Below are 461,373 nucleotides of genomic sequence, written 5' to 3' on the forward strand. Positions count from 1 at the left end.
CAGGATTTTTCTCTTTAATCAACCGGCTGTTTGTGTGAAGTGATTCACATCCGCCGTGTCGATGGAGGCGCATTATAGGGGGTCGTCTCAGGAAGACAAGCGGAAAAATGCATTTTTATCTCAACTGCTCATCTTTTAATCATAACGCTTATTTTTGCTGCTTTCTTATCGCCGATGGCAGGTCAGCAAGGCTATTTAACACCCAATCTGCCGCATTTTCTGCTTCGGGCGTAACGGGCTTACCAGTGCGTACCAATACTTTCGTACCAACATTTGCCGCTGCCGCCGCCTGCATATCTTCTATTTTGTCACCCACCATATAAGACGCGGCCATATCAATGTGCAGAAAATCACGCGCAGAGATAAGCATCCCGGGATGCGGTTTACGACAATCACACGCCTGACGGAACTCTTCTACGCTGCCCTGCGGATGATGCGGACAATAATAGATGCCATCCAGATCGACATCGCGGTCCGCCAGCGACCAGTCCATCCATTCGGTCAGCGTCTCGAACTGCGCTTCCGTAAATTTACCGCGCGCAATACCAGACTGGTTGGTAACAACGACAAGCGCAAAGCCCATCTTTTTCAGTTCACGCATCGCGTCAATGACGCCTTCAATAAACTCGAACTCATCGATTTCATGTACGTAACCATGATCCACATTAATAGTGCCATCACGGTCGAGGAAAATTGCGGGTACGGACTTTGCCACCTTTTATAGCTCCTGAATAAGGCATGTGCCGTTAGTATCGCATGTTTCAGCGAGCAAGAAAGTGCTCATCATCGAAAGCCTGATTGATTTAGACGTCTGGATGCCTTAACATCCATTTTGTTGACGGCTTCGACCGTATCAGGCAGAAGAAAATGCCACGGCTAACTTAATTACGATAATAAATAATCAATGATTAAACTTTCGAATATCACCAAAGTGTTCCAACAGGGGACTCGCACCATTCAGGCGCTGAACAACGTCAGCCTGCATGTCCCTGCCGGACAAATTTATGGCGTTATTGGTGCCTCCGGCGCCGGTAAAAGCACACTCATTCGCTGTGTGAATCTGCTGGAACGTCCCACGGAAGGGAGCGTATTGGTTGGCGGCCAGGAGCTGACCACCCTTTCTGAATCTGAGTTGACGAAAGCCCGTCGCCAGATTGGCATGATTTTCCAGCATTTTAACCTGTTATCTTCACGTACCGTTTTTGGCAACGTGGCGTTGCCGCTGGAACTGGACAATACGCCGAAAGACGAGATTAAACGCCGCGTCACAGAGCTGTTGGATCTGGTAGGGCTCGGCGATAAGCACGACAGCTACCCGGCCAACCTTTCCGGCGGCCAGAAACAGCGTGTGGCGATTGCTCGCGCATTAGCCAGCAATCCCAAAGTCCTGCTGTGCGACGAGGCCACCAGCGCACTCGATCCGGCAACGACCCGTTCGATTCTGGAACTGCTGAAAGATATTAACCGTCGCCTTGGCCTGACCATTCTTCTTATTACTCATGAGATGGATGTGGTTAAGCGCATTTGCGATTGTGTCGCAGTTATCAGTAACGGAGAACTGATTGAGCAGGATACGGTCAGCGAAGTGTTCTCCCATCCAAAGACGCCGCTGGCGCAGAAGTTTATCCAGTCCACGTTGCATCTGGATATCCCGGAAGATTATCTGGAACGTTTAAAAGCGGAGCCGTATGCGGACAGCGTCCCCATGCTGCGTATGGAATTTACCGGACAATCCGTAGACGCCCCGCTGCTGTCTGAGACGGCCCGCCGCTTCAATGTGAACAACAACATTATTAGCGCGCAGATGGATTACGCAGGCGGCGTGAAGTTCGGCATTATGCTGACGGAAATGCACGGCACGCAAGAAGAGACGCAAGCCGCAATTGCCTGGTTGCAGGAACACCATGTGAAAGTAGAGGTACTGGGTTATGTCTGAGGCGATGATGTGGTTACTGGCGCGCGGCGTCTGGGAAACGCTGGCGATGACTTTTGTATCCGGCTTTTTTGGTTTTGTTATTGGTCTGCCGGTTGGCGTACTGCTGTACGTTACGCGTCCAGGGCAAATTATTGAAAACGCGAAGCTCTACCGCACACTCTCTGCGGTCGTCAATATCTTCCGTTCCATCCCGTTCATTATCTTACTGGTATGGATGATTCCGTTTACCCGTGTGATTGTCGGCACCTCCATCGGTTTGCAGGCGGCGATTGTGCCGTTAACCGTCGGCGCCGCGCCGTTTATCGCCCGCATGGTGGAAAACGCATTGCTGGAAATCCCAACCGGATTGATCGAAGCCTCCCGTGCGATGGGGGCCACGCCGCTACAAATCGTGCGTAAGGTGCTGCTGCCGGAAGCATTACCGGGTTTGGTCAATGCCGCAACCATTACCCTGATCACTCTGGTGGGCTACTCTGCTATGGGCGGCGCCGTTGGCGCTGGCGGACTCGGTCAGATTGGCTATCAGTATGGTTACATTGGCTACAATGCTACCGTGATGAATACGGTGCTGGTATTACTGGTCGTTCTGGTTTATTTAATTCAGTTATCCGGCGATCGCATCGTTCGGGCAGTGACGCACAAGTAACATTAAACACAACACAAATGACTCATTAAGGAAATAAGCATGGCGTTCAAATTTAAAACCTTTGCGGCAGTGGGAGCCCTGATTGGTTCTCTGGCACTTGTGGGTTGCGGCCAGGATGAAAAAGATCCGAACCACATCAAAGTGGGCGTGATTGTCGGCGCTGAACAGCAGGTTGCGGAAGTCGCACAAAAAGTAGCGAAAGAAAAATACGGTCTGGATGTTGAGCTGGTGACGTTCAACGACTACGTATTACCGAACGAAGCGTTAAGCAAAGGCGATATCGACGCGAACGCTTTCCAGCACAAGCCGTACCTGGATCAGCAGATCAAAGATCGCGGTTATAAGCTGGTTGCCGTTGGCAATACCTTTGTTTATCCGATTGCCGGTTATTCCAAAAAAATCAAATCACTTGATGAGCTACAGGATGGTTCTCAGGTAGCCGTACCAAACGATCCGACTAACCTTGGTCGTTCACTGCTGCTGTTGCAGAAAGTAGGATTAATCAAACTGAAAGATGGCGTTGGCCTGCTGCCGACCGTTCTGGACGTGACCGAAAACCCGAAGAACCTGAAAATTGTTGAGCTGGAAGCACCGCAACTGCCGCGCTCTCTGGATGATGCGCAAATTGCCCTGGCCGTGATTAACACCACTTACGCCAGCCAGATTGACCTGACGCCGGCAAAAGACGGTATCTTCGTGGAAGATAAAGATTCCCCGTACGTTAACCTGATCGTAACGCGTGAAGACAATAAAGACGCAGAGAACGTGAAGAAATTCGTTCAGGCTTATCAGTCTGACGAAGTCTACGAAGCCGCGAATAAAGTCTTCAACGGCGGTGCTGTTAAAGGCTGGTAATTTTTAGGCGGTTTCCACAATCTGTAATATCATTCAGGACGGGCGCTTGCCCGTCTTGTCATTTATGCAAGCTCCTGATTCAATATCTGACGATTAGATCATTCATTGAGGAAATATTATGCGTGCTTTACCGATCTGTTTATTGGCACTCATGCTGGGCGGTTGTTCCATGCTAAGCAGATCCCCTGTTGAACCCGTTCAAAGCACCGCAACCCCGCCAAAAGCGGAGTCGGAAAAACCGAAAGCGCCGCGTGCCGCACCGGTCCGAATTTATACCAACGCCGAAGAGTTAGTGGGTAAACCGTTCCGCGATCTTGGCGAAGTCAGCGGTGACTCCTGCCAGGCATCTAATCAGGATTCCCCGCCGAGCATCCCGACGGCACGTAAACGCATGCAGATTAACGCCTCTAAAATGAAGGCGAATGCTGTACTGCTGCACAGCTGCGAAGTCACCAGTGGAACGCCAGGCTGCTACCGTCAGGCTGTTTGCATCGGTTCCGCCCTTAACATCTCGGCTAAATGAGCAGTTTTCAGTTCGAGCAAATAGGCGTTATTCGCTCCCCCTATAAAGAAAAGTTCGCCGTCCCGCGCCAGCCTGGTCTGGTAAAAAGCGCCGACGGCGAACTGCATCTTGTTGCGCCCTATAATCAGGCCGATGCCGTTCGCGGTCTGGAAGCGTTCAGCCATTTGTGGGTGATCTTCGTCTTTCATCAGACGATGGCGGGCGGATGGCGCCCGACGGTTCGCCCTCCCCGTCTCGGCGGCAATGCCCGGATGGGCGTCTTCGCGACCCGCTCCACCTTTCGCCCTAACCCTGTCGGCATGTCGCTGGTTGAATTGAAAGAGATTGTCTGTCAGAAAGAGAAAGTCATCCTGAAGCTGGGCAGTCTGGATCTGGTTGATGGCACGCCGGTTATTGATATCAAACCCTACCTGCCGTTTGCCGAGTCATTACCGGACGCAACGGCCAGCTACGCGCAACAGGCGCCTGTGGCAGAGATGCACGTCAGCTTCACGGCCAGCATTGACCAACAGCTTTCACGGCTTGAACAACGTTACCCGCAACTGAAAACATTTATCGGCGAAGTGCTGGCGCAAGATCCGCGTCCCGCCTATCGTAAAGGTGAAGAGACAGGTAAAACGTACGCCGTCTGGCTGCACGATTTCAACGTGCGCTGGCGCGTCACCGAAGAGGGTTTTGAAGTCTTTGCGCTGGAACCCCGCTAATTTCACGCCCTTCTCTTTTGACATCCCTTTCTCGCTGGTAAACTAAATCACTTTTTTTGTGTCAGGCTCGCGTTGAGCCTGTTCGATCGTCCAACTGGAACCGTAACAACATGCGTACTAGCCAATATCTGCTCTCCACTCTGAAGGAGACACCTGCCGACGCCGAGGTTATCAGCCATCAGCTGATGCTGCGCGCCGGGATGATCCGCAAGCTCGCCTCCGGGTTATATACCTGGCTGCCGACTGGCCTGCGCGTCCTGAAAAAAGTCGAAAACATCGTGCGTGAAGAGATGAATAACGCCGGTGCCATTGAGGTGTCGATGCCAGTGGTTCAGCCTGCTGACCTGTGGCAAGAGAGTGGTCGTTGGGAACAGTACGGCCCGGAACTGCTGCGTTTTGTTGACCGTGGCGAGCGTCCGTTCGTACTCGGCCCGACTCACGAAGAAGTTATCACCGACCTGATTCGTAACGAACTCAGCTCTTACAAACAGCTGCCGCTGAACTTCTTCCAGATCCAGACCAAATTCCGTGACGAAGTACGTCCGCGTTTCGGCGTAATGCGTTCCCGCGAGTTCCTGATGAAAGACGCCTACTCTTTCCATACCTCTCAGGAATCGCTACAGGAAACTTACGACGCGATGTATGCCGCTTACAGCAAAATCTTCAGCCGTATGGGCCTGGATTTCCGCGCGGTACAGGCAGACACGGGGTCTATCGGCGGTAACGCATCCCACGAGTTCCAGGTACTGGCGCAAAGCGGTGAAGATGATGTGATCTTCTCTGATTCTTCTGACTACGCGGCTAACATTGAGTTCGCCGAAGCCGTTGCGCCGAAAGCGCCGCGCGCGGCTGCCAGCCAGGAGATGACGCTGGTTGATACGCCAAACGCGAAAACCATCGCGGAGCTGGTTGAGCAGTTCAATCTGCCGATTGAGAAAACCGTCAAAACGCTGCTGGTGAAAGCGGTTGAAGGAAGCAGCTACCCGCTGGTTGCTCTGCTGGTACGTGGCGATCACGAACTGAACGAAGTGAAAGCGGAAAAACTGCCGCAGGTTGCCAGCCCGCTAACCTTCGCCACAGAAGAAGAGATTCGTGCGCTGGTGAAAGCCGGCCCGGGTTCTCTCGGCCCGGTAAATATGCCGGTTCCGGTGGTGATCGACCGTACCGTTGCAGTAATGAGCGATTTCGCGGCAGGCGCCAACATCGACGGTAAGCACTACTTCGGCATCAACTGGGATCGCGATGTCGCGACGCCAGAAGTCGCCGATATCCGTAACGTCGTGGCAGGCGATCCAAGCCCGGACGGCCAGGGCACGCTGCTGATTAAACGCGGCATCGAAGTGGGTCATATCTTCCAGCTGGGCACCAAGTATTCCGAAGCGCTGAAAGCCTCCGTACAGGGTGAAGATGGTCGTAACCAGATCCTGACGATGGGTTGCTACGGTATCGGGGTAACGCGCGTGGTGGCGGCGGCGATTGAGCAGAACTACGACGAACGCGGTATCGTATGGCCTGACGCCATTGCGCCATTCCAGGTTGCCATTCTGCCGATGAATATGCACAAGTCCTTCCGGGTGCAGGAACTGGCGGAAAAACTGTACGGCGAACTGCGCGCACAAGGCATCGAAGTGCTGATGGATGACCGTAAAGAGCGTCCTGGCGTCATGTTCGCGGATATGGAACTGATCGGCATCCCGCACACTATCGTGCTGGGCGACCGTAACCTGGACAACGACGATATTGAATACAAATACCGTCGTAACGGCGAGAAGCAGTTGATTAAAACTGGCGAGATCGTCGATTTCCTGGTGAAAGCCATCAAAGGCTAAACACAAAAAACCCCGCATTAGCGGGGTTTTTTAATGTCCAGACGGGGTCGATACCGCAATTACTTGCTGGAACAATCCTGTCCAGGAACGAATTTAATCTCTTTATCGGCCACCAGCGTTTTTACCTGCGCGCCCGTATCCGGGTTGGCTTCCTGCGTAAAGTGACCTTCCACCGTTAATAATACCGGTTTTTCCGCAGCGCCTCGTGCCGCCAGATAATCACGTTCCAGCTGAGCATTGTTCGCCACCGGCATGCGTTTCCCGGTAGCGCAATCGGTAAAGGTCGCCGCATCCGCCATATAGAAATACATGCCGCGCACCGGCATTGGCGTTACGGGCAAACTGGCAGACACCGACTCAAGCGTGTAATTAAACTGCGACTCAATCGGATTACCTTCACGATCAAGCATTTCCAGAGCGTCGCCTTTCGCACGATAGTAAGACTTCTCGCCTTTGCTGTCGGTCAATACCAGTTTATCGGCTGTACGCGCCCAGGTGCCATACGAGGCAAACGAAGAGGGTTCTTCACGAACGCCCTGATAACGTTCATTCATCACCCATGTTCCATCTTTTTCCAGGAACAAAGAGGTTTCGATCCCTTCACAGTCTGCGCAAGGCAATACGCCACGCCAGCTTTGCTGCATCGGTTTTAATTCTGCCGTCTGCGTCGGCTGTAGCGCCTCCACTTCAGTACGATTATTACATCCAATCAAGGCAAAGAGCGTGCATGCTGCCGCTACTGACAATATCGCTGTTTTCACCATAAATTCCTTATGAAATGTTATCCCCGCTCGTCACTCCTGAGGACGACGAACTCTACCGCGAAGCGCCTTCACTGTGGATTTTTGTGCCTTCGATGACAACCTGCGTTCTTTCGACGCGCGCGTAGGGCGGGTTGCCCGTCGGCTTTTTTGCACTGCGGTTAATTCTTTGATGACTGCCACCAGCCGGGCGATAGCCGCCTCCCGGTTGAGCTCCTGGCTGCGATACTCCTGCGCCTTGATAATAATGACGCCATCGCTGCTAATAAGATGATGGCTGGCAGCCAACAAACGTTCCTTATAATACTCTGGCAGGCCAGAGGCCCGAATGTCAAAGCGCAAATGGATAGCCGTTGAGGTCTTATTAACGTGCTGTCCACCCGCTCCCTGCGCACGAATGGCTGTAATTTCCAGCTCATTGTCGGGAATCGAGACATTTCGGGAGATGACAATCATGAAGGCTGTTGCCATGCAGTCAGATGAATTTCCAGATTATTCTGAGAATCTGACAGCCAGATGGCGCCATCCTGAATCGTTGCCTGCAACGTCATGGTTCGGCCGGCAAAATCACTCAGTTTCGCCAGTTGCTCATCATCCAGATACCACACGGACAGGTTAGCGTACTGCGCGCATTTACTCTGGTTCTGCTGCCACCAGATTTGCGCGGCACGACTATTATAGGCAAACAGCGCAACCTCCGCAGCCTGAGTACAGGCTTTCTTAATGCGGCGCTCATCCGGCAGCCCCAGCTCAACCCATAAATCAATCCCCAGATGGTCGTTACGCAGCCATGCCTCAGGCTCATCTTCTGCGCTCAGACCACGCGTGAACTGTAGGCGCTCATCGGCATATTTAATCCAGGCCAGCAGGCGCAGCATCATGCGCTCCTGCGTTTCAGAAGGGTGACGCGCCAGCGTCAATGCCGCGTCAAGAAACTGGTTGCGGTCAAGATCCGCCACATTGACTACGGCTTTATAAATCGTCGCTTTAAGCGCCATGAGAGAACTCCTTTCGAATCAGGGACACATTGTAGCGAAATCTGCGTCAAAAGGCTGTTAACGGATGTCGTATACCTGCGCCGTCAACCTGCTGATATTGCCTGGATGGGTATGTTATAGTCACCTTGCTAAACAGAGTTTATCTTCGTAGGCTTAGACTTGCATCCACGGTTAAGTCAGAGTGCTGACAGGAGGGCATGTGGAAAAATATTGTGAGTTAATACGCAAGCGGTATGCGGAAATCGCCAGCGGAGACTTAGGGTATGTCCCGGATGCGCTGGGTTGTGTATTGAAAGTGCTTAATGAAGTGGCAGCAGACGATGCCCTTTCAGAGTCGGTCAGGGAAAAGGCGGCATATGCTGCCGCGAACTTACTGGTGAGCGATTATGTCAATGAATGAAACGTATCAACCCATCAACTGCGATGATTACGATAATCTTGAGCTCGCCTGCCAGCATCATCTGTTACTGACGCTGGAACTTAAGGATGGAGAAGTTTTACAGGCGAAAGCCAACGATCTGGTGTCGCGCAAAAACGTGGAATATCTGATCGCGGATGTCGCCGGTGAAACACGCGAGCTGCGTCTGGACAAAATTACCAGCTTCAGTCATCCAAAAATCGGTACTGTAATCGTCAGCGAATCCTGATTCTTTTGTTGCCGGATGGCGGTGCAAGCACCTTATCCGGCCTACTTTCCATGCGATACGTAGGCCTGATAAGCGCAGCGCCATCAGGCATTACGTGATGACGACGTCTCTTCCTTCCATTCCAGCCTGACGCCTGCTCCCTCCTCCGCCAGACCATCACAGGTAACAAAAATACCTGCGGCAGCAATCAACGTCTCGCCATAAAACAGCAGCGGCGTGGTATCCCGCCGCCAGGGCGGTACGCCCAGCTCCTGCCAGATTTTCTTTAGCTTACGCCCGCCATTACGCCCGATAATATGCAGTAACCCAGATGCCTTAAAGCGTATGCTAACCGGCTCGTCGGCACGCGGCATGCGCAGGTCGCCTCCTGGAACGAGCCGCACCGTCCCAAGTCCAACGGGCAGCGATAACGGTGTTTGCCACGATGGCCACGGGATCACCGTCGCGCTTTGGCCGGTAACGGATTTTATCCACCATAGTTGTGACTGATAACGGCGAATGTCGTACTCGCCAAAGCGCAAACAGGGAGCGGCATCCTCACGCGCCAGCGCCACCTCCTGCCAGATACGTTCCAGCCCGTCGCGGGAAGGCATCGGCGCATGCTTCGCGGCCAGCCAGCGGCGCAATAGCGCAGCACGTCGCGGGCCGCTCATCGCCATTAACGGCGCTAACTGCAATGCTCCATCAGCGGTGATACAGCCCGCTAAATCCTCTGCCAAAAGCTCATCCAGCAGGCGCTCCTGTTCTGCGCAAAGCGCGGCGCTGCGGGCTGTCGCTTCAGCAAAATGCGGCCAGCGTTGTTGCAGCAGCGGCAGCACCCTAAGGCGCAGGAAATTACGATCGTAGGCATCATCCTGATTGCTTTCATCCTCAATCCAGCGCAGCGCATAGCGTTTTGCCCACTGCTCCAGCGCCGCACGGGTTTCCCCAAGTAACGGGCGGATCAGCTGCGTTCCGGCAAACGACGAGCGTTCCCCCATAGCGGACAATCCCGCCGGGCCGCTGCCGCGCTTCAACGCCAGCAAAAACGTTTCACATTGATCGTCAAGATGCTGGGCCGTGACCAGGACTTCACCGGGATGCAGCGCCTGCGCAAAGGCCGCGTATCGCGCCTGGCGCGCCTGAGCCTCAATCCCCAACCCCTCATCCTGAAGCTGCACTCGTCGGACAACCAGCGGCACCTGCCACTGCTGGCACACAGCCTCGCAATGCGTCACCCAGCTATCGGCATGAGAGCTTAACCCATGATGAATATGGATGGCGCGCAGCGTGACATCAGGCTGCTGTTCTCGCCATTGCACCAGTTGATGCAGCAGTACGGTAGAATCCAGCCCGCCGCTAAAGGCCACCAGAATCTGGCGGTATGGCAGGAGTGAGGCGTTCAGGGTGAGTGTTGTCATGATCATTGCTTAACTGTGGCACTGCCCGGCACGTTACCGGGCAGAAACCGTGATGACAAGTTTTACTGCTCATACAGTTCGAGCGGCAGTCCGTCTGGATCGTTGAAAAAGGTAAAACGTTTATTCGTAAACGGGTCAACGCGAACCGGCTCGCATTTAACGTTGTTCGCCTCCAGATGCGCTACCGCTTTGTCTACGTCTTCCACGCTGAACGCCAGATGCCGCAGACCGCAGGCCTCCGGTCGGCTCGGTCGCGCAGGCGGGAAGGGAAAAGAAAAAAGCTCAATCACATATTGCCCGTTTAACGCCAGGTCGCCTTTCCAGGAATCACGTTCTTCCCGGTACGCTTCACTCAACAGCGTGAAGCCCAGTACGTCACAATAAAACGTTTTGCTCGCCGCATAATCCGTCGCGATAATCGCAATATGGTGAACCTGTTTTAATCCCAGCATAGCGTCTCCTTAATGTGTTATCAGCACGTTACCCGCCTTGCCGTCGCGAGGGCAAGCCATCATGCCGTTTTTAAGACTCTCACTCGGTAAACGCCATCCTCATCCTGTTTTGCGCCATGAATATCGGTCTCAAAGCCAGGGTAATGGTGGCCGATGGAACACAGCATCAGCAGAAAATCGAGTACCGCACGGCTCGCTTCGGTGATCATCTCCCCCGGCATCAGCAACGGCACGCCAGGCGGATACGGCAGCACCATACTGGCGGAAATACGCCCCACCAATTGATCAATCGCAATGGTCTCCACTTCGCCTTTTATCTGCCTCTGCCAGGCCTGATGCGGCGTCATTTTCATTTCGGGCAATGTGTCGAACGCCCGTAACATCAACCCGGAAAGATCGTGCTGGCGGATCAGTTTATGGATACCCTGCGCCAGATCCTGAATCCGCATATTACGATAAAAATCTGGATCTTCGGCGTACAGATCCGGCAGCATATTTTTAATGCGCAGATTAAGATCGTAAGCGCGTTTAAACTCCGTCAGGCCGCGCAGCAACCCCATCGCCCGGGTTTTATCAATACCAATACTGAACAGGAACAGCAGGTTATAAGGCCCGGTTTTTTCTACCACCACGCCACGCTCATCAAGGAACTTCGCCACCAGCGCGGCGGGAATCCCCTCCTCGCTCATGTTGCCCTGCTCATCCATACCGGGCGTCAAAATGGTGACTTTCACCGGATCGAGAAACATATGGTCGGCATCCGCATCGGTAAAACCGTGCCACTCCTCGCCGGGCGCAACGGGCCAGCATTCCGCTTCATCCACCTCTTCCGGTTGCCAGATATCAAAGAACCAGCCTTCCGACTCTTCGCGCAGCCGCTGTACCTCTTTGCGAAAATGAAGCGCCCGCTCCACGGAGCGATTGATCAATCGTTTACCCGGATTGCCACGCAGCATTGCCGCAGCCGTCTCAATCGACGCCACGATGGGGTAGCTTGGCGATGTTGAGGTGTGCATCATAAACGCTTCATTAAAGGTATCTTCATCGTAATCCCCTTTAATGTGAATAAGCGATGCCTGAGACAGCGCCGCCAGCATTTTATGCGTCGACTGCGTTTCGAAGATGACTTTTCCCGGCACCCGCTCGCCGCTCATCCCGCTTTTCCCCTGATAAATCGGGTGAAAATGGGTATAGGGCACCCAGGCCGAGTCGAAATGGATCGAAGGGACATCCAGCGTTTGTTTAATCCAGTTGGTGTTGTACAGCAGGCCGTCATAGGTCGAGTTGGTGATAACCGCATGTACCGGCCACTGCGCCTGCGCCGTTTCCGAAACCTTATGTTCAATACTCTCACGCGTAAATTCACGCTTAGGAATGCCCCCCAGAATACCGAGTGCGTTGCGCGTGGGTTTCAGCCAGAGGGGCACCACATCGCTCATCATCAACAGGTGCGCGAGAGATTTATGGCAGTTGCGGTCAATCAGCAGCGTGCTGCCCGACGGCGCCGCGTACATGCCGACAATTTTGTTCGATGTGGAGGTGCCGTTGGTCACCATATAACTCTGCTCGGCGCCGAAGGTGCGGGCAATATACTCTTCCGCCTCCAGGTGCGGCCCGGTATGGTCCAGCAGCGACCCCAGTTCGGTCACGGAAATAGACACATCCGCTTTTAGCGTATTCCCCCCGAAGAAGTCATAAAACAGGCAGCCAATCGGGCTTTTCTGGTAAGCCGTTCCCGCCATATGCCCCGGCGTACAGAAGGTATACTTCCCTTCCTTCACATAGGTAAACAGCGCCCGGGTGAACGGCGGCGTGATGTTATCAAGGTATTCATTCGTATACTGGCGGATGCGGGTTGCAATATCTTCTGACTGGCCGAGCGCGTATTCAAAAAACCACAGTGCCATACGCATATCATGCACGCTGACATCCATCGTCGAATGCGTATTGATAAACGCATACAACGGCAGGTATTCATTTAGCTGGTTGATATCGCTACACAAATCGAGGCTGTACTCATCCCAGTCAAAAATGACGCCACAGATTCGCGGATTGTGTTCAATGAATTTCAGCAGGTCGACGCTATTTTGCGGCCAGATAATCTGAAACCCCTGCGACTGTAGGGCAAGCTCAAGTTCCTTGATGGGTTCGTCTTTATAAAAAACGCCATGCGGCCCCATGATGGCAATGATATTCATGCGTTCCTCCTGGAAAAACCTTAGCTAATCATAGCCTGGTCAAACCGCAGGTAAAAAAAAGGGCCACAAAATGTGACCCTTTTTACTCCATGTCCGATAAGCGCAAGCGCCATCAGGCATTGATGATGTTTACGCGTAGCCGTAGCTCATCAGGCGCTGATAACGACGGTTTTTCAAATCGTCTTTGCTCAACACGTCGAGATCGGCGAGATCGGCCAGCAGTTGCGCTTTCAGAGAAGCCGCCATCGCTTCCGGGTTACGGTGCGCGCCACCCAGCGGTTCCTGAATGATAGAATCAATCAGCTTCAGCTCCTTCAGGCGCGGCGCAATAATACCCATCGCTTCGGCAGCCAGCGGCGCTTTGTCCGCGCTTTTCCACAGAATGGACGCACAGCCTTCCGGGGAGATAACGGAATAGGTGCTGTACTGCAACATATTCACTTTATCGCCCACGCCAATCGCCAGCGCGCCGCCGGAACCCCCTTCGCCGATAACGGTACAAATCACCGGTACGCTCAGGCGTGACATTTCACGCAGGTTACGTGCGATCGCTTCAGACTGACCGCGTTCTTCCGCGCCCACGCCAGGGTAAGCGCCAGGGGTGTCGATAAAGGTAATGATCGGCATGTTGAAACGCTCAGCCATTTCCATCAGACGCAGCGCTTTGCGATACCCTTCAGGTGCCGGCATGCCGAAGTTACGACGGATTTTCTCTTTCGTTTCACGGCCTTTCTGATGACCAATAATCATCACTGGACGACCATCCAGACGCGCGATGCCGCCGACGATAGCTTTATCATCCGCATAGGCGCGATCGCCCGCCAGTTCGTCAAATTCATCAAACGCCAGGCGAACATAATCCAGGGTGTATGGACGTTGCGGATGGCGCGCCAGTTGAGCAACCTGCCATGCGCCAAGATCGGCAAAGATTTTGCGCGTCAGTTCTACGCTTTTTTCACGCAGACGATGCACTTCTTCATCGATATTAATATCCAGTTTCTCGTCCTGGCGGCTTACCGCTGTCAGAGAATCGATTTTCGCTTCCAGCTCTGCAATCGGCTGTTCAAAATCAAGGAAATTCAGACTCATAGTATTCCTGTATTAGTCAAACTCCAGTTCCACCTGCTCCGAACCAATGAGGCCACGGAGATCGTTTAGCAAACGATCGCTCGGAGAGACACGCCACGTCGCGCCAAAACGCAACCGCGCGCGTGCATCCGCCCTCTGATAGTAGAGATGTACTGGAATTGTCCCCGAGCGGTGGGGTTCCAGAGACTGACGGAGTCGGTTTAAAAGCTGGTCATCAATTTGCCTGTCCGTCAGCGAGATAGCAAGCCCGCGAGCATATTTTTCCCGGGCTTCGTCAATATCCATGACTTCACGGGCCATCATTTTAAGCCCGCCGCTGAAGTCATCAAAGCTGACCTGTCCGCTGACGATAAGTATGCGGTCTTTTTCCAGCAATTGCTGATATTTATCCAGAGCGTCGGTAAACAGCATAACTTCCAGACGTCCAGAGCGGTCATCCAGCGTACAGATGCCGATACGATTGCCGCGCTTGGTGACCATAACCCTTGCAGCAATCACGAGCCCCGCAGCCGTGGTGACTTTACCACGTTCTGTCGGATGCATGTCTTTCAGCCGGTAGCCTCCGACATAGCGCTCAATTTCTTTTAAATACTGATTGATAGGGTGTCCCGTCAGGTAAAGCCCCAACGTTTCACGTTCCCCGTCCAGCACCACCTGTTCCGGCCACGGCTGGCAGCTGGCATAGGATTGTTCAATTTGTTCCGGCTCTTCCGCCAGTACGCCAAACATATCCGTCTGCCCGATCGCTTCCGCTTTGGCATGCTGATCGGCGGCTTTCAGCGCGTCGCCCAGCGAGTTCATCAGCGCGGCGCGGTGCGGCCCAAGGCGGTCAAACGCCCCGGACATAATCAGTTTTTCCAGTACCCGGCGGTTGAGCTTTTTCGTGTCCGTGCGGGCGCATAAATCAAACAGTTCGCGGAAGTAACCGTCTTTATTGCGCGCCTCGATGATAGCTTCAATCGGGCCTTCACCCACGCCTTTGATCGCGCCGATGCCGTAAACAATTTCGCCGTCGTCGTTAACGTGGAAGTGATACAGCCCTGAATTGATATCCGGCGGCAGGATTTTAAGCCCCATGCGCCAGCATTCATCCACCAGACCGACCACTTTTTCGGTGTTGTCCATATCGGCGGTCATTACCGCCGCCATAAACTCTGCCGGGTAGTGCGCTTTCAGCCACAGCGTCTGGTAAGACACCAGCGCATAGGCGGCGGAGTGCGATTTGTTAAACCCGTACCCGGCAAATTTTTCCACCAGGTCGAAGATTTTTATCGCCAGCTCGCCGTCGATGCCGTTCTTTCTGGCGCCCTCTTCAAAGACGGAACGTTGTTTCGCCATCTCTTCCGGCTTTTTCTTACCCATCGCACGACGCAGCATATCCGCGCCGCCAAGGGTGTAACCGGAAAGCACCTGGGCAATCTGCATAACCTGTTCCTGGTACAGGATGATGCCGTAGGTCGGCTCCAGTACGGGTTTCAGGCTTTCATGCTGCCATTGCACGTCTGGATAGGAAATCTCTTCACGGCCATGCTTACGGTCGATGAAGTTATCCACCATGCCCGACTGCAACGGGCCGGGGCGGAACAACGCCACCAGCGCGATCATATCTTCAAAGCAGTCAGGTTGCAGACGCTTAATCAGATCTTTCATGCCGCGGGATTCAAGCTGGAAGACCGCCGTGGTTTCCGAGCGTTGCAGCATGTCGAAACTTTTCTTGTCATCCAGCGGGATCGCCGCGATATCCAACGGCGATTCGCCATTCTTCTCGCGGCGGGCGTTGATCATCTCCAGCGCCCAGTTAATGATGGTGAGCGTGCGCAGCCCCAGGAAGTCGAATTTGACCAGCCCGGCGTATTCCACGTCGTTTTTATCAAACTGCGTTACCGGGTGCTGACCGGCCTCATCACAGTACAGCGGCGCAAAATCGGTGATTTTGGTCGGCGCGATAACCACGCCACCGGCGTGCTTACCGGCGTTACGCGTGACGCCTTCCAGCTTGCGCGCCATATCGATCAGCGCTTTAACTTCCTCATCCGCCTCGTAAATTTCCGGCAGTTGCGGTTCCGCCTCAAACGCTTTCGCCAGCGTCATGCCCGGGTCAGGCGGCACCAGCTTCGAGATACGATCCACGAAACCGTACGGATGCCCCAGCACGCGCCCCACGTCGCGGATAACCGCTTTCGCCGCCATCGTACCGAAGGTAATAATCTGAGATACCGCATCGCGGCCGTACATGTCCGCTACGTGTTCGATAACCTGGTCGCGTTTCTCCATACAGAAGTCAACGTCGAAGTCAGGCATGGAGACACGTTCCGGGTTAAGGAAACGTTCGAACAGCAGGTCGAATTCCAGCGGATCAAGGTCGGTAATTTTCAGCGCATAGGCCACCAGCGACCCCGCACCGGAACCGCGCCCCGGCCCTACCGGTACGCCGTTATCTTTCGACCACTGGATAAACTCCATCACGATGAGGAAGTAGCCAGGGAACCCCATCTGGTTAATAACCTGAAGTTCAATGTCCAGACGTTCGTCATAGGGGGGACGCTTCTCTTTACGCACCGCTTCGTCAGGGAACAGGAATTCGAGACGTTCTTCCAGACCCTCTTTCGATTTCTTGACCAGGAAGTCTTCGGTGGTCATGTCCCCCGTCGGAAACTGCGGCAGGAAGTATTCGCCCAGACGGACGGTCACGTTACAGCGTTTGGCAATCTCAACGCTGTTTTCCAGCGCTTCCGGGATGTCGGAGAACAGCTCGCACATCTCGTCTTCGCTACGCATATATTGCTGCGGCGAGTAGTTACGCGGGCGTTTAGGATCGTCGAGCGTAAAACCATCGTGAATAGCCACGCGGATTTCGTGCGCGTCAAAGTCCTCGCTGTTAATAAAGCGGACATCATTCGTTGCGACAACCGGCAAGCCACGCGTTTCCGCCAGCTCAACCGCCGCATGCAGATACGTTTCCTCATCCTGCCGACCCGTGCGGATCAGCTCCAGATAGTAGCGGTCGGAGAAATGTTCTTCATAGAAGGCGACGCATTCGTCCACCAGCGCACTGTTGCCACGCAACAAACTGCGGCCCACATCGCCCATCCGGCCACCGGAAAGCAAAATCAGACCGTCTTTTAATTCAGTCAGCCATTCCCTGTCGATCACCGGCCCTTCTGCGCCATAGCCACGCTGATAGGCTTTTGAGATCAACAGAGTAAGATTCTGATAGCCCGTATTATTTGCCGCCAGCACGGTCAACTGGCAGAGTTCATCTCCCAGCGGAGTGCCGCGAACATGGAAATCAGCGCCAACAATAGGCTTAATCCCTGCGCCGTGGCCCGTTCCGTAGAACTTCACCAGACCGCAAAGGTTGGTAAAATCGGTGATCGCCAGCGCAGGCATGCCTAACGCGGCCGCCTTTTTTACCAGCGGCCCGGTTTTCGCCAGCCCATCGATCATGGAGTAGTCGCTGTGCACCCGCAGGTGGACGAAACGTGGTTCAGACATCTTCAGATTCCCGTTTACTTAATCTCGGCACAAGAATCAGGACGCAAGTCCCAGGGCGCGTTTGACAGGAGCAAAACTACGTCGATGATGCTCCGTCGCACCATGTTCAGCAAGCGCCGCCAGATGAAAAGCGGTCGGATACCCTTTGTGCTGGGCAAAACCATACTGTGGGAAAATACCGTCCAGCGCCGCCATTTCGGCATCGCGCGTCACTTTCGCAATAATAGATGCCGCGCTGATCTCCGCCACACGGCTGTCGCCTTTCACCACCGCCATAGAGGGCACGGGCAGTGCCGGACAGCGGTTGCCGTCAATCAGCACATATTCCGGCGCAATATGCAAACCGGCAACGGCGCGCTGCATCGCCAGCATCGTGGCGTGCAAAATATTTAGTTCATCAATTTCATGAGGTTCCGCGCGTCCCAGACTCCAGCTTAACGCTTTTTCTTTGATTTCATCATACAGCACCAGACGGCGCTTTTCTGAGAGCTTCTTGGAATCATTGAGACCCACGATTGGGCGAGCCGGATCGAGGATCACAGCGGCCGTCACCACCGCGCCGACCAGCGGGCCGCGTCCAACTTCATCCACACCCGCGACCAACTGCGTATGCGGATAAACAAATTCGATCATTGTGCTAACTCCAGGACAGCGTCCGCCGCTTGCTCATCGGCATTGCAACGGATTTGCTGGTGCAACTCGCGGAAGGTGTCATGCATCGCATGGCTGGTTTTGCCATTCGCCAGCAGCGGCAGCAAGGCTTCTGCAAGCGCATGCGGCTCACACTCTTCCTGCAACAGCTCTTTGACTAATTCTCTTCCCGCCAGCAGATTAGGCAGCGAAACATAATCGGTCTTTACCAGGCGCTTCGCCAGCCAGAAGGTAAAGGGTTTCATCCGATACCCCACCACCATCGGGCATTTCGCCAGCATACACTCCAGCGCCGCCGTACCAGACGCCAGCAATGCGGCGTCGCTGGCCACCATCGCTTCACGTCCCATTCCGTCGAGCAGATGCACGGAAAGCTCCGGCGCAACCTCAGCTTTAATGCGCTCGAACTGCTCGCGGCGTTTGGCGTTCACCAGCGGTACGACAACTTCAAGGTCAGGATAGGTCTGACGCAGCAGCTGCGCGGTTTTCAGGAAGTCCGCGCTGAGCATCTCCACTTCCGCGCCACGGCTACCGGGCAGTAGCGCCAGGCAGTGTGCATCATGCGAGATTCCCAGCACATCACGCGCGGCGTTTTTATCCGGGTCCAGCGGCATAGCATCCGCCATCGTATGCCCGATAAAACGGCATGGCACGTTAAACTTGTCGTAAAACGCTTTTTCGAAAGGCAGAAAAGCCAGCACCATATTGGTGGATCTGCCTATTTTGAAAACGCGTTTCTGTCGCCACGCCCAGACGGACGGACTGACATAATGGATGGTTTTTATGCCCTGCTTTTTCAGGTTGCCTTCAAGGGTGATATTGAAGTCCGGCGCATCAATGCCGACAAAAACATCCGGCTGAAGCTCGGTAAAGCGGCGGGTCAAATCGGCACGAATATGCAATAAGCGACGCAGGCGACCAAGCACTTCAACAATGCCCATTACCGCCAGCTCTTCCATCTCATACCAGGCTTCGCAGCCCTCAGCCTGCATACGCGGCCCCGCCACGCCGACGAAACGCGCGTTGGGCACGCGCGCCTTCAGCGCGCGAATTAAGCCTGCACCAAGAATATCGCCGGAGGTTTCTCCGGCGACCAGGGCTATCGTTAAGGGACGCTGTTCCGCCATTAACGAATCAGACCGCGCGTTGAGCGGGCAAAGAAATCGCTAAAGAGTTGCACTTCCGGGTACTGCTTCGCCAATTCGGCAATTTCCGGTTTAGCTTCATCCAGCGTTTTGCCGCTGCGGTACAACGCTTTATAGGCGTTGCGGATCGCGGTGATCGCTTCGCGGGTGAAACCGCGACGCTTCAGCCCTTCGATATTGACGCCAAACGGCGTCGCATGATTGCCCTGAGCAATAACGTACGGCGGAACGTCCTGAGCAACGCCAGAACAGCCGCCAACCATCACATGCGCGCCAATGGTGCAGAACTGGTGCACTGCGGTCATGCCGCCGATGATGACAAAATCATCCAGCGAAACGTGGCCCGCAAGCGTAGCGTTATTGGCCAGAATACAGCGGTTGCCTACTGTACAATCGTGCGCCACATGGGCATTGATCATCAGTAAGTTATCGCTGCCCACCTTCGTCAACCCACCACCCTGCACTGTGCCACGATGAATGGTGACGCTTTCGCGAATGCGGTTACGATCGCCAATTTCCACACGGGTCGGTTCGCCAGCATATTTCAGATCCTGGTTTACTTCACCGATGGAGGCGAACTGATAAATCTCGTTATCGCGACCAATTTTTGTATGGCCATTCACGACAACGTGAGACTTCAGTACGGTACCCTCACCAATTTCGACATGGGGTCCAACAATACAAAAAGGACCAATATGAACATTAGCGCCAATACAGGCGCCATCTTCCACAATGGCAGTTGGATGAATAAAGGCGGATTTATCAATCACGTATCAGGCCTCCCGGCTACGAGCACACATCATGGTTGCTTCGCACACAACTTTGCCATCGACCAGAGCAACCCCTTTAAAGCGGGTCAGGCCACGGCGCGTTTTCTCGAAAGTCACTTCCATGATCATCTGATCGCCAGGCACGACAGGACGCTTAAAGCGCGCTTCGTCAATACCCGCGAAGTAATACAGTTCACCCGGCTCCAGTTTTCCAACGCTTTTAAACGCCAGAATCCCTGTTGCCTGCGCCATCGCTTCCAGAATCAGCACACCCGGAAAAATCGGTTTACCCGGGAAATGGCCCTGGAAGAAAGGCTCATTTACGGAGACATTCTTCACTGCGCGCAGAAAACGACCTTCTTCAAAGTCCAGCACACGGTCAACCAGCAAAAACGGAAAACGGTGCGGCAGAAGTTCTAAAATCTCTTCAATATGCAGAGTATGAGTGTTAGTAGTCAAAATACTCTTCCTGTCCAAATATACTAAAAGGCAATAATAACACGGCCTGCCGCAATCATATGAATGTGACAGGCCGTAAAAGGATGGCACTACAGGTGGAACGCTAGTCTTGTTGATTAACCTTGCGCTCAATCGCTTTGAGACGCTTGCTCATATCATCAATGTTCATCACCAGTGCAGCGGTTTTACGCCATACTTTGTTAGGCTGCAACGGAATGCCTGAAGAATAGACGCCAGGCTCAGTGATAGGACGCATGACCATCCCCATACCCGTCACCGTGACTTTATCGCATATTTCCATATGCCCGTTAATCACGCTGGCCCCGCCAATCATGCAGTAACGGCCAATCTTCAGGCTGCCCGCCATAATGACGCCACCGGCAACCGCCGTATTGTCGCCAATCACAACGTTATGTGCAATCTGGCACTGGTTATCAATGATAACGCCGTTGCCGATCACTGTGTCATCCAGCGCGCCACGGTCAATCGTCGTACAGGCGCCGATCTCAACACGATCGCCAATAATGACGCGACCAAGCTGCGGGATCTTCACCCAGTTACCCCGATCGTTAGCGTAACCAAAACCGTCTGCGCCGACGACAGTGCTCGACTGGATCAGGCAATTCTCACCGATCTGAATGTCGTGGTAAATCGTTACATTCGCCCACAGACGCGAACCTGCACCGATTTTTGTGTTTTTCCCGACGAAGCAACCTGCGCCGATAATCACGTTATCGCCCAGTTCTACGCCAGACTCAATGACCGCATTCGCGCCAACTGAAACATTGTTACCCAGCGTCGCTGTCGCATCGATCGCTGCACTCGGTGCAATATTCTGCGCAGGCTGCGGCGTGGTATCTAAAATTTGCGCCATTCGCGCATACGTCAGGTAGGGGTTCTTCACTACCAGCGCAGCACTCTTAGCAAAAGGAAGATCGTCCTGCGTCATGACAACGGCAGAAGCCTGGCATACGCCTAAGTGTTCACGGTATTTAGGATTCACCATGAACGTGATGTGGCCTGTTTGCGCAGATTGCATGGACGCAACGCCGGTGATGACGATATCGCCATCACCGTGTAATTCTGCATCCAACTGCTCTGCTAAATCAGCCAGTCGAATTGAAGGCATTACTTATTTAACCTGTTTCAGTACGTCAGCAGTGATGTCTTTCACGTCGCTGCTGTTATAAGCAACGGTGTTGGCATCAACGACCAGATCGATGCTCTGGCTGTTAGCAACGGATTTCACAGCAGTCTGGATACGGGTAACCAGTTTGCCACGTTCTTCGTTGGAACGACGCGCGCGATCCTGTTCAAAAGCCTGGGCTTTCTGAGAGAAAGTCTGGCGTTGAGCCATCACGTCTTTTTCCAGCTTAGTACGTTCGCTACCTGCTTTCATGGACTGCAAACGCTGCATTTTAGATTGCAGATCGGTTTCCATACGCTGCAATTCGCTGGCACGGCCTTTGAACTCGTTTTCCAGCGTGTTAGAAACACCCGTCTTCTGTGCGACCTGTTGGAACAGGCTACCCATATTAACGATCGCAATTTTGTCAGCAGCCTGTGCGGACGTTACCATCGCTAAACCGAGACCTGCAGCTAATAACCACTTTTTCACAATAAACTCCTTACCATCCCATTTGTGCCCGCAGGCACAGTTCTTTGCGTGGCCAGGCGATCTCAGACGAGATCGCCAAAAGTCATCGCTACACTACCATTACATTCCTTTGCACAGAACAATTACCAGGTCTTACCAATGTTAAACTGGAACTGTTCCGATTTGTCTCCATCGTACTTTTTGAACGGCTGGGCGTAGGAGAAGACCAACGGCCCCAATGGGGACATCCATTGTAATGCGATACCAGCAGACATACGGATATTACTCGGATCGCTGTAGTCCGGGTAACCGGCATACGCGTTCGAATCCCAGTTCGTATCCCAGACAGTACCTACGTCCCAGAAGAAGGAGGTACGAACCGAGTTAGCGTACTTGTCGCTAATAAACGGCGTCGGGGTGATGAATTCGAGGCTGGCGACAGCCATAGCGTTACCGCCTACTGCGTCATCAGACTTACACGGCGCAGTTTCAGTGCTCTTACAATCGTTATCGTAGTCGTCATCGCCGTCATGACGGCTGCTCGCCGGGTAGTACACCGCTTTTGGACCGATAGTATTGGACTGGAAGCCACGCACGGTGCTTGAGCCACCGGCATAGAAGTTCTCATAGAACGGCATCTCTTTGCCGCCAATACCATCACCATAACCCCAACGAGTACGACCCAGAACCACCCATTTGTGATCGTCATCGATCGGCACATAGGTCGCGGTATCCAGCGTCGCTTTGTAGTATTCGTTATCAGAGCCCGGGATGGTCACTTTACCATTCAGGTTGACACGCGTACCTTCCGTCGGGAAGAAGCCACGGTCCAGCTTGTTATAAGTCCAACCGTAGTTGAAGGTGAAGTCGTTAGCGCTGAATGAGTTGCGGTCATTCGTATCGGACGGATATTCCCCCATCGAGTTCAGGTAACGCCACATGGCAACCTGCGGCTGCATGTTGGACAGGGAGTTATGTACATAACCTAAACCTGCACGCAGCGTGTTGTACTCGTTAATCGGGAAGCCCAGCGTAACGTCTGTACCATAACTTTTGTTGGTATAGTCGGACAGATCCGCATCATCTGCCTGGAAGTCATTATAGAAGATACGGCCGCCGAGGCTGACGCCATCAACGGTGAAGTATGGGTTAGTGACAGACAGTTCAGTATAGGTCTGGTAGTCGTTTTTGGTCCCGTTAATACCCACGGAATAACCCGTACCTAACCAGTTGTCCTGCTGAACGCCCGCCTGGAAGCTCACGCCGCTTTCTGTGCCGTAACCAATACCGAAGTTAAAGCTACCGGTGTTACGCTCTTTCACTTTATAGACGACGTCAACCTGGTCCGGGCTGCCCGGAACGCGCTGCGTGTCGGTATCGACGGTTTCAAAGTAACCCAGACGGTTCAGACGCTCTTTACCCTGATCGACCAGATCGCTGCCTAACCATGCCCCTTCCATCTGGCGCATTTCGCGGCGCAGGACGGAATCTTTCGAGGTGTCGTTGCCTTCAAAACGGATCTTACGCACGTAGAAACGGTTACCCGCATCAACGTTCACACGTAATTTAACGGTTTTGTCGGCATCGTTGATTTCAGGCTGCGACTGTACGCGCGGGTAGGCATAGCCATAACGACCAAGAAGTTTCTTGATGTCGTCTTCCATTTTGGTCACTTTGGTACCGTTATAGAGTTCGCCTGGTTCGATCTTCGTCAGGTTCTCAATCTCGGCGGAGTGTCCAGCCAGGTTACCGCTCACCTGCACACCGGAAAGCTTGTACTGATCGCCTTCGGTGATATTAACGGTGATGTAGATGCCTTTCTTATCCGGCGTCAGGCTGACCTGCGTCGAATCGATGTTGAAACGGGCATAACCACGATCCAGATAGTAGCTGCGCAGCGTTTCAAGGTCGCCAGCCAGTTTCTGTTTCTGGTATTTACGATCGCCCACGACGTTCCACCACGGCACTTCGTCGCGCAGCTGGAAGTGAGAAATGAGTTCGTCAGTGCTGAAGGCATGGTTGCCGACGATATTGATCTGTTGGATCTTCGCCGATACACCTTCCTGGAACACCAGTTTGAGGTCCACACGGTTACGCGGCAGCGGCGTGACGACCGCTTTTACGCTGGCGCTGTATTTACCAACGCTGTAGTAGAAGTCTTCCAGTCCTTTTTCGATATCAGAGAGCGTGGTGCGATCCAGTGATTCGCCAACACGCACGCCAGACGCCTCAAGGTTCTGCTTCAGCATGTCATCTTTCACCGATTTGTTACCGGAGAAAGTGATGCTGGCAATCGTCGGACGTTCTTTTACCTGAACCAGAAGCGTATCACCATCGCGCAGGACGCGGACATCCTCGAAGTTGCCAGTGGCGAACAGAGCACGAATGGTATTACTGATATCTTCATCATTAACCGTGTCGCCTGTGCGCACCGGCATACTGAGGAGGGCCGCACCAACGGCGACTCGCTGTAGGCCTTCGAAATGAATGTCCTTCACCACGAACCCTTCAGCACCGTATACGGTGGCGCTGCTAAACAGCAGCGACGCTATGAGCAACTTTTTCATCGCCATCGTTATTATGCGTTCTTCCTAACTAACTCTCTTACAACCGAGAGAAATCATTGAAAAGTGCAAGCCCCATTAACAACACCAGCAAAATCGCGCCAATGCGGTAACTAAAGTCTTGAACCCGCTCGGATACCGGCCCGCCCTTCAGCTTTTCAATCGCCAGGAACAGCAGATGCCCCCCGTCAAGAACGGGCAGCGGAAACAGGTTGATTATCCCTAAGTTCACGCTGATAAGCGCAAGAAACATCAGGTAATAAATGCCCCCAAATTCCGCTGACATCCCAGCCCCCTGAGCGATAGAAATCGGCCCACTGAGGTTGTTCAGTTTCACATCACCGGTTATCAATTTTCCCAGCATACTGACCGTCAGCTTCATCAACTGCCACGTCTTGTCCGTGGCTTCGAGGATGGCGCTGAATGGCCCATACTGGCGTACAGTCTTGTACTCATCCGGCAGAGGAATAATTTTAGGCACAACACCCGCAAAACCTTCTGCCTTTCCGTTAACCGGCTTTGTATCCGGGATTAACGTCAAAGACAAGGAACTCCCCTGCCTTTCAATTTCCAGCGCTAACGGCTTATCTGGATTGTTGCGCACAAGCGTCACAAACGTCATCCATTGCGTTAACGACTGACCATCGACTTTAACGATCCTGTCGCCTGCTTGCAAACCCGCCTTACTTGCAGCGGAGTTCGCCTGCACTTCTGACAGCACCGGTTCGATCTGTGGACCACGCGGCCGAATCCCTAAAGAAGATACAGGATCTTCTTTATCTGGCTCAAATGCCCAGTGGCGCAAATCTAACGTTTTATCCTGGCGCTGATTACTGCCGAACGGCGCCACGCTGATTGTCGTACGCTCATCGCCGATTTTGGACACCAGCTGTAAGCGCACCGCATCCCAATCAGGGGTTTCGATGCCATCAATGGCTTTAAGTTCCGTACCAGGAAGAATTTGCGCCTGGGCGGCAATCGAGTTGGGTGTTATTTCACCAACCACCGGACGAACGCCAGGGACGCCGATGATAAAAACCAGCCAGTAGGCAAAAATAGCGAAAAGAAAATTTGCAATCGGACCTGCGGCGATAATCGCCGCCCGCTGTCCCACGGTTTTATTGTTGAAAGCGTGGTGGCGCAGTTCCGGCACAACCGGCTCAGCGCGCTCATCCAGCATTTTGACGTAACCGCCGAGGGGAATCATGGCGATCACATATTCCGTACCGTATCGATCGGTACGCCGCCAAAGCGCTTTCCCAAAACCGATAGAAAAGCGCTCGACACGAACACCGCAGCGCCGGGCAACCCAGAAATGACCAAATTCATGCACGGTGATAAGCACACCCAGTGCGACGATGAATGCAGCCAGATTCCAGAGAATACTCAGCATAAAACCTTCCGTTAGAGTGTCCTGAATACCAGTAACAACAGGCAAGCAAAGACCGGTACTGCCGCCGTCAGGCTATCAATACGATCCAGAATACCACCATGCCCTGGGATCAAGTGACCACTGTCCTTAATTCCTGCTTCACGCTTAAACATGCTCTCAGTCAGATCGCCCAGCACTGACGCCAGGGCCGCGATGACAGAGCAAATCAGTAAGGTTGAAGGCGCAACATCCAGATTCGCCCACATGCCGTAACCCCATGAAATCACGGCGGCAGTCGCGAGTCCGCCAATAAAGCCCTGCCAGGTTTTACCAGGAGAAACCTTTGGCGCAAGTTTATGTTTGCCGAACAGTTTGCCAAACATATATGCCCCGGAGTCTGCCCCCCAGACGAGGATCATGACATAGAGCAGCCATATGGCGCCACTGTAATGATTCTCATCATAGTGCCAGGCGCGCAGCGCCAGCATTCCCCAAAAAAAAGGAATGATGGTTAACACCCCGAAAATTACGCGTAATGTCTTTGAATTACGCCAGATCGCCGCCGAACCGGGATAAAATAACACCAGTAATAATGCAACGACCCACCAGCCCAACGACGCCCAAAGCGAAACCTCAACAAGCGGTTGATGAATGTTGCGGTGATATTCAGGCAGCAAAAACAGCATCAGCGCCAGCAATAACCCGCACAGCACCGCCAGCCAGACCCGCTGAGTACGCGTGGTAAAACCGCTTAACTGTCCCCATTCCCAGGCGGCCAGCATACAAACGACCAGCGTGACAATGGCGAACCCCACCGGCGGGAGTAAAAAAAGCGCCGCGATGACAACGGGTATTAAAACAAAAGCAGAAATCAGGCGATACTTCAGCAAAAGCGACCCCCATCAGGCTTTTTCATCACCGGGCTCGGTGCCGCCGAAACGACGCTCTCGATTGGCAAAGGCATGCAGCGCCCCTTCAAAGTCTTGTTCATCGAAATCGGGCCAAAGAACATCAGTAAAGTAAAGTTCGGCATAGGCAATTTGCCAAAGCAAAAAGTTACTAATGCGATGCTCTCCCCCAGTCCTAATTACTAAATCTACAGGAGCCAGTTCATGCATACAGATTTTCTGGTTTAGCATCTCTTCGTCAATCTGATCAGGGCGCAGCAGTCCTTCCTGCACCTGTTCTGCCAGTTGCCTGACTCCCTGGACAATATCCCAACGTCCGCCATAATTCGCCGCGATATTCAGCGTCAGCCCGGTATTCTGGGCGGTAAGCGCTTCAGACTTGCGAATACGTTCTTGCAAACGCGAGTTAAATCGACTGGTGTCGCCAATAATGCGCAGGCGAACGTTATGGCGATGCAGGCTTTTTACTTCGCTATCCAGCGCCCACACGAACAGCTCCATTAACGCACTCACTTCCTGCGCTGGTCGGTTCCAGTTCTCACTGCTAAAGGCATACAGCGTTAACGCATCAATACCGTTGTTGGCAGCGAAAGATACGGCCCGACGGACGGATTTTGCTCCGGCCTTATGCCCAAAGGCGCGAATCTTCCCTTGCTTTTTCGCCCAGCGGCCATTGCCATCCATAATGATTGCTACATGGCGACAGCCATGTGCTGGCAAATTTTCGCTTAGTGGTTGAGTTGCAGACAACATAACGCGTTTTTAGTCCCTGAAAGGATTTAACGGTACTCAGGAATACTGAAGCCTTTTGCGCTTCATCCTTCAGGCTGCCTCTTCGTTGGCTATGAATGATGCAACCTGAATGATTTTGTGCATCCACAAAAAAGCCGTGTCAAACCACGGCTTACCTGACCGCATAAAGCCAAATATCTGCGATCGGGTGGCGCAGACTATATCACTGAAGCCCAACGCTAACAAATAGCACGATCCTGTGTAGAGGGATTATCATCAGCTTGCGAGTCGCATCACCTGTTTTCTGGCGACGTCACGCGCGACGGCATCAACCCTGAGAACGTCGTCAACGCTTCCCGGTTCCTGCAAATCCATTTTCTCCAGCACAGATAAATTGAGCTCAGCAATATCTGTAAAGCGAATCTCTTCAGCCAGAAATGCGGCGACGGTGATTTCATTCGCCGCATTCAGCGCGGTTGTCGCGGCCTGACCTTGCTCAAACGCGTCCATCGCCAGTTTCAGGCACGGATAGCGCTGATAATCCGGCGCAGAGAACGTCAACGCACTGAGCTTGCAAAAATCGAGCGGCTTCACGCCAGAGTTCACGCGATTCGGCCACGCCATCGTATGCGCGATTGGCGTACGCATATCCGGCTCCCCCAGTTGCGCCAGAACGCTGCCGTCCTGATAACGCACCATTGAGTGAATAACCGACTGCGGGTGAATCAACACGTCCATCTGGCTTGCGCTGGCGTTAAACAACCAACGCGCTTCAATGTATTCCAGACCTTTATTCATCATGGTGGCGGAATCGACGGAAATTTTTCGTCCCATAGACCAGTTCGGATGACGACATGCCTGATCGGGCGTCATGGCCGCCAGATCGCACAATGGCGTTTCACGAAAAGGGCCACCAGACCCGGTAAGCAAAATCGACATCACGCCATTTTGCTCCAGCTCAGCGTATCCCAGATCGTTTTGAATAGGTTGGGGCATACTCTGAAAAATCGCGTTATGTTCGCTATCTACCGGTAAAAGCCGGGCTTTACTGCGTTTCACCTCGTCCATAAACAGGCGCCCGCAGGTAATCAGCGACTCTTTATTGGCAAGCAGGATGGTTTTACCGGCGCGAATCGCCGCAAGCGTAGGCAGCAGACCTGCCGCGCCCACGATAGCCGCCATCACCTGATCGACCTCATCCAGCGCAGCCATATCGCAGGCGGCCTGTTGTCCGCTCAGGACGTCAGTGCGGCTTCCATGTTCCAGAAGCGCAGTTTTCAGCCGTTGAGCGCTCTGTTCATCGTCCATCACCGCATAACGCGGCGAAAACTCCAGGCACTGCTCTACCATACGGGTGACATTTTTACCCGCAACCAGCGCGACAACACGGAAGCTTTCAGGATTATGGCGCACCACATCCAGCGTGCTGCAACCAATAGAGCCGGTCGAGCCCAGAATGGTTAGTTGCTTCATGAAACGTCCAGAAGAATTGAGACAGGATAGAAAGCAAAACGCCGCCCGGAAGACCCGTCAGGGTCAACCAGCGGCGTTTTAGTCGTACAGGAAAATCAGAACTGCATCAGTTCCGCTTCTTTTTCCGTCAGCGCCGCATCAACTTTCTTGATGGCAGCGTCAGTCAGTTTCTGTACTTCGTCCTGAGAACGGCGATCGTCATCTTCGCTGATCTCTTTATCTTTCAGCAGCGCTTTTACTTTGTCGTTCGCGTCACGGCGTACGTTACGCACGGCAACACGCGCCTGCTCTGCTTCGCCACGAACGATTTTGGTCAGGTCTTTACGACGTTCTTCAGTCAGCGGCGGCAGCGGAACACGGATATCGCTACCCGCAGAACTCGGGTTCAGGCCGAGGTCAGAAGCCATAATCGCTTTCTCAACCGCCGGGCTCATGGAGCGATCGAACACGTTGATTTTCAGCGTGCGGGAGTCTTCTACCGTTACGCTCGCCAGCTGACGCAGCGGAGTCGGCGTGCCGTAATATTCCACGACAATGCCATCCAGCAGGCTGGGAGAAGCACGACCCGTGCGAATTTTGCTGATTTGGTTTTTAAACGCTTCAACGCATTTTTCCATGCGTACTTCAGCATCTTTTCTGATATCGCTAATCACGTTACGAATCCTTGAAAACTAGTCTCAGTCGACCAGACAATCACACAATACACTTCATCCTTCAGGCTGCCTCTGCGTTGGCTGCGAACGTTCTTCCCTGTCACGTACCAGTGTACGGGCCTCGGGATTCATGCTCTTGCCGCCGTGATGCAGCATGAATGATTTCGTGTATACAGAGTATGCTCAGTATAGTCTCGTTTAATTCATGCCACAGGATATATAAATCCTGCCGGGTAAAGGCGAATCTTACCCGGAATTGGCCATCACGGGAATTATTCCGTGATTAAAGTCCCTTCTTTTTCGCCCATCACGACGCGACGCAGCGCGCCCGGCTTGTTCATATTGAAAACACGAATTGGCAATTTGTGGTCACGAGCCAGCGTGAACGCGGCCAGATCCATCACTTTCAGCTCTTTATCCAGCACTTCGCCGTAGGTGAGTTGCTCATACATCGTGGCGGACGGATCTTTGGCCGGGTCCGCAGTAAATACGCCATCGACTTTCGTGGCTTTCAGCACCACATCCGCTTCAATTTCGATACCGCGCAGGCAAGCCGCAGAGTCGGTGGTGAAGAAGGGGTTGCCGGTGCCCGCAGACAGGATAACCACACGGTTATTACGCAGCAGACTAATGGCTTCTGCCCAGCTGTAGTTGTCACACACGCCATTCAGCGGAATAGCGGACATCAGGCGGGCGTTCACATAGGCGCGGTGGAGCGCATCGCGCATCGCCAGACCGTTCATCACGGTGGCCAGCATGCCCATGTGGTCGCCCACAACGCGGTTCATACCCGCTTTCGCCAGACCAGCACCACGGAACAGGTTACCGCCACCAATCACCACACCAACCTGAATGCCCAGTTCCACCAGTTCTTTGATTTCCTGAGCCATACGATCCAGTATGCTTGCATCAATACCGAAGCCTTCCGAACCCTGCAGAGCTTCGCCACTCAATTTAAGCAGAATACGTTTATAGACGGGTTTTGCATTGGTAGCCATGTTTCTTTCCTGAGACTGTCAACGATTGAGATGAGTTAATTCCGGCGACATTGTATGTCGCTTTTCAGCGCAGCCACTATAGGGGTTGGCTGAATTTACAAGATGGACGCAAAAAGAAGCCGCCCTCAGGCGGCTCCTTTTCGACAATTAAGACTGCTTGGACATCGCAGCAACTTCTGCTGCAAAGTCAGTCTCAACTTTCTCGATGCCTTCGCCCACTTCAAAGCGGATGAAGCCAGTTACGTCGGCGTTGTGCTCTTTCAGCAGCTGACCAACAGATTTGCTCGGTTCCATAACGAAAGGCTGACCGGTCAGAGAAACTTCGCCGGTGAATTTCTTCATGCGGCCTTCAACCATTTTCTCTGCGATTTCTTTCGGCTTACCAGACTGCATCGCGATATCCAGCTGTACCTGGTATTCTTTCTCTACCACTTCAGCAGACACGTCTTCCGGCTTAACGAACTCAGGCTTGCTTGCAGCAACGTGCATTGCCAGCTGTTTAACCAGCTCTTCGTCAGCGCCTTTAGCCGCAACCAGAACACCGATGCGCGCACCGTGCTGGTAAGAACCCAGAACGTCGCCTTCCAGGGAAGCAACACGGCGAATGTTGATGTTTTCACCGATTTTTGCCACCAGAGCAACGCGCTCTTCTTCAAACTGTGCTTTCAGCACGTCAACGTCAGTGATTTTACCAGCAACAGCGGCGTCCAGCACTTTGTCAGCAAATGCCTGGAAACCAGCATCTTTAGCAACGAAGTCAGTCTGGCAGTTAACTTCCAGAATGATGCCGTAGTTGCCGTCGATTTTGGTTTTGATCACGCCGTCAGCAGCAACGTTGCCTGCTTTTTTCGCTGCTTTGATCGCACCGGATTTACGCATGTTTTCGATTGCCAGCTCGATGTCGCCATTCGCTTCAGTCAGTGCTTTTTTGCAATCCATCATGCCTGCGCCAGTACGCTCACGCAGCTCTTTTACCAGGGATGCGGTAATTTCAGCCATTCTAAAATCCTCGGAAGATTTGATCTGCCCGGCATCAAACCGCACAGATTTAAAAGTGAAAAAGGGGCCTAAAGGGCCCCTAACCAAACGTGATACTACCTGGTTTATAAGGGGGCTCGAACGAGCGTGCCTTATTATTCAGCTTCTACGAAGCTTTCTTCCGCCTGAGAAGCCAGATCCTGAGAACGGCCTTCACGAACGGTTGCAGCTACAGCGCCCAGGTACAGGCTAACAGCACGGATTGCGTCGTCGTTACCCGGGATAACGAAGTCAACACCGTCCGGATCAGAGTTGGTATCAACGATAGCAAATACCGGGATACCCAGGTTGTTTGCTTCTTTGATAGCAATGTGCTCGTGGTCAGCATCGATAACGAACAGTGCGTCCGGCAGGCCGCCCATGTCTTTGATACCGCCCAGGCTGTTTTCCAGTTTCTCAAGCTCACGAGTGCGCATCAGCGCTTCTTTTTTGGTCAGCTTTTCGAAAGTACCGTCCTGAGACTGAGTTTCCAGGTCTTTCAGACGTTTGATGGACTGACGAACGGTTTTCCAGTTAGTCAGCATACCGCCCAGCCAGCGATGGTTCACGAAGAACTGGTCGCAGCTGTTAGCAGCGTCTTTCACCGCTTCGCTTGCAGCACGTTTAGTACCAACGAAAAGGATTTTACCTTTGCGAGAAGCAATCTTGTTCAGTTCAGCCAGCGCTTCGTTGAACATCGGTACCGTTTTCTCAAGGTTGATGATGTGAACTTTGTTACGCGCACCGAAGATGAACGGCTTCATTTTCGGGTTCCAGTAACGGGTCTGGTGACCGAAGTGAACACCAGCCTTGAGCATGTCGCGCATGGAAACAGTTGCCATGATTAAAACCTCTATATATAAAAGTTGGGGTTATGCCTCCACGTATCCCATATTACCGACCCCAAAGGGCACCCCGGAATATGTGCCGATACGTGTGTGTTGTTACACAAAGTGAGATTTGTCGCTTCAGTCCATCTTGTGTAGTCTTCGAATGGAACGGAAGTCCGGCGCGCTTTATACCACAAATACGCAGCAGACACCAATAATTGTTGGCTCGATGTGCTGTTAATGATTCTCAATTTGGCAGGCTACGCTTTGGACTGATACCATTGACAGCACTTACACAATTATTGTCGAAATAATCGACACCGATGGACAGAATTCATGGCTATCTCAATCAAGACCCCTGAAGAAATCGAAAAAATGCGCGTCGCTGGCCGCCTGGCCGCTGAAGTGCTGGAGATGATCGAACCGTATATCAAACCGGGCGTCAGCACCGGGGAACTGGATCGCATCTGCAACGACTACATCGTCAATGAACAACACGCGATCTCCGCTTGCCTCGGCTACCACGGTTATCCGAAATCCGTTTGCATCTCCATTAATGAAGTGGTGTGCCACGGTATCCCGGACGACGGCAAATTGCTGAAAGACGGCGATATCGTCAATATCGACGTAACCGTAATTAAAGATGAATACCACGGCGATACGTCGAAAATGTTTATCGTCGGCAAACCGACGATTCTGGGCGAGCGCTTGTGCCGTGTAACCCAGGAAAGCCTGTATCTGGCGCTGCGAATGGTCAAACCGGGCATCCGTCTGCGCACGCTGGGCGCGGCCATTCAGAAATACGCGGAAGGCGAAGGCTTCTCTGTCGTTCGCGAATATTGCGGTCACGGGATTGGTCGCGGCTTCCATGAAGAACCGCAGGTTCTGCACTACGATGCGGACGACGGCGGCGTGGTTCTGCAACCGGGAATGACGTTCACCGTTGAACCGATGCTGAACGCCGGTGATTACCGCATCCGCACCATGAAAGACGGCTGGACGGTAAAAACCAAAGACAGAAGCTTGTCTGCGCAGTACGAGCATACTATTGTGGTAACCGAAAACGGCTGTGAAATTCTGACGTTACGCAAGGATGACACCATCCCGGCGATTATCACGCACGACGCATAAACTTTTGCCTGATGGCGCTACCGCTTATCAGGCCTACAATCAGCGTTTACCCGTAGGCCGAATAAGGCGTTAACGCCGCATCCGGCTTTTTAATGGGTGGCGCATAATGAATACTCTTCCTGAACAGCACGCGAATACGGCTCTCCCCACCCTACCCGGCCAACCGCAAAATCCGGGAGCCTGGTCGCGTGACGAGCTTACCGTCAGCGGAATTAAAGCCCACATTGATATTTTCCAGCAGTGGCTGGGAGACGCTTTTGACAGCGGGATTTCCGCAGAGCAATTGATTGAAGCCCGCACCGAATTTATCGACCAGTTGCTGCAACGACTGTGGATCGACGCCGGATTCGGGCAAATTGCCGATCTGGCCCTGGTGGCCGTCGGCGGCTATGGACGGGGCGAGCTGCATCCGCTTTCCGACATTGACCTGCTCATCCTGAGCCGTAAAAAGCTGCCCGACGCTCAGGCGCAAAAAGTCGGGGAACTGCTGACCTTGCTGTGGGATGTGAAGCTGGAAGTAGGGCATAGCGTGCGCACACTGGAAGAGTGTCTGCTGGAAGGGCTGTCGGACTTAACCGTCGCCACCAATCTGATTGAAACACGTCTGCTGATCGGCGACGTGGCGCTTTTTCTGGAACTGCAAAAGCATATTTTCAGTGAAGGCTTCTGGCCGTCGGAGAAATTTTTCGCCGCCAAAGTCGAAGAGCAAAACCAGCGCCACCAGCGCTATCACGGCACCAGCTATAACCTTGAACCCGATATTAAAAGCAGCCCCGGCGGCCTGCGTGATATCCACACCCTGCAATGGGTGGCCCGCCGTCACTTCGGCGCAACGTCTCTCAATGAGATGGTCGGCTTCGGCTTCTTAACCCAGGCAGAACGCGCCGAGCTAAACGAGTGCCTGCATATTTTGTGGCGCATTCGCTTCGCGCTGCACCTGGTGGTCAGCCGTTACGACAACCGCCTGCTGTTCGACAGGCAGCTCAGCGTTGCCCAGCGGCTCAACTACACTGGCGAAGGCAACGAGCCGGTTGAGCACATGATGAAAGACTATTTCCGGGTCACGCGTCGGGTGAGCGAACTGAACCAGATGCTATTACAGCTGTTTGATGAAGCAATCCTCGCCCTGCCCGCCGATGAAAAACCGCGCCCGATTGATGACGATTTTCAACTGCGCGGCACGCTGATCGACCTGCGCGATGACGATCTGTTTATCCGTTCGCCGGAAGCGATCCTGCGGATGTTTTATATGATGGTGCGCAATAGCACCATCACTGGCATCTATTCCACCACGCTGCGCCATCTGCGCCATGCCCGCCGCCACCTGACCCAGCCGCTGTGCTACATCCCGGAAGCGCGCTCTCTGTTTCTCAGTATGCTGCGTCATCCGGGCGCCGTCAGCCGCGGTTTGCTGCCAATGCATCGCCACAGCGTGCTTTGGGCTTACATGCCGCAATGGTCGCATATCGTCGGCCAAATGCAGTTCGACCTGTTCCATGCCTATACGGTGGATGAGCACACCATTCGCGTAATGCTGAAGCTGGAAAGTTTCGCCAAAGAAGAGACCCGCCAGCGCCATCCGCTGTGCGTCGATCTCTGGCCGCGCCTGCGGCAACCGGAACTGATCCTGATCGCGGCGCTGTTCCATGATATCGCCAAAGGGCGCGGCGGCGACCACTCGGTACTCGGCGCGCAGGACGTGCTCAAATTTGCCGAACTGCACGGCCTGAACTCACGCGAAACGCAACTGGTCGCCTGGCTGGTACGCCAGCACCTGCTGATGTCGGTTACCGCCCAGCGGCGCGATATCCAGGACCCTGAGGTCATCAAACAGTTCGCCGAAGAGGTGCAAACGGAACACCGCCTGCGTTTCCTGGTATGCCTGACGGTCGCTGACATTTGCGCCACTAACGAAACGCTGTGGAACAGCTGGAAGCAAAGCCTGTTGCGCGAACTGTACTTCGCCACCGAAAAACAGCTACGTCGCGGCATGCAAAACACGCCGGATATGCGCGAACGCGTGCGCCATCATCAGCTTCAGGCGCTGGCACTGCTGCGAATGGACAATATAAACGAAGAGGCGCTGCATCAAATCTGGACACGCTGCCGCGCTAACTATTTCGTGCGCCATAGCCCGAATCAGCTGGCCTGGCATGCGCGTCATCTGTTACAGCACGATCTGACCCGACCGCTGATTCTGGTCAGCCCGCAGGCCACGCGCGGCGGAACGGAGATCTTCATCTGGAGTCCTGACCGCCCTTATCTGTTTGCCGCCGTTTGCGCAGAACTGGACAGGCGCAATCTGAGCGTTCATGACGCGCAAATCTTCACCACCCGCGACGGCATGGCGATGGATACCTTTATTGTGCTGGAGCCGGACGGCAGCCCTCTCTCCGCCGATCGTCACGAAGCCATCCGTTTTGGACTGGAGCAGGCAATTACCCAGAGCAGCTGGCAGCCTCCGCAGCCGCGTCGCCAGCCGGCCAAACTGCGCCACTTTACCGTCGATACCGAGGTCACTTTTCTGCCTACTCACACCGACAGAAAATCGTTCCTTGAACTTATCGCTCTCGATCAGCCGGGCCTGCTGGCGCGGGTCGGGCAAATTTTTGCCGATCTGGGAATTTCGCTTCATGGCGCCCGAATTACAACCATTGGCGAGCGAGTAGAAGATTTATTCATAATCGCGACAGCCGACCGGCGTGCCCTTAATAATGAGCTACAGCAGGAAGTGCATCAACGGTTGACAGCGGCCCTCAATCCAAACGATAAAGGGTAGTGTGTTTATTCATATGGAAAGAGTTTAACAATGCAGCAGTTACAGAACGTTATTGAGTCCGCTTTCGAGCGCCGTGCCGACATCACTCCGGCGAATGTAGATACCGTGACCCGCGAAGCGGTTAACCAGGTCATTTCTCTGCTGGATTCCGGTGCGCTGCGTGTGGCAGAAAAGATTGATGGCCAGTGGGTGACTCACCAGTGGCTGAAGAAAGCGGTTCTGCTCTCTTTCCGTATTAACGATAACCAGGTTATCGACGGTGCGGAAAGCCGCTACTTCGATAAAGTACCGATGAAATTCGCCGACTATGACGAAGCGCGCTTCCAGAAAGAAGGCTTCCGCGTAGTGCCGCCTGCCGCTGTGCGTCAGGGCGCGTTTATCGCACGCAACACCGTACTGATGCCATCCTACGTAAACATCGGCGCATTCGTTGATGAAGGCACGATGGTAGATACCTGGGCAACCGTAGGTTCCTGCGCGCAGATTGGTAAAAACGTACACCTGTCCGGCGGCGTCGGCATCGGCGGCGTACTGGAACCGCTACAGGCGAACCCGACAATCATCGAAGATAACTGCTTCATCGGCGCGCGTTCTGAAGTGGTTGAAGGGGTGATCGTTGAGGAAGGTTCCGTCATCTCTATGGGCGTGTACATCGGTCAAAGCACCCGTATTTACGATCGCGAAACGGGCGAAATCCATTATGGCCGCGTACCGGCAGGCTCCGTTGTGGTTTCCGGCAACCTGCCGTCGAAAGACGGCAAATACAGCCTGTACTGTGCGGTCATCGTGAAAAAAGTCGACGCGAAGACGCGCGGCAAAGTCGGGATCAACGAGCTGTTACGTACCATCGACTAACAATGATTTGAAAAAGCGGGCTGAGCCCGCTTTTTTTACATCTGTGGCTGGCGGAAAGAGAACTTTTCGTTAATTATTCATAGGTTATGTTGAGATGAAGGGTACCGCTATGTATGACAATCTGAAAAGTCTGGGCATTACCAATCCTGAAGAAATCGATCGTTACAGCCTGCGGCAAGAAGCCAACAACGATATCCTGAAAATCTATTTCCAGAAGGATAGAGGCGAGTTCTTTGCCAAAAGCGTAAAGTTCAAATATCCCCGCCAGCGTAAAACCGTCGTCGCCGATGGTATCGGACAAGGTTACAAAGAGGTGCAGGAGATCAGTCCTAACCTGCGCTATGTGATCGATGAGCTGGATCAGATCTGCCAGCGCGATCGCACGGAAGTCGATCTCAAACGTAAGATCCTGGATGATTTACGTCATCTGGAAAGCGTGGTCGCCAACAAGATCAACGAAATTGAAGCCGATCTGGAAAAACTAACGCGTAAGTAAGCTGTGTGTTGCCGGATGGCGGCGTGTTACGCCTTATCCGGCCTACAGGTAACTCCCGGTAGGCCTGATAAGCGTCGCGCCATCAGGCAATCAATGCTGCTCGTCCAGTTGCAGTGCGACATACAGCAACAGCCGATCGTCAAAATTGCCCAAATCCAGCCCCGTCAACTCAGAGATGCGGTTCAGACGGTATTCCAGCGTATTACGGTGAATAAAGAGCGCCTTCGACGTTGCCAGCGGCTGCACGTTATGGCGAAACCACGCGGCCAGCGTCCGGCGTAACAGCCCGTTATTATCCATCGCCTTCAGCTTTGAGAGCGGGCGCGCCAGCTCATTGGCCTGCCAGCCACCACGCAGGCTGTCCAGCAGCACTGGCAACATCAAATCCTGGTAAAAGTAGCTACGTTGCTCCGGCATACGCTGCTTGCCCACCATCATGGTAGTACGCGCAGTGCGCCAGGAACGGGCGATACTGCCCGGGCCGGTAAAATAGTTCCCCAGTGCGACCCGAAAGCGCAATTGCCCGTTCTCTTTCATCCGGGCAATCAACTGCTCAATACGCTTGCGATGGTCGTCCGCATCCCAGCGCCCAAACTGATTCAGCGCCGGTTTCAGCACAACCATTTCCGTCAAAGAAACGATAGCAATCAAATTGTTGCGTTCAGGCGTCGTTAACGCATTTTGCAGCTGCTGCAACTCCTCCATCGCGCTGTCAACGCCAAGCTGCCCACTGTCCACTTCAACCACGGCAGCCACACGCGGTTGGTTCAGGTCGATACCCAGCCGCTGCGCCCACTCCGTCAACGCTGGCGTATTTTCCTCAGCCTGAATCAGGTTCATCACCAGTTCTTCACGCAGACGGCTGTCCTGGGCCAGCAGATGCATCAGCCGCGACTGCTCCAGCATCATTTCGGCCGTCATACAGACCAGCTCACCGTATTTTCGCAGGTGTTGCGGCTCACCGGTTAAACCAATAACGCCGACGATCTCCCCTTCCAGGCGCAACGGCAGGTTGATCCCCTGGCGCACGCCGTGGAGATGCCGCGCCACCGCATCATCAATATCGACCACGCGCCCCTGCGACAGCACCAACAGCGCGCCTTCGTGCAATTCACCAATGCGCTCCCGATCGCCGCTACCGATAATACGCCCACGGGCATCCATTACGTTGATATTGGTATCGATGATGCGCATTGTGCGCGCCACAATATCCTGTGCCATTTTGGTATCAAGATGCCAGCCAGCCATAATCCCCTCCTGTGAGCAGAGCTCAAGCATAGGGAAGATGCTAACCTGCATCATTGTGCATCTGCACAAACTAAAGCAGAGAAGTATGGAGTTGTGGGGGGCCTCACAGAATGTGAGAAATGCCCTTTTCCCGGACAGGAAAAGGGCAAGAGAGGAAATTACTGCATCAGCAGATAGATGGTACTATCGCCGCGCTGAATATTCAGCGCCAGAACAGAAGGTTTGCTGTCGAGGATTTTACGCAGCTCAGCGATGTTCTTAATCGCCTGCTGGTTGGCCCCCACAATCACATCCCCTTTCTTCAGGCCAATCTGCGCAGCCGGCGTATTCGGCTTCACGTTGCTGACAACAACGCCTTTATCCTGGCCTTTGTTGCTCATTTCCGCGCCTTCAATACCATTGAAGATGGAGCTGGAATCAACCTGATTCTGGCTGCTCTGTTGCAGTTCCAGGTTGACAGTCACCGGCTTGCCATCACGCAGCAGACCAAGGCTGATTTTGCTGCCTACCGGCATCGTACCCACCTGGGCGCGCAGCGCGGCAAAGCTGCTGATCGGCTTACCATTCAGGGACGTGATCACATCCCCGGCTTTAATACCGGCTTTCGCCGCAGAAGAGTTCGCCATCACCTGGCTGACAAACGCGCCGCGCTGGGCATCGACTTTCATCGCCTTCGCCAGTTCCGAGTTTAGCTCCGTCCCCATGATACCCAGCTCACCGCGTTTAACCTGGCCATACTCCACCATCTGGGAGGTCAGGTTTTTCACCATATTGCTGGGGATAGCAAAACCAATACCGATGTTGCCGCCGTCCGGCGCAAGAATCGCGGTGTTAATCCCGATCAGTTCGCCGTTCAGGTTCACCAGCGCGCCACCGGAGTTACCACGGTTGATGGCGGCATCCGTCTGGATAAAGTTTTCGTAGTTTTCCGCGTTCAGACCGCTACGGCCCAGTGCGGAGACGATACCGGAAGTCACCGTTTCGCCCAGACCAAACGGGTTGCCGATAGCGACGGTATAATCCCCCACGCGCAGCGCATCGGAATCCGCCAGCTTAATGGCCGTCAGATTTTTCGGGTCCTGAATTTGAACCAGCGCGATATCAGAGCGCGGATCTTTACCGACGACCTTAGCGTCAAATTTACGGCCATCGCTCAGTTGAACTTTGATGACCGTCGCGTTATCCACCACATGGTTGTTGGTGACGACATAACCTTTTGCGGCATCAATAATGACGCCGGAGCCCAGCGCCATAAATTTCTGTTGCTGACCGCCGCCCTGACCCCCGCCCTGGCAGAACGGAGAACTCTGGAACGGCGAACCGTCCTGGCAGAATGGCGAATCATCGCCAAAGAACTGCTGGAAATTACGCGGCATACGCGGCGTGTTGACGGTTGTGCTACCTTCCACGTTGATACTCACCACCGATGGCATCACTTTTTCGAGCATCGGTGCCAGACTTGGCATCTGCTGGGCAGTCGTTGCCGAAGACGCCGTCTCAGCCGCCGTTGCAGACAGGGGAGACAGCGCCAAACCTAAACTCAGAGCCAGTGCACTCATTGCTAATGTGGTTTTTTTCATGTGTTTCAATCTCGATTAACAGATAACGCAAAATTGCTGTGTACGTCAGATTCGTTTTATAGCGCGAAGTTCCAGAATAAAGTTTCTGGAAAAAGTAAAAATTTATTGTCCATCTTTACAAAAGCGTATTTATTATTCAACCGCCATCAGACGCCGGTATTCATCCCAGGCGTACAGATCCGTCATCCCGCTGATATAATCCTGGATCAAACGGCAGCGATAATAATATTCCAGCGTGGGGTACTCCGGCGCCTCCGGCGATAATTTACTGACGGCCTCCACGTAAGCCAGGCGATGGCGCGTAGAGAGCTTCTGGAATAAACGAGATTCTATTGGAAAACGCTTCACCCGCTCTTTTTCAACCAGTTCCCTGAAATCGACCAGGGACATACGTAATAACGGTTGATAAATTTCTAATAACCCGCTGATGACGCGGTAGCCCTGTAATTCCAGTTGTTCAACATCCGGGTGGCTAAACACATGTTTTATCGCCACATTTTTATATAACTCAAGCAACTGGCTGAAGCTGCTGGCGTCTTCCAGCAGCGCATGATTGAAACTGCCGTCAAAGATTTGCGGCAAGTTATCAATAAAACGCTGAGCCGCGTAGGGCACCAGTTTATTTAGCGTATTCACGCGTAAATACATAAAGAACTGATCTTCCGTACTGCGACTTAGCGAATTTGAGCGAGACTTTTCCCAGGCATTCTCAACAACCTGAGTAAACAGCGATCCTTTTTCATGGTGGCCCCATGCTTCGTAAAGATGGTGATATAACTGCTCAACGCTGAAGATTCTTTTCTCGACGGCATCTTCCAGATCGGCCACGCAATAAGAGATATCATCGGCGGCCTCCATAATCCATGTTAATGGGAAACGGCTGTAAGGCGCTAACGCAAGTTCTTTACGTAACCTCTCAATATACGGCGCTTCAGAGAGATAATACCCCGGCTTTTTCATTAAATAACGGTGCGTCGCGGGCGTTTCTCCTCGCCACCATGCCGGGCGAGTGTATTTTAAAATGCCGCCCACCTGCGCCCAGGTCAGATTCATGCGCATTAATGTATGCACCAGGCGGATGCCCTGCGCGTTGCCCTCGAAATGACATAAATCCTGGCGCACCTTGCGACGAATATCATTCAAAGACTCCTCGCCTTCACGCAGACGCAGCGCCGCCACCGCGCAGCGGTCGTCGCTAAGCGGCTGGCTTTCCGCATCCGCCGGGTGCAGGCGCTGGCGAAACCAGTCATTGATCGCCGCCTCGCCGAAATGACCAAACGGCGGATTGCCAATGTCATGCATCAGGCAGGACATTTCCACAATGCTCTCAAAGGGGCCGGTCAGTTCATCCAGACCGTATTGTTCCAGCAGCTTTAACTCTTTTAACCGGCTCAGGATCTCTTTCGCGATATAACGCCCGACCTGCTGCACCTCCATAGAATGCGTCAACCGCGTCCGAACGGCGGCGTTACGCTCCAGTGGAAAGACCTGCGTTTTTTGCTGAAGCCGACGGATCGCCGGGGAATTGATGATGCGTCCACGATCGCTTTCAAAGATCCGCAGGATCTCATGTTCGGTCTTCACCCCCTGCGGTGAACGATAACGACGATGCCAGTTAATTTTATTTCGGAAATCGATCTGTGCCATGTCCTCTCCCGCCTGAGAAATGCGCTTCCCCTTAAGCGCATGATAGACTATGCCCTCAAATCTGGCTTATCGCGAGTAAATCTATGAAAATCGGCATCATTGGTGCAATGGAAGAAGAAGTTACGCTGCTGCGTGACAAAATCGAAAACCGTCAGACGATCACCCTGGGCGGTTGTGAAATTTACACCGGCCAACTGAACGGGACCGAGATTGCGCTGCTGAAATCCGGCATCGGTAAAGTCGCGGCGGCGCTGGGCGCAACGTTGCTGCTGGAACGTTGCAAGCCGGATGTCATTATTAATACCGGTTCCGCTGGCGGTCTGGCCCCGACGCTGACAGTCGGCGATATCGTCGTTTCCGATGAAGCGCGTTATCACGACGCCGACGTTACCGCGTTTGGTTATGAATTTGGTCAGCTTCCTGGCTGCCCGGCAGGTTTTAAAGCCGACGACGCGCTGATCGCGGCGGCGGAATCCTGCATCGCAAAACTCAACCTGAATGCGGTTCGCGGACTGATCGTCAGCGGCGACGCTTTCATTAACGGCTCCGTGGGCCTGGCGAAAATCCGCCACAATTTCCCGCAGGCGATTGCCGTGGAAATGGAAGCGACCGCGATCGCGCATGTCTGCCATAACTTCAACGTGCCTTTCGTGGTGGTTCGCGCCATCTCTGATGTGGCCGATCAGCAATCCCACCTCAGCTTTGACGAATTCCTGGCCGTAGCCGCGAAGCAGTCCAGCCTGATGGTTGAAACGCTGGTGCAGAAACTGGCGCATGGCTAAATTATTCTCCAGGGCGCTGGCCGCCCTGCTTTTAGCCCTTCCGCTGTGGCTTTGCGCCGTACCGCGCGTCGTTTCCCTCTCCCCTTCCAACACCGAACTTGCCTTTGCCGCAGGGATCACGCCCGTTGGCGTCAGCAGTTATTCCGACTATCCCCCGCAAGCAAAAAACATCGAAGAAGTCTCCACCTGGCAAGGGATGAATCTGGAACGTATTGTGGCGCTCAAACCCGACCTGGTCATCGCCTGGCGAGGGGGCAATGCTGAACGGCAGGTTAACCAGCTGGCGTCCCTGGGCATTAAAATCATGTGGGTGGATGCCGTAACCATTGAGCAGGTCGCCGACGCACTGCGCCAGCTTGCCGCATGGAGTCCTGAGCCAGAAAAAGCCAGACGCGCGGCGCAAACGCTGCTGGACGAGTATGCCGCGCTAAAGTCGCAGTACGCTGATAAACCGAAAAAACGCGTTTTTCTCCAGTTTGGCGCGAATCCGTTATTCACCAGCGGAAAAGGCTCCATCCAGCACCAGGTTCTTGAGGTCTGCGGCGGAGAAAATATTTTTGCGGGCAGTCGCGTCCCCTGGCCGCAGGTCAGCCGTGAGCAGGTGCTGGCCCGACATCCGCAGGCGATTGTCGTTACCGGCGATGCGGGCGAAATTCCTAAAATCGAACAATACTGGCAAAACCAGCTAAAAATCCCGGTTATACCGCTGAATGGTGACTGGTTTGAACGCGCGAGCCCGCGTATCATCCTCGCCGCAAAACAACTCTGTAATGCGCTTTCACAAGTAGAATAGAACCTGCGCAGTCAGGTTCTCAGTGGGGATTCGATAATGCTCGTCTATTGGCTGGATATTGTAGGCACAGCTGTCTTTGCTATCTCTGGCGTATTGCTGGCCGGAAAGTTGCGTATGGACCCGTTTGGCGTACTGGTATTGGGCGTCGTGACCGCAGTGGGCGGCGGGACGATCCGCGATATGGCGCTGGATAACGGGCCCGTCTTTTGGGTCAAAGATCCGACCGACCTGGTAGTGGCGATGGTCACCAGCATGCTCACCATTTTGCTGGTGCGCCAACCGAGACGATTGCCTAAATGGATGCTTCCCGTGCTGGATGCCGTCGGCCTCGCGGTGTTCGTCGGTATCGGCGTCAATAAGGCGTTCCTTGCTGAAACAGGCCCGCTGGTCGCCATCTGTATGGGCGTGATTACCGGCGTCGGCGGCGGGATTATCCGCGACGTGCTGGCGCGTGAAGTGCCGATGATCTTGCGCACGGAGATTTATGCCACGGCCTGTATTATCGGCGGCATCGTGCATGCGACGGCGTTTTATACCTTTTCCGTGCCGCTGGAAAGCGCCAGTATGATGGGGATGGTTGTGACGTTAATGATTCGTCTGGCCGCAATTCGTTGGCATTTAAAATTACCGACGTTTGCTCTGGATGAGAACGGGCGTTGATTTCACTGCCCGATGGCGCTGACGCTTATCGGGCCTACATTCAGGAACGCAGCAACACGCACCGTAGGCCGGATAAGACGCCCTGCGTCGCCATCCGGCAATACATCAGATACTAAAGGACGAACCACACCCGCAGGTGCTTTTCGCATTCGGGTTGGTGACCACAAAGCGGGAACCTTCCAGACCTTCGGTGTAATCGACAGCGCCGCCTACCAGATATTGCAGGCTCATCGGGTCAACCACCAGGCCAACACCCTGCTTCTCGATGGTCATATCACCTTCGTTCACCTGATCATCAAAGGTAAAACCGTACTGGAAACCGCTGCAACCACCGCCGGTGATATACACGCGCAGTTTCAGATTCGGGTTATCTTCGTCAGCGATCAGGCTTTTTACTTTCTTGGCTGCTGCTTCAGTAAATTGCAGTGGCAGCGCTACGTCATCACTCATTTTTTGCTCCAAACGACATTGGCAATTGGGCAAATTATAACCCAATCGTTATGGCATTATCTAATACCCTGGTATTTCATTCAAGTATTCTCACCAGCGGCCGACCGCTGGCTTTTTGCCGCCTGCTCCGCATCCTGTTTCGCCAGCGTGCGCGCAAGGATGGTGGAGTATAGCGGTTTTCCGCCCATAAATTGTGCTAATAGTGTTGCGCCAAGACAGGTAATAATCATTGGCAAAATGAGCTGATAGTTATCGGTCATCTCCAGCACTAACACGATTCCCGTTAAAGGCGCACGCACCGACGCCGCCAGCAACGCGCCCATTCCGGCAATCGCGAATGTTCCGGCCTCCAGATGGTACTGCGGAAAACACGCCGCAGCCGCCATACCAAATGCGGTGCCGAGCAACGTCCCCAGCGCCAGCATTGGCGCAAAAATTCCGCCGGGCGCACCGGATGAGAAACAAAGCAGCGTGGTAAGGACGCGGGCGATAAAAATAAACAGCAGCAGGCCTACGCTGTAATTCCCCGCCGCAGCAATGGGGATCAAATTAAACCCACCGCCCGCCGCTTCCGGCTCAATTAAGCCGAGAATACCGCACAGGCCACCGATCGCGCCGCCCATCAGAACCCACTTTTTGATTTCGCCGCCGTGAAAACGCTGGAACATATCCTGAGTGCGCAATACCAGGTGATTGAACAGCGGCCCGACGCAGCCAAAAATCATACCGAGGATTAAATATAACCATAGCGTATTAACCGGTGCGTTTGAGAGCTTCCCGACCTCAATAATCGGCGCTTCACCGTTAAAAATACGAAACACAATGCTCGACATGATCACGCCCGTAAACACGGCTTTGATCGAAATTAAATTGTAGCGAAACTGCGGGCGCATCTCTTCGATGATAAATAAGATCCCCGCCAGCGGCGCGTTAAAGGCTGCCGATAACCCTGCGGCCGCGCCGGTTGCCAGTAAGGTGTGACGCGCCTCGGCGCTACGCATACGGAAGAGGTCCAGCACCATTCGCCCGATATTGCCCCCGATTTGTACCGTCGGCCCTTCCCGCCCCAGCACCATGCCAGCGCCCAGCGTTCCCATACCGCCCACAAATTTCACCGGCAGCACGCGCCACCAGCGAACAGGACGCAACTCTTCCAGCGCGCCTTCTATTTCCGGGATGCCCGACCCACCGGCTTCCGGCGCAAACTTACGCACCAGAAAATAACCGACCATCGCCAGCAGCGCAGAGAGGATAAAGGCCAGCGGCCAGACCAGAATCGCGTAATCGGCCGTCTGAACGAGCGCGCCGATACGTAAGTTCTGCACCCAGGTCACGGCTTTCTCAAACGCAACGCCAATAAGACCCGTGACGGTGCCGACCACCGCCGCCGTGAATAAGATGGCCAGCGGCGTTTTATCCCGCTGAAGTAGTCTGCGGATCAGATCCCCGCGCCGTAAGCGCACAACTTGCTGTGCTTCGAAAGTGGGAGTGTCTGTGTTCATCAGATGATCATTAATTGGTAATACAAATACAGAAGCGGCATTGTACCCGCCTGTTTCGGGAAAATCCCCTGTAAATCGTCATGTTTCAAATGCGCAAAATGTTCATAACCTTCTGTGAATAACTTAGAATAAAGGGCATTCACTTTTTCTACGAACCAGGAACCCCATCCATGAGCAAGTCTGAAAACCTCTACAGCGCAGCGCGCGAGCTTATCCCCGGCGGCGTCAACTCCCCTGTTCGCGCCTTCACTGGCGTGGGCGGCACCCCGCTGTTTATCGAAAAAGCAGACGGCGCGTATCTGTATGATGTCGATGGCAAAGCGTACATCGATTACGTCGGCTCCTGGGGTCCGATGGTGCTGGGCCATAACCACCCCGCCATCCGTAATGCAGTGATTGAAGCCGCTGCGCGCGGGCTGAGCTTCGGCGCGCCGACCGAGATGGAAGTTAAAATGGCGGAGCTGGTCACCGAACTGGTGCCGACTATGGACATGGTGCGGATGGTGAACTCCGGCACCGAAGCCACAATGAGTGCGATTCGCCTGGCGCGCGGCTTCACCGGTCGCGACAAGATCATCAAATTTGAAGGCTGCTACCACGGCCACGCCGACTGCCTGCTGGTGAAAGCGGGTTCCGGCGCACTGACGCTGGGCCAGCCGAACTCACCGGGCGTTCCGGCTGATTTCGCCAGACATACCCTGACCTGCACCTATAACGATCTGGCCTCTGTACGCGCGGCGTTCGAGCAATATCCGCAAGAGATTGCCTGTATTATCGTCGAGCCGGTGGCGGGCAATATGAACTGCATCCCTCCGCTGCCGGAATTCCTGCCGGGCCTGCGCGCCCTGTGCGACGAATTCGGCGCGCTGCTGATCATCGACGAAGTGATGACCGGTTTCCGCGTGGCGCTGGCGGGCGCACAGGATTATTACGGCGTAGTGCCGGATCTGACCTGTCTGGGAAAAATCATCGGCGGCGGTATGCCGGTAGGCGCATTTGGCGGACGCCGCGATGTGATGGACGCACTGGCGCCGACTGGCCCGGTTTACCAGGCGGGAACGCTTTCCGGCAACCCGATTGCCATGGCGGCGGGTTTCGCCTGCCTGACCGAAGTCGCCCAGCCGGGGATTCACGAGACGCTGGACGAACTGACGACCCGACTGGCAGAAGGCCTGCTGGATGCCGCGCAGGAAGCCAATATTCCACTGGTGGTGAATCACGTCGGCGGTATGTTCGGCATCTTCTTTACCGATGCGGAATCCGTAAACTGCTATCAGGATGTAATGGCATGCGACGTTGAGCGCTTCAAACGTTTCTTCCACATGATGCTGGATGAAGGCGTTTACCTGGCGCCGTCCGCCTTCGAGGCAGGTTTTATGTCCGTGGCGCACAGCATGGACGATATCAACAACACCATCGATGCCGCGCGTCGGGTATTTGCGAAGCTGTAAATCGTCATTGCCGGGTGGCGCTTACGCTTACCCGGCCTACATATGGCGCCGTAGGCCGGGTAAGGCACCATTACCGGCTCTGCTTGCGTAACAAATAAATAAAATACGGCGCGCCGATAAACGTCGAGAGCAATCCCGCCGGGATCTGATACGGGAACAACACCATTCTGCCGCACCAGTCGGCGAAAACCAGCAGTATTCCCCCCGCCAGCGCCGACATAATCATATGCGGCATCGTGCGGCGAAAACCGAGCATCCGCGCGATATGCGGCGCCATCAGCCCGACGAAGCTCAGCGGCCCAATGGTCATCGTCGCGGTCGCCGTCAGACAGGCCGCCAGCAACAACAGCCCAACACGCGATGGCGTCAACGCGATACCCACCGCCCGCGCCGTCTCGCCGCCCAGCGGTAAAATGGTTAACCAGCGACGACACAGCGGCGTAATCGCCAGCAGAATCACCATCACAATGCCGGTGCGTACCACCTGTTCTTCCGACGCGTTGTAGGTCGAACCGGAAATCCAGGTCAGCACTCCCGCCATGCGCGGATCGCCGCTCGCCTGTAACATCATCAACAGCATCGTAAACGCCGTACTGAGCGCCATCCCCGCCAGCAGCATACGGTGCGGAGAAAAGCCCCCGCGTCCTGCCGCGACCATGATGATCAGCAACGTCGCCGCCGCGCCGATGCTCCCGGCAGGCAGCAGCCAGCCAAAAGCGTTACCCGGCACCAGGAACAGCATCAGCACCACGCCGAACGCCGCGCCGGAGCTGATCCCCAGCACTTCCGGGCTGGCCATCGGGTTTCCGGTCAGGCGTTGAATAATGCACCCCGCCACCGCCAGCATCACGCCCGCAATCAATGCCGCCAGAATACGCGGCCAGCGCCAGGGCATCAGTTCATCCAGCAGCGCGCCGCTCGCCCAGTTCCAGCCGTGCGCGTCACGGCCAAAAGAGAGCGCCACGAACACCGCCAGCAGCAGCACGACACCGCCTGCCAGCGCAAAACTCAGCACATGCTGGCGTTCCGCCGCTACGCGGTCATTGGCGTTCATTGCCGGCGCGCTCATGCTGCGCAGACGCGGCAGCAGCCACAGCAACAGCGGCGCGCCAATCAGCGCCGTCACGGAACCCGTGGAGACCTCCATCCAGACGCGGGTCAGCCACAAAATGGTCTGATCGGAAAGCCAGAGGATCAGCGCGCCAATCAGCGGCGCCAGCATCAGGCGCGCCAGTAAGCGACGCGCCCCAAGCATTTTCGCCAGCAGCGGGGCGAACAGGCCGATAAAGCCGATAATCCCAACGGCGTTAACCAGCATCGCGCTGAGCACGATCGCCAGCGATAAAGCCGCCAGACGCGCCAGCGACAAGGCCAGCCCCAGATTGCGCGCCACGCCGTCATCCAGCCCCATCAGGGTCATCGGACGCAGCAATAGCAAGGTGAGCATCACGCCGCCCAGCAGCTGCGGCCACAGCCTCTGCACCCCGCTCCAGTCGGTTTGCGTCAGCGTTCCGGTGCTCCACAGGAACATGCTTTGCAACTGGTCGTGGTGGAAAATCACCATCAGTTGGTTAATCGCCCCGCAATACAGGCTCACCACCAGACCGGCGAGAATCAGCGTAACCGGTGACAGGCGTTTTCCCCAGGCGACGCCAAACACCAGCGCGCCTACCACGCACGCGCCTGCCAGCGCCGCAAATTGCGTGGCCATCGCGCCGGGAATCGCCCACAGCGTCGTTAGCGTAATCCCGAGCTGCGCCCCCGTCGCCACGCCGAGCGTCGTTGGCTCCGCCAGCGGGTTACGCAGCACCTGCTGGAACAATACGCCCACCAGCCCAAGCCCGGCCCCGACCAGCAAGGCGATCGCCAGACGCGGCAATAGGCTATAGTGGAAAATCATTTGCTCAATGCTGTCGATATCCGGCGACCAGAACGCTTGCTGCCACTGGCTGCGCGGCAATGCGATGGAGAAGTTAAACCAGGTCAGCCAGGCGGCGGCGATAAATAACACCGCCAGCAGCAACGCCGGAAATAGCGCAATACGTCGGCTCACGCTTTACCTCCCAGCGCATTATCCAGAATGCGCACGAAACGCATGCTCGACAGCGTCGCGCCATAAAACCAGACGGCAGGCACGCGCTGAAAACGTCCGGCGCGCACAAACGGCATCGCCTGCCACAGCGGCGTCGCCATCAGCGCAGCCATATCCGGGTTATTGCCGTGATCAAAACAGAGGACGTCAGCGTCTTTATAGGCCGCCAGCCGGTCGATACCAACCGCAGTGCTGCCCCAGAAATTGGTTTCCCCCTGCCAGGCATTGCGAATGCCGAACGCGTCCAGCGTCTCCTGGAATAAGCAGTTCGGGCCGAAAACCAGCATATGGCGCGGATCGAGCAACGTCATTAGCAGCAGAGGCCGGTCGCCACGCCGGGCAAAGCGCGGTTTCTGGCTGTCGATAAAGCTATCGTATTCCGCCAGATGGCGGCTGGCCGCAGACTCAAGATTAAGCAGTTGCGCCATTTCAATTAACGACTGACGCGCTACCGCTAACGGCTTTTTGCCGTCGCTGAAGCTAAAGCCGCGCCCCGGCGCGATACGCGCCAGCTTTTCAGGCGAAGGGCCATAGCCTGCCGACCAGACCATAAATGAGGGCTTCATTTCGGTCAGCAGTTCCAGATTAGGTTCGGTACGCAGCCCAACGTCAATGACCGACTCCGGCAATGCCGGCTCGTTAACCCACAGGCGATAATTGGGAATATCCGCCACGCCGTAAGGCATGATGCCGAGCGCTAACAGCAGCTCTACCGGCAACCACTCCAGGGCGACAATACGATGAGGATCGACGGTTGCGGCCCGGGCTTGCCCCATTTGCCAGAGCAGAGGAGAAAGCGCCATCGCCGTTAACAATCGACGTCGGGTAATAGAATGTAAACCGCTCATTAATAGACAAAACTCACGGGTGCGGCACCAGCCGGATGCGGCAAAATTCCCATCGGGATGCCATAAATCAGCTCCAGCGTTTCACCACGCATCAACTCTGCTGGCGTACCCTGGGCAATCATTTCGCCACCGCGCAGCGCCACCAGATAATCACAGTAGCGGGCCGCCATGTTGATGTCGTGCAAAACGGCAATCACCGTCAACCCACGCTGCTGGCTTAAGCGGTGCACCAGCGCCAGCACATCAACCTGATGCGCGATATCCAGCGCGGAGGTGGGTTCGTCGAGTAGCAAACAGCGGCTATCCTGGGCCACCAGCATAGCGATCCACGCCCGCTGACGTTCCCCGCCGGAGAGGCTGTCCACCAGACGGTGCGCCAGTGGTTTTAGTCCCACCAGCGTAATCGCCTCTTCCACTTTTTCTCTGTCGGTTACGCCAAAACGACCCAGCGCGCCGTGCCACGGATAACGCCCAATCGCCACCAGCTCGCGCACCGTCATCCCTTCCGCCTGCGGAAGCTGCTGCGGCAGATAGGCGACCTTGCGGGCAAACGCTTTACTGTTCCAGCTGTTCAACGGCTGATCGTCGAGCAACACGTCGCCTTCCGACGGCGGTTGATGCCGCCCCAGCATTTTCAGTAAGGTTGATTTACCTGAACCGTTGTGACCAATAAGCCCGGTAACTTTACCCACCGGAAAGGTCAGCGAAAGAGGATGCAGAAGCGTGCGGCCAGGCACACGAAAGGAGACATTACGTAGGGCGAAAGTCGTGTCGGGACGGGTTATGTTTTCCTGCATAGCGGCCAACTTGTAAAGCGGGCACGGCGAACCGTGCCCAAATAGAAATTAGAAACGGAAGGTTGCGGTTGCAACGACCTGACGCTCCGCGCCCCAGAAGCAGCCATAGGTGTTAAAGCAGCTTGCGACGTACTCACGGTCAAACAAGTTGTTCACATGCAGCGCCACGTTAGACCCAGCCATACCAACGCGCGCCAGATCGTAACGTACTAACGCATCCACCAGCGTATAGCTCCCCACTTTGAAGGAGTTTGCCGGGTCGCCATAGCTGGAGCCAGTATAACGAACACCCGTACCCAACGTCAGCCCGGAAAGCGCGCCGTCATAGAGGGTGTAATCACCCCACAATGATGCCATATGTTTAGGCACCTGAGCAGGCGTGTTGCCTTTGTAGCTGGTGTCGGTAGTGTATTCCGCATCGGTATAGGTATAAGAACCAACCACGTTGACGCTTGCAGACAGCGCGGCTTTCGCTTCAATTTCCACACCACGTGAACGAATTTCACCGCCTTCGACTGACCAGGACGATCCATTCGGGTCGGGCATCAGATTGTTGGTTTTGGTGAGCTGATACACTGCACCGGTAATCACGATCGGACGATCGCTCGGCACGTATTTCACGCCAGCTTCGTACTGCTTACCTTTGGATGGAGCAAAGATATTACCGCTTTCCCCCGTCTGCGAAGCCGGTTCAAACGACTCGCTATAGCTGAAATACGGGGTTACGCCATTGTCGAACAGGTAGTTAACACCGCCACGCCAGGTGAACTGTTTGTCATCGCGCTTATCGGTAGTACCGTAAACACGGTTGAAGGACTCCTGGTCAGCCCAGTCATAACGACCACCCAGGGTAACCAGCACCTTATCCCATTGCATCTGATCCTGCACGTACAAGCCAGTCTGCTTCTGCTTGTTCAGCACTTTGTAAGGGCCTGAAGGGCCAGGGTGTGAGCCAAAATCGAAGTCACTGCGATCAAGGTTATAGATGTCGGACGGCGTTACAGAACCAGCATAGCCAAACCAGGAGTCAATATCGTTACGCATACGCATAAAGTCAACGCCGGTCAGCAGCGTGTGATCCACATCGGCCGTTGCAAACTTGCTTTGCAGTTGGGTATCGACAGCGAAGTTCTGCAATTTCTCATTATCGATAACGTACTGACGAGTCAGCGTATGACCCCAATCTGACTGAGGAACGCTGGCGCAAGGACTATTAGCCGGATCCTTTGTATAGAGAGGATCGGAGCACATACCGTAGCCATACACGCTGTTCTGCGAGACTTTATTTTGCGCGTAACGCAGGTTCTGACGCACGGTAAAGGTGTCGTTAAATTCGTGGTCGAAGCTGTAGCCCACCATCTTCTCGTTACGAGAATAGGTATTGTTGTTCGCACCTTCGTTGAAATCGGTAGAGAGACGCTTACCGTTCGGTAACTTAGTCACTGTCCCTTCTTTCGGCAACCAGCCGTAATAACCTGTTTCCGGTTCATTCTGGAAATAAGATAAGAAGGTAAAGTTGGTTTTATCATTCGGACGCCAGCTGAAAGATGGCGCAATGGCATAACGCTGTTCTTCCGCACCTTGCTGCTGGGCATTCGCAGAACGCGCAAGGCCGGTTAAGCGATAAGAGTAAACACCATCGTCATCCAGAGCATCACTAAAGTCAAAACCGGTCTGGAACAGGCTGTCGGTGCCCATCTTGAACTGAACTTCTTTCAGCGGTTCCGTGGTTGGACGCTTGCTGACCATATTCAACAAACCACCAGGGTTGCTTTTTCCGTAGAGAACGGAAACCGGGCCGCGCATGACTTCAGCGCGCTCCAGCATATAAGGGTCAATCACCGCATCATTGTAAAAGTTACCCTGCATCTTCAGGCCATTCAGATAGTTGTTCTGACTTTGGCCGTCAGCGGCGAAACCGCGGATGATCAGGTAATCATAAGTGTTAGACGCGCCACGGGTGCCCACGGCAACACCAGGAGTGTAGCTGAGCGCCTCTTTCACAGATTTAGGCTGATGCAGCGCCATCTCCTCGGCAGTTACCACAGAAATAGACTGTGGCACCTTTTGAATGGGGGTATCCGTTTTGGTCGCTGTGGCGGATTGTCTGGCCGCGATGGTCGCCGCCGGCCCCCAGGCACTTTCCTGCTGGGCAGGTGCAGCGGTTACGGTGATAGTTTCTTCTTTCGGTTCAACCGCCGCCTGTGCATAGACAGACATGCCGCTAACCGCTGTGGCTACTACGACTGCGATTTTACGCAGCGAAGAGTTTGGCTGAGCAGTTTTAAGACGCGCCATTGGTATATCTCTAATGAAAAGTGAATGATAACGTAAACGAGAATTATTCTTATGACCGCAGCATAATATTCGAAACGTTGGCGCGATAGCAAGCAATACGCGCCCCTATCAAAACTAAGGGGTTAAGAAATAACCAGATGAAAAGGAAGGGTTAATGATTTAGGCTGGAATGTTATTCTGCGGAAATTTGCCGGATGGCGACGCTGACGCGCCTTATCCGGCCTACGGTTCGCGCCTGTTTTTGCCATCTTGCCGGATGGCGACGCTGGCGCGTCTTATCCGGCCTACAAGATCCAATGCGTTTATTGGTTCTGTAGGCCTGATAAGCACAGCGCCATCAGGCGCAACGGTTAGTTACTACCAAACATATCCTTGATCCACCCCGCCACGCCGTCGCTGTCTTTCTTCTCCTGCTGCGCCGGTTGCTGCTGTTGAGGCTGCTGTTGCTGCGAAGAAGACTGATCGAACGGATTCCCGGTCGGCTGCTGCTGTTGCATCATTTCGCCCTGCTGGCACAGCGCGTCCGGGTCGGTCGTCCAGACCGGCAGCGCTCGCATTCCACCGCTACAGACGAAATTACCGTCGTAATCGACGCCCATATCCACCACATCTTCCGGCGGCGTCAGCGTCAGCGGCGTTGGCGTTTGGTTCGCCAGATAACGCTGATAAATCGACATCGCGCCGCTGGCGCCGTACAGTTTCGTCGGCTGGTTATTATCGCGACCCACCCAGGTAATCGTCACCTGGCTGCCATCAATCCCTGCAAACCAGGTATCGACGTTGTTGTTGGTGGTTCCGGTTTTACCTGCCAGATGCAGACCCGGATACTTCGCGCCCAGCTGACGCCCGGTGCCGCGCTGCACAACCTGCTGCATCGTCCACAACGTCATATACGCCGCCTGCGCCGGAACCGCGCGCTCAGCCTGCGGGAAGCTCTGATACAGCACCGTACCGTCTTCCGCAATCACCGAACGCAATGCTGACAACGGCGCCCGGTTGCCGCCGCTGGCGATGGTCTGGAACGCTTGCGCCACTTCGATTGGCGTCAGGTTCAGCGCCCCCAGCAGCATGGCCGGAACCGGATGCAGCTGATCTTTCGGCACGCCCAGCTTCATCCAGGTATCGGTGACGGCAGGAAGCCCCAGCGCCATCCCCAGATTCACCGTCGGCACGTTCATGGAGCGCGTCAGCGCGTCCACCAGCATCACTTTGCCACTTTCGCTGTAACGACGGTCATCGTTCTGCGGAGACCAGACCTGCCCGTTCGGCTGACGAAGCGCGATCGGCGCGTCGGCAATCCAGGTGTTCAGACGATACAGCTTCGGCTGGCTTAACGCCGTCAGATAGGTCGCCGGTTTTGCCAGAGAGCCGATAGAACGGCGCGCCTGCATCGCACGGTTGTACCCGGCGAACTGCGGCTCCGCCCCGCCGACCATCGCACGCACCTCGCCGCTGAAGCGGTCTACCACCACAATCGCGGTTTCCAGATCGCTCAGATTGCGCTGTTTCTTCAGCGCCGGAATGCCCTCAACGGCCGCTTTTTCAGCCGCATCCTGCGCCACGGAATCAAAAGTGGTGAAGATCTTCACGCCAGAAAGGTCTTTCACTTTGTCGCCGAGCTTCGCCTGCAACTCCTGACGCACCATCTGCATAAAGGCTGGCTGTGGCGAGATCACCCCGCCGCGCGGCTGCACGCCCAGCGGACGCGCGCTCAGCATGTCGTACAGCTCCTGGTCGATCACCTGCTGTTGTTGCAGCAGACGTAGCACCAGATTACGACGCTCCAGCGCCAGTTTCGGGTTACGCCACGGGTTGTAGATTGACGCCCCTTTCACCATTCCCACCAGCAGCGCCTGCTGATCGAGGCTCAACTCTTCGACCGGGCGGCCAAAGTAGTACAGGCTCGCCAGCGGGAAGCCGCGAATCTCGTTATCGCCGCTCTGGCCGAGATAGACTTCGTTCATGTACAGCTCAAGGATCCTGTCCTTGCTGTAGCGCGCATCCATCAGCAGCGCCATGTAAGCTTCGTTCGCTTTACGCCAGTAGGAGCGTTCGCTGGTGAGGAACAGGTTTTTCACCAGCTGTTGCGTCAGCGTACTCGCCCCCTGAACCGTGCGCCCGGCGGTAAGGTTCGCCAGCACCGCACGACCGATGGAATACAGGCTAACGCCATCGTGCTCATAGAAATGACGGTCTTCCGTCGCCAGCAGCGTATCCACCAGCAGATCCGGGAAACCGTTGCGCGGCACGAACAGGCGCTGTTCGCCGTTCGGCGAAGAGAGCATGGTGATCAGGCGCGGATCGAGACGGAAGAAACCAAACTGACGGTTGTTATCCATATTCACGATCGTATCCAGATGGCCGCCGTCAAAGGTCAGACGCGCACGCACCTGCCCTTCTTTGCTGTCCGGGAAGTCAAACGGACGGCGGATCATCTCGATGCTGTTCGCCTGCACGGTAAACTCGCCGGGACGCGTCATTTTCGTCACCTGACGGTACTGGGTGGCCTCCAGCAATTTCACCATTTCATTCTTGCTGACGGGCATTTCCGGCTCAAGGTTAACCATCCGGCCATATACCGCCGCAGGAAGCTGCCAGACTTTGCCATCAATACGGCTACGGATTTTTTGATCCAGATAGACGCCGTAGATCGCAATCAGCACGACAAAAACAATCGACAGTTTTAGCAGTAGCCAGAGCCAGCCACGCTTGCCACGAGGCTTACGCCCTTTGCCCTTACCGTTACGCGGCATCGGTTCTTCATCCTCATAGTCATCATCATAATCGTCGTCGTACTCTTCATCTCTGAGTCGACGACGGCTTACCTTTTGTTTCACCGGACGCGGTGGTTTCCCTTTGCGTCCAATTGGCTCGCGGTCATTCCCGGCCATGCTTTTTCTCCGCAACATACAGGCGCAAAGGCCCGATTCTCTGTTCTTCCGTCAGTCGACAGAAGAAGAAATCTCTCAATTTTCTGCCATGTTTATGCCGGATGGCGGCTTCGCCTTATCCGGCCTACATTTGAGCGAGCAGGCCTGATAAGCACAGCGCCATCCGGCAGTCATGAATACTTCTTCGTGCGCCGCGTTGGCGCGGTATTCGCCGGATCGTCCGGCCAGACATGTTTGGGATAACGCCCTTTCATCTCTTTTTGTACCTCGCGGTACGCTCCCTGCCAGAACGCGCTTAAATCGCGCGTAATCTGTAGCGGGCGTTGAGCCGGTGAGAGCAACTCCAGCACCAGCGGCACGCGCCCCTGCGCGATAGCAGGCGTATTCGCTTCGCCAAACATCTCCTGCATTCTGACCGCCAGCGCTGGCGGGTTATCTTCGTGATAACGAATGGCTATCCGGCTTCCCGTCGGCACAGTGTAATGCGCGGGCAGCTCACTATCCAGACGTTGCAGCATAGACCAGTCCAGCAGGCCGCGTAACGCCTGGGTAATATTCAGGGCTTTCAGGGCGCGCAGCGTATGAACGCCCGTCATATGCGGCAGCAGCCAGCTTTCCAGCGTCGCCAGAAGAGAAGCGTCATCAACGGCGGGCCAGTCGTACTCCGGCAACCATTGCGCCGCGCGCAGCAGACGCAGGCGGAACTGTTCAGCCTCCGGCGTCCAGTTGAGCACACTTAGCCCTTTATCGCGAATGCCATTGAGCATCGCCTGGTGCAGTTCCTCTTCCGAAGGCTTAGCCAGCGGCTGAACTTTTACCGTCAGTTGCCCGATACGCATTCGGCGCAGCGCCTTTAACGTTCCCTGCGCGTCGTCCCACTCTACCGTGTCGGACTGCTGCAACAGCGCCGGACATGCCTGAATAAGCGCCTCAATATCCAGCGGTAAAGCCAGCAGAATACGGGCATCCGGCGACGCGCTCCCCTGCAACAGCAACGGTGCGATAAGCCACTCATGGCGACCCAGCGCGTCATCGGCGTCGAGCACCGCGCCCATGCCATTCGCCAGTTGATAGCGCCCTTCCTGACCGCGTCGACGCGCGATACGATCGGCAAACGCCTGCGCAAGCAGCGGCGCCAGCATCGTGCCGTCCACCTCGCCGCCTCGCCCGTTGAGCCGTTTCAGGAGCTGCTGGCTACGCTGCTGCCAGCCCGGTTGCTGGCGCGAAAACGCCACGCTGAGGTCGGTATTGCCCGCGCGCGGCGGCTCCTCCAGAATCGCCGCCAGTTTCGCCGCCGTCGCCTTTTCACTGTCATTGCCGGCGCTGACCAGCATCGCCGCCAGACGGGGGTCGTTGCCAAGCCGCGCCATTTTCTGCCCCGTCGCGCTCAGCCGCTCACCATCCAGCGCATTCAGCATCTGCAACAGCCGCCGGGCTGCCTGCACGTTGGCGGCCGGGGGAAGGTCCAGCCAGTTGAGTTGCGCGGGATCGCTGCATCCCCATTGCAACAGCTCCAGCAATAAACCGGACAGATCGCTTTGTAAAATCTCCGGCTCGCTTTGCGCCGCCGCCCTTTCCGCCTGCTCTTTCGCCAGCAGGTGAACACACACGCCCGGTTCCAGACGCCCGGCGCGTCCGGCTCGCTGCGTCATGGAGGCCTGACTGACGCGCTGGGTAATCAGCCGCGTCAGGCCGGTTCGCACGTCATAGCGCGCCACGCGCTCCTGCGCGCTGTCCACCACCAGACGGATACCCTCGATGGTTAAACTGGTTTCGGCAATATTGGTCGCCAGCACGACTTTGCGCATCCCGCGCGGCGCAGGCAGTATCGCTTTACGCTGCGCCTCCAGAGACAACGCGCCATACAGCGGGCATAACAGCACATCATCCGCTACGCGCGCGGCCAGGTGTTCCTGTACGCGCAGAATTTCCCCAACGCCCGGTAAAAACAGCAGCAGAGAGCCGGTTTCGTGACGCAGCAAATCTGCCGTGGCGATGGCCACCGCCTCATCAAAACGCAGTTGGGCCGGAAGTGACTGGTAGCGACGCTCAACGGGCCAGGCACGCCCCTCAGACACCACCTGCGGCGCATCAGGAAGGCGCTGTTGCAGCTTCCCGTTGTCCAGCGTCGCAGACATGATCAGCAGTTTCAGATCGTCACGCAGCCCTTGCTGCACGTCCAGCAGCAGGGCCAGCGCCAGATCCGCCTGCAAACTGCGCTCATGAAATTCATCAAGGATCACCAGCGCGACGCCGTTCAGCTCGGGATCGCGCTGGATCATTCTTGTCAGCACCCCTTCCGTCACCACTTCAAGCCGCGTCTGCGGGCCAACACAGCTTTGCGCGCGCATCCGATAACCGACCGTTTCGCCGGGCTTCTCGTTCAGGAGTTCCGCCAGCCGCTGCGCCACATTGCGTGCCGCCAGGCGGCGCGGCTCCAGCAGGATAATTCGCCCCTGAATGCCTTTATGCGTCAGAAACTGCAACGGCAGCCAGGTCGATTTCCCCGCGCCGGTTGGGGCGGTGAGCAAAACCTGGGGCGCGCTTTCAAGCGCGGCAAGTAATTCGGGCAGTACGGCGGCAACGGGCAACGACGTCACAAATGGCTCCAGAGGGTTAACATTCTTCGCGCTGCATTGTAGCATCGCGTTAATTCATAACCGAGTACCCATCATGTCTGAGCCGAAAAGGCTGTTCTTTGCCATTGAATTGCCCGACGAGGTTCGTGAGCAGATCATCGCCTGGCGCGCCGGTCATTTTTCCCCGGACGACGGCAGGCCGGTCGCCGCAGCGAATTTGCACCTGACGCTGGCGTTTTTAGGCGAGGTGAGCGCGAGCAAGCAACAGGCGTTATCACAGCTTGCCGGACGTATCCGTCAGCCGGGCTTTACGCTCAGGCTGGATGACGCGGGCCAGTGGCTACGTTCGCGGGTCGTCTGGCTGGGGATGCGACAGCCGCCGCGCGGGCTGCTGCAACTGGCGAACATGTTACGCGCCCAGGCGGCGCGCAGCGGTTGTTATCAAAGCCCCCAGCCTTTTCATCCGCATATTACGCTGCTGCGTGACGCCAGCCATGCGGTCGCCATTCCAGCGCCGGGTTTTTGCTGGTCGTTTCCGGTCAATGAATTTGCGCTTTATGCCTCGTCGTTCGAACGCGGCCGCACACGTTACACACAACTACAGCGCTGGACGCTTGCCGAATAAAATAGTCTGCAAAAGCAGGCTTTAAGGAAATCACATGCAGTTCTCTCCGCCATTACAGCGCGCCACCTTAATTCAGCGCTACAAACGTTTTTTAGCCGATGTCATTACGCCGGACGGCACGGAATTAACGTTACACTGCCCAAATACCGGTGCTATGACCGGATGCGCCACGCCGGGCGATACCGTCTGGTATTCGACATCAGAAAATACTAAACGCAAATATCCGCACACCTGGGAATTAACGCAAACCCGGACAGGCGCACTTATCTGCGTTAACACCCTGTGGGCAAACAGATTAACGAAGGAAGCGATTCAGAATGAGCAGCTTTCAGAACTTTCAGGCTACAGCCTGTTAAAAAGCGAAGTAAAATACGGCGCGGAACGCAGCCGTATTGATTTCATGTTACAGGCAGATTCCCGACCCGACTGCTATATTGAAGTGAAATCGGTCACATTAGCGGAACAAGAGTATGGTTATTTTCCCGATGCCGTCACCTTACGGGGACAAAAACACCTTCGGGAACTGATGAGCGTAGCGGCTGAAGGCCATCGCGCCGTGGTGTTATTCGCGGTGCTGCATTCAGCCATTACACGGTTTTCACCCGCGCGGCATATCGATGCAAAATATGCGCAACTATTGATTGAAGCACAGCTAAAGGGGGTAGAAATTCTGGTTTATAAAGCCGAACTTTCTGCCGAAGGTATGACTCTAAAAGAACCGTTACCCATGACTTTATAATGGCGTAAACAATCGGTTAATTAGTATTCTGGTCGCGTACGCAAATACGCTTTTCCTCACAGGGTTGTCAAGTGTTACGTTTAGATAATTGCTATCCTGAAAAGCATCTGCTATTTATAGCGACCTGATTTTTCCCCCGACAATGGGGATCGATAGTGCGTGTTAAGGAGAAGCAACATGCAAGAAGGGCAAAACCGTAAAACATCGTCCCTGAGTATTCTCGCCATCGCTGGGGTGGAGCCGTACCAGGAGAAACCGGGCGAAGAGTATATGAACGAAGCCCAGCTGTCGCACTTCAAGCGTATTCTTGAAGCATGGCGTAATCAACTCAGGGATGAAGTCGATCGCACTGTGACTCATATGCAGGACGAAGCGGCTAACTTCCCTGATCCGGTTGACCGTGCCGCGCAGGAAGAAGAATTTAGCCTTGAGCTGCGTAACCGCGACCGTGAGCGCAAACTGATCAAAAAGATCGAGAAAACGCTGAAGAAAGTGGAAGACGAAGATTTTGGCTACTGCGAATCCTGCGGTGTCGAAATTGGTATTCGCCGTCTGGAAGCGCGTCCAACAGCCGATCTGTGCATCGACTGCAAAACGCTGGCTGAGATCCGCGAAAAACAAATGGCGGGCTAATCCCGTCAGACCGTAGAACGCCGGATGGCGCTACGCTTATCCTGCCTGGCAACAATTCATAGGCCGGATGAAGGGTTTGCGCCGCCATCCGGCAAAATCCGGGCGGGGTTATCTCCCGCCTTATTCTTTTATATTGTCCGCCGGTATGACCAACGCACACTATATTGGCCGCTTCGCCCCGTCCCCCTCTGGCGAGCTGCACTTTGGTTCACTGATCGCCGCCCTCGGTAGTTACCTGCGAGCCCGCTCTCAGCATGGGATCTGGCGAGTACGCATTGAAGATATCGATCCCCCTCGTGAAGTTCCCGGTGCCGCAGAGACAATTCTGCGTCAGCTGGAACATTACGGCCTGCACTGGGATGGCGATATATTGTGGCAGTCCCAACGCCATGACGCCTACCGCGACGCGCTCGCCTGGCTGCGCCAGCAGAATTTAAGCTACTACTGCACCTGCCCGCGCGCGCGTATTCAACGCATCGGCGGCGTTTACGACGGCCATTGCCGAACCTTGCAGCATGGGCCGGAAAATGCCGCCGTGCGGATTAAACAGTTCAGCCCGGTGATGCAATTTCATGACGTGCTGCGCGGCGATATCCAGGCCGACCCGCTGCTGGCGCGCGAGGATTTTATTATTCATCGCCGCGATGGTCTGTTCGCCTATAACCTGGCGGTGGTCGTGGACGATCATTTTCAGGGCGTCACGGAAATCGTGCGCGGCGCGGATTTAATCGAACCCACGGTACGGCAAATTTCGTTGTACCAGCAGTTCGGCTGGCGCGCGCCGGACTATATTCATCTGCCGTTGGCGCTCAACGAACAAGGCGCTAAACTTTCCAAACAGAATCATGCCCCAGCCTTGCCGGAGGGCGATCCACGCCCCGTACTCATTGCCGCGCTGCGCTTTCTGGGCCAGAACGCCACGGCGCAATGGCAGGATATGCATACCGACGAATTATTGCAGTATGCGGTGGATAACTGGACGCTTACGACGGTGCCGGAATCGGCAAGTGTAAATCCAGCATTCTCAAATGCGTCTTGCTGAGCTATGATTAGCCGCTATTTTTACGCAGTAACTTGTCCTGATTGATGTTTGACACTACCGAGGTGCACTATTTTTACCCGAGTCGCTAATTTTTGCCGCAAGGTGCTAAACCGCGAGGAGAGCGAGGCTGAGCTTGCCGTCGCCCGTCCACATATGACGGTAATCCCGCGTGAGCAGCACGCTATTTCCCGCAAAGATATCAGTGAAAATGCTCTGAAAGTAATGTACAGGCTCAATAAAGCGGGATATGAGGCCTGGCTGGTTGGCGGCGGCGTGCGCGATCTTCTGCTCGGCAAAAAACCGAAAGATTTCGATGTCACCACCAACGCAACGCCGGATCAGGTGCGGAAGTTGTTCCGTAACTGTCGTCTGGTGGGTCGCCGTTTCCGTCTGGCGCACGTCATGTTCGGCCCGGAGATTATCGAAGTGGCGACATTCCGTGGTCACCATGAAGGCAACGACAGCGACCGCGCCACCTCCCAGCGCGGGCAAAACGGCATGCTGTTGCGCGATAACATCTTCGGCTCCATTGAAGAAGACGCCCAGCGTCGCGACTTCACCATTAACAGCCTCTATTACAGCGTGGCGGATTTCACCGTGCGCGACTATGTCGGCGGTATGCAGGATCTGAAAGATGGCGTGATTCGCCTGATCGGCAACCCTGAAACGCGTTACCGCGAAGATCCGGTGCGAATGCTGCGTGCAGTCCGTTTCGCCGCAAAACTCGATATGCGCATCAGCCCGGAAACCGCAGAGCCGATTCCGCGCCTGGCGACCTTACTCAACGATATTCCGCCCGCGCGTCTGTTTGAAGAGTCCCTGAAACTTCTGCAAGCGGGATATGGTTTCGAAACCTACAAAAAGCTGCGGGAATACAGCCTGTTCCAGCCCCTGTTCCCCACCATTACGCGTTATTTCACCGAAAACGGCGACAGCGCGATGGAGCGCATCATTGCGCAGGTGCTGAAAAATACCGATAACCGCATCCATAACGACATGCGCGTTAACCCGGCGTTCTTGTTTGCCGCCATGTTCTGGTATCCGTTGCTGGAAATGGCGCAGAAAATCGCTCAGGAGAGCGGCCTGGCCTATTACGACGCCTTTGCGCTGGCCATGAACGAGGTGCTGGACGAAGCGTGCCGTTCGCTGGCGATCCCGAAACGCCTCACAACGTTAACCCGTGATATCTGGCAACTCCAGTTGCGGATGTCCCGCCGCCAGGGCAAACGCGCCTGGAAGCTGCTGGAGCACCCGAAATTCCGCGCCGCATACGATCTGCTGGCGTTGCGCGCCGAGGTGGAAAACAACGCTGAACTGCAACGTCTGGCGCAGTGGTGGGGCGAGTTCCAGGTTTCAGCGCCGCCCGATCAGAAAGGCATGCTGAATGAGCTGGATGAAGACCCCGCGCCGCGCCGCCGCCATCGTCGTCCGCGTAAACGCGCGCCACGCCGCGAGGGAACCGCGTGACGGTTGCCTATATCGCGCTCGGCAGCAACTTAGCCTCTCCGCTGGAGCAGGTTAATGCTGCCGTGAAGGCTATCGGCGACATCCCGGACAGCCGCATTGTTGCCGTTTCCTCGTTTTACCGCACTCCCCCGCTAGGCCCGCAGGATCAGCCCGACTACCTGAACGCCGCCGTTGCGCTGGAAACTCAACTGGCGCCGGAAGAACTGCTCAACCACACGCAGCGTATTGAGTTACAACAGGGCCGCGTTCGCAAAGCCGAACGCTGGGGACCGCGCACGCTCGATCTCGACATCATGCTGTTTGGTGATGACGTAATAAACACGCCCCGCCTGACGATACCGCACTACGACATGAAAAATCGCGGTTTTATGCTGTGGCCGCTCTTTGAAATCGCCCCCAACCTGGTGTTCCCAAACGGCGTCACGCTGCATCATTACCTCACGCGTCTCGCAGCAGAAAAACCTGCCTACTGGTAAATTGCCCGCCCCTCTTTAGCGTTTACTGCTTTCGGGTTAATCGATTGCTTAAATCCATTGCCCCCATCAATGCTGCTGTTAAAATGCCGGTTAATATGACCTCCACCATCAGGAAACGTTATGAAACCGACGACTATCGCCTTGCTGCAAAAATGTAAGCAAGAGAAAAAGCGCTTCGCGACTATCACCGCCTACGATTACAGCTTCGCCAGACTCTTCGCTGACGAGGGTATCAACGTGATGCTGGTAGGCGACTCGCTGGGCATGACGGTTCAGGGACACGATTCCACCCTGCCTGTTACCGTAGAAGATATCGCTTACCACACGCGTGCGGTGCGCCGTGGCGCGCCTAACTGTCTCCTGCTCTCCGACCTGCCGTTTATGGCCTATGCCACCCCGGAGCAGGCGTTTGAAAACGCCGCCGTGGTGATGCGCGCGGGGGCGAATATGGTCAAAATCGAAGGCGGCGCCTGGCTGGTCGATACGGTAAAAATGCTCACCGAACGCGCGGTGCCAGTGTGCGGCCATCTGGGCCTGACGCCGCAATCCGTCAACATCTTTGGCGGCTATAAGATCCAGGGGCGCGGCGATGCGGGGCAGATACTGCTGGATGATGCGCTGGCGCTGGAAGCGGCAGGCGCGCAGTTGCTGGTGCTGGAATGCGTACCGGTTGAGCTTGCTAAACGCGTCACCGAAGCGCTCTCCATTCCAGTCATCGGCATTGGCGCAGGCAACGTAACCGACGGTCAGATCCTGGTGATGCACGACGCCTTCGGCATTACCGGCGGCCACATTCCGAAATTTGCTAAAAATTTCCTGGCGGAAGCAGGCGACATGCGCGCCGCCGTGCGGCAGTATATTGCCGAGGTTGAGTCCAGCGTCTATCCGGGCGAAGAACACAGCTTCCATTAATGGGGTGCTTGTAGGCCGGATAAAACGCCCTGCGTCGCCATCCGGCAAAATGCCTGATGGCGCTACGCTTATCAGGCCTACAAACCACGGTCCATCAGGCAACTTAAGGAGTCTTGTTGTGCTAATTATTGAAACCCTGCCGCTGCTGCGACAGCATATTCGCCGCCTGCGCCAGGACGGTAAACGCATTGCGCTGGTGCCAACGATGGGCAACCTGCACGATGGTCATATGAAACTGGTTGAGGAAGCGAAAGCGCGCGCTGACGTCGTGGTGGTCAGTATTTTCGTGAACCCAATGCAGTTTGACCGCCCGGACGATCTGGTACGCTACCCACGAACGTTGCAGGAAGATTGCGAAAAGCTGAACAAACGCAAAGTGGATTTCGTGTTCGCGCCGGCGCCCGCGGAAATTTACCCGCAAGGCACTGACGGCCAGACTTACGTTGATGTTCCTGGGCTGTCCACCATGCTGGAAGGCGCCAGCCGTCCGGGCCATTTCCGTGGTGTTTCCACCATCGTCAGCAAACTCTTCAATCTCGTCCAGCCGGACATCGCCTGCTTTGGCGAAAAGGACTTCCAGCAACTGGCTTTAATCCGCAAGATGGTGGCCGATATGGGCTACGACATCGAGATCGTCGGCGTACCGATTATTCGCGCCAAAGATGGTTTAGCGCTGAGCTCGCGTAACGGTTACCTGACCGCCGAACAGCGCAAAATTGCTCCCGGCTTAAATAAGGTGATGAACAGCGTCGCCGAGAAATTGCTGGCGGGTAATCGCGATCTGGAAGAGATGATCGCCGTCGCCGAGCAGGAGCTGAATGAAAAAGGCTTCCGCGCCGATGACATTCAGATTCGCGACGCGGACACGCTGCTGGAACTCACCGATAGCAGCAAACGCGCGGTGATCCTGATGGCGGCATGGCTGGGTCAGGCTCGCTTAATCGACAATCAGTCCGTTACATTAACCCAGTAGACAGGGGTTAAAAATCAGGCAATACTGCCTGAGAATTTCCTCAAAGCAGGCGACGCCTGCTTCGTTATCGCTAAGATTTAAAGGTAGAAGTTATGATTCGCACTATGCTGCAGGGCAAACTCCACCGCGTGAAAGTGACTCAGGCGGACCTGCACTACGAAGGTTCCTGCGCCATTGATCAGGATTTTCTGGACGCAGCCGGTATTCTTGAAAACGAAGCCATTGATATCTGGAACGTGACTAACGGCAAGCGCTTCTCAACCTATGCGATTGCCGCCGAGCGTGGTTCCAGAATCATCTCCGTGAACGGCGCAGCGGCGCACTGCGCTGCGGTGGGCGATATCGTGATCATCGCAAGTTTCGTTACCATGTCAGACGAAGAAGCGCGTCGCTGGCAGCCCAACGTCGCCTATTTTGAAGGCGATAATGAAATGAAGCGCACCGCGAAAGCGATCCCGGTACAGGTTGCCTGATATTTCCCAAATATATTATTATATTAATAAAAGGAGCCGAAAAACTTCAGCTCCTTTTATTTTAAATAATTCCGGCCTTTCTTATCAGGACAACTAATAATATTAGTTGAGGCGTTATCAGAAAATTTAAACAAACGTTCAACAATCCATCGTTATATTTATTTATATCATTAAATTCTTTTCCTCACAAATTCATCAGATGAATAACCAAAAATAAAAACACTTACCTTTCAACGAAATAACCATCAGTTAAGTTTACTTAAACACCATTTAAGTAAAGATAATTACAATTATCAATAAATATTTTCCTATACTCCGCAAAGTTAATGTAATTCCCCGGCCGGCCTTTACGCTTAACAGACGAAGTACTTTTTCTAAAAACGTAAAGTACACTTATTATCTAATACGGATGTTTATCAAAATGGCATTGAAAAAATACGCATTAGCTGCGGCAGTTCTGGCAACTATTTCCAGTTCAGCATTCGCAGCAGACGCGGATCGTGGCACCATCACCTTCCACGGCCTGGTCACCCCGAATACCTGTAACATCACGCTGAAAGATGATCCACTGAGCTCCCAGACAACTAAAGACTTCAACGTCACTCTGCCGACCGTGTCAGTAGAAGACTTCACCCCAGGTACTGCTGCCGACGTTAACAGCACCCTGGGCCAGGCTAAGTTCGCGCTGTCTATTTCCTGTGCGGATACTGAGTTGCAGTCTGCTGATGCGCAGTTTGATTCCTGGGGCGGTTCTTCCGCAAACAACGAAGGCGCACTGGTTCCACCAACTGGCCTGCAAGGTTCAGCAACCAACGTAAGCCTGGTTCTGCACAACGATGGCAACACGAAGACCGATCTGATCAAAATCGATCATCCTAACAACACTCAGTCAACCACGCTGACTGATGGCAAAGGCGAACTGAACTACACCGTCGCTTATATGGGTCCGGCTACTGGCGTAACCAGCGGTTCCGTGCAGGCACAGGTTGCCTTCACCATGAACTACCAATAAGCAACAGGACTGTTGTTCTTCATCCTCTGGCTTAAGCCAGAGGATGTTTTCGTTACATCCAACAGGGAGTGGGTAGCATTATGTTCAGCCTGACGTTAAAAACCGGATTAAAAACCCTCACCGCCGCCATGATCGGCATCGCCTCTTTTCAGGCATGCGCCGACGTGGTTATCTCCGGCACACGCATCGTATATCAACAATCCATGAAAGATGTGATTGTGAACCTGGATAACCGAGGCAAAAACCCGCTGTTACTTCAGATCTGGCTGGATGACGGGAGCCCGAACGTTAACCCGCAGGAATTAAAACTGCCTTTTGTCATTACCCCGCCCATTTCACGCATCGATCCAGGGAAAGGCCAGTCTGTGCGTGTGACATATTTACAGCAGCCGCTGCCGCAGGATCGGGAATCCTTATTCTGGTTTAACGTGCTGGAAATTCCCAAAAAAGCAACGGCGAAAGACGGCGAAAGCCAGAACCAACTGCAACTCGCTTTCCGTACCCGTATTAAGCTATTTTTCCGCCCGGACGGCTTAAAAGGCACCCCGGGTGAGGCGATGAAGCAGGTTAAATGGTCGCAAACGCGCCAGGGCAACACCCTGTCTTTAGTTGGCCGTAACGACTCGCCCTATAACGTTTCACTCTCCAGCGCAACGTTTAAGGTCGGCGCCAAAGAGTATGAAATTGACAGTAAGTCGATTAAGCCGTTCTCCAGCGAAACCATGACGGTTAAAGGATTAACGAATAACGCCAGCGGAGAAGTGGTGTATATCGCTATCAATGATTTTGGCGGAACGGAAAAACTCACCGCCAACGTTAATTAATAAATTAAAAATATATTTTTTCTTCTTATATAACGGCAACCCGCTTTAATCGACTGGACTTGTTATGATTTTTCGACGATCTCTATTATGTCTCGCCATTAGTGCGGCATTGCCGTTCTCTGTTCATGCGACGGGAAATACGCCTGCACAGTCCTCTGCTCCCGACTCAGAGGAAATGGTAGAGTTTAACGATCAATTCCTGCTGAATATGGGGAGTGCAGTCGATGTAAGCCGTTATGCTCAGGGTAATCCAATATTACCGGGAACCTACCGGGCGAAAATAAGCCTGAACGGTGAAAATAAATCGACGCAAAACATCGAATTTAAAGATAACGGAACGCCACGCGCCACGCCGTGTATTACCGCATTGTTGCTGAAACAAGCGGGCGTTGATAGTAGCGTGCTGGGGAATACTATTTCCGACGATGATACAACCTGTATTGATATCAAAAAATATTACCCCCACTCGTCGGTGAATTTCGATACCTCAAAACTTACCCTGGAATTGACGATGCCGCAGCTTTACGTTCTCAAACGCCCGGCGGGATATGTCGATCCATCATTATGGGATGCAGGTATTCCGGCGGCGTTGCTGTCGTACAACCTCAACGCCTGGCATAGCGAAAGCGATGGCAATAATTCCGACACGGCTTACGCCGGTCTGCAATATGGGCTGAATTTGGGCGCATGGCGGCTGCGCTCCCGCGGCACCTACAACTGGGATAAAGACAACGGTTCGGATTACTCCAGCCAGGACATTTACCTCCAGCGCGACATTCCGGCGTTAACCGCGCAGGTTGTGGCGGGCGAAACCTACACCAACGGCGACACCTTCGACTCCGTCAGCCTGCGCGGGATGCGCCTGTACAGCGACGATCGCATGCGCCCGGAAGGCCGTACCAACTACTCACCGGTCATTCGTGGCGTCGCCAACAGCAACGCCAAAGTCACCGTCATGCAAAGCGGCAGCAAAATTTATGAAACCACCGTACCGCCAGGCCCGTTTGAACTGAGCGATCTCAGCACCACCGGCTACGGTAACGATCTACAGGTGACTGTAGAAGAGTCTGACGGCAGCAAGAGAACCTTCACGGTTCCTTTTTCCTCGGTTACGCAGATGATGCGTCCGGGAACCTCACGCTGGGAGTTTGGCGCGGGCGAACTGAACGACGATTCGCTGCATGACAGACCGAACATTGGTTACGCCACCTGGTATTACGGTCTCAACAACACCTTTACCGGCTACGCGGGCGTGCAGTACAGCGACATGGATTTTTACGCCGGTTTGCTTGGCGTGGCGATGAACACCGCGATCGGCGCCTTCGCGTTAGACGTCACGCAGTCACATGCACAAATTGACGAGCTGGGGACGCTGACCGGCCAAAGCTATCGCCTGACGTACAGCAAGGTCATCGAAACCACCGACACCTCATTCAATGTGGCGGCATACCGTTTCTCGACGGAAGACTACCTCAGCTTGCGGGACGCCGCCGCGCTACAGGACGACGTGAAATACGGCAGCTATAAGAATCAGTCATATGAGTCCAGCGACGAACTCTATTCTGACTATCAGCGTATGAAAAACCAGTTTCAGATTAGCGTCAGTCAACCGCTGGCGTTCAATGGTGAAAACTACGGCTCGCTCTATGTCACCGGCACCTGGGAAGACTACTGGAATGAGAGTGGCTCCACCTCAAACTACAGCGCAGGTTACAGCAATGACTTCCGCTATGGCAGCTACAGCATCTCGCTCCAGCGTACCTATGATGAAGATGGCGAAAAAGATGACAGCGTTTATCTCAACGTCAGCATTCCGTTAAGCACGTTCTCCAGTGAACGTAAAAATATTGCCGGTTTTAACAACGTCAATATGAGCGCGCGTACGGATATGGAAGGCAGCGCCAACTTTAACAACACCGCCAGCGGTAATACTGAAGACGGTAAGATTAACTACTCCATCAGTACGGCAAGCAATACCGGTGATTATGGCGATTTGAATCAGATCAGCGGTTACGGCTCGTGGAGCAGTCCGTATGGCCCCCTGTCAGTCTCTACCTCTTTTAGCGATGACAGCAGCAAACAATATTCCGCCAACTATAGCGGCGGCATGGTGGTTCACACTGGCGGCCTGACGATGGCGCCAGGAACGTTAAGTGACACCGGCCCCATTATTCTGGTTCATGCCAGCGGCGCAAAAGGCGCGCAGCTCGGTTACGGCAAAGGTGAAATAGGTCGTTCAGGATACGCGATTATGCCGTATGCCTCAGCTTACCGTGAGAACCGCGTTGGGCTGAATATCAGTTCTCTGGACGCCGACGTCGAGGTCAAAAACACCAGTGAAACCATCGTCCCGCGTGATGGCGCCGTGGTGCTGGTCAACTTCGAAACCGACGAAGGTCGTTCTCTCATCCTTGAACTTCTACGCAACGATAAAGGCTTTATTCCACTCGGCGCAGACGTCCTGACCGATAAAGGCGAGCTGGTCGGCGCCGTCGGTCAGGCCGGGCAGGCTTATGTGCGCGGCGTAGAAGATCAGGGCACCCTGCGAGTTGTCTGGGGTAAAGAAGCAGGTAGCGCCTGTACGGTGAATTATCACATTACCGACAGCGCACAAAAGGCAGGATTAACCACAATCCTGAACAATCAACTCTGTCATATGCAATAAGTTATTTTTCTACAGGGAGTTCCCTTAATGACTTTAAAAAGTAATAAATATCTCCGCAGTTTACCTGTCGCTATGTTAGCGCTGGCGGTGTGTTCATCCGTTCATGCAGACAACGGCGACAGCATCGACATTACCTTCCGAGCCAATATCCGGGACACAACCTGTGATATGACGATTAATGACTCGGACAGTAGCTCCACCATCATCATCGGCGCCGACGGCAAAGTGTCGCTGGGCGATATCATTAAATACCAGACCAGCGAGGCAGCGTCAGGGCCAACGATGGCGCAATTCGCCCTGAAAATTAAAAACTGCCCGGAATCCGTAACCGGAATTAAAGCCTCCATCAGCGGCACGACCTCCGGTTACGACAGTACGCCGAAAACCATCCTCCTCCCCGGTACGGGTGAGACAGGCCCCACCGGGATTGGCCTGAAATTCTCTCGTGTCAGTGCGCCAACCAGCTATTTTACTGTTTTTGCCAACGAAACGGAGACCTCAGATAACGATGCCGAGGTGATTAAATGGAGTCCTGCTGAAATAGACAGCAAACAGGTCGACCTTGTGGCGCGTCTGGTGACGACAAGGATCTCCGGTACAACCCCGGCGGTTGGCGCCTTCCAGGCAACAGCAACCTTTAACTTTAGCTATGAATAATTCCTGCGATATAACGGAGCATCATAATGAAATCTAATTCTCTTTTTCTCGCGCTGGCAGTAGCTGGTGGATTATTCAGCGGCCTGACCCACGCCGCCCCGGTGACAGGCACCAATCAGTTGCAGGCTATCTTTACCACTGAGATCCTCCCCGGCACCTGTAACACCCAGGTGACGGATGCAGATGGCCCGACCAGCACGATTGACTTCGGCGATCTGTATAAGAACGAAGTCGGTACGCGTACCGAATCCTTTAATATCGCACTGACCGAATGCGCGGGCGTGTTAACCACAACCGTGGCGGCTCAGCCAGGGGCGGGCAATACCTGTTCCGGCGACTCCTACGCGACAACAGGCGCCACGAATACCGCCGTTGAGATCTGGGAAACCGCCGCAGACTCAGGCACCCAGTTAGCCTGCCAGACGGGCAACCCTTCGAATGTACTGACGCATTCGTTTGGTTCGAAGAATATGAACCAAAGCTACACCTATCCTCTGGTGGCTCGCTGGGTCGTTGCGAATGGTAAAACAGCCGCTGATATCACAACAGGTGAAGCGACGTCGCTTATCACCTTTTTAGTCACCTACCAGTAATGTAGCCAGCGGGCAACTATGCGACAGACACTATTTTTTATGCGATTTACTTTCGCCCTGCTGGTGGGCCTGGCAGGACTGTGGCCTGTCGTCAGTCAGGCTGACGACAGCGGAATGGACGTCAATTTTAAGGCGAAGATTCTGGCCAATACCTGCCAAGTAAGCCTGGAAAATGGCGGTAATGTCGAGTTGCCAACCGTCACGCGCAGTTGGTTTTACAATACGGACAACAGCGATCGCCTGCGGCCGGAAACGGACGCTGGCGGTACAACGTTTACCATTCAGGTTGTCAACTGCGACGTGCCGCCAGCAGGAAGCGAAGGAAGCCAGCAGCTTCATTTTCGATTTGAACCGCAATTCGGTATAAACCCCGACAACAGCCAGGTATTTATCAATAACGCGGTCAGCGATCAGGCCAGAAATGTCGGTGTGGTTGTTTTTTCCGCCACACACCACACGAACGTATTGAATAGCGATGGCAGTTCCGACGTAGCGTATGACCTTAGCGAGCAAGCGGCACCGCTCTTTCCAGCAGATTATGTGTTTTACGCCCGCTACCAGAACACGGGCGATGTCGGCAACGGACTGGTGACCAGCAATGTGGTGGTCAATGTAACCTATCAGTAAAGGGATTTATGATGAAATTACGCTATTTACTGCCGCTATTATTTTGCGTGCTCTCCATTTTCGCCAGGCAAGCGTTAGCAGACACCGCATGTCATTTTACGACACAGCAGGCCAGTATACCTGCTTTCTGGACTGCCAGAACGCTCATCGGCCCCATCGGAGGCATCGATACGCCGCTCATCATTATGAACCCTCAGTCTATGGAGGGTGATTTCCCTTTATTCCAGGGAGCGGCGCCCATCACATGCGGAGGTAGTGGGAGCAATGCCGTAACGTTGACCGGCCCTACCGACGCCAATTTGTGGGATCAATATACCACTCAGGGGTCAGATGGCCCTACCGGGCTGCTCAAAACCTCGATTCCCGGCATTGTTTACACCTATTCCGTGAGGTGTATCGGGAACTGCCACAACGGCAACAACACTAACGATCTGGATTTAAACCTACCGCTGCCCGGAGGAACGTCAACCTTCCCAAGCCATGGCGATGCCCCCTGGACGGGGCCTAGCGCAACACGCAACTGGGATATCTTCGTCACGATGTATCAGACGCCAGACTACCACCCCCGAAATGGTCAGACGGACGGGAACGCGCTGCCAGGGAAAATCGGTACTCTGCACATAGGAGATGCCGGGCAAAACGATCTCGACCTTATGATGAGTGGAGCATCGATGGCGTTTTCCGTCATGGAGCCGACCTGCCAGGGAATGGGGATAAATAATGACGAATACGATCGGGACGTGGATTTTGGCGACTTTTACCGTTCCGATTTCGAAAAAACGGGCGAGTCGGTAGAAAAGCCGTTTACGTTTAACTTATTCCGCTGCTCATTGACGACCGTTACCGTCACCCTGACCGGCAATCATGGCGCAGACAATACGATTCTCACCAACTCTTCAGGGAGCGCAGAGGGTGTGGGCGTAAAAATTCGTTCCATTATCAATAACAACACACAAACAATGAAGGTAGACGGTTCGGAGCGTGTCGGTATCACCTACAGCGGAAATCGTGAGTGGTATCATGAATCTATTGGTCTGGATTTCACCGGGCAGTTAATCAAAATCGGTACAATTAAAGCCGGCACTTTTGAAACCGTCGGTACTTTCACCCTCAGCTACGAATAACGTTCCCTGCGGCTGACTGCCTGTCAGCCGCATCATCGCCTCCACGAATTGACCGTCAGTACGCGTACAAATCATGCTTCAGCACAAAAGGCGGATTTTTTTGCTGTTGATGCCAGAGACTGGTGACATCGGGCGCGCCGAGAGAAACAATGGTGTCACGGAACGCCGCGCTGCTCATGGATTCCCGCGCGGCAAGCATTTCTTCAAGCAATGAATACGTCACACCGGCAATCACTTCGCAGCCGGAATGTTTATGGCTCATCAGCGACGCCACACGATAAGGCGCGGCGCCGGACGTGTCCGTTAAAAAGATCACCCCATCGCCGGAATCCGCCTGGTGTAATGCTTCGCACATCATACGGCTGAGCATATTGGTACTCAGGCCGCGCCAGAAGTTCACCGCCCGGCACTGCGCCAGCGGGCCATGTTTTTCTTCCAGACGATCCTGTAGCTCCTGCGCGCGATCGTCATGACAGGTAATCACCCAACCCAACATAGCCTACCTCCTTAGCAAGCAAGTAGTTTATCAGTGTGATAAATGAGTAAGGGTGATAAACGTCAAAGTCTGCCTCTCCCCCCGGCGGAGGAGAGGAAAAACATTACGTGCGCAAGCCGCGTCCGCGCTGGATTAAGTACCAGCACAGCAGGTAAAACGCCAGGATAAACACGGCCAGCACGCCGAACGTAGTGACCAGCGGTACGTCGTGAATGCCCAGGAAACCATAGCGGAAGCCGCTGATCATGTAGACAATCGGGTTCAGATGCGACAATCCTTGCCAGAACGGCGGTAGCAGCGTCAGGGAATAAAACACCCCACCCAGGTAGGTGAGCGGCGTCAGCACGAACGTCGGGATCAGGCTGATATCATCAAAGGTTTTCGCAAAGACCGAGTTCAGCAGCCCCGCCAGCGAAAACAGCACCGCCGTCAGCACCAGCGTTAACGCCACGAACACCCAGGAGTGTACCTGGAACGGCACAAAGAACAGCGAAATCACCGTAACCAGAACCCCTACGCACAGCCCGCGTGCCACGCCGCCGCCAATATATCCGACGATAATGACGTGCGTCGGGACAGGCGCCACCAGCAGTTCTTCAATGTTGCGCTGGAATTTGGCGCTAAAGAAGGATGAGGCCACATTGGCATACGCGTTGGTGATCACCGCCATCATGATTAAGCCCGGCACGATAAACTGCATATAGCTAAAACCGTGCATCTCGCCAATGCGTGAGCCAATCAGATTACCGAAGATAATAAAATAGAGCGTCATGGTGATGACCGGCGGCACCAGCGTCTGCACCCAGATACGCATAAAGCGGTTAATCTCTTTCGCCCAGATGCTTTTCAGCGCGACCCAATACAGCTGCATCATCCGCGATCTCCTTTTTTATCATGCACCAGAGAGACAAACAGTTCTTCCAGGCGGTTTGCCTTGTTACGCATACTGAGAACCTGAACGCCCTGGCTGCTCAGTTGCGAAAAGACGCTATTGATGCCCTGTTCCCGCAATACTTCGACCTCCAGCGTCGAGGTATCCACCAGACGGTACTGATAGCCTTCCAGCCTCGGCAGCGGGCTTTTCGCCGCCAGATCGAGAATAAACGTCTCGGATTTCAGCTTAGAGAGCAGATTTTTCATCGAGGTGTTTTCCACCAGCGCGCCGTGCTGAATGATACCGATGTTGCGACACAGCATTTCCGCTTCTTCAAGATAGTGCGTCGTCAGGATAATCGTGGTGCCTTTGTCGTTTAAATCCTTCAAAAAGCCCCACATTGAGCGGCGAAGTTCAATATCCACCCCTGCGGTGGGTTCATCCAGAATCAACAGTTTCGGCTCATGCATCAGCGCCCGGGCGATCATCAAACGACGCTTCATCCCGCCGGAGAGCATACGCGCGCGTTCGTTACGTTTTTCCCACAGATCGAGTTGTCTCAGGTACTTTTCGCTGCGCGCAACGGCTTCTTTACGCTCAACGCCGTAGTACCCCGCCTGATTGACGACGATCTGCTGGACGGTTTCAAACGGGTTGAAGTTAAATTCCTGCGGCACCAGGCCAAGCTGGCGTTTGGCGTTGACCACATCTTTTTCAAGGTCGTAACCAAAGACGCAGACGCGCCCGGAGGTTTTGTTAACCAGCGAGCTGATAATGCCAATGGTGGTTGATTTCCCCGCCCCGTTTGGCCCCAGAAGCGCATAAAAATCACCCGCCTCAACCTGCAAATCGATCCCACGGAGCGCCTGAACGCCGCCCGGATACGTTTTTTTAAGTTGCTGAAGTTCCAGTGCAATGGTCATGAATTTTTACTTACCTTACGTTCTTACACTTTATTTACACTCTAAATAATTCGAGTTGCAGGAAGGCGGCAACGCAGTGAATCCCCGGAAGCTTACACCAGTAAGTGACCGGGGTGAGCGAGGAAGCCAACGCACCTGCAACGTGAAGAATGACGAGTATATGGTTTAAATAATCCCGGAGTTGCCCTATATTAGCCCAACGCACTTATTTGGTTACAGGTCGTTAACCTCCATGAAAGACATAGATACACTCATCAGCAACAATGCACTATGGTCAAAAATGCTGGTGGAAGAGGATCCCGGATTTTTTGAGAAACTGGCGCAAGCGCAGAAACCGCGCTTTCTATGGATTGGATGTTCCGACAGCCGCGTTCCCGCAGAACGTTTAACCGGCCTTGAGCCGGGCGAATTATTTGTTCACCGCAATGTTGCCAACCTGGTCATTCACACCGATCTCAACTGCCTCTCCGTGGTGCAGTATGCCGTCGATGTACTGGAAGTTGAACACATTATTATTTGTGGTCACTACGGTTGTGGCGGCGTCCAGGCGGCTGTTGAAAACCCGGAACTGGGGTTAATTAACAACTGGTTGCTGCACATTCGCGATATCTGGTTCAAACATAGCTCATTACTCGGAGAAATGCCGCAGGAGCGTCGAATCGATACCCTGTGCGAGCTGAACGTGATGGAACAGGTATATAACCTGGGCCACTCAACCATCATGCAGTCCGCGTGGAAACGCGGTCAGAAAGTGACGATTCACGGCTGGGCCTACGGTATTCACGACGGCCTGCTGCGCGATCTGGAAGTCACGGCGACCAACCGTGAAACGCTGGAACAGCGCTATCGTCGGGGGGTTTCAAACCTCAGCAAAAAGCATATTAACCACAAGTAAACGTGTATTGCCGGGTGGCGGCTACGCCTTACCCGGCCTACATTTCTACGGACATAGTACCTGTAGCGCCATCCGGCACAACGTTCTTACTCGTCCAGCAGCACCACTTTACCAACATACGGCAGATGGCGATAACGCTGAGCATAGTCGATGCCGTAACCCACAACGAACTCATCCGGGATCGAGAAACCGATAAACTCAACCGGGACGTCAACCTCACGGCGAGACGGCTTATCCAGCAGCGTACAAATCGCCAGGGACTTTGGCTCACGCAGGCTCAGGATTTCCCGCACTTTCGACAGCGTATTCCCGGAATCGATAATATCTTCGACAATCAGCACATCCTTGCCACGGATATCTTCATCCAGGTCCTTGAGAATTTTCACATCGCGAGTGGTGGACATGCCGCTACCGTAGCTGGAGGCGGTCATAAAATCGACTTCATGAGACACCTGTACCTCGCGGCACAGATCCGCCATAAACATAAATGAGCCACGCAGCAGACCTACCAGCACCATGTCACTGCCGCTGTCTTTATAACGTTCAGTAATCTGACGACCCAGTTCGGCAATGCGCGCTTTGATCTCCGCTTCGGGGATCATTACTTCTACAGTATGTTTCATATCTCTAACCATATGATTTAAAAACAAATCACTTCATGCCTGCTCTTGATAAGACAGCATCGAAGCGCAAGGCACGCAGTATACCAGCAAAAGTATTTATTCGCGGCATCTGTTAATAAAGCTCATTTTGTGATGACGATCACACTTGTTAAATCCTATAATTAATTGCTACTAAAAAATTAACAAATTGAGATGGTATCTTTTTATGGCAAATAACAACGCAAAAGCGCCACGGCTTCTCGTGACGCTGACAGCCCTCTTCGCTGCACTCTGCGGGCTGTATCTGCTGATCGGCGGCGGCTGGCTGGTCGCCATAGGCGGCTCCTGGTACTACCCGATTGCGGGCATCGTCATGCTTGGCGTCGCCGGGCTATTATGGCGCAGCAAGCGTTCCGCGCTGTGGCTGTATGCCGCCCTGCTCCTCGCCACCATGATTTGGGGCGTGTGGGAAGTCGGCTTCGACTTCTGGGCGCTGACCCCGCGTAGCGACATTCTGGTCTTCTTCGGCATCTGGCTGATTTTACCGTTTGTCTGGCATCGCCTGAGCGTCCCTTCCAGCGGCGCTGTCAGCGCGCTGGTGGTTGCCCTGCTGATAAGCGGCGGCATCCTCACCTGGGCTGGCTTCAACGACCCGCAAGAGATCAACGGTACGCTAAGCGCGGACGCGGTGCCTGCCGAACCGATCTCTCCGGTAGCGGACCAGGACTGGCCTGCCTATGGCCGCAATCAGGAAGGGCAGCGCTACTCCCCGCTGAAGCAGATCACGGCTGATAACGTCCACAACCTGAAAGAGGCGTGGGTGTTCCGTACCGGCGATCTGAAGCAGCCGAACGATCCGGGTGAAATCACCAACGAAGTGACCCCGATTAAAGTCGGCGATACGCTGTATCTGTGTACCGCCCACCAGCGTCTGTTTGCGCTGGACGCGGCGAGCGGGAAAGAGAAGTGGCATTTCGACCCGCAGCTCAATACCGATCCCAGCTTCCAGCATGTTACCTGCCGTGGCGTCTCCTATCATGAAGCCACGGCCGATAACGCCTCGCCGGATGTCGTTTCAGACTGCCCGCGCCGCATTATTCTGCCGGTGAACGATGGCCGTATTTTCGCCCTCAACGCAGACAACGGCAAGCTGTGCGAATCCTTTGCCAACAACGGCATTCTGAACCTGCAAACCAATATGCCGGTCACTACGCCGGGCATGTATGAACCCACATCACCGCCGGTCGTGACCGACAAGGTGATCGTCATTGCAGGCGCCGTCACCGATAACTTCTCTACCCGCGAGCCGTCCGGGGTTATTCGCGGCTTTGACGTGAACAGCGGTAAACTGCTGTGGGCATTCGATCCCGGTGCGAAAGACCCGAACGCGATCCCGTCGGATGAGCACCACTTCACGCCAAACTCGCCAAACTCCTGGGCGCCAGCCGCGTATGACGCGAAGCTGGATCTGGTCTATCTGCCGATGGGCGTCACCACCCCGGATATCTGGGGCGGCAACCGTACGCCAGAGCAGGAGCGCTATGCCAGCTCGATCCTGGCGCTCAATGCAACGACCGGTAAACTGGCCTGGAGCTATCAGACCGTTCATCACGATCTGTGGGATATGGATATGCCGTCCCAGCCGACGCTGGCGGATATCACCGTGAAAGGGCAAACCGTTCCGGTCATCTACGCCCCGGCAAAAACCGGTAATATTTTCGTGCTGGACCGTCGCAATGGTCAGCTTGTGGTGCCTGCCCCGGAAAAACCGGTGCCGCAGGGCGCGGCCAAAGGGGATTACGTCACCAAAACGCAGCCGTTCTCTGATTTGAGCTTCCGTCCGACGAAAGACCTGACCGGTGCGGATATGTGGGGCGCCACCATGTTCGATCAACTGGTGTGCCGCGTGATGTTCCATCAGATGCGTTATGAAGGGATCTTTACCCCGCCATCAGAAAAAGGCACGCTGGTCTTCCCGGGCAACCTCGGTATGTTCGAATGGGGCGGCATTTCCGTCGATCCGAACCGTCAGGTGGCGATTGCCAACCCGATGGCGCTGCCGTTTGTCTCTAAACTGATCCCACGCGGCCCGGGTAATCCGATGGAGCCGCCGGAAGATGCCAAAGGCACCGGTTCGGAATCGGGTATTCAGCCGCAGTATGGCGTACCGTATGGCGTGACGCTGAACCCGTTCCTGTCGCCGTTTGGTCTGCCGTGTAAACAGCCTGCCTGGGGTTACATCTCCGCGCTAGATCTGAAAACCAACGAAGTTGTCTGGAAAAAACGTATTGGTACGCCGCAGGACAGCATGCCGTTCCCGATGCCGTTTAAAGTGCCGTTCAATATGGGGATGCCAATGCTGGGCGGCCCAATCTCTACCGCTGGCAACGTGCTGTTTATTGCCGCGACCGCAGATAACTACCTGCGCGCTTACAACATGAGCAATGGTGAAAAACTGTGGGAAGGCCGTCTGCCCGCAGGCGGTCAGGCAACGCCGATGACGTATGAAGTCAACGGTAAGCAGTACGTCGTGATTTCCGCCGGGGGTCACGGTTCGTTCGGGACGAAGATGGGCGACTATATTGTCGCGTACGCTCTGCCTGACGACGCGCAGTAACGTTTATGCCGGATGGCGGCTTCGCCTTATCCGGCCTACAGGATGCTCATTTTACTGTAGACCGGATAAGCGTCAGCGCCAACCGGCATGTTTATACCGTAAAACCGAGACTGTAGGCCGGATAAGCGCTAGCGCCATCCGGCATATTTATACCGTAAAGCCAAGCATCATGCCTGTATCTTCATGCTCCAGCAGATGGCAGTGCGCCATGTAAGCATGTTCTTGCGATGCCTCGTGATCAAACTTCACCAGCACCTCGCTGATCCCGCCTTCAACCCGCACCGTATCCTTCCAGCCTGCGCGATGCGCCGCCGGAGCGCTGCCGTTTTCCGACAGGATGCGGAACTGCGTACCATGAATATGGAACGGATGCAGCATCATGTCGCCTTCGCCGGAAATAACCCAACGCTCATACTGCCCTTTGGCGGCGGCAAACATCGGTGTCGTCATATCAAACGCCTGGCCGTTGATCTTATTGGCATTGTGGAAATCGAACTTCCCGCCGTGGTTCATATGCCCACCACTACCGTGATTCATATGCCCCATCATCTGCCCATGATCCATTCCCGCCATCGCCCGGTCGCCATACTTTTGCATCAGCATCTGCATACCCATCATGTCGAGCATCGGGTCCATCGACAGTTGCAGTTTTCGCTGCTTCAGGCCATCAAGAGAAGGCAATGCAGGCATCGTGGTCAGCGTATCCGGCAAAGTGCCGGAGGCCGTGACCGCCAGCGGCTGGATATGCATAACCGGGTGCGGTTTATCAAACGGCGCGATCGTCATCCCCATCTGGCTGACGGGCAACGTCATCAACTCAAACGCTTTGCCGTCGCTGATGTCGATAAGCACTTCGAAACGCTCCCCCATTAACATGGGCAGTGCGTTTACCTTCACCGGCTCCGCCAGCAGGCCGCCATCGCTGGCGATAACATACAGCGGGCGGTTGTCGCTGGTAGCGATGTTCAATGAACGCGCGTTGCAGCCATTCAGCAGGCGCAGACGCAGCCAGCCTTTTGGCGCAGCATGCTGCGGATAAATCGCCCCGTTGGTCAGCAGCGTGTCGCCAAACCACCCGACGGCGGCGGTCATCATATCCAGCTGATAATTGATTTGTCCGTCAGGAGAAAACTGTTTGTCCTGAATAATCACCGGCACATCGTCTATCCCCCACTGTTTCGGCAGGAGCAGTTTGCCAATGTCTTCATCTTCAATCAGTACCAGGCCCGCCAGTCCCATCGCCACCTGACGACCGGTTTTCCCATGCTGATGAGGGTGGAACCAGCAGGTTGCCGCACGCTGTTCAGGCGTGAAGGTGACGGAGCGCTTGCCGCCCGCCGCAATCACCCCCTGCGGGCCGCCGTCCACCTCGCCGGGGACTTCCAGCCCATGCCAGTGCAGCGTCGTCTCCTCGGCAAGCTGGTTATGAATATCCACGGTAATACGCTGACCTTTGCGCAGTTTTAGCGCCGGCCCGAGTAGCGTGCCGTTGTAACCCCAGGTCGTTGCCGTTTTACCCGCGAAGGTCGACTGTCCGGCTTTGACAATCAGCGAAATGTGATTGCGCGCGTCGGCGGTTAAAAGATCGGGAATGGGTAACGCGGGACGTTCCGCAGCAAACGCGGCGCGGCTCCACAACGGCAGTGCCGATGCGACCCCAAGCGCCACAGAATATTTTAAGAAATCACGACGTTGCATAATCACTTCCTTATTTTCAACCGGCGGGACGCAGTCTGACCTTTGAGCATAGACCCTCCCCTTACGGGAAGGTCAAGTCACAGACGCCCGTCGGATACAATAATAAATGTCGTCGCCTCGCCCGCAGTGTGCTAACGTTTAATTTCCGTGATGCAGTGGTAGAAGCAATGAAGACGTTTTTCAGAACAGTGTTGTTCGGCAGCCTGATGGCCGTATGCGCAAACAGCTATGCGCTCAGTGAATCCGAAGCCGAAGATATGGCAGATTTAACGGCGGTGTTCGTCTTTCTGAAAAATGACTGCGGCTACCAGAATCTCCCGAACGGTCAGATTCGTCGCGCACTGGTCTTTTTTGCCCAGCAAAACCAGTGGGACCTCAGCAATTACGACTCCTTCGACATGAAATCCCTCGGTGAAGACAGCTACCGCGATCTGAGCGGCATCGGTATTCCCGTCGCCAAAAAATGCAAAGCGCTGGCGCGCGATTCCCTGAGTTTGCTGGCCTACGTAAAATAACTCGCGTTATACCCAACGGATACCTTATTGCTGAAATAATGACCGTGCATCATCGGTCATTGTTAGCTATTATGTTGCGCCCATTTTTTACGGGTGTTAACAATGGAGGTATCAGCCAATGGCCGAAAATACGAAGTGGCATGAAACGCTACACGACCAGTTTGGTCAGTACTTTGCCGTGGACAACGTGCTGTATCACGAGAAAACCGATCACCAGGATCTGATTATTTTCGAGAACGCCGCGTTTGGCCGCGTAATGGCGCTGGACGGCGTGGTGCAAACCACCGAGCGCGATGAGTTTATCTATCACGAGATGATGACCCACGTTCCGCTGCTGGCACACGGCCACGCGAAACATGTGCTGATCATCGGCGGCGGCGACGGCGCAATGCTGCGTGAAGTGACACGGCATAAAAATGTCGAAACCATCACGATGGTGGAGATCGACGCAGGCGTGGTCTCTTTCTGCCGTCAGTATCTGCCGAATCACAACGCAGGCAGCTATGACGATCCGCGTTTTAATCTGGTGATCGACGATGGCGTTAACTTCGTGAATCAGACCAGCCAGACCTTTGATGTGATCATCTCCGACTGTACCGATCCGATCGGCCCCGGCGAGAGTCTGTTCACCTCAACCTTCTATGAAGGTTGCAAGCGCTGTCTGAATCCTGGCGGGATCTTTGTCGCACAGAACGGCGTCTGCTTCCTGCAACAGGATGAAGCCATTGACAGCCACCGCAAGCTCAGCCATTACTTTGGCGATGTCAGCTTCTACCAGGCAGCCATTCCGACCTACTACGGCGGCATTATGACCTTCGCGTGGGCGACGGACAATGACGCGCTGCGCCACCTGTCAACCGAGATTATTCAGGCGCGTTTCCATACCTCCGGCCTGAAATGCCGTTACTACAATCCGTCTGTTCACACGGCAGCTTTTGCCTTACCTCAGTATTTGCAAGACGCGCTCGCAACACCGTCGTCCTAAGGAGAAGATAAGAAATTGAAAAAACTGAAACTGCATGGCTTTAATAATCTGACCAAAAGTCTGAGTTTTTGTATTTACGATATCTGCTACGCCAAAACCGCAGAAGAGCGCGATGGTTACATTGCCTATATCGATGAACTCTATAACGCCAATCGCCTGACGGAAATTCTGTCAGAGACGTGCTCCATCATCGGCGCGAATATCCTGAATATCGCCCGCCAGGATTATGAACCCCAGGGCGCCAGCGTCACTATTCTGGTAAGCGAAGAGCCGGTCGACCCACAGCTTATCGACAAAACAGAGCATCCCGGCCCGCTGCCCGAGGCCGTCGTCGCCCATCTGGATAAGAGCCATATCTGCGTGCATACCTACCCGGAAAGCCACCCGGAAGGCGGATTGTGCACCTTCCGCGCCGACATTGAAGTTTCGACCTGCGGCGTGATTTCCCCGCTGAAGGCGCTGAATTACCTGATCCACCAGTTAGAGTCCGATATCGTCACCATCGACTACCGCGTGCGTGGGTTTACCCGCGACGTCAACGGCATGAAACACTTTATCGATCATGAGATTAATTCCATTCAGAACTTTATGTCCGACGACATGAAGTCGCTGTATGACATGGTGGATGTGAACGTGTATCAGGAAAATATCTTCCATACCAAGATGCTGCTTAAAGAGTTCGATCTTAAGCACTACATGTTCCACACTAAACCGGAAGATCTGACGGAAACCGAGCGCAAAGAGATTACCGCTGCGCTGTGGAAAGAGATGCGCGAGATTTACTACGGCCGCAATATCCCTGCGGTATAAGCGTAACGGCGGAGCACGGAGGCTCCACCGTATTTAGCGTTGTTGAATGAAATGACGGTAAGCCGCAACAACCTGAAGAAAGTCCTCCACGCCGCAGAGCGATAAGCTCTCTTCGTCGTAGTAGTTCATCCCCTCTTCCATTTCGTCGCCGGTAAACTCCAGTTGATTAGCGCGAACCATCACCTCTTCGCCATCCATCCAGAGCGTATATTCATGTCCCGCCCGTTGCCAGGAACGCTCACTGCCCTTTAGCGCACGCGCCGCTTGTTCCACTTCATCAAGCAAGGCCAGGTTCTCTTTCACTTCTTCGTTAAACCAGTGCCCCACCACCTCGTGGCCCATGGACATTCGCACTTTTACCACTCCGGTAATATCGCGCAGAAATTCGTAATCCATAATGTGTTCCTCTGCTCCCGGCAATGCGCCATTACCGCATTGCGCCCATGCTGTAATTATCGCAGCACAACGGAAGAAAAAAAGCGGAACGGGCGGAAGGAATAGAAATAAAAATGCCCGGTGACGCAAGGTTCACCGGGCATTGATGCGTTTTTACGCAGAACAGGTCGGAGCCGTTACACCGCGGTCTGGAAAATCACGCCGTCGGCTTTCTCGGTGTACTGGGAAAGCTGATCGAAGTTCAGATAACGGTAGGTATCCACGGCGGTTTTATCCACCTGCGCAACGTAGGTCTGGTACTCTTCCGGCGTCGGCAGTTTGCCGATCAGCGCCGCAACCGCCGCCAGTTCCGCAGAAGCCAGATAGACGTTCGCCCCGGTTCCCAGACGGTTCGGGAAGTTACGGGTTGAGGTAGAAACAACCGTCGCCCCGTCAGCCACACGCGCCTGGTTCCCCATGCACAGTGAACAGCCTGGAATTTCAATCCGCGCGCCGCTCTTACCAAAGACGCTATAGTAGCCCTCTTCGGTCAACTGCGCGGCATCCATACGGGTTGGCGGCGCCACCCACAGGCGGGTCGGCAACTGGCCTTTGTGCGCATCCAGCAGTTTACCTGCCGCACGGAAGTGACCGATGTTGGTCATACAGGAACCGATAAAGACTTCGTCAATCTTCTCGCCCTGCACATCAGACAGCAGACGCGCATCGTCAGGATCGTTCGGCGCGCAGAGGATCGGCTCTTTGATATCAGCCAGATCGATCTCGATCACCGCCGCATAATCGGCATCCGCGTCCGCTTCCAGCAACTGCGGGTCCGCCAGCCATTTTTCCATGCCCTGAATACGGCGCTCCAGGGTGCGGCGATCGCCGTAACCTTCCGCAATCATCCACTTCAGCAGAACGATGTTGGAGTTCAGGTACTCGATAATCGGCTCTTTGTTGAGCTTAATGGTACAGCCTGCCGCAGAACGCTCCGCAGAGGCATCGGTCAGCTCAAACGCCTGTTCCACTTTCAGGTCCGGCAGCCCTTCGATTTCCAGAATACGGCCAGAGAAGATGTTTTTCTTACCCTTCTTCTCAACGGTCAGCAGACCCTGTTTGATCGCGTACAGCGGGATCGCGTGTACCAGATCGCGCAGGGTGATACCCGGCTGCATTTTGCCTTTGAAGCGCACCAGCACTGATTCCGGCATATCCAGCGGCATGACGCCAGTCGCCGCCGCAAATGCCACCAGGCCAGAACCCGCCGGGAAGGAGATGCCAATCGGGAAACGGGTATGGGAGTCGCCGCCCGTACCAACGGTATCCGGCAGCAGCATACGGTTCAGCCAGGAGTGGATTACGCCATCGCCCGGACGCAGAGAGACGCCGCCACGGTTCATGATGAAATCCGGCAGCGTGTGGTGCGTAGTTACGTCAACCGGCTTCGGATACGCCGCAGTATGGCAGAAAGACTGCATCACCAGGTCAGACGAGAAGCCCAGGCACGCCAGGTCTTTCAGTTCGTCACGGGTCATTGGGCCAGTGGTATCCTGAGAGCCTACGGAGGTCATTTTCGGTTCGCAGTAAGCGCCCGGACGGATACCGGCAACGCCGCAGGCGCGGCCCACCATCTTCTGCGCCAGCGAGTAGCCGCGAGCGCTTTCCGCCACGTCTTTCGCCTGACGGAACACATCGCTGTGCGGCAGACCCAGCGCTTCACGCGCTTTGGTGGTCAGGCCGCGACCGATGATCAACGGAATACGACCGCCCGCGCGCACTTCGTCGATCAGCACGTCGGTTTTCAGTTCAAAGCTCGCCAGCAGTTCGCCGGTTTCGTGATGGCGGACTTCACCTTTGTACGGGTAAACGTCAATCACATCGCCCATGTTCAGGTTATTCACGTCCACTTCAATGGGCAGCGCGCCCGCATCTTCCATCGTGTTAAAGAAGATAGGCGCAATTTTGCCGCCAAGACACAGACCGCCGCCGCGTTTGTTCGGCACATTCGGGATGTCATCGCCCATGAACCACAACACGGAGTTGGTGGCAGATTTACGCGAAGAACCGGTGCCGACAACGTCGCCCACGTAGGCTAACGGATAGCCTTTTTGCTGCAACGCTTCGATCTGTTTGATCGGCCCCACCACGCCAGGCTGATCCGGCTCAATGCCTTCACGGGCGTTTTTCAGCATCGCCAGCGCGTGCAGCGGAATGTCCGGGCGGGACCAGGCATCTGGCGCCGGAGAGAGGTCGTCGGTGTTGGTTTCACCGGTCACTTTAAAGACGGTAACAGTGATTTTTTCAGCCAGAGCAGGACGGTTCAGGAACCATTCGGCATCGGCCCAGGACTGCATCACCTGCTTCGCATATTCGTTGCCCGCTTTGGCTTTTTCTTCTACATCGTAGAAGTTGTCGAACATCAGCAGGGTATGGGACAGCGCTTTGGCGGCAATCGGCGCCAGTTTGGCATCGTCCAGCGCGTCGATCAGTGGATGAATGTTGTAACCACCCTGCATGGTGCCCAGCAGTTCAATGGCTTTTTCTGGAGTAACCAGCGGGGAGGTGGTGTCGCCTTTCGCGACGGCAGCGAGAAAGCCCGCTTTTACATAGGCGGCTTCATCGACGCCAGGGGGAACACGGTTGATTAACAGGTCTAACAGGAATTCTTCTTCGCCCACAGGCGGGGTCTTCAGCAGCTCGACAAGTGCGGCCATTTGGGTTGCATCTAAGGGTTTGGGCACAATCCCAAGGGCGGCACGCTCAGCTACGTGCTTACGGTATTCTTCTAGCACGACGGTTCTCCTCGCTCTCATTGTCATAGTGCGGCGCTTTTGTATATGGGCGATTCTCTTCACGCTCCTGTGAGACAGCAGTTTGTAGGGTAAATGCCCGATACCGCAACGGGCAGAATAGCAGGATTTTAGTGGGGTGTTAATCTGTTTACAAAAAAGCAACATAAAAAAGTGGCTGAATCGTTACGCATGGTCTATTGCCCTTCACCTTTTCAGGAAAGAGACATTTTCCCCTGTAACGTTTGCTCACATTATTTCGAACGCTAATCATCACCTGACGGTAGCGATCCCAATATTAGTCAAAAATTAAACTCCCGCCGCCCTATACTCACGCAACACCGCACCCGCTGGCGGCAGGCATAATGACCATGACGATTCTTCAGGAATCGGGAGAGATAAAATGACGTTGCCCTTTAAGCCCCATGTAATTGCGCTGGTATGCAGCGCAGGGTTATTTGCCGCTTCGGGTGTGTTGTATGTAAAAAGCCGCACGCCCGAAGCCCCGCTTCAACCCGCGCCCGTTGCCGTGCAGCCGCAGCCGACCGCCGCCGCGGAACCTGAAACAAAAGCCGCGTTTACCGCAGCGCAAATCGATCAATGGGTCGCCCCGATAGCGCTCTACCCTGACTCGCTGCTTTCTCAGGTGCTGATGGCCGCCACCTATCCGGCGAACGTGGTTCAGGCGGTGCAGTGGTCGCATGACAACCCAACCCTGCAAGGCGACGCGGCGATACAGGCCGTCTCCGGTCAGCCCTGGGACCCGAGCGTGAAATCACTGGTGGCGTTTCCCCAGTTGATGGCGCTGATGGGCGAAAACCCAACGTGGGTGCAAAACCTTGGCGACGCTTTTCTGGCCCAGCCGCAGGACGTCATGGACGCGGTGCAACGGTTGCGTTTACTGGCGCAGCAAACCGGCTCGCTGAAATCCACGCCGCAGCAAACGGTCAGCAGCACGCCGAAGCAGAACGCCGCCGCTAACGTACAGAGCACGACGCCGACGGTGATCAAAATTGAGCCCGCCGATCCACAGGTCGTCTATGTTCCCAACTATAATCCCGCGACCGTTTACGGCGCCTGGCCGAACACCGCTTACCCGCCCGTGTATCTGCCGCCGCCTCCCGGACAGCAATTCGCCGACAGTTTCGTGAAAGGCTTTGGTTATAGCCTCGGCGTCGCCACCACCTACGCGTTGTTCAGCAGCATCGACTGGGACGACGATCATCATCACCACGACGATGACCATCACCACCACGATGATAACGACCATCACGGCGGCAATGGCTACCAGCACAACGGGGATAACATCAATATCAATGTGAATAACTTCAATCACATTACCGGGCAAAATCTCAAAGGGCAGACAATGGCCTGGCAGCACAACCCGGCGTATCGCAACGGCGTGCCCTATCAGAACAACGCGGTGTCCCAACGTTTTCATCAAACCGATGTCAGCGGCGGGTTAAGCGCCACTCAACAGACGCCAGCCTCCCGCGACAGCCAGCGTCAGGCGGCGATGGCGCAATTCCAGCAGCACAGCCACGCGTCTCCCGCCACGCGAACCCAACCGCCTGCCACGACGTCCCGCGATGCCCAGCGCAAAGCGGCCTCGCAGCAGCTAAACCAGATTGCCCAGCGGAATAACTATCGCGGCTACGACACCCGGCAAGACAGCGTTCACAGGGAGTCGGTTCAGTCACATTCACTGTCACAGCAGCAACGGGAGACCGTTCACCAGCGCGTCGCATCCGCCACGCCGCAGCAGCGTCAGACCTTCCGGCAGAACCATGCCAATGTGTTCAGCGGTAACGACAGCCGTTCGCCCTCCTGGCAATCTCAGCAGCAGCGCGGCCAGCAGAGTCGTCACGTCGGCAATCTCAATACTGAACAGCGTGCCGCTGCGCGTGAACACCTTTCCGAGCGCCATGAATTTCGCCGTCGTTAACCGGAGTCGATGATGAAAAAAATCCTGTTAAGCACCCTGCTGCTGTCGCTGCCGTTGTTGAGCTACGCGCAACAACGCTTCCCTTCGCCTGGCGACGCGGCAACGGCGTTCGCGACCGCAGTCGCCACGCAAAACGAGGCGCAGTTGACGGCGCTATTGGGCGATAACTGGCGACAGTTTCTGCCGCAGGAAGGCGCCGACCCCGAAGCCGTTGCTCGCTTTAACCGCGACTGGAAAATCAGCCACCGTATCGTGCAGCAAGGCGATACCGCGCACCTGAACGTCGGGCGCGACGAGTGGCAACTGCCTGTACCGATGATGAAAGATGCTGATGGCTGGCATTTTGATATGGCAGCCGCTCAGGACGAGATCCTCACCCGCGCCATCGGCCGCAATGAACTGTCGGCGATAGAAGCGATGCGCGCCTATGTGGATGCCCAATACGATTACTGGCAACGCAAACAGAGGTTCGCGACAAAACTCATCAGTAGCAAAGGTCAGCAGGATGGACTGTACTGGCCGGTACAACCCGGCGAGATGCCCAGCCCGTTAGGCCCGGCATTCAGTCCTTCGGCACCCGGTGAGGGTTATCACGGCTACCATTTCCGCATTATTCCCGATAGCGAAAAGGACGGTTTCGCCCTGCTGGCCTGGCCGGTAATTTGGGGGAAGACGGGCGTCATGAGCTTTATGGTGAATCAGGACGATAAGGTGTATCAGGCGAACCTGGGAAGAGAGACGGAGAAGAACGTCGCGAAAATCAATAAATTCAATGCCGATGCCCACTGGCAGACCGTTGAGTAAAAGCGGTTATCAAAGATTACAGGCCGGATAAGGCGTTGATGCCGCCATCCGGTAAAACCCGGGTCAGGATTTACCCCAATAAAAAAGCGGCCGCTAAGCCGCTTTTTCTTTATCCACTCAGAAGATTATTTCTTCTTCGCTTTCGGGTTCGGCAGGTCGGTGATGCTGCCTTCGAACACTTCGGCTGCCAGGCCAACGGACTCGTGCAGAGTCGGGTGAGCGTGGATAGTCAGCGCGATGTCTTCAGCATCACAGCCCATCTCGATCGCCAGACCGATTTCGCCCAGCAGCTCGCCGCCGTTGGTGCCGACAATCGCACCACCGATAACACGGTGAGACTCTTTGTCGAAAATCAGCTTGGTCATACCGTCTGCGCAGTCAGAAGCGATAGCACGGCCAGATGCAGCCCACGGGAAGGTGGCGGTTTCGTAGCTGATGCCTTTCTCTTTCGCTTCTTTCTCCGTCAGACCTACCCATGCAACTTCTGGCTCAGTGTAGGCGATGGACGGAATAACTTTCGGATCGAAGTAGTGTTTCTTACCGGCGATAACCTCAGCGGCAACGTGACCTTCGTGAACACCTTTGTGCGCCAGCATCGGCTGACCGACGATATCGCCGATAGCAAAGATGTGCGGTACGTTAGTGCGCAGCTGTTTGTCTACGCGGATGAAGCCACGGTCGTCAACTTCTACGCCAGCCTTGCCAGCATCGAGGTTTTTACCGTTCGGCACACGGCCGATAGCCACCAGCACCGCATCGTAACGCTGTGCTTCTGCTGGTGCTTTTTTGCCTTCCATGGAAACGTAAATACCGTCTTCTTTCGCTTCAACGGCGGTCACTTTGGTTTCCAGCATCAGGTTGAATTTCTTGCCGATGCGTTTGGTGAAGACTTTAACGATGTCTTTGTCAGCCGCCGGGATAACCTGGTCGAACATTTCAACCACGTCGATCTCTGAACCCAGCGCATGGTACACCGTACCCATTTCCAGACCGATGATACCGCCGCCCATAACCAGCAGACGTTTCGGTACGGATTTCAGTTCCAGTGCGTCGGTGGAGTCCCAGACGCGCGGATCTTCGTGCGGAATAAACGGCAGTTGGATCGGACGGGAACCTGCTGCAATAATCGCGTTGTCGAAGTTGATCACGGTTTTGCCGTTCTCGCCTTCCACTTCCAGGGTGTTGGCCCCGGTGAATTTACCCAGACCGTTTACCACTTTCACTTTACGGCCTTTCGCCATACCAGCCAGACCGCCGGTCAGCTGAGTGATAACTTTCTCTTTCCAGGTACGAATTTTGTCGATATCGGTTTTCGGCTCGCCAAAAACGATACCGTGTTCAGCCAGTGCTTTGGCTTCTTCGATAACTTTTGCTACGTGCAGAAGAGCTTTAGAAGGGATACAGCCGACGTTCAGACAAACACCGCCGAGGGTGTTGTAACGTTCTACGATTACGGTTTCCAGACCTAAATCAGCGCAACGGAAGGCAGCAGAGTAACCTGCCGGGCCTGCCCCAAGTACCACGACCTGAGTTTTGATTTCAGTACTCATCATGACCTCTTAATTTATTCCCGGCGATCCCTGGTCTTGTCGCCCATCATCCACCGGGTCGTTCTATCCGCCCGTATTTTACAAAATTGTTAACAATTTTGAAACAACAAACGGCAACCGATTTGTCTTTCGCACGATAACCTCACTCACTTCATGAGATTACCAGAAAAAAGCCGGCCGTCAGGCCGACTTTTTTGCTTGCTTACATCACCAGACGGCGAATGTCAGACAGCGTGTTGTTGATGATGGTGATAAAGCGAGCACCATCAGCACCGTCAATCACGCGGTGGTCGAAGGAGAGAGAAATCGGCATCATCAGACGCGGAGTAAACTCTTTACCATTCCACACCGGTTCCATTGCGGACTTAGAAACGCCGAGGATAGCCACTTCCGGCGCGTTCACAATCGGCGCGAAGTGGGTGGTGCCCAGGCCGCCGATGCTGGAGATAGTGAAGCAACCGCCCTGCATTTCGCCAGCGGTCAGCTTACCATCACGCGCTTTCTTAGAGATGGTCGTCAGTTCACGGGACAGCTCAGTAATGCTCTTCTTGTTCACATCTTTGAACACCGGAACAACCAGACCGTTCGGCGTGTCAACCGCAACACCAATGTTGATGTACTTCTTCAACGTCAGGCGCTGACCGTCTTCAGACAGAGAGCTGTTGAAGCGCGGCATCTGTTCCAGAGCAGCGGCAACGGCTTTCATGATGAAGACCACTGGCGTGAATTTCACGTCCAGCTTACGTTTTTCAGCTTCCGCATTCTGCTGCTTACGGAACGCTTCCAGATCGGTGATATCCGTTTTGTCGAAGTGCGTAACGTGCGGGATCATCACCCAGTTACGGCTCAGGTTAGCACCAGAGATTTTCTGGATGCGGCCCAGTTCAACTTCTTCCACTTCACCAAACTTGCTGAAGTCCACTTTCGGCCACGGCAGCAGACCTGGCAGAGAACCGCCGGTTGCGCCCGCTGGCGCGGATTCAGCGCGCTTGATAGCGTCTTTCACGTAAGCCTGAACGTCTTCGCGCAGGATACGACCTTTACGGCCAGTGCCCTTCACTTTCGCCAGGTTAACGCCGAACTCGCGCGCCAGGCGGCGAATCAGCGGGGTCGCGTGAACGTAAGCGTCGTTTTCAGCAAACTCAGATTTGCCTTCCGCTTTTGCCGCAGGCGCAGCAGCCGGTTTAGCGGCCTGAGCAGGTGCAGCGGCAGGTGCCGGAGCAGCAGCCGGAGCCGCGGCAGGGGCAGCGCCTTCCACTTCGAAGACCATAATCAGAGAGCCGGTAGACACTTTGTCGCCAACGTTAACTTTCAGCTCTTTAACCACGCCCGCGAACGGCGCCGGCACTTCCATAGAGGCTTTGTCGCCTTCTACGGTGATCAGCGACTGTTCAGCTTCAACTTTATCGCCGACTTTAACCATCACTTCGGTGACTTCAACTTCGTCGCCGCCGATGTCCGGTACGTTAACGTCTTTCGCGCCAGCCGCTGCTGCCGGAGCCGCCGCTGCTGGTGCTGCCGCCTGAGCTGGCGCAGCAGCAGGCGCAGCGCCCGCTACTTCGAATACCATGATCAGAGAGCCGGTAGACACTTTATCGCCAGCGTTGACTTTGATCTCTTTAACCGTACCCGCGAACGGCGCCGGCACTTCCATAGAGGCCTTGTCGCCTTCTACGGTGATCAGCGACTGCTCAGCCGCAACGGTGTCGCCCACTTTCACCAGGATCTCGGTGACTTCAACTTCGTCGCCGCCGATATCCGGTACGTGTACGTCTTTCGCTGCCGCAGCAGCAGGAGCGGCTTCTTTCTTCTCTTCTGCCGGAGCAGGCGCAGCGTCAGCTGCACCGTCGGCGGAATCGAAAATCATGATAAGTGCGCCCGTCGCGGTTTTGTCGCCAACAGAGACTTTAATCTCTTTAACGACGCCCGCCTGCGGCGATGGAACTTCCATAGAAGCCTTGTCGCCTTCTACGGTGATCAGCGACTGTTCAGCTTCAACTTTGTCGCCCACTTTGACCAGGATCTCGGTGATTTCAACTTCATCAGCCCCGATGTCCGGTACGTTGATTTCGATAGCCATTATTCTTTTACCTCTTACGCCAGACGCGGGTTAACTTTATCTGCATCGATGTTGAATTTGGTGATGGCTTCCGCTACCACTTTCTTATCGATTTCGCCACGTTTAGCCAGCTCGCCCAGAGCCGCAACAACCACATAAGATGCATCCACTTCGAAGTGGTGACGCAGGTTCTCACGGCTGTCAGAGCGGCCGAAACCGTCAGTACCCAGTACGCGGTAATCATCAGCCGGTACATAAGTACGAACCTGCTCGGCGAACAGTTTCATATAGTCAGTCGATGCCACTGCCGGCGCGTCGTTCATTACCTGAGCAATGTACGGAACGCGTGGAGTTTCCAGCGGGTGCAGCATGTTCCAGCGCTCACAATCCTGGCCATCACGCGCCAGTTCAGTGAAGGAGGTGACGCTGTAAACGTCAGAACCTACGCCGTAGTCTTTCGCCAGGATCTCTGCTGCTTCACGAACGTGACGCAGGATAGAACCGGAGCCCAGCAGCTGAACTTTACCTTTCTTACCTTCGAGGGTTTCGAGTTTGTAGATACCTTTACGGATACCTTCCTCAGCACCTTCCGGCATGGCTGGCATGTGGTAGTTTTCGTTCAGCGTGGTGATGTAGTAGTAAACGTTCTCTTGTTTCTCACCGTACATACGCTCCAGACCATCGTGCATGATGACCGCAACTTCGTACGCGTAAGACGGATCGTAAGAGATACAGTTCGGGATAGTCAGAGACTGAATGTGGCTGTGGCCATCTTCGTGCTGCAAACCTTCGCCGTTCAGCGTCGTACGACCGGAAGTACCACCGATCAGGAAGCCGCGCGCCTGTTGGTCACCTGCTGCCCAGCACAGGTCGCCGATACGCTGGAACCCGAACATGGAGTAGTAGATGTAGAACGGGATCATCGGCAGGTTGTTGGTGCTGTAAGAGGTCGCAGCGGCCAGCCAGGAAGAACCTGCGCCCAGCTCGTTGATACCTTCCTGCAAAATCTGACCTTTCTCGTCTTCTTTGTAGTAAGCAACCTGCTCACGGTCCTGCGGGGTGTACTGCTGGCCGTTCGGGCTGTAAATACCGATCTGACGGAACAGACCTTCCATACCGAAAGTACGCGCTTCGTCAGCGATGATCGGAACCAGACGATCTTTGATCGACTTGTTCTTCAGCATCACGTTCAGGGCACGAACGAAAGCGATAGTGGTGGAGATTTCTTTGTTCTGCTCTTCCAGCAGCGCGCCGAAGTCTTCCAGGGTCGGCAGCTCCAGCTTCTCAGTGAAGTTCGGCTGGCGGCTCGGCAGGTAGCCGTGCAGTTTCTGACGCTGTGCGTGCAGATAAGTGTGCTCTTCAGAACCTTCCGGGAAGGTAATGTACGGCAGTTTTTCGATGTCAGCATCGGATACCGGCACGTTGAAACGATCGCGGACGTAACGAACGCCGTCCATGTTCATTTTCTTAACCTGGTGCGCGATGTTTTTACCTTCGGCAGTGTCACCCATGCCATAACCTTTGATGGTATGGGCCAGGATTACCGTTGCTTTGCCTTTGGTTTCCTGCGCTTTTTTCAGTGCAGCGTAGACTTTCTTCGGATCGTGACCACCACGGTTCAGTGCCCAGATCTGCTCATCAGTCCAGTCAGCAACCAGGGCTGCGGTTTCTGGATATTTACCGAAGAAGTGCTCACGTACGTAAGCGCCATCTTTGGATTTGAAGGTCTGGTAGTCGCCGTCAACGGTTTCGTTCATCAGCTGGATCAGTTTACCGCTGGTGTCTTTACGCAGCAGCTCATCCCAACGACCGCCCCACATCACTTTGATCACGTTCCAGCCAGCGCCGTCAAAGATGCCTTCCAGTTCGTTAACGATTTTGCCGTTACCGGTTACCGGGCCGTCCAGACGTTGCAGGTTACAGTTGATGATGAAGACCAGGTTGTCCAGTTTCTCACGGGTGGCGATGGTGATAGCCCCTTTGGATTCCGGCTCGTCCATCTCGCCGTCGCCCAGGAAAGCGTAAACGGTCTGTTTGGACGTGTCTTTCAGACCACGGTGTTCCAGATATTTCAGGAATTTAGCCTGGTAGATCGCGCCGATTGGGCCCAGACCCATAGATACGGTCGGGAACTGCCAGAATTCCGGCATCAGTTTCGGGTGCGGGTAGGAAGAGAGGCCTTTGCCATGAACTTCCTGACGGAAGTTGTCCATCTGTTCTTCAGTCAGACGGCCTTCCAGGAATGCGCGTGCATACACGCCCGGGGAGATGTGGCCCTGGAAGTATACCAGGTCGCCGCCATCCTGCTCATTGCGTGCGCGGAAGAAGTGGTTGAAGCAAACATCATAAACGGTTGCGGAAGACTGGAAGGAAGCCATGTGGCCACCCAGTTCGAGGTCTTTTTTAGACGCACGCAGTACGGTCATGATGGCGTTCCAGCGGATAGCTGAACGGATACGACGCTCCAGTTCCAGATTGCCCGGGTATTCCGGTTCATCTTCAACGGCAATAGTGTTTACATAGTTGCTAGCCCCTGCACCTGCCGCTACTTTCACGCCGCCTTTGCGGGCTTCAGAAAGAAGCTGGTCAATCAGATACTGAGCACGCTCAACACCTTCTTCACGGATGACCGATTCGATCGCCTGTAGCCAGTCGCGAGTTTCGATCGGATCCACGTCATTTGGGAAACGTTCTGACATGGGGGTATTCCTTATCTATCTAATACGTTGATTTGTCTGGAACCTGTCCCATTGAGCTTTCGCCAGAAAGCGCAATAAGACAGGTTCTGCGTTTAGTTGCCGCGCGCTATAATTTGCGCTTGATTTACAACATCTTCTGGTTAACGTTCTGCCAGAAAAATCACTAATTCTTTCGTTGCTCCAGACGGCGTAAGGCGCGTTCACGACGGCTTTCCTCACGGCTTCTGTCCAGGAGAATCTCTTCGATAAACGCCAGGTGACGATGCGACGCTTCACGCGCATCGATCGGGTTACCGGCGATGATCGCTTCAAAAATACGGGTGCGATGACTGCTCACCAGCGGAAGCATCTCCCGGCGCGCATACAGCAATTCAAAGTTCTGACGAACGTTTTGCGCCAGCATCGGCTCCATACACCTTAGCAGATGGAGCAGCACCACATTGTGCGCCGCTTCGGTGACAGCGATTTGATACTGGAGAACCGCGTCGGATTCGGCATCCAGATCGCCGGACTGTTGTGCAAGCTCGATGGCATGATGGAGTTCACGAATGCGGGTTTTGTCTTCATCCGTGCTACGCAATGCCGCGTAATAAGCGGCAATGCCTTCCAGCGCATGGCGCGTCTCAAGCAGGTCAAATTGGGATTCAGGATGATCGGAGAGCAGTTCTACCAGTGGGTCGCTAAAGCTCTGCCACAGACTGCTCTGCACAAAAGTTCCGCCGCCCTGGCGACGAAGCAGCAAACCCTTCGCTTCGAGACGTTGGATCGCCTCGCGTAAAGAGGGGCGGGAGACGTCGAACTGTTTAGCCAGTTCACGTTCCGGTGGGAGTTTTTCGCCGGGGCGCAAAGTCCCCTCAAGAATTAAAAACTCCAGCTGCTGCTCAATCACATCGGATAGTTTTGGTTGGCGGATTTTGCTGTAGGCCATGATTTCCTGTCTTAAGCCATTTGCCCGGAGTCAATTGGTCTTACCAATTTCACGTTCGTGACGCTAAAGTAACAAAGTATTCACCTTCTGTCCATACAGGTTTTGATTGAAATCAGTAAACCACGCACATTTTAACAAGATTACAGAAATAACGTTTCAAAGATGTAACTATGCACAAATGTTAAATTTACTCCCCTGGGAGTAGATTTAACGTAATTGAAACGAAGAAAAATTTTATCTGAACCGATTCAACCGCTTATTTAATGATTTTATATTCATAAATAATGAATAAATATTTATCAGCGAAAATTTGAGGTGGGAGAGGTGGTATTTACAAATGGTTTCTTTTTATTCAACTCGTCATCGTCCCTTCATAAAGCAGGTGCATTAACGCCCGCATACCATTATTCTTTAGCCGACGAAAGACTTTCGGTAACAATTAAGATTTCATCAGCGTAAACATATTAATACAACAAATGGAATTGCAAACTTACACACGCGTCACTGCGTAGTTCAAAAATAACCACACACGAGGTTTCATGATGGAAGGTCAACAGCATGGCGAGCAGCTAAAGCGCGGTCTTAAAAACCGCCATATCCAGCTAATCGCCCTGGGGGGCGCAATCGGTACCGGGCTGTTTCTGGGCAGCGCATCCGTTATCCAGTCAGCAGGGCCAGGGATTATTCTGGGTTATGCCATCGCGGGCTTTATCGCTTTTCTGATCATGCGTCAGTTAGGTGAAATGGTGGTTGAAGAGCCGGTTGCCGGTTCGTTCAGCCACTTCGCCTATAAATACTGGGGCGGATTTGCAGGCTTCGCTTCCGGCTGGAACTATTGGGTGCTGTATGTGCTGGTTGCGATGGCGGAACTGACGGCGGTCGGGAAATACATTCAGTTCTGGTGGCCTGAAATCCCCACCTGGGTCTCCGCTGCGGCCTTCTTTGTGCTCATCAACGCCATCAACCTGACCAACGTGAAAGTGTTTGGTGAGATGGAGTTCTGGTTTGCCATCATTAAAGTTATCGCAGTGGTGGCGATGATCCTCTTCGGCGGCTGGCTGCTGTTTAGCGGCAACGGCGGCCCGCAGGCGACCGTGCGTAACCTGTGGGAACAGGGCGGCTTTCTGCCGCATGGTTTCACCGGGCTGGTCATGATGATGGCGATTATCATGTTTTCCTTCGGTGGACTGGAGCTGGTCGGGATCACGGCGGCGGAAGCGGACAACCCGGAGCAAAGCATTCCGAAAGCGACGAACCAGGTTATCTACCGTATTTTGATTTTCTATATTGGTTCGCTGGCGGTGCTGCTTTCTCTGCTGCCGTGGACGCGCGTAACGGCGGATACCAGCCCGTTCGTCCTGATCTTCCACGAACTGGGCGATACCCTCGTAGCCAACGCGCTGAATATCGTGGTACTGACTGCGGCGCTGTCCGTCTATAACAGCTGCGTATACTGCAACAGCCGTATGCTGTTCGGCCTGGCTCAGCAGGGCAACGCGCCGAAAGTGTTTTTAAGCGTGGATAAACGCGGCGTGCCGGTGAACACCATTCTGGTTTCCGCACTGGTTACCGCGCTCTGCGTGCTGATTAACTATATGGCGCCGAACTCGGCATTCGGCTTGCTGATGGCGCTGGTGGTCTCTGCTCTGGTGATCAACTGGGCAATGATCAGCCTCGCGCACATAAAGTTCCGTCGCGCCAAACAGCAGCAGGGAGTGAAAACTCGCTTCCCGGCGCTGTTCTACCCGCTGGGTAACTGGGTCTGCCTGCTGTTTATGGCGGCGGTGCTGGTCATTATGCTGATGACGCCAGGCATGGCCATCTCGGTCTACCTGATTCCGGTGTGGATTGTCATTCTGGGCGTAGGCTATCTGTGTAAACAGAAAACTGCAAAAACCGTTAAAGCGCATTAATCCCCACAGCCCTCACTTGCAAGAGTGAGGGTTGCAACCTGCCTCACATTTTCCTCTGTATAGCCATTTTATCCATATCAGCGGCGTTATCCTGCAACGCAATTACTTCGCTTGCGCAGAATAATTCTCTACATCATCTGATGGGAGACGTTTCAATGGAAAAGGGTAAGCTGTCGATAAAAGAAAAAATCGGCTATGGCATGGGTGACGCCGGATGCAACATCATCTTTGGCGCCATAATGCTGTTTGTTAACTATTTTTATACAGATATTTTTGGGCTGGCTCCCGCTCTGGTCGGCGTATTACTCCTCTCCGTTCGCGTGATTGATGCCGTTACCGACCCGATTATGGGCGCAATCGCCGATCGTACCCAAAGCAAATACGGGCGATTTCGTCCCTGGCTGCTGTGGATTGCCTTCCCTTATGCGCTGTTCAGCATCCTGATGTTCACCACCCCGGAATGGACATATAACAGCAAGGTTATCTATGCGTTTGTCACTTATTTTCTGCTGTCGATTACCTACACCGCCATCAATATTCCCTACTGCTCATTAGGCGGCGTCATCACCAACGATCCGCAAGAGCGCGTGGCCTGCCAGTCATACCGCTTTGTACTTGTCGGGATTGCCACTCTGCTGTTGTCATTAACGCTGCTGCCGATGGTGGAGTGGTTTGGCGGCGACAATAAAGCCAAAGGCTACCAGATGGCGATGACCGTACTGGCGATTATCGGCATGTGCATGTTCCTGTTCTGCTTTGCCACCGTTCGTGAACGCATTCGTCCTGCCGTTCCTACCCATGATGACATGAAGAACGATTTCAAAGACGTATGGAAAAACGATCAATGGGTGCGCATCCTGCTGCTGACGTTGTGCAACGTCTGTCCGGGGTTTATCCGCATGGCGGCAACCATGTATTACGTGACCTGGGTAATGGGGCAAAGCACTCACTTCGCTACCCTTTTCATTAGCCTTGGCGTGGTGGGAATGATGATCGGCAGTATGCTGGCGAAAGTGCTGACCGACCGCTGGTGCAAACTGAAGGTCTTCTTCTGGACCAATATCGCGCTGGCGCTGTTCTCCTGCGCTTTTTACTTCTTCGATCCAAAAGCCACTACGCTTATCGTGGTGCTCTACTTCCTGCTAAACATCCTGCATCAGATCCCTTCCCCGCTGCACTGGTCGCTGATGGCAGACGTCGATGACTACGGCGAATGGAAAACCGGCAAGCGCATCACCGGCATCAGTTTTTCCGGCAACCTGTTCTTCCTGAAACTGGGTCTGGCGATTGCCGGAGCAATGGTCGGTTTCCTGTTATCCTGGTATGGCTACGACGCTGGCGCCAAAGCGCAGAGCGACACGGCAATCGGCGGTATTGTTCTGCTCTTCACGGTGATCCCCGGCGTCGGCTATCTGATCACCGCCGGCGTGGTTCGCCTGCTGAAAGTGGATCGCGAACTGATGAAACAGATTCAGAAGGACCTGGAAAAACGCCGCGCCAGCTACCGCGAGCTCAACGATGACCCGCAATTTAACGTCGCTGAAACAGTAAGGAAAGCCTGATGCAAAACTGGCCCAACCCGTTTATTGAACAACGCGCCGATCCGTTTATCCTTCGCGACGGCAACCATTATTACTTTATCGCCTCGGTACCGGAGTATGACCGGCTGGAAATCCGTCAGGCAAACTCGCTGGAAAACTTACGCACCGCCTCCCCTGTCGTCGTCTGGCGTAAACCTGAAAGCGGCCCGATGTGCGAGCTTATCTGGGCGCCAGAGATTCACCGCATCGACGGCAAGTGGTACATCTATTTCGCCGCCGCGCATACCCAGGCGCTCGACAAACTGGGAATGTTCCAGCACCGCATGTTTGTCCTGGAGTGTACAGATGCCGACCCACTCAGCGGCGTCTGGGAAGAAAAAGGTCAGGTCAAAACACCATTTGATACCTTCGCGCTGGATGCCACGACTTTTAGCCATCAGGGAAAACAGTGGTATTTGTGGGCGCAGAAAGCGCCGGATATCGCCGGAAATTCCAATATCTATCTTGCCGGGCTGGAAAATCCGTGGACGATCAAAGGCGCGCCGGTGATGCTCAGCAAGCCGGAATACGACTGGGAGTGCCGGGGTTTTCGCGTCAATGAAGGGCCTGCGGTTATAACGCACGGCGATAAGCTGTTTATCAGCTATTCCGCCAGCGCCACCGACGAAAACTACTGTATGGGTCTGCTGTGGATTGATATGCATGCCGATCCGCAAAACCCGGCAAACTGGCACAAATCACCGCGTCCGGTCTTTACCACCAGCAATGAAAACTGCCAGTATGGGCCAGGGCACAACAGCTTTACCCAAACGCCGGAAGGCGATGATGTACTGGTCTACCATGCGCGAAATTATACGGAGATTGAAGGCGATCCGCTGTACGATCCGAACCGTCATACCCGCCTGAAGCTGATTCGCTGGGACGAAAACGGAATGCCAGATTTTGGCATCCCGCCTGCGGATACCGTCTGAGCACGTTGCCCGGCGGCGCTGCGCTTACCGGGCCTATAAACCTATAAATGAGTGATGCCGTAGGCCGGATAAGCGCAGCGCCATCCGGCAAAACGACATTACACCAGCGCTCCGTAAATGGTCAGAAATGCGATCGCCACCACCACCGCCAGAGACGTTTTCTTCGCCATTGAAACAGCGGCTTTCGGCGTTTCGACCTTATCCGTGTGCGGCTCGCGGGCCAGCGAGAACTGTGCCAGACGCGTCAACACCTGGTACTGAGACGTGCGCAGATCCGCCAGCGAAACAAACCAGGCGGGCAGCGCCTTCTCGCCATGCCCCAGCAGCGCATAAACCACGCCAGCCAGACGCACCGGAATCCAGTCCAGAACATGAAGAATCGCGTCGATGCCGGACTGCAAACGTTGATGCGGCGTTTGATAACGCGCCAGCCAGGACTGCCAGGCGCGCAGAAACGCATAGCCGACCAGCGTCACCGGCCCCCACGGGCCGCCGACAATAAACCAGAACAGCGGCGCCAGATAGAAGCGGAAATTTATCCAGAGCAGCGCATTTTGCAGCTCGCGCAAAAACTCCCGTTCATTGCAGTCTGGCGGCACGCCGTGGATCAGCGTCAGTTCGTTAGCCATCGCTTCACGGGCATGGGCATCGTTACGGGAAGCCGCGTTCAGGTACGCGTGATAATGCAGACGAACCTTCCCTGCGCCAATACACAACACACCAATCAGTATCCAGACCACCAGCGTGGGAGCGTTAAACAGTAAACCTTCCAGCGCACGCAGCAGCAGGAACGTCACCGCCATCGCAACAATCGTCATCCCCAGCGTACGCACCATCGAAAAATGCGTCGTCCGGCGGAACAGGACCTCCAGTCGGTGGTCGAGGTGCCAGTGCTCACCCAGCTTGAACAGGCGCTCGACAATCAGCACCAGTAATGTCGTAAACAGCGTCATGTCATCTCCTTGTGTGACGAGGCGGTGACCAGCGCGCGAAACTTCGCCCAGTCGAAAGACGGACCGGGATCGGTTTTACGCTCAGGCGCAATATTGCAGTGTCCGGTCATGTTGTCGGCTATCGCCGGGTAAAGCGCAATCAGCGTGCGCGTCACGGCGGCCAGTTGCTGATACTGCGCATCGGTATAAGCCAGCGTGTCCGTTCCCTCCAGCTCGATACCAATGGAAAAATCATTACAGCGCTCACGCCCCTGATAGTTCGACACGCCCGCATGCCAGGCACGTTTATCGAAAGGGACATACTGCACAATTTCGCCATCACGGCGAATCAGACAATGTGCCGAAACGCGCAAATGGGCAATCTCGGCAAAAAAAGGATGGGCAGCGGGATCGAGTGTTCCGGTGAATAGCGCATCAATCCACGGACCGCCAAACTCGCCCGGCGGCAGGCTGATATTGTGCACCACCAGCAAAGAAGGGGTTTCGTCATCCGGGCGGCAGTCAAAATGGGGAGAGGGGACGCGTCGCGCCTCCGCCAGCCAGCCCTTGTCTAACAGCATACAGAACCTCCTTTTATATGGTGCAGTTATCCGGTTCAGAGTAGCATGTTTCTACCTTATGATTCGTTACCAATTTGGAGTTTTATCATGCCGCCTCGCCGCTACAACCCTGACTACCGACGTGACGCGCTGTTGGAACGCATAAATCTGGATATCCCCACCGCTGTCGCCCAGGCGCTGCGTGAAGATTTAGGCGGAGAAGTTGACGCAAATAACGATATTACCGCGCAGCTTTTACCGGAGAACACCCGTTCTCACGCCACGGTGATTACCCGTGAAGATGGCGTATTCTGCGGAAAACGTTGGGTAGAAGAGGTCTTTATTCAACTGGCCGGCGATGATGTCAGCATCACCTGGCGCGTACAGGACGGCGACAGCATTAAAACCAACCAGCCGCTGTTTGAACTGGACGGCCCGTCTCGCATCCTGCTGACCGGCGAGCGCACCGCGTTGAACTTTGTTCAGACGCTTTCCGGCGTCGCAAGCGAAGTCCGTAAATACGTTGATTTGCTGGCGGGGACAAAAACGCAACTGCTGGACACCCGCAAAACCCTGCCGGGTCTGCGAACCGCATTAAAATACGCCGTATTGTGCGGCGGCGGCGCGAATCACCGTCTGGGGCTTTCCGACGCCTTTCTGATTAAAGAGAACCACATCATCGCTTCCGGCTCAGTGCGCCAGGCGGTCGAGAAAGCCTTCTGGCTGCATCCTGATGTGCCGGTTGAAGTTGAAGTTGAGAATCTGGATGAGCTGGACGACGCGCTGAAAGCGGGCGCAGACATCATCATGCTGGATAACTTCGAAACGGATCAGATGCGTGAAGCGGTGAAACGCACCAACGGACAGGCGCGGCTGGAAGTTTCCGGCAATGTCACTGATGAAACCCTGCGCGAATTTGCCGAAACCGGCGTGGATTTTATCTCCGTTGGCGCGCTGACCAAACATGTGAGAGCGCTCGATCTCTCCATGCGTTTTCGCTAACGCCGGATTGTCATGCCCGATGGCGCTTTGCTTATCAGGCCTACAAATGATGAAAATCCCGGCTGATAATGCCCGGTGGCGCTCCGCTTATCGGGCCGACAAACGATGTAAATCCGTAGGCCGGATAAGGCGTTTACGCCGCCATCCGGCACATTTTTTCGAGCGGCCTCGCAAACCTGTTGCCTTGCTATGCAACCCGCTAACAATCTTCTGAATCCTCTTTCCCGTTTCGATTTTTGCCGCTCGCGAATTATCCCCTACGTTTGTCAAAGTAGCGCCTGTTAACTCAAGGAGCAGACAATGGACAAACAACGCGGATTTACGCTTATCGAACTGATGGTGGTGATCGGCATTATCGCCATCCTGAGCGCCATCGGCATTCCGGCCTACCAGAACTACCTGCGCAAAGCCGCACTGACGGATATGTTGCAGACATTCGTTCCTTACCGCACCGCCGTCGAACTCTGCGCGCTGGAACACGGCGGCATTACAACCTGCGACGCCAGCAGCAACGGCATCCCCTCTCCGACCACCACCCGCTATGTCTCTGGCATGAGCATAGAAAAAGGCGTGGTAATGCTCACCGGGCAGGAGAGCCTCAACGGCCTGAGCATCACCATGACGCCCAACTGGGATAACGCCAACGGCATCACCGGCTGGGCACGCAGTTGCAACATCCAGAGCGACAGCGCGCTGCAACAGGCCTGTGAAGATGTTTTCCGCTTTGACGCCAGCTAAGGAGAACGCGATGAACATCACGCAACTTACGGCGCTGTGCCTGCGTCATCAGGGAATATTGCTCGATGCCGATAACGAGGTGGTTCACGTCGCTGTCGTGGATTCGCCGTCCCATGAACTGCTGGACGCCCTGCACTTTGCCACAACAAAGCGGATCGACATTGTCTGCTGGACTCGTCAGCAAATGGAAGGCCATATGCATAAGCCCCGGAAAATGCTCCCGGCCGTCATCGCCGACGATAGCCGCACGGCGGCGGAACTTTTGCAGCAGACGCTGGAATCCGCGCAGGCAAAACGCGCTTCCGACATCCACATTGAACCTGCGGAAAACCACTACCGAATCAGGCTGCGCGTGGATGGCGTACTTCATGCCTTGCCCGGCGTGTCATCCGTCACCGGCGCGGCACTGACGGCAAGGTTAAAGGTACTGGGCAATCTGGATATTGCCGAACATCGACTCCCGCAAGACGGGCAATTTACCGTGACGATTGCGGGTAATGCGGTTTCATTTCGTGTCGCGATCCTCCCCTGCCGGGACGGTGAGAAAGTGGTACTGCGGTTACTTCACCAGGTCGAGCAGGCGCTTGATCTCAACGCGTTAGGCATGCCTGATACGCAACTCGCCCTGCTCATGCAGGCGCTACGGCAACCGCAGGGACTGGTTCTGGTGACAGGCCCTACCGGCAGTGGAAAAACCGTAACGCTCTACAGCGCGCTACAGGCGCGCAACACCCAGGATGTGAATCTCTGTAGCGTAGAGGACCCGGTCGAAATTCCTGTCGAGGGCCTTAATCAGACACAAATTCATCCGCGCGCCGGACTTACCTTTCAGAGCGTATTACGCGCGCTGCTGCGTCAGGACCCCGACATTATAATGGTGGGCGAAATCCGTGATGGCGAAACGGCAGAAATTGCGATTAAAGCCGCGCAAACCGGCCACCTGGTGCTGTCCACGCTGCACACCAACTCCACCAGTGAAACGCTGATACGTTTACAACAGATGGGCGTCGCGCGTTGGATGATCTCATCCGCCCTGACGCTGGTCGTCGCCCAGCGACTGGTCAGAAAATTATGTCCGTACTGCCGTCATCTTGCCGCAGAGTCTGTCTCACTTCCCGCCGCGCTATGGCCTACCACGCTTCCCCGCTGGCAAGCACCCGGTTGCGAACGTTGCTACCACGGATTTTATGGGCGTACCGCACTCTTCGAGGTTTTACCTGTTACGCCCGCATTGCGACAGTTGCTTATCAACAATGCAACCGTTGAGGCGCTGGAGTCCTGCGCCCGACAGGAAGGGATGAGTACGCTTTTTGAGAACGGCTGTCATGCGGTTGAACAAGGATTGACGACCTTTGAAGAACTCCTGCGCGTTCTGGGGCTACCCCATGTCAGCTAAACAGCTTTGGCGCTGGCAAGGGATTAACGCCACGGGCCATTCGGAAGAGGGGGCCTTATGGGCTGACGATCGTGCCGCACTGCTCGTTGCTCTGGAGCATCAGCACATCATGCCGATACGCGCAAAACGCTTGAGCATTAAAGCGGCACACTGGCGCGCAGAGCAAAGCGCGGAGATCGTCCACCAACTGGCGACGCTTCTCAAAGCGGGGCTTACGCTTTCCGAAGGACTGACATTGCTTGCCGGGCAGCATCCCAGTCGACAATGGCAGGCGCTGCTGCAAACGCTGGCCCATAACCTGGAGCAAGGCACCCCGCTTTCTTCCGCGCTGGCGCAATGGCCGCAGGTCTTTCCTCCACTCTATCAGGCGATGATCCGTACCGGGGAGCTTACCGGAAAACTCGATGAATGCTGCCTTGAGCTGGCACGTCAGCAAAATGCCCAAAAACAGCTTGCTGACAAAGTCAAAAAAGCGCTGCGTTATCCCATCATAATTCTGACGATGGCCGTGATGGTTGTTTTCGCCATGCTGCACTTTGTCCTGCCAGAGTTTGCCGCTATTTACCGGACATTCAATACGCCGTTACCGGCACTGACGCAGGGCATCATCACACTGGCGCAGTGGAGTGCTCAATGGGGCTGGCTGATGGCACTGCCCGGTGTCGCAATGGGGGTAATCTACGGTTTAATAATAAAAAAACCGTACTGGCAGATTCAACGCCAGCGTCTTCTGCTGCGCTGTCCCGTTATTGCACGCCTGGTCAGAGGCCAAAAACTCACGCAGATTTTCACCATCCTGGCATTAACGCAACGCGCCGGAATCCCCTTTTCACAAGGGCTGGAAAGTGTCGCAGAAACCCTGAATTGCCCTTACTGGTCTCAGCGTTTAGCTCAGGTTCATCGCGATATTCATGCCGGAAAGCCGGTCTGGCAGGCGCTTAAAAATGCCGGTGAGTTCAGCCCATTGTGCATACAGTTGGTCATGACCGGTGAAACTTCCGGCGCGCTGGATGCAATGTTGCATAACCTTGCCCGGCACCACGGTGAGAATACGCTATCGCTGGCGGATAACCTGGCGGCGCTACTGGAACCCGCCTTGCTTGTTATCACAGGGGTCATTATTGGTACGTTGGTCGTGGCAATGTATTTGCCCGTTTTCCATCTGGGGGATGCAATGAGCGGTATGGGATAATGCTGGCGCATTGTGCTGCGCCAGCGCAGGGGATTACAGGCTATTGAAAACGCGGTTTTCTTGTTCCTGTACCCGAATAAACGTCGTGCGTTTCGTCAGCTCTTTCAGACGGGAGGCGCCAACGTAGGTACAGGCTGAACGCAGGCCGCCGAGGATATCACGCGCGGTGTATTCCACCGGGCCACGCAGCGGCAGCTTAACGGTTTTCCCTTCTGCTGCACGATATTGCGCAACGCCGCCAACGTGACGGGTCATAGCGGATTCAGAACTCATGCCATAGAACAGCATAAATTTCTCGCCATTCTCTTCAACAATTTTACCGCCGCTTTCTTCATGGCCTGCCAGCATACCGCCCAGCATCACGAAATCTGCGCCGCCGCCGAACGCTTTTGCGACATCGCCAGGCATGGTGCAACCGCCATCGCTGACAATCATACCGCCCAGACCATGCGCGGCATCGGCGCATTCAATCACCGCAGAAAGCTGCGGATAGCCCACGCCAGTTTTCACACGCGTGGTACATACGGAGCCAGGACCAATCCCGACTTTTACAATATCCGCGCCGGAGAGAACCAACTCTTCACACATTTCACCGGTCACCACGTTACCGGCACAAATGGTTTTTGTCGGCCATGCTTCACGCGCCTTTGAAACAAACTGCACGAAGTGTTCGGAGTAACCATTTGCCACATCAATACAAACAAAGTTCAGTGCCGGGCTCTGCGCCAGAATCTGTTTGGTTTTTTCGAAATCAGCATCGGAGGTACCTGTTGAAACCATCACATGCCTGAGAACATCCTCAGAGGCGGTACTGGTGAAGGCGTTCCAGTCCTCAACGGAATAGTGCTTATGTACGGCAGTCAGAATGTCGAACGATGCCAGAGCGCTTGCCATCTCGAAAGTCCCGACGGTGTCCATATTGGCCGCGATAATCGGCACGCCGGACCAGGTCTGACCTGAATGTTTAAAGGTGAATTGACGTTCCAGTTCAACATCAGAACGACTTTTGAGGGTAGAGCGTTTAGGGCGGATAAGAACGTCTTTGAAACCTAATTTCAGATCTTCTTCGATACGCATGTGCAGATTCCTGGGGTTAATGGCAAAAAAGCGAAACTCACAACTCCAGTGACGTTATCATACGCACTAATCAGGCTTGCGCAAGACTGCGAAATTCTCTTTTTTTACGCTACAATCCCATAAATTTACCTGGCGAATAGTAGATAATGCCTACAGTAATATCGCCTTCGTGCGCTCAACTTTTAACCATTTGATTATCAAACCTAAATCCCAGGATCTGGACTTATGAGGTATACAGTAGCCTTAACCGGCGGCATTGGCAGTGGTAAAAGCACCGTTGCGAATGCATTCGCTGACCTCGGAATAAACGTTATCGACGCCGATATTATTGCGCGTCAGGTGGTTGAACCCGGTCAACCCGCCCTTATGGCGATCGCTGAACATTTTGGTTCTGCACTTATCGCGCCAGACGGTTCGCTACAACGTCGGATGTTGCGCGAACGTATCTTTGCCAGTCCTGAAGAGAAATCCTGGCTGAATGCCCTGCTCCATCCGTTAATTCAGCAGGAAACCCGGCGTCAGTTTCAGCAGGCAACGTCCCCTTACGTGCTATGGGTTGTGCCCCTGCTCGTCGAAAATGCGCTGTATAAACAAGCCAATCGCGTTCTGGTGATCGACGTGACGCCCGAAACGCAGCTCTTGCGGACCATGCAGCGCGATGATGTGACGCGTGAACATGTTGAACAAATTCTGGCTGCCCAGGCAACGCGTGAAGCACGCCTTGCCGTGGCAGATGATGTTATTGATAATAATGGCGCACCGGACGCTATCGCGTCGGATGTTGCCCGCCTGCACGCGCGCTATTTACAGCTTGCGTCGCAGTTTGTCTCACAGGAAAAACCGTAATGCACACCCAGGTCCTTTTTGAACACCCTCTCAATGAGAAGATGCGTACATGGTTGCGCATTGAGTTTCTGATTCAGCAACTCTCCGTCAATTTGCCCCTTGCAGATCATGCGGACGCTCTGCATTTTTTCCGTAACATCGGGGATTTGCTGGATGTGTTCGAACGTGGTGAAGTGCGGACCGAGTTGCTAAAAGAGCTTGAGCGTCAGCAGCGCAAACTTCAGGCCTGGGTTGAAGTGCCGGGGGTTGACCAGAGTCGAATTGAGGCTCTGCGCCAGCAATTGAAGACGGCGGGCAGCATTCTGATTTCTGCTCCGCGTATCGGGCAGCAGTTACGTGAAGATCGCCTGATTGCTCTGGTTCGTCAGCGCCTGAGTATTCCTGGCGGTTGTTGTAGTTTTGATTTGCCGACCCTGCATATCTGGCTGCATTTGCCGCAGGAACAGCGTGATGCGCAGGTTGAAACCTGGATCGCCAGCCTGAATCCGCTCAATCAGGCATTAACGCTGATCCTGGATTTGATTCGTAATTCCTCGCCGTTCCGTAAGCAAACCAGTCTGAATGGTTTTTATCAGGACAATGGCGATGATGCCGACCTGCTGCGTTTGCAACTGGCGCTTGATTCACAGCTCTATCCGCAAATTTCCGGGCATAAGAGCCGCTTTGCGATTCGCTTTATGCCGCTGGATAGCGAAAATGGCCTGGTGCCTGAGCGCCTCGATTTCGAACTGGCATGTTGTTAAGGAGTAAAGATGTCAGAAACTATCACCGTTAGCTGCCCAACCTGCGGGAAAACCGTTGTCTGGGGCGAAGTGAGTCCGTTCCGTCCATTTTGTTCTAAACGCTGCCAGTTGATCGATCTCGGCGAGTGGGCCGCTGAAGAGAAGCGTATTCCAAGCTCTGGCGACTTGTCAGAAAGCGACGACTGGAGTGAAGAGCAGAAGTAATTCAACTAAAACGTAGGGCGGGCAAGCGCAGCGCCCCCGCCATAATTTGCCGGATGGCGGCGTTGCCTTATCCGGCCTACGAACTACGAACACCATTAGCCAGCAATCAGTTTTTCAATTACTGGCGCATTCGCGGGCGGGAAATCTTCCGCATTCAGAGCATCTTGCGCAATCCACCGCCCCGGTTGCCCCTCTTTTCCCCACGGCTCCCCTTCCCAGTGATCAACTAACCAGAACCACAGTGTGATGTGCCTGTCCGGGAACTGATATTCCAGCTTTTCAAATAGCGTTGCTTCACGCGGGGTGATCCCCACTTCTTCCTGCAACTCCCGGATCAGCGCCTGCTCCGGCGTTTCGCCCGCTTCGATTTTCCCGCCGGGAAACTCCAGTTTATTGGCCATATGAGCATCGGCCGCACGTTGGGTAATAAAAATTTCGTGGTTCGGGTTGCGAATAATCCCGACAGCGATTTGCAGTTTTTTCATACGGTTACATCCATAAAAAAGGCGCAGTCACCTGCGCCTCATTGTCTTTATTCAGACCTTAGCTCAGACGGCCGTGGCACTGTTTGTATTTTTTACCGGAACCGCAAGGGCAAGGATCGTTACGACCCACTTTACGATCGCCCGTTTGCGCTGCCAGAGCAGCCGCCGCTGCGCTGTCGTCATCCTGATGACTAAGCTGCTGCATCTGCGCTAAACGTTCGGCTTCTTCGCGGCGCTGTTGTTCCATCGCCTCCACTTCTTCAGGCATACGAACCTGAACTTTGCTCAGCGTACTGACCACTTCATACTTCAGCGATTCCAGCATTGCTGCAAACATGGAGAAGGACTCGCGTTTGTATTCCTGCTTCGGATCTTTCTGCGCATAGCCACGCAGGTGGATACCCTGACGCAGGTAATCCATCGCCGCCAGGTGCTCTTTCCACAGCGAATCGAGAGTTTGCAGCATGACGCCTTTTTCGAAGTGACGCATCATCTCTGCGCCAACCACTTCTTCTTTACGCTGATACACTTCGATTGAGTGCGCCAGAATACGCTCACGCAGCGTCTCTTCGTGCAGCTCCGGCTCTTTATCCAGCCACTCGGCAATTGGCATATCCAGATCGAAGTCGTTTTTCAGACGTTCCTGCAAACCCGGAATATCCCACATCTCTTCCAGCGACTGCGGCGGAATGTACGCATCGATCGTCACTTTAAAGACGTCTTCACGAATGCTGTTGATGGTTTCGCTGACATCGCTGACATCCAGCAGTTCGTTACGCTGGGTGTAAATGGCGCGACGCTGATCGTTCGCGACATCGTCGTATTCCAGCAGTTGCTTACGAATATCGAAGTTGCGGCTTTCAACTTTACGCTGCGCATTGGCAATCGCTTTAGTCACCCACGGGTGCTCAATGGCTTCACCTGGTTTCATACCCAGTTTACGCATCATGCCCGACACACGGTCAGAGGCAAAAATACGCATCAGCGCATCTTCCATTGACAGATAGAAACGGGAAGAGCCCGCATCGCCCTGACGACCGGAACGACCACGCAACTGGTTGTCGATACGGCGAGATTCGTGACGCTCAGTGCCGATGATGTGCAGACCGCCAGACGCCAGCACCGCTTCATGACGAACCTGCCAGTCCGCTTTGATCTGCGCGATCTGCTCTGGCGTTGGGTTTTCCAGCTCCGCCACTTCAGCCTGCCAGCTACCGCCCAGCACGATGTCCGTACCACGACCGGCCATGTTGGTGGCGATAGTGACCGCAGCCGGGTAGCCCGCCTGCGCGACAATCGCCGCTTCGTTGGCGTGGAATTTGGCGTTCAGAACGTTATGCTTGATGCCCGCTTTGGTCAGCTCATTAGAGACCACTTCAGACTTCTCGATCGAGATCGTACCCACCAGCACCGGCTGGCCGTTCGCGGTACGCTCTTTGATGTCTTCAATGATCGCCTGAATTTTTTCCGCTTCGGTCATGTAGACCAGATCCGGCATATCCTTACGGATCATCGGACGGTTGGTCGGAACCACAACGGTATCCAGCTTATAGATGGAGCTGAATTCGAACGCTTCGGTATCTGCGGTACCGGTCATACCGGCCAGTTTCTCATACAGACGGAAGTAGTTCTGGAAGGTGATGGATGCCAGCGTCTGGTTCTCGTTCTGGATTTCCACGCCTTCTTTCGCTTCCACAGCCTGGTGCAGACCGTCGGACCAGCGGCGACCCTGCATGGTACGACCGGTGTGTTCGTCAACGATGATCACTTCGCCATCTTTAACGATGTAATCCACGTCGCGGGTAAACAGCGCGTGCGCGCGCAGCGCGGCGGTTACGTGATGCATCAGCATGATGTTGCCCGGAGAGTACAGGGACTCGCCTTCATCCATAATGCCTTCTTTCACCAGCAGTTCTTCGATCAGCACCAGACCGCGTTCCGTCAGGTTGACCTGACGCGCTTTCTCATCAACGGAGAAGTGGCCTTCGCCCTGGAAGGTATCAGAGTCTTCTTTCTCCTGGCGAATCAGGTGCGGGATGATCTTGTTTACTTTCTTGTACATTTCCGAGCTGTCTTCAGCCGGGCCGGAAATGATCAGCGGCGTACGCGCTTCATCGATCAGGATGGAGTCGACCTCATCCACCAGCGCATAGTGCAGCTTACGCTGTACGCGCTCTTCCGGGCTGAACGCCATGTTATCGCGCAGGTAGTCAAAGCCGTATTCGTTGTTGGTGCCGTAAGTGATGTCGGCGGCGTAAGCTTCACGTTTTGCTGGGGCAGGCATGCCCGGCAGGTTAATACCGACGCTCATCCCGAGGAATTCAAACAGCGGGCGGTTGTTTTCAGCATCACGTTGCGCCAGATAGTCGTTCACTGTGACGACGTGTACGCCCTTACCGCTTAATGCGTTCAGGTAAGCAGGCAGCGTTGCGGTCAGGGTTTTACCTTCACCGGTACGCATTTCCGCGATACAGCGATCGTTCAGCACCATACCGCCCAGCAACTGGACGTCAAAGTGACGCATGCCGAATACGCGCTTACTCGCTTCACGAACCACAGCGAACGCTTCCGGGATCAGGCTTTCAACGCTTTCGCCTTTCTCCAGACGCGCGCGAAACTCTGCCGTTTTCCCTTTCAGTTCGTCATCAGAGAGTTTTTCCATCTCCGGTTCCATGGCATTGATGATGCCGACCGCTTTACGCATACGACGCAAGGTACGATCGTTACGACTACCGAATACTTTGGTTAACAATTTGATTAGCATAATAAAATCTCAAACGCCCCGCGATGCGGAGTCTCTATAATTAATTGAAGGTTTTTTGTTTTTAGCTGAGGCGTTGAGGGCCAGCGCGGATTCCCTGCGCCTGACTTATCCAGGCGGGAACGCTAAATGAGGCCTGAGGCGTAAAGTGCGCACGGGCGACGCGACGTACAATCGTTGGCGGTGTGCCTTCCTGCGTCAGCATCGCGCTGAGCGTGTTCAGTAACGCAATATGGTGCGCCTGAAGTGGCGAAGACTCTTCAGCAACCGGCAGCGTTTGCGGCGCCATGGCAAAAGAGAGATGGCGGATAACCGTGCGAATCGCATGCTGATGCCAGTAGTCGACGGTAAAATTCGGGCGGCGGTTACTCGCCTCCAGCAGCGCGAGCTGGCTGAAGTTAACCTTAGCGGATTGATCGTGATTACTGGCGGTCGCTTTCGCCGGCGTATTAGGCTCGGCTGCGTTACTGAGAGCGGGCAGACCAAAGCTAGCCGCGACCATCCCCAATAAGAGATGCGGCCAGAAGTACCGTCTACCTAACTGTCGCCAGCGCGTCAGTATTCCACTCACGTCATTGCCACCCTGATATGCCCGGCATGTGGGCTTACGAATTCAAAACGTTTTTTGCGCACAAATCTTACCATTAAAGCGTACGCTCTACAGCAGTAATGACATGGCGCTGAGGATAAAAATGCTTAAGAAAGCAGCGAACGCACTGTATTTCGGTTCAGCGGCAGAGAAAAAGGCGAAGGCAAACGCCGGACGGAAGAGATAAAAAAACGACTGGCTTACCTGGCCGGAGAGGGTGCCAGATTAACCAGTCGAATTTATGCGACAGGTATACACTTCATCCTTCAAGCTGCCTCTTTGTTGGCTGCCTTCTCTCACCCCAGTCACGTACTGGTTGTACGTTCCTGGGAATTCGCTCAGTTGCCGTCTTGATGCAACTTGAATGATTTTGTGTATAGCTATTATGCCAGTACAGTCGAAGGCGCTTTGAAAGCCAACGGCAGTTCTGCGTCGTCCTGGAAGGTCACATATTCCCAGGCTTCCTGTTTCGCCAGGACAGCCTGCAACAGTTTGTTATTCAATGCGTGACCGGACTTATACGCGGTAAACGCACCAATAATGTTGTGACCACACATGAACAAATCACCGATCGCGTCGAGCATTTTGTGACGAACAAATTCGTCTTCAAAACGCAGACCGTCTTCGTTCAGTACGCGATAATCGTCAACAACGATGGCACAATCGAAGCTGCCGCCCAGGCACAGGCCACGGGACTGCAAATATTCGATATCACGCATGAAACCGAAGGTACGCGCACGGCTGATCTGGCGCATGAACGCGTCCGCAGAGAAGTTCATCGCATAGCGCTGGCTGCTGGAATCAATCGCCGGATGGTTAAAGTCGATGGTGAAATCCAACGTAAAACCATTGTACGGCTTAAATTCAGCCCACTTATCGCCATCTTCGACGCGAACCGTCTCTTTGATGCGTACAAATTTTTTGGCGCAGTTCAGCTCATCAATACCCGCATCAAGCAGCAGGTAGACAAACGGAGCAGCACTGCCATCCATGATCGGGATTTCCGGCGCATCGACTTCGATAACGATATTATCGATACCCAGACCCGCCAGAGCAGCGTTAAGGTGCTCTACGGTTGAAATCCGTACATCATGCTCGTTGACCAGACACGTACAGAGCATGGTATCACGCACAGATTTGGCATCGGCCGGGAAATCTACCGGTGGATTCAAGTCGGTGCGACGATAGATGACCCCGGTGTTGGCCGGCGCAGGGCGTAAGGTCAGGGTGACTTTCTTGCCGGTATGTAAACCGACACCTGTCGCCTGAACGATACGTTTAAGTGTCCTTTGTTTGATCATCGTATAATCTCGCCAAATTACCTATCCAACCGAAGTGTACTATACATTCGGTGGGCCAGTTTAGCACAAAGAGCCGTGAATCCCAAATTCCAGCCAATTCTTAATCGGCTTGCTTACGCAGGAACGCAGGGATATCCAGATAATCCGGTTCTTTTGCCGTTTGCGGCGTATTGTCGTTCACCACTTTTGCGACCGGCTTCTGCTCTTGCGTCAGCGGCGCCATGCCGTGCTGCTGGTAACGATCCATCACCGGCTGCTGTACCTGTTTGTTGGTCACCAGGGTGATTTCAGGACGCTTGTCCATACCAATACCGGTTGCCACAACGGTGACGCGCAGTTCGTCGTTCATATCCGGGTCCAGAGAAGTACCGATAACCACGGTCGCGTTATCCGACGCAAAAGCACGGATGGTGTTACCGACGGTTTCGAACTCATCCAGACGCAGGTCGAAGCCCGCAGTGATGTTAACCAGCACGCCGCGCGCGCCAGACAGATCGATATCTTCCAGCAGCGGAGAAGAGATCGCCATTTCTGCCGCTTCTTCCGCACGGTCTTCACCGCTTGCCACGCCGGAGCCCATCATCGCGTAGCCCATTTCGGACATCACGGTGCGCACGTCTGCAAAGTCGACGTTCATCAGACCCGGGCGGGTAATCAGCTCAGCGATACCCTGAACCGCGCCTTTCAGCACGTCGTTCGCCGCGCCAAACGCATCCAGCAGGGAGATACCGCGTCCCAGCACTTTCAGCAGTTTGTCGTTCGGGATGGTGATCAGCGAGTCCACATGTTTGGACAGCTCAGTAATACCCTGCTCCGCAAATGCCATGCGCTTCTTGCCTTCGAAGTTGAAAGGCTTCGTCACCACGGCAACGGTCAGGATACCTAAATCTTTTGCCACTTCCGCAACCACTGGCGCTGCACCGGTACCGGTACCGCCGCCCATGCCTGCTGCGATAAACACCATGTCTGCGCCGTCAAGCGCTGCACGCAGTGCTTCACGATCTTCGTCCGCCGCATTGCGACCGACTTCCGGGTTTGCACCCGCGCCCAGACCTTTGGTGATGCCGCTACCAATCTGAATGGTCTGCCCAACCGCAGTCTTACGCAACGCCTGAGCGTCGGTATTCACCGCGAAGAATTCAACACCTTCGATGCGCTCGCGCACCATGTGTTCAACGGCATTACCGCCGCCGCCACCGACGCCGATGACTTTAATCACCGCGTCGTTGGTCAGTTCCATAGGTTCAAACATAGTTTCTCTCCGTTTTGTGCCTGTCGCCTGAGACCGTTAATAGTCGCCGGTCTCATAAAAATTAAAACTCTTTTCGCAGCCAGCTATTAAGTCGCTTGATCCACGAGCCAACTGATGCCGTAACACGTTTTTCCACTTCCGCTTCGCCACTTAAGTGGGACTCTTTCCCGTAGTGAAGCAGCCCCACCGCCGTTGAGTAGTACGGCTCCTGGGCATAATCCGTCAGTCCGGTAATATTCAGCGGCGCGCCAATACGCACTTGCGTATGGAACACGCGCTGAGCACAGGCAGCAAGACCTTCAATTTGCGCCGCGCCGCCGGTTAATACAATCCCCGCCGCCAGATGATGTTTCACACCCTGCTGGCGAAGCTGTTCCTGTAATTGCAAAATCTCTTCGTTGACCAGGTTGAGCAGCTCGGTGTAACGCGGCTCAATCACCTCCGCAAGCGTCTGACGTTGCAGGCTACGCGGCGGACGACCGCCCACGCTCGGCACTTCAACGCTTTCGTCTTTGCCGACGATAGAGCCCAGCGCGCAGCCGTGACGCACTTTGATGGCTTCAGCATCGCTCGGCGGCGTACCGAAGGCATACGCGATATCGCTGGTCACGACATTCCCTGCGTAAGGGATTACCTTGGTATGGCGCAACGCCCCGCCAGTATAAACGGCGATATCCATTGTACCACCACCGATATCAACCACGCAGACGCCCAGTTCACGTTCATCTTCCGTTAAAACGGAGTAACTGGCCGCTAACCCGGCAAATATGAGTTGGTCAACTTTCAGGCCACAACGTTCCACCGCTTTAACGATGTTTTTCGCCATGTCGTTGTGGCATGTGATCAAGTGCACTTTTGCCTGCATACGCACGCCGGAAAGGCCAACCGGATTCTTAATGCCTTCCTGGTAATCGATCGCATATTCCTGCGGAATGACATGCAGTACACGATGCTCATCACGCACGCGCACCGACTTCGCGGTATGCACGACGTTTTCCACATCTTCCTGCGTCACTTCTTCTTCGGAGATCGGCACCATACCAATTTCATTCTGACAGCTAATGTGCTTGCCAGAAAGCGCCAGATACACCGAGGAGATCTGGCAATCCGCCATCAGCTCCGCCTGGTCAATGGCGCGCTGTACGCACTTCACCACTGACTCGAGGTCGTTCACCCCGCCTTTATCCATACCTCGCGACGGGCAACTGCCCACGCCAATGATATTGACCATACCGTCGGGCAGAACTTCCCCTACTAAAGCGGCAACCTTCGCGGTGCCAATCTCCAGTCCTACTACCAGTTTTCTGTCCGTCGCCTTGATCATTGTTGTTCTGCCTGTGCCTGATTCTGTTGCTGATTAGATTCCTCTGGAGGTAAGGGTGCCCACCCTACTGCCGCCCCCGAGTCATAACGCAAATCAACGTAGCTTATCCGTTTGCCATCGGTTTGCGCCTGCTGCTGTAAAACCGGATAAAGTTCTACAAAGCGAGCCAAACGTTTCATCGTATCGCCCCTGCCGAGGTTGAGCTTAATATCGTTATTCAGCGTCAACTGCCAGGAACGACGCGCGGTCATTGCCGCTTCCTTCAGGGTGAATCTGTCCTTAGCCAGCACCTGCCCCATATCGCGATACCCCTGCAACACTTCACTCGCGCTGCCTTCCGGGCCATACAACATGGGTAATACCTGTTTACTGGTTCGCTCTGCCGGTACGCTGAAGGTATTGCCTTCGGCATCAACCATATGCTGATCATTCCAACGCGCAATCGGCACATATTCAACCAGATGAATCTTCAATTCATCAGGCCATTGCTTTCTGACGCTGGCCTGTTTAATCCACGGTAAACGCTCTATCTGGCTCTGGATAATGTTCACATCCTGAGTCATAAACGTACCCGGCGCGCCCAACGCCAGAATCGACTGGCGGATGTCATCATTGCGCGTGTAATGCCGCTCGCCGGTCAACACCAGTTTCGACAACGGCAAACGCTGCGCGTCTTCCATCCAGCCCAACACAACCCAGCCGCTGACAAACACGGTGCAGAGCACCGTCAGCAGGAACAGTATTCCTGCAAGACGCGTTCCATTATTGCGCCGTGAAGAAGACACCTCTTCATCACTGTTTCGCGTGTTCAGCGCAGCCTGCGACATATCAGTCCGCCAACTCCAGAATTCGTACCACCAACTGCGAGAAGCTCATGCCCGCCTGACGCGCCGCCATCGGCACCAGACTGTGGCTGGTCATACCCGGCGAGGTATTCGCTTCCAGCAGATAAAACTGGCCATCGCTGTCCAGCATGACGTCAATGCGGCCCCATCCTTTGCAACCCAACGCGGTCCACGCTTTCAGGACCAATGTCTGCAAAATAGCCTCTTGTTCCTCTTCCAGACCTGCCGGGCAGAAATATTGTGTCTCATCAGAGAGATACTTCGCCTCATAATCATAGAAGGTTCCGGCGGGTTGGATACGAATTGACGGTAAAATTTCTTCACCGAGTATCGCAACCGTAAATTCCGGGCCACTGAGCCATTTCTCAATCAGTACTTCTTCATCATGCTGAAAAGCCAATGCTAATGCTGCCTGCAAAGCATTTTCTTCTACCACTTTCGACATGCCGACGCTGGAACCTTCACGGCTCGGCTTCACAATCAGCGGCAAACCCAGCGCAGAAATTCGCATTAGCGCGTCGTCGCTAAGCCCTTTTTCAAACTCAGCGCGCGTCAATGCCACCCACGGCGCAACCGGTAATCCGGCGCCCTGCCACAGCAATTTGCTGCGCAGTTTATCCATTGAGATTGCTGAAGCCATCACCCCGCTGCCGGTATAGGGCAGGCCAATCAGATCCAGCATCCCTTGCAGCGTGCCATCTTCGCCGCCGCGACCATGCAACGCAATAAACACCTTCTGAAAACCCATTGATTTCAGCAGGGTGACATCGACCTCTTTCGGATCGATCGGATGCGCATCCACGCCGCCTTCGCGTAACCCGGCCAGCACCGCCGCGCCGGAATTCAGCGAAACATCACGTTCGGCGGAGGTTCCACCCAACAGGACCGCGATTTTATCAGCCATGTTGCTCCTCCTGGGCTTGCGGCTTCAGTTTGATTTCAGCTAAGGTGCGCGCAATTTTGCCGATATTTCCCGCGCCTTGCACCAAAATCAAATCATTACCGGTTAATACCGGCGCCAGCATTTGCGCAACCTGCGCCGGATCGGAGACCAGAATCGGGTCAATTTTACCGCGACCGCGAATCGTACGGCACAGCGAACGGCTGTCCGCTCCCGGAATTGGCGCTTCGCCTGCGGCGTAAACATCCAGCATTAACAGCGCGTCAACCTGCGTCAGCACGTTGGCGAAATCGTCGTACAGATCGCGCGTACGCGTGAAGCGGTGCGGCTGGAAAACCATCACCAGATTTTTATCCGGCCAGCCTGCACGCGCGGCCTTAATGGTGGCGTCAACTTCCGTTGGATGATGGCCGTAATCATCGACCAGCATCGCCGTCCCTGCTTTACCGTTTACCGGCTCAAGCGGGAATTCACCGAGGAAATCGAAGCGACGCCCGGTGCCCTGGAAGCTTTCCAGCGCGCGCAGAATCGCCTCGTCGTCAATCCCTTCTTCGGTCGCCACCGCCACGGCAGCCGCCGCGTTCAGCGCATTGTGGCGGCCCGGCGCATTCAGCGTCACCTGCATTGCAGGTTTATCCTGACGCAGCAGCGTAAAATGCCCCTGCGGCCCAACCTGCTGGTACTCTTCCACACGCACGTCAGCGTCGTCGCTAAAACCATAAGTTGTGGTCTGACGGCCCACGCGCGGCAGCAGCTCGCGGATCACCGGATCGTCAACACACATCACTGCACGACCATAAAACGGCAAATTGTGCAGGAAATTAATAAAGGTCTGCTTCAAATTTTCGAAGTCGCCCTGGTAAGTATCCATATGGTCGGCTTCAATATTGGTGACAATCGCCACCATCGGTTGCAGATGCAGGAACGACGCATCGCTCTCATCCGCTTCCGCAATCAGATAACGGCTGTGGCCTAAACGCGCATGCACACCCGCCGCTTTCACCAGCCCACCGTTGACGAAGGTCGGGTCCAGCCCCGCTTCCGCGTAAATGCTGGAGACCATCGCGGTGGTCGTTGTTTTACCGTGCGTCCCGGCAATGGCGATGCCGTGACGAAAACGCATTAACTCCGCCAGCATCTCCGCGCGACGGATCACCGGAATACGCGCTTCATGCGCCGCGACAATCTCCGGGTTATCCGCAGAGATCGCACTGGAAACCACCACCACGCTCGCATCGCGCACGTTTTCCGGGCGATGATTGAAGAAAATGGTGGCGCCGAGGCTCGCCAGTTGCTGCGTAACCGGATTCGGCGCTAAATCAGAACCACTGATCTGATACCCTTCATTGGCCAGAACTTCGGCAATACCGCCCATACCGGCACCACCGATGCCGACAAAGTGGATGTGCCGAACGCGACGCATTTCGGGCACGATGGAACGCAGTTTTGCCAGTTGTTGTGTATTCATTCTTTACGCCATTCACTTCTCAATTCATGCGGTGCAAAAGGCACCGCCACAATTACGCCCGGGCAGCCCGGCTCACTTCATTTGCAACACGCTCGGTGGCATCTGGAATAGATGCAGCGCGGGCACGTTCTGCCATGGTTAATAACGTTTCTCGCGACCACCCGGCCAGGGTGCTGGCGACGGCATCCACAGTAAACTGCGGCTGCTCAAAAATTTTGGCGGCCCCCGCTTTCTCCAGCGGCAGGGCATTCCAGTACTGCTGCCGGTCTTTATGCTGAAACGGCACAAACAGCGCGGGTAAACCAGCGGCGGCAATTTCACTCACCGTTAACGCGCCAGAGCGGCAAACGACAACATCCGCCCACGCATAGGCTGCGGCCATGTCATCAATAAATTCCGTCACCTTATGCTGCGGTTGCCCCGCCCCGGCATAAGCCTGCTCTACGGTCTGCTGCGCGCCTTTACCGCTTTGATGCCAGATAGTGACCGTATCGCCCAGTTTTGCCGCAACTTGCGGCAGCGTCTGGTTCAATACCCGGGCCCCCTGAGAGCCACCCACCACCAGCACGCGAATCGGCCCTTCACGTCCGGCCAGGCGTTCTTGCGGCAAGGGGAGCGCCAGTACGTCAGTACGTACCGGGTTTCCGACCACGTCCGCTTTCGGAAACGCGCCGGGAAAAGCCTGCATCACCGTCGTGGCGATTTTCGCCAGCCACTTATTGGTCAACCCTGCAATGCCGTTTTGCTCATGCAGCACAACCGGAATACCCAGCGACCACGCCGCCAGACCGCCGGGGCCAGAGACATAGCCGCCCATGCCGAGCACCACATCAGGCTTAAACTGCTTCATGATCGCCCGCGCCTGGCGCCAGGCGTTAAAAATACGCAGCGGTGCCGCCAGCAGCGCTTTCACGCCTTTTCCGCGCAAACCGGAAATGCGAATGAAATCAATCTCAATGCCATGCTTCGGCACTAAATCCGCTTCCATACGATCGGCGGTTCCGAGCCAGCGTACTTGCCAGCCCTGGTCCATTAAATGGTGCGCGACGGCCAGTCCTGGGAACACATGTCCGCCAGTACCGCCCGCCATCACCATTAACCGCTTCGGTTGACCACTCATCGTGAACCTCGTGTAAACGCCTGCGCTTTTTCCAGACGCGTTTCATAATCAATACGTAACAAAAACATGATGGCCGTCGACATGATTAGCAAACTGGAACCACCATAACTGATCAGCGGCAGCGTCAGACCCTTCGTTGGCAGCATGCCTGCCGCCGCGCCGACGTTGACCAGCGCCTGGAAGCTGAACCAGATTCCAATCGAGCAGGCCAGGAATCCTGAAAAACGGTGATCAATCTCCAGCGCCTTACGGCCAATCGACATCGCGCGAAAAGCGACGAAGAATACCATTAAAAGCGCCAGTACCACACCGATATAACCCAGTTCTTCCCCAATAATGGCGAAGATGAAGTCAGTATGCGCTTCCGGCAGATACTCCAGTTTTTGTACCGAGTTCCCCAGCCCCTGCCCCCACATCTCACCACGGCCAAATGCCATCAGGGATTGCGTCAGCTGGTAGCCGCTGCCAAACGGATCCTCCCAGGGGTTCCAGAAAGAGGTCACACGGCGAATACGATACGGTTCGGCGAGGATCAGCAGGATCACCGCCGATATCCCCATGCCGATGATGGCAATGAACTGCCATAACTTCGCCCCAGCGAGAAACAGCATCGCCAGCGTGGTAACGAACAGCACCACCACCGTCCCGAGATCGGGCTGCGCCAGCAGCAAAATCGCCAGCACCAGAATCACGCCCATCGGTTTTAAGAAGCCGCGCAGGTTATTACGCACTTCATCAACTTTGCGCACCAGATAGTTGGCGAGGTAGCAGAACAGCGACAGTTTGGTAAATTCCGCAGGCTGAATACGCAGCGGCCCCAGCGCAATCCAACGCGATGCCCCGTTAACTGAGCTCCCCACCACCAGCACGATCAACAACATGATGATCGACGCGATCAGCATCGTGGTGCTGTACTTTTGCCAGAACTCCATCGGTAAACGCAGCGTGATCATCGCCAGGCAAAACGCCAGGAGTATGTACAGCGCGTCACGCTTGGCAAACAGGAAAGGATCGTTCGCCAGACGTTGTCCGACAGGCATTGACGCCGACGTCACCATGATGAAACCGATCGCCGCCAGGCCAAATGTCAGCCAGAGCAACGTGCGGTCATACATGATCAGGCTATCGTCGTCTTTATCGCGCGACGCCATCACCCAGCCTTTAAGCGCCGTAAAGACCCATACCAGGATTCCAAATCCCGGCAGGCGCGGCATTCTCAGGCGAGGGAGAGATAAACGCATCAACCTAACTCCTTCGCCAGACGGGTAAAGACATCGCCCCGTTGCTCAAAATTCTTAAACTGATCGAGGCTGGCGCAGGCCGGAGACAGCAGGACCATATCGCCCGGTTGCAAACGCGGCGCCAGCAGACGCATCGCCTCTTCCATCGTCTCAGTTTGTTCTGCGATTTCCGGGCGCAGCGCCGCCAGCTGCGCGCCATCACGACCAAAGCAGTACAGGCGAACGCGATCGCCGCCCAGGTAACGGGTGAGCGAAGAGAAATCCGCCGATTTACCATCACCGCCGAGCAGCAGGTGCAGCGTACCGTCTACGTGCAGGCCATTCAGCGCCGCTTCCGTGCTGCCTACGTTGGTGGCTTTGGAGTCGTTAATCCAGCGCACGCCGTTATGCTCCAGCGCCAGCTGGAAGCGATGCGCCAGACCGGTAAAGGTCGTCAACGCTTTCAGGCTGCTGGCGCGCGGTAAACCCGCCGCATCGGCCAGCGCCAGCGCCGCCAGCGCATTGGTGTAGTTGTGCTGGCCGGAAAGCTTCATCTCTTTCACGTTCAACACTTTTTCACCCTTCACCCGCAGCCAGGTCTCGCCCTGCTGGCGATTGAGGTGATAATCCCCCATGTTGACGCCAAAACTGACGCAACGCGCATCCGCGCCGCGTACCGGCATGGTCAGCGCGTCATCAGCATTCACCACGCAAACTTTCGCATTCTCATACACGCGCAGTTTTGCCGCGCGATACTGTTGCAGACCAAACGGATATCGGTCCATATGGTCTTCGGTAACGTTCAGGATGGTTGCGGCAACGGCCTGTAGGCTGGATGTCGTTTCCAGTTGGAAGCTGGAAAGCTCCAGTACGTACAGCTCGCGAGCGGCGTCCAGCAGCATCAACGCAGGCAGACCGATGTTACCGCCAACGCCCACGTTCACGCCCGCCGCTTTCGCCATCTCGCCTACCAGCGTGGTCACGGTGCTTTTACCGTTCGATCCGGTGATCGCCACGATCGGCGCCTGCGCTTCGCGACAGAACAGTTCGATATCGCCGACAATCTCAATACCTGCATCGGCGGCAGCGCTCAGTAAAGGATGCGCCAGAGCAATACCTGGGCTGGCGACAATCAGATCCGCCGCCAGTAGCCAGTCATCATTCAGGCTGCCGACGTGACGCTCTACCGCTTCCGGTAATTTGTCCAGACCCGGCGGCGTCGCACGGGTATCCATTACGCGCGGCGTTACGCCGCGCGCCAGGAAAAAGTCCACGCAGGAAAGCCCGGTCAATCCCAGACCAATAATGACGACTTTTTTACCCTGGTAATCAGCCATGATTAACGTACCTTCAGCGTTGCCAGGCCAATCAGGACCAGCATCAGCGAAATAATCCAGAAGCGCACGATAACGCGCGGTTCCGGCCAGCCTTTCAGTTCATAGTGATGGTGAATCGGCGCCATGCGGAAGATGCGCTGCCCGCGCAATTTAAAGGAACCGACCTGCAAAATGACTGACAGGGTTTCCACGACAAACACGCCGCCCATAATCACCAGCAAAAACTCCTGACGCAGCAGCACCGCGATGATGCCCAGCGCGCCGCCCAGCGCCAGCGACCCGACGTCTCCCATAAAGACCTGCGCCGGATAGGTGTTAAACCACAGGAAGCCCAAGCCCGCGCCGACAATCGCCGTACAGACAATCACCAGTTCACCAGCATGACGTAAGTACGGAATATGCAGGTAGTTGGCGAAGTTCATGTTGCCGGTTGCCCACGCCACCAGCGCAAAACCGGCGGCGACGAATACGGTCGGCATAATCGCCAGGCCATCCAGACCATCGGTCAGGTTAACCGCGTTGCCCGTTCCGACGATCACGAAGTACGCCAGCAGCACGTAGAACAGACCCAGTTGCGGCATCACGTCTTTAAAGAACGGCACCACCAGTTCGGTGGCCGGCGTGTCTTTCCCTGCCAGATACAGCGCGAACGCCACGCCCAGCGCAATCACCGACATCCAGAAATATTTCCAGCGAGCGATCAGCCCTTTGGTGTCTTTACGCACCACTTTGCGGTAATCATCGACAAAACCAATAATGCCGTAGCCCACCAGCACCACCAGCACGCACCAGACGTACGGGTTAGACGGGTAAGCCCACAGCAGGACGGAGACCACAATCGCCGTCAGAATCATAATGCCGCCCATTGTCGGCGTACCGCGCTTGCTAAAGTGCGATTCCGGGCCGTCATTACGCACGACCTGGCCAAAAGACAATTTTTGTAAGCGGGCAATCATACGCGGGCCCATCCACAAGGAGATGAACAGCGCGGTCAGCAGGCTGACGATGGCGCGAAACGTCAGATAGGAAAAGACGTTAAAGCCGGAATAATATTTGACCAAATGTTCGGCCAGCCAAACTAACATGTTCCATTCTCCTGTAATGCGCGTACTACCTCTTCCATGGCGGCACTACGTGAACCCTTCACTAAAATGGTAATAATCTGATGCTCCGCAATCAGCGTGTTAAGACGCGCGACCAGAGCCGATTTATCCGCAAAATGTTCGCCAACGCCGCTGGCATTGCCGATCGCCTGACTCAGTTTTCCTGTACTCAGCACGCTGTCGATACCCGCCGCTTTTGCCGCGTCACCGACCTGAACATGGCATGCTTCGCTTTCCGCGCCCAGCTCCGCCATATCGCCGACCACCAGCACCCGGTAGCCTGGCATTTCAGACAGCACCTGCACAGCGGCGGTCATCGAACCGACGTTGGCGTTATAGGAGTCATCAAGTAACAGCTGGTTGTCATTCAACTGGATGGGGAACAGGCGCCCCGGCACGGCTTTCAGGTTCGCCAGACCGGTTTTAATGGCGTCAAGGGTAGCCCCTACCGCCATCGACAGCGCAGCCGCCGCCAGCGCGTTCGCAATATTGTGACGACCAGGCAGCGGCAGCAGGACGTCAATGTCGCCCGTCGGCGTTTGCAGCGTGAATTCCGTACCGTGCGAGGTCACATGGATATTGGTCGCGGTAAAATCGCTGTTGGCGGCATTCGGTGAAAAACGCCACACTTTGCGATCGCCAATAATGCCCTGCCAGTTCAGCCAGTCGTTGTTATCGGCGTTCATAATGGCGATCCCATTCACCGGCAAGCCGGTATAGATTTCGCCTTTCGCTTTCGCCACGCCCGCCAGCGAACCGAATCCTTCCAGGTGCGCTGCCGCCAGATTATTAACCAGTGCCGCTTCAGGACGCGTCAGGCCGACGGTCCAGGCAATTTCGCCCTGGTGATTGGCGCCTAACTCAATGACGGCATAGTCATAATCGTTGTTTAACCGCAGCAACGTCATCGGTACGCCGATATCGTTATTCAGGTTACCCGCGGTGTATAAGGTGTTGCCACACTGACTCAGAATGGCGGCGGTCATCTCTTTAACGGATGTTTTGCCGGAGGAGCCGGTTAACGCCACGACGCGAGCGGGAACCTGCGCCCGAACCCATGCGGCCAGTTCGCCGAAGGCCAGCCGCGTATCTTTGACGATCAGTTGCGGCAGATCGCAATCCAGCGGGCGACTCACCAGCAGCGCACCGGCGCCGCCCGCTTTCGCGTTATCCGCAAAATCGTGGGCGTCGAAACGCTCGCCTTTCAGCGCCACAAACAGGCAGCCCGGCGTCACCTTACGCGTATCAGTCGTGACCGCGTCAATCGTCAGGTCGGCGCCCTGTAATTCGCAGTGCAGAATACCGGCCAGTTGGCTGAGCGTTACGCTAATCATGCGATCACCCCCAGCAGACGCGCAGCCGTCACGCGGTCGGAGTAATCAAGGCGTTGAGTACCGACAATCTGGTAATCCTCATGCCCTTTACCCGCGACCAGAACCACGTCGTTTTCTTTCGCCTGCATAATGGCGCAGGTCACCGCCTCTGCGCGGCCTTCCATCACTTTCGCGTGCCCGGCATCCAGCATACCCGCCAGAATGTCGTTGATGATCGCGCGCGGCTCTTCGGTGCGTGGGTTATCGTCCGTCACGACCACCACGTCCGCGAACTCTTCGGCAATCGCCCCCATCAGCGGACGTTTACCTTTATCGCGATCGCCGCCGCAGCCAAAGACGCACCACAGTTGACCAGTACAGTGCAACCGCGCAGCCTGCAACGCTTTTTCCAGCGCATCCGGCGTGTGGGCGTAATCGACCACCACCGTGGTTTTGCCCGGCGCGCTGAACACCTCCATCCGCCCGCAAACCGGTTGCAGTCGGGGGGCGGTTTTCAGCAGATCCGCCAGGGGGTAGCCAAGCGCCAGCAACGTTGCCAGCGCCAGCAGCAGGTTGCTGACGTTAAACACGCCCATCAGACGGCTTTCAATCTCGCCTTCGCCCCAACTGGAGTCGAAACGGATCGTCGCGCCGCTATCGTGGTACTTCACCTCAACCGCTTTCAGCCAACGTCCGTGGCAGTTCGGGTTGATATGATCCTCCATAGAGACCGCAACGGCATCCGGCAACCTCACCAGCCATCGGCGTCCGACTTCATCATCGGCATTGATAATAGCCTCGCCGTAATGGTGCGTTGAATAGAGCATCCATTTCGCCGCTTCGTAATGTTCCATGTCACCGTGATAATCAAGGTGATCGCGGCTTAAATTCGTGAAAACAGAGGCGGCAAATTTCAGCGCGGCGACCCGGTGCTGCACCAGGCCGTGAGAAGAGACTTCCATTGCACCGAATGTTGCGCCCTGCTCAACCAGACCGGCCAGCACATGCTGTACGTCAACGGCGGAACCGGTTGTGTTCTCCGTCGGGATCACTTTGCCCAACAGGCCATTACCCACCGTTCCCATTACCGCGCTGGTTTCGCCAAGTAGTTGGCTCCACTGCGCCAGCAGTTGCGTGGTGGTGGTTTTTCCGTTCGTTCCGGTCACGCCGACCAGACGCATATGTTCAGATGGCTCGTGGTAGAAGCGGCCCGCCAGTGCAGATAAACGCTCGTTGAGCTGGCTCAGATAGATAACCGGCACACCGTGCATTTCACGGATTTCCCCGTCGGTCGCCTCATCTTTGGCCTCTGCAATAATGGCAGCCACACCTTGCGCTATCGCCTGCGGGATATATCGACGCCCGTCCGCCTGATGACCCACCACTGCCACAAAGAGATCGCCCGATGCAGCCACACGGCTGTCGAGTGTCATCTCCCGCAGTGCTCGCTCCGGTGCGCCAGGCACCCACGGAGCGAGAAGGTCGCGCAAATTACGATCTGCCACCTGTTCCCTCGCCTTGGTTAATTACAAATTCACTTTTTTCGCCCGTTGCCAGCGCATCCGGTTCGATGTTCATGGTGCGCAGTACGCCGCCCATAATGGCACCGAATACCGGCGCGGAAACGGCGCCGCCGTAGTATTTACCCGCCTGCGGATCGTTGATAACAACCACCAGCGCGAAGCGCGGCTGACTCGCAGGCGCAACGCCTGCGGTATAAGCAATGTATTTGTTGATGTAGCGGCCATCCGGCCCCACTTTTTTCGCCGTACCGGTTTTAATGGCGATGCGATAACCTTTGATCGCCGCCTTCACGCCGCCACCGCCCGGCAGCGCCACGCTTTCCATCATGTGGACGACGGTACGAACGGTCGCTTCCGGGAAGACGCGCTCGCCCGGTACAGGAGGATCAACTTTGGTAATCGACAGCGGACGATAAACGCCGTAGCTGCCAATCGTTGCGTAGACTCGCGCTAACTGTAACGGGGTTACCATTAGCCCATAGCCGAAAGAGAAGGTGGCCCTCTCTATGTCAGACCACCGTTGTTTTTGAGGATATAAGCCACTGCGTTCTCCGACCAACCCCAAATTGGTCGCCTTTCCTAGCCCAAAACGTGAGTAAGTATCTACTAACGCTGAGGACGGCATCGCTAACGCCAGCTTAGAAACGCCGACGTTACTCGACTTCTGTAAAACCCCGGTCAGGGTCAATTCGCTGTAACGCGCCACGTCTTTGATTTCGTGACCATTAATTCGATATGGCACCGTGTTCAGCACGGTGTTTTCACGCACGACCCCGCGCTGTAACGCGGTCATCACCACCATCGGTTTGACGGTTGAACCGGGTTCAAACACGTCCGTGATGGTGCGGTTACGCATAGCGTCTTTCGGCGTACCGGTCAGGTTATTCGGGTTGTAGGACGGGCTGTTCGCCATTGCCAGCACTTCGCCAGTATTGACATCCACCAGCACGGCGCTGCCTGACTCCGCTTTGTTGAAGGCCACGGCGTTGTTCAGTTCGCGATAGACCAACGCTTGCAGGCGCTCATCAATGCTCAGCGCCAGATTGTGCGCGGCCTGGCTGTCGGTAGAAGAGATATCTTCAATAACCCGGCCATAGCGGTCTTTACGTACAATACGTTCGCCAGGCTGGCCGGTCAGCCACTTATCGAAGCTCTTCTCAACCCCTTCAATCCCCTGGCTATCGACGTTAGTGAAGCCAATGAGGTGAGCGGTCACTTCCCCGGAAGGATAGTAACGGCGGGACTCTTCGCGCAGATGAATGCCTGGCAGCTTCAGTTTTTTGATGTAGTCGCCGAGATCCGGGTTAACCTGACGCGCCAGATAGATAAAGCGGCCTTTCGGGTTCGCATTAACGCGAGCCGCCAGTTGGTCGAGCGGCATTTTCAGCGCGTCCGCCAGCGCTTTCCAGCGGTTGTCCAGCGTGATCCCGCCTGCATCATGCAGCTCTTTCGGGTCCGCCCAGATGGCTTTTACCGGCACGCTCACCGCCAGTGGGCGACCAGAGCGGTCGGTGATCATGCCGCGAGAGGTGGAGACTTCCTGTACACGCAAAGAGCGCATGTCGCCCTGACGCACTAACATGTCAGGCGCAATAATTTGCAGCCAGGCCACGCGCCCCAGCAGGAAACCCAGCGCCAGCAGAATACAGCCGCACAGCAACGCAAAACGCCAACTGACAAAGTTGGCTTGTTCTTCCTGGCGTTTTGGTTTGAGCGTCTTTGCCGCTGCTTTCATGCGTCGCGTTTATCCTTATTTTTGCACTACGATATTTTCTTGTGAGGGATCGACATGCTGCATCTGCAACTTTTCCGTTGCGATCCGTTCTACCCGGCTATGATCGCCGAGCGCGTTTTCTTCAAGGATCAGGTTGCGCCATTCGATATCCAGCGCATCACGCTCCAGCACCAGTTGCTCGCGCTGCGCGGTTAACAGGCGCGTATGGTGCGCCGTTGTCACGACGGTGACCGCCGTTAAAATAATGCAAATGAACAGGCAGAGTGGCAGCTTCCCAAATCGCAAAAGATCGTCACCGATCACGCCAGGCAAAGCATGGCGATTGGTGATTCCCGTCGATCCCTTCACTTTGCTCAGGGCTTCTGTCACTCTGCTGATCATGCGTTCGTCCTCTCTGCAATACGCAGAACTGAACTACGGGCGCGTGGATTTTCCGCCACTTCTTCTTCGCCCGGCATCAACTTGCCTAATGCTCTTAGCTCACGACCGCCCAGTTTTTTGAGCTGCTCTTCCGTCATCGGCAACCCTGCTGGAACCTGTGGACCGCGGCTTTGCTCACGCATAAAGCGCTTCACAATACGGTCTTCCAGCGAGTGGAAACTGATAATGGAAAGCCGCCCACCCGGGGCCAGCACGCTGAGCGAGCTTTTTAGCGCCTGCTCTATCTCCTCCAGTTCACTGTTCACCCAAATGCGCACCGCCTGGAAGGTACGGGTCGCGGGATGTTTGAATTTGTCCTTCACCGGCGTCGCCGCTGCGACCACTTCCGCCAGTTCTTTGGTGCGGGTCATGGGCTGTTCGCGGTTGCGCTCCACAATGGCGCGGGCAATACGTTTCGCAAAACGCTCTTCGCCAAAGGTTTTCAGCACCCAGGCAATATCGGCTTCTTCCGCGGTTTGCAGCCATTCTGCGGCAGACTGACCGCGCGTTGGGTCCATACGCATATCCAGCGGGCCATCGCGCATAAAAGAAAAACCACGTTCGGCATCATCGAGTTGCGGTGAAGAGACGCCAAGATCAAGGAGAATCCCGTCGATCTTGCCGATAAGTTCGCGCTCACTTACATAATCAGCAAGCGCAGAGAAAGGTCCATGAATGATGGAGAAGCGAGGATCATTGATGGCCTGGGCTTCGGCAATAGCCTGCGGATCGCGATCGATCGCCAGCAAACGTCCCTCTTCGCCAAGCCGGGAGAGGATCAGACGTGAGTGGCCGCCGCGACCAAATGTCCCATCAATGTAGATGCCGTCAGGGCGAATGTTCAGACCGTTTACGGCCTCGTCCAGCAGCACCGTAGTGTGTTTAAAATTTTCCATCATCATTATAGAGACAAGTCCTGCAGTCGTTCCGACAAGGTTTCGGTTACTGACTGCTCAGCGTCGATATCTTCCTTGACCTGTTGATACCAGGTCGTTTCATCCCACAGTTCAAACTTATTGAACTGTCCAACCAGCATCACTTCTTTCGTCAGCCCGGCATGTTGCCGCAGAATCGGCGCGATCAATAAGCGACCTGCGCTATCCATCTGACATTCGCTGGCATGCCCCAACAGTAAACGCTGCACGCGGCGCTCAACCGGGTTCATGCTCGACAGACGCGATAATTTTTGCTCGATAATTTCCCATTCAGGCAGGGGGTAAAGCAGCAGGCACGGGTGATGGATGTCAATGGTACAAACCATTTGACCGGTAGCGTTCTCGATCAGTTGATCCCGGTAACGGGTGGGCACAGATAAGCGCCCCTTACTGTCGAGATTGACTAACGTTGCTCCCCGGAACATGCCAGCCTCACCCCTTATTACCACTTTGCCCCACAAATTCCCACTTAAAGGAGTTTACGGAGCGGAGGAAAAGCTTGTCAAGCAAGTCAGGACGCTTACCGGAGTAAAAAACCCAATGTATACGGCTAATATCAGCGTTGATTAAATTCCGTCCAACGAGCGAAGCAAATTAACGTCATGAATATTTGTAAGAAAAAAGATCCAAAAACTCATCACCGTTTAAAACGACTCAATATCATCTGATAAAAATATAAAGTGTCAGTTTGCGACGCGAGCGGCATTTTAGGACAATATGCAGCGAGATAACAGTACCTGTTTATCGCTCTCTACGCCCCGCACCGACAAGCCAGCCGCGACGTAGAGGCCACATCGAAAAAAAGTGTTTGTTAATTCGGCAATTCGTCGCCCGCATGTAACAAAATAATACAAAACGGGTTCAATACGACGTCTCAATAAACCGGAAGTCGGTATCGACAGGTTTAAAATCAGCATATTTGAAAGATAAGTCGGATAATTCTAAGGAATAATCTTAATTATGGTGTGAGTATTGTTGGCAGGTGAATATTTGCCCGGTCAGCGACAACGCGCCGGGCGATTTGCCGGATGGCGGCATAACCGCCTTATCCGGCATACAGAAATGGACTAACTGCGGCTAAGAATACCGCGGCGGTACAAATTACGTTTGATTCGCGTTAAACCTGGCTTCGGTTTACGCGGCTCATCCAGGCTGGCCAGGACGATCTCCAGGACGCGTTCAGCAACATCACGATGACGCTGTGCGACCGCCAGAACCGGACACTGCAAGAAGTCGAGCAGTTCATTATCGCCAAAGGTGGCGATCGCCAGGTTGGAAGGCAGCTTCCCGTCACGACGTAACGTCACATCCATCACGCCCTGCAAGAGCGCAAACGACGTGGTAAACAGCGCCTGCGGCATCGGGTGAGTTTCCAGCCATTTTTCGAACAGCTGCGCCGCCGCTTCCCGCTCGTAGCTGTTGGCGTACAGATAGTGTACTTCGCGCGGATCGTCTTTCCATGCGGTACGGAACCCCTGCTCGCGCAGGAAACTGACGGACAGCTCCGGCAACGCGCCCAGGTAAAGCACCGTTTCCGCCGGGAATTTACGTAACTCTGCCGCCAGCATTTCCGCATCATCCTGATCCGCCCCGACAACGCTGGTGAAATGTTCGCGATCCAGCGCGCGATCCAGCGCCACGATGGGGAATGAACCATTGGCCCAGCGCTGGTAGAACGGATGCTCCGGCGGTAACGAGGTCGATACAATGATCGCATCCACCTGGCGTTGTAGAAGATGTTCGATGCACCGCATTTCGTTATCCGGCTGATCTTCTGAGCAGGCAATCAGCAGTTGATAACCGCGCTGGCGCGCCTGGCGCTCCAGGTAGTTTGCGATACGGGTATAACTCGTGTTCTCCAGATCGGGAATGACCAGTCCGATAGAACGTGTGCGTCCAGCACGCAGCCCGGCGGCCACAGCATTCGGGTGGTAATTATGCTCACGCACCACCGCCATGACTTTCTCGACGGTCTTGTCGCTCACACGGTATTGCTTTGCTTTTCCGTTAATAACGTAGCTTGCAGTCGTTCGCGATACACCGGCCAGCCGAGCGATTTCATCCAGTTTCACAATTGCCCCTTGCGTAAAATGTACAAACCATAACCATTGTGACGGCATGGGTTAAATTTCTTAACATCTAAGCGCAGAATAGTGACTGCGGCAACCGCTTTTATTCCGGGTTACCACTGATTTCGCAAAAAAAAGCCAACGGGTAGCGTCGGCGGAGGTTGAGACGTCTCCTGTAGGCCGGATAAGCATTAGCGCCATCCGGCAGGGTATAATGGCCTGATGACGCTTCGCTTATCAGGCCTACAATTGAAAGACAACACAATGACTAACGCATGATCTTGTCGCCGCGCGAAAGCCCGACGACGCCGGAACGGGCAACTTCAACAATTTTCGCCACTTCACGCAGCGTCGCCAGAAACGCGTCCAGCTTATCGCTGGTGCCTGCCAGCTGGACGGTATAAATAGAAGGCGTGACATCAATAATCTGCCCACGGAAAATCTCCGTGTTGCGCTTCACCTCTTCCCTTCCGTACCCGCTGGCCTGAATCTTCACCAGCATGATTTCTCGCTCAACGTGCGCGCCCTGCCCAAGTTCGCTGACGCGCAGAACATCCACCAGCTTGTGAAGCTGCTTTTCGATCTGCTCCAGGACTTTCTCATCGCCAACTGTCTGGATGGTCATACGCGATAACGTCGGATCGTCGGTCGGCGCGACGGTAAGGCTTTCAATGTTGTATCCACGCTGGGCGAAGAGGCCAATCACACGCGACAATGCACCCGACTCGTTTTCCAGCAATACTGATAATATCCGGCGCATAATCAGGTCCTCTCCGTTTTGCTTAACCACATTTCATCCATCCCGCCCCCACGAATCTGCATCGGGTAGACATGCTCACTGCCATCGACGGTGACATCGACAAACACCAGACGATGGTTACGCACATGTTCCAGCGCTTCGCCCAGCTTGCTCTCCAGTTCATCTGGATGATTAATCTGGATACCGATATGCCCATAAGCCTCGGCAAGGCGTACAAAATCGGGCAGCGACTGCATGTAAGATTGCGAATGACGCCCGGAGTAGATCATGTCCTGCCATTGTTTGACCATGCCGAGATAGCGGTTGTTAAGGTTGAGCACCAGCACCGGCAGTTCATATTGCAGCGCCGTCGACAGCTCCTGGATGTTCATCTGAATGCTGCCATCTCCCGTGACGCACACTACCGTTTCATCCGGCAGCGCCATCTTCACGCCCAGAGCCGCTGGCAGGCCAAAGCCCATCGTGCCGAGACCGCCGGAGTTAATCCAGCGACGCGGCTTATCAAAGGGGTAGTAGAGCGCGGCGAACATCTGGTGCTGGCCGACATCAGAAGTGACATACGCATCGCCTTTCGTCAGACGCCAGATAGCTTCGATCACCGCCTGCGGTTTAATGCTCTCGCTTTGGGTGTCATATTTCAGGCACTGACGGGCGCGCCAGCGTTCAATGTGTTGCCACCAGTCGCGAATATCATCCAGCGGCTGCTGCGCGACTTCCTGCGGCAGTAATTCCAGCATTTGCTCCAGAACCAGGCGCGCATCGCCCACAATGGGAATATCCGCCGTCACGGTTTTAGAGATAGACGTCGGATCGATATCGATATGCAGCACGGTCGCATTCGGGCAGTATTTCGCCAGATTATTGGTCGTGCGATCGTCAAAACGCACCCCGACGGCAAAAATCACATCGGAATGATGCATGGTCATGTTGGCTTCATAGGTGCCGTGCATCCCCAGCATCCCTAACGACTGACGATGCGTGGCCGGGAATGCGCCCAGCCCCATCAGCGACGAGACGACCGGCAGGTTGAGCGCTTCAATGGTTTGCCGCAGTTGTTCATGACAACCCGCATTCACTGCACCGCCGCCGACGTAGACCACCGGTTTTTTTGCCGCCGCCAGCGTTTGCAGCGCGCGCTTAATCTGCCCTTTATGCCCTGTCGTGGTCGGGTTATAAGAGCGCATACTGACCGACTCCGGCCAGACGTAAGGCAACTTTTTCGCCGGATTCAAAATATCTTTCGGGAGGTCCACGACCACGGGTCCAGGACGCCCGCTTGCCGCCAGCCAGAACGCTTTTTTCAGCACCTGCGGGATGTCTTCCGTCTGTTTAACGAGGAAGCTGTGTTTCACCACCGGACGTGATATCCCCACCATGTCGCATTCCTGAAAGGCGTCATAGCCAATCAACGACGTCGCCACTTGCCCGGAAAGGATGACCAGAGGAATGGAGTCCATATAGGCCGTGGCAATACCGGTGATCGCATTCGTGGCGCCTGGCCCGGAAGTGACCAGAACGACCCCGACTTCACCTGTTGCCCGCGCCAGGCCATCCGCCATATGCACAGCCGCTTGTTCATGACGGACAAGCACATGATCGATACCACCGACCGTGTGCAGCGCATCATAAATATCGAGGACCGCGCCCCCGGGATAACCGAATACCTGCTTCACGCCCTGATCGATGAGCGATCGGACGACCATCTCGGCTCCAGACAACATCTCCATGGCTTGCTCCACTATTATGATGATTTACCTTTTGCTAACACATTAACTGCTCACCATGACGCAGGCAATTCAGGCTGATGTCGTCGTTCGAAGATAAATAAGAATAAATGAGATGAAAGCGCAGAAGAAACGGCGAATTACACCAGGATAAGCAGATGTGATGATAAATAATCGCTTAAAAATGGGGACTTACAGCAATATCGCCATTTTTTGCGATATGCGTAAAGCGCCTGGATGCACAATTCAGTATAAAATTTCACACACAGACGAAAAAGCAGAATAAACCAGATATTTCACTCTGATTTATTCCACCCGTATTCACTTTTGACAGACAGAAACCAATAACTCTTCCATCCATTGATGACCCTTATCCCGACCCGCGGCATCATGCCAGGAAAGATAACAGGTCCGGCTATTCAGTTTTAAAGGCAACGGTAATATCTGTAACGCTAATGACTCGGCAAATTCATCGGCTAACCAACGCGGCGCAACTGCCACCAGCTGCGTTTGAGAGACAACATTAAGCACGCTGATCAACGCCATTCCCTGATAAGCAATGCAGCTTTGTCTGTCTGGCGTGTCATACCACGGCTGGCTAAATGAGGCATAGCGATCGAGTGAAACGACCGCATGTTGTTCATTATAAACATCGCTCTCCAGCAACGGACCGCTGATACGCGGATGTTTTCTGCTGGCGACCAGCACCATTTCATCTTTAAATAACGATACGCTGGTAAACTCAGGACGGCGAAACTCTTCATACCCAATAACAAATTCCGTTTCCTGATAACGCAGCTGATGTTCCGTATTTTGATTTAACGATGATTTAAAAACGACATGAATATTCGGCGCAATCTTTTCAACGCGATTATAAATAAGCGACGTCAGAATATTATCCAGCGGGCTGCACACGCAAAGATGGAATACACGCTCGCTGCTGGCGGGTTCAAAACCTGAACCGGGCAACTCATTTTGCACCAACTGTAACGCCTGGCGAACAGAACCAAATAGCTGATAAGCGCGCGCCGTTGGCTGGATACCGCGTCCGTACCGGACAAACAGCTCGTCATTAAACATGACTTTCAGACGCGCCACCGCATTACTGACGGCAGGCTGCGACATCCCCAGGGAGTGGGCCGCCCGCGTGATATTCTGCTCTTGCATCACGGCGTCAAAGACGGTCAGTAAATTCAGATCAACCATACGAAGCTGAGGCTTAACCATTTCTATCGGATGCGGTTTATCTATTTCTATCTCTGGCATAGTTAACTCCACTGTCACACTAAACTCCCTTTTTCTTGACGAAATGCAGAAATAATCTCAGGAAATATGATTTATCATGCATATAAAATAAGAAAAAGAGAAAACATAAAAATTAGGAAAACATAAAGGCATCGTTCAGGAAAAGGCGAAAGCCCATGCCAGTACAATACGGCAGAGGCCACAGCACGATGATTCATAATGTTTAAATTACAAAAGCAATATAAACATAAGCGTGGCGAATACACAATCATGCTTTTGGTGAATAATAAATTAAGTTTTAATTAATTGTTTATATTAGTTGTGCTTTTACTCTTAACAATAATTTATCAATAACGTGTGCAACGGATTCATTAATTTATTCACGAAAGATATAAAAATAAATAAAATCAAAAAGATAAGTACGACCTTTGCAATACCTTTACCCCCCTTTCAGCTTGCTGTAGTTGCAAATAAACATGCTCAAATATGTCAAACAGTGAAAAGTATGTACGCACCCTCTGCCGATTTATTTTGCATTCGCCTGAAACTTCAGCACAATTAGCTAAAGTACAGAACGCAAGATCCCCTCTGCATGGGAGGGTTTATCTGCAACAGGGTTGACATCGCGCAGCGTATCCAGTACCACTAAAAGCATATCGCATTCATCTGGAGTTGATTTAATGATTCGTATCGCTCGCTTTAACGGTCTACTACTACTAAACGCATCTTCGTTGCGCGGTAGACTGGTGAGCGACATTCAGCATTAAGTCAGCATCAGTAAGATTAAAAACCCGCGCCGTTGCGCGGGTTTTTTTATGCTCGAAGCAAGGCGCCCTAAAGAGACAAGGACCTAAACCATGAGCCAGCAAGTCATTATTTTCGATACCACTTTACGCGACGGTGAACAGGCGTTACAGGCTAGCCTGAGTGTGAAAGAAAAGCTGCAAATTGCCCTGGCCCTTGAACGTATGGGCGTCGATGTGATGGAAGTGGGTTTTCCCGTCTCTTCACCTGGCGATTTTGAGTCGGTACAGACTATCGCCCGCCAGGTCAAAAACAGCCGCGTTTGCGCGTTAGCCCGCTGCGTGGAAAAAGACATCGACGTCGCGGCAGAATCACTGAAGGTCGCGGACGCTTTTCGCATCCATACCTTTATCGCCACCTCGCCGATGCATATCGCCACCAAGCTGCGCAGCACGCTGGATGAAGTGATTGAGCGTGCTATCTATATGGTTAAGCGTGCGCGTAATTACACTGATGACGTGGAGTTCTCATGCGAAGACGCAGGTCGTACCCCGATTGACGATCTCGCTCGCGTCGTGGAAGCGGCGATCAATGCGGGCGCGAAAACGATCAACATTCCCGATACCGTGGGCTACACCATGCCCTTCGAGTTCGGCGGTATTATTTCCGGGCTGTATGAGCGCGTACCGAATATCGACAAGGCCATCATCTCCGTACATACCCATGATGATTTAGGTCTGGGCGTCGGCAACGCGCTGGCGGCCGTCCACGCGGGCGCGCGTCAGGTTGAAGGTGCCATGAACGGTATCGGCGAACGTGCCGGTAACTGCTCGCTGGAAGAAGTCATCATGGCGATCAAGGTACGCAAGGACATTCTGAATGTGCATACCCGCATCAATCACCAGGAGATCTGGCGCACCAGCCAGTTGGTCAGTCAGATCTGCAACATGCCAATCCCGGCGAACAAAGCGATTGTCGGCAGCGGCGCATTCGCCCACTCCTCCGGCATTCACCAGGACGGCGTGCTGAAAAACCGTGAAAACTACGAAATCATGACGCCAGAGTCTATCGGCCTGAACCAGATCCAGTTGAACCTGACCTCTCGCTCCGGGCGTGCTGCCGTAAAACACCGTATGGACGAGATGGGCTATAAAGAAAGTGAATACAATCTGGATAACCTGTACGACGCTTTCCTGAAGCTGGCGGATAAAAAAGGTCAGGTATTCGATTACGACCTGGAGGCGCTGGCCTTCATCAATAAACAACAGGAAGAGCCAGAGCATTTCCGTCTGGACTATTTCAGCGTGCAGTCCGGCTCTAACGATATCGCCACGGCCTCCGTCAAACTGGCCTGCGGCGACGACATCAAAGCGGAAGCCGCGAACGGCAACGGCCCGGTCGATGCCATTTACCAGGCCATCAACCGCATCACCGATTACAACATCGAACTGGTGAAATACAGCCTGTCGGCGAAAGGCCACGGCAAAGATGCGCTGGGCCAGGTGGATATCGTCGCCAACTATAACGACCGTCGCTTCCACGGGGTCGGTCTGGCGACCGATATCGTGGAGTCTTCCGCGAAAGCGATGGTGCATGTCCTGAACAACATCTGGCGTGCCGCCGAAGTCGAAAAAGAATTGCAACGCAAAGCTCAGAATAAAGAGAACAATAAGGAAACCGTGTGATGTCGAAGAATTACCATATTGCTGTTTTGCCGGGTGACGGTATTGGCCCGGAAGTGATGGCGCAAGCCCTGAAAGTCCTGGAAGCCGTTCGCAGTCGTTTTGCCATGCGCATTACCACCAGCCATTACGATGTCGGCGGCGCCGCTATCGACAACCACGGTCAACCGCTGCCGAAAGCGACCGTTGAAGGCTGTGAACAAGCGGATGCCATTCTGTTTGGCTCCGTCGGCGGCCCGAAATGGGAAAATCTGCCGCCGGACAGCCAACCGGAACGCGGCGCATTGCTGCCGCTGCGTAAACACTTCAAATTGTTTAGCAACCTGCGTCCGGCAAAGCTGTACCAGGGGCTGGAAGCCTTCTGTCCGCTGCGCGCCGACATCGCAGCCAACGGTTTCGACATCCTGTGCGTGCGTGAATTGACCGGCGGGATCTATTTTGGTCAGCCGAAAGGCCGCGAAGGCAGCGGGCAACATGAAAAAGCCTTCGATACCGAGGTGTATCACCGTTTTGAAATCGAACGTATTGCGCGCATCGCCTTCGAATCGGCGCGTAAACGTCGCCGTAAGGTTACGTCGATCGACAAAGCCAACGTCCTGCAAACGTCCATTCTGTGGCGCGAGATCGTCAATGAGGTCGCCAAAGCGTACCCGGATGTCGAACTGGCGCACATGTACATCGACAATGCCACGATGCAGTTGATTAAAGATCCCTCTCAGTTTGACGTGCTGCTGTGCTCCAACCTGTTTGGCGACATTCTGTCTGACGAATGCGCGATGATCACCGGCTCAATGGGGATGTTGCCTTCCGCCAGCCTGAACGAACAGGGTTTCGGCCTGTATGAACCGGCGGGCGGTTCTGCGCCGGATATCGCCGGGAAAAACATCGCCAACCCGATCGCGCAGATCCTGTCGCTGGCGTTACTGCTGCGTTACAGCCTGGATGCCGACGATGCGGCAACGGCCATTGAAAGCGCCATTAACCGCGCATTAGAAGAAGGTATTCGCACCGGTGATTTAGCCCGTGGCGCTGCCGCTGTCAGTACTGATGAGATGGGCGACATCATTGCCCGTTATGTCGCCGAAGGGGTGTAATCATGGCTAAAACGTTGTATGAAAAATTGTTCGATGCGCATGTGGTTTATGAGGCGCAGAACGAAACCCCGCTGCTGTACATTGACAGGCATCTGGTGCATGAAGTGACCTCTCCGCAGGCGTTTGACGGCCTGCGCGCCCACGGCCGCCCGGTTCGCCAGCCCGGTAAAACCTTCGCGACGATGGATCATAACGTCTCTACGCAAACCAAAGACATCAACGCCTCTGGCGAGATGGCGCGGATTCAGATGCAGGAGTTGATCAAAAACTGCAAAGCGTTCGGCGTGGAGCTGTATGACCTGAACCACCCGTATCAGGGGATCGTCCACGTAATGGGGCCGGAACAGGGCGTGACCTTACCGGGGATGACCATTGTTTGCGGCGATTCCCATACCGCCACGCACGGCGCATTCGGCGCGCTGGCGTTTGGCATCGGCACCTCCGAGGTTGAACACGTTCTGGCGACGCAGACCCTGAAACAGGGCCGCGCAAAAACCATGAAGATTGAGGTGAAAGGCACAGCTGCGCCGGGCATTACGGCGAAAGATATCGTGCTGGCGATTATCGGTAAAACCGGCAGTGCGGGCGGTACGGGCCATGTGGTCGAGTTCTGCGGCGAAGCAATTCGCAATCTGAGCATGGAAGGTCGTATGACCCTGTGCAACATGGCGATCGAGATGGGCGCCAAAGCCGGTCTGGTCGCGCCGGATGACACCACCTTCAACTACGTAAAAGGGCGTCTGCACGCCCCGAAAGGCAGCGATTTTGACGATGCCGTCGCATACTGGAAAACCCTGAAAACCGACGACGGCGCAACGTTCGATACCGTCGTGACCCTGCAAGCGGAAAACATTGCGCCGCAGGTTACCTGGGGAACCAACCCGGGTCAGGTTATCTCCGTCAACGACAACATCCCCGATCCGGCCTCGTTTGCCGATCCTGTCGAGCGCGCAAGTGCCGAAAAAGCGCTGGCCTATATGGGGCTGAAACCGGGCATTCCGTTAACCGACGTGGCGATCGACAAAGTGTTTATCGGTTCCTGCACCAACTCGCGTATTGAAGATTTACGCGCGGCGGCGGAAATCGCCAAAGGGCGTAAAGTTGCACCGGGCGTTCAGGCTCTGGTGGTTCCCGGCTCCGGCCCGGTAAAAGCGCAGGCAGAGGCGGAAGGTCTGGATAAGATCTTTATCGAAGCCGGTTTTGAATGGCGTTTACCAGGCTGTTCTATGTGTCTGGCGATGAACAACGACCGACTGAATCCGGGCGAGCGCTGCGCCTCCACCAGCAACCGTAACTTTGAAGGTCGTCAGGGGCGCGGCGGACGCACGCATCTGGTTAGCCCGGCGATGGCTGCCGCTGCCGCCGTCACCGGTCATTTCGCCGATATTCGCAGCATCAAATAAGGAGCACACCATGGCAGAGAAATTTACCCAACACACCGGCCTGGTCGTCCCGCTGGATGCTGCTAACGTCGATACCGACGCGATTATACCGAAACAGTTTTTACAGAAAGTCACCCGCACCGGTTTTGGCGCACATCTGTTCAATGACTGGCGTTTTCTGGATGAAAAGGGTCAGCAGCCGAACCCGGAGTTCGTGCTGAACTTCCCGGAATATAAAGGCGCGTCGATTCTGCTGGCGCGGGAAAACTTCGGCTGCGGTTCATCGCGCGAGCACGCGCCGTGGGCGCTGACTGATTACGGCTTTAAAGTGGTCATCGCGCCGAGCTTCGCGGATATCTTCTATGGCAACAGCTTTAACAACCAGCTGCTGCCGGTGAAACTGAGCGATGAAGAGGTCGATGAACTGTTCGCCCTGGTGAAAGCCAATCCGGGGATTAAATTTGAAGTGGATCTGGAAGCGCAGGTAGTAAAAGCGGGCGATAAGTCCTACAGCTTTAAAATCGACGACTTCCGCCGCCACTGCATGTTGAACGGTCTGGACAGCATCGGCCTGACGCTGCAACACGAAAGCGCAATTGCGGCATACGAAGAGAAACAACCGTCGTTTATGCGCTGATTCTCAGCATACCTGCCGGATAGCACTTCGTTTATCCGGCCTGCCACTCTGTGTAGGCCGGATAAGGCGAAGCCGTCATCCGGCATTTTTTACACATCCTTCACCCGCCCGGTCATCACCAGCGCCACCAGCGAAATCGCCGCTATCACCCAGTAAACAGCGAAATGCCCGTAGCTTTGCGCGACCGCGCCCTGAATCACCCCCGCCAGAATCACTCCCGTGGAGATACTGTTGGTAAACAGCGTGGTGGCTGAACCGGCGCGGCCAGGCATTAAATCCTGAAACCACAGCATGCCAATCCCCGCCACAATGCCGATAAACACCGCGTTAAACAGTTGCAGGATAAGCAAAGCCGTCTGGCTGTGAAAGAAAATCAGGCCGAGATAAAACAGTACCCCCGCAGCCACGGCGATAACCATCATCCGCCGCTTACCGAAGCGCTTCACCGAGTAGCCAGCCAGAATCATCGCCGGGATCTCCAGACCTGCTGCGGTTCCCATCAATATTCCGGCCAGTTTATCCGGTAAACCCAGCTCAAGGCTTATCCATAGCGGCATATCAATGATGTACATGGTGTTGCAGGTCCACATCAGCGTGGAGGCGATAAACAGCATACGGACGTTTTTATCCTGCCAGCCGCCCGCTTCCGTGACCGGAACATCGGCAGGCTGCTCAACGCGCGCCACCGAGGGCAGAATAAAAGCAATCAACGCCAGGCTGATGGCGAATATGCCGGCGGCAATGGAAAACATCGTCGTGAAGCCATAGTTCAGCGCCAGCATAAAAGCCAGCGGCGGGCCAATCACCCATGCCAGTGAAAGCTGCGCACGCATTACCGAGCTAAACATCACCACTTCACGCGCGGAGTTATCGGCATATTCCCGCGCCAACGCAAATAGCTGCGGCATGGCGGTATTGGCCAGCGACGCGAATAACACGCCGCAGGTGATCAGGGTGAGATAATGGCGATTGAAGGCGAACAGTAGCGCGTTGCCAATCGCCATCAGGCAGCAGAACATAATCAGCTTACGGCGATCGCCTTTACTGTCCGAGCGTTTTGCTAATGCAAGGCTGACCAGAATCCCGGCAATCGCGTTGACCGTGTAAAAAAGGCCGACCCAGAACGGCTGCGCACCAACTTCACGACTCAAAAACAGGCTCAGCGTCGGTGCCTGCAACGCTCCCGCCACGCCCATCATAAAGGCAACCAGCATAAAAGCGGCATAAACACCGTTGAGGCGCCGTCCCATCGTCATTAACCAGAGCATACTTTCCCTTTTTATGTCTAAACGCAGCCGAAACGAAAAAAGCCAGCAGGAATTATCTGCTGGCGCGGCGATAAACACCAATACTCAGTCACACATGATGTCTGCAATTCGGAAATCCGAGGTCAGGCAGTCACCTCCCACTGCATCAGTTCTTCAAGCATCTTTAAGCGCTGCGGCGCGCTCGGACAAGCCAACCAGGACAACCCTTCTGTCGCGGTAAAGTACTTCAAATAAAACTGACGCATCGAAGACCTCTCCATATTGCTTCATCGGAATCCATTATTGACCTAATATGGGGATAGTAAAATTGCTGAGTTTTGCGCAGGAGTTCCCCTTTTATGTCTTCAGGTCGTCTGCAACAACAGTTCATCCGTCTGTGGCAATGCTGCGACGGCAAAACGCAAGACACCACGCTCAACGAGCTGGCGGACCTGCTGAGCTGCTCCCGCCGCCATATGCGTACGCTGCTGAATACCATGCAGGAACGTGGCTGGTTGACGTGGGAGGCGGAGGTCGGACGCGGGAAACGCTCCCGTCTGACCTTCCTCTATACCGGGCTGGCGCTACAGCAGCAGCGGGCGGAAGACCTGCTGGAGCAAGATCGCATCGACCAGCTGGTACAGCTGGTGGGCGACAAAACCGCCGTGCGGCAAATGCTGGTGTCCCACCTGGGGCGCAGCTTTCGCCAGGGGCGGCATATTCTGCGCGTGCTCTACTATCGTCCAATGCACAACCTGCTGCCTGGCACCGCATTGCGTCGTTCAGAAACCCATATCGCCCGGCAAATTTTCAGCGCACTGACGCGCGTAAATGAGGAAAATGGGGAACTGGAAGCCGATATTGCCCACCACTGGCAACAGATTTCCCCTTTGCAGTGGCGTTTTTTTCTTCGTCCGGGGATTCACTTCCATCACGGACGCGAGCTGGAGATGGAGGATGTCATTGCCTCACTGACGCGCATCAACGCCCTGCCGCTCTACTCGCACATTACCGAGATAGTCTCCCCCACCGCCTGGACGCTGGATATTCACCTGTCGCAGCCGGATCGCTGGCTACCGTGGCTGCTGGGTCAGGTTCCGGCGATGATCCTGCCGCGGGAGTGGGAAACGCTGAATAATTTCTCCAGCCATCCGATCGGCACCGGCCCTTACGCGGTGATGCGTAATACGCGCAACCAGTTAAAAATCCACGCCTTTGATGATTTCTTCGGCTATCGGGCGCTGATTGATGAAGTGAACGTCTGGGTATTGCCGGACATTGGCGACGAACCGAACGGCGGTCTGACGTTAAAAGGGCCGACCGAAGATGAAAAAGCCATCGAAAGCCGGCTGGAAGAGGGCTGCTACTATATGCTGTTCGACGCCCGGACGAATCGCGGCGCGAATCAGGAAGTCAGAGAGTGGATAAGCCGCGTGCTCTCCCCCAGCAATTTGCTCTTCTATGCCGACGAGCAATACCAGCGCCACTGGTTCCCGGCTTACGGATTACTGCCCCGCTGGCACCATGCCCGCCCGGGACACGGCGAAAAACCCGCCGGGCTGGAGACGATCACGCTGACCTACTACCACGACCACATCGAACATCGGGTGATCGCGCAGATCATGAGCCAACTGCTGGCTGAACATCAGGTCCATCTGGATATCCATGAGATCGACTACGATCAATGGCATGCGGGGGAGGTCACAAGCGACATCTGGCTCAACAGCGCCAACTTTACGCTACCGCTCGATTTTTCCCTGTTTGCGCACCTGTGCGAAGTCCCGCTGTTGCAGCATTGCATCCCGCTGGACTGGGAGGGCGACGCCGCGCAGTGGCGAAACGGCGAGATGAACCTGGCAGTGTGGTGCCAGCAATTGCTCGCCAGTAAAGCGATCGTCCCGCTGATCCACCACTGGCTGATCATCCAGGGGCAGCGTAGTATGCGCGGGCTACGTATGAACACCCTCGGCTGGTTTGACTTTAAATCGGCATGGTTTGCGCCACCCGACCCATGATTGCCGCTTAGCAACAAAATCACTACACTAACGCCGTCCTCAACGGGGTGCTGATAAACATACGCAAAACCATTCGTGAAGTGTATGGGCTGAGAAAATACCCGTCGAACCTGATCCGGATAACGCCGGCGAAGGGATTTGAGACTGCTTCTCAAGTCCTTTGCCACCCACTTTATGAGGTGCAAAGTGTTAAAAAAATGTCTTCCCTTGCTACTCCTGTGCGCAGCGCCTGCCTTCGCCAAACCTGTTCTGACCGTCTATACCTATGACTCCTTCGCTGCCGACTGGGGGCCTGGCCCGACAATCAAAAAAGCCTTTGAATCTGACTGTGATTGCGAACTGAAGCTGGTGGCGCTGGAAGATGGCGTTTCGCTGCTCAACCGCCTGCGAATGGAAGGGAAAAACAGCAAAGCCGACGTGGTGCTTGGCCTGGACAACAACCTGCTGGAAGCCGCCACGCAAACCCACCTGTTCGCAAAAAGCGGCATTGCACCTGATGCGGTTAACGTGCCAGGCGGCTGGCATAACGACACATTCGTGCCGTTTGATTATGGCTACTTCGCCTTCATCTATGACAAAAACAAACTGAAAAACCCACCGAAAAGCCTGAAAGAACTGGTAGAGAGCGATCGGAAATGGCGCGTGATTTATCAGGACCCGCGCACCAGTACACCGGGGCTGGGTCTGCTGCTGTGGATGCAGAAAGTCTACGGCAATAACGCGCCGGAAGCCTGGCAAAAACTGGCGGCCAAAACGGTCACCGTCACCAAAGGCTGGAGCGAATCCTACGGCCTGTTCCTGAAAGGCGAAAGCGATCTGGTGCTGAGCTACACCACCTCTCCGGCGTATCACATCATCGAAGAGAAGAAAGATAACTACGCCGCCGCCAGCTTCAGCGAAGGTCATTACCTGCAAGTGGAAGTGGCTGCGCGCACTGCCGCCAGCAAACAGCCGGAACTGGCAGAAAAATTCCTCAAGTTTATGGTTTCACCGGCATTCCAGAACGCCATTCCTACCGGCAACTGGATGTATCCGGTCGCTGACGTCGCCCTGCCCGCAGGATTTGAACAACTGACGAAGCCATCCACCACGCTGGAATTTACGCCTGCGGAAGTGGCATCCCAGCGTCAGGCATGGATTAGCGAATGGCAACGCGCCGTCAGCCGCTAATTCCCGGCTGGCTGATACCCGGGCTTTCTGCCGCCGCGCTGATGGTGGCAGTGGCTCTGGCGGCATTTCTGGCGCTATGGCTTAACGCGCCGCAGGGTGAATGGTCGTCGCTGTGGCAGGACAGCTACCTGTGGCACGTCGTGCGTTTCTCGTTCTGGCAGGCGTTCCTGTCGGCGCTGCTCTCCGTCATCCCGGCGATTTTCCTCGCCAGAGCGCTCTATCGTCGCCGTTTTCCCGGACGTCTGGCGTTATTGCGCCTGTGCGCCATGACGCTGATTTTACCGGTGCTGGTCGCCGTTTTCGGTATCCTCAGCGTCTACGGTCGCCAGGGCTGGCTGGCCTCGCTGTGGCATACGCTGGGGCGGGAGTGGCATTTCTCGCCCTACGGCTTGCAGGGGATTTTACTGGCGCACGTCTTTTTTAACCTGCCGATGGCAAGCCGCCTGCTGCTTCAGGCGCTGGAAAACATTCCCGGCGAACAGCGACAGCTCGCCGCGCAGCTAGGTATGCGCGGCTGGCACTTCTTCCGCTTTGTTGAATGGCCGTGGCTGCGTCGTCAAATCCCGCCGGTGGCGGCGCTGATTTTTATGCTCTGTTTCGCCAGTTTCGCCACCGTGTTGTCACTTGGCGGCGGCCCGCAGGCTACCACTATCGAGCTGGCCATCTATCAGGCGCTGAGCTACGACTACGATCCTGCCCGTGCGGCCATGCTGGCGCTGATCCAGATGATATGTTGTCTGGCGCTGGTGCTGCTGAGCCAGCGGCTGAGTAAAGCCATTGTCCCCGGCGTCACGCTGGTGCAAGGCTGGCGCGACCCTGACGATCGGCTCCACAGCCGCCTGACGGACAGCCTGCTGATCGCCCTGGCGCTGCTGTTGCTTCTCCCGCCGCTGCTGGCGGTTATTATTGATGGCGTCAATCGCAGCCTGCTGGACGTGCTGGCGCAACCCATTTTGTGGCAGGCGCTGTGGACCTCTCTGCGCATTGCGCTGGCGGCGGGAGTGCTGTGCGTCATCCTGACGATGATGCTTTTATGGAGCAGCCGCGAACTGCGCGCCCGCCAGCAGGTGCTGGCAGGTCAGGCGCTGGAACTGAGCGGGATGTTGATCCTTGCCATGCCCGGCATCGTGCTGGCGACCGGCTTCTTTTTACTGCTCAACAACAGCGTTGGACTACCGGAGTCGGCTGACGGTATTGTGATTTTCACCAACGCGCTAATGGCGATTCCCTATGCGCTAAAAGTGCTGGAAAACCCCATGCGCGACGTGACCGCACGCTACAGTATGCTGTGTCAGTCATTGGGCATTGAGGGATGGTCGCGACTGAAGGTGGTGGAACTGCGCGCCCTGAAACGCCCTCTGGCGCAGGCGCTGGCCTTTGCCTGCGTGCTCTCCATCGGAGATTTTGGCGTGGTGGCGCTGTTTGGCAACGACGATTTCCGCACGCTGCCGTTTTATCTGTATCAGCAAATTGGCTCCTATCGCAGCCAGGATGGCGCAGTTACCGCATTATTACTGCTGATGCTCTGCTTTATGCTGTTTACCGTTATCGAAAAATTACCGGGGCGAAATGTTAAAACTGACTGATATCACCTGGCTTTATCACCATTTGCCCATGCGCTTCACACTGTCGGTGGCGCGCGGTGAACAGGTGGCGGTTCTCGGGCCAAGCGGCGCCGGGAAAAGTACGTTGCTGAATTTAATCGCCGGGTTTCTGACACCGGCCAGCGGCACAATAATGATTGAAGGTCAGGATCACACCACGACACCGCCCTCCCGCCGTCCCGTTTCCATGCTGTTTCAGGAAAATAATCTGTTCAGCCACCTGAACGTGCAGCAGAACATCGGGCTGGGGTTAAACCCTGGGCTAAAGCTGAACGCGGCTCAGCGGGAGAAGCTGCATCATATTGCACGCCAGATGGGGATCGAAAATCTGCTGGAGCGCCTGCCGGGCGAGCTTTCCGGCGGGCAACGTCAACGCGTGGCGCTTGCGCGCTGCCTGGTGCGCGAGCAGCCGGTATTGCTGCTCGACGAGCCGTTTTCCGCTCTCGATCCCGCCCTGCGTCAGGAGATGCTGACGCTGGTCAGCGACGTCTGCCGCGATCAGCAATTAACCCTGCTGATGGTGTCGCATAGCGTGGAAGATGCCGCGCGCATTGCGTCACGCTCGATTGTCGTGGCCGACGGGCGTATCGCATGGCAGGGCAAAACGGATGAGTTATTAAGCGGTCAGGCCAGCGCTTCGGCATTACTGGGCATTAAAGCGTAATGGGATACCCGGCGGCGCTACGCTTACCGGGCCTACGGACAGGCATCCGTTGTAGGCCGGATAAGCGTCAGCGCCATCCGGCAAAAGATTCCTCAGTAACCCACGACTTTACGCAGAATATCGATATACACCGGCATCAGCGGATGACGAAGCAGCATCACCAGCGCGACAATGCCCGCGCCGAGCATCACCGGCGCCAGCCATAACAGGCGGCCTCGCGGTAAAAACGGCGTTAAGCGATCGGCGGCGGCCTTACCGCTACGCCATAACCGCCAGCACAGCCAGGCCGCCAGCCACAGCAGCAGCGCCGTTGCCAACAACAGCCATTTGAAATAGCCGCTCTGCATATCGGCCGGAATGTCGATCGCAGCGCCCGCCAGAATCCCCGGCAAGAAATAGAACGGCGGCCACAGCACGCAGCCAATAATATTCGGCACGATAAATTTCGCGACGGGCAGATCCAGCATCCCCGCCACCATCGGCACCAGCGGCCGCGTCGGGCCGACAAAACGCCCGACCAGAATGGTGAACATGCTGTGTTGATGCAGCGCGTGTTCGGTTTTATCCAGCAGCGCTTTGTTCTTTTTCATAAAAGACCAGCGGTGCAGCGGCTTTTTGAAGCGCCAGCCCAACCAGAAGGAGATCCAGTCCCCCAGCAGGCAACCGATAATGCCCGCCAGCCACGCATGCCAGAAATTCAGCTCACCGCTGCCGATAAGCGCCCCCAGCCCCGCCATCATCACCGTACCGGGCAGAATCAGACCGACCAACGCCAGCGACTCCAGAAAGGCCACCAGCGCCACCGCAATTAGCGAGTACAGAGCGGATTGGAGAATAAAGTGTTCCAGCAATGCTTGCATAATGTGTCCGTCAGATTTACGAAGCAGCGATTCTGCTAACCCTCACCCGCTTCGTCAAGTCGCCAATTGTCTGAATAGATTACGCGTTATGACATCTTTGCAGACACATCATTCACTTTTTATTCACAACCAGCGCGGAACTCGCTCGGGCTGGCCCCGGTACATTTTTTAAAGACGCGAGAGAAATAAAGCTGATCGTCAAACCCGACATTGCGCCCGACGGTGGCTATCGGCATCCGCGTCGTGCTGAGCAGCAGCTTCGCCTGGCTGATGCGCTGATCCTCGCGCCAGCTCAGTACGCTAATGCCTAACTGTTGGCGGAACAGATGCGACAGGCGGGACGGCGACAGACAGACGTGCTGCGCCACGCTGGCAATATCAAACTGGCTGTCCGCCAGATGATCGCTGATGTACTGACAGGCGTCGCGCACCCGGCTGTCCATCGGCGGATGCAACGATTCATTGATCGCCTCCATACGTCGCAGCAGAAGCTGCTCCAGCAGGTTAATCGCCAGCAGTTCAGAGTAGCGCCCTTCCCCCTGCCCGGCATTGATGATTTGACCAAAAAGCTCATTAAAGCGCGGCTGGTGCGCTTCGTCAGGGCGGAAAAAACCGGTCTGCGCAAAAATCGTCGGCCAGGTGAGCCACTCCTGCCAGTAGGCGCGCGGTCGGAAGTACACCCACTGGTGATACCATTCGCTCGCGTTAGGATGGCGACCGTAGTGGTGTACCTCGCCAGGCGGAAACAGCAAAATATCCCCCGGACGGCAGACAAACTGTTTGCCGTGGTTATTGATCACCCCTTCCCCGCGAATCGTAAGATTAAGGATATACCCCTTCATCCCCAGCGGGCGGTCGATAAAAAAATCCAGATAGCCGTTCGCCTCAATGGGCGTCAGCCCGGCAACCAGATGCGCATTAAACGAATAGCCCGGCAACAGGGGATCATTTTGCGTTTCAGCCATAAATTCAATACTCCCGGCGTTCTGAGAAGAAACCAATTGTCCATATTGAGTGAGACATCTTCACCTTCCCCTCTGCGCCCCGCCGTCATTGCGGTTACGGACCATCAACCCCGCTTGCGAAAAGAGATTTGTAACAAAGGCCGATTGCGAAGGCGATAAAAACGGGTAACAAAAGTGTCTATAACTACGACAGAAATGTCCACATTGAATATTTGCACGGCGTCACACTTTGCAATGCCATAGCATTTTAATCCATAAGATTAGCGGATCCTGCCTGACGGTTTTTATCCCCGCTATCTACTGTTTCTCCATACCTGTTTTTTTCGATTGGAGTAAGACGATGGCGATTGCAATTGGCCTCGATTTTGGCAGTGATTCAGTTCGTGCTCTGGCGGTGGATTGCGCCACCGGGGAAGAGATCGCCACCTGCGTAGAGTGGTATCCCCGCTGGCAGGAAGGGCGCTATTGCGACGCCCCGAACAACCAGTTCCGCCATCATCCACGCGACTACATAGAGTCAATGGAAGCCGCGTTGAAAAACGTCCTCGCGACCCTGAGCGCGTCACAGCGTGGCGAGGTGGTCGGCATCGGCGTCGACAGCACCGGCTCCACCCCCGCCCCCATTGATGCCGACGGCCACGTACTGGCGCTGCGTCCTGAGTTCGCCGAAAACCCGAATGCGATGTTCGTCCTATGGAAAGATCACACCTCGGTCGAAGAAGCGGAAGCCATCACCCGCCTGTGCCATACGCCGGGCAAAACCGATTATTCCCGCTACATCGGCGGTATTTACTCCAGCGAATGGTTCTGGGCGAAAATTCTGCACGTTACGCGTCAGGACAGCGCCGTCGCGCAGGCCGCCGCCTCCTGGATTGAGCTGTGCGACTGGGTGCCTGCCCTGCTCTCCGGCACCACGCGCCCGCAGGATATTCGCCGTGGTCGCTGTAGCGCCGGACATAAATCGCTGTGGCATGAGAGCTGGGGCGGTTTGCCGCCCGCCAGTTTCTTTGATGACCTCGATCCCATCATCAACCGCCACCTCGCCTGGCCGCTGTTTACCGACACCTTCACTGCCGATCTGCCAGTTGGCACGCTGTGCGCGGAGTGGGCGCAACGCCTCGGCCTGCCGGAAAGCGTGGTCATCTCTGGCGGCGCGTTTGACTGCCATATGGGCGCGGTTGGCGCGGGCGCGCAGCCGAATGCGCTGGTGAAAGTGATCGGCACATCGACCTGCGACATTCTGATTGCCGACAAGCAGAGCGTCGGCGACCGTGCGGTGAAAGGCATTTGCGGCCAGGTAGACGGCAGCGTCGTGCCTGATTTTATTGGACTGGAAGCGGGACAGTCGGCATTCGGCGATATCTATGCCTGGTTTGGCCGCATTCTCGGCTGGCCGCTGGAGCAGCTTGCGGCGCAGCATCCTGAACTGAAAGACCAAATCGCCATCAGCCAAAAGCAGCTACTCCCGGCGCTGACCGAGGCGTGGGCGAAGAATCCATCGCTGGATCATCTGCCCGTGGTGCTCGACTGGTTTAACGGTCGCCGCACGCCGAACGCTAATCAGCGTCTGAAAGGGGTGATTAGCGATCTGAATCTCGCCACCGATGCGCCAGCGCTGTTTGGCGGCCTGATCGCCGCCACCGCCTTCGGCGCACGCGCCATTCAGGAATGCTTTACCGAACAGGGCATTGCCGTCAACAACGTGATGGCGCTGGGCGGCATCGCCCGTAAGAATCAGGTGATCATGCAGGCCTGCTGCGACGTGCTCAACCGTCCGCTACAGATTGTCGCCTCAGACCAGTGCTGCGCGTTAGGCGCCGCCATTTTTGCCGCCGTCGCCGCAAAAGCGCATGTCGATATCCCTGCCGCACAACAAAAAATGGCCAGCGCCGTAGAGAACACCCTGCAACCGCGCCCGGAACAGGCTCAACGCTTCGAACAGCTTTATCAGCGCTACCGGCAGTGGGCGGTCAGCGCCGAACAACACTATCTTCCGACTGCCGCCCCGGCGCCAAAAACCCCGGTCAGCCAGGCAACCCTGACCCATTAAGGACACGACAATGACGATTTTTGACAACTATGAAGTGTGGTTTGTGATTGGCAGCCAGCATTTGTATGGCTCTGAAACGCTGCGCCAGGTTACTCAGCATGCCGAACATGTGGTAAAGGCGCTGAATACCGAAGCGAAACTGCCCTGCAAACTGGTGCTGAAACCGCTGGGGACGTCGCCTGACGAGATCACCGCGATTTGTCGTGACGCCAGTTATGACGATCGCTGTGCGGGCCTGGTGGTCTGGCTGCACACCTTCTCGCCCGCGAAAATGTGGATTAACGGGCTGAGTATTCTCAACAAGCCGCTGTTGCAGTTCCACACCCAGTTCAATGCCGCCCTGCCGTGGGACAGCATCGACATGGACTTTATGAACCTGAATCAGACCGCGCACGGCGGACGCGAGTTTGGTTTTATCGGCGCGCGTATGCGTCAGCAGCACGCGGTAGTGACCGGTCACTGGCAGGACAAACACGCGCACGCGCGTATCGGCTCATGGATGCGCCAGGCGGTCTCCAGACAGGATACCCGCCACCTGAAAGTGTGCCGCTTTGGCGACAACATGCGTGAAGTGGCCGTGACCGACGGCGATAAAGTGGCGGCGCAGATCAAGTTCGGCTTCTCGGTGAATACCTGGGCGGTGGGCGACCTGGTGCAGGTCGTGAATGCGGTTAGCGACGGCGACATTAACGCGCTGGTGGATGAATACGAAAGCCGCTATACCCTGACGCCCGCGACGCAAATTCACGGCGACAAGCGGCAGAACGTGCTGGAAGCCGCGCGTATTGAACTGGGCATGAAGCGCTTTCTGGAACAGGGCGGCTTCCACGCGTTCACCACGACGTTTGAAGATTTACACGGCCTGAAGCAGCTTCCAGGGCTGGCCGTACAGCGCCTGATGCAACAGGGCTACGGTTTCGCTGGCGAAGGCGACTGGAAAACCGCCGCGCTGCTTCGCATCATGAAAGTGATGTCTGGCGGTTTGCCGGGCGGCACCTCATTTATGGAGGATTACACCTACCACTTTGAGAAGGGCAACGATCTGGTGCTCGGCTCGCACATGCTGGAAGTATGCCCGTCTATCGCGGTGGAAGAAAAACCGATCCTCGACGTGCAGCACCTCGGCATCGGGGGTAAAGACGCGCCCGCACGTCTGATCTTTAACACCCAAACCGGCCCGGCGATCGTCGCCAGCCTGATCGACCTCGGCGATCGCTATCGTCTGCTGGTCAACTGCATCGACACCGTAAAAACGCCGCATGACCTGCCGAAGCTGCCGGTCGCCAACGCGCTGTGGAAAGCCCAGCCGGATCTGACCACCGCATCCGAAGCGTGGATTCTCGCCGGTGGCGCGCACCACACCGTCTTCAGCCATGCGCTGGATCTGAACGATATGCGCCAGTTCGCAGAGATGCACGATATCGAAATCACCGTCATCGATAACGATACCCGCCTGCCCGCCTTTAAAGACGCGCTGCGCTGGAACGAAGTTTATTACGGTTTCAAACGTTAACAGTTGCCGGATGGCGGCGTAAATGCCTTATCCGGCCTACAGGTCGCACCAACCTCGTAGGCCGGATAAGCGCAGCGCCATCCGGCGTGGAGACAGCTATGTTAGAAGATCTCAAACGTCAGGTACTGGAAGCCAATCTGGCGCTGCCAAAACACAATCTGGTGACTCTCACCTGGGGAAACGTCAGCGCCGTCGATCGCGAGCGCGGCGTCTTCATCATCAAACCTTCCGGCGTCGACTACAGCGTGATGAGCGCAGAGGATATGGTGGTGGTCAGCATTGCCACGGGTGAAGTGGTGGAAGGAACGAAAAAGCCCTCCTCCGATACGCCGACCCACCGTCTGTTGTATCAGTCTTTCCCGTCGATTGGCGGCATCGTCCACACCCATTCGCGCCACGCGACCATCTGGGCGCAGGCCGGGCAATCCATCCCGGCGACGGGGACGACCCATGCGGACTATTTTTACGGCACGATCCCCTGCACGCGCAAAATGACCGATGCGGAGATCAACGGCGAATATGAATGGGAAACGGGCAACGTCATCGTTGAAACCTTTGAAAAACAGGGTATCGATGCCGCGCAGATGCCCGGCGTGCTGGTGCATTCACACGGTCCGTTCACCTGGGGAAAAAACGCCGAAGACGCGGTGCATAACGCCATTGTGCTGGAGGAGGTCGCCTGTATGGGCATCTTCTGCCGCCAGCTTGCGCCACAGTTGCCGGATATGCAGCAAACGTTGCTGGATAAGCACTACCTGCGCAAACACGGGGCGAAGGCCTATTACGGGCAGTAATGGATAACCCGACGGCGCAACCATACCTGTATAAAACCACAGCAAAACGTTCCGAACCAGGCTATAATCATGCCTGGTTTTTTAATGAGTACGCAGCGTGGCGCAGGCAGGTTTTATTTTAACCCGGCACTGGCGGGATACCCCGCAAGGAACAGAGGTCTCATTCTGGCTGGCAACGGACACCGGTCCTTTGCAGGTCACGCTCGCGCCGCAGGAGTCGGTCGCGTTTATCCCTACGCATCAGGCCGCCCGCGTCACCTCGCTGCTGCGCACAGAAAACGGCTATCGCCTGACGCCGCTCAATTTGCAGGATTTTCATCGCCAGCCTGTCTCGGGGTTGTACTGCCGCTCGCACCGACAGCTGATGCGTCTGGAAAAACAGCTGAAAGAACAGGGCGTAACGGTCTATGAAGCCGATGTGCGCCCGCCGGAACGTTACCTGATGGAGCGGTTTATCACCGCTCCCGTTTGGCTGGAGGGCGACACAAAAGACGGCGCGATCGTCAATGCCCGCCTGAAACCGCACCCAGACTACCGTCCCCCGCTGAAATGGGTATCGCTGGATATTGAAACCACCCGACACGGCGAGCTGTACTGCATTGGCCTGCAAGGCTGCGGGCAACGCGTCGTTTTTATGCTCGGCCCGGCGAATGGCGATGCCTCGGCGCTGGATTTCCAGCTTGAGTATGCGGCGAGCCGCCCGCTGCTGCTGGAAAAACTCAACGACTGGTTTGCCCGGCACGATCCCGATGTGATCATCGGCTGGAACGTGGTGCAGTTTGATTTACGCGTCCTGCAAAAACATGCCGAGCGCTATCGTATCCCTCTACGTCTGGGGCGCGACAACACCGAGCTGGAATGGCGCGAGCACGGTTTCAAGAACGGCGTGTTTTTCGCCCAGGCCAAAGGGCGGTTGATTATTGACGGCATTGAGGCGCTCAAATCCGCGTTCTGGAATTTCTCATCATTTTCACTGGAAACCGTGGCCCAGGAGCTGCTTGGCGAAGGGAAATCGATCGATAATCCCTGGGACAGAATGGACGAAATTGACCGCCGTTTCGCCGAAGATAAGCCCGCGCTCGCCACATATAACCTCAAGGACTGCGAGCTGGTGACGCAGATTTTTCATAAGACGGAGATCATGCCGTTTTTACTGGAGCGCGCCACCGTTAACGGTCTGCCCGCTGACCGCCACGGCGGTTCTGTCGCCGCCTTCGGTCATCTCTATTTTCCCCGTATGCATCGCGCCGGTTACGTTGCGCCGAATCTCGGTGAAGTCCCGCCGCATGCCAGTCCTGGCGGTTACGTGATGGACTCGCGCCCTGGCCTGTATGACTCCGTACTGGTGCTGGATTATAAGAGCCTGTACCCGTCGATCATTCGCACGTTCCTGATCGACCCGGTTGGGCTGGTGGAAGGGATGGCACAACCGGACCCGACACACAGCACCGAAGGCTTTCTTGACGCCTGGTTCTCGCGAGAAACGCACTGTCTCCCGGAGATCGTCACGCAGATCTGGCATGGGCGCGATGAGGCCAAACGCCACGGCAATAAACCGCTGTCCCAGGCGCTGAAGATCATCATGAATGCGTTTTACGGCGTGCTCGGGACGACGGCCTGCCGCTTTTTCGATCCCCGACTGGCCTCGTCGATCACCATGCGCGGCCACGCGATCATGCGTCAGACCAAAACGCTGATCGAAGCGCAGGGCTATGACGTGATCTACGGCGATACGGATTCCACTTTCGTCTGGCTGAAAGGCGCGCATTCTGAAGACGAGGCGGCAAGGATTGGCCGCGAGCTGGTGCGTCATGTGAATGACTGGTGGACGCAATCCCTGCAACAGCAAAAGCTGACCAGCGCGCTGGAATTAGAGTTTGAAACCCACTTCCGCCGTTTTCTGATGCCGACCATTCGCGGGGCGGACACCGGCAGCAAAAAGCGCTATGCCGGGCTGATTCAGGAAGGCGAGAAGCAGCGAATGGTATTTAAAGGGTTGGAGACCGTGCGCACCGACTGGACGCCGCTGGCGCAACGATTCCAGCAGGAGCTTTACCTGCGTATCTTCCGCCAGGAACCCTATCAGGAGTATGTCCGGGAAACCATCGATAACCTGATGACGGGCAAGCTGGATGAACAGCTGGTTTACCGCAAGCGACTGCGCCGCCCGTTGAGCGAATATCAGCGTAACGTTCCGCCGCACGTTCGCGCCGCCCGGCTCGCCGATGAACAAAACATCAAACTGGGGCGCCCGGCGCAGTATCAGAACCGCGGCACGATCAAATACGTGTGGACGACTAACGGCCCTGAGCCGCTGGATTACCGGCATTCACCGCTGGATTACGAGCACTATTTAACCCGCCAGCTACAGCCAGTCGCAGAGGGAATACTTCCCTTCATCGATGATAATTTTGCTACACTACTCACAGGACAACTGGGGTTATTTTGACGCGTGACGAATGCGCCGCCATCCATTACCATAGCGCCCTTTCCATTCCTGGACCCAATTAACACTGCTGCCATTCTATTTTGGTAGCGGGTGATTATTGCCTGCAATTAAAGATATAGAGCCGAACATATATGCCTTTTACACTTGGTCAACGCTGGATCAGCGATACAGAAAGCGAACTGGGACTTGGAACCGTCGTCGCGATGGATGCGCGAACTGTCACCTTACTTTTCCCGGCGACAGGTGAAAACCGTCTGTATGCGCGCAGTGACTCCCCCGTGACCCGCGTGATGTTTAACCCTGGTGATACGATTACAAGCCATGAAGGCTGGCAGCTACAAATCGATGAAGTAAAAGAAGAAAACGGTCTGCTTGCCTATACTGGCACCCGCCTTGATACCGAAGAAACCGCCGTCACGCTGCGTGAAGTCCTGCTCGACAGCAAGCTGGTTTTCAGTAAACCGCAGGATCGCCTGTTCGCCGGGCAAATCGACCGGATGGACCGATTCGCCCTGCGCTACCGCGCACGTAAATTTCAGAGCGAGCAGTACCGCATGCCGTGGAGCGGCCTGCGCGGTCAGCGCACCAGCCTGATTCCCCACCAGCTCAACATTGCCCATGATGTCGGTCGCCGCCACGCGCCGCGCGTCCTGCTGGCGGATGAAGTGGGCTTAGGAAAAACCATCGAAGCCGGGATGATCCTGCACCAACAGCTGCTGTCTGGCGCGGCGGAACGCGTGCTGATCATCGTCCCGGAAACTTTGCAGCATCAGTGGCTGGTTGAAATGCTGCGCCGCTTCAACCTGCGCTTCGCGCTGTTCGACGACGAGCGTTACACCGAAGCCCAGCACGATGCCTACAACCCGTTTGAAACCGAGCAACTGGTTATCTGCTCGCTGGACTTCGCGCGTCGCAACAAACAGCGTCTGGAACATCTGTGCGACGCACAATGGGACCTGCTGGTCGTCGATGAAGCTCACCACCTGGTGTGGAGCGAAGACGCGCCAAGCCGCGAATATATGGCGATTGAACAACTGGCGGAACGCGTGCCTGGCGTCCTGCTGCTGACCGCAACGCCGGAACAGCTGGGCATGGAAAGCCACTTCGCCCGCCTGCGTCTGCTCGACCCGAGCCGTTTCCACGACTTCGAACAATTTGTCGAAGAGCAAAAAAATTACCGCCCGGTCGCCGACGCCGTCGCCATGCTGCTGGCAGGCAACAAGCTGAGCAACGAAGAGCTGAACATGCTCGGCGACCTGATTGGCGAGCAGGACATCGAACCGCTGCTGCAAACGGCGAACAGCGACCGCGATGGCGCGCAGAATGCCCGCCAGGAACTGGTCTCCATGCTGATGGACAGACACGGCACCAGCCGCGTACTGTTCCGCAACACCCGTAACGGCGTCAAAGGCTTTCCGAAACGCGAGCTGCACACCATCAAGCTGCCGCTGCCAACGCAATATCAGACGGCGATTAAAGTCTCCGGCATTATGGGCGCGCGTAAAAGCGCGGAGGACAGAGCGCGCGATATGCTCTACCCGGAGCAGATTTATCAGGAATTCGAAGGGGATAGCGGCACCTGGTGGAACTTCGACCCGCGCGTGGAGTGGCTGATGGGGCATCTGACCAGCCACCGCTCGCAGAAAGTGCTGGTGATCTGCGCGAAAGCCGCCACCGCGCTGCAACTAGAGCAGGTGCTGCGCGAGCGCGAAGGCATCCGCGCCGCCGTATTCCATGAAGGCATGTCCATTATTGAACGCGACCGCGCCGCCGCGTGGTTTAGCGAAGAAGACAGCGGCGCGCAGGTTCTGCTGTGCTCGGAAATCGGTTCTGAAGGCCGTAACTTCCAGTTCGCCAGCAACCTGGTGATGTTTGACCTGCCGTTTAACCCGGATTTGCTGGAGCAGCGTATTGGCCGTCTGGACCGTATCGGCCAGGCGCACGATATTCAGATCCACGTTCCGTATCTGGAAAAAACCGCGCAGTCCGTGCTGGTTCGCTGGTATCACGAAGGGCTGGATGCCTTTGAGCACACCTGCCCGACCGGTCGCGCCATCTACGATACGGTGTATCACGATCTGATCGCTTACCTGGCGACGCCTGAAAACACCGACGGTTTTGACGCGCTGATCAAAACCTGCCGCGAGCAGCACGAAGCGCTGAAGGCGCAGCTGGAGCAAGGGCGCGACCGTCTGCTGGAGATCCACTCTAACGGCGGCGAGAAAGCGCAGGCGCTGGCAGAGAGCATTGAAGAACAGGATGACGACACCAGCCTGATCGCCTTCGCCATGAACCTGTTTGATATCGTCGGGATTAACCAGGATGACCGTGGTGAGAACCTGATTGTGCTGACGCCTTCCGATCATATGCTGGTGCCGGACTTCCCTGGCCTGCCGGAAGATGGCTGCACCATTACGTTCGAGCGTGATGTGGCGCTGTCGCGTGAAGATGCGCAGTTCGTTACCTGGGAACATCCGCTGATTCGCAACGGCCTGGATCTGATTCTGTCTGGCGATACCGGCAGCAGCACGATTTCGCTGTTGAAAAACAAAGCGTTGCCGGTGGGAACGCTGCTGGTGGAACTGGTGTATGTCGTTGAAGCGCAGGCGCCGAAACATTTACAGCTTAACCGTTTCCTGCCGCCGACGCCGGTGCGCATGCTGCTGGATAAAAACGGCAATAACCTGGCCGCGCAGGTGGAGTTTGAAACCTTCAACCGCCAGCTGAGCGCCGTTAACCGTCATACCGGCAGCAAGCTGGTCAACGCGGTGCAACAGGACGTACACGCGATTCTGCAACTGGGCGAAGCGCAGGCGGAGAAATCAGCTCGGGCGCTGATCGACGCCGCGCGTAGCGAAGCGGATGAAAAACTGTCTGCCGAACTGTCGCGTCTGGAAGCGCTGCGCGCCGTTAACCCAAACATCCGTGATGATGAACTTGCGGCGATCGACAGCAACCGTCAGCAGGTAATGGAAAGCCTGGATCAGGCCAACTGGCGTCTGGATGCCTTGCGTCTTATCGTCGTCACGCATCAGTAACGGAGCAAAAAATGGGGATGGAAAACTACAATCCGCCGCAGGAGCCCTGGCTGATTATCCTGTATCAGGATGAGCACATTATGGTGGTCAACAAGCCCAGCGGCTTGTTATCCGTGCCGGGCCGCCTTGAGGAGCACAAAGATAGCGTGATGACGCGTATTCAACGCGATTATCCGCAGGCGGAGTCAGTGCATCGTCTGGATATGGCGACCAGCGGCGTGATTGTAGTGGCGCTGACCAAAGCGGCGGAACGGGAGCTGAAACGTCAGTTCCGCGAGCGTGAACCGAAAAAACAGTACGTTGCGCGCGTGTGGGGGCATCCAGCCCCTGCCGAAGGGCTGGTTGATTTACCGCTGATCTGCGACTGGCCGAACAGGCCAAAACAGAAAGTGTGCTATGAGACAGGTAAGCCTGCGCAAACCGGGTATGAGGTGGTGGACTTCGCTGCGGATAACACCGCACGGGTGGTGCTTAAACCGATTACCGGGCGTTCTCATCAGCTACGTGTGCATATGCTGGCGTTGGGACACCCCATTCTCGGCGATCGCTTCTACGCGTCGCCAGAAGCGCTGGCGATGGCATCGCGTCTGTTGCTGCATGCCGAAACGCTAACCATCACCCATCCCGCGTATGGCAACAGTATGACCTTTAAAGCCCCGGTAGATTTTTAAATTCTGTGCCCATTTGTGCCGGGGGCGCTTCGCTTGCCCGGCCTACCGTTCTCAACGTAGGCCGGATAAGACGCTTTACGTCGCCATCCGGCAAAACCATTATTTAAAACCTTTCTGCTCTTTAATCATTTCATACGCTTTCTGAATTTCCTGCGCTTTTTGCTTCGCCATCTCCATCATCTCCGGCGGCAACCCTTTTGCGACCAGTTTGTCCGGGTGGTGCTCGCTCATCAGTCTGCGGTACGCGCGTTTAATGGTTGTCGCATCATCTGTCGGCTTAACCCCCAGCACGTTGCAGGCATCTTCCAGCGTAGGGCCACGCTGCGCCTGCTGCCAGCCGCCGCCGGACTGCTGTTGCTGATAACCGCCGCCAAACTGCGCCCCGCCCTGCATCATGCGTAAGAACTGATCGAACTGAGCGCGGGAAATCCCCAGCTCCTCGGCGATAACGTACAGCACTTCCCGCTCGTTCGGATGGAGCGTTCCATCCGCAAACGCCGCCTGAATCTGAATTTCCAGAAACATCCGTATCAGATCAAACCGCCCAAAGCAGACGCTGCGAAACTGGCGCATTTTTTCACGTAACGGGTAATTATCCGATTTTCCCACGCGAAACGCGTGTTGGGCGGCGGTACGTGATTCGCCGTGTAAGTTCATCCGGTCCATCAACTGGCTGGCAATATGGATATCCGCTTCCGTCACGCGCCCTTTCGATTTGGTTAAATGCCCCATGACCTCAAAAGTGGTGGCGAAAAACAGTGCCTGCCGTTCACGCTGATTGGCGAACCATGCCATTTTGCGGCTGCGGGCTTTGTCGAACATGTGGCCTATCAGCAGACCTAATACCACGCCCCAGAAGCCGCCTCCCATCATCAGCGCCACTGCGACACCTACAATCTTTCCCCAGTACTGCATAGACTCCCCAAATCTTTACGCTGACAGTGAGGCTATGTCCCACAATATAGAGTGCTTTTCCTGGAATGAAGGCTGCGGTCAATTGTGGGACATCGCCTATAATTTGCATTATCATACCTGTCATTCAATGCCGTGCCTAACACCACAGACACATACCCATTGGATTTCACGTTGCAGCAAGACCGCCGCACAGCCGCCAGACGCTTATCCAGGCAAGTCGCCGGGGGCATGCGAATAACGTCCACGAAAGCGCAACCTGAAAGACGACGGGTAGAAAAGGGACAGGATTAACACTAGCGTAGTGAAGATGAGTACGTTAGTCTCTGACCGTTTGTCACGCGCAACGCTACTGATGATGGAACAATAAATACAACGTATGAAAAAACGTATTCCCACTTTCCTGGCCACCATGATCGCCAGCGCCCTTTATAGTCAGCAGGGACTGGCCGCCGACCTTGCCTCGCAGTGCATGTTGGGTGTGCCAAGCTACGACCGTCCTCTGGTGAAAGGCGAGACGAACGAATTACCCGTGACGATCAACGCCGATCACGCGAAAGGGAACTACCCGGACGACGCGGTATTCACCGGTAATGTCGATATCAACCAGGGTAACAGTCGCCTGCAAGCTGACGAGGTGCAACTCCATCAAAAAGAGGCGCCAGGCCAGCCGGAACCGGTGCGTACCGTCGATGCGCTCGGCAACGTCCATTATGACGACAATCAGGTTATTCTGAAGGGGCCGAAAGGCTGGGCGAACCTGAACACCAAAGACACAAACGTGTGGGAAGGCGACTACCAGATGGTCGGCCGTCAGGGGCGCGGGAAAGCGGATCTGATGAAGCAGCGTGGCGAAAACCGCTATACCATTCTGGAAAATGGCAGCTTTACCTCCTGTCTGCCAGGCTCCGATACCTGGAGCGTTGTGGGCAGCGAAGTGATTCACGATCGTGAAGAGCAGGTAGCGGAAATCTGGAACGCCCGTTTTAAACTGGGTCCGGTTCCCGTCTTTTACAGCCCTTATTTACAGTTGCCGGTCGGTGACAAACGCCGCTCCGGTTTCCTGATTCCGAACGCAAAGTACACCACCAAGAACTATTTTGAGTTCTACCTGCCGTATTACTGGAACATCGCGCCCAATATGGACGCCACCATTACGCCGCATTATATGCACCGTCGTGGCGGTGTCATGTGGGAGAATGAGTTCCGCTACCTCAGCCAGGCGGGCGCGGGTTTAATGGAGTTCGACTATCTGAATTCCGATCGCGTTTACGACGATGAGCATCCGAACGACAGCAACTCCCGTCGCTGGTTGTTCTACTGGCGTCATGGCGGCGTGATGGATCAGGTATGGCGCTTTAATGTCGACTATACCAAGGTCAGCGACTCCAGCTACTTCAATGACTTTGACAATAAGTACGGTTCCAGTACCGACGGTTACGCCACGCAGAAATTCAGCGTCGGCTATGCCGTGCAGAACTTTGATGCCACGGTGTCAACCAAACAGTTCCAGGTATTCAGCGATCAGAATACCAGCAGTTACTCCGCTGAGCCGCAGTTAGACGTTAACTTCTACCAGAATGACGTTGGTCCATTCGATACGCGTATTTACGGCCAGGCCGTGAAGTTTGTGAACACCCGAGACAACATGCCGGAAGCGACTCGCGTTCACCTGGAGCCAACCATCAATCTGCCGTTATCGAATCAGTGGGGCAGCATCAATACTGAAGCGAAGCTGCTGGCGACGCACTACCAGCAAACCAATCTGGACTCGTACAACAACAATTCGCGAAACGTCAATAAACTCGATGAGTCGGTTAACCGCGTAATGCCGCAGTTCAAAGTCGACGGCAGGATGGTGTTTGAACGCGATATGACGACGTTGGCGCCGGGTTACACCCAGACGCTGGAGCCGCGCGCGCAGTATCTGTACGTTCCCTATCGTAACCAGAGCAGCATCAATAACTACGACTCCTCATTATTGCAGTCCGACTACAGCGGCCTGTTCCGCGACCGCACATATGGCGGTCTGGACCGTATCGCCTCCGCAAACCAGGTCACGACCGGCGTCACATCGCGTATTTATGATGATGCCGCAATTGAACGTTTTAATGTTTCCGTGGGTCAAATCTACTATTTCACGGAGTCTCGCACCGGCGATGACAACATAACCTGGGAGAATGACGACAAAACGGGCTCACTGGTTTGGGCGGGCGACACCTACTGGCGTATCTCCGACCGCTGGGGACTGCGTAGCGGCATTCAGTACGACACGCGTCTGGACAGCGTCGCGACCAGCAGCAGTACGATCGAATACCGTCGCGATGAAAATCGTCTCTTACAGTTGAACTACCGTTATGCCAGCGCGGAATATATTCAGGCTACGCTGCCGTCTTATTCCACTGCGGAGCAGTATAAAAACGGGATTTCCCAGATCGGGGGCGTTGCCAGTTGGCCGATTGCCGATCGTTGGTCTATCGTAGGCGCTTACTACTTTGATACCAATGTGAATAAGCCTGCCGACCAGATGCTCGGCGTGCAGTACAACTCCTGCTGCTATGCGATTCGCTTCGGTTATGAGCGTAAGCTGAACGGTTGGGATAACGATAAAGAACACGCTGTTTATGACAACGTGATCGGCTTTAACATTGAATTGCGTGGTCTGAGCTCCAACTACGGTCTCGGCACCAAAGAGATGTTGCGTTCGAACATTTTGCCGTATCAAAGCTCTCTGTGATTTGATTGATTTACCACGTAATCCGCATTGCGGTTAATTGAAATGGAAAAAGTATGAAGAACTGGAAAACGCTGCTTCTCGGTATCGCCATGATCGCGAATACCAGTTTCGCTGCCCCGCAGGTGGTCGATAAAGTCGCAGCCGTCGTCAATAACGGCGTCGTGCTGGAAAGCGACGTTGATGGCTTAATGCAATCAGTAAAACTTAATGCGGGTCAGGCTGGTCAGCAGCTTCCTGATGATGCCACGCTACGTCATCAGATCCTGGAACGTTTGATCATGGATCAAATCGTTCTCCAGATGGGTCAGAAGATGGGGGTGAAAATCTCTGATGAACAGCTGGATCAGGCTATCGCCAATATCGCTAAACAGAACAACATGACGCTGGACCAGATGCGCAGCCGTCTGGCTTACGATGGTCTGAGCTACTCGACCTACCGTAGCCAGATCCGCAAAGAGATGATCATCTCCGAAGTGCGTAACAACGAAGTGCGTCGTCGCGTCACCATCCTGCCGCAGGAAGTGGATGCGCTGGCCCAACAGGTCGGTAACCAGAACGATGCCAGCACAGAGCTGAACCTGAGCCACATTCTGATCCCGCTGCCGGAAAACCCGACGTCGGATCAGGTAAGCGAAGCGGAAGCCCAGGCGCGTTCGATTGTTGATGAAGCGCGTAACGGCAGTGATTTCGGCAAACTGGCGATCACCTACTCCGCCGACCAACAGGCGCTGAAAGGCGGCCAGATGGGCTGGGGACGTATTCAGGAGCTGCCGGGCATTTTCGCGCAGGCGCTGAGCACGGCGAAAAAAGGCGACATCGTTGGCCCGATTCGTTCCGGCGTTGGCTTCCACATTCTGAAAGTGAACGATCTGCGCGGCCAGAGCCAGAGCATCTCCGTCACTGAAGTTCATGCCCGCCATATTCTGCTGAAACCCTCACCGATCATGACCGATCAACAGGCGCGCCTGAAACTGGAAGAGATCGCAGCAGACATTAAGAGCGGCAAAACGACCTTTGCTGCCGCAGCGAAAGAGTTTTCACAGGACCCAGGTTCTGCCAACCAGGGCGGCGATCTGGGCTGGGCGGCAGCGGATATTTTCGATCCTGCCTTCCGCGACGCGCTGACCCGCCTCAACAAAGGCCAGATGAGCGCCCCGGTGCACTCCTCCTTTGGCTGGCACCTGATCGAACTGCTGGATACGCGTAACGTTGATAAAACCGACGCGGCGCAGAAAGACAGAGCTTACCGTATGCTGATGAACCGTAAGTTCTCGGAAGAAGCGGCAACCTGGATGCAGGAACAACGCGCCAGCGCTTACGTTAAAATCCTGAGCAATTAATGGCTACTGTTCAACGCGTTGTTATCACTCCCGGCGAACCCGCCGGGATTGGTCCTGACTTAGTCGTTCAGCTCGCACAGCGTGAGTGGCCGGTCGAACTCGTCGTCTGTGCAGATGCCCGTCTGTTAACCGATCGGGCCGCGTTGCTCGGTTTGCCCCTCTCGCTTCTTCCCTACTCGCCAAATCACCCTGCAAAACCGCAATCCGCCGGCACGCTGACCCTGTTGCCGACAGCGCTTCGCGCTCCTGTCACCCCAGGTCAACTCAGCGTTGAGAATGGGCAGTATGTGGTGGATACGCTGGCGCGCGCCTGCGACGGTTGTCTGCAAGGGGAATTTGCGGCGCTGATCACCGGGCCGGTTCACAAAGGCGTCATCAATGACGCTGGCGTACCGTTTACCGGACACACGGAGTTTTTTGAAGCGCGTTCGCAGGCGAAGAAAGTGGTGATGATGCTGGCCACCGAGGAGCTGCGGGTCGCGCTGGCGACAACGCACCTGCCGTTAAGAGCGGTTGCCGACGCCATTACACCCGCTTTGCTGCATGAGGTGATCGGCATTCTGCATCATGATTTACGCACGAAATTCGGCCTTGCCGATCCGCATATTCTGGTGTGCGGGCTAAATCCGCATGCGGGTGAAGGCGGCCATATGGGAACCGAAGAGATCGACACGATCGTTCCGGTACTGGATGATCTGCGCGCTCAGGGGATGCGCTTAAGCGGCCCTTTGCCCGCCGACACGCTTTTCCAGCCTAAATATCTCGATCATGCCGATGCCGTGCTGGCGATGTACCACGATCAGGGTCTCCCCGTGCTAAAATACCAGGGATTTGGTCGCGGCGTGAATATCACGCTGGGCCTGCCTTTTATTCGAACATCCGTAGACCACGGCACCGCGCTTGAACTGGCGGGTCGGGGGCAAGCGGATGTCGGCAGTTTTATTACGGCGCTTAATCTCGCCATCAAAATGATTGTTAATACCCAATGAATAATCGAGTCCATCAGGGCCACTTAGCCCGTAAACGTTTCGGGCAAAACTTTCTCAACGATCAGTTTGTGATCGACAGTATTGTCTCCGCCATTAACCCGCAAAAGGGTCAGGCAATGGTCGAAATCGGCCCCGGTCTGGCGGCGCTGACGGAGCCTGTTGGCGAACGTCTGGATCAGCTCACGGTGATCGAACTTGACCGCGATCTGGCCGCGCGCCTGCAAACGCACCCGTTTTTGGGACCGAAACTGACGATTTATCAGCAAGATGCCATGACCATGAACTTTGGCGAGCTGTCTGAGAAGATAGGTCAGCCGCTGCGCGTATTCGGCAACTTGCCCTACAACATCTCCACCCCGTTGATGTTCCACCTCTTTAGCTATACTGATGCGATTGCCGACATGCACTTTATGTTGCAAAAAGAAGTGGTCAATCGTCTGGTTGCAGGGCCGAACAGTAAGGCGTATGGTCGATTAAGCGTCATGGCGCAATATTATTGCCAGGTGATCCCGGTGCTGGAAGTGCCACCATCCGCCTTCACGCCGCCGCCTAAAGTCGATTCCGCCGTTGTGCGTCTGGTGCCTCACACGACGATGCCGTATCCGGTGAAAGACATACGCGTGTTGAGCCGCATCACCACCGAGGCGTTTAACCAGCGTCGTAAAACGATTCGCAACAGCCTCGGCAATCTGTTCAGCGTCGAGGTGCTGACGGAACTGGGCATTGACCCGGCATTGCGAGCGGAAAATATCTCTGTCGCGCAGTATTGCCAGATGGCGAACTATCTGTCAGAAAACGCGCCTTCGAAGGAGAGTTAAGCATGATCAATTCGCCCCGAGTGTGTATTCAGGTTCAGAGCGTCTACATTGAAGCGCAATCTTCACCTGATGATGAACGTTACGTATTCGCATACACGGTAACCATCCGCAATTTGGGGCGAGCGCCAGTGCAGTTGTTGGGGCGTTATTGGCTGATAACCAATGGTCATGGCCGCGAAACCGAAGTACAGGGCGAAGGTGTGGTTGGCGTGCAACCGCACATCGCGCCCGGAGAAGAGTACCAGTACACCAGCGGCGCCGTTATTGAAACGCCGCTGGGCACCATGCAGGGTCACTACGAAATGATCGATGAAAAAGGCGTCGCCTTTACTATCGATATTCCCGTGTTCCGACTCGCCGTTCCAACACTTATTCATTAAAACTAAAGCAATGGCAACATACCTCATTGGCGACGTTCACGGTTGCTACGACGAACTGATCGCATTGTTACACCAGGTGGAATTTACCCCCGGTTCAGATACCCTGTGGCTTACCGGCGATCTGGTCGCTCGCGGCCCTGGTTCTCTGGAAGTGCTCCGCTACGTGAAATCACTGGGCGACTGCGTGCGTCTGGTGCTTGGCAATCACGATTTACATCTGTTGGCCGTCTTTGCGGGCATTAGCCGCAATAAGCCGAAAGACAGGCTGACTCCGCTGCTGGAGGCGCCAGACGCTGACGAACTGCTCAACTGGCTGCGCCGTCAGCCGCTGTTGCAGGTCGACGAAGAGAAGAAGCTGGTGATGGCGCATGCAGGCATTACGCCGCAGTGGGATTTACAGACAGCGAAAGACTGCGCGCGCGATGTTGAAGCCGTGCTGTCGAGCGACTCCTACCCCTTCTTCCTCGACGCGATGTACGGCGATATGCCGAACAACTGGACGCCGGAGCTAACGGGTCTGGCGCGGCTGCGTTTTATCACGAATGCCTTCACCCGTATGCGTTACTGTTTCCCGAACGGCCAACTGGATATGTACAGCAAAGAGTCGCCGGAAAACGCCCCTGCGCCGCTGAAACCCTGGTTCGCCATTCCGGGACCGGTTAGCGAAGCATACAGCATTGTCTTTGGGCACTGGGCGTCGCTGGAAGGTAAAGGGACGCCGGAAGGCATTTATGGTCTGGATACCGGCTGCTGCTGGGGCGGGGATTTAACCTGCCTGCGTTGGGAAGATAAGCGCTACTTCGTGCAGCCGTCGAATCGTCATCTTGATTCAGGCAAAGGCGAGGCGGTAAACGCCTGAGCGTTATTTTGTAGGCCAGATAAGGCGTTTACGCCGCTATCCGGCATTCACGCCACATTATTGCCTGATGGCGCTTCGCTTATCAGGCCTACAAATCCGCGTTACAACATGCCGGATTAACGACGTTCCAGAATCTCGAAGCAGTAGCTGTGAGAATTCTGCTCATCGGCGTCGTGGAACTCGCTGAAGACCGATTCCCAGTCATCCGGTTCGTAGTCCGGGAAATGGGTGTCCCCTTCCACTTCGGCATCAATATGCGTCAGATACAGTTTCTGCGCTTTCGGCAAGAACTGTTCGTACACGCGTCCGCCGCCAATCACCATAATCTCTGGCGCATCGCCGCAGGCGGCAATCGCTTCATCGACCGATTTCACCCACTGCACGCGATCGTCAGTGCCAGGCTGGCTGCTGATGACGATGTTTTTACGCCCCGGCAGCGGTCGCCCGATGGATTCCCAGGTATGGCGCCCCATAACCACAGGCTTGTTTAAGGTGTTACGTTTAAACCAGGCGAGATCGGCAGGCAGGTTCCACGGCATGGCGTTTTCCATGCCGATAACGCGATCTACCGCTAACGCCGCAATCAGACTGATCATTGAATATTTCCTGGATACAAAAAATTGTCGCCACTATACGGAAAGAGCAATCTTTCGTCGACTAACGAAAAGAGGAATAGCACGAAAATTTTCCGTTCTGCTGGCAACCCGACTTATTTAAAGCGGTGTCAGCTCGCAGGCCGCCATCAGGCCCAATGCCGGATGGCGGCATAAATGCCTTATCCGGCCTACGATGGTTTGTAGGCCCGGTAAGCGCAGCGCCACCGGGCAAATTGTCGGATGGCGGCATAAATGCCTTATCCGGCCTACGATAGTTTGTAGGCCCGGTAAGCGCAGCGCCACCGGGCAAATTGCCGGATGGCGGCGTAAACGCCTTACCTGGCCTACGTTGACGGTTTCACTTCCGGCTCATCATCTGCATCACCCGTATGTTTACCTTCATCCGTGCCTTGCCAGCCGTGGCGTTGAATTAACGATAAATGTTCACGGTCTTCAGTAATAATCTCGCTCAACATAGCGCTGGTGCGTTTATAGACAGCCGCGCGGGACGTTGGATCGTTTTCCCCTTTCGCCATCTCTTCCACCATCTGCGTATTAAAACGACGGAACAGATCGGCACGCTCGCGCGCCTCGTAGCGTCCCAGCCCTAATTTCTCCAGCGCCTGACGCCCTGTTTTTAACGCGCCTTCAAACGTTTCACGCTCCGGCATCTCAACACCGGCCTGTCGCAGACGGATGTAGTGATCGACATCGCGGGCGCGGGCAATAATTTGCAGGTCGGGGAAATGGGCTTTTACCATTTCTGTCAGTTGTAAACTGGTTTGCGGATCGTCAATCGCGTTGATCAGCACTTCCGCTTTCGCCGCACCGGCAGACTCCAGCAGATCCATGCGCGTCGCGTCCCCGTAAAAGACCTTCATGCCAAATTTGCGCAGCGTTTCAATATGATCCGGGTCATGGTCGAGAACCACCATTTTTACCCCGCTCGACAGCAGCAAACGCCCCGTAATCTGCCCAAAACGGCCAAATCCGGCGATGATCACGCGCGGTTGCTCCGCATCGATCTCATCCGCTTCACGCGCTTCGCCGATTGCGGATTTTTCCAGACGGCCCAGGAGCACCAGAAAAATGGGCGTCGCCGCCATTGAGAGCGCAACGGTGAGCGTCAACGCCTTAGCCCATTCCGGGTCGAGTACACTGGCCATTTGCGCCGCGCCGAATACCACAAAGGCAAACTCACTCCCCTGTCCTAATAATACGGCAAACCAGAGACGTTGCTTATTCGGCACCCGTAGCGGCCTGGCGACCAGCCACAGCATTACCGTTTTAATGACCAGGAAACCGACCAGCAGGATAAGAATGCGTAACGGATTATCGATCAGCGTGCCAAAGTCGATAGACATGCCGACGCCGATAAAGAACAGCCCCAGCAGCAGCCCTTTAAACGGTTCTATGTCGCTTTCCAGCGCATGCCGGTATTCCGAGCTTGCCAGCAACACGCCCGCCAGAAACGCCCCCATCGCCATCGACAGCCCCACTTCTTCCAGCAGCAAGCCGAAGCCAAAGACCAGAAACAGGGCCACGGCGCTGAACACTTCACGCAAACCGGAACGCGCGACAAAACGCAACGCCGGGCGCGTGACATAGCGCCCTAACAGCACCACCAGCACCAGCGCCCCTGCCACTTTTAACGCAGACAGTGCAAAGACGCCCAGCGTCGTTGAGGCGCTGCTGGCGGCCAGCAAGGGGATCATCGCCACCAGCGGAATAGCGGCAATATCCTGAAACAGCAGCACGGCGAATGTGCTACGGCCCATTTGCGAGACGGTCAGGTTACGCTCATCCATCGCCTGCATCGCAATCGCCGTGGAAGAGAGCGCCAGCGTCATGCCGATCAGCTCCGCCACCTGCCAGCGCAGACCGAGGAACATACAGAACAGGCCAATCAACCCACCGCATACCACCATCTGCAACGCGCCGCCGCCAAAAACCGACGCACGCAGTTTCCACAAACGCTGCGGGTCCAGCTCCAGCCCAATCACAAACAGCATCAGCACCACGCCAATTTCGGCGAAATGGAGAATAGCTTCAGCGTCCGTCACCAGACGCAGCCCCCACGGGCCGATAATACACCCGGCAATGAGGTAGCCCAGCACCGACCCTAAGCCCAGCCGGACGGCAATCGGCACAATCAGCGCGGCCGACCCCAGGTAAATCAGCGCCTGTATCAGCGTATGGCTATCCATGATTTGCCTCCTGCCACGCCAGCAAACGTTGCTTGTAGTGGCGCGCCTGCGCCTGGAGCGTTTCGTCATCACAGACAAACGTACAATGCATCGCGAAAGGCGGCAGCCAGTTGAGCCCACAATAGAGCGCGGTAGCCTGTAACGGCTGCGAGAGCACATCAAAGCCCGGATAGGCGCCAATAGCGAAGTGGCTTTCGCCTCCGCCGGTCGTCACGGCCCACATCAGATCTTTGCCCCGGAGCGCCGTGCCGCCATGCCCGTAGGCCCAGCCATGCGCGAGGACTTTGTCCATCCAGAGTTTGAGTAAAGGGGGAACGCTGTACCACTGCATTGGATGCTGCCAGATGATAAGACGCGCGCGCGCCAGCGCCTGCTGCTCGGCGGCAACATCAATATTGAAGTCAGGGTAAAGCTGATAGAGCGAACGAATTTCGACGCCATCCAGCGTCCTTGCCTGTTCCAGCATCCGTTTATTCGCATGCGAGTGCTGCGGATACGGATGGGCATAAATAATGAGGATCATGAAGTAGCCTGTTATTTTACATCTCTGTTTTATCACAGAGTGTAGTCAGTAATTTAACAGGCTAATAGTGAATATTATTGAGCAGCTAAATGGATAAAACTGAATTAATTATCCAGTTCGCTCATGTTCTTCACCTGATCGCGGTTGATCTGTTCCGTTTTACCGGTTTCTGCGTTTTTGTAGGACACCAGTCCGGTATCATCATCGACCTGTGGTTTACCATCGGTGACGATCGTTTTGCCGTCGGTGGTTTTTATGGCCTGGTTTGATGAACAGCCCGCTACGGTAAATACCGTCGCAGCGGCAAAAAGAGACGCAATAAGAAGTTGTTTTTGCATGGTGTTCTCCCTGCTTTTCAGTCATTTTCAGTGGAATACCCATTAACTATAGACTAACTGACTGACCTTAAAAGAAAATACAGAACACTCTGAAGATATCCCCTAGTACAGGGGCTTGTTGCGAATCGTCATACTGCTCGTCTGGGCAAGCGTCAGTCCACGCGTCTCCGGCGCAAAGGCGATGGAAATAAGCAGACCGATAAGTGAAATTCCCGCCCCCATCAGCATGACGTAGCTGATCCCATATCTGGTGATGAAGATCGGCAGCGCCCACGTTGAAAGGATGGTGCCAATTCGACTCAGGGACATAATGACGCCCACGGCAGACGCGCGAATATCCGTCGGGAACAGCTCATTCGGGTAGAGCCACTGAAGGTTCCCCGGGCCGCCGGAGAAAAAGGCGTACACCGCAAAGGCCGCAACCACCAGCCAGATCCCCATTTCTGGGATCAGCCCCAGCACAGCCAGCGCCAGCGTCATCATGACAAAGCTGCCGATCAGCAATGGCCGTCGCCCTATGCTGTTCAGCCAGTACATCGGCGGAATACAGCCCAGCATAAAGAACAAACTGATCACCACATTGCCCAGCGCCGCGCTTTTCCCGACGCCCAGCCCCAGCAGGCCGACAATCTGCGGGCCAAAGGTATAGATGGCGAACATCGGGATGACCTGGCAGGTCCAGATGGCGGCGACAAACAAAACAAACGGGAAGTGACGGCGATTAAACAGCTGTAAGAAGCGCGTCTCCTGGGGCGGTTCTTCATCGAACGCCACCGGCTCGCCAAACAGTTTAATCATCATCTCCTCGCACTCTTTAACCCGCCCCTTACGCAACAGCCAGCGCGGTGATTCGGGAAGATCGAAGCGCCCGATCAGGATCATAATGCAGGGAATTGCCGCGCTCCCCAGCATCCAGCGCCATCCGCCCGCCACATCGTACAACCAGTAGCCGACCAGGTCGGCGCAGGTGGCGCCGACGTACCACATCGCGGCAATAAAACTGATCGAGAAGGCGCGCTGGCGGGTGTTGGAAAACTCGGTAATCATCGAGGTGGCGATAGGATAATCCGCGCCAATCACCACCCCAATCAGCACGCGCATGACGAGCAACTCCATCGGCGATGAGACAAACATCGTCGCTACCGATATCACCCCAATGGCGATGATATCGATGAGGAACATTTTACGTCGCCCCACTTTGTCTGAGATATAGCCGAACAGCGACGTACCGACAAACAGCCCGGCCAGCGTGCCAGCCCCCAGTAACCCCAGCCACTGCGCATCCAGCTTCAGCGCAGGCGTGAGCTGCTCCAGCGCCACGCCAATCATGACCAGTACGTAACCGTCCAGGAACGGCCCGCCGCTTCCCCACAGCATAATTCTGCGGTGAATAGAGGAGAATTTAATGTCGTCAAAGTTCCTGGGCTGCTGCATAGCCGCGTCCTGTTTTGTTTTCACTTGATGCCTGATGGCGCTACGCTTATCAGGCCTACGAATCACGTATTTTGTAGGCCGGATAAGACGCGTCAGCGACGCCATCCGGCATCAACCTCAGCCGTAGCGAAATTCCACGCCAAAGGTGCCGCGCGGGTATTCCCATTTCTCCAGCGCCGTCCCCAACCCGAGAATTCGACAGGTGCCGCACTCCAGGCACCCGGCGTAATCAAAACGCACGCTGCCGTCGTCCTGCTTTTTATACAACCCGGCCGGACACGCCTTGATCAGCACCTCCAGCGCCTGCTTATCCGGTTCGGTTTTCAGGATGATGTGCGGATTGTCTTCATCCACATTGAATTTATTGACGCCCAGTTTGACGTCCACATTGACGGGAGAAGTCATAATACGGTCACTCCTTTGATGCCATCCTTCATCAGGTTGATGAAGCCCACTTTCTTCGCGTGGCGCAGGATTTTTTTACGCACAGGGACGGGAGCGCTGCCATCGACAGTAAACAGATCGCGGGCAATGCCCACCGCCATTTCAGGGTAGCGCGTGAACATACGCGGGTTGTCCAGAAACGCCGGTAAGCGCTGGTACATACGCATATCCCGCATCGGCCCGTTGTCGAGATGCTGTCGATATTCCGCCAGCCCCTGTCGGCTGAAATCGTTGCTCTGCATGGCCGAAAGTACGGTCTTCGCCGCCGCTTCCCCTGCCGCGACGGCCAGGTCCATACCGCGAATCGTAAAACCGAGGTTCATACACATACCGGCGGCGTCACCGGCAATCAGCACGCCGTCGCCCACCAGCTCCGGCTGCATATTCATTCCCGCTTCCGGGACGACGTGCGCGGCGTACTCCAGCAGTTTTCCGCCCGCAATCAGCGGCGCCACCGCCGGATGCTGTTTAAAATCTTCCAGCATTTGTGGAACCGACTTTTTCGCCTCTTTCAGATGATGCAGACCGCAAACCAGCCCCAAAGAGAGGGTCGTTTTATTGGTATAGAGGAAGCCGCCGCCCATCAGACCGTCGGTCGGAGAACCGGCAAACAGACAGGCCGCGCCTTCATTTCCCTGTAATCCGAAGCGATCCACAATGACCGATTCAGGCAACTCAATTAACTCTTTTACGCCTACCGCGACATGGGCGGCATCTACACGTTTCGCCATTCCCAGCTTTTCCGCCAACAGCGAGTTCACGCCATCAGCGAGAATGACCGTTTTCGCTTCAATAACGTCGCCATCCGCCTCAACGCCCACCACTTTGCCGTCGCGCTGAACAAGATTATCCACGCGGATGCCGGTTATCAGCTGCGCGCCCGCCTCTTCAGCCTGTTCCATCAGCCAAGCGTCAAATTTACTGCGCAATACGGAATAAGAGACCTGCGAAGGCGCGGCATCCTCGCCATTGACGTAATCCACCGCCATCGCCCCTTTTTCGGTCATAAAAGCGAGTTTTTCATGGGTGATCACGCGTTCAACCGGGGCATGTTCAGCAAAACCGGGGATAATGCGCTCCAGACTGTGCGCGTAGATGCGCCCGCCGGTGACATTCTTCGCGCCAGCGGAATTGCCGCGCTCAATAACCAGCACCTGCGCCCCTTCGCGGGCGAGCACCAGCGCCGCGACGGAACCCGCCAGTCCGGCCCCCACGATGATGGCATCAAAGATATCTTCGGACATAAGAACTCCAGATTTACCTGTCAGCGGCAGGGCCGATACCCACAGGCCCTGCCCGAGTGGATCAGCGTGCTAAAGCGCTCGTAAGCGCAGGCAGAATCTTCATCACATCGCCGACAATGCCGTAATCAGCGTATTGAAATATCGGCGCATTTTTATCTTTGTTGATGGCGCAGATGGTTTGTGAACCGTTCGCGCCCACCATGTGCTGGATCTGCCCGGAAATGCCCACCGCGAGGTAAAGCTCTGGTTTAAGCATCAGGTTGGAGATGCCGACATAACGCTCGTGCTCCATCCATTTTTCGTTTTCCGCCACCGGACGAGAACACGCCAGTTCCGCGCCAATGGCCTGACACAGCGCCTGGGCCAGCGAGATATTCTCTTTGCTGCCGATGCCGCGCCCGACGCTAACCACCAGTCGCGCTTTATCAAGATCGACCGTGTTGCTCTGGCGCGCCTGCGTTGCGGTGCGCGTTACGACGACATCTGGCGACTGCCACTGCACGTCATGCGACTCGCCGTGGCGGGACGCGTCCGCCTGTTGCGCCTCGAACGTGCCGCTGCCGACGGTGATCACCGCATACGGTGATGTGATGGTCTCTTCGCCAATCGCCAGCCCGCCGTAGACCATATGCCGGACGGTCGCATGGCCCTCCTGCTGCGTTACCGCACTGGCGTCGTTAGAGACGGCCGCCGCGAGACGAAATCCCAGCTTTGCCGCCAGCAGTTTGCCACGGCGGGTATTAGGCAGCAGCACCAGACCCGAATCCCCCTGCTGGCGAATCGTCTGCGCCATCACCCCGGCGTAATCTTCCACCATGCAGTCGTCCGGTTTACCGCGTAAATGCCAGATGTGATTCGCCCCCAGCTGGCGTGCCGTCTCGCCCTCGGCGTCGTGCTGCACAAACGCATGAATCTGCTCGCCTGAAGCCAGTGCGCCGCTCATCAGTTCCGGCAGACGAGAAGGGGTATCGCTGAATACCCAGACATGAGAAAACGTGTTCATAATATCCCCCGGTAATTAAATGATTTTGCGCAGATGTTCGGCGAACGCGGCGATCTGTTCTTCACCATCGCCTTCAATAACGATGCGCTGACGCTCGCGTTGTTTCGGTGCGGCGACCTTCTGGACGGAGTACGCGTCTGGCGCACTGAAACCAATATCCGCCGCAGACCAGACCTGCACCGGTTTTTTTGCCGCGCCCAGAATCGCTTTCATCGACGGGATCTGCGGAGAGTTAATGTCTGTGGAGACCGCCACCACCGCAGGCAGGGGAATACTCAGGGTTTCAATTTCATCTTCCAGTTCACGCTCAACGGTAAGCGCACTTTCCGTCAGGGAGAGGATTTTGCTCACGCCGTTGATGGCCGGAATGTTCAGCGTTTCACCCACCAGCAGGCTGACCTGCTGGGCATAAAGGTCGGAGGAACCGTCGCCGCAAACGATCAGATCAAAGCCCGATTTTTGCGCGGCGGCGGCAAGCGCTGCGGCGGTGCGTTGCGGCAAAGCCTGTTCAAACTGGTCGTCTATCACCACGACCAGTTCATCTGGCCCACGGGAGAGCACATCTTTACGCCCTTTGGCGTTGGTCAGCGCCTTGCCGCCTACGCTCATGGCAATCACCTGGGCATCGCTTGCCTGCTGCTTTAACTGGCAGGCAGCTTCAATCGCATTCAGATCGTACTGACTGATTTTGGCATCCGCTTTGCTGATATCTAATGAACCATCGGCATTATTGATCGCAATATCCTGCTCATCAGGCACGCACTTGTAACAAGTAATTATCTTCATTGCATCTCCAGAAATCATGAAGGAAACGTCATCCATATCGGCGGTGTTAAATACAGATATCACGCTCTTTAATTCGGAAATAAAACTTTAATCACCAATATTGAAAATGTCACACGCTGATATTTACAACTTTCAATATTGTTAAGCACCTCACTAATATTGAACAGCCCCCGTAGAACATAAAAATTTTCAATATTGTTTGATGGATCACCAATATTGAATGAGAGATGCACGCAATTCGACCAAAACTCAACGCATCCAATTGTTTTGTATTAATTTTATTTGAAAATCAGGGTCAAAAACACCAGACGAAAAAGTGTGATAAACATAACAGATTACCGCAAAATGAATACCCATTATGAGTTACTCGCCAAAGCGACTCTGAGGTCTAACTGTCATCAGATTATTACTAAGAAAAATAAACAAAATATAACAAACGGGAACGTAACATAAATTTCGTTTTGACACTGGAATTGACTCATGAAAAATGAAAAGAGAAAGTCCGGGATTGAACCTAAGGTTTTTTTCCCGCCGTTAATAATTGTAGGGATACTTTGTTGGCTAACCGTCAGAGATCTCGACGCTGCGAATATTGTTATTAATGCCGTCTTCAGTTATGTCACAAATATCTGGGGTTGGGCATTTGAATGGTACATGGTGGTGATGCTTTTTGGCTGGTTCTGGCTGGTCTTCGGCCCTTACGCTAAAAAAAGATTAGGTGATGAGCCGCCGGAATTCAGCACCGCCAGCTGGATTTTCATGATGTTCGCCTCCTGCACTTCCGCCGCCGTGCTGTTCTGGGGCTCAATCGAAATTTATTATTACATCTCGACGCCGCCCTTTGCTCTGGCACCTGGCTCCAACGGCGCCAAAGAGATCGGCCTCGCCTACAGCCTGTTTCACTGGGGGCCGTTACCGTGGGCGACTTACAGCTTCCTCTCCGTCGCGTTCGCCTACTTCTTTTTTGTTCGCAAAATGGACGTGATTCGTCCCAGCTCCACGCTGGTGCCTTTAGTGGGCGAGAAACACGCGAAAGGGTTATTCGGTACTATTGTCGATAACTTCTATCTGGTGGCGCTGATCTTCGCGATGGGCACCAGCCTCGGCCTGGCGACGCCGCTGGTGACCGAGTGTATGCAGTATCTGTTCGGCATCCCTCATACGCTGGAACTGGACGCCATCATCATTACCTGCTGGATCGTTCTGAACGCCATTTGCGTGGCCTGCGGCCTGCAAAAAGGGGTGAAAATCGCCAGTGACGTGCGTAGCTATCTCAGCTTCCTGATGCTCGGCTGGGTATTTATCGTCAGCGGCGCCAGCTTCATCATGAACTACTTCACCGATTCCGTCGGTATGCTGTTGATGTATCTGCCACGCATGTTGTTCTACACCGATGCGATCGGCAAAGGCGGCTTCCCGCAGGGCTGGACCGTTTTCTACTGGGCATGGTGGGTCATTTACGCCATCCAAATGAGTATCTTCCTCGCGCGTATTTCCCGCGGCCGTACAGTGCGTGAACTGTGCTTTGGGATGGTGCTCGGCCTGACCGCCTCCACCTGGATTCTGTGGACCGTTCTTGGCAGCAACACCCTGCTGCTGATGGATAAAAATATCCTCAATATTCCACAACTTATCGATCAGCACGGCGTGGCGCGCGCCATCATCGAAACCTGGGCCGCACTGCCATTCAGCACGGCTACGATGTGGGGATTCTTCATCCTCTGCTTTATCGCCACCGTCACGCTGATTAACGCCTGCTCCTACACGCTGGCCATGTCCACCTGCCGCGAAGTGCGCGACGGTGAAGAGCCGCCGCTGCTGGTACGTATCGGCTGGTCGGTGCTGGTTGGCGTTATCGGCATCGTCCTGTTAGCGCTCGGCGGGTTAAAACCCATTCAAACCGCGATTATCGCCGGAGGATGCCCGCTGTTCTTCGTCAACATCATGGTAACGCTCTCCTTTATCAAAGACGCCAAAGTGCACTGGAAAGATAAATAAACTCAATAAACTCCTTACAAATGAGGCTGGAAGATGGATTTTAATTTGAATGACGAGCAGGAACTGTTTGTCGCCGGTATTCGTGAACTGATGGCCAGTGAGAACTGGGAAGCCTACTTTGCCGAGTGCGATCGCGACAGCGTCTACCCGGAACGTTTTGTGAAAGCGCTGGCGGATATGGGCATCGACAGCCTGTTGATCCCGGAAGAACACGGCGGGCTGGAAGCCGGTTTCGTCACCGTTGCCGCCGTATGGATGGAACTGGGGCGTCTGGGCGCGCCCACTTACGTGTTGTACCAATTGCCAGGAGGTTTTAACACTTTCCTGCGTGAAGGGACCCAGGAGCAAATTGATAAAATCATGGCGTTCCAGGGAACCGGCAAGCAGATGTGGAACTCGGCGATCACCGAACCGGGAGCGGGATCGGATGTTGGCAGTTTAAAAACTACCTATACCCGTAAAAATGGTAAGGTTTATCTTAACGGCAGCAAGTGTTTCATCACCAGTAGCGCCTACACCCCCTACATCGTGGTGATGGCACGGGACGGCGCCTCCCCGGACAAACCGATTTATACCGAATGGTTTGTCGATATGAGCAAACCCGGCATCAAGGTTAACAAACTTGAGAAGCTCGGCCTGCGCATGGACAGCTGCTGTGAAATCAATTTTGACGATGTTGAGCTGGACGAAAAAGACATGTTCGGCCGGGAAGGTAATGGCTTTAACCGCGTAAAAGAAGAGTTCGACCACGAACGTTTTCTGGTGGCTTTAACCAACTACGGTACGGCGATGTGCGCGTTCGAAGACGCTGCGCGTTACGCCAATCAGCGCGTGCAGTTTGGCGAGACGATCGGCCGCTTCCAGCTGATTCAGGAGAAGTTCGCGCATATGGCGATCAAATTAAACTCCATGAAAAACATGCTGCTGGAAGCCGCGTGGAAAGCGGATAACGGCACCATCACCTCGGGCGATGCCGCGATGTGTAAATACTTCTGCGCCAACGCCGCGTTTGACGTGGTAGACAGCGCCATGCAGGTATTGGGCGGCGTCGGGATTGCGGGCAACCACCGCATTACGCGTTTCTGGCGTGACCTGCGCGTTGACCGCGTCTCCGGCGGCTCTGACGAAATGCAGATCCTGACGCTCGGCCGCGCCGTGCTGAAGCAATACCGTTAAACATTGCCCGGTCCATCGTAGGACGGATAAGGCGTTTACGCCGCCATCCGGCAACATGCCCGGTGGCGCTACGCTTACCGGGCCTACAAACATCGTAGGCCGGATAAGGCGTTTACGCCGCCATCCGGCGATATGCCCGGTGGCGCTGCGCTTGCCGGGCCTACAAACATCGTAGGCCGGATAAGGCGTTTATGCCGCCATCCGGCAATTTGCCCGGTGGCGCTGCGCTTGCCGGGCCTACAAAAAATGCAGGAATTTATTTATGAACCGTTTACCGATGCCCACTTTCGGGCCGCTCGCCGGATTGCGGGTCGTGTTCTCCGGGATTGAAATCGCCGGGCCGTTCGCCGGACAAATGTTCGCAGAGTGGGGAGCGGAAGTGATCTGGATTGAAAACGTCGCCTGGGCCGATACCATTCGCGTCCAGCCGAACTATCCGCAGCTTTCACGCCGAAACTTGCATGCCCTCTCCCTTAACATCTTCAAAGATGAAGGTCGGGAAGCGTTTCTGAAACTCATGGAAACCACTGACATCTTCATCGAAGCCAGCAAAGGCCCGGCGTTTGCCCGTCGCGGAATTACCGATGACGTGCTGTGGGAACACAACCCCAAACTGGTGATCGCCCACCTTTCCGGTTTCGGCCAGTACGGCACGGAGGAGTACACCAACCTCCCGGCTTACAACACCATCGCCCAGGCCTTTAGCGGCTACCTGATTCAGAACGGCGATGTCGATCAACCCATGCCCGCGTTCCCGTATACGGCGGACTATTTTTCCGGGATGACCGCCACCACCGCCGCGCTGGCGGCTTTGCACAGAGTGCGTGAAACCGGCAAAGGCGAGAGCATTGATGTGGCGATGTATGAAGTAATGCTGCGCATGGGTCAGTACTTCATGATGGATTACTTCAACGGCGGCGAAATTTGCCCGCGCATGACCAAAGGCAAAGACCCCTACTACGCCGGATGCGGGCTGTATAAATGCGCAGACGGTTACATCGTGATGGAGCTGGTCGGCATTACGCAGATCAACGAGTGCTTTAAGGATATCGGCCTGGCGCACATTCTGGGTACGCCAGAGGTGCCGGAAGGCACCCAGCTTATCCATCGCGTTGAGTGCCCTTACGGGCCGTTAGTCGAGGAAAAACTGGATGCGTGGCTGGCGACCCGTTCCATCGCCGACGTGCAGGCGCGTTTCGCCGAGCTGAATATCGCCTGCGCGAAAGTGCTGACCATTCCAGAACTGGAAAGCAACCCGCAGTACGTCGCCCGCGAATCCATTACCGAGTGGCACACGATGGATGGCCGCACCTGTAAAGGGCCAAACATCATGCCGAAATTCAAAAACAACCCAGGGAAAATCTGGCGTGGCATGCCGTCGCATGGCATGGACACCGCCGCCATTCTAAAAAACATCGGTTACAACGAAGCAGATATACAGGAACTGGTCAGCAAGGGTCTGGCCAAAGTTGAGGATTAAACGCAAAGCGCTAACCGGTTTATCCGGTTAGCGCGCATGCCTATTTTCGAACGGATAACAGTGCAATGGATATCGTTGGCGGACAAAACTTACGTCAGATGTGGGACGACCTGGCCGAGGTATACGGAAATAAAACGGCGCTTATTTTTGAATCCAGCGAAGGCGTTGTCCGGCAATTCAGCTACGCGTCGCTGAATGAGGAGATCAACCGCACGGCGAACCTTTTCCTCGCCTCAGGCATTCAGAAAGGCGATAACGTCGCGCTGCATCTGGATAACTGCCCGGAGTTCTTTTTCTGCTGGTTTGGTCTGGCCAAAATTGGCGCCATCATGGTGCCGATCAATGCCAGGCTCTTGCGCGAAGAGAGCGCCTGGATTTTACAGAACAGCCGCGCGCAGCTCATCGTCACCAGCGCTGAATTTTATCCGATGTATCGCCAGATACTGCTTGAGGACGATACCCTGCTCAATCATATCTGTCTGATTGGCGAAAATGCGCCCGTTGAAGATAACGTTAGCCATTTTTCTCAATTGAAAGACCAGCAGCCTGCCACATTGTGCTATGCGCCGCCGTTATCCACTGACGACACGGCGGAGATTCTGTTTACTTCTGGCACCACCTCGCGGCCAAAAGGCGTGGTCATTACCCATTACAACCTGCGTTTTGCGGGTTACTACTCCTCCTGGCAGTGTGCGCTGCGTGAAGATGACGTCTATCTGACGGTGATGCCCGCCTTTCATATTGACTGTCAGTGTACTGCGGCAATGGCGGCATTCTCCGCAGGCAGCACCTTTGTGCTGATCGAAAAATACAGCGCCCGCGCGTTCTGGGGACAGGTACGAAAGTATCGCGCCACCGTCACGGAATGTATTCCGATGATGATCAGGACGCTGATGGTGCAGCCCGCTTCCCCGGAAGAGAGGCAGCATTGTCTGCGCGAAGTGATGTTCTATCTCAACCTTTCCGTGCAGGAAAAAGACGCTTTTATTGCACGTTTCGGCGTCCGACTGCTGACCTCTTACGGGATGACGGAAACCATTGTCGGCATTATTGGCGATCGTCCCGGCGATAAACGGCGCTGGCCATCTATTGGTCGCCCTGGATTTTGCTATGAGGCGGACATCCGCGATGAGCAGAACCGCTCGCTGCCCGCCGGAGAAATCGGTGAAATCTGTATTAAAGGCGTGCCGGGAAAAACCCTCTTTAAAGAGTATTACGCCAGGCCGGAAGCCACCGCCAAAGCGCTGGAAGCCAACGGCTGGCTGCATACCGGTGATTCCGGCTATCGGGATGAGGAGGGATTTTTCTATTTCGTTGACAGGCGTTGCAACATGATTAAACGCGGCGGTGAAAATGTCTCCTGCGTCGAACTGGAAAACATTATTTCGGCTCATCCCAAAATTCAGGACATCGTCGTTATTGGTATTCACGATTCGATCCGCGATGAAGCCATTAAAGCCTTTGTGGTGCTTAATGAAGGTGAAACATTAACGGAAGAGGAGTTTTTCGCTTTCTGTGAACAGAATATGGCGAAATTCAAAGTCCCCTCTTTTCTTGAGATAAGAAATGATCTGCCCCGAAACTGTTCAGGAAAAATAATTAAAAAGAACCTGAAATAAGCATTCTTACCCGTCCGATTTTAAATAATGGAGTGAAGATATGAGTGAATCATTACATTTGACCCGTCACGGCCCGATTCTGGAAATTACGCTGGATCGCCCGAAAGCGAATGCAATAGACGCAAAAACCAGTTTTGAGATGGGCGAAGTTTTTCTCAATTTCCGTGACGATCCCGAATTGCGTGTGGCGATCATCACCGGTGGCGGCGAAAAATTCTTCTCCGCAGGCTGGGATTTAAAAGCGGCAGCCGAAGGCGAAGCCCCGGACGCCGATTTTGGCCCCGGCGGGTTTGCCGGTTTAACCGAGATCTTTGACCTGGATAAACCGGTGATTGCCGCCGTTAACGGCTATGCCTTCGGCGGCGGGTTCGAACTGGCGCTGGCGGCGGATTTTATCGTCTGCGCCGATAACGCCAGTTTCGCGCTGCCTGAAGCAAAGCTCGGCATTGTGCCTGACAGCGGCGGCGTGCTGCGCCTGCCTAAGCTGTTGCCGCCTGCTGTCGTCAACGAAATGCTGATGACCGGCAGACGAATGGACGCAGAAGAAGCCTTGCGCTGGGGAATTGTGAACCGGGTTGTCAGCCAGCAAGCGTTAATGGACAGCGCCCGCGAACTGGCGCAACAGTTGGTGAACAGCGCGCCGTTGGCGATCGCCGCCCTCAAAGAGATCTACCGCGCAACCAGCGAAATGCCGGTGGAAGAAGGTTATCGCTACATTCGCAGCGGCGCATTGAAGCACTACCCGTCGGTACTGCACTCTGAAGATGCGATCGAAGGCCCGCAGGCGTTTGCCGAAAAACGCGATCCGGTCTGGAAAGGCCGCTAGCGCCGCGCTGCCGGATGGCGCTAACGCTTATCCGCCTACTGCCGTAGGTCGGATAAGGCGCAGCCGCCATCCGACAACAATCACGGAGGAATAACCATGAGCTATTACGCCTTTGAAGGCCTGATTCCGGTAGTACATCCAGAGGCGTACGTGCATCCCAGCGCCGTGTTGATTGGCGATGTCATCGTCGGCGCCGGCGTCTACATCGGCCCGCTTGCATCGCTGCGCGGCGACTATGGGCGTCTGATTCTTGAGGCGGGCGCTAACCTTCAGGATGGCTGCATCATGCACGGTTATTGCGATACCGACACCATCGTGCATGAAAACGGGCATATCGGGCACGGCGCAATCCTTCACGGCTGCGTGATTGGTCGTGATGCGTTGGTGGGCATGAACAGCGTAATCATGGATGGCGCAATCATCGGCGAAGAGAGTATCGTCGCCGCCATGAGTTTTGTAAAAGCGGGTTTTGTCGGCGCGCCCAGGCAACTGCTGGTTGGCGCGCCTGCGCGCGTCAAACGTGATATCACGGATGAAGAGCTGCACTGGAAAAGGCTCAACACGCAGGAATATCAGGATCTCGCGGTACGCTGTCGGGCATCGCTATGTGAAACGCAACCCTTAACTCAGGTCGAAAAGAACCGGCCGCGCCTGAAAGGCACGACGGAGGTGAAGCCAAAATCGGCGTAGCGCTTTGTGCCGGATCGCGCTAACGCTTATCCGGCCTACGGGTCAACACGCCGTTGCAGGCCGGATAAGGCATTTACGCCATCATCCGGCACACCGACATTACCGACGCATACTTTTTGATAGCATCATCTGCCATTTCTGCTCGCGGTTTAGCTCTGCGGGCGGAACCGGCATTCGCGGGGTTCTCTCCGCTTTTACCATCTTCTCCTGCGCGCTATGACCCAAACGCGCATAGAGCTGCGCGTCAATACGCTTAATACGCACCAGACGCTGGCACTGGCATCCTCGCCCTTCCAGCTGATTAGGGATCGTCCTGGTCTCGCACTCTATTTCCCCCACTTCAGAAAGAATATACGAAACCGTATTAATCGCTTTGCAATAATCCATATTAAATTGCTTCGCGATCTCTTTGGCGCTCACCCACCGGTTTTCTGCCATTACCCAATCAGCAATTAACAAATAAAGTGGTTTCTCAACATATTTTTCACTCATAAGCACACCATTTTACAAATTAAAAATCTTGCTACGGTTCGTTATGGCCTGAATATAAATAACGCCATTAACCATAAATAAATTGTGGATATAAGGGGATAGTATGCGACTTAATTGTTGATTAGTGTGAGCGAAATCGTGCTTGTTACATTGAAAACCACATCCAGGAAGCGTATGTGACCAGGAATGACCTTATGGCGTAAAAAAAGGTTCCTTTGCAGGAACCTTTTTATATCACCAGATAAATGCGTCAGCCGCTTACTTCGTAATTTGCGCGTGCATTTCCTGTACGGAGATCACCTTTTCAGTCGCATCGGCGTTCAGCGCCATCGTCGTGGCGAAGCCACCGTTCAGGGTCGTGTCGTAATGCACTTTATACTGCAACGCGCTGCGGCGAATCAGTTTAGAGTCCTCAATCGCCTGACGACCTGCGGTGGTGTTGATGATGTAGGTGTATTCGCCATTCTTGATACGGTCCTGAATGTGCGGACGACCTTCATGCACCTTGTTGACCAGACGCGGGTTGATACCCGCCTCACCCAGCACAATCGCCGTACCGTGAGTCGCATCCAGTTCGAAGCCCTGTTTCAGCAGCTTCGCCGCCAGGTCCACCACGCGTTCTTTGTCGCCTTCACGAACGGAGAGCAGCGCACGGCCCGATTTCTTCATCGTCGAGCTGCTGCCAAGCTGCGCTTTGGCGAACGCTTCAGCGAAGGTGCGGCCGACGCCCATCACTTCCCCGGTAGAGCGCATTTCTGGCCCTAACAGCGGGTCAACGCCCGGGAATTTGTTGAACGGCAGCACCACTTCTTTCACCGAGTAGTACGGCGGGATGATTTCTTTCGTCACGCCCTGCTCGGTCAGCGATTTGCCCGCCATCACGCGCGCCGCCACTTTCGCCAGCGGTAAGCCGGTCGCTTTGGAGACGAACGGTACGGTACGCGCCGCACGCGGGTTCACTTCAATCAGGTAGACTTCGTTGTCTTTCACCGCGAACTGCACGTTCATCAGACCACGCACCTGCAACTCAAAGGCCAGTTTCTGCACCTGCTGGCGCATCACGTCCTGAATCTCTTTGCTTAACGTGTAGGCCGGCAGAGAACATGCGGAGTCACCGGAGTGCACGCCCGCCTGTTCGATGTGTTCCATGATGCCGCCAATCAGCACCATTTCACCGTCGCAGATAGCATCCACATCCACTTCCACCGCGTCATCAAGGAAGCGGTCCAGCAGTACCGGCGCATCGTTAGAGACGCTGACTGCGGTCTGGAAGTAACGACGCAGGTCAGCTTCGTCGTAAACGATTTCCATCGCGCGGCCGCCCAACACGTAGGACGGGCGAACCACCAGCGGATAACCAATCTCTTTTGCCTTCTCAACGGCCTGTTCAATCGCCGTCACGGTGGCGTTAGCAGGCTGTTTCAGTTTCAGACGGTCAACCGCCTGCTGGAAGCGCTCACGGTCTTCCGCGCGGTCAATCGCATCCGGGCTGGTGCCGATAACCGGCACGCCTGCCGCTTCCAGCGCGCGCGCCAGTTTCAGCGGAGTCTGGCCGCCGTACTGCACGATGACGCCTTTCGGTTTCTCGACGCGCACGATTTCCAGCACATCTTCCAGCGTGACCGGCTCGAAGTACAGGCGGTCGGAGGTGTCGTAGTCGGTGGAGACCGTTTCCGGGTTACAGTTGACCATAATGGTCTCGTAACCGTCTTCGCGCAGCGCCAGCGAGGCGTGTACACAGCAGTAGTCAAATTCAATCCCCTGGCCGATACGGTTCGGGCCGCCGCCGAGCACCATGATTTTGTCGCGATCCTGGTTCGGATTCGCTTCGCACTCATCTTCATAAGTGGAGTACATGTAGGCGGTGTCGGTAGCAAATTCCGCCGCACAGGTGTCCACGCGCTTGTAAACCGGGTGCAGGTTGAACTGGTCGCGTAGTTTGCGCACTTCCGCTTCGCGCACGCCCGCCAGTTTAGCCAGGCGCGCATCGGCGAAGCCTTTGCGCTTCAGCATCCGCAGGAAGTCAGCGTCGAGACCGGTGATGCCAAGCTCTGCCACTTTCTCTTCCAGACGAACCAGTTCCTCAATCTGCACCAGGAACCAGCGGTCGATGTTGGTCAGGTTAAAGACGCCATCGACAGACAGCCCCGCGCGAAACGCATCAGCGATGTACCAGATACGCTCGGCGCCCGCATCTTTCAGCTCGCGACGAATTTTGGTCAGCGCTTCCGGGTCATCCAGGCTCACTTTCGGGTCAAAACCAGCGGCGCCCACTTCCAGGCCGCGCAGCGCTTTCTGTAAGGATTCCTGCTGAGTGCGGCCAATCGCCATCACTTCGCCGACGGATTTCATCTGGGTGGTGAGACGGTCGTTGCTGCCCGCGAATTTTTCAAAGTTGAAGCGAGGAATTTTGGTGACAACGTAGTCGATGGACGGTTCGAACGATGCCGGAGTACGGCCGCCGGTGATGTCGTTCATCAGTTCATCGAGGGTGTAACCCACCGCCAGTTTCGCCGCCACTTTGGCAATCGGGAAGCCGGTGGCTTTTGACGCCAGCGCCGAGGAGCGGGAGACGCGCGGGTTCATTTCGATGACAATCAGACGACCGTTTTTCGGGTTCACCGCAAACTGAACGTTGGAACCGCCGGTTTCCACGCCGATTTCACGCAGTACCGCCATCGAGGCGTTACGCATGATTTGGTACTCTTTGTCCGTCAGCGTTTGCGCCGGAGCCACCGTGATGGAATCACCGGTGTGAATGCCCATCGCGTCAAAGTTCTCAATGGAGCAGACGATAATGCAGTTGTCGTTCTTATCACGCACTACTTCCATTTCGTACTCTTTCCAGCCAATCAGCGACTCATCAATCAGCAGTTCGTTGGTTGGGGAGAGATCCAGACCGCGCGCGCAAATTTCTTCGAACTCTTCGCGGTTGTAGGCAATACCACCGCCGGTGCCGCCCATCGTAAAGGATGGACGGATAATGCACGGATAACCGACGTCAGCGGCAACCGCCAGCGCCTCTTCCATCGTATGCGCAATACCGGAGCGGGCAGTGTCGAGGCCGATTTTCTTCATCGCCACGTCGAAACGGCGGCGGTCTTCGGCTTTATCAATCGCATCGGCAGTGGCGCCAATCATGGTCACGCCGAACTCTGCCAGCACGCCCTGACGCTCCAGCTCCAGCGCGCAGTTCAGCGCCGTCTGGCCGCCCATCGTCGGCAGCACCGCATCCGGGCGCTCTTTCTCAATAATTTTACGCACCACTTCCCAGTGAATCGGCTCGATGTAGGTCGCATCGGCCATTTCCGGGTCGGTCATGATGGTCGCGGGGTTAGAGTTCACCAGGATGACGCGATAACCTTCTTCACGCAGCGCTTTACACGCCTGGGCGCCAGAGTAGTCAAACTCACACGCCTGGCCGATAACAATCGGGCCCGCACCCAGAATCAGGATACTTTTTATGTCTGTACGTTTTGGCATGGCTCTGTTTACTCCTGATTATTTCGCGGACTGACGGTACTGCTCAATTAACTCGATAAAGTGGTCGAACAATGGCGCGGCATCATGCGGGCCAGGGCTCGCCTCAGGGTGCCCCTGGAAGCTGAACGCCGGTTTATCGGTACGATGAATCCCTTGCAGAGTGCCGTCGAACAGCGATTTGTGCGTCACTCGCAGATTTGCAGGCATAGAAGCCTCATCCACCGCAAAACCGTGGTTCTGCGCCGTAATCATCACGGTATTGTTATCGATATCTTTTACCGGATGGTTACCGCCGTGGTGGCCGAACTTCATCTTGATGGTTTTCGCGCCGCTCGCCAGCGCCAGCAGCTGATGGCCGAGGCAGATGCCGAAAACCGGAATATCGGTTTCGAGGAATGCCTGAATCGCCTCGATAGCGTAGTCGCACGGCGCCGGATCGCCAGGGCCGTTAGAGAGGAAGATACCGTCCGGGTTCATCTTCAGCACCTCTTCGGCGGAGGTCTTCGCCGGAACCACCGTCAGGCGGCAGCCTCTGTCTACCAGCATACGCAGGATGTTGCGTTTCGCGCCGTAGTCGTAAGCCACAACGTGGAACGGCAGGTCAGTTTCTGATTTGGCTTCCGGCAGGTCGTCTGCAAGCGTCCAGCTTCCCTGCGTCCAGCTATAGGATTCAGCGGTGGTCACTTCTTTCGCCAGATCCATTCCGTTGAGGCCCGGGAAGGCTTTCGCTTTCTCCAGCGCCAGTGCCGCATCCGGGTTATCACCCGCGATAATGCAGCCGTTCTGTGCGCCCTTCTCACGCAGCAGGCGCGTCAGCTTACGGGTATCAATATCGGCAATAGCCACGATGTTATGGCGTTTCAGGTAAGAAGAGAGGTCTTCAGTATTGCGGAAGTTGCTGGCAATCAGCGGCAGATCGCGAATGACCAGACCTTGCGCATGAACCTGAGAGGATTCTTCATCGGCTTCATTGGTACCGACATTACCGATATGAGGATAAGTAAGAGTGACAATTTGGCGGGAATAGGAAGGATCAGTGAGGATTTCTTGATAACCGGTCATTGAAGTATTGAAAACGACTTCCCCAACCGCCGAACCTGTTGCCCCTATGGCCCGACCGTGAAACTGGGTTCCGTCTTCCAGAACCAATAGCGCTGACTTAATCAAAACACCCTCCAGAGAATATTCACTCACTTTATTTGCATATTAATTCATTTGTATAACCTGAATCAATGCAAATCTGCTTACCCGTGGATTTCTGGCAAACGGCGGCATTCTGAAGATAAGGCGGGTAAAAGTCAACTTAAAGGCGGTATTTTTTGTATTGTTTTACGACTCAGGGAAGGATGTTCTGATTTAACAGGCAAAAAGATCAGCTAACTTGTCCTGGAAAACGCTTGCGTGGCTGAAAGAATGCATTATGAAACCAGTGAGAAGAAAAAAGTGGACCATTTGGTCAAAATTTACATAAAAGCAACAAATAAACAGAAGAAAACAGATAAATTCACGAGTTTAAATAAAAAATAGAAAGATAAAGTTAAAAATAATAGGGCAATAAATTATTGCCCCATGTAATCAACAAATTATGATTACCATAACCACATCACGAAGGGTAAAAACAAGCTATAAATTGTTTAAATCCAGCACATCTCGCATATCAAAAAGACCATTTGGCTTTGATTTTAGCCAGATAGCCGATCTGACCGCGCCATTCGCAAACGTCATACGGCTGGAGGCCTTATGCGTGATTTCAATACGTTCACCGATATCAGCAAACATCGCGGTATGTTCACCCACAATGTCGCCAGCACGAACCGTCGCAAAACCGATGGTGCCCGGCACGCGTTCGCCGGTATAACCTTCACGACTGTATACCGCACACGCTTTCAGATCTTTGTCCAGCGCGTGGGCGATCGCTTCCCCCATCGCCAGCGCGGTGCCTGACGGCGCATCCACTTTATGGCGATGGTGCGCTTCGATAATTTCAATATCGGTATAGTCGCCCATCACTTTCGCCGCTTTCTCAAGTAGCTTCAGCATGACGTTAACACCGACGCTAAAGTTGGCGGCGAACACAATGCCGATATCCTGCGCGGCATCGCGAATGGCCTGCTTGCCTGCGTCATCAAATCCCGTCGTGCCAATGACGATGCCTTTACCGTGCTGACGGCAAAACGCCAGGTGCGCCAGCGTCCCTTCCGGGCGAGTAAAATCGATAAAGATGTCAAAATCATCTTTTACCGCTTCCAGGCTACTTTGCACGGTGACGCCCGTTTTCCCTGCGCCTGCTAATTCACCGGCATCGCTGCCCAGTAATGAAGAACCTTCCCGCTCCAGCGCCGCGCCGAGTTGAACGCCGTCCATCCCCAGGGCGGCCTGAATCAGCTGACGTCCCATGCGTCCCCCGGCTCCCGCGATGGCAACGCGGATTTGTGCATCATGCATAGCTATTCTCTTTTGTTAATTTTGCGTAAATCGTTTTCAGATTAACCAGCGCCACGCCGCGCCGCTAGCCAAAAACGTCGATAATTAGAATTTAATGATAAACAGGGAGAGATATCAGTAAAAGCTATATGCGGGAAAAGCGGGACATCGCAGGCAACTCTGCCTGCGATCAAGAGCAAATGGACGCTATTCAATGGAATAGTTAATGATGAGCTGCCCTTTCTTCATTTTGATCCCACCGATCGTTATACGACCAAGTTGGCCGAGCGAAGTGACATGTGTTCCTCCACAGAAGTACATCGGAAGTTCGCCAAACCCCACTTTACGTCGCTCACCGTCAAACTCAATTCGGCGGGCATAATCCTTCGCCTGCCACTGCTCAATACACGCCAGCAGATTTTCAGCATCAGGAAGACGAGCATGTTCACCTGCTGAAAAGGTAATGCGCCCCTCACCCGGCCAGTGGTGCGCTTTCACTGGCGACCAACCCCATGTTTCTCCCGCACACCCGATAAGATGGCCTGCTGAATGCAGACGAGAGTTGAGCAAACGTGTCTGTGCATCGACTTTTAGCTGCACCACTCCCGCTGCAACGGGTTGCGGCAGAATATGTATAATTTGATTATCACGTAACATGATTCCGCAAACTGGAATATCCGCAATCCAGCCTTTGTCTGCGGGTTGTCCACCTCCCTGAGGGTGGAATAATGTTTTATCGAGCGTAACGGCATACAAGCCATCCATTTGTGGAGAGCACCCCGTCACACATGCCATGCCTTCTGTATCATCGGTGTTGTAATAAAGACGTTCTGTCATATGTCCTCCTGTCGTGAAGGGCAGTATATTATTTATCCCGGAGCAGATAATCCGCCTGCCCGGCAATGAATCTTTGCCTGAGAAACACAAATGAATTTGACACTCCTTCCCGATCTGGCCACTTTTGTGTTGATTGTTGATCACGGTAGCTTTTCTGCCGCAGCGCGCGCAGCAGGTGTGACCCCATCAGCCATGAGCCGCAGCGTTTCACGCCTTGAACGCGAAACGGGCAGCCAGTTGTTGCATCGTTCAACACGTAAGCTGGCATTAAGTGAAACAGGAAAGATGGTGTATGAACATGCGAAAATGATGCTGGAAGCAGCGCGACAGGCCATTGATTCCGGGGGAAGCGTACAACACGTTCCTCAGGGAAAGATTACGCTCAGCGTCCCCAAAGCCGTCGGACGCTTCGTTATTCATCCACTGATCCCGCAATTTCTTGAACGTTTTCCCCTGGTTGATGTTTGCCTGAGGCTCGAAGACCGCTATATGGATCTCATTGATGATGGTGTCGATCTGGCGCTGCAAATCACCAATACCCCCTCGCCCGGGTTGCATGGCAAGCCGTTAATGCCAATCACCCACATCCTCTGCGCCACGCCAGAGTATCTGCAAAAGCAGGGGACACCGACGCACCCGGAAGATTTACGTCAGCACAGTTGCATTAGCCTCGGAGAGACGCCAACGGACTCACGCTGGAAATTTCGTAAACAAGGCAAGACAGAAGTCGTTCAAACAACGGGGCGCTATGCGGCTAATCATACGGGTGTAAGACTGGACGCAGTAAAGCGCCATCTGGGAATTGGCAGTCTCCCTGCATTCACGGCCAGAGAAGCGTTACAAGACGGCGAAATCATGCAGGTGTTGCCGGAGTGGACGTTTATCAGCAACTACTCCGGCGAGCTATGGCTTTTGTGGGCTGGAAACAAGCATATGCCTCTCAAAATACGGGCCATGATTGATTACCTTAGCCAACAACTAAAATCCTAGCCTAGGGCGCCAGCGCCAGCACGTCGGCGACCCACTGCTGGAAGCCAGCTACATCAATCTCCAGCGCCACCTGCACGTTAGGGCTTTTACCCAGCCGGCCTTCAATATCAACAACCGTTGTGCCTGCGGTGTATTCCCCCTGCGTCTCTACCGCGACAAAACAGGGTTTAACGGTGAACAGATCCGGGCGAACCAGCCAGGCAATGGCGCAGAGATCATGCATGCGCAGCCCGGTGTTCATGCTACCGCTGCGGTAGTGACTAAACAATGCATGCAGCATTTTTCCCGTCCGGTTAAGTTCGGGCAGTTTTGCCAGATAATCCGGCGCCAGCAGGGCCTGGTTGGTCACGTCCAGCCCGCACATCACAATCTCTATCCCACTCTGGAAAACGCGGGAAGCGGCTTCCGGGTCGACGGCAATATTGAATTCGGCGTTCGGCGTAAAGTTCCCCCGCCCCGCAGAACCGCCCATGATCACCAGACGACGAATGTTAAAAGCGCATTCCGGGTAGTGAGTCAGCAGCAGCGCAATATTGGTCAACGGGCCGATCGCGACCAGCGTGACGGGTTCCGGGGCGCTCATCAGGGCATCCCGAATGGCGATAAAGGCCGGTTTTGCCAATGGCTGGCAATCATGGGCGACAAAGTCATAGCCTTCCATGCCCGACTCGCCGTGGACGTAAGCAGCATCGCGCAACGGGCGCAGCAGCGGCGTGGCGGCCCCCTGCGCCAGCGGGATATCCATGTTCCAGAAATGCAGCAGTTGCAGCGCGTTGCGGGTGGTTTTCTCTACGGAGACATTCCCCGCGACGGTGGTCATCAGTTGCAGGTCAAGCTGCGGGGCAAACAGGGCGGCGGCGATGGCGGCGGCATCGTCGATACCCGGATCGGTGTCCAGAATAATGGGCAGGCGCATGTTTCCTCCATAAAAAGATGACAAGCTCCAGGGTTGGCATCCGATTATTGGCAAACCTTTTGCCGGTTGGCAAGCGACCGACCGACAAAAGGAGACGAAACAAAATTTGTCATTAATCCCATACGCCAAAACGTGTTGGCTCATCGTATTAATGCGCCGCCGCAAAGGCCTGTAGCGGGGCTTCCATAATGACATTACTCAGATGGCCAATGTGCTCAATCTCCACCTCAATACGATCGCCTTCCTGCATGAATAACGGCGGATTCCTCTTTTTCCCTACGCCGCCCGGCGAGCCCGTAATGATGACGTCACCGGAATTAAGACGGGTGAAAGTGCTTATATACTCAATTAATTCAGCAACTTTATGGATCATACTGCTGGTGTTATCTTCCTGTACCATGCGGCCGTTGAGCCAGGTGCGGATCGCCAGCTGATGCGGGTCGGGAATTTCATCGGCAGTGACCATCCACGGGCCAAAAGCGCCGGTCTGCCGCCAGTTTTTCCCCGCAGTAAACCAGCTGTGCTGCCAGTCGCGTGCGGAGCCATCCATATAGCAGCTGTATCCGGCGACATGGTCAAGCGCATGGTCGCGGGAGATATTCTCGCCACCGTTACCTATGATCACCGCCAGCTCCCCCTCGTAATCAAACTCATGCGAATGACGTGGCTTGAGTACCGGCATGTTGTGCCCGGTTTGCGAATCCGCAAAACGAACAAACAGCGTCGGCGCGGGGTCATGCTGATCGAACTCCTGGCGCTTTTCGGCGTAGTTCATGCCGACACAGAGTATTTTTTCCGGTCGCTCTATTACCGGTAAAAAGGTGATTGCATCCATTTTTAGATCGACCGGCGCCTGCGCGAAGCGCCGCGCCTGCTCCAGACCATCCCCCTGCAATAGCGCCTTCAGGTCCCGATACTGGTCGCCGATGCGGTTCCCCAAATCAATAACGCCTCCGGCAGTAACGATGCCATAGCTGCGAGTGCCCTGATAAAGAAAGCTTGCGAGTTTCATAATTATCAATCCTGCATACTTCAATTAAATAAGAAAGTTACCCAGCACCAGCAGCGAAATGGAAACATTTATCGCCCCACCGATACGCGTCGCAATTTGTGCGAATGGCATCAGGCTCATGCGGTTGCCTGCGGTTAAAATCGCTACGTCGCCCGTACCGCCTTGCCCACTCTGACAGCAGGAGACAATGGCGACATCAATAGGATGCATACCGATTTTTTTACCGACAAAGAATCCTGTCGCGACCAGCGCAGCAACGGTACTGATAATGACCAGAAGATTGGTCAGGGTGAAGGCGTTCACCAGCTCCTCCCACGGCGTAATGGCTACGCCAACCGCGAACAGAATGGGATAAGTCACTGAAGTCTGGAAGAATTTGTACACCACTTGCGAGCCTTCAAGAACGCGGGGCGATACGCCGTTAACTAACTTGACCAGCACAGCCACAAACAACATGCCAACCGGTGCGGGCAAGCCAATCAGCTTGTGCCCTAACATCCCCAGCATATAGAGCAGTATCGCCAGCAGCGCGCCTGCGGCAATCGTGGTCACATCCGTTTTGCCAGAGACGCCTTCCGCCAGTGACGGCGATTGTTCATCGGCATTCGCACGGTTTGGCATCAATTGACCTTCGCCGGTCAGATGCGGGAAGCGCTTGCCCAGTTGGTTCAGGCAGCCGGAGATGATAATGGCGGTCAGACTGCCCAGCATCACCATCGGTAAGATACGACCAAGCGCCACCCCTTGATCCATGTGTAACAGGGTCGCATAGCCAATTGAAAGCGGAATGGCGCCTTCGCCAACGCCGCCGGCCATGATGGGTAAAATAATAAAGAAGAAAATCTGAAAGGGTTCGAGGCCAAGCGCCAGGCCGACGCCCATACCAACAACCATGCCGACGATTTCACCGCATAACATTGGGAAGAAAATACGCAGGAAACCCTGAATCAGCACGGTGCGATTCATACTCATAATACTGCCGACGATAATGCAGCAGATATAGAGATACAGGATGTTGGTAGATTTATAGAATTTGGTCGTCGACTCCACCACCACATCCGGCAGCAGGCCATAGTAAACTAACGCGGAAGGAATAAAGGTCGCGCAAATTGCGGCGGCCCCCAGTTTGCCGACGATGGGCAAACGCTTCCCAAACTCTCCGCAGGCAAAGCCAAAAAAAGCCAGCGTGGCGACCATCACGACAATATCGCTCGGCAGCTTCCCGCCCAGGCAATCAATCGCGATTAATGCGCCGGCCAACAAAAACATCGGTAATGGAATAATACCGATTTTCCATGTATCCATAATGTGCCACCAGCGCTCTTTAAGTGACAAGCGCTGAATGTTTAACGGTTCATGAGTAACAGAGAAAGAATCATCAGTCGTGCTCATTATTAAGCCCTCGGTTATTTTTCAGGGTTAGTTTATGGGCTTCAATATTTACTTTGTGTGAGTACTGACGAATTCAAAAAGAAGTTTTAATGGTCTCTATAGTTTTAATGGTTTCTATTATTTTATGTGATTTATCTCTTATTTAACGCCGTGGTTTTTATGGTTTCTTTTCAGCGCGTATTTAAAGCAACGTTTGGCAACACCGTTGCGCCTGCGCGCTGCCTACTGAAATATATTCTGCTGTGCAAAAGATCACAGGTTTCTGGCAAAATCGCTTCATTCAGGCCAAAAGATGATACAGTGACGTATCCCTGATGACGATGCCTGAACATTATGAAAGTTTCATTTCAGATCAAACTGTTTATATCGCTGATTGCTTTTTTCTCCATATTATTTGCCTTACTGGGTGGATACTATTATATGCACGTAGAAAAACAGCTTTATCAGGAGATGGGAGCCAGGGCGAAAATACAGGCGGAAGAAATTGCGCTTATTCCGAATTTGCGAAAAGAAGTCGTAGAAAGAGATACCACGGCGATTCATCAATTTATGCAAAAAATAGCCGCGCATAGCGACGCCAGTTTTATTGTTATCGGAGATAAAGAAGGCATCCATCTGTTTCATTCGGTTTATGCCGACAGAGTAGGAAAAAAGCTGGTTGGCGACGATAACACTGAAGTGCTTCACGGAAAGAGCACCACGACAATTCGCCGTGGCGGCCTGGGCATCTCCCTGCGCAGTAAAGCGCCCATTGTTGACGATCAGGGCGAGGTTATTGGTATCGTCTCCGTTGGATACCTCACCAGTTACCTCAACACTATTACGGTGAATAAAGCCGTCAGTATCCTGGTTGCCGCCATCCTGCTGCTGATATCCCTTTTTGTCTTTTCCTGGTTCTTCACCCGCAGTATTAAAAAACAGATTTTTTCACTGGAGCCGCGAGAGATAGGCCTGCTGGTTCGTCAGCAAAAAGCGATGATGGAATCGATTTATGAAGGGGTAATCGCCATTGATAATAATTTGCACATTGAGGTGATCAATCAGGCTGCCCGCGAGCTGCTGGGTTTAGGCCAGCCTGCGCAGGCGATACGCGGTCAACACATTACCGAAGTGATTACGCCATCCCCCTTCTTCCTTAAAGAGGTAATGCTGAAGAATGACACTCATGATGAAATCTGCCGTTTCAATGAATTGACGGTTATCGCCAGCCGGGTGCGCATCATGCTGGAGAACTCGCTTCAGGGATGGGTGATAACCTTCCGCGATCGCAATGAAATAGACAGTTTGAGCGCTCAGCTAAGCCAGGTAAAACGTTACGTAGATAATTTGCGCATCATGCGCCACGAGCAGCTCAATTGCATGACGACCCTTTCTGGTTTACTGCATATGGGTCGTTACAATGAAGCCATTGATTATATTCAGGCCCAGTCGGAACATGCCCAGGAGCTGCTGGACTTTATCTCATCGCGCTTCAGTTCACCGACGTTGTGCGGCCTGTTGTTAGGTAAAGCGGCAAGAGCGGGTGAAAAAGGGGTGGAACTGAATTTCGATCCCAGTTGCCGGATGGATAGGCCTTTTCCGCCACTTGCGGAATCAGAACTGATTTCGATCCTGGGCAATTTACTCGATAACGCGATCGAAGCAACGCAGCGATCGCCATTACCGCATGCGCCAGTGGACGTGCTGATCAGACTCAACGAGCATGAGCTGATTATCGAAGTGGCCGATCAGGGAGTCGGTATTAAACCGGAGATTCGCGAGCATATTTTCGAACGTGGCGTCACCACGAAAACCCGGGGCGATCATGGCATTGGATTGTATCTGATTGAAAGTTATGTCACTCAGGCGGGAGGGGTGATAGAAGTCGCTGATAATTCGCCGCGCGGCGCCATATTTACGTTGTTTATTCCCGCTACGGGAATTTCCCGCAGTCCCGTACAGGAACTGGAAGGTACCGATTATGCAACCTGAACTTATCGATGTCCTGATCGTTGAGGACGAGAACGAACTGGCGCAGCTGCACGCTGAACTGATCGACAAACATCCGAGACTCCGACTGGCAGGCATTGCCTCCACGCTTGCCGATGCCCGGCAAAAACTCAACCAGCTGCGGCCTCAGCTACTGCTGCTGGACAACTATCTACCGGATGGTAAGGGTATTACGCTCATCAGCGATCCGTTAGTCATGAACACGAATTGCTCAGTGATCTTTATTACTGCCGCCAGTGATATGGATACCTGTAGCCTGGCGATTCGCAACGGCGCGTTTGACTATATCCTGAAGCCAATCTCGTGGAAACGGCTCAGCCAGTCGCTGGAACGTTTTGTCCAGTTTGCCGAACAGCAGCGGGTATGGAAAATTGTCGATCAGCAAAACGTCGATTCACTCTACCTGTTACAGGCGAAGAATTACCGTCAGGAGAATAGCAGTAAGGGGATTGAAGAAATCACGCTGGCGCTGGTGCAGAAGCTTTTTACAGAAAACAGCACGCGCAGCTTCTCCGTTGACGATGTGGTTGCCGGAACGGGGTTAAGTAAAACCACGGCACGCCGCTATGTTGAACACGGTGTCGAGACGGGTTTTCTTCGCGTCGAAATGCTGTATGGCAAGCCAGGGCATCCGCGCAGGATGTATCGCCTGAGCGAAACGTAATGGCATAAAAGATGCCGGTCGGATAGCAGACCGGCGTCAAAGCGTAATTACTCTACTTCACGAACATCCACACGCAGTTCTTTCGGCACTTCGAAAACAATGTTCTCTTCGCGGCCTTCCAGCGGAATGGCTTCGCCGCCGCCAAGCTCTTGCAGGCGAGCGATCACATTCTGCACCAGAATATCCGGTGCGGAAGCGCCAGCGGTCACGCCAACGCACTTCGCCTCTTTCACCCAGGCTTCCTGGATGTCGGTGGCATCGTCGATCAGAAACGCCGCTTTCCCCATACGCTGCGCCAGTTCAGCCAGACGGTTGGAGTTGGAGGAGTTTTTCGAACCGACCACCAGCACAACATCGGCCTGTTCCGCCAGCGCGCGCACCGCTTCCTGACGGTTCGTCGTGGCGTAGCAAATGTCATCTTTACGCGGCCCGACAATTTTCGGGAAGCGTTGACGCAGCGCGTCAATCACATCAGACGTGTCATCGACGGAGAGCGTCGTCTGGGTCATAAAGGAGAGTTTGCCTTCGTTTTTGACATCAAGCGACAAAACGTCGTCCGGCGACTCGACCAGATACATGCCCCCTTCCGGGTTGCTGTACTGCCCCATCGTCCCTTCCACTTCCGGGTGCCCGGCATGACCGATCAGGATTGACTCTTCGCCGCGACGGCTGGCGCGCGCCACTTCCATATGCACTTTTGTTACCAGCGGACAGGTGGCGTCAAAAACGGTGAGATCGCGGCTTTTCGCCTCGTTACGTACCGCCTGGGAAACCCCGTGTGCGGAGAAAATCAGGATCGCGCCGTCTGGCACTTCACTGATCTGCTCGATGAAAATCGCCCCGCGCTCACGCAGGCTATCCACCACGTAGCGGTTGTGCACCACTTCGTGACGGACATAAATTGGCGCGCCGTAAATAGCCAGCGCGTTTTCTACAATGCTGATAGCGCGGTCTACACCTGCGCAAAAGCCGCGCGGGTTGGCCAACAGGATCTGCATTTTACGCCTCCAGTGCCGGATCGATTTCCAGCACTTCAATATCAAAATGAACGGTATGCCCGGCCAGCGGATGGTTGAAATCGACGGTAATCGAGTCACCGTTAATTTCGCGGATCACGCCAGGCATCTCACTGCCGTCCATTGCGGTAAAGAGCATAATTGCCCCCACTTCAGGCTCGCCCGCGTCCATAAACTCGCGGCGAGAGAAGTATTGAACCAGGTCCGGGCTCGGTACGCCAAACGCGGCATCCGGCTCCAGAGAAAACGTGGTTTTGTCGCCGTCTTTCAGTCCCAGAAGATGCTGCTCCAGCCCTTCAGACAGGGAGCCGTCACCCAGGCGGAATAGCGCTGGCTTACCATTGTTACGCGTTGACTCAGCGGTAGAGCCATCGTCAAGCTTTAAGGTGAAGTGCACCAGCACCGCACTGTTACTCTGTACTGATTTAGACATGCAGGTTTGCTCACTTGTTTTGGGTCACCTGTTTGCCCGGTGGCGCTACGCTTACCGGGCCTACAAGAATCGCGCTATTTTGTAGGCCGGATAAGGCGCTTACGCCGCCATCCGGCATTTTATTACGCCTGCTTTTTCGGCAGGAAACCCTCCAGCACAATCAACGCCGCACCGATACAAATCGCGCTATCGGCCAGGTTAAAGGTGGCGAAATGCCAGTCGCCGACATAGAAGTCGATCATATCGACAACAAAGCCATGCCACAGACGGTCGAACAGGTTGCCCAGCGCACCGCCAATGATTAACGCATAAGCGATGTTGTTCAGCTTTTGCGTCGCCTTCGAGCGATACATCATCACCATCAGGATAACGCAAATACCGATGGCGATACCGGCAAAGAACCAGCGCTGCCAGCCGCCGCTGTCGGCTAAGAAGCTAAACGCCGCACCATAGTTACGCGCGTAGTGCAGATTAAGCGACGGGAACAGCGACACCGTATCCCCCAGAGCAAAGTTCTGGAGGATCAGGTACTTGCTGCCTAAATCGATAATCAGCACGACCACCACCAGCCACAGCCAGCGCAGTCCTGTTGAACAGAGAGGCTTACTCATCAGGCAAACTTACGTTTTTCGCCATCACCGGCGATGTTGCTGACACAGCGGCCGCAGATCTCTGCGTGTTCCGCTACCTTGCCGACATCCGTGGTGTAGTGCCAGCAGCGTGGGCACTTCTCACCTTCGGCTTTACTCAATGCGACTTTCAGCCCTTTGAGCAGTTCGCTCTGCTGCGCATCAGCAGAAGCCTCCGCATAGTCAGCGACTTTCGCGCCAGAGGTCAACAGGACAAATCGTAATTCATCGCCCAGTGCAGTCAGCTTCGCCGCCAGTTCCGGTTCAGCGTACAGGGTGACAGCCGCTTCGAGAGAACCACCGACTTTCTTATCCGCACGCGCCTGCTCGATAACCTTGTTCACTTCGCCACGCACTTTCAGCAGCTCGTCCCAGAAACTATCGTTCATCGGCTCAGTCGCGGCCAGGCCAAACAGACCTTCATACCACTCACCGGTAAAGACGTACTTCTCACGATCGCCCGGCAGATAACCCCAGATTTCATCTGCGGTGAAGGACATGATCGGCGCCATCCAGCGCACCAGCGCTTCTGCAATATGGTACAGCGCGCTCTGGCAACTACGACGCGCCACGCTGTCGGCTTTCGCGGTGTACTGGCGGTCTTTGATGATGTCGAGGTAGAACGAGCCCATCTCAACGGAGCAGAAGCGCATCAGACGCTGTACCACTTCGTGGAAATCATAGGCTTCGTAGGCTTTCAGGATATCGTCCTGCGCCGCTTTCGCGCAGCCCACCGCCCAGCGATCCAGCACCACCATCTCTTCCGGTTTCACCATATCTTTTACCGGATCAAACCCGTTCAGGTTCGCCAGCAGGAAGCGCGCGGTGTTACGGATACGACGATAGCTGTCAGCAGCGCGTTTCAGGATCTCGTCGGAAACGGCCATTTCGCCGGTGTAGTCGGTAGACGCCACCCACAGACGCAGGATATCCGCGCCCAGTTTGTTCATCACATCCTGCGGAGAAACGGTGTTACCGATGGATTTGGACATTTTGCGGCCCTGACCATCCACGGTGAAGCCGTGGGTCAGTACCTGACGGTACGGCGCTTTGCCCTTCATCGCAGTGGAGATCATCAGGGAGGACATGAACCAGCCGCGATGCTGGTCGGAACCTTCCAGATACATATCCGCCGCATGACCGGCAAACTCAGGACGCACATCGACCACAGAAGCGTGTGTCGAACCGGAGTCAAACCAGACGTCCAGCGTATCCGGCACTTTCACGTACTGGTCAGCGTCGTCGCCGAGGATCTCTTTCGGATCGAGATCCCACCATGCCTGAATGCCGTCCACTTCAACGCGCTTCGCCACTTCTTCCATCAGTTCGATGGCGCGCGGGTGCAGCTCTTCGGTGTCTTTATGTACGAACAGAGACATCGGCACGCCCCAGGTACGCTGACGGGAAATACACCAGTCAGGACGGTTCGCAACCATTGATTCAATACGTGCCTGACCCCAGTCCGGGATCCACTGTACGCCTTTGATCTCTTTCAGCGACTGCTCGCGCAGGCCTTTCTGATCCATGCTGACGAACCACTGCGGCGTCGCACGGAAGATGATCGGCGTTTTGTGACGCCAGCAGCACGGATAGCTGTGTTGCAGCTTCTCAACGTGCAGCAGCGCGCCTTTTTCACGCAGCAGCGCAACGACGATGTCGTTCGCTTTGAAAACGTTCACGCCATCGAGCGTCGGATACGTGCCTGGCAGGTAAGCGCCGTCCGGTCCGACCGGGTTAGCGGTTTCCAGACCGTATTTTTGACCGATGACATAGTCGTCCGGGCCATGACCAGGCGCGGTATGCACCGCCCCCGTACCGGCATCCAGCGTGACGTGATCGCCGAGGATCGCCGGAACGTCGAAGTCCATAAACGGATGGGTAAAGCGCAACAGCTCCAGCTCCGCGCCTTTTACGGTGCCGAGGATGGTATAGTCAGCCGCGCCAAGGCGCTGCATCACGCTTTCCACCAGGTCTTTCGCCAGAATCAGCGCCTGACCGTCAATTTGTACCAGCGCGTAATCAAAATCCGGCGCCAGAGAGATCGCGCGGTTCGCAGGCAGCGTCCACGGGGTGGTGGTCCAGATAACCAGCGAGATCGGGCCGTTGACGCTGGAAACGCCAAACGTCGCTTTCACCGCATCCTGGTCAGCGGCGTGGAACGCCACGTCGATAGACGGAGACGTTTTGTCATAATATTCAACTTCCGCTTCCGCCAGCGCGGAACGGCAGTCCACGCACCAGTGCACCGGCTTCGCGCCTTTATGCAGATGGCCGTTACCGATGATTTTACCCAGCGCGCGAATGATGTTGGCTTCAGTTTTGAAGTCCATCGTCAAATACGGATGCGACCAGTCGCCCAGCACGCCCAGACGGATGAAGTCTTTACGCTGGCCGTCAACCTGGGTGGCGGCGTATTCGCGACACTTCGCACGGAATTCCGCAGCCGTGAATTTTTCGCCCGGCTTACCGTATTCCTGCTCGACTTTCAGCTCGATCGGCAGACCGTGGCAGTCCCAGCCCGGAACGTAAGGCGAGTCAAATCCCGCGAGTCCTTTGGACTTCACGATAATGTCTTTCAGAATCTTATTAACCGAGTGACCAATATGAATGCTGCCATTCGCATAAGGAGGGCCATCATGCAGAATGAAGGTTTTTTTGCCTTTTTTGGCCGCACGAATGATGCCGTACAGATCATCATCGGTCCAACGCGCCAGCATTCCCGGTTCACGCTTGGCGAGATCGCCGCGCATCGGGAACCCTGTTTCCGGCAAATTCAGGGTTGATTTATAGTCACTCATCAGATTCTCGGTTCCGTATTTAAAACTCGTATAGGCATTAAGCCGGTTTTGATAGCCCAAAAAAATCGCGGGCAGTTAACTCATCACGCGCAATCTGCGCTTTTAGTTCATCCAGCGATGCGAATCGCTGTTCGTTGCGTATTTTTTTACGCAGTATTACATCTATATGGCGACCATAGAGGTCCATTACAACGTCCAGCAGATGCACTTCTAACTGTTGGCGTACGCCTGCCACTGTTGGACGCGTGCCAATATTGGCAACGCCAGGCATGGGTTTATCACCCAGCCCCATCACTTCCACCGCATAAACCCCTTTTACCGGGGAGACCTGACGACGCAGCGGTAAATTCGCCGTCGGGAAACCAATGGTGCGCCCTAACTCATCGCCGTGGACGACACGCCCGGAGATGGTAAACGGATGCCCCAGCAAACTTTCAGCCAGCGGCAGGTTGTCCTCCGCCAGCGCCTGACGCACGGCCGTACTGCTGATGCGTACGCCACCTTCGCAAAAGGTCTGCGTGTTGGTGATGTCAAAACCGTACTCCGCTCCGGCTTTCTGTAATAACAAGAAATCGCCTTCGCGACCAGCGCCAAAACGGAAATCATCACCGACAGCGAGGAACCGCACGCCGAGACGCTTCACCAGCAGATCGCTGATAAAGTTTTGTGCGGTCAGGGCGGCAAAGCGGCGATCGAAGCGTACGCACAGCACGTAGTCCACGCCGCATTCCGCCAGGTAACGCAGTTTTTCCCGCAGGCGGGTCAGGCGCGCAGGGGCCTTTTCCGTAGCGAAGAGTTCCAGAGGCTGCGGTTCGAAAATCATTACCATCACCGGTAAACCCCGCTTGCGCCCTTCTTCCCGCAAGCCCTGCAGCAATGCACGATGGCCACGATGCACACCGTCGAAATTACCAATAGTCAGCACACACCCATGCGGGGCCTGACTGAGATTATGTATGCCGCGTATCAGCTTCATGTCTGGCTCAAAACAGTGAAAATCGTCAGAGTATACCTTGTACAGCGGTCAAGGTTAACCGACGATTGCCCCTGTGAAACATAAAGAAGATTGTTTTCATTGTTATGGGGCAAATCAGAACAAGAAACTGCCCATTCAATGTAATTTTTATCGTGGAAAAGCTGTATTCACGACCCGCAAGCTGGTAGAATCCTGCGCCATCACTACGTAACGAGTGCCGCCATATTAACGGCGCTTATTTGCACAAATCCATTGACAAAAGAAGGCTAAAAGGGCATATTCCTCGGCCTTTGAATTGTCCATATAGAACACATTTGGGAGTTGGACCTTGGCTAATATCAAATCAGCTAAGAAGCGCGCCGTTCAGTCTGAAAAGGCTCGTAAGCACAACGCAAGCCGTCGCTCTATGATGCGTACTTTCATCAAGAAAGTATACGCAGCTATCGAAGCTGGCGACAAAGCTGCTGCACTGAAAGCATTTAACGAAATGCAACCGATCGTGGACCGTCAGGCTGCTAAAGGTCTGATCCACAAAAACAAAGCTGCACGTCATAAAGCAAACCTGACTGCACAGATCAACAAACTGGCTTAATCGCCCGCTTGTTATCAGCTTTGTAAAAAAGCCCGCGCAAGCGGGTTTTTTTATGTCTGCCGGATGGCGGGCAAACGCCTTATCCGGCCTGTAGCACTTACCCTTTGTGGCTAAATAGCGCCGAGTAATCCGCGTGACAAATGCGCTGTACGGCCGGGTGCTGAATCATCCTCTCGGCAAAAATGGCGTGGTACTCTTCCATGACGTTTTCCACACGGCCAATCTCAACGATCGACTCATCGGCGTAAAAGTCATGCGCATAGAGCGTCGGCGCGACGAAAATCGCATTGTGGGTAGCGCCAAACGCTTTCATCAGCGCCGCATCATCAAACTCGCCGAGGATTTCAACGTTTAAGCCCTGCGAATTAAACCAGTTTAATAATTTGCGACCGAGCATAGAGCGACGGCCAGGGATCAGCAGCCGACGCTCTTCCAGACACGCCGGGAAGGGTTTTGCAGGCAGCGGTTTCGTACACCAGAAGCTCACGCTGCATTCACCTATCTTCACCGAAAACAGCCCTTCCTGCTGGGTAGAGTCGATTGGGCAATCCGAGATAATCATATCCAGCTTATGCTGGCTAAGCTGCTCAAGCAGCATCTCATGGGTGGATTCAAAACAGCGCAAATGAATTTGTTCGTCGTCAACCACGGCCGCGTCCAGCACATTGCTGACCAGACGTTTTGACAACGCATCCGCCACGCCGACATCAAACAGCAGATTAGACTCTTTGCGGTAGTTAACGATATCCAGCATTTCCTGGCTTAAGGTAAACATTTTGTCCGCATAGCGAAACACCAGTTCCCCTAATTCACTGGGCTCCAGCCCACGCCCTTTACGCTTGAATAATTTTCCCTGCAAGCGCTCCTCAAGGGCTTTGATCTGACCGGTGATGGTTTGCGGCGTCAGGTAAAGCGCTTCTGCCGCCCCGACAACGGAACCTTCTTTATACACATGCCAAAAATAATAAAGATGGTTGTAGTTAATATGAGACATGCTCACTCCTCTCCCTGATCTGTGTCGCAAGGGGGGGCCACATCAGCCCCCCTAACCCTCTGTCCCCACTCAGACCACCGGGCTTAAACGTGTACGTAACCAGCTATAGCCGATCACTGCCGAAAGCAGAGAACCAATCAAAATCCCCAGCTTCGCCCAGTTAATCAGTGCCGGATCTACACTACCGAACGCCAGACTGGCGATGAAAATCGACATCGTAAAACCGATCCCGCACAGAATACCGACCGCCATTATTTGCTGAAAACGTGTTCCTTCCGGCAGCTTCGCCAGTTTGAGACGCAGCGCCAGCCAGCAAAACAGGCTAATCCCCAGCGGTTTACCGATCAGCAACCCGGCAATGATCCCCAGTGGGAGTATTGAGGTCAGCCCGTCAAGCGTTACCCCCTGTAGCGAGACGCCCGCATTGGCGAAGGCGAACAGCGGCAGAATCAGATACGCCACCCACGGGTGCAGCACATGTTCCAGACGCTTCGCCGGAGAACGGCCATGCTTCTCCTTCAATGGGATGAAGAAACCGACGATCACCCCGGCAAGAGTGGCATGAACGCCAGATTTCAATACCGCAGTCCACAGCACCACGCCGACCAGGATATAAACCCCTGTTCGTCTGACATCACACAGGTTCAGCACGGCCAGAAGCACAATCGCAAATGCCGCCACCCCCAGCGAGACCATCGAAAGATCGCTGGTGTAGAACAGCGCAATGATCACAATCGCGCCCAGATCGTCAATAATAGCCAGCGCCATCAGGAATATCTTCAACGCCAGCGGCACCCTGCTGCCCAGCAAGGCCAATACGCCCAGCGCAAAAGCAATATCCGTTGCCGCCGGGATCGCCCAGCCTTCGCGCGTAATCGGGTCGGAATAGTTAAAAGCCAGATAGAGCAGCGCCGGAACAATCATACCGCCAATGGCGGCAATCACCGGAAACGCCGCCTGACGTAAACTGGCAAGCGAGCCCTGCATAAGCTCGCGCTTGACCTCCAGACCAATCAGCAGGAAAAATACCGCCATTAGCGCGTCGTTGATCCACAGCAGCATATTTTTGTTGATCTCAAGCGCCCCAACCCGTAGCTGAACGGGCGTCTCCAGAAAGGCGTGATACCATCCGCTGGTGAATCCGCTGTTCGCCATCAGCATAGCCAGCACGGCGGCGATAATGAGAATGATGCCCCCGGAGGCATCACTGCTAAAAAAACGATGCAGGTGTTTCACTTTTTATTCTCTCAATATAATCAAACCTCGTGGCGTCTATCTTACCTCGCATGATCTATCGTTAAAATTAGATTATTTATGGTGAAACATTCGGTTTTTACGAAATAAAATAATCGCCGCCGACAAACAAAAAAAGCCCGGGATTGTGCAATCCCAGGCTTTTTATGCAATGTGACAGCGGTGATTAACGCGTCAAATCGTCAAAGAACTTCTTCACGCCGTCGAAGAAACTCTTCGAACGCGGACTGTTTTTCTCGCCAGTCGGGCCACCGAAGCTTTCTTGCAGATCTTTCAGCAACTGCTTCTGCTTCTCGTTCAGACCTACCGGCGTTTCGACCACAACACGGCACAGCAGATCGCCCTGCGCGCCGCCACGTACGGATTTCACGCCTCTTCCGCGCATACGGAACAGCTTGCCAGTTTGCGTTTCGTGCGGCACTTTCAACTTCACACGACCATCCAGCGTCGGGACTTCAATCTCGCCGCCCAGCGCCGCCATTGCAAAGTTAATCGGCACTTCGCAATACAGGTTGTTGCCTTCACGCTCGAAGATCGGGTGCTGCTTCACCTGCACCTGAACGTACAGATCGCCCGCTGGCGCGCCATGCTCGCCCGCTTCACCTTCGCCGGAGAGACGAATACGATCGCCGGTGTCCACACCCGCCGGGATTTTAACCGACAGGGTTTTGGTTTTCTCTACGCGGCCATGACCGTGGCATTTGTTGCACGGATCTTTAATCAGCGTACCGCGCCCCTGACAGTGCGGGCAGGTTTGCTGCACGGCGAAGAAGCCCTGACGCATCTGCACCTGGCCGGAACCATGGCAGGTTGGACAGGTCTGCGGCTGAGTGCCTGCTTTCGCACCGCTACCGTGGCAAACGTCGCACTCTTCCAGCGTTGGAATACGGATCTCTTTGGTCACGCCACGTACGGCTTCTTCCAGGGTGAGATCCATGTTGTAACGTAAATCAGCACCACGCGCTGCGCGCTGACGACCACGTCCGCCGCCAAAGATATCGCCGAAAACGTCACCAAAGATATCGCTGAAGTCAGCACCGCCGCCGAAGCCGCCGCCAAATCCACCACCGCCTTGTTCAAACGCGGCGTGCCCGTACTGATCGTATGCCGCACGTTTTTGCGCATCGGTCAGAACTTCGTAGGCTTCCTTGATCTCTTTGAACTTGGCCTCGGCCTCTTTATCACCCTGGTTACGGTCCGGGTGATATTTCATGGCCAGGCGCTTGTACGCCTTTTTGATTTCACGCTCTTCCGCTGTTTTGGAAACGCCTAAAATCTCGTAATAGTCTTGCTTAGCCATCTTGTTTTTATCTGCCCCTAACATGCGTGCACGGGCGGAGAGGAACCCTCTTCGCCCGTGCCAGTATTTTACCCGTTCAAAGGGCGATTATTTTTTGTCTTTCACTTCTTCAAACTCAGCGTCGACAACATCGTCATCTTTCGCGTTGTTTGCAGAAGCGTCAGCGCCGCCAGCCTGCTGCTGTGCATGCTGCTGCTGAGCGATTTCCATCAGTTTCTGGGAAGCCTGCGCCAGTTCCTGCATTTTCGCTTCGATAGCCGCTTTGTCTTCGCCTTTCAGCGCCGTTTCCAGCGCGCTCAGTGCAGACTCGATAGCCGTTTTGTCGTCTGCTGGCAGCTGATCGCCCGCTTCTTCAACCTGCTTACGCGTGCTGTGCAGCAGATGGTCGCCCTGGTTGCGCGTCTGAACCAGCTCTTCGAACTTACGGTCAGATTCTGCGTTCGCTTCAGCATCGCGAACCATTTTCTGAATTTCGTCCTCGTTCAGACCAGAAGAAGCCTTGATGGTGATCTTCTGCTCTTTACCGCTGTTTTTGTCTTTCGCGGAAACGTGCAGGATACCGTCAGCATCGATATCAAAGGTGACTTCGATCTGCGGCATACCGCGCGGCGCCGGGTTGATGCCATCCAGGTTGAACTGACCCAGAGATTTGTTATCAGACGCGCGTTTACGCTCACCCTGCAACACATGGATGGTTACCGCTGACTGGTTGTCTTCCGCGGTAGAGAACACCTGGCTGTGCTTGGTCGGGATAGTGGTGTTTTTGCTGATCAGCGCCGTCATTACGCCGCCCATGGTTTCGATACCCAGAGACAGCGGGGTAACGTCCAGCAGCAGAACGTCTTTCACATCACCGGTCAGTACGCCGCCCTGCACCGCTGCGCCGATAGCAACAGCTTCGTCCGGGTTAACGTCTTTACGCGGTTCTTTACCAAAGAACTCCGCCACTTTTTTCTGCACCATCGGCATACGCGTCTGACCACCAACGAGGATAACGTCGTTGATATCAGATACGGACAGGCCAGCATCCTGCAACGCGACTTTCAGCGGCTCGATGGAACGGTTCACCAGGTCTTCGACCAGGCTTTCCAGTTTCGCGCGAGTCACTTTGATGTTCATGTGTTTCGGACCGGTGGCATCTGCGGTGATGTACGGCAGGTTCACGTCGGTCTGCTGTGCGGAAGAAAGCTCGATTTTCGCTTTTTCTGCCGCTTCTTTCAGACGCTGCATCGCCAGCGGGTCGTTACGCAGGTCAATGCCCTGATCTTTCTTAAATTCTTCAACCAGGTAGTTGATCATACGGCTGTCGAAGTCTTCACCACCCAAGTGGGTATCACCGTTGGTTGCCAGAACTTCGAAGGTTTTTTCGCCGTCAACTTCGTCGATTTCGATAATAGAGATATCGAAAGTACCACCACCGAGGTCGTAAACCGCGATAGTACGGTTGCCGACTTCTTTATCCAGACCATAAGCCAGCGCGGCGGCGGTTGGTTCGTTGATGATACGTTTTACTTCCAGACCTGCGATACGACCGGCATCTTTCGTTGCCTGACGCTGAGCATCGTTGAAGTAGGCAGGTACGGTGATAACAGCTTCAGTTACCGGTTCGCCCAGGTAATCTTCTGCGGTTTTCTTCATTTTTTTCAGCACTTCAGCAGAGATCTGCGGCGGTGCCATTTTCTGACCTTTCACATCAAGCCATGCGTCGCCGTTATCGGCGCCGATGATTTTGTACGGCATGATGGAAACGTCACGCTGAACTTCTTCGTCCTGGAAGCGGCGGCCAATCAGGCGTTTAATCGCAAACAGGGTGTTTTGCGGGTTTGTCACTGCCTGACGTTTAGCCGGCTGACCAACCAGAGTTTCACCATCCTGGGTATAAGCAATGATAGAAGGCGTGGTGCGATCGCCCTCGGCGTTCTCCAGCACACGTGCAGTTGTGCCATCCATAATCGCTACACAAGAGTTGGTAGTACCCAGGTCGATACCAATAATTTTACCCATCTAAACGTCTCCACTAAAAATTCGGTCATCATGTGGTTGTGAATCTGTAATAAGGGCGAAACGTGCGGTTTCAACTACCCTGAATCGTTTTTTTTCAGACTCACTCACTGCGGTTGACTACAAGATGGGGTCGTAACCCACGTCATCAAGGGGGCATGAAAAATTTTTTTTGCGAAAAACGATAATTTTCTTTACCGGGCATACGGAAAACACCTCTGCCTGTGCGGCGGTTAAGCCTTTTTCTTCCGTGATCGTCATCACAAGGGGAAATATTTCATTTTCCCCCTATTAGATCATAGACAGCCTCTATTCCCCTGATTATCATGCCGCGCCCCGAATACGGTATCGGTTGTTCGGGGAAACTATTTCACCATTCGATTAATGATGATTTTGAGGAATTATGGGCAACACTAAGTTGGCTAACCCGGCTCCGCTGGGCCTGATGGGCTTCGGCATGACCACCATTCTGCTTAACCTGCACAACGCGGGTTTCTTCGCTTTAGACGGCATTATTCTGGCGATGGGCATTTTCTACGGCGGTATCGCGCAAATTTTTGCTGGCCTGCTGGAATACAAAAAAGGCAACACCTTCGGCTTAACCGCATTTACCTCTTACGGTTCTTTCTGGCTGACGCTGGTCGCGATCCTGTTAATGCCGAAAATGGGTCTGACAGAAGCGCCGAACGCGCAGTTCCTGGGCGCCTACCTGGGGCTGTGGGGCGTGTTCACACTGTTCATGTTCTTTGGCACGCTGAAAGCCGCTCGCGCGCTACAGTTTGTCTTCCTGAGCCTGACCGTACTGTTCGCTCTGCTGGCCTTCGGCAACATCGCGGGTAACGAAGCGGTGATCCACGTTGCGGGTTGGATTGGCTTAGTGTGTGGCGCCAGCGCCATTTACCTGGCGATGGGCGAAGTGCTGAACGAACAGTTTGGCCGCACCATCCTGCCAATCGGTGAAGCGCACTAATCTTCCGTTATCCCCCCGACCGGGGGGATAATTTTTACAGCTGTTGTAATTCTGCCTGCACATCCGCATCGCGATAATAAATATCCTGTCGCAACCAGACGCCCAACCCCAGCCCCACCAGTGACAACGCCAGCACATACCAGGCCGGCGCCATTGGCGACACGCCCATCAACATGGTGACCGCAATTGGCGTCAGGCCGCCAAAAATGGCATACGAGACGTTGTAAGAAAAAGAGATGCCGGTGAAACGCACTTCCGCCGGGAAGGCTCGCACCATTACGTACGGCACCGCGCCAACAACACCAACACACAGCCCCACCAGCCCGTATAATAAAAACAACTGCTCGGGATGCGCGCCAGACAGGTGATAGAAGATCCAGCTTGAGCAGGCCAGCAGAAAACTGCCTACAATAAAGGTTTTGCTGGCGCCAACCCGATCGACAATGAACCCTGCCAGCAGGCATCCCACGCACAGCATAATGGTCGCCACGCTATTTGCCTGTAAAGTTAACGCGGGCGCAAACCCGTACTGCTTTTGCAACCAGACCGGCGACATCAAAATCACGACGACAATGCCGGCCGATAACAACCAGGTCAGCAGCATCGAAATCGCCACCGCTTTTTTATGTTTCACCACTACCGCTTTGACGGGCAATTCCTGCGCGAGCGTTTTGCGCTGCTGCATTTCAAGGAAGATGGGCGTTTCCTGCAACCAACGACGTAAATACATCGCAATCAGACCAAATACGCCGCCGAGCAGGAAGGGAATACGCCAGCCATAATCATGCACCGCCTGCTGGGTCATACTGGTATTCACCAGCGTCGCCACGACAGAGCCAAGCAGGATACCGACCGTCAGTCCCGCAGTCAGCGTGCCGCAAGCGATGCCGATACGGCACTCCGGCACATGTTCAGCCACAAACACCCACGCTCCCGGCACTTCGCCGCCAATCGCTGCGCCTTGCAAAATACGCATCAGCAGCAATAACAACGGCGCAAGGATGCCCATTGAGGCGTAAGTCGGCAGCAGGCCAATCGCCAGCGTTGGAACAGCCATCAATAGAATACTCAGGGTGAACATCTTCTTGCGCCCTACCAGATCGCCAAAGTGCGCCATGATAATGCCGCCCAGCGGGCGCGCCAGATAACCGGCGGCGAAGATCCCAAACGTCTGAACCTGACGAAGCCACTCAGGAATATCGGTGGGGAAAAATAGTTCGCCCACAACCGCTGCGAAGAAAACAAAGATGATGAAGTCGTAAAACTCGAGCGCGCCGCCGAGAGCGGCAAGTGAAAGAGTCTTATAATCCTGGCGATTCAGAGGTCGTGTGTGTCGTGACATAGCAAACCATGAGTCAGTGGAGTTATTGAGGGCGCTTATCGATATGTGTAAATCAAAAATTACTATATCGTAAACAATTCAATACTCCACCACCTGCGTAATTTATGTCACAGAAAGGCCAACTTCAGGCGTTTATGTCGCGTCTGGCATTTTTCGGGCGGAAAGATGCTACCACTTCCGCTGCGGTTTCCACATAAGGCCCTTCAAGCAACTGTACACAATACGGTACGCTTGCGAAAATTCCCGGCACAACAACCTTACCCTCGGCATCTTTCACCCCTTCCAGGGTCTCTTTGATGGATTTTGGCTGCCCCGGTAAGTTCAGGATCAGTGCCTGCTTACGGATCACACCAACCTGGCGGGAAAGGATCGCCGTAGGAACAAAGTGCAGGCTGATCTGGCGCATCTGCTCGCCAAAGCCGGGCATTTCTCTGTCGGCGACGGCCAGAGTCGCGTCAGGCGTGACATCACGACGCGCCGGTCCCGTACCGCCCGTCGTCAGTACCAGGTGACAGCTCATTTCATCCACCAGCTCACACAGCGTTTGCTCAATGATCGCCTGCTCATCCGGGATCAGTCGGGTTTGTACGTCAAAAGGGGTGGTCAGCGCGGAGGCCAGCCACTCTTCAAGAGCAGGAATGCCTTTATCCTGGTATACGCCGCTGGACGCGCGGTCAGAAATGGAAACTAAACCAATACGTAAGGTGTTCATGATTATTCCGTCTAAACAGTCTCGTTAAACAGAATGATACACTGCAAAGGGAAGGACAGACAGGTTTCAGAAGAGGTAGCGTGACCAGAAACCTGTCTGGTCACGCCGAATGATTACAGCAGATCGCCGATCATTTTTTCCAGTTTTTCCTGGTCAATAGCAAACTTACGGATACCGTCCGCCAGTTTGTCTACCGCCATCGGGTCCTGGTTGTGCTGCCACAGGAACTCAGACTCGGTGATGCGTTCTGGACGCGCTTTCACTTCGCCAGAGAAGGACAGTTTACGTTCGATAGCGCCTTCGCTTTCTGCCAGCTCTTTCAGCAGCGCCGGAGCGATGGTCAGACGATCGCAACCCGCCAGCTCCAGAATTTCACCGACGTTGCGGAAGCTCGCGCCCATCACCACTGTCTCATAACCGTGCTGTTTGTAGTATTCGTAGATTTCCGTAACGGAAACCACGCCCGGATCTTCTGCCGGAGCGTACTCTTTCTTGTCGGTATTGGCTTTGTACCAGTCAAGAATACGGCCCACGAACGGAGAGATCAGGTATACACCCGCTTCCGCACAAGCACGCGCCTGCGCGAAGGAGAACAGCAGAGTCAGGTTACAGTTGATACCTTCCTTTTCCAGCTGTTCAGCAGCACGAATCCCCTGCCAGGTAGACGCCAGTTTGATCAGAATGCGATCGTTGCTGATGCCCGCGTCATTGTAGAGCTTGATGATGCGTTTTGCTTTGGCGATAGACGCGTCGGTGTCGTAGGACAGACGAGCGTCAACTTCGGTGGAGATACGGCCCGGAACCAGTTTCAGGATCTCCAGACCAATGTTCACCGCCAGCTTGTCGGCCGCGTCAACAATCTGCTGCGCGCGATCGCTGCTCTGCTGTTTCGCCCAGGCAACGGCATCGTCAATCAGCTTACGGTATTCCGGGATCTGTGCTGCGTTAAGAATGAGAGAAGGGTTGGTTGTGGCATCCTGCGGCTGGTACAGCTTCATTGCCGCGATGTCTCCGGTGTCGGCCACCACGGTGGTGAACTGACGAAGGGAGGTCAATTTGTCCGTCATGATAGTGTTTCTCTTTAAACAGCTTGTTAGGGGGATGTAACCGGTCTGCCTTGATGATAACACGACGCACTCACAGCGCAACCGCAGACAATGCGGTTATCCCTCTCCCCTCTTTGTTTGCCCCTTTTCAGCCCCTCGCCACGGCTGCGCGCAATTAAAGGATATTGCCATATAGTATGGTAGACTCCCCCCATTCAATAGCCTGACAGGGTCTATACTGTTCGTGAATTGGTAACGCTTACACTGGAACCCAAAAGCGTACCGGCATCAACAAGAGGGATGTTAATGCCTGATTTCTTCGCCTTTATTAATGAAATACTCTGGGGTTCGGTAATGATCTACCTCCTGCTTGGCGCAGGTTTTTGGTTTACTTACCGTACCGGATTCGTTCAGTTTCGCTATATCCGCCAGTTTGGCAAAAGTCTTAAAAACAGCATACATCCCCAGCCGGGCGGGCTTACGTCATTTCAGGCGCTGTGTACCAGCCTTGCCGCGCGTATTGGCAGCGGTAACCTGGCAGGCGTTGCGTTGGCCATCGCCGCAGGCGGGCCAGGCGCCGTATTCTGGATGTGGGTATCTGCGCTTATCGGCATGGCGACCTCGTTTGCCGAATGTTCTCTGGCCCAGCTCTACAAAGAGCGCGACAGCACAGGACAGTATCGCGGCGGCCCGGCATGGTATATGGCGCGTGGTCTGGGTATGCGCTGGATGGGCGTTCTCTTCGCGATTTTCTTACTCATTGCGTATGGTCTGATTTTTAATAGCGTACAGGCGAACTCCGTCTCGCGGGCGCTCGCTTTTGCCTTTGACATACCGCCCATTATCTCCGGTATCGTGCTGGCGCTGGCGGCCTTTTTTGTCATCGTTCGCGGCATTAAAGATGTCGCAAAACTCATGCAATGGTTCGTCCCTGCGATGGCCCTTCTGTGGACGCTCACCGGTTTAGTGATTTGCCTCTGGCACATTGAACAGCTGCCCGAGATTATCGCGTCGATTGTGAAAAGCGCATTCGGCTGGCAGGAAGCCACTGCCGGGGCGGCTGGGTATACGCTCAGCCAGGCGATTACCAGCGGTTTCCAGCGCGGCATGTTCTCCAACGAAGCGGGAATGGGTTCTGCGCCTAACATTGCGGCCGCCGCCTCATCCTGGCCGCCGCACCCTGCCGCGCAGGGAATTGTGCAGATGATCGGCGTCTTTACCGATACCATTATTATCTGCACCGCCAGCGCGATGATTATTCTGCTGGCAGGCAATGGCGCCTCGCATATGCCAACGGAAGGCATCCAGCTGGTGCAACAGGCAATGATTTCACTGACCGGCGAATGGGGCGCAAGCCTTGTCGCGTTTATTGTGGTGTTGTTCGCCTTCAGCTCAATTGTCGCCAACTACGTTTACGCCGAAAATAACCTGATTTTTCTGCGTCTGGACAGTCTGCGAATGCGCTGGGCGCTGCGTATTGTCACCGTCGGTATGGTCGTGGCGGGCACGTTACTCAGCTTTCCGCTCGTCTGGCAGTTGGCCGACATTATTATGGCCTGTATGGCCATCACCAACCTGACGGCGATTCTGCTGCTCTCGCCGGTGGTGCATACGATCGCCAGCGACTATCTGCGACAGCGTAAGCTCGGCGTACAACCCGTGTTCGACCCGTTCCGCTACCCTGAAATTGAGCAGCAACTGGCGCCGGATACATGGGATGAGTTGCCGCGTCACTAGCGCGGCAATCACAACCATCGATCAAATCGGTCGGTTTTTTTGCTAAAGTCGCAGTAAATTTCCTGCAAGGACTGGATATGCTGATTCTGATTTCACCTGCAAAAACGCTCGATTACCAAAGCCCGCTGGCCACGACGCGCTATACGCGGCCTGAACTGCTGGATTACTCACAGCAGTTGATCCACGAGGCGCGCAAGCTCTCGGCGCCGCAGATTGGCAAGCTGATGGGCATTAGCGACAAACTGGCCGATCTGAATGCCACCCGTTTTCATGACTGGCAGCCTGACTTCTCCCCTGAAAACGCCCGCCAGGCGATTCTGGCGTTTAAAGGCGACGTCTATACCGGACTACAGGCGGAAACGTTCAGCGAAGCCGATTTTGATTTCGCGCAGCAGCATTTGCGTATGCTTTCCGGGTTGTACGGCGTCCTGCGTCCGCTGGATCTGATGCAGCCTTACCGTCTGGAGATGGGCATTCGCCTTGAGAACGCCAAAGGGAAAGACCTTTATCAGTTCTGGGGCGATGTGATTACCGATAAGCTGAACGAAGCGCTGGCTGCGCAAGGCGATAAAATCGTCATCAACCTGGCCTCGGATGAATATTATAAATCCGTGAAGCCGAAGCAGCTGAATGCGGAGATTATCAAGCCTATGTTCCTTGACGAGAAAAACGGCAAATTCAAAGTTATCAGCTTCTACGCCAAAAAAGCGCGCGGCCTGATGAGCCGTTACATCATTGAAAACCGGCTGACGAAGCCGGAACAGCTCACCGCATTTAACAGCGAAGGCTATTTCTATGATGAGCAAGCGTCAGGAAAAGGCGAGCTGGTGTTTAAACGCCACGAGCAAAACTGATGCCCTGAAGCGCAGGCCGGATAAGACGCCTTTTGTCGCTATCCGGCGCTAAAACCGCATAATTGCCTGATAGCGCTACGCTTATCAGGCCTGCGTACTTAATGACGGTGGTCGTCGCGGCGATCATCATGACGATGCTCGTCATGCTTATTATGATGCGGTTGCGGACGTGGTCCATGCGGCTGCCAGCGGTTTTCTCGCCACTCATAATGCTTCTGCCACCAGCCGTGGTCGCGCCAGTGACCGCCATCCCAGTAATTACCGTGGTTATCGCGATCGCCAATCTGAAGTTTAACTGCCGGTACGAGAGTAATTTCGGCAGCCTGTGCTGCGAGGGGAGCCACCAGCATCATGGAAAGTGCAAGAAGCACGGGTTTCAACTTGTTCATGAGGTACTCCTTTTTACCATTGCCCGATTTGGGTCGATGAAAGGAGATTACTTGATGAGAACGCGGGTTGTTATTCTCTGCAATCCTAATCTCTAAGTTACCGCATTTATTGAGAATTACTCCTTTTTACCTGCTAAATTTCTCCTTATTTTCTCCATAAAAAAGCCGGATGGCGGCTAACGCCTTATCCGGCCTACAATAGCTACAATAGCCCCGAAGCGCCACCGGGCACAACCGTTAGCCGCGTGTCATCATCAGCTTACGCAATTCGGCAAAATCGGCAGGCAGATTATGCGAGAGCAGCGGCAGATCGGCACGATCCGCCAGCTCTTTTGGCAGATCCAATGTTTCACCAAGAATCGCCTCCACACTCTCTTTGAATTTCGCCGGATGCGCAGTCCCGAGGAACAAGCCATACTCCCCCGGATGCAGCTGATCACGCAGCGCGCGGTACGCCACGGCAGCGTGCGGTTCAGAGGTATAACCTGCCGCTTTCAGTTCGCGCATGGTCTCCTGCGTCGTCTCATCGTCAACCGCAGCGTAGCCCAGCTCCGTCAGACGCCAGATTTTACGGCGGAACAGCTCTTCCACACGCGGCCAGTTATTGGGCTGGCTGACATCCATCGCGTTCGACAAGGTAGCCTGCGTCGCTTTCGGCGACCACTGCCCCTCTTTCAGGAAGCGCGGCACCGTATCGTTGACGTTAGTGGCGGCGATAAAGCGTTTCACCGGCAGGCCGAGCGACTTCGCCAACAGCCCCGCCGTCAGGTCGCCAAAGTTACCGCTGGGCACGGAGATCACTAACTGATTACGCGCGTCCTGCGGCAGTTGAGCGACCGCTTCAAAGTAATAGCAAATCTGCGCCAGCAGACGGCTGATGTTGATAGAGTTCGCCGAATTCAGCCCCAGCGCCGCCTTCAGTTCTTCATCATCAAACGCCTGTTTTACCAGCGCCTGGCAGGCATCGAAATCACCGTCAATCGCAACCGTTTCGATGTTGCCGCCCAGCGTACAGAACAGTTTTTCCTGCAACGGGCTGATCTTGCCGCGTGGGTAGAGGATCACGACGCGTACATTTTTTAGACCGTAGAATGCGTGAGCAACTGCCGCGCCGGTATCGCCAGAGGTCGCCGTCAGGATAGTCACCGGTTTGTCGCCGCTGATGTGCGTCAGCATTTGCGCCATAAAGCGACCGCCAAAATCCTTAAAGGCCAGCGTCGGGCCGTGGAACAACTCCAGGCACCCGACATCGCCTTCCACCTGACGCACCGGCGCCGGAAAAGCGAATGCCTTGCGAACGCGCTCTTCTAAGATTTCCTGCGGGATCTCATCCCCGATAAACGCGGAAAGGATCTTTGCGCTACGACTCACAAAGTCCTGATTCAGCATCTCATCAACTTCAGTCAGGCTAAATTCCGGCAGGTCGTGCGGGAAAAAGAGCCCCTGATTCTTGCCAAGCCCTTGCGTAACGGCCTGCGCAAAGCTGACCTGCTCATTATGATCTTTCAGATTGTAGAGTTTCATTGTTTATCCCAGTACTCGTGCGCCCGCCGTATCCAGCTGACAAATATGAACAAAGCCTTCCTGATTTTGCAGGTAATTTTTACCCAGCCAGTCTGCTACACGCTGCGCCGTATCCGGCTTATCACAGAGCGCGAAAAGCGTCGGCCCGGACCCGGAAATACCGCTGGCCAGCGCGCCAATTTCCGCCACCGCCTGACGCGCCTGGCTGAAGCCCGGCAGCAGACGAGCGCGGTACGGTTCGGCAATCACATCCTTCATCAGCTTTGCAGCAAGCTGCGGCTGACGGGAATAGCAGGCATGAATAAACCCGGCCAGATGCCGCCCGTGGGCGATACAGTCCTGACGGCGATACTGCGCGGGTAAAATCGCCCGCGCTTCAGCCGTCGAAACGTTAATCCCCGGATAGGCCAGTACCCACAGCCACTCATCAAATCCTGGCACCTGCTGGCTGATAATGCCGTTTTCTTCGATCATCAACTGCATGCCGCCGAGAAAGCACGGCGCGACGTTATCGTAATGAATGCTGCCAGAGATACGCCCTTCCAGTTCCCCCATGATCGCCAGCAGACGCATGTCGTTCAGCGGTTTGCCACAGAACTCATTCATCGCCACCAGCGCGGCGACCACGGAACAGGCGCTGGACCCTAACCCGGAACCAATCGGCATGTTCTTTTCCAGCGTCATCGCCACCGGAATCTGTTTACCCAACTCCTGGCAAAAACGCTCCCAGCACTGATAAACGATATTTTCACGCGGCGCTGACGGCAGCTTGTCGGCAAAACGCCCTAAATTATTCAGCGTGAAGCTTTCTGCCGCATCCACCGAGACCACATCGCCCAGCAGTGAGCCATCAACCGGCGTGACGGCCGCCCCAAGCACATCAAATCCGACGCTCATATTGGCACTGGAAGCCGGAGCATAGACTTTCACCATTTTAGACTCCTAACTTCCATGAAAGGGTGCGCAGCAGATCGGCAAAAACACCCGCCGCCGTCACATCGTTCCCCGCACCGTAACCGCGCAGAACCAGCGGCAGCGGTTGATAATAGTGACTGTAAAACGCCAGCGCGTTCTCCCCGTTTTTCACTTTAAACAGCGGATCGTTGCCGTCAACCTCGGCGATCTTCACGCGACACACGCCGTCGTCTTCAATGTTGCCAACATAGCGCAATACTTTGCCTTCATCACGGGCTTTCGCCACGCGGGCGGCAAACGCGTCGTCAAGCTGCGACAGATTGGTCATAAACGTGGCGACATCGCCGGAATCGTCGAAACCTTCCGGCAGCACCGGCTCAATCACGATATCGGACAGTTCCAGCTCACGTCCCGTTTCACGAGCGAGGATCAGCAATTTGCGCGCCACATCCATCCCGGAAAGATCGTCACGCGGATCGGGTTCGGTATAGCCCAACTCGCGCGCCATCGTGGTCGCGGCCGAAAGGCTCATGCCTTCATCCAGCTTGCCGAAAATAAAAGAGAGCGATCCAGACAGGATACCGGAGAAGTGTTGCAGTTCGTCACCCGCATTCAGCAGGTTTTGCAGGTTCTCGATAACCGGTAATCCCGCACCTACGTTGGTGTCGTACAGGAACTTACGTCGGGATTTCGCCGCGGCAAAACGCAGTTGATGGTAGTAATCCATCGACGACGTGTTGGCTTTTTTGTTCGGCGTTACCACATGGAAGCCTTCACGCAGGAAGTCGGCGTATTGATCCGCCATCGCCTGGCTGGAGGTACAGTCAACAATAACCGGGTTAAGCAGGTGATACTCTTTCACCAGGCGAATTAAGCGCCCTAAATTAAACGGTTCTTTCGCTTCCGCCAGTTCCGCCTGCCAGTTATCCAGGTTCAGGCCATGCACATTGGTCAACAGCGCTTTCGAATTCGCCACGCCGCAGACGCGCAGGTCGATATGCTTGTTTTTCAGCCAGGACTGCTGGCGTTTCAGCTGCTCAAGTAACGCTCCGCCAACGCCGCCAACGCCGATAACGAACACTTCAATCACCTGATCGGTGTTGAACAGCATCTGGTGGGTAACACGTACGCCCGTTGTGACGTCATCGTTATTCACGACCACCGAAATCGATCGTTCGGACGAGCCCTGCGCAATCGCGACAATATTGATATTCGCGCGCGCCAGCGCCGCAAAGAACTTCGCCGAGATGCCGCGCAGCGTGCGCATACCGTCGCCAACCACCGAGATGATCGCCAGACGTTCAGTCACCGCCAGCGGCTCCAGCAACCCTTCTTTCAGTTCCAGGTAGAACTCATCCTGCATTGCACGCTGGGCCCGCGCGCAGTCGCCCTGCGGTACGCAGAAACTGATGCTGTATTCAGAAGAGGATTGCGTGATCAGCACCACGGAGATCCCCGCGCGGGACATTGCCGCGAAGACGCGCGCCGCCATCCCGATCATCCCTTTCATTCCTGGGCCGGAAACGCTGAACATCGCCATATTGTTCAGGTTCGAGATCCCTTTCACCGGCAGTTCGTCTTCATCGACGCTAGCGCCGATCAGCGTACCAGGGGCTTGCGGGTTTCCGGTGTTTTTAATCAGGCATGGGATTTGGAACTGGGCAATGGGGGTGATGGTGCGAGGATGAAGGACTTTGGCGCCGAAGTAAGAAAGCTCCATCGCCTCCTGATAGGACATCGACTTCAGCAACCTGGCGTCCGGCACCTGGCGCGGGTCGCAGGTATACACGCCGTCGACGTCAGTCCAGATCTCACAACAGTCGGCGCGTAAGCAGGCAGCCAATACCGCAGCGGAGTAATCAGAACCGTTGCGGCCCAGCACGACCAACTCGCCTTTTTCGTTACCGGCGGTGAAACCTGCCATCAGCACCATGTGGTCAGCCGGAATGCGGCCCGCCGCGATACGGCGCGTAGATTCGGCGATATCAACGGTCGATTCGAGGTAATGCCCGACCGCCAACAATTTTTCGACCGGATCGATAACCGTCACGCCATGACCGCGCGCTTCCAGCAGGCCAGCCATGATCGCGATCGACATCTTCTCGCCACGGCAGATCAGCGCAGCATTGATGCTATCCGGGCACTGGCCCAGCAGGCTGATTCCGTGCAGGATATGTTTGATTTGCGCAAATTCTTGCTCAACGAAAACTTTCAACTGCGCCAGCGGGAACCCCGGCTGAGCGGCTGCAAGACCCGTAAGAAGTTCGGAAAAAATACGTTCGGCATCGCTGATATTCGGTAAAGCATCCTGACCGCTGATGGTCTTTTCAATCATCGCCACCAGATGGTTAGTAATTTTGGCGGGGGCAGAGAGAACAGTCGCTACCTGCCCCTGCCTGGCATTGCTTTCCAGAATATCGGCAACACGCAGAAAGCGCTCTGCATTTGCCACTGATGTACCGCCGAACTTCAACACTCGCATGGTTGTTACCTCGTTACCTTTGGTCGAAAAAAAAGCCCGCACTGTTCAGGTGCGGGCTTTTTTCTGTGTTTCCTGTACGCGTCAGCCCGCACCGTTACCTGTGGTAATGGTGATGGTTGTGCTAATGGTGGTGCTGATGCGATTCATGGATGTTGTGTACTCTGTAATTATTATCTGTCTGTCTTGTATCTTTAAAGGGTTAAAGTATCTCGTGACCTAAGTCAATAAATTTTTAATTTGATCACATTCCGCAACATGTTCACGAGCTGCTGCTTGCGCATTTATTTTCAACCAATACAGAATGAAGCAACCTCTTGAAACCAGATTTAAAATCTCACATCAAGCAATTCAACAAGATTTTATTTTGTTATATTTTTCTCAATATCATGCAATAAACGGTGCAGCATGGCCGTGTCGCGCTGCCCTGACAACCCCAGTCGTTGTTGCAGCCAGTCCGCCAGTTTGATGTCATCAGCAACATCCAGCGTCGCCAGTAACTGTGAAACGCGTGTGCGTAACGCCTGCAATTGCGGCGCGTCAGTCACCTCTGTTTGTTTCGCCGGTTGTTGCATTAAGCCTGCTAATTGATAGCAATACACCATTACCGCCTGCCCTAAATTGAGTGAAGGATAATCAGCAACCATTGGCACGCCGGTTAAAACGTCCGCCAGCGCCAGTTCTTCATTCGTCAGGCCCGAATCTTCCCGGCCAAAAACCAGCGCCGCATGGTTCATCCACTGCGATTTTTCCTGTAACAGCGGCAGCAGTTCTGCGGGCGTTGCGTAGTAGTGGAACTTCGCGCGACTGCGGGCCGTGGTGGCGACAGTGAAATCAACATCGTGCAGCGCTTCCGCCAGCGTTGGATAAACACTAATATTATCAATAACATCAGCAGAACCATGTGCGACCCAACGGGTCGCCGGCTCCAGGTGCGCCTGGCTGTCGACAATACGCATATCGCCAAAACCCATCGTCTTCATTGCCCGTGCCGCCGCGCCAATATTTTCCGCTCTGGCCGGTGCGACCAGAATAATTGTTACACGCATTTCGATTCTCTTTTTGACCAGCCGCTGGCAATAATGTGACCAGTGTCAACATATTACGCAGCACGAATTTACAATTTTTTAACGAAAACCGTTGAAAAACCATTTCACATTCAGTAAAAGGCACTAAACTATTTCTTATCTTTACTATTGCGTTTTATGTTAAGAAATACTACATATCCTTCTGTTTATTTAGGATAATTTAATTTAGAATGAATCACACCTATTGGATTCATTACATTTATTAGTTGGCATGCGCAACTAGTTGGATTATTGCAAATTTGTGATGAACGCTAGCATTTGGATACGATGATTTCATCAAACTGTTAACGTGCTACAATTGAACTTGATATATGTCAACGAAGCGTAGTTTTATTGGGTGTCCGGTACGTCTTAGCCTGTTATGTTGCTGTTAAAATGGTTAGGATGACAGCCGTTTTTGACACTGTCGGGTCCAAAGGGAAAGTACCCACGACCAAGCTAATGATGTTGTTGACGTTGATGGAAAGTGCATCAAGAACGCAATTACGTACTTTAGTCATGTTACGCCGATCATGTTAATTTGCGACATGCATCAGGCAGGTCAGGGACTTTTGTACTTCCTGTTTCGATTTAGTTGGCAATTTAGGTAGCAAACATGCAGACCCCGCACATTCTTATCGTTGAAGACGAGTTGGTAACACGCAACACGTTGAAAAGTATTTTCGAAGCGGAAGGCTATGATGTATTCGAAGCGACAGATGGCGCGGAAATGCATCAGATCCTCTCTGAATATGACATCAACCTGGTGATCATGGATATCAACCTGCCAGGGAAAAACGGTCTTCTGTTAGCGCGTGAACTGCGCGAACAGGCTAACGTTGCGTTGATGTTCCTGACTGGCCGCGATAACGAAGTCGATAAAATCCTCGGCCTCGAAATCGGCGCAGACGATTACATCACCAAGCCGTTTAACCCACGCGAACTGACTATCCGTGCGCGCAACCTGCTGTCCCGTACAATGAATCTGGGTACGGTCAGTGAAGAGCGCCGTAGCGTCGAAAGCTACAAGTTCAACGGTTGGGAACTCGATATCAACAGCCGTTCTTTGATCGGCCCAGATGGTGAGCAGTACAAACTGCCACGCAGCGAATTCCGCGCCATGCTTCACTTCTGCGAGAACCCGGGCAAGATCCAGTCTCGTGCAGAACTGCTGAAGAAAATGACCGGTCGCGAACTGAAGCCGCATGACCGTACTGTTGACGTAACTATCCGTCGTATTCGTAAGCATTTCGAATCCACGCCGGATACCCCGGAAATCATCGCGACCATTCACGGTGAAGGTTACCGTTTCTGCGGTGATCTACAGGACTAATCGGTTACCACCGGCAGCAAAAACGGCGCAAAACGCGCCGTTTTTTATTGTCTGTCAATGGGTTATCCGGCCTGAACGGGAATCACTTCCAGATGACGCGTCAGGAACGTTACCGCCACGGCATAACGGGCACCGCGCTTATGGCATTTTTTGGCGACCCTTCAACGACCTTGTCAGAATAGGCCAGATACGCCAGCGTATTGCGTTTGGCATCATAAAAACGCACGACCTGTAATTTTTTAAACACCAGCGACGTGCGTTTCTGGAAAACGACATCCCCTTGCGCTTTCCCGTTCTTAATTTTATCGCTCAGCTCAATCGGCCCTACCTGCTGACAGGAGATCGCCGCGTCGGAGGTATCTTCGGCCAGTCCCAGGCCGCCTTTAATCCCCCCCGTTTTCGCCCGACTTACATAGCACGTCACATTTTTGACGTCGGGATCGTCAAACGCTTCGACGACGATTTTATGGTCAGGCCCAAACATTTTAAATACGGTATCGACGGAACCCACCTGTTCTGCATGCGCAAACTGCCCCAGCATCAACAGAATTGAGGAAAGTATTAAGCTCTTGTATTTCATATTGTTACCATTCATAAAAGTTACACTGCGCAATTATTCGACACGTCTGGATAAACTGTTTACAGATCACAGGATTAGAATAATCATGCTTTAGTGTGCCCCAAAAAAGCACAGATGAGCAAAAAAAACACCGAATGCTAAAACAGCAAAAAATGCTATTATCCACTTACCTGATGTCAGGTGCTCGTTGTGGAAAGGATGAGGATATTTTATGGATCAGGCTGGCATTATTCGCGACCTCTTAACCTGGCTGGAAGGCCATCTGGATCAGCCTCTGTCGCTTGACAATGTGGCGGCAAAAGCAGGTTATTCCAAGTGGCACCTGCAAAGAATGTTTAAGGACGTGACGGGCCATGCTATTGGCGCTTACATCCGCGCTCGCCGCTTATCTAAATCCGCCGTGGCCCTGCGCCTGACAGCGCGTCCGATTCTGGATATCGCGTTGCAGTACCGCTTCGATTCTCAGCAAACCTTTACCCGCGCGTTTAAAAAGCAGTTCTCTCAGACGCCGGCGTTATATCGCCGTTCTCCAGAATGGAGCGCCTTTGGCATTCGTCCGCCGATGCGTCTGGGTGAGTTCGCCATGCCTGAGCATCAGTTTGTCACCCTGGAAGATACGCAACTGCTCGGCACCACCCAGAGCTATTCCTGTTCGCTGGAGCAAATCTCCGATTTTCGGCACGAAATGCGCGTACAGTTCTGGCAAGACTTTCTCAGCCAGGCGCCAACGATTCCTCCACTGCTCTACGGCCTTAACGAAACGCGCCCCAGCCTGGAGAAAGATGACGAACAGGAGGTGTTCTACACCACCGCGCTACCGCAAGAACATGCCAACGGGTATGTGCCGTCAGCGCAGCCTGTTACCCTACAGGGCGGCGAATATGTGATGTTCACCTACGAAGGTTTAGGAACCGGGGTACAGGAGTTTATCCTGACGGTATACGGCACCTGTATGCCGATGCTGAACCTGACCCGCCGTAAAGGGCAGGATATAGAGCGATACTACCCGGCAGAAGATGCCAAAACAGGTGGTCGCCCTATTAACCTGCGTTGCGAATTCCTGATCCCCGTTCGCCGTTAACGCTGTAGCTCATCTAACGCAGGGGCATCGAGATGCGAGACGTCCCCTGCCGTTTCAACGACCCAACCAGGCGCCAGCCACAAACTTTCCTGATAATCGACGCGGGAAATAGAGCAGTTACGCAGACGTAACCGACGCTCCGCCCAGGCCGGTAATCCCAGAATGGTGCTAACCAGGCAACCCAGCGCGATACCGTGACTGACCAGCAGCGGGCGGCTGCCCTGCGGCAGTTCCAGACAGGACGCGAGAGCGGCATTGACGCGATCGCTCAGTTCCTGCATGGATTCGCCATCAGGAATGCGCCCGTCAACCGTGCCGTTCACTAACTGGCGACGCCAGTTCTCTTCTTCTTCGGTGAGGGTGTCGATGTGTCGTTTTTCCAGCACGCCCATGTCCAGCTCACGCAGACGGGCGTCGAAAGTGATATCGCAACCGCATGCCTGGGCGATGATTTCAGCCGTGCGGCGGGTGCGACCGAGATCGCTACTGACGATATGGGTGATGCCGAGCGTTCTGGCGCGTTCTCCCACTTGCATAGCTTGTTGCTCACCTTTAGCGGTCAGCGGACTGTCAGACTGGCCTTGAATACGTCGCTCGGCGTTCCACTGCGTTTCACCGTGGCGAACAAGGTATACCTGTAACATGCTTTTTATCCGTTATACTGCGATGACATTCATTTCTGAGTAATTCTGATTATGCACCATGTTGTCTCAGCAACCACCAATCCCGCTAAAATTCAGGCAATTCTGCAAGCATTTAACGAGATTTTAGGTGAAGGATCCTGCCATATTGAGTCCGTCTCCGTCGAGAGCGGCGTGCCGGAACAACCTTTTGGAAGTCAGGAAACGCGCGCTGGCGCACGGAATCGGGTAGAAAATGCGCGCTGTCTGCGTCCTCAGGCCGATTTTTGGGTGGCTATCGAAGCGGGGATTGATGATGACAGTACGTTCAGTTGGGTGGTAATAGAGAATGCCGCCCAGCGAGGCGAGGCGCGATCGGCAACGCTGCCGCTTCCTGCGGTTATCCTTGAAAAAGTTCGTCAGGGCGAAGCGCTCGGCCCGGTGATGTCGCAGTATACCGGTATTGATGAGATTGGCCGTAAAGAGGGGGCTATCGGGGTGTTTACCGCCGGAAAACTGACCCGCTCCAGCGTTTATCACCAGGCGGTGATTCTGGCGCTCAGTCCGTTTCATAATGCGGTGTATCGGTAGGGCTCGCGATCCACGCCGGATGGCGGCTTCGCCTTATCCGGCCTACGTTCACCGTTTCTGTAGGCCTGTCATCAGGCGTGAACGTTCATCATTCCTGTAGGCCTGATAAGCGTAGCGCCATCAGGCGAAATTACCTTTCGCTCTTGAGCAACACCTGCTCCAGCCACTGGCGTAACTCTACCGGTGCGGACTTCAGGCTGTTGGAACCGCGCGTAATGGTGGCGATGCCCGCCCCCAGCTCATTTTTAAGCTCGCGCTGGCTCATTTCACCGCGTAACAACTCTTCAATGATACGCACGCGCGTTCCCAGCGCCTCACGCTCATCCGGCGTCAGCATCAAATTGAGTAAGGGAAGATGCAGGTCTTCCGCACAAGCGTGCTTGAGCAGCTCAACAAAGCGTAACCACTCCTGGTGACGCTGTTCTGCCATCGCTGCTGAATAGGGTGATTGCTGAGTCATAGAATGTCGCCATCGTTGCAGGGGGAAACGTATCTGCCTCCCCCGATTGTACTCTTTAACGAGTACGATAGCATAACATAACCGATGCGATCAGTAACGGCGCTGCCATTCTGCGTCATTCATCAACGTTGGTTTATCGCCCATGAAGTAGCGATAGTAGGCATCATAAGCCAGCACGTTCTTCACGTAGCCCCGCGTTTCTGAGAACGGAATACTTTCAACAAACGCGACGGCGTCGATGCGCCCTGCGCTGTTGCCAAGCCAGGTACGAACGCGCCCCGGCCCGGCATTGTAAGCCGCTGAAGAGAAAATACGGTTATTACCAAACTGTTGATAAACGTATTGCAGATAACTGGTGCCAATGTTGATGTTCGTCTCCGGGTCAAGCAGCTGGCTGGGGCTGCTGTAGCCCGGTATCGAGAACATTTTCACCGTATGCGTCGCCGTGCCCGGCATAACTTGCATCAGACCGCTGGCCCCTACCGGGGATTTCACTTTCGGATTCCAGGCGCTCTCCTGACGCGCAATCGCCATAGCGTAACTTTGCGAGATCGCTTTGCCGCCGGTGTAACGGGCGAAAAGATCCTTGTACGCCAGCGGGAAACGCTCTTCCAGATGATCCCACAGTTTCCCTGCGATCGTCGCCTGCACGCTCAGATCCCACCAGTGGTTATTGAAGGCATAACGCGCCAGCTGCGCCTGCTCCGACTTCGTCCTGCTGGAGACCAGATTCGCCCACTCGCTGCGCGCCGTATTATCCAGGTTCCAGTACATCAGTTCGCGTACTCGCGCCATTTCCGCGCCCTGCGTAAGCGAAGCGTCCACTGTCGTCGGCGCTTTGTCGATCTTCAGTACATACGCTTCACCCAGCTTTTGTGCGGCGACCATCGGGTAGAAACCACGCTGTTGCATCAGCGCATGGAGGATCTCTTTTGCCTCTGCCTCACGCCCGCGCTCAAGCAACAAATCCGCCTGCCAGTAGCGCCATTCATCCTTCTCCTTCGCTTCCATCGGCAGTCGGGCAAGCCAGGTATTCAGCCCACGTCGATCGCCGGTGCCCAGCGCCATCCGCACGCGGCGTTCCACCAGCGTGGTGGATTGCGAGCGCATAATCGCATCATCGCGCCACTTCGCCTGCGCATCGGTCACATCGTTCCCCATCAGCCGCCAGGCGACGATATCGCGCAGTTCCTGAGTTTGCTCCTCATTAAGCTGCTGGGCCTGCACCAGTGACGGGATCATCAAACGCGCATTCTCTGCGTCCTGACGCGCGACGCTGGCAAAGGCCACTGCCGCCATCTGACGGGTAAAATCGGTCGCGCCGGTCGTACGCGCAAAAGTCATCACGCTATTGGGATCGTTCGCCAGCGCGATGATCGCCGAAGCAATGGTCTGGTACTGCGCAGGCATCTGCCCGGCCAGCACCGTTACCAGCCCCGTATTGCCTGCTTTCATCGCCAGGCGGATGCGCTCCAGCCAGGCCAGCGGGTCCTGGGTGCCGGAAGCGCGCCAGACGCTGAACAGTTTGTCACAGGCGTTCGGCTGGCTTTTCCCGGTCAGCCAAAGTGCTTTCGCCCCCTGCCAGGCCTCTTCCGTCTGCCCGGTATTCCATTTCGCGTAGTAGTAATTACATTGCGCTTCAGTAGTGCCCGGCTTCTCGGGGCTGAACGCTAGCAGTCCACGCCAGTCTTCGCGACGCGCCAGCTCATTAACGAAACGCGATTGCAGCGTACGCGCAGGAGGAAGCGTAGGGTTGGCGCGCACAAACTGGGTGACGGTGACCGCAGGCTGGTTCATCAGATCGTCGGTGATCTGGCGATACTCAAGATAGGGATACAGCGGGTAATTCTTCAGGCCAGGCATCATCTGCTCAACGACATCCATCTGTCGGTTATCCCAGGCCTGTTTGATTTGCGCATAGCGATTGCGCTGCTCATCCAGAGAATCCGCTCGCGCCGCCTGACTTACCGTCAGCAGGCATACGCTGGCGGCGATAAGACGCCAGGTAAATGGTTTGGCTTTGTCCACAAGCTCTTCCTCTTGTCGTGATACATCAATGCAGCATCATGCCGCGTAATGAATTTATGCTAACCAGACATTGCTAAATGCGCCACGTTACGGACACTTTTTTACTTTTATTGCGAGTGAGAGTTGCTGGCTGGGATTAGCCCGGGAAAAAGGCTACACTTCGCCTTTGAAAATTATTCTTCATCACGATAAACCTATAGAGGCGAAGTCCAACGTGGCTCAATTCGTTTATACCATGCATCGTGTCGGCAAAGTGGTTCCGCCGAAACGTCATATTTTGAAAAACATCTCGCTGAGCTTCTTCCCTGGGGCGAAAATCGGCGTACTGGGTCTGAACGGCGCCGGTAAGTCTACCCTGCTACGCATTATGGCTGGCATCGATACAGATATTGAGGGCGAAGCTCGCCCACAGCCAGGCATCAAAATTGGCTACCTGCCGCAGGAACCTCAGCTCACCCCTGAACACACCGTTCGCGAATCGATCGAAGAGGCGGTGGCCGAAGTGGTCGGCGCCCTGAAACGTCTGGATGAAGTGTACGCGCTGTACGCCGATCCAGATGCGGACTTTGACAAGCTGGCCGCCGAACAGGGCAAGCTGGAAGAGATCATCCAGGCGCATGACGGCCACAACCTGAACGTACAGCTGGAGCGCGCCGCTGACGCCCTGCGCCTGCCGGACTGGGATGCCAAAATCGCGAATCTTTCCGGTGGTGAGCGCCGCCGCGTCGCGCTGTGCCGTCTGCTGCTGGAAAAACCGGACATGCTGCTGCTCGACGAACCGACCAACCACCTGGATGCGGAATCCGTCGCGTGGCTGGAACGCTTCCTGCACGACTTCGAAGGCACCGTTGTGGCGATTACCCACGACCGTTACTTCCTCGACAACGTAGCGGGCTGGATCCTCGAACTTGACCGTGGCGAAGGGATTCCGTGGGAAGGCAACTACTCCTCCTGGCTGGAACAGAAAGATCAGCGTCTGGCGCAGGAAGCCTCTCAGGAAGCGGCCCGCCGTAAATCCATTGAGAAAGAGCTGGAGTGGGTGCGTCAGGGTGCTAAAGGCCGTCAGTCTAAAGGCAAAGCCCGTCTGGCGCGCTTTGAAGAGCTGAACAGCACCGAATACCAGAAACGTAACGAAACCAACGAACTGTTTATTCCACCTGGACCACGTCTGGGCGACAAGGTCGTTGAAGTCAGCAACCTGCGTAAATCCTACGGCGATCGCCTGCTGATCGACGATCTCAGCTTCTCAGTACCGAAAGGCGCGATTGTCGGCATCATCGGTCCGAACGGCGCGGGTAAATCCACCCTGTTCCGCATGATGTCCGGTCAGGAACAGCCGGATAGCGGCACCATCACGCTGGGGGAAACCGTAAAACTGGCTTCCGTTGACCAGTTCCGTGACGCGATGGATAACAGCAAAACCGTGTGGGAAGAAGTTTCCGGCGGGCTGGATATCATGAAGATCGGCAACACCGAAATGCCAAGCCGCGCCTATGTGGGCCGCTTTAACTTCAAAGGCGTCGATCAGGGTAAACGCGTGGGCGAGCTGTCCGGCGGTGAGCGCGGTCGCCTGCATCTGGCGAAGCTGTTGCAGGTTGGCGGCAATATGCTGCTGCTCGATGAACCGACCAACGACCTGGATATCGAAACCCTGCGCGCGCTGGAAAACGCCCTGCTGGAGTTCCCGGGCTGTGCAATGGTTATCTCGCACGACCGTTGGTTCCTCGACCGTATCGCCACGCACATTCTGGATTACCAGGATGAAGGCAAGGTGGAGTTCTTCGAGGGTAACTTTACCGAGTACGAAGAGTACAAGAAACGCACGCTGGGCGCCGACGCGCTGGAGCCGAAGCGTATCAAGTACAAACGTATCGCCAAGTAATGTATCAGATGCCGGATGGCGCTACGCTTATCCGGCCTACAGACTTATCCGGCCTACACCTTGTAGGCCGCCATCCGGCGCTTCAGGCTTAACCCTGCTCGCCCATCATCTCTTTCACTAACTCCACGCAGCGCAAAAATCGACCATCGTAATCGGCCTCTTCTACGTGGACGAAATTGATGTTGTTCTCCCGCAGCATATCCACCAGCAGATTCTGGAACTCTTTACGATCCACCGAACTGCCCAGACTCCGTAACCCATCCGCGACCCAGGGCGTATTGTTCTCCAGCAGGATCACCAGATCAAAGCGGTATTCATCGATCAACGCCTGTACAAACGGATGCTCGCGCCCTTCGTATTTTTTACAAAAGGCCTGCGTGGTAACGAAATCGGTATCGATAAAGGCCACTTTATTGGCGTATTTCACCGCAAAATCAATATATTGTGCATGGCCCAGCGCGATCTTATCGTAATCAGAATACTGTAACGCCATCTCGTCACCGCCCAGATGCGAGAAGACATAGTCGCGCCCGTACTCCCACGCGCTGGTGGTATTAAAAATATTGGCAAGCTTGTTCACCAGCGTGGATTTCCCGCTCGACTCCCCGCCTAATATCGCCACGGTGCGCACGAAAAAGGGCTTCACTTCCGTCGGAATGTATTCCCAGTAGCGGAACGGGTTTTCACGGATCTGCGCCCCGCTGATACTCATAAAGGTTCGTTTCGGATCGACCAGCACCGTTTCAATAGCCAGGTGTTCGAGATACTGCGGCGCATCGGCTTCCTCGGACGTGTAGATCCAGTTGGGCTGAATCCCCTTCTCTTCCATAAAGGCTTTGATCCCGTTGCTCCACACATCCCAGCCATGCGGGTACGGCTCCATCCCTTCCTCATTGAAGGCATGAATACGAATATTCTTCTGATATTTAAAGGTCTGTAGTAGCCAACGCAGACGATCCGACACGGTAGGCTGTTGCGACATGGCGCTGTCTTCAAACAGTTCGCGGTCACGGGTATCGTCATAACCCATAATGATATGCAGTTCATCCACCTGGCTACAGGCGCGCTGAATCAAATAGATATGCCCGGTATGCAGGGGGTAGAACTTGCCAAACACCACGCCGATGTTTTTCCGCTGCCGGGGAAACTCCAGCCCCAAAAAACGATGCAGCGCCTCCAGCTTTTGCGCGCTGGGGCTTTTAATCTTCGCGTTCAGAAGTTGGCTCAAATACCCTTTGGTCATGCCGCTGGCATCCGCCACCTGTTGCAGGGTACACCCCTTTTGCTTGATCGCGGTTTTGAGATAGTCGAACGATGACACAAGAGCCTCCTGCTAAAAAACGCGTAACAATGCCTGATGGCGCTTCGCTTATCAGGCCTACAACATCAATCCGTAGGCCGGATAAGACGCACTGCGTCGCTATCCGGCAAATTATACAACATCAGTGCATACAGATGATTATAAGTCGTCAAACACACTTAACGCATCCGCAAGCTTTTTAACGCCAAAAACCTGCATCCCTTCCGGCGGCTTTTTCGGCACGTTGGCAGCCGGTACGATAGCGCGGCGGAAACCGTGTTTAGCCGCTTCAGAAATACGTTCCTGACCGCTGGGCACCGGGCGAATTTCCCCTGCCAGCCCCACTTCGCCAAACACCACCAGATCCTGCGGCAGCGGCCTGTCGCGCAGGCTGGAGACCATCGCCAGCAATAGCGCGAGATCCGCGCTGGTCTCCGTGACCTTCACGCCGCCCACGACATTGACGAATACATCCTGATCGGCCATCTGCAATCCGCCATGACGGTGCAGCACCGCCAGCAGGATCGCCAGACGGTTTTGTTCCAGGCCGACCGCCACGCGACGCGGATTCGCCATCATCGAGTGATCGACCAGCGCCTGAATCTCTACCAGCAGCGGGCGCGTCCCTTCCCACACCACCATGACCGAACTGCCGGAAGTCACCTCATCGCCACGGCTTAAGAAAATTGCGGACGGGTTGCTGACTTCACGCAGCCCCTGCTCCGTCATCGCAAAAACGCCCAGCTCGTTTACCGCGCCAAAACGGTTTTTATGGCTACGCAGCGTGCGAAAACGGGAGTCAGCGTCGCCATCCAATAGCACCGAGCAGTCAATGCAGTGCTCCAGCACCTTCGGGCCAGCCAGCGAGCCGTCTTTGGTTACATGACCAACCATCACGATAGCCACGCCGCGCGTTTTGGCAAAGCGCGTCAGATAAGCGGCCGTCTCACGCACCTGGGCCACGCTGCCCGGCGAGGACTGGATATCCGCCATATGCATCACCTGGATGGAGTCGATCACCATCAGCTTCGGTTGTTCTTCTTCCGCAATCAGGCAGATCTGTTCAATACTGGTTTCTGACAGCATATTCATGTTAGCCGTCGGCAATCCCAGCCGATGCGCGCGCATCGCTACCTGTTGCAGGGACTCTTCGCCCGTGACGTACAGGGTTTTCATCTGCTCGGCCAGTTTGCAAAGCGTTTGCAGCAGCAGCGTGGATTTCCCCGCACCGGGGTTGCCGCCGATCAGGATGGCGCTGCCGGGCACGACACCGCCGCCCAGCACACGGTCGAACTCTTTAAACCCGGTGGAAAAACGCGGCAGCTCCTCAAGGCTGATGTCAGACAATTTCTGCACCTTTGCCACACCTGCGTTACCGGCATAGCCGCTGAGTCGCTCATTACGCGCCACCGTTGGCGACGCGGCAAGACGCACCTCGGTGATGGTGTTCCAGGCATGACAGGCGCTGCATTGCCCCTGCCAGCGCGGATAATCGGCCCCGCATTCATTACAAACAAAGGCGCGTTTTGGAGCTTTTGCCACGGTTTACCTCTTTATTTCATGCAGTTGCCGGATGGCGCTGGCGCTTATCCGGCCTACAGTCACTTTCCCGTAGGCCCTGCGCCATCGGGCAATTCAATCATTTTTGATTCATACTGCCGGAGAGAATGCAGAACACCCCCATCAGGTCAGCGTGACGAATCGTGATTTCCGTCTTTTCATTCACTTTCGGTTTGGCGTGGTACGCAATCCCCAGCCCGGCCGCTTTGATCATCGGCAGATCGTTAGCGCCATCGCCAATCGCCACCGTCTGCGCCACGGGAATTTCATACTCCTGCGCCAGTCGGGTCAGCGTGTTAGCTTTGTACCGGGCATCGACGATATCGCCAATGACATTGCCGGTAAATTTCCCGTCGATGATCTCCAGCTCGTTCGCCACCACCGCGGTTAAACGCAGCTTTTCACGCAGGTATTCTGCAAAAAAGGTAAACCCGCCGGAGGCGATCGCCACTTTCCAGCCGAGCGTTTCCAGCTTCAGCACCAGTTGCGTCAGACCCGGCATCAACGGCAAATTCTCGCGCACCTGGCGCAGAATATCGGCATCCGCGCCTTTCAGCGTCGCCACCCGGCTGCGTAAGCTGGCGGTAAAATCCAGTTCGCCGCGCATCGCGCGTTCCGTGACTTCCGCAACCATTTCGCCCGTCCCGGCCAGCTTCGCTATTTCATCGATGCATTCGATCTGAATCGCCGTCGAATCCATATCCATAACCAGCAGGCCTGGCGTACGCAGATGCGGAATTTTGCCCAGCGGCGCGACGTCCAGCCCGGCGCCGTGCGCCAGTTTCGTCGCGCGCGGCGTTAAGGAACCCGCCAGACGAATCACCTGATAATCTTCGACGCACCAGGCCGCCACGATCACCATCGCCGCGCCCAGCTTGCTCTGGTACTGCGTTAAGCGCTGCTTATCCAACCCGCGACCGTACAGCAGCCAGCCGCTACGGCCTGCGTGGTAATCCAGTGGCATCACCTCGTCACCACTTAATGAAAGGGGTAAACCAGGCCACAAAGAAACATCTTCAGGCAGATCGCACCAGGTAATGTTAGGCATTAAAGCTCCTGTAAAATCGTTCGGGTCGGGAATCATCCTGGGGAAAATAACGCATGAGGCTACCCTGTAACCATCGCTTCTGGCAACATTAAGCCTCAAATTTTCAGCAGGTGGAATATGGCTCGCGCAAAACTGAAATTCCGGCTTCATCGTGCAGTGATTGTATTGTTCTGTCTCGCACTGCTCGTCGGGCTGATGCAGGGGGCGTCCTGGTTCAGTCAAAACCATCAACGGCAGCGCAATCCGCAGCTCGAAGAACTGGCCCGCACGCTGGCGCGCCAGGTGACCTTAAATATCGCGCCGCTGATGCGCACCGAAACGCCGGATGAGAAGCGGATCGCCGTCGTACTCCGCCAGCTAACGGAAGAGAGCCGCATTCTGGATGCCGGCGTCTACGACGAGCAAGGCGATCTCATTACGCGCGCAGGCGAAAGCGTCAATGTGCGCGACAGGCTGGCGCTGGACGGTAAAAAAGCGGGCGGCTATTTTAATCAGCAGATTGTCGAACCTATTCAGGGTAAAAATGGCCCGCTGGGCTATCTGCGCCTGACGCTGGATACGCATACGCTGGCGACCGAAGCGAAACAGGTCGATAACACCACCAACATTTTACGCCTGATGCTGCTCCTGTCACTGGCAATTGGCGTGGTGCTCACGCGCACCTTGCTACAGGGCAAACGCACGCGCTGGCAGCAATCGCCTTTCCTGCTCACCGCCAGTAAATCCGTACCGGAAGAGGAAGAGAGCGAGAAGAAAGAACCATAGGATAGCCGCCGCTTTGTCGTTAATATAGTTGAGACCACGAAAAGGAATGCTGCCATGACGACATTACGTCTGCTTATCTCTGACTCTTACGATCCCTGGTTCAACCTGGCGGTTGAAGAGTGTATTTTTCGCCAGATGCCCGCGACACAGCGCGTTTTGTTCCTGTGGCGCAACGCTGATACGGTCGTCATCGGGCGGGCGCAAAACCCGTGGAAAGAGTGCAACACCCGGCGTATGGAAGAAGACAATGTCCGGCTGGCGCGTCGCAGCAGCGGCGGCGGCGCGGTGTTCCACGATCTCGGCAATACCTGTTTTACATTTATGGCCGGGAAGCCGGAGTATGACAAAACGATCTCCACCGCGATAGTGCTCAATGCGCTGAACGCGCTGGGCGTTACCGCAGAGGCTTCCGGTCGTAATGATCTGGTGGTGAAAACGCCGGAAGGCGACCGCAAGGTTTCCGGCTCCGCCTATCGGGAAACCAAAGATCGCGGCTTCCACCACGGCACATTGCTGTTGAATGCCGATCTCAGCCGTCTGGCGAACTACCTCAATCCTGATAAGAAAAAATTACAGGCCAAAGGGATCGCCTCCGTGCGCGGGCGCGTCGCCAATCTGGTCGAACTGCTGCCTGGCATTACCCATGAACACATCTGCGACGCCATTACCGAGGCGTTCTTCAGCCACTACGGCGAACGCGTGGAAGCCGAAATAATCTCTCCAGATAAAACGCCGGATCTGCCCAATTTTGCCGAAACGTTCGCTCGCCAGAGCAGTTGGGAATGGAACTTCGGCCAGGCGCCAGCTTTTACGCATCTTCTGGACGAACGCTTTATCTGGGGCGGCGTTGAACTGCACTTCGACGTTGAAAAAGGGCACATCACGCGCACTCAGGTTTTTACCGACAGCCTTAACCCTGCGCCGCTGGAAGCGCTGGCGGGCCGTTTACAGGGGTGTCTGTACCGTGCGGATATGCTGCAACAGGAGTGTGATGCGCTGTTAGTCGATTTTCCAGAGCAGGAAAAAGAGCTACGGGAATTGTCGGCGTGGATTGCGCGGGCGGTGCGTTAACCCTCTCCAGGACGTGCCCGTTTCCCCTTAACAAGGGCGGCACGTTATTTTCTCAATAACCATCAGCAATACATTAAAAGCCTGCCGATTAACGCCCTGGCTGGCATATTATTTATCAATAATATTCACCGCGTGAATATATAAACATACACTCTCGCCACATTCCAACCGCATACAAAATAGCAGCAACTCTAAAACAAAAAATAACAAAGATCACCAGAAATCAATTTTAAATAAAACTAAAACCACTGTCTGCTGTGTCCAGATAATATATTATTTCTGAAATATAACTCTATCCCAACCATATTCCATAGCTATCTGGTTGATATAAAACGTATTCAGAAGGCAAGTAACATGCCTTTTCGTACCATCACACAATTCAAGTTAAGGATCAACAAATGAAAAAAGCACTTCTTGCCACCGCAATCGCGGCACTGACCATGTCTAACGTATGGGCGGCCGATGGCTCCACTACTGAACTGCGCGTAACGGGGAAACTGCTGGTCGGTGGCTGTACCGCGACTGTCAACGGCGGCAACGCACTTGACTTCGGCTCGCATCTGATCAGCGACCTTAGCTCAACGGCCGTCAACGATATCGCCACGAAAGACACCGATCTGGTCATCGAGTGCCCCAGCGCCACAAAAGTAGGCTGGACGCTGACCGATAACAAAGCGGATAGCAACGCAGAGATCTGGATAACCGGCATCATTAAAGGTAAAGGAGTCTCATTCGGCGTAGGTAAAACAGCAGGCAATGTCAACATTGGCGCCTATGCCGTATCCATCGATTCTGCCAAGGCAGCAAGCGCGCAAGCCGTCAATGGCGAAGACACTTTTGACGTTGACTATATTATAGGCGCCGCCGCAAGTATGGGTTCGTGGGCTAAGGCGACAACGGCAACTTCTTTTCGGAACCAGGAAGGGACGCAGGATATCATCACCGTCGGCGCCAAAGGCACGCTGGAACCAGCAGCCTATAGCAATGCAACTTATCCGCTTAAGGTTTCTCTGGCTGTAGATAATACCACCAAACTGGCCATTAGCGATGATACCGATATTTCAGGTTCCGCCACCATTACCCTGAGATATATCTAATCACATCGTTATTAATCATATCTGTACAACAACTCCCTACATGGATGGGTGGGGAGTTTTTCCAATAGAAGGAATTACAATAATGTCTGACAAATCTTGTACCGTTAAAGCGTATATATTTGCCGCCACGCTTCTCTGTTTACCTTTATCTCAGGCTTATGCGGCAGGAATGGTTCCCGCCTCCACGCTACTGGTTATTGAAGAAAGCCATAATGGCGGAACGATAAATGTCAAAAACAGCGATACGGTTCCGATGTTGCTGTACACCACAATAGAAGATGTAAAAGATGACAGTGGCATCACCGTCAACGTCACACAGCCCGTCGTACGCGTGGAACCCGGTCAGGAACAGCAGGTCCGCTTTATTATGGAAAGCAGCGCCCCGCTAACCAAAGAGCACTATAAACGCGTCACCTTTGAAGGCATCCCGCCATCAGGCGTGTCTAAAGGCGCAATGAAAGTTAACTTCAATCTGCGTCAGGATCTGCCGGTATTAATTCGCCCCAAAAATTTACCGGTCGTCACCGATGCGTGGAAACTGCTGAAATGGTCCGGCTCCGGGCAGCATATTAAAGTCAGCAACCCTTCCGCCTATGTGGTGCGCCTGGCGCAACAGGTGATTTTTTTACCTTCGCAAACGGCCGGGGAAATTGCAAAAACCTATATTTTACCCGGAGAAGTTCTGGATGTAACCGTCAAGAAATCCATCATCTCCGATCAATCTGTACGCTTCTTCCCGGCCAGCCGCTACGGCATCGACATACCCAATTTCACTGCGCCGTTAACACCATAATCAATAAAAAACGGGGACAAAGTAAGTGTATATGAAAGGAATCAACCTGCTGTCTCGCCATATTCAGATCGCGTTATATTCATGTACTTTATTAACCTCAACGGCGTTAGCCCGTGAGGTAACGTTCAGTACCGATATACTCAATACGCGCGGCATCAGTAAAAATATCGCAAATTACTTCGCAGAAGAGCCGCGTTTTTTGCCCGGTGTACATAGCGTTCTAATCAACGTAAACGGGTCAGAAAAAGGTTCGCTGGGCGCCAAATTTGACGAACAAGGGCAACTCTGCGTAGATGACGATTTTCTGACAGCAATCGGGCTACGTCCTCTGGGGATCTCCCTGCAAGAACACTGTCATGACCTGCAAAAAGATTATCCCTCCGCCGTCATAAAGTCCCTTCCCGGTAAGGAGATGCTGGAGTTAACTGTCCCGCCCGACGCACTGGAAAATAGCGCGTCCCGGGAGAAAAACTATAGCCACGGCGGCAGCGCCGGGCTGCTCAACTACAGCCTGTTTTCCACGCGAAATGAATACAACGGCGGCGACAGCCATAACTACACGCAGGGCGATATAGAAGCGGGCGCCAATCTGGCCAACTGGGCATTGCGCAGCCGCTATTTTCTGCTGGACTCTGACGGCGATCGCAGCGCTAAAAATTTATTCACTTATGGCGAACACGTTTTTGAAGCGCAACAGATGCGTGTCCAGGTTGGGCAGATCAGCTCCAGATCGGCGCTGTTTTCTGGAACATCCCTCAGCGGCATTCAGTTACTCCCCGAGTCCAGCATGACCTCTGATAATTCAGGCGTCACCGTGACGGGGATTGCCCGCACGAACCAGGCGCGAGTAGAAGTCCGCCAGGCGGGGCAGCTTGTTTATTCCACGCTGGTAAACGCGGGGGCATTCAGGCTGGACAATGTCCCCATCCTGTTAAATAACGCCGATCTTCAGGTCAGCATCGTCGAAACCGACAACGTCACAACCAGTTTCATCGTACCTGCCTCCTCAATCAACCTGAACGGCCTTCCGCGACCACAAGGGCTTATGATGTCAGTAGGCCAGGTGCGCAACGTCGACAGCGATTACAGCAACCCCTGGGTATATAACATTTCAGACGGCTGGCGCCTTACCCCACAAACAAGTTTGCTGGCGGCGGGGGTTCTTGCCGAGGATTATCAGGCAAGCGGTGCAATGCTGGAGTGGAGTTCAAACGAGAAATGGCAAGTATTTGCCAGTCTGCTGGGCAGCCGTGAATCCTTCGGCGATACGCGCAGCGGTATAAAGGCGGAAATTCAAAACCAGCTGACACTTCCCGGCCATGTCTCTGTTGGGGTCAGCACCGCGCGTTATTCTGACGACTATCGTGAGTTGTCCGAGGCGATGGACGACGACAGCGCAAGCTATCAAAGCAGCTATAGCGCCAATGTAAACTGGAGCGGCAGAACAGCAGGAACCTTCTCGTTAGCCTATAGCTATAATCAGGCCACGGATGATTATGAAGACTCCAGTTACGTGAGTCTTTCATGGGGAAAAACATTTAAATACGCGTCAATAAACGTGAACTGGCAGCACTCTGTTAGCAACGATAACGATAATGACGACATCAACGATGACAGCTATGACGATGATGTGTTTTACATCAACCTCAACATTCCTTTTCAGTCGCAGTCGATTAACGCATATATGCGCAATCAGGGCGACCGAACGACATATGGCTTACGCAGCAGTGGCCCTCTCAGCGACAATACCAGCTATTCCGTTTCGGCGGATCGCGATATCGGAAACGATCTCAACACCCTCAACGGCAACATCAACAGCAACCTGCACTACACGCAGATGAGCGTTGGCGCAACAACCAACAATGACGATCAGCGTAGCTACAGCGCAATGCTGTCGGGCGGCATTGCCCTGCATCGCCAGGGGGTAACCTTCTCCCCCTATACCATTAAAGATACCTTTGGCATTGCCCACCTGAGCGAACCGGAAAGCGGCATCGAAATCGCAACGCCGCAAGGCCCGGTCTGGACAGATTTCTGGGGGCAGGCCGTGGTGCCAGGACTGACGGAGTGGCGTAAGTCACGTATTGAGGTGAACGCAAATACGCTGCCCAAAAATATGGATCTGGCTAACGGAACAAAACTACTGGTGCCCGCTCATGCTACCGTCAGCGACCTGGATTTTAACGTGCTAAACACCCGTCGCGTCATGCTGAAGATAAAACAGCAGGATGGCTCCTGGCTTCCTAAAGGCACGTCTGTTGTTGATGAAAAAGGAAACTACCTGGTCAGCGCAGTGGACAGCGGCCGCGTCTTTATTAGCAATATTGACGAAACGCCAACGCTCTATAGCGTTGATGACAATATGAACCGTATCTGCAAAATCACTTACACATTAAGCAATGTGCAGAATAAAGAGGCGTTTTACGAAACGGCGGAGGGTATTTGCCAATGAAGTCATACGGAAAGTGGATCATTGCATTATGTACGTTAGCAGCGCTGGGGTCACGCATAGCATGGGCAGACGAGAACTGCCAGGTATCGCTCTCTCGCGCTACCGTAGCCTTTCCCCCGATGCAGCGAAATGACAACGTCGGCTCACAGCAAAACTGGTTTAAAATGCCCTCACGCGATATCAATGTCAGCATCTATTGCCCGCAACCACAGGTGATGGCGCTATTTGTACATGGCACCGCAGGCCCACAAGGGCGATTTCTTTTCGGTAACGGCGGGGGGCTGGCATTGAAAGCCAGCCAAATGATACTGGATGGCCGCAGCTATATGATCGGGAAAACAACCGATCGCAATGAGTTCATTCCCGCAGACGGCCATGCCGATACACAGCTGCTGCACAACAACGAAGCCATTATCGCTATCGAGAACAATGAAGCCGCGCGCGGGCAGCAGTTGAACTTTACGTTAACGCTAACGCCAGTGCTGAACGAAAAGCAGTTCCGTAACGTCAGCGACAATACTGAGATGGAGAGTAATTTAAGCTGGGAGTTGCTAACGCATTAATCGCCAAAGGGCGGTAAATAAACAGGCAGGAAAAAGGGGCAAACTGCCCCTTCAGAGTGCTGACAAAGGATTGTGCAGCATTTATGTCGGGTGGCGGCCAGGCCTTACCCGACCTACAAATCACGTAAAATATTTTGTAGGCCTGATAAGCGAAGCGCCATCAGGCGTAAGGGGCAAACTGCCCCCTTCTTTTTTACGCTTTATCGCCCAGCAGAACAGATTCCAGCGCGATTTTGATCATGTCGTTGAAGGTCGTCTGACGTTCAGCGGCAGTGGTCTGCTCGTGAGTACGGATATGGTCAGACACGGTGCAGATGGTCAGCGCTTTCGCACCAAACTCAGCCGCTACGCCGTAGATACCTGCCGCTTCCATTTCCACGCCCAGGATGCCGTATTTTTCCATCACGTCAAACATTTCGCCGTCAGGAGAGTAGAACAGATCGGCGGAGAACAGGTTGCCCACGCGTGCGTCAACACCCAGCGCTTTCGCCGCGTCTACCGCGTTGCGCACCATGTCAAAGTCAGCGATCGCCGCAAAATCATGATCCTTGAAGCGGATACGGTTAACTTTGGAATCGGTACAGGCACCCATACCAATCACCACATCGCGCAGTTTCACATCGTTGCGTACCGCACCGCAGGAACCGACACGAATGATTTTCTTCACGCCGAAATCGGTGATCAGCTCTTTGGTATAGATGGAGCAGGACGGGATACCCATACCGTGACCCATGACGGAGATCTTACGGCCTTTGTACGTCCCGGTGAAACCTAACATGCCGCGAACGTTGTTCACTTCACGCACGTCTTCAAGGAAAGTTTCAGCAATGTGCTTCGCACGCAGCGGGTCGCCCGGCATCAAAACGACGTCAGCGAAATCACCCATTTCTGCGTTAATATGTGGAGTTGCCATCTTTTATCCTTATCTCATTGTTATTGCCTGATGGCGGCTATGCCTTATCAGGCCTACAAAACCGTAGGCCCGGTAAGCCTGCGCCACCGGGCAATTGCATCACAGCATGTTTTTGCCGTAGTCCATCGGCGACGTACCGAAGTACGTTGCCAGCGTCTGACCGATATCCGCGAAGGTTTCACGGTGACCGAGCGAGCCCGCTTTCACTTTCGGGCCATAAATCAGCACCGGAATGTGCTCGCGAGTATGGTCCGTACCGGTCCAGGTCGGGTCGCAACCGTGGTCGGCGGTCAGGATCAGAATGTCATCTTCACCGACCAGTTCCATCAGTTCCGGCAGACGACGGTCAAACAGCTCCAGACCCGCAGCATAGCCCGCTACGTCGCGGCGATGCCCCCAGGAGGAGTCGAAATCAACAAAGTTGGTAAAGACGATCGTCTCGTCGCCCGCTTCTTTCATCTCTTTAAGGGTGGCGTCGAACAGCGCGTCCAGGCCGGTGGCTTTCACTTTTTTGGTGATGCCGCAGTTGGCGTAGATATCCGCAATCTTACCAACGGAAACCACGTGCCCTTTTTTCTCGTCGACCAGTTTCTGCAAGATGGTCGGCGCTGGCGGTTCAACGGCCAGATCGTGACGGTTGCCGGTACGCTGGAAGTTACCGGCCTTATCGCCGATAAACGGACGCGCGATAACGCGGCCAATGTTGTAGCCGCCTTCGGTCAGCTCTTCACGGGCGATTTCGCACAGCTCGTACAGTTTATCCAGCCCAAAGGTCTCTTCATGGCAGGCGATCTGGAATACGGAGTCAGCGGAGGTATAGAAAATCGGTTTACCGGTTTTCATATGCTCTTCGCCCAACTGATCCAGAATGACCGTACCGGAAGAGTGACAGTTACCGAGATAACCCGGCAGGTTGGCGCGTTTTACCAGCTTATCCAGCAGTTCCTGCGGGAAGCTGTTTTCGTGGTCGCTGAAGTAGCCCCAGTCAAACAGAACCGGAACACCCGCAATTTCCCAGTGACCAGACGGGGTATCTTTACCGGAAGAGAGCTCGTGCGCCCACGCGTACGCGCCAATCACTTCCGCATTGCCGTCCATACCCGCAGCAATTTTACCGGTAGAACCTTCATGCGCTTTCACCAGACCCAGGCGGGTCAGGTTAGGCAAATTCAGTGGGCCTTTACGGCCATTGTCGGCCTCGCCCCTGGCGCAGGCTTCTGCAATATGGCCCAGGGTATCTGAACCTACGTCGCCAAAGCGATCCGCATCTTCAGTTGCACCAATACCAAAGGAGTCCAGCACCATAATAAATGCACGTTTCATCTTGTTCTCCATACATCTTGCGCTGCAAAAAAGCGATCAGATCAGTATACAGCTATTCGGTAATACGACGATAGACTGTCGGTGTAATTTCAGGCGCTTTGTCGTCAAGGCTGATTGCCGCTTTGACGGCTTTCGCCGCTTCCTGCCAGCTGGCTTCGTCTTTGGCGTGGATAACAGCCAACGGACGCTGCCCGTCAACGCTGTCGCCCAGACGCGCCATGTCGGTAAAGCCGACGCTGTAATCAATGGTGTCCGACGCCTGGCGACGACCGCCGCCCATTGAGACCACCGCCATACCCAACGCGCGAGTGTCCATCGCGGATACAAAACCTTCAGTATCGGCATAGACAGCTTTGCTGAGCATCGCCGTCGGCAGGTATTTCGCGTAGTTTTCAACGAAATCGCTCGGCCCTTTCTGTGCCGCAACCATGCGACCAAAGATTTCCGCCGCTTTGCCGTTATCCAGCACCGCCTGTAGTTTCACTCGCGCATCAGCGTCATCTTTCGCCAGCTTGCCGGAGATCAGCATCTCCACGCACAGCGCCATCGTGACGTCGAACAGACGCGGGTTGCGGTATTCACCTGTCAGGAACTGCACCGCTTCGCGCACTTCGACGGCGTTACCGGCGCTGGAGGCCAGCACCTGGTTCATGTCGGTGAGCAGCGCAGTTGTGCGCACGCCTGCACCGTTGGAAACGCCAACGATGGCTTCTGCCAGTGCGGCAGAGAGTTCATAGGTTGGCATAAAGGCGCCGCTGCCCACTTTCACGTCCATCACCAGCGCATCCAGCCCTTCCGCCAGTTTTTTCGCGAGGATTGAAGCGGTGATCAGCGGGATGGAGTCCACCGTCGCGGTAATGTCGCGGGTGGCGTAAAAACGTTTATCCGCCGGTGCGAGCGAACTGGTCTGCCCAATAATCGCCACACCCACGTCTTTAATGATTTCGCGGAAACGGTTGTCGTCCGGGAAAATATCAAATCCCGGGATCGCTTCCAGTTTGTCGAGCGTACCGCCGGTATGACCTAGGCCGCGCCCGGAGATCATCGGAATGTAGCCGCCGCAGGCCGCCACCATAGGGCCAAGCATCAGCGAAGTCACATCACCCACGCCGCCGGTGGAGTGTTTGTCAACGATGGGGCCGTTAAGGTTGAGACTCTTCCAGTCCAGAACGGTTCCTGAATCTCGCATCGCCATGGTCAGCGACACACGCTCAGGCATCGACATATCGTGGAAGAAAATGGTCATCGCCAGAGCGGCAATCTGCCCTTCAGAGATGGTGTTATCACGAATACCATTGATAAAGAAGCGGATCTCTTCGTCGCTTAACGGATGACCATCACGTTTTTTACGAATAATTTCTTGTGCGAGAAACACGGTAACCCCCAGGGGAAAAGAGTAGAAGGCCATTGTAGGCCGGGTAAGCAACGCGCCACCCGGCAGTCGTATTGATGCCGGATGGTGGCTGCGCCTTATCCGGCCTACGTCACTACAACTCCGGCAATATAAGGCTTAGTAGCTGCTTGCGCTCTTGCCGTCCCCGTGACCCAGCGCTTTCAGCAGGCTTGCCAGCAGGCTGGATGCGCCGAAACGGTAGTGACGGGAATCCGCCCAGTCAGCGCCAAACAGTTCGTCAGCAATGGCCAGGAACTGCTGTGCATCTTCAGCGGTACGCACGCCGCCAGCCGGTTTGAAACCAACGGTTTTGGAAACCCCCATATCGCGGATCACTTCCATCATGATGCGTGCGCTTTCCGGCGTTGCGTTAACCGGAACCTTACCGGTAGAGGTTTTGATAAAATCCGCACCAGCTTTGATGGAAATTTCAGACGCTTTACGGATTAACGCTTCTTCTTTCAGCTCACCGGTTTCGATGATCACTTTCAGCAGCACGTTTGCCGCCGCACAGGCGTCTTTACAGGCTTTCACCAGATCGAAGCCCACCTGCTCGTTACCAGCAATCAGCGCGCGGTACGGGAATACCACGTCAACTTCGTCCGCGCCGTACGCGATGGCCGCGCGGGTTTCTGCCAGCGCGATGTCAATGTCGTCATTACCGTGCGGGAAGTTGGTGACAGTCGCAATGCGGATATCCGGCGTGCCCTGCTCTTTCAGAGTCTTACGTGCAATCGGAATAAAACGCGGGTAGATGCAGATAGCGGCAGTATTCCCAACCGGGGTTTTCGCCTGATGACACAGCGCGATCACTTTTTCATTGGTGTCGTCGTCATTCAGGGTGGTCAGGTCCATCAGTTTCAGCGCACGCAGGCTGCTTGCGGTTAAATCAGTCATTACATTCTCCTGGCTCATCGCCGGTATAAAATTTCACCTTGCGAGTTTGTTAGTATTCTAACATCCGCTCGCCATTACACTTCGATATACATCACAGTTAATGAAAACTACGTACAAATTTGCATTACTGTAACGAGATCTACTTCAAATAAATGACCTTTCCCGGCCTCGCGAGTGGGCAACAGGCGCATCCTGATCAAAAGCCATCATCACGCAACTTCCTACAATGGCGCTTAACCTTCGGCACAAAAAAGGAAACGAAGATGCCCACTTCATGCGAAACCGCGCTGCAACATCGTTGCCAGCAAATTGTGACCAGTCCGGTGCTCAGCCCCGAACAAAAACGTCATTTTCTGGCGCTGGAAGCTGAGAACGCTTTGCCTTATCCGGCCTTGCCCGCAGAGGCTCGCCAGGCGCTGGACGACGGGGTTATCTGCGATATGTTCGAAGGTCATGCCCCGTTCAAACCTCGTTATGTTTTGCCCGATTACGCCCGTTTTCTGGCTAATGGCTCACAGTGGCTGGAGCTGGAAGGCGCAAAAGATCTGGATGACGCGCTATCTTTGCTGACCATCCTCTACCATCACGTTCCTTCCGTAACATCAATGCCGGTCTATCTGGGGCAACTGGATGCGCTGTTGCAGCCGTATGTTAAAATTCTAACACAAGACGAGATCGATATTCGAATAAAACGTTTCTGGCGCTATCTCGACAGAACGCTGCCGGATGCCTTTATGCATGCCAATATTGGCCCGGCCGACACGCCTGTCACCCGCGCTATTTTACGTGCCGATGCTGAGTTAAAGCAGGTTTCACCTAACCTGACGTTTATCTACGATCCCGATATCACGCCGGATGATTTACTGCTTGATGTCGCTAAAAACATTTGTGAATGCAGCAAACCTCATATTTCTAATGGCCCGGTAAATGATAAAATTTTCACAAAAGGTCAATATGGCGTCGTCAGTTGTTACAACTCTCTGCCGCTTGCGGGCGGCGGCAGCACGCTGGTCAGGATCAATCTGAAAGCCGTTGCAGAGCGCAGCACCTCTGTCGATGACTTCTTTACGCGCACGCTACCGCACTACTGCCAGCAGCAGATCGCCATCATTGATGCCCGATGTGACTTCCTCTATGAACAATCACATTTCTTTGAGAATAGCTTCCTGGTGCAGGAAGGGTTGCTTGATCCCGGACGTTTTGTACCGATGTTTGGGATGTATGGCCTGGCCGAAGCGGTAAACCTGCTGTGTGAAAACGCGGGGATGAACGCGCGCTACGGGAAAGACGACGCGGCCAATGCGCTGGGCTATCGCATCAGCGCGCAGTTGGCCGATTTCGTCGCAAACACGCCCGTTAAGCATGGCTGGAAACAGCGGGCGATGCTGCATGCCCAGTCAGGCATCAGCTCTGATATCGGTACGACGCCGGGCGCGCGTTTACCGTACGGCGATGAACCTGACCCCATTACCCACCTGCAAACCGTCGCCCCCCATCATGCGCACTACCATGCCGGGATCAGCGACATCCTGACGCTGGACGAAACTATCAAGCGGAATCCTCAGGCGCTGGTGCAGCTTTGTCTGGGCGCGTTCAAGGCCGGCATGCGGGAATTTACCGCCAACGTCAGCGGCAACGATCTGGTGCGCGTTACCGGGTATATGGTGCGCCTGTCGGATCTGGAAAAATATCGCGCCGAAGGATCGCGAACAAACACCACCTGGCTGGGGGAAGAAGCCGCGCGCAATACGCGCATTCTGGAACGACAAGCACGCGTAATAAGTCATGAACAGCAGATGCGCTTCCTAACGCAAAATCATTCGAGAGGCATCGAGGCGGCAAGCGAATGAACCCCCAGGAGCGTACACGTAGTACGTGACTGGGGTGAATAAGTGCAGCCAACAAAGAGGCAGTTCGAAGGATGAAGTGTTTAGTCAGTAAAATCATACCGTTCTCCTGCGTGGACGGCCCCGGCAGTCGTCTGGCTCTGTTCTTACAAGGGTGCAATCTGCGCTGTAAGAATTGCCATAATCCGTGGACGATCGGGCGCTGCAACGACTGCGGTGAGTGCGTTCCCCAGTGCCCTCATCAGGCGCTGGGCTTCAGCGCGGGGAAAGTGGTGTGGCAGGCTGACGTCTGCGAGCAGTGCGATACCTGTTTGCGGATGTGCCCGCAGCAGGCCACGCCGATGGCGCAGACGATGAGCGTCGATGAAGTGCTGGGTCATATCCGTAAGGCGTCGCCATTTATTGAAGGCATCACCGTCAGCGGGGGCGAAGCCACCACCCAGCTACCGTTTATTTGCGCGCTGTTTGCCGCGATCAAGGCTGACCCGCAACTGTGTACGCTGACGTGTCTGGTCGACAGCAATGGCCTGTTGAGCGAAACCGGCTGGCAGAAACTGCTGCCCGTTTGTGATGGCGCGATGCTCGATCTAAAAGCCTGGGATAGCGCCTGCCATCAGCGTCTTACCGGGCGGGATAACACGCAGATCAAACACAGCATCAGGATATTGGCGGAGCATGGCAAGCTGGCCGAGTTACGGCTACTGGTGATTCCTGGTCAGGTGGATTACCTGCAACAGATAGCGCCGCTGGCCGCGTTTATCTCCCGTCTGGGCGATATTCCCGTCCGGTTAAACGCTTTCCATGCGCATGGGGTGTATGGCGAAGCAAAAACGTGGCCGGGCGCAACGCCTGACGACGTGCAACAACTGGCAAACGCATTATGGGCGCACGGGGTGCATAACCTGATTTTCCCAGCTTTATATTTATGAATCGCCGGATGGCGGCTGCGCCTTATCCGGCCTACAAATGATGTCGACCCGTTGGCCGGATAAGACGCTTTTGCGTCGCATCCGGCAATCAAAGACGAAATAACGCCGTCGTATTGCGATACAGCGTTTCGGCTATCACCTCAGAGGGTTCATCGCGTAGCGCACACAGCTCGCTGAATACCCGTGCCGCCTGCTCCGGGCGGTTTGGCTGCCCCTGAAAACCATTTAGCGGCATATCCGGCGCGTCGGTCTCCAGCAGCAATGCGTCCAGCGGCAGTTGCGCCATCACATCACGCGTTTTGCTGGCGCGCGGATAAGTAATCGTGCCGCCAACGCCAATTTTGTAGCCTAACTGAATAAAGCGTTCCGCCTGTTGTAGGCTGCCGGAAAAACCGTGTACCACCCCGGTTCGCGCCAGGGCGTGGCGTTTGAGATGCATTGCCAGCTTGTCATGGGTGCGACGCGAGTGAAGGATCACCGGCAGATCGTAGCGTTTCGCCAGTTTAAGCTGCGCCTCCAGGAGCCGCTCTTGCTCATCGAACTGAGGATTATCGCGGTAAAGATCCAGCCCGATCTCCCCTACCGCCACGACTTTCTGCGGGCGTTGATCCAGTGCCTGTTGCAGGCGATCCAGACTGTCATCTGCGTGCTGCTCAATAAACACAGGGTGCAGCCCCAGCGCCGCGAACAGCGGCGGGAAGCGTTCAGCCAGCGCCAGCACGCGTGAAAAACAGGCCGCAGCCGTCGCCGGAACAATGATTTTGCCAACCCCCGCGTCAGCGGCACGCTGAATGCTGGCCGCTTCATCACCGGTGAAAGGCGGAAAATCAAAATGACAATGTGTGTCGATAAATCGGCAACTCACGCCAGATCCTCATTATTGAAGGTAGTGTCGTTGGCCTGCGCCACGCCGCTGACCGTTGCTACGTGCATATCGTTGGCCACCGCCGCCGGAGGCACCACCACCGGGCCAGGCATGACAATCTTCGGCGTGTGGCGGGAGAGCGGCGGTTTCTCCGTCAGCAGTTTCCCCACCGTCGCCAGAAAATAGCGCCCGCACAGGCGTCCGATTTTGTAATCTTCGCGCAGCGCAGGAAGACGACTGCCCAACGCCATGCTTTGCAGCGGTTTCGGCGGGTAGATTTCAATGATACGCAGCTTACCCGGCGGCTTCTCAATAAAACGCTGAATGGCGCTATAGCTGGTTTCGTGGTGCTGTACCAGATTCACCAGCGGCTGCAAACTGCTCTCCCCCAGCCAGCGCTCCATGCGCTTAAACCACTGCGGCGTATAGTACATTTGCGAAGGCACCGTGCGGATCACCACAATCGTTTTCGCGCCACGCTTTGCCGCCTCCTGTACCGGGATCGCATCACTGATCCCGCCGTCCAGATAATTGATGCCATCCAGCGCCACGCCTGTACGGTAGAACCCCGGAATCGCGCTGGTCGCACGAATAATATCGAGCCAGTTTTGCTTCGTTGGCGAGAAATAGTTCGCCGTGTAGTCATCCCCACGACAGGCGCACATATAGAAGGATTTTCCGCTATCGAACAGACTCGCGGCGGTGTCCATCGCCAGCGGCATCTGCCCGGATGTCGCGTCCACCAGCCAGTCGAGATCGATCAGGTTCCCCCCGCGAACAAAACGCACCGGGTCGAAGAACTCCCGCTTCGTGGTGTAACGCATAATAACTTTGCGCCCATAGCCGGGCTGGTTACAGAGATAGGCGGAAAGGTTTTGCGCCCCGGCAGAGGTGCCGAGGTAGAGGTCGAACGGATTGAACTTCGCGCGCATAAACTCATCCAGCACGCCAGCGGTAAAGATTCCCCGCTGCCCTCCGCCCTCGCACACCAGAGCCATTCGGCCTGGTCGGAACGCGTTTAATGATAATGGCGCAATATTGCCGAGCGTCACGGGTATTCGCTGCCCCACCTCTGCCTTCCTGTGTTTTATTTTATAGAATGACAAAGTAACGCAAATTCGCGATAGCTAAAACCGTAAAAGCCAGTCCGATGGACTGGCTTAGCATGAATCATGGGTATTACGGGTGACGTGCTAGGGTCGTTTACGGCCCATAAACAGGCTGATCAGGAACAGGACAATCCCGACGACGAAGACAATTTTCGCTGCGCTAGCTGCGGTGCCTGCCAGTCCACCAAAACCCAGAGCGGCGGCAATTAACGCGATAACCAGAAATATAATGCCCCAACGAAACATAAGCTTCTCCTTTACCATAGTTAATGTCGACCGCTTGATATGAGCGTTCAGGTTGCTCATTCGCGATATTTTTAGTGTGGTGTACATTGCGCCTCCCGACAAACGTCGGGAGGGCGAATTAAGACGAATTACTGAGTTTTCAGGTCATTTTTGACGCTTTTCACACCATCAACCGCTTTTGCGATACTTTCAGCACGGTCGATTTGCGCCTGAGAATCTACGGTTCCTGAGAGCTGCACCACGCCGTCGGTGGTTTCGACTTTCACTTTGCGGGAAGGCACGATGTCATCCGCCAACAGTTTCGCTTTGATCTCGCTGGTAGTGGCCGTATCCCCGGCATAGCCTTTCATCGTGCCGGACTTGCTGTCGCGAACATGCAGTTTGTCGCTGACGGAGGTCACACCCTCAACGCCTTCCGCCACTTTCACGGCTTCTTCAGCCTGAGCCTGGCTTTCAACAAAGCCGCTTAATGTCACCACTTTGTTATCGGTTTTGACCGAGATATCGGTGCTCTTAATACTTTCATGATCCACCAACGCCGCTTTCACTTTTGCGGTGATGGCGCTGTCATCCATGAAGTTACCGACTTTATTCATAGAGCTATCGACTTTCTGTCCCGCGCTTTCTGCGCTGGACTGTGCCTTATCCAGCGTAGAGGTTTCCGCAAATGCAGAACCGGTCGCGACAGCGGAGGTCAACATTACGGCCAGGAGAGTTTTAGAAATCTTCAGTCTTGTCGTCGTCATCGATTCATTCCTGTATGGATGGCAGCCGTCACAATCAACATACTTATGCAGAATCGCGGCGCTAATCCCATCTTTATTCAGTTATTAATATCGCAGACAAGATAAATGACGGCCTTAACAACCAGTATTCACGCATTGAGCAGTGTTAAAAGTCGTCATTTATGTCATCACTTTGTTAAATATAGATCACAATCGCAAAATCGCTTGCTGATACGCTTAAAAAACAAGCAACCATAAGAAAAACTGAGGGATTTAAGAACATTCCGCAAGCGGTTAAAAAGGCAGGGAAAGTAACAGGGCGCGCCGGATGACGCGCCCTGGAGGGACAATTAGTGCTCGCGCGTTTTACGGAACTGAACGTCAGGATAGCGTTCCTGCGTCAGGTTCAGGTTCACCATTGTCGGTGCGATATAGGTGAGGTTATCACCGCCATCCAGCGCCAGTTGAACTTCATTCTTACGCTTAAACTCTTCGAATTTCTTCGCGTCAGTACATTCAACCCAGCGTGCGGTGGCGACGTTGACGGACTCATAGATAGCCTCAACGTTGTATTCGCTCTTCAGACGGGCAACCACCACGTCGAACTGCAACACGCCGACGGCGCCCACGATCAGATCGTTGTTGGCGATCGGACGGAACACCTGTACCGCGCCTTCTTCAGACAGCTGAACCAGCCCTTTCAGCAGCTGTTTTTGCTTCAGCGGATCTTTCAGACGGATACGACGGAACAGCTCCGGCGCGAAGTTCGGAATTCCGGTGAACTTCATCATTTCGCCCTGAGTGAAGGTGTCGCCAATCTGAATGGTGCCGTGGTTGTGCAGACCCAGAATATCGCCCGGATACGCCTCTTCAACGTGGGAACGATCGCCTGCCATAAAGGTCAGCGCATCAGAAATCACCACGTCTTTGCCGATACGTACCTGACGCATTTTCATGCCTTTCTCGTACTTACCGGAGACCACACGCATAAACGCCACGCGGTCGCGGTGTTTTGGGTCCATATTGGCCTGAATCTTAAACACGAAACCGGTGAACTTCTCTTCTTTCGCTTCTACCGTACGGGTATCGGTCTGGCGCGGCATCGGCGCAGGCGCCCACTCCACCAGACCATCCAGCATATGGTCAACGCCGAAGTTACCCAGCGCTGTACCAAAGAAGACCGGGGTGATTTCACCTGCCAGGAACAGCTCATGGTCGAACTCGTTGGACGCGCCCTGCACCAGCTCCAGCTCGTCGCGCAGCTGCTGCGCCAGGTCTTCCCCTACGGCAGCGTCAAGTTCCGGGTTATCCAGACCTTTTACAATGCGCACTTCCTGGATAGTGTGGCCTTTACCGGTCTGGTACAGGTAAGTTTCGTCTTTATAAAGGTGATAGACGCCTTTGAACAACTTCCCGCAGCCAATCGGCCAGGTGATCGGCGCACAGCCGATTTTCAGCTCGTTCTCAACTTCATCCAGCAGCTCCATCGGGTCGCGGATGTCACGGTCGAGTTTGTTCATAAAGGTGAGGATCGGCGTATCGCGCAGGCGGGTTACTTCCATCAGCTTACGGGTACGATCTTCGACGCCTTTTGCCGCGTCAATCACCATCAAACAGCAGTCCACCGCCGTCAGCGTGCGGTAGGTATCTTCCGAGAAGTCTTCGTGCCCGGGGGTGTCCAGCAGGTTGACCAGGCAATCATGATACGGGAACTGCATTACCGACGTGGTAATAGAAATACCACGCTGCTTTTCCATTTCCATCCAGTCAGATTTTGCATGCTGGCTGGAGCCACGGCCTTTTACCGTCCCGGCAGTCTGGATAGCCTGTCCGAACAGCAATACTTTCTCAGTGATAGTGGTTTTACCGGCATCCGGGTGAGAAATAATGGCAAAAGTGCGGCGCTTAGCCACCTCTTGCAAATAAGGAGACAACGTCATAGTTCAATCTTCTTGAGTAAGCGCGGCGTCTGACCACGCATGTTGAATACGAAAAATTGCGGCTATTTTACCCATCAACGGGGGGGAGGCAATCAGTGTTTACACAGGAGTTGCTCCAGTTCGCTTAATGACGCCACGGTCCAGGTCGGTTCAATACCCGCAGGCTGCTCGCGATGGTGCGCATTCAGCCAGCAGGTGGAAAGCCCGGCGTTAATGCCGCCGAGAATATCAGACTCTGCGGTATCGCCGACCATTAACACGCGAGAGCGGTCAGGGCTGCCCGCCTGCTCCAGCGCGTAATCAAAGATGCGCGGATCGGGCTTCGCCACGCCCACTTCTTCAGAAATAACCAGCAGATCAAAACGATCGCGAAGCCCTGTTCGTTCAAGGCGAATTTGCTGCAATGAGGTGAATCCGTTGGTGATGATGCCCATCTTCACCTTACCGTGCAGGGCGTTAACCAGCGAAACTGCGCCCGGCAGCGGTGCGCAAATCTCCGCCATAGCATTCATAAACGCATCATTTAACTCTTCAGGCGGGACGTTCAGCTGCTCGCCCCAGCCGACAAAGCGCTGGCGCTGAAGCTGAAGCGAAGTGATAGCGCCGTTCTGATAATCCACCCACAGCGGTTTATTGACAGCCTGGTAGTCCTGAAAATCTTCAGCGGTAAAGGTGACGCTATAGTCGAGAAACATCCGCTGCAAGCCGGTAAACGAGTCAAACGTAAACAGCGTTTCGTCGGCATCAAAGAAAATCCAGTCCCACTTCATCATTCCACCTTGTCTTACATACTGATTGGCAATGCCATGATTATCGCGTCCTCACGCCCGTCAGCCGTCGGGTAGTAATTACGGCGCACCGTTGCCTCATTAAAACCTAAACTTTCATAGAGTGCGATGGCGGCGGCATTTGAGGCGCGCACCTCCAGCCATAACGTCAGGACGCCGCGTTTTTCCAGTTCATCAATCAGATGTTCCAGCAGTTCTCGCCCCAGCCCCCGACGCTGAAAATCCGGGTCGACCGCAATATTGAACAGCGTCGCCTCATCCAGCACCACCTGCGTAATCGCGAACGCCGCCATCTTTCCGCCGACCGTCAGTTGATAGTTGAGGTAACGTTCGCCCTGATTGCTGGCAAAGGTTTTTTCACTCCACGGAAACGCATGGGCGCGTTTTTCAATCAGAAACGCAGCAGGTAAATCAGTCGGATTGAGGGAAGAAATCGTGTTCATATGCGCAAATTTGTTGCCATAGTGCGGCGCGTGCCGTTGGGTTTGCCCGTAATTCATTAAACGCAGGACTTGTCACCTGAGCGCCTTCCAGCAGCAAAGGCTCTTCAGTACCCAGCCGCCAGCTGTTGCACCGGCTGCCTTCCGGCAGCATGGCGACGCGGTCAGGCGTCAACGGTAATACCTGGTCGGGACTGACGGTCAATGCGCGCAAAATATCGCTCATCAGGGGTTCGGTCAGCGCCGGTAATTCTTCCGCCACGACCACCAGACGAACGTGCGCAGGAAGGGAAATCGCGATTTCCCCCTGTAGCGCGCCAGGGCGACGCAGCGACCACTGGGTAATGCCCAGTTGCTGTAATTGCCAGTCTCGTCGGGATGTCATAGCGAAACGCTCCTGTCTGTCAGGGGCGCAAATATAGCAAATTCGTCGAAACTGCGCCAACAAACAACTATAATCGCCGCCAGGAACAATAGAGGAACCTTTCATGTCTGCTTTTACCCCGGCAAGTGAAGTCTTGCTGCGCCACAGTGATGATTTCGAACAAAGCCGTATTCTGTTTGCCGGAGATTTGCAGGATGACCTGCCAGCCCGCTTCGAAAGCGCCGCCAGCCGCGTGCATACGCAACAATTCCACCACTGGCAGCTGTTAAGCCAGCTGATGGGCGAGAAGGCGCGCTTTAGCCTGGTCGCCCACGCTGACGACGTCGCGGACTGCGACACGCTGATCTACTACTGGCCGAAAAATAAACCTGAAGCCCAGTTCCAGTTGATGAATATCCTGTCGCTGCTGCCGCTCGGCACCGACATCTTCGTGGTGGGCGAAAACCGTAGCGGCGTTCGCAGCGCAGAGCAAATGCTGGCCGACTACGCGCCGCTGAACAAAATCGACAGCGCGCGCCGCTGCGGGCTGTATCATGGCCGTCTGGAAAAACAGCCTGTCTTTGATGCGGAAAAATACTGGGGCGAGTACCGCATTAACGATCTGACCATCAAAACGCTGCCCGGCGTTTTCAGCCGCGACGGTCTGGATGTCGGCAGCCAGTTGCTGCTTTCCACGCTGACGCCACATACCAAAGGCAAAGTGCTGGATGTCGGTTGCGGCGCAGGCGTGCTCTCTGCGGCCTTAGCCAGCCACTCGCCAAAAGTGCGTTTAACCCTGTGTGATGTTTCCGCGCCTGCCGTTGAGGCCAGTCGCGCAACGCTTGCGGCAAACGGCGTTGAGGGTGAGGTGTTCGCCAGTAACGTCTTTTCTGACGTAAAAGGGCGTTTTGATATGATCATCTCTAACCCGCCGTTCCACGATGGAATACAAACCAGCCTGGATGCCGCGCAAACGCTGATTCGCGGCGCGGTTCGCCACCTCAACAGCGGCGGTGAGTTACGTATCGTGGCTAACGCCTTCCTGCCCTACCCGAAAGTGCTGGATGAAACGTTTGGCTTCCACGAAGTGATTGCGCAAACCGGGCGCTTTAAAGTTTACCGCACGGTGATGACGCGCCAGGCGAAGAAGTAGAGTGGTCATCGTAGGCCGGATAAGGTGCCTGCACCGCCATCCGGCATGGTTTGCGGATGCCGGATGGCACTTCGCTTATCCGGCCTGCGGTTAGCGCCCATTTTTGCAGCAATCAATCCATCCTGCGTAATTAACTATTGACGAAAAGCTGAAAACCACTAGAATGCGCCTCCGTGGTAGCGATTCTTTTTAAGAATCGATGGTATGCGAAGGTGGCGGAATTGGTAGACGCGCTAGCTTCAGGTGTTAGTGTCCTTACGGACGTGGGGGTTCAAGTCCCCCCCCTCGCACCAAAACCACGTTGATATTGCTCGCACTGGGCGAAGGTGGCGGAATTGGTAGACGCGCTAGCTTCAGGTGTTAGTGTTCTTACGGACGTGGGGGTTCAAGTCCCCCCCCTCGCACCAACGAGGCGATATCAAAAAAGTAAGATGACTGTGCGAAGGTGGCGGAATTGGTAGACGCGCTAGCTTCAGGTGTTAGTGTCCTTACGGACGTGGGGGTTCAAGTCCCCCCCCTCGCACCAATTATCTTATTTCCCTTCTCTGTTTTACGCCTTGTTTGTTCATCCCTGATTCAAATTCATCATAACCAGCACCATGCCGCTGATCAGCGCGACACATGACGGCAGCAGGACGAAATGCCGTAAGCGTTTGTGATACAGCATCAACGAAGTCAGCAGTAATCCTAATACAATCAGTACCTTCCATGCGTCAATGGAGAGGCCGGCAAACGCCAGTCCGGTAATAAAAATACCCGGCAACAATATCCCCCATCCACTGCCCAGTGTACGCTGCAACATGGCTTTACCTCTGATACCGATAATGATAACCAATAGCATATGATAAAATTTCTCATTTGTCAGCAGTTCGTCACACTTCCTTGTATGAGATTGTCTTAACAATTGATGACATGAATTCAGCAAGGTGATAGATTGGGCAGTGGTTAACTTACAAACAATAAAAATGTTTATTTATGCGGGCTTTTTCCCGCACGTTATTTTTCATTTTGGCCCCAACCAGCGTAATTCATAGATAAATAACGACATTCAGATATGACAGCTCAATCCTGGCGCGCACTACGCACCAAAAAATATCAATTCTCTTTACGCCTTTTTCTGTTTCTCAATGCGGTGTCCGGGCTGTTTACGCTTGTCTTTCCTCTTTATGAGGTCAGGGCTGTCTCAGTCCCGGCAATACTGCTCTTTGTTGCAAGTACGTTACTTCTGATATGGCACGGAAAATATACGCATAAAAAGATTAATATCCCCTTTATTTCTGTTATATCAGGCATATTGTGGGCCTGGCATATCACACTGAAATATAATGCTATGAACCATAGCGATTATACTTTTCTACTCATCGCCCTTCTCTGCGTGTTATTTATTGGCTCCATCGCCTTTGCTAATAATATCATTGCGTTTACGTTCCATTCATTGCCTTCCGTTCTGGCCTGCCTGTGGCTTAATGGCAGCGAACACGGCATACGGATTATTTATCTCATGGCGCTCCCGATGGCGGGCATTGCCATCCAGCATGTTATTCAAAAACGCTATGACGATTTCGCTCAACAGCTGATGTACAAACTGCTGGAAGAGAGAGAAACGCTGAACGGGCTGAGTATGCTCGATCCTTTGACTGGCCTGTATAATCGCCGCGGCCTGCAAAATAAGCTGAATACGCTCCTTGCTCTGGAAACGCACGAAGAACACTACGTATTGCTGCTGGATATCGATCACTTCAAAGCTTATAACGATCACTATGGGCACATGATGGGCGACCAGGCTCTCATTCGCGTTTCAGCCGCGATTCGTGACGCTGTCCGTTCCCGGGATATTGTCACCCGTTTTGGCGGCGAAGAGTTTATGGTCCTGCTGACCGCGACCGATCCACAGGAGGCGCGCACGACCGCCGAACATATTCGCCAGAAGGTCTACGATCTCAAAATCCCACATATGTTTAATGTCAGCGTGGCGACCAATGTCACCATCAGCGTTGGCATCGCGCCGCTACTGGGTCAGGACATGGAGGCTGCAATCGTCAAGGCGGATAAAGCGCTGTATGAAGCCAAAAACCTGGGGCGCAACAACATTCTTGCGAGTGACGAACTGCGTACGGTCTGACACAGGGCGATATCATCGTGCTACCGCGCACAGCGTCACGACAAAGCGCTTGCCATCAGCTATCGCCATCATTAGGATTAGCAATCATTATCATTTAGATTACTATCCTTATATACAGCGCTATGCCTTACCGTTCCGCACCGATCATTGAAGATGTCACCTGGCGAGCCCATCTCCAGCCTGAGATGCCCTCGCTGGCTGAAGCCGTGCGTGAAACGATAACCCGGACGCGCGAACATCTGCTTGATTTTATTCGGCTGGACGAACCGCACCCAACGGGCGCCATGACACTGGCGCAGTGGGCTCGACCGGGTACGATGCGCTCCCTGCTGGCTATCTATTCCGACCATATTTATCGTCATCAACCGACGCAACCACGCGAAAATAAGCCGCTCATTTCGCTTTGGGCGCAATGGTATATCGGTCTGATGGTACCGCCTCTGATGCTTGCCCTGCTCACCCAGGAAAGGGCCATTGACGTTTCGCCCGAGCACATGCACGTTGAGTTCCACGAAACCGGACGCGCAGCCTGTTTTTGGGTTGATGTGCATCAGGACGAGCGGGCAACCGCGCATTCTCCTCAACAGAGAATGGAAACGCTGATCGTCTCTGCGCTGATGCCGGTCGTTCAGGCACTGGAATCAACCGGCGATATTAACGGTAAGCTTATCTGGAGTAACACCGGGTATCTGATCAACTGGTATCTGACCGAAATGAAACCGCTGCTTGGCGAAGCCTTGCTGGCAACGCTGCGCCAGAGTTGCTTCTTCGAAAAGCAACTTTCCAGTGGCCAGGATAACCCGCTGTGGCGTACCGTCGTCCCTCGCGAAGGTCTGCTGGTGCGCCGAACCTGCTGTCAACGCTACCGGTTGCCAGACGTTCAGCAATGCGGTGACTGTACGCTGAAATAAACAAGGCGCCGCAGCGCCTTGTTCAACACGTCAGGCCATCTGCTGGCTCTCCTCTTCTGCACGCCCGGCTTCTTCTGCCTCTTGCGCCAGAAGCTGCTTCTCATAAACCTTAAAGAACGGGAAGTATATGATGGCGGACACCAGCGCCAGTATGACCACCAGGATCGCCGCACGGTAGTCCCAGCCCAATGCCCACGCAGCGCCAACCGGTGCGGGCGCAGTCCACGGCACCACGGAAATCACCCGCCCAATCAGATCCAGTTTCATCGCCGCCCACGCCAGCACGGCGTTCACCATTGGCGCCAGCAGGAACGGGATAAAGAACACCGGGTTCATCACAATCGGCGTCCCGAAAATAACCGGTTCGTTGATATTAAAGATACTCGGCACGACGCTTAAGCGGCCAATAGAGCGCAAATGTACGGAACGGCTGCGTAAATAACAAATCACCAGCCCCATCGTGGCGCCAGAACCGCCAATGACGATGAAGAAAGTCCAGAAGGCTTCCATGAAAATGTGCGGCAACGGCGCCCCCTGCGCCAGCGCGGTCTGGTTCATACCGAGATTGGTCAGCCAGAACATTTGCAGCATCCCGGAGACAATCGCTGCTCCGTGAATCCCCGCAAACCACAGCAGATGCCCAATCAGCACCGCCAGCAAAATAGCGGGCAATGAATCCGCAGCGGAAACCAGCGGTTTAAAGATCGCCATGATCGCCTGTGGGATCAGCATATCGAACTGCGACTGGATCGCCAGGCTCAGCGGATACAAGGTCAGAACCACCACCAGCACCGGGATCAGCAGATCAAAGGAGTTCTTGATCATCGGCGGCACCTGGTCTGGCAGGCGAATGCCAATGTTATGCGCTTTCAGGAAGCGCATCATTTCAACACAGTAAATCGCCACCAGAATCGCGGTAAAAATCCCCGTTCCGCCCAGGCTGTCAACCGGCATAGTGCCGTTTGTTTTCGGCGCGGCAACCAGCAAGAAAGCCATGATCGAGAGCATGGCGCACATAAACGGATCTAACTGATGCGATTTAACATAGTGTTTGCCCAGGTTATAGGCAATGGCCGCACAGATATAGATGGACATGATCCCCATCGTCATATCAAACGGCGTCAAAATCTGGCTTTCAAACTGTTTCGCCAGCGCCAGCCAGCCACGGGCAAATCCCCAGGTGGTGTCCGGTGAGAAAGGAGGATAGGCGAAAACCAGCAGGAAGGAGCCGACAATCATAAACGGCATTGCCGAAATGAAGCCATCACGAATAGCCATAACATGACGTTGTGAGGAAATACGTCCGGCAACGGGACTCACGTAGTTTTCGACAAACCGAAAAATCACATTAAACACAGCATGGTTGGTAGACATAGCGTTCTCCTGTCAGTCAAAACAACATAGACGTGCTGGCAACAGCACCGCCGTGTAAGGGTCCATTACTACTTTTCGCGACCGCGCCGGGGAGAACACCAGCGATACAGCAGAGAGAATGAAGTTTCATAAATGGCTCTTATTATGTGATACAGAGGAAGTGACAGGCTCAGTATTAATCCCCGCCCGCCGGACTGCAACCGGTTACTGTAACCGGTTTCCGTGAATGTGAAGACGATCGAAAAATCGTTCATGCTGCTGGTTTATTACATAAATTATTTACAGTGCCGCTTTCCTTATGACAAATTACGCCACGCGGTTTTCTGAAAAACAGGACTGCTAATACAGCGTCAGGAGAAAAGAATGAGTCTGCAATCGGTACGGCAGTTTCTGGCCGAACGTGCCCCGGATATTGAAATCATCGAATTAAATCAGAGTACGGCGACGGTGGAACTGGCAGCGAAAGCACACAATGTCGCGCCAGGACAGATAGCGAAAACGCTTTCGCTTAAGGTGAAAGACGACATTATTCTGGTTGTCGCCAAAGGCGATGCCCGCCTGGACAATAAGAAACTCAAGAGCACGTTTGGCGCGAAAGCGCGAATGCTCAGCAGCGATGAAGTCGTGATCGCCACAGGGCACCCGGTCGGCGGTGTCTGCCCTTTCGGGCTGGAAACGCCTCTGCCCGTCTATTGCGACGTCTCATTAAAACATTATGCTGAAGTCTTACCAGCAGCAGGGGCAACGCACAGCGCAGTCCGAATCTCCCCCGACAGAATGGCAGAACTCACTTCAGCAACCTGGATTGATGTGTGCCAGTGATGCTATTTGTGCCCGGGCGATAAACCCGGCACAAGCACCTGTAAATACAGAACGACTACAGAATTACGCGGATAAGCGACCTGGCTTTTCGGCGCGCAGAGACAGCAGGATATCCGCCGCATCAAGCAATCCGGCGTCTGAGCTGACGCCCAGTTTAGACATCACATTAAATTTATGGGCGCGAATCGTCTTGATATTGCGTTCCAGCTGGACGGCTATCTGTGGCATCGAATAACCATTCGACATAAAACGCAGAATTTCACGCTCAGTGGGGCTTATCATTCGGCTCTGATTGAGATACCAGAGGTTCAGAGTGTGTTCCGTCACCTCTCGCTTACTGTTCAATAATAAAAAGAGCTTTTCCTGAAAACTGGCCAGTGACGACGCTTTACTTAATACCCCATCTAACGGCGAAGGCGACAGCGAATCAATTAACCGGGCTTCCGCATCATCATCCGCGATGACCAGTCGGCGCACACGAGGAAAATTCACAGCCAGTTCCGCCAGATAAGCCAGCCCCAACCGGCGATCTTCCCGCATCGCAGAAAGTGAAAAAATAACGACGGAAAAGGGAGTACTTAACATCGCTTTCTGGAAAGCAGATTGAGTTGGAAAAATATGAAGTTTATATTGGCAATCAGGAAACGCGTCAAATAAACTTTTCATTCCAATACTGCTCATTACGCACTTCTCTATGAGTGCGACATTTCCCTTGGCAATTCTGTTTTCCATTCAGTAGCATCTCCATAAACTGAAGGTAAATTCAATTCTCTTGCTCCCTGAGAACTGTTTATCCAGGCATACATCTCAGCATTGCTGTGTATTGACAGACGCCGCATCGCACTGTTTTTCTGCGCGCTAATCGTTTTATTACTCTTCTTAAGCAACATCGCTATCTGATTAATCCCCCAACCCTTACCCAGAAGCCGTAACACTTTCCGTTCCGACAGCGTAAGAACAACCGGACGATGGCCAAAACTCGAGACGTCTGGCAGAGCGGGAGATAGCAGCGTCTTACTGATCCTGTCCGTATGGGCATTGCCTGCTTCAATCACGTTTACCAGATTCTCAACCGGTTCAACGTCAGACAGCAACGTACTGAAGGGGCTCATCAGAAGCTCAATCGCCTGTGAGTAAAACGCACGGGAAACAAGAAATATCCAGTGAATATCATGGTATTGAGATAATAAAGCGTAAAATTGCTCGCAGACAGCGCGGGGATGTTTACATTCTCCCGTTAAATCCGTAATCACTACATCGGAGCGGCGCAGCTGCATTAATGTCAGTTCTTCTACGGAACGGCAGTACATCAGTTCATAAGCAGGGAAATGGCCCTGCACCACCTCTTTTAACCCCGTCTGTATAACAGGTATTTTACTGATAATAATTATGTTTTTGCGGCATCCTGGCAACATATCTCCTCCATATCCACAGGTCTCCCCTCCTGTTCACTCATTAATAAATAATATAATTAATGAGAAAAACAGACGTGGTAATAGACGAAGTGAATTGTTTATCCTTGGCTTTTATTTGAAATGTTATAGCAATAACGACTCTATACAATGATCCGCATAGTATAAAATCACCAAACTATTATTGCATAATTACCGCTAAAAATAATTGCGGTACAATTAAATTAACTAAATTAGATCATTAGCATTTCTAACATATGCAAGGGGAATTTAATAAACTCACGCTATGTTTCGCATCAGATAATTATGCTTTCAGGAAGCACAAGAAAAGAATATCGTCTCATTAATTTCAGAGGTTACAGACGATACTTCATTCCCTGTCATTCACGTTCGACGTAAGGCATTCAATATACTGCAATTATGACATTCAGCGACTGATTGTCTGGCATCCTGCCTCTTTTTTCATCACAAAATTGATCTTAGCCAGAGCCAAAAGGGTCGGGCTTCATGATACAAAGAAGACTTTCGTCATTCAGATGGTACGCAACGCGTCTTTTCAGTCAGGGCGAGTCATGCAAACAGAGCAGTCGTTACAGCGAACGGTTACACGGTTATGTATTCAATGCGGGCTTTTTTTACTGCAACACGGCGCAGAGAGCGCGCTGGTTGATGAACTCTCCACCCGCCTGGGGCTGGCGTTAGGGATGGACAGCGTGGAAAGCGCCATCTCCTCCAACGCTATCGTTCTCACCACCATTAAAGATGGGCAGTGTCTGACATCGACACGTAAGAACCAGGATCGCGGCATTAATATGCACGTTGTCACGGAGGTGCAGCATATTGTCATCCTGGCCGAACATAATTTGCTGGATATAAAAGGCGTAGAGAAGCGCTTTAGCCAGCTCAGACCGTTGCGCTACCCGCGCTGGCTGGTGTCGCTGATGGTCGGGCTTTCCTGCGCCTGCTTCTGCAAACTGAATAACGGCGGATGGGATGGCGCGGTGATCACCTTTTTCGCCAGCATGGTGGCGATGTATATTCGCCAGATGCTGGCGCACCGGCATTTACACCCACAAATCAACTTTTGCATCACCGCTTTTGTCGCCACCACCATTTCCGGCCTTTTGCTTCGCTTGCCCACTTTCAGCCATACCCCGACCATCGCCATGGCCGCCAGCGTCTTACTGCTGGTGCCGGGGTTTCCGCTGATTAATTCCGTCGCGGATATGTTTAAGGGCCACATTAATACCGGTCTGGCGCGCTGGGCGATTGCCAGTCTGTTAACGCTGGCGACGTGCGTCGGCGTGGTGATGTCGATGACGCTGTGGGGGCTACGCGGATGGGTGTAATCGATTTTCTTCTGGCGCTGATGCAGGACATGATTCTCTCCGCAATCCCGGCAGTGGGCTTTGCGATGGTGTTCAACGTGCCGCACCGGGCGCTCCCCTGGTGTGCGTTGCTCGGCGCGCTGGGCCACGGCTCACGCATGGTGATGATGACCGCCGGGTTTAATATCGAATGGTCGACATTTATGGCCTCGCTGCTGGTAGGGAGCATCGGCATTCAGTGGTCGCGCTGGTATCTGGCGCACCCCAAAGTCTTTACCGTCGCGGCAGTCATCCCGATGTTTCCGGGGATATCCGCCTATACGGCAATGATATCCGCCGTTAAAATCAGCCACTTTGGCTACAGCGAACCGTTGATGATCACATTGCTGACCAATTTCCTGAAAGCCTCCTCTATTGTCGGCGCGCTTTCCATCGGGCTTTCCGTTCCCGGTCTGTGGCTGTATCGCAAACGCCCACGGGTGTGATGCTTTTCTCCCTGCGCTCAGGCAGGGTGAGGCTGCTTTCCCTCACCCTGCCGATATCTCCCGTCTGTGTGTTACTATAAAAACAGTATTCCTTCTCGGTTGTGGTTCCCTGTTGAGAAACATTATGTCTTCCAGAATTTTGACCCCGGACGTCATCGGTATTGACGCCTTATTACACGATCACAACGCGGTGCTGGCAAAATCGGCAAGCGGCGCGGTGGCGGTCTTCGCCAATAACGCGCCCGCGTTTTATGCCGTGACGCCGGCACGTCTGGCGGAACTGCTGGCACTGGAGGAAAAGTTATCGCGTCCGGGAAGCGATGTCACACTGGATGCTCAACTCTACGAAGACTCCCAGGCCGCGCCTGTGGCCGTTCCGCTGGGGAAATTCGCCATGTACGCAGACTGGCAGCCGGATGCTGACTTCCAGCGGCAGGCCGCGCTGTGGGGCGTCGCGCTAAGGGAACCCGTCACCGCCGAAGAGCTGGCCTCTTTTGTGGCTTACTGGCAAGCAGAAGGTAAGATTTTTCACCACATCCAGTGGCAGCAAAAGCTGGCGCGCAGCGTGCAAATCAGCCGGGCCAGTAACGGCGGTATGCCGAAACGTGATGTGAACAACGTCAGCGAACCTGACGACCATATTCCACCTGGTTTTCGAGGGTAACGATGAAAAACGTTGGCGACCTGATGAAACGTCTGCAAAAAATGATGCCAGCAAATGTTGAGCCTGCATTCAAAACGGGCGAAGAACTGCTGGCATGGCAGAAAGAGCAAGGCGAAATGCGTGCGGCAGCGCTGGCGCGTGAAAACCGGGCGATGAAAATGCAGCGCACGTTCAACCGTTCCGGCATCCGTCCGCTGCATCAAAACTGCTCGTTTGATAACTATCGTGTTGAGAACGACGGGCAGATGAACGCGCTGAGCAAAGCGCGGCAGTACGTCGAAGAGTTCGACGGCAACATCGCCAGCTTTATCTTTTCGGGCAAACCCGGCACCGGGAAAAACCATCTCGCGGCGGCAATCTGCAATGAACTGCTGCTGCGCGGAAAATCGGTTTTGATCATTACCGTCGCCGATATTATGTCCGCGATGAAAGGCACCTTTAACAATCGCGAAACCAGCGAAGAGCAGTTGCTCAACGATCTCAGCAATGTGGATCTGCTGGTGATCGACGAGATCGGCATGCAGACCGAATCCCGCTATGAAAAAGTGATCATCAACCAGATCGTCGATCGCCGCTCATCATCCAAACGCCCTACCGGAATGTTAACCAACAGCAATATGGATGAGATGACCAAACTCCTTGGCGAGCGCGTAATGGATCGTATGCGTCTGGGAAACAGTCTGTGGGTGATCTTCAACTGGGAAAGCTACCGTAGCCGCGTCACCGGCAAAGAGTATTAAGACCATTCCGACCCAGGCAAGCGCTATACTGCGACGAAAGGTACACACACACGAGTCATAACGATGAAAACCACAAAACGTCTTCTGTGCTGCGCGGTTGCCGCCAGCGCGTTTATCGCCACCAGCGCCTTCGCCGCGTCCTGGCAGGATTCTCTCTCCAGCGCCGCCAGCGAACTGAGCAAACAAAGCAGCTCTTCACAGCAGGGCGGCATGTCGCTGTCTTCCCTGACCAGCCTGCTGAATGGCGGCAATCAGGCATTAAGCGCTGATAACATGAACAACGCGGCAGGTATTTTGCAGTATTGCGCGAAACAGAAACTGACTTCCGTTACCGATGCGGAAAACGTTAAAAACCAGGTGCTGGATAAACTGGGTCTCGGCGCCACCGAACAGAAGCAGGACACCAATTATCTGGATGGCATTCAGGGTCTGCTGAATACCCAAAACGGCGAACAGCTTAGCCTGGATAACATTGGCAGCACGCCGCTGGCGGAAAAAGTGAAAACCAAAGCCTGCGACCTGGTGTTAAAACAGGGGATGAACTTCATTTCCTGATGCGCCAACATGCCGCGTTTCAACCGTTTAGCGTTGAGCGCGGCCTGACCTCTCTCTTTCTACTTCTCTCTGTCTCGCCTTCCCCGCATCACGGGAAGTGACGACGATCAAAAAAGCCAGGTTCTAAACCAATTCTTAATCACTGCACATTTTAATGTCACCATAATTGCAGCAATATGACATCGCCATTACATTGTATGTCCTGAAAAGAGATTACGCCGCCTGCCGAATGCGGGTTTATTGAGGATCATCAGTTGTCTGAGTTACTTTCCATCGCCCTGTTTCTCGCGTCCGTGCTGATTTATGCGTGGAAAGCGGGTCGCAACACCTGGTGGTTTGCCGCCATTTTAGCGGTACTTGGGCTTTTTGTTGTCTTAAATATTACGCTCTATGCCAGTGATTACTTTACCGGTGACGGCATTAACGATGCGGTTCTCTACACGCTGACCAACAGCCTGACGGGTGCCGGCGTCAGCAAATATATTCTGCCCGGCGCCGGCATCGTACTTGCACTGGCCGCCGTATTTGGCGCGTTAGGCTGGGTTCTGCGCAGGCGTCGCCACCATCCTCACCATTTTGGCTACAGCCTGTTGGCGCTCTTACTGGCGCTGGGATCGGTGGATGCCAGCCCGGCATTTCGCCAGATCTCCGAACTGGTCAAATCCCAGTCGCGCGATGGCGACCCGGACTTCCCGGCTTATTACAAAGAACCGTCGAAAACGATCCCGAATCCGCAGCTCAACCTGGTCTATATCTACGGTGAAAGCCTGGAGCGCACTTATTTTGATAACGATGCCTTCCCGGATCTCACGCCGGAACTCGGCGCGCTGAAAAACGAAGGGCTGGATTTCAGCCACACCATGCAATTGCCGGGCACAGATTACACCATCGCCGGAATGGTCGCCTCGCAGTGCGGCATCCCGCTGTTTGCGCCGTTTGAAGGCAACGCGTCGGCTTCCGTATCCAGCTTCTTCCCGCAGAATATCTGCCTGGGCGATATCCTGAAAAACTCCGGCTATCAGAACTATTTTGTGCAGGGCGCAAATCTGCGTTTCGCCGGAAAAGACGTGTTCCTCAAATCCCACGGCTTCGACCACCTGTATGGTGCGGAAGAGTTAAAAACCGTGGTGGCAGACCCGAACTATCGTAACGACTGGGGCTTTTACGACGATACGGTGCTCGACGAGGCATGGAAAAAGTTTGAAGAACTCTCTCGCTCCGGCCAGCGTTTCTCGCTGTTTACGCTGACGGTGGATACTCACCACCCGGACGGGTTTATCTCACGCACCTGTAACCGCAAGCGTTACGACTTCGACGGTAAGCCGAACCAGTCCTTTAGCGCCGTCAGTTGCAGCCAGGAGAACATTGCCGAATTTATCAATAAAATCAAAGCGTCGCCGTGGTTTAAAAATACCGTCATCGTGGTTTCCTCCGACCATCTGGCGATGAACAACACCGCGTGGAAGTACCTGAACAAACAGGATCGCAACAACCTGTTTTTCGTGCTGCGCGGCGACCAGCCTCAGCAGGATACGCTGGCGGTGAAACGCAACACGATGGATAACGGCGCGACCGTGCTGGATATTCTGGGCGGGGATAACTTTATCGGCCTGGGGCGCAGCAGCCTCTCCGGCCAGTCGCTGTCGGAAGTCTTCCTGAACAGCAAAGAGAAGATCCTGGCGATGAAGCCGGACATTATTCGCCTGTGGAACTTCCCGAAAGAGATGAAGGATTTTACCGTCGATCGGGATAAAGACATGATCGCTTTCTCAGGGAGCCACTTCCGCCTGCCGCTGCTGTTGCGAGTGTCGGATAAGCGCGTCGAACCGCTGCCGGAAAGTGAATACTCCGCCCCGCTGCGTTTCCAGCTGGCTAATTTTGCCCCACGCGATAACTTCGTCTGGGTCGATCGCTGCTACAAAATGGCGCAGTTGTGGGCGCCGGAGCTGGCGCTCTCCACCGACTGGTGCGTTTCACAAGGGCAACTGGGCGGGCAACAAAGCGTCCAGCACGTCGATAAAGCACAGTGGAAAGGCAAAACGGCGTTTAAAGATACGGTTATCGATATGGAACGTTACAAAGGCAACGTTGATACGTTGAAGATCGTCGATAACGACATTCGTTATAAAGCCGACAGTTTTATCTTTAACGTGGCTGGCGCGCCGGAAGAGGTGAAGCAGTTCAGCGGGATTTCACGACCGGAATCGTGGGGGCGCTGGTCTAATGCGCAACTGGGTGATGAAGTGAAGATTGAATACAACACGCCGTTACCGAAGAAATTCGATCTGGTGATCACCGCCAAAGCCTTTGGCGCGAATGCTAATCGCCCTATTCCTGTTCGCGTAGGCAAGGAAGAACAGACGCTGGTGTTAGAGAACGAAGTCACCACAACAACGCTGCATTTTGATAACCCGTCAAATGCCAGTACGCTGGTGATTGTGCCGCCCGACCCGGTATCGACCAATGAAGGCAATATTCTCGGCCACTCCCCGCGTAAGCTCGGTATCGGGATGGTTGAGATTAAAGTGGTGAATGCCGAAGGCTAATCCTTAGTACAGGCCCGATAACACAACGTTTATCGGGTCTGAGCAATCCACGCTATACTCCCGCGCATGAAGATGACTTTTCGCCCTACCACGCTGGCTGATATCACCGTCATGCCCGCCATTGAACGCTCTGCGGGTCAACGCTTTCGGGACGTGCCTGCGCTGGCATGGATAGCCGACGGCCCTGTTATTTCAGTTGAACAACACCGGGAACACACCGCAAAAGGATTGAGCTGGCTGGCGCTGGCCGATGAGCGTCCTGTCGGTTTTTTACTGGCCGAAGCGCTGGATTCATCGCTGTTTATCGCCGAGGTGTCTCTGCTGTGTGAATGGCAGGGAAAAGGCATTGGCCGTCAACTGCTTGCGTACGTCGCGGAGCAGGCGCGCAGCAGCGGTTTTGATGCGCTGACGCTTACCACCTTTCGGGACGTGGCGTGGAATGCGCCGCTCTATGCGCGAATGGGATTTGTGGTGCTGGATGATGAGAACCTGTCGCCAGGGTTACGTCAAAAGCGAGAGGAAGAAACGGCGCACGGTCTGGCGTATGAATCACGCTGCGCCATGCGCCTGAGGCTGGTCTGAAGCGCCCGATGGCGGCTGTCGCCTTATCGGGCCTACAAGCACCGCATCCATACCGTATGCCGGATTCATCCGGCATCACAGCAGCTCCCTACCCGTAGGCCGGATAAGCGTTAGCGCCATCCGGCATCACAGCAGCTCCCTGCCCGTAGGCCGGATAAGCGCCAGCGCCATCCGGCATCACAGCAACTCCCTGCCCGTAGGCCGGATAAGCGCCAGCGCCATCCGGCATGACGGCTTAGAAGGTTTCCCAGTTATCGCCGCTATCCGCGACGGCTGCTTTACGCGGCAGTACAGACGCAGAAGCCGGTTTCACCGCTGCGGCATCACGCGCACGCTGCTGTTCCTGCTGAATGCGGAATACGGCAACGGCCTGCGTCAAGCGGCTGGCCTGCTCTTCCAGCGCGGCAGCGGCGGCAGCAGACTCTTCCACCAGCGAGGCGTTCTGCTGGGTAACGCGATCCATCTCCGCTACCGCCAGGCCAACCTGGTCGATACCACGGCTTTGCTCATCAGATGCCGAGGCGATCTCCCCCATGATATCGGTCACACGCGTCACCGCGTTCACGATTTCATCCATCGTTTCACCGGCGCTTTCGACCAGCGTTGAGCCCACATCCACACGGCTGACGGAGTCTTCTATCAGGCTCTTGATCTCACGCGCCGCCTGCGCACTGCGTTGCGCCAGGTTGCGAACTTCACCCGCTACCACGGCAAAACCACGACCCTGTTCACCCGCACGCGCCGCTTCTACCGCCGCGTTCAGCGCCAGGATGTTGGTCTGGAAAGCAATACCGTCGATCACACTGATGATGTCGGCAATTTTCTGCGAACTGGAAGCAATATCACGCATCGTTTGCACGACATTATCCACCACTTTACCGCCTTTCTGCGCGGTTTCAGACGCGCTCAATGCCAGATGGCTGGCCTGGCGCGCGTTCTCGGCGTTCTGTTTCACCGTGGCGGTCAGCTCTTCCATGCTGGCGGCGGTCTCTTCCAGAGAGGCGGCCTGCTGTTCAGTACGGGAAGAGAGATCGTTGTTGCCCATCGCGATTTCGCTGGCGCCGCTGTAAATCGCATTCGCGCCGTTACGCACATCACCGACGGTACGAACCAGCTCGCCCTGCATATGACGCAGGCTCTGCGCCAGTTGTCCCATTTCGTTAGAGCCTTCCACATCAATGCGTTTCACCAGATCGCCGTTCGCAATATGACGAATACTTTCGATCAGACGGTTCATCGGCGCGATCAGAGAGAGCTTAATGCCGAACCAGACGGCGACGATCACCAGCAGCACAACGATTAACACGCTCGCCAGTACCCACATCGCCTGGCTGTATGAACGGTTATTATCTTCTACCGCAATGTCATACAGACGATCGTTCTGCTGCATGTAGTTAACATACTGCTTCTCAAAACCGTCCTGATAACCCTGAGTGGGCTGATCGAAGAAGTCGTTGATCTTACCTGCGCCCAACAGCTGGATCAGCTCCGCCAGCGCATTGTGGTAGATATCGTAGTTACGCTTGATCTCCACTGCCGCCGTTTCACTCTGGCGCGGATCGCGAGGCAACGCCTCGTACTCAGCCCAGTGTTTTTCCGCCAGTTTCAGAGAGGTCGTCGCAATTTGCATCAGATCGGTAACGGTCGCGCCGCTGCCAATATTGTTCTGATCCATCATGTAACGGATACCCGCCCGGTTCAGGGTGTTTCGCGTTTGCAGCAGCGCAACCCAGCTGGCGTTCAGCGTGGACTGTTGCTGACGAATGGTTTGCAGAACGGTGAAGTTCTCTTTGTCATTCTTCAATGAGTTAAAGAACAAACCGCCTGAGGTGAGTTGTAAAAGGCCAAATATTGCCAGGACCAGCAGCAAGCTGGTCACAATCTTGATTCGTTTTAACATGTTTTCTCTTTCCGCTAGACAGATACCAGAATTTTCGGCCTGGAAAGGGAAAACTTTACCGAATTCGTACTGGTTGGGACGATATCAGCACGAATGATTCTCCGTTCACGATCGACGAAAAAGAAATGCTGGATTTTAATTAGTGATCTCAATCACATAAATGACCGCATCCCTCCGTCGGAAAAACCACTCACTGACACTCCTGACCGCTTAAGCCCACATATAACCACTCACTTATTTACCTTACTTTACGCGCGCGTATCTCTGGCAGGATCACCTCAGCATAGCAGTCAATTTACCTCCTCAAACACAGACTCAAACCCAACGGCTTCGGCCAATTATTAATCTTAAAAACCAGGTTTTACTATGGATACGAAAAAGATATTCAAGCACATACCCTGGGTGATTCTTGGAATCATCGGTGCATTCTGCCTCTCGGTCGTCGCCTTACGCAGAGGTGAGCACGTCAGCGCCCTGTGGATCGTGGTCGCTTCCGTCTCTGTTTATCTGGTGGCTTATCGCTACTACAGCCTGTACATCGCCCAGAAGGTGATGAAACTCGACCCAACGCGTGCTACGCCTGCGGTCATTAATAACGACGGCCTGAACTACGTCCCGACAAACCGTTACGTACTGTTTGGTCACCACTTTGCCGCTATCGCTGGCGCCGGTCCGCTGGTCGGCCCGGTTCTAGCCGCGCAAATGGGCTACCTGCCGGGTACGCTGTGGCTGCTGGCGGGCGTAGTGCTGGCCGGTGCGGTACAGGACTTCATGGTGCTGTTTATCTCTTCCCGCCGTAACGGCGCGTCTCTCGGTGAGATGATCAAAGAAGAGATGGGCCCGGTGCCGGGCACCATCGCCCTGTTCGGCTGCTTCTTAATCATGATCATCATCCTCGCGGTACTGGCGCTGATCGTGGTAAAAGCGCTGGCCGAAAGCCCGTGGGGCGTCTTCACCGTTTGCTCAACCGTACCTATCGCGCTGTTTATGGGGATCTACATGCGCTTCCTGCGTCCGGGACGTGTGGGTGAAGTCTCCGTTATTGGTATCGTGCTGCTGGTTGCCTCTATTTACTTCGGCGGCGTAATTGCGCACGACCCGTATTGGGGCCCGGCGCTGACCTTTAAAGACACCACCATTACCTTCGCGCTGATCGGTTACGCGTTTATTTCCGCACTGCTGCCGGTATGGCTGATCCTCGCCCCGCGCGACTATCTGGCAACCTTCCTGAAAATCGGCGTTATTGTCGGTCTGGCGCTGGGGATTCTGATCCTCAACCCAGAGCTGAAAATGCCAGCGATGACCCAGTACATCGACGGTACAGGCCCGCTGTGGAAAGGCGCGCTGTTCCCGTTCCTGTTCATCACCATCGCCTGTGGCGCGGTATCTGGCTTCCACGCGCTGATCTCTTCCGGTACGACGCCGAAACTGCTGGCTTGTGAAACCGACGCGCGTTTCATCGGCTATGGCGCAATGCTGATGGAGTCTTTCGTGGCGATCATGGCGCTGGTTGCGGCGTCTATCATCGAACCGGGTCTTTACTTCGCGATGAACACCCCACCGGCGGGCCTCGGTATCACCATGCCGAACCTGCACGAAATGGGTGGCGAGAACGCGCCGCTGATTATGGCGCAGCTGAAAGACGTCACCGCACACGCGGCGGCAACCGTCAGCTCCTGGGGCTTTGTGATTTCGCCTGAGCAGATCCTGCAAACCGCGAAAGACATCGGCGAGCCGTCGGTACTGAACCGCGCAGGTGGCGCACCGACGCTGGCGGTCGGTATCGCTCACGTATTCCACAAAGTGTTGCCGATGGCTGATATGGGCTTCTGGTATCACTTCGGTATTCTGTTCGAAGCGCTGTTCATCCTGACCGCGCTGGATGCAGGCACCCGCTCCGGCCGCTTTATGTTGCAGGATCTGCTGGGTAACTTCGTCCCGTTCCTGAAGAAAACCGACTCTCTGGTTGCTGGCGTCATCGGTACTGCGGGTTGCGTCGGTCTGTGGGGCTACCTGCTGTATCAGGGCGTGGTTGATCCGCTGGGCGGCGTTAAGAGCCTGTGGCCGCTGTTCGGTATCTCCAACCAGATGCTGGCCGCCGTGGCGCTGGTTCTGGGCACCGTGGTACTGGTTAAAATGCAGCGCACCAAATACATCTGGGTTACCGTTATCCCGGCAGTATGGCTGCTGATCTGCACCACCTGGGCGCTGGGTCTGAAACTGTTCAGCACCAACCCGCAGATGGAAGGCTTCTTCTACATGGCTAACCAGTACAAAGAGAAGATTGCCAACGGCAGCGACCTGACCGCACAGCAAATTGCCAATATGAACCACATCGTCGTGAACAACTACACCAACGCAGGCCTGAGTATTCTGTTCCTGGTGGTGGTGTACAGCATCATCTTCTATGGGTTCCGTACCTGGCAGAAAGCCCGCACCATCAACGGTCGTACCGATAAAGAGACGCCGTATGTACCGGTGCCGGAAGGCGGCGTGAAGACCTCTTCACACCATTAATCGGATGCCGGGTGGCGCTACGCTTACCCGGCCTACAAAATGCAGTTAACGTAGGCCGGATAAGGCGCAAGCCGCCATCCGGCAAAACCAACGCCCGGTTCGCTGGGCTTTATTCATATCTGGATGAGAAAATGTTTGGTAACTTAGGTCAGGCAAAAAAATATCTCGGCCAGGCGGCGAAGATGTTGATTGGCATTCCAGACTACGACAACTATGTCGAGCATATGCAAACCAACCATCCAGACAAGCCGTACATGAGCTATGAAGAATTCTTCCGCGAGCGCCAGCAGGCACGTTACGGCGGCGACGGAAAAGGCGGCATGCGCTGCTGTTAATGGAGGCACTGATGACCCCGATTGCAGTTACCCTACTCACCGGTTTTCTCGGCGCGGGTAAAACCACCCTGCTGCGCCACATTCTTAACGAAAAGCACGGCTACAAGATTGCCGTTATCGAAAACGAATTCGGCGAAGTTTCCGTTGACGATCAGCTGATTGGCGACCGCGCCACCCAGATCAAAACCCTGACCAACGGCTGCATTTGCTGCACCCGCTCCAGTGAACTGGAAGACGCGCTGTTAGACCTGCTCGACAACCTCGACCAGGGCAATATCCATTTCGACCGTCTGGTGATTGAGTGTACCGGCATGGCCGACCCCGGCCCGATTATTCAGACCTTTTTCTCCCATGACGTGATTTGCCAGCGCTACCTGCTGGACGGCGTGATTTCGCTGGTCGATGCGGTACACGCCGACGAGCAGATGAACCAGTTCACCATCGCCCAGTCGCAGGTCGGTTATGCCGACCGCATCCTGCTGACCAAAACCGACGTGGCGGGAGTTAGCGAAAAACTGCGTGAACGCTTAGCGCGCATCAACGCCCGCGCCCCGGTTTACACCGTCACGCACGGCGATATCGACCTCTCCTTGTTGTTCGACACCAACGGCTTTATGCTGGAGGAGAACGTGGTCAGCGCCACACCGCGCTTCCACTTTATCGCCGACAAACAAAACGATATCTCATCAATTGTGGTGGAGCTGGATTATCCGGTAGACATCAGCGACGTTTCCCGCGTCATGGAAAACCTGCTGCTGGAGTCCGCCGAGAAACTATTGCGCTACAAAGGAATGCTATGGATTGAAGGCGAACCGAACCGCCTGCTGTTCCAGGGCGTCCAGCGCCTGTACAGCGCCGACTGGGACCGCCCGTGGGGCGACGAACAGCCGCACAGCACGCTGGTGTTTATCGGCATTCAACTGCCGGAAGATGAGATCAGAGCCGCGTTTGCGGGGCTGAAGAAGTAACCCTCATTCTGGATTGCCCGGTGGCGCTGCGCTTACCGGGCCTGGAAATCAACTACGTAGGCCGGATAAGGCGCAGCCGCCATCCGGCACTCACTCCCCCTCCCCCCACTCACTCAGTAATCACAAACCGTGTCGCTGCAAAGCAGTTGAGGATGCGGTGGACCAGAAACACCATCGTCAGCGTCGCTACCAGCGCGACGGTGACTGAAGTGATGCGGTACAGATCGCTGAACACCAGATCGCTGTCCGGGTGCAGGTTCTGGCCGAACATAATGCCGATGGTGGTGATACTGGCAAAGCCGACGCCCGCGCCGACCTTTTCCATCACATGCAGACGAGCGCTGAAGCCTAGCCCGAGACCGATTAGCGGCATCATCAGCAGCATATGGTTGCTGAAGTCATAAATAAGCAGTTGCACCAGCAGAATATAGAGACAGGCCAGCACCACGCCGACGACGCGCCAGATAGAGCTGATCACCGCGCCACGATAGTGCATCGGAAACAAAATCAAAATTCCCGCCATCAGCGCCGACAACGAATCGCTCAAATCGCAGATCTGGAAAATCACAAAGATCATCGTCGCCACGGTGCCGGAAAGCAGCGACTCATGGCGAATACGGGCATCATCTTTCTCAATACGCGGCGGCGGCTGACGCGGTTCGACATCCGGGATCAGATAGTGCAGCAGCGCGCTCAGGGCTACCGCCATCACGCAGGCCTCCATATTGGAGAACATCAGCGTATGCCAGTTGGTGCCAGGGTAACTCATAAAGTTGAGCATCGTGCTCTGGCACACCACGCCCATCGAACCGAGCAGAAACAGCGGCCCCTTGCTCATAAAACGAAAGCGCATCACGTACAGGCCAAACACCACCAGCGTCATAATTACCGGCCACTGCGAGAGATAGCCGACAATCAACACCATTTCAACGCAGTTCACCGCCGCGCTGAATACAAACTGACGAGCCACATGGCGGTTAAACACCGGCACCAGCGACAACAGCATCAGCGGATAAACCACAAAAAACACGCCGTACTGCACGTTGTAGAAGGTCGAGATACTCAGTGCTATCGTCCCGGCAACGGAAATACGCACGGTCTGGCGAAAATCATTGGCGGTGTAGACAATATTCCCGTGCGGCGTAAAGACGTGGGCCAGGGTGTTAATAGACATAGTGAAGCCAGCTTACCAGGTGGATCTGCGCCCCTGCAAAGGTGCGGGCAAACATCCCCTCGCTGTTATACAACTGCACCGTAGCGCGAGCGCCGGTCGGCAGGGGGTTCTCCAGCGGGGTATCCAACGCAACGTGAATGCGCATACGCTGGGCATCGCGCACCCAGCGCGTCGACTGTTCCGGCTGCGACAGCTGTCCGTTAACCGCTTCCTGCCCGGCCAGAATCCCGGCGTCGCTGCTGGTCACATGCGCAGGAAACACTTTGCCCGGCATGGCGTCAAACACCACTGCGGCATCGGTATTTACGCGGGTGTGACGCAGGCTTTTCTCACGAAAATCGGCCACAATATCGGTCTGGTTACTGACCAGCGCCATCAAAGGCGTAGCGGCGGTGGCGTAAAGTCCAGGGTTGAGCTGGAGATTGCTCACCGTCCCGTCGGTTTCCGCCCGCACCTTCGTCCAGCCCAGGTTCAGTTGCGCCTCCTCCAGCGCATTGCGGTATTTTTGCAGCGTCACATTGCGACTGTCGTCGCGTTCACCGCGCTGGATCAGCAGGTTCTGGATACTGGCATTCAGCGCAGCCACCGACTGCTCGCTGGTCTGCCAGGTGGTGCGCACTTTATCCAGATCCGACTGCGAAACATTCTGCATCGCGCTCAGCCGCTGATAGCGGTCAAACGTGAGCTTATCGTTGCGGGCAGTGTATTGCGCGGTGCGCAGGTTGGCGCGCGCAGAGGCGATCTGCGCATCCAGCTGTTGGTTGCTCAGCTTCGCCTGCTCAAAGGCAATCTGTGCGGCCTCAACTTTATTGATAAACGGCGTTGGGTCCAGTTCATACAACAGGTCGCCCTTTTTCACCTGGCTATTGTTGCGTACGTAGACGTGAGAGACATAGCCGGAGACGCGCGAGGAGACCGGCGTCACCACACGCATCACGGTGGAATCCGGCGTCAGCGGGATCCAGATATCGGCAACAATAAACCAGGCGAATATTGCAAGGAAAGCGGCAATACTCACCCTTACCCAACGGGCAAATTTTTGTTCTGGGGTCATCATAGTTTTTTAGAGTTAATTATCTTCTTCGCGGATTAACCGCAGATTGCAGGCGATTTGATTTAATGTGGCGCTGAAGGCGGCAAGTTCCGCTTCCGGGATAGTGCGGGTGACGCGTTGCTGATAGGTCTCAATCACCCGGTTCAGTTCTTCCAGCCTTGAACGGCCTTGCGCTGTCAGCGTCAGCAGGCGGATGCGTTTGTCATATGGCGATGTTGAACGCACCAGATAGCCCTGTTTTTCCAGTTGCGTGAGGGTACGCATCAGCGGTGGCAGCTCAATGCCCTGCACCTCCGCCAGTTCGCTGACCGAGACGTTGTCTCCCAACTGATGCAGTTGCATCAGTACCGTCCAGCTTGACTGCGTCAGGCCGGTATCGGTGATGGCAGCATCAATAATTGCACGCCACTGGCGTACCACCATTGCCATGCGCATCCCCATCGGACGGCGGGCAAACAGCTCATCTTCAGTCATCTCTCTTTCCCCTCTTAGCAGATGGGAAAATAATACTTATCAGGATAAGTATCAAGAAACAGCTGATAAGGAAGCATCAATTGATAAATTACGTGAATGTAAAAAAGGCCGGACTGAATACAGCCCAGCCTCTGTGATGTTACGGTGGATCACTCAATCTGATCCCGTCGCAGCCCCACATCCTTTAACTGTTCATCGTTCATGCGTTGCAATACGCGCTGCGTCTGCGCCCGCAGTCGCCATCTTTTTATTGCCTGCCAGACCTGAACAAAACCAATAAACGGCTGTTTTGCGCGATTCTCGTGAAATTCCATACTCCACCTCCCCACCTGGTCAGAGGCTTTATCTTCCCGGATCTTCACCACCACAATACAGATTCAAAAAATACTTTTCTTTGCCATACAGATTGGCTAAAACGGTATCTGAACGCGATTTCGACCACCGTTCTGTACTGGTTTTTCCATCTGTATGGCAAGAGTGAGGGATACAGCATGACGCGTTACCAACATCTGGCTAATCTGCTGGCCGAGCGTATTGAGCAAGGGCTATATCGCCACGGGGAAAAATTGCCCTCGGTGCGTAGCCTGAGTCAGGAGCATGGGGTGAGCATCAGTACCGTACAGCAGGCATATCAGACGCTGGAGACGTTGCAGCTCATCACTCCACAGCCGCGTTCCGGCTACTTTGTCGCCCCGCGCAAGGCGCAACCGCCGGTGCCGCTGATGTCACGCCCGGTACAGCGACCAGTAGAGATCACCCAGTGGGATCAGGTGCTGGACATGCTGGAAGGGCACAACGACAAATCAATCATTCCTTTCAGCAGCGGCGTCCCCGATATCCACCAACCCAGCCTGAAACCGCTCTGGCGCGAGCTAAGCCGCGTGGCGCAACATAACCTGGGGGCGGTGCTGGGCTACGATGAACTGGCCGGATACCGCGAACTGCGGGAACAGATCGCCCGCCTGATGCTTGACAGCGGTTCGGTCGTCAGCGCTGATGATATCGTTATCACCAACGGTAGCCAGAGCGGTTTGTCGCTGGCGCTGCTGACCGTCTGCCAGGCGGGTGATATTGTCGCCGTCGAATCCCCCGCCTATTACGGCACCATGCAGCTCCTGCGCGGCTTAGGAATAAAAGTCATTGAAATCCCGACCGACCCAGATACCGGTATCAGTATTGAAGCGCTGGAACTGGCGCTGGATCAATGGCCGATTAAAGGGGTTATCCTCGTACCAAACTGCAATAATCCCCTCGGGTTTATTATGCCGGACGCACGCAAACGGGCAGTGCTCAGCCTCGCGCAGCGCCACGATATTGTGATTTTTGAAGATGACGTGTATGGCGAGCTGGCGACGGATTACCCGCGCCCCCGCACCATCCACTCCTGGGATATCGATGGTCGGGTGCTATTGTGCAGTTCGTTTACCAAATCCGTCGCGCCGGGCCTGCGCGTAGGCTGGGTCGCTCCGGGTCGTTACCACGATCGTCTGCTGCATATGAAATACGCCGTCATCGGCACCAACGTTCCCGCCACGCAGCTGGCGGCGGCCACCTTCGTTCGCGAGGGCCACTATCACCGTCATGTCCGGCGAATGCGCCAGATCTACCAGCGCAACATGGAGATCTATACCTGCTGGGTACGCGAATATTTTCCCTGCGGGATCTGCGTCACCCGACCAAAAGGCGGCTTTATGCTATGGGTCGAGCTGCCGGAGCATATCGATATGGTCTGCGTCGCCAGACAGCTATGCCGCCTGAAAATCCAGGTCGCGCCGGGGTCACTGTTTTCCGCCTCCGGGAAGTATCGCAACTGCGTGCGCATCAACTGTGCGTTACCGCCGAACGAGAAACATCGTGAGGTAATGCAAAAACTTGGAGAGGCGGTGAAGGTGGCGATGGAGTAAGCCCGCCCGGCAGAACGGCGTTTACCGGGCCAGTGATGCGCTGGCGAATATATTTTTGTATCAACTCCAGCAAGGCAATACGCCGATGTTGCATGATCTCACTATCCGGCGTCACCTTACCTTGTCAGGATGCCAACGACATTCGGTATTATGCGTTGCTGCGAGGCGCTATCAACGATAAATTCACCTTTCTGCAAGGCGTACATTTTTTCTGAATACGCCACGCAGAAATGTTTCACTGTACCCGTTCAGGGTTTTCTCCGACATGGAGTGCGATTTATATGCAACGGATACGTCAATTCTTCTCCCGGCGCGCGACAACGCTATTTTTCCCGATGGCGCTGATTCTGTACGACTTTGCCGCCTATCTGTCGACGGATTTGATTCAGCCGGGCATCATCCATGTCGTGCATGATTTCAATGCCGATGTCAGCCTGGCTCCGGCATCCGTCAGTCTCTATCTGGCCGGAGGGATGGCATTGCAGTGGTTGCTCGGCCCGCTTTCCGACCGGATTGGCCGCCGACCGGTGCTGATTACGGGCGCGCTTATTTTCACCGTTGCCTGCGCCGCCACGCTCCTTACAACGTCGATGACGCAGTTTCTGGTCGCGCGTTTCATTCAGGGCACCAGCATCTGTTTTATCGCCACGGTCGGTTACGTTACCGTGCAGGAAGCCTTCGGCCAGACCAAAGCCATAAAACTGATGGCGATCATCACCTCAATAGTTCTGGTTGCGCCGGTTATCGGCCCGCTCTCAGGCGCTGCGCTAATGCACTTTGTTCACTGGAAAGCCCTGTTCGGCATTATTGCACTGATGGGGCTGATCGCCCTGTGCGGCCTGGCGCTGGCGATGCCAGAGACGGTACAACGCGGCGCGGCGCCGTTTAGCATTCCCGCCGTCCTCCGCGATTTTCGCCATGTCTTTCACAACCGGATTTTCCTCTTCGGCGCCGCAACGCTTTCGCTGAGCTACATCCCGCTAATGAGTTGGGTGGCGGTCTCGCCAGTAATCTTAATCGACGCGGGCGGCATGACTACCGCGCAGTTCGCCTGGGCGCAGGTGCCGGTGTTTGGCGCGGTAATCATCGCCAATATGATGGTCGCTCGGGTTGTGAAAGATCCTGGCGATCCGCGTTTTATCTGGCGCGCACCGCCGATACAGCTTGTCGGTCTGGCCATCCTGATCGCAGGAAATCTGTTGTGGCCTCATGTCTGGCTGTGGTCAGTGCTGGGCACCAGTCTGTACGCTTTTGGCATCGGGATGATTTTCTCGACGTTGTTCCGCTTTACGCTGTTTTCCAACACTCTGCCTAAAGGCACCGTCTCAGCGTCGCTGAATATCGTCATCCTGACAGTCATGGCCGTCGCTATCGAAGTCGGACGCGGGCTGTGGTTTAACGGCGGCAAGATTCCGTTTCATCTGTTGGCGGTGGTGGCAGGAATTGCGGCGGTGTTCACATTGAAAGGGCTATTACAGCGCGTGCGTCAGTATGAGGTAACAGAACTGGCAACTGAGAAATAAACTCATGCCTGATGGCGCTACGCCAGAAGGCCTTCACCGCAGGTAGCCCGGGATGAACTTTTGCACGATCCCCCCGTCTGGCTCTATCCTTAACGCTATGAATAAAATTGCTGAACTCAAACGCGCCAAACGACTGGCGCTCTCGCTGCTGCTGATTGCCGCCGCCACGTTCATCACGACGCTTTTCCTGCCGCCAAATTTTTGGGTACTCGGCATTAAAGCCATTGCGGAAGCGGCAATGGTGGGCGCACTGGCAGACTGGTTCGCCGTCGTGGCGCTGTTTCGTAGGGTGCCGATCCCGTTTATCGCGCAGCATACCGCCATTATCCCGCGTAATAAGGATCGAATCGGCGAAAATCTTGGCCAGTTTGTGCAGGAGAAATTTCTTGATACCCAGTCGCTGGTCGCGCTCATTCGCCGTCATGAACCGGCCTTGCTGATCGGCAACTGGTTCAGTCAGCCGGATAACGCCCGGCGGGTTGGGATGCATTTGCTGCAAATCATGAGCGGTTTTCTCGAACTGACGGACGACGCCCGTATTCAGCGCCTGCTCAAGCGGGCGGTACACAAAGCGATCGATAAAGTGGACTTCTCTGGCACCAGCGCGTTAATGCTGGAGAGCATGACCAAAAACGATCGTCATCAGGTACTGCTGGACACCCTGATCGCGCAGTTGATCGCCCTGCTTCAGCGCGACAGCTCACGCGCATTTATCGCGCAGCAAATCGTGCGCTGGCTGGAGACGGAACATCCGCTAAAAGCGAAAATTTTACCGACCGAATGGCTGGGGGAACACAGCGCAGAACTGGTTTCCGATGCAGTGAATTCGCTGCTGGATGATATCAGCCACGACCAGGCGCACCAGATCCGCCACGCCTTCGATCGCGCCACCTTTAAGCTGATCGACAAACTCAAAAACGATCCAGAGATGGCCTCCCGGGCGGAAAGCATCAAAGCGTACCTGAAAGAAGATGAGGCGTTTAACCATTATCTTGGTGAACTCTGGGCTGATTTACGCCAGTGGCTGAAGGCAGATATTAACGTAGAGGGTTCCCGCGTGAAGCAGCGGATCGCCCATGCCGGGCAATGGTTCGGCGAAACGCTGGTGGCGGATGATGCCCTTCGCGCTTCGCTCAACGGCCATCTGGAACAGGCTGCGCACCGGGTCGCACCGGAATTCGCCGCGTTTCTGACGCGCCACATCAGCGACACGGTAAAAAGCTGGGATGCCCGCGATATGTCACGCCAGATAGAGCTGAACATCGGCAAAGATTTGCAGTTTATCCGCGTCAACGGCACGCTGGTCGGCGGCTCCATCGGGCTGGTGTTGTATCTGCTGTCACAAATACCGTCCCTGCTGACGTTACCCAACTTTTAAGCAGATCAATAAACACCTGGTTTTTACAGGGTTATAATGCATGGTCTTTTCATTGTCTCCCGTGTTACGGGGAAGGAAAACCATGTCGCTTATCACCGATCTACCCGCCATTTTTAACCAGTTCTCCGACGCCCGTCAGAAAGGCTTTCTCACCGTTATGGATCTTAAAGAACAGGGGATCCCGCTGGTCGGCACCTACTGCACGTTTATGCCGCAGGAGATCCCGATGGCGGCGGGTGCGGTTGTCGTTTCCCTGTGTTCAACGTCGGACGAAACCATCGAAGAAGCCGAAAAGGATCTGCCGCGCAACCTGTGTCCGCTGATCAAAAGCAGCTACGGCTTCGGCAAAACGGACAAATGCCCCTACTTTTATTTTTCCGATCTGGTGGTGGGCGAAACCACCTGCGACGGCAAAAAGAAAATGTACGAATACATGGCCGAATTTAAGGCCGTACACGTCATGCAACTGCCCAACAGCGCCAATGACGCCGCCTCCCGTGCGTTATGGAAAGCAGAGATCCTGCGTCTGCAACAGGCTGTGGAAACGCGTTTTGGCCGCCCCATCAGCGAAGCCGCCCTGCGCGATGCGATCGTATTGAAAAACCGCGAACGCCGCGCGCTGGCCAATTTCTACCGCGTCGGCCAGCTTAATCCTCCTGCTCTTAGCGGCAGCGATATCCTGAAAGTGGTGTACGGCGCGACGTTTCGTTTTGATAAAGAAGCGCTTATCGACGAGCTCAACGGCATGGCTGACCGCGTGCGCCAGGAGTGGCAGGACGGCAAGCGGCTGGACGCCCGTCCGCGTATTCTGATCACCGGCTGCCCGATTGGCGGCGCGGCAGAAAAAGTGGTACGCGCCATTGAAGAAAACGGCGGTTGGGTCGTCGGATTTGAAAACTGCACGGGGGCAAAAGCCACCGAACAGTGCGTTGAAGAGACGGGCGATGTCTATGACGCGCTGACCGACAAATACCTCGCAATCGGCTGTTCCTGCATTTCGCCCAACGACCAGCGGCTGACGTTGCTCAGCCAGATGGTAGAGGAGTATCAGGCGGACGGCGTCGTGGATGTGATTTTGCAGGCCTGTCATACCTATGCCGTTGAGTCTATGGCGATTAAGCGCCACGTACGCCAGCAGCACAACATCCCTTATATCGCCATCGAAACGGACTACTCCACTTCGGATATCGGGCAACTCAGCACCCGCGTCGCGGCCTTTATCGAAATGCTGTAAGGAGAGCCCGTGACGTATTCGATTGGCATTGATTCCGGCTCCACGGCGACAAAAGGCGTTTTGCTGGCGGAGGGCGTTATCACACGCCGTTTCCTCTGCCCCACGCCGTTTCGCCCCGCCGATGCTATCCACGAGGCGTGGGAAGTGCTAAGCGCAGGGCTGGACACGCGCCCGTTTCTGACACTAACCGGCTACGGACGCCAGTTGGTTGATTTTGCCGATAAACAGGTGACGGAAATCTCCTGCCACGGACTGGGGGCGCGCTTTCTGGCTCCTGAAACCCGCACGGTCATCGACATTGGCGGCCAGGACAGCAAGGTTATTCAACTGGATAACGACGGTAATCTCACCGACTTTCTGATGAATGATAAATGTGCCGCCGGAACCGGGCGTTTTCTGGAGGTGATTTCGCGCACCCTCGGTGCCAGCGTGGATCAACTGGATACGATCACCGACGGCGTTGAGCCTCATGCCATCACCAGCATGTGCACGGTTTTTGCCGAGTCTGAAGTGATCAGCCTGCGTTCTGCGGGCGTTGCGCCAGAAGCCATTCTTTCCGGCGTGATCAACGCGATGGCCAGACGTAGCGCTAATTTTATCGGCCGACTGTCTGCCGGGGGACCTTTGCTGTTTACCGGCGGCGTCAGCCACTGTGCGGCATTCGCGCGTATGCTGGAAAACCACGTTGCGATGCCGGTTTACACCCATCCTGACGCGCAGTTTGCCGGAGCCATTGGTGCGGCGCTGATCGGTCAACGCCAGAGAAAACGCGGATGACGGAATATCTGTTTTTATTTCATTCGACGGTGGGCGTCATTCAGACCCGCAAAGCGCTTCAGGCTGCGGGAATGACCTTCCGGGTGGCGGATATTCCGCGCCAGCTACGCGGCGGCTGCGGGTTATGTATTTACCTGCGCTGCGCCCCCGGCGAAGAAACGCAGTGGATTATCCCCGGTCATACCGAATCCATCTATCGCTGCATGGATGATGGCTGGCACTGCGTAAAAACGATCGACGCCTGCTGAATTTCCCAACGCGTATGCCTTGCCAGGCTCTCACACACCCTCTATTTTTTACTTTTTATTATCATTTACACATGTAATATAACAAACACAAATTAACGCGCTAAGTGAGAGCAAGTATGGTTCAGGGCAATGCCGATTCAAACCGTCATGCCATCAGTACGGCACTCTTCGGCTTAATGGTACTAACGCTGGGAATGGGGATCGGACGTTTTCTGTATACCCCTATGCTACCAGTCCTGCTGTCTGAAGGTCAGTTTACCTTCGCGGCGCTTTCCTGGATTGCCAGCGCCAACTACGCGGGGTATCTGGCGGGCAGCCTGTTGTTCTCCTTCGGCGCCTTTCACCTCCCCTCTCGCTTACGGCCAATGCTGTTGACATCGGCGGTAGCAACCGGGGGATTAATCCTTGCGATGGCGATATTTACGCAACCTGCCATCGTGATGCTGATCCGTTTTCTGGCCGGGGTCGCCAGCGCCGGAATGATGATTTTTGGCTCGATGATCGTCCTGCAACATACCCGTCACCCGTTTGTGATTGCGTCGCTTTTCTCCGGCGTTGGCGCCGGTATCTTGCTGGGCAACGAATATGTTATCGCCGGTTTACGCTATGCGCTTTCTTCCCATGCACTGTGGTCAGGCGCTGCCGTTATCTCCGCCGTGTTGCTGCTGCTCCTGGCGTTCCTCATCCCTGCCCGCGCCCACGCGTTGCCGCCCGCCCCTCCGGCGCCGACGCATCATCCGCTGATGCGCTGGTGGCAACTGGCGCTGCTGTATGGCTTCGCCGGATTTGGCTACATCATCGTCGCCACCTATCTGCCGCTGATGGCGAAAAACGCGGGCTCGCCGCTACTCACCGCCCATCTTTGGTCACTGGTGGGACTGGCGATCGTTCCCGGTTGTTTTGGCTGGCTGTGGGCGGCAAAGCGCTGGGGCGTATTACAATGCCTGACGGCGAATCTGCTGATTCAGGGGGTCTGCGTCATACTCACGCTCGCCAGCGACGCACTGCCGCTTCTTATTATCAGCAGCATTGGTTTTGGCGCGACGTTCATGGGGACAACCTCGCTGGTGATGCCGCTGGCGCGGCAACTGAGCGTGCCGGGGAATATCAATCTGTTGGGTCTTGTCACGCTCACCTACGGCATCGGTCAGATCGTCGGCCCACTGTTAACCAGCCTGTTAGGCAGCGGTACGGAGGCGATCGCCAGCGCAACGCTTTGCGGCGCTGCGGCCTTATTTTTCGGCGCCGTCATCAGCATGATTCAACTTGTTAAGCAGCGGCAGTTTACGCAAAAAAGAGAATGCTGAAGAGCGCTGATGGCAAGCAGAGTGAACAGGTTGCCCATTAACAACCCTGACATAGCAGGTTTACCCCTGCGCTTAACCGTGATACGGTCATTTTTATGAATAAACAGACTACGATTCCCCAACGCCATAACCGCTGGTGGCTGCCTGACTAAAGGCGGCACGGTTCTGTTTTATCCCCGTATTAATAGCCGCCGAAAGGCGGCTATTGCGTTCCAGAGACGTCTTTCGGTTTTTTCACGTAAAGGAGTCTTTGATGAACACAAAACCCACCATTCTGACCGGCGATCGCCCTACGGGCACCCTGCACCTCGGGCACTACGTTGGCTCACTGCGCCAGCGCGTTGCCTTGCAGCATACCCATCAACAATTTGTGCTGATTGCTGACCTGCAAGGGCTGACCGATAACGGTACGGACCCGCAAAAGATCCGCGACAACATCCCGGAAGTGCTGGCGGATTATCTGGCTGCCGGAATCGACCCTGAACTCACCACGCTCTGCCTGCAATCCGCCTTACCTGCACTGGCGGAACTGACCATGCTGTATATGAATGTCGTCACTGTCGCCCGCGTAGAGCGTAATCCGACGGTGAAAAATGAAATTGCGCAGAAAGGCTTTACCCGCTCGTTACCGGTCGGATTTATGGTCTACCCCATCAGCCAGGCGGCGGATATCACCGCGTTTAAAGCGGAATATGTGCCCGTAGGAGACGATCAGTTGCCGATGATCGAGCAGACTAACGAAATCGTACACAAGATGAACAGCCTGCTGCCTGCCCCGCTGCTACACCACTGTCAGGCGATTCTGAGCGACACCGGCCGCCTGCCCGGCATTGATGGCGGCGCTAAAATGTCAAAATCTCTCGGCAATACCCTGCAACTCTCCGCCAGTGAAGAGACGATCCACAAAGCGGTTAGCGCCATGTACACCGATCCTCACCACCTTAACGTCAGCGATCCGGGTCAGATCGAAGGAAATGTCGTATTCACCTGGCTGGATGCCTTTCACCCGGACAAAACGAAAGTCGCGGCGATGAAAGCGCATTATCAGCAGGGCGGGCTTGGCGATCGCACCTGTAAAAACGAACTGGAAGCCTGTTTGCAGGAGTTGATTGCCCCAATGCGCGAGCGGCGGGCAACCTATATTCAGGATAAAGGCATGCTGATGCAGATACTGCAACAAGGCAGTGAACGGGCGCATGAGGTCACACAGACAACGCTACGGGAAGTGAAACGCGGGCTGGGATTGCCCGTACTATTTTAACGCTTGTCAACCCGGCGGCAGGGTTGCCGATCGTGTTACTCCTCCACATTTTGCAGAGTGAACAAAAAGCTTTACACCGCGCACACGATAAGAACGATGCGGCGATCTTTTACGCAATGCCTGCGCTGACTAAAATAGCGCCTGCATTTTAAACAGAGGATTGTTGTTATGTTGTTCTGGAAAAAGATGGTGAAGAAGATCGACGCATTCTCAACGTTGATTCCACCACGCTACTTCCGGGTGTAAATCCAGGCAGGCATGTCAGCGACAGGCCTGATTGCTTTTATGAGTTTTATTCTTGCGCAGTCCGCATTTTCTTAACACCACCACCCACACCCTCAGCCAGGCGTAACGATAAACCAGCGGATGCTGTAACCTGAGTAATGTCAGAAACATAGCGCCTCCCGCTAACGGAACGTCGGCAGTAAACCAAACACATCCAGCACCACCGTCAGATACACAATCCCTCCGCCGACAATCACCAGATTCAGCACCGTATTGTTACAGGGGGCGGTATAACGCGCCGTGGCAAAACGCTTACGGGATGCTTTCACCAGAAATGGCGGCAGGATCACGCTCCAGATGGTAAACGCCAGTCCCGCATAGCCAATCGCGTGGACAAAACCATTCGGGAAAAAGAAACAGACGGCAGCGGGCGGGAAATAGGTCACCAGCGCGGTTTTCAGTCTGCCGATGCCGTTATCCGGGAAGTGGAACAGATCGGCAATATAATCAAACAGACCCAGCGTAGCGGCCAGCAGCGAACTGGCAACGGCAAAGTTACCGAAAAAGGTCAGGATTAAATCCATATAGCGACTGGTAAACAGCCCACTGATGGCTTCCACAAACACATCAATATTGCCGCCTTTGGCAATGATCGGCGAAAACTCGGCGCGGCTGATATTGCCCATCGTCACCGCCAGCCAGAAGATATAGAGCAGCACGGCAAACAGGGTGCCAATCACGATGGAACGCGTAATATGGGATACGCCGTGGGTGCCATACAGTTTCACCAGACTCGGCACATTGCCGTGAAAACCAAAGGAGATAATGCAGAACGGCAGCGTCATCAGAATATAGGGCAGATATTGCGTATTCGGCAGTGCGATGGCGACGCTATCGACCAGTTTCGCCACCTCAATATGGCCGATTAGCCCGGAGAACGTGGCAAAGAACGCCACAAACTTACCGACGATCAGAATGGTGGTGATCCGCCCGACCAGCAGCGAGCTGTACCAGGCGATTACGCCAACCAGCATACTGACGACAATAACGGAGATGTTTGCCGGGAAACGAAAACCGCTATATTTAAACACCGTCTGCGCCATCACCGCCGATGACCCGGAGATATACGCATAGGTTAAAATATAGAGTACAAAACCAAAGGCGATGCCAACCACGATATTCCACTTTCGCCCTAATAGATCCTGAGTAAAGGTGTTAAAACTGGCTCCGGCACCATAGTGAAGGTTCACTTCAACCAGCATCAGGCCGGTTAATAACATCATGATGGCAATAACGATCAGAATAACAGAGGCGCCGGGAAACCAGACTCCCGCCATCGCAATAGGCAGGGAGAACATTCCCCCGCCGACTACCGTTGCGATGACAAGCATCGTCCCGCTAATAAGTCCGGGGGAACTCTGTCGTTCAATGGCATTAATATCCATGATAAATGTTCCTGTTGACTATTAATTATAATTACGGCTGTCATTTGTACATCTTCGGATAATAAAAAACAAAAAGCCCCATTTAAAAATGGGGCTATCAATACCATTAAATATAATCAAAACGTGCAGTAAAGAAGCGCAACTGCTTAGGCTCATAAATAAACTTCAGCCCGCGAATATCCTCTTTATGCTTATAGAGTTTAATAATGCCATCGGCCACCACATCCATATGCGCATAAGTATAAACGCGGCGTGGAATAGTCAGGCGTACCGTTTCCAGTTTTGGCCGGTGGTGATCGCCCGTCTCTTTATTACGCCCTGCGGAGATGATGCCACGCTCCATGCTGCGCACGCCCGTTTCCATATAGATGCTTGCCGCCAGACTCTGCGCCGGGAACTGGTCCTGGGTCAGGTGTTCGCAGAAGCGACGAGCATCGAGGAATACCGCATGGCCGCCTACCGGTTCAACAATCGGCACACCTGCCGCCTTCAGCTTATCGCCCAGATAACGAACCTGCTTCACACGGTGCTCAATGTACTCAAACTGCATGGATTCACGCAGACCAATGGCCATTGCTTCCATGTCGCGCCCGGCCAGACCGCCGTAGGATGGCATCCCTTCATATACCACCACCAGTTCTTTAGCCGCCGAGAACATCTCATCATCGTTCATGCACAGGAACCCGCCGATATTCACCAGGCAGTCTTTTTTCCCGCTCATGGTACACCCATCGGCGTAGCTGAACATCTCATGGACGATCTCTTTGATGCTCTTGTTCTCAAAGCCTTTTTCCTGCTCTTTGATAAAATAGGCGTTCTCTACGCAGCGGGTTGCATCGTAGAAGACTTTAATGCCATGCGCCTGCGTCAACTCCCTGACGGCACGCATATTCGCCATCGAGACCGGCTGACCGCCCGCAAGGTTCACCGTCACCGCCAGACAGATATAGGCAATATTTTCGGCGCCCTTTTCGTCAATCAGTTTTTGCAGCTTTTTAAGATCGATATCGCCTTTAAAGGCGATATTCAGACCGGCATCGTGCGCCTCATCACGGACGATATCCACAAAGGTGGCGCCATTTTTTTCCTGATGATAACGCGTGGTAGTGAAATACATATTCCCCGCAACATATTGCCCCGGTTTAATCGCCAGCTGCGATAGCAGGTTTTCCGCCCCGCGCCCCTGGTGCGTAGGAACAATATGTTTAAAGCCAAACAGCTCCTGAACCGTTCTTTCCAGATGATAAAAGTTTTCACTGCCTGCGTAGGCCTCATCACCAATCATCATCCCGGCCCACTGCTTATCACTCATGGCGTTCGTACCACTGTCCGTCAGCAGGTCGATATAGATATCTTTCGAGTTCAACAGGAAGGTATTGTAGCCCGCTTCCTGCATTTTTTGGATGCGCTCATCACGCGAGATCATAGATACAGTTTCAACGCTTTTAATACGGAAGGGTTCTGCCGGATAATTCATTTTGTTTCTCCAGTTAACAGTGGTCATGTTCGTATTAATGTGAAGTAAAGCATACCTGGTCCATCAATAAAGATTGATGGAATATAACTATCCGCCTCCTGATTCAGGGGGAGAAATAATGTGAGGGCACTATGCAAGATTTAATTCATGAAGAAAATAGCTCCGTCAATATTCGCCATCAGCGTAAATCATAAAATCTGTAAATACGCGTGATTTAAATCACATAGCATTTTTTTACTGACTCAATTTCAACAAGTTATTTTTTATCTTTTGAATTGCAGTTTCCCTCCAGACGCGGTAAAAGAGAGAAAGCAGTGAAAACTTAACTTTCCAGCCTCTTTTCCGCTCACATTGTCGATTTTGTATACCAGGATATTGTGAGATTGCGATCACCCTCCGCGCTTAATTTTGTGACCAACATCACCAAAAGTGTAAAGTAAAGTTTACGATACAGATCAATTTCAGAGATTACGATTTGCTTCAGGGATGAGGTTCACATTTTTGGCATGGATTTGGGGAGAGTAGATAAGCAGCAAAGTTCACGTAGTTTGAGAATAAAAAGAGACCGTCGAACACAACGTTGCCAGTGATTTTGATGAAGAACATTACTCTCTGCTGACGAGGTGGGATTCGCTATCCAACAGATACGCAAACAATGTGGCCCATCGTAAAAGCTTTGATAAAGGAACGATTGGACCAGACGAGACTATGCACATACAGATGTCGAAGATGATGAATGGAGGCAGGATTGTCGACAGGCTGTACTGTGTTCTGCCGACAAGCCGATTGATGTGCCGTAAGGGCTTGTAGAATGGTACATGAGAGAGGTGTTAAGAGGATAAGTGCGAAGGCCGGACTCGCCTTTTCATTTAATTCGTTGAAAGTTAATAGGTTGTTTGGTTTTGCTTTAGGGGTTTGCCCCCAGAATGGGACAAAAAATTGAATACTGCGTGGAAGATCACAAAGTTGCTTTTCCCTCTGCAGCTGCTCCTACCATAACCCTAAATTGCCTCATCAGCCCACCACACCACACATGATGTGCTCAGTGCAGTTCTGAAGACACTATAACTTCGATATGCTAAAATTTAACCAAGAACAGAGGATGGGCACATGACCCAAAAAACTACCGTTAGTGTCGCTAGTTATGTTCAACAGCTTGCAAATGATAACAACGTTACAGCTAACCGTGATGGCATGAGCCGCGTTGCTGTGGCCATTACAGCGCTTGCCGATGACTCTGTCGAGCTGGATAACGTTGAGCAATTATTGGTAAACCTTAAAAAGAAAGGTGTACTCAGTAAATCTGAAATTTTACAGCTTCAGGGACGTTACTTCCGCGAACAAAAGCACTTTCATAAAAAAGCTACTGCATGAGTTTTGATCCATTTGGCGATTTCGATACCGCAGGCTATCTTCAAAATGCCCTTCAGCTTAAGGAGCCTGAAGAGGTCAAACGGGCAGAACATTTTACCGTTTTCAAAGGCTCGCAGGATAGCCCCGTCATACGGTCTTCGAGGGGCCAAACTCTATCCGTATAGCTGTCGAATACAACCTTCTGTTGCCAACAAGCAACGTTTCCTATAAAAGCTAGGGAAGTCATAGCGCAAATTTCACCGTAATTTAAAGATAATTAGCCACGACGTAATTCAAGACAGTTTGCAAGTGTAATATTATTAATGCTTTTAACCTAACCCACTGGGAGAGCAGTGGGTTGGTAAATAGGAGTAGCTTACTTATCTAAATAGTCGCATAAATGTCTAGCAAGAGCTTTTGCTAACATAGGTGGAACGGCATTACCAATTTGTTGATATTGAGAATCCTTTACACCACAAAATATAAAACTATCAGGAAAAGTTTGTAATCGAGCAGCTTCGCGTATACTCAATGCACGATCAAGAGTCGGATGTATCCACATAGACTTTCTTACATTTACGACTGTTCCTGAAGGTTCATTATATTTCAACCTTAGATAAATTGTATTTTGTGTGCGAGAGCTATCTGAGTATGTCGTCTTAAGCTCAGAGGGTAAATCATGGAAATTGCAACCTTGCTGAATGACTTTAAACCGTTCTAATGCGTGAGACGTAGTATCAGTAGCAATATGGTTATAAAGCACCTTCGAATTGCGAAGCTGTTGACCTAATTCGCTAATAGAATCTGGCTGCTTAGAAATAGGAATACCAATACTGCCTTCGCTAACTGTAGTTGCGACTTTGAGATTTTCTATATCTTTGATAGCATCTTCAACTGTTCTAAAACTATCCTCAGTAAAATCCCCCACGGGTAATGTAATATTTTCAGCAATTTCTTTCTTTACACCCATCATTACAAAGCGCATTCGTTTTTGCGGCACACCGAAATGTGTAGCTGACAAGACACCTTTTGTAATACTATAACCACTATCTTCGGAACCTAGTATTGACTCTATATAATCAACTACCGCCATAGATGTAACTTTTGCCACTAGTCCCTGTTTCGTTGTGTACTCTATAACATTTATTTTATTGTTGTGAATTTCCAAGGACTTAGCAAGCATTCGTTGAATCATGATTACAGGCTCAATTGTAATGCATAAATGTGTAGCTTTTTTGTCTTCCTGAGTATTATTAAAGTATTGAACGATTACTTTACCTGCTAGGTAATTATAATGAGTGATATGATCATTTATATCGTCCTTGATGATTAATTTTTCCGCAAGAGATAGTAAATTTTTTTTATGTTTCTCTAGTGTGGCTTTTAGCTTATGTTCATTCTTGCGAGCTTTGTAAACAACATTCAGAGAAAAATAGTCTTTCTCAGCCCATAAATATTTTTTTATTTTAATTGGGTCATTAACTATATTAATAGAGTCTTCAAACAGGAATTGCTTGTCAAGAAGTTGGATTTCCGTATCTTCAGTTGATATATTGTACTTTTTAATTATATGTTGATCATTCTCATCTACATAAAAACGGTGAACTTTGGATTGAAGTAAACTAACATTCTCCATTACAAATGCTTTAGGAGTTAAATTAAGAACGGCCTGGACAAACTTTTTGACAAGTGAGTTATTTTGACTGATCGCATGATTTTTTTGGCGGTTAGCACTTGAGAATCCTTGGCAAGGTGGTCCACCAATAACAACATCAATCTGTCCAAGTTCTGCTCTGATTGACTCAGAGAGTGCATTTTCCACGTCGCTATACATAGCCACATGCTCGCCGTGATTTCGTTGATATGTCTGCCGAGCATTAGGATTCAATTCAAAAGCAGCTTTGATCGAAAATCTATCCGTTTGAAGGAAGCCGTAGCTGAGCCCACCGGCACCAGCGAACAAATCTACTATACTATATTTCGATTTTAACTTAACTTGTTCGCTCATTTTTGAGTCCATCTATTCCTGATATCTCTAACACTTTAAGATCGAAGTGTTTTATATGTTAAAAATATTGTTTTTTAACCAGCACCACCTGAATCTATAAAAAACATCATAGTGTGCAAGACGGCATTGATGTGTAAAATTTTTTAAAACACATAGTGCCGCCTTATTATCACACTTTTCCCCTTTTTTTTCAACGGTGTTAGCATTAAAAAAAATGCTTTATGCCATTGTCAGGACGAGCCTGACAATCAATCTTCAAATGAATGCTTTATCATTTGCTGTCAAGAAATTTTCTATCGAATCAGGTAAAATATAGGAAATATTTTTGACGCTATTCCAGCATTCTTCGCGTTTACACCATTGAGTTACATTCTCCACACTTCGTGTGCTGTCTGTAATTTTAAAATAGACTTTTTCTGATAAATCAATTAATGTTTGCTGTACGGTGTTAGGTACCGCCTGTCGACTCCAAATTGAAATTAAATCTAAATCTTTATTGTTGAATTGTTTTTTTATCAACATGCGCATAAAGGCAATGGTATAAGTAATAATGTTTGCGCGATATCCCTGTAAATACCATGTTTGATTTGGGATCATTTTTTCCATATACTTATAAATTAAAAGTAAGGCGACAGTTTCCTGAAAATACTTATCACTAAATTTATCGACTTCTCCTTTATTCCACTCTTTAGTCGTTTTCTCTGCAAAGTCTATAAAGTTAGTTTGGGCTCCACGGCTAACAATATGTGGAAACCCATCCCAAGTATTTCTTACTTTAGCTAGATCAGTTTTAGTAATTAGCTGATTTTTGGGGTTTTGCAGAAGGAATTTTTTCTTCTCAGCCCGAGTTAAGCGCATTTGTTTTTGAAGATACTGTCCTCGCGCTCGTTCATAGAACCATTTGGTGTCGAATTGTGAACCATTAATGGCTCTAGCATAGAGTTTTTGGGAAAAATGCTCCATTTGTACATGAAACGGATGGGTTGAAAAGAAATCAGCATCACTTACTTTATTTTGACTATTAGATGAACGGGATATATCTTGTATTAACTTTATCGCCTCCTCATCAGCAATCTTTTCAATAACAGTAAGTTTCATTTGCACGAACACCTCGTTCAGATTGCATTTATCTTTATACCGCGCATTGGATAATGATGCTGTCGTTTGCCCTCCATTTATTATTTGAAAATCTTTTGCTGCTATAAGACGTTGCCCTTCAGAAGTTGACTCAATCTGCACATTCATCGCTGTTGCTGAGATGCCATTATTATAAGCAAAAAATCTTTCAGGGAAATCGATAATAGTTGTTCGAATTTTCTTGTTTACCGCAACTTTGGTTGAAAGGAATGAACGTACATTACCTTCCAACAATAAACTACCATACTTATCATAAATATCTGCCAATACCGTCCCTGGAATAATACAAAGAAAACTTCTGAAGTCTTTTGTTATTGTTTCGCTAGCATTTAGACAAGAAATTCCATTGGAAGTGTACTCTTTAAAGTCAATTTCTACGGCATTCCGTCCAATATCCGAACTACAAATATTAAACAGCCGTTCAATACTCCATATTTGGCATTCTGTAGGTATTTCATCAATATCCTCAGATTCGAGTTTTATTACATCAGAAGGGATAATTGATGAAGTAAATATATGAAAACTATATTTTCGCAGTTCTAACTCCTTCTCCTTCATCAAATCCACTAAATCCCAGCATGGTCTACTCATTTCGATACGTTGATGTAGAGAGTTATTACGCGCCTCATATGTAAAATTTACCAATCGCTTTTGTATTTTTTTTGCTTTAATTTTTGATAAATATGCTTCACTTGTGGAACCATCATAGTCAGCAATAACAAGATGCATAGTTTTATCAAATTCATCATATGAATAACCATCAACTCGAATTTTTTTATTATATTTTCCAGTCCCTTCAAAATAAGATGACGTAAAATCCGATAAAAATTCAATATCTTGTAAGCGGCGGGAAAATGCAGAAACAAAAGATGCACAGGATCCTTCTCCTGTTGCAATAGCGTTAATTTTCACTTCTTCCAAAAAGTCTTTTCTAAATTCCTGTGCATCCATTTATATTAACCTTTCAACCATTTAGACATTGCAGGTAAACTCAATTCATAACTTAAAGATAGTACTTCTATAGGCACTGAATTGGAGGTTAGTCGTGGAAATAATGTGTCTACCTCATATCGTTGCATTCCCTGATAGTAGTACTTTTGTTCAGAGTATTCCTTAATATCAATATATCCGTAACTCGTTAATTTATGTTGAAAAAGTTCCAGAGAGTCTGAGTATGGTGAGAGCTTACTACATATTCTACAAACCATCTCGTTTAGTGAAATTGATCCTTCTCTTTCTGGCGCTACTTTGTCAATACGTACAACCACGAGCTCTCCTGCCAGTGTACAATCAAGCTGCTCCAGTGAAGAAATAGTTACACTAGCTGCAGAAATGCCTATACTCTTTACTTCATACCATCCTTCAGAATACATAAAATCCTGATCTGCACCTTCCGCCCCAACCCAACCTTGTACTGCATTCTGCACCGAGCCGCCATAACTCATGTATTCTTCTAAAAAAAGCAATTCACCTAATAAACCCTTACACTTATTTTCATCCATTAATCCATTTTTTTGCAATTCAAGCAATCGGCTCCACTGCCTGTAACGCTTAATGACAAATGTCAATGCTTCTTTTTCATCTGAAGCTGTACGAGAGAATTCGATGATGTCACAACAAAAGATCGCGAAAACATCTTGTTCTGCATTTCGCATTAATTCGAATGTTAAAGTCCAACGATTATCTATTTCTCTTTGACGACGACTTACAATCATTGATTTAGATGATTCGATAGCATTAATTTCTGCGTTACAAACCAGTAATAGTGTTCTTTGATTAGCCGATTGATACCCAATATGCCATTCGAGAGGATGTTGCGTATCAATTTGTAAGAAACCACCATCCTTATATATAATATTATCCCATTGATTAAGAAGAGTTTCTGGCGTAGTTTTCATTCGTCTTCATCCTCGTCAAAGTCATAAAAGCTACGAAATTCAACGATGTTAACCATATATCTTGCTGTTTTCTCTTCACCATTAGAAGGAATACCAATACCTAAAGCAAAAATATGTTCTGGAACATTAACATCAGCTTCTATTTGACTGCGAAGATTACCATTGTTATCTTTTGCATTCTTATCAACTGAAATAACATGTAATATTAAAATTGGCTTTCTTTGAATCTCAAGATATGCTTTATCTGGAATGTGACGAGCATTCGGTTTGATTTTTCTGAAATTATTTTCTGCAATCTCCTTTTCACTGTCACTCAAACCAATTTTAGCAGCCCCTCCAGCACCGACCCGTACTTTTGTACCACTAATACTTATTTGGGTGCTCGTTGCTTTTACTGCACGAGACTCAGGTTTTATTTCTAAGACCTCATCACCACAGCTAAGTTTGTAAAATTCATCACCACTACCCTCAGCAATAAAAACATCCCAATTGCCAATATTTTCATTATCTCTAATAAAATCTGCTATAGCAACACCTTGGAAATTAAGCTGCCATGGATGTGTCTTAAATTCACGAAGTAATAATTCAATTTCATACTTGCTTACATCAGACCAAAAGAATCGGGCATCATCACGCGGTATTCTTTTACCTATTTCAGGCAGTTGACTAATAAAATCTTTAAATACTTTTTCATTTAATTTCAAAGACATTTGATCAGATTTGAGGCGGGGAGTTTCCAGTAATCGTCCTGAGATAGTAATTGGTCGACTAACAGGTGTTGCAGATCTCATCTTATTTCTTGCGGTGACAATTAAAGAGGCGGGGTCCTGACGTACCTTTAAGCCAAAATCCATAGGCGTAAGATTTGCGTATTTCATTCGGGCTATTTCCAGCTTCAATTCTTCAGCCGCAGCTGTTATATATCCATACCAATCAATAGCTTCTTTGCTTATCCATATTTTAAACAAATCATCATAGTCGGGACGATAGCCAAACCATCTTCCCATTTGGAGTAATGTATCATACATCTGTGAGCGACGATAAAAGTAACTTACACACAATCCTTCTAATGTAAGACCTCGGGACAGACTATTTCCACCAACAGCAATAACCCTTAAACCATCATCTTTGTGGCTAAAATAATTTAATCCGGTAGCACCACTCTTTTGGTTAACAGCCCTTACATCGATTGGAGCTACAGCTTTAAAAAGATACTCAGAGAGAAAGTGATGCCACGTTATTGGAAGAGTTCCCTTGCTCGCTTTCTCTGAAAGACCGTATTTCTCCCATATTTTCTTGAGATAATTTATCCCATTAATTTGACTACTTTTTTCTTCGGATAGACTTGCATAGTTTTGCAAATCGGAACGTATTTGCAATACCCATGTAGTTACTAAATCACGAATCTGATTTTGAATATCAGTGAATCGACTGACATGAATCATCATTGTACGATGTTTCCGAATATCCCCTCTAATATCACGAATTCCATTGATTAATAAAAAGTATGCTATTGACTCTTTCATGCTGGGAGGCAACTCTGTCACAACATGCCACTTTTTATGACTGAATGGAAGAAAAGCATCCATTTCTATAGAATCTATAGGATTAAGCACATCCTTGTATTGGGCAGGTATCTCTTCTTCATCCCCAAATATTTCTTTTGCCCCAATATAGTTTGTTGGCGGAGAAAGAGCATAAATAAAGTCACGAGGAAATAAATCATCCCCAGCCATTTCATCTTCATCTTCCGGATCAATGAATATATTCGCATATGGAGTTGCTGTAATGCCAAGATATGAGGCTTGATGGAATAGCTTAAGTAACTTACGAATAGATTTATTGATAGCTGTTGGATCTTTTTCTGGAACATTAGTGTTTACTGACGCGTTATCAGCTTCATCGTCAATAAGAAGAAGTGATTTTTTTATAACACTCCCGTTATCAGTATTATTCGTTTGTAGCCAACGAATTAAATTATTTAATATGTTTTTGTTTTTCTTTATTACAAAAACAACTGTCGCACTTACGTTATCTAATGAAAGACTAAGCTGGCTTAAGATATTTTTATCAAAATCTTTTATAACTGATGTAAAGGATTCGATTCTTTTATCCAGTCCGTATCTACCAACACCAACACCAACTGAGTAATTCTTGGCATCACGTTTTGGGTCTAAGAGATACTCGCTCTTTCTTCCTGAAAACTCAGCATCTAAACGCTCTTGAGTTTGCTGACGCAAATTTTCCATTGTACCGGCAAGGACAATGATTACATTATATCCAGTATCAGCGGCTTTGTTACATATTGCAGTATAGTTTGCTGTTTTTCCTGATTGTACATCACCTAGTACCAACCCTCTGCGCTGAAAGGGCATTTCGCTTTTGGGATTACCAAGCAAGTCAACAATTTCATCCGATACACGTTCCAGATTGCCTGTTACACGTGGATTCCAGCCTTTAACTTCTTCTAGGTATCTTTTATATCTTTGCCAGAAAAAGAAATCTAACTCAGCGCGTCTTGCTGGAAGCCATGACTGATGAGGCTTTTTGTTATCCAAAATCGCTACACCAACATCCATTTGTATAACAATTTTTGCCTTCAGCCTACGTTTTATCGCTTCAAATTCAAGATCACTTACATTAAATACATTCTGAAGAGACTGCCTCAATTCTAAAGCTTTTTCTTCGAACTCAGATTCAGTTGGCGGCTCTTCCGGGAAACCTCTATTGATGCTGGTGGAAATGATCCCTTCTAGCTGTTCCATATTAGTTGTTGTCATGAATAATTTTCCTTCTGTAATGTTCAATCAGGTCTGGGTAGTCCATAAATGGTTCTGTAATTTCAAGAGTATTAAGCAGGTCAATTTTATCTTTACTAATGGAGTTTTCTCCTAAAAGCTCATGAAAAATACGTTCTGCTTCATGTTTATTAATACTGGTGTCGTTTTCTATCATTTTTTCAGATGTCAAATCCAGATATAGCTGATTTAGCGGTATTCCAAACTCTATTGATTTAAGTAAACTTTCGACCATATTTCTTATATTTTGCGTCGTGTCTGAGAATGCTTCTACCAGAGGGTGCTCACGATTTATATTATAGTAACACCCTCCATTTTTTCCTTTGAATCGTTGCCAAATATGTATGACTGAATCTTGGGTTTCTCTTTTCCCACGAAATACCCATGTACTCTTACTTTTGTCTGCTAGACTTTCTACAATTGATTTTAAATTATTTCGTACTATTTCCGGTGGAATAGCAGTAGATTTCTTGATATCTAGCGTCCAAAGGCTATCTAGTTCGTTAGGGATATCAATCTGAATACGGGCTAGCTTAGAAAGTTCCCCCTGCCGCATCATACGAAACCATGTTCCCCATATTAATAATCTTTTATTTCTATAGATATAAAAGCCTTGTCTTTTCCTTAGACCTTCTTTACCTCCTAGAGAACCAATCTCTTCTTTAGACAAGTCTGAAATATGCGGTAATATATATGGTCGAACAATGATTTTTGAGTTTTTAATATATATTGATTCATCGGACATTATTTGCGTGTTTCGATGGGAAAGAAAAGGATCTACCGGTTCGACAGATGTGTTATTCATCCTTATATTTAATCGCCTTATTCCGGATTCCCCATTGATATAACGATGAAAAACTAGTGATAGATGCTTCCTCATTTCATCCATCTTTTTACCCATTGATTGTTCTAAATCGATCTCACCAGTTTTGAGCCTATCAAGATTTTGCCATACAACAAGAGTGCCAGATTTTATTTTTTTTAGATTATCAATATGAGGGATTTGATCTATTTCCTCTGATTCTAGCACTAATAGTGACCAATCTTGTGTTTTAATCACATGGTCAATATCCCATCGTCTTGCTTCAATGCAATCTCGTTGCTTACTAACTACCGTTAGGGTTCGACATTGAGATAATGAGGCTGTCTTCAGACCAAGCCCAAAGCGTCCTAAATCATTTTCAGTGCGTTTTTCATTCGGATTTTGGCTACCATAGCGCATCGCATTATCAATCTCATCTGCAGCCATTCCGCATCCATCATCCATAATTGCAATGTATGAATTTCCAATGGGGAAGAAGAAAATATCAGTGTACGAAGCTTGTGCTGAAATACTGTTGTCGATAATGTCGGCGATCGCAGCTTCTAATGTATAGCCAATAGCACGTGTTGATTCTATCAGTGTTGGTGCGTATGGCGGCAATGATATACTCTTCATGGCAAGCTCTTTATATCAGATTGAAAGCTCTTATCTTTTCTGATGAAAAATCAATTTGCAAATAATAATGGTCATTTTCTGTTAAGTAATGCGTATTTTGAGATTTATGTTGGATTTATGTAGCATTTTCGGGTCAGTCCAAATATCCTAGTTATCAGTAGTTCAAAAAATGACCAGATTCAACTACGTGGCACATGAAATCTTTATGACTGAAACAGCAGAGTGTTAACGCTTGCGTTGCAAACTACAGAAGGTCATAAGCACTCACTGGGTAGCGCTCTTCTGAAAGGTCAGAAAACAGCGCTAATGAAGAATATCCTTAAATCTTAACTATCTCAATAAATTCTCCCGATGCCATTCCAAATAACAATGGGACTCAACAGAAAACGCCTTTATTTTCTCCGGTAACAAACACTGCTCTTTAACGCTAATATCCAATTCAGCACTAATTAATAAACACCCATCGTTCTCAAACGAAATCCATCCCTGATCGAATAAAATATCAATATGCGCAGCCAATATAATTCCATTATAAGGATCAAGACGTTCATTCCCATTCTCGCAGGCAGCCCACGGCTTTATATGGCTGGCACGGAGTAACGGCGCAAACGTCGTTCCCGTAATAGGGCATGCCGGGTAGAGCATGAGACAATTTTTCCGAAAGGTACCCTGCCCCAGTCGTGCCGCAATCAACTGCTCGCGTATAGTATCTTCAATACTTTTATCCTGCTGGATAGCAAGGCAATCACGTTGTGCCTGTTCCTCTCCATCAGAAGATATTAACGAAAGAACGCGCTGCTCAATCGCACTCTCTGAAAGCAGACTCAATCGCTGATGCACTCGCTGCGCTGAATGAGAAAGCGCAGCAGGAGCGCCCTGCTCGTCACGCCAGCCAACACGCGCATCAGTAAGCCACGAGTCAAAGCGATCACGACTGTTTCTCAGACTATTGTGAAACTCGCTGGCGGTTTTGCCCGCGCCAAAACGGGGATAAAACAAGGCAAAAGCCTCTTTCCATTTCTGAACACCCAGTCCCACGGGTGGTTGAGATTTACCGTACTTCGACAAATACCACGCAGCTTCAAGCAAATCATCTTCCGAGCTATTCAATGTTACATCCTGTTTTTCCAGCGTAAATAATTACCGGATTATGTCTGAAAAGATCGTTAACTAAACTGATCAGGTTAGTTGTTTTAGCAAAAACATCGCACACCGGTTTTCACCATCAACAAGCACTACACGCAACCAACAACACAAAAAGGAAAACCCCATGCCCCCACACAAAATCCGCCAGGAGTGGCTGACACTGGATGAGGCCGCAGAAGTCATCCGGCAGCACAACATCACGTTGCTGCCCGCCGACCTGATCCGCCATGCCCTGCACGGCGATCTGCCACTCTCTGTCTACTTCCCCTCCCCCGTACTTCTGAGACCACTCAATCCTCCTTGCCGCTTTGCCTGCCGATTCAGCAAGCCACCCTTTCCACCTTCGCAGTGCAACAAACCCGGCAACCGGAAAGTGATGGCGAACTCTCCACCATGCAGACGCGACCCGACTCTGCAACTGACCACCAGCCATCTGTGGAATTTGCCGTTAATTGGCCTTGAGCGCCTGCTGCTCCACCAGCAACTGGCGAAAACGTTGAATCGTCCTTGCCCCAAAGATACCCACTGCTGCAACCAGATTGGCATTGTGGTCTGCGATGAGAACGACAGCTACTACCAACTCTGTTGCCGCAAATCGTTGCGGGAGCTTTTACTGGAACTGCTCGCCACGCAAAACAACCTTCAGGAAGAGCTACATCTGCTGATTGGCCAGTTATATGGTAATGGTCGCAATGACCTGAAATCCCGGCTCAATCTGTCCGTCTGCTACCTGCAGGATACATTGCCTCCTGACGCACTGTTCGTTATCCGTCGCACTCATCTTGAAGCCTTCCTGACCCGCCATCAGCCGGAATCAAAGGAGCGGATCACCTCCGCGCTTTCCCGTTTGCTGTGGCTGGCCTGCAAGCACAACCCACAGCTGGACGATGAAATGCTGGAGCATCCCTACAAACTGCTGAACATTTTCGAATGCTGGGCGCGCGAGGAAGGTATGCACCTGCCGCTGAGCCCCGAGACGCTGAAAACCGCCCTCCAGCGCGGCGCACCGCCGTAACGCGATTAACTAACCATTTCAACTAACAACTCTCACTAACCCAGATAAGGATTTTTACTGCCTGGCAGGGACGCTGCTGCTTTGATAACCACGCCCATCGTGCTGATGTGAACGAATCTGGACACAGGAGGAATGGTTATGAATAGCGACAGATTTTTACGCTTACGTCAGGTGGAAGACAAAATCGGCTTCGGTAAATCGTGGATTTATCGGCAAATACAGCTGCAACAGTTTCCGCCATCCATCCGACTCAACAGCCGCCACGTCGCCTGGCTGGAAAGCGAGGTGGATGCCTGGATCCACCAGCGCATCCGGCTTACCCGCGATGTCTGAATGCCGGAGGAAGATTATGTGCGCTTCACACCTGCTCAACCGCTGGCTTCACGGCGTCAGCAATACCGGAGAACAGGAGATGGTCCAGGTCAGCCTGGAGCAAATCCAGCCGTTCTCCCTCAATCCCCGCGTCACCCGCAACCCCGGCTATGACGTGCTGAAAGCGTCAATTCTTGCCCGTGGACTGGATAACCCGCCGGTGTTGACCCGTCGCCCCGGTGATGAAAAATATATGCTCGCCAGCGGCGGGAATACGCGCCTCGCCATCCTCAATGAACTGTGGCAGGAGACGCAGGATGAACGTTACCACCGCGTCTGCTGGCCATTCAGACCATGGCCGGAAACGCTGTCACCGCAGCAAGGCGAAGTCCAGTGCCTGATCGGCCATCTGGCGGAAAGCGACCTGCATAACGGATTGATGTTTATCGAACGCGCGGAAGGGATCCTGCACCTGCGCGATCTTTACCTCGAGGCAGGTATTGAATGCCCGACGCAACTGGCGCTGGCGGAGCAACTCACCCGCGACGGCTATCCCGTCAGCCAGTCACAAATCAGCCGGATGCTACAGACCGTCGACTGCCTGCTGCCCTGCATCCCTAACGCGCTATACGGCGGCCTTACCCGAAAGGTTATCGATCGCCTGCTGTCACTACGCAGCGCGGCGGAACAGGTCTGGGTAAAGCTGATGCCGATGGAACGCCAGCCCGAATTTACCGACCTGTTCAGCACCGCCCTCGCCACCTTCAACGGCGAGCCGGAAGCCGTGGTACCGCAACTGGTGCAGGACGAACTGCTCGGCGAGATGAGCTGTCGCAGCGGCATGAGCTGGAATACGTTGCTGGCGGAACTGACCGATGGCCAGAGCAAGCGGCAGGTGCTGCTGGGGCCTCCAGCCGAAAAGGTCCTCTGGCCGCCACCGCCGGAAGCAGAAAAAGCACCACTACCAGAGCCTGAGCCACCGACTGAACCCGCCGCGCCCGATGAGACAAAGCCCTCACCGCTGGTGCATACAGCAAGGTCGCTGTGTGCCTGCTGGGGGCTGGACACTTGTATCGAGCCGGACGACAGCGCTCTAGCGGGTTTCACCCTCGCGCCTTGCCACGATTTTCCCCACCCGGCTGCGCGGCGCTGCTATCAGGTACTGGCAGCCCTGAATGGCGACACCAGCACACCGATGCCCGCCCTCGAATTGCTGTTGTCGCCGGACTACGAGAATACTCAGATCCAGCAACTGATGCAGCTTATCAGCCTGTGCCGCCAGCGGCGGCTGCGGGAGGTTCGCCATGACGCCCTCAGTTAACCAGGCAGTGCTCACCCACATCGTCCAGGCGCTGAAGGAGGGACAGATCCGCTACTGCGAATCGCTGGGCTTCAGCCCGCAGGAGCTATGCGAGCTGACACGCCTTACCGCCGACGACATCCTGTTTCTCAGCAACAGCGCAGTGCAGTTCATCACCACCCACATTGACCACGAGATGCTGGGCCGGATGCTGGCGAGGATGGAGCAGGAGCGGCTGTTCCAGCAACGTCTGGAAGAAGCGCTGTCACTCGGCGCATCCATCGAGTTCATTAACCACTATTTTGGCCTTTCCACGCCGGAGGTCTGCGCCCGGCGGCGGCTGATTGGCCTGTTTGTCCGGCAAGGGCGCAACAATGCTCCGGATGAGCAGTTGGAGACGTTGGTCTGGAATGAGTGGCAGAAGACGGGCGTGAAAAAGCTCGACTCACCCGAAGCGCTGACCGCCATGATGGCAATGGCCCGCGAACACGATCTGTCGCTGACGGTCATCTGGAACCTGCTGCGCCAGTGGACTCAGGAGAAGCTGCTGCATGAAGAGTGACGATCGGCTGCTGTTTCTCGGCAACCCGCAGCAGAGCGTGCCGAAGCGCCTGCTGCTGGCGCGCAACCTCTCCCCGCGCGACAAGTTCGCATGGCAACTGTTGCGCCTGCACGCCCGCGACGACGGCAGCGGCATCTTCCCCTCCTACAACGAACTGCAGGGCTGGCTCTCTGACCAGCCCGAGGGCGAGAAGGCCTCGCGCAGCACCGTCAGCAACGCGCTGATGATGCTGCGGATCACCCGCTGGCTGAGTCTGTGCCAGCGACTGCGGGACGAGCAAAGCGGCAGGATCACCGGCAACCTCTACGCCTTGCATGATGCGCCCTTATCCCATGCCGATGCCTGCCGGATGGACAACGAATATCTGGCGCTGCTCACCGCCTGCTCCCGCCACCGCAACCGACGTATCCGCAACATCGCCATCGGGCTACTGCTCACCCTGCAACAACCTGTGGACAGTGGACGAACCTGCACTGAGTCTCCATTGAAGACCGCCCCTGGTCTTAATCGAAGACTCAGTAAAAAACGCCCGAGTCTTCAATTAAGACTCAGTGATGTGGCGGGGGCTGGCGGGCAGCCGGAGCCGCATTGCGTACATACTGGTACAGATTTAAACAATAAACATCAAAAGCGTACGCAACTGCTGCACTGGCCTGTGGATAATCTCTTCAGCGCCAGCGAGCGCCGCGCCGCCGAACGCGCGATGCGCAATCTGGATCCCTCCCTCTGCCAGCAAGTGCTGGACGACTGCCTGTGGCGGATCGCCGCCCACGATATCCACCGCCCCCTCGCCTATCTGCTGGCAACGCTGGAGAAGGCCAGGCGGGGCGAGTTCAATCAGCTTCGGCGCAGGCGCAGATAGTCCCGATTTTATGCGCACCGCATAAAGCCGGTGTACCAGCTATCAATCAAACCTCATTCATCGGCGAAATTAACTTTCTGTGAACCAGATGGGTTTCCCGTCGCCAGACTCATTGCGCGGACCGACACTGCGGGCATCTGAACCCATGGAGAATTTCCGATGCCTGGCACAACCCTGTTCAGCGATATCCGCATCACCCTGCACACCCGCGTCGCCGCCCGGCTGTGGCAGGCGCATCCCACTGGCATGCTGCTCTGTCTGGCGTTACTCAGGCGTCTGCTGCGCGCCGAAGAGGCTGACGATCCGTGGGCCGCCCACTGGCTGAAGCAACTGCGCATCCGCCTGAATCTGATCGCGCACCTGCTGAAGCAAAAAAATCGTCGGCTGGACCAAGCCTTCGCCAGCCTGCCGGGCGCTATCCACACCACGCAGGTCAGTAACCCGTCCCCGACCGAATTCATCCTGCCGCTGGCGCTGTTCTCGCCACCCGGTTCGCGCCTGCTGCAACAGTTGATTGATTACGATCTGCTGGTCCGCCGCACCCTGCTTGCCTGGCACCTCGGCCTTATCACCCAGGCGGAGAAGCGCGATTTCATTGCCACCATCCCACGGCTAATGCTCCAGGTGTTCAGCTTCGTGAACCGCTTTCGCACCACTGGCGTGACCCGCGCCGACGTGAGGGCGAACAGTCCGCTGGCGCAGTCGATGGCGCATAAGCTCGGGAATTTGCCCAAAAAGATGCTTGCGGAGATCCTGCGTGATGAACAATGACGACGACGAAGAAAGCGCCGCCCGCAAAAGCTCGCTAAAGGGCCTTTTAAAGGCCTTTAAGGGTAAGGGAGAGCTGCGAGCGCTGGTGCGGGAATTACAGACGCTGCGCATACAGTTGCAACTACGCCAGCCGATGCTGAAACAGGCGGTGTATGAATTGCCGGGGCGTAACGTACCGCTGATCCTGTGCAGCAACCCGGCGCGCTCCGGCGTCAGCTATCTGCGCTGGCGTAATCTGGACAACAACCGTTCGGGAGGCGTGGCGTTGCAGGAGGCCATTCAACAGCCTGACGTAAGCGATGAACTGCGCGATGCGCTGATGGCGCTCGAATGGCGGCGGCAGGTGCTGAATACGCAGCTTTCGGTGGTGATGTTTATGCTGCGGCGGATACAGCTGTTAACCACGCTGGTTTAAAATTTTGCGTAAAGTTAAACCCTGAGTGTCACTTTAGCGAAAATTTTAAACTCACCTCATGCACCTTAAAACACGTACTATCCGCTTAATGCGCGTTTTAAGGTGCAATTTTTACCTGCTCCCTCCAGTTTCCCATGTCGCCTTACCCCTCCGGCACACCAAGCTGAACTCCCTTTCACCGGAGACAGCCCATGCAACTTTACCTGTGCGAAAAACCCTCTCAGGCGCGCGATATCGCCCGTGTTCTTGACGCCCGTAACCGCAGCGACGGCTACCTGCATAACGCCACCGTGACCATCACCTGGTGCTTCGGCCATCTGCTGAGCATGGCCGCGCCGGAGGATTACGATCCGGCGCTGAAACACTGGCGGGCAGAGCATCTGCCGTTTATTCCCCCGGCATGGCGGCTGGTGATCCGCCCGGAGGTGCGCAAGCAGTTCCGTATCATCGAAAAGCTGCTGAAACAGGCGGATGCAATGGTGATCGCCACCGACGCCGACCGCGAAGGCGAAACCATTGCCCGTGAAATTCTGGAACAATGCCGCTGGCGCGGTCCGGTCCAAAGGCTATGGCTGTCGGCGCTGGATGACGCCAGTATCCACAAGGCGCTTGCTGCCCTGCGACCCGGCGACAGCACGTTTCCGCTTTACCAGGCCGGACTGGCGCGCGCACGCGCCGACTGGCTGGTCGGCATCAACATGACCCGCGCCTGCACGCTGATGAACCGGCGGCACAAAGGCGTGCTCTCCGTGGGCCGGGTACAGACGCCGACCCTGCGTCTGGTGGTGGAGCGCGACCGGGAGATCGCGCGCTTCACACCCCGCCCATGGTGGCGGGTGGATGCCCGCTTGCGTGCGGAGGGTTGTTCCTTTCTGGCGCAGTGGCAACCGGATAGTGCGTACTGCGACGACGAAGGGCGCTGTATCCGCGAATCCGCCGCCCGCGAGGCCACTGCGCGCCTGCAACAGGCCGGAACCGCGCTGGTACTGGATGTGACCACCCGGCGGGAAAAAACACCGCCACCGCTGGCCTTCACCCTCAGCGCCCTGCAGCAGGTCTGCTCAAAACAGTGGGGCATGGGCGCGCAGGAGGTACTGGATATCGCCCAGCGCCTGTATGAGACCCATAAGGCCACCACCTATCCGCGCACCGACTGCGGCTATCTGCCGCTTTCCATGCACGCTGAAGCGCCACAGGTGCTGGCCGCGGTGGTTGCCAGCGACACCTCACTCCAGCCCCTCGCCACGCAACTAAATCTGCAGCAACGCTCCAGGTTGTGGGACGACAGTAAAATCACCGCCCACCACGGCATCATCCCGACCCGTAAAACGGTAGATCTGACACAGATGAATGACAGCGAGCGCAAAGTTTACGGCCTGGTACGCAGCCATTTTCTGGCGCAGTTTCTACCGGACCATGAGGCGAATAAAACGGAGTTGCGCCTGAACTGCGCCGGGGAAACGCTGGTTGCCCGTAGCTCAGTGGTGATTGTCAGCGGCTGGCGACAACTGTTTTTACGCGAGATGGCAACGCACTCACCGGAAGAAACGCAGGCACTTCCCGCTCTGCAACAGGGACAGACCTGCAAAGTGGAACAGGTGGACGTTCGCGCCCGCCAGACCCAGCCGCCGGAGCACTACACGGAAGGGACGCTGATTGCCGCGATGAAAAATGCCGCCCGTTTTGTCAGCGATGAGTGCCTGAAGCAGCGACTGAAAGAGAACGCCGGCATCGGCACCGAAGCCACCCGCGCCGGGATTATCCAGACGCTCCTTAAGCGCGGTTATCTGATTAAGCAGCGACGCTTTCTGCTGGCAACGGATACCGCCAGCACGCTGATTGACGCCCTGCCGGAAACGCTGAAAGATCCGGGCACCACTGCGCTATGGGAGCAGATGCTGGATGAAATCGCGACGGGGAAAATGGGGCTGGAGGCTTTCCTGGTGCAGCAGCAAGAGGCCGTTACAGCGCTCACGGCTCAAATAGTCAGAGGCCAGAAAAGTGCCTCATCAGGTTAGCAAAACGCCCGGCGTTTGCCGGGCGTGAAAACAACGTCAGTCAACGATTACGGCTTATGTTCAATGGCCGGGTTGTTGTTGATGGCGATGCGCTGCGGTTTCTCTTCTTCCGGGATATCCTGGTGTAATTCAATCGCCAGCAAGCCGTTTTCCAGCGAAGCGCCGGTCACTTTCACATGCTCCGGCAGACTATAGCTGGCCCGGAAGTCGCTGCGGCTGATACCCCGATGGATCCAGCCTTCTTCGCTGTTTTCGGTTTTCTCCTCTTCACGTTTACCGCTGATGTTCAGCTGACCGCCAACGGTTTCAATTTCCAGTTCGCTCTCTTTCCAGCCCGGCACGCTGAGCGTCAGTTCATAGCGGTTATCGCCCAGCCGCCGGATATTGTAAGAAGGCGTGGAGGGCAACGGCGTACTGCCGGTTAGCTGGCTAAAAAGGCGATCGATGCGGTTAAAACGGTCCGCAAACAGAGAGTCGGAGAGATCGTGCAACATGGGAAAAGTTCTGAGAGTCATCATGTACCTCCTGAACAGTAAAAAAGAATATTCAAAAAGTTCATGTCTTATGGGCAGGCGTTCCTTACCCGCTTTCTATGTAAGGTTACTGGGCTACTTTTCAACTCACCGAAGCGCAATTTTGTGATGAAAATCACATATTCTCCGCCCGGCCTGTCACGGAAATTATTCAGCCACCGGTAACAAATCTCGCTGTCCTCTCACCCCGAAAGCTGTTGCTGTAATGCCGTTATCACCAAAGTCCGCCATGCATTCCTGAAACGCGGAGGCGCACAGCGCGGAATGCCCGTACTGCCAGTAACTCTGAGGGCTTTCAGCCCATGAGCCAAACCCGAAGCGGGGCATCCCCGCGCATGGGGCCTCCGCACCTTTCAACACGGAGATACCACCATGAACGATACCCACTACTTCAACCTGTACACCAGCGGTCTGGGCTACCTCAACCGGATCCGGGAAGTGACCCCGAAAAAAGGCGAACCGTTCCTGTGTTGCGACATTGCCGCACTACGGGGCGAAGCCAGCAACGCGGAGCACACCTGGTTCGACTGCCGCATCAGCGGCAAGGAAGCGCAGAAACTGGTGCGCCGCTGTATCGACGCCTGCGAGCAGAAACGCAAGGTGCTGATCCAGTTCCGCCTCGGCGATCTGTATGCCGACACTTTTGTCTACAGCAAAGGCGACCGTAAAGGCGAAACCGGCGTCAGCCTGAAAGCCCATCTGCTGCAAATCGGGCTCATTAAAATTGACGGTGAAGAGGTTTACCGGGCAGAGCGCGAAGCGGAATCCCAGCCAGCGCCAGCCGCACCGCCAGCAGAGCCTGTACCGCAGTTCTGACACACAGCATTCACCCTGCCGGGGAAATTCCCCGCCGGGGCGTTTCCCTGGCCTTTTTCCGGAGAGACGCATGATGAATACCGTATTGAACTCACGCGAAGAAGCCCTTAACCGGGGCAAACTGATTAACCTTGATGACGAGGCGCTGGACGCTGGCTTACCGCTGGATCTGGCCATTACCCTTCCGGCCCACAAGCACTGTCTTGAAGACCGGAATGACAACACCATCAGGGACTTGCTGAAAGGTGTTGAAATGGCAGCGGTAGTGGCCTTTATCTCTCACCAACCGCCGCAGCGCACCATTCGTATCGACTACCGCTTGGTGCTGTCGCAAAAAACTAACGGCAGCACGCAGCAGCAAACCGTCAGATTGACGTTACGCGTTCATTTTTCTGAGCAAGGCATCCCCATTGCCGCCACGCTGGGGCTGATGGGGGAAAGATTCCCTTACTGAACTGATTTCGCGCCCGAAATAACGGGCGCTATTTTTTGACGCCGCAAACAGTTGTCGGTAGTTCCTTGTCCTCTCATCCTGCACGCTCCTGTCAAAGCACTGTGGAGGATGTGATGAAACGACTACTGACAGCTCTGCTCCTGTTTATTTTCAACGGCGTGGCCGCAGCCTCCCCTGCCACGCCAGAAGTCGTCCGCTACGACCGCTATCTGCTGGTCAGCACGTCACCGCAACAGCCGCCACTCGAACAGCTTACCGCCCTGGCCGTTCCGCCCGGTTTTCATCCGACGGTAGGGGAAACGTTGCAGTACCTCCTGCGCGACAGCGGCTGGTCTTTGTGTCTCGCCGATGCGCGCCGGGCGCAGCTTTATAGCCTCCCGTTACCGCTGAGCCAGTACAACACCGGCCCGCTGCGCCTGAAGGCCGCCCTGCAACTACTGGTGGGCCCGGCGTGGCGAATAACCACCGACGAAAACCGCCGCGAAGTCTGTTTCGCCAGCGACCATTCCCTCTCCCCGACGGTGGCTTACCGTCATCCCGTGTCCCTCCACCCTTTGGGGCCGTTAACGGCCCCGTTTTTTCTCGCCGGAACCGTACAGCGTGGCGATATCCGACTGGCCGTAATCGTGCCGCCGGAAGCCGTTTACCTCCATCAGGTGGTGTGGCTGCGCAGCGGAGAACAGTGGCGTAGCTGGCGGCTGGAGCGGTTTGATGAGCGCCGGGCGGTATTCCGTCACGGCAAACGCCAGCTAACGCTGAAGATGCCGGAGTAAGCGATGAAACGCCTGGTTCTTCTGTTACTGTTCACCGCCAGCGCGTGGGCGCAACCGCTTCAGGTGCAGACCAGCCAGAATGCGGACTCCGCTCTCAGGCCGCTGACCACGCGACAGCAGGCCACCGCCTGGGGTATCACGCCGGAAGAGTGGCAGCGCTATCTCATGCTGAAACAACAGGTGCGCGGCGTCTGGTCGCCGGGGCTCGATCCGCTGACCACTCTGGGCGTTGAAGCCGACACTGACCACGAACGTCAACGCTTCGCCGAACTGCTGGTCAGGCAGGAATACCAGCGGCTGGAGAAAGAACTCGCCTTCCAGCGCGCCTATGACGCCGCCTGGCAACGCCTCTATCCGGGCCTGACGCCGCTGAAAACCACCTCCACCAGCACTTCCCGCGTTTCGCTGTTTGTCCAGGATGACTGCCCGCCCTGCGACAGCCTGCTACGTACCCTGCTGGCGCAGCAGCGTCCGCTGGATATCTGGCTGGTCAACAGCGAAGGTGATGATAACCGGGTGCGACGCTGGGCGATGGCGCACGGTATTGACGCAAAGCTGGTGAGTGAACACAGCATCACGCTTAACCACGACGCGGGCCGCTGGCTGCTTTTAGGGCAGAGCAAAATCCCGGTAGCGCTGGAACGTAAGGGGGAGCAATGGCGCGAGGTCCTGCCCTGATCCTGCTACTGCCCTGTCTGGCGCTGGCACAGCCTCTGCCGGAAGCGTACCTGCGCGCCGCAGAGCATTTCCGCGTGCCGCCGGAACTGCTGTGGGCCGTCACACAGACCGAAAGCGGCGCAAACCTGAACGGCAGACATCGCCCGTGGCCGTGGACGCTCAATATCAAAGGCACCGGCTACCGCTACGCCAGCCGGGAGCAGGCCTGTCAGGCACTGCTGGCCGCCATCCGCCGCACCAGCCCGAAGCGCATTGATGTGGGGCTCGGGCAAATCAATATCGGCTGGCACCGGGCGTATTTTGACTCTCCCTGCGACGCCCTGCATCCCCTGCAGAACCTGTCGCTCACCGCACAACTGCTGCGTCAGCGCTACGACGAACGTCCCGGAAGCTGGCTCAATGCCGCCGCCCGCTATCACCGTCCTGCTGGCGGCGCGCCTGCCACACGCTACCGCAAGCTGGTCAGTCGCCATCTGCAACGGGCCACATCACCATGAGCCGCTACGCGCTGGAAGCGCTGCTGCGCCCGCCTGTGGAGTTTTACAGCACCGTCACCGCTGGCTGTGGTGCATTAATCTGCCTGACGCAAGCCCCGCTGCTGATGCTGACGCCGTGGCAAGCCCGCCTGATGGCCTGCGCCCTTATGCTGCTGGCCCTACGACGCGGCTGGCAGGGATGGCAAATCATACGCTACCAGCGTAACCTCCTGCGCCTGCCGCGCTACGCGCTGACCAGCCGGAAAATCCCGGTCAGCCGCCAGAGGCAGTTTCTCGGTAAGGGCTTTCGCTGGCAGCCCATCCACACCCAGCGTCTGTACGACTGCCTGCAACCGGAAGCCGCACGCAGGCTGCGCCCGGGATGGTGTTACCGCCTGGCAAGGCATATCGAAAAACGCGGTGAACATACCCTGCCCAGTCTTGCCCGCCTGCTCAGCGCCGATCGCTGGCTGAATCCGGTACGTCCGCTACCACCCGTTGGCGGTACCCCGTGGCTGCACGGCGTGGAGTTGAAAGAAATTGATGTCACCCTGCCACTCAGCGAGCGCCCCGGCCATACGCTGGTGCTCGGTACCACCCGCGTCGGCAAAACCCGGCTGGCGGAACTGCTTGCCACTCAGGACATCCGCCGTGGCGAGGTGGTGATCGTTTTCGATCCGAAAGGCGACGCGGATCTGCTGAAGCGTCTGTGGACAGAGACGCAGCGCGCCGGACGCGGCGACCGCTTTATCCTGTTTCACCTAGCGTATCCGGAGATCTCTGCCCGCTACAACGCGATCGGGCGCTTTGGCCGCATTTCGGAGGTGGCGTCACGCCTCACCGGACAGCTTTCCGGCGAAGGTAACTCGGCAGCCTTCCGCGAGTTCGCCTGGCGCTTTGTCAACATCATCGCCCGCGCTCTGGTAGCGCTCGGCCAGCGCCCCGACTATCAGTTGATATCCCGCCACGTCGTCAATATCGACGCCCTGTTTATTGACTATGCCCGCATCGTGCTGCCACGCCACAACCCGCGGGCGTGGGAAGTGGTGGCGCAACTGGCGGAGCGCGTTAACGACAAAAACACACCACGCCATATGCTGGGCCGCGATCCTCACGTGGTGGCGCTGGAGCAGTACCTCAACGCGGAGAAATTATACGATCCGATCCTCGACGGCCTGCTCTCGGCGGTGCGCTATGACAAAACCTACTTCGACAAGATTGTCGCCTCGCTGCTGCCGCTGCTGGAAAAGCTGACCACCGGCACGCTCGCTGCCCTGCTCGCCCCGGATTACCACGATCTGGACGACATGCGATCGATCCTCGACTGGCAACAGGCGATCCGCCAGAAAGCAGTAGTCTATGTCGGGCTGGACGCGCTCTCCGATACGGTGGTCGCTGCCGCCGTCGGCAACTCAATGTTTGCTGACCTGGTGAGCGTCGCCGGACATCTCTACAAGTTTGGTCTGAATGATGGACTGCCCGGCAACAGTGAAAAACCGCCGCCTATCAACCTGCATTGCGATGAGTTTAATGAACTGATGGGCGAGGAGTTTATTCCGCTGGTCAACAAGGGCGGCGGCGCAGGTATTCAGGTCACCGCCTACACCCAGACGTTGAGTGATATTCAGGCCCGAATCGGCAACGCACCGAAGACAGGCCAGGTGGTAGGGAACTTCAACAACCTGATTATGTTGCGGGTGCGCGAAACCGCCACCGCCGAACTACTGACGAAGCAACTGCCACAGGTCGAAGTGCGCAACCGCCAGGTGAGTTCCGGTGTCACCGACACACCGGGCGGCATCAACAGCTTTACCAGCAACACCCGCGAGCAGGTGGTCACCCGCAATGTACCGCTGCTGGATACCGCCGCGTTGATTCAACTTCCTAAAGGCCAGGCCTTTGCCCTGCTTGAGGGCGGGCAGCTGTGGAAAATTCGTCTGCCACTGCCCGTAGCAGATAAGCACAGCCCACTACCGGAGTCCGTCGCACAACTGGTGGCCTGGATGCAGGCGCGCCAGCGGGGACAGCCGGAATGAGTGAACAGCAACCGCCTCCATCACTTCCGCCACAAGGACCGATTGGCTGGCTTCTGTCGCTGGCCGGACGGCTTATTGGGCTGGTTATTGGCGCGCTGGTTCTAAGGATCGTACTAGAGCTGGCGGGGCTGTATTTCTGGTGGCCGCAGGAGGGGTGCAGGCATATTTTTCAAGTGATGAGGCAAGAGCAAACTGAGCTGGTTATTGCGTTGCAGCCACATCCGCTGAAGAATGAAATGGTGATGTTGCTGGAGAACGGGACAACTCACGGGCTTTTGGCTAACAGGTTCCTGCAGAAACCGTTCACCGTCCTGGCTTATACGCTGGTGAGTTTTATGCTGCGTCTGACATGGCTCGTCGCCATGCTTCCCCTGCTTTGCCTGTGTGTTGTAATCGGGCTGGCCGAAGGTCTGGTACAGCGGGATTTGAGGCGGTTTGGTTCCGGGCTGGAATCGGTTTTTCTCCACCGCTACGTCATCAGGTCCGGCAGTTCAGTCGCCACCACGCTGTGGGTGTTTTATCTGGCACAGCCGCTGTTTGTACCCGCGATGCTGGTTTTACTGCCCGCCACCTTATGGCTTGGGATAACGGTATGGATGGCTGCAGGAAGTTTTAAGCGTTGGTTATGAATCGTTCAATTTTCATCCAGATCATCTTTTTATGATTTATATTCAAGAATCTCACTATTAGTGCTATATAATCAGTTGCTTACATGAACTCAACAATAATCTTCGGGGACAATATGAGTACTCAAGACAACGAGATAGTAATTAACATTGATGAATGTAATAGCTATATGAAAATGGGGCCAAACGAATTAATTCATCAAAATGTTTATAAAAATCTTATCCTAGATATTAAAAATTCCATATTACAAACCAAAAATAAAGTCCCACTCAGTGATTTTCAACTAACCTCAACCGATAATATTGATTATGCTCCTGGTAGCGGATTGGTTTATTTCATTGATGGATCACGAGGTGCAGGTAAAACAACATTTTTACGTAGTGTTTATGAACATATATCAAATGATCTCATTAAACCAGATAAAAACAATAACATCGTAAATATATCCAAGCTTGATTATATTGATCCAACCCGTTTGGAAGTTTGCGAAAATATATTATTAAACGTGTTGAGAGCCCTTAAGGGTATCGTCGAAAATCGTCATATTTCATTAAATAATGAATCACTAAAAACTAGTTTCCGTCAAGCCTTTAAAAAACTTTCCGGTGGCCTTAGCTTATTCCGTAATGGGCATGATCAGTTAGCACATATTGATCCAGAGCTATTTTTTGATAGAGGTCTAACTCGAGCAGAGGATAGTCGTTCTTTAAGAAAGAATTTACACCAGGCCATCGACATTGCCTGCCATTTATTGAATACAGATACATTGATGCTTGCATTTGATGATGCAGATACTAACGCACAACACGCTTTCCCATTATTAGAATGTATAAGAAACTATTTAGATAGTCCTCGCCTCCTCATACTGGTTACCGGAGACATGGAGTTATATTCTCTATTGATTAGGGATAATTTTTCTCGACGACTGCCTTCAACTGAAAAGAAAAACAATGATTTCAGAATAGAGCAATGCTTAAGAATGCTTGATCATTTAGAAGATCAGTATGTTTTAAAGTTATTTCCATTATCACGACGCCAACATTTAAAAACACTTAATCGACTCTTTGACAAAGAGTCTACCGCACATACATCATCAAATTATAAAATCATTTCATCCAAATGGAATAATAAAAAACGAGACCCTATCAACGTCATAGATGAAATTATAAGCCGTGGATTACGTATATCCTCTCAATCTGATATTGAATTATTCAGAACACATTTATTAAAACAACCACTTCGTTCAGTATTACAAGTATTACAGGGGTGCGCACCTTATCTATCACAATCTGATGATAATATAAGTATGGAATGGAATAGTGAGCTCTCTGATGCCTTAAGAGAATCTTTAAGAGCGATGGCTCAAGGTAGTTTATACAAACACGGGGTGGTCGTTGATGAACTAACAGCTAATTATCTTCCCACACTATCAAAGGCGGTTTTCGACTTGTGTTACCAAGACGGAGATGTTGATACTGCAGCCTATTTAAGACCACAAGCTAGTAACGATGACCTCAACAATTGTTATTTGGCTTTGGCTGCGGAAGTTGCAGGGCAATGTGCAGGGTCTGCATCTGCGTCATTAAAGTATATGTTATCAGGACCAGGCAATGTTACGTTATGGGGTAAAGAAAAACGTCGTATGGCAAATAATATTAACCCCGACTTGCTTTATAGACAGTTTAGTCAGTATATGGCTATAGGTAGAAACGAAGATGCACTGAACTGGGCCAGACGTGCGACCGCAGTACTAGCAGCAAGGCATCCGTCCCAAGTAAAAGCCCCTGTAATAGATTTTGGTATCATTGGACTGAATAAGAGAGCGCCTGATGAGGCAAGAGGGAAAAGTGAAGGCTTCAAGACGATAGATAGTATATTGAATTCCATTTACGGTACTGATAGCAAAGGTTACCCGACTCTTGCATATAGTCTTTTAGACGTATCTAGTCAGAGTAGTCGTTGCTATTCTTCTATATACAATGTGCTAGGATTGGTTGAACGTCTTTTTGAGTCTCGTTCCAAAGAAGAAATATTACGCCGTCTAAAAAGCACCTATCCACAACTTAGTATCAGCAGTCCAGATTGGGGGGGGAGCATTGACACAATGCCTTCAGAAGAAAGCCTACAAAGCGATAGTGACGATACGGAAAGACATATAATAACTTCAGATGCAGAGAGCTTGTTAATTAATGCCGTATACGCATGGCAGGAGTTAAACAGAAATTCATTTAAATCATTTTCACCCTCCTCTGTTTTGCTCGGTAAAATCTGGATAAGGATTTATTTTAGCCTTGAAAAATCCTCGGATCAAATTCGCCCAGGTTCATTGGGAAAGGGAAAAAACATTGATGACATTATGGAAATTAATGCTGCTTGTTTAATCAATGCCTTTCTTGTTGAAGAAGCTGATCACAACTTACAAAATTACGATGTATCACCGGATCGTACAAACCCACTAACTTCTGCCCTTGATATCTTAAAAAAGAAAAAAGAATTCCTAAAAAGCAATAAAGATAGCCTTCCTCTCACGACTCTAATAGCAAGCTGCCCTATTGTGCTCGGTCTTTTAAAAGAGGAATCAAGAACAATAATTAAAGAGGCTTTATCCCTAGATGAGACAATAGTCAATATTCAAAATGCTGAACTACCTGTTAAAGCATTTATTGCTGGTCGCTGGCGTAAAACAGAAACAGAAACTAAATCTAGAAAAGGAGCGAAATCCACTACCAATACCGAGGAAGATAAATGACTATTCGAACATTATCAACCTCGGCAAAGTTAGGGTGTGATTTGCTCTCAAGCCATCGAATGCTTACTCTTATTGAGGATAATTCATTTCACATTCCATTAAGTGAAAACAAAATTAGGGAAGAGTTATATCTTACCCATCAACCTTGGGCAGCAAGAGAACCCGATCATGTTTTTAGTCGAGCCCTGGATGCACTAAAAATACACTATAAACCTACGGATTGTTCGCTACTACAATCAGCCATGCGTTGTATTTTAAAGGAATTTATAACTTCTCGCCATGGTATTTTGCGAGTAAAACTCCAAATGTTCGGCGTATGGCAACAAAGTGTTTTAAGTCGAGTAAGTGGCATATCCCTACAAGCTGCAGCATATGTTTGGCCTCAAAATAATTATTATCTAGAAGAGTTGACACATCCCATCAAATTAGCTGAAACTTCCCCAAACAGCAGATTAAACTCGTTACTAATGCCATATGATCCCTTAGTTGAGGAGTATTTTAATAGGGAGGGATTACATGAAACCCATTTACATTTAAATGGAAGTACGCATGCCGAATTATGTTGGTTACGTGCTATTACAGAACCTGAAAAAGAAACAACTGATTTCTGTCAAAAAATTAACAGCACTCAGAGTAACTCCTCACGTTTAATGGAATTAGCTAGATCTGTACATCCTAATTTTTCTATTTCTTTATTTCGGAAACAATTATATATAGCCAAACAACTTAGAAAATATTTAATAGCAGCTTCTTTTGGATGCCTATCTTCAAGTGAAGAGCTCCCTAAAGACTGCAAGGAAGTACTGTCATTAGCATTATCAAATATTGAACCTGACACGTCACATAATGAGATTGAGTATCGTAATTTTATTCATTGTGATAATGATAATATTAATGCAGAAAGATACTGGATTTTCTTACTTTTAAAAAGGCTTGAATCCACCCCCTCAGTTTCTTTGATAAATATGCTTCACTGCTATTTAATATTACAAAATCTTTACTATAAATTGCTTGTACAAAATGAAGAGCAATATGGTTTTGATCAATTTCAGAAATTAACTTGGACTGACTTACGAGAGCCTATTGAAAAAGATTATTTTGACCGTTTCCAAAATATGCATGGTCCTTTACCTACCCACAGTAGAGTCGTTTATTTGGAAGGTCGGTTTGCCCCTAAAGACCTTGAGGAAAAAAATATATCGATACTATACAATATTTTAAGTGGATATTGGAGATATTTATATAAAACCAATCCAGAAAGTGATCTTACACGGTTACTTGGTGAGTTTGAAAAGAATATTATCAATACAACACTCATAAATGGTCGTTTTTTGAAGCTAGCACTTGTTGCTCATTTTGTTAAACTCCCCGAAAATAACCTTGATACACCCTACAGACACTATACTTTGCGGACTAAACTTAGTAAACAAGCCCATGTCCTTAAAAACACACTTTATCATTATCCAACCTTAAAGCGATGGTTTAGGGGGATTGATGCTGCTGCAAATGAACTTGACGCTCCACCTGAGGTTTTTGCAAGCGTTTACCGCATGTGCCGTTACTCTGGGATTACACATCGTAGTTATCATGCTGGAGAGGATTTTCATCATATATTATCAGGCATCCGGGCTATGTTTGATGCTATAGAATTACTTGATTTGTGTGAAGGCGACCGTATTGGCCATGGTACTGCAATGGGTATATCCCCAGAACTATGGTTAAAAAGAATGCCTGGAGGCGTTTATATTCATAAAGATGACTGGTTACTTGATTTACTTTCTACCTGGCGCCTTTTAAAAATGATAGGAGAGACCGAGTTAGCGTATAAACTGGAGAGTAAATTGACTGAACTAGGCTCTTATTTATTTGATTTTCAAGTAAATAGTATAACGTTAGAACGAGTAATGAAACTCAGGGGACTCAATATTGAGTTCCTTGCCAAGATTTTTACTGGTATTAATGAGAATACTAAAAAGTCTGAAATAATAAAATGTGTAGATGTTGTCACACCACTTAGTGATATAGAAAGGGCAGAAGCGATAAAGGTAGACGAAGCTATCAGCTCCAATTTCAATGATTGTAAACTTTTATGGAAATGGCTTAGTGATCAAGATATTCGCTCGAGGGGAAGTGAGCTAGTATTTGTTGACTCTGAATATTTGTCTGCAGAGGAATATATAAAAATACAACAAGCACTCATGCACGTAGTTAAAGATAAAAGAATTCTTATAGAAACATTACCTTCTAGCAATGTTCGTATTAGCCAATATGAAAGTTTCGATGAGCATCATGTGTTTAGATGGATGGGCTTACCAAGTTATGCAAAACCTGGAGATCCAGAAATAATGGTTACACTAGGCTCAGATGATCCAGGAATTTTCGCTGGTGACCTAGCCTGTGAGTTTTATCAATTATACGCTGTTTTGCAAGGTTTAGGGTTAAGCGATAAGAAAGCATTACATTACATTTCAGAGCTTAATGAACGAGGTAGAGAATATCGCTTTCATGACTTTGGAATAGGCTAATCAAAAAAATAATTTTATTATCTATCTAACATCCAGCCTTAGAAATAAACTAAGGCTGATGTAGTTATCTAAAAACACTTTTATTTTATGTACAATGACAATCCTTTTTTATTGATTATACCAGAAACCAAAGCCCGCTCTTTAAACCACCTCAGTACACTCAAACAATGCTAATATCTTATATAATCAAATAATCCTTCATGTTTATTACATGAACACATAAAAGTAAGGCTGAAATTTTCATGAAGAGTACATAATTAACTACTAAATAATATCCAATCACTATTACAAAACAATTACAACTAAGTAAAAATATAGCATTATACATATCCCTCATTTAAGAACAGCACTAGCAAAAATGCCACAGCTGAAATCTTCCATCAGACAAAAATAGTTTTCCGCTGAATCGTCATCAAGACCTTTTATACCCTAGCTTAAACCAGTCTCAGGAGTCTGTTGTTATGCGCAACCGTTCATTATATGCGTTACTGATAATGCTCATAGAATCTCAGGCCTACGCCTCCCCGGAATCCACCCAGCTCGCCCTCGCGCTGAAGCAACTTGACGGCGTAAAAACCTCGCTGGAGCGCGCCCAAACCCGCGCCAGCACCGATCCACAGTCGCGCTACATCTTCGACTACTTACAGGCGCAGCAGGACATCTCCACCGTTGAACAGGGCATTCGCCGCTACCTTACCCCGGCAAGAGCGCAGCCACGCACCGTCCAGCCCCTGAGCACCAGCTACCAGCGGGAGAACCCTGATGACTGACTCGCAAATCGCCGCCTTTCAGGCCGCCAGCCTGAGCAAACCGGAGACCGTCAGCCTGCTGGTGCTCGGCCTGTTTACCAGTGCCCTGCTGCTGTGGTGTGCCTGGACGCTGCTGGTCGCCTGGCAGGGCGTCTGCCGCCAGCGCCTGAGCTGGCAGAGTTTTGGCGCGGTAGCGGCCCGTTCACTATTACTGGTTCTGGTCAGTTTCTGGCTGGTCCTGAGCTGAGGAGGCATCATGCGCTGGCTTTTATTACTGCTGCTCGCCACATTTAACGCCCTCGCCGACCTGCCGACGATGGAAGATCCGTCACGTGGCCAGGGCAAGGGCATTATGGAGACGTTGCAGAACTACGGTTTTGATATCGTGGTCGTGCTGGCTCTGGGCATCTGTGCCGTCGGATTTCTGGTGGTAGCGAACAACTGTATCGCCACCTATTCGGAGATCCAGAGCGGGCGCAAGCAGTGGAAAGATCTGGGCTCGATGGCGGGGGTTGGCAGCATTCTGCTGGTAATCATCATCTGGCTGCTCAACCAGGCCTCGGACATCCTCTGATGACGACAATCCCTTTCCTACCCGACCGCCTCAACCGTGAACCGGTGGTCTGGCGCGGCCTGACCACCAGAGAGTTGTTTCTGGCGCTGGCAAGCGGTCTTGGTGGTGGTTGCATATCCGGCATTCTGCTGGCCCTGCTCACCGGTTACTGGCCGTTGATCCCCGGTTCGGCGCTGGCAGGCGCGGCGTTGCTGATTCAGGGCGGTGGGCGCATCCTGGCCCACGCCAAACGTGGCAAGCCCGACAGCTGGCTACCGCAGGCGATTCTTGCCTGGCTGGAACGTCATCATCTTCGCGGCGCACAACTGGTGCAGCACAGTACCGTATGGGTAGTGCGCAGGAGTCCGCGATGAGCCGCTTTCGCCACGCGCTGGCCGAGCGCGATAACCATATCCTGACGCTGCGGGCGGTGATTATTCTGCTGTGCCTGTGTCTCACGGGTGTCGGCTACGGCTGGTACAGCGCCCCACAAAAACTCATTCTCTGGTTCCCGCCGGACCTGCGCTCCGGCAGCACCCGCCCGTGGTGGGAAGTACCGCCTGCCAGCGTTTACGCCTTCACCTTTTATATCTTCCAGCAGCTAAACCGCTGGCCGGATAACGGTGAAGAGGACTATTCCCGCAACCTCCGCTCGCTGCGCGCCTATCTGACGCCCGCCTGTTACACCCAGCTGGAGCACGATTTCCAGGTGCGGCGCAACGGCGGTGAACTGCGCGAACGCACACGCGGCGTGTATGAGCTTCCCGGCCACGGCTACAGCAGCCTGGTGCATGACGGCGATAAACGCCCCTTCACCCGCGTCGAGACCTTAAGCCGGGATGCCTGGCGGGTGACACTTGATGTAGCGGTTGAGGAGTATTACCAGAACGAGCCGGTGAAAAAAGCGCTGGTGCGCTACCCGTTGCAGGTGGTGCGCTACGCCATTGATGCGGAGAAAAACCCGTGGGGACTGGCGATCGACTGTACCGATGCCGCTCCGCAGCGTCTGGTAGCGGAGGAGAAACAATGAAATACCTCTTCTTTGCTTTGTTATTCAGTCTCCCGGCCTTCGCCACGGAAGTGGTACAGTGGGAAAACATCCCGCTACCCATCGCGCTGCATGTCGGGCAGGAGCGTATTGTCGACGTGGGTAAAGCAGTGCGCATCGGTTATCCCGCCACGCTGGAAGGCAAAGTGCGTCTGCAAAGCGCGGGCGGCAAGGTCTTCCTGCTGGCGAATACGGCGTTCCCGTCCACCCGAATCCAGCTACGTGATACCGGCAGCGGCGAGCTGATCCTGCTGGATATTCAGGCCACCCAGGGCACTTCGCCACTTGAACCCGTGAAAATTAGCTATGCGCCGCAGACGCCTGCCACAGCAAAAACGTCCGTCCCGGTGACAGCATCAACCGAGCCCCTGCCCATTCTGCTGGTACGCTATGCCGCGCAGAACCTGTATGCCCCGCTGCGCACCGTTGAAGCTCTGCCCGGCGTCACGCCCGCGCCCGTCCGGCTGGCAAAACTCATCACCACCTTGCTGCCTCAGCAGCCTGTTACGGCGACTCCACTGGCAGCATGGCAGGTCAACGCCACCACCGTCACCGCCATCCGCCTGCAAAACCAGAGCGGACAGCTCATCACGCTCGATCCGCGCGAGCTTCAGGGGCAGTTCACCGCCGCCGCGTTCCAGCATGACTGGCTCGGCCCGCGTGGTCTGGCAGAAGATACCACCGTGGTGTACCTGGTGACGGACGGCCCGGTTTCCCGCGCCCTGCTGCCGGAGCCGAAACCATGATGCCGCGCCACAGTCTCCTGCTGAAAATCCTGCTGCCCGTGATTGTGCTGGTAACGGTATGGCTGCTGCTGCGTCCCGCCAGCAAAAACACCACTGAGAAATCCCCGTCCCGCAGCGTGGCAGCATTAACGCCGCAGGAACTGCGCGATCTGGGCATCGATGGCGACACGCCTGCCGATACCGTCGCCACGCTGGTCGGCCAGATGAAGCAGTACCGCCGCGAGCTTCAGGCTATCCAGAGCGATAATGAAAGCCAGCAGGCGCGCGAAAAGCGACTGAAAGCACAGCAGGCGACGCTGGTATCAGAGTTACGCGGGGATATGCGCAGGCAGCAGGACCAGATGCGCGATGAACTACTAAAAAGCCAGCGGGGATTGCTGGATAAGCTCGACCATCTGATGGCCAAGCGCCCGGACGATATCCCGCCCGGTCTGGGGCTGACGCCCGGCGAACTACCTGCCGACGTACAGCCAGATATCCGCTGGCTGGAGCCGCTGGATGCCCCCCCGCCTGTGGATGAAAAGCTGCTGCACGTCCCTCTGAAAGCGGCGGACAAACCACTGCCAAAACCTGACGTGAAGGTTTACACCCTGCCGCAGAACACCACGCTGACCGGCTCGGTCGCCATGACGGCGCTGATTGGCCGCGTGCCGCTTAACGGCACCGTCAGCGATCCCTATCCGTTCAAATTGCTGATTGGCGAGGACAACCTCACCGCCAACGGCATCGAACTGCCGGACGTGGCGGGCGCGGTGGTCTCCGGCATCGCTTCCGGCGACTGGACACTCTCCTGCGTGCGCGGGCAAATTACCTCCATGACCTTTGTGTTCCACGACGGCACCATCCGCACCGTCCCGCATGGCGGCAAATCCGGCAACAAACAGCAGGAGATCGGCTGGCTTTCGGATAACCAGGGACTGCCGTGTATTCCCGGCGAGCGCAAAAGCAACGCGAAGGAGTACCTGACCTCGCAGTTCCTGCTGGCGGGTTCCGGCGCGGCGGCGCAGGCCTTCGCCAATGGTGAAAGCACCACCGTGGTGGAGGACGGCAGCATCACCAGCGCAGTGACGGGCAACAACGGTCAGTACGTGCTCGGCCAGGCCATCGGCGGCGGATTAAAAGATACCGCCGACTGGATGAAACAGCACTACGGCCAGATGTTTGATGCGGTATATGTGCCACCGGGCCACAAGGTAGCGGTGCATCTCACCGAACCGCTGGCCATCGACTACGAGCTGGAGGGTCGCAAAGTGAAATACCAGCAGGCGAGCACGCCGGGAGGTCTGGAGTGATACGCACCCTGTTCATACTTCTGTTTTTACTGGCCGGATGCAGCACCTCGCAGGAGGAACTGATGCCGGTCGATCCTGATGCCAGCATGCTCTCACTGTGGCAGCAGCAAAGCGGTGGCAGCGCGGCCCTGCTGGATGCCCGCGCCCAGTTGCGCCGCCCGCCAGATGGTCCGGTGACACAACCCGAAGCGGACACCATCCGCAGCCAGTTCCCGCGCCTACCCAATCCGGATCTTGTGTTGTACGTTTTCCCGCACCTTAACGGCAATACACCGGTACCCGGCTACAGCACCGTCTTCCCCTTCTACACCCGCCCGCAGTATGCGCTGCCGGGCGAGCGCCTGACGCCGCCATGAGTGAACGGCGCGGCCTGACCGAACAGGCGCTGAATACCAGCTACCGCAAGGGCCCGTCATTTGTCGACTGGCTGCCATGGGTGGAGTTTTTGCCGGAGTCGCAGACGCTGCTGCTGGAAGATGGCCGCTCGGTGGGCGCGGTGTTTGAGCTAATACCTGTTGGCACCGAAGGCCGCTCGACGGTCTTTCTCGAACAGGTGCGCGATACCGTCACCGACGCATTACAGGATGCCTTTGATGAGCATGAACGTGCGCCGTGGGTGGTACAGTTTTGCTGTCAGGATGAGGACGACAGCGAGGCGTGGCTGGAGACGCTGGCGGCTTATGCCGCACCAGAAATCCGCGATTCCGCCTTTACCCGTGAATGGCTCACACAGATGGCAAACCATATGGCGAATCTCACCCGCGATGAGGGGCTGTTTCTGGATAATACCGTCACCCGTACCCGCTGGCGGGCGACATGGCGGCGCACGCGGATGGTGGTTTACCGCTGGCTGCCCGGCCTCTCCCCGGATGAACCGTCCCCGGAAGAGACGCTGAACCACATCTGCGAACGGCTCACCGCCGGGCTTAAAGCGGCGGGCATCAGCGCGGTCCGCCAGAATGAACAGGCCATTCACCGCTGGCTGGTGCGCTGGTTTAACCCCGCGCCGCCCGTTGAGGATAAAAAAGCCTTCTGGCGACAACTGGATTTACCGGAAGCTGAATCCCTGCCCGTTATCACCGATTTTGCCGAACGACTGCTGACGAGCGAACCGCGCTCAGACGCAGAGAACGGTGTCTGGTGGCTGGATAACCGCCCGCATAAAGTGGTGGTCGTCGACCGCCTGCGCAAAGCGCCACCGCCCGGTCTGCTGACCGGGGAAACCTCGCGCGGCGACGGCATCAATGCCCTGTTCGACCTGCTGCCTGCGGGAACCATCATGAACCTGACCGTAGTGGTGTATCCGCAGGACAAGCTGGAGCAGCATATCAGCCACCTCGCCGACCGGGCGATTGGCGACAACACCGATTCGGAATACACCCGCCGCGACTGCCACGAGGTACGCAGCTATCTCAAGGACGGCCATAAGCTCTACCGCAGCACGCTGGCGTTTTACCTGCATGCACCCGACACCGATACCCTGTTTCGCCAGCAGCGCCAGTTGCACAGCCTGTTGCTTAACGCCGGTCTGGTACCCGTACAGGAGCAGCATGAAGTGGCCCCCTTAAGCCACTGGTTACGCTGGCTGCCGATGTGCTTCGATCCCCTGCGCGATCTGCGCGGGCTGTATACCCGGCTCAACTTCGTCCAGCATATCGCTGGGCTGATGCCGGTGTACGGGCGGGAAACCGGCACAGGGCATCCGGGGATTTGTTACTTCAATCGCGGCGGCGCGCCGCTGTGCTTCGATCCGCTGAATAAGCTAGACCGCGCCCAGAACGGCCATCTGCTGTTGCTCGGCCCGACCGGAGCAGGCAAATCCGCCACGCTGAACGCGAAAATAGCCCAATTGATGGCACTGCACCGCCCTCGCCTGTTTATCATCGAAGCCGGGAACTCGTTCGGCCTGATGGCGGACTACGCTGCCGCCCACGGTCTGACGGTGAACAAAATCAGCCTGCGTCCCGGTTCCGGTGTCACCCTGCCCCTGTTCGCCGATGCCTGGCGACTGGTGGAACAAGCGGTTACCGACGCCGAACCGCCTGAGGACGAAGAGAGCGACGGCTATGACCAGCGCGATGTGCTCGGTGAAATGGAGATCACCGCCCGGCTGATGATCACCGGTGGCGAAGCAAAAGAGGATGCTCGCCTTACCCGACCTGACCGGGCGATGATCCGCCAGGCGATTATCGCCGCCGCGCACACCTGCTACGAGGAAAAACGCCAGACGCTGACCCAAGATATCCGTGACGCACTGTTCGCCCTTTCCCGCGATGCCAGCCTGCCGGAAACCCGCCGCCAGCGGGCGTATGAGATGGCCGAATCCATCAACCTGTTCTGCGCCGGGTTTGAAGGCGAGCTGTTTAACCGCGAGGGGCAGATGTGGCCAGAGGCGGATATCACTCTGGTGGACCTCGCCACTTTTGCCCGAGAAGGTTATGAAGCCCAGCTTGCCATCAGCTATATCTCGCTGATTAACCATATCAACAACCTCGGCGAGCGCGACCAGCATCTCGCCCGCCCCATCGTTAACATCACCGACGAGGCGCATATCATTACCATTAATCCGCTGCTGGCGCGGTTCCTCACGAAGGGCTCAAAGATGTGGCGCAAGCTTGGCATCTGGCTGTGGCTGGCGACCCAGAACCTGGCGGATTTTCCCGACGAGGCGAAGAAACTGCTCAATATGATCGAGTGGTGGGAACTGCTTGTGATGCCGCCGGAAGAGATCGATCAGGTGTGCCGCTTTAAGGCGCTGACGGAAGAACAACGTCAACTATTGCGTTCGGCGGTGAAATCGCCGGGACAGTATACAGAGGGTGTCGTGCTGTCGCCGCGCGTGGAAGCGCTGTTCCGGGTGGTGCCGCCCGCACTGTATCTGGCGCTGGCAATGACCGAGAAGCATGAGAAGGCGGAAAGGATGCGGATTATGAAGGAGACCGGATGTAGTGAAGTGGAGGCGGCTTTACAGGTTGCCTTCACTCTTTGTTCTCTCAATCAAAATATCAAATATAAAACATTATCTCAATTCATGGGATACCAAGGGAAATAATCATACGAGCTATCATTTCCTTTTGAATTTTTATCAATCTGATTGCACTCCTTACATAACAGTTGAATATTGGATATATCATTTATTCCATATTTTGATAAAGGAACGATATGATCATAATTAGCTTCATTAAAATTATTTATTAGATGGGTTAAATCTTTTTTACATATAACACAAACTCCTTTATCCCTATGAAAAACAGCATTCTTCACCCATGATGGTATATTTTTCCTTTTCAATACCCCATTAGGCTTACAGCAACTATCATCTTCAAATACATCTTTATCATATTCCCTAACGCTGGCAATCATTTCATTGAACAGCTGGACGACTAATCTATTAGCGAATAAGACATAAAACACTTCATCTACAGTCTTTTCTAAATGATTAACAAAAACCTCATTTGACATGAAATGCTCTAAGAATGCTTGCAATGAATACTCATCGCTTTGGCTTAAAGCAACACCTTCACCAGACAAAAAAGCCATATATTCCTGATACTTATTAAAGAAAGAAAACACACCACCATTTTCACTGTTAGATAACATTGCGAGTTCAAACTGGGTAAGCTCTTTGAATCTTTTATGTAGCTTTTGGATATTGCTCCATTCCAATTCTTCATAATATATATTAGATACTATAAATTCTATAAACGCATGGAAATGTGAATATTTTGGAAATGCTATTGAAAAGGATGTTACCCTTCCATCGCCATGAAAATCATTCAAACCTCCGATATATGAAGTTTGATCACAAAGTATATTTTTCACACAATGGCAAAAATAATAAGTATCATGAAAAAGATACTCTTCAAATTGTTTATGCTTAGTCATAAATTTCAGCCTACTTCATGATTAAATAGTAATTCATCTAATTTTTTTTATCTTTTTGAAGAGAGCAAGCACTTCTTCGGCAAACTCATCATCTACAGTGTAGAAATAACACTCAGGGACATCCAGCACTCGAGCAAACTCACACACCAGCTCAAATGTCGGCTTATGCGTACCATTCTCATAGTGTGACAAGCGTGAGTAAGCAGTAGCCTCTTCTATACCAGCAAGTACACCAAGCTTTTCCTGGGTCAGCTTTGCTCGCAAACGAGCTTCTTTTAGTCTTTTAGGGATCATACCGTGGGTCCTATAAGGATTTCACGGTCATCTTTAGCATTGCTCAAGAATGTTTATCTTTAGACTTCATAAAGATAGATAACCATAACATCAAAGAGCGTTAACAAGACCAATTAACTTAAGCGCCTCCTTTTCCACTGGACCCGTTTCCCGTCGTAAAGCTTCAGCATTACATCAGCAAAGCTGTCATCCTGTGTATAGAAGTAGCCTTCAGGCACATTGAGAACTTCAGCAAATCGACAAACCAGCTCGAATTTAGGTTTATGCCTGCCATTTTCGTAATGGGACATTCTCGAATAGCCCGTTTCTTCAGAAAGCCCTGCTGCAATAGCCAATTCTTCTTGCGACATATCGGCTAACTCTCTCGCAATCCTCAGACGTTTCGGAACCATAACCCTGTCCTGTTAGTGGTTATATTGACAGCATCTTTAGCATTCCTTAAGATGAGTTATCTTTAGACTTCCTAAAGTACAGATAACGTACTGTCTTAACTGGTTTTAGACCTGAGAGAGGTAACCGAAATGGCTAAAAAAGACTGGCACCCCGCCGACATCGTTGCCGCCTTACACAAGCGCGGTACCAGTCTGGCGAAACTGTCGCGGGAAGCGGGACTGGCCTCGTCAACGCTGTCGAATACCCTGACGCGCCCGTGGCCGAAAGGCGAGTGGCTGATTGCCATCGCGCTCGACGCTCATCCGTCAGCGATCTGGCCGGAGCGTTACCTCGACACGGGAAATAAACGTGAACCCCGAAAACCGCTTCACCCCATGACAACAACCGACAACTCCGGGACATAACGACCCGCGCTGTGAGTGGCAGGACGCATTAACCAACGATACCTGACAGGAGAGTTGTTTATGCACACCGAACCACAACCATGCACCATCGCATTGAGTACAGGAGGCCGCCATGTTTCTGGTCTCCCTGGCTGAAGGCTTTATCCACCTGTTCCAGGCCGCAGGCAAAATCTTCCTCGACATGATGACGGGGCTTATCCCGATGCTCATCTGCCTGCTGCTGGCCATCAACTTCCTGATGAAGCTGGTCGGCACCATCAGAATGGAGAAAGTCGCCGCCCTGCTCGGCCGCTCGCGCATCCTCACCTACGGCGTGCTGCCGGTGCTCGGCTGGTTCTTTATGAGCAGCCCCGGCGCGCTCACTTTAGGCAAACTCCTGCCCGAAAAGAGCAAGCCTGGTTATGAAGATGCACTCGGCACCACTGCCCACCCCCTCACCAGCCTGTTTCCCCACGTGGTGCCGTCGGAGCTGTTTGTCTGGCTCGGCGTGGCTGCCGGGGTTAAGGCGCTCGGCCTGCCCGTCACCTCGCTGGCGCTGCGCTATATCGCTGCCGCCATGCTGATTGGTTTAATCCGCGGGATTATCACCGAGTACCTGTTCCTGCGGCTCAGCAAACGGGGGAATGCGCCATGATGATTTACTGCGCACGCATTACTGCTATCGGGCTGTTTGTCGCCGACGGCCTCACCGACAAGATGCTCATCACCTTCGACAGCAACGGGCCGAAGGACTGCCTCGATTACTCGCTGTCGCTGGAGCCGTCGTTCCGGGAAGAGAGCCTGATGATACTGCCTGGCGACCGCCTGCTGCTGGCGGGCCATGATTATCTGGTGACCAGTGTTGGCAAAGGTGCACAGCAGGCGCTGTTTGAACTCGGCCACCTGACGCTGATGTTCAACGGCGACCTGAATCCCTGCCACGTCGGTGCGGTTCATCTCTCCGGCCCGGTGCCGAAACTCCATGACCTGCACGGCAATCTGGTGATTGAGGAGGGACGGCCATGAACACGGTACTGATTCCTCCCGGCCCCGGCGGCTACGGTAAAGGGCTGTGGCTGCCCGTGGGCAGTGGCAAAAAGGTGCTGTCGCTGACCGGGCGCGAAATCCATCCCGTCGCGATAGAAATCGGCGCACTCACCGAATCGGAAATCGTCAACGGCTTCTCAGACATTCCACCGGATAACAACATCCTGTGCGTGGTGATTAACTGCGCCGGGTCCCTGCGCTGCGGCCTGTACCCGCAGAAGGGCATCCCGACCATCAACGTACTGCCCACCTGGCGCGCCGGACCGCTGGCGCAGTTTATTACCGAAGAGAACTACGTCTCCGGCGTCACGATGGAACAGCTGGTTCTGGTGGATACCGCCGAAGCACCGGACAGCAGACCAGAGGCAAGCACAGAGCCTGCGCCACGGGTTACCACCACTCCACCACCACCGCGCGGCGCGGAGAAGCTGGTGCGCATGGTCGAGCAGACCGGTACCGCCGTCGGCCACGTTATCGCCCTGCTGTTCGCCGCCAGCCGTGAGGCGGTGGATGTCTCCCTGCGCAACGTTATCCCGTTTATGGCCTTTGTCTCGCTGCTGATTGCGCTGGTGCAGGAAACCGCGCTCGGCAGCCTGATTGCCCACGCCCTGACGCCGCTGGCGAACTCGCTGTGGGGACTGGTGCTGCTGTCGCTTATCTGCGGCATTCCGTTCCTCTCGCCGGTGCTCGGACCGGGCGCGGCCATCTCGCAGGTCATCGGCGTGATGATTGGTACCCAGATTGGCGCGGGCGCGATATCTCCGGCCTTCGCCCTGCCCGCGCTGTTTGCCATCAACGTGCAGGTCGGCTGCGACTTCGTGCCGGTGGGCCTTTCGATGCAGGAGGCGAAACCGGAGACCATCGCCAAAGGCGTCCCCGCCTTTCTGCTGTCGAGACAACTGACCGGACCGCTGGCGGTCATCATCGGCTGGCTGTTTTCCCTGGGCTTATTCTGAGGACTCACTAATGAACAAAATCAGAGCCGCCGTGGTCGGCGCAGGTATCTACGGCAAACACCACATGAACGCGTACCGCCATAACCCGGACACGGTGCTGGTCGCCATCTGCGACACTGACGCAGAACGCTGCGACGACCTCGCCATGTCATACGGCATCATGGGCTATACCCGGCTGGAAACGCTACTGGAAGAGGAAGCTATCGACGTGGTCTCGGTGGCGACACCGGACCCGTACCACACCGAATCCATCCTCACCGCCCTGCGCCACGGCAAGCATGTGCTGGCGGAGAAACCGCTCGCCACCTCAGTACGCGAGTGCGAGCTTATCGTGGAGATGGCGCAGCAGCGGGACCTGCTGGTCGGCGTCGATTTCCACAAGCGCTGGGACCCGGCGGTAATGCGCATTAAGGCCGAACTGGAGAAGCCGGAAGCCGGGCGTATCCTGCGCGGCCATATCAGCATGGATGATGTCATCAGCGTGCCGACAGAGTGGCTGAACTGGGCGGGCGCAAGCTCCCCGGTATGGTTTCTGGGTTCCCACTGCTTTGACCTGGTACGCCACCTTTCCGGTCAGGAAGTGGTGTCGGTGTATGCCGCCGGGCAGAAGCGGCTGATGGCCGAATGCGGCCTCGACACCTTCGACAGCGTGCAGAGCCTGCTGACGATGGCCAACGGCAGTTCGTGGGTGGTCGAGAACTCGTGGGTGCTGCCGGAAGGCTTTCCGAAGGACAACGACGGGCGTATCGATATTCTCTGCGAAGCAACGTATATCCGCAGTACTTCACAGCATCGCGGGCTGGAAATCACCACGCCGGACATGACGCTCACGCCCAACAGCTATTTCATCAACTACCGCAACGGTGTTGCCAGCGGTTTTGGTATCGACCCGATCAATGACTTTGTGCGGGCAGTCAGACATAAAGCCCCCTACCCGGTCACCGCCGAAGACGGGCTGGCGGTAAGCCGGATTTGTGAGGCGGTACACCAGAGTCTCGAGAGTCAAAAACCAGTGTCATTAAAATAGTCGGCCAGCAGGGAAGCTGGTATCCGCAAGCCCGTTTAATCACGCTTAATTTGTTTATTCTGAGAATAAACATACCGGAATCTGTCTCCGTATATTGATTCAATATCCAAGACAAAATCCAGGCGGGCAGAGTCTAAAGCCGCAGAGCGAAGGATAAGTGAATCGCCAGAGCAGCGATCGTCAGTTCCCCTTGCTTCAATTAAGAAAATCTCCTCGCCAACTTTAAATGAATCATTTGGTCTGGGTCCGCCAATCACAAAGCACTGGATATCCAGGCCTAACGCCTGCACTGCTCCGACAAAAATATTCCCAGCAACAGGTTCAACTTTTTTGCCATTGACCGTTGCAGATATAGCAGAGACAAATGCCGTTCCCATTCCATTATTGATGATGTAAATACCCGATTTGTTCGCCCGCCCGTCATTTGAAAAATAAGCGTTCATCCGCGGCTCAACAGAAATATGGTTATGCTTTATTTGCTCCTGGCTTTGCGACCAGGTAAACCACAGGGAAAGCAGCGCGATAATAATTCCAGTAAAGGCGAGAAGGGTATCTCTGTATTCCCTAAAGAAAGATAGCGTGTATCATAAAGATTAATCAGCGTCTGATTTACACCGTCGATTTTGCACTTAGGATTTTTGAGCTGCTGTTCTAAAGCCCGGACAATACGGGCCCGATGGTCTTGATCGGTAGCAAAATCCCGTTCCTGCAATTCGCTGAGTACCAGAAATGAAGGAGGGATCTCTTCTGCAATCGCTGCCTGTAAACGATAATGACCATCAAGAATAACAAATGATCCCAGCCCTGCTATATACCAGACAAGTACTGGAGGCAGCGCACCCTCACGGCATTTTTTACGCCACCATTTCAACCTTCCGGCATCAGGTTGTATCGGGTAACGCCCAAGTAGCAGGCTACCTCCCCACCACCAATCCACTAATCTGACTTTGTCAGGATTGACCAAATCAGGAAAATCTTCGCCGTAGAGCGTCCAGCTACAGCCGATATTCCCGCTGCTTTCTGGGGCATCAAAACGCCAGCTATTTACAGGAACACGCTGTCCGGATAATTTTGGTAATGAATATTTGGCCTCCATCGGCCTTATCAGCCATCGGCGAGGAGACAGAAGAGGCACTGGCGCATTCATTAATTGCCGGGAAAAATAGCGACACCATTCACCTGTCCAGGCCCATTCGCCTTTGCTTTTAATACCCTCAATATCTTCAGATGTGACAGCCGATAATAATGTCTGGCAAGCAGAATGATCGGCATTAAACACCAACCAGACGCCGGAATGATCTTTCAACATTGATGCCCAGAATAATGTCTTCCCGGAGACCTGTAGCGCCATTCGCCCATACCGACCACTTAGCATTTCCATTGCCACGTCGGTCCTCTGGCTGCTCTTGAGTATCAGCTCCAGACCCTGCCAGTTATTATTGCGATCAAAAATATCTTTCCACCAATATTGGGTCATTATCATCTTCCCTGATAAACAGAGGGTTAGTTTAAAACCTTTAAAATTGTTCAGGTAGCTATTTATACGTCAGCGTAAACGTCGCCGTCGCATTGGCGGGCCCCGCCGTCACCGCTGAAGCCGTCTGGTAATAACGCGCCTTGAGCTGCACAGTCTCCATCCCGCCATTTGGCGAAGTATAATAATCCTTTACCTGCCCGAACTGCGCCGCGCTGTTGTCCGGCGCGAAGTAAAGCTGAACCCCAACGCCCGTCGCCGCGGTACTGCCGCTTTCGGAATCGATGGCCATCACGCCTGGCGCATTCGACGCATCCCGGGTGGCATCAATCTGCACATAAATATGCGCGCTTTTATTGCAGTCCAGCACGATATTAAATCCCTTCCAGTCCGTGGTGTAGCCGACGCCGCTGAACTCCCGCTTGTTGTGCTCGCCAAGCTGGACCGGCTCATCCACCGATGTTACCGAGCAGGCGGCAGAGGTGACGGTGTTGGTTCCGTTTAGCGTGATGTTAGCAAAGTAAAACTGGTTGACGACCGAAGCGCGCGCCAGTACCCTGTTAGTTAAGGTGCCACTGGTAATATCCCCGGTTTTTATCAGTTCCCCCTTGATCCCATCTCCTGGAATGGAGGCCCATGAGCCCCCGGCATTGTAGGGATAGCTGGCTTCATACGGCAATACTTTGCCCGATTGAGCAGTGCTCAGCCGTAAACCGACGCCCGAAAGATTGGTATTGTAGACGCCGTTGCCATAGCCACTCAGCGTCCCCCATTGCGTCAGCTCCCAGCGAGCGGTCCAGGCTTCACGGGTACATCCGGCGATGGCATTGCCATTGTTATAAGCCCCGGTTACGGTTGTTGCCAGCACGCTCCCGACCGGTGTATCGCGCTGGACAACCACATTGCCGAAGTTCAGATAACCCGGCACTTCTCCGGACACGCCGCTGTAAAATGAACAACTGGCTCGGGCGATCGGTGAAACCACCAGCATCAACAGCATGAAACATATAACTTTTCTCATGTCATTGCTCCGGTGATTTACTTGTAGCTCAGCGTGAATGTCGCTGTGGCGTTCGCTTTCCCGGCCGTGATGCTCTGCGTTGTCTGGTAATAGCGCGCCTGAAGCTGAACATATTCGTTACCACCTGATGGCGAGGTATAGTAATACCGCTCCTGACCGAACTGTACCGGGCTGTCTTCATAGCGATACCAGAGCTGAACGCCGACACCTCTGGCATTAACGGGATCGCTGTCGAGTTTAATGACGCCGGGTACGCCTGCGTCGCTGTCTGCTGTGGCGTCAATACGCACATTAATCCGCGCACCCTGAATACAACTCAGATTGATATTGAATGTCTGCCAGGCTGTTGCGGAACCCGGACCGCTGAACTCACTTTTGTCATGGTCGCCCAGCGGGACATTAACCGGGTTAGTGGTAACGGAGCAGGATTCAGAGGTAATGGTATTTGTGCCATTCAACGTGACATTGGCAAAATAAAACTGGTTTGCCACCGAGGCCCGCGCCAGCATACCGGTATCCAGGGTTCCGCCCGTAATATCGCCCGTTTTGATTAATTCAGCTTTAATACCATCAGCATTAATAATGACGCTGCCCGTTCCCATACTCTGGTCATAAGGAAGCAACTTTCCGGATGCAGTGTTTGTTAGCCGGATCCCCACTCCTGCAATATTGGTGTTATAGACTTTGTTGCCTTGAGAACTCAACGAGCTCCATTTGCTCAGTTCCCAGCGATAAGTCCAGGGGTCAGAACATCCAGCAATCGCCTGCCCACCGTTATAAGTCCCGGTTGTCGACGTAGCAAGCACGCTGCCTATCGGCGCATCGCGTTGAACAGACACATTGCCAAATGTGACATAGCCGCTAATTTCTGAGGTTGCACCGCCCGTAAAGGCGCATGACGCCCAGACCATCACTGGCAGAGAAAACATGATGACACTCGTAAGGGCCACAATGTAGCGAATAAGTTTCATTCCCGACACTCCTGCTCAGTTTCCGTTACCGGCGCGTTTGCGGCACTCTCCGGTAGCCGATAATGCACCACGCACTGCTGCTTTCCGTTCCAGTTCACCGTGATATCACCTTCATCCGGGACGCCCGTCAGGTATACCTGTCCGTCATCGCCAACGATGCCGCTGCCGCCTTCCTTCATTTTCGCCTGAGCGCCGAACGGCACCGGCAACCCACGGTAAAGCAGCGTCATCAGTACGCGCCGTCCGACGCGGGTGTTGAAGTCCGCCATTACCACTGCGCCCTGCGTTGGCGTCACCGTCTGCACGGCGGTGTCGATATCGACTCCATCACCGAGCGTGCTGGTGTCCAGTGCGATGCGGTTTTTCCGGTAAGCGTTGACGTACGGCACGACTGCATAGCCGCGCCAGTCGGTATAGACCCCGGTATTATTCTGCACCTTCGCGTCATCCGCCCCGGGCGCTTTCACGATGGCAAGTGAGTCACCAAGCGGCTGGGAAAGGGTGACGCCATGTGGATGGACGACAATCCCCCCTTTCAGGCCATAGTTCACCTGCTGCATATCGTCGTCATAGTTGTAGCCGCCGGTGATTTCCCCCTGCCCGCCTTTGTAGTCGGCGTTGATATTCCCGGAGCCACCCGTACCGTGGTTGGTGTAGCTCTGCTGGAGGCTGTAGCTGAGGTTGTTATCGGCAAGCGCCGTCCCATTGAGGCCCACCTGCTGGCGAGTGTCGCCGTGCTTCGCGGTGTTGACGCTGTAGCTGGCCCACGCGTTCGGCATAAAGCGGCTGAGAGGTACCTGGATGCTGAACGCCAGCTGCTGGTCGGCTGGCTGGGTGCTGTCCGGATAATCACTGTAACTGTAGGAAACGCTGTAGCTGATACCGTTGATGTTGCCGTTCCAGCCGGTGCTGAGGGTGCGCTCGTAACCGTCCTCATGCCAGTAATCCTGCTGGTAGCCGGAAACAAAGAACGAACCGTAGCTGCCGATACTCTGGGTGAGATCGAGCTGCAGTTTCTGCCGTTTGTTGTACGTCAGCCGCCAGCCATCATCGCTGTCCGAGCGTAAGTCGTTCGCTTCCTGGAAGGTATAGAACCCTTCCGTGGAATAGCGGTACGCCGCCAGGGTGAAGCTGGTATCGGTGGCCTGAAAATCTTTTGAGTACTGCACCCGGTACGACTGGCCGTCGTGAGTTTCATCGTTATTAAGGGTGGTGTGTGCAGCGGTGATATCGGCGGAAACCGAACCCAGCTCGCCGAGACCAAACCCCAGACCCGCCGCCCCGGACTGATAGTCCTCCGAGTACAGCGTGCCGCCATAAATCGTGATGGCATGCGGCAGGCCGTAAATTGCCGTTATCTGGCCAAACTCAGGCTCATCGCTGTCGCTGTTGCCGCTGCGGTATTTCCCGGCAGTGAGGGCATACTTCAGGCGGCCTTCACGCTGCATAATCGGTACCGCAGAGAATGGCTGAATAAAGGTTCGCTCGCTGCCGTCGGCTTCTTTAATCGTTACCTCCAGATCGCCGCTGCCCGATGTCGGGTAGAGATCGCTGATGGCGAAGGCCCCCGGTGCGACGTAGCTCTGATAGATGGTGTAGCCGTTCTGCTTAATAGTGACCTGGGCATTCGACTGGGCAATACCGCGGATGATCGGGGCAAACCCGCGCAGGCTGTCCGGCAGCATATTGTCATCCGACGCCAGTTGCGCGCCGCGAAACTGCACGCTGTCGAAGATGTCCGACGGGGTATAGCTGTCGCCGAGCGTGAGCTGCCCCTGCAGGCGCTGGATATCCCGCTGAAGATACGTGTTCACTGAATCCCAGTGGCTGCCGTTATCCTCGTCGTAATTCCAGGTGGAATAGTTGCGCAGCCGCCACGCGCCGAGGTTCAGCCCGCTCTGCAGGTTAGCGTAGTAGTTATCATCGGAGCCATTTTCTCCGTCGCGCCAGGTATTGCTGCCGCTGAGGTTATAGTTCAGCAGTGCGGCAGGTACGCCCTCGTCCCATTCGGACGGATCCACCCAGCCGCGCGCGGTGGCGCTCATCGCCGCCTGCGGGATACTGAGATTCAGTTGCAGTTTACTGAAACGCAGTTCGCTGGAAGCCATCGGGATATAGCGGCCAATATCCTCCAGCGGTTTGTCCGCAGGCAGTGCGGCAAGCGCAGGAAACGCGGCGGTATTCACGCCCCAGTCTTTCAGCATCGCAGGGGTTAACTGCGCGCTGAGTTTTTTATCCGGCCCGGCAACAAAGGCAATGTCCTGCGCTTCGCCCTGCTGCTCGCCGTTCACATACACCGTCACCCGGTAAGTACCCGGTAGCTGGCCATCGGCTTCGGCAAAGGCAGATAAGTCCACAACTGGCTGGCCCGGACTGTCCAGCTCCAGCGCGTGGGTATTGAAGGTCTCGCGGGCTTCCGCATGACGCAGATAACCCAATAGCAGCACCATAATCAGCAACAGCGCCAGCAGGAAGATCATCAGTCGGGAATTCGAGTTATTCATATTCCCTCCTTCAGAGCTTACGGCTTTCGGTCTGACTGACGCCGCCGTAATCACTGATCGACTGCCAGCTCACCATGGACGCCGTGGCCGATGGCAGCGTGAAGCTGACGCTGCCTTTCGGCGGCACCATATCGGCCTCTTTGATCTCCTGCCCGTCCACCTTTAAGGTGAACAAAGTGACGTAGTAAGACGTGGGATTGCTGACCGTAAGACGATTGCCGCTACGGGAGACCGACAGATGGTGGTAAGCCGTCTCCGGCTGTCCTTCCAGCCCCGCCGGGCGGTAAAAGAGTTTCAGGCGGGATTTCACCACCACCTGCAGAACGTTGTTATGCGGCACGCTGTCGTCGGTGGCGGGAATGGACTTCACGTTCAGCCAGAACACCGATTCCCGGTCTTCAGGCAGGCTCCCTCCGGTGCGCACAATGCGCAGGATGTTCTCTTCGCCTGGATTAATGCGAAACAACGGCGGCGTGACGATAAACGGTGTTTTGCTGCCTTTCACGCCACTGTCCACCCAGCTCTGCACCAGCCAGACGCCGGTTCTGTCGGGGTTGCGTATAGAAGCGGAGGTCTCTTTTTTGTCGCCGTTATAAATGATCCGTGTCCCGCCAATGACAATCCCGGCCTGTGCCTGCACGGTAAATACGGCCAGCAATAGCGCCAGCAAAATGTCTGCATACCTGTTCATCTTGTTATCTCCGGACGAAAAATACGCATCCCTGCGAAACGCTCCCTGTTATGCGGCGGCGCATGGGTAGGAGGAGGAGAATGCGCCCCGCGACGGCACAGCGTTATTTGTAAATGATGGTGAACTCAGAGGTACCGTTTGCTGTACCGGTGGTGACCGCCGGGCCTGTGGAGACATAGCGGGCGACAAAGTCGAGCGCGTTTGCGCCTTCTGCGAGGGTGTAGTCGGATGAAGCGGAGTGCAGCGGGATGGCCGTGCCGTTTTTATCTGCGATCTGGATCCCGACCCCGGTGGCGATGCCCGTGCCACTGTCCAGCGCCAGCAGACTCTGGTCGTTGTTATCGGATGTCCCGTCAAATTTCACATTTGCACCAGTGACCGTTTCCGGGCACTCGCTCACGTTGATGGTAAATTGCGTTGGCGCCGCTCTCATCCCCTTCGCCCCGTTAAGGGCGGTCTGGGCAACATTGCCGAGGTTCACCGGTAGATTCTGGGAGCCAGTGTCGATCTTGCAGGTCTGGTCAGTAATGCTACCGGTGAAATGGATGGTACCGTCGGCAGCCATGGCATTAGCCGCCGCCAGCATAAAACACGCGCTTAACATCGTTTTTTTCATGTGTTTCTCCTTGATGAAAGAACATTCGGGACTCGGCCCCGCATCACTCTGGCGGTGAAAAAATCTGCGTTAGACTTTCCCGTTAGTGCCAGAGTGGTGAGTTCAGGAGAAAATGATGTGGAAGAAGAGAATGAGAAATAAAATGCCATCGGGAGAGGAACTGAGCTTGCAGAATGGCATAAAACAGTAAAGCGGTGAGCGAATGAATACTGGCAACGTGAACCTCTAAAGCACGTTGCCAGCAAGGGCCAGAGGAACATCATGTATCTGCTACGTTTTATTTTTATTTAAAAACAGAGAGATAATCCGTTATCAAAAGGGGTCTCAGAAAAATTTTGACACTTTGCTAAATTTTTCTGATACTACTTTACATTCTGGCACTAAATGTGTGGTTTTCTTTCACACTGCCCCAAACATTCATAAACCTCTGCGTATTTGTCGCCGTATAAATCACCGTATGCCGGATGTTCCGGTGCCCTAGGTAATCCTGTATCAGACGTGTATCACGCCCTAAATCCGCCAGCGCGTAACCGCATCCGTGTCTCAGCATATGGGGATGCGCTGAAATACTGACGCCGCCCAGTTCGCCGTAACGTCTGAGCAATAACCGGACCTGATGGCGCGACAGCGGCCCCCCTTTCTGCGACAGGAAAAGCCAGTCAGAGTCAGCATCCCGCCAGCGACGGCGCACGGTTAACCAACGCATCAATGCGGGCAATTCGGCATCGAACAGCGGATGCTGTGTTGACAGGCTATTTTTGAGCCGCCTGACATACACCGAACCACCGACCAAATCGATATCCGACAGGCGCATTCCACACAGTTCACTGACCCGCAGACCGTGTAAAAAACACATCTGAATCAGGCAGTAATCACGCTCAAAATGGATCCCTCTGTCCGCTGCAAGCAGTATCTGCCCCACTTCATGGCGGGTCAGATGTTTTCGTTTTACTGGCATAAGCTTTGCTCCTTAAACACAATAAAAAATGAAGAAAAAAACAGGCCGGAACCACTTTCGTAGCCCGGCCTGAACCACAGAATAACACCAGAAAGCCCGGCAAAGGTTGATGACAGACTCAACAATTTTCACAGGCTGGTTCCAGTTTTCAGCAGTGATCGAATGAGCATTGCGCTACACCCGGCAGAAGAAAACTCTGTTGCCGGAGGCGTTATGCCAGACCGCTCTTCTCTTCTGTTGCTCCTGATGCTGTGCGCCGCTTTCCCGCTCAGAGCCATTACCACGCCGGAAATTGCCGCTTCTGCCCTGTCGCCGGACTGCGTGAACTACCGGGTTGTCGGCCTGTGCTACTGGTTGTACTGCACGCCGTTCGGCTGTACGGTGCGTACGTCGGTGAAGGTCAGTCATTTCCGTCCGGATCTGGTGGTGTCGGCTTACAGCAACACCGGGCAAAGTCCGTGGACGGAGATGTCGTTACTCAGCCCACCGTTGCCCGGTGTTGCCGAAGGCGGCGGCGATACGAATCCTCGTTCTGCCAGCCAGCACAGCAAGATCCGCTTTAAGAATGCCGATGCCATCGGCTTCCCGGCAGGCGATGAACTGGCAAAATTTTTCACCCAGTTTGGCTATATCTGCTCACCTTCATCGCAGCCTTTTCAACCGTACTTTCTGAGTCAACTCGATACGCTGGCATGGCGCAGCGGTGTGCCGGAAATGACCTGGCCGGAGGCGCTGACGCCGGGCATGCGGGAAGTCGGTCAGAACGGCGATATGTGGGGCAATATCTACCCGCGCGCCGGAGCCATCAGCCAGACGCACGACTATAAAGCCGCCTCCGTTATCGCCCAGCGCGTGGCCGATCTGGTGACGCGTACCGGGCAACCGCATATCTACACGCCGCTGACCGCCTCATCGCGCGCCGGGTACTGGCCGCCCTCCCCGGTTATCGAAGGCGACAGCGATAACCATCGCTGGCAGATGCTCACGCCGAAAAAATCCGCCGCCTGTTCGGTGTTTCCGGATGGCAGCACCACCGACACTTACGCCGACAAACTCGCGGAGGATGGTGCGTACGCCTGGACACTGTGGCGGCCCTATAAATGCTGTCCGCGCCGGGGGCAAACCTTTCTCGGCAGTACGGGTTAACGGAGGCGGTGATGAGAGTCCTTTGCCTGGTCTTACTGTTTTTCGCCTGGGTTTGCGTGGCGGCAGACAACTACAGCTTCCGCACGCGAGGCGCGGTTGACGACCTGCTTTACTACCAGATTGGCGGCGGTGAAGCCGTCATGCCGCCGCCCGTACGCCGCAGCCCCTCGCCGCTTAGCTTAGGTCTTGGCTGGAACGCCGATATGATGTGCGGCAATTTCGATATCGACACCACGGTGCGCAACCAGCTAAACGGCATCACCGACGGCTTCCAGCAACTGATGGGTAACGTTATCCAGAGTGCCACCGGCGCGGTTGCCAGCCTGCCCGCGATGATTATCCAGCGCGCCAATCCGCAGCTTTATGATCTGCTGACCAACGGCGTGCTGCAGGGACGGCTGGATTTTGATAAGTCGCTGCTGAACTGCCAGAAAATGGCGGAGAAGATGACCGATTTAGCGACAGACTCCGCCTGGTTTTCCGGAGCCAAAGCGGAGAATTACCAGTCCCTCGCCGCCAGCGATAATGACGCCATCCGCACCGACCAGAAAGCGGCAAAAGAGGCCGCCGAAAAGGGTAAGCGCTGGATGGGCGGCGAAAAGCGCGGCGGCAAAGGCCAGCCGCCAATCAAGGTAGTCCATGACGCCACCGTCGCAGGCTGGAATATTCTCAACCAGCAGCCCGCCACCAGCACCACGTCTCTTACCGCCTCCGAATGTGACGGGGAACTTTGTCGCACCTGGACATCCCCTGAAGAGGCCGCCGGATGGATGACCCGCGTGGTCGGCGAGCAGACTATCAGCGTAGCGCAGGTCACCGACGATCCGGATGCACGCTCCGGCGCACAGGCGGGGATCGGACTGCATCCGCTGATCGACGAAGAAAAGGCGAAGATCCTGCCCCTCCTGACAGATCTGGTTAATGGCAGTCAGAAACCCGGCTCCGATAATCTGGCGAAAGCCTCCGGCGGATCCATGCAACTGACCCGCGGCGTGGTCGAGGCGCTACGCGACGATCCGGATGTTGCCGTCCTCACCGAACGGCTGACGGGAGAGCTGGCGCTGGCCCGCGTTACCGAACAGGCGCTGCTGGCCCGGCGCACGCTGCTCGCGGGCATGCGCGAACCCAATATCGCCAACGTCAAAGAAGCGCAGGAGAGCTTAGGCAAAACCACCGCCCAACTGGATGAAGAACTGAACCAGCTTAAACTGGAACTCGATTTCCGCCAGGCGCTGACGCGCAATACCGCAAGCCTTATCCTGCAACGCAAACAGCAGCGCGACCAGCTTCAGGGCCAGGCGGTGGAAGTGCCGGACGACAATGACCGCCGCATACATCAATTGAATAACCCGCGGCCGGACAGCCCGCGATGACCGCCAACAGCTATTTCGAGTATGTGCTCACCCTGCTCGGCTGGCTGGTGAACAACGGCGTGTGGCAGACGCTGACCGCCACCGGGCTGTTCGCCCTGCCCCTTCTGGCAAAACTGGTCGCCCTGTGGCTGAAGGCGCGCGGCCAGGGGGCGGATGAAGGCAACGTCGCCCGCCTGCTGGTCGTCTGGGTGGAGCACTCGCTCTACAGCGCCCTGCTGGTGATCCTCTTTGCGGGTGTGCCGTTCCTCAATGTTGATATCAATACCCTCACCTACGACAGCCAGCGCACCAAGCAGTGCGGCTGGTCGGTGGTACAGCCCGGTGATTCCGGCTATGCGCCGCTCATCAACGAACTCAGCGGCAAGAGCGCTTCCGTTCCGGTGTGGTGGTACTTCACGCATGCACTGGGTAAAGGCATCACCAGCGCCGCCGTCGCGGTTCTGCCCTGCAAGCCGGACCTGCGCCAGTTGCGCTTTGAAGTGCAGCACACCCGGATTGCCGATCCGGCGCTGGCGCAGGAGCTACAGGATTTCGTTAACGACTGCTATGGACCGTCGCGCGCACGGCTGAAAAAGCTCGGCAGCGATATCAGTGAGGAGCAAAGCCGGGAAGTGGACTGGGTGGGATCGTCTTTTTACCTCTCCACGCCGGGCTATTACGACCACGATCATTCCCGTTCACCGCGCGCCGCCTGGCCATATGACGCCAGCCGCGACGACGGTCTGAGCGATACGGGTGGCGGAGGCTATCCAGCATGTAAGGAGTGGTGGTCCGATGGTGAGGCGGGGCTGAAAAATCGGCTGCTGAAGCAGGTCGATACCACGCTCTGGCAACGGCTGCAAAAACTGGGGCAGTCGAAAGACGAGTACGAAGAAGCGGTATTGCGCTCGCTGGTGAGCCCGCGCAATATGCAGGTGTCACAGGGCGGGCTGGTGTATAACGGATTTGGTGGGAGTGCGGGAGATAACCTCAGCCAGACGCAGTTGCTAAGTCGCGTCGGTGGGATCATCGGCGCGGGGCTTTCGAGCTACGCTCTTTTTCCGGCGTTTGATAACGTCCGCCAGGCGCTGCCGATGGTGCAGGCGTTCCTCGAAATGGCGCTGGTGATTTGTATTCCGATAATTCTGTTGTTCTCGGCATGGGATCTTAAAACGGTCATCACGCTGAGCTTTGTGCAGTTCGCCCTGTTCTTTCTCACCTTCTGGTGGGAACTGGCGCGCTGGCTGGATAACTGGCTGATGCAGATGATGTACGACAGCGACACCCACTCGTACTTCAACCTCTGGGGCCTGCAAAACACCTCCGACGATCTGATTGTGAATATTATTATGGGCGTGATGTTCCTGGTGTTACCCGCATTCTGGCTGGGCGCACTGACGTGGGCAGGCGTCAGGATCGGCGCAGCAGTCGCCGGGGTGATGGGCAGCGCGGTCGGCGATATCCGCAGCGCTGGCGAACAGGTCGGGAAGATGATCGTCAGTAAAACACGCATTCCCTGAAGATTTCGTACTGACGGTGTGATGAACGGGGCTTGAGTCACCGGCATTTTGCGAGCATGATCGCAATAACATCAGCCTGTTACCCGGTTCATTCTTATGATCTCTCCAGAAACGCTGCAATCCGCCATCTCTAACGTCTCTGTCTGGCATCAGGGTGACGTATGCGCGCCGCATAAACCGCTACTGCTGTTGTATGTATTGTCGCAGTACAAAGCAGGCCATTCACGCCTGTTTAACTATGGCCTCGAGATCCACGAACCGCTTACTCGCCTGCTGAAAGAGTTTGGCCCCAAGCGACGCACCGACTATCCCAACATGCCATTCTGGCGGCTGCGAACAGACGGCTTCTGGGAGATCGCTCACGCAGAAGGTTGCAAACCGCGCAAGGGCAATACTCAGCCGACAAAGAAAGAACTGATTGATAACCAGGTGACGGGCGGCTTCGATGAAGCGGCTTACCAGCAATTGCTGGCACACCCTGAGATGATCGACCAGTTGGCCCAGAAGATCCTCACCGATCGCTTCCCGGAAAGTATTCAGCGGATCCTGGCCAACCAACTGGGATTCGATTTTATCGATCGCTCCAGGAACCGCGATCCGCGTTTCAGGGATATCGTTCTTCGCGCTTACCACTCACGGTGCGCGTTCTGTGGTTACGATCTCAGACTCGATGGCGCGCTGGTTGGTATTGAAGCGGCGCATATTCACTGGAAAGCGTACGGTGGTCCGTGCGTGGTAAATAATGGCCTGGCGCTCTGTACATTACACCATGACGCGTTTGATATGGGGGCGTTCGGACTGGATGAGAGTATGACCATCCGCATCTCCGGCGGCGTCAGTCGTAGTCCGGTGGTAGACCATCTGTTCTGGCACCGGGACGGCCAGCAGCTATTCCTTCCTTATGACAAAACGCAGTGGCCTGCTGAACAGTATGTTGGCTGGCACCGAAAACAGATTTTCAAAGCCTGAAAATACGCAACGGGCCGTTAAGCCCGTTGTTCGTTATATCACCGCAGTTCTATCACTCTCGCCCGCTCAGCCTGCTTTCGGTAGTGGTCGTATCGCTCCCGGAACCATGCTTGCTGTTCATCACTCATATTACCTGTCACGGCATCGATATCCACTGGCTGGCCCAAGGCGTGCATACGGGCAAAACTGCGCGCCAGAAAATCAAAATTCTTCAATGCGTTTATATCTTGTCGGTTCATTAGCATATCCCTCCAGTCATTGTGTTTACTGTTCAAGGTCATATGCTTTTCTGATTTCAGTATCCGCCCGAAAAAGATCATTTTTTGAGCGATGAGTGCGCATCAATCTGCCTGCGTTCACATTTCAGGAACTACAGAACTCTTCAGCCCCGGTAATGATTTTCCCCTCCCTTTTATCACCCGCGCAGAAAACACTACCGCCAGCCATGCAGTATGTTCGCCATGTATCCGGAAGGCGCGAACGGCGCAGATGCGCAGGATACCCGTACCATTCCATCCCGCAGGGAAACGCCCTGCGAAGGGTGTTCCCTGCTCATTTACAGGAGAAACACCATGTCGCTTTTCGATAAAAAACCGTCGTTAATGCCGGTGGTTATCGCCCCTGATGTCTGGCAATCCGCTGTGGAATTTCCCGCCGACCCGCAGCAGGTGGAAGAACGGCTGGGCAATCTGTTGCTCGCCGTACTGCTGACCCTGCGTACCGCCGGGACGTCCCGCAAGAAAGTCACCTTTACGATCTACTGCCAGCCGCCGCAGGGCGATATGAAAGTCCCTGTCGCATTACCGCTGTCGCTCAACTATCACGGCCACTATGTGCAGGTCTCGATGGCTGAACAGGCATAACCTCTCCCCGCCGGAGTCGCTTCCGGACGGAGGCAGCTCCGGCTTCTTCCATGAGGATCGCACAATGGACAGAAGCAACGATATCTACCAGAAAGTCACCGACCAGATTATTACTGAGCTGGAAAACGGCAATGTGCCGTGGATCCGCCCGTGGCGCGATGGCGAGCCGCCGTTCCCAATCAATGCGTTATCCGGTCGACCGTATCACGGCATCAACGTGCCGCTTCTGTGGAACAGCGCCGACAAGCAGAGCTTCGCCAGCGACCGCTGGCTGACGTTCCATCAGGTCAGCGCGCTCGGCGGGCAGGTGCGCCGGGGGGAGAAATCCTCTCTGGCGGTGTTGTATCTGCCACGCACACAGGAAGAGACCGATGCACTCGGCCAGCCGTTGCTGGATAAAGACGGCGAGCCGAAGGTGCGGCATTTCGGGATCATTCGTGAATTTCGGCTGTTTAACCTGTCGCAGTGCGACGGCCTGCCGCAGTCGCTGTCCGAGCCGTTTACCCGGCCCGCAGAACCTGTGGAGATGGCCGAAGCCATTACGATGAACAGCGGCGTGACGCTGCGCCATCGCCGCCAGTCGAAAGCGTATTACAAACCCGCGACCGACCTGGTGATGATGCCGCACCCGCAACAGTTTGAAAGCAGCGAGGCGTACTACGCCACGCTACTGCATGAACTGACGCACGCTACCGGTCACGCTTCACGCCTCAACCGTCCCGGTATTGCTGGAGCGGAACGCACCGAAGCACTCTACGCCGCTGAAGAGTTAGTGGCGGAGATGGGAAGCGCCTTCCTGTGCGCCTATTGCGGCATTCAGGGCAGGCTCCAGCACGCCAGCTATATCGGCTACTGGCTGGATATCCTGCGCCAGGACAAGCGGGCAGTGATCCGCGCCAGCGGTATGGCGCGCCACGCCAGTGAATGGCTGCTCAACGCTGTACCACAACCCTGTCAGCTTAGCGCCTGACAGCCCACCCGCACGGGGAGTCTTCCCCGCCGGGAAGTTGCTCCCCTTTTTCTGGAGTGAGATATGGGCCTCGATCTTTTCTTTTTCGAACGGGCGAAAAACGCGCCCGATGAAAGCCAGTACGACAGAGTGGGTTATTTCCGCAAGGTGAACCCGTTACTCAAATGGGTGGATAAACACGTTGGGCTGGTGCGCAACCAGGTGCTGTTAGAAGTCACAAAAGCACACTTGCAGGCGCTTTTGAGTGACCTGCAGAACCTGACGCCGGATAACTGCGGCGCGGTTTATCCCACGATTGATGGCTTTTTCTATGGTTATACCGATTATGGAGAGCACTACTGGAAAGATGTTCGCGCCGTCACCATCTGGGTGAAGGAGACGCTTAAGACGTTTGATTTTGAGCGAGACAGGTTGATGTTTTATGCCTGGTGGTAGTATTAAAGTGGCCGACAAAACGTCGGTCACTTTTCCTCATCGGCCAGAAATACAGCGCCAGATATACACATGAGAGCATACAGTTTTTACTAATAAAAATGTAAAAGGCCCAAAGGGAGACACTGCAAAGGAAGGGCGACAAGGGCAAAGGGGCCTGCCCGGAAAGGGGAAATATGCTGAAGTGGCTAAAAAGACCATCCCAGAGCCAGCCACCTGCGCCAGGCGCTACGCTGCCAGAGGGTTGGTTTGCGCCACAATCCGCAGAACAATTGCTGGCGACGCCGTTACGCCAGTCCTGTTTGCACCAGTTACGGCAACTGACCCCGCTGCCGGATACCCTGTTCGATAGCTGGATCCTCACGGCGATTCATCGCTTCGCCGCACTGGTGCAACTGCTACCCGCCTCCCAAAGTCATCACCACTCCATTCCCGGTGGGCTACTGGATCATTCGCTGGAGGTTGCCTGCAACGCTATCCGACTGCGCCAGGGTTATCTGCTGCCACCGGAAGCGGGTGCAGAAGAACAAGCCCGGCAAGCCAGCGCATGGACGGTCGCGGTAGTCTGCGCGGCATTGCTGCACGACACGGGAAAAATCGCCGTCGATATGGAAATCCATCAACTGGGTGGCACCAGCTGGCATCCGTGGCAAGGTAATCTGACTCAACCTTATCGCTGGCAGTACCAGAGCCACGGTCGCGACTATCATCTGCATCCGGCGGCTGGCGCAATGCTGATTAATCAGTTGATACCCTCGCCGTTACTGGACTGGCTGGCCGGATACCCGGCAGCTTTTGCATCCCTGATTTATCAGCTTACCGGACACTACGAACGGGCTGGCGCGCTGGCGGAACTGGTACAGCAGGCCGATAAAGCCTCTGTCGCCCGATACCTCGGCGGCGATATCAAAACCGCGCTGGCGCAAAAGCCCTCTTCCTTTCCCCAGCAGCTTCTTACCGCCTTGCGGTCGCTGGTACAGAACGAGTACCGACTCAATAATCCCGAATGTGGATCCGATGGCTGGCTGACGGAGGATGCACTGTGGCTTATCAGCAAAACCACCGCCGACCGGGTTCGCGCCTGGCTGCTCCAGCATGGCGTATCCAGCGTGCCGGAAAACAATAACCGCCTGTTTGACGAACTGCTGACGCATCAGCTTATCGTTGCCAATGAGGATAAAGCGATCTGGCGCTGCATTATCCGATCGGATAAAGGCTGGTCGCCCGTTGAACCGCTGACGCTGCTGCGCCTGACGCCGTCTGCAATCTGGGAACAGGGAGAACAGCGTCCCACCAGCTTTGCCGGTGATGTGACACCGGTGAGTGAAGCCGAACCCGCCCCTGAACTTAGCACACCGACTCAACCGCTGCCGGAGATAGAAGACGACCCGAGGCTTAGTGACAATAACAACTTTCTGCAGTGGCTGAAGAACCACACCAGCCCTTCAGGCACGGTGAATACCCGCAACGGCAAGGTACATGTGGTGGAGAACCATCTTTTCTTGATTTCGCCGGGGATCTTTAAGATATACGCCTCAGAAACCACTGGAGTCACCAGCGACGGCTGGAAGCTGGCACAGCGAATGTTTCAGGAGTCAGGGCTGGCCCTGCGCTGTAATGATGACAGTTTTATCTGGACCTGCGATGTTCACGCGCCACAAAAGAAAAGTAGTCAGTTGAAAGGGTTTCTGATGGAGGATCCTGGGCTGGTGTTTGGAGAGAAAGTGCAGATGAATAATCCGTGGCTTAAGCTGCTGCGCGAATAGCAAGTTATATCAAAATACTCTCTTCCACCGAGCTACAGCGAATGGGCTTAAATACCTAAAGAGCCGAATGATATTCAATAATTGATTTCAATTCTTCAGGCGAAAAAGGCGGATTACGTCGATGTAACATGGCATGGCAATTAGGGCAGACGGGAATAAGATCTTTTTTGGGATCCAGAGAGTAATTCTCTTTGATGTCTGATAGCGGAATCAGGTGATGTATATGGATAAAACCTTTTGCTATCTCACCATACACCTTCATCATATCAATACCACATACTCTGCACAGACAACCATGCCAGGCTAATGCGGCCTGTCGGGCCTTACGGTCGCGTTCATAGCGGTTAACCGTTACCTGCGTAGCTGCACCTTCATTAAATACGCTCTGCGGCGGCAGTTCATCAGGAAAAATACTGATGGCAGGTTGCTCGTTACCCAAATTTTTCTCAACGATCTGAAACCCTTGATCGGTAAGCAACTTGACGCATTTCGACTTGATACCACCACTAAAATCTTCAGGGGAAAACTCAACGCCTGTCATATTTAAAGCAGCAATACCGACTATCGCTTTCGGTGGATAACTGCGCCCTGCAAAGACCACATCATACAGCCGGGACTCGCTGAACTGGTGGGGTACACCTTCATCATAGGCGCGCATAGCCGCAATAATGCATTCCCTGGAAAGCTGGTCTGGCAGTTTCTTCTTCATTTACAACTCATCATCCCTGAAACGACATATGCTAACTCTTTATTTTATAGCATATTAATTTATCCGGAGATAAACAGCACTCTTCAATTTCGCGCGGGATACGGGCATCAGTGCAGCGGTAGCGTAACGTAGCGGCAGAGAAACCGCGCCTCATGCTGATTGTCCAGCCGTATCTGAAAGATATCGTGTGTATCCTGCGCGGATGCATCCTCACGCCACGCCAGCAGGCCCTGTTGGTTCATGCGGATAATAATCTGATCGGGCGTTTCGCCCTGATTCAATGCTTCGACTACCTGTTGCAGAGGAAGCGGTAGCGTCTGGGCAGGCCACATCACTTCAACACTTACGAGCTGGCGGTGTGTCCGGGGTAACATCGGTAGTTTCCTCCATGGCTAGAATTTAGCGGTTAATTAGCCATGAAATAGGGGCATTTTTTGCAGTTGCAAGGTTGCCGAGAGACCTCATTTAAAGGTCAATACATCTCAGATAGTGAAGTCTCTTCCCAGGCAAATCCAGATAGTCTGCGCCAAGCGTCTGAGGATATGTCGATAAAAAGCATTTTTTTAAACATATAGCCAAAACATGTTTATGCCATCGACACGTTACGGCGATATATCGATAAAACACGATTTTTTAAACATGATGCCGTGACATGCTTATAGCATCGACATATGATGTCTATATGTCGATGAAATCGGTTTTTATAAACATATGAACTGGAATCCCGAAGCCCCTTACAACGCTCTGCCAAAGCTGCCGCCTGATCTGCAGCAGATAGAAACACGTAATGTACTAAAAGCGTGTATAAATGCGCGCGCGGCAATTGCAGAGCTGAAAACGGCGGGTGAGTTGATCCCCGATCAGGGATTGTTGATTAACATTCTCCCGATGCTGGAAGCGAAAGATTCCTCACGCATTGAGAACATCGTAACGACCAGCGATCAGCTCTTTCAGTATGCTGATCGTGCAGACGGAGCAGATCCAGCAACCAAAGAAGCATTGCTCTATCGTACGGCACTTTATGATGGTTATACCCATCTTGAGACCTATCCACTTTGCACAAACACCGCAATCGCTATCTGTACCAAATTACGCGCAGTTCAGACCGATATAAGAAAAACACCGGGCACGGTACTGCGCGATCAGAATAACAGCGTGGTGTATACGCCCCCGGTGGGTGAAGATACTATTCGTAACTTATTGGCGAACTGGGAACAGTTCATACATGGCGATGATGATTTAGATCCATTAGTGAAAATGGCTATTGCGCACTATCAGTTTGAGTGCATCCACCCTTTTCCGGATGGGAATGGGCGAACAGGCCGTATCCTGAATATTCTTTACTTGATTCAAAATGAATTGCTTTCACTGCCTATCCTGTACCTGTCACGCTTTATCCTGGAGAGACGTAGTGATTACTACACGCTATTGCGTAGGGTAACAGAGGAAGGAGACTGGGAATCGTGGATATTATTTATGCTGGAGGCCGTAGAAAACACGTCTCGATGGACGACTGACAAGATTGCGGTCGTTCGGGCATTGATGGCAGAAACGACCGAGTATGTACGTGAGAAGCTGCCAAAAATTTATACCTATGAACTCATCCAAGTGCTCTATGCGCAACCGTATTGCCGGATCGATAACCTTGTTGAACGAGGTATCGCTAAACGCCAGACGGCATCAGCATACCTCAAACAGTTGGTAGATATAGGCATGCTGGAAGAAATGAGCGTTGGTCGCGAAAAGCTGTATATCAATACTAGGTTGGTGCAGGAATTGAATCAGTAAAGCTTACTGGTTCCACAGTTCACCACTGCTGGTCCCAGCTATCAGACGATTTATGTTCGCCCCTACGGCTTACGACCTGAAGCTTAAGGTCCAGAGCGGCAAGCAGCATAAAGAGCGTACCTATGCGGATCCCCTCAGGATGATTCACAAACTCTGAAACCGTTGATTGTTTCATGCCTATACTTTCTGCAGTTTCGCGTTGAGTCAGCTTACATTGCTTGCGAGCATTCCTCACTGCCTGAGCCAGCATTTTGGGTGAAGTAACGTTCATTTTATCCCCCATGACAGATATTTTCCGTATATACGCTTTAGGGGATAACTATATGTTCTTAAAAGGAGATATCATTTGAAGTCTTATGAAACTCTATTTTCGTATCCATATACTTATATATACATGCAAAAGACATTGTTAAAGGCACTGTATAAAATCATGATCGACCACAAAAATCGTAGTTAGTGATAAACCAACCATATTTTTATCATTAAAATTCAAATAACTACAAATAAAACCATTAAAAAAACCTTATCAATCTTCCGTTTTCAGACTTTGTTTAACTACTAAAATCATGCAACTTATCACCTCAACAATGAGATTGAGAGACAGCACTACGGCAAACAGCTCTGCCGCAGTAAATAACTTATCCTTAGAAGGAATCAACTCATGCTTGGGATAATTTATTAGAGGTAAGTCATAATTTCGAAGGTACGGCAAAAAAATTGTTGCGCCTAAACAGATCACAAGTAATTTCAGATCAGCTTCTAAACTTCCCAAGTAACTTGTAAAACTTGAGCGTTTTTGCCCCTTATTGATGACCGCCAGAATGCCAAAAATTACAGAGATCCCTGCAGTAATCCCTCCAAGAATTGAGCCGATCACCCCTGCCGATGCCTGCTCAAGCAGGGTATAAACCTGTTTATCGGTTGACGATAACGCTAAGCATAATATGAATAGCGCTATAGCTTTAATCCAGACGCCTAGATTCTTCATTTTTGTATGTGTACCTTTTTTGATGTAATGCTATGATTTCTTTGATATCACTCGGTGAGTAGCCATCTAACTGAATTTCTGAAATCTCACCTTCGATAAGGACTATCTTGGCCGTTTGATTACTGGATACAGTTGTAGGTTTTGATTTGAGTGTTTTTCGACCTTTAATTAACCAAGAACCACCACCATCTTTTACCCAATCAACAAAAACAGATGCCCAATGAGAACCTTTAAGCTTTAAATTACCATCTGTGTTTTCAAATGTTGTGGTTACAGCGTTTGCATTAGTATCTGCCTCAAGCTTTCGCAAATCGTCAGTTAAGGCCTGCTTGCTACTTCCGAAAATATTCGGAGTAATCAACGTAAAACTAACTTTATCAATAAACTGAAGTCTATGATATTCAGACCAAAAATCTTCCATTTCAAGGCAAGCTTCGATAAATACTCTTAGCCCCAATTGGGCCAAATAGTCGTTGTTGGCAAGATCTTCAAATGCCTTAGCAACTTGATGCGCATCCTTGAATACCGCTGTTTTCTTCTCGACCAATAACACTTGCTCTTCTCTATCCCAGATCCATACGATAGGTGGATAATTGTCTACATCGAATTCGCGAAAATCCTTATCATGTCCTTTAATTTTTTGCTGTTTTGATATGACCCCAGCCATGACACCTTCAGTGGGTTTTATACTCAGCTTCAGGGTGTAGCTGGTTTTCTTATGAACGGATGGTGTTGATGATGTCAGATGTAACTTTTGCGCGCTGAATACTATGGCATTTTCAAAATGCACAATGTCTTTTTGAACAGATCCCTTTGAAAAAAGATCAGGGTCGCGTGGTCTCATTAACACACGTAAGGCGAACAATTGCATAAGAAAACTCCTGTAAATTAATTGATTTTATTATTCCATAAAACCAAGGACCTACAAGAGGTTAAATTTTTTCACTACTGTATAAATACACAGTATCACTGAATGGGATAAAATTCAAACTTTGATTTTCACTCAGTTTTTAGCATTGCCATCACAGTGCAGAGCCGTCTAACTAGGCGATTAATGCCCTAAAAGTATATGGACATCAATACCTTTTGCTTCGTAAATGCTGCTAAAGAACCTTGTTCGTAATGCCACTGGAGCATCATCCCCCAACTTAATCTCTACCTTATCCCGCAACCTACTCCCCCGACTCAACCTCATCCTGCGCCGCCATCAGTACTAACTCTGACTTTGACACCAACAAATCTTTCGGCTTCCCTCCTCTCAACCTGCGATTTGCCGAGCCGAACCAGATTGCTAGCCCCCATGGGGTCTTACGTTCTTTAAACAGCGAGAGAATCAGCCTGACAACCTTGAGGGGCCTCATTTTCTCATCCAGAACATAATCCGGGTACAAATCCTCACCATCGACCTTCAGCGAGAATATCTTCCCAGCGGCTTTCCAGCCTTTCGGGCCAGCATCAGGATCGGCGGAACGAAAGCCCGCTTTTGCGGATAATTCAGACGCCGTCAGCCATTCCGAGTCAGCCAGTATTCTGGCTTTCAGCTCCTCTAGCTGCCGGTCATTGCGCTCCTGGAAACTCATATGGTCGAGTGCGCCTCCCGGCGACTTTTTGAAGCCATACGGTACAACATGCCTGAACCGGTTTGCATCCAGATAATCCGCCCACCACTGCATCATTTCCCGGCGCTCTTCCAGGTGCTGCGCCTTATGGATATACGCGGCACGTACGCGCTTGCGCTCCTGATGGCTCATCTGGCGTTCGACCGCGTCACTTGACCACAGACCCGACTCCACCAGCGCGCTACAGGCCATAGTGCGAAAACCGTGGCCGCAGACGTCTTTCTGGGTGTCGTAGCCCATCACCCGCAGCGCTTTGTTGATGGTGTTTTCACTCATCGGTTTGCGGTAGTTATGATCGCCGGGGAACACCAGTTCAGTTCCCGGTCGGCAATGCTGCCGCACCTCGTGCAGCAGTTCGATGGCCTGACGTGACAATGGGACCAAGTGTGGGGAGTGCATCTTCGCCCCACGCGCTGAATATTTAACGCCGGGGATCGGCTCACGCTCGGCAGGGATGGTCCACATGGCGTTACGCAGGTCAATTTCATCCCAGCGGGCGAAGCGCAGTTCGCTGGAGCGGATAAACAGCAGCAGCGCCAGCTTTACCGCCAGTTGAGTCAGATGACGGCCTTTGTAATCGTCGATTCTTTCCAGGAAATCAGGGATAAGATTCAGATCCAACGCCGGGTGGTGACGAACTTTGGGCGTGGAAACCGCGCCGGTTAAATCTGATGCAGGGTTATGATCGATAATGCCGTTCTGGACGGCATAGCGCATCACGCAGGCAGTGCGCTGCTGAAGCCGGGAAGCAACATCCAGTTTGCCCGCTTTCTCCACCTCCTTGATGGGCACCAGCAGATCTTTGACCTTCATTTTGGTGATGTCACAGCTGCCGTTCGTGGGGAACACATAAAGCTCGAAATAACGCAGCACCCGCTTCTTATGTTCCGCCGACCAGTTCACGTTACTGGTGACCCATTCGCGTGCCACAGACTCAAACGTATGTTCCGGCGTTATCGCAAGGCGTTCTGCTTTTCGGTGTGCACTCGGATCGATGCCGGAAATCAGCAGTAATTGGGCCTCTTCACGCATGCGTCTTGCCTGTGCAAGCGTCAAAAGCGGATAAGGCCCTAAAGCGAGCTTTTTCTCTTTGTTTACAAAGCGGTACTTGATGTACCAGCGTTTTGAACCGTTAGGATTAACCAGCAGGTAAAGTCCATGCGAGTCACTGAGCTTATACGGCTTGCCACAAGGCTTGGCGTGGACTATAGCGCGATCTGTTAGTGCCATTTGGGGGCCTCACTATTATCGAACTACGTCTAAGCCCCCAATTTGGCCCCCAAATCGTGTGGATGTCAATGGATGAAAAATGACCAACACGGAAATACCACAAAACAAATATGGTTATTACCGGAAAATAAATTATCTTTGAATTACAGACGGATATGGACGAATTTGGACGGAAATGGACACAAAAAAAGCCACCCTTAGGTAGCTAATTATTGCATCACTTGGTGCCGAAGGCCGGACTCGAACCGGCACGTATTTCTACGGTTGATTTTGAATCAACTGCGTCTACCGATTTCGCCACTTCGGCACTGAAGAGGTATGCGGAAAACGTTGTGGATTATACCTGTCACACGCCACCATGCAAGCGGTAGCATATGCCCGGCTCGCTAAGTGTTGAAAAAATCAGCACAACCCTACGGCGGGCACCTCCTTAACCCCTCCTTCTGCGAAGCGACTCCGTTTCCCATGCTCTACACTTCCAGTTCAACACCACACTGAGGGAAACACGATGTCTATTATAAAAAGCTATGCCGCAAAAAAGGCGGGCAGCGAACTTGAACTCTATGAATATGATGCGGGTGAACTCAAGCCGGAAGATGTTGAGGTACAGGTAGATTACTGCGGTATCTGCCACTCCGATCTGTCGATGATCGACAACGAATGGGGCTTCTCTCAATATCCGCTGGTTGCCGGGCATGAGGTGATTGGCCGCGTCGTGGCACTCGGCAGCGCCGCGCAGGATAAAGGTCTGAAGGTAGGTCAACGCGTCGGGATTGGCTGGACGGCGCGCAGCTGCGGGCACTGCGATGCCTGTATCAGCGGCAATCAGATTAACTGTCTGGAAGGATCGGTGCCAACCATCCTCAATCGCGGCGGCTTTGCCGAGAAGCTGCGAGCAGACTGGCAATGGGTGATCCCGCTTCCAGAAAGCATCGATATTGAATCCGCAGGCCCTCTGTTGTGCGGCGGCATCACCGTCTTCAAACCGCTGCTGATGCACCACGTTACCGCCACCAGTCGCGTTGGGGTGATCGGCATCGGCGGCCTCGGCCATATCGCCATTAAGCTGCTGCACGCGATGGGCTGCGAGGTTACCGCATTCAGCTCCAGTCCGGCCAAAGAACAGGAAGTGCTGGCGATGGGCGCCGATAAAGTGGTCAATAGCCGCGATCCAGAGGCGTTGAAAGCGCTGGCAGGTCAATTTGATCTCATCATCAACACCGTCAATGTCGATCTCGACTGGCAGCCTTACTTCGAAGCGCTGGCCTATGGCGGCAACTTCCACACCGTTGGCGCGGTGCTGAAGCCGCTACCGGTTCCGGCGTTTACCCTGATTGCAGGCGATCGCAGCATCTCCGGTTCGGCAACCGGTACGCCGTATGAACTGCGCAAGTTGATGAAATTTGCCGGGCGCAGCAAGGTCTCGCCGACGACCGAGCTGTTCCCGATGTCGCAAATCAACGAGGCCATCCAGCACGTTCGTGACGGTAAAGCTCGCTACCGTGTGGTACTGCAAGCCGACTTTTGATTGCCTTCACCGGGCGGCATTCGCTGCCCGGTTTTGCTCCCCCTTTTGGAATTCTTCTCGCAATCTCCGCAATTTAGCGGTGAAGAGTACGCCGCAGTTGCCTATACTCCAGGCAGGATAAATGGAGAAAATCTCATGAGTGCACCCCTGTTAATTGCCCGCACGCTGGAAAGCGAACTGTTCCTGTTGCCGGGCATGACCAACCGTCACGGGCTGATTACCGGCGCAACCGGAACCGGCAAAACGGTTACCCTGCAAAAACTGGCTGAGTCCCTATCAGACATCGGCGTTCCGGTATTTATGGCGGATGTGAAAGGTGACTTAACCGGCGTCGCGCAGGAAGGCGAACCTTCTGAAAAACTGCTCGCACGGCTGAAAAATATCGGCATCACCGACTGGCAACCGCACGCTAATCCGGTGGTGCTGTGGGATATTTTTGGCGAAAAAGGTCATCCATTACGGGCAACCGTCTCCGATCTTGGGCCGCTATTGCTGGCTCGCCTGCTGAACCTGAACGAGGTGCAGTCCGGCGTGCTGAATATTATCTTCCGCATCGCCGATGACCAGGGGCTGTTGCTGCTGGACTTTAAAGACCTGCGGGCGATCACGCAGTATATCGGTGATAATGCCAAATCCTTCCAGAACCAGTATGGCAATATCAGCAGCGCATCGGTCGGGGCGATCCAGCGCGGGTTGCTGTCGCTGGAACAGCAAGGCGCGGCGCACTTCTTCGGCGAACCGATGCTGGACATCAAAGACTGGATGCGTACCGATGCCAACGGCAAAGGCATTATCAACATCCTCAGCGCCGAAAAACTCTACCAGATGCCCAAACTGTATGCCGCCAGCCTGCTGTGGATGCTCTCCGAACTGTATGAGCAACTGCCGGAAGCGGGCGATCTGGAAAAACCGAAGCTGGTGTTCTTCTTCGACGAAGCTCACCTGTTGTTCAATGACGCTCCGCAGGTGCTGCTGGATAAAATCGAACAGGTTATCCGCCTGATTCGCTCCAAAGGCGTGGGCGTCTGGTTCGTCTCACAGAACCCTTCCGATATCCCGGACAACGTGCTCGGTCAGTTAGGCAACCGCGTACAGCACGCCCTGCGCGCTTTCACCCCCAAAGATCAGAAAGCGGTGAAAGCCGCCGCGCAAACCATGCGGGCGAATCCGGCGTTTGATACCGAGAAAGCGATTCAGGAACTGGGCACTGGCGAGGCGCTAATCTCCTTCCTGGATGCCAAAGGCAGCCCATCAGTGGTTGAACGAGCGATGGTCATCGCGCCGTGCTCACGCATGGGGCCGGTGACGGACGATGAGCGTAACGGGCTTATCAATCACTCCTCGCTGTACGGCAAATATGAAGACGAAGTCGATCGCGAATCGGCGTATGAAATGTTGCAAAAAGGCGTTCAGGCCACCACCGAGCAGCAAAACAATCCGCCAGCAAAAGGCAAAGAAGTCGCCGTTGATGACGGAATTCTTGGCGGGCTGAAAGAGATATTGTTTGGCAGCACCGGGCCACGCGGCGGCAAACGTGATGGTGTGGTGCAGAGCGTCGCCAAAAGCGCAGCGCGTCAGGTAACGAACCAAATTATCCGGGGGATGTTAGGTAGCCTGATGGGCGGTAGAAAACGCTAACAGAAGGAATCCTTGTTTGCTAAGCGCAGCGCCTGATGGCGCTGCGCCGTATCTGGCCAACAATGAGAGAGATCGATTTTACGACTTACGCATCATCAGCCAGAGGCTAATCAGGAAGAACGAGGCGCTTGGCAGCAGCGCGCCGATAATCGGCGGAATGCCATAAACCAGCGTCAGCGGGCCGAAAATCTGGTCCAGAACGTAGAAGACGAAACCAAAGCTGATCCCGGTCACCACACGCACACCCATCGGCACGCTACGCAGCGGGCCAAAAATGAACGACAGCGCCATCAACATCATTACCGCCACGGAAAGCGGCTGGAAGATTTTACTCCACATATTGAGCTGATAACGTCCGGCGTCCTGGCCGCTCGACTTCAGATACTTCACATAGTTATGCAAGCCGCTGATGGAGAGCGCATCCGGGTCCAGCGCCACCACGCCCAGTTTGTCCGGCGTGAGGTTGGTTTTCCAGGTGCCGCTCACGGTCTGCGAACCGGTGATCTGTTTCGGGTCTTTCAGGTCAGACTCGTCTACCTGCGACAGACGCCAGACCTTGTTGTCTGCGTCGAACTTCGCAGACGTGGCATAACGCACTGACTGTAAGCGACGCTGATCGTTAAAGGCGTAGATGCTAATGCCCGCCAGCTCTTCGTCGCCCTTCACCCGCTCGATATAGACGAAATTGTTGCCATCTTTCGCCCACAGGCCTTGTTGAGTAGAGAGCAACGAACCGCCGTACATCGCCTGCGCACGGTAGTTACGCGCCATCTGTTCGCCCTGCGGAGCGACCCATTCACCGATGGCCATTGTCAACAGCACCAGTGGAATAGCGGTTTTCATCACCGACAGCGCCACCTGCATCCGGGTGAAACCCGAAGCCTGCATCACCACCAGTTCACTGCGCTGCGCCAGCATCCCCAGCCCCAGCAGCGCGCCAAGCAGCGCCGCCATCGGGAAGAAAATCTGCACATCTTTCGGCACGCTGAGCAGGGTATACATCCCCGCGCCCAGCGCATCGTAGCTCCCCTGCCCGGCTTTTTTGAGCTGGTCGACAAACTTGATGATGCCGGAGAGCGACACCAGCATGAACAACGTCATCATGATGGTGGTGAAAATGGTTTTACCGATATAGCGGTCAAGTACACCAAACGGCTGCATTATACCGCTCCTTTACGCAGAAGACGGGCGCGCAGGCGGCGTACCGGCACCGTATCCCAAAGGTTCAGACCAACTGCCAACGCCAGATAGATCAGGTTGACCGCCCACATCCAGATAACCGGATCCAGTTTGCCCTTACCGCCGTTTGATTTCAGGGAAGTTTGCAGGAGGAAGAACAGCAGATACAGCAGCATAGCTGGCAGCATCGACAGCACGCGCCCCTGTCGTGGGTTAACCACGCTCAGCGGTACAACCATCAGCGCCATCATAAATACGGTGAATACCAGCGTAATACGCCAGTGCAGTTCCGCACGGGCGCGATTGGTATCGGTCTGCCACAGCGTGCGCATATCCATCTGATCGGTATCGTTCGGGTCCAGCGCAACGGCCTGATGACCAATAATCGCCTGATAGTTCTGGAAATCGGTGATGCGGAAGTCACGCAGCAGGGCAGTGCCTTCAAAGCGCGTCCCTTTGTTCAACGTCACAACCTGGGAGCCGTCGCGCAATTGCGTCAGATGTCCAGAATCGGCCACCACCACAGAAGGACGGGCGTTGCCTTTCGGGCGGATTTGCGCAAGGAACACATCTTTAAAATCGCTGCCGTCAACGCTTTCAATAAACAGCACGGCGCTGCCATTGGTCGCCTGCTGGAACTGCCCTTGCGCCAGCGCGGCCATGCCGGGATTGGCTTTTGCTTCCGCCAGTACCTCATCCTGGTGTCTGGATGACCAGGGCCCCGCCCACATGACGTTGACAGCGGCGACAACGCCGGTAAACAGCGCCAGCACCATCGCGGCTTTCACCAGCACAGCCCGGCTCAGACCACAGGCGTGCATGACCGTTATTTCACTTTCGGTATACAGTTTGCCCAGTGTCATCAACAGCCCGAGGAACAGGCTTAATGGCAGGATGAGCTGCGCCATTTCCGGCACGCCCAGCCCCAGTAGCGAGAGCACCAGATTTGCCGGAATGTCACCGTCAACCGCCGCCCCGAGGATCCTCACTAGCTTTTGACAAAAGAAGATCAAAAGCAGGATGAAAAGAATCGCCAGTTGGCTTTTGAGCGTCTCCCGCACCAGATATCTTATGATTATCACTTTAAATACGCCCGTAAAAACTCGTCTTTTGCAGGAATTTAGCTTGTTTCATGGCTTAAACGTCATTTATTCTCTTGAGTCGTCGAAATCGTCGCTAAAATTATTATACTCAGCGGATTCGCCACTCAGAACGCGTTCTGACGTGCCAATGCCGTAATAACGTTAAGATTAACACGAAGTCACCGCAACTGCGGACATGAGTTACGAAAGCTTGCAATTCTAACTGTAGCCGCCGCCGTTGTCTTTAAGATTCAGGAGCGTAGTGCATGGAGTTCAGTGTAAAAAGCGGTAGCCCGGAGAAACAGCGGAGTGCCTGCATCGTCGTGGGCGTCTTTGAACCACGCCGCCTTTCTCCGATTGCAGAACAGCTCGATAAAATCAGCGACGGGTACATCAGCGCCCTGCTGCGTCGTGGTGAACTGGAAGGAAAACCGGGGCAGACCCTGTTGCTGCACCATGTTCCTAACGTTCTTTCCGAGCGAATCCTCCTCATTGGTTGTGGCAAAGAGCGCGAGCTCGATGAGCGCCAGTATAAGCAGGTCATTCAGAAAACCATCAATACGCTGAATGACACCGGCTCAATGGAAGCAGTCTGCTTCCTGACCGAACTGCACGTCAAAGGCCGCAACAACTACTGGAAAGTGCGTCAGGCTGTCGAAACGGCCAAAGAGACGCTGTACAGCTTTGATCAACTGAAGACCAACAAGAGCGAGCCGCGTCGCCCGCTGCGTAAAATGGTCTTCAACGTGCCGACCCGCCGTGAGCTGACCAGCGGCGAGCGTGCGATCCAGCACGGTCTGGCGATTGCCGCCGGGATTAAAGCGGCGAAAGACCTCGGCAATATGCCGCCGAATATCTGTAATGCCGCCTACCTGGCCTCTCAGGCGCGCCAGTTGGCCGACAGCTACAGCAAGAACGTCATCACCCGCGTCATCGGCGAACAGCAGATGAAAGAGCTGGGTATGCACTCTTATCTGGCGGTCGGTCACGGTTCGCAGAACGAATCGCTGATGTCGGTTATCGAATACAAAGGCAACCCGTCCGAAGACGCGCGTCCGGTTGTGCTGGTCGGCAAAGGGCTGACCTTTGACTCCGGCGGCATCTCCATCAAGCCTGCCGAAGGCATGGACGAGATGAAGTACGATATGTGCGGCGCGGCGGCAGTGTACGGCGTGATGCGCATGGTCGCGGAACTTCAGTTGCCGATTAACGTCATCGGCGTGCTGGCAGGCTGCGAAAACATGCCTGGCGGGCGAGCGTATCGTCCGGGTGACGTGCTGACCACCATGTCCGGCCAGACGGTCGAAGTGCTGAACACCGATGCCGAAGGCCGCCTGGTACTGTGCGACGTGTTAACCTACGTTGAGCGTTTTGAGCCGGAAGCGGTGATTGACGTCGCGACCCTGACGGGCGCCTGCGTGATTGCGCTGGGCCATCACATCACCGGTCTGATGTCGAACCACAATCCGCTGGCGCATGAGCTGATTAGCGCGTCTGAACAGGCGGGCGACCGCGCATGGCGCTTGCCGTTGGGCGATGAGTTCCAGGAACAGCTGGAGTCTAACTTTGCGGATATGGCGAACATCGGCGGCCGTCCTGGCGGCGCGATCACTGCCGGTTGCTTCCTGTCGCGCTTTACCCGTAAGTACAACTGGGCGCACCTGGACATCGCCGGCACCGCATGGCGTTCCGGTAAAGCGAAAGGCGCAACCGGTCGTCCGGTGGCGTTGCTGTCGCAGTTCCTGCTCAATCGCGCGGGTTTTAACGGCGAAGAGTAAGTTTGCATGATTGCCGGATGGCGACGCATATGCGCCTTATCCGGCCTACATGGAGTATTTAACCGTAGGCCGGATAAGCGTAGCGCCATCCGGCTTCGCATTTAAATTCACCACAAGAAGCCCCATATATGAAGAATGCAACGTTCTATATTCTGGACAATGACACCACCATTGATGGCCTGAGCGCCGTTGAACAACTGGTGTGCGACATTGCCGCAGAACGTTGGCGCAGTGGTAAACGCGTGCTGATTGCCTGTGAAGACGAAAAACAGGCCATCCGTCTGGATGAAGCGCTGTGGGCAAGACCGCCGGAGAGTTTTGTCCCACATAATCTGGCGGGAGAAGGTCCGCGCGGCGGCGCGCCGGTGGAAATCGCCTGGCCGCAAAAACGCAACAGCAGCCCGCGTGATATTCTGATCAGCCTGCGTACTGGCTTTGCAGATTTTGCCACCGCTTTCACAGAAGTGATAGACTTTGTCCCTTACGAAGAAACTTTGAAACAACTGGCGCGCGAACGCTACAAAGCCTACCGCGTGGCTGGTTTTAACCTGAATACGGCAACCTGGAAATAATGGAAAAGACATATAACCCACAAGATATCGAACAGCCGCTTTACGAGCACTGGGAGCAGCAGGGCTACTTTAAGCCGAATGGCGATGAAAGCCAGGAAAGCTTCTGCATCATGATCCCGCCGCCAAACGTCACCGGCAGTTTGCATATGGGTCACGCCTTCCAGCAAACCATCATGGATACCCTGATCCGCTATCAGCGCATGCAGGGTAAAAACACCCTGTGGCAGGTCGGTACTGACCACGCCGGGATCGCTACCCAGATGGTCGTTGAGCGCAAGATTGCCGCAGAAGAGGGTAAAACCCGCCACGACTATGGCCGCGATGCCTTCATCGACAAAATCTGGCAGTGGAAAGCGGAATCCGGCGGCACCATTACCCGTCAGATGCGCCGTCTGGGCAACTCCGTGGACTGGGAGCGCGAACGCTTCACCATGGACGAAGGTCTTTCCAATGCCGTGAAAGAAGTGTTTGTCCGCCTGTACAAAGAAGATCTGATTTACCGTGGCAAGCGCCTGGTCAACTGGGACCCGAAACTGCGCACCGCGATCTCTGACCTGGAAGTGGAAAACCGCGAGTCCAAAGGCTCTATGTGGCACATCCGCTATCCGCTGGCTGACGGTGCGAAAACCGCAGACGGTAAAGATTACCTGGTGGTCGCCACCACCCGCCCGGAAACCCTGCTGGGCGATACTGGCGTGGCCGTCAACCCGGAAGATCCGCGTTATAAAGATCTGATTGGCAAATTCGTGGTGCTGCCGCTGGTGAACCGTCGTATTCCGATTGTGGGCGACGAGCATGCCGACATGGAAAAAGGCACCGGCTGCGTGAAGATCACCCCGGCGCACGACTTTAACGACTATGAAGTGGGCCGTCGTCATCAGCTTCCGATGATCAATATTCTGACCTTTGACGGCGATATCCGTGAAAGCGCGGAAGTGTATGACACCAAAGGCGAAGAGTCCGACGTTTACTCCAACGAAATCCCGGCTGAGTTCCAGAAACTGGAGCGCTTTGCCGCACGTAAAGCAGTGGTTGCCGCTATCGATGCCCTCGGCCTGCTGGAAGAGATTAAACCGCACGACCTGACCGTTCCTTACGGCGACCGTGGCGGCGTGGTTATCGAACCAATGCTGACCGACCAGTGGTACGTACGTGCTGACGTGCTGGCAAAACCGGCAGTGGAAGCGGTAGAAAACGGCGATATCCAGTTCGTGCCAAAACAGTACGAAAACATGTACTTCTCCTGGATGCGTGACATTCAGGACTGGTGTATCTCCCGTCAGCTGTGGTGGGGCCACCGCATCCCGGCATGGTACGACGACGCGGGCAACGTCTACGTTGGCCGTAGCGAAGACGAAGTGCGTCAGGAAAACAACCTGGGCGCCGACGTTGCGCTGCGTCAGGACGACGACGTACTGGACACCTGGTTCTCTTCCGCACTGTGGACTTTCTCTACTCTCGGCTGGCCGGAAAACACCGACGCGCTGCGTCAGTTCCACCCGACCAGCGTGATGGTCTCCGGTTTCGACATCATCTTCTTCTGGATTGCCCGCATGATCATGATGACCATGCACTTCATCAAAGATGAAAACGGCAAGCCGCAGGTACCGTTCAAGACCGTCTATATGACCGGTCTGATTCGCGATGACGAAGGCCAGAAGATGTCCAAATCCAAGGGTAACGTTATCGACCCGCTGGATATGGTTGACGGCATTTCCCTGCCGGACCTGCTGGAAAAACGTACCGGTAACATGATGCAGCCGCAGCTGGCTGAGAAGATCGCCAAACGTACCGAAAAACAATTCCCGGACGGCATTGAGCCGCACGGTACTGACGCCCTGCGTTTCACCCTGGCGGCGCTGGCCTCTACCGGCCGCGACATCAACTGGGATATGAAGCGTCTGGAAGGCTACCGTAACTTCTGTAACAAGCTGTGGAACGCCAGCCGCTTTGTGCTGATGAATACCGAAGATCAGGATTGCGGCTTCAACGGCGGCGAGATGACCCTGTCGCTGGCAGACCGCTGGATCCTGGCGGAGTTCAACCAGACCATCAAAGCGTACCGCGAAGCGCTGGACAGCTTCCGCTTCGATATCGCAGCGGGCATTCTGTACGAGTTTACCTGGAACCAGTTCTGCGACTGGTATCTGGAGCTGACCAAGCCGGTCATGAACGGCGGCTCTGAAGCAGAACTGCGCAGCACCCGCAACACGCTGGTCACCGTGCTGGAAGGTCTGCTGCGCCTGGCGCATCCGATCATCCCGTTCATCACCGAGACCATCTGGCAGCGTGTGAAAGTGATTTCCGGCATTACCGCCGACACCATCATGCTGCAACCGTTCCCGCAGTACGATGCCTCCCAGGTGGATGAAGCCGCGCTGGCCGATACCGAATGGCTGAAGCAGGCGATCGTTGCCGTACGTAACATCCGTGCGGAAATGAACATCGCGCCGGGCAAACCGCTGGAACTGCTGCTGCGTGGTTGCAGCGAAGAAGCGATTCGCCGCGTGAACGACAACCGCAGCTTCCTGCTGAACCTGGCGCGTCTGGAAAGCATCACCGTGCTGCCAGCCGATGACAAAGGTCCGGTTTCCGTGACGAAGATTATCGATGGCGCCGAGCTGCTGATCCCGATGGCGGGGCTGATTGACAAAGAAGCCGAGCTGGCGCGTCTGGCGAAAGAAGTGGCGAAGGTCGAAGCTGAAATTGGCCGCATTGAAGGTAAGCTGGCGAACGAAGGTTTTGTCGCCCGCGCACCGGAAGCGGTGATCGCCAAAGAGCGTGAGAAGCTGGAAAACTACGCGGAAGCGAAAGCGAAGCTGATTGAACAGCAGGCAGTTATCGCCGCGCTGTAACTTGATGGAAACGCCGGAGACCCTCTTCGGCGTTTTCTTTTATAAGGCATTTTTTATTCGTACCAGCTTCCCGTCCGGCATGGTGATCCAGTAATACTCTATGTTGCTGAAAGAAAATCTTTCGTAAGATCCCGCGTCGAATTCCACGATTAGCAGCACATTTTTTTCAATACAATTTTCTTTTGTGTTTTTTTGTGGCGGAAAACAAAACAGATCACCATCGCCTGATTTCTCATCATCGATAAACCCGCCGCCAATATCCCAAAAAACAATATAGTAAGAGGCACTTGTTGGTATATGGTATTTTGTCTTCAGCTCATTTTTGTGCTGCAGATACCAGTGTATCCGTCCCCACTCGGTTAATGCAAAGTGCTTAACTGCAATATCATAAGCCTCAAAATCCATAAAACCACGTTCACTGCTAACATAAAGCCCATGAAAAAGCGTAGGATCATACTCAAATCTCTCGCCAGCCCGAAGGATTGTCACAGGTCGTTGAGCCCAGAGGAGATAACCGCATATCAGCAACACCAGGCTGCCGATAATAACGTTACGTTTCGGCTTCATACGCTTCCCTTAATATGCGCATGAGCATTTAAATTTGTCAGAAACGGCCTGTACGCATAGTCACGATGACGCTGTAGAAAAAACCAGATGCGGAAGAAGCGAAAGTTTTTATATAACGTATTGGTAATATCCTCTTTGCCCAGACCAAAATGATCCTGCCCTTTAAAAGAAAGTAATCCCTCCCATGACATGGCATAGCGCTGAAAACGCACCAGTTTGATTTGTTGTGCATAAATATCATGTACGCTTACCCCCAAACCATTTACCCTGTCGATATAACGGTTGAATTTTGGCAGTTTAGAATCTTGCATTTCTGATTTAAGTCTTACAAAGAAGAAATCATCCAGGCGTGCGTCCCGTTTACTATGCAATTGTTTATTGATCTCATCCCGAATTTTCATCAACATATCATTCGTTCCAACGCCCCTTATGACCTCCTCATACGCGCGATTTAGAAGTTCTCCAAACCATGGCTGCCCGTTACCGTAATGGAAATGATCAATCAGTTCCCCAATAATAGGAGAATATAACCCTTTAGCGAATTGTGCTGACAGTTCTTTCATCTCATCAAACATGATATCTGCACAATGCTGGCGACTAATCGGCCTGCCTTGTGGTTGCTGATGGCCGAAATCCAAAGCCTGCGAATTAAAAGTAGTCATCATATCAAATTGCAAACACCTGAACGGGTCAACCCGAGCAGAGATATCCTTCAACCCCAGAGTGTAAAAATCCCAGTCGTCCAAATCACCATACTGCATATCATCAATATGATAATCTTCAAAGCGATGGGATGTAGCAAATATCTCACGGGGCAGAGACATTAATAAATACATATCATTACTCATAACTCATCACCCTGGTAAATAATATAATCGCGTTTTACTCCGGGAGAAAAATTAAGATAAACTCAAATAATAAAACTTGAGCAATGCAACGAAAACAGCAGGTTAATGATAAAAATTTTTCTCAGAGAGAATAACAGTCTTGCATGTTCGAAAAGAGGGTGGTATCAAATATAACTATGATAATTTATCATTTAATTGAGTAATAAAATGAGTTCTACGCTATTTCCCCTTACGCTACGCCGTATTACCGCTGACGATAACGCCGCCATCGCCCGCGTCATCCGCCAGGTTTCCGCTGAATACGGCCTGACCGCTGATAAAGGCTATACGGTTGCCGATCCTAATCTGGATGAATTGTTCCAGGTTTACAGTCAGCCAGGCGCGGCCTATTGGGTCGTCGAGCAGAACGGTCAGGTGGTGGGCGGCGGCGGCGTGGCGGCGTTAGGCTGTAGCGAACCGGATATCTGCGAACTGCAAAAAATGTACTTTTTGCCGACGGTGCGCGGCCAGGGGCTGGCGAAGAAACTGGCGCTGATGGCGCTGGAGCACGCGCGTGAGCAGGGGTTTAAACGCTGCTACCTGGAAACCACCGCATCCTTACGCGAAGCAATTGGCCTGTATGAACATCTGGGATTTGAGCATATCAGCGAACCACTGGGCTGCACCGGGCATGTTGACTGCGAAGTCCGCATGCTGAAAACGCTGTAAGTCACCCACAGGCCGGATAAGGCGACGCCATATCCGGCAATTTATGCAAACATTCTGCTTCTGAGTTAGTGGCGTACGCCGTCATCGTCTTCGTCGACGTAATCTTCATCGTCGCCGTCTTCACCCTCTTCGCCGTTCGGATCTTCGAAGTACGTACCCCAGCCGTCATATTCCACGTCAAATTTCTCAGCCAGGTTCATCAGTTGTTCAACCTGAGCATCAATCAGATCGGCATTCAGCGCACATTCGCTGAGGATATCGCAGCAAATCACCGTATCGCCTTCTTCCACTTCCAGCTCTTCCGGCTCGGTCACTTCATAACCGAGTTTGAACGCTTCTACGGCTGCTTTTTCCAGCGTTTCGAAGTCGTCAGCGGAAAAGTGGTGCTCGATAGTGTACAGCGCATCTGGATCGCTGCCATCTTCAAGTAATTCGTCAATAATCAGCCGCGTCTCTTCACGCTGCTCTTCCAGTAGTTCCGGGTTTGCCATGGCTCGTTCCTCATAAATGTCCTGCCGATACTCTTATTGTCACACACCGCTGTCATTGCCTCCACCTTTCCAGGAAAGATTTGTTAAATGGGGTTGCAAATGCATAATCATCCATATAAATTGAATTTTAATTCAACAAATGGCCTTTGCCATGTGAGGGAACCATGTCTACGTTTTATCAGAAACATTTTTTGAAATTACTCGATTTCACCTCCGCTGAACTCACCGCTCTGCTGCAACTCGCCGCCAAACTGAAAGCCGACAAGAAAAACGGCGTAGAAGTCGCCAGACTGACCGGCAAAAACATCGCGCTCATCTTCGAAAAAGACTCGACCCGCACCCGATGCTCTTTCGAAGTTGCCGCATACGATCAGGGCGCTCGCGTAACGTACCTTGGGCCAAGCGGCAGCCAGATTGGGCATAAAGAGTCAATTAAAGACACCGCTCGCGTACTGGGACGCATGTATGACGGTATTCAGTACCGCGGCCACGGCCAGGAAGTGGTCGAAACGCTGGCGGAATATGCAGGCGTTCCCGTGTGGAACGGGTTGACCAACGAGTTTCACCCCACGCAGCTGCTGGCGGATTTGCTGACCATGCAGGAACATCTGCCGGGCAAAGCCTTCAATGAGATGACCCTGGTTTACGCTGGCGATGCGCGTAACAACATGGGAAATTCCATGCTGGAAGCCGCCGCGCTGACAGGGCTGGATTTACGTCTGGTGGCTCCGCAGGCCTGCTGGCCGGAAGCAAGCCTAGTCGCAGAGTGCAAAGCGCTGGCGCAAAAGAACGGCGGCGATATTACGCTGACTGAAGATATCGCAGCGGGCGTGAAAGGCGCGGACTTTATCTATACCGACGTATGGGTGTCGATGGGTGAAGCAAAAGAGAAATGGGCGGAGCGTATCGCACTGCTGCGTCAGTATCAGGTAAACAGCGCGATGATGGCGCAGACCGGTAATCCTCAGGTGAAGTTTCTGCACTGCCTGCCCGCATTCCACGATGATCAGACCACGCTTGGCAAGAAAATGGCCGAAGAGTTCGGTTTGCACGGCGGGATGGAAGTGACCGATGCGGTGTTTGAATCTCCGGCCAGCATCGTGTTTGACCAGGCGGAAAACCGGATGCACACCATCAAAGCGGTGATGGTGGCAACGCTGGCGAAATAACGATTACGTCTTATCCGGCCTACAGATCGTGCTCCCGTAGGCCGGGTAAGACGTTTTGCGTCGCCACCCGGCAATACAACTTACTCGACCAGCAGCTTAACGACCGCTTTGCGTACCTGAGCTGGCGCCCCTACGGCGCACAGCGGCTTATGGACTTCCCCCGGGTAAAAGACCACAAAATCGCCTTCATTAAGGATCACCGTTTTCTCCTCTGCCCCTTCAGGCAAAAACGCGATGTCTTTATCCACCAGCCAGTCAGTTTCCGGCGCGCCCGCAGGCTGGGTGCTGAAGGTCATTCCTTCCTGCCCCTTTAATACGATCTGAATATCGAGATAGCGCGCGTGATACTCCGCACGACGCTTTTCAAACGGCTCGGTCATGTCTTCCGAAACCAGATAAAACAGGCGATTGCCGTCGATATCATGCTTGCCCTTTGCCGTTTCATCCGTCACATGCGCTTTAATATGTTCAATGGCCTGACGCAGCACGTCCGGCAGCCAGGGTTGCAGATTGTGGATATTGCCAACGATCATCACAGACTCCTTAAATAAAACAACGTTTCATTTTTATGGTTATACGAAAAAAACCGCTGCCATACCACTTCTATTTCACGATGTTTTGCGTCAGCGCATGTTTATCGCTGAAGATGTTGTCCGACTGTTAATCGTCATCGAAGATTATGCATATCCTTTGCATAACTTTCCCCCTCCACGTTACAGTAAAAATCTTAACATGCTGTTATAAAAGGGTTTATCAGAAAAACACCTTGTTGATCACACTTCCTTTTCCCTGCATAACCTGCATTTATCACCATAGTTATTTTATGATTTACGTTAAGGTAAAAATAATAAAATAACCCTCCCGCATACCTATGCACAGACAAAAATAAAATATCATAAAATCAACAAGATAGAATCAAATAATAAATTTAGATCATCTACAAATAATTAACAAAAAAGAATAACAAGACATTTTATTGCGTAGTAATTCAGTTATTACTCTCTTTATTTTTCAATTTCTCTGACCTTGCTCATATATTAAATAAGAAAAATTAAATATCCCTTCTGATGTGAAACACATCACATTATCAGACCGAATTAGAATCAATGATGATTTCCGAAAATTAGCTGAACAGTAATGACTGCAAACAATTTAATTATTTGCAGCCACCACTTCTTTATTCCTGAAAATTGAGTAAAAGGTATCGTGATGGAAAAACATTATGTCGGTTCTGAAATCGGTCAATTACGTAGTGTGATGTTACACCGCCCTAATCTCAGTCTGAAAAGACTGACGCCATCAAATTGCCAGGAGCTGCTTTTTGATGACGTTCTGTCGGTGGAACGCGCAGGCGAAGAGCACGATATTTTCGCTAATACGTTACGCCAACAAGGCATAGAGGTGTTGCTGCTAACCGACCTGCTGACGCAAACACTGGATGTTATCGAAGCCAAAACCTGGCTGCTGGAGACACAAATCTCCGACTATCGCCTGGGCCCGACGTTCGCGGCGGATATTCGCGCCTGGCTGGCGGATATGCCGCATCGGGAATTAGCGCGCCATTTAAGCGGTGGGCTGACATATGGCGAAATTCCCGCCTCGATTAAAAATATGGTGGTTGATACACACGATATTAATGACTTTATTATGAAGCCATTACCCAATCACTTATTTACCCGCGATACCTCATGCTGGATATATAACGGCGTGTCGATCAACCCAATGGCAAAAACAGCGCGCCAGCGTGAAACCAATAACCTGCGGGCAATTTATCGCTGGCATCCACAATTTGCGGATGGCGAATTTATTAAATATTTCGGCGACGAAAACATTAATTACGACCATGCCACGTTAGAAGGCGGGGACGTGCTGGTTATTGGTCGCGGCGCCGTGCTGATTGGCATGTCTGAACGTACCACCCCGCAGGGGATCGAGTTCCTCGCCCAGTCGCTGTTTAAACATCGCCAGGCCGAGCGCGTCATCGCCGTTGAGTTGCCAAAACACCGTTCCTGCATGCACCTCGATACCGTCATGACCCATATCGACATCGACACCTTCTCCGTCTACCCGGAAGTGGTTCGCCCGGACGTCCAGTGCTGGACCTTAACACCGGACGGGCGCGGCGGGCTGAAGCGTACCCAGGAAAGCACGCTGGTACACGCCATCGAAAAAGCCCTCGGCATTGATCAGGTGCGTTTGATCACCACTGGCGGCGATGCCTTCGAAGCCGAACGTGAGCAGTGGAATGACGCCAACAACGTTCTCACCCTGCGCCCCGGTGTGGTGGTCGGCTACGAACGCAACATCTGGACCAACGAAAAATACGACAAAGCGGGCATCACCGTTCTGCCCATTCCTGGCGATGAACTGGGACGCGGACGCGGCGGCGCGCGCTGCATGAGCTGCCCGCTGGAACGCGACGGCATTTAAGGAAGCGATTATGGACAACAAACCCACTCTGGTTGTCGCACTGGGCGGCAATGCGCTGCTCAAACGCGGCGAACCGCTGGAAGCGGATATCCAGCGCAAAAACATCGATCTGGCGGCAAAAACCATCGCCCAACTGACGCAACAGTGGCGCGTGGTGCTGGTACACGGCAACGGCCCGCAGGTTGGCCTGCTGGCGTTACAGAACAGCGCCTATGACCGCGTCACCCCCTACCCGCTCGATATTCTCGGCGCGGAAAGCCAGGGGATGATCGGCTACATGCTGCAACAGTCGCTGAAAAACCAGCTTCCGCAGCGTGAAATCAGCGTCCTGCTTACTCAGGTGGAGGTGGACGCCGACGATCCGGCATTCCGCAACCCAACCAAATATATCGGCCCGGTTTATGACGGCGACCAGGCCAACGCGCTACAGGCGGAAAAAGGCTGGATTTTCAAAGCCGACGGAAAAGCGTTTCGCCGCGTAGTGCCTTCGCCACAGCCCAAACGCATCGTTGAGAGCGACGCGATCCGCGCCCTGATCGCCCGCGACCATCTCGTGATCTGCAACGGCGGCGGCGGCGTGCCGGTAGTGGAAAAAGCCGATGGTTTTCATGGCATTGAAGCGGTGATCGACAAAGACCTCTCTGCCGCTCTGCTCGCCAGTCAAATCCACGCGGACGCGCTGCTGATCCTGACTGATGCCGACGCGGTGTACCTCGACTGGGGCAAGCCAACCCAACGCCCGCTGGCTCAGGTAACGCCGGAACTGCTCAGCGAAATGCAGTTCGATGCCGGTTCGATGGGGCCGAAAGTCACCGCCTGCGCCGAGTTTGTCAGCCACTGCCAGGGGATTGCCGGTATCGGTTCACTGGCCGACGGCCCGGCCATTCTCAGCGGTGACAAAGGCACTCTGATTCGACCCGAAACCGTCGATTACGACGCATAAGGCGATTTCTGCCGGATGGCGGCGGCGCCTTATCCGGCCTACAGCACGCGCATAACCGTAGGCCTGACAAGCGCAGCGCCATCAGGTAATTCATTTTAACAAGGACACTGTAATGGCTACTTCACTGAAAAATCGCAACTTTCTTAAACTGCTCGACTTCACTCCGACGGAGATCCAGTACCTGATCGATCTGGCCATCGAGCTGAAAGCGGCAAAAAAAGCCGGACGCGAGAAGCAAACGCTGGTCGGTAAAAACATCGCGCTAATTTTCGAAAAAACCTCCACCCGCACCCGCTGCGCGTTTGAGGTCGGCGCATTCGATCAGGGCGCACAGGTGACCTATCTCGGGCCAAGCGGCTCGCAGATTGGGCATAAAGAATCCATGAAAGATACCGCCCGCGTGCTGGGCCGGATGTATGACGGCATTGAGTATCGCGGTTTTGGTCAGCAGATCGTTGAAGAACTGGGGCAGTACGCGGGCGTACCGGTGTGGAACGGCCTGACCGATGAATTTCACCCTACGCAGATCCTCGCCGACCTGATGACCATGCTGGAACATGCGCCGGGCAAAACGCTGCCTGAACTCAGCTTCGCTTACCTCGGCGACGCCCGCAATAACATGGGCAATTCGCTGATGGTCGGCGCGGCAAAAATGGGGATGGACATCCGCCTGGTCGCACCGAAATCCTTCTGGCCGGACGACGCACTGGTGGCGAAGTGTCGCGACATCGCCAGCGTCACCGGCGCGCGCATTACGCTAACCGAGGATGTGGAGGAAGGCGTTTATGACGTGGATTTCCTCTATACCGATGTCTGGGTGTCGATGGGCGAACCAAAAGAGGCATGGGCGGAGCGCGTCAGCCTGATGAAGCCATACCAGATCAACCAGCAGGTCATCAACGCCACCGGCAACCCCAACGTGAAGTTTATGCACTGCCTGCCCGCCTTCCACAACGAGCACACCAAAGTGGGCCGCGAAATCGAGGCCGCCTATGGCCTGAAAGGACTGGAGGTGACGGAAGAGGTGTTCGAGTCAGCCCACTCCATCGTGTTTGACGAAGCGGAAAACCGTATGCACACCATTAAAGCGGTCATGGTGGCGACGCTCGGCGACTAACCCCTCCGGGCATGTGCCGCCTGACGACGCATGCCCGTGTTATCTGGAGAGAACACCATGGGCAAATTTAAATTTCCCAGCGCGTATACCATCCTGTTTATTCTTATCGCACTGGTCGCTGTGATGACCTGGATTGTCCCGGCGGGCAAATACCAGATGGCGATGAACCCCACGTTGGGTAAAGAGGTTCCGGTCGCGGGCACCTATGCTCCTGCCGAGTCGCATCCGCAAGGGATTACCGCCGTACTGTTGGCCCCCATTGACGGCCTCTACAACCACGAAACCTATACCGCAGGCGCAATCGATGTGGCGCTGTTTGTACTAATCATCGGCGGCTTTCTCGGCGTGGTGAACAAAACCGGTGCAATTGATGCGGGTATTGAACGCGTCACGGTACGGCTCAACGGCAAAGAGGAGTGGATGATCCCCATACTGATGGGACTCTTTGCCGCAGGCGGGACGATTTACGGGATGGCGGAAGAGTCACTCCCCTTCTACACGCTGCTGGTTCCGGTGATGATGGCCGCCCGCTTCGATCCGCTGGTCGCGGCCGCCACCGTGCTGCTCGGCGCAGGTATTGGCACACTCGGTTCGACCATCAACCCTTTTGCCACGGTGATTGCCGCCAACGCTGCCGGAATCCCGTTCACTCAGGGTATGCTGTTACGCATCATTCTGCTGGTCGTTGGCTATGTTATTTGCGTGGTCTGGGTGATGCGCTATGCCCGCAAAGTGCGCAGCAACCCGGAGTTATCTATCGTGGCGGATAAGATGGAGGAGAACCGCGCTCACTTTCTTGGCAACCGTTCCAGCACGCTGCTGGAGTTCACCGCAACCCGTAAATGGATCTTGCTGATTTTCGCCGCCGCCTTTGCCGTGATGATTTACGGCGTCGCGGTTCTCGGCTGGTGGATGGCGGAAATTTCCGGCGTTTTCCTGGCGTCCGCGATTATCGTCGGCGTTATCGCCCGGATGAGCGAAGAGGCGTTCACCAGTACGTTTATCGACGGCGCGCGGGATCTGCTTGGCGTGGCGCTGATTATCGGTATTGCACGCGGCATTGTGGTGGTGATGGATAATGGCATGATTACGCATACCATTTTGCACAGCGCGGAAAATCTGGTATCTGGCTTGTCCACCACCATTTTTATCAATGTCACTTACTGGCTGGAAGTATTGCTCTCATTCCTGGTGCCCTCTTCCTCTGGTCTGGCAGTGTTGACCATGCCGATCATGGCGCCGTTAGCGGATTTCGCCCATGTGCAACGGGATCTGGTGGTGACGGCGTATCAATCGGCGTCCGGGATTGTGAACCTGATTACGCCGACGTCGGCGGTCGTAATGGGAGGGCTGGCGATTGCGCGCGTGCCGTATGTGCGGTATCTGAAGTGGGTCGCGCCGCTGCTGCTGATCCTGACGCTACTGAATATGGCTGTTTTGAGCGTTGGCGCAATGCTGTAACTCCCGCCGGATGGCGCTTCGCTTATCCGGCCTACAGGTTACGCATTTCGTAGGCCGGATAAGGCGCTTTAGCGCCGCCATCCGGCACAGGCCAACAGGTTGCGTATTCCGTAGGCCGGATAAGGCGCCGTAGCGCCGCCATCCGGCACAGGCCAACAGGTTGCGCATTTCGTAGGCCGGATAAGGCGCTTTAGCGCCGCCATCCGGCAAACGAACGCAGCCAATACGCTTTCTTTTTTGACTGGCTTCTCACTTTCCTGCAAAACCGACCGGTTGATTCGTTATCAATGTGACAAACAGGATGAATTTCGCTAGTCCATTGATATCAATGACAAAGCAAGGTGCATATATGAAGGAATACAATGATTGCTCCGCCAAAGAACAGCAGCAACTGGCGGTATGTCAGCGCCTGATTACAGAAAAAAGTTACTTATCCCAGGAGGAAATACGTCGCGATCTGCAAAACCACGGCTTCGAAGGCATCAGCCAGTCGACCGTTTCACGTCTGTTGAAACTGCTCGGCGTCATAAAAATAAGAAATACAAAGGGACAAAAAATTTATTCCGTAAATCCGCAATTGCGCCCCGCTCCTGACGCTGCGCGATCGATATCCGAGATGGTGGTCAGCGTGGAACACAATAGCGAATTTATCCTTATCCACACGGTGGCCGGTTATGGCCGCGCCGTTGCCAGAATCCTGGATTATCACGCCCTGCCGGAAATTTTAGGTGTGATCGCGGGCAGCAGTATCGTCTGGGTCGCGCCACGGGTCGTACAGCGCACCGGGCTTGTTCACAAGCAAATTAATTATTTATTAAAAATGAATTCTTATTCATGAGAACCGTTTGCGATGAATAAAATGTGCATTAATCTCTTGATCCCATAACATAGCTGAGTATAATCGCGGACAATTTGCCGGGAGGAAGTATGGTTCAGTGTGTACGACATTCTGTCTTACCGCGTCTGAAAACAGACGCTGGACTGCCGTTTTTCTTCCCGTTGCTCACCTATTCCAGGCCCCTCATTGAGGGGCTTTTTTTTTGCCCAGGCGTCAGGAGATAAACATGGCTAACCCGCTATACCAAAAACACATCATTTCCATAAACGACCTCAGCCGCGATGACCTCAATCTGGTTCTGGCGACGGCGGCGAAATTAAAAGCCAATCCACAGCCGGAGCTGCTGAAGCATAAAGTGATCGCCAGCTGCTTCTTCGAGGCATCCACACGCACCCGCCTGTCGTTTGAAACCTCGATGCACCGCCTCGGCGCCAGCGTGGTGGGCTTCTCCGACAGCGCTAACACGTCGCTGGGCAAAAAAGGCGAGACGCTGGCGGATACCATCTCCGTTATCAGCACTTATGTGGACGCGATTGTGATGCGTCACCCACAGGAAGGCGCAGCGCGTCTGGCGACCGAGTTCTCCGGCAACGTGCCGGTACTGAACGCCGGCGACGGCGCAAACCAGCATCCGACCCAGACGCTGCTGGATCTGTTTACCATTCAGGAAACCCAGGGCCGCCTGGACAATCTGAATATCGCTATGGTCGGCGACCTGAAATATGGCCGAACCGTACACTCACTGACTCAGGCGCTGGCGAAGTTTGACGGCAACCGCTTCTACTTTATCGCGCCGGACGCGCTGGCGATGCCGCAATACATTCTGGATATGCTGGATGAGAAAGGCATTGCCTGGAGTCTGCACAGCGCCATCGAAGAGGTGATGGCGGAAGTGGATATTCTGTATATGACCCGCGTGCAGAAAGAGCGTCTGGACCCGTCCGAATACGCCAACGTCAAAGCGCAGTTTGTCCTGCGCGCCAGCGACCTGAACGGCGCGCGTGAAAACATGAAGGTTCTGCATCCGCTGCCGCGTATTGATGAGATCACCACCGACGTAGATAAAACGCCGCACGCCTGGTACTTCCAGCAGGCAGGAAACGGTATTTTCGCTCGCCAGGCGTTACTGGCACTGGTTCTGAATAGCGATCTGGCACTGTAAGGGGAAAAGAGATGACACACGACAATAAACTACAGGTTGAAGCGATCAAACGTGGCACCGTAATCGACCACATTCCCGCGCAGGTTGGCTTTAAGTTACTGACGCTGTTCAAACTGACCGAGACCGATCAGCGCATCACCATCGGCCTTAACCTGCCGTCCGGCGAGATGGGTCGTAAGGACCTGATTAAAATCGAGAACACTTTCCTGACCGAAGAACAGGTTAACCAGCTCTCCCTGTACGCGCCGCAGGCAACGGTAAACCGCATCGACAACTATGATGTGGTGGGCAAATCGCGCCCGAGCCTGCCGGATCGCATCGACAACGTGCTGGTCTGCCCGAACAGCAACTGCATCAGTCATGCTGAGCCGGTTTCATCCAGTTTTGCAGTGAAAAAACGCACAGATGACATTGCGCTCAAATGTAAATACTGCGAAAAAGAGTTTTCGCATTATGTGGTGCTGGCCAACTAATTGAGGTTGGTAATGGGTATCCGGCTCCCTATAATGGCCTGTACCTAATTTACCGCTGTAATTCAGGAGAAATCATGAGCAAAACTATCGCGACGGAAAATGCACCCGCAGCTATCGGCCCATACGTTCAGGGCGTTGACCTGGGCAGCATGATCATCACTTCCGGTCAGATCCCGGTTGATCCAAAAACCGGCAGTGTACCGGATGACGTGTCCGATCAGGCGCGCCAGTCGCTGGAAAACGTAAAAGCTATCGTTGAAGCCGCAGGCCTGAAAGTGGGCGACATCGTGAAAACAACCGTGTTCGTTAAAGACCTGAACGACTTCGCGACCGTGAATGCGACCTATGAAGCGTTCTTCACCGAGCATAATGCGACCTTCCCGGCACGTTCATGCGTTGAAGTTGCGCGTCTGCCGAAAGACGTAAAAATCGAGATCGAAGCGATCGCTGTTCGCCGCTAAGTCTCCTTAAAAATATGTCTGCGCCGGATGGCGGCTTCGCCTTATCCGGCCTACGGGAAGCGCCGTTTGTAGGCCCGGTAAGCGCCAGCACCACCGGGCATTGCGCCGGATGGCGGCTCCGCCTTATCCGGCCTACGGAAAGTGTCATTTGTAGGCCCGGTAAGCGCCAGCGCCACCGGGCATTGCGCCGGATGGCGGCTTCGCCTTATCCGGCCTACGGAAAGTGCCGTTTGTAGGCCCGGTAAGCACCAGCGCCACCGGGCATTGCGCCGGATGGCGGCTCCGCCTTATCCGGCCTACGGCAGTGCCATTTGTAGGCCCGGTAAGCGCCAGCGCCACCGGGCATTTATCACATCACCCCAAACAGTTTCGGCAGGAACAGCGAGATCGCCGGAATATAGGTCACTAACATCAGCACCAGGAAGAGTACCGCGTAGAACGGCAGCATCGCCTTCACCACCTGCTCTATTTTCTGCTTACTCACCGCACTGGCAACAAACAGCACCGATCCCACCGGCGGCGTAATCAGGCCGATCCCAAGATTCACCAGCATGATCATGCCGAAATGCACCGGATCAATACCCAATGCCGTAGTGACCGGCAGCAGAACAGGCGTCAGGATCAGGATCAGCGGCGCCATGTCCATCAGTGTCCCGATCAGCAGCAGCATAATGTTAATGCACATCAGGATGACGTATTTGTTATCTGAAATACTGGTGAACGCCTCGGTAATGCGCATCGGCAGCTGCATGTAGGTCATGATGGCGCCGAATGCGGCGGCGAACCCGATCAGGATCATCACAATGGTGACCGTTTTTACCGTGCGGTACATCAGCTTCGGCAGTTCAGACCATTTGTAGTCGCGGTAGATAAACATAGTGACGAAGAAGGCCCACAGACAGGCGATCGCCGCCGATTCCGTCGCGGTGAAGATGCCAGAGAGGATCCCGCCCATGATGATGACAACCGTCATCAGCCCCCACAGCGTATCGACAAAAATCTTCAACGCCTGGCGAAACGGCACCCGCTCGCCTTTCGGATAACCGCGCTTATGGGCAAAACCGACGCACATCACCATCAGGGTAAAACTTAACAGCAGCCCCGGCAGAATGCCGGCGATAAACAGCGCGGCAATCGACACCGTACCGCCCGTCGCCAGCGAATAAATCACCGAGTTGTGGCTGGGCGGCGTCAGGATCGCCTGTACGGAGCCGCTGGCGGTGACCGCCGCCGCAAAGTCACGCGGATAGCCTTTTTTATCCATCTCCGGGATCATCACCGAGCCGATAGACGCCGTATCCGCGACGGACGAGCCGGAAATCGCGCCAAAAAAGGTAGACGCCACAATGTTCACCAGCGACAGCCCGCCGCGTATAAAGCCGACAAAGATGTAGGCGAAGTTCACCAGGCGACGCGCAATACCTCCCTCCGCCATAATCGCCCCCGCCAGAATAAAAAATGGGATCGCCAGCAGCGAAAATTTGTTCACGCCGCTGGTGAGCTGGATCATGACCGCTTCCAGGGGAATGTCGATATACCAGGCGCCAACGATCGCGCTAATGCCCACCGCGTATGCTACCGGCACCCCAATCGCCAGCATAATGCCGAGCGTAAAGACGAGAATAAATGCATCCATCTGCTTTCCTTTATGAAATGGGGTCGCGCATTAATGGGTTGAGCCCAGCATGACGACAGGACGTTGATACTGCGAACCACGGAAAATTTTCTCGATAATGAAAAGCAGCGTGATGGCAGAGCCGACAGGCAACGGCAGGTAGTTCTCTCCCGCTGATAACAGAGGAAATTCCGCCACCGGCTGTTCCCACAGGTCGTAGCACAGCAGGGAGCCGTACCAGAGGATAAACAGGCTGACAGCCATCAGCATCAGATCCGCCACGATAAAACAGATTCGCTGCGCGCCCTCGCTCAGGCGGTCGGTCACCATGCTGACGGCAATATGGGAACCCGCGCGATAGCTCACCGCTGCGCCAACAAAGGTGAATGTCACCATGCAAAGAATGGCGACCGGTTCCGGCCATGACAGCGCGCTGTTCATCACATAGCGCGCAAATATCCCGACGGGAATAACGGCCACCATAATCAACAGCGCCAATCCGGCAACCCACATTGAGATTCGGTAAAACAAATCCATTACCGACGAATAAAATTCACCCATGGTCGTCCCCTTGAATTAATCTTTAGGTTCAGGCGGATAAAGTCCTTACCCCGCCAGAGGTATTACTTCATATCCTGAATCCGTTTAATCAAATCCTGGCGATCTTTATAGGGTTCGCTGGCAGTTTAAAAAATGCCATGAATAGCGCTAACTGACAGGATAAAAGAGTGCCGGGCTTAACTTACAGTTATATATGACCTTTTACAGCGTAGCCTGCGCAGGCCAACGCATGTAAGAAAGTATTACGATAATTATGTTCATAAAATATGACTGAATGGAAATATTTTTAGCACGCTGTTTCATTTTTGCAATGAAGGTCTTTTTCCTGATAAAAAGATGTCTGAAAGAGGAGTAAAATTGTGATCCGTCACACTCTTTAGTATTTCAAAAAAAATAAAACAGGAACTTTCGTGAGGATATATTTACGGAGTACAGAAAAGCGTAATGGCTGCCGCAGCAGCCATTATTCTGGATTATTGCCAGCCGTAACGACGGCTATAAAAACCTTTCACTAATTGTGTCAATGTCATATAACCCGCGAGAATAGCGATCAGCCACGGGAAGTAGCTCAGCGGCAGCGCCTGTAATTGCAGATAGCCCGCCAACGGCGAGAACGGCAGCGCGATACCCACCACCATCACCACCAGCGTCATCAGCATCAGCGGCCATGCGGCGCGGCTCTGAATAAACGGTACGCGGCGCGTGCGAATCATATGCACAATCAATGTTTGCGATAACAGCCCGACGACAAACCAACCCGACTGGAACAGGGTTTGCGCTTCCGGCACATTCGCGTGGAATACCCACCACATCAGGCAGAAGGTCAGGATGTCGAAAATCGAACTGATTGGCCCGAAGAAGATCATAAAACGCCCCAGATCGGCGGGATTCCAGCGTTGCGGCTTCTGGATCTGCTCGTCATCCACGTTATCAAACGGGATCGCCACCTGGGATACATCGTACAGCAGGTTCTGAATCAGTAAGTGCAGCGGCAGCATTGGCAGGAAGGGCAAGAATGCGCTCGCCACCAGCACGCTAAAGACGTTACCAAAGTTAGAACTCGCGGTCATTTTGATGTATTTCAGCATGTTGGAGAACGTGCGACGCCCTTCGATAACGCCCTCTTCCAGCACCATCAGGCTCTTTTCCAACAGGATGATATCCGCAGCTTCGCGGGCAATATCCACGGCGCCATCAACGGAAATGCCGATATCTGCCGCACGCAATGCCGGAGCATCATTGATGCCATCGCCCATAAAGCCAACCACATGCCCTTCGCGTTTCAGCAGCGTGACGATGCGCTCTTTGTGCATCGGCGTCAGGCGGGCAAACAGCGTGGTGCGCGCGGCAAGTTCCGCCAGTTCATCATCGCTCAGCCCTTCGATATCACTGCCAGTCACCACATCGCCCGCATCAAGCCCGACTTCATGGCATACTTTCGCCGCCACCAGTTCGCTGTCGCCAGTGAGGATCTTCACGGTGATGCCGCTCTCTTTCAGCGCCTTCAGCGCCGGAGCGGTCGTCTCTTTCGGCGGATCGAGAAACGCAATGTAGCCTTCGAGGATCAGGTCAGACTCATCAATGCGTTGATAATCCCCTTCCCGCGCAGGCAGATACTTCGTGGCAACGGCTACCACGCGCAGCCCCTGGCGGTTCAGCGTATCCGTTACGCGCTTCACCCGGCGCAGCATGTTGTCATCCATCGGCACAATATCGCCATTGTGGCGCACCTGGGTGCAGACGCTGAGGATCTCCTGCAACGCGCCTTTGCACACCAGTTGATGCACATCGGCTTCTTCCGCCACCACTACGGACATCCGGCGACGCTCAAAATCAAACGGGATCTCATCAATTTTCTGCCAGCGCCCGGAGAGCTGACGCGCAGACTCTTCATCCACGCCTTCCAGCACTGCGGTATCCAGCAGATTTTTCAACCCGGTCTGGTAGTGGCTGTTCAGCCAGGCGGAATGCAGCACGCGTTCGCTGGGCTTGCCGGAGACATCCGTATGGTTCTCCAGCACAATTTTATCCTGAGTCAGCGTGCCGGTTTTGTCGGTGCAGAGAATATCCATCGCGCCGAAGTTCTGAATGGCGTCCAGGTGCTTAACAATGACTTTTTGCTTCGACAGTTTCACCGCCCCGCGCGCCAGCGTGGAGGTGACAATCATCGGCAGCATTTCCGGCGTCAGGCCTACCGCGACCGAGAGCGCAAACAGCGCCGCTTCCCACCAGTCGCCTTTGGTATAGCCGTTAATGATCAACACGATAGGCGCCATGACCAGCATAAAGCGGATCAACAGCATACTGACGCGGCTGATGCCTTTCTGAAACGCGTTTTGCTCGCTTTCCTGCTCGCTCACGCGGCCCGCCAGTTGACCAAACCAGGTCTCGCCGCCCGTCGCGATGACGATCGCCTGCGCCGTTCCGCTCACCACGTTGGTGCCCATAAAGCACAGCGTGTCGCATTCCAGCGGATTGCTTTGCTTAGGGTCGCGGGTCGTCGCCACTTTTTCTACCGGCAGAGATTCGCCCGTGAGCGAAGCCTGCGCAACAAACAGATCGCGCGCCTGAATAACGCGTAAATCCGCCGGGATCATATCGCCCGCCGCCAGCTTGATAATATCGCCCGGCACCAGTTGGTCGATGGGCAGCTCAACCCAGCTGTTCTCGCCTTTTTCATTGATAACGCGCAGCACCGTAGCGGTATTGCTGACCATCGCCTTCAACGCATCTGCCGCTTTGGTCGAACGCGCTTCCTGCACAAAATTCAGCAGCGTCGAAATCCCGACCATCAGCGCAATAACGCCTGCGGCAAACAGATCTTCCGTGGCATAGGAGATGACGCCGAGAATGGTCAGCAAGATATTGAAAGGGTTGCGATAGCAGACCCACAGGTGTCTCCACCACGGAGTCGGCTTCTGTGTGGGCAGCTGATTTTCACCGTATTTCTCGCGCGCATCCTCCACCTCTGCGACATTCAGCCCCTCAGGATGCGCATCGAATGCGCGCCAGAGCGCCGCTTCTTCCATCACCGCCATTTTCAGGCAGCGATCGCTCAATGACGGGGGAATCGGAGTATTCGCAACGCTCTGCGCACTGGGCAAGGGGTCGCGATGCACCAGACGATGAGGTAAATGACGGTTAAGGCGGGCAAACAGCTCGCGGGTGATATTTTTCAGCATAAGCAGTCCCTCCGCGCCGAAAAAGTGGCGCAGAAACATCTCTCAGGCGCGGCAAAGCCTTACCTGACGATAATTTAAAGCGATAACAGGGACGTCGGGAACGTCACTGCCTTACGTATCCGGTAAGACAGTGAAAAACAGGCTTACCGGAAAGGGCTATTTCTCCATCGCGGGAGAGGGGTGGGTTCGGGATCCATGCAGCCTCCGGTAAGTGAATGATTGGCGCCGCGCATTATACGCAGAAAACCATAAGGTTTGTGGCAATTATGGCGGTATGATACCGCCGTGTAATTAAACCAAACGTATACACAAAAACATTTAGCTTGAAGGATGAAGCGTATAAACCAGACTTTACCCATTGCCCCTGGCTTGAGTAAAGTTACTCTTTTTGACACAACTTGATGCGCACCACGGGAAAACAGGATGCAGAATCGGCTGACCATTAAAGACATTGCCCGCTTAAGCGGCGTAGGGAAATCCACCGTTTCCCGCGTGCTCAACAACGAAAGCGGGGTAAGTGAACGGACTCGTGAACGTGTGGAAGCCGTAATGAATCAACATGGTTTTTCCCCTTCCCGTTCCGCACGCGCCATGCGCGGGCAAAGTGATAAAGTGGTCGCCATTATTGTTACCCGTCTGGATTCCCTGTCAGAAAACCTCGCCGTCCAGACCATGCTGCCCGCGTTTTACGAGCAGGGTTACGATCCCATCATGATGGAGAGTCAGTTCTCGCCAGAACTGGTAGAAGAACACCTGGGGATGCTCAGACGGCGTAATATTGACGGCGTGGTGCTGTTCGGTTTTACCGGTATTTGCGAGGAGATGCTTGCGCCCTGGCAGGCCTCGCTGGTGCTGCTGGCAAGGGACGCCAGCGGTTTTGCGTCGGTGTGCTATGACGACGAAGGCGCTATCCATACCTTAATGCAGCGTCTGTATGACCAGGGACATCGGGCGATCAGCTTTCTCGGCGTGCCTCACAGCGACGTCACGACCGGTAAGCGCCGTCACGAAGCCTATCTGAGTTTCTGCAAAAAAAATAAACTGCACCCTGTCGCCGCTCTGCCTGGCCTGGCGATGAAACAAGGCTATGAGCACGCTGCGGATGTCATTACGCCAGACACCAGCGCGCTGGTCTGCGCGACCGATACGCTGGCGCTGGGCGCCAGTAAATATTTGCAGGAACAGCGTATCGATTCTCTGCAACTGGCGAGCGTCGGGAACACGCCGCTGATGAAATTTCTCCACCCGGAGATTATCACGGTTGATCCCGGTTACGCTGAAGCCGGGAAACAAGCGGCCTTACAGCTGATCGAGCAAATCAACGGCCGCAGCGATCCCCGCCAGATCGTCATTCCGTCTACCCTCTCCTGATTCTTTTCTGAACGGTAATTTGTGATCTTCGCTGCGTTTCGGGAACGTTCCCATTTTTTAATATTCACCGAAGATATACTCTTGCGCCAACAACGTAAGAGCTGCCGGATGGCGACGCTAAAGCGTCTTATCATCCGGCTTACAGGGACACATTTCATCTGCCACGGGGCTTTATGATGAGCAAAGTAAAACAAGCTGATATAGACCAGCTGATTGAACTGGTCGGCGGGCGAGACAATATCGCCACGGTGAGCCACTGCATTACTCGCCTGCGCTTTGTGCTGAACCAGCCAGCAAATGCCAGACCGAAAGAAATTGAACAATTACCGATGGTTAAAGGCTGCTTCACCAACGCCGGGCAGTTCCAGGTGGTGATTGGCACTGACGTTGGCGACTACTACAACGCGCTGCTGGCAACCACCGGTCAGGCGCACGCCGACAAAGAGCAGGCTAAAAAAGCCGCGCGGCAGAATATGAAATGGCACGAGCAGTTGATCTCCCACTTCGCTGAGATCTTCTTCCCGCTGCTGCCTGCGCTGATCAGCGGCGGTCTGATCTTAGGTTTTCGCAACGTGATCGGCGATCTGCCGATGAGCAACGGCCAGACGCTGGCGCAGATGCATCCCGCGCTGAAAACGATCTACGACTTCCTGTGGTTGATCGGCGAAGCGATCTTCTTCTACCTGCCGGTCGGGATCTGCTGGTCTGCGGTGAAGAAAATGGGCGGCACGCCGATCCTCGGTATCGTACTCGGCGTAACACTGGTGTCGCCGCAGTTGATGAACGCCTATCTGCTGGGCCAGCAGGCTCCTGAAGTGTGGGACTTCGGCATGTTCAGCATTGCGAAAGTCGGCTATCAGGCGCAGGTCATCCCGGCATTGCTGGCGGGTCTGGCGCTCGGCTTTATTGAAACGCGCATGAAGCGCATCGTGCCGGATTACCTCTATCTGGTGGTGGTGCCGGTATGCTCGTTGATCCTCGCGGTCTTTCTCGCACACGCCTTTATCGGCCCGTTTGGTCGCATGATTGGCGATGGTGTGGCCTTTGCGGTGCGCCATCTGATGACCGGGAGTTTCGCCCCTGTCGGTGCGGCGCTGTTCGGCTTCCTGTACGCCCCGTTGGTCATTACCGGCGTACATCAGACTACGCTGGCTATCGATATGCAGATGATTCAGAGCATGGGTGGTACGCCGGTATGGCCGTTGATTGCGCTATCGAATATCGCCCAGGCTTCCGCTGTGGTGGGCATTATTATCTCCAGCCGTAAGCACAACGAACGCGAAATTTCCGTTCCGGCCGCCATCTCCGCCTACCTCGGCGTGACCGAACCGGCGATGTACGGCATCAACCTGAAATACCGCTTCCCGATGCTGTGCGCCATGATCGGCTCTGGCCTCGCCGGGTTGTTATGCGGCCTGAACGGCGTTATGGCGAACGGGATCGGCGTCGGTGGCTTGCCGGGCATCCTTTCTATCCAGCCGAGCTACTGGCAGGTGTTTAGCATGGCGATGGCGATCGCGGTCGTCATCCCAATCGTGCTGACTTCCGTTATCTATCAGCGTAAGTACCGTCAGGGCACGTTGCAGATTGTCTGATTCTTCTTCGGGGCGCAGTTGCGCCCCATCGCATATGTAGGTTACAAGCATGAATACCCTTCCCCACTGGTGGCAAAACGGCGTTATTTACCAGATCTATCCCAAAAGTTTTCAGGACACGACCGGCAGCGGAACCGGCGATTTACGCGGCGTTACGCAGCGTCTTGATTACCTGCAAAAACTGGGGGTGGATGCTATCTGGCTGACGCCATTCTATGTTTCACCGCAGATTGATAACGGCTACGACGTCGCGAACTACACCGCCATCGACCCGGCCTACGGCACGCTGGATGATTTTGACGAACTGGCGGCGCAGGCCAAAGCGCGCGGCATCCGCATTATTCTGGATATGGTGTTTAACCACACCTCCACGCAGCATGCCTGGTTCCATAACGCGCTGAATAAAGAGAGTCCGCACCGGGAGTTTTATATCTGGCGCGACGGTACGCCGGATGCGCCGCCCAATAACTGGCGCTCCAAATTTGGCGGCAGCGCCTGGCGCTGGCATGCCCAGAGCGAACAGTATTACCTGCACCTTTTCGCCCCGGAACAGGCCGACCTGAACTGGGAAAATCCAGCGGTACGCGCTGAGCTGAAAAAAGTGTGTGAATTCTGGGCCGATCGCGGCGTGGACGGGCTGCGCCTGGATGTCGTGAACCTCATCTCCAAAGATCAGCGTTTCCCGAACGATCTGGACGGCGATGGTCGCCGCTTTTACACCGACGGGCCGCGCGCGCATGAGTTCTTGCACGAGATGAACCGTGACGTTTTTACTCCACGTAACCTGATGACGGTGGGCGAAATGTCATCCACCACCCTGGAAAACTGTCAGCGGTATGCCGCTCTCGATGGCAGCGAGCTGTCGATGACCTTTAACTTCCATCATCTGAAAGTCGATTATCCCGGCGGCGAGAAATGGACGCTGGCAAAGCCGGATTACGTGGCGCTAAAAGCGTTGTTTCGCCACTGGCAGCAGGGGATGCATAACGTTGCCTGGAATGCCCTGTTCTGGTGTAACCACGATCAGCCGCGTATCGTGTCGCGCTTTGGCGACGAAGGCGAACTGCGGGTTCCGGCGGCGAAGATGCTGGCGATGGTGCTGCACGGTATGCAGGGTACGCCCTATATCTACCAGGGCGAAGAAATTGGCATGACAAACCCGCATTTCTCCCACATCACCGATTACCGTGACGTGGAAAGCCACAACATGTTTGCCGGGCTGCGCGCCCAGGGCCGGGAAGCCAATGATTTACTGGCTATTCTTGCCAGCAAATCCCGCGATAACAGCCGCACGCCCATGCAGTGGGATAGCAGCGCGAATGCAGGGTTTACGCAAGGCGAGCCGTGGATCAACCTCTGCGATAACTATGCGGACATCAACGTGGCAGCGGCGCTAAATGATGAAGACTCGGTGTTCTACACCTATCAAAGACTGATTGCCTTGCGCAAAACAGAGCCGGTCTTAACCTGGGGGAATTATCAGGATCTGCTACCGGACAGCCCGCATGTATGGTGCTATCGCCGCGAATGGCAGGGGCAGCGGTTACTGGTGGTCGCCAACCTGAGCAACGCCTGTCAGGCCTGGCTGCCAGAGCATCACGAAGGAAACTGGCAGGCACTGATGCACAACTACGACGAGGTTGCCACCCGCCCTGCCGCCATGACGTTACGCCCGTTTGAGGCCGTCTGGTGGTTGCAAAAGTAATCACAACGGGATACGGACAGACCTGTCTGTATCCCGGATTATTCAGCCCACAGATATTTTCTCCGTCTTTCTGACAGAGTAAAAAATGCCGCGTATAGTGATACTTAGAATGTACCATCATAAAATTTACACGCGCTAAAGAATAAAACAAAAATAGACCTGCCACTGACACTTATCATATAACCGGCAGGATATCATGAATAAACCTCTTATTAAGTTAAGTTTACTTTCAGCTTTACTCATTAGCAGCCAGGGATGGTGCGGTAATACCTCTGTTGATTTGCGTTTTGGTCATAATACCAATTCAGAAGCTAATGATTCCAGAATTAAAGTCATGCACCAGGCCGACAATGGTTTTTATTTCTCCGTTGAAGCTGCGCAAAACCATAACGATACGTTTTTTGGCGATACCGATCGCTACAGTTCCGATGATAAAGGCGTGACCGAAGCGGCCCAGGAAATAGAAACTCGCTGGCGCTTTGATTTAGGTGACGGTTACTCGGTCGCACCGGGGATGGTCACCGTATTTACGTCCAGTAATACCCATTATCGCCCTTTTATTCAGGGCTGGAAATCCTTCGATAATGGCCTTAACCTTTCTGCCCGTTATCGTTACAACACGGTGAACGATGCGCACAGCGACAGAGAGTTAGACGGCAGCGGTTATACACGTCGTGAATCTCATCAGTTCGATATATGGTTTGCCTACAATATTGGTAACTTTGGCATGTCTTATAACCCCCGTTTCCGCTATCAGGATGGCGTCGATCAGGGGACGGGCGACGATACTTACTGGGAACATACCCTCGCGTTCAACTACAAACTGGACGATGGCTGGACGCCGTACGTCGAGCTGGTCTCTCTTGATAAAACCTATATCAATGACGACGGTCATCATGAAAATGATTACGCCGTACGTCTTGGTATCGTAAAACAGCTTTAACGCGCTATGCCGCATCGTATTGCAGCAGATAACATCCGATGCGGTCTACTACCGTCAGCAGTTCCAGCTGGCCTTCTCGTTGATATAACGAGATTGCGTCAATATCAATATCCAGAGGCCAGCATAATGTTGAAATCGTCGCTAATGTGGATTCTCGTTTTGTAATCGCAATGATTTTTAATCCCTTACGTAACGCGTTTCGCGCCATTTCGACTAACGATGCCGTTTCACCCGATTTGCTGATCAACACCAGCGTACCTTTAGAGACACGCGTCAGCTGATGAACATCATTGAGAATGAGGTGCGGCAAGCTCGCCAGCGACAAAAAACGCGACAAATAATTCAGGCTGGTCAATGACGCGCCGCGCGCATATAAGAAGATATGGCTGGAATTAACCAGTATGTTGCACAGTTGTGTAATGGTCTCTTCTTTTTCATCACCAACAACATATCTTGCGGGTTCGGCTATTAACCTGTCGCGAGAAAACTGATACCGTAGCTCGGTATAGCTCCGGTATCCCATTTTTTTACACACCCGATTAACGGATGTTGTAGTGGTGAATGTTTCGCTCGCAATCACCTTAGCTGAAATACCCGATATTTCATGAGCATGACACTGAATATACTCAAATATTAATCTTTCACTACCCTGAAAGGAATTCATAAAACCCACCCTTAACCTACGAATATAATATATTCTATCAATATCGTATTTATAACACTGGAATGCGAATCACACTCTATTCAACAGGTATGGTGATACGCAATTAGTACCATCAAACCTTTTATTGCCTTTTTTATTTCTCTTTATAATTTCTGCAATTCTATTGTTAGGGGTTTTACAATGACAAGGCAAAAAGTCGTCGCGATAACGGCATGCCCGACCGGCATCGCTCATACCTTTATGGCTGCCAACAAAATTGCAGCGTGGGGAGAAGAAAATAACGTCATCGTCAAAGTGGAAACACAAGGAAGCGATGGCGTCAAAAACAAGCTTTCCCGACAAGATATTGCCAGCGCAGATGCCGTCATTCTGGCAATCGATGTTCCCATCCAGGACGCTGAACGATTCGATAACGTTCCTCATCTCAAAATACGCACTCAGGAATTGATCAAAAACACCGATCGTTACCTGCGTCAGGCGCTGGCGATGGATAAAACCGTAACGGCAGCGTGTGAAGAACAGGAAGAGGCTCGCTCCGCCTGGCAGACCTTCATCGGCCATATTATGGCGGCGATCAGCTATATGCTCCCGGTCGTCGTCCTCGGCGGATTACTGATGGCGGTCGCCAAAATAACCGGGCAGTTTATTCCAATTGCCGGTACGCCGTTCGAGGTGCTGGATAAACTGGGCTTTATGGTGATCAAATTCATGTACCCGGTTTTTGCCATGTACCTCGCGTTCTCTATTGCCGGTAAACCTGCGCTGATCCCCGGACTTATCGGCGGCATTATGTCCGACGAGGTCTATAAACGCTTTTTTGATCTCGACGGTTTTATGCCCTCAGGCTTCTTCGGCGCCATCGCCATCGGCTTTTTTGTCGGTCATCTGGTGCAGTGGCTCAACAATACCATTAACGTTCGCGCCCAGCTTACCACCATTAAAACGATGCTTATCGTGCCGCTGTGTACCGGCATTACGCTCGTCATCGTTATGCAGTACCTGATCAACCCCTTCTTTGGCGCAATCAATCAGGCGATGGTCGAGTTTTTCACCTCCGCTGGCGACACCGGGCGCGGTTTTTACGCCATGATGATCGCCGCAGGGACGGCCTTCGACCTCGGCGGCCCCATCAATAAAGCCGCTGGTTCGGTGGCGCTGGGGCTTAACGGCGTCAGCGAAACCTTCGATTTAACCGCCAGAGAGCTGGCGATCGTCATTCCATCTATCGGCGTCGGCCTGGCGGCGTTGCTGAATAACCGTTTTGGCCTGCCCAACGTGTTTAGCAGCGAAGAAAAAACCGTCGGCGGTACGTCTTTACTGCTGGGATTCATTGGTATTTCAGAAGGCGCCATTCCTTTCATCCTGAAAAATCCACGCCTGATTCCGGTCTTTATGGTCGGCGCGATGTCCGGCGCGCTTATTGCTATCGCACTCGGCGTGAAGCAATCGCTGCCGTTGCCTGCCATCTGGGGATGGCCGCTGGCGACAAATGTCACAGGGTATCTGATCAGCGTGTTTGCCGGTTCTCTTGTATGCGCGCTGGGCGTGCTCTTCGCCAGCCCTAAGATCGCCAAATAATTCAGGAAGTAGAAATGAGCAACATTCACGTCATCGCCCATACGCACTGGGATCAGGAATGGTATTTCACCTTGCAGGATAGCAATATTCTCGCGTCCTGGAATTTTGCGGATGTGATCCGAACCCTGGAACAGAACCCTGCGTATACCTGTTACCACTTCGACGGCCAAACCGCTGTCGTGGAAGATTTCCTGGCCGTCAATCCTCAATACTGCGAACGGCTGAAACAGCTGGTCGCCGACAGACGGCTTTTTATCGGCCCGTGGTACACCCAGACGGATACGTATAATGTTCATGGCGAATCCATCATTCGCAACCTGAAATACGGGATACTTTCCGCGCGTAAACTGGGCCATGCCATGATGGTCGGCTATTTACCCGATACGTTCGGCCATAACAGCCAGCTCCCGACTCTGCTTCGCGGGTGTAACCTTGATAACATCGTTTTCTGGCGGGGCATCAACCATGATACGCAGGTTGAAAAGAGTCAGTTCATCTGGCAAGCGCCGTCCGGCGCGCAGGTTATCGCTTGCGCCATGCCCTTCGGCTATGGCGCGGCAAAAAATATTCGTGCAAACGACGCGCATCTGCACGACAAAATATTCCCAATCGTTAACCACATCCGCCAACGCTCCGGCCTGAATGATCTGCTCCTGCCCTGCGGCGGCGACCAGGTCAATATTGATCCCCATCTGCCGGAGATACTGCGTATCGCCAGCGCATGTTCCCCTGAAGGCGATCGTTTTCAGATCTCCTCTCTGGAAGCGTACATTGACCGCCTTCGACAACAGGCATCAGGATATGATCGCTGGCAAGGGGAATTAAAATCTCCCCGCTATACCCGCATTCATAAAACAATCGGTTCAGTACGTTACGACATCAAAAAGAAGAATTATGATGTTGAACAGTTCCTGTTAGGCAAGCTCGAACCCACCATTGCGCTGGCGCGTTATCAGGGCATTGAGGTCAACGTGCAGTGGGTTGACCAGATATGGAAAAACCTTCTGCGTAATCATGCGCATGACTCCATCGGCGGGTGTAACAGCGATGCCACCAATCGCGACATTCTCCATCGCCTTGAGCAAACGGAACAGCTTAGCCATAGCCTGTGGAATCTGGTCGTAAAAGAACTGGCGACCGCCAGTTGTGAAGAGGGCGATCTTTTCGTCATCAACCCCAGCGCCACCGCCTGGTCGGGCATTATCAAAGCCACATTATATAGCCGTACGGCCGGTATTGAACTCAGCCATCATGCGCGTCCTCTTTCGTTCAGCGTTCTCGAACGCACGCAGGTCTCCGGCGGGCGCACGGTTCAGGTTACTGTGCAGGGCGAAAAAGAGGTCGAACTTCCGCCTTATTACCGCTGGCAGGTCGCTATTGACGCGCCAGCGTTACCGCCGCTGGGTTATACCCACATTCAGGTGCAGGAATCGTCACGCACCGCGCCTGCAATGCGCAACTGCGCTGAAAGCGCCATTGAAAACAACGATTACCGGCTGGTGCTGCATGCCGGTTCGCTGTCGCTTCATGATAAGCGCAACGGCCGGGTAATATCCGACCTGCTGGCCTTTGAAGACTGTGCGGATGCGGGCGATAGCTATGACTTTTCGCCGCTGGAGGGCGATGTTCCGCAGCGCTGCCACACATTTACGCTCATTGCCTGCGAGAAAGGCCCGCACATTGAACGGATGACGCTAAGCGCCACGCTGATGCTGCCCCCTTCACTGGCGGCGCGAGCGGCGCAGGATGTTCAGCCCTACCCTGTACGCCTTGTCTGCGAGCTTCGCCAGCATGACGCTCAGCTTTTTATCGACGTTTCGCTGGAAAACACCGTCTGCGATCACCGCCTGCGCTTACTCATCAACAGCGATATTCGCACCACGGAATCCATCGCCTCTCAGCCCTTTGCCGTCATCCGGCGTCCTGTTGCCGATGCGCCAGCCGACTGGCGTCAGCACTATCGGGAAAAGCCGGTCGATATTGAAACCAGCGAGGGCATTATCGCCATCGAGGAAAACAACCGCTCGCTCATCATCAATAGCCTGGGCATGAAAGAGTTTCAGATATGCCAGAACGGGACGGCGCAGATAGCGTTAACGTTGTTTAAATCAACGGGAGTCCTGGGACGTGACGATCTTGACTGGCGACCCGGACGCGCTTCCGGCATTAATAATACCGTCGTCAACACGCCCGACGCGCAACTGCTTAAACCGCTGCATTTCAGCCTGACGCTGGCGCTTGCCGATCGGGCCGACCCTATGACGTTAAGGCATCTTGAAACCCGCGTGACGCGCCAGCCATTCACCTGGCAAAATCAGACGTTGAACACGCTGGACAACCGCCTGGAGCGTTTTACGCTCAATTTTGTTTCGCGCTCGCTGCCGGAAACATTCAGCCTGCTGACGCTTCCCGAACCGCTGATGCTTTCCGCAATACCCCATGCCCATACGGTAGACGGAACAATCATTCGCATTTTCAATGCCGGAGAGCACCCGGTGCCGCTCCCGCCTTCGCTAAGAAATATTCCGCAGATCAATTATCTGGAAGAACCTGTCGCAGATTGCGCCACCATTTTGCCTTGCAGTACGTGTGATTTTCTTTTTACTCATCAGGAGCGTAACGAAAAAGTATGAGCCAGAACGCCCATCATACCTTCATCAAAAACACGTTAGCTCAGCTTTATCCCCATGCGGATCGGTACGCGCTGGCGGCGAAAATCGAGCAACTCTGTCAACGCTGGAAGCTACGGGAGCAAACCGCCGCGCCTTTGGATCAGAGCCGGGTGTGGATGATAGCTTACGGCGACAGTATCCATAGCGGGGACGCAAACGCTCTTGCCTGTCTGCATCAGTTTTCGACACGCTGGCTTAAAGGCGTCATCAGCGACATTCACCTGCTGCCCATGTTCCCGTGGACATCTGATGATGGCTTCAGCGTTAAAGATTATCGCCACATTGCGCCAGAGTTAGGCCAGTGGTCAGACATTGCAGCGCTAGCAGGCGATTTTAATCTGATGTTTGATTTCGTGATTAACCATGTCTCTCAGCAAAGCCGCTGGTTCCAGGGCTATTTACACGGCGAACCGCGTTATCAGCACTACTTTATTAGCGCCGACCCTGACGATGACTATCATCTTGTCACGCGTCCACGCGCCCTTCCCCTGCTTACGCCATTCAAGCGCAAAACGGGGGAAACCGTACATATCTGGACGACATTCAGCGCCGATCAGATCGATCTGAATTTCCGTGAACCTGACGTGTTACTGGAAAGTATCGACATCCTGCTGGAATACGCAGCGCGCGGCGCGCGCGCAATCAGGCTCGATGCGATCGGTTTTTTGTGGAAAGAGCGAAACAGCACCTGTATTCACCTGCCGCAGACGCATCTGATCGTTAAACTCTGGCGCGCCATTCTGGATGCAACCTGGCCTGACTGCCTGTTGATTACGGAAACCAACGTCCCGCATCAGGAAAATATCAGCTACTTCGGCAACGGCGATGAAGCTCACATGGTGTATCAGTTCCCCTTGCCGCCGCTGACGCTCCATGCCTTTTTACGCGGTAACGCACGCTGGTTACGCCAGTGGGCGCAACGTCTGGAACAGGATGCGTTTCCCGACAAGACGACCTTTTTTAATTTCCTCGCCAGCCACGACGGCATCGGGCTGCGTCCCGTGGAAAATCTCCTTTGTGCAGAAGAGCGGCAGTTTCTGATAAGCGAGGTAGAACGCAAGCAGGGGCGTATTTCATGGAAAACCAACCCTGACGGCAGCCAGTCGCCGTATGAACTTAACATCAACTTTCTGAGCGCATTGAGCGAGCCAGGGGAAAGTCCCGACGACCAGCTCGCCAGATTCACCGCCGCGCACGCCATCCTCTTTATGCTGCGGGGTGTGCCTGCGATCTATTATCACAGCCTCTTCGGCAGTGAAAATGACAACGCCGGGCTGCTCGAATCGGGCATAAATCGCCGCATTAACCGGGAAAAACTGGACGCTGCCACGCTCCATGAGCAGTTGCTCTCGCCGGAAACGAGACAATCCCGAATCTACGCGTCTCTGGCGAAGTTAGCGTGTATACGCCAGCAGCATCCCGCATTTTCTCCGTTCGCCTCACAGCGCGTTCCTGAATTGCCTGACGCGCTCTTTGGCGTCGTTCGCCAGCATCCTACAGAAGGCGAAACGCTGTACTGCGTCGTGAACGTCACAGGAATACCACAATCACTTTCACTGCCTGTCACAGGAACAGATCTGCTGACGGGCGCAGCATTCAACGGCGCTTGCGAGCTTTCCGGCTGGCAAACGGTATGGATTCTCACTGATACGCAACCGGAGGCATAACATGGAGTTGTCCGCGCTTACGCATTCTGAACTGATTTTTATCGATCCGCCGCACCGCACTCCTGAAGCGGTGATCGGGGAGATGTCCGCCGCCCTGTTCAGGCAGGGCCTGATCAACGACAAGGCGATGTTTATTGATAGCGTCCTGCGCCGTGAAAGCGAAGGACCCACGGCGTTGGGAGAGTCGCTGGCTGTCCCACATGGGAAATGCGGCTCGGTTGTCCAGGCCGCATTTAGCGTCACCCTGTTTCACCAGCCCGTCATGTGGCCGGGTCTTGAGGGGGACGAGGAGGTTCAACTGGTGTTTCTGCTGGCGATTCCCCCAGAAGAAGCAGGCAGTACGCATATGCAATTATTAACCCGGCTGACCTCATCTCTGGTGGACGATAAAGTGCGTGAATCACTCATCAACGCTTCCTCTGCCGAAGAGGTGCTTGCGCTGCTCTCGCCAGATGCGCCTTCGGTTTCGCCAGACCCCGCCATTGCGGTGAAAAACACCCGGCTTGTCCCCCTGGTTTTGGGGATCGTCGCTGTTGCTGCATTTATCAATGCGGGTATTCACTGGATGAACGCAACAGCGCAATAACCCCTCCTGCGTCAAACCGGTCGTTTCTTTTCGCGCCGGTTTGACGAACGCCTGGCTTAACGCCCGAATTTTGTTGAATTTTTACGCAATTTTTAAGTCCAAAAATTTACATTAAGCGCAAGCGCCCGCCATTCGTACTCTTAAATTTTTACTTTGTTCTGAATCAATAAAATCGTAAACATCTTTGATGCAAATCACTACATATAGAACTTAAAATGCAACCCGACCCAATATGTTGTATTAATCGACTACAATTGCTACAAACACAACACGACGCCATAACGGTGATGTTGTGGATAACGTGGGTCGGGATTGCGGGAAGTCGTTGGATAGAGAGATGAATAAACCCACGCAGACTTCCTCAGCCTCTGTGGATAACCTGTTCTTATAAATATGGAGTGATCATGACACCGCATGTGATGAAACGAGATGGCTGTAAAGTGCCGTTTAAATCAGAGCGCATCAAGGAAGCCATTCTGCGTGCAGCTAAAGCAGCGGGAGTCGATGACGCAGATTACTGCGCCACCGTCGCAGAAGTCGTTAGTAACCAGATGAATGAGCGCAGCCAGGTTGATATCAACGAGATCCAGACAGCCGTTGAGAACCAGCTGATGTCCGGGCCGTACAAACAACTCGCTCGCGCTTACATTGAATACCGCCATGACCGTGATATTCAACGTGAAAAACGTGGCCGTCTGAACCAGGAAATTCGTGGTCTGGTTGAGCAAACCAACTCCGCGCTGCTGAACGAAAACGCCAACAAAGACAGTAAAGTGATCCCGACCCAGCGCGATCTGCTGGCCGGTATCGTGGCGAAACACTACGCCCGTCAGCATCTGCTGCCGCGTGATGTGGTGCAGGCGCACGAGCGTGGTGACATTCACTATCACGATCTCGACTATTCTCCGTTCTTCCCGATGTTCAACTGTATGCTGATCGATCTGAAAGGCATGCTGACGCAGGGCTTTAAGATGGGGAATGCGGAAATCGAGCCGCCGAAATCCATCTCCACCGCCACGGCCGTAACCGCGCAAATCATCGCGCAGGTCGCCAGCCATATTTATGGCGGCACCACCATCAACCGTATTGATGAAGTGCTGGCGCCGTTTGTTACCGCCAGCTTCAATAAACACCGTAAGACCGCCGAAGAGTGGCAGATCCCGGACGCTGACGGCTACGCGCACGCCCGTACCGAGAAAGAGTGCTACGACGCTTTCCAGTCTCTGGAATACGAAGTGAATACGCTGCACACCGCCAACGGACAGACGCCGTTCGTCACCTTTGGTTTTGGCCTCGGCACCAGCTGGGAATCGCGCCTGATTCAGCAATCCATCCTGCGTAACCGTATCGCAGGTCTGGGTAAGAACCGTAAAACCGCCGTGTTCCCGAAACTGGTGTTTGCGATTCGCGACGGTCTGAACCACAAGTTTGGCGATCCAAACTACGACATCAAACAGCTGGCGCTGGAGTGCGCAAGCAAACGTATGTATCCAGACATCCTGAACTACGATCAGGTGGTGAAAGTGACCGGTTCGTTCAAAACGCCTATGGGCTGTCGCAGCTTCCTCGGCGTCTGGGAAAATGAGAACGGCGAACAGGTTCACGATGGCCGCAACAACCTGGGCGTCATCAGCCTCAACCTGCCGCGTATCGCGCTGGAAGCCGGTGGTAATGAAGCAACGTTCTGGAAGCTACTGGACGATCGCCTGGTACTGGCGCGTAAGGCGCTGATGACCCGTATCGCCCGTCTGGAAGGCGTGAAAGCCCGCGTTGCGCCAATCCTTTATATGGAAGGCGCCTGTGGTGTCCGCCTGAAAGCTGACGATGACGTTTCCGAGATTTTCAAAAATGGCCGCGCGTCAATTTCGCTGGGCTATATCGGTATTCACGAAACCATCAACGCGCTGTTTGGCGACAAACATCTGTACGACAGCGAAGCGCTGCGCGCTAAAGGTATCGCCATTGTCGAGCGCCTGCGTCAGGCGGTGGATCAGTGGAAAGACGAAACCGGCTATGGCTTCAGCCTGTACAGCACACCGAGCGAGAACCTGTGCGACCGCTTCTGCCGTCTGGATACCGCTGAGTTTGGCGTCGTGCCGGGCGTGACCGATAAAGGCTACTACACCAACAGCTTCCACCTCGACGTGGAGAAGAAGGTGAACCCGTACGATAAAATCGATTTCGAAGCGCCGTATCCGCCGCTGGCGAGCGGTGGCTTCATTTGCTACGGCGAATACCCGAACATTCAGCACAACCTGAAAGCGCTGGAAGACGTCTGGGATTACAGCTATCAGCATGTGCCGTATTACGGAACCAACACGCCAATCGATGAGTGTTACGAGTGCGGCTTTACCGGCGAGTTCGAGTGCACCAGCAAAGGGTTTACCTGCCCGAAATGCGGTAACCACGACGCCGCGCGTGTTTCAGTCACCCGCCGCGTATGCGGTTATTTAGGCAGCCCGGATGCGCGTCCGTTTAACGCCGGTAAGCAGGAAGAAGTGAAGCGCCGCGTTAAGCATTTAGGCAATGGGCAGATCGGTTAATCCGCTGTCACGTTAATGCCCGGTGGCGCTACGCTTACCGGGCCTACGGACTGCACTCTTACTGTAGGCCGGGTAAGCGTAGCGCCACCCGGCGTGGTTACAGACTATGAACTTTCACCAGTACTACCCCGTCGACATCGTCAACGGCCCCGGCACGCGCTGTACTCTGTTTGTTTCCGGGTGCGTGCATGAATGCCCCGGGTGTTACAACAAAAGCACCTGGCGGCTCAATTCGGGTAAACCGTTTACGAAAGAGATGGAAGACCAGATCATTAACGATCTGAACGACGAGCGGATTAAACGCCAGGGGATCTCACTGTCTGGCGGCGATCCGCTGCATCCCCAAAACGTACCGGACATTCTGAAACTGGTGCGACGCATTCGCGAAGAGTGCCCCGGCAAAGACATCTGGGTATGGACGGGTTATAAGCTGGATGAACTCAACGCCGCGCAAATGCAGGTTGTGGATCTGATTAACGTGCTGGTCGACGGTAAATTCGTACAGGATCTTAAAGACCCGATGCTGATCTGGCGCGGCAGCAGTAACCAGGTCGTCCATCATTTACGTTGATCGCACTCTTTAACGCCGTTTCTCTGTTTCAGGATAAACAAATGTAATGCGTTATAGCATTACATTTGCATTAACATTCATTTCTGGAAAACGCCTCTCAAAAACGGCTCACGCACTCCATCGCTACCGCTTTGAACTCGGCAAAATTCTGGCTGGCGCAGAGTCGCGTCATGGCGCGCTCACGCAGGAAAGTGACAAAAATATCGTAGATCGCCATTGCTTCTTCGTACTCGCTTTTACTGATGGCGAGTAAAAAGATAACGTGCGCCGTCTCATCTCCCCAGACGATGCCCTGCGGCGCAAGCACGGTATAGACCACTGTTTTCTTTGCCAGCAATCCCAGGGCGTGCGGCAGGGCGATGCTGTCGCCTAACATTGTGCTGACAATGGCTTCACGCTCAACCACCGAGTCGAGAAACTCCGCATCCACAAACCCCTCGCTTTGCAGCTGATCGCACAATGTCTTAAACAGCGTCTGCTGATCCATTGCTCCGTCGATAATGCGAAAGTGGGCGGCGTCGAAGTATTTGTTCAGCATCCACGGGCGGGTTCTGTCCACCAGCACCAGCTTGCCGATCTGCTCCAGCTGGTAGTCGGTAGGGAATGGCGCAATCATGACCACCGGCTTATCTTTTTCGCTGACGCGCGCGGTAGAGATGACAAAATCTTCGGCAATGCTGTCCCGCTGCTCATAGTCACGCAGAGTCAGGGTTTTCACGATCTCAATCTGCGGATATTTCCGCGCCAGCACCGCTTCGATCATGCGTACCATCGCATTTCCCGCGTCACATACCAGCAGGATTTTAGGCTGCCGTTGGTAACCGATGTTGTAACTACGCTCCAGCCCAACGCCGATATGCAATACCAGAAAACCAATCTCGTTTTCGCTGATGGTATACGGCGTGTATTTTCCCCAACCCGACACGGCCGCCAGCGTCATATCCCACGCCATAGGGTAGTGCTGCTTAATGTTTTCCAGTAGCGGATTGGGGATCATTATCTGATAGCGCACCCGCGTGATCATCGTTTTGATGTGGGTGAGCAGGTCGGCATGTAACTGTTTGTCATTTAACAGGTTATAGTTGTACTGCGTGTTGATAAAACGGAGGATATAGTTAACCAGCGCTTCATCGTCATCGGCATTGATGGCGCTGGGAGCAATCTCCTGCACCTGCCGTGCGGCAATGTGTACCTTCAGCCAGTTCTCTTCAGACGCCGACAGCGGTTTATCCGCCAGGTGTTGCAGCACCGCCGCAATATCCCGCGCCGCGAAGCAGACGTTGTCCTCCACCTCTTCCGTGGTAAATTCCGACAGCGGATACCCTTCGCTGATGCGCCGTACCGCGACGGCGCAATACAGGCGTAAAAACAGCTCGCCTTCATCTGTCAGACGGATACGAAAACGGGTAAATATTTCCTGCAAAATCGGCTGCAATTGCTCCGGCACGCCCGCGTTAAGCGCCTCTTCCACAATCAGCGGGTTCGCCGGGTCCTGCTGCGCCAGCGTCCACAGAAGATCGGTCAGACACGCGCGGATCGCCATTTCGCTGCCGAACAATTTCATGCCGTGGCGCGGGCGGGTTTCCAGCGTCAGATGATAGCGGCGCAGCCACTCGCGAACTTCCGCCATATCGTTTTGCAGCGTCGCGCGGCTGACGAACCACTCATCCGCCAGATCTTCCAGTTTGAGCGAGAAAGCGGACGTCAGGAAACGAACCACCAGATAGTGCACCCGTTCCTGGCTGGTTCGCGGGATGCGCAGCGTACTCGGCTGCTGCTCCCGCAGGGTTTGATAGCGGGTCGGATCGTCAATTCGGAGCTGATAACCGTTGCCCCGGCTCAGAACAAACTGCGCGCCATACTGCGTCAGCAACGCATTCAACGCAGTAATGTCCGCCCGCACGGTGCGCGTGGAAACCGACAACCGCTGCGCCAGCTCATCCTGCGGCAGCGTCTCGTTTTGCAACATATCAAACAGCTGTGCCAAACGTTGGTTGGGGAATCGCACGTCACTTACCTCACTCTTGCTATTAACCTACGCACGTCCGGGTAATGGCCAACAGCTGGCGCACATCGTCTGGACGGGTGTTGCCACTCACCTTATCAATAATCGAACTATAAATGTGAGGAATGATTTTGCTGACGCCAGCATCAAGCGCAATCTGCAAAATCTCGCCAAAGTTTTCCAGATCGATACCGCCAGTCGGCTCCAGCCAGAAGTCGTGACGGGCGCAGGCTTCCGCTACCGCTTTGTACTCATCACGGCATTTCAGGCCGCCCATCGGGAAGTATTTAATCGAGCTGCCGCCCATGTCTTTCAGCAGGGCAATCGCCGTCTCAACGGGAACAATGCCGTCCGGCGTTTTGCTGCTCAGCGGGCCGGTAGAAATTTTCACCCTGCCCGGCGTCCCCGTCGGGGAGACCAGACCGTTAACGACCGTTTCACCCTGCCCCAACAGCGCGCGGCTGGTCGCCACGCCGGTAAAGACCTGATTAACGTGCTGCGGCTGCACCTGACGAGAGATTTCGCTCACCATCGCCGACTGGTTCGGATCGCCAGCCCCCAGGCCAACGGAGAGGGCATTGTCGATAAGCGCCGCGTATTCGCGCATATCCGCCACCGCGCTGTCGACATCCGGGTAATTTTTGGAGAGCACGCCGACCAGCACATGGCCTTCCGCCGCCGCATAAATCTCACGGGCGTTCTCTTTGGAACCCGCCAGAACGTTCAGACAAACGCGGTCACGGTAAAAGTTAGGGGTCAGTTTCATGCTTTTTTCTCCTGATTAATCACGTCGCGAATGCGGCGTGCCACAATCTCCAGTTGCACCTGATTTACGCTGCGGACATCCGCCTCAATAATGCCTTCGTTAGCTTTGTAGCCACGGAAATAGATGGCGTACTCACCCTGTTTGAGGGCTTCCACCAGATCGCCGGTGGCAATGCCGGTCACGGCCTCATCGAATTTAATTTCCGTTCGCGCGATATCGCGTCCAGCGCTGTCCCACACCACGCGGGCGCTCACGCCATTAAGCGCATTCAGCGCATCAATAAACGGCGTCATTTTTTCGACCATCTCCGCGCCGCTCTCTTTCTGCGCGTTCAGGTAGAGTTCGATGGCGCAGGTCAGCCCGAGGATGCCCTCTTTGCCGACTTTCATGGCGCGGCCAATGCCCGCCGTCTGGCGTTTCACCCACTCGACGTACTGAGTTTTACCGATCACCAGACCGCTGGTCGGCCCTTCAATCGCTTTCGCGCCGCTGTAGATCACCAGATCCGCGCCGACGCGGTAGTAACACTGCAAATCCTCTTCTGCCGCCGCATCCACAATCAACGGTAAATTGTGCGTGCGCGCGACTACCGCCGCCTGCTCTACGCTGAGCATGCTTTTCTGCACGCAGTGGTGAGATTTGATATAGAGGATCGCCGCCGTGCGCGGAGTGATCGCCGCCGCAAGCTGCGCTGCGGAACATTCGTTGGCATAACCGGCTTCGACCAGCTTACCGCCGCCCAGCGCCACCATCGTGCCAACCGGCGCGCCAAAGTTAACGTTGTGCCCTTTCGGCAATACAATTTCGTTATTCTCGATCGGAGTAACATGCAGGTTTTCCAGCAGCCAGTCGCTGTCCTGAACCAGTACCGCCGCTACCGACTGGGCAATTCCCGCCGAGGCGCAGGAGACGACCGTCGCCCCTTCCACATCCAGCAGTTTTGCAATGTACTCCCCGGTTTTATTGACCAGATCTTTCATCTCAAAGTACTGGTTCATGCCATCCATTGCCGCCTGCACTACTTCCGGGCGCGGGGTAGAAACACCGAGCGCGGTCATGCGCCCTGATGTATTAATCACTTGTTTCAGATTGTATTTTTCATAAATCGAAGTCACGTTCAGCACTCCCTTGTTCGGTTACATAGCCCTTACCCGCACGGATGGCGGCAAGCGGCACCAGCAATTTTTCAGCCTGTAAGCTGTCGTTTTCAGCGTCCACCAGCACGGTTGGCTGGCGCCTGAGCGTAAAGAGGGTCAAGTCGGCGTCCAGACCTGGCTCAAGGCGGCCTTTGCTTTTCAGGTTCAGGCCATCAGCGGCATTTGCCGTCACACAGTCGATGACCTGCGGTAGCGTCATGCCGATAGCGAGGAATTTCGACATCACGTTGGCAAGCGAATAAACCGGGCCATTGATGCGGTTACGACAGTAAATATCTGAGCTGATGGTGTGCGGCAAAATGCCTAAGCTAATCGCGCGCTGCGCGACCGCAAAGCTCAGGCTGGCAGTGCCGTGACCAACGTCCAGGCGCACGCCGCGCTGTAGCGCCCGGGTGATTGACGCGCGCAGCTCGCCGCCCGGCGTCAGAATGCGATTAGGTTTGCCGTTATAGCAGTGAGTGATGATATCGCCCGCCGTCAGACGCTCAGCGATCTCATCCAGATCCGGCGGGTTGTTGCCGATGTGTACCATCAACGGCAGATCGCCGTTCTCTTTCTGCATCGCTTTGGCGCATTCCAGCGGCGTAATGCCGTTCTCACCCACCACGCTGCTGCTCATTCGCGCCTTCAGGCCCACAATGAAATTCGGATGGCGTTTCACCGCCTGTTTCACGGCGTCCGCATCGACATTGGCCATATTCGCCAGTTCGTTTTGTGCGATCAGCCCTACGCGGGAGATATTCAGCAACGCATAAACTTCAGTGGCCGCTTCACGGGTCAGCGTGTAGAAATCATCAATGTCGTCTGCGCCGGTACTGCCCGCATCAACAACGGTGGTGACGCCTGTCGCAATACCGACGCTGTCCGGCTCATCGTGATAAATCGGGGATTTCGGATAGCAGTGGACGTGGGAATCAATCCACCCTGCGCTAACGTAATACTCGCCGCGCAGATCGACGGTTTTCGCCGCCGGTTGCTGGATATTGCCCAGCGCGGCAATTTTGCCGTCCTTCAGGGCGATATCGCTCACCGTATCGTCAACCAGACGCGCACGGCGCAGGAGTAAATCATACATCGCTCTCTCCTTTGCCGGATGGCGGCGTAACCGCCTTATCCGGCCTACAAATCAACAGTTAGCTAATGGCAATCGGGAAGATCGAACCTAAAATCATGGCGCCGAGGATCGCGCCGCCGGTGATCGGCTTCTGCCAGAGATAGAACAGCAACGCCCCCAGCAAAGAACCCACGCCGATTGGAATCGAGGCGGTCATCGCGCTGAGGATGATCAGCGGCCCCAGGAAGCGGCCTGACGCATTACCCGCCCCCATCATCACGTCCGCCCCGTAGGTGGAGTCGCTCTGATTGATGGTGAACTTACGCGCCAGAATGATGACGTAGCCAATTGCCAGACCAATCACCAGACCGGTGATTAACGAGGCGACAAAGTTAGCGACCGGGAAAACGATCCCTGCGCCCAGCAGCAGCGCCGGAACCCCAAGACCGACGCCGGTCTGGATCGCCCCGCCGATGTCCAGAATCCCCACCAGCGACCCTTCGATAATGCGGGCAAACAGGAAGCTTGCGCCAAACGCAGCCACCGCGCCGTAAACGCCGGTGTCCATCCCCGCTTTCAGCATTGCCACAAAGGCCACTTCGTTAAACGCGCCGATACCGTACAGGTAGTACATATGCGTCCCGGCAAAAACGCCGGATGAGAGCAAGCCTACAAAGATCGGGAACGACCAGTCGGCATACCAAAAACCTTTATTCTGTTCCATTATGATGGCCTCCGTTATTTGCCGCTGAGCGAGCCGTGGATCAGTTCGAGCCAGTTCGGCACGGTCATATTGAAGGATTCGATCATCTTCATGTCGAAGCCGCGGAAGAAGCCGCTCAGGACAAACAGCGCCACAATGGCGACCATCATCACTTTGGTGACGTGGTTCCAGCCGCTCTCTTCAACGCCTTTGCCGATCAGAATACCCAGCACCAGACCCGGAACGGCGTTACCCATGATCAGTTGCGCCGCGCCGCCAAACACGGTGGCCCAGAAGCCTGATTTTTTCCCGGCGTCGATCGCCGCCAGCCAGAAGATAACCGGCATCACGGTATTCACCAGCAGGTTAGCCGCAGGCACCAGCACCTTAACGGCGGTGACCTGCAATGCTTCCGGTACGGAAGAGGCGGTAAGGTTGAGGAAGGTCACGACGATCATGCCGATGATGCCGCAGGCAATCGCCATTTTCTTTGGATCGTGCAGCGTCTCGCCAACATTGCGGTTTTTGATCATCAGCGCTGCCGCGCCCCAGTTCGGGATGATGCGGTGATCGACATCCTGCGTGAATGAACCCGCCGCAACGGATGAGGCCCAGGCGTTGAAGAAGAAGCCCAGACCGAAGGAGAAGTGAGAAGCCGGGTCCCCTTCACAGGAGTTCAGTTCCCCCAATGTACGAAACGCGCCCATACCCTGTGTAGTCGGCGCATGAAACATGCGTGCAGCCCCGGCGCCCACACCGACGCCGACCAGGCCACCAATGATGAGCGATTTTATTAATATTATCAGGAACATATTTATGCCTTTTAATAAAGAATCAGCGTTGCGCGACGAAGTCCACCTTGTCGAGATTGATGGCAGTCACGTTGACGGTCACTTCCAGCTCCACGCTGTAGGTGCGTCTTTCCCGGCGCAAAAAGACAAATAAAAACGCTTCTTTGCGCACCGTTTCACGCGCTTGAACAACCTGCACATCCTGTGGCTCAATACGCAATAAAATATGCGGCGATGCTTTCATCACCGCGCCCTGAACGTGGTTCAGGGCATCGGCAAAGGCGCGCGCTTTGGCTTCGCCTTTACCGGTGACTCTCACCGTAGTGGTGAATTGTTCTTTCATACTTAAGCGCCGTATTTCTTCTGCCACGCCTGAACCAGACGCTCGCCAAGTTCTTCTTTATCCATAAAGCCGAACCCCAGCACGTTGCAGCCTTCGTTGATAGCCGTGACGCCTTCATCCACAGAGCGCATCCCGTATTTGGCTTTGTAGCCATACTTGTTTTGCGCCGTGATGGCGCCCGCGCCGCCGCTACCGCAAAAAGAGATGCCAAAGGTAGCGTTTTCCGCTTTCATCACGTCGCCCAGCTTCATATCCGCCGCCACGCCCGGCACCACCACCGCACGACCACCGGCTTTTTCCACACCTGCCGCCACTTTCTGGCCCTTACCCAGACGATCGCCAATTACGACTGTAATCTGTTCCATTTTTTGCTCCTTAAAGGTTGTCTTTCGCGACTTCGAAATGTACTGACAGCAGCCAGGCTTCTTCCTCTGGAAGGTTGCCAAACGCCGCCACGATGTCGCGGGCAAGTGCCATTGATTCGGCTGAAATTTCATCAAATAAACTGGCATCCACTTCCGGCAAAGGCTCGCCGGTCACTGACCGGTGCGCCATGGCGCGAACATGAGACGTCAGCATTTGTTCCTGTACGGCGTTGGGAATGATGTGATGTTCGCTGAGTAAGGCATACACCTGCGCCAGCATGCGATCGGCCAGTTCACCGATCTCCGTCACCTGCTCCCCCATGTCGTTCATTACTGCTCCGTTATTCACTCGTCTTACCCCGTTAATGGCTCTGGGTTAAAACTAACGGCAGGGGTTAAAAGTTTGTAGCGAGTTGTTTTCCACTTCGAAGTGGAAAGGCGAGCGGCGACAGTGATCTGTTCCACAGAAAAGGGGGATTTGGCGATTTATCGCTGAAAAACTGTGACATACGTCGCAAGGAAAGGCGGAAAAACCGATGAGAAAAAGCACATTCGCGCGATCGCCGAATGTGAAAAAGTGTGACGGGAATAGGGATTACTTATGGCCCAGGGGAAATGCCGGATGACGACGCGATGCGTCTTATCCGGCCTACATCACGTTATTAACGATACTTCTTATGGTACGTGTTGCGAGTGGTTTTAAACGCTTCCGCCGCCGCTTGCGCCTCTTTGATTTTTCCTTCATTCGCCAGTTTTAATGCGCCGTCAATCTGACCGACCAGCGTATCTAAACCGTGGCGAAAATCCTTCATCTCCGGGCTATCCGGGGCTTTATCTTCCAGCTTGGGCGGCGTGCCTTTTTGCGCATCCAGCGCAGCGGCGCGCATTTTGCTTAACGCGTCTTTCAGTTCGGTCGCGTTATCTGTTTTTTCCACCACCTTCAGATTGTCGTTAAGCGTGTCCATATTGTCTTCAAGATCGGCAGAAAACACCGCCGAACTGAATGCCAGGGATGATATGGCAAGAACAGTTAACAGGTTTTTACGCATTGCTCACTTCCTCATTTTTATTATGAAAAGAAAACAAACGAGTGCTACTGCCCGGCGATTTTCATCTCCGGTAACAGCACGGAACCACACTGTATATTGCTACGCGTTTCAATATCGTTACCCACGGTGACGATATTGCGCCACATCTCTTTTAAATTCCCGGCGATGGTGATCTCACTGACCGGATACTGGATCTCGCCGTTCTCAACCCAGAAACCGGCCGCGCCACGGGAGTAGTCGCCAGTAATGCCGCTCACTCCCTGGCCCATGAGTTCGGTGACGACCAGACCGGTGCCCATCTCTTTGAGCAGTTGTTCAAAGCTCAGCCCCTGCCCGGCAATGCGCCAGTTATGGATGCCGCCCGCGTGCCCGGTGCTTTTCAGCCCCAGTTTGCGCGCGGAATAGTTGGTCAGCAGCCACTGGGTCAGCACGCCGTCTTTCACAATGTCGCGACGCTCTGTGCGCACACCTTCGCTGTCGAATGGCGAAGAGGCCAGCCCTTTCAGCAGATGCGGGTGTTCTTCGATGGTCAGCCATTCCGGCAGAATTTGTTTGCCCAGCGAATCCAGCAGGAAGGTCGATTTACGGTATACCGAGCCGCCCGCAATCGCGCCGACCAGGTGACCAAACAACCCGGTCGCCACTTCATTCGCGAAAATCACCGGCGCTTTCATGGTCGAGAGTTTGCGCGGCGCCAGGCGAGATAACGTGCGGCGCGCGCACTCGGCGCCCACCCATTCCGGCGTTTGCAGATCGCCTAACGCGCGGCCAATGGTGTAGGCGTAATCACGCTCCATGTCGCCCTTTTCTTCGGCGATGACACAGCTTGAGAGCGAATGGCGCGTGGAGCAGTACCCCTGCAACATGCCGTGGCTGTTGCCGAACACTTTGATGCCGTAATGGCTGTTAAAGCTGCCGCCTTCGGTGTTGGTAATACGTTTATCCGCCTGCAACGACGCCTGCTCCGCGCGAGCAGCCAGATCAATGGCCTCATCCGGGGTTACTTCCGCCGGGTGGAACAGATCGAGATCCGGCGCCTCAAAGGCCAGCAGATCTTTATCTGCCACGCCCGCGCACGGGTCCGGCGAGGTATAGCGAGCAATATCCAGCGCTGCCTGTACGGTACGGGCAATCGCCTGCGGGCTTAAATCGGTGGATGACGCGCTGCCTTTACGGTTCTGGTGATAAACGGTGATCCCCAGCGCGCCGTCACTATTAAATTCTACGTTCTCCACTTCACCATAACGGGTGCTGACGCTGATGCCGGTGGTCTTGCTGACAGAGACTTCCGCGCCGTCTGATTTGCCTGAGGCGAGCTCCAGGGCTGTCGAGACCGCTTCTTCCAGAATCTTACGCTGCGCTTCAACTTGTGAGATTACTTTCATCGCAAATGCCATACTGTAGAGAGAGTTTCTCTGAAGTCTAACAGAGAACCGTTTTTCAGTGCGCATCTTAACTGGTAACATTAGCCTCTTTTTTTAAGGAGCCTGACATGACAAAGCAGCCCGAAGACTGGCTCGACGACGTTCCCGGTGATGACATCGAAGACGAAGACGATGAAATTATCTGGGTCAGCAAAAGTGAAATTAAACGCGATGCCGAGGAGTTAAAACGCCTGGGCGCGGAAATTGTGGATCTGGGGAAAAACGCGCTGGATAAGATCCCGCTTGATGCGGATCTGCGCGCCGCCATTGAGCTGGCCCAGCGTATTAAGATGGAAGGCCGCCGCCGTCAGTTGCAGCTGATCGGTAAGATGCTGCGTCAACGCGACGTTGAACCTATTCGTCAGGCGCTGGATAAGCTGAAAAACCGCCACAACCAGCAGGTGGTGCTGTTCCATAAGCTTGAGCAACTGCGCGATCGCCTGATCGTTGAAGGTGATGATGCGGTGGAGGAAGTGCTGAGCCTGTGGCCGAATGCCGACCGTCAACAGCTTCGCTCGCTGATCCGCAACGCGAAGAAAGAGAAAGAAGGCAACAAGCCGCCGAAGTCGGCGCGGCAGATCTTCCAGTATCTGCGTGAGCTGGCGGAAAACGAAGAGTAATGCGTACGTGAGTTAAGTGTGCCGGATGGCGACGCAAAACGTCTTATCCGGCCTACAGATTGTAGGCCCGGTAAGCGCAGCGCCACCGGGCATATGATTACTCCGCAGCCTCTGCCTTTTTCGCCAGGCCATCCAACAGTTTTTGATGGATGCCGCCGAACCCGCCGTTGCTCATCACCAGAATATGATCGCCAGGCTGCGCGGTTTTCACCACCATATCGGCCAGCGCGTCCACATCTCCGCTCCAGTGCGCAGGCTGAACACAGGCATCCGCGACTTCCGCCACCTGCCACGGAATATGCTGCGGTTGCAACAAGAACACTTCATCCGCACGCCCTAACGACGGAGCCAGATCGTCTTTGCAAAGACCCATCTTCATGGTGTTGGAGCGCGGTTCCAGCACCGCAAGAATACGCGCCGTACCGCCCACTTTACTGCGCAACGCCGCAAGCGTCGCCAGGATCGCCGTCGGGTGGTGAGCGAAATCGTCATACACCGTCACACCGTTGGCTTCACCGCGCAGCTCCAGACGACGACGGGCGTTGATGAACGATCCCAACGCGTTAGCCGCATCCGCAGGCATCACGCCAACATGACGAGCGGCGGCAATCGCCATCAGCCCGTTATTCATATTGTGTTCACCGACCAGCGACCACTTCACTTCACCGGCTTTTTCACCGTCCAGCCACACTTCCCAAACGGATGCATCCGCGTTCAGTTTCTTCGCCTGCCAGTGCCCCTGCTCGCCCACCAGCTCCTGCTCGCTCCAGCAGCCCATCGCGATCGTCTGCTTCAGGTTGATGTCGTGTTCCGGGAAAATAATGCGCCCTTGCCCCGGCACGATGCGCACCAGGTGGTGGAACTGCTTCTGAATCGCTTTCAGATCGTCAAAGATGTCCGCATGGTCGAACTCAAGGTTGTTGAGGATCAGCGTGCGCGGGCAGTAATGCACAAACTTGGAACGCTTATCGAAGAACGCGCAGTCGTACTCATCCGCCTCAATGACGAAGAAGTGACTTTCACCCAGACGGGCAGAAACGTCGAAATTACCCGGAACGCCGCCAATCACGAAGCCCGGCTGATAACCGCAGGCTTCCAGAATCCAGGTCGCCATGCCTGCCGTGGTGGTTTTACCGTGCGTACCGGCTACGGCCAGCACCCAGCGATCGCGCAGAACAAAGTCATGCAGCCACTGCGGGCCGGACATATACGGAATGTTCTTTTCCAGCACCGCTTCAACACACGGATTTCCACGGGTCATAGCGTTGCCGATGATCACCAGGTCTGGCTGTGGGTCGAGCTGGCTGGCGTCGTAACCCTGAATTAAATCAATGCCCTGCTTCTCAAGCAGGGTGCTCATCGGCGGATACACATTGGCGTCCGAACCCGTTACTTCATGACCGAGCGAGCGCGCCAGCATCGCCAGACCGCCCATGAAAGTGCCACAAATTCCCAAAATATGAATGCGCATACGTCACTACCCTTTTTTAATCTGGGGGCCATTTTACGCACATGTCAGGCAAGTGAGAAACGCATTTCAGGATATTCCGTACTTTGCTGGCGCGATTCACCTGAGCGCGGCCGCTGAAATATTTGTTAAGATTGTTACGGTCGCTTTACTCCATATCAATTGCAGGGAAAGTGTTATGAAAACGTTAGGTGAATTTATTGTCGAAAAGCAGCACGAGTTCTCTCATGCTACCGGTGAGCTCACTGCTTTGTTGTCGGCAATAAAGCTGGGCGCCAAGATCATCCACCGCGATATCAACAAGGCCGGTCTGGTCGATATCCTGGGTGCCAGCGGTGCTGAGAACGTGCAGGGCGAGGTTCAGCAGAAACTCGACCTGTTCGCGAACGAAAAACTGAAAGCTGCACTGAAGGCGCGCGATATTGTGGCGGGCATCGCTTCTGAAGAAGAAGATGAAATTGTCGTCTTTGAAGGCTGCGAACACGCGAAATACGTGGTGCTGATGGACCCACTGGATGGCTCGTCCAACATCGATGTTAACGTCTCTGTCGGTACTATTTTCTCTATCTACCGCCGCGTAACGCCTGTCGGCACGCCGGTGACGGAAGAAGATTTCCTGCAACCGGGCAACAAGCAGGTGGCTGCGGGTTATGTGGTCTACGGCTCTTCAACCATGCTGGTTTACACCACCGGCTGCGGCGTACACGCCTTCACCTACGATCCGTCGCTGGGCGTTTTCTGCCTGTGCCAGGAGCGTATGCGCTTCCCGGAGAAGGGCAACACCTACTCCATTAACGAAGGCAACTACATCAAATTCCCGAATGGCGTGAAGAAGTACATTAAGTTCTGCCAGGAAGAGGACAAGTCCACGAATCGCCCGTACACCTCGCGCTATATTGGCTCCCTGGTGGCGGATTTCCACCGCAACCTGCTGAAAGGCGGGATCTACCTCTACCCGAGCACCGCCAGCCACCCGGAAGGGAAACTGCGTCTGCTGTACGAATGCAACCCGATGGCCTTCCTGGCTGAGCAGGCGGGCGGCAAAGCGAGCGACGGTAAAGAGCGCATTCTGGATATTACGCCGGAAAGCCTGCACCAGCGCCGTCCGTTCTTCGTCGGCACCGATCATATGGTGGAAGACGTAGAACGCTTCATCCGCGAGTTCCCGGACGCATAATTATCATTAATCGCACGGATGTAGGCCGGATAAAACGCGCAGCGTTGCCATCCGGCAATTATTTATTGCCTGATGACGGCTTCGCCTTATCCGGCCTACGTTCGGTTACGCTGCCTGTAGCTTAAATACGGCCATCGCCTCCAGCAGCGCATGGGACTGTTCTTCCAGCGAACGGGTGGCTGCGGAAGATTGCTGTACCAGCGCCGCGTTCTGCTGTGCGGTTTCATCCATCTGACTGACCGCGATATTCACCTGCTCAATGCCCCGGCTCTGTTCCTGAGAAGCACTGGCAATCTCACGCATCAGTTTGGTCATGCGCATCACTTCTGTCGCAATCTCATCCATCGTTTCACCGGCCTGCATCGCCAGATCGCTGCCCTCTCCGACATGCGTTTGCGAGTCGCTGATGAGCGCGCGGATCTCTTTCGCGGCATCGGCGCTGCGGCTGGCGAGATTACGCACCTCACCGGCAACCACCGCAAAACCGCGCCCCTGTTCACCAGCGCGCGCCGCTTCAACGGAGGCATTCAGCGCCAGAATATTGGTCTGGAAAGCGATGCCGTCAATTACGCCGAGAATATCGGCGATACGGTCAGAGCTGCCGGAAATATCACGCATTTTCTCAATGACATAGCACACCATCTCACTACCGCGATCGGCGGTGTCCGAGACTGATTTCGCCAGTTGGTGCGCCTGATCGGCATTTTCAGCGTTCAGTTTCACCGTCGCAGTCAGCTCTTCCATGCTGGCGGCTGTCTGTTCCAGCGAGGTGGCCGTAGACTCCGTGCGTTGCGCCAGATGCAGGTTGCCCGCCGTCAGTTCACGGCTGCCGGTATCAATCTGCGTGCTGGCGTCACGAACGCGTACCACGGATTCACTCAGCGCCGCACGCATCTCTTCAAGGGCGGTATTCAGACGGTTAAATTCAGAGCTGGCAAAACGGCTTACCGTCGGCGATAAATCCCCTGTCGCCAGACACTCCAGTTGCTCAACAACATTATCAAGAGGTTTCAGGAGCTTATTACGCAACATCAGCCATACCAGCGCCAAGAGGCCGATGGCGGCCAGCGTCGCCCCCGTCATCACCCCATAATAGACCCAGGAAGTGATAATACGGGTGGAGGCGTAGAGCCCCATACCGCCCGTCAGCAACAGGAGCAGGGTAAGTAAAGACAGTAAAACCAGTAAACTTGTACGAATAGAGAGGGATTTTGGCATCGTTATCTTTCCGGTTGTAGGGATATAGAATCTATCGACTACAACCGGAAAAAGTTTATACGTTTCAGGAAATTCAATATGTTACTTCGGTGTTGCGGCTGTGTTGACACGCGTAACTGGAGAGCTCTGGCGATTCTCCCACAGCACCGTCAGACCACGCTGCAAGGCAATAAAAATAAACAACAAAATCCCGATAGCGATCTTCGTCCACCAGGAACTCAGCGTGCCATCGAAGTTAATATAGGTCTGGATCAGCCCCTGGATCGCCACGCCGAACAGCGTACCTAACACCGTCCCCACGCCTCCGCTCAGCAACGTACCGCCAATCACCACCGATGCGATGGCATCCAGCTCAACGCCAACGCCCGCCAGCGCATAACCGGCTTGGGTATAAATGGAGAAAACAATACCCGCCAGCGTCGCAAGCCCGGTAGAGAGCATATAAATACGGATGGTGGTGCTGCGCGTCGAAATCCCCATCAGGTTCGCCGACGCCGCATTTCCGCCAATGGCGTAAACCTGATTACCAAACCGCGTACGGTGGGCGAGGAAAATGCCGATCACCACCACCGCCAGCATCAGCAGCCCCATTGCGCTCAGACGCCCGCCGCCGGGGATTTTCCACGCCAGGCTGGAGAGCGTATCGTAAATCGGGTGGTTAATCGGGATCGACTCCTCAGACACCAGATAACTGACGCCACGCAGGAAGAACATCCCCGCCAGCGTAATGATAAACGCCGGAATCTTCAGCGCATCAATCAGCAGCCCCATAAATGCCCCGAACGCACAGCCCATCGCCAGTACCAGCGGGAAGGCCAGCAGCGGCGAGATCCCCCAGTAGCCAATGGCCTTCGCCAGAAAAACGCCGGTAAACGCGATCACCGATCCCACGGACAGATCGATGCCGCCGGAGAGGATCACGAAGGTCATGCCAACCGCAATAATCCCGAGGAAAGCGTTATCGGTCAGGATGTTGCAGATAACCCGGGTTGAGGCGAAACCGGGGAACTGCGTCAGGCAATAGAGGTAGCCCAGCACAAAAACCCCGAGGGTGATCATCAACGGTAAGTTACGTTTTATCACGACCACGCACTCCTTTTATCAGACTGATAAAGCGCTGCGACTGCACAATCAGCACACATAACACCACGATGGCTTTGACGACCTGGTTCATCTCCGGCGGAAAGCCTGACAGCAGGATGCCGGTATTCATCCCCTGGATAATCAATGCGCCCACGACCGACAGCAGCAGGTTAAAGCGCCCGCCCATCAGCGAGCCGCCGCCAATAACCACGGCCAGAATGGCGTCCAGCTCCAGCCAGAGTCCGGCGTTGTTGGCGTCCGCGCCGCGAATATCCGCCGTGATGATGATGCCCGCAATCGCCGCGCACAGGCCGCTCAGAACATAGGTGAGCATAACGATAATGCGGGTGTTCACCCCGGCATTTTTCGCCGCCCGAATGTTGATCCCCACCGCTTCAATGAACATCCCCAGCGCCGTTTTACGGGTCAGCAGCCAGAACACCACCAGGGTAAGCAGCGCGATAATCACAGGCGTCGGAAACAGCAGCAGCGAACCGCTGCCGAACCACGATAAGTTGGGTGAGTTAAAGGTGACGATCTGCCCGGAGGTGATGAGTTGCGCCACGCCACGTCCGGCCACCATCAGAATGAGCGTGGCGACAAACGGCTGAATTTTAAGGATCGCCACCAGAATACCATTCCACAAGCCCGCCAGTACGCCGGTTCCCAGCGCCGCGAGCAGCACCACCGGTAAGCTGTGCCCGGCCACCGTCATGGCGGCAGTGGTCGCCCCGGCAATCGCCATTACCGCCCCGACGGAGAGATCGATACCGCCAGTGGCGATCACCAGCGTCATCCCAATCGCCAGCAGCGCAACGGGAGCCGCGCGGTTAAGAATGTCAATCGGGCTGCCGAACAGGCGACCATCCTGCAAAATCACCTGCCAGAAATGCGGCGCCACCAGGCTGTCCACCAACAGCACCAGCAGCAACGCCACGATCTGCGGCATACCTGTCGGCCAGCGAAAACGTCGCTTCGGCGGTGTGGTTTGCGGGAGAGACTGAGGCATCACACTATTCTCCTTACGCCGCAATGGCGTTCATGATCGCCGGAACGGACAGTTCCGCCAGCGGGATCTCCGCCACCTGTTTACGATCGCGCATGATGATCACCCGATCGGCATAGCCCACCAGTTCCTCCAGTTCAGAGGAGATGACCAGCAGCGCCAGCCCGTCCGCACACAGCGTTTCGATCAGGCGGATGATCTCCGCATGCGCCCCAACGTCGATGCCGCGTGTCGGTTCATCCAGAATCAGGAACTGCGGTTTGGTCAGCAACCAGCGCGACAGCAACACTTTTTGCTGATTGCCGCCGGAGAGAAATTCAATCGGCTGTTCCGCACTGGGGGTACGAATGCCCAACTGGCGGATAAAACGCTCGGCAATCTCCTGCTGTTCTCTGCGGGAAATCGGCCGCAGCCAGCCCCGCTGCGCCTGTAGCGCCAGAATGATATTTTCCCGTACCGATGCGGCGGCAATAATGCCGTCCGTTTTCCTGTCTTCCGGGCAAAAGCCGATCCCAAGGCATGAAGCCTGATGCGGCGATCGCAGGGTTTGCGGTTTACCTTTGATCATCGCACTGCCGCTGTCGGCCGGTTTGATGCCGAAGATCACCTCTGCGGTTTCGGTACGCCCCGATCCCAACAGTCCTGCCAGACCGACGATCTCGCCGGGGCGGACTTCCAGGCTGAACGGCGAGATGGTGCCTTTCCTGCCGTAATCTTTAAAGGCAGCCACCGGTTTATCGCTCAGCAAGGTGCGCCCCGCCCGCTGTAGCGCATGGGTCTCCAGTTCGCGCCCCAGCATCATTTTCACCAGTTCGATCTGTGGAAGCTCGCGGGTTTCGCGGCAACCGACAAAGCTGCCGTTGCGTAACACGGTGATCCGATCGCTCACCTGATAAACCTGATCGAGAAAGTGCGTAACAAAAATCAGGCTGACGCCGCGATCGCGCAGATGGCGCATCAGGCCAAACAGCATCTCAACTTCCTGGGTGTCGAGGCTGGCGGTGGGTTCGTCGAGGATCAGGACTTTCGCGGAGAGATCGATGGCCCGGCAGATAGCGACAATCTGCTGCATTGCAACGGAAAAGCGATTGAGCGGCTCACGCACATCCAGCGAAAAGCCGTAAGAGGCCATCAATTCTGTGGCGCGTTTCTCCATTTCTTTGCGCCGCAGCAGGCCAAAACGCCGGGGCTCACGACCGATAAACAGGTTATCCGCCACCGACATATTGGGCAGAAGGTTAACCTCCTGGTAGACGGTTCCGATCCCCAGTTGCTGGGCATGCGCGGTATTCTTCGGTGAAATCGCCTGGCCTTCCAGCCAGATAGTGCCGCGATCGGCATGGTATACGCCGGTTAATGCTTTAATCAGCGTTGATTTTCCCGCCCCGTTTTCCCCGAGCAGCGCCATGATTTCGCCCCGGCGCAGGCTAAAATCGACGTTATCCAGCGCCTTAACGCCGGGAAAGAATTTACTGAGTCCCTCGGTACGGAGGATTTCCTGATTTTGGTCGATGGTCATGGCATTCCTCCGGTTCGAAAGCACGGCCTTTCCGTAGGCCCGATAAGCGCAGCGCCATCAGGCAATAAATGCCGGATGGCGGCGTAACGCCTTATCCGGCCTACAGAAGACCAACAGCAAAATCAGTAGCCCATGTTTTTCTTCTTCTCTAACTCTTCTTTTGCGGTGTCAGGCAGGTACAGCGTCGATTTGGTGATGGTCAGCTTCTCAGGCATCGTGCCGTCTTTTTTGTATTTCTCCAGCGCATCGAAAGCGGGCCCGGCCATGTTCGGCGTCAGTTCAACGCTGGCATTGGCTTCGCCATCAATCATCGCTTTATAGATATCCGGCACGCCGTCGATAGAGCCCGTCAGAATATCTTTGCCCGGCTTCAGGCCCGCTTCTTTAATCGCCTGGATCGCGCCGATCACCATGTCGTCGTTATGGGCGTAAACCATGCAGATGTTTTTGCCGTTGTTTTCCGCTTTGATAAAGCTCTCCATCACCTCTTTCCCTTTACTACGGGTAAAGTCGCCAGACTGAGAGCGGATGATTTTGATGTTTGGCGCTTTGGCGATGGCTTCGGCAAACCCTTTCTTACGGTCGATCGCCACGCTGGCCCCAACGGTGCCTTGCAGCTCAACAACGTTACACGGCTTGCCATCCACCTCTTTTACCAGCCAGTCGCCGATCAATCTGCCTTCCAGCACGTTGTCGGCGGTGACGGTGGTCATATAGAGCGATTTGTCTTTAACATCAATGGAGCGGTCGAGCAGAAAGACCGGAATTTCCGCATCTTTGGCTTCTTTTAAGACCGGTTCCCAGCCTGTCGCGACCACTGGCGCAATAAAGATGGCGTCCACGCCCTGAGCGACAAATGAGCGTACGGCTTTAATCTGGTTTTCCTGTTTTTGCTGACCGTCGGCAATTTTCAGCGTGATGCCGCGTTTTTCGGCCTCGCTCTTCGCCACGTTGGTTTCGGCGGCGCGCCAGCCGGACTCAGAGCCGACCTGCGAAAATCCTACGGTTAAGGGGGCGGCCATTGCCATAGACGACATGGCTGCCGAAACTGCTGTGACTAAAAGTAAGCGCTTCCACATAATGATGTCCTCGTAGCCCAGGTTATTGTTGGGTGAAAAGCATTCGCGAGGAAAACTATAGACAATAGGTGATGTAACGGATTGCGTTACATCACACTTCAAAAAAGTAAATAAAAGGTTAATCACAACTTTGTAATCGCTTTCATTCGCCTATGAAAAAAGCAGCTGTTGTTATGGATTTTCCTGTCACGTAAACCGTCTGAAAATCGCAGCCGGAGGGGAAAGAAGACGAAAACAAGCGGAGACTTTCAGCGCGAGTTGGCTATAATACTCGCCACTTGTTTGCCATATATATTTAAAGGAAACAGACATGAGCTTACTCAACGTCCCTGCGGGTAAAGATCTGCCGGAAGATATCTACGTTGTTATTGAGATCCCGGCTAACGCAGATCCGATCAAATACGAAGTTGACAAAGAGAGCGGCGCACTGTTCGTTGACCGCTTCATGTCCACCGCGATGTTCTATCCGTGCAACTACGGCTACATCAACAACACCCTGTCTCTGGATGGCGATCCGGTAGACGTTCTGGTTCCGACGCCGTATCCGCTGCAACCGGGTGCTGTGATCCGTTGCCGTCCGGTTGGCGTTCTGAAAATGACCGACGAATCCGGTGAAGATGCGAAGCTGGTTGCCGTACCGCACACCAAACTGAGTAAAGAATACGATCACATCAACGACGTGAACGACCTGCCGGAGCTGCTGAAAGCGCAGATCACGCACTTCTTCGAGCACTACAAAGACCTCGAAAAAGGCAAATGGGTGAAAGTTGACGGCTGGGACAACGCTGAAGCGGCTAAAGCTGAGATCGTTGCTTCCTTCGAGCGCGCAGCGAAGAAATAAGTTCGTTTTCGCGTTAAGGCCAACGTCACTATTGGAGATCCTCATTTATTGAGGGTCTTTTTTTTATCCATCCTAAGCCACCTCCAGTGGCGGTGGTGAAGGACGCAGCGCCATCAGGCATCCGCAGCATGATTATGGCACCACATAAAACAACGCCACCCGAAGGTGGCGTGTTTTTTTATCAGCACTGGTCTCTGTCTAACCAGTTACCGCTTTCAATCAGCGTTAACCCTTCGACCGGACGTTGGTACACATACATCCATGCGCTTCCGTACGGTGTCTGGATTAACTGGCGTGCATATTCGCCGCCCCTGGTGCGCAAGGCATCAAGTTCGGCCAGCGTGGCGTTATCAATACGATAAACTTCACCGTGTACCGATCCGTTTCCCGGAACTGCGCCTGGATAGTGGCCCAGGCTATACAACTGGTAGTTATCAATACTGTAATCGCCCAGCAACTGGGCGTTGGTCATCCAGTGGCTGTTGCCCTGTTTGCGTCGTAAACTGCCGTAAACAAATATTCGCATTGCTAAAACTCGAACTGATAGAGCAAATCAAGTGCCTGATCTACGCCAGACACTGCTTCCAGATATAGCTTAGGCATCAGGCGATAACGTAACGTGAGCGTCGCCAAAGAGTCAAATATACCCACACCATATTTCACTTGCAGACCTGGCAGCACATATCCGCTGACCACAACCTGGGATGAGTCGCCCACCCCTTGCGTGTCCAGCGCCAGATTGCTTACGCCAAATGTCTCCCCGATTTTACCCACAACCTGACCACTTTGTGCAACCCCCAGACCAACAAGCATTGAGGTCATCGCCGCACTGTCGCTCTGATCGCTCTCCAGCCCCTGGCCGCGCAGCAGGTAAGACAGCGCCTCCTGCTGGGACATCGCCGGATCGGAGAAGATTTCCGCTTTCGGCTCATCCGCAGTGCCGGTCACGCGCACCCCGGCAATGACGTCGTTCTCCGTCGATTCAGGATTACGAATCGCCTCGATGTTGAGCAATGGCTGATCCGGCGGGCCAGAGAACAGCAGTTCCCCCTTACGCACGATCAGATCCTGACCATACGCATGGAAGCGCCCGTCAGGAATATTGATCTGCCCGTTAAGCCCCAGTCCCTGTTTATCCTGCGCAACTTTCAGGTCGCCGGTCAGACGCGCTTTCAGGCCAAACGCATCCATGCGGACGTTGTTCCCTACGTGGACAATCAGATTGCTGTTGATCGGAATCGACGCGCTCTGCGGATTTTCAGGCTGTAGATCGTTATTGAGCATGACTTCATCACTGGAGACGCCTACCGCGCTTTCCGGCAGTTCATGCACCACGATACGCGCCCACGGCACATCCACGCGTCCATCCAGCGTGAACAGGCTCGGCGTCGCCTCAAAGACCACATCCGGGGAAACATCCAGCCGCACCATCGGCGGCACGGTGATACGCACGCGGCTGCCTTTCGCCGCCACGCGGGCGCGCCAGTTATCTATCTGGCTCCAGTCAGCGTCGCCACTCAGATTAATTTGCCCCTGCTGCGTGCGCACCACGCCTTGCAGAGTTGAACGCGTACCGTTGAAATTCATCGCCAGTTGGCTTGGCTGCATATCAAACGGCATAAAGTTGCCATCCACATCCAGGCCGCTCAGCTGTAGCTGACCAAACATCTGTGGGCTTTGCACATCGCCCCCCAGACGCAGGTTTGCGTTCAACATGCCCGCCGCTTTTTCGCCGCGCGAGAAGACAGGGTTGACCATCGCCAGGTTGAAGTTGCGGATATTGACGTTACCGCCAATATTACGCCGCCCTTGCGGGTCGGTTATCTGTACCTGCCCGTCGAACTGGCCGTTATTGGTCAGACGGATCATCCAGCCTAACTGCGCCCGGTTATTGTGCAGATCGGCATTCAGGTTCAGCGTGTCGAAAGCCACCGGTAACGGCGCGTCATTGACCCGTTGCGTTACCTTCACGTTACGACCCGACAGCGTGACCTGCCCTTGCGGCAGCCCCTCTTTGGTGGTGTCCCACGCGACATCCGCTTTTCCGCTAAAGACGCCGCTGGCCTGCGTGGCGTCCGGCATAAACGGCTTCAGCATCGCCAGATCGAAACGGTTGAGATTCACTACCGCCCGTCCTTCTGCCCCGGCATCGATCGTTTGCGGTACGCACAGCTCCGCATTCGGGTTCGTCCAGCAGTGCGGCCCGATGCTGATTTTCTGTTCCTGGTTACGGTAATCCAGCGCAATGGCGTGCGTCAGCGACCACGGCCCCACCGGCGTCTGGAAGCGCGTATTGCTGAGCGTGCCTTTCCAGCGCGCTTCTTTACGGTCAAAACTGCCCGCAAGCGCAAGCTGCCCGGAGACCGGCTCGCCCTGAATCCGCAGTTGCAGTTCATGCTGCTTTTCGCTGCCTTTGGCATTCAGGGTGACGAGGTTGATATTGACGTCCGGCTGCGTAATCCGCTCAACGCGAACGTCAAGATTCCCGGCGATCTGGTCGGTGGATTTGATGTCCCCTTCCACACGCACCTGCGCCACCGACAGCTCCTGCCAGCGTAATCCGCGCGCGTTGATATCCGCCAGCAGCTGCGGCGCATCGACCGTACCACGGACTTTCACCAGCCCTTTGGCGGTACCGCCCAGCCCCGGCAGCGCGTTATCCAGATTCGGCGCATCAATCGTGGCGTCGAGATTGAGATCCTTAATGCCCAGTTCGCCTTTCACATCGGCGCTATTGCGTCCCAGCTCCAGATGCAGACCCGGAATGACCCACTGCATGTAGCTGTTACCCTTCAGAGAGCCGTTAACATTGACCTTGTTCTGCTTCACGTTACCGGTCAGTTTCAGCTCAGGCACATCCATCTGCCAGCTGCCGCCATAGAGGCTTCCCCGGGTTTTGATCAGGCCATTAAGCGTAGAAGGCCAGTCCGGGATCTCTTTCGCCGTGTTGATGCCGTCCAGCGTCAGTTCGCCGCGCCAGCTGATCGCCTGCTGCCAGTCGACCAGCGCTTTCAGCTCGGTTTTCCCTTCCAGCGCCGCCACGGTGAGCTTATCGAGATTGATCTGCTGTTCGTTGCCTTTTGCATCCAGGGTAATGGTGGCGGGCGGAATGTCCTGCCCCTTCACCGCCGTGCGCATCGACAACGTGTAGTCGGTCATCTTGCCGGTAAGTTTGAGTTTGATATCGTCGGCCTGGAACTGCTTGTCGCCGGTAAACGGCCAGTAAACCTGGCGGCTTGCCACTTCAACGTTCAGCGGCAACCCGGCCTCGGCGAGACGCGTCTGGGCGCGCAGATCCATATCCACCGGCCCGGAGAGGTTAACGCCGATCTCCAGCTGTTCACGCAGCGCGCCGCCTACCTTCAGCTTCACCTTTTCGCCTTTCAGCGGATCGATATTCAGCGTGCTGTTGAGGGTGATATCCACCGGCCACGAGTTGGTCAACTGCGCCGTTCCGGTCGCATTGACGGTGCCCTGGTTGGCGTCGATATCCAGCGCATCCAGTTTCATATTGCCGTCGATGCTGCTGACTTTCAGCAGCATGTTGCGCACCATCAGGTCAGTATCGCCCGTCACGCGCAGCTGTTCGCCCTTGAACTCCTCAATATTAAGGTTGAGCGGCAGATGCACATCGGCCATCTCCGGCAACACGGGCTTTGAGAACAGATCCTTCAGCGTCTCGCCAAGCGGCTTTTCATCCGGTTGGGGATGGTCAATCTTCGGTTCAACCACCTCTTCCTGCGCCACTTCCGCCACTTTTGGCAACGCGATTAGCAGCCCCTGTAGCGAAGTGGGCTTCAGAGTCAGGGTTTTCTCCTGCCAGTTAAGGCCGGAGGTGAAATCCATCACCGAGACGGTCGTATCATCAATTTTGAGATTGATATTGCTGAGCGCCACGCGTGAAAGCGTGATGGGATACGGCGTGGAAAGATTCAGCGGCCCGCTGTCCTCTTCTTCCTCCACCGGTTCGGAAGGCGGCATTTTTTTGCTGTCGATGGCGACGTTGATGTCCTTCAACGACAGATCGTTAACACACAGGCTGCTGTCCCACAGGCAGCCGAGTTTCACCGCCAGGTGGATTTCACCGGCATTCACCGCCACGCCGGGCTGATCGTAACGAATATTTTTCAGCGACAGGTCACGCCAGCCGCCAGTTACCTGACCGATCTCCAGCCCCGGCACCCAGCGGTTCGCCGCGTTAAAGACCAGATGCAGCCCCGTCGTGGTGCCCACCAGGAACGCCACGGTTCCCAGCAGCAGCAGAATAAAAATCAGTACGCCGAGGCTTATTTTCTTCCATAAACTCATAATTCAGGCCCCAGACCGATGTAAAACTGTAAACCGTGTTCGTCTTTGTCACCAACCGGCACGGCAAAATCGAGCTTGATCGGCCCGACCGGAGACTGCCAACGCACGCCAACCCCGGCGCCGGTTTTAACGTCGCTCTTACGGATATCGCTGACGGCTTCGCCGCTGTCGACGAACATCGCCCCCCACCATTTTCCGGTCACGTTGTACTGGTATTCCAGCGAGCCCGTCACCAGCTTCGACGCCCCTTTCAGGTTGCCGTCGCTGTCTTCCGGCGAGATAGATTTGTATTTATAACCGCGAATACTGCGATCGCCACCAGCGAAGAAACGCAAATCCGGCGGCACTTTGTCGAAATCGCCGGTCTCAATCCAGCCCAGGTTGCCGCGCATCACGAAGCGATGGCGATCGTACAGCGAGCGAATCCAGACGTTTTGCGCCTGAAATACCGAGAAATCCACGTCCGAACCCCAGGCGGTGTTCGAGTAATCGATGGAGTAACGCTGGGAATCCCCCCACGTCGGCATCAGGCCGCCGCGCGATCGGGTACGGCTGATCATCACGCCCGGATAGAGCAGCATGGTGGTGTTGGTGACGTTACCCTGCGTAAAGTGATCGAGGCTCCAGCGCAGATTGATGGCGCGCTGCCAGCCGCTGGAAAGGTCCCAGTAGCGGGAAACGGCAAGCGTGGAGGAGTCCGCTTCGGTGTCGTTGAGATCGGTGCGCTTAATCCCCCCCTGAACCAGATAGTATTGTTCCAGCGGGTTCTTTAAGAGCGGCATTTTATAGCTGAAATCGACCTGCTGCTCCGGGGCGGAGATACTGGCGCTGGTGGTCAGGCTGTGGCCGTAGGAGTTCATCCACGGTTTTTTCCACGTCGCCTTCACACGCGGCCCGACGTCGGTAGAGTAGCCGACGCCCGTTTCAATGGTGTTTTCAGTACGTGGCGACATGACGCCGTGCAGCGGTAATACTTTGGTTTCGCGCGCTTTATCAAATTCAGGCGCGACGACGACCGAGTTAAACCAGCCGGTGGCCGACAGACGGCGGTTCAGTTCCGCCAGGTCTTTCGACTGGTAGTAATCTCCCTCTTTGAACGGGATCAGGTTTTGCAGATACTCGTCGCGAATCTGCGAACCTTCGAAAGTGACCTGGCCAAAGCGATAGCGCTCACCGCTGTTGTAATCGATGTCCCAGAACGCCTGGTGACGATCGAGCGACACGCCTAACTGGCTTTTATTAAATTCACTGTCGAAATAGCCTTTACGTAGCGCCACGCTGGTTAATGACTTTTTGAAGCCGTCATAGTCGCCATGATTCAGCACGGTTCCGATGGCCGGACGCGTTTTCAGCAAATCCAGATAATCCCTGTCGGTACGCGCGCCGCCGCGTAAAATCACTTCTGTTCCGCCGATGCGAACCGGTTCGCCTGGCGTCACTTTGGCGAGCAAGACCTGACGCCCCTTCTCCGGCGGCGGGCGCAGCTCAAAATCAATGGTCGGCTCGTAGTAGCCCAGCGCTTTTAACCCTTCGCGGATGGCATCATCAACGCGCGCGCGAAAACGCCGGTCCGGCGTCACTTCATCACTTTGAATCGTAGACAACTGCGCACGAACGTTTTTTTCCAGTTCACCCGATAACCCCTCGACCTGTAAACGGACGTTTTCGGCTACGGCAGAACCGCTTAAGCACAGTAAGCTAACCCAGCATAACTGACGGATATATGGCACGTTTTCTCCTGAATATCCCTTATTCCCACCCCTGGAAGGAAATCACAATGCCGCTCCACGGCTTAACAAAAACCCAACAACCGGGATTGAAAAACAGACGACAACCCAAATATTTCTTATGTTTACTCTAGACGCATTCACTGTAACTATTGTGTGCAAAGACGCGTCTCGTTACAACCTTAACCCCAATTACTGATTTCGGGAGAATGGCCCATGAGTTTATTTGATAAAAAGCATCTTGTTTCACAAGCAGATGCCCTACCTGGACGCAATACCCCGATGCCAGTGGCAACTTTACATGCGGTAAACGGACACTCAATGACAAACGTGCCCGAAGGGATGGAAATTGCCCTCTTCGCCATGGGTTGCTTCTGGGGCGTCGAGCGTTTGTTCTGGCAATTACCCGGCGTTTACAGCACCGCAGCGGGATACACCGGTGGCTATACGCCAAACCCAACCTACCGGGAAGTCTGCTCCGGACAAACCGGCCACGCCGAAGCGGTACGCGTCGTCTACGATCCGCAGGTTATCAGCTATGAACAATTGTTGCAGGTCTTCTGGGAAAATCACGATCCGGCGCAAGGTATGCAGCAGGGCAACGATCACGGAACGCAGTACCGCTCGGCGATTTATCCGTTAACGCCAGAGCAGAACGCCGCCGCACATGCCAGCCTGGCGCGTTTCCAGAGCGCGATGACTGCGGCAAACGACGATCGCCACATCACCACCGAGATCAACACCGCCACCCCGTTTTACTATGCCGAGGACGATCACCAGCAGTATCTGCACAAGAATCCGTATGGCTATTGCGGCATTGGCGGGATCGGCGTGTGCTTACCGCCGCAAGGTTAATTCAGCGCCTCTGGCGGCTTTACAGTTCCTTACGCTATACTAGCGACTGAAATTGCCGGCCCACATCCTTCGGGCCGGTTTTCAATGTGTATATCACACGGATTTATCAACTTCCCCTTCCGAGGATCTGACCTGAACGGTCGGATAAGATATGTTAAACAGTATTTTAATTATACTCTGCCTGATCGCTGTGAGTGCGTTCTTCTCGATATCCGAGATCTCGCTTGCCGCTTCACGAAAGATAAAACTCAAGTTGCTGGCTGATGAAGGCAACATCAATGCGCAACGCATCCTGAAAATGCAGGAAAACCCCGGGACGTTTTTTACCGTGGTGCAAATTGGCCTTAACGCTGTCGCCATTCTGGGCGGTATCGTCGGCGATGCCGCATTCTCTCCGGCCTTTCATTCGTTGTTCTCGAACTATATGTCGCCAGAACTCTCCGAGCAGTTAAGCTTCGTGCTCTCCTTCTCGTTAGTTACCGGTATGTTCATCCTGTTCGCCGATTTAACCCCGAAACGCATCGGTATGATTGCGCCAGAAGCCGTGGCTTTGCGTATCATCAACCCGATGCGCTTCTGCCTGTTCGTTTTCCGCCCCTTAGTGTGGTTCTTCAACGGCCTGGCAAACAGCATTTTCCGCCTGTTTAAAATCCCGATGGTGCGTAAAGACGATATCACCTCGGACGATATTTACGCCGTCGTGGAAGCCGGGGCGCTTGCTGGCGTGCTGCGTAAGCAGGAACACGAGCTGATTGAAAACGTGTTTGAGCTGGAATCGCGTACCGTGCCGTCTTCCATGACGTCGCGTGAAAACATCATCTGGTTCGATCTGCACGAAGATGAGCAAAGCCTGAAAAATAAAGTCGCGGAGCATCCGCACTCAAAATTCCTGGTGTGTAATGAAGATATCGATCACATCATCGGCTACGTTGATTCTAAAGATCTGCTCAACCGCGTTCTGGCAAACCAGAGTATGGCGCTTAACAGCGGCGTGCAGATCCGCAACACATTAATCGTGCCGGACACCCTGACCCTCTCTGAAGCGCTGGAAAGCTTTAAGACGGCGGGGGAAGACTTCGCGGTGATCATGAACGAATACGCGCTGGTGGTCGGGATTATCACGCTGAACGACGTGATGACCACGCTGATGGGCGACCTGGTCGGTCAGGGTCTGGAAGAACAAATCGTGGCGCGCGATGAAAACTCCTGGCTGATCGACGGCGGAACGCCGATTGACGACGTCATGCGCGTGCTGGATATCGACGAGTTCCCGCAGTCCGGCAACTACGAGACCATCGGCGGCTTTATGATGTTTATGCTGCGTAAAATCCCGAAACGCACCGACTCGGTGAAGTTCTCGGGCTATAAATTTGAGGTGGTGGATATCGACAACTACCGTATCGATCAGCTACTGGTAACGCGCCTCGACACCAAAACCAGCATCCTGGTCCCTAAACTGCCGGATAGCAAAGAGAAAGAAGAAGGCCCGGCATAAATGCCCGGCCCTGGAAACATCAACGGCTCCCATTGGGAGCCGTTTTTTTATACTACTTTAAACTACTGCATAGCACTTTGGTTAAGCCATCTCAGTTTGCAGACGCAGAACCTGACGGTTAACTTCGGACATCACAGACAAATGCTGCTTATCCTTCACTTTTGGGATAAGAATCTTGCCCTTATCAAACTCAAAAGCGCCAACGTCCTTGATATATAACCGTCCACGGAACAGGATCTTCACGTACTTCGCCACCTGTAGCGGGTTGTACCGTTGGAAAATTTTCATTGTTATCTCCTGCTGAGCGTTACGCCTTTGCGGTGCCACATTCGGCCCAGCTGTTCTAAGGCGCAAATTTTAATGCCATATGACTATAGACTATCTCTACGATGTTTCCAGTGTGTATAAGTTTATTTACCTTTTCATTACAGTTATTCAGAATTATCTATTCACCGATTCGCTGTCTTCAGTATAAGTCTTCATTTTTCGCAGGATTTGTGCGCCCGTCCGCAAACTGGCATCACGCTTGCGGGAAAAAGCATCATTCGCACATATGATTAAACCTCAGACCCAAGTGGTCGGATCACCTGCAAAAAATAAAGAAGGAAACCCCATGACCTTACGTAAACTGCTGGCGCTGTCGTGCCTGTTACTGCCGATGATGGCCTCCGCGCATAACTTTGAAACCCATCAGCGCGTATCACCGATTGGGATCACCGATCGCGGCGAACTGATTCTTGATAACAACAAGTTTAGCTACAAAAGCTGGAATAGCGCGCAGCTCCCCGGGAAAGTTCGGGTGTTGCAGCACATCGCCGGACGAACGTCAGCGAAAGAGAAAAACGCCGCGCTGATAGAAGCGATTAAATCCGCTAATCTCCCGCATGACCGCTACCAGACGACCACTATCGTCAACACCGACGACGCGATTCCGGGCACCAGCATGTTTGTGCGCAGCAGCATCGAGAGCAATAAAAAACTCTATCCGTGGTCACAATTTATTGTCGACAGCAATGGCGTGGCGCGTAAGGCATGGCAGCTTGAAGAAGAGAGCTCCGCCATTGTGGTGCTCGATAAAGACGGGCGTATTCAGTATGCCAAAGACGGCGGGTTAAGCCCGGCAGAGGTGCAGCAGGTGATCGCCCTGCTGCATAAGTTGCTGAATAATTAATAGATAGAGACCCGGAAGCCGGGGTTAAGGAACGATTCACGCGGGGTATAGTCCAGGGGTTTCCCCTGCCAGTTGTGAACGTGCGCCCCGGCCGCAGCGGCAACGGCATGGCCTGCGGCAGTGTCCCAGACGCAGGTCGGCCCAAAGCGCGGATACAGCTGCGCCTGCCCTTCCGCCACCAGACAAAACTTCAGCGATGAGCCGATGGAGGTCGTCTGATGCTCGCCCAGCTGTTGCAGGTACTCTTGCAGCTCGTTGTCGGCATGGGAGCGGCTAATCACCACCAGCGGCGGTCGCGCGTCGCGCACCTGAATCTGTTTACGCACGCCGCACTCTTCTTTCCAGGCTTTTCCTTCCGCAGCGCTGTACATCACTTTCATGACGGGCGCGTAGACCACGCCCAGAACCGGTTTACCTTTATCAATCAGCGCAATATTGACGGTAAACTCGCCGTTACGTTTGATGAACTCTTTGGTGCCGTCTAACGGGTCAACCAGCCAGTAGCGCTGCCAGTGCTGGCGCACATCCCAGGAGGGCGGATCTTCTTCCGACAAAACCGGGATATCCGGCGTCAGCGCCTGTAACCCTTCCAGTATCACCGCGTGGGCGGCAATATCCGCCGCAGTAACCGGAGAATCATCCTGCTTGTTGGTGATTTCAATCGGTTTGATTCCATCGTAGACCTGCATAATGGCATCGCCCGCATTCCGTGCAAGCTGGCATACATGTTCTAGCATTCTCCACCTCGTTTATGGCAGTGGCGTTTAACTCTTTGTTTTACTTATACCCCATCGTAAATGAATCCGCCATCTGTGATAGCGATTGCGGTTTTAATGGCTGAATTCATGTCATGATTCACAGTTCTGTAAGCAACAAGACTTATATACATTTTCTTTTGTGTTTCAGATCTAAAAAAGGATGCCCCTGATGATTAAGTTTAGCGCAACGCTCCTGGCCACGCTGATCGCCGCCAGCGTGAATGCGGCGACCGTCGATCTTCGGATTATGGAAACCACTGATTTGCATAGCAACATGATGGATTTCGATTATTACAAAGATACAGCGACCGAAAAATTCGGACTGGTACGCACAGCAAGTTTAATTAACGCCGCCAGAAATGAAGTCAAAAATAGCGTGCTGGTCGATAACGGCGATCTTATTCAGGGGAGTCCGCTGGGCGATTACATGGCGGCAAAGGGGCTGAAAGCTGGTGATATTCACCCTGTCTACAAGGCGTTGAATACGCTGGATTATGCGGTCGGCAACCTCGGTAACCATGAATTTAACTACGGTCTGGACTATCTGCATAAGGCGCTGGCGGGCGCGAAGTTCCCTTACGTGAATGCCAATATCATCGACGTTAAGACCAAAAAGCCGCTGTTTACGCCTTATCTGATCAAAGAGACTGACGTGGTCGATAAAGAGGGCAACACGCAGACGCTGAAAATTGGCTATATCGGTTTTGTCCCTCCGCAGATTATGACCTGGGATAAAGCCAACCTGAGCGGCAAAGTCACCGTCAACGACATTACCGAAACCGCTCGTCAGTATGTGCCGGAGATGCGCGCCAACGGCGCCGACGTTGTGGTGGTGATTGCCCACTCCGGGCTTTCTGCCGATCCGTACCAGACAATGGCGGAAAACTCCGTGTATTACCTGAGCGAAGTCCCCGGCGTTGACGCCATCATGTTCGGCCATGCGCACGCGGTCTTCCCTTCCAAAGATTTTGCCGATATCAACGGCGCGGATATCGCAAAAGGTACGCTTAACGGGGTACCGGCGGTCATGCCGGGTATGTGGGGCGATCATCTGGGCGTGGTGGATCTGGTGCTCAACAACGACAGCGGCAAATGGCAGGTGACCGATGCGAAAGCCGAAGCGCGGCCCATTTACGATGCCGCCGCGAAAAAATCGCTGGCCGCAGAAGATAAAAAACTGGTGGGTATCCTGAAAGCCGACCACGATGCCACCCGCGAGTTTGTTAGCAAACCGATCGGTAAGTCCGCCGATAACATGTACAGCTACCTGGCGCTGGTGCAGGACGATCCTACCGTGCAGGTGGTGAACAACGCGCAGAAAGCGTATGTCGAACACTTTATTCAGGGCGACCCGGACCTGGCGAAACTGCCGGTGCTCTCTGCCGCTGCGCCGTTTAAAGTCGGTGGACGTAAAAACGATCCTGCCAGCTTTGTTGAAGTGGAAAAAGGTCAGCTTACCTTCCGCAACGCCGCCGATCTTTACCTCTATCCGAATATGCTGGTCGTCGTAAAAGCCAGCGGCAAAGAGGTAAAAGAGTGGCTGGAATGTTCCGCCGGGCAGTTCAATCAGATTGATGTCCACAGCAGTAAACCGCAGTCATTGATCAACTGGGACAGTTTTCGCACCTATAACTTTGATGTGATTGACGGCGTGGAGTATCAGATTGATGTGTCGCAGCCTGCGCGCTACGACGGCGAATGCCAGACGGTGAATCCGCAAGCGGAACGTATTAAAAATCTGACCTTCAACGGCAAGCCTGTCGATCCGAACGCCATGTTCCTGGTCGCGACCAATAACTATCGCGCCTACGGCGGCAAATTTGCCGGTACGGGCGACAGCCACATCGCTTTTGCATCACCGGATGAGAACCGCTCCGTGCTGGCGGCGTGGATTGGCGCGGAGTCGAAGCGTGCGGGGGAAATCCACCCGGCGGCGGACAACAACTGGCGTCTGGCGCCAGTTCACAGCGACACGAAACTGGATATCCGCTTCGAAACCTCGCCGTCCGACAAGGCTGCCGCGTTTATCAAAGAGAAGGGACAATATCCGATGAATAAAGTCGCTACCGATGACATCGGCTTTGCGATTTATCAGCTGGATTTGAGTAAGTAAAACCACGCCGGGTGGCGGCTTCGCCTTACCCGGCCTATGCGATCGACACGCCGTAGGCCGGATAAGCGCAGCACCATCCGGCAAGCCGTTATGCCGCTCGCTCTTTCCGCTGTGCCAGCACCTGCGGCAAATTGAGCTCGATCCAGTCCGCCAGCGCGGCGACCTTCTCACTCACCTGTTCACCCAGCGTCGTCAGACTGTACTCCACATGCGGCGGCACCACCGGGTACGACACACGATGAATAAATCCATCCTGCTCCAGCGCCTGTAATGACTGCGCCAGCATTTTTTCACTCACGCCGCCCATCTTGCGGCGTAAATCGCTGAAGCGGTGCGTTCCATCACGCAACGCCACGAGAATTAATACGCCCCAGCGGCTGGTGACATGCTTTAACACCTCGCGAGAAGGACACTGCTCGGCAAACAAATTGCCATCGCGAAGCTGCTGAGAAAGCGTCGGGTTCGTCATCTTTACACTTACCTTTTTGTACGTACTTACTAAAAGTAAGTTTAAGTGCTAGCTTAATGAAACACAAGACGAACACAGGGAGATCCCCCATGATTGCAATTACCGGCGCGACCGGCCAACTGGGCCAACACGTTATCGATACCTTACTGAAAACCGTTCCTGCCAGCCAGATTGCGGCGATTGTCCGTAACCCCGCGAAAGCTGACGCGCTAACCCGACTGGGCGTTACCGTACGCCAGGCGGACTACAGCGACGAAGCCGCGTTCACGGCAGCGTTGCAGGGCATCGACAGATTGCTACTGATCTCATCAAGCGAAGTCGGGCAACGTGCCGCTCAGCACCGCAACGTGATTAACGCGGCAATAGCCGCAAACGTGAAATTCATTGCCTATACCAGCCTGCTGCACGCAGACCGTTCCCCGCTGGGCCTGCATGTTGAACATGTGGAAACCGAAAAAATGCTGGCGGATTCAGGCATTCCTTACGCCCTGCTGCGCAACGGCTGGTACACCGAAAATTACCTGGCGAGCGCGCCAGCGGCCCTGGAGCACGGCGTCTTTATCGGCGCGGCCGGAGAAGGCAAAATCGCCTCTGCAACCCGTGCCGATTACGCTGCCGCAGCCGCTCGCGTCATCAGCGAAGAAGGCCATGCCGGTAAAGTGTATGAACTGGCAGGCGACGAAGGCTGGACGCTGAGCCAGTTAGCCGCCGAACTGGCAAAACAGAGCGGGAAAAAGGTCGTCTATCAGAACCTGAATGAAGCCGATTTCGCCGCCGCGCTGAAAGGCGTGGGCCTGCCAGCGGGTCTGGCGGATATGCTGGCTGATTCTGACGCGGGTGCCGCAAAAGGCGGCCTGTTTGACGACAGCCATACTCTGAGCGCACTGATCGGTCGCCCGACAACCTCGCTGGCGGAAAGCGTCAAAAGCATCCTGTAAGTGTTAAAAACAGGTTAATTGTTGTGGCATCCCTGCTGGCCATCTCTGATAATGAACAGATGGCTTTCAGGGAGAGACAACGTGCAAGGCGTACCCGAACAGTTTAGCGATGAGAAAGACAGCGCCCGCTTTCGCCATCTGGCGCAGGTGCCGGGGGTTGAGCTGTATCATGCGCATATCTCGCGTTACGCTTTCGAGCCTCATACCCACGAAGCCTTCGGTATCGGCGCGATTGAAGCCGGCGCCGAACGCTTTCGCTATCGCGGCACGCAGTACGTTGCCCCCGTTCACTCCGTTGTCACCATGAATCCCGATGAGCTGCATACCGGCGAAGCGGAAACCGCCGACGGCTGGCGCTATCGGATGATTTATCTCGATCCCGATCTGCTGGAAGAAGTGACCGGGGTTCGTCACTGGTGGTTTCATGAGGTCACGCGCCACGATCCGCTGCGCTCACGCCAGATCTGCACGCTGATCCACGGCCTGTGGCATACCGACGATCCGCTGGCGCAAAAAGGGCTGCTGCTCGATCTGATCGACACCTTCCAGCCGCTGGCGCGCCATGCGCCGGAAGTGCGGGAAGGCGGACATCGCTTTGAGCGCGTGCGGGACTACCTGCACGACAACTACATGCATCCGGTCACGCTTGACGAACTGGCGCGGGTCGCCTCATTAAGCCCCTGGCATTTTCAGCGTCAGTTCAAGGCCCATTTCCACGTTACGCCGCACCAAATGCTGATGGCGATCCGTCTGTGGCGGGCAAAGGCGTTTCTCACGCTCGGGATGCCCGCAGCGGATGTGGCGGCCGCCACCGGGCTAACCGATCAATCTCATCTCACGCGCGCCTTTACCCATCGCTACGGCATTACGCCAGTGCGTTATCAAAAACAGGTTTATCCGCGCTAATGCGCAATCTCATACAATACTGGCGCATTTCTCCTGCCTACACTTTTCGCAATGTGAAACGATGTGGATATCAACGATGATTAGCGGCGTGTTGTATGCCCTGCTGGCAGGGTTAATGTGGGGACTGATTTTTGTCGGACCGTTGATCGTACCGGAGTATCCGGCGGTATTGCAGTCGATGGGGCGCTATCTGGCGCTGGGGTTAATTGCTGTGCCCCTGGCGTGGTTGGGGCGTGCGCGCCTGCGCCAGTTGACGCGCAAAGACTGGATAACCGCACTCGCGCTGACGATGATGGGCAATCTGATCTATTACGTCTGCCTGGCGAGCGCTATCCAGCGCACGGGAGCCCCCGTTTCTACCATGATCATCGGCACGTTGCCGGTGGTGATCCCGGTGTTTGCCAACCTGCTCTACAGCCAGCGAGATGGTAAGTTATCCTGGCGGCGTCTGGCGCCTGCGCTGGCGCTCATCGGCGTTGGCCTGCTGTGCGTCAATATTGCGGAGCTGAATCAGGGGCTGCCGGAGTTTAGCGGCTGGCGCTACGGTTCAGGTATCGCGCTGGCGCTGGTTTCCGTTGTGTGCTGGGCATGGTACGCGTTACGTAATGCCCGCTGGCTGCGGGAAAACCCGGATAAACATCCGATGATGTGGGCAACAGCACAGGCGCTAGTGACGCTTCCCGTTTCGCTGTTGGGTTATGTCGCGGCCTGCATCTGGTTGGGTAAGCAGATGCCCGGCTTTCCTCTCCCCTTTGGCCCCCGGCCTGATGTCTTTGTCGCCCTGATGGTCGCCATTGCCGTGCTCTGTTCATGGGTGGGGGCGCTATGCTGGAACGTCGCCAGTCAAAAGCTGCCGACGGTGATTCTGGGGCCCTTGATCGTGTTCGAAACACTGGCTGGCCTGTTGTACACCTTTATACTGCGCGAGGAATTTCCACCGCTGCTGACGGTAAGCGGCATTGCGCTGCTGATTGTTGGGGTGGTGATAGCCGTCAGAGCCAGGCCGCAGAAACCCGGCGTCGTCGTGGTTTCACAGTCATAATGTGCCGGATGGCGCTGCGCTAATCCGGCCTACAAGATATTATCCTGTAGGCCGGAGCAGAGGTTAAACTTTAAACACCGCTACCGTCTGGGTCAGACGCGCCGCCTGCTCTTCAAGCGCAACGGCGGCAGTCGCCGACTCTTCCACCAGCGCGGCGTTCTGCTGCGTCACGCGATCCATCTCCGCCACCGCCAGGCCAACCTGGTCAATGCCGCGACTTTGTTCATCAGATGCAGAGGCAATCTCCCCCATGATGTCGGTCACACGCGTTACCGCACTGACAATTTCCACCATCGTTTCCCCCGCTTCATGCACCAGCGCGGAACCCGCGCTGACCCGATTACCGGAGTCATCAATCAGCGTTTTGATCTCTTTCGCCGCCTGCGCGCTACGCTGCGCCAGCGTGCGCACCTCGCCAGCGACCACCGCAAAGCCACGGCCCTGTTCGCCCGCGCGAGCGGCTTCCACCGCCGCGTTCAGCGCCAGGATATTGGTCTGGAATGCGATACCGTCGATAACGCTGGTGATCTGCGCGATTTTGCTGGAGCTGGTGGCAATTTCATCCATCGTGCGCACAACGCCGTCCACTACGTTGCCGCCTTTCTGCGCCGTCTCAGAGGCATTTTTTGCCAGGCTGGACGCCTGACGTGCGTTGTCGGCGTTCTGTCTCACGGTTGCGGTGAGTTGTTCCATACTGGCGGCAGTCTCTTCCAGCGATGCGGCCTGCTGTTCAGTACGCGAAGAGAGATCGCTACTGCCTGTCGCAATTTCACCCGCACCGGTATAGATCGTGTCAGCGCCTTCACGTACCACGCTGACCGTGTTCGCCAGCGCCTGCTGCATCTCATGTACGTTATGCGCCAGCAGCGCCATTTCATTACTGCCTTCGGTATGGATATTGCGCGTCAGGTCGCCTGCCGCAATATGGCGGATATGTTCCATAACATCATGTAACGGTTTAAGTAAGACACGCTGCATTGCCAGCCAGCTAATCACGATCACCGCGACAACCGCCAGCATAACGGCCGCCAGAATCCACAGAATGCGCTGGTAGTCCTGTTCATTTTGTTGAATGCCCGCGTTCGTCAGTTCGGCCTGCGCGGCACGCCATTCCAGGTACACGTCCTGCATCGCCGTCTGTTTTTGTTCCGCATTCTGTTTGAACATCTCTTCCAGTTGTCCTGCGGCAAGGAAGGTATTCATTTTCGCCAGCGTCGCGGAGTAGATGCCGTACTGCTCTTCCAGACGGTCGGCCAGGTGTTCATCCAGCCCCGGCGTTTCTGGCAGCGCGTAATATTTATCGTAATGACGCTGCGCATCAGCCAGCAGAGCATTCGCCGTCTTCACCAGTTCATTTAGCTGACCGCCGTTGATCTCATTGGCCATGCTGCTTTGCAGGCGCAACATGCCGCGGTTAAGCGTGACGCGCGCCTGGTTCAGGCTGATCCAGGCATCGGTAAACTCCGCGACGTTCTGGCTGGAACGCTGCGATACGGTAAAATTTTGCTTATCGTTATTAAGCGCGCTGATAAAAACGCCCGCCGAAATAAGCTGCATCGCGCCGAGGGCGAGTAACACGATAATCAGTAAGGTTATAACTTTGATTCGTTTGAACATTTGTTGCCTTTTACTATGCAGGTATTGTCAGAGGTCTAACTATCGGCAGTGCCGCCGGCATATTTAATTTTGTCCGGCGGCTTGCCGCGCGTATTCCTGCCCTTTTCAATAAGATTCAGCACGTTAAGGCACAAACATTTTTTGTGATGGTCATCACATTTTATTCTGACCCGAAAGGGTTATATCTTCGGCTTAAAGATGTATTTAAAATACATCTTATATTATTGAGAATGAGGTAACGGCTATGTCTTTTCGCGATCAACCTTTAGGTGAACTGGCGCTCTCTATTCCTCGCGCCTCGGCGCTGTTTCGTAAGTACGATATGGATTACTGCTGCGGTGGTAAGCAGACGCTCGCGCGCGCTGCTGCACGTAAAGAGCTGGATGTAGAAGCCATTGAAGCAGAACTGGCACAGTTGGCTGAACAACCGATTGAGAAGGACTGGCGTACCGCGCCGTTGGCCGAAATTATCGACCACATTATCGTGCGCTACCACGACAGACACCGCGAGCAACTGCCGGAGCTGATCCTGCAAGCCACCAAAGTGGAACGCGTTCACGCAGACAAACCCAGCGTACCGAAAGGTCTGGCGAAATACCTGACTATGCTGCATCAGGAACTTTCCAGCCACATGATGAAAGAAGAGCAGATCCTGTTCCCGATGATCAAACAAGGCATGGGAAGCCAGGCAATGGGCCCGATTAGCGTCATGGAAAGCGAACACGATGACGCTGGCGAATTGCTGGAAGTGATCAAACACACCACCAACAACGTCACGCCGCCGCCAGAAGCCTGCACCACCTGGAAAGCGATGTACAACGGCATTAATGAAATGATTGACGATCTGATGGAACACATCAGTCTGGAAAACAACGTCTTGTTCCCGCGCGCACTGGCCGGGGAATAATGTGTAGCCGGATGGCGCTAACGCTTATCCGGCCTACAATCCGTAGGCCCGGTAAGCTTTACGCCACCGGGCATCAAGATTAACGCACTCCTGCCATACGTTTCTTACCGATAAACAGCCAGCCCAGCCCCAGCGCAATAAACCACAGCGGCGTGACGATCAGCGCCTGACGGGTATCATCTTCCAGCGTCAGCAGTACCAGCACAAAGACGAAGAACGCCATACACACCCAGCACATCAGCTTACCAAGCGGCATCTTATAGATGGACTTCTCATGCAGGTGCGGACGCTGCTTACGGTACACCAGGTACGAGCAGAGAATGATGGTCCAGACAAACATGAACAGAATAGCCGACACCGTCGTGATCATGGTGAACGCGCCAATCACGCTCGGATTGATGTACAGCATCACCACGCCGCCCAGCAGACAGATACAGGAGAAGGTCAGCCCTTTCGCCGGCACCGCGCGCTTAGACAATTTAGCGAACGCTTTCGGCGCCACGCCCTCTTGCGCCAGACCAAACAGCATACGGCTGGTAGAAAACACGCCGCTGTTGGCGGAAGAGGCCGCAGACGTCAGCACCACGAAGTTAATCAGGCTGGCGGCGGCCGGCAGTCCTACCAGTACAAACAGCTCAACAAACGGGCTTTTGGTTGGTACTACCGAGCTCCACGGCGTGACCGACATAATGATGATCAGCGCAAAAACGTAGAACATGATGATACGAATCGGGATTGAGTTAATCGCGCGCGGCAGGGATTTCTCCGGGTCTTTGGTCTCTGCGGCGGTGGTGCCCACCAGCTCAATCCCCACGAACGCGAATACCGCTATCTGGAAGCCCGCAAAGAAGCCGCTGATCCCTTTCGGGAACCAGCCGCCATCATTCCACAGATGAGTAAACGACGCGTCAACCCCGGTCGGTGATTTGAAGTGCATCATAACCATCACCAGACCGACGACGATCAGCGCCACGATAGCGACAATCTTGATCATCGCAAACCAGAACTCCATCTCGCCGAACATTTTCACGGTCGCAAGGTTAAGGCTCAGCAGCAGAACAACGACCGCCAGCGAGGCGACCCAGTCTGAAAGGCCGGGGAACCAAAACTGCGCATAGGCGGTAATCGCAACGACGTCCGCCATCCCGGTGACCACCCAGCAGAACCAGTAAGTCCAGCCGGTGAAATATCCCGCCCACGGCCCGAGCAGGTCGGAAGCGAAATCACTGAAGGATTTATATTCCAGATTCGAGAGCAGCAATTCACCCATTGCCCGCATGACGAAAAAGAGCATAAAACCGATGATCATATAAACGAAAATGATCGACGGCCCGGCGAGGCTGATCGTTTTACCAGAGCCCATAAATAAGCCGGTGCCGATGGCGCCGCCAATCGCAATAAGCTGAATATGACGGTTTGTGAGATTGCGCCGTAGCGACTGTTCAGCCGGTGCCTGTTCGTCGGCAACGACTTTTACCTGATCTACCATGTTTTTTCTTCCTGTACCTGTCTGTGTTGTGCAGGCTCTGCGGCCTTTAGTGCGTCATATGATACGACGATCCTGTTATCAGGACTCATCGATATTAGGTAAGAATCGGCGGGATGAATACTAAGATTTAGATATAATGTTAATTATATGTTTAAAGTGAGTGTCATATCACTCTGGCAACGCGAATTAGCTCACAAAAATACACGCAATGGCTACATTTGCAAGATAAAATATCGACATCTGGCTAACTTACGGTTTTCTTGCATATTTTCTGTTCCCCCCAACAAAGAGGGGAACAGAAGTCACTGCTTACAGGATTTCCAGCAGTTCTACGTCAAACACCAGAGTGCTGAACGGAGGAATGGACGCGCCCGCGCCACGCTCGCCGTAGGCCAGTTCCTGAGGGATAGTCAGTTCCCATTTGGAACCAACCGGCATCAGGGTCAGCGCTTCAATCCAGCCTGGGATCACGCCGTTCACCGGGAATTCAGCCGGTTCGCCGCGCGCAACGGAGCTGTCAAAGACGGTGCCGTCGATCAGTTTGCCGGTGTAGTGTACGCGTACACGGTCAGTACGCGCCGGAATCGCGCCTTCACCCTGGGTGATCACGCGGAATTGCAGACCGGATTCGGTGCTGTTCACACCCTCTTTCTCACGGTTTTCTTCCAGATATTTGACGCCATCTGCCGCCATTGCCTGGAAACGTTCGCGACGTACGGCATCCGCACGTTCGTGAATTTCACGCAGCGCGCGATGCACCACATCAACAGGCACTGCCGGGTGTTTGCCTTCCAGCGCATCAGCGATACCTGCCACCAGCGCTTCAGGCAACAGACCTTCCAGACCGGATTCGCTCAGCTGCTGCCCTACCTGTAAACCAATGCCATAGCTTGCTTGCGCTTCGATAGTGTCAAAAGTCGGGGTTGCCATCATATTTCCTTTCATCGGAGGTAAAGTAGCGGGCAGCATAGCAGCCACGTCTCTTCCGGTAAAACTTTGTCTCGGGAAGAGATGACAAATCGCGGGGAAAAAGAAACAATAAGAATAACCCATGCTGATGTCACGAAAGCGGGTATAACTACGAACATCATAGCGTTAGGCATCTATACTCTATGATTGAGGAACGAGACGCGGAGCAGGAGGAAAGCCATGCCCGGGCGCTTTGAACTAAAACCAACCCTGGCGAAAATCTGGCATGCACCGGACAATTTTCGCATCATGGACCCGCTGCCGCCTATGCATCGCCGTGGCATTATTATTGCCGCTATCGTGCTGGTGGTCGGTTTTCTGCTTCCCTCGAATGATACCCGCGATACGCCCGTCGTCACGCGTAATGTCCAGACAGATATCCAGTCACAGTCGCAACCGCCGACAGAAGCCGAACTTCAGGCGCAACTGGTTGCCCCGCAAAACGATCCGGGACAGGTTGCCCCCGTAGCGCCGGAACCCATCCAGGAAGGTCAACCGGAAGAGCCGCCGCAGACGCAGCAATCCCAGCCGCAAACACAGCCTTTCCAGCAGAATGGGGGAATTGACCAGCAGTGGCGCTCCTATCGCGTGGAGTCAGGTAAAACGCTGGCGCAGTTGTTCCGTGACCACGGCCTACCGCCAACGGACGTTTACGCGATGGCGCAGGTTGAAGGCGCAGGCAAGCCGCTGAGCAATCTGAAAGATGGCCAGATGGTGCAGATCCGCCAGAATGCGAATGGCGTGGTGACAGGATTGACCATCGATACCGGTAATGACCAACAGGTTCTGTTTACCCGTCAGCCAAACGGCAGCTTTATTCGCGCCCGTTAAACGCGCAAATTGCCGGATGGCGGCGTCGCCTTATCCGGCCTACGGCACCCGCGATTGCAGGCCTGATAAGCGGTAGCGCCATCAGGCGTTACCGCTTCACCTTGTTCACCCACCAGATCCCCGAACACACCAGCACCAACGCAACCGCATATTTCAATTCAAAAATATTTTCGCCGAGGAAAATCGCCGACAGCACCGCACCAGAAACCGGAATCAGGAAGTTAAACGGCGCAATCATCCCGACGCGGTTGTACTTGAGCAAAATACTCCACAGCGCAAAAGCAACAGACGAGAGCAGCGTCAGATAGCCCAGAATCGCCACAGAAGCGAGGCCGTGCACGGAGAGCGAGCCGCCGAAGGCATAGCCGCCAATCACCAGCGCCAGGCCGCCGATGCCAAGCTGATAGCCCGTCATCACCGTTGGGTCAACCGTCTGCGAAATACGTTTACCGTAAAGGGTCGCGGCAGAAAGAATAAAAGCAGCCAGCACCACGGAGCCATCACCCAACAGGCTAAAGCTGAAATCCATCAGCCCGCTGTTGAAGTTCACCACCATCACCCCGGCAAAGCCAAGAATACAGCCGAGGGTTTTGTTGTAGCTCAGTTTGTCGTTCTGGTAGATGAAGTGCGCCAGCAGCACGCTAAAAAAAGTGCCTGTGGCATTCATGATCGATCCTTTCACGCCCGTGGTGAACGCCAGACCGATATAGAAAAAGATATATTGCAGCGAGGTTTGCGTCAGCCCCAGCAGGGTCAGTTGACCAAACTGGCGCGGGCTTAAGCGGCCGATCGGTTTACGCTGCGCCATCGCCAGCAACAGCAGCAATAACCCCGCGAACAAGAAACGGTATCCGGCAAAGACAATTTTTGACGGGATATCATCTGTCGCAATCTGAAAGATCTCATACCCGCTTTTTATCGCCGGGTAGGCGCTTCCCCATAACAGACAACAAAATGCCGCCCCCAGATAGACAACGTTTTTACGCGCGAACAGGGGCTGCTGGTGGGTTATCTCCATTCCATCACCACTTTGAAATAATGTTTTATTTTTTATTATCCCGAAAAGGGTAAAGAATAGCCAGTGCGAAAAACAGGGGGGCAGAAAAGCAAAACGCCAGCACAAGGCCGGCGTTTTTACGCGATAGAAGAATAAAACTTATTCAGCTACTACGTTTACAGTCAGTTTAGCGAATACTTCGCTGTGAACCTGGAAGTTCACTTCGTGCTCACCAGTGGTACGCAGAACGCCGTTCGGCAGACGAACTTCGCTCTTAGCCACTTCAACGCCTGCTGCTGTTACAGCGTCAGCGATGTCGCGAGTACCGATGGAACCGAACAGTTTACCTTCGTCGCCGGCTTTGGACGCGATGGTTACGGTTTCCAGGGCGTTGATTTTCTCTGCGCGTGCATTTGCAGCAGCCAGAACGTCAGCCAGTTTAGCTTCCAGTTCAGCGCGACGTGCTTCGAAGAACTCAACGTTTTTCTTGGTAGCAGGAACAGCTTTACCCTGTGGTACCAGGAAGTTACGAGCGTAGCCCGCTTTAACGTTAACCTGATCACCCAGGCTACCCAGGTTTGCTACTTTATCAAGCAGAATAACTTGCATTACCTTATCCTCTCAAAGTCGTATTAATGGACCGTGGCCGATTACTGATGACGATCAGTGTACGGCAGCAGGGACAGGTAGCGAGCGCGTTTGATAGCGCGAGCCAGCTGACGCTGGTATTTTGCACGGGTACCGGTGATACGGCTTGGGACAATCTTACCGCTTTCGGTGATGTAGTTTTTCAGCGTAGCGATATCTTTATAGTCGATCTCTTGAACGCCTTCCGCGGTGAAACGGCAGAACTTGCGACGACGGAAATAACGTGCCATATGGCTAGTCTCCAGAATCTATCAATTCAATCTGCTCGGCATGCAGAACCATTTTGCTCAGGCCGTTCTTTGCCTTGTGGCAAGAGATGAACCCCTGAACGGTTATGCGGCTGCCGACCGTTATACTGTGAGTAATGGCCTGGTTTTCGTGTCCGCTAACAATAACGGGCATTTGACACCACGCCTGCCGGTGAAACCCGGCTTCCTCCTGCACAGAACGATGCTCAAGCACGAACTGGCAGTGCGGAATTCCTGATGGACTGACCTTTCGAAGGGGCATCCTGCACACGGTGCCGGACAACGCCAGACGGTTGGTCATCAGAAATTACTCTTCAGAATCCCCAGCATCTGCATCATCTGCGGTTTCGTTTGCGAAATCATCGCGACGCTCACGGCGCTCGTCTTTCGCTTTAACCATCGGAGATGCTTCGGTAACAGCGTGCTTAGTACGCATTACCATGCTACGGATAACGGCATCGTTGAAGCGGAAGTTAGTTTCCAGCTCATCGATCACTTCCTGCGGCGCTTCAACGTTCAGCAGAACGTAGTGAGCTTTGTGCAGTTTGTTGATCGGGTAAGCCAGCTGACGGCGGCCCCAGTCTTCCAGACGGTGGATCTTGCCTTCTGCACCAGTGATTGCACCAGTGTAGCGCTCGATCATGCCCGGAACCTGTTCGCTCTGGTCAGGATGGACCATAAAAACGATTTCGTAATGACGCATCGAATTGCTCCTTACGGATTATTCAGCCTCCTGTCTGGGTCAGCCGAATCCCGGGGAGGCAAGGAACGTGTTAAAGGTCGGCTGAAAAATGACGCGTCATAATACTTGCGCCCATGAGGAAACACAAGTTGATTGCGCAAAAATTCACACGAAGCGCAAAGACAGGTTAACCATGTGATTTAAAATTAATCACATGGCATCGCGCCAATTTTTTGAACAACTGCATCAGAAATGGTCGCTATCGACTTCGCTGGTAGCGATTAAAATTAAATCAGAAGCAATTCACTTACAGGAGATATTGCTAACCAGACACAGCAGTCGAGGAGGTACAGTATGCGAGCGCGTGTTATGACCCTTCTGGCTGCGCTTTTGCTCAGTGCAAACGCGATGGCAGCCATCAAAATCGATAATCACCAGGCACGAAATATGGATGATGTGCAGAGCTTAGGCGTGATTTATATAAACCATAACTTCGCCACTGAAAGTGAAGCAGATCAGGCATTGAATGAAGAGACAGATGCGCGAGGCGCAACGTACTACCACGCCATCCTGACCCGGGAACCGGGAAGTAACGGCAACATGCGCGCCAGCGCGGATATTTATCGCTAGCACCAGGAAAAACCAACGAGAACATTGCCATAGTTTGACTTGCCCCCTTCACCGGGGGCTTTTTTATGGCAAAAGCGGCCCCGGAATCAGGCCGGTAACATCCCGAAGGAAGTAATGATTCCAGGGCACGTGTCTTACTTTTGTCCGTAATAGGCGTCAGGCCCATGCTTACGCATAAAATGTTTATTCATTAAATAATCGTCGATCGGGCTGAGCGCCGGATTGATACCGCGAGCAATCCATGCCATCCGCGCGACCTCTTCCATCACCACCGCATTATGCACGGCGTCATGCGCATCTTTGCCCCAGGCGAACGGCCCGTGCTGATACACCACGACGCCAGGCGTATGCAGCGGCTGACCGTCACCCAGCGTTTCGATAATCACATGGCCGGTGTTCAGCTCATATTCACCCTGCACTTCTTCTTCGGTTAACGCCCTGGTACAGGGGATATCGCCAAAGAAGTAGTCCGCATGGGTCGTGCCCAGCGCCGGGATCGCCAGCCCTGCCTGCGCCCACGCCGTGGCATGCGTAGAGTGCGTGTGCACGATGCCGCCCAGCGAAGGGTAACGACGGTACAGCGCCAGATGCGTGGCGGTATCGGAAGAAGGCCGCCACTGCCCTTCCACCACATTGCCCTGGAGATCCACCACCACCATATCGTCCGCTTTCATAGTTTCATAAGCCACCCCGCTAGGCTTAATGACCACCAGCCCGCGCTCCCTGTCGATCGCGCTGACGTTGCCCCAGGTGAAAGTCACCAGGCCATAACGCGGCAAATCCATATTGGCTTCAAAAACGTGCTGCCTGAGTTTTTGCATTATGCTGTCTCCACCAGACCGGCGCTGGCCATACGCGCTTTCACCCAATCACGCGCTTTCGCCACCTCACGCGCCGGATCGTCCGACGTTTCACTCCACATCTCAATCAGGTATGGCCCGCAATACCCACTCTGCTTGAGCGTGGCGAAACAGCGTTCAAAATCGACGACACCTTCACCGAACGGCACGTTCTTGAACACGCCTGGCTTCGTATCTTTGACATGAACCGCGACGATATGCCCCATTCCAGCCTGCAACTCCATCTGCACATCGTTATCCCAGGCTGACAGATTGCCAATATCAGGATAAAGCTGGAACCACGGGTTATTAAGATAGTGCGCATAACCCAGCGCTTTGCTGATGGAGTTCATCAGAGGGTAATCCATGATCTCCATCGCCAGCGTGACCTGAGCACGGCTTGCCATCTCGACGCTCTCTTTCAGCCCATCACGAAAACGACGGCGCGTTTCATTGTTGGCCTCCTGATAGTACACGTCGTAACCCGCAAGCTGGATGACGCGAATACCGATATCCTGCGCAAACTGAATGGCTTTACGCATGATCTCCAGCCCTTGCGCACGTACAGCATCATCTTCGCTGCCCAACGGAAAGCGACGATGCGCGCTCAGGCACATGGACGGCACCCGCACGCCGGTCTCCGCGATAGCGCTCACCAGCGCCAGGCGCTGCTCACGGTTCCAGTCGAGGCGCGCCAGGCGGGCATCGGTTTCATCGACAGACATTTCAACGAAATCGAAGCCCAGTTCTTTCGCCAGCCGCAGGCGATCCAACCAGCACTCCCCGGCGGGGAGCGCTTTTTCGTAGATGCCAAGCGGAGTCTGTTTAGACAGCATATCCGCTCCTTATCCCCACAACTGGGCGATAGAACGTTTGAACTGACGCGCGGCTTCAACCGGAGAGGCGGCGTCGCGAATGCTGCGACCAGCAATAAAGACATGGATTGGAATGCCCTTAAACAGCGGCAGGTCTTCCAGCGCCAGGCCGCCGGTCACGGTCACTTTAAAGCCCATATCAGAGAGACGTTTGATCGCGCTGATATCCGCTTCGCCCCAGGCCACGCCAGCGGCCTGTGCATCACGGCTACGGTGATAAACCACCTGCTGGATCCCCGCATCACGCCACTCCTGCGCCTGCTCCCAGGTCCAGTAGCCGGTCAGTTCAATCTGCACATCGCCGTTAAACTCTTGCGCCACTTCCAGCGCGCCTTTGGCGGTGTTGATATCCGCGCAGCAGATAACCGTCACCCAATCCGCGTTGGCTTCAAAGCACATACGAGAAAGAATTTTCCCCGCGTCCGCAATTTTGGCGTCAGCCAGCACGATCTTATGCGGATAAAGCGCTTTCAGATCGCGTACCGCACGTACGCCTTCACCCACGCACAGGATGGTGCCAACTTCGATAATATCGACTTCTTCCGCGATCAGGCGGGTCGTTTCGTAAGCGTGGGACAGCGTCTGGTTATCCAGCGCAACTTGCAACATAGGTAATGACATTTCTATTCCTTACTTAAACTGCCGCCGCAGTGGCGTTATCAATTAAATCCAGCACATCCTGCTCGGTACGGCAGGCGCGTAAACGGTCAAAGTTGGCTTCATCTTCAAACAGGTTGACGATTTGCATGATGCCGTCTTCCTGATGCGCGCGGGCATCCACTGCCGCCAGCGTGATGAGGATATCGACCGGGTCATTATCTTCGTGGTTGAAGACCATCGGCGTTTTCAGCGTCACCAGCGCGAAGCCGGTTTTTTTGACGCCCTCTTCCGGGCGGCCATGCGGCATCGCCAGGCCTGGCGCAATCACAAAATACGGACCAAAACGCTCTACGCCATCAAGAATGGCCTGGTAGTAACGCGGCTCCACAACATCCGCTTCCACCAGCAGGTCTACGCCGATTTTCACCGCCTCCTGCCAGGTGCTCGCTTCTGCATTCAGGCGAATGGACTTATTCTCCGCCAGCGAATCACGTAATTTCATGCTGCGTCCTTATTTCAGGTCGTTCGGAAAGTGCTCTTTGATCACTTCCATCAGTTTCGGACCAAAATCAGCGGCGGAAAGCATATTGCGCACACCCACCACATATTTATTACCGGAAACGGTGATTTCGCTGGCGACGTGCGTCGAGGCAATAATGATGTCCGCACCGTTCAGCTCACTTTTGTACTCACCCACCGCGCAACTATTTACCGTGTGCGCAACGCCCTGCTGCGTCAGAAACTGGTCAACTTTCATTTTCATGATCATTGAACTGCCTTGCCCACAACCACAAACAGCCAGAATACGTACGGTCATAATCGGAACTCCTTATTAAGCAGAGTGTTCTGCCAGTTGTTTTTCTGCATCTTCTTCAGCGCGCAATGTGCGCCCTGCGAAGAACATATAAGCCAGTGAAATCAGTATCATGACGCTCATAAACATCAGCCCGATGCTGACGAAGCCTTGCATCATCGGAGGCGCCAGAATCGACCAGTCAGCCATTCCCATCCAGGCGCTCATACCGGTCAGTTTCACCGCCCAGACGCAGCCAAAGATTTCGATCATGCCCATAACCAGGCAAATCTTGAGCGCCGCGCGCCAGCCGCCAAAGTGGTTAGCGAACACGCCAATCGTGGCGTTAGAGAAGAACATTGGGATAAAGCCAGGGATGATCAGAATGGAGGAGCCGCAACCTACCAGAATACCAACGGCGATCAGCTGACCAATCGTGCCCCACATAAAGCCCCAGACCACCGCGTTCGGCGCGAAGCTATAAATCGCCGCACAGTCAATCGCCAGCACAGCACCGGGGATCAGACGCTGAGAGATACCGTTAAATGCTTCGGACAGTTCGGCGACAAACATGCGCACGCCCTGCGTGATGATGAAAATAGCGACGGCGAACTGGAAGCCGGTTTGCAGGATATAGATAGACCAGTGCGTTTTACCCGCCATCGCCTGAACCACATCCAGGCCAAAAGAGAGCAGGATCGCGCCGAAGAAGATGGTCATGACAATTGCCGTGGAGACGATATTGTCGTGGAAGATATTCAGCCAGCCGGGCAGTTTGAGATCTTCAACGCTCTCTTCTTTTTTACCGAGATATGGCGCGACTTTATACGCCAGCCATGCGGCAAACTGTTGCTGGTGACCAATGGAGAAACCACAGCCGTCTGTGACTTCCTGCGTCGGCTTATACATCATATTGGAGGTGATCCCCCAATACAGGGACACCAGAACCGCCGTGCAGATAATGGTGGTCCACATCGGATAACCGAAGATGTAGAAGAACACCGCGATCAGCCCCGCCTGCTGGAACATGATATGCCCGGTAAGCATGATGGTGCGAATCCCGGTAATCCGGCGCAGCAGCACGTAGCCGATATTCAATGCCAGCGCTAACAGCACGGCATACCCGACCCAACTGTAAGCATCGCCCATGCGCTCGATCGTCGCCATCATGGAGGCGTAAGTATCAGAAATCGCGCCGTTGATGCCATACACCTCAGACATCTTCGCCACGACGGGCTTAAAGGTACTGGTCAGGATGCCGGACCCTGCCTGTAATAACATGAAACCAATAATGGTTTTTATCGTACCTTTGATAATAACGCTGACACTTTTGCGTAGGAGGATATAGCCCAGACAGGTGACAATACCCAGTAGCAGCGGAGCATTGGTCATAACCTGGTTAAAGAAAACGGTAAAGATGTTGTAGAGGATCTCCATAACGATCTCCAGTAGACGAAGTTGCTGAGCTCTGCGTACGCTCAGGTTGTTGTGTCACCACTCTAATTTTCAAAAGTAATCACAACAAGATTGAATTTGATTAATTGTGACGCACCACGCAAATAATTCCCACACTTCAGAAAAGGATTAACCCGACGTTAACCAGCCATCAATAAAACCCATTTCAATCAAATAGATATATTTAATTTCAATAGTTATACGCCCTTCATTACGTTCTCCTTTACTTCCAGACCGCCCTGCACAAGCAAAAATATGCCGTTGCCATCTTGAAAAAATAATGTCAGGATTAATCAAAACCAATCATACACTGATTTAATTTGAACAAACATGAAGGTAAATGCGATGAGTAAAGTGAAAAGTATCACGCGTGAATCATGGATCCTGAGCACCTTTCCTGAGTGGGGAAGCTGGCTGAATGAAGAGATCGAACAGGAACAGGTCGCGCCCGGCACATTTGCTATGTGGTGGCTCGGTTGCACCGGCATCTGGCTGAAATCAGAAGGCGGCACCAACGTATGCGTTGATTTCTGGTGCGGCACCGGCAAACAAAGCCACGGCAATCCGTTGATGAAAACGGGCCATCAGATGCAGCGCATGGCAGGGGTGAAGAAATTGCAGCCGAACCTGCGCACCACGCCGTTTGTTCTCGATCCTTTCGCGATTCGCCAGATCGATGCCGTGCTGGCCACTCACGATCATAACGATCATATCGACGTCAACGTCGCCGCAGCGGTGATGCAAAACTGCGCTGACGATGTGCCTTTCATCGGGCCGCAAACCTGCGTTGACCTGTGGATAGGCTGGGGCGTGCCGAAAGAGCGCTGCATCGTGGTCAAACCGGGCGATGTTGTGAAAGTGAAAGATATCGAAATTCATGCGCTTGATGCGTTTGATCGTACTGCGCTCATCACGCTTCCGGCCGATCAAAAGGCGGCGGGCGTACTGCCGGACGGCATGGATGCGCGCGCGGTGAACTACCTGTTCAAAACGCCGGGCGGTACGCTGTATCACAGCGGCGACTCCCACTACTCCAACTACTATGCGAAGCACGGCAATGAGCATCAGATCGACGTGGCGCTCGGCTCCTATGGCGAGAACCCGCGTGGCATCACCGACAAGATGACCAGCGCCGACATGCTGCGTATGGCGGAAGCGCTGAACACGAAAGTCGTGATTCCGTTCCACCATGATATCTGGTCGAACTTCCAGGCCGATCCGCAGGAAATCCGCGTTCTGTGGGAAATGAAAAAAGATCGCCTGAAGTATGGCTTCAAGCCGTTTATCTGGCAGGTTGGCGGTAAGTTCACCTGGCCACTGGATAAAGACAACTTTGAATATCACTACCCGCGTGGTTTTGATGACTGCTTCACGATGGAACCGGATTTACCGTTCAAATCCTTCCTGTAATTGTTCTCCGATGCCGGGTTTTCCCGGCATTTTTCTATATTTACTTTAGTATTTTCAGGCTATTTCAAATATCATCTTTTAAAATCAATTCGTATCGGAATAGCTCATGACTGAAGCACAAAGACATCAAATATTGCTGGATATGCTGGCGCAATTGGGCTTTGTTACCGTCGAGAATGTGATCGAACGTCTGGGGATCTCCCCAGCCACGGCGCGTCGGGATATCAACAAGCTCGATGAGAGCGGAAAGCTCAAAAAAGTGCGTAATGGCGCCGAAGCGATCGCTCAGCAACGTCCACGCTGGACGCCGATGAATCTGCATCAGGCGCAGAACCACGATGAAAAAGTGCGCATTGCTAAAGCGGCAGCGCAACTGGTGAATCCCGGGGAAAGCGTGGTGATCAACTGTGGATCGACCGCCTTTCTGCTGGGCAGAGAAATATGCGGTAAGCCGGTGCAGATCATCACCAACTATCTCCCGCTGGCGAACTATCTGATCGATCAGGAACATGAAAGCGTGATCATCATGGGAGGTCAGTACAACAAGAGCCAGTCCATCACGCTTAGTCCCCAGGGCAGCGAAAACAGCCTGTATGCCGGGCACTGGATGTTTACCAGCGGCAAAGGCCTGACCGCAGACGGTCTGTATAAAACCGATATGCTCACCGCTATGGCCGAGCAGAAAATGCTCAGCGTGGTCGGAAAGCTGGTGGTGCTGGTGGATAGCAGCAAGATCGGCGAGCGCGCAGGCATGTTGTTCAGCCGCGCCGATCAAATAGACACGCTGATTACGGGCAAAAATGCTAACCCTGACATTCTGCAACAGCTTGAAGCGCAAGGCGTTAGCATTCTGCGCGTTTAAAGATGCTGGCGGAAAAACGACACCGTTGCCGCCAGCGCCTCTGGCGTAATACGGTGGCGTACGCCTGCTTCCCACAGACAGGTCAGGTTCTGATCCCTGTTCGCCTGAATCAGCGCCTGTTGTAAGCGGAACGTTTCCACCGCAGGGACGACGTCATCTTCCTGTCCATGCCATAGCAGCAGCGGCCGGTCGGCCAGTTTTGGCAACTGATGCGCCACCTCCCACTCAGCCAGGGGAGCAATGATGTCGTCAAATTCTCGCTGTTGCTCAGGCGTCTCAGGAATTAATGGCGGAAAAAGCGTATGCGCCAGTCGGGTGAAATAACCCGACCCCATCAGGCTGGCGACGCATTTTACCTCCGGGTGGCGGGCCATGATCCCCAGCGCCGTCATACCGCCCATTGATGCGCCCCCCACGGCCAGACGTTCTTCCAGCACCCAGTTTTCCTGTTGAACTGCCGCACGTAACGCAGCGAATTCCTGCATGTTTTGCCGCAGAATCTGCCAGAATTGGGTCATTCGCCCCTGCGCATCACCGCTAAACCGCGCGCCATGCTCGGGCGCATCCGGCATGATAACCCGGAACCCGGCCTGCGCCAGAGCAACCGCAAAGTAGCTATAGACCAGGCTGGAAGAGGTAAAACCGTGGTAAAAAATAATACATGGAAGGGGCGTGTCACGTTTACCGTCAGGAAACGCGTGGAGTATGGAATGTCCTGCCAGGTACCGTGTTTCTATTTTTATCATATATCCCCCTTTCTCTGATATGCCACGGAGAAATACATAACTCAAGTTAATGAGTACGGCAATGATTCATAATGTTGAGAAGTGGATTACGCTTTCACTCTATTTTCATTCGAAAATCGCGTGAGAGATAACAATTTGGGAACATTCCCCCTAAAGGAAATTAATAAGGCACTACACTATGGCTATCAGTAAACGAGATAGAGTTATGCGCCGGTTCGCCCCATTGATGCTGGTACTGTTTTTAAGCGCCTGTAGCGTATTGCAAGGGACGCCGCAACCAGCACCGCCAGTCGCTGACCATCCTCAGGAAATTCGCCGTGACCAGACACAAGGGTTGCAGCGCATGGGAACGGTAAGCTCAATGGTTCGGGGTTCTCCTGACGATGCTGTGGCAGAGATCAGAGCGAAAGCCGCCGCCGCTAAAGCAGATTATTACGTTATTTTGTTGGTTGATGAAACCATCGTAACAGGCCAATGGTATTCGCAAGCCATCCTGTATCGTAAATAGCGGAAGGTTGAAATTTAGTCAGCTTTACATTGCTTTGCGCCTCTATGCGTTTACCTGTGCACAATGAAATCATGGGATGACCGCAATGGAATGCCCTGTTGAATGCGGGGTCACGTAAAAGGAGCTGACGATGAAACGATCTCTTGCCTTATCCTCACTGCTGCTTTCTGCCGGCCTGGTGAGTACGACGGCGCAGTCTGCCGAATTCGCCAGCGCGGACTGCGTAACGGGCCTGAATGAAATTGGTCTGATATCCGTGAGTAATATTTCGGGAAATCAGCAGGATGTGGAACGTATCATTGCGTTAAAAGCCGATGAGCAGGGCGCTTCGTGGTATCGGATTATCCAGATGTACGAAGAACAGCAGCCCGATAACTGGCGCGTACAAGCCATACTTTATGCGTAACAGATTGCCTGATGGCGTAAACTTATCTGGCCTGCACCGATCGCAGGCATGATAAGACGTGCCCACGCCGCCATCAGGCAAATCGTTATCGCAATCCCCCCGTTGCCCGCAGCAACAGATCATTTTGCACCTGTTCAGACAGGCGTAACACGCCGCGCGTGTCCAGCATCATTTGGCACCAGGCCTGTGCCAACGGCGGAGAAGCATAGCGCAGCATTTGCGCCCCGCAGCCGAGCAGGAACAGCTGCTGTGTTATCTCCCGCCCCTGCACTTCATCGGATTTGCGCAAGCGCTGTTGCAGCTGACGTACCGCCCGATCATAATGCCGATCCTGCCCTTTGACCTCCGCAAAAGCCTCGTTGAGCAGCTCATAGACGCCGGTCTGTTTACTCAGCACCCGCAGCACGTCCAGACACATGACGTTTCCCGACCCTTCCCAGATGCTGTTGACCGGCATCTCACGATACAGGCGCGGCAGCTCGCTCTCCTCGCAATAGCCAACGCCACCGAGCACTTCCATCGCCTCGGCAACAAAGGGGATGCCACTTTTGCAAATAGCAAACTTCACGGCTGGCGTGAACAAACGCGCCCGGAGCGCTTCTTTCGGGTCGCCACGACGATCCCACGCACGAGCCAGACGAAACAGCAGCGCCGTCTGGCCTTCAAGCTGGAGCGCCATACGACTTAAAACCTGCCGCATCATGGGCTGATCAATCAAAGACTTGCCGAACACCTGCCGCTGATGCGCGTGGTAAATCGCCACGGAAAACGCCCGGCGCATCATACTATGACTGCCCAACGCGCAATCAAAGCGGGTCATCCCTCCCATCTTCAGTATGTGACGAATCCCCTCGCCTTCCTCACCCAGTAGCCAGCCTACCGCATCCTGAAACTCAACCTCGCAACTGGCATTAGAGCGGTTGCCCAGTTTGTCTTTCAACCGCTCAAGGCGAACGCCGTTTCGCTGCCCGTCAGGCAAAAAACGCGGGACAAAAAAGCAGGATAATCCGCCTTTCGTCTGCGCCAGCACCAGGTGCGCGTCGCTTTGCGGCACGGAGAAAAACCATTTGTGCCCCACCAGGCGCCAGGCGCCGTCGTCCAGTCGCTCTGCCCGGGTGGTGTTACTCAGCACATCGGAGCCGCCCTGCTTTTCCGTCATGCCCATGCCAATCAGCAGGCCGCGTTTTTGCCCACCGGGCAGGAGGTGTGAATCATAGCGATCGCTGCGTAGCGGCGTTAACCAGTCGTGGAAGGGGGGCGGCAGCATCTGTAGCAGCAGCGGCGTGGCGGCAAAAGTCATCGTAACTGGACACAACGTGCCCGCTTCCACCTGCGCATGCAACATGAAACGCGCAGCCCGCGCGACAAACGCCCCCTGCCTGGCGTTCTCTTCCCAGGCCAGATTATGCACACGGTTAGCGCACAAGCCCTGCATCAGCAAATGCCAGGCGGGATGAAAACGGACATCGTCCAGCCGCTGCCCTTGTGGATCGTAACGTAGCAGTTCAGGTGGAAAGGCGTTCGCCAGCCGCCCCAGCTCCAGCGACTCCGCAGTGCCCA

The 461,373-nt window shown here is 54.0% G+C and carries 422 protein-coding genes, 4 tRNA genes, 2 pseudogenes, 1 riboswitch and 1 other annotated feature (1 of these 430 only partly in view); of the genes and pseudogenes, 204 read left to right on the plus strand and 224 right to left on the minus strand.

Annotated elements, in window-relative coordinates:
• Positions 1–148: 148 nt before the first annotated feature.
• Positions 149–715, minus strand: a complete 567-nt coding sequence (gene gmhB / locus OGX81_RS00825; RefSeq protein ID WP_047458784.1) for a D-glycero-beta-D-manno-heptose 1,7-bisphosphate 7-phosphatase — start codon at positions 713–715, stop codon at positions 149–151.
• A 189-nt stretch (positions 716–904) separates the two neighbouring features.
• Between gmhB and metN the strand changes: the two genes are divergently transcribed.
• The 6 genes from metN to proS all read left to right on the plus strand — a co-directional run bounded on the left by metN (position 905) and on the right by proS (position 6,493).
• Positions 905–1,936, plus strand: a complete 1,032-nt coding sequence (metN, locus tag OGX81_RS00830; RefSeq protein WP_049008092.1) for a methionine ABC transporter ATP-binding protein MetN — start codon at positions 905–907, stop codon at positions 1,934–1,936.
• A complete protein-coding gene (locus tag OGX81_RS00835; RefSeq protein ID WP_012133958.1) occupies positions 1,929–2,582 on the plus strand; it encodes a methionine ABC transporter permease MetI in 654 nt (217 codons plus the stop codon). Before metN ends, OGX81_RS00835 begins: the two co-directional genes overlap by 8 nt.
• Positions 2,583–2,621: 39 nt before the next feature.
• Positions 2,622–3,437, plus strand: coding sequence for a methionine ABC transporter substrate-binding lipoprotein MetQ (gene metQ / locus OGX81_RS00840; RefSeq protein WP_012133959.1), 816 nt, complete (start codon positions 2,622–2,624; stop codon positions 3,435–3,437).
• A 118-nt stretch (positions 3,438–3,555) separates the two neighbouring features.
• A complete protein-coding gene (gene rcsF, locus OGX81_RS00845) occupies positions 3,556–3,960 on the plus strand; it encodes an envelope stress sensor lipoprotein RcsF (RefSeq protein ID WP_012133960.1) in 405 nt (134 codons plus the stop codon).
• Positions 3,957–4,664, plus strand: a complete 708-nt coding sequence (gene tsaA / locus OGX81_RS00850) for a tRNA (N6-threonylcarbamoyladenosine(37)-N6)-methyltransferase TrmO (RefSeq protein WP_104869058.1) — start codon at positions 3,957–3,959, stop codon at positions 4,662–4,664. Before rcsF ends, tsaA begins: the two co-directional genes overlap by 4 nt.
• Positions 4,665–4,774: 110 nt before the next feature.
• Positions 4,775–6,493 (plus strand): proline--tRNA ligase, encoded by a 1,719-nt coding sequence (gene proS, locus OGX81_RS00855; protein WP_012133963.1) that lies wholly within the window; start codon positions 4,775–4,777, stop codon positions 6,491–6,493.
• A 59-nt stretch (positions 6,494–6,552) separates the two neighbouring features.
• Here proS and nlpE read toward each other — a convergent pair whose 3' ends face one another.
• The 3 genes from nlpE to OGX81_RS00870 are packed head-to-tail and all read right to left on the minus strand — an operon-like array spanning position 6,553 to position 8,252.
• Positions 6,553–7,257 carry an envelope stress response activation lipoprotein NlpE gene (gene nlpE, locus OGX81_RS00860; protein WP_012133964.1) on the minus strand — a complete coding sequence of 235 codons (705 nt, stop codon included), beginning with the start codon at positions 7,255–7,257 and terminating at the stop codon, positions 6,553–6,555.
• A 30-nt stretch (positions 7,258–7,287) separates the two neighbouring features.
• Entirely contained in the window at positions 7,288–7,710 is a 423-nt protein-coding gene (arfB, locus tag OGX81_RS00865; protein WP_012133965.1) for an alternative ribosome rescue aminoacyl-tRNA hydrolase ArfB, read from the minus strand.
• Complete coding sequence (locus OGX81_RS00870; RefSeq protein ID WP_047458789.1) at positions 7,707–8,252, minus strand: YaeQ family protein; 546 nt, start codon at positions 8,250–8,252, stop codon at positions 7,707–7,709. Before OGX81_RS00870 ends, arfB begins: the two co-directional genes overlap by 4 nt.
• Before the next feature lie 199 nt (positions 8,253–8,451).
• Between OGX81_RS00870 and OGX81_RS00875 the strand changes: the two genes are divergently transcribed.
• Together OGX81_RS00875 and rof are read left to right on the plus strand one after the other, a co-directional pair.
• Positions 8,452–8,652: a YaeP family protein gene (locus tag OGX81_RS00875; RefSeq protein ID WP_012133967.1), complete on the plus strand. Its 201-nt coding sequence runs from the start codon at positions 8,452–8,454 to the stop codon at positions 8,650–8,652.
• A complete protein-coding gene (gene rof / locus OGX81_RS00880; RefSeq protein WP_047458793.1) occupies positions 8,639–8,899 on the plus strand; it encodes a Rho-binding antiterminator in 261 nt (86 codons plus the stop codon). Before OGX81_RS00875 ends, rof begins: the two co-directional genes overlap by 14 nt.
• A gap of 83 nt (positions 8,900–8,982) precedes the next feature.
• On the opposite strand, the gene tilS is transcribed toward rof, so the two are convergent.
• The 20 genes from tilS to rpsB all read right to left on the minus strand — a co-directional run bounded on the left by tilS (position 8,983) and on the right by rpsB (position 32,714).
• Positions 8,983–10,299 carry a tRNA lysidine(34) synthetase TilS gene (gene tilS / locus OGX81_RS00885; RefSeq protein ID WP_049007928.1) on the minus strand — a complete coding sequence of 439 codons (1,317 nt, stop codon included), beginning with the start codon at positions 10,297–10,299 and terminating at the stop codon, positions 8,983–8,985.
• Positions 10,300–10,361: 62 nt separating this feature from the next.
• The gene (locus OGX81_RS00890) at positions 10,362–10,751 is read right to left on the minus strand and encodes a VOC family protein (protein ID WP_012133970.1); all 390 of its coding nucleotides are present in this window, start codon (positions 10,749–10,751) and stop codon (positions 10,362–10,364) included.
• Positions 10,752–10,810: 59 nt separating this feature from the next.
• Positions 10,811–12,949, minus strand: coding sequence for a lysine decarboxylase LdcC (gene ldcC, locus OGX81_RS00895; protein ID WP_104869059.1), 2,139 nt, complete (start codon positions 12,947–12,949; stop codon positions 10,811–10,813).
• 129 nt (positions 12,950–13,078) lie between these two features.
• Positions 13,079–14,038 (minus strand): acetyl-CoA carboxylase carboxyl transferase subunit alpha, encoded by a 960-nt coding sequence (gene accA, locus OGX81_RS00900; protein WP_012133972.1) that lies wholly within the window; start codon positions 14,036–14,038, stop codon positions 13,079–13,081.
• 12 nt (positions 14,039–14,050) lie between these two features.
• Entirely contained in the window at positions 14,051–17,533 is a 3,483-nt protein-coding gene (gene dnaE, locus OGX81_RS00905) for a DNA polymerase III subunit alpha (RefSeq protein WP_286487492.1), read from the minus strand.
• A gap of 36 nt (positions 17,534–17,569) precedes the next feature.
• Positions 17,570–18,166: a ribonuclease HII gene (gene rnhB, locus OGX81_RS00910; protein ID WP_104869061.1), complete on the minus strand. Its 597-nt coding sequence runs from the start codon at positions 18,164–18,166 to the stop codon at positions 17,570–17,572.
• Positions 18,163–19,311 carry a lipid-A-disaccharide synthase gene (lpxB, locus tag OGX81_RS00915; protein ID WP_012133975.1) on the minus strand — a complete coding sequence of 383 codons (1,149 nt, stop codon included), beginning with the start codon at positions 19,309–19,311 and terminating at the stop codon, positions 18,163–18,165. Before lpxB ends, rnhB begins: the two co-directional genes overlap by 4 nt.
• Positions 19,311–20,099, minus strand: coding sequence for an acyl-ACP--UDP-N-acetylglucosamine O-acyltransferase (gene lpxA, locus OGX81_RS00920; RefSeq protein WP_024130684.1), 789 nt, complete (start codon positions 20,097–20,099; stop codon positions 19,311–19,313). Before lpxA ends, lpxB begins: the two co-directional genes overlap by 1 nt.
• Positions 20,100–20,102: 3 nt before the next feature.
• On the minus strand, positions 20,103–20,558 hold the full coding sequence (gene fabZ, locus OGX81_RS00925) for a 3-hydroxyacyl-ACP dehydratase FabZ (protein ID WP_003018528.1): 456 nt from the start codon (positions 20,556–20,558) through the stop codon (positions 20,103–20,105).
• A gap of 103 nt (positions 20,559–20,661) precedes the next feature.
• Complete coding sequence (lpxD, locus tag OGX81_RS00930; protein WP_012133978.1) at positions 20,662–21,687, minus strand: UDP-3-O-(3-hydroxymyristoyl)glucosamine N-acyltransferase; 1,026 nt, start codon at positions 21,685–21,687, stop codon at positions 20,662–20,664.
• Positions 21,688–21,690: 3 nt separating this feature from the next.
• Positions 21,691–22,176 carry a molecular chaperone Skp gene (skp, locus tag OGX81_RS00935; protein ID WP_024130685.1) on the minus strand — a complete coding sequence of 162 codons (486 nt, stop codon included), beginning with the start codon at positions 22,174–22,176 and terminating at the stop codon, positions 21,691–21,693.
• A 122-nt stretch (positions 22,177–22,298) separates the two neighbouring features.
• The gene (bamA, locus tag OGX81_RS00940; protein WP_071257613.1) at positions 22,299–24,728 is read right to left on the minus strand and encodes an outer membrane protein assembly factor BamA; all 2,430 of its coding nucleotides are present in this window, start codon (positions 24,726–24,728) and stop codon (positions 22,299–22,301) included.
• Between the two features lie 31 nt (positions 24,729–24,759).
• The gene (gene rseP / locus OGX81_RS00945) at positions 24,760–26,112 is read right to left on the minus strand and encodes a sigma E protease regulator RseP (RefSeq protein WP_012133981.1); all 1,353 of its coding nucleotides are present in this window, start codon (positions 26,110–26,112) and stop codon (positions 24,760–24,762) included.
• Positions 26,113–26,123: 11 nt separating this feature from the next.
• The gene (gene cdsA, locus OGX81_RS00950; RefSeq protein ID WP_012133982.1) at positions 26,124–26,981 is read right to left on the minus strand and encodes a phosphatidate cytidylyltransferase; all 858 of its coding nucleotides are present in this window, start codon (positions 26,979–26,981) and stop codon (positions 26,124–26,126) included.
• A gap of 12 nt (positions 26,982–26,993) precedes the next feature.
• Positions 26,994–27,752, minus strand: coding sequence for a (2E,6E)-farnesyl-diphosphate-specific ditrans,polycis-undecaprenyl-diphosphate synthase (ispU, locus tag OGX81_RS00955; RefSeq protein WP_049007937.1), 759 nt, complete (start codon positions 27,750–27,752; stop codon positions 26,994–26,996).
• A 255-nt stretch (positions 27,753–28,007) separates the two neighbouring features.
• On the minus strand, positions 28,008–29,204 hold the full coding sequence (gene ispC / locus OGX81_RS00960; protein ID WP_012133985.1) for a 1-deoxy-D-xylulose-5-phosphate reductoisomerase: 1,197 nt from the start codon (positions 29,202–29,204) through the stop codon (positions 28,008–28,010).
• A 95-nt stretch (positions 29,205–29,299) separates the two neighbouring features.
• Entirely contained in the window at positions 29,300–29,857 is a 558-nt protein-coding gene (frr, locus tag OGX81_RS00965) for a ribosome recycling factor (RefSeq protein ID WP_024130687.1), read from the minus strand.
• 272 nt (positions 29,858–30,129) lie between these two features.
• Positions 30,130–30,855, minus strand: coding sequence for a UMP kinase (pyrH, locus tag OGX81_RS00970; RefSeq protein WP_012133987.1), 726 nt, complete (start codon positions 30,853–30,855; stop codon positions 30,130–30,132).
• A gap of 147 nt (positions 30,856–31,002) precedes the next feature.
• Positions 31,003–31,854 (minus strand): translation elongation factor Ts, encoded by an 852-nt coding sequence (gene tsf / locus OGX81_RS00975; protein ID WP_024130688.1) that lies wholly within the window; start codon positions 31,852–31,854, stop codon positions 31,003–31,005.
• Between the two features lie 134 nt (positions 31,855–31,988).
• Positions 31,989–32,714, minus strand: coding sequence for a 30S ribosomal protein S2 (rpsB, locus tag OGX81_RS00980; protein WP_012133990.1), 726 nt, complete (start codon positions 32,712–32,714; stop codon positions 31,989–31,991).
• A gap of 324 nt (positions 32,715–33,038) precedes the next feature.
• Here rpsB and map point away from each other — a divergent pair, with 324 nt between their 5' ends.
• From map to OGX81_RS01000, 4 genes are all read left to right on the plus strand, one after another.
• Entirely contained in the window at positions 33,039–33,833 is a 795-nt protein-coding gene (map, locus tag OGX81_RS00985; protein WP_012133991.1) for a type I methionyl aminopeptidase, read from the plus strand.
• Between the two features lie 106 nt (positions 33,834–33,939).
• On the plus strand, positions 33,940–36,612 hold the full coding sequence (glnD, locus tag OGX81_RS00990; protein ID WP_012133992.1) for a bifunctional uridylyltransferase/uridylyl-removing protein GlnD: 2,673 nt from the start codon (positions 33,940–33,942) through the stop codon (positions 36,610–36,612).
• Between the two features lie 30 nt (positions 36,613–36,642).
• Positions 36,643–37,467, plus strand: a complete 825-nt coding sequence (dapD, locus tag OGX81_RS00995) for a 2,3,4,5-tetrahydropyridine-2,6-dicarboxylate N-succinyltransferase (RefSeq protein WP_012133993.1) — start codon at positions 36,643–36,645, stop codon at positions 37,465–37,467.
• A 109-nt stretch (positions 37,468–37,576) separates the two neighbouring features.
• Positions 37,577–37,963, plus strand: a complete 387-nt coding sequence (locus tag OGX81_RS01000; protein WP_024130689.1) for a DUF3461 family protein — start codon at positions 37,577–37,579, stop codon at positions 37,961–37,963.
• Positions 37,964–38,053: 90 nt separating this feature from the next.
• On the opposite strand, the gene cdaR is transcribed toward OGX81_RS01000, so the two are convergent.
• The 3 genes from cdaR to dgt form a co-directional block, all read right to left on the minus strand.
• Positions 38,054–39,211 (minus strand): DNA-binding transcriptional regulator CdaR, encoded by a 1,158-nt coding sequence (gene cdaR, locus OGX81_RS01005; RefSeq protein ID WP_049011619.1) that lies wholly within the window; start codon positions 39,209–39,211, stop codon positions 38,054–38,056.
• A gap of 158 nt (positions 39,212–39,369) precedes the next feature.
• Positions 39,370–40,791 carry a serine endoprotease DegP gene (degP, locus tag OGX81_RS01010; RefSeq protein WP_012133996.1) on the minus strand — a complete coding sequence of 474 codons (1,422 nt, stop codon included), beginning with the start codon at positions 40,789–40,791 and terminating at the stop codon, positions 39,370–39,372.
• A gap of 132 nt (positions 40,792–40,923) precedes the next feature.
• Positions 40,924–42,438 (minus strand): dGTPase, encoded by a 1,515-nt coding sequence (gene dgt / locus OGX81_RS01015; RefSeq protein ID WP_012133997.1) that lies wholly within the window; start codon positions 42,436–42,438, stop codon positions 40,924–40,926.
• 83 nt (positions 42,439–42,521) lie between these two features.
• Here dgt and mtnN point away from each other — a divergent pair, with 83 nt between their 5' ends.
• From mtnN to OGX81_RS01030, 3 genes are read left to right on the plus strand one after another with little or no spacing between them, the layout of a single operon-like run.
• Entirely contained in the window at positions 42,522–43,220 is a 699-nt protein-coding gene (mtnN, locus tag OGX81_RS01020) for a 5'-methylthioadenosine/S-adenosylhomocysteine nucleosidase (RefSeq protein ID WP_012133998.1), read from the plus strand.
• Positions 43,213–44,013 (plus strand): vitamin B12 ABC transporter substrate-binding protein BtuF, encoded by an 801-nt coding sequence (btuF, locus tag OGX81_RS01025; protein ID WP_104869064.1) that lies wholly within the window; start codon positions 43,213–43,215, stop codon positions 44,011–44,013. Before mtnN ends, btuF begins: the two co-directional genes overlap by 8 nt.
• A 36-nt stretch (positions 44,014–44,049) precedes the next feature.
• A complete protein-coding gene (locus OGX81_RS01030; RefSeq protein WP_012134000.1) occupies positions 44,050–44,673 on the plus strand; it encodes a TRIC cation channel family protein in 624 nt (207 codons plus the stop codon).
• Between the two features lie 105 nt (positions 44,674–44,778).
• Here the strand turns inward: OGX81_RS01030 and erpA are convergent, their stop codons facing one another.
• The 3 genes and pseudogenes from erpA to clcA form a co-directional block, all read right to left on the minus strand.
• On the minus strand, positions 44,779–45,123 hold the full coding sequence (gene erpA / locus OGX81_RS01035) for an iron-sulfur cluster insertion protein ErpA (protein WP_012134001.1): 345 nt from the start codon (positions 45,121–45,123) through the stop codon (positions 44,779–44,781).
• Positions 45,116–45,175: pseudogene (gene yadW, locus OGX81_RS01040) on the minus strand (small protein YadW). The gene erpA and the pseudogene yadW overlap by 8 nt, the downstream one beginning before the upstream one ends.
• A 28-nt stretch (positions 45,176–45,203) precedes the next feature.
• Positions 45,204–46,625: a H(+)/Cl(-) exchange transporter ClcA gene (gene clcA / locus OGX81_RS01045; protein ID WP_104869065.1), complete on the minus strand. Its 1,422-nt coding sequence runs from the start codon at positions 46,623–46,625 to the stop codon at positions 45,204–45,206.
• 170 nt (positions 46,626–46,795) lie between these two features.
• Between clcA and hemL the strand changes: the two genes are divergently transcribed.
• Entirely contained in the window at positions 46,796–48,076 is a 1,281-nt protein-coding gene (hemL, locus tag OGX81_RS01050) for a glutamate-1-semialdehyde 2,1-aminomutase (protein ID WP_049011622.1), read from the plus strand.
• Positions 48,077–48,146: 70 nt separating this feature from the next.
• On the opposite strand, the gene fhuB is transcribed toward hemL, so the two are convergent.
• The 6 genes from fhuB to hrpB form a co-directional block, all read right to left on the minus strand.
• Positions 48,147–50,129, minus strand: a complete 1,983-nt coding sequence (gene fhuB / locus OGX81_RS01055; protein ID WP_058668589.1) for a Fe(3+)-hydroxamate ABC transporter permease FhuB — start codon at positions 50,127–50,129, stop codon at positions 48,147–48,149.
• The gene (fhuD, locus tag OGX81_RS01060; protein WP_024130692.1) at positions 50,126–51,016 is read right to left on the minus strand and encodes a Fe(3+)-hydroxamate ABC transporter substrate-binding protein FhuD; all 891 of its coding nucleotides are present in this window, start codon (positions 51,014–51,016) and stop codon (positions 50,126–50,128) included. Before fhuD ends, fhuB begins: the two co-directional genes overlap by 4 nt.
• The gene (fhuC, locus tag OGX81_RS01065; RefSeq protein WP_012134007.1) at positions 51,016–51,813 is read right to left on the minus strand and encodes a Fe3+-hydroxamate ABC transporter ATP-binding protein FhuC; all 798 of its coding nucleotides are present in this window, start codon (positions 51,811–51,813) and stop codon (positions 51,016–51,018) included. Before fhuC ends, fhuD begins: the two co-directional genes overlap by 1 nt.
• A 48-nt stretch (positions 51,814–51,861) precedes the next feature.
• On the minus strand, positions 51,862–54,111 hold the full coding sequence (gene fhuA, locus OGX81_RS01070) for a ferrichrome porin FhuA (RefSeq protein WP_012134008.1): 2,250 nt from the start codon (positions 54,109–54,111) through the stop codon (positions 51,862–51,864).
• 350 nt (positions 54,112–54,461) lie between these two features.
• Positions 54,462–57,002, minus strand: a complete 2,541-nt coding sequence (gene mrcB, locus OGX81_RS01075) for a bifunctional glycosyl transferase/transpeptidase (protein ID WP_047458846.1) — start codon at positions 57,000–57,002, stop codon at positions 54,462–54,464.
• A 170-nt stretch (positions 57,003–57,172) separates the two neighbouring features.
• On the minus strand, positions 57,173–59,602 hold the full coding sequence (gene hrpB, locus OGX81_RS01080; protein WP_181397024.1) for an ATP-dependent helicase HrpB: 2,430 nt from the start codon (positions 59,600–59,602) through the stop codon (positions 57,173–57,175).
• A gap of 73 nt (positions 59,603–59,675) precedes the next feature.
• On the opposite strand from hrpB, the gene thpR reads away from it, so the two are divergent.
• The 16 genes from thpR to OGX81_RS01160 all read left to right on the plus strand — a co-directional run bounded on the left by thpR (position 59,676) and on the right by OGX81_RS01160 (position 74,423).
• The gene (gene thpR / locus OGX81_RS01085) at positions 59,676–60,206 is read left to right on the plus strand and encodes an RNA 2',3'-cyclic phosphodiesterase (RefSeq protein ID WP_047458852.1); all 531 of its coding nucleotides are present in this window, start codon (positions 59,676–59,678) and stop codon (positions 60,204–60,206) included.
• Positions 60,207–60,240: 34 nt separating this feature from the next.
• Positions 60,241–60,945, plus strand: a complete 705-nt coding sequence (gene sfsA, locus OGX81_RS01090) for a DNA/RNA nuclease SfsA (protein ID WP_012134013.1) — start codon at positions 60,241–60,243, stop codon at positions 60,943–60,945.
• Positions 60,946–61,122: 177 nt separating this feature from the next.
• On the plus strand, positions 61,123–61,578 hold the full coding sequence (gene dksA, locus OGX81_RS01095) for an RNA polymerase-binding protein DksA (RefSeq protein WP_001155232.1): 456 nt from the start codon (positions 61,123–61,125) through the stop codon (positions 61,576–61,578).
• Positions 61,579–61,723: 145 nt separating this feature from the next.
• Positions 61,724–62,620, plus strand: a complete 897-nt coding sequence (gluQRS, locus tag OGX81_RS01100) for a tRNA glutamyl-Q(34) synthetase GluQRS (RefSeq protein ID WP_012134014.1) — start codon at positions 61,724–61,726, stop codon at positions 62,618–62,620.
• A 69-nt stretch (positions 62,621–62,689) separates the two neighbouring features.
• Positions 62,690–64,087 (plus strand): polynucleotide adenylyltransferase PcnB, encoded by a 1,398-nt coding sequence (pcnB, locus tag OGX81_RS01105; protein ID WP_204267647.1) that lies wholly within the window; start codon positions 62,690–62,692, stop codon positions 64,085–64,087.
• Positions 64,084–64,563, plus strand: a complete 480-nt coding sequence (gene folK, locus OGX81_RS01110; protein WP_104869067.1) for a 2-amino-4-hydroxy-6-hydroxymethyldihydropteridine diphosphokinase — start codon at positions 64,084–64,086, stop codon at positions 64,561–64,563. Before pcnB ends, folK begins: the two co-directional genes overlap by 4 nt.
• Positions 64,564–64,683: 120 nt before the next feature.
• The gene (panB, locus tag OGX81_RS01115; protein WP_047458863.1) at positions 64,684–65,475 is read left to right on the plus strand and encodes a 3-methyl-2-oxobutanoate hydroxymethyltransferase; all 792 of its coding nucleotides are present in this window, start codon (positions 64,684–64,686) and stop codon (positions 65,473–65,475) included.
• A 118-nt stretch (positions 65,476–65,593) separates the two neighbouring features.
• Positions 65,594–66,448, plus strand: a complete 855-nt coding sequence (panC, locus tag OGX81_RS01120) for a pantoate--beta-alanine ligase (protein ID WP_024130695.1) — start codon at positions 65,594–65,596, stop codon at positions 66,446–66,448.
• A gap of 92 nt (positions 66,449–66,540) precedes the next feature.
• Positions 66,541–66,921, plus strand: coding sequence for an aspartate 1-decarboxylase (gene panD, locus OGX81_RS01125; RefSeq protein ID WP_012134019.1), 381 nt, complete (start codon positions 66,541–66,543; stop codon positions 66,919–66,921).
• A 421-nt stretch (positions 66,922–67,342) separates the two neighbouring features.
• Complete coding sequence (locus OGX81_RS01130) at positions 67,343–67,933, plus strand: fimbrial protein (RefSeq protein WP_024130696.1); 591 nt, start codon at positions 67,343–67,345, stop codon at positions 67,931–67,933.
• An 80-nt stretch (positions 67,934–68,013) separates the two neighbouring features.
• Positions 68,014–68,757: a fimbrial chaperone gene (locus OGX81_RS01135; RefSeq protein ID WP_049009322.1), complete on the plus strand. Its 744-nt coding sequence runs from the start codon at positions 68,014–68,016 to the stop codon at positions 68,755–68,757.
• A 64-nt stretch (positions 68,758–68,821) separates the two neighbouring features.
• Positions 68,822–71,422, plus strand: coding sequence for an outer membrane usher protein (locus OGX81_RS01140; RefSeq protein WP_024130698.1), 2,601 nt, complete (start codon positions 68,822–68,824; stop codon positions 71,420–71,422).
• Positions 71,423–71,449: 27 nt separating this feature from the next.
• The gene (locus OGX81_RS01145) at positions 71,450–72,079 is read left to right on the plus strand and encodes a fimbrial protein (protein ID WP_104869069.1); all 630 of its coding nucleotides are present in this window, start codon (positions 71,450–71,452) and stop codon (positions 72,077–72,079) included.
• A gap of 26 nt (positions 72,080–72,105) precedes the next feature.
• A complete protein-coding gene (locus tag OGX81_RS01150) occupies positions 72,106–72,672 on the plus strand; it encodes a fimbrial protein (protein WP_012134024.1) in 567 nt (188 codons plus the stop codon).
• An 18-nt stretch (positions 72,673–72,690) separates the two neighbouring features.
• Entirely contained in the window at positions 72,691–73,299 is a 609-nt protein-coding gene (locus tag OGX81_RS01155) for a fimbrial-like protein (RefSeq protein WP_071257589.1), read from the plus strand.
• An 8-nt stretch (positions 73,300–73,307) separates the two neighbouring features.
• Positions 73,308–74,423: a fimbrial protein gene (locus tag OGX81_RS01160; protein WP_077956841.1), complete on the plus strand. Its 1,116-nt coding sequence runs from the start codon at positions 73,308–73,310 to the stop codon at positions 74,421–74,423.
• A 55-nt stretch (positions 74,424–74,478) separates the two neighbouring features.
• Here the strand turns inward: OGX81_RS01160 and OGX81_RS01165 are convergent, their stop codons facing one another.
• From OGX81_RS01165 to OGX81_RS01175, 3 genes are all read right to left on the minus strand, one after another.
• Positions 74,479–74,919: a PTS sugar transporter subunit IIA gene (locus OGX81_RS01165; RefSeq protein WP_012134027.1), complete on the minus strand. Its 441-nt coding sequence runs from the start codon at positions 74,917–74,919 to the stop codon at positions 74,479–74,481.
• A gap of 103 nt (positions 74,920–75,022) precedes the next feature.
• Entirely contained in the window at positions 75,023–75,793 is a 771-nt protein-coding gene (locus OGX81_RS01170) for an ABC transporter permease (RefSeq protein WP_012134028.1), read from the minus strand.
• Positions 75,790–76,716 (minus strand): ABC transporter ATP-binding protein, encoded by a 927-nt coding sequence (locus OGX81_RS01175; RefSeq protein WP_104869070.1) that lies wholly within the window; start codon positions 76,714–76,716, stop codon positions 75,790–75,792. The genes OGX81_RS01170 and OGX81_RS01175 overlap by 4 nt, the downstream gene beginning before the upstream one ends.
• A gap of 232 nt (positions 76,717–76,948) precedes the next feature.
• Here OGX81_RS01175 and can point away from each other — a divergent pair, with 232 nt between their 5' ends.
• The gene (gene can, locus OGX81_RS01180) at positions 76,949–77,611 is read left to right on the plus strand and encodes a carbonate dehydratase (protein ID WP_012134030.1); all 663 of its coding nucleotides are present in this window, start codon (positions 76,949–76,951) and stop codon (positions 77,609–77,611) included.
• An 86-nt stretch (positions 77,612–77,697) separates the two neighbouring features.
• On the opposite strand, the gene hpt is transcribed toward can, so the two are convergent.
• A complete protein-coding gene (hpt, locus tag OGX81_RS01185) occupies positions 77,698–78,234 on the minus strand; it encodes a hypoxanthine phosphoribosyltransferase (RefSeq protein ID WP_024130701.1) in 537 nt (178 codons plus the stop codon).
• A 205-nt stretch (positions 78,235–78,439) separates the two neighbouring features.
• On the opposite strand from hpt, the gene OGX81_RS01190 reads away from it, so the two are divergent.
• Positions 78,440–80,830, plus strand: coding sequence for a glucose/quinate/shikimate family membrane-bound PQQ-dependent dehydrogenase (locus OGX81_RS01190; protein WP_071257587.1), 2,391 nt, complete (start codon positions 78,440–78,442; stop codon positions 80,828–80,830).
• 147 nt (positions 80,831–80,977) lie between these two features.
• Here the strand turns inward: OGX81_RS01190 and cueO are convergent, their stop codons facing one another.
• Positions 80,978–82,528, minus strand: coding sequence for a multicopper oxidase CueO (gene cueO / locus OGX81_RS01195; protein ID WP_104869071.1), 1,551 nt, complete (start codon positions 82,526–82,528; stop codon positions 80,978–80,980).
• Between the two features lie 167 nt (positions 82,529–82,695).
• Between cueO and OGX81_RS01200 the strand changes: the two genes are divergently transcribed.
• The 3 genes from OGX81_RS01200 to speD all read left to right on the plus strand — a co-directional run bounded on the left by OGX81_RS01200 (position 82,696) and on the right by speD (position 84,838).
• Complete coding sequence (locus OGX81_RS01200; protein WP_012134034.1) at positions 82,696–83,043, plus strand: YacC family pilotin-like protein; 348 nt, start codon at positions 82,696–82,698, stop codon at positions 83,041–83,043.
• Between the two features lie 118 nt (positions 83,044–83,161).
• Positions 83,162–84,028: a polyamine aminopropyltransferase gene (gene speE / locus OGX81_RS01205; RefSeq protein ID WP_012134036.1), complete on the plus strand. Its 867-nt coding sequence runs from the start codon at positions 83,162–83,164 to the stop codon at positions 84,026–84,028.
• Between the two features lie 15 nt (positions 84,029–84,043).
• Positions 84,044–84,838, plus strand: coding sequence for an adenosylmethionine decarboxylase (gene speD, locus OGX81_RS01210; RefSeq protein ID WP_012134037.1), 795 nt, complete (start codon positions 84,044–84,046; stop codon positions 84,836–84,838).
• A 33-nt stretch (positions 84,839–84,871) separates the two neighbouring features.
• Here the strand turns inward: speD and yacL are convergent, their stop codons facing one another.
• Together yacL and acnB are read right to left on the minus strand one after the other, a co-directional pair.
• Positions 84,872–85,234, minus strand: coding sequence for a protein YacL (gene yacL, locus OGX81_RS01215; protein WP_012134038.1), 363 nt, complete (start codon positions 85,232–85,234; stop codon positions 84,872–84,874).
• Between the two features lie 176 nt (positions 85,235–85,410).
• On the minus strand, positions 85,411–88,008 hold the full coding sequence (gene acnB, locus OGX81_RS01220; RefSeq protein ID WP_047458888.1) for a bifunctional aconitate hydratase 2/2-methylisocitrate dehydratase: 2,598 nt from the start codon (positions 88,006–88,008) through the stop codon (positions 85,411–85,413).
• Positions 88,009–88,408: 400 nt separating this feature from the next.
• Here acnB and OGX81_RS01225 point away from each other — a divergent pair, with 400 nt between their 5' ends.
• Positions 88,409–89,950 (plus strand): DUF3300 domain-containing protein, encoded by a 1,542-nt coding sequence (locus OGX81_RS01225; RefSeq protein WP_104869072.1) that lies wholly within the window; start codon positions 88,409–88,411, stop codon positions 89,948–89,950.
• A gap of 12 nt (positions 89,951–89,962) precedes the next feature.
• Positions 89,963–90,754, plus strand: a complete 792-nt coding sequence (locus OGX81_RS01230) for a DUF2950 family protein (protein WP_104869073.1) — start codon at positions 89,963–89,965, stop codon at positions 90,752–90,754.
• Between the two features lie 125 nt (positions 90,755–90,879).
• Here OGX81_RS01230 and lpdA read toward each other — a convergent pair whose 3' ends face one another.
• From lpdA to pdhR, 4 genes are all read right to left on the minus strand, one after another.
• Complete coding sequence (gene lpdA, locus OGX81_RS01235) at positions 90,880–92,304, minus strand: dihydrolipoyl dehydrogenase (RefSeq protein ID WP_047463778.1); 1,425 nt, start codon at positions 92,302–92,304, stop codon at positions 90,880–90,882.
• Positions 92,305–92,506: 202 nt separating this feature from the next.
• On the minus strand, positions 92,507–94,384 hold the full coding sequence (gene aceF, locus OGX81_RS01240) for a pyruvate dehydrogenase complex dihydrolipoyllysine-residue acetyltransferase (protein WP_104869074.1): 1,878 nt from the start codon (positions 94,382–94,384) through the stop codon (positions 92,507–92,509).
• A gap of 14 nt (positions 94,385–94,398) precedes the next feature.
• The gene (gene aceE / locus OGX81_RS01245; protein ID WP_012134048.1) at positions 94,399–97,062 is read right to left on the minus strand and encodes a pyruvate dehydrogenase (acetyl-transferring), homodimeric type; all 2,664 of its coding nucleotides are present in this window, start codon (positions 97,060–97,062) and stop codon (positions 94,399–94,401) included.
• Positions 97,063–97,225: 163 nt separating this feature from the next.
• Complete coding sequence (gene pdhR / locus OGX81_RS01250; RefSeq protein WP_012134049.1) at positions 97,226–97,990, minus strand: pyruvate dehydrogenase complex transcriptional repressor PdhR; 765 nt, start codon at positions 97,988–97,990, stop codon at positions 97,226–97,228.
• 539 nt (positions 97,991–98,529) lie between these two features.
• Between pdhR and aroP the strand changes: the two genes are divergently transcribed.
• The 3 genes from aroP (at position 98,530) to OGX81_RS01265 (ending at position 102,415) form a co-directional block, all read left to right on the plus strand.
• Positions 98,530–99,903, plus strand: a complete 1,374-nt coding sequence (gene aroP, locus OGX81_RS01255; protein ID WP_286487493.1) for an aromatic amino acid transporter AroP — start codon at positions 98,530–98,532, stop codon at positions 99,901–99,903.
• A gap of 155 nt (positions 99,904–100,058) precedes the next feature.
• Positions 100,059–101,465, plus strand: coding sequence for a glycoside-pentoside-hexuronide (GPH):cation symporter (locus OGX81_RS01260; protein ID WP_101744240.1), 1,407 nt, complete (start codon positions 100,059–100,061; stop codon positions 101,463–101,465).
• On the plus strand, positions 101,465–102,415 hold the full coding sequence (locus OGX81_RS01265; RefSeq protein ID WP_104869075.1) for a glycoside hydrolase family 43 protein: 951 nt from the start codon (positions 101,465–101,467) through the stop codon (positions 102,413–102,415). Before OGX81_RS01260 ends, OGX81_RS01265 begins: the two co-directional genes overlap by 1 nt.
• A 98-nt stretch (positions 102,416–102,513) precedes the next feature.
• Here OGX81_RS01265 and ampE read toward each other — a convergent pair whose 3' ends face one another.
• Entirely contained in the window at positions 102,514–103,368 is an 855-nt protein-coding gene (gene ampE / locus OGX81_RS01270) for a beta-lactamase regulator AmpE (RefSeq protein ID WP_012134054.1), read from the minus strand.
• Positions 103,365–103,928 carry a 1,6-anhydro-N-acetylmuramyl-L-alanine amidase AmpD gene (ampD, locus tag OGX81_RS01275; RefSeq protein ID WP_012134055.1) on the minus strand — a complete coding sequence of 188 codons (564 nt, stop codon included), beginning with the start codon at positions 103,926–103,928 and terminating at the stop codon, positions 103,365–103,367. The genes ampE and ampD overlap by 4 nt, the downstream gene beginning before the upstream one ends.
• An 87-nt stretch (positions 103,929–104,015) precedes the next feature.
• On the opposite strand from ampD, the gene nadC reads away from it, so the two are divergent.
• The 4 genes from nadC to hofC all read left to right on the plus strand — a co-directional run bounded on the left by nadC (position 104,016) and on the right by hofC (position 108,235).
• Positions 104,016–104,909, plus strand: a complete 894-nt coding sequence (gene nadC / locus OGX81_RS01280) for a carboxylating nicotinate-nucleotide diphosphorylase (RefSeq protein WP_104869076.1) — start codon at positions 104,016–104,018, stop codon at positions 104,907–104,909.
• 300 nt (positions 104,910–105,209) lie between these two features.
• Positions 105,210–105,647: a prepilin peptidase-dependent pilin gene (gene ppdD, locus OGX81_RS01285; RefSeq protein WP_104869077.1), complete on the plus strand. Its 438-nt coding sequence runs from the start codon at positions 105,210–105,212 to the stop codon at positions 105,645–105,647.
• A gap of 10 nt (positions 105,648–105,657) precedes the next feature.
• Positions 105,658–107,043: a type II secretion system protein GspE gene (gene gspE, locus OGX81_RS01290; RefSeq protein ID WP_104869078.1), complete on the plus strand. Its 1,386-nt coding sequence runs from the start codon at positions 105,658–105,660 to the stop codon at positions 107,041–107,043.
• Positions 107,033–108,235 carry a protein transport protein HofC gene (gene hofC / locus OGX81_RS01295; RefSeq protein ID WP_104869079.1) on the plus strand — a complete coding sequence of 401 codons (1,203 nt, stop codon included), beginning with the start codon at positions 107,033–107,035 and terminating at the stop codon, positions 108,233–108,235. The genes gspE and hofC overlap by 11 nt, the downstream gene beginning before the upstream one ends.
• 33 nt (positions 108,236–108,268) lie before the next feature.
• On the opposite strand, the gene OGX81_RS01300 is transcribed toward hofC, so the two are convergent.
• Entirely contained in the window at positions 108,269–109,312 is a 1,044-nt protein-coding gene (locus tag OGX81_RS01300; RefSeq protein WP_012134060.1) for a GMP reductase, read from the minus strand.
• A 225-nt stretch (positions 109,313–109,537) separates the two neighbouring features.
• On the opposite strand from OGX81_RS01300, the gene coaE reads away from it, so the two are divergent.
• Genes coaE through yacG form a run of 3 tightly spaced genes read left to right on the plus strand, consistent with a single transcriptional unit; the run spans position 109,538 to position 111,105 of the window.
• Entirely contained in the window at positions 109,538–110,158 is a 621-nt protein-coding gene (coaE, locus tag OGX81_RS01305) for a dephospho-CoA kinase (RefSeq protein WP_104869080.1), read from the plus strand.
• On the plus strand, positions 110,158–110,901 hold the full coding sequence (gene zapD / locus OGX81_RS01310; protein ID WP_012134063.1) for a cell division protein ZapD: 744 nt from the start codon (positions 110,158–110,160) through the stop codon (positions 110,899–110,901). The genes coaE and zapD overlap by 1 nt, the downstream gene beginning before the upstream one ends.
• 9 nt (positions 110,902–110,910) lie before the next feature.
• Positions 110,911–111,105 (plus strand): DNA gyrase inhibitor YacG, encoded by a 195-nt coding sequence (yacG, locus tag OGX81_RS01315; protein ID WP_047458910.1) that lies wholly within the window; start codon positions 110,911–110,913, stop codon positions 111,103–111,105.
• 95 nt (positions 111,106–111,200) lie between these two features.
• On the opposite strand, the gene mutT is transcribed toward yacG, so the two are convergent.
• The 23 genes from mutT to leuO form a co-directional block, all read right to left on the minus strand.
• Positions 111,201–111,590, minus strand: coding sequence for an 8-oxo-dGTP diphosphatase MutT (gene mutT, locus OGX81_RS01320; RefSeq protein ID WP_049010061.1), 390 nt, complete (start codon positions 111,588–111,590; stop codon positions 111,201–111,203).
• Positions 111,591–111,648: 58 nt separating this feature from the next.
• The gene (gene secA / locus OGX81_RS01325; protein WP_047458916.1) at positions 111,649–114,354 is read right to left on the minus strand and encodes a preprotein translocase subunit SecA; all 2,706 of its coding nucleotides are present in this window, start codon (positions 114,352–114,354) and stop codon (positions 111,649–111,651) included.
• A 61-nt stretch (positions 114,355–114,415) separates the two neighbouring features.
• Entirely contained in the window at positions 114,416–114,922 is a 507-nt protein-coding gene (gene secM / locus OGX81_RS01330; RefSeq protein WP_058668568.1) for a secA translation cis-regulator SecM, read from the minus strand.
• 401 nt (positions 114,923–115,323) lie between these two features.
• Positions 115,324–116,241 (minus strand): UDP-3-O-acyl-N-acetylglucosamine deacetylase, encoded by a 918-nt coding sequence (gene lpxC / locus OGX81_RS01335; protein WP_012134068.1) that lies wholly within the window; start codon positions 116,239–116,241, stop codon positions 115,324–115,326.
• A gap of 100 nt (positions 116,242–116,341) precedes the next feature.
• On the minus strand, positions 116,342–117,493 hold the full coding sequence (gene ftsZ, locus OGX81_RS01340; RefSeq protein WP_004857884.1) for a cell division protein FtsZ: 1,152 nt from the start codon (positions 117,491–117,493) through the stop codon (positions 116,342–116,344).
• A 61-nt stretch (positions 117,494–117,554) separates the two neighbouring features.
• The gene (gene ftsA, locus OGX81_RS01345) at positions 117,555–118,817 is read right to left on the minus strand and encodes a cell division protein FtsA (RefSeq protein WP_003018755.1); all 1,263 of its coding nucleotides are present in this window, start codon (positions 118,815–118,817) and stop codon (positions 117,555–117,557) included.
• Complete coding sequence (gene ftsQ / locus OGX81_RS01350) at positions 118,814–119,644, minus strand: cell division protein FtsQ (RefSeq protein WP_012134069.1); 831 nt, start codon at positions 119,642–119,644, stop codon at positions 118,814–118,816. The genes ftsA and ftsQ overlap by 4 nt, the downstream gene beginning before the upstream one ends.
• A 1-nt stretch (position 119,645) precedes the next feature.
• Positions 119,646–120,566 (minus strand): D-alanine--D-alanine ligase, encoded by a 921-nt coding sequence (locus OGX81_RS01355; RefSeq protein WP_104869081.1) that lies wholly within the window; start codon positions 120,564–120,566, stop codon positions 119,646–119,648.
• Entirely contained in the window at positions 120,559–122,031 is a 1,473-nt protein-coding gene (murC, locus tag OGX81_RS01360; RefSeq protein ID WP_104869082.1) for a UDP-N-acetylmuramate--L-alanine ligase, read from the minus strand. The genes OGX81_RS01355 and murC overlap by 8 nt, the downstream gene beginning before the upstream one ends.
• Positions 122,032–122,083: 52 nt before the next feature.
• The gene (murG, locus tag OGX81_RS01365; protein WP_071257561.1) at positions 122,084–123,151 is read right to left on the minus strand and encodes an undecaprenyldiphospho-muramoylpentapeptide beta-N-acetylglucosaminyltransferase; all 1,068 of its coding nucleotides are present in this window, start codon (positions 123,149–123,151) and stop codon (positions 122,084–122,086) included.
• The gene (gene ftsW / locus OGX81_RS01370; RefSeq protein WP_024130710.1) at positions 123,148–124,392 is read right to left on the minus strand and encodes a cell division protein FtsW; all 1,245 of its coding nucleotides are present in this window, start codon (positions 124,390–124,392) and stop codon (positions 123,148–123,150) included. Before ftsW ends, murG begins: the two co-directional genes overlap by 4 nt.
• Positions 124,392–125,708, minus strand: coding sequence for a UDP-N-acetylmuramoyl-L-alanine--D-glutamate ligase (murD, locus tag OGX81_RS01375; protein WP_104869083.1), 1,317 nt, complete (start codon positions 125,706–125,708; stop codon positions 124,392–124,394). The genes ftsW and murD overlap by 1 nt, the downstream gene beginning before the upstream one ends.
• A gap of 2 nt (positions 125,709–125,710) precedes the next feature.
• Positions 125,711–126,793 carry a phospho-N-acetylmuramoyl-pentapeptide-transferase gene (gene mraY, locus OGX81_RS01380; protein WP_012134075.1) on the minus strand — a complete coding sequence of 361 codons (1,083 nt, stop codon included), beginning with the start codon at positions 126,791–126,793 and terminating at the stop codon, positions 125,711–125,713.
• A complete protein-coding gene (murF, locus tag OGX81_RS01385; protein ID WP_104869084.1) occupies positions 126,787–128,145 on the minus strand; it encodes a UDP-N-acetylmuramoyl-tripeptide--D-alanyl-D-alanine ligase in 1,359 nt (452 codons plus the stop codon). Before murF ends, mraY begins: the two co-directional genes overlap by 7 nt.
• On the minus strand, positions 128,142–129,629 hold the full coding sequence (gene murE, locus OGX81_RS01390) for a UDP-N-acetylmuramoyl-L-alanyl-D-glutamate--2,6-diaminopimelate ligase (RefSeq protein WP_286487494.1): 1,488 nt from the start codon (positions 129,627–129,629) through the stop codon (positions 128,142–128,144). The genes murF and murE overlap by 4 nt, the downstream gene beginning before the upstream one ends.
• The gene (gene ftsI, locus OGX81_RS01395) at positions 129,616–131,382 is read right to left on the minus strand and encodes a peptidoglycan glycosyltransferase FtsI (protein ID WP_012134078.1); all 1,767 of its coding nucleotides are present in this window, start codon (positions 131,380–131,382) and stop codon (positions 129,616–129,618) included. Before ftsI ends, murE begins: the two co-directional genes overlap by 14 nt.
• Before the next feature lie 15 nt (positions 131,383–131,397).
• Complete coding sequence (gene ftsL, locus OGX81_RS01400; RefSeq protein ID WP_012134079.1) at positions 131,398–131,763, minus strand: cell division protein FtsL; 366 nt, start codon at positions 131,761–131,763, stop codon at positions 131,398–131,400.
• On the minus strand, positions 131,760–132,701 hold the full coding sequence (rsmH, locus tag OGX81_RS01405; RefSeq protein WP_024130711.1) for a 16S rRNA (cytosine(1402)-N(4))-methyltransferase RsmH: 942 nt from the start codon (positions 132,699–132,701) through the stop codon (positions 131,760–131,762). The genes ftsL and rsmH overlap by 4 nt, the downstream gene beginning before the upstream one ends.
• A 2-nt stretch (positions 132,702–132,703) precedes the next feature.
• Entirely contained in the window at positions 132,704–133,162 is a 459-nt protein-coding gene (gene mraZ, locus OGX81_RS01410; protein ID WP_012134081.1) for a division/cell wall cluster transcriptional repressor MraZ, read from the minus strand.
• 642 nt (positions 133,163–133,804) lie between these two features.
• Positions 133,805–134,809, minus strand: coding sequence for a catabolite repressor/activator (cra, locus tag OGX81_RS01415; RefSeq protein ID WP_024130712.1), 1,005 nt, complete (start codon positions 134,807–134,809; stop codon positions 133,805–133,807).
• A gap of 265 nt (positions 134,810–135,074) precedes the next feature.
• Complete coding sequence (gene ilvN / locus OGX81_RS01420; protein ID WP_003829566.1) at positions 135,075–135,566, minus strand: acetolactate synthase small subunit; 492 nt, start codon at positions 135,564–135,566, stop codon at positions 135,075–135,077.
• Positions 135,567–135,568: 2 nt separating this feature from the next.
• The gene (ilvI, locus tag OGX81_RS01425) at positions 135,569–137,293 is read right to left on the minus strand and encodes an acetolactate synthase 3 large subunit (protein WP_012134088.1); all 1,725 of its coding nucleotides are present in this window, start codon (positions 137,291–137,293) and stop codon (positions 135,569–135,571) included.
• A gap of 318 nt (positions 137,294–137,611) precedes the next feature.
• A complete protein-coding gene (gene leuO, locus OGX81_RS01430; protein WP_012134089.1) occupies positions 137,612–138,556 on the minus strand; it encodes a transcriptional regulator LeuO in 945 nt (314 codons plus the stop codon).
• Between the two features lie 659 nt (positions 138,557–139,215).
• Between leuO and leuL the strand changes: the two genes are divergently transcribed.
• The 5 genes from leuL to leuD all read left to right on the plus strand — a co-directional run bounded on the left by leuL (position 139,216) and on the right by leuD (position 144,074).
• A complete protein-coding gene (leuL, locus tag OGX81_RS01435) occupies positions 139,216–139,302 on the plus strand; it encodes a leu operon leader peptide (RefSeq protein WP_047458945.1) in 87 nt (28 codons plus the stop codon).
• A 90-nt stretch (positions 139,303–139,392) separates the two neighbouring features.
• Positions 139,393–140,964, plus strand: a complete 1,572-nt coding sequence (leuA, locus tag OGX81_RS01440) for a 2-isopropylmalate synthase (protein ID WP_104867774.1) — start codon at positions 139,393–139,395, stop codon at positions 140,962–140,964.
• Positions 140,964–142,055, plus strand: a complete 1,092-nt coding sequence (gene leuB / locus OGX81_RS01445) for a 3-isopropylmalate dehydrogenase (protein WP_012134092.1) — start codon at positions 140,964–140,966, stop codon at positions 142,053–142,055. The genes leuA and leuB overlap by 1 nt, the downstream gene beginning before the upstream one ends.
• Before the next feature lie 2 nt (positions 142,056–142,057).
• Positions 142,058–143,458 (plus strand): 3-isopropylmalate dehydratase large subunit, encoded by a 1,401-nt coding sequence (gene leuC, locus OGX81_RS01450; protein WP_104867775.1) that lies wholly within the window; start codon positions 142,058–142,060, stop codon positions 143,456–143,458.
• Positions 143,459–143,468: 10 nt separating this feature from the next.
• Positions 143,469–144,074: a 3-isopropylmalate dehydratase small subunit gene (gene leuD, locus OGX81_RS01455; protein WP_049008518.1), complete on the plus strand. Its 606-nt coding sequence runs from the start codon at positions 143,469–143,471 to the stop codon at positions 144,072–144,074.
• An 89-nt stretch (positions 144,075–144,163) separates the two neighbouring features.
• Here the strand turns inward: leuD and OGX81_RS01460 are convergent, their stop codons facing one another.
• Both OGX81_RS01460 and sgrT read right to left on the minus strand, forming a co-directional pair.
• Positions 144,164–145,342, minus strand: coding sequence for a sugar efflux transporter (locus tag OGX81_RS01460; RefSeq protein ID WP_104867776.1), 1,179 nt, complete (start codon positions 145,340–145,342; stop codon positions 144,164–144,166).
• Between the two features lie 122 nt (positions 145,343–145,464).
• Positions 145,465–145,587 (minus strand): glucose uptake inhibitor SgrT, encoded by a 123-nt coding sequence (gene sgrT / locus OGX81_RS01465; protein ID WP_024130713.1) that lies wholly within the window; start codon positions 145,585–145,587, stop codon positions 145,465–145,467.
• A gap of 93 nt (positions 145,588–145,680) precedes the next feature.
• On the opposite strand from sgrT, the gene sgrR reads away from it, so the two are divergent.
• The 4 genes from sgrR to thiQ all read left to right on the plus strand — a co-directional run bounded on the left by sgrR (position 145,681) and on the right by thiQ (position 150,774).
• Positions 145,681–147,336 carry an HTH-type transcriptional regulator SgrR gene (gene sgrR / locus OGX81_RS01470; protein WP_012134099.1) on the plus strand — a complete coding sequence of 552 codons (1,656 nt, stop codon included), beginning with the start codon at positions 145,681–145,683 and terminating at the stop codon, positions 147,334–147,336.
• 33 nt (positions 147,337–147,369) lie between these two features.
• Positions 147,370–147,491, plus strand: a riboswitch (TPP riboswitch).
• A 31-nt stretch (positions 147,492–147,522) separates the two neighbouring features.
• A complete protein-coding gene (gene thiB / locus OGX81_RS01475) occupies positions 147,523–148,506 on the plus strand; it encodes a thiamine ABC transporter substrate binding subunit (RefSeq protein WP_104869085.1) in 984 nt (327 codons plus the stop codon).
• A complete protein-coding gene (thiP, locus tag OGX81_RS01480) occupies positions 148,482–150,092 on the plus strand; it encodes a thiamine/thiamine pyrophosphate ABC transporter permease ThiP (RefSeq protein ID WP_104867777.1) in 1,611 nt (536 codons plus the stop codon). Before thiB ends, thiP begins: the two co-directional genes overlap by 25 nt.
• Positions 150,076–150,774: a thiamine ABC transporter ATP-binding protein ThiQ gene (gene thiQ, locus OGX81_RS01485; protein ID WP_058668564.1), complete on the plus strand. Its 699-nt coding sequence runs from the start codon at positions 150,076–150,078 to the stop codon at positions 150,772–150,774. Before thiP ends, thiQ begins: the two co-directional genes overlap by 17 nt.
• Before the next feature lie 92 nt (positions 150,775–150,866).
• Here thiQ and OGX81_RS01490 read toward each other — a convergent pair whose 3' ends face one another.
• Together OGX81_RS01490 and araC are read right to left on the minus strand one after the other, a co-directional pair.
• Positions 150,867–151,634 (minus strand): DedA family protein, encoded by a 768-nt coding sequence (locus OGX81_RS01490; protein WP_012134103.1) that lies wholly within the window; start codon positions 151,632–151,634, stop codon positions 150,867–150,869.
• 119 nt (positions 151,635–151,753) lie between these two features.
• A complete protein-coding gene (araC, locus tag OGX81_RS01495; RefSeq protein WP_012134104.1) occupies positions 151,754–152,599 on the minus strand; it encodes an arabinose operon transcriptional regulator AraC in 846 nt (281 codons plus the stop codon).
• Between the two features lie 340 nt (positions 152,600–152,939).
• Between araC and araB the strand changes: the two genes are divergently transcribed.
• The 6 genes from araB to rluA all read left to right on the plus strand — a co-directional run bounded on the left by araB (position 152,940) and on the right by rluA (position 163,114).
• Positions 152,940–154,649 (plus strand): ribulokinase, encoded by a 1,710-nt coding sequence (araB, locus tag OGX81_RS01500; protein WP_049008525.1) that lies wholly within the window; start codon positions 152,940–152,942, stop codon positions 154,647–154,649.
• A gap of 10 nt (positions 154,650–154,659) precedes the next feature.
• A complete protein-coding gene (gene araA, locus OGX81_RS01505) occupies positions 154,660–156,162 on the plus strand; it encodes an L-arabinose isomerase (protein ID WP_047458964.1) in 1,503 nt (500 codons plus the stop codon).
• Positions 156,163–156,260: 98 nt separating this feature from the next.
• Entirely contained in the window at positions 156,261–156,956 is a 696-nt protein-coding gene (gene araD / locus OGX81_RS01510; RefSeq protein WP_012134107.1) for an L-ribulose-5-phosphate 4-epimerase, read from the plus strand.
• Between the two features lie 97 nt (positions 156,957–157,053).
• Positions 157,054–159,405 carry a DNA polymerase II gene (polB, locus tag OGX81_RS01515; protein ID WP_104867778.1) on the plus strand — a complete coding sequence of 784 codons (2,352 nt, stop codon included), beginning with the start codon at positions 157,054–157,056 and terminating at the stop codon, positions 159,403–159,405.
• A 131-nt stretch (positions 159,406–159,536) separates the two neighbouring features.
• Positions 159,537–162,443, plus strand: coding sequence for an RNA polymerase-associated protein RapA (gene rapA, locus OGX81_RS01520; RefSeq protein ID WP_012134109.1), 2,907 nt, complete (start codon positions 159,537–159,539; stop codon positions 162,441–162,443).
• A gap of 11 nt (positions 162,444–162,454) precedes the next feature.
• Positions 162,455–163,114: a bifunctional tRNA pseudouridine(32) synthase/23S rRNA pseudouridine(746) synthase RluA gene (gene rluA / locus OGX81_RS01525; protein ID WP_104867779.1), complete on the plus strand. Its 660-nt coding sequence runs from the start codon at positions 162,455–162,457 to the stop codon at positions 163,112–163,114.
• Between the two features lie 99 nt (positions 163,115–163,213).
• Here rluA and djlA read toward each other — a convergent pair whose 3' ends face one another.
• Complete coding sequence (djlA, locus tag OGX81_RS01530; protein ID WP_012134111.1) at positions 163,214–164,029, minus strand: co-chaperone DjlA; 816 nt, start codon at positions 164,027–164,029, stop codon at positions 163,214–163,216.
• Positions 164,030–164,405: 376 nt separating this feature from the next.
• Between djlA and lptD the strand changes: the two genes are divergently transcribed.
• From lptD to apaH, 6 genes are read left to right on the plus strand one after another with little or no spacing between them, the layout of a single operon-like run.
• Positions 164,406–166,763 (plus strand): LPS assembly protein LptD, encoded by a 2,358-nt coding sequence (gene lptD, locus OGX81_RS01535; RefSeq protein WP_104867780.1) that lies wholly within the window; start codon positions 164,406–164,408, stop codon positions 166,761–166,763.
• Between the two features lie 53 nt (positions 166,764–166,816).
• Positions 166,817–168,103, plus strand: coding sequence for a peptidylprolyl isomerase SurA (gene surA / locus OGX81_RS01540; protein WP_047458976.1), 1,287 nt, complete (start codon positions 166,817–166,819; stop codon positions 168,101–168,103).
• Positions 168,103–169,092, plus strand: a complete 990-nt coding sequence (gene pdxA, locus OGX81_RS01545; RefSeq protein WP_012134114.1) for a 4-hydroxythreonine-4-phosphate dehydrogenase PdxA — start codon at positions 168,103–168,105, stop codon at positions 169,090–169,092. The genes surA and pdxA overlap by 1 nt, the downstream gene beginning before the upstream one ends.
• Entirely contained in the window at positions 169,089–169,910 is an 822-nt protein-coding gene (rsmA, locus tag OGX81_RS01550) for a 16S rRNA (adenine(1518)-N(6)/adenine(1519)-N(6))-dimethyltransferase RsmA (RefSeq protein ID WP_012134115.1), read from the plus strand. The genes pdxA and rsmA overlap by 4 nt, the downstream gene beginning before the upstream one ends.
• 2 nt (positions 169,911–169,912) lie before the next feature.
• On the plus strand, positions 169,913–170,290 hold the full coding sequence (gene apaG, locus OGX81_RS01555) for a Co2+/Mg2+ efflux facilitator ApaG/CorD (protein WP_012134116.1): 378 nt from the start codon (positions 169,913–169,915) through the stop codon (positions 170,288–170,290).
• A gap of 10 nt (positions 170,291–170,300) precedes the next feature.
• Positions 170,301–171,149, plus strand: coding sequence for a bis(5'-nucleosyl)-tetraphosphatase (symmetrical) ApaH (gene apaH / locus OGX81_RS01560; RefSeq protein ID WP_012134118.1), 849 nt, complete (start codon positions 170,301–170,303; stop codon positions 171,147–171,149).
• Positions 171,150–171,265: 116 nt separating this feature from the next.
• Here the strand turns inward: apaH and folA are convergent, their stop codons facing one another.
• From folA to OGX81_RS01605, 9 genes are all read right to left on the minus strand, one after another.
• Complete coding sequence (gene folA / locus OGX81_RS01565) at positions 171,266–171,745, minus strand: type 3 dihydrofolate reductase (protein ID WP_012134119.1); 480 nt, start codon at positions 171,743–171,745, stop codon at positions 171,266–171,268.
• A 344-nt stretch (positions 171,746–172,089) separates the two neighbouring features.
• Positions 172,090–173,952, minus strand: a complete 1,863-nt coding sequence (gene kefC, locus OGX81_RS01570; RefSeq protein ID WP_104867782.1) for a glutathione-regulated potassium-efflux system protein KefC — start codon at positions 173,950–173,952, stop codon at positions 172,090–172,092.
• Positions 173,945–174,475, minus strand: a complete 531-nt coding sequence (kefF, locus tag OGX81_RS01575) for a glutathione-regulated potassium-efflux system oxidoreductase KefF (RefSeq protein WP_047458991.1) — start codon at positions 174,473–174,475, stop codon at positions 173,945–173,947. Before kefF ends, kefC begins: the two co-directional genes overlap by 8 nt.
• A 104-nt stretch (positions 174,476–174,579) precedes the next feature.
• On the minus strand, positions 174,580–174,813 hold the full coding sequence (locus tag OGX81_RS01580) for a YgdI/YgdR family lipoprotein (protein WP_012134122.1): 234 nt from the start codon (positions 174,811–174,813) through the stop codon (positions 174,580–174,582).
• Positions 174,814–174,915: 102 nt separating this feature from the next.
• Positions 174,916–176,247, minus strand: coding sequence for an MFS transporter (locus tag OGX81_RS01585; RefSeq protein WP_104867783.1), 1,332 nt, complete (start codon positions 176,245–176,247; stop codon positions 174,916–174,918).
• 117 nt (positions 176,248–176,364) lie between these two features.
• Positions 176,365–176,652: a ferredoxin-like protein FixX gene (fixX, locus tag OGX81_RS01590; RefSeq protein ID WP_012134124.1), complete on the minus strand. Its 288-nt coding sequence runs from the start codon at positions 176,650–176,652 to the stop codon at positions 176,365–176,367.
• A complete protein-coding gene (locus tag OGX81_RS01595) occupies positions 176,649–177,935 on the minus strand; it encodes an FAD-dependent oxidoreductase (RefSeq protein WP_012134125.1) in 1,287 nt (428 codons plus the stop codon). Before OGX81_RS01595 ends, fixX begins: the two co-directional genes overlap by 4 nt.
• A 61-nt stretch (positions 177,936–177,996) precedes the next feature.
• Entirely contained in the window at positions 177,997–178,938 is a 942-nt protein-coding gene (locus tag OGX81_RS01600; RefSeq protein WP_104867784.1) for an electron transfer flavoprotein subunit alpha/FixB family protein, read from the minus strand.
• Between the two features lie 15 nt (positions 178,939–178,953).
• Positions 178,954–179,724: an electron transfer flavoprotein FixA gene (locus OGX81_RS01605; protein WP_110123689.1), complete on the minus strand. Its 771-nt coding sequence runs from the start codon at positions 179,722–179,724 to the stop codon at positions 178,954–178,956.
• 480 nt (positions 179,725–180,204) lie between these two features.
• Here OGX81_RS01605 and caiT point away from each other — a divergent pair, with 480 nt between their 5' ends.
• The 6 genes from caiT (at position 180,205) to caiE (ending at position 187,513) form a co-directional block, all read left to right on the plus strand.
• Positions 180,205–181,722 (plus strand): L-carnitine/gamma-butyrobetaine antiporter, encoded by a 1,518-nt coding sequence (gene caiT / locus OGX81_RS01610; RefSeq protein WP_104867786.1) that lies wholly within the window; start codon positions 180,205–180,207, stop codon positions 181,720–181,722.
• A gap of 33 nt (positions 181,723–181,755) precedes the next feature.
• Positions 181,756–182,898: a crotonobetainyl-CoA dehydrogenase gene (gene caiA / locus OGX81_RS01615; RefSeq protein ID WP_012134130.1), complete on the plus strand. Its 1,143-nt coding sequence runs from the start codon at positions 181,756–181,758 to the stop codon at positions 182,896–182,898.
• Between the two features lie 262 nt (positions 182,899–183,160).
• On the plus strand, positions 183,161–184,378 hold the full coding sequence (gene caiB, locus OGX81_RS01620) for an L-carnitine CoA-transferase (protein WP_024130718.1): 1,218 nt from the start codon (positions 183,161–183,163) through the stop codon (positions 184,376–184,378).
• Positions 184,379–184,443: 65 nt separating this feature from the next.
• Positions 184,444–185,997, plus strand: a complete 1,554-nt coding sequence (gene caiC / locus OGX81_RS01625; RefSeq protein ID WP_058668555.1) for a crotonobetaine/carnitine-CoA ligase — start codon at positions 184,444–184,446, stop codon at positions 185,995–185,997.
• Between the two features lie 40 nt (positions 185,998–186,037).
• Positions 186,038–186,823: a crotonobetainyl-CoA hydratase gene (gene caiD / locus OGX81_RS01630; protein ID WP_049010175.1), complete on the plus strand. Its 786-nt coding sequence runs from the start codon at positions 186,038–186,040 to the stop codon at positions 186,821–186,823.
• 96 nt (positions 186,824–186,919) lie between these two features.
• Entirely contained in the window at positions 186,920–187,513 is a 594-nt protein-coding gene (caiE, locus tag OGX81_RS01635; protein ID WP_049010174.1) for a carnitine operon protein CaiE, read from the plus strand.
• Positions 187,514–187,612: 99 nt separating this feature from the next.
• Here caiE and caiF read toward each other — a convergent pair whose 3' ends face one another.
• The 5 genes from caiF to OGX81_RS01660 form a co-directional block, all read right to left on the minus strand.
• Positions 187,613–188,005 carry a carnitine metabolism transcriptional regulator CaiF gene (gene caiF / locus OGX81_RS01640; protein WP_012134135.1) on the minus strand — a complete coding sequence of 131 codons (393 nt, stop codon included), beginning with the start codon at positions 188,003–188,005 and terminating at the stop codon, positions 187,613–187,615.
• Between the two features lie 258 nt (positions 188,006–188,263).
• Positions 188,264–191,488 carry a carbamoyl-phosphate synthase large subunit gene (gene carB, locus OGX81_RS01645; RefSeq protein WP_012134136.1) on the minus strand — a complete coding sequence of 1,075 codons (3,225 nt, stop codon included), beginning with the start codon at positions 191,486–191,488 and terminating at the stop codon, positions 188,264–188,266.
• Positions 191,489–191,506: 18 nt separating this feature from the next.
• Positions 191,507–192,655, minus strand: a complete 1,149-nt coding sequence (gene carA / locus OGX81_RS01650) for a glutamine-hydrolyzing carbamoyl-phosphate synthase small subunit (RefSeq protein WP_024130719.1) — start codon at positions 192,653–192,655, stop codon at positions 191,507–191,509.
• Between the two features lie 456 nt (positions 192,656–193,111).
• On the minus strand, positions 193,112–193,933 hold the full coding sequence (gene dapB, locus OGX81_RS01655; protein WP_049010172.1) for a 4-hydroxy-tetrahydrodipicolinate reductase: 822 nt from the start codon (positions 193,931–193,933) through the stop codon (positions 193,112–193,114).
• Between the two features lie 186 nt (positions 193,934–194,119).
• Positions 194,120–194,749, minus strand: a complete 630-nt coding sequence (locus OGX81_RS01660; protein ID WP_168190569.1) for an alanyl-tRNA editing protein — start codon at positions 194,747–194,749, stop codon at positions 194,120–194,122.
• A 90-nt stretch (positions 194,750–194,839) separates the two neighbouring features.
• On the opposite strand from OGX81_RS01660, the gene OGX81_RS01665 reads away from it, so the two are divergent.
• A complete protein-coding gene (locus OGX81_RS01665) occupies positions 194,840–195,739 on the plus strand; it encodes a LysR family transcriptional regulator (RefSeq protein WP_012134142.1) in 900 nt (299 codons plus the stop codon).
• 1 nt (position 195,740) lies between these two features.
• Here the strand turns inward: OGX81_RS01665 and rihC are convergent, their stop codons facing one another.
• The 3 genes from rihC to OGX81_RS01680 all read right to left on the minus strand — a co-directional run bounded on the left by rihC (position 195,741) and on the right by OGX81_RS01680 (position 199,059).
• A complete protein-coding gene (gene rihC, locus OGX81_RS01670) occupies positions 195,741–196,655 on the minus strand; it encodes a ribonucleoside hydrolase RihC (protein ID WP_104867788.1) in 915 nt (304 codons plus the stop codon).
• A gap of 148 nt (positions 196,656–196,803) precedes the next feature.
• Complete coding sequence (locus tag OGX81_RS01675) at positions 196,804–197,667, minus strand: fumarylacetoacetate hydrolase family protein (RefSeq protein ID WP_024130722.1); 864 nt, start codon at positions 197,665–197,667, stop codon at positions 196,804–196,806.
• A gap of 24 nt (positions 197,668–197,691) precedes the next feature.
• Positions 197,692–199,059, minus strand: coding sequence for a 2-hydroxycarboxylate transporter family protein (locus OGX81_RS01680; protein WP_012134145.1), 1,368 nt, complete (start codon positions 199,057–199,059; stop codon positions 197,692–197,694).
• Between the two features lie 333 nt (positions 199,060–199,392).
• On the opposite strand from OGX81_RS01680, the gene OGX81_RS01685 reads away from it, so the two are divergent.
• Entirely contained in the window at positions 199,393–201,030 is a 1,638-nt protein-coding gene (locus OGX81_RS01685; protein WP_012134147.1) for an ATP-binding protein, read from the plus strand.
• On the plus strand, positions 201,020–201,712 hold the full coding sequence (locus OGX81_RS01690) for a response regulator (protein WP_012134148.1): 693 nt from the start codon (positions 201,020–201,022) through the stop codon (positions 201,710–201,712). The genes OGX81_RS01685 and OGX81_RS01690 overlap by 11 nt, the downstream gene beginning before the upstream one ends.
• Before the next feature lie 47 nt (positions 201,713–201,759).
• Here OGX81_RS01690 and ispH read toward each other — a convergent pair whose 3' ends face one another.
• The 6 genes from ispH to OGX81_RS01720 all read right to left on the minus strand — a co-directional run bounded on the left by ispH (position 201,760) and on the right by OGX81_RS01720 (position 207,790).
• A complete protein-coding gene (gene ispH / locus OGX81_RS01695; protein ID WP_012134149.1) occupies positions 201,760–202,710 on the minus strand; it encodes a 4-hydroxy-3-methylbut-2-enyl diphosphate reductase in 951 nt (316 codons plus the stop codon).
• A gap of 1 nt (position 202,711) precedes the next feature.
• Entirely contained in the window at positions 202,712–203,161 is a 450-nt protein-coding gene (gene fkpB / locus OGX81_RS01700) for an FKBP-type peptidyl-prolyl cis-trans isomerase (RefSeq protein ID WP_012134150.1), read from the minus strand.
• Positions 203,162–203,283: 122 nt separating this feature from the next.
• Positions 203,284–203,772 (minus strand): signal peptidase II, encoded by a 489-nt coding sequence (gene lspA / locus OGX81_RS01705; RefSeq protein WP_047459022.1) that lies wholly within the window; start codon positions 203,770–203,772, stop codon positions 203,284–203,286.
• Positions 203,772–206,588 (minus strand): isoleucine--tRNA ligase, encoded by a 2,817-nt coding sequence (gene ileS, locus OGX81_RS01710; protein ID WP_104867790.1) that lies wholly within the window; start codon positions 206,586–206,588, stop codon positions 203,772–203,774. Before ileS ends, lspA begins: the two co-directional genes overlap by 1 nt.
• A gap of 37 nt (positions 206,589–206,625) precedes the next feature.
• Complete coding sequence (gene ribF, locus OGX81_RS01715; protein WP_012134153.1) at positions 206,626–207,564, minus strand: bifunctional riboflavin kinase/FAD synthetase; 939 nt, start codon at positions 207,562–207,564, stop codon at positions 206,626–206,628.
• A 25-nt stretch (positions 207,565–207,589) separates the two neighbouring features.
• Positions 207,590–207,790 carry a DUF2575 family protein gene (locus OGX81_RS01720; protein ID WP_049008862.1) on the minus strand — a complete coding sequence of 67 codons (201 nt, stop codon included), beginning with the start codon at positions 207,788–207,790 and terminating at the stop codon, positions 207,590–207,592.
• A 102-nt stretch (positions 207,791–207,892) separates the two neighbouring features.
• Between OGX81_RS01720 and rpsT the strand changes: the two genes are divergently transcribed.
• Positions 207,893–208,156: a 30S ribosomal protein S20 gene (gene rpsT, locus OGX81_RS01725; protein ID WP_001518655.1), complete on the plus strand. Its 264-nt coding sequence runs from the start codon at positions 207,893–207,895 to the stop codon at positions 208,154–208,156.
• Positions 208,157–208,253: 97 nt separating this feature from the next.
• Here the strand turns inward: rpsT and nhaR are convergent, their stop codons facing one another.
• The 4 genes from nhaR to dnaK form a co-directional block, all read right to left on the minus strand.
• Positions 208,254–209,150 carry a transcriptional activator NhaR gene (gene nhaR, locus OGX81_RS01730; RefSeq protein WP_012134154.1) on the minus strand — a complete coding sequence of 299 codons (897 nt, stop codon included), beginning with the start codon at positions 209,148–209,150 and terminating at the stop codon, positions 208,254–208,256.
• Positions 209,151–209,219: 69 nt separating this feature from the next.
• Complete coding sequence (gene nhaA, locus OGX81_RS01735) at positions 209,220–210,386, minus strand: Na+/H+ antiporter NhaA (RefSeq protein WP_012134155.1); 1,167 nt, start codon at positions 210,384–210,386, stop codon at positions 209,220–209,222.
• A 184-nt stretch (positions 210,387–210,570) separates the two neighbouring features.
• Positions 210,571–211,704 carry a molecular chaperone DnaJ gene (dnaJ, locus tag OGX81_RS01740; RefSeq protein ID WP_047463780.1) on the minus strand — a complete coding sequence of 378 codons (1,134 nt, stop codon included), beginning with the start codon at positions 211,702–211,704 and terminating at the stop codon, positions 210,571–210,573.
• A gap of 87 nt (positions 211,705–211,791) precedes the next feature.
• Entirely contained in the window at positions 211,792–213,708 is a 1,917-nt protein-coding gene (gene dnaK, locus OGX81_RS01745) for a molecular chaperone DnaK (RefSeq protein ID WP_012134158.1), read from the minus strand.
• A 400-nt stretch (positions 213,709–214,108) separates the two neighbouring features.
• On the opposite strand from dnaK, the gene satP reads away from it, so the two are divergent.
• The gene (gene satP / locus OGX81_RS01750) at positions 214,109–214,675 is read left to right on the plus strand and encodes an acetate uptake transporter (RefSeq protein ID WP_012134160.1); all 567 of its coding nucleotides are present in this window, start codon (positions 214,109–214,111) and stop codon (positions 214,673–214,675) included.
• Between the two features lie 34 nt (positions 214,676–214,709).
• Here the strand turns inward: satP and OGX81_RS01755 are convergent, their stop codons facing one another.
• From OGX81_RS01755 to tal, 3 genes are all read right to left on the minus strand, one after another.
• Positions 214,710–216,017, minus strand: a complete 1,308-nt coding sequence (locus tag OGX81_RS01755; protein ID WP_104867791.1) for an MFS transporter — start codon at positions 216,015–216,017, stop codon at positions 214,710–214,712.
• A 124-nt stretch (positions 216,018–216,141) separates the two neighbouring features.
• A complete protein-coding gene (mog, locus tag OGX81_RS01760; RefSeq protein WP_012134162.1) occupies positions 216,142–216,729 on the minus strand; it encodes a molybdopterin adenylyltransferase in 588 nt (195 codons plus the stop codon).
• A 113-nt stretch (positions 216,730–216,842) separates the two neighbouring features.
• Positions 216,843–217,796, minus strand: a complete 954-nt coding sequence (tal, locus tag OGX81_RS01765) for a transaldolase (RefSeq protein ID WP_012134163.1) — start codon at positions 217,794–217,796, stop codon at positions 216,843–216,845.
• A 285-nt stretch (positions 217,797–218,081) separates the two neighbouring features.
• Between tal and OGX81_RS01770 the strand changes: the two genes are divergently transcribed.
• Both OGX81_RS01770 and yaaA read left to right on the plus strand, forming a co-directional pair.
• The gene (locus OGX81_RS01770; protein WP_104867792.1) at positions 218,082–219,512 is read left to right on the plus strand and encodes an alanine/glycine:cation symporter family protein; all 1,431 of its coding nucleotides are present in this window, start codon (positions 218,082–218,084) and stop codon (positions 219,510–219,512) included.
• A 77-nt stretch (positions 219,513–219,589) separates the two neighbouring features.
• Positions 219,590–220,366 carry a peroxide stress protein YaaA gene (gene yaaA, locus OGX81_RS01775; RefSeq protein WP_104867793.1) on the plus strand — a complete coding sequence of 259 codons (777 nt, stop codon included), beginning with the start codon at positions 219,590–219,592 and terminating at the stop codon, positions 220,364–220,366.
• A 98-nt stretch (positions 220,367–220,464) separates the two neighbouring features.
• On the opposite strand, the gene OGX81_RS01780 is transcribed toward yaaA, so the two are convergent.
• The 7 genes from OGX81_RS01780 to yjjY all read right to left on the minus strand — a co-directional run bounded on the left by OGX81_RS01780 (position 220,465) and on the right by yjjY (position 227,261).
• Complete coding sequence (locus tag OGX81_RS01780) at positions 220,465–220,755, minus strand: DUF2502 domain-containing protein (protein WP_012134167.1); 291 nt, start codon at positions 220,753–220,755, stop codon at positions 220,465–220,467.
• A gap of 237 nt (positions 220,756–220,992) precedes the next feature.
• Positions 220,993–222,279, minus strand: coding sequence for a threonine synthase (gene thrC / locus OGX81_RS01785; RefSeq protein WP_049010528.1), 1,287 nt, complete (start codon positions 222,277–222,279; stop codon positions 220,993–220,995).
• Positions 222,280–222,282: 3 nt separating this feature from the next.
• The gene (gene thrB / locus OGX81_RS01790) at positions 222,283–223,212 is read right to left on the minus strand and encodes a homoserine kinase (protein ID WP_104867794.1); all 930 of its coding nucleotides are present in this window, start codon (positions 223,210–223,212) and stop codon (positions 222,283–222,285) included.
• A gap of 1 nt (position 223,213) precedes the next feature.
• Complete coding sequence (thrA, locus tag OGX81_RS01795; protein ID WP_071257496.1) at positions 223,214–225,676, minus strand: bifunctional aspartate kinase/homoserine dehydrogenase I; 2,463 nt, start codon at positions 225,674–225,676, stop codon at positions 223,214–223,216.
• Between the two features lie 25 nt (positions 225,677–225,701).
• Positions 225,702–225,822: a sequence feature (Thr leader region), on the minus strand.
• Positions 225,758–225,823 (minus strand): thr operon leader peptide, encoded by a 66-nt coding sequence (gene thrL / locus OGX81_RS01800; RefSeq protein ID WP_104869087.1) that lies wholly within the window; start codon positions 225,821–225,823, stop codon positions 225,758–225,760. It overlaps the preceding feature by 65 nt.
• Positions 225,824–226,035: 212 nt before the next feature.
• Positions 226,036–226,722 (minus strand): tRNA/rRNA methyltransferase, encoded by a 687-nt coding sequence (locus tag OGX81_RS01805; protein WP_104867795.1) that lies wholly within the window; start codon positions 226,720–226,722, stop codon positions 226,036–226,038.
• A 398-nt stretch (positions 226,723–227,120) separates the two neighbouring features.
• The gene (yjjY, locus tag OGX81_RS01810) at positions 227,121–227,261 is read right to left on the minus strand and encodes a YjjY family protein (RefSeq protein ID WP_001541509.1); all 141 of its coding nucleotides are present in this window, start codon (positions 227,259–227,261) and stop codon (positions 227,121–227,123) included.
• A 95-nt stretch (positions 227,262–227,356) separates the two neighbouring features.
• Here yjjY and arcA (OGX81_RS01815) point away from each other — a divergent pair, with 95 nt between their 5' ends.
• On the plus strand, positions 227,357–228,073 hold the full coding sequence (gene arcA / locus OGX81_RS01815) for a two-component system response regulator ArcA (RefSeq protein ID WP_001194359.1): 717 nt from the start codon (positions 227,357–227,359) through the stop codon (positions 228,071–228,073).
• 109 nt (positions 228,074–228,182) lie between these two features.
• Here the strand turns inward: arcA (OGX81_RS01815) and creA are convergent, their stop codons facing one another.
• Complete coding sequence (gene creA / locus OGX81_RS01820; protein ID WP_024130725.1) at positions 228,183–228,653, minus strand: protein CreA; 471 nt, start codon at positions 228,651–228,653, stop codon at positions 228,183–228,185.
• 211 nt (positions 228,654–228,864) lie between these two features.
• Here creA and robA point away from each other — a divergent pair, with 211 nt between their 5' ends.
• Entirely contained in the window at positions 228,865–229,734 is an 870-nt protein-coding gene (gene robA, locus OGX81_RS01825) for an MDR efflux pump AcrAB transcriptional activator RobA (RefSeq protein ID WP_012134174.1), read from the plus strand.
• Here robA and gpmB read toward each other — a convergent pair.
• Positions 229,731–230,378, minus strand: coding sequence for a 2,3-diphosphoglycerate-dependent phosphoglycerate mutase GpmB (gene gpmB / locus OGX81_RS01830; RefSeq protein ID WP_012134175.1), 648 nt, complete (start codon positions 230,376–230,378; stop codon positions 229,731–229,733). The two genes, robA and gpmB, sit on opposite strands and share 4 nt — an antisense overlap.
• A 51-nt stretch (positions 230,379–230,429) precedes the next feature.
• Between gpmB and yjjX the strand changes: the two genes are divergently transcribed.
• On the plus strand, positions 230,430–230,945 hold the full coding sequence (gene yjjX, locus OGX81_RS01835) for an inosine/xanthosine triphosphatase (protein WP_104867796.1): 516 nt from the start codon (positions 230,430–230,432) through the stop codon (positions 230,943–230,945).
• 130 nt (positions 230,946–231,075) lie between these two features.
• On the opposite strand, the gene trpR is transcribed toward yjjX, so the two are convergent.
• Both trpR and sltY read right to left on the minus strand, forming a co-directional pair.
• Complete coding sequence (gene trpR, locus OGX81_RS01840) at positions 231,076–231,405, minus strand: trp operon repressor (RefSeq protein ID WP_024130726.1); 330 nt, start codon at positions 231,403–231,405, stop codon at positions 231,076–231,078.
• 90 nt (positions 231,406–231,495) lie between these two features.
• Positions 231,496–233,433, minus strand: coding sequence for a murein transglycosylase (gene sltY / locus OGX81_RS01845; RefSeq protein WP_012134178.1), 1,938 nt, complete (start codon positions 233,431–233,433; stop codon positions 231,496–231,498).
• Positions 233,434–233,647: 214 nt separating this feature from the next.
• Between sltY and ettA the strand changes: the two genes are divergently transcribed.
• Positions 233,648–235,315 carry an energy-dependent translational throttle protein EttA gene (gene ettA, locus OGX81_RS01850; protein ID WP_071257493.1) on the plus strand — a complete coding sequence of 556 codons (1,668 nt, stop codon included), beginning with the start codon at positions 233,648–233,650 and terminating at the stop codon, positions 235,313–235,315.
• An 88-nt stretch (positions 235,316–235,403) separates the two neighbouring features.
• Here the strand turns inward: ettA and nadR are convergent, their stop codons facing one another.
• The 3 genes from nadR to serB form a co-directional block, all read right to left on the minus strand.
• The gene (gene nadR / locus OGX81_RS01855) at positions 235,404–236,636 is read right to left on the minus strand and encodes a multifunctional transcriptional regulator/nicotinamide-nucleotide adenylyltransferase/ribosylnicotinamide kinase NadR (RefSeq protein ID WP_012134180.1); all 1,233 of its coding nucleotides are present in this window, start codon (positions 236,634–236,636) and stop codon (positions 235,404–235,406) included.
• Positions 236,637–236,774: 138 nt separating this feature from the next.
• The gene (gene radA, locus OGX81_RS01860; RefSeq protein WP_024130728.1) at positions 236,775–238,157 is read right to left on the minus strand and encodes a DNA repair protein RadA; all 1,383 of its coding nucleotides are present in this window, start codon (positions 238,155–238,157) and stop codon (positions 236,775–236,777) included.
• A 97-nt stretch (positions 238,158–238,254) separates the two neighbouring features.
• The gene (serB, locus tag OGX81_RS01865; RefSeq protein ID WP_104867797.1) at positions 238,255–239,223 is read right to left on the minus strand and encodes a phosphoserine phosphatase; all 969 of its coding nucleotides are present in this window, start codon (positions 239,221–239,223) and stop codon (positions 238,255–238,257) included.
• Positions 239,224–239,340: 117 nt separating this feature from the next.
• On the opposite strand from serB, the gene OGX81_RS01870 reads away from it, so the two are divergent.
• The 6 genes from OGX81_RS01870 (at position 239,341) to OGX81_RS01895 (ending at position 245,964) form a co-directional block, all read left to right on the plus strand.
• Entirely contained in the window at positions 239,341–239,988 is a 648-nt protein-coding gene (locus OGX81_RS01870) for a YtjB family periplasmic protein (protein ID WP_012134185.1), read from the plus strand.
• 54 nt (positions 239,989–240,042) lie between these two features.
• Positions 240,043–241,059 (plus strand): lipoate--protein ligase, encoded by a 1,017-nt coding sequence (gene lplA / locus OGX81_RS01875; protein ID WP_012134186.1) that lies wholly within the window; start codon positions 240,043–240,045, stop codon positions 241,057–241,059.
• Positions 241,060–241,457: 398 nt separating this feature from the next.
• Positions 241,458–242,156 (plus strand): DUF1120 domain-containing protein, encoded by a 699-nt coding sequence (locus OGX81_RS01880; protein WP_104867798.1) that lies wholly within the window; start codon positions 241,458–241,460, stop codon positions 242,154–242,156.
• Between the two features lie 82 nt (positions 242,157–242,238).
• A complete protein-coding gene (locus tag OGX81_RS01885) occupies positions 242,239–242,949 on the plus strand; it encodes a fimbria/pilus chaperone family protein (protein ID WP_047459060.1) in 711 nt (236 codons plus the stop codon).
• A gap of 31 nt (positions 242,950–242,980) precedes the next feature.
• Complete coding sequence (locus OGX81_RS01890) at positions 242,981–245,401, plus strand: fimbrial biogenesis outer membrane usher protein (protein ID WP_104867800.1); 2,421 nt, start codon at positions 242,981–242,983, stop codon at positions 245,399–245,401.
• Positions 245,398–245,964: a DUF1120 domain-containing protein gene (locus OGX81_RS01895; RefSeq protein ID WP_104867801.1), complete on the plus strand. Its 567-nt coding sequence runs from the start codon at positions 245,398–245,400 to the stop codon at positions 245,962–245,964. The genes OGX81_RS01890 and OGX81_RS01895 overlap by 4 nt, the downstream gene beginning before the upstream one ends.
• Positions 245,965–246,157: 193 nt before the next feature.
• Here OGX81_RS01895 and deoD read toward each other — a convergent pair whose 3' ends face one another.
• The 4 genes from deoD to deoC form a co-directional block, all read right to left on the minus strand.
• Positions 246,158–246,877, minus strand: coding sequence for a purine-nucleoside phosphorylase (deoD, locus tag OGX81_RS01900; RefSeq protein ID WP_012134191.1), 720 nt, complete (start codon positions 246,875–246,877; stop codon positions 246,158–246,160).
• Between the two features lie 99 nt (positions 246,878–246,976).
• Positions 246,977–248,200, minus strand: coding sequence for a phosphopentomutase (deoB, locus tag OGX81_RS01905; protein WP_024130731.1), 1,224 nt, complete (start codon positions 248,198–248,200; stop codon positions 246,977–246,979).
• A gap of 52 nt (positions 248,201–248,252) precedes the next feature.
• Positions 248,253–249,575, minus strand: coding sequence for a thymidine phosphorylase (gene deoA / locus OGX81_RS01910; protein ID WP_024130732.1), 1,323 nt, complete (start codon positions 249,573–249,575; stop codon positions 248,253–248,255).
• 135 nt (positions 249,576–249,710) lie between these two features.
• Positions 249,711–250,490: a deoxyribose-phosphate aldolase gene (deoC, locus tag OGX81_RS01915; protein WP_024130733.1), complete on the minus strand. Its 780-nt coding sequence runs from the start codon at positions 250,488–250,490 to the stop codon at positions 249,711–249,713.
• Positions 250,491–250,753: 263 nt separating this feature from the next.
• Here deoC and OGX81_RS01920 point away from each other — a divergent pair, with 263 nt between their 5' ends.
• Together OGX81_RS01920 and OGX81_RS01925 are read left to right on the plus strand one after the other, a co-directional pair.
• Entirely contained in the window at positions 250,754–252,340 is a 1,587-nt protein-coding gene (locus OGX81_RS01920) for a YjjI family glycine radical enzyme (protein ID WP_024130734.1), read from the plus strand.
• 71 nt (positions 252,341–252,411) lie between these two features.
• Positions 252,412–253,266 (plus strand): YjjW family glycine radical enzyme activase, encoded by an 855-nt coding sequence (locus OGX81_RS01925; RefSeq protein ID WP_104867802.1) that lies wholly within the window; start codon positions 252,412–252,414, stop codon positions 253,264–253,266.
• 88 nt (positions 253,267–253,354) lie between these two features.
• Here OGX81_RS01925 and OGX81_RS01930 read toward each other — a convergent pair whose 3' ends face one another.
• From OGX81_RS01930 to OGX81_RS01965, 8 genes are all read right to left on the minus strand, one after another.
• The gene (locus OGX81_RS01930) at positions 253,355–254,131 is read right to left on the minus strand and encodes a metal-dependent hydrolase (RefSeq protein ID WP_104867803.1); all 777 of its coding nucleotides are present in this window, start codon (positions 254,129–254,131) and stop codon (positions 253,355–253,357) included.
• A complete protein-coding gene (locus OGX81_RS01935; RefSeq protein ID WP_104867804.1) occupies positions 254,128–255,201 on the minus strand; it encodes a patatin-like phospholipase family protein in 1,074 nt (357 codons plus the stop codon). Before OGX81_RS01935 ends, OGX81_RS01930 begins: the two co-directional genes overlap by 4 nt.
• A gap of 123 nt (positions 255,202–255,324) precedes the next feature.
• Complete coding sequence (locus tag OGX81_RS01940) at positions 255,325–255,486, minus strand: DUF1328 domain-containing protein (protein WP_047459078.1); 162 nt, start codon at positions 255,484–255,486, stop codon at positions 255,325–255,327.
• Between the two features lie 128 nt (positions 255,487–255,614).
• Positions 255,615–256,232, minus strand: coding sequence for a molecular chaperone OsmY (gene osmY / locus OGX81_RS01945; protein ID WP_047459081.1), 618 nt, complete (start codon positions 256,230–256,232; stop codon positions 255,615–255,617).
• 329 nt (positions 256,233–256,561) lie between these two features.
• Entirely contained in the window at positions 256,562–258,151 is a 1,590-nt protein-coding gene (gene prfC / locus OGX81_RS01950) for a peptide chain release factor 3 (protein WP_012134201.1), read from the minus strand.
• Between the two features lie 92 nt (positions 258,152–258,243).
• Positions 258,244–258,921, minus strand: a complete 678-nt coding sequence (gene yjjG, locus OGX81_RS01955) for a pyrimidine 5'-nucleotidase (protein WP_024130736.1) — start codon at positions 258,919–258,921, stop codon at positions 258,244–258,246.
• Positions 258,922–258,935: 14 nt separating this feature from the next.
• Complete coding sequence (rimI, locus tag OGX81_RS01960; RefSeq protein ID WP_012134203.1) at positions 258,936–259,382, minus strand: ribosomal protein S18-alanine N-acetyltransferase; 447 nt, start codon at positions 259,380–259,382, stop codon at positions 258,936–258,938.
• Positions 259,351–259,764, minus strand: a complete 414-nt coding sequence (locus tag OGX81_RS01965) for a DNA polymerase III subunit psi (protein ID WP_024130737.1) — start codon at positions 259,762–259,764, stop codon at positions 259,351–259,353. The genes rimI and OGX81_RS01965 overlap by 32 nt, the downstream gene beginning before the upstream one ends.
• A gap of 103 nt (positions 259,765–259,867) precedes the next feature.
• Between OGX81_RS01965 and rsmC the strand changes: the two genes are divergently transcribed.
• The 4 genes from rsmC (at position 259,868) to OGX81_RS01985 (ending at position 261,422) form a co-directional block, all read left to right on the plus strand.
• On the plus strand, positions 259,868–260,896 hold the full coding sequence (gene rsmC, locus OGX81_RS01970; RefSeq protein WP_047459087.1) for a 16S rRNA (guanine(1207)-N(2))-methyltransferase RsmC: 1,029 nt from the start codon (positions 259,868–259,870) through the stop codon (positions 260,894–260,896).
• Positions 260,897–261,102: 206 nt separating this feature from the next.
• Positions 261,103–261,189, plus strand: a tRNA-Leu gene (locus tag OGX81_RS01975).
• Between the two features lie 27 nt (positions 261,190–261,216).
• Positions 261,217–261,303, plus strand: a tRNA-Leu gene (locus OGX81_RS01980).
• A 32-nt stretch (positions 261,304–261,335) separates the two neighbouring features.
• Positions 261,336–261,422: transfer RNA gene (locus OGX81_RS01985), tRNA-Leu, on the plus strand.
• A gap of 39 nt (positions 261,423–261,461) precedes the next feature.
• Here the strand turns inward: OGX81_RS01985 and OGX81_RS01990 are convergent.
• Positions 261,462–261,698 carry a DUF1435 domain-containing protein gene (locus tag OGX81_RS01990; RefSeq protein ID WP_080516675.1) on the minus strand — a complete coding sequence of 79 codons (237 nt, stop codon included), beginning with the start codon at positions 261,696–261,698 and terminating at the stop codon, positions 261,462–261,464.
• Positions 261,699–261,950: 252 nt separating this feature from the next.
• On the opposite strand from OGX81_RS01990, the gene OGX81_RS01995 reads away from it, so the two are divergent.
• On the plus strand, positions 261,951–263,018 hold the full coding sequence (locus OGX81_RS01995) for a GGDEF domain-containing protein (RefSeq protein WP_104867805.1): 1,068 nt from the start codon (positions 261,951–261,953) through the stop codon (positions 263,016–263,018).
• Positions 263,019–263,140: 122 nt separating this feature from the next.
• A complete protein-coding gene (fhuF, locus tag OGX81_RS02000; protein ID WP_012134210.1) occupies positions 263,141–263,929 on the plus strand; it encodes a siderophore-iron reductase FhuF in 789 nt (262 codons plus the stop codon).
• A gap of 30 nt (positions 263,930–263,959) precedes the next feature.
• Here fhuF and OGX81_RS02005 read toward each other — a convergent pair whose 3' ends face one another.
• The gene (locus OGX81_RS02005) at positions 263,960–265,303 is read right to left on the minus strand and encodes a PTS sugar transporter subunit IIC (protein WP_024130738.1); all 1,344 of its coding nucleotides are present in this window, start codon (positions 265,301–265,303) and stop codon (positions 263,960–263,962) included.
• A 363-nt stretch (positions 265,304–265,666) separates the two neighbouring features.
• On the opposite strand from OGX81_RS02005, the gene OGX81_RS02010 reads away from it, so the two are divergent.
• Positions 265,667–266,125, plus strand: a complete 459-nt coding sequence (locus OGX81_RS02010; protein WP_012134213.1) for a YbaK/EbsC family protein — start codon at positions 265,667–265,669, stop codon at positions 266,123–266,125.
• 63 nt (positions 266,126–266,188) lie between these two features.
• On the opposite strand, the gene bglJ is transcribed toward OGX81_RS02010, so the two are convergent.
• Both bglJ and OGX81_RS02020 read right to left on the minus strand, forming a co-directional pair.
• Complete coding sequence (bglJ, locus tag OGX81_RS02015) at positions 266,189–266,857, minus strand: DNA-binding transcriptional activator BglJ (protein WP_024130739.1); 669 nt, start codon at positions 266,855–266,857, stop codon at positions 266,189–266,191.
• Entirely contained in the window at positions 266,818–267,540 is a 723-nt protein-coding gene (locus OGX81_RS02020; RefSeq protein WP_058668534.1) for a LuxR C-terminal-related transcriptional regulator, read from the minus strand. Before OGX81_RS02020 ends, bglJ begins: the two co-directional genes overlap by 40 nt.
• Before the next feature lie 569 nt (positions 267,541–268,109).
• On the opposite strand from OGX81_RS02020, the gene OGX81_RS02025 reads away from it, so the two are divergent.
• The 7 genes from OGX81_RS02025 (at position 268,110) to OGX81_RS02055 (ending at position 274,437) form a co-directional block, all read left to right on the plus strand.
• Complete coding sequence (locus OGX81_RS02025) at positions 268,110–268,886, plus strand: threonine/serine exporter family protein (RefSeq protein WP_024130740.1); 777 nt, start codon at positions 268,110–268,112, stop codon at positions 268,884–268,886.
• A complete protein-coding gene (locus OGX81_RS02030) occupies positions 268,877–269,350 on the plus strand; it encodes a threonine/serine exporter (RefSeq protein ID WP_012134217.1) in 474 nt (157 codons plus the stop codon). The genes OGX81_RS02025 and OGX81_RS02030 overlap by 10 nt, the downstream gene beginning before the upstream one ends.
• A 124-nt stretch (positions 269,351–269,474) precedes the next feature.
• The gene (gene dnaT, locus OGX81_RS02035) at positions 269,475–270,014 is read left to right on the plus strand and encodes a primosomal protein DnaT (protein ID WP_049008309.1); all 540 of its coding nucleotides are present in this window, start codon (positions 269,475–269,477) and stop codon (positions 270,012–270,014) included.
• Positions 270,015–270,016: 2 nt separating this feature from the next.
• Complete coding sequence (gene dnaC, locus OGX81_RS02040) at positions 270,017–270,754, plus strand: replicative helicase loader DnaC (RefSeq protein ID WP_104867806.1); 738 nt, start codon at positions 270,017–270,019, stop codon at positions 270,752–270,754.
• Positions 270,755–270,817: 63 nt separating this feature from the next.
• Positions 270,818–271,309, plus strand: a complete 492-nt coding sequence (locus OGX81_RS02045; protein ID WP_104867807.1) for a YjjA family protein — start codon at positions 270,818–270,820, stop codon at positions 271,307–271,309.
• 254 nt (positions 271,310–271,563) lie between these two features.
• Positions 271,564–273,855, plus strand: coding sequence for a phosphatidylglycerol--membrane-oligosaccharide glycerophosphotransferase (gene opgB / locus OGX81_RS02050; protein ID WP_104867808.1), 2,292 nt, complete (start codon positions 271,564–271,566; stop codon positions 273,853–273,855).
• Positions 273,856–273,921: 66 nt separating this feature from the next.
• A complete protein-coding gene (locus OGX81_RS02055) occupies positions 273,922–274,437 on the plus strand; it encodes a GNAT family N-acetyltransferase (RefSeq protein WP_104867809.1) in 516 nt (171 codons plus the stop codon).
• 235 nt (positions 274,438–274,672) lie between these two features.
• On the opposite strand, the gene tsr is transcribed toward OGX81_RS02055, so the two are convergent.
• The gene (gene tsr / locus OGX81_RS02060) at positions 274,673–276,337 is read right to left on the minus strand and encodes a methyl-accepting chemotaxis protein (protein WP_012134223.1); all 1,665 of its coding nucleotides are present in this window, start codon (positions 276,335–276,337) and stop codon (positions 274,673–274,675) included.
• Between the two features lie 366 nt (positions 276,338–276,703).
• Between tsr and btsT the strand changes: the two genes are divergently transcribed.
• From btsT to yjiA, 3 genes are all read left to right on the plus strand, one after another.
• The gene (btsT, locus tag OGX81_RS02065) at positions 276,704–278,854 is read left to right on the plus strand and encodes a pyruvate/proton symporter BtsT (RefSeq protein WP_104867810.1); all 2,151 of its coding nucleotides are present in this window, start codon (positions 276,704–276,706) and stop codon (positions 278,852–278,854) included.
• A gap of 131 nt (positions 278,855–278,985) precedes the next feature.
• Complete coding sequence (locus OGX81_RS02070; protein WP_024130742.1) at positions 278,986–279,189, plus strand: YbdD/YjiX family protein; 204 nt, start codon at positions 278,986–278,988, stop codon at positions 279,187–279,189.
• Between the two features lie 11 nt (positions 279,190–279,200).
• Positions 279,201–280,157, plus strand: coding sequence for a GTPase (gene yjiA / locus OGX81_RS02075; RefSeq protein WP_024130743.1), 957 nt, complete (start codon positions 279,201–279,203; stop codon positions 280,155–280,157).
• 109 nt (positions 280,158–280,266) lie between these two features.
• Here the strand turns inward: yjiA and OGX81_RS02080 are convergent, their stop codons facing one another.
• The 4 genes from OGX81_RS02080 to OGX81_RS02095 all read right to left on the minus strand — a co-directional run bounded on the left by OGX81_RS02080 (position 280,267) and on the right by OGX81_RS02095 (position 283,173).
• Positions 280,267–281,331, minus strand: coding sequence for a DUF2955 domain-containing protein (locus OGX81_RS02080; RefSeq protein ID WP_012134227.1), 1,065 nt, complete (start codon positions 281,329–281,331; stop codon positions 280,267–280,269).
• Positions 281,321–282,388, minus strand: a complete 1,068-nt coding sequence (locus OGX81_RS02085; RefSeq protein ID WP_104867811.1) for an HlyD family secretion protein — start codon at positions 282,386–282,388, stop codon at positions 281,321–281,323. Before OGX81_RS02085 ends, OGX81_RS02080 begins: the two co-directional genes overlap by 11 nt.
• A 12-nt stretch (positions 282,389–282,400) precedes the next feature.
• Positions 282,401–282,859 (minus strand): MarR family winged helix-turn-helix transcriptional regulator, encoded by a 459-nt coding sequence (locus tag OGX81_RS02090; RefSeq protein ID WP_012134229.1) that lies wholly within the window; start codon positions 282,857–282,859, stop codon positions 282,401–282,403.
• Between the two features lie 149 nt (positions 282,860–283,008).
• Positions 283,009–283,173 carry a DUF1127 domain-containing protein gene (locus OGX81_RS02095; RefSeq protein WP_065422769.1) on the minus strand — a complete coding sequence of 55 codons (165 nt, stop codon included), beginning with the start codon at positions 283,171–283,173 and terminating at the stop codon, positions 283,009–283,011.
• A gap of 177 nt (positions 283,174–283,350) precedes the next feature.
• On the opposite strand from OGX81_RS02095, the gene OGX81_RS02100 reads away from it, so the two are divergent.
• Positions 283,351–284,763 (plus strand): aminotransferase-like domain-containing protein, encoded by a 1,413-nt coding sequence (locus tag OGX81_RS02100; RefSeq protein ID WP_047459146.1) that lies wholly within the window; start codon positions 283,351–283,353, stop codon positions 284,761–284,763.
• A gap of 37 nt (positions 284,764–284,800) precedes the next feature.
• Here the strand turns inward: OGX81_RS02100 and OGX81_RS02105 are convergent.
• Positions 284,801–284,878, minus strand: a pseudogene (locus OGX81_RS02105) (Rpn family recombination-promoting nuclease/putative transposase); the annotation flags it as partial.
• 166 nt (positions 284,879–285,044) lie between these two features.
• On the opposite strand from OGX81_RS02105, the gene mdtM reads away from it, so the two are divergent.
• The 7 genes from mdtM (at position 285,045) to trpS (ending at position 292,491) form a co-directional block, all read left to right on the plus strand.
• Positions 285,045–286,286, plus strand: coding sequence for a multidrug efflux MFS transporter MdtM (mdtM, locus tag OGX81_RS02110; protein WP_049009412.1), 1,242 nt, complete (start codon positions 285,045–285,047; stop codon positions 286,284–286,286).
• Between the two features lie 97 nt (positions 286,287–286,383).
• Positions 286,384–287,664 (plus strand): DUF445 domain-containing protein, encoded by a 1,281-nt coding sequence (locus OGX81_RS02115; protein ID WP_104869088.1) that lies wholly within the window; start codon positions 286,384–286,386, stop codon positions 287,662–287,664.
• Positions 287,665–287,746: 82 nt separating this feature from the next.
• On the plus strand, positions 287,747–288,898 hold the full coding sequence (locus tag OGX81_RS02120) for a double-cubane-cluster-containing anaerobic reductase (RefSeq protein WP_104867813.1): 1,152 nt from the start codon (positions 287,747–287,749) through the stop codon (positions 288,896–288,898).
• A gap of 9 nt (positions 288,899–288,907) precedes the next feature.
• Complete coding sequence (yjiL, locus tag OGX81_RS02125) at positions 288,908–289,675, plus strand: putative 2-hydroxyacyl-CoA dehydratase activator YjiL (RefSeq protein ID WP_104867814.1); 768 nt, start codon at positions 288,908–288,910, stop codon at positions 289,673–289,675.
• On the plus strand, positions 289,672–289,923 hold the full coding sequence (locus OGX81_RS02130; RefSeq protein WP_047459160.1) for a putative Se/S carrier protein: 252 nt from the start codon (positions 289,672–289,674) through the stop codon (positions 289,921–289,923). Before yjiL ends, OGX81_RS02130 begins: the two co-directional genes overlap by 4 nt.
• A gap of 116 nt (positions 289,924–290,039) precedes the next feature.
• A complete protein-coding gene (locus tag OGX81_RS02135; protein WP_104867815.1) occupies positions 290,040–291,230 on the plus strand; it encodes an MFS transporter in 1,191 nt (396 codons plus the stop codon).
• A gap of 253 nt (positions 291,231–291,483) precedes the next feature.
• Positions 291,484–292,491, plus strand: a complete 1,008-nt coding sequence (trpS, locus tag OGX81_RS02140; protein ID WP_104867816.1) for a tryptophan--tRNA ligase — start codon at positions 291,484–291,486, stop codon at positions 292,489–292,491.
• Positions 292,492–292,898: 407 nt separating this feature from the next.
• Here trpS and OGX81_RS02145 read toward each other — a convergent pair whose 3' ends face one another.
• A complete protein-coding gene (locus OGX81_RS02145) occupies positions 292,899–294,161 on the minus strand; it encodes an aromatic amino acid transporter (RefSeq protein ID WP_012134247.1) in 1,263 nt (420 codons plus the stop codon).
• Positions 294,162–294,267: 106 nt separating this feature from the next.
• Positions 294,268–295,638: a tyrosine phenol-lyase gene (locus tag OGX81_RS02150; protein WP_049010418.1), complete on the minus strand. Its 1,371-nt coding sequence runs from the start codon at positions 295,636–295,638 to the stop codon at positions 294,268–294,270.
• Positions 295,639–296,748: 1,110 nt separating this feature from the next.
• Here OGX81_RS02150 and OGX81_RS02155 point away from each other — a divergent pair.
• On the plus strand, positions 296,749–297,012 hold the full coding sequence (locus OGX81_RS02155; RefSeq protein WP_061382813.1) for a hypothetical protein: 264 nt from the start codon (positions 296,749–296,751) through the stop codon (positions 297,010–297,012).
• A 355-nt stretch (positions 297,013–297,367) separates the two neighbouring features.
• Here OGX81_RS02155 and OGX81_RS02160 read toward each other — a convergent pair whose 3' ends face one another.
• The 6 genes from OGX81_RS02160 to OGX81_RS02185 form a co-directional block, all read right to left on the minus strand.
• Complete coding sequence (locus OGX81_RS02160) at positions 297,368–298,999, minus strand: DNA cytosine methyltransferase (protein WP_286487495.1); 1,632 nt, start codon at positions 298,997–298,999, stop codon at positions 297,368–297,370.
• Between the two features lie 255 nt (positions 299,000–299,254).
• On the minus strand, positions 299,255–301,087 hold the full coding sequence (locus OGX81_RS02165; RefSeq protein ID WP_077258822.1) for an AIPR family protein: 1,833 nt from the start codon (positions 301,085–301,087) through the stop codon (positions 299,255–299,257).
• A 5-nt stretch (positions 301,088–301,092) separates the two neighbouring features.
• A complete protein-coding gene (locus OGX81_RS02170; RefSeq protein WP_075202914.1) occupies positions 301,093–302,034 on the minus strand; it encodes a PD-(D/E)XK motif protein in 942 nt (313 codons plus the stop codon).
• Positions 302,031–304,814 carry a Z1 domain-containing protein gene (locus OGX81_RS02175; RefSeq protein ID WP_286487496.1) on the minus strand — a complete coding sequence of 928 codons (2,784 nt, stop codon included), beginning with the start codon at positions 304,812–304,814 and terminating at the stop codon, positions 302,031–302,033. Before OGX81_RS02175 ends, OGX81_RS02170 begins: the two co-directional genes overlap by 4 nt.
• Complete coding sequence (locus OGX81_RS02180) at positions 304,801–306,270, minus strand: ATP-binding protein (RefSeq protein WP_049009503.1); 1,470 nt, start codon at positions 306,268–306,270, stop codon at positions 304,801–304,803. Before OGX81_RS02180 ends, OGX81_RS02175 begins: the two co-directional genes overlap by 14 nt.
• Positions 306,271–306,600: 330 nt before the next feature.
• Positions 306,601–307,380: an HNH endonuclease gene (locus tag OGX81_RS02185; RefSeq protein ID WP_286487497.1), complete on the minus strand. Its 780-nt coding sequence runs from the start codon at positions 307,378–307,380 to the stop codon at positions 306,601–306,603.
• A 160-nt stretch (positions 307,381–307,540) separates the two neighbouring features.
• Between OGX81_RS02185 and OGX81_RS02190 the strand changes: the two genes are divergently transcribed.
• The 8 genes from OGX81_RS02190 to OGX81_RS02225 all read left to right on the plus strand — a co-directional run bounded on the left by OGX81_RS02190 (position 307,541) and on the right by OGX81_RS02225 (position 314,671).
• Positions 307,541–308,431, plus strand: coding sequence for a hypothetical protein (locus OGX81_RS02190; RefSeq protein ID WP_221027065.1), 891 nt, complete (start codon positions 307,541–307,543; stop codon positions 308,429–308,431).
• A 138-nt stretch (positions 308,432–308,569) separates the two neighbouring features.
• Positions 308,570–308,764, plus strand: a complete 195-nt coding sequence (locus OGX81_RS02195) for a helix-turn-helix transcriptional regulator (RefSeq protein WP_001561320.1) — start codon at positions 308,570–308,572, stop codon at positions 308,762–308,764.
• A gap of 16 nt (positions 308,765–308,780) precedes the next feature.
• Entirely contained in the window at positions 308,781–310,064 is a 1,284-nt protein-coding gene (locus tag OGX81_RS02200; protein ID WP_286487498.1) for a ParB family protein, read from the plus strand.
• Entirely contained in the window at positions 310,048–310,605 is a 558-nt protein-coding gene (locus OGX81_RS02205; RefSeq protein WP_279937852.1) for a DUF2857 domain-containing protein, read from the plus strand. Before OGX81_RS02200 ends, OGX81_RS02205 begins: the two co-directional genes overlap by 17 nt.
• Positions 310,595–311,467 (plus strand): STY4528 family pathogenicity island replication protein, encoded by an 873-nt coding sequence (locus tag OGX81_RS02210; protein ID WP_049009513.1) that lies wholly within the window; start codon positions 310,595–310,597, stop codon positions 311,465–311,467. Before OGX81_RS02205 ends, OGX81_RS02210 begins: the two co-directional genes overlap by 11 nt.
• A gap of 159 nt (positions 311,468–311,626) precedes the next feature.
• A complete protein-coding gene (locus OGX81_RS02215) occupies positions 311,627–312,238 on the plus strand; it encodes a PFL_4669 family integrating conjugative element protein (protein WP_032942261.1) in 612 nt (203 codons plus the stop codon).
• The gene (locus OGX81_RS02220) at positions 312,228–312,653 is read left to right on the plus strand and encodes a DUF3158 family protein (RefSeq protein WP_187228318.1); all 426 of its coding nucleotides are present in this window, start codon (positions 312,228–312,230) and stop codon (positions 312,651–312,653) included. Before OGX81_RS02215 ends, OGX81_RS02220 begins: the two co-directional genes overlap by 11 nt.
• Before the next feature lie 191 nt (positions 312,654–312,844).
• Entirely contained in the window at positions 312,845–314,671 is a 1,827-nt protein-coding gene (locus OGX81_RS02225; protein WP_286487499.1) for a DNA topoisomerase III, read from the plus strand.
• 47 nt (positions 314,672–314,718) lie between these two features.
• Here OGX81_RS02225 and OGX81_RS02230 read toward each other — a convergent pair whose 3' ends face one another.
• A complete protein-coding gene (locus OGX81_RS02230; RefSeq protein WP_077258823.1) occupies positions 314,719–315,189 on the minus strand; it encodes an Hsp20 family protein in 471 nt (156 codons plus the stop codon).
• Between the two features lie 387 nt (positions 315,190–315,576).
• On the opposite strand from OGX81_RS02230, the gene OGX81_RS02235 reads away from it, so the two are divergent.
• The 18 genes from OGX81_RS02235 (at position 315,577) to OGX81_RS02320 (ending at position 333,778) form a co-directional block, all read left to right on the plus strand.
• Complete coding sequence (locus OGX81_RS02235) at positions 315,577–316,020, plus strand: STY4534 family ICE replication protein (protein WP_049009522.1); 444 nt, start codon at positions 315,577–315,579, stop codon at positions 316,018–316,020.
• A 70-nt stretch (positions 316,021–316,090) separates the two neighbouring features.
• On the plus strand, positions 316,091–316,474 hold the full coding sequence (locus OGX81_RS02240; protein ID WP_286487500.1) for a hypothetical protein: 384 nt from the start codon (positions 316,091–316,093) through the stop codon (positions 316,472–316,474).
• Positions 316,475–316,587: 113 nt separating this feature from the next.
• Complete coding sequence (gene pilL2, locus OGX81_RS02245) at positions 316,588–317,247, plus strand: PFGI-1 class ICE element type IV pilus protein PilL2 (RefSeq protein WP_040230289.1); 660 nt, start codon at positions 316,588–316,590, stop codon at positions 317,245–317,247.
• A gap of 3 nt (positions 317,248–317,250) precedes the next feature.
• Positions 317,251–317,925, plus strand: a complete 675-nt coding sequence (locus OGX81_RS02250) for a TIGR03759 family integrating conjugative element protein (protein WP_040230290.1) — start codon at positions 317,251–317,253, stop codon at positions 317,923–317,925.
• Complete coding sequence (locus OGX81_RS02255; protein WP_137365093.1) at positions 317,904–318,422, plus strand: transglycosylase SLT domain-containing protein; 519 nt, start codon at positions 317,904–317,906, stop codon at positions 318,420–318,422. The genes OGX81_RS02250 and OGX81_RS02255 overlap by 22 nt, the downstream gene beginning before the upstream one ends.
• Positions 318,419–320,437, plus strand: a complete 2,019-nt coding sequence (gene traD, locus OGX81_RS02260; RefSeq protein ID WP_286487501.1) for a type IV conjugative transfer system coupling protein TraD — start codon at positions 318,419–318,421, stop codon at positions 320,435–320,437. Before OGX81_RS02255 ends, traD begins: the two co-directional genes overlap by 4 nt.
• Entirely contained in the window at positions 320,434–321,066 is a 633-nt protein-coding gene (locus OGX81_RS02265) for an IncC plasmid conjugative DNA transfer DtrJ family protein (RefSeq protein ID WP_286487502.1), read from the plus strand. Before traD ends, OGX81_RS02265 begins: the two co-directional genes overlap by 4 nt.
• Before the next feature lie 113 nt (positions 321,067–321,179).
• Entirely contained in the window at positions 321,180–323,813 is a 2,634-nt protein-coding gene (locus OGX81_RS02270; protein WP_286487503.1) for a hypothetical protein, read from the plus strand.
• Positions 323,810–326,338: an amidohydrolase family protein gene (locus OGX81_RS02275; RefSeq protein WP_142906549.1), complete on the plus strand. Its 2,529-nt coding sequence runs from the start codon at positions 323,810–323,812 to the stop codon at positions 326,336–326,338. Before OGX81_RS02270 ends, OGX81_RS02275 begins: the two co-directional genes overlap by 4 nt.
• 461 nt (positions 326,339–326,799) lie before the next feature.
• Positions 326,800–327,108, plus strand: coding sequence for an integrative conjugative element protein, RAQPRD family (locus OGX81_RS02280; protein WP_286487504.1), 309 nt, complete (start codon positions 326,800–326,802; stop codon positions 327,106–327,108).
• Complete coding sequence (locus OGX81_RS02285; RefSeq protein ID WP_117107398.1) at positions 327,101–327,334, plus strand: TIGR03758 family integrating conjugative element protein; 234 nt, start codon at positions 327,101–327,103, stop codon at positions 327,332–327,334. Before OGX81_RS02280 ends, OGX81_RS02285 begins: the two co-directional genes overlap by 8 nt.
• Before the next feature lie 9 nt (positions 327,335–327,343).
• On the plus strand, positions 327,344–327,661 hold the full coding sequence (locus tag OGX81_RS02290) for a TIGR03745 family integrating conjugative element membrane protein (protein ID WP_009654415.1): 318 nt from the start codon (positions 327,344–327,346) through the stop codon (positions 327,659–327,661).
• Positions 327,661–328,014, plus strand: a complete 354-nt coding sequence (locus tag OGX81_RS02295) for a TIGR03750 family conjugal transfer protein (protein WP_049009541.1) — start codon at positions 327,661–327,663, stop codon at positions 328,012–328,014. Before OGX81_RS02290 ends, OGX81_RS02295 begins: the two co-directional genes overlap by 1 nt.
• Positions 328,011–328,670 carry a PFL_4703 family integrating conjugative element protein gene (locus tag OGX81_RS02300; RefSeq protein ID WP_286487505.1) on the plus strand — a complete coding sequence of 220 codons (660 nt, stop codon included), beginning with the start codon at positions 328,011–328,013 and terminating at the stop codon, positions 328,668–328,670. Before OGX81_RS02295 ends, OGX81_RS02300 begins: the two co-directional genes overlap by 4 nt.
• Complete coding sequence (locus OGX81_RS02305) at positions 328,667–329,434, plus strand: TIGR03749 family integrating conjugative element protein (protein ID WP_117107397.1); 768 nt, start codon at positions 328,667–328,669, stop codon at positions 329,432–329,434. Before OGX81_RS02300 ends, OGX81_RS02305 begins: the two co-directional genes overlap by 4 nt.
• The gene (locus OGX81_RS02310) at positions 329,431–330,726 is read left to right on the plus strand and encodes a TIGR03752 family integrating conjugative element protein (RefSeq protein WP_223380553.1); all 1,296 of its coding nucleotides are present in this window, start codon (positions 329,431–329,433) and stop codon (positions 330,724–330,726) included. Before OGX81_RS02305 ends, OGX81_RS02310 begins: the two co-directional genes overlap by 4 nt.
• A complete protein-coding gene (locus tag OGX81_RS02315; protein ID WP_024143486.1) occupies positions 330,723–331,082 on the plus strand; it encodes a TIGR03751 family conjugal transfer lipoprotein in 360 nt (119 codons plus the stop codon). Before OGX81_RS02310 ends, OGX81_RS02315 begins: the two co-directional genes overlap by 4 nt.
• A complete protein-coding gene (locus OGX81_RS02320; protein ID WP_286487507.1) occupies positions 331,079–333,778 on the plus strand; it encodes a conjugative transfer ATPase in 2,700 nt (899 codons plus the stop codon). The genes OGX81_RS02315 and OGX81_RS02320 overlap by 4 nt, the downstream gene beginning before the upstream one ends.
• On the opposite strand, the gene OGX81_RS02325 is transcribed toward OGX81_RS02320, so the two are convergent.
• The 3 genes from OGX81_RS02325 to OGX81_RS02335 all read right to left on the minus strand — a co-directional run bounded on the left by OGX81_RS02325 (position 333,751) and on the right by OGX81_RS02335 (position 335,297).
• Positions 333,751–334,611 carry an HNH endonuclease gene (locus OGX81_RS02325; RefSeq protein ID WP_286487508.1) on the minus strand — a complete coding sequence of 287 codons (861 nt, stop codon included), beginning with the start codon at positions 334,609–334,611 and terminating at the stop codon, positions 333,751–333,753. The two genes, OGX81_RS02320 and OGX81_RS02325, sit on opposite strands and share 28 nt — an antisense overlap.
• 33 nt (positions 334,612–334,644) lie before the next feature.
• On the minus strand, positions 334,645–334,905 hold the full coding sequence (locus OGX81_RS02330; RefSeq protein ID WP_032670671.1) for a helix-turn-helix domain-containing protein: 261 nt from the start codon (positions 334,903–334,905) through the stop codon (positions 334,645–334,647).
• Positions 334,906–335,018: 113 nt separating this feature from the next.
• Positions 335,019–335,297 (minus strand): helix-turn-helix domain-containing protein, encoded by a 279-nt coding sequence (locus tag OGX81_RS02335; RefSeq protein WP_032670672.1) that lies wholly within the window; start codon positions 335,295–335,297, stop codon positions 335,019–335,021.
• A 129-nt stretch (positions 335,298–335,426) separates the two neighbouring features.
• On the opposite strand from OGX81_RS02335, the gene OGX81_RS02340 reads away from it, so the two are divergent.
• The 5 genes from OGX81_RS02340 (at position 335,427) to OGX81_RS02360 (ending at position 338,711) form a co-directional block, all read left to right on the plus strand.
• Entirely contained in the window at positions 335,427–335,702 is a 276-nt protein-coding gene (locus tag OGX81_RS02340) for a helix-turn-helix domain-containing protein (RefSeq protein WP_061382784.1), read from the plus strand.
• A gap of 112 nt (positions 335,703–335,814) precedes the next feature.
• Positions 335,815–336,336: a PTS glucitol/sorbitol transporter subunit IIC gene (gene srlA / locus OGX81_RS02345; RefSeq protein ID WP_058668500.1), complete on the plus strand. Its 522-nt coding sequence runs from the start codon at positions 335,815–335,817 to the stop codon at positions 336,334–336,336.
• On the plus strand, positions 336,333–336,707 hold the full coding sequence (locus OGX81_RS02350) for a PTS glucitol/sorbitol transporter subunit IIA (RefSeq protein WP_286487509.1): 375 nt from the start codon (positions 336,333–336,335) through the stop codon (positions 336,705–336,707). The genes srlA and OGX81_RS02350 overlap by 4 nt, the downstream gene beginning before the upstream one ends.
• Positions 336,704–337,684, plus strand: coding sequence for a PTS glucitol/sorbitol transporter subunit IIB (gene srlE, locus OGX81_RS02355; RefSeq protein ID WP_286487510.1), 981 nt, complete (start codon positions 336,704–336,706; stop codon positions 337,682–337,684). Before OGX81_RS02350 ends, srlE begins: the two co-directional genes overlap by 4 nt.
• Positions 337,685–337,694: 10 nt before the next feature.
• Complete coding sequence (locus OGX81_RS02360) at positions 337,695–338,711, plus strand: Gfo/Idh/MocA family protein (protein ID WP_286487511.1); 1,017 nt, start codon at positions 337,695–337,697, stop codon at positions 338,709–338,711.
• 35 nt (positions 338,712–338,746) lie between these two features.
• On the opposite strand, the gene OGX81_RS02365 is transcribed toward OGX81_RS02360, so the two are convergent.
• The 8 genes from OGX81_RS02365 to OGX81_RS02400 form a co-directional block, all read right to left on the minus strand.
• Entirely contained in the window at positions 338,747–339,154 is a 408-nt protein-coding gene (locus OGX81_RS02365) for a hypothetical protein (RefSeq protein WP_286487512.1), read from the minus strand.
• Between the two features lie 29 nt (positions 339,155–339,183).
• Positions 339,184–340,188, minus strand: a complete 1,005-nt coding sequence (locus OGX81_RS02370; RefSeq protein WP_286487513.1) for a ParB/Srx family N-terminal domain-containing protein — start codon at positions 340,186–340,188, stop codon at positions 339,184–339,186.
• Between the two features lie 58 nt (positions 340,189–340,246).
• Positions 340,247–341,206, minus strand: a complete 960-nt coding sequence (locus tag OGX81_RS02375; protein WP_286487514.1) for a fimbrial protein — start codon at positions 341,204–341,206, stop codon at positions 340,247–340,249.
• Positions 341,207–341,223: 17 nt separating this feature from the next.
• A complete protein-coding gene (locus OGX81_RS02380; RefSeq protein WP_286487515.1) occupies positions 341,224–342,177 on the minus strand; it encodes a fimbrial protein in 954 nt (317 codons plus the stop codon).
• Positions 342,174–344,681: a fimbria/pilus outer membrane usher protein gene (locus OGX81_RS02385; RefSeq protein ID WP_286487516.1), complete on the minus strand. Its 2,508-nt coding sequence runs from the start codon at positions 344,679–344,681 to the stop codon at positions 342,174–342,176. Before OGX81_RS02385 ends, OGX81_RS02380 begins: the two co-directional genes overlap by 4 nt.
• A gap of 10 nt (positions 344,682–344,691) precedes the next feature.
• Positions 344,692–345,372: a fimbrial biogenesis chaperone gene (locus OGX81_RS02390; RefSeq protein WP_286487517.1), complete on the minus strand. Its 681-nt coding sequence runs from the start codon at positions 345,370–345,372 to the stop codon at positions 344,692–344,694.
• A gap of 103 nt (positions 345,373–345,475) precedes the next feature.
• The gene (locus OGX81_RS02395) at positions 345,476–345,988 is read right to left on the minus strand and encodes a fimbrial protein (RefSeq protein WP_009654430.1); all 513 of its coding nucleotides are present in this window, start codon (positions 345,986–345,988) and stop codon (positions 345,476–345,478) included.
• Between the two features lie 367 nt (positions 345,989–346,355).
• Positions 346,356–346,946, minus strand: a complete 591-nt coding sequence (locus OGX81_RS02400; protein ID WP_025713660.1) for a tyrosine-type DNA invertase — start codon at positions 346,944–346,946, stop codon at positions 346,356–346,358.
• Between the two features lie 213 nt (positions 346,947–347,159).
• On the opposite strand from OGX81_RS02400, the gene OGX81_RS02405 reads away from it, so the two are divergent.
• The 4 genes from OGX81_RS02405 to OGX81_RS02420 all read left to right on the plus strand — a co-directional run bounded on the left by OGX81_RS02405 (position 347,160) and on the right by OGX81_RS02420 (position 351,933).
• Positions 347,160–348,092 carry a TIGR03756 family integrating conjugative element protein gene (locus OGX81_RS02405; RefSeq protein ID WP_286487525.1) on the plus strand — a complete coding sequence of 311 codons (933 nt, stop codon included), beginning with the start codon at positions 347,160–347,162 and terminating at the stop codon, positions 348,090–348,092.
• 11 nt (positions 348,093–348,103) lie between these two features.
• Positions 348,104–349,465 carry an integrating conjugative element protein gene (locus OGX81_RS02410; protein ID WP_063851108.1) on the plus strand — a complete coding sequence of 454 codons (1,362 nt, stop codon included), beginning with the start codon at positions 348,104–348,106 and terminating at the stop codon, positions 349,463–349,465.
• Positions 349,462–350,964: a conjugal transfer protein TraG N-terminal domain-containing protein gene (locus OGX81_RS02415; RefSeq protein WP_286487518.1), complete on the plus strand. Its 1,503-nt coding sequence runs from the start codon at positions 349,462–349,464 to the stop codon at positions 350,962–350,964. Before OGX81_RS02410 ends, OGX81_RS02415 begins: the two co-directional genes overlap by 4 nt.
• Positions 350,965–351,060: 96 nt before the next feature.
• Positions 351,061–351,933 carry a phosphorothioated DNA-binding restriction endonuclease gene (locus OGX81_RS02420; protein WP_286487519.1) on the plus strand — a complete coding sequence of 291 codons (873 nt, stop codon included), beginning with the start codon at positions 351,061–351,063 and terminating at the stop codon, positions 351,931–351,933.
• A 38-nt stretch (positions 351,934–351,971) separates the two neighbouring features.
• On the opposite strand, the gene glgS is transcribed toward OGX81_RS02420, so the two are convergent.
• Positions 351,972–352,172, minus strand: coding sequence for a cell surface composition regulator GlgS (gene glgS, locus OGX81_RS02425; protein WP_001561269.1), 201 nt, complete (start codon positions 352,170–352,172; stop codon positions 351,972–351,974).
• 333 nt (positions 352,173–352,505) lie between these two features.
• Between glgS and OGX81_RS02430 the strand changes: the two genes are divergently transcribed.
• From OGX81_RS02430 to mobH, 4 genes are all read left to right on the plus strand, one after another.
• A complete protein-coding gene (locus OGX81_RS02430) occupies positions 352,506–352,796 on the plus strand; it encodes a hypothetical protein (protein ID WP_014908067.1) in 291 nt (96 codons plus the stop codon).
• A gap of 64 nt (positions 352,797–352,860) precedes the next feature.
• Positions 352,861–353,766 (plus strand): ArdC family protein, encoded by a 906-nt coding sequence (locus OGX81_RS02435; protein ID WP_286487520.1) that lies wholly within the window; start codon positions 352,861–352,863, stop codon positions 353,764–353,766.
• A gap of 63 nt (positions 353,767–353,829) precedes the next feature.
• Entirely contained in the window at positions 353,830–354,201 is a 372-nt protein-coding gene (locus OGX81_RS02440) for a hypothetical protein (protein ID WP_286487521.1), read from the plus strand.
• A gap of 173 nt (positions 354,202–354,374) precedes the next feature.
• On the plus strand, positions 354,375–355,964 hold the full coding sequence (gene mobH / locus OGX81_RS02445) for a MobH family relaxase (RefSeq protein ID WP_047050433.1): 1,590 nt from the start codon (positions 354,375–354,377) through the stop codon (positions 355,962–355,964).
• 55 nt (positions 355,965–356,019) lie between these two features.
• Here the strand turns inward: mobH and OGX81_RS02450 are convergent, their stop codons facing one another.
• Positions 356,020–356,673 (minus strand): HNH endonuclease, encoded by a 654-nt coding sequence (locus tag OGX81_RS02450; RefSeq protein WP_047050432.1) that lies wholly within the window; start codon positions 356,671–356,673, stop codon positions 356,020–356,022.
• Positions 356,674–356,780: 107 nt separating this feature from the next.
• Positions 356,781–357,047 (minus strand): hypothetical protein, encoded by a 267-nt coding sequence (locus tag OGX81_RS02455; protein WP_047050430.1) that lies wholly within the window; start codon positions 357,045–357,047, stop codon positions 356,781–356,783.
• Positions 357,048–357,384: 337 nt separating this feature from the next.
• Between OGX81_RS02455 and fic the strand changes: the two genes are divergently transcribed.
• Positions 357,385–358,461: a protein adenylyltransferase Fic gene (gene fic, locus OGX81_RS02460; RefSeq protein WP_047050428.1), complete on the plus strand. Its 1,077-nt coding sequence runs from the start codon at positions 357,385–357,387 to the stop codon at positions 358,459–358,461.
• 19 nt (positions 358,462–358,480) lie between these two features.
• Here the strand turns inward: fic and OGX81_RS02465 are convergent, their stop codons facing one another.
• The 5 genes from OGX81_RS02465 to OGX81_RS02485 all read right to left on the minus strand — a co-directional run bounded on the left by OGX81_RS02465 (position 358,481) and on the right by OGX81_RS02485 (position 362,605).
• Positions 358,481–358,732 (minus strand): helix-turn-helix domain-containing protein, encoded by a 252-nt coding sequence (locus tag OGX81_RS02465; protein ID WP_063851115.1) that lies wholly within the window; start codon positions 358,730–358,732, stop codon positions 358,481–358,483.
• 255 nt (positions 358,733–358,987) lie between these two features.
• Positions 358,988–359,449, minus strand: coding sequence for a hypothetical protein (locus OGX81_RS02470; protein ID WP_047459333.1), 462 nt, complete (start codon positions 359,447–359,449; stop codon positions 358,988–358,990).
• Positions 359,424–360,320: a hypothetical protein gene (locus OGX81_RS02475; RefSeq protein WP_045292370.1), complete on the minus strand. Its 897-nt coding sequence runs from the start codon at positions 360,318–360,320 to the stop codon at positions 359,424–359,426. Before OGX81_RS02475 ends, OGX81_RS02470 begins: the two co-directional genes overlap by 26 nt.
• Before the next feature lie 301 nt (positions 360,321–360,621).
• The gene (locus OGX81_RS02480; RefSeq protein ID WP_074143872.1) at positions 360,622–362,298 is read right to left on the minus strand and encodes a tyrosine-type recombinase/integrase; all 1,677 of its coding nucleotides are present in this window, start codon (positions 362,296–362,298) and stop codon (positions 360,622–360,624) included.
• A gap of 222 nt (positions 362,299–362,520) precedes the next feature.
• Positions 362,521–362,605 (minus strand) — tRNA-Leu (locus OGX81_RS02485).
• A 201-nt stretch (positions 362,606–362,806) separates the two neighbouring features.
• Here OGX81_RS02485 and ahr point away from each other — a divergent pair.
• Both ahr and OGX81_RS02495 read left to right on the plus strand, forming a co-directional pair.
• A complete protein-coding gene (gene ahr, locus OGX81_RS02490) occupies positions 362,807–363,826 on the plus strand; it encodes an NADPH-dependent aldehyde reductase Ahr (RefSeq protein WP_049009364.1) in 1,020 nt (339 codons plus the stop codon).
• A gap of 135 nt (positions 363,827–363,961) precedes the next feature.
• On the plus strand, positions 363,962–365,464 hold the full coding sequence (locus tag OGX81_RS02495) for a helicase HerA-like C-terminal domain-containing protein (RefSeq protein WP_049009363.1): 1,503 nt from the start codon (positions 363,962–363,964) through the stop codon (positions 365,462–365,464).
• 78 nt (positions 365,465–365,542) lie between these two features.
• Here the strand turns inward: OGX81_RS02495 and lptG are convergent, their stop codons facing one another.
• The 3 genes from lptG to ytgA form a co-directional block, all read right to left on the minus strand.
• Positions 365,543–366,625, minus strand: coding sequence for an LPS export ABC transporter permease LptG (lptG, locus tag OGX81_RS02500; protein ID WP_104867838.1), 1,083 nt, complete (start codon positions 366,623–366,625; stop codon positions 365,543–365,545).
• Positions 366,625–367,725: an LPS export ABC transporter permease LptF gene (lptF, locus tag OGX81_RS02505; RefSeq protein ID WP_012134315.1), complete on the minus strand. Its 1,101-nt coding sequence runs from the start codon at positions 367,723–367,725 to the stop codon at positions 366,625–366,627. The genes lptG and lptF overlap by 1 nt, the downstream gene beginning before the upstream one ends.
• 62 nt (positions 367,726–367,787) lie before the next feature.
• Entirely contained in the window at positions 367,788–367,838 is a 51-nt protein-coding gene (gene ytgA, locus OGX81_RS02510; RefSeq protein WP_211180521.1) for a protein YtgA, read from the minus strand.
• A 153-nt stretch (positions 367,839–367,991) separates the two neighbouring features.
• Between ytgA and pepA the strand changes: the two genes are divergently transcribed.
• From pepA to OGX81_RS02525, 3 genes are all read left to right on the plus strand, one after another.
• On the plus strand, positions 367,992–369,503 hold the full coding sequence (gene pepA, locus OGX81_RS02515; RefSeq protein ID WP_047459338.1) for a leucyl aminopeptidase: 1,512 nt from the start codon (positions 367,992–367,994) through the stop codon (positions 369,501–369,503).
• Positions 369,504–369,631: 128 nt separating this feature from the next.
• Positions 369,632–370,075, plus strand: coding sequence for a DNA polymerase III subunit chi (holC, locus tag OGX81_RS02520; protein ID WP_012134319.1), 444 nt, complete (start codon positions 369,632–369,634; stop codon positions 370,073–370,075).
• Positions 370,075–372,930: a valine--tRNA ligase gene (locus tag OGX81_RS02525; protein WP_104867839.1), complete on the plus strand. Its 2,856-nt coding sequence runs from the start codon at positions 370,075–370,077 to the stop codon at positions 372,928–372,930. Before holC ends, OGX81_RS02525 begins: the two co-directional genes overlap by 1 nt.
• Positions 372,931–372,969: 39 nt before the next feature.
• Here the strand turns inward: OGX81_RS02525 and OGX81_RS02530 are convergent, their stop codons facing one another.
• Together OGX81_RS02530 and OGX81_RS02535 are read right to left on the minus strand one after the other, a co-directional pair.
• Positions 372,970–373,497 carry a DUF943 family protein gene (locus OGX81_RS02530; RefSeq protein ID WP_104867840.1) on the minus strand — a complete coding sequence of 176 codons (528 nt, stop codon included), beginning with the start codon at positions 373,495–373,497 and terminating at the stop codon, positions 372,970–372,972.
• On the minus strand, positions 373,494–374,345 hold the full coding sequence (locus OGX81_RS02535; protein WP_104867841.1) for a DUF3289 family protein: 852 nt from the start codon (positions 374,343–374,345) through the stop codon (positions 373,494–373,496). Before OGX81_RS02535 ends, OGX81_RS02530 begins: the two co-directional genes overlap by 4 nt.
• Before the next feature lie 207 nt (positions 374,346–374,552).
• Here OGX81_RS02535 and OGX81_RS02540 point away from each other — a divergent pair, with 207 nt between their 5' ends.
• A complete protein-coding gene (locus tag OGX81_RS02540) occupies positions 374,553–375,053 on the plus strand; it encodes a GNAT family N-acetyltransferase (RefSeq protein ID WP_104867842.1) in 501 nt (166 codons plus the stop codon).
• 65 nt (positions 375,054–375,118) lie between these two features.
• Here OGX81_RS02540 and rraB read toward each other — a convergent pair whose 3' ends face one another.
• Positions 375,119–375,544, minus strand: coding sequence for a ribonuclease E inhibitor RraB (rraB, locus tag OGX81_RS02545; RefSeq protein WP_012134328.1), 426 nt, complete (start codon positions 375,542–375,544; stop codon positions 375,119–375,121).
• 164 nt (positions 375,545–375,708) lie between these two features.
• Here rraB and argF (OGX81_RS02550) point away from each other — a divergent pair, with 164 nt between their 5' ends.
• On the plus strand, positions 375,709–376,713 hold the full coding sequence (gene argF / locus OGX81_RS02550) for an ornithine carbamoyltransferase (RefSeq protein ID WP_012134329.1): 1,005 nt from the start codon (positions 375,709–375,711) through the stop codon (positions 376,711–376,713).
• 80 nt (positions 376,714–376,793) lie between these two features.
• On the opposite strand, the gene OGX81_RS02555 is transcribed toward argF (OGX81_RS02550), so the two are convergent.
• A complete protein-coding gene (locus OGX81_RS02555; RefSeq protein ID WP_012134330.1) occupies positions 376,794–377,246 on the minus strand; it encodes a YhcH/YjgK/YiaL family protein in 453 nt (150 codons plus the stop codon).
• A 676-nt stretch (positions 377,247–377,922) separates the two neighbouring features.
• Here OGX81_RS02555 and arcA (OGX81_RS02560) point away from each other — a divergent pair.
• The 5 genes from arcA (OGX81_RS02560) (at position 377,923) to OGX81_RS02580 (ending at position 383,502) form a co-directional block, all read left to right on the plus strand.
• The gene (arcA, locus tag OGX81_RS02560) at positions 377,923–379,143 is read left to right on the plus strand and encodes an arginine deiminase (protein WP_012134333.1); all 1,221 of its coding nucleotides are present in this window, start codon (positions 377,923–377,925) and stop codon (positions 379,141–379,143) included.
• Positions 379,144–379,153: 10 nt separating this feature from the next.
• Complete coding sequence (gene arcC / locus OGX81_RS02565; protein ID WP_012134334.1) at positions 379,154–380,086, plus strand: carbamate kinase; 933 nt, start codon at positions 379,154–379,156, stop codon at positions 380,084–380,086.
• Positions 380,087–380,198: 112 nt separating this feature from the next.
• Positions 380,199–381,203, plus strand: a complete 1,005-nt coding sequence (gene argF, locus OGX81_RS02570; RefSeq protein ID WP_104867844.1) for an ornithine carbamoyltransferase — start codon at positions 380,199–380,201, stop codon at positions 381,201–381,203.
• 57 nt (positions 381,204–381,260) lie between these two features.
• Positions 381,261–382,664: a YfcC family protein gene (locus tag OGX81_RS02575; protein WP_024130766.1), complete on the plus strand. Its 1,404-nt coding sequence runs from the start codon at positions 381,261–381,263 to the stop codon at positions 382,662–382,664.
• Between the two features lie 349 nt (positions 382,665–383,013).
• Positions 383,014–383,502 carry an arginine repressor gene (locus OGX81_RS02580; RefSeq protein ID WP_024130767.1) on the plus strand — a complete coding sequence of 163 codons (489 nt, stop codon included), beginning with the start codon at positions 383,014–383,016 and terminating at the stop codon, positions 383,500–383,502.
• Here OGX81_RS02580 and OGX81_RS02585 read toward each other — a convergent pair.
• Positions 383,493–383,612, minus strand: a complete 120-nt coding sequence (locus OGX81_RS02585; protein ID WP_077956855.1) for a hypothetical protein — start codon at positions 383,610–383,612, stop codon at positions 383,493–383,495. The genes OGX81_RS02580 and OGX81_RS02585 overlap by 10 nt on opposite strands.
• Here OGX81_RS02585 and pyrL point away from each other — a divergent pair.
• From pyrL to OGX81_RS02605, 4 genes are all read left to right on the plus strand, one after another.
• A complete protein-coding gene (gene pyrL, locus OGX81_RS02590; RefSeq protein WP_024130768.1) occupies positions 383,592–383,726 on the plus strand; it encodes a pyr operon leader peptide in 135 nt (44 codons plus the stop codon). The two genes, OGX81_RS02585 and pyrL, sit on opposite strands and share 21 nt — an antisense overlap.
• 2 nt (positions 383,727–383,728) lie before the next feature.
• Positions 383,729–384,664, plus strand: coding sequence for an aspartate carbamoyltransferase (pyrB, locus tag OGX81_RS02595; RefSeq protein ID WP_012134340.1), 936 nt, complete (start codon positions 383,729–383,731; stop codon positions 384,662–384,664).
• 11 nt (positions 384,665–384,675) lie between these two features.
• Complete coding sequence (gene pyrI / locus OGX81_RS02600) at positions 384,676–385,137, plus strand: aspartate carbamoyltransferase regulatory subunit (RefSeq protein WP_012134341.1); 462 nt, start codon at positions 384,676–384,678, stop codon at positions 385,135–385,137.
• 74 nt (positions 385,138–385,211) lie between these two features.
• Positions 385,212–385,598: an enamine/imine deaminase gene (locus OGX81_RS02605; protein WP_104867845.1), complete on the plus strand. Its 387-nt coding sequence runs from the start codon at positions 385,212–385,214 to the stop codon at positions 385,596–385,598.
• A 349-nt stretch (positions 385,599–385,947) separates the two neighbouring features.
• Here OGX81_RS02605 and OGX81_RS02610 read toward each other — a convergent pair whose 3' ends face one another.
• The 4 genes from OGX81_RS02610 to mgtL all read right to left on the minus strand — a co-directional run bounded on the left by OGX81_RS02610 (position 385,948) and on the right by mgtL (position 391,408).
• Positions 385,948–387,234, minus strand: coding sequence for a TRAP transporter large permease (locus OGX81_RS02610; protein WP_012134343.1), 1,287 nt, complete (start codon positions 387,232–387,234; stop codon positions 385,948–385,950).
• 30 nt (positions 387,235–387,264) lie between these two features.
• The gene (locus OGX81_RS02615; protein ID WP_012134344.1) at positions 387,265–387,774 is read right to left on the minus strand and encodes a TRAP transporter small permease; all 510 of its coding nucleotides are present in this window, start codon (positions 387,772–387,774) and stop codon (positions 387,265–387,267) included.
• A 473-nt stretch (positions 387,775–388,247) separates the two neighbouring features.
• A complete protein-coding gene (mgtA, locus tag OGX81_RS02620) occupies positions 388,248–390,956 on the minus strand; it encodes a magnesium-translocating P-type ATPase (protein WP_047463800.1) in 2,709 nt (902 codons plus the stop codon).
• A gap of 143 nt (positions 390,957–391,099) precedes the next feature.
• Positions 391,100–391,408 carry a mgtA regulatory leader peptide MgtL gene (mgtL, locus tag OGX81_RS22035; protein ID WP_071818874.1) on the minus strand — a complete coding sequence of 103 codons (309 nt, stop codon included), beginning with the start codon at positions 391,406–391,408 and terminating at the stop codon, positions 391,100–391,102.
• Here mgtL and treR point away from each other — a divergent pair.
• The 4 genes from treR (at position 391,380) to OGX81_RS02640 (ending at position 396,570) form a co-directional block, all read left to right on the plus strand.
• Positions 391,380–392,327, plus strand: a complete 948-nt coding sequence (treR, locus tag OGX81_RS02625) for a trehalose operon repressor TreR (protein ID WP_012134348.1) — start codon at positions 391,380–391,382, stop codon at positions 392,325–392,327. The genes mgtL and treR overlap by 29 nt on opposite strands.
• A 176-nt stretch (positions 392,328–392,503) precedes the next feature.
• Positions 392,504–393,922 carry a PTS trehalose transporter subunit IIBC gene (treB, locus tag OGX81_RS02630; protein ID WP_024130770.1) on the plus strand — a complete coding sequence of 473 codons (1,419 nt, stop codon included), beginning with the start codon at positions 392,504–392,506 and terminating at the stop codon, positions 393,920–393,922.
• Between the two features lie 49 nt (positions 393,923–393,971).
• A complete protein-coding gene (treC, locus tag OGX81_RS02635) occupies positions 393,972–395,627 on the plus strand; it encodes an alpha,alpha-phosphotrehalase (RefSeq protein ID WP_012134350.1) in 1,656 nt (551 codons plus the stop codon).
• Positions 395,628–395,823: 196 nt separating this feature from the next.
• The gene (locus tag OGX81_RS02640) at positions 395,824–396,570 is read left to right on the plus strand and encodes an oligogalacturonate-specific porin KdgM family protein (protein WP_047459367.1); all 747 of its coding nucleotides are present in this window, start codon (positions 395,824–395,826) and stop codon (positions 396,568–396,570) included.
• 4 nt (positions 396,571–396,574) lie between these two features.
• On the opposite strand, the gene OGX81_RS02645 is transcribed toward OGX81_RS02640, so the two are convergent.
• Positions 396,575–397,234: a MurR/RpiR family transcriptional regulator gene (locus OGX81_RS02645; protein WP_104867846.1), complete on the minus strand. Its 660-nt coding sequence runs from the start codon at positions 397,232–397,234 to the stop codon at positions 396,575–396,577.
• Between the two features lie 180 nt (positions 397,235–397,414).
• On the opposite strand from OGX81_RS02645, the gene OGX81_RS02650 reads away from it, so the two are divergent.
• The 6 genes from OGX81_RS02650 (at position 397,415) to nrdG (ending at position 406,851) form a co-directional block, all read left to right on the plus strand.
• The gene (locus OGX81_RS02650; RefSeq protein ID WP_012134354.1) at positions 397,415–398,812 is read left to right on the plus strand and encodes a PTS fructose transporter subunit IIC; all 1,398 of its coding nucleotides are present in this window, start codon (positions 397,415–397,417) and stop codon (positions 398,810–398,812) included.
• A gap of 14 nt (positions 398,813–398,826) precedes the next feature.
• The gene (locus OGX81_RS02655) at positions 398,827–401,445 is read left to right on the plus strand and encodes a glycoside hydrolase family 38 N-terminal domain-containing protein (RefSeq protein ID WP_104867847.1); all 2,619 of its coding nucleotides are present in this window, start codon (positions 398,827–398,829) and stop codon (positions 401,443–401,445) included.
• Positions 401,442–403,151, plus strand: coding sequence for a sugar phosphorylase (locus OGX81_RS02660; RefSeq protein WP_104867848.1), 1,710 nt, complete (start codon positions 401,442–401,444; stop codon positions 403,149–403,151). Before OGX81_RS02655 ends, OGX81_RS02660 begins: the two co-directional genes overlap by 4 nt.
• A 1-nt stretch (position 403,152) precedes the next feature.
• The gene (locus tag OGX81_RS02665) at positions 403,153–403,737 is read left to right on the plus strand and encodes a fructose PTS transporter subunit IIA (protein WP_286487522.1); all 585 of its coding nucleotides are present in this window, start codon (positions 403,153–403,155) and stop codon (positions 403,735–403,737) included.
• Positions 403,738–404,141: 404 nt separating this feature from the next.
• Positions 404,142–406,280, plus strand: a complete 2,139-nt coding sequence (gene nrdD, locus OGX81_RS02670; protein ID WP_047459384.1) for an anaerobic ribonucleoside-triphosphate reductase — start codon at positions 404,142–404,144, stop codon at positions 406,278–406,280.
• Positions 406,281–406,386: 106 nt separating this feature from the next.
• A complete protein-coding gene (gene nrdG, locus OGX81_RS02675) occupies positions 406,387–406,851 on the plus strand; it encodes an anaerobic ribonucleoside-triphosphate reductase-activating protein (protein ID WP_104867850.1) in 465 nt (154 codons plus the stop codon).
• 97 nt (positions 406,852–406,948) lie between these two features.
• On the opposite strand, the gene OGX81_RS02680 is transcribed toward nrdG, so the two are convergent.
• The 11 genes from OGX81_RS02680 to pmbA all read right to left on the minus strand — a co-directional run bounded on the left by OGX81_RS02680 (position 406,949) and on the right by pmbA (position 416,481).
• On the minus strand, positions 406,949–408,859 hold the full coding sequence (locus OGX81_RS02680) for a BglG family transcription antiterminator (RefSeq protein ID WP_104867851.1): 1,911 nt from the start codon (positions 408,857–408,859) through the stop codon (positions 406,949–406,951).
• Positions 408,860–408,881: 22 nt separating this feature from the next.
• Positions 408,882–409,622, minus strand: coding sequence for a 2-dehydro-3-deoxy-phosphogluconate aldolase (gene dagF / locus OGX81_RS02685; RefSeq protein WP_104867852.1), 741 nt, complete (start codon positions 409,620–409,622; stop codon positions 408,882–408,884).
• Positions 409,619–410,737: a DgaE family pyridoxal phosphate-dependent ammonia lyase gene (locus tag OGX81_RS02690; RefSeq protein WP_071257369.1), complete on the minus strand. Its 1,119-nt coding sequence runs from the start codon at positions 410,735–410,737 to the stop codon at positions 409,619–409,621. Before OGX81_RS02690 ends, dagF begins: the two co-directional genes overlap by 4 nt.
• A complete protein-coding gene (locus OGX81_RS02695) occupies positions 410,721–411,854 on the minus strand; it encodes an amidohydrolase/deacetylase family metallohydrolase (RefSeq protein ID WP_047459397.1) in 1,134 nt (377 codons plus the stop codon). The genes OGX81_RS02690 and OGX81_RS02695 overlap by 17 nt, the downstream gene beginning before the upstream one ends.
• 58 nt (positions 411,855–411,912) lie before the next feature.
• The gene (locus tag OGX81_RS02700; RefSeq protein ID WP_012134365.1) at positions 411,913–412,557 is read right to left on the minus strand and encodes a DUF4310 family protein; all 645 of its coding nucleotides are present in this window, start codon (positions 412,555–412,557) and stop codon (positions 411,913–411,915) included.
• A gap of 14 nt (positions 412,558–412,571) precedes the next feature.
• On the minus strand, positions 412,572–413,348 hold the full coding sequence (locus OGX81_RS02705; RefSeq protein ID WP_012134366.1) for a DUF4311 domain-containing protein: 777 nt from the start codon (positions 413,346–413,348) through the stop codon (positions 412,572–412,574).
• A gap of 22 nt (positions 413,349–413,370) precedes the next feature.
• Positions 413,371–413,670 (minus strand): DUF4312 family protein, encoded by a 300-nt coding sequence (locus OGX81_RS02710; protein ID WP_012134367.1) that lies wholly within the window; start codon positions 413,668–413,670, stop codon positions 413,371–413,373.
• A gap of 2 nt (positions 413,671–413,672) precedes the next feature.
• Positions 413,673–414,035: an SFCGS family glycine-rich protein gene (locus tag OGX81_RS02715; protein WP_012134368.1), complete on the minus strand. Its 363-nt coding sequence runs from the start codon at positions 414,033–414,035 to the stop codon at positions 413,673–413,675.
• 10 nt (positions 414,036–414,045) lie between these two features.
• The gene (locus OGX81_RS02720; protein ID WP_012134369.1) at positions 414,046–414,366 is read right to left on the minus strand and encodes a glycine dehydrogenase; all 321 of its coding nucleotides are present in this window, start codon (positions 414,364–414,366) and stop codon (positions 414,046–414,048) included.
• Between the two features lie 331 nt (positions 414,367–414,697).
• Entirely contained in the window at positions 414,698–415,084 is a 387-nt protein-coding gene (gene cybC, locus OGX81_RS02725) for a cytochrome b562 (protein WP_104867853.1), read from the minus strand.
• A gap of 44 nt (positions 415,085–415,128) precedes the next feature.
• Positions 415,129–416,481 carry a metalloprotease PmbA gene (gene pmbA, locus OGX81_RS02730; protein WP_047459405.1) on the minus strand — a complete coding sequence of 451 codons (1,353 nt, stop codon included), beginning with the start codon at positions 416,479–416,481 and terminating at the stop codon, positions 415,129–415,131.
• A 95-nt stretch (positions 416,482–416,576) separates the two neighbouring features.
• On the opposite strand from pmbA, the gene yjgA reads away from it, so the two are divergent.
• Positions 416,577–417,128, plus strand: a complete 552-nt coding sequence (gene yjgA, locus OGX81_RS02735; RefSeq protein ID WP_012134373.1) for a ribosome biogenesis factor YjgA — start codon at positions 416,577–416,579, stop codon at positions 417,126–417,128.
• Positions 417,129–417,225: 97 nt separating this feature from the next.
• Here yjgA and mpl read toward each other — a convergent pair whose 3' ends face one another.
• Entirely contained in the window at positions 417,226–418,599 is a 1,374-nt protein-coding gene (gene mpl / locus OGX81_RS02740) for a UDP-N-acetylmuramate:L-alanyl-gamma-D-glutamyl-meso-diaminopimelate ligase (protein WP_024130777.1), read from the minus strand.
• A 175-nt stretch (positions 418,600–418,774) separates the two neighbouring features.
• Here mpl and fbp point away from each other — a divergent pair, with 175 nt between their 5' ends.
• Positions 418,775–419,773: a class 1 fructose-bisphosphatase gene (gene fbp, locus OGX81_RS02745; protein WP_024130778.1), complete on the plus strand. Its 999-nt coding sequence runs from the start codon at positions 418,775–418,777 to the stop codon at positions 419,771–419,773.
• A gap of 105 nt (positions 419,774–419,878) precedes the next feature.
• Here fbp and OGX81_RS02750 read toward each other — a convergent pair whose 3' ends face one another.
• The 5 genes from OGX81_RS02750 to ytfQ all read right to left on the minus strand — a co-directional run bounded on the left by OGX81_RS02750 (position 419,879) and on the right by ytfQ (position 425,678).
• Positions 419,879–420,991 (minus strand): methyl-accepting chemotaxis protein, encoded by a 1,113-nt coding sequence (locus tag OGX81_RS02750; protein WP_104867854.1) that lies wholly within the window; start codon positions 420,989–420,991, stop codon positions 419,879–419,881.
• Between the two features lie 81 nt (positions 420,992–421,072).
• On the minus strand, positions 421,073–422,074 hold the full coding sequence (gene yjfF / locus OGX81_RS02755; RefSeq protein WP_024130779.1) for a galactofuranose ABC transporter, permease protein YjfF: 1,002 nt from the start codon (positions 422,072–422,074) through the stop codon (positions 421,073–421,075).
• Positions 422,061–423,083: a galactofuranose ABC transporter, ATP-binding protein YtfT gene (gene ytfT / locus OGX81_RS02760; protein WP_024130780.1), complete on the minus strand. Its 1,023-nt coding sequence runs from the start codon at positions 423,081–423,083 to the stop codon at positions 422,061–422,063. Before ytfT ends, yjfF begins: the two co-directional genes overlap by 14 nt.
• A 13-nt stretch (positions 423,084–423,096) precedes the next feature.
• Positions 423,097–424,599 (minus strand): galactofuranose ABC transporter, ATP-binding protein YtfR, encoded by a 1,503-nt coding sequence (gene ytfR / locus OGX81_RS02765; RefSeq protein ID WP_058668471.1) that lies wholly within the window; start codon positions 424,597–424,599, stop codon positions 423,097–423,099.
• A 122-nt stretch (positions 424,600–424,721) separates the two neighbouring features.
• A complete protein-coding gene (gene ytfQ / locus OGX81_RS02770; RefSeq protein WP_012134381.1) occupies positions 424,722–425,678 on the minus strand; it encodes a galactofuranose ABC transporter substrate-binding protein YtfQ in 957 nt (318 codons plus the stop codon).
• Between the two features lie 310 nt (positions 425,679–425,988).
• On the opposite strand from ytfQ, the gene ppa reads away from it, so the two are divergent.
• Positions 425,989–426,519 carry an inorganic diphosphatase gene (ppa, locus tag OGX81_RS02775; RefSeq protein ID WP_012134382.1) on the plus strand — a complete coding sequence of 177 codons (531 nt, stop codon included), beginning with the start codon at positions 425,989–425,991 and terminating at the stop codon, positions 426,517–426,519.
• Between the two features lie 181 nt (positions 426,520–426,700).
• Here the strand turns inward: ppa and OGX81_RS02780 are convergent, their stop codons facing one another.
• The 3 genes from OGX81_RS02780 to tamA are packed head-to-tail and all read right to left on the minus strand — an operon-like array spanning position 426,701 to position 432,557.
• Positions 426,701–427,045 (minus strand): gamma-glutamylcyclotransferase family protein, encoded by a 345-nt coding sequence (locus OGX81_RS02780; protein WP_012134386.1) that lies wholly within the window; start codon positions 427,043–427,045, stop codon positions 426,701–426,703.
• Between the two features lie 2 nt (positions 427,046–427,047).
• Positions 427,048–430,827: an autotransporter assembly complex protein TamB gene (gene tamB, locus OGX81_RS02785; RefSeq protein WP_104867855.1), complete on the minus strand. Its 3,780-nt coding sequence runs from the start codon at positions 430,825–430,827 to the stop codon at positions 427,048–427,050.
• Complete coding sequence (gene tamA / locus OGX81_RS02790) at positions 430,824–432,557, minus strand: autotransporter assembly complex protein TamA (RefSeq protein ID WP_104867856.1); 1,734 nt, start codon at positions 432,555–432,557, stop codon at positions 430,824–430,826. The genes tamB and tamA overlap by 4 nt, the downstream gene beginning before the upstream one ends.
• A gap of 213 nt (positions 432,558–432,770) precedes the next feature.
• On the opposite strand from tamA, the gene msrA reads away from it, so the two are divergent.
• On the plus strand, positions 432,771–433,409 hold the full coding sequence (gene msrA, locus OGX81_RS02795) for a peptide-methionine (S)-S-oxide reductase MsrA (protein WP_024130782.1): 639 nt from the start codon (positions 432,771–432,773) through the stop codon (positions 433,407–433,409).
• Positions 433,410–433,560: 151 nt separating this feature from the next.
• On the plus strand, positions 433,561–434,904 hold the full coding sequence (gene paeA / locus OGX81_RS02800; RefSeq protein ID WP_012134390.1) for a polyamine export protein PaeA: 1,344 nt from the start codon (positions 433,561–433,563) through the stop codon (positions 434,902–434,904).
• A gap of 81 nt (positions 434,905–434,985) precedes the next feature.
• Here paeA and OGX81_RS02805 read toward each other — a convergent pair whose 3' ends face one another.
• A complete protein-coding gene (locus OGX81_RS02805; RefSeq protein ID WP_004857160.1) occupies positions 434,986–435,192 on the minus strand; it encodes a DUF1107 domain-containing protein in 207 nt (68 codons plus the stop codon).
• A 325-nt stretch (positions 435,193–435,517) separates the two neighbouring features.
• Between OGX81_RS02805 and OGX81_RS02810 the strand changes: the two genes are divergently transcribed.
• Complete coding sequence (locus tag OGX81_RS02810; RefSeq protein WP_049010956.1) at positions 435,518–436,075, plus strand: YtfJ family protein; 558 nt, start codon at positions 435,518–435,520, stop codon at positions 436,073–436,075.
• Here the strand turns inward: OGX81_RS02810 and cysQ are convergent.
• Entirely contained in the window at positions 436,072–436,812 is a 741-nt protein-coding gene (cysQ, locus tag OGX81_RS02815) for a 3'(2'),5'-bisphosphate nucleotidase CysQ (protein WP_049010955.1), read from the minus strand. The genes OGX81_RS02810 and cysQ overlap by 4 nt on opposite strands.
• A 190-nt stretch (positions 436,813–437,002) precedes the next feature.
• On the opposite strand from cysQ, the gene OGX81_RS02820 reads away from it, so the two are divergent.
• Positions 437,003–438,946 (plus strand): bifunctional 2',3'-cyclic-nucleotide 2'-phosphodiesterase/3'-nucleotidase, encoded by a 1,944-nt coding sequence (locus tag OGX81_RS02820; protein ID WP_286487523.1) that lies wholly within the window; start codon positions 437,003–437,005, stop codon positions 438,944–438,946.
• 88 nt (positions 438,947–439,034) lie between these two features.
• Here OGX81_RS02820 and OGX81_RS02825 read toward each other — a convergent pair whose 3' ends face one another.
• The gene (locus OGX81_RS02825) at positions 439,035–439,415 is read right to left on the minus strand and encodes a winged helix-turn-helix transcriptional regulator (RefSeq protein WP_012134394.1); all 381 of its coding nucleotides are present in this window, start codon (positions 439,413–439,415) and stop codon (positions 439,035–439,037) included.
• 89 nt (positions 439,416–439,504) lie between these two features.
• Between OGX81_RS02825 and OGX81_RS02830 the strand changes: the two genes are divergently transcribed.
• The 3 genes from OGX81_RS02830 to OGX81_RS02840 all read left to right on the plus strand — a co-directional run bounded on the left by OGX81_RS02830 (position 439,505) and on the right by OGX81_RS02840 (position 442,301).
• Positions 439,505–440,353, plus strand: a complete 849-nt coding sequence (locus tag OGX81_RS02830; RefSeq protein ID WP_058668468.1) for an SDR family oxidoreductase — start codon at positions 439,505–439,507, stop codon at positions 440,351–440,353.
• Positions 440,354–440,434: 81 nt separating this feature from the next.
• Positions 440,435–441,259, plus strand: coding sequence for an AraC family transcriptional regulator (locus OGX81_RS02835; RefSeq protein ID WP_047459432.1), 825 nt, complete (start codon positions 440,435–440,437; stop codon positions 441,257–441,259).
• 76 nt (positions 441,260–441,335) lie between these two features.
• Positions 441,336–442,301 (plus strand): DMT family transporter, encoded by a 966-nt coding sequence (locus OGX81_RS02840; RefSeq protein WP_058668467.1) that lies wholly within the window; start codon positions 441,336–441,338, stop codon positions 442,299–442,301.
• A 63-nt stretch (positions 442,302–442,364) separates the two neighbouring features.
• Here OGX81_RS02840 and OGX81_RS02845 read toward each other — a convergent pair whose 3' ends face one another.
• Positions 442,365–443,918, minus strand: a complete 1,554-nt coding sequence (locus OGX81_RS02845; protein WP_110123664.1) for a methyl-accepting chemotaxis protein — start codon at positions 443,916–443,918, stop codon at positions 442,365–442,367.
• A 244-nt stretch (positions 443,919–444,162) separates the two neighbouring features.
• On the opposite strand from OGX81_RS02845, the gene ytfE reads away from it, so the two are divergent.
• Entirely contained in the window at positions 444,163–444,825 is a 663-nt protein-coding gene (gene ytfE / locus OGX81_RS02850) for an iron-sulfur cluster repair protein YtfE (protein ID WP_012134400.1), read from the plus strand.
• A gap of 79 nt (positions 444,826–444,904) precedes the next feature.
• Here the strand turns inward: ytfE and cycA are convergent, their stop codons facing one another.
• Complete coding sequence (cycA, locus tag OGX81_RS02855; RefSeq protein WP_104867859.1) at positions 444,905–446,314, minus strand: D-serine/D-alanine/glycine transporter; 1,410 nt, start codon at positions 446,312–446,314, stop codon at positions 444,905–444,907.
• A gap of 309 nt (positions 446,315–446,623) precedes the next feature.
• Positions 446,624–447,244 (minus strand): BamJ family beta-barrel-assembly machinery protein, encoded by a 621-nt coding sequence (gene bamJ, locus OGX81_RS02860; RefSeq protein ID WP_024130787.1) that lies wholly within the window; start codon positions 447,242–447,244, stop codon positions 446,624–446,626.
• Between the two features lie 219 nt (positions 447,245–447,463).
• Between bamJ and OGX81_RS02865 the strand changes: the two genes are divergently transcribed.
• Positions 447,464–448,114, plus strand: a complete 651-nt coding sequence (locus OGX81_RS02865; protein WP_012134403.1) for an OapA family protein — start codon at positions 447,464–447,466, stop codon at positions 448,112–448,114.
• Between the two features lie 88 nt (positions 448,115–448,202).
• Here OGX81_RS02865 and OGX81_RS02870 read toward each other — a convergent pair whose 3' ends face one another.
• The 5 genes from OGX81_RS02870 to rpsF all read right to left on the minus strand — a co-directional run bounded on the left by OGX81_RS02870 (position 448,203) and on the right by rpsF (position 450,710).
• Entirely contained in the window at positions 448,203–449,132 is a 930-nt protein-coding gene (locus tag OGX81_RS02870) for a DMT family transporter (RefSeq protein WP_049010943.1), read from the minus strand.
• 138 nt (positions 449,133–449,270) lie between these two features.
• A complete protein-coding gene (rplI, locus tag OGX81_RS02875; RefSeq protein WP_012134405.1) occupies positions 449,271–449,720 on the minus strand; it encodes a 50S ribosomal protein L9 in 450 nt (149 codons plus the stop codon).
• Between the two features lie 41 nt (positions 449,721–449,761).
• On the minus strand, positions 449,762–449,989 hold the full coding sequence (gene rpsR / locus OGX81_RS02880) for a 30S ribosomal protein S18 (protein ID WP_000135199.1): 228 nt from the start codon (positions 449,987–449,989) through the stop codon (positions 449,762–449,764).
• Positions 449,990–449,993: 4 nt separating this feature from the next.
• Complete coding sequence (gene priB, locus OGX81_RS02885) at positions 449,994–450,308, minus strand: primosomal replication protein N (protein ID WP_012134407.1); 315 nt, start codon at positions 450,306–450,308, stop codon at positions 449,994–449,996.
• Between the two features lie 6 nt (positions 450,309–450,314).
• On the minus strand, positions 450,315–450,710 hold the full coding sequence (gene rpsF, locus OGX81_RS02890; RefSeq protein ID WP_012134408.1) for a 30S ribosomal protein S6: 396 nt from the start codon (positions 450,708–450,710) through the stop codon (positions 450,315–450,317).
• Between the two features lie 333 nt (positions 450,711–451,043).
• Here rpsF and yjfY point away from each other — a divergent pair, with 333 nt between their 5' ends.
• The gene (gene yjfY, locus OGX81_RS02895; protein WP_024130788.1) at positions 451,044–451,319 is read left to right on the plus strand and encodes a DUF1471 family protein YjfY; all 276 of its coding nucleotides are present in this window, start codon (positions 451,044–451,046) and stop codon (positions 451,317–451,319) included.
• Between the two features lie 134 nt (positions 451,320–451,453).
• On the opposite strand, the gene OGX81_RS02900 is transcribed toward yjfY, so the two are convergent.
• The 6 genes from OGX81_RS02900 to ulaA are packed head-to-tail and all read right to left on the minus strand — an operon-like array spanning position 451,454 to position 455,863.
• On the minus strand, positions 451,454–452,140 hold the full coding sequence (locus tag OGX81_RS02900) for an L-ribulose-5-phosphate 4-epimerase (protein WP_012134412.1): 687 nt from the start codon (positions 452,138–452,140) through the stop codon (positions 451,454–451,456).
• Positions 452,140–452,994 (minus strand): L-ribulose-5-phosphate 3-epimerase, encoded by an 855-nt coding sequence (locus OGX81_RS02905; RefSeq protein ID WP_012134413.1) that lies wholly within the window; start codon positions 452,992–452,994, stop codon positions 452,140–452,142. Before OGX81_RS02905 ends, OGX81_RS02900 begins: the two co-directional genes overlap by 1 nt.
• A gap of 9 nt (positions 452,995–453,003) precedes the next feature.
• Positions 453,004–453,654 (minus strand): 3-keto-L-gulonate-6-phosphate decarboxylase UlaD, encoded by a 651-nt coding sequence (gene ulaD, locus OGX81_RS02910; protein ID WP_024130789.1) that lies wholly within the window; start codon positions 453,652–453,654, stop codon positions 453,004–453,006.
• A 13-nt stretch (positions 453,655–453,667) separates the two neighbouring features.
• The gene (gene ulaC / locus OGX81_RS02915; protein ID WP_012134416.1) at positions 453,668–454,135 is read right to left on the minus strand and encodes a PTS ascorbate transporter subunit IIA; all 468 of its coding nucleotides are present in this window, start codon (positions 454,133–454,135) and stop codon (positions 453,668–453,670) included.
• 9 nt (positions 454,136–454,144) lie between these two features.
• Positions 454,145–454,450 carry a PTS ascorbate transporter subunit IIB gene (gene ulaB / locus OGX81_RS02920; protein ID WP_024130790.1) on the minus strand — a complete coding sequence of 102 codons (306 nt, stop codon included), beginning with the start codon at positions 454,448–454,450 and terminating at the stop codon, positions 454,145–454,147.
• Between the two features lie 15 nt (positions 454,451–454,465).
• Positions 454,466–455,863, minus strand: coding sequence for a PTS ascorbate transporter subunit IIC (ulaA, locus tag OGX81_RS02925; RefSeq protein WP_012134419.1), 1,398 nt, complete (start codon positions 455,861–455,863; stop codon positions 454,466–454,468).
• Positions 455,864–456,226: 363 nt separating this feature from the next.
• On the opposite strand from ulaA, the gene ulaG reads away from it, so the two are divergent.
• Together ulaG and ulaR are read left to right on the plus strand one after the other, a co-directional pair.
• Entirely contained in the window at positions 456,227–457,291 is a 1,065-nt protein-coding gene (ulaG, locus tag OGX81_RS02930; RefSeq protein ID WP_024130791.1) for an L-ascorbate 6-phosphate lactonase, read from the plus strand.
• 106 nt (positions 457,292–457,397) lie between these two features.
• The gene (ulaR, locus tag OGX81_RS02935) at positions 457,398–458,153 is read left to right on the plus strand and encodes an HTH-type transcriptional regulator UlaR (RefSeq protein WP_012134422.1); all 756 of its coding nucleotides are present in this window, start codon (positions 457,398–457,400) and stop codon (positions 458,151–458,153) included.
• Here ulaR and yjfP read toward each other — a convergent pair.
• Positions 458,150–458,899 carry an esterase gene (gene yjfP, locus OGX81_RS02940; protein ID WP_047459445.1) on the minus strand — a complete coding sequence of 250 codons (750 nt, stop codon included), beginning with the start codon at positions 458,897–458,899 and terminating at the stop codon, positions 458,150–458,152. The two genes, ulaR and yjfP, sit on opposite strands and share 4 nt — an antisense overlap.
• Positions 458,900–459,077: 178 nt before the next feature.
• Here yjfP and bsmA point away from each other — a divergent pair, with 178 nt between their 5' ends.
• Together bsmA and yjfN are read left to right on the plus strand one after the other, a co-directional pair.
• On the plus strand, positions 459,078–459,407 hold the full coding sequence (bsmA, locus tag OGX81_RS02945; protein ID WP_104867860.1) for a biofilm peroxide resistance protein BsmA: 330 nt from the start codon (positions 459,078–459,080) through the stop codon (positions 459,405–459,407).
• A 130-nt stretch (positions 459,408–459,537) separates the two neighbouring features.
• The gene (gene yjfN / locus OGX81_RS02950; RefSeq protein ID WP_012134425.1) at positions 459,538–459,813 is read left to right on the plus strand and encodes a DUF1471 family protease activator YjfN; all 276 of its coding nucleotides are present in this window, start codon (positions 459,538–459,540) and stop codon (positions 459,811–459,813) included.
• An 85-nt stretch (positions 459,814–459,898) separates the two neighbouring features.
• On the opposite strand, the gene OGX81_RS02955 is transcribed toward yjfN, so the two are convergent.
• Positions 459,899–461,373 carry the 3' portion of an isovaleryl-CoA dehydrogenase gene (locus OGX81_RS02955; RefSeq protein ID WP_104867861.1) on the minus strand. 148 nt of this gene lie beyond the right edge of the window, so the window shows 1,475 of its 1,623 coding nt (coding positions 149–1,623); its start codon lies off the right edge, out of view; its stop codon occupies positions 459,899–459,901.

Source organism: Citrobacter sp. CK206 (genome assembly GCF_030333125.1).
GTDB lineage: Bacteria > Pseudomonadota > Gammaproteobacteria > Enterobacterales > Enterobacteriaceae > Citrobacter_B > Citrobacter_B koseri.

Bases quoted from the DNA above. Each gene is read 5' to 3' on its own strand.
- nrdG (WP_104867850.1), top strand. From the start codon at position 406,387: ATGAACTTTCACCAGTACTACCCCGTCGACATCGTCAACGGCCCCGGC.
- mdtM (WP_049009412.1), top strand. From the start codon at position 285,045: ATGCAACGGATACGTCAATTCTTCTCCCGGCGCGCGACAACGCTATTT.
- araB (WP_049008525.1), top strand. From the start codon at position 152,940: ATGGCGATTGCAATTGGCCTCGATTTTGGCAGTGATTCAGTTCGTGCT.
- apaG (WP_012134116.1), top strand. From the start codon at position 169,913: ATGATCAATTCGCCCCGAGTGTGTATTCAGGTTCAGAGCGTCTACATT.
- OGX81_RS02475 (WP_045292370.1), bottom strand. From the start codon at position 360,320: ATGCAATTGTTCGCCTTACGTGTGTTAATGAGACCACGCGACCCTGAT.
- OGX81_RS02575 (WP_024130766.1), top strand. From the start codon at position 381,261: ATGGGCAAATTTAAATTTCCCAGCGCGTATACCATCCTGTTTATTCTT.
- ispC (WP_012133985.1), bottom strand. From the start codon at position 29,204: ATGAAGCAACTAACCATTCTGGGCTCGACCGGCTCTATTGGTTGCAGC.
- OGX81_RS02275 (WP_142906549.1), top strand. From the start codon at position 323,810: ATGACTATTCGAACATTATCAACCTCGGCAAAGTTAGGGTGTGATTTG.
- OGX81_RS02750 (WP_104867854.1), bottom strand. From the start codon at position 420,991: ATGCCAAAATCCCTCTCTATTCGTACAAGTTTACTGGTTTTACTGTCT.
- trpS (WP_104867816.1), top strand. From the start codon at position 291,484: ATGAACACAAAACCCACCATTCTGACCGGCGATCGCCCTACGGGCACC.
- lpxD (WP_012133978.1), bottom strand. From the start codon at position 21,687: ATGCCTTCAATTCGACTGGCTGATTTAGCAGAGCAGTTGGATGCAGAA.
- OGX81_RS02430 (WP_014908067.1), top strand. From the start codon at position 352,506: ATGTCGCTTTTCGATAAAAAACCGTCGTTAATGCCGGTGGTTATCGCC.
- leuC (WP_104867775.1), top strand. From the start codon at position 142,058: ATGGCTAAAACGTTGTATGAAAAATTGTTCGATGCGCATGTGGTTTAT.
- ytfT (WP_024130780.1), bottom strand. From the start codon at position 423,083: ATGCCTCAGTCTCTCCCGCAAACCACACCGCCGAAGCGACGTTTTCGC.
- OGX81_RS02020 (WP_058668534.1), bottom strand. From the start codon at position 267,540: ATGTTGCCAGGATGCCGCAAAAACATAATTATTATCAGTAAAATACCT.
- bsmA (WP_104867860.1), top strand. From the start codon at position 459,078: ATGGCTATCAGTAAACGAGATAGAGTTATGCGCCGGTTCGCCCCATTG.
- yjjX (WP_104867796.1), top strand. From the start codon at position 230,430: ATGCACCATGTTGTCTCAGCAACCACCAATCCCGCTAAAATTCAGGCA.
- OGX81_RS02170 (WP_075202914.1), bottom strand. From the start codon at position 302,034: ATGAAAACTACGCCAGAAACTCTTCTTAATCAATGGGATAATATTATA.
- OGX81_RS02085 (WP_104867811.1), bottom strand. From the start codon at position 282,388: ATGATGACCCCAGAACAAAAATTTGCCCGTTGGGTAAGGGTGAGTATT.
- OGX81_RS01870 (WP_012134185.1), top strand. From the start codon at position 239,341: ATGGCTCGCGCAAAACTGAAATTCCGGCTTCATCGTGCAGTGATTGTA.
- lptD (WP_104867780.1), top strand. From the start codon at position 164,406: ATGAAAAAACGTATTCCCACTTTCCTGGCCACCATGATCGCCAGCGCC.
- rof (WP_047458793.1), top strand. From the start codon at position 8,639: ATGTCAATGAATGAAACGTATCAACCCATCAACTGCGATGATTACGAT.
- surA (WP_047458976.1), top strand. From the start codon at position 166,817: ATGAAGAACTGGAAAACGCTGCTTCTCGGTATCGCCATGATCGCGAAT.
- OGX81_RS02900 (WP_012134412.1), bottom strand. From the start codon at position 452,140: ATGCAAAAACTCAGGCAGCACGTTTTTGAAGCCAATATGGATTTGCCG.
- OGX81_RS02540 (WP_104867842.1), top strand. From the start codon at position 374,553: ATGAGTTCTACGCTATTTCCCCTTACGCTACGCCGTATTACCGCTGAC.
- OGX81_RS02830 (WP_058668468.1), top strand. From the start codon at position 439,505: ATGATTGCAATTACCGGCGCGACCGGCCAACTGGGCCAACACGTTATC.
- bglJ (WP_024130739.1), bottom strand. From the start codon at position 266,857: ATGGAAAACAGAATTGCCAAGGGAAATGTCGCACTCATAGAGAAGTGC.
- OGX81_RS02810 (WP_049010956.1), top strand. From the start codon at position 435,518: ATGACCTTACGTAAACTGCTGGCGCTGTCGTGCCTGTTACTGCCGATG.
- OGX81_RS02230 (WP_077258823.1), bottom strand. From the start codon at position 315,189: ATGATGACTCTCAGAACTTTTCCCATGTTGCACGATCTCTCCGACTCT.
- ispH (WP_012134149.1), bottom strand. From the start codon at position 202,710: ATGCAGATCCTGTTGGCCAACCCGCGCGGCTTTTGCGCAGGTGTAGAC.
- OGX81_RS02095 (WP_065422769.1), bottom strand. From the start codon at position 283,173: ATGGAATTTCACGAGAATCGCGCAAAACAGCCGTTTATTGGTTTTGTT.
- fixX (WP_012134124.1), bottom strand. From the start codon at position 176,652: ATGACTTCTCCCGTCAATGTGGACGTCAAACTGGGCGTCAATAAATTC.
- dgt (WP_012133997.1), bottom strand. From the start codon at position 42,438: ATGGCACAGATCGATTTCCGAAATAAAATTAACTGGCATCGTCGTTAT.
- arcC (WP_012134334.1), top strand. From the start codon at position 379,154: ATGGACAACAAACCCACTCTGGTTGTCGCACTGGGCGGCAATGCGCTG.
- OGX81_RS02115 (WP_104869088.1), top strand. From the start codon at position 286,384: ATGAATAAAATTGCTGAACTCAAACGCGCCAAACGACTGGCGCTCTCG.
- sgrT (WP_024130713.1), bottom strand. From the start codon at position 145,587: ATGCGTCAGTTTTATTTGAAGTACTTTACCGCGACAGAAGGGTTGTCC.
- OGX81_RS02380 (WP_286487515.1), bottom strand. From the start codon at position 342,177: ATGAAACTTATTCGCTACATTGTGGCCCTTACGAGTGTCATCATGTTT.
- lplA (WP_012134186.1), top strand. From the start codon at position 240,043: ATGACGACATTACGTCTGCTTATCTCTGACTCTTACGATCCCTGGTTC.
- satP (WP_012134160.1), top strand. From the start codon at position 214,109: ATGGGCAACACTAAGTTGGCTAACCCGGCTCCGCTGGGCCTGATGGGC.
- ulaB (WP_024130790.1), bottom strand. From the start codon at position 454,450: ATGACCGTACGTATTCTGGCTGTTTGTGGTTGTGGGCAAGGCAGTTCA.
- OGX81_RS01225 (WP_104869072.1), top strand. From the start codon at position 88,409: ATGACGTTGCCCTTTAAGCCCCATGTAATTGCGCTGGTATGCAGCGCA.
- btuF (WP_104869064.1), top strand. From the start codon at position 43,213: ATGGCTAAATTATTCTCCAGGGCGCTGGCCGCCCTGCTTTTAGCCCTT.
- OGX81_RS02525 (WP_104867839.1), top strand. From the start codon at position 370,075: ATGGAAAAGACATATAACCCACAAGATATCGAACAGCCGCTTTACGAG.
- OGX81_RS02225 (WP_286487499.1), top strand. From the start codon at position 312,845: ATGCAACTTTACCTGTGCGAAAAACCCTCTCAGGCGCGCGATATCGCC.
- yacL (WP_012134038.1), bottom strand. From the start codon at position 85,234: ATGGATTACGAATTTCTGCGCGATATTACCGGAGTGGTAAAAGTGCGA.
- OGX81_RS01130 (WP_024130696.1), top strand. From the start codon at position 67,343: ATGGCATTGAAAAAATACGCATTAGCTGCGGCAGTTCTGGCAACTATT.
- OGX81_RS02415 (WP_286487518.1), top strand. From the start codon at position 349,462: ATGACCGCCAACAGCTATTTCGAGTATGTGCTCACCCTGCTCGGCTGG.
- OGX81_RS02280 (WP_286487504.1), top strand. From the start codon at position 326,800: ATGCGCAACCGTTCATTATATGCGTTACTGATAATGCTCATAGAATCT.
- tamB (WP_104867855.1), bottom strand. From the start codon at position 430,827: ATGAGTTTATGGAAGAAAATAAGCCTCGGCGTACTGATTTTTATTCTG.
- OGX81_RS02320 (WP_286487507.1), top strand. From the start codon at position 331,079: ATGAGTGAACGGCGCGGCCTGACCGAACAGGCGCTGAATACCAGCTAC.
- ftsI (WP_012134078.1), bottom strand. From the start codon at position 131,382: ATGAAAGCAGCGGCAAAGACGCTCAAACCAAAACGCCAGGAAGAACAA.
- caiE (WP_049010174.1), top strand. From the start codon at position 186,920: ATGAGCTATTACGCCTTTGAAGGCCTGATTCCGGTAGTACATCCAGAG.
- OGX81_RS02090 (WP_012134229.1), bottom strand. From the start codon at position 282,859: ATGACTGAAGATGAGCTGTTTGCCCGCCGTCCGATGGGGATGCGCATG.
- murD (WP_104869083.1), bottom strand. From the start codon at position 125,708: ATGGCTGATTACCAGGGTAAAAAAGTCGTCATTATTGGTCTGGGATTG.
- OGX81_RS01190 (WP_071257587.1), top strand. From the start codon at position 78,440: ATGGCAAATAACAACGCAAAAGCGCCACGGCTTCTCGTGACGCTGACA.
- OGX81_RS01200 (WP_012134034.1), top strand. From the start codon at position 82,696: ATGAAGACGTTTTTCAGAACAGTGTTGTTCGGCAGCCTGATGGCCGTA.
- folA (WP_012134119.1), bottom strand. From the start codon at position 171,745: ATGATCAGTCTGATTGCGGCGTTAGCGGTAGATCGCGTTATCGGCATG.
- clcA (WP_104869065.1), bottom strand. From the start codon at position 46,625: ATGAACACAGACACTCCCACTTTCGAAGCACAGCAAGTTGTGCGCTTA.
- accA (WP_012133972.1), bottom strand. From the start codon at position 14,038: ATGAGTCTGAATTTCCTTGATTTTGAACAGCCGATTGCAGAGCTGGAA.
- OGX81_RS02290 (WP_009654415.1), top strand. From the start codon at position 327,344: ATGCGCTGGCTTTTATTACTGCTGCTCGCCACATTTAACGCCCTCGCC.
- proS (WP_012133963.1), top strand. From the start codon at position 4,775: ATGCGTACTAGCCAATATCTGCTCTCCACTCTGAAGGAGACACCTGCC.
- speE (WP_012134036.1), top strand. From the start codon at position 83,162: ATGGCCGAAAATACGAAGTGGCATGAAACGCTACACGACCAGTTTGGT.
- OGX81_RS02220 (WP_187228318.1), top strand. From the start codon at position 312,228: ATGAACAATGACGACGACGAAGAAAGCGCCGCCCGCAAAAGCTCGCTA.
- yjfP (WP_047459445.1), bottom strand. From the start codon at position 458,899: ATGATAAAAATAGAAACACGGTACCTGGCAGGACATTCCATACTCCAC.
- yjfY (WP_024130788.1), top strand. From the start codon at position 451,044: ATGCGAGCGCGTGTTATGACCCTTCTGGCTGCGCTTTTGCTCAGTGCA.
- argF (WP_104867844.1), top strand. From the start codon at position 380,199: ATGGCTACTTCACTGAAAAATCGCAACTTTCTTAAACTGCTCGACTTC.
- OGX81_RS01150 (WP_012134024.1), top strand. From the start codon at position 72,106: ATGAAATCTAATTCTCTTTTTCTCGCGCTGGCAGTAGCTGGTGGATTA.
- OGX81_RS02480 (WP_074143872.1), bottom strand. From the start codon at position 362,298: ATGGCACTAACAGATCGCGCTATAGTCCACGCCAAGCCTTGTGGCAAG.
- OGX81_RS02005 (WP_024130738.1), bottom strand. From the start codon at position 265,303: ATGTCTACCAACCATGCTGTGTTTAATGTGATTTTTCGGTTTGTCGAA.
- gspE (WP_104869078.1), top strand. From the start codon at position 105,658: ATGAACATCACGCAACTTACGGCGCTGTGCCTGCGTCATCAGGGAATA.
- OGX81_RS02715 (WP_012134368.1), bottom strand. From the start codon at position 414,035: ATGGAACAGATTACAGTCGTAATTGGCGATCGTCTGGGTAAGGGCCAG.
- dapD (WP_012133993.1), top strand. From the start codon at position 36,643: ATGCAGCAGTTACAGAACGTTATTGAGTCCGCTTTCGAGCGCCGTGCC.
- mgtA (WP_047463800.1), bottom strand. From the start codon at position 390,956: ATGCTGAAAAATATCACCCGCGAGCTGTTTGCCCGCCTTAACCGTCAT.
- ftsA (WP_003018755.1), bottom strand. From the start codon at position 118,817: ATGATCAAGGCGACGGACAGAAAACTGGTAGTAGGACTGGAGATTGGC.
- treR (WP_012134348.1), top strand. From the start codon at position 391,380: ATGCAGAATCGGCTGACCATTAAAGACATTGCCCGCTTAAGCGGCGTA.
- gluQRS (WP_012134014.1), top strand. From the start codon at position 61,724: ATGACCAACGCACACTATATTGGCCGCTTCGCCCCGTCCCCCTCTGGC.
- OGX81_RS01880 (WP_104867798.1), top strand. From the start codon at position 241,458: ATGAAAAAAGCACTTCTTGCCACCGCAATCGCGGCACTGACCATGTCT.
- aroP (WP_286487493.1), top strand. From the start codon at position 98,530: ATGATGGAAGGTCAACAGCATGGCGAGCAGCTAAAGCGCGGTCTTAAA.
- ampD (WP_012134055.1), bottom strand. From the start codon at position 103,928: ATGCTGTTAGACAAGGGCTGGCTGGCGGAGGCGCGACGCGTCCCCTCT.
- OGX81_RS01605 (WP_110123689.1), bottom strand. From the start codon at position 179,724: ATGAAGATAATTACTTGTTACAAGTGCGTGCCTGATGAGCAGGATATT.
- mraY (WP_012134075.1), bottom strand. From the start codon at position 126,793: ATGTTAGTTTGGCTGGCCGAACATTTGGTCAAATATTATTCCGGCTTT.
- ulaA (WP_012134419.1), bottom strand. From the start codon at position 455,863: ATGGAGATCCTCTACAACATCTTTACCGTTTTCTTTAACCAGGTTATG.
- OGX81_RS02375 (WP_286487514.1), bottom strand. From the start codon at position 341,206: ATGAGAAAAGTTATATGTTTCATGCTGTTGATGCTGGTGGTTTCACCG.
- araA (WP_047458964.1), top strand. From the start codon at position 154,660: ATGACGATTTTTGACAACTATGAAGTGTGGTTTGTGATTGGCAGCCAG.
- OGX81_RS02700 (WP_012134365.1), bottom strand. From the start codon at position 412,557: ATGGAACAGAATAAAGGTTTTTGGTATGCCGACTGGTCGTTCCCGATC.
- tsr (WP_012134223.1), bottom strand. From the start codon at position 276,337: ATGTTAAAACGAATCAAGATTGTGACCAGCTTGCTGCTGGTCCTGGCA.
- OGX81_RS01675 (WP_024130722.1), bottom strand. From the start codon at position 197,667: ATGAAACTCGCAAGCTTTCTTTATCAGGGCACTCGCAGCTATGGCATC.
- rpsR (WP_000135199.1), bottom strand. From the start codon at position 449,989: ATGGCACGTTATTTCCGTCGTCGCAAGTTCTGCCGTTTCACCGCGGAA.
- OGX81_RS02865 (WP_012134403.1), top strand. From the start codon at position 447,464: ATGCCCGGGCGCTTTGAACTAAAACCAACCCTGGCGAAAATCTGGCAT.
- OGX81_RS02470 (WP_047459333.1), bottom strand. From the start codon at position 359,449: ATGAAGAATCTAGGCGTCTGGATTAAAGCTATAGCGCTATTCATATTA.
- cybC (WP_104867853.1), bottom strand. From the start codon at position 415,084: ATGCGTAAAAACCTGTTAACTGTTCTTGCCATATCATCCCTGGCATTC.
- OGX81_RS01140 (WP_024130698.1), top strand. From the start codon at position 68,822: ATGATTTTTCGACGATCTCTATTATGTCTCGCCATTAGTGCGGCATTG.
- arcA (WP_012134333.1), top strand. From the start codon at position 377,923: ATGGAAAAACATTATGTCGGTTCTGAAATCGGTCAATTACGTAGTGTG.
- OGX81_RS02530 (WP_104867840.1), bottom strand. From the start codon at position 373,497: ATGAAGCCGAAACGTAACGTTATTATCGGCAGCCTGGTGTTGCTGATA.
- cueO (WP_104869071.1), bottom strand. From the start codon at position 82,528: ATGCAACGTCGTGATTTCTTAAAATATTCTGTGGCGCTTGGGGTCGCA.
- deoD (WP_012134191.1), bottom strand. From the start codon at position 246,877: ATGGCAACTCCACATATTAACGCAGAAATGGGTGATTTCGCTGACGTC.
- OGX81_RS02535 (WP_104867841.1), bottom strand. From the start codon at position 374,345: ATGAGTAATGATATGTATTTATTAATGTCTCTGCCCCGTGAGATATTT.
- thiP (WP_104867777.1), top strand. From the start codon at position 148,482: ATGGCAACGCGCCGTCAGCCGCTAATTCCCGGCTGGCTGATACCCGGG.
- sgrR (WP_012134099.1), top strand. From the start codon at position 145,681: ATGTCTTCAGGTCGTCTGCAACAACAGTTCATCCGTCTGTGGCAATGC.
- bamJ (WP_024130787.1), bottom strand. From the start codon at position 447,244: ATGGCAACCCCGACTTTTGACACTATCGAAGCGCAAGCAAGCTATGGC.
- OGX81_RS01680 (WP_012134145.1), bottom strand. From the start codon at position 199,059: ATGAGCACGACTGATGATTCTTTCTCTGTTACTCATGAACCGTTAAAC.
- osmY (WP_047459081.1), bottom strand. From the start codon at position 256,232: ATGACGACGACAAGACTGAAGATTTCTAAAACTCTCCTGGCCGTAATG.
- OGX81_RS02655 (WP_104867847.1), top strand. From the start codon at position 398,827: ATGAGCAACATTCACGTCATCGCCCATACGCACTGGGATCAGGAATGG.
- rpsF (WP_012134408.1), bottom strand. From the start codon at position 450,710: ATGCGTCATTACGAAATCGTTTTTATGGTCCATCCTGACCAGAGCGAA.
- ppdD (WP_104869077.1), top strand. From the start codon at position 105,210: ATGGACAAACAACGCGGATTTACGCTTATCGAACTGATGGTGGTGATC.
- arfB (WP_012133965.1), bottom strand. From the start codon at position 7,710: ATGATTGTCATCTCCCGAAATGTCTCGATTCCCGACAATGAGCTGGAA.
- OGX81_RS02720 (WP_012134369.1), bottom strand. From the start codon at position 414,366: ATGAACGACATGGGGGAGCAGGTGACGGAGATCGGTGAACTGGCCGAT.
- glnD (WP_012133992.1), top strand. From the start codon at position 33,940: ATGAATACTCTTCCTGAACAGCACGCGAATACGGCTCTCCCCACCCTA.
- OGX81_RS01600 (WP_104867784.1), bottom strand. From the start codon at position 178,938: ATGAACACGTTTTCTCATGTCTGGGTATTCAGCGATACCCCTTCTCGT.
- treC (WP_012134350.1), top strand. From the start codon at position 393,972: ATGAATACCCTTCCCCACTGGTGGCAAAACGGCGTTATTTACCAGATC.
- rraB (WP_012134328.1), bottom strand. From the start codon at position 375,544: ATGGCAAACCCGGAACTACTGGAAGAGCAGCGTGAAGAGACGCGGCTG.
- OGX81_RS02135 (WP_104867815.1), top strand. From the start codon at position 290,040: ATGGTTCAGGGCAATGCCGATTCAAACCGTCATGCCATCAGTACGGCA.
- OGX81_RS00835 (WP_012133958.1), top strand. From the start codon at position 1,929: ATGTCTGAGGCGATGATGTGGTTACTGGCGCGCGGCGTCTGGGAAACG.
- apaH (WP_012134118.1), top strand. From the start codon at position 170,301: ATGGCAACATACCTCATTGGCGACGTTCACGGTTGCTACGACGAACTG.
- ftsW (WP_024130710.1), bottom strand. From the start codon at position 124,392: ATGCGTTTATCTCTCCCTCGCCTGAGAATGCCGCGCCTGCCGGGATTT.
- OGX81_RS02155 (WP_061382813.1), top strand. From the start codon at position 296,749: ATGACCCAAAAAACTACCGTTAGTGTCGCTAGTTATGTTCAACAGCTT.
- OGX81_RS02240 (WP_286487500.1), top strand. From the start codon at position 316,091: ATGATGAATACCGTATTGAACTCACGCGAAGAAGCCCTTAACCGGGGC.
- leuD (WP_049008518.1), top strand. From the start codon at position 143,469: ATGGCAGAGAAATTTACCCAACACACCGGCCTGGTCGTCCCGCTGGAT.
- kefF (WP_047458991.1), bottom strand. From the start codon at position 174,475: ATGATCCTCATTATTTATGCCCATCCGTATCCGCAGCACTCGCATGCG.
- OGX81_RS02200 (WP_286487498.1), top strand. From the start codon at position 308,781: ATGTGCGCTTCACACCTGCTCAACCGCTGGCTTCACGGCGTCAGCAAT.
- caiF (WP_012134135.1), bottom strand. From the start codon at position 188,005: ATGAGTGAAAAATATGTTGAGAAACCACTTTATTTGTTAATTGCTGAT.
- nadC (WP_104869076.1), top strand. From the start codon at position 104,016: ATGCCGCCTCGCCGCTACAACCCTGACTACCGACGTGACGCGCTGTTG.
- srlA (WP_058668500.1), top strand. From the start codon at position 335,815: ATGTTTCTGGTCTCCCTGGCTGAAGGCTTTATCCACCTGTTCCAGGCC.
- OGX81_RS02180 (WP_049009503.1), bottom strand. From the start codon at position 306,270: ATGAAGAGTATATCATTGCCGCCATACGCACCAACACTGATAGAATCA.
- nhaR (WP_012134154.1), bottom strand. From the start codon at position 209,150: ATGTCTCATATTAACTACAACCATCTTTATTATTTTTGGCATGTGTAT.
- OGX81_RS01920 (WP_024130734.1), top strand. From the start codon at position 250,754: ATGCCCACTTCATGCGAAACCGCGCTGCAACATCGTTGCCAGCAAATT.
- OGX81_RS02845 (WP_110123664.1), bottom strand. From the start codon at position 443,918: ATGTTCAAACGAATCAAAGTTATAACCTTACTGATTATCGTGTTACTC.
- OGX81_RS02055 (WP_104867809.1), top strand. From the start codon at position 273,922: ATGAAGATGACTTTTCGCCCTACCACGCTGGCTGATATCACCGTCATG.
- OGX81_RS02010 (WP_012134213.1), top strand. From the start codon at position 265,667: ATGAGTCTGCAATCGGTACGGCAGTTTCTGGCCGAACGTGCCCCGGAT.
- OGX81_RS01000 (WP_024130689.1), top strand. From the start codon at position 37,577: ATGTATGACAATCTGAAAAGTCTGGGCATTACCAATCCTGAAGAAATC.
- ytfQ (WP_012134381.1), bottom strand. From the start codon at position 425,678: ATGTGGAAGCGCTTACTTTTAGTCACAGCAGTTTCGGCAGCCATGTCG.
- priB (WP_012134407.1), bottom strand. From the start codon at position 450,308: ATGACCAACCGTCTGGCGTTGTCCGGCACCGTGTGCAGGATGCCCCTT.
- OGX81_RS02650 (WP_012134354.1), top strand. From the start codon at position 397,415: ATGACAAGGCAAAAAGTCGTCGCGATAACGGCATGCCCGACCGGCATC.
- hpt (WP_024130701.1), bottom strand. From the start codon at position 78,234: ATGAAACATACTGTAGAAGTAATGATCCCCGAAGCGGAGATCAAAGCG.
- OGX81_RS02870 (WP_049010943.1), bottom strand. From the start codon at position 449,132: ATGGAGATAACCCACCAGCAGCCCCTGTTCGCGCGTAAAAACGTTGTC.
- pyrB (WP_012134340.1), top strand. From the start codon at position 383,729: ATGGCTAACCCGCTATACCAAAAACACATCATTTCCATAAACGACCTC.
- OGX81_RS01145 (WP_104869069.1), top strand. From the start codon at position 71,450: ATGACTTTAAAAAGTAATAAATATCTCCGCAGTTTACCTGTCGCTATG.
- mpl (WP_024130777.1), bottom strand. From the start codon at position 418,599: ATGCGCATTCATATTTTGGGAATTTGTGGCACTTTCATGGGCGGTCTG.
- traD (WP_286487501.1), top strand. From the start codon at position 318,419: ATGAGCCGCTACGCGCTGGAAGCGCTGCTGCGCCCGCCTGTGGAGTTT.
- OGX81_RS02325 (WP_286487508.1), bottom strand. From the start codon at position 334,611: ATGACTAAGCATAAACAATTTGAAGAGTATCTTTTTCATGATACTTAT.
- OGX81_RS01585 (WP_104867783.1), bottom strand. From the start codon at position 176,247: ATGCAGCAGCCCAGGAACTTTGACGACATTAAATTCTCCTCTATTCAC.
- OGX81_RS02410 (WP_063851108.1), top strand. From the start codon at position 348,104: ATGAGAGTCCTTTGCCTGGTCTTACTGTTTTTCGCCTGGGTTTGCGTG.
- caiT (WP_104867786.1), top strand. From the start codon at position 180,205: ATGAAAAATGAAAAGAGAAAGTCCGGGATTGAACCTAAGGTTTTTTTC.
- mraZ (WP_012134081.1), bottom strand. From the start codon at position 133,162: ATGTTCCGGGGAGCAACGTTAGTCAATCTCGACAGTAAGGGGCGCTTA.
- OGX81_RS02780 (WP_012134386.1), bottom strand. From the start codon at position 427,045: ATGCGAATATTTGTTTACGGCAGTTTACGACGCAAACAGGGCAACAGC.
- caiD (WP_049010175.1), top strand. From the start codon at position 186,038: ATGAGTGAATCATTACATTTGACCCGTCACGGCCCGATTCTGGAAATT.
- robA (WP_012134174.1), top strand. From the start codon at position 228,865: ATGGATCAGGCTGGCATTATTCGCGACCTCTTAACCTGGCTGGAAGGC.
- caiA (WP_012134130.1), top strand. From the start codon at position 181,756: ATGGATTTTAATTTGAATGACGAGCAGGAACTGTTTGTCGCCGGTATT.
- rimI (WP_012134203.1), bottom strand. From the start codon at position 259,382: ATGAACACGATTTCTTCCCTCAATCCGACTGATTTACCTGCTGCGTTT.
- can (WP_012134030.1), top strand. From the start codon at position 76,949: ATGAAAGACATAGATACACTCATCAGCAACAATGCACTATGGTCAAAA.
- leuA (WP_104867774.1), top strand. From the start codon at position 139,393: ATGAGCCAGCAAGTCATTATTTTCGATACCACTTTACGCGACGGTGAA.
- mobH (WP_047050433.1), top strand. From the start codon at position 354,375: ATGCTGAAGTGGCTAAAAAGACCATCCCAGAGCCAGCCACCTGCGCCA.
- rsmH (WP_024130711.1), bottom strand. From the start codon at position 132,701: ATGATGGAAAATTTTAAACACACTACGGTGCTGCTGGACGAGGCCGTA.
- OGX81_RS01990 (WP_080516675.1), bottom strand. From the start codon at position 261,698: ATGTTGCAGCGTACACTGGGCAGTGGATGGGGGATATTGTTGCCGGGT.
- ulaR (WP_012134422.1), top strand. From the start codon at position 457,398: ATGACTGAAGCACAAAGACATCAAATATTGCTGGATATGCTGGCGCAA.
- fhuD (WP_024130692.1), bottom strand. From the start codon at position 51,016: ATGAGCGGTTTACATTCTATTACCCGACGTCGATTGTTAACGGCGATG.
- OGX81_RS02340 (WP_061382784.1), top strand. From the start codon at position 335,427: ATGGCTAAAAAAGACTGGCACCCCGCCGACATCGTTGCCGCCTTACAC.
- map (WP_012133991.1), top strand. From the start codon at position 33,039: ATGGCTATCTCAATCAAGACCCCTGAAGAAATCGAAAAAATGCGCGTC.
- pepA (WP_047459338.1), top strand. From the start codon at position 367,992: ATGGAGTTCAGTGTAAAAAGCGGTAGCCCGGAGAAACAGCGGAGTGCC.
- OGX81_RS02465 (WP_063851115.1), bottom strand. From the start codon at position 358,732: ATGAACGTTACTTCACCCAAAATGCTGGCTCAGGCAGTGAGGAATGCT.
- OGX81_RS02235 (WP_049009522.1), top strand. From the start codon at position 315,577: ATGAACGATACCCACTACTTCAACCTGTACACCAGCGGTCTGGGCTAC.
- leuO (WP_012134089.1), bottom strand. From the start codon at position 138,556: ATGCCAGAGATAGAAATAGATAAACCGCATCCGATAGAAATGGTTAAG.
- OGX81_RS02030 (WP_012134217.1), top strand. From the start codon at position 268,877: ATGGGTGTAATCGATTTTCTTCTGGCGCTGATGCAGGACATGATTCTC.
- fic (WP_047050428.1), top strand. From the start codon at position 357,385: ATGAACTGGAATCCCGAAGCCCCTTACAACGCTCTGCCAAAGCTGCCG.
- ulaD (WP_024130789.1), bottom strand. From the start codon at position 453,654: ATGTCATTACCTATGTTGCAAGTTGCGCTGGATAACCAGACGCTGTCC.
- ilvN (WP_003829566.1), bottom strand. From the start codon at position 135,566: ATGCGCCGGATATTATCAGTATTGCTGGAAAACGAGTCGGGTGCATTG.
- rluA (WP_104867779.1), top strand. From the start codon at position 162,455: ATGGGGATGGAAAACTACAATCCGCCGCAGGAGCCCTGGCTGATTATC.
- lpxB (WP_012133975.1), bottom strand. From the start codon at position 19,311: ATGGCGGAACAGCGTCCCTTAACGATAGCCCTGGTCGCCGGAGAAACC.
- OGX81_RS01690 (WP_012134148.1), top strand. From the start codon at position 201,020: ATGCAACCTGAACTTATCGATGTCCTGATCGTTGAGGACGAGAACGAA.
- OGX81_RS01995 (WP_104867805.1), top strand. From the start codon at position 261,951: ATGACAGCTCAATCCTGGCGCGCACTACGCACCAAAAAATATCAATTC.
- tsf (WP_024130688.1), bottom strand. From the start codon at position 31,854: ATGGCTGAAATTACCGCATCCCTGGTAAAAGAGCTGCGTGAGCGTACT.
- ispU (WP_049007937.1), bottom strand. From the start codon at position 27,752: ATGTTGTCTGCAACTCAACCACTAAGCGAAAATTTGCCAGCACATGGC.
- btsT (WP_104867810.1), top strand. From the start codon at position 276,704: ATGGATACGAAAAAGATATTCAAGCACATACCCTGGGTGATTCTTGGA.
- paeA (WP_012134390.1), top strand. From the start codon at position 433,561: ATGTTAAACAGTATTTTAATTATACTCTGCCTGATCGCTGTGAGTGCG.
- OGX81_RS01665 (WP_012134142.1), top strand. From the start codon at position 194,840: ATGAATTTGACACTCCTTCCCGATCTGGCCACTTTTGTGTTGATTGTT.
- OGX81_RS02210 (WP_049009513.1), top strand. From the start codon at position 310,595: ATGAAGAGTGACGATCGGCTGCTGTTTCTCGGCAACCCGCAGCAGAGC.
- OGX81_RS02605 (WP_104867845.1), top strand. From the start codon at position 385,212: ATGAGCAAAACTATCGCGACGGAAAATGCACCCGCAGCTATCGGCCCA.
- secA (WP_047458916.1), bottom strand. From the start codon at position 114,354: ATGCTAATCAAATTGTTAACCAAAGTATTCGGTAGTCGTAACGATCGT.
- yjjY (WP_001541509.1), bottom strand. From the start codon at position 227,261: ATGACTAAAGTACGTAATTGCGTTCTTGATGCACTTTCCATCAACGTC.
- caiB (WP_024130718.1), top strand. From the start codon at position 183,161: ATGAACCGTTTACCGATGCCCACTTTCGGGCCGCTCGCCGGATTGCGG.
- yjgA (WP_012134373.1), top strand. From the start codon at position 416,577: ATGACAAAGCAGCCCGAAGACTGGCTCGACGACGTTCCCGGTGATGAC.
- OGX81_RS02665 (WP_286487522.1), top strand. From the start codon at position 403,153: ATGGAGTTGTCCGCGCTTACGCATTCTGAACTGATTTTTATCGATCCG.
- OGX81_RS02360 (WP_286487511.1), top strand. From the start codon at position 337,695: ATGAACAAAATCAGAGCCGCCGTGGTCGGCGCAGGTATCTACGGCAAA.
- djlA (WP_012134111.1), bottom strand. From the start codon at position 164,029: ATGCAGTACTGGGGAAAGATTGTAGGTGTCGCAGTGGCGCTGATGATG.
- OGX81_RS02270 (WP_286487503.1), top strand. From the start codon at position 321,180: ATGAGTACTCAAGACAACGAGATAGTAATTAACATTGATGAATGTAAT.
- OGX81_RS02335 (WP_032670672.1), bottom strand. From the start codon at position 335,297: ATGGTTCCGAAACGTCTGAGGATTGCGAGAGAGTTAGCCGATATGTCG.
- OGX81_RS02205 (WP_279937852.1), top strand. From the start codon at position 310,048: ATGACGCCCTCAGTTAACCAGGCAGTGCTCACCCACATCGTCCAGGCG.
- mog (WP_012134162.1), bottom strand. From the start codon at position 216,729: ATGAACACCTTACGTATTGGTTTAGTTTCCATTTCTGACCGCGCGTCC.
- ileS (WP_104867790.1), bottom strand. From the start codon at position 206,588: ATGAGTGACTATAAATCAACCCTGAATTTGCCGGAAACAGGGTTCCCG.
- OGX81_RS02450 (WP_047050432.1), bottom strand. From the start codon at position 356,673: ATGAAGAAGAAACTGCCAGACCAGCTTTCCAGGGAATGCATTATTGCG.
- thiQ (WP_058668564.1), top strand. From the start codon at position 150,076: ATGTTAAAACTGACTGATATCACCTGGCTTTATCACCATTTGCCCATG.
- thrB (WP_104867794.1), bottom strand. From the start codon at position 223,212: ATGGTGAAAGTCTATGCTCCGGCTTCCAGTGCCAATATGAGCGTCGGA.
- OGX81_RS02640 (WP_047459367.1), top strand. From the start codon at position 395,824: ATGAATAAACCTCTTATTAAGTTAAGTTTACTTTCAGCTTTACTCATT.
- OGX81_RS01030 (WP_012134000.1), top strand. From the start codon at position 44,050: ATGCTCGTCTATTGGCTGGATATTGTAGGCACAGCTGTCTTTGCTATC.
- nlpE (WP_012133964.1), bottom strand. From the start codon at position 7,257: ATGGTGAAAACAGCGATATTGTCAGTAGCGGCAGCATGCACGCTCTTT.
- OGX81_RS01355 (WP_104869081.1), bottom strand. From the start codon at position 120,566: ATGGCTGATAAAATCGCGGTCCTGTTGGGTGGAACCTCCGCCGAACGT.
- treB (WP_024130770.1), top strand. From the start codon at position 392,504: ATGAGCAAAGTAAAACAAGCTGATATAGACCAGCTGATTGAACTGGTC.
- cdaR (WP_049011619.1), bottom strand. From the start codon at position 39,211: ATGGCTGGCTGGCATCTTGATACCAAAATGGCACAGGATATTGTGGCG.
- rihC (WP_104867788.1), bottom strand. From the start codon at position 196,655: ATGCGCCTGCCCATTATTCTGGACACCGATCCGGGTATCGACGATGCC.
- rnhB (WP_104869061.1), bottom strand. From the start codon at position 18,166: ATGATCGAATTTGTTTATCCGCATACGCAGTTGGTCGCGGGTGTGGAT.
- OGX81_RS01135 (WP_049009322.1), top strand. From the start codon at position 68,014: ATGTTCAGCCTGACGTTAAAAACCGGATTAAAAACCCTCACCGCCGCC.
- rapA (WP_012134109.1), top strand. From the start codon at position 159,537: ATGCCTTTTACACTTGGTCAACGCTGGATCAGCGATACAGAAAGCGAA.
- OGX81_RS01160 (WP_077956841.1), top strand. From the start codon at position 73,308: ATGATGAAATTACGCTATTTACTGCCGCTATTATTTTGCGTGCTCTCC.
- OGX81_RS02310 (WP_223380553.1), top strand. From the start codon at position 329,431: ATGATGCCGCGCCACAGTCTCCTGCTGAAAATCCTGCTGCCCGTGATT.
- OGX81_RS01805 (WP_104867795.1), bottom strand. From the start codon at position 226,722: ATGCGTGTAACAATTATTCTGGTCGCACCGGCCAGAGCGGAAAATATT.
- ldcC (WP_104869059.1), bottom strand. From the start codon at position 12,949: ATGAATATCATTGCCATCATGGGGCCGCATGGCGTTTTTTATAAAGAC.
- OGX81_RS02390 (WP_286487517.1), bottom strand. From the start codon at position 345,372: ATGAACAGGTATGCAGACATTTTGCTGGCGCTATTGCTGGCCGTATTT.
- glgS (WP_001561269.1), bottom strand. From the start codon at position 352,172: ATGAACCGACAAGATATAAACGCATTGAAGAATTTTGATTTTCTGGCG.
- OGX81_RS01940 (WP_047459078.1), bottom strand. From the start codon at position 255,486: ATGTTTCGTTGGGGCATTATATTTCTGGTTATCGCGTTAATTGCCGCC.
- caiC (WP_058668555.1), top strand. From the start codon at position 184,444: ATGGATATCGTTGGCGGACAAAACTTACGTCAGATGTGGGACGACCTG.
- OGX81_RS02195 (WP_001561320.1), top strand. From the start codon at position 308,570: ATGAATAGCGACAGATTTTTACGCTTACGTCAGGTGGAAGACAAAATC.
- fbp (WP_024130778.1), top strand. From the start codon at position 418,775: ATGAAAACGTTAGGTGAATTTATTGTCGAAAAGCAGCACGAGTTCTCT.
- OGX81_RS02585 (WP_077956855.1), bottom strand. From the start codon at position 383,612: ATGTCGTACACACTGAACCATACTTCCTCCCGGCAAATTGTCCGCGAT.
- OGX81_RS02660 (WP_104867848.1), top strand. From the start codon at position 401,442: ATGAGCCAGAACGCCCATCATACCTTCATCAAAAACACGTTAGCTCAG.
- gpmB (WP_012134175.1), bottom strand. From the start codon at position 230,378: ATGTTACAGGTATACCTTGTTCGCCACGGTGAAACGCAGTGGAACGCC.
- OGX81_RS02100 (WP_047459146.1), top strand. From the start codon at position 283,351: ATGACGCGTTACCAACATCTGGCTAATCTGCTGGCCGAGCGTATTGAG.
- leuL (WP_047458945.1), top strand. From the start codon at position 139,216: ATGATTCGTATCGCTCGCTTTAACGGTCTACTACTACTAAACGCATCT.
- serB (WP_104867797.1), bottom strand. From the start codon at position 239,223: ATGCCTAACATTACCTGGTGCGATCTGCCTGAAGATGTTTCTTTGTGG.
- mgtL (WP_071818874.1), bottom strand. From the start codon at position 391,408: ATGTCTTTAATGGTCAGCCGATTCTGCATCCTGTTTTCCCGTGGTGCG.
- OGX81_RS02265 (WP_286487502.1), top strand. From the start codon at position 320,434: ATGAGTGAACAGCAACCGCCTCCATCACTTCCGCCACAAGGACCGATT.
- fhuA (WP_012134008.1), bottom strand. From the start codon at position 54,111: ATGGCGCGTCTTAAAACTGCTCAGCCAAACTCTTCGCTGCGTAAAATC.
- dnaE (WP_286487492.1), bottom strand. From the start codon at position 17,533: ATGTCTGAACCACGTTTCGTCCACCTGCGGGTGCACAGCGACTACTCC.
- OGX81_RS01780 (WP_012134167.1), bottom strand. From the start codon at position 220,755: ATGAACAAGTTGAAACCCGTGCTTCTTGCACTTTCCATGATGCTGGTG.
- fhuF (WP_012134210.1), top strand. From the start codon at position 263,141: ATGCCTTACCGTTCCGCACCGATCATTGAAGATGTCACCTGGCGAGCC.
- OGX81_RS02420 (WP_286487519.1), top strand. From the start codon at position 351,061: ATGATCTCTCCAGAAACGCTGCAATCCGCCATCTCTAACGTCTCTGTC.
- OGX81_RS01895 (WP_104867801.1), top strand. From the start codon at position 245,398: ATGAAGTCATACGGAAAGTGGATCATTGCATTATGTACGTTAGCAGCG.
- yjfN (WP_012134425.1), top strand. From the start codon at position 459,538: ATGAAACGATCTCTTGCCTTATCCTCACTGCTGCTTTCTGCCGGCCTG.
- degP (WP_012133996.1), bottom strand. From the start codon at position 40,791: ATGAAAAAAACCACATTAGCAATGAGTGCACTGGCTCTGAGTTTAGGT.
- bamA (WP_071257613.1), bottom strand. From the start codon at position 24,728: ATGGCGATGAAAAAGTTGCTCATAGCGTCGCTGCTGTTTAGCAGCGCC.
- OGX81_RS01230 (WP_104869073.1), top strand. From the start codon at position 89,963: ATGAAAAAAATCCTGTTAAGCACCCTGCTGCTGTCGCTGCCGTTGTTG.
- ytfR (WP_058668471.1), bottom strand. From the start codon at position 424,599: ATGACCATCGACCAAAATCAGGAAATCCTCCGTACCGAGGGACTCAGT.
- OGX81_RS02160 (WP_286487495.1), bottom strand. From the start codon at position 298,999: ATGAGCGAACAAGTTAAGTTAAAATCGAAATATAGTATAGTAGATTTG.
- hofC (WP_104869079.1), top strand. From the start codon at position 107,033: ATGTCAGCTAAACAGCTTTGGCGCTGGCAAGGGATTAACGCCACGGGC.
- OGX81_RS02840 (WP_058668467.1), top strand. From the start codon at position 441,336: ATGATTAGCGGCGTGTTGTATGCCCTGCTGGCAGGGTTAATGTGGGGA.
- OGX81_RS02370 (WP_286487513.1), bottom strand. From the start codon at position 340,188: ATGACCCAATATTGGTGGAAAGATATTTTTGATCGCAATAATAACTGG.
- OGX81_RS02555 (WP_012134330.1), bottom strand. From the start codon at position 377,246: ATGATCGTTGGCAATATCCACAATCTGCAACCCTGGCTGCCGGACGTG.
- OGX81_RS02805 (WP_004857160.1), bottom strand. From the start codon at position 435,192: ATGAAAATTTTCCAACGGTACAACCCGCTACAGGTGGCGAAGTACGTG.
- OGX81_RS02455 (WP_047050430.1), bottom strand. From the start codon at position 357,047: ATGTTACCCCGGACACACCGCCAGCTCGTAAGTGTTGAAGTGATGTGG.
- rplI (WP_012134405.1), bottom strand. From the start codon at position 449,720: ATGCAAGTTATTCTGCTTGATAAAGTAGCAAACCTGGGTAGCCTGGGT.
- OGX81_RS02120 (WP_104867813.1), top strand. From the start codon at position 287,747: ATGTCGCTTATCACCGATCTACCCGCCATTTTTAACCAGTTCTCCGAC.
- OGX81_RS02385 (WP_286487516.1), bottom strand. From the start codon at position 344,681: ATGAATAACTCGAATTCCCGACTGATGATCTTCCTGCTGGCGCTGTTG.
- OGX81_RS02165 (WP_077258822.1), bottom strand. From the start codon at position 301,087: ATGGATGCACAGGAATTTAGAAAAGACTTTTTGGAAGAAGTGAAAATT.
- yacG (WP_047458910.1), top strand. From the start codon at position 110,911: ATGTCAGAAACTATCACCGTTAGCTGCCCAACCTGCGGGAAAACCGTT.
- OGX81_RS01890 (WP_104867800.1), top strand. From the start codon at position 242,981: ATGAAAGGAATCAACCTGCTGTCTCGCCATATTCAGATCGCGTTATAT.
- mutT (WP_049010061.1), bottom strand. From the start codon at position 111,590: ATGAAAAAACTGCAAATCGCTGTCGGGATTATTCGCAACCCGAACCAC.
- OGX81_RS02255 (WP_137365093.1), top strand. From the start codon at position 317,904: ATGGCGCGAGGTCCTGCCCTGATCCTGCTACTGCCCTGTCTGGCGCTG.
- OGX81_RS02645 (WP_104867846.1), bottom strand. From the start codon at position 397,234: ATGAATTCCTTTCAGGGTAGTGAAAGATTAATATTTGAGTATATTCAG.
- srlE (WP_286487510.1), top strand. From the start codon at position 336,704: ATGAACACGGTACTGATTCCTCCCGGCCCCGGCGGCTACGGTAAAGGG.
- OGX81_RS02825 (WP_012134394.1), bottom strand. From the start codon at position 439,415: ATGACGAACCCGACGCTTTCTCAGCAGCTTCGCGATGGCAATTTGTTT.
- OGX81_RS01460 (WP_104867776.1), bottom strand. From the start codon at position 145,342: ATGCTCTGGTTAATGACGATGGGACGGCGCCTCAACGGTGTTTATGCC.
- hemL (WP_049011622.1), top strand. From the start codon at position 46,796: ATGAGCAAGTCTGAAAACCTCTACAGCGCAGCGCGCGAGCTTATCCCC.
- panD (WP_012134019.1), top strand. From the start codon at position 66,541: ATGATTCGCACTATGCTGCAGGGCAAACTCCACCGCGTGAAAGTGACT.
- OGX81_RS01595 (WP_012134125.1), bottom strand. From the start codon at position 177,935: ATGTCCGAAGATATCTTTGATGCCATCATCGTGGGGGCCGGACTGGCG.
- OGX81_RS02695 (WP_047459397.1), bottom strand. From the start codon at position 411,854: ATGTATGATTTACTCCTGCGCCGTGCGCGTCTGGTTGACGATACGGTG.
- OGX81_RS01685 (WP_012134147.1), top strand. From the start codon at position 199,393: ATGAAAGTTTCATTTCAGATCAAACTGTTTATATCGCTGATTGCTTTT.
- OGX81_RS01925 (WP_104867802.1), top strand. From the start codon at position 252,412: ATGAAGTGTTTAGTCAGTAAAATCATACCGTTCTCCTGCGTGGACGGC.
- thpR (WP_047458852.1), top strand. From the start codon at position 59,676: ATGTCTGAGCCGAAAAGGCTGTTCTTTGCCATTGAATTGCCCGACGAG.
- OGX81_RS01175 (WP_104869070.1), bottom strand. From the start codon at position 76,716: ATGACCATTGCACTGGAACTTCAGCAACTTAAAAAAACGTATCCGGGC.
- murG (WP_071257561.1), bottom strand. From the start codon at position 123,151: ATGAGTGGTCAACCGAAGCGGTTAATGGTGATGGCGGGCGGTACTGGC.
- pyrL (WP_024130768.1), top strand. From the start codon at position 383,592: ATGGTTCAGTGTGTACGACATTCTGTCTTACCGCGTCTGAAAACAGAC.
- dnaT (WP_049008309.1), top strand. From the start codon at position 269,475: ATGTCTTCCAGAATTTTGACCCCGGACGTCATCGGTATTGACGCCTTA.
- arcA (WP_001194359.1), top strand. From the start codon at position 227,357: ATGCAGACCCCGCACATTCTTATCGTTGAAGACGAGTTGGTAACACGC.
- cycA (WP_104867859.1), bottom strand. From the start codon at position 446,314: ATGGTAGATCAGGTAAAAGTCGTTGCCGACGAACAGGCACCGGCTGAA.
- OGX81_RS02175 (WP_286487496.1), bottom strand. From the start codon at position 304,814: ATGACAACAACTAATATGGAACAGCTAGAAGGGATCATTTCCACCAGC.
- OGX81_RS02250 (WP_040230290.1), top strand. From the start codon at position 317,251: ATGAAACGCCTGGTTCTTCTGTTACTGTTCACCGCCAGCGCGTGGGCG.
- araD (WP_012134107.1), top strand. From the start codon at position 156,261: ATGTTAGAAGATCTCAAACGTCAGGTACTGGAAGCCAATCTGGCGCTG.
- aceE (WP_012134048.1), bottom strand. From the start codon at position 97,062: ATGTCAGAACGTTTCCCAAATGACGTGGATCCGATCGAAACTCGCGAC.
- pdxA (WP_012134114.1), top strand. From the start codon at position 168,103: ATGGCTACTGTTCAACGCGTTGTTATCACTCCCGGCGAACCCGCCGGG.
- OGX81_RS02580 (WP_024130767.1), top strand. From the start codon at position 383,014: ATGAAGGAATACAATGATTGCTCCGCCAAAGAACAGCAGCAACTGGCG.
- dagF (WP_104867852.1), bottom strand. From the start codon at position 409,622: ATGAAACTGACCCCTAACTTTTACCGTGACCGCGTTTGTCTGAACGTT.
- OGX81_RS01885 (WP_047459060.1), top strand. From the start codon at position 242,239: ATGTCTGACAAATCTTGTACCGTTAAAGCGTATATATTTGCCGCCACG.
- pilL2 (WP_040230289.1), top strand. From the start codon at position 316,588: ATGAAACGACTACTGACAGCTCTGCTCCTGTTTATTTTCAACGGCGTG.
- thrC (WP_049010528.1), bottom strand. From the start codon at position 222,279: ATGAAACTCTACAATCTGAAAGATCATAATGAGCAGGTCAGCTTTGCG.
- OGX81_RS02130 (WP_047459160.1), top strand. From the start codon at position 289,672: ATGACGGAATATCTGTTTTTATTTCATTCGACGGTGGGCGTCATTCAG.
- murC (WP_104869082.1), bottom strand. From the start codon at position 122,031: ATGAATACACAACAACTGGCAAAACTGCGTTCCATCGTGCCCGAAATG.
- fhuC (WP_012134007.1), bottom strand. From the start codon at position 51,813: ATGCAGGAAAACATAACCCGTCCCGACACGACTTTCGCCCTACGTAAT.
- rsmA (WP_012134115.1), top strand. From the start codon at position 169,089: ATGAATAATCGAGTCCATCAGGGCCACTTAGCCCGTAAACGTTTCGGG.
- OGX81_RS01300 (WP_012134060.1), bottom strand. From the start codon at position 109,312: ATGCGTATCGAAGAAGATCTGAAATTAGGTTTCAAAGACGTTCTTATC.
- rcsF (WP_012133960.1), top strand. From the start codon at position 3,556: ATGCGTGCTTTACCGATCTGTTTATTGGCACTCATGCTGGGCGGTTGT.
- dapB (WP_049010172.1), bottom strand. From the start codon at position 193,933: ATGCATGATGCACAAATCCGCGTTGCCATCGCGGGAGCCGGGGGACGC.
- OGX81_RS02285 (WP_117107398.1), top strand. From the start codon at position 327,101: ATGACTGACTCGCAAATCGCCGCCTTTCAGGCCGCCAGCCTGAGCAAA.
- rseP (WP_012133981.1), bottom strand. From the start codon at position 26,112: ATGCTGAGTATTCTCTGGAATCTGGCTGCATTCATCGTCGCACTGGGT.
- OGX81_RS02300 (WP_286487505.1), top strand. From the start codon at position 328,011: ATGAGCCGCTTTCGCCACGCGCTGGCCGAGCGCGATAACCATATCCTG.
- OGX81_RS02295 (WP_049009541.1), top strand. From the start codon at position 327,661: ATGACGACAATCCCTTTCCTACCCGACCGCCTCAACCGTGAACCGGTG.
- mrcB (WP_047458846.1), bottom strand. From the start codon at position 57,002: ATGGCCGGGAATGACCGCGAGCCAATTGGACGCAAAGGGAAACCACCG.
- ftsZ (WP_004857884.1), bottom strand. From the start codon at position 117,493: ATGTTTGAACCTATGGAACTGACCAACGACGCGGTGATTAAAGTCATC.
- OGX81_RS02080 (WP_012134227.1), bottom strand. From the start codon at position 281,331: ATGTCTATTAACACCCTGGCCCACGTCTTTACGCCGCACGGGAATATT.
- yaaA (WP_104867793.1), top strand. From the start codon at position 219,590: ATGCTGATTCTGATTTCACCTGCAAAAACGCTCGATTACCAAAGCCCG.
- OGX81_RS02405 (WP_286487525.1), top strand. From the start codon at position 347,160: ATGCCAGACCGCTCTTCTCTTCTGTTGCTCCTGATGCTGTGCGCCGCT.
- OGX81_RS02070 (WP_024130742.1), top strand. From the start codon at position 278,986: ATGTTTGGTAACTTAGGTCAGGCAAAAAAATATCTCGGCCAGGCGGCG.
- ulaG (WP_024130791.1), top strand. From the start codon at position 456,227: ATGAGTAAAGTGAAAAGTATCACGCGTGAATCATGGATCCTGAGCACC.
- araC (WP_012134104.1), bottom strand. From the start codon at position 152,599: ATGGCTGAAACGCAAAATGATCCCCTGTTGCCGGGCTATTCGTTTAAT.
- argF (WP_012134329.1), top strand. From the start codon at position 375,709: ATGTCTACGTTTTATCAGAAACATTTTTTGAAATTACTCGATTTCACC.
- lspA (WP_047459022.1), bottom strand. From the start codon at position 203,772: ATGAGTAAGCCTCTCTGTTCAACAGGACTGCGCTGGCTGTGGCTGGTG.
- kefC (WP_104867782.1), bottom strand. From the start codon at position 173,952: ATGGATAGCCATACGCTGATACAGGCGCTGATTTACCTGGGGTCGGCC.
- mtnN (WP_012133998.1), top strand. From the start codon at position 42,522: ATGAAAATCGGCATCATTGGTGCAATGGAAGAAGAAGTTACGCTGCTG.
- OGX81_RS02905 (WP_012134413.1), bottom strand. From the start codon at position 452,994: ATGCTGTCTAAACAGACTCCGCTTGGCATCTACGAAAAAGCGCTCCCC.
- OGX81_RS02610 (WP_012134343.1), bottom strand. From the start codon at position 387,234: ATGGATGCATTTATTCTCGTCTTTACGCTCGGCATTATGCTGGCGATT.
- OGX81_RS01660 (WP_168190569.1), bottom strand. From the start codon at position 194,749: ATGACAGAACGTCTTTATTACAACACCGATGATACAGAAGGCATGGCA.
- carB (WP_012134136.1), bottom strand. From the start codon at position 191,488: ATGCCAAAACGTACAGACATAAAAAGTATCCTGATTCTGGGTGCGGGC.
- OGX81_RS02820 (WP_286487523.1), top strand. From the start codon at position 437,003: ATGATTAAGTTTAGCGCAACGCTCCTGGCCACGCTGATCGCCGCCAGC.
- OGX81_RS01260 (WP_101744240.1), top strand. From the start codon at position 100,059: ATGGAAAAGGGTAAGCTGTCGATAAAAGAAAAAATCGGCTATGGCATG.
- ilvI (WP_012134088.1), bottom strand. From the start codon at position 137,293: ATGGAGATGTTGTCTGGAGCCGAGATGGTCGTCCGATCGCTCATCGAT.
- pdhR (WP_012134049.1), bottom strand. From the start codon at position 97,990: ATGGCCTACAGCAAAATCCGCCAACCAAAACTATCCGATGTGATTGAG.
- OGX81_RS01580 (WP_012134122.1), bottom strand. From the start codon at position 174,813: ATGCAAAAACAACTTCTTATTGCGTCTCTTTTTGCCGCTGCGACGGTA.
- OGX81_RS01490 (WP_012134103.1), bottom strand. From the start codon at position 151,634: ATGCAAGCATTGCTGGAACACTTTATTCTCCAATCCGCTCTGTACTCG.
- dnaC (WP_104867806.1), top strand. From the start codon at position 270,017: ATGAAAAACGTTGGCGACCTGATGAAACGTCTGCAAAAAATGATGCCA.
- deoC (WP_024130733.1), bottom strand. From the start codon at position 250,490: ATGACTGATTTAACCGCAAGCAGCCTGCGTGCGCTGAAACTGATGGAC.
- tsaA (WP_104869058.1), top strand. From the start codon at position 3,957: ATGAGCAGTTTTCAGTTCGAGCAAATAGGCGTTATTCGCTCCCCCTAT.
- rsmC (WP_047459087.1), top strand. From the start codon at position 259,868: ATGTCTGCTTTTACCCCGGCAAGTGAAGTCTTGCTGCGCCACAGTGAT.
- tilS (WP_049007928.1), bottom strand. From the start codon at position 10,299: ATGACAACACTCACCCTGAACGCCTCACTCCTGCCATACCGCCAGATT.
- yjjG (WP_024130736.1), bottom strand. From the start codon at position 258,921: ATGAAGTGGGACTGGATTTTCTTTGATGCCGACGAAACGCTGTTTACG.
- OGX81_RS01165 (WP_012134027.1), bottom strand. From the start codon at position 74,919: ATGTTGGGTTGGGTGATTACCTGTCATGACGATCGCGCGCAGGAGCTA.
- OGX81_RS02440 (WP_286487521.1), top strand. From the start codon at position 353,830: ATGGGCCTCGATCTTTTCTTTTTCGAACGGGCGAAAAACGCGCCCGAT.
- ampE (WP_012134054.1), bottom strand. From the start codon at position 103,368: ATGACGCTGTTTACGACATTACTGGTGCTGATTGTCGAGCGCCTGTTC.
- panB (WP_047458863.1), top strand. From the start codon at position 64,684: ATGAAACCGACGACTATCGCCTTGCTGCAAAAATGTAAGCAAGAGAAA.
- OGX81_RS02045 (WP_104867807.1), top strand. From the start codon at position 270,818: ATGAAAACCACAAAACGTCTTCTGTGCTGCGCGGTTGCCGCCAGCGCG.
- OGX81_RS01265 (WP_104869075.1), top strand. From the start codon at position 101,465: ATGCAAAACTGGCCCAACCCGTTTATTGAACAACGCGCCGATCCGTTT.
- lptG (WP_104867838.1), bottom strand. From the start codon at position 366,625: ATGCAGCCGTTTGGTGTACTTGACCGCTATATCGGTAAAACCATTTTC.
- trpR (WP_024130726.1), bottom strand. From the start codon at position 231,405: ATGACTCAGCAATCACCCTATTCAGCAGCGATGGCAGAACAGCGTCAC.
- OGX81_RS01170 (WP_012134028.1), bottom strand. From the start codon at position 75,793: ATGATGCAGCTGTATTGGGTCGCGCTGAAAAGCATCTGGGCGAAAGAG.
- OGX81_RS02400 (WP_025713660.1), bottom strand. From the start codon at position 346,946: ATGCCAGTAAAACGAAAACATCTGACCCGCCATGAAGTGGGGCAGATA.
- ftsL (WP_012134079.1), bottom strand. From the start codon at position 131,763: ATGATCAGCAGAGTGACAGAAGCCCTGAGCAAAGTGAAGGGATCGACG.
- OGX81_RS02435 (WP_286487520.1), top strand. From the start codon at position 352,861: ATGGACAGAAGCAACGATATCTACCAGAAAGTCACCGACCAGATTATT.
- OGX81_RS01770 (WP_104867792.1), top strand. From the start codon at position 218,082: ATGCCTGATTTCTTCGCCTTTATTAATGAAATACTCTGGGGTTCGGTA.
- tal (WP_012134163.1), bottom strand. From the start codon at position 217,796: ATGACGGACAAATTGACCTCCCTTCGTCAGTTCACCACCGTGGTGGCC.
- OGX81_RS01965 (WP_024130737.1), bottom strand. From the start codon at position 259,764: ATGACATCCCGACGAGACTGGCAATTACAGCAACTGGGCATTACCCAG.
- ftsQ (WP_012134069.1), bottom strand. From the start codon at position 119,644: ATGTCGCAGGCTGCGCTGAACACGCGAAACAGTGATGAAGAGGTGTCT.
- nrdD (WP_047459384.1), top strand. From the start codon at position 404,142: ATGACACCGCATGTGATGAAACGAGATGGCTGTAAAGTGCCGTTTAAA.
- thrA (WP_071257496.1), bottom strand. From the start codon at position 225,676: ATGCGAGTGTTGAAGTTCGGCGGTACATCAGTGGCAAATGCAGAGCGC.
- holC (WP_012134319.1), top strand. From the start codon at position 369,632: ATGAAGAATGCAACGTTCTATATTCTGGACAATGACACCACCATTGAT.
- pmbA (WP_047459405.1), bottom strand. From the start codon at position 416,481: ATGGCATTTGCGATGAAAGTAATCTCACAAGTTGAAGCGCAGCGTAAG.
- OGX81_RS02330 (WP_032670671.1), bottom strand. From the start codon at position 334,905: ATGATCCCTAAAAGACTAAAAGAAGCTCGTTTGCGAGCAAAGCTGACC.
- ribF (WP_012134153.1), bottom strand. From the start codon at position 207,564: ATGAAGCTGATACGCGGCATACATAATCTCAGTCAGGCCCCGCATGGG.
- rpsB (WP_012133990.1), bottom strand. From the start codon at position 32,714: ATGGCAACTGTTTCCATGCGCGACATGCTCAAGGCTGGTGTTCACTTC.
- yjiA (WP_024130743.1), top strand. From the start codon at position 279,201: ATGACCCCGATTGCAGTTACCCTACTCACCGGTTTTCTCGGCGCGGGT.
- OGX81_RS00890 (WP_012133970.1), bottom strand. From the start codon at position 10,751: ATGCTGGGATTAAAACAGGTTCACCATATTGCGATTATCGCGACGGAT.
- OGX81_RS01755 (WP_104867791.1), bottom strand. From the start codon at position 216,017: ATGTCACGACACACACGACCTCTGAATCGCCAGGATTATAAGACTCTT.
- dnaK (WP_012134158.1), bottom strand. From the start codon at position 213,708: ATGGGTAAAATTATTGGTATCGACCTGGGTACTACCAACTCTTGTGTA.
- metN (WP_049008092.1), top strand. From the start codon at position 905: ATGATTAAACTTTCGAATATCACCAAAGTGTTCCAACAGGGGACTCGC.
- coaE (WP_104869080.1), top strand. From the start codon at position 109,538: ATGAGGTATACAGTAGCCTTAACCGGCGGCATTGGCAGTGGTAAAAGC.
- ahr (WP_049009364.1), top strand. From the start codon at position 362,807: ATGTCTATTATAAAAAGCTATGCCGCAAAAAAGGCGGGCAGCGAACTT.
- OGX81_RS00870 (WP_047458789.1), bottom strand. From the start codon at position 8,252: ATGGCGCTTAAAGCGACGATTTATAAAGCCGTAGTCAATGTGGCGGAT.
- prfC (WP_012134201.1), bottom strand. From the start codon at position 258,151: ATGACGTTGTCTCCTTATTTGCAAGAGGTGGCTAAGCGCCGCACTTTT.
- msrA (WP_024130782.1), top strand. From the start codon at position 432,771: ATGAGTTTATTTGATAAAAAGCATCTTGTTTCACAAGCAGATGCCCTA.
- OGX81_RS02025 (WP_024130740.1), top strand. From the start codon at position 268,110: ATGCAAACAGAGCAGTCGTTACAGCGAACGGTTACACGGTTATGTATT.
- OGX81_RS02150 (WP_049010418.1), bottom strand. From the start codon at position 295,638: ATGAATTATCCGGCAGAACCCTTCCGTATTAAAAGCGTTGAAACTGTA.
- OGX81_RS02710 (WP_012134367.1), bottom strand. From the start codon at position 413,670: ATGAAAGAACAATTCACCACTACGGTGAGAGTCACCGGTAAAGGCGAA.
- OGX81_RS02305 (WP_117107397.1), top strand. From the start codon at position 328,667: ATGAAATACCTCTTCTTTGCTTTGTTATTCAGTCTCCCGGCCTTCGCC.
- OGX81_RS02145 (WP_012134247.1), bottom strand. From the start codon at position 294,161: ATGGATATTAATGCCATTGAACGACAGAGTTCCCCCGGACTTATTAGC.
- pyrI (WP_012134341.1), top strand. From the start codon at position 384,676: ATGACACACGACAATAAACTACAGGTTGAAGCGATCAAACGTGGCACC.
- aceF (WP_104869074.1), bottom strand. From the start codon at position 94,384: ATGGCTATCGAAATCAACGTACCGGACATCGGGGCTGATGAAGTTGAA.
- dnaJ (WP_047463780.1), bottom strand. From the start codon at position 211,704: ATGGCTAAGCAAGACTATTACGAGATTTTAGGCGTTTCCAAAACAGCG.
- ytfE (WP_012134400.1), top strand. From the start codon at position 444,163: ATGTCTTTTCGCGATCAACCTTTAGGTGAACTGGCGCTCTCTATTCCT.
- zapD (WP_012134063.1), top strand. From the start codon at position 110,158: ATGCACACCCAGGTCCTTTTTGAACACCCTCTCAATGAGAAGATGCGT.
- sfsA (WP_012134013.1), top strand. From the start codon at position 60,241: ATGCAGTTCTCTCCGCCATTACAGCGCGCCACCTTAATTCAGCGCTAC.
- erpA (WP_012134001.1), bottom strand. From the start codon at position 45,123: ATGAGTGATGACGTAGCGCTGCCACTGCAATTTACTGAAGCAGCAGCC.
- OGX81_RS02495 (WP_049009363.1), top strand. From the start codon at position 363,962: ATGAGTGCACCCCTGTTAATTGCCCGCACGCTGGAAAGCGAACTGTTC.
- fkpB (WP_012134150.1), bottom strand. From the start codon at position 203,161: ATGTCTAAATCAGTACAGAGTAACAGTGCGGTGCTGGTGCACTTCACC.
- creA (WP_024130725.1), bottom strand. From the start codon at position 228,653: ATGAAATACAAGAGCTTAATACTTTCCTCAATTCTGTTGATGCTGGGG.
- pyrH (WP_012133987.1), bottom strand. From the start codon at position 30,855: ATGGCTACCAATGCAAAACCCGTCTATAAACGTATTCTGCTTAAATTG.
- ppa (WP_012134382.1), top strand. From the start codon at position 425,989: ATGAGCTTACTCAACGTCCCTGCGGGTAAAGATCTGCCGGAAGATATC.
- OGX81_RS02350 (WP_286487509.1), top strand. From the start codon at position 336,333: ATGATGATTTACTGCGCACGCATTACTGCTATCGGGCTGTTTGTCGCC.
- OGX81_RS02215 (WP_032942261.1), top strand. From the start codon at position 311,627: ATGCCTGGCACAACCCTGTTCAGCGATATCCGCATCACCCTGCACACC.
- metQ (WP_012133959.1), top strand. From the start codon at position 2,622: ATGGCGTTCAAATTTAAAACCTTTGCGGCAGTGGGAGCCCTGATTGGT.
- lpxC (WP_012134068.1), bottom strand. From the start codon at position 116,241: ATGATCAAACAAAGGACACTTAAACGTATCGTTCAGGCGACAGGTGTC.
- leuB (WP_012134092.1), top strand. From the start codon at position 140,964: ATGTCGAAGAATTACCATATTGCTGTTTTGCCGGGTGACGGTATTGGC.
- dksA (WP_001155232.1), top strand. From the start codon at position 61,123: ATGCAAGAAGGGCAAAACCGTAAAACATCGTCCCTGAGTATTCTCGCC.
- ulaC (WP_012134416.1), bottom strand. From the start codon at position 454,135: ATGAAATTACGTGATTCGCTGGCGGAGAATAAGTCCATTCGCCTGAAT.
- OGX81_RS01155 (WP_071257589.1), top strand. From the start codon at position 72,691: ATGCGACAGACACTATTTTTTATGCGATTTACTTTCGCCCTGCTGGTG.
- murF (WP_104869084.1), bottom strand. From the start codon at position 128,145: ATGATTAGCGTAACGCTCAGCCAACTGGCCGGTATTCTGCACTGCGAA.
- OGX81_RS02705 (WP_012134366.1), bottom strand. From the start codon at position 413,348: ATGTTCCTGATAATATTAATAAAATCGCTCATCATTGGTGGCCTGGTC.
- deoB (WP_024130731.1), bottom strand. From the start codon at position 248,200: ATGAAACGTGCATTTATTATGGTGCTGGACTCCTTTGGTATTGGTGCA.
- OGX81_RS02395 (WP_009654430.1), bottom strand. From the start codon at position 345,988: ATGAAAAAAACGATGTTAAGCGCGTGTTTTATGCTGGCGGCGGCTAAT.
- OGX81_RS02365 (WP_286487512.1), bottom strand. From the start codon at position 339,154: ATGAACGCTTATTTTTCAAATGACGGGCGGGCGAACAAATCGGGTATT.
- OGX81_RS02190 (WP_221027065.1), top strand. From the start codon at position 307,541: ATGCCCCCACACAAAATCCGCCAGGAGTGGCTGACACTGGATGAGGCC.
- cysQ (WP_049010955.1), bottom strand. From the start codon at position 436,812: ATGCTAGAACATGTATGCCAGCTTGCACGGAATGCGGGCGATGCCATT.
- OGX81_RS02615 (WP_012134344.1), bottom strand. From the start codon at position 387,774: ATGGGTGAATTTTATTCGTCGGTAATGGATTTGTTTTACCGAATCTCA.
- lpdA (WP_047463778.1), bottom strand. From the start codon at position 92,304: ATGAGTACTGAAATCAAAACTCAGGTCGTGGTACTTGGGGCAGGCCCG.